Origin of the sequence: Photobacterium minamisatsumaniensis, from assembly GCF_050336695.1 — a bacterium.
Classification (GTDB): Bacteria; Pseudomonadota; Gammaproteobacteria; order Enterobacterales; family Vibrionaceae; genus Photobacterium; species Photobacterium minamisatsumaniensis.
Window position 1 is genome coordinate 1 of sequence record NZ_JAKJSI010000011.1, and the last position, 330,119, is coordinate 330,119.

A 330,119-nucleotide genomic window follows, 5' to 3' on the forward strand; every position below is an offset into this window, starting at 1 on the left:
CCCAATAATTATATTTATTGGGTATTTCGTTTGTTTAATGAGCATTACTTTTATTGTTAACCTTCACTAAAATTGTCAAAAAATAAATAGAATCAGCCCCACACGATAAAATTAGGGTTGGTACTAAATTTATTAATAAGACTAAAATAGAAATTAAAGATCATTGATAACAATAAGAGTACTTTTTTATTATTACGATAAAAGCATTTATAAACTAGTATGTGGATACATCCTGAAACTCGGAGCAATGAATTGTTACAGGTCACTCTAAAAAATCAAACTTACCCCAAATATAACCATTTAAAACAGTAATTTACACATCTAAAGCAAATAACACATTGCGTGTTGCTGAAGCGCTAAAGTCATAGCAGTGTAAAGTTTTCAATACGGTTTTTCGATTAAATCGTTTTTATTTCTAATAAGTGCTCACCAGTAACCCAGTGGTACTAAGAATATAAATCAATCAAAAAGATTAAATATTTTACGAGCCAGTTTTTACGTTTAAATAAAAGTAATACCAAAGTGAAAAACAACTAATCGATTAAGTAACAGCCAGTATCTAGTATTAACTAGTACCCATAAATGGCTAGGAAATATAAATATTGCCCCGATGTTAAATATCGATCAACATCAGGGCTATTTATCTTTTACAGTTGGAAAATTTTTAACGCTCTAATTAACTAGGCTGCAATACCTTAATAGACTGCCCGTAAGAAAAGTCACTACTCACATAGTACCGTTCTGAACTGGCCTCTCCATCAATTTGCTGTTTTAACAGCGCAAGGGTCTGTTCGCCAATTTGGCTGATCGACTGGTCAACGGTGCAAATCGTTGGTGAGAGAAGTTTACCCATTTCATACAGGTTAAAGCCTGCTAATGAAATATCTTGCGGGATCCGATACTCCATCTGGTTTAACTCACCATGCAATTTGATCAGTAACTGGGCATGAGAACTAATAATGGCTGTCGGACGGTGCTTAACACTTAAAATACGACACAATACTGAAGAGAGGTCTTCTAACCCCAACTGGGTTTCTTCTATTTGGATTTTATCGGCTAATCCCGCCTGTTGCATGGCTTCACGGTAACCTTCGGCACGCATTTTATAACGGTGTACCCGAGTAAAGTCAGCGCCGATCATGACGATGTTCTGGTGCCCCCTTTCGATCAAGTGCTCTGTCAGCGACAGCATGGCCTGATGGTTATTTAAGGCAATTGACGGTAACCCTTCCAGCTCACCGTCATTAAATAGCAACACCTTTGGCAGTTGTTCTGGCCACCATGCTTGATGACGATGTACGGAATGAGAGGCCAAGTTCAGGATCACCCCATCGACATTCAAATCAATAAGCTGCCTTAAGGCGCTCTTTTCTTCCTCATAGTCATAACCTGTGGTGAATAGCAGCATCCCTAGCCCTTCCTTTCGGCAAGCATGCTGAATACTCTCGATAGCAAGAGCATAGTTTTGGTGAGTAATATCTGGTACCACAACCCCAATAAGTTTCGAGCGCCCTTGGCGGAGAATTTTACCTATTCGGTTGGGGCGATAACCCAGCTCTTTTACCGCCAATTCAATCCGTTCTACGGTCTCGATATCAAACTTCTTCTTCCCGTTCAGGTGCCGTGACACCGTTGAAGGGTCGACATTGGCACTTTTGGCCACATCTTTTAACGTTACTTTACTATTCATCATCGCCTACGAATAACTTCATTTTGTGTCTATATCGCCCTTTTCATTTGCAAGGAAAACCCACAAGGAAAACGATTGTCCAGCATTCACTGTTCAGACTTGTCACTATAGCTTAAACGCCCTGTCATTATCCTGAGATTCATCATCATAACTAGTCCAAGTCATTATATTTAATATAAATGTCATCTATTGATCATGGAAGCTGACAATTACTGTCACGTTTCAAACTTAACGTATAACACAACAAAAGGACAATCGATTGTCCAAGAAGGGAAATTCATTGTTTGAACAAGCGGAAGGACGCCGTACCCCTTTACGCAACTACATTGGCAGAGAACTATCATGGCTGATATTCAGTTACACAACATCACTAAATCATACGATAAAACGCCCATTCTCAAAGGCGTTGACCTAACGATCCGTGAAGGGGAGTTCATCGCTTTGGTTGGCGCATCAGGCTGCGGTAAATCAACCTTACTCCGTATCATTGCCGGGCTTGAGCAACAAACCACAGGGCAAGTCACCATCGCTAACGATGACATCAGTGAGCTCAAACCACGCCAACGCGATCTGGCTATGGTATTCCAATCCTATGCGCTCTACCCTCACCTGACGGTGCAGGAAAACATGCTCGTCCCCTTAAAAATGGCCAAACCGTTCTATTACCGCTTGCCGGGAGCGGCGAAGGCTTCTGCCACAGTGAAAGAATGGTTAGCAGAGATCAACACTCGGGTTGAGCACGTCGCCGAACAATTGCAAATAACGGCTCTGCTCGATAGAAAGCCTGCTCAGTTATCTGGTGGCCAGCGTCAACGTGTAGCACTTGGCCGTGCCATGGTTCGAAAGCCCAAAGCATTCTTAATGGATGAACCACTATCAAACCTTGATGCCAAACTGCGGGTTCACATGCGAACCGAACTATCCCAGCTACATCGCCAGCTCGGTAGCACTTTTATCTACGTTACTCACGACCAAATCGAAGCCATGACCATGGCTGACCGTATTGCTTTAGTGGTAGAAGGGCAGCTTCTGCAGGTCGCAAGTCCTGATGAAATGTATAACAACCCATGTCACCTCAAGGTGGCTGAGTTTATCGGCAGCCCGAAAATCAATATCTTACCAGCCACATTAACCCAGCAAGGTGTCACCATTGGCCAGCATACTCTTGCCTTTACACTGGGTGACGCATGGCAAGATATTAACAATACCGCCATTAGCCTTGGGATCCGGCCTGAGCACCTGATACTTAGCGATATCGAAAGCAACCACAGCCTACCTGTCACTATCACCCATACAGAAAATACCGGTTGTGAAGGTTATGTCTATTTAACGGCTGACTGGCTAACGCAAGCTTCGAGACAAAACACCCAGATCGTCGTTAAGTGCTGCCCAGAACGCACCCGCCAACTGAGCATCGGCCAAAATTTACACGTACAGATTGCCCAAGAAAAAGTGCTGGCATTTAGCGAATCTGGCGAGCGAATTTCACCTTTTTGCTCAAACGTTTTCACGATGAATACAGGGGTAAACTATGGCTGATTTAGCACCTAGCTTGGGACGTGTCGTCACCCCTTCTCGCTTCGCCGTTCCAGCCAAGTGGCGTGAACCCGTCACAGCTTGGTTATTGTCTGCACCCGCATTATTTCTGATGCTGCTATTTCTGATCGGGCCGATGGCCGCAGTGCTATTGCTGTCATTTACGGACTGGCAACTGGGTATGGATAGCTTCGATTTTGTCGGTTTGGCGAATTACCAAGAGTTAGTTGACGATCCAGTGTTCTGGATCTCACTTAAAAATACCCTGCTATATGTGGCGGTTGTCTTGCCGGGATCAGTGATTGGCGGACTCGCCATTGCCATGTTGATTGAATCTCGCCCATCAGGCAAAAGTTTCTATCGCACCGTTTTCTTTCTTCCTGTAATGGCAAGCCTGATAGCAATGTCGATTGTCTGGGAATACATCCTCCACCCTGAGTTCGGCCTGCTGAATATGGTGCTAAACCTTGTTGGCGTTGCAGGACGAGATTGGCTAAATGATCCAGATGCCGTGGTGTACGTCCTTGCAGGGATCGGCGTCTGGCACCAACTTGGCTTCAACATGGTGCTGTTTATGTCAGGGTTGATGGCAATTCCAAAGCACCTCTACGAAGCCGCTGAAATGGATGGTGTTAGCAACCCTCTATCACGCTTCTCTCTGGTTACTTGGCCAATGCTCGGTCCTGTTGCAATGTTCGTTATCGTTATCACTGCTATTAAAGCATTTCAGGTTTTCGATACCGTGCACGTGCTGACCAAAGGCGGACCAGGTAAGTCCTCAGAAATGCTACTGCTGACCATGTATCACGAAGGGTTTGAGTACTTCCGTACCAGCTATGCAGCCGCTATCACCGTGGTGTTCATGTTCTTTATTCTGCTGGTTACCATCATTAAAACTCGTTACATGGAAAAGAAGGTGCATTACTCATGAAAATGTCTCTCTACAGCCTATTCCGCCATTTGGTTCTGGCAAGTTTGACCATCATCGTGCTGATGCCCTTCGTTTGGATGCTGTCTGCTTCGACAAAGCCTTTAGATGAAATATTTGTCAATGAGCTACGTTTTTTGCCAGAGCGCTGGGCCTTCGCCGAGAACTACCACAAGGCACTGACTCAAGCACCATTGCTCAAGTACATGCTCAATGGCTTGATTGTCACTGTCGGAATTTTCCTGTGCCAAGTTGCTGTTGCTGTACCGGCAGCCTATGCACTCGCGAAACTGCGTTTCAAAGGTAAAGACATCATGTTCAGCGCGGTATTACTGTGCTTGATGATCCCGCCACATGCAGTTTCGATTCCATGGTACTACCTGATGTTCAAACTCGGCTTCTTGGATTCTTACGCTGCACTTATCGCCCCGTTTTCGATTTCGGTGTTTGGCATCTACCTTATGCGCCAGTTCTTCAAAACCGTGCCGGATGATCTGGTTCATGCTGCCCGTATCGATGGCTATACCGAATTCGCCATTGTCTGGCGGGTCATGCTGCCGACGGCTATACCTGCTCTGGTGTCATTTGGCATCTTCTCGATTGTCGCGCACTGGAATGATTATTTCTGGCCGCTGATTGTTGTCAGCAGTCAGGACTACTTTACCCCACCGCTTGGTGTAGTGGCCTTCACTAACGACGAAGCTGGCAATGATTATGGCCCGCTGATGGCTGCAGCCACCTTGATCATCGCTCCGCTGATCATTGCATACCTGCTAGCTCAAAAGCGCTTCATTGAAGGCATTACCATGTCAGGCATGAAATAACGTTTACCAATAACACACTTACGAATTAGCAAACCGACAAGGAAAGATCATGAAACTGCTAAAGACAGCACTAGCTGCAGGCTTACTGGCTGCTGGCCTATTCAACCCAGCGATCGCGGCAACTGAGCTGGTTGTTCAATACCCTTATGGGCCGACTTTTGATCCGTTGATGAAAGAGCTCGCGAGCCGTTTTGAAGCGGAAAATGATGATATTAAAATCACGTATCGTACCAGCTACGAAAATTACGAGGATGCGAGCCAGCGTGTCATGCGTGAAGCTATCACCAAGCGTATGCCCGATATCAGCTTTCAGGGGCTAAACCGTATTCGTCCACTTATGGAACGAGACATCGCTATCGCACTGGATGACTTTCTCACCGAAGACGACAGACAGCAGTACGGCTATGGTGATGCCATGATGTCTCCGGCTCGTTTCGATGGCAAAACGTGGGCATTCCCATTCGCCATCTCTCTACCCGTTGCCTACTACAACATGGATTTAGTTCGATCAGCACAAGGCAACGATAGCCTACCAACCACTTGGGATGGTGTTATCGAACTGGCGCAGAAAATCAATGCTCTGGATGGTAAAGAGTCGGGGCTCGCCTACGATTGGCACATCACTGGCAGCTGGCTGTGGTTGGCTCCAATGATGAGCCAAGGCGGGAAACCATTAGATGAGAACGGTAAGGTCGCCTTCAACAATGAAGCAGGCCAATGGACCATGGATTTGTTTGCCCGCATGACCCAAGAAGCCAAAGCCCAGAACTATAGCCGTAGCGCCAAAGAGCAATCTTTTGTCGCTGGCAATATGGGGATCTACTTCACCTCAACAGGTAGTCTAAGTAAATTCACTCGCATGGCTGGCGATAATTTCGAATTAAAAACCGGTCCATTCCCTGACGTAAAAGCAGGCGGCACACTGCCTGTTGGTGGTAACGCCGTGGTCATGCTAACCAAAGATCAAGAAAAGCAGCAGGCAGCATGGCAGTTCATCCGCTTTATTACCGGCCCTGAAGGCAATGCTTTGGTCAGCCCAATGACGGGCTATATGTCGCCAAACCCTATCGCCGCAGCGAGCTTAACTGACTTCTTAGAGCAAAACCCCAATTACAAGACCGTGGTTAACCAACTGCCACTGATGGACACTTGGCACGCTTTTCCGGGTCGTAATGGCCTAAAAATCACCGATGTTATCTCTGATCACATGGAGTCAATTTTCAGTGGACGAATGGCTGACAAGCCACAGGCCGTTAATGAAAAGATGGCCAAAGATGTGCAAAAACTACTGCCACGCAGCTAATAAGACTTACCTGTCATATCCATGGATATGGCAGGTACCCAACGCGAACAACAAGTACAAGTGAAAACAGTCCCTATGTTTATATTTGATTTTGATGGCGTCATTGCCGACACACTTTCTCTTTACCAGCAGGTTTGCCAGCAAGCCGCAACAGCTAGAGGCTATCAAGCGCAACTAGCTTCCAATCCATTTGCGACGCTTGACCCTGTAACATTTGAAGCTCTGGGGGAGACGCTTGGTATTGATGGCCATCAATACGCCAAAGATGTCGCTATACGAATGACAGCATCAACACAGATCCCAGCTCTTTTCCCGCAGGCCAAAGAAGTACTTGAGCAACTTACCCATGAGATGCCTCTCGTCGTGTTATCGGCCAGCCATACCGAGGTACTCAATAGAATTTTATCTCACCATGGCGTCGCCCATTGTTTCACCAGTGTTATTGGCGGTGATAAACCTGGCAGCAAAGCCGACAAGCTAATTGCAATCAAAGCTCAACATAATGGTTTTATGGTAATGGTTGGGGATGGTGTCAGCGATATTGATGCCGCGAAAGCAGCTGGCATACCTTCAGTTGCCGTCAATTGGGGCTGGCAGTCGGCCGACACACTTCAGCAACGTAAGCCTAACTATCAAATTCAAACCCCAGAACAACTCCTGCCAATTGCTGCAGAGTTTCTTCAGTTTGCCCAACAAGGAAAGCGAGCATGAAACTGATCCACCTTACTGATACTCACTTTGGCCTCAATGATCAGAAAATTTATGGCCGCGTACCTAAGCATGCTTTCGATGCAGCCATTACTGATGTTAACCAATATCATAGTGATGCAGATTGCGTCATTATCACGGGCGATCTTGCCCACTGGGGTGAAAAAGAAGCTTATATAAGCCTAAAAGAAAGCCTTGAGAAACTGCAACTTCCCTACCATCTGGTGATCGGCAACCACGATGACCGCGATACCTTACGTGAAATCTTTCCCGAGCTGCCGCTAAACGAAGATGGCTTTGTGCAGTACACCTTCGAGCAAGGTGGTAATGTGTTTATCGTGATGGATTCGGTCCAGCAGGGTACACATGCTGGGGAGTTTTGTGAAAAGCGACTTCAATGGCTTGATAGTGCACTAGATAAAGCCGATAAACCGGTATTTTTGCTGATGCACCATGCCCCTTTTGCCGTCGGTATCCCTTCAATGGATGTTATTGGCTTTAGCGAAGGCAATAAACAAGCCATTGCCAAGATGCTTAAACGCCATGACAAGGTAAAGCATTTGTTTTTTGGTCATTACCACCGTCCGATAAATGGCACCTGGCAGGGCATCGGCTTTTCTACCTTAAAAAGCATGAACCACCAAGTTGCGCTGGATATGCATACCACCGATGTGATCAACGCCAGCTTCGAATCACCAACTTACAATGTGGTGCTCATCGACAATGAACTAGTGATTGTCCATACCCGCGACTTTACCGACACTACTGATACCTTTTCGCTCGGCGGACCATTCGACGACGAGTAAAACTTGAATTATTGCCGCCCAAATAAAAACGCCGCCTGTATATACAGGCGGCGTTGTTTATTCTAACAATTTTAGTCAGTGGTCAAACCTAGGGCATTAGCAACAGCTTGCCCCAACTGCTCATCGACTTTCATGAAGTGCGCTAGCTGATCGCGTTTGATCTGCTCAGATTTCACCTCACCCAGTGATCCAACAATATTACCAACTAAACGCTGTTGTTGTGCTGCATCCATAATGCGGTACAGATTACCCGGCTGCGAATAGTAGTCGCTGTCATAGTCACGGAAATTGAAGTGCAATGCTTCTTTCTCTAGCGCTAATGGCGGCTCATAATCATGGCTTGGTTGGTAGCTACCATGGTGATTAGGGGCATAGTTAGCTTGTCCAGCACCATTACCATCAGCACGCATCGAACCATCACGGTGTGAACTATTGACTGTCGATTTAGGTCGATTAACTGGCAGCTGACCATGATTAATACCCAAACGGTAGCGCTGAGTATCACCGTATGAAAACAGACGCCCTTGCAATAAACGGTCTGGTGAATAACCAATTCCCGGCACCATATTGGCAGGGGTAAACGCTGCCTGCTCTACTTCAGCAAAATAGTTCTCAGGGTTACGGTTCAGTTCCAACACACCAACATCATGCAACGGGAAATCACCATGCGGCCATACCTTCGTAATATCAAACGGATGGATATGGTACTGATCGGCTTGCGATTCAGTCATGATCTGAACTTTGACATCCCAGCGCGGGAAGTTGCCTTCTTCAATATTCACGAACAAATCAGCTTGCGACGACTCACGGGTTTTCCCTGTCACTTGTGCTGCTTCTTCATCGGTGTAATAACGATGACCTTGCTGGGTTTTAAAGTGGAATTTCACGTAGAAGCGTTCATTATCATGATTAATGAAGCTGAAGGTATGACTACCGTATCCATTAATGTGTCGATAATCGGTTGGAATACCACGATCACTGAACAAGATCATAATCTGGTGCAGTGATTCCGGATGACGAGACCAGAAATCCCAAGCCGCCTCAGCACTGCGCAAATTAGTTTTCGGGTCACGCTTTTGCGTATGAATAAAGTCCGGAAACTTCAGCGGATCGCGAATAAAAAATACTGGGGTATTATTACCCACTAAATCCCAGTTACCTTCGTTGGTATAAAACTTCAGTGCAAAGCCACGGACATCACGCTCAGCATCAGCAGCCCCTTTTTCACCAGCTACGGTAGAAAAACGTAACAACACATCAGTCTGCTTACCAATATCAGAGAAAATATCAGCTTTAGTATAGCGAGTAATATCGTGGGTCACGGTAAAAGTGCCAAACGCTGCCGAACCTTTCGCATGGGCTACACGCTCAGGAATACGTTCGCGATCAAAATGGGCTAGCTTTTCCAGCAACCATGTATCTTGCAATAAGATCGGGCCTCGGGCACCCGCGGTTAAGCTGTTATCGTTATCAGTTACTGGGGCACCATTTGCTTGAGTCATTTTTTTGTTTGTCATGAGACACCTCCTTTGGGGATGCCTAAAGATTAGACTCAAACAATTAATAGGTATAATGCGTCTTTTCTATTTCATTGATAGGTAATACCACTCATAAAAAATAAACTCCGCCACTCTATTATCTAACTGTTTTAAATTACATTTTCTTTCAAATCATGTCATTTTGTAAGCTATGGTTACGCAATTTATCATCACTCAAAGACATTCATCCCACTTATTAAAGTTTGTGTTGCATATCGGAAAAATCAATGACGAATTCTGATGCATATCAATTTTTTCGCCATCAATACTGGTTAAGTTATAACCAATGAAGCGCGATAAGGAGGATTACAAATGAAAGTAGCTATCAACTGCCCGGAATGTAAATGCTCAAGCGGATTAATCAGAGTACGTCGTCGCTGGCATGAAAAAGCCCTTACAACACCAGGACAAGAAAAATTACAATGTCCGATGTGTATGTCGTTTTTCATGCGTGGAATGGGTACTCAAAAACTGCTGTATATCGGTACACATGACCCTGTACAGAAAAAAGAACCAGAATTTGAACTATAAAAATATCCTCTTCACTGGTTAGCCAAACGCCGATTTTATCGGCGTTTTTTATTCACAAAGGCTCAGCACCACAAACTAGTCGTCTATTTCTAATTGTAATTTTTCTAGCTCATCCAAAATCCGTAAGAATTTCTGCCCAAATGGTGTTACTTGATATTCCACCCGAGGTGGTAATTCGTTGAATGTCATTTTGTTTAGAATGCCAAACTCTACATTCTTCTTTAGACATTCATTCAGTACCTTGGTTGATAGCCCTTCAACAGAGCGTACCATCTCGCCTGGCCGATTGATCCCGTTGGCCAACAGCTGATACACGGTTAACGACCATTTGCAGCCATAAATTGTTTCCACCATACGTGCCGAGCGTTCTGGGGCTGATTTTCGCGAAAAAAAGTTTTCCTGTGTTTTCATAAAGATGTACCAAAAAGTGCCTACCCTACCGATTTGTACTGACTATTCAGCAGGTTAGTTGTGAGCCTAATATTAGCTTAACGTACAAACACAGGAGAAAACAAATGACCTTTACTCAATCAGGCATCGCACTCATTATCGGTGGAACCAGCGGTATGGGGCTTGAAACAGCTAAACAACTGGTCAGTCATGATATCGACGTCATTATCGTGGGCAATAACCCAGACAAACTCACCAAAGCCATTTCAGAGCTGAGTGCTTTAGGTAAGGTTTCAGGCATTCAAGCCAATCTTTATCACTCGCAGGATGTCGACAAGCTCATTGAGCTAATTAACAGCAACGGCAAAGCCATCAACTACCTAGTGAATGCCGCGGGTTACTTTAATCCGAAGCCATTCGTTGACCATTCAGCCGCTGATTATGATACTTATATGGAGCTAAACAGAGCGACTTTCAGACTCAGCCAAGCCGTCGCACAAAATATGATAAAACACGGTGGTGGCAACATTGTTAATATCGGTTCAATGTGGGCGAAGCAAGCGATAAAAGCCACACCGTCATCCGCCTATTCGATGGCAAAAGCTGGATTACATGCCCTTACCCAGCACATGGCGATGGAGCTTGCTGAACATAATATTCGCGTCAATGCGGTGTCGCCAGCCGTTGTTAAAACGCCAATTTATGGTGCCTTTATCGAACCAGATCTTATCGATGAAGCTTTAGAAGGGTTCAATGATTTTCACCCTATCGGTCGCATCGGTACACCAGCAGACATAGCGAATAGCATCTGCTTCTTATTATCAGATGAATCCAGCTGGGTAACGGGTGCTATCTGGGATGTCGACGGTGGCGTTATGGCTGGTCGAAACTAACAACTAGAAACAAATAGCTTGAAAATAGTGACAATCTCTTTCACCAATATTTAAGGACTGTACCCATGCTCAACATGGATTTCTCACAACGTATTGTCATCGATACCGCCGCCATGGACTGGGTAGCGAGTCCCGCAGCTGGTGTATGGCGTAAACCGCTAGAACGAGAAGCCAAAGAGTCGGGCCATACCAGCAGTATTGTAAAGTATGAAGCTGGTTCGGCGTTCAATACCCACCCCCACCCTATGGGCGAGGAGATCTTGGTACTCGACGGGACCTTCTCTGACGAAACCGGCGACTTTGGGCCCGGCACTTACATCCGTAACCCGCCAGGCAGTAAACATGCCCCTTTCAGTCAGGAAGGCTGCACTATTTTCGTCAAACTGAACCAATTCGAACCACAGGATCTTACTCAAGTTAGAATTGATACTCAGCAAGCGCAGTGGCTGCAGGGGATTGGTGGACTTCAAGTCATGCCGCTGCATGAGTTCGGCCATCAACATACTGCATTGGTCAAATGGCCAGCGGGCGAACGCTTTCAGCCTCACCAACATTTTGGCGGTGAAGAGATCCTCGTGTTGTCAGGGGTGTTTCGCGACGAGTTTGGCTGCTATCCCGCTCACAGTTGGCTGCGTAGTCCGCACATGAGCGAGCACTTCCCGTTTGTGGAACAAGAAACAGTGATCTTAGTGAAAACAGGACATTTACCAATAGTCTGAGCTCATGCATTTCCGTGACATACTATGGCCTTGGCTGCATTTCAGCCTTAAGTGAGAAGTTTGTAGTAATCCACGCCCTGCTCAGAATAATCTAGATGAAAACCCAGTTTGACCAAGACATTCACCGAGCCTTGGTTCTGTGGTTCGACTCCAGCAATGAAAGAGGCTGCTTGCTTTTGGTTACTCAAATAAGCAACCAGCCCTCGCATAACTTCTGTCGCCAACCCTTTTCCCCAATAGGCTTCATCAAGTACATAGCCAACCCGATAACAATTATCAGGCTCAGGGAAAACAAATATAAAACCAATACCGTGTTGCTGTTGATCGACATGCTGCTGATCAACCAACCTCAGTACCGTACCGGTTTCCTCCATAGTATTAAGCCAGTTATTAACCGCTTCAGGGGTATGTAATTGCTGACACGATGGTGGTAAATATCGACTCACCTGCTCGGTAAACATAGCGATAATTTCACTGTGTGTTCCAGATATAGTGCGATCAAGTGTCTCAGCAGATAATCGTTCAGTTGTAAAACTCATCATTTCTTTCATTAAACAGGCTTCCTTGAATGGCTCGCTAACATTCTAATAAAATGATGAACGTAAAACATTCATTTCCCGGCTAACTTTCCACCATAAACCTAACTATTCAGAACGATAGGCTAACTGAGAAAAATCTAAGCCTGACTGCCACTGACGACGGCTTTGCCACCAGTAAGTCGTTTGATATGGCAAAGATAAATTTAAACTCTGACCAATCAACGGTGTCACCAACTCAACATCACTCATTTTTGCTTCTGCGATCAAGTCGTTAACCGGCTCATCCCACTTATGTAGAAACAACTCAAAGGTTGACCAATGGACAGGAAACAGCTTATCACCACCGACATCTAAATGTGCCTGCATCGTATGGGCAGCTTGCATATGACCCCAGCCTTCCACCGGGTAACCTTTACCATCTTTCACATTGGCGGCAACTTCAATAAAAGTCATATCAAATGGCCCTAATTTCTGGCCAATTTCTTTGAAGTGATCACCATAAGCAGAGTCGCCACTATAAAAGATACTGCCCGTTTCAGCTTGGATCGCCCACGATGCCCAAAGAGTAGTATTACTGTCAAACAGCCCACGACCGGAGTTATGGTTTGCTGGGGCTGCAGTTATACGTACCGAGTTGATCATCTGACTTTCCCACCAGTCAAACTCCTTGATTTTTTGCGGCTTTACGCCCCATTTTTCCAAATGGCGCCCGACGCCTAGTGGCACATAAAACATCACATCTTTGTCTGCATAAAAACGTGCTGTCGATTCCTCAAGGTGATCATAATGGTCATGAGAAATCAAAATTGCATCAGGCAATGGTAACGCTTCGCGACTAACGGGAGCATCAACGTTACGGGAAAACAGGCGTGCAAAAACTGAAGGTGATGCATACTCAAACACAGGGTCAATCAGCATACGGGTTTGATCCGCTTCGATAAACAATGATGAGTGGCCAAGCCACGTTACCCGCACAGCTTTGCTAGGTACCGATAGTAATCCTGTATCAACCGCCTGAAACTGCAAAGGTTGCTGCGGCTTATACTGATCACGCTGCATGAAGAACTTCCACATAACCGATAACATGCCTTCTTCAGATTTCACTGCCGGCATACGGGTAATCACTTTACCATCGACAAATTGAGGCGATTGCGCGATACGCTCTTGGCGAATATCTTCACTCTGCACCAAGCGTCCATCTATATCACCACTACCAAAGGCACTAAGACCTAATGCACCAAGCACGGCGATTAAAGATGCTTTAAAAGTTGTGTTCATTTGCTGCTAGCCTCAAAAGTAAACGATGGTGTATACTTTCAATCATAACCTTGAATCAAAAAAAGTAAACACATGCGTTTACCTTTTAATTCTGCAAGCTGAGCGAATTGGATAATAAATATGGTAAAGATCGCTGAAATTAAACAAGAAAATATTATTTGCGCAGCCATAGAAATTTTTTCCGATAAAGGGCTGGATCAAGCCAGTATGGAAGCCATTTCGAAAAAAGCGGAAGTGTCTAAGCGTACGCTTTACAAGTATTTCCCAACAAAAGAAAGCCTGTTTAGTGTGATTGTCGAGCGTATGCTGTCAAATGTGAAAACCCTCAGTGACATTCCATTTGACCCACAACAACCAGTGAAAGCACAACTCAACCAACTTGCTGAAAAGGAAATTGAGCTACTTTGTAGCCCTTGTTTTCTCGCATTAGCAAGAGTGGTAATGAGTGAGTGCATCCGATCTAAACCACTGGCCAACTTAATGCTGGAAAAGTTCGAGCCTTTAGATGGTTGCTACGGATTAACAAAATGGATCGAGCAAGGGATAGAAGCTGGCCGACTCGATGTAGCTCACCCGGCTATCGCTTCCGAGCAATTTATCGCGAGCCTTAAATCGGTTGTGTTCTGGCCGCAACTACTGGCGCACTTACCAGCACCTGATCAGCAAACTCAAAAAATCGCCATTGAAGGTGCCGTTAGTCAATTCATTGCAGCTTATGAAATAAAGCGTTAAGGCTATTTGCCCTTGAGCTAATATTGATTGAAGTACCAATTAAACTGATGGAAGCTCAATATGACTAAATGGTTATTCATCCTGATTGCTTTAACCAGTTCAACTGCCATTGCCGATGTCAAAGTCTCTGGTGACGGCTTCGAACTTAGTAAAGACTGCCTTCGCCTTGAGTCCGACAACATTAAAATCACCTCTGAAGAATGCGAAAAATGGAAGAAGAACAATCAAGACAATCGTAGTATTCACGGAGATGACAACCCAGGAAAAGGTAATAAAAAAGATCACAAAGATAAAAAGAATAAATCCTAAATAGGGGTAACATTACGGTTAAAGCCCTCAACACCATTAATGACATATTTTGATACATTTGTGCTCATGATTTTTCAGCTGGCATTCAATCATAAGCGCTATGATGCGATTAACAAAAAGCCACAAGATTAGTAATGTTATGAGTGTGTTCGATTTAATTGCTGAAAACCAAATTCAAGACTGGAACCGCCGCAAGGCGAATGGCGAAGTTGATGAAACAAAAGTCATTAAACAAGAAGAGCGTACCAGCTTCGAATCACACCTCTTTAAATCGGTTATTGGCTGCTACGAGAAAGCAGCAGGAAAACCGGAAGGCCATAATGAACGTCGTGCTCTGGAACAAAGAGCCGAAGATTTACGCGTGCAACTACTGATTGGGTTAGAACAAAAAGGGATGCGGATCACCGCACAATCAATGTCAAAAGAGTTATTGCATAAGCGTCTGTCTATTCTTGGTGAATCTATCATTGGCTAAATAAGCAACGAATTAAAAAGGCAGAGTACCTACTCTGCCTTATCAAAACATCACAATGAATAACTGCTACTTAAGCTGATTTTCGAATCGCCAGCTCAGTCCCCAGTTCGACTCTACGTACAGTCTCTTTCCCTTCGATGATATTTATCAGCATATCAGCCGACTTTTCACCCAGTTGATAAATGGGAGTATCAACCGTGGTTAAGCTAACTGGCAACATATCGCTGTTGGGAATGTTATCAAAGCCTGCGACTGCAATGTCATCAGGAATAGATAGCCCTTTCTCCAAAAGCGCTTTCATCGCACCGATTGCCATTAGATCGGATCCCGCAAAAATGGCATCGAAATCAATCTCAGTCATTTCAGTGACAATACGATAAGCATCTTCCTGATAATAATCCGCAGTAAAAGCCCATTCTTCTTGAAACTCAATGCCGTTATCAAGCAACGCCTGACGATAGCCTTCAAATCGATCACGCGTCGCTTTTATTGCTTCAAGTCGACCAAGAAACATGATTTTACGGTGACCAGATTGAATTAAATATTCAGTCATTCGATACGCTGATTGATAGTGTTCAACCAGTACCGCATTCGCATCACTTGAATCGTGATCTCGGGCAATAGAAACTACGGGTTTGCGCTGACTGAACAATGAGAGGAATGACTCATCATCCATTCGCGTCCCCCACACCAGCACTCCGTCATAAAGATTTGAGTTCAACTCACCTTGAATAAAGGTTCGCTCGTTATCCGCTGTCGCCATACGCAAGGTCAGTTCGTAGCCGTGCTTTTCCAGTGTCGCACCAATCCCATTAACTAATTTATAGATATAAGGGTTAGTCAGGTATTCATAGTCAGGGCCAGAAATCACTAAACAGATATGCTTAGTCGATTTACTTGCCAACATTTTCGCAGCTCTATTTGGCACATAATTCAAAGACTTGGCAGCCTCAAATACTTTCGCCTTTGTCGCATCACTGACTCGATTCTTATTATTCAAGACATATGACACAGTGACTGTTGATACACCTGCAAGCTTCGCGATATCACTTAATGTCGCTGCCATTAAACTCTCCAATTCATTCGTTACTTCATGCTGCACTAAAGGCTATTGTTGCCTTTTTTCACATGTACAACATTGCATCTCGCATTATACAGAAACATGAGCTAGCGCACAGAGGACTCCTTCGTAACCCTACCGAGTTCACATTTACAAACGATAAATATTCCCAGTTCATGCTTCCGTGATTATGATTTACACACATTTTGCTTAAACGCTTAAGCAAGTAGTAAAACGCTAAACAGATAGTGAGTAAGAACCATGAGTTACACATTTGAACACCGTCAATATGATCTTCTTATCGTAGGTGGCGGTATTTCGGGCGTCTGCGCCGCACTCGCAGCAGCGCGTCACGGTGCTAAGGTTGCGTTGATCCAAAACCGATCTGTGCTGGGAGGAAACGCCAGTTCTGAAGTTCGCATGCACATCTGTGGCGCGGATTACCATGCCAGCAAACAAAACGCCAGAGAGACCGGGATCATCGAAGAGATCCTATTAGACAACCGATTTGTTAACCCACAGCACTCTTTCTCGGTACTCGACACCGTGCTTTGGGAAAAAACGACATTCCAAGAGAACCTCGATCTTTTCCTCAACACACACATGACTGATGTTGAGATGGATGGTAGTCGCATCGTCTCGATCAAAGCCGAGCAGACCACGACAGAACGCCGATATGAATTCTTTGCTAACAACTTTGTTGATACCACAGGTGATGCTGTTCTTTCGCTGCGAGCTGGTGCCGACATGCGTACTGGCCGTGAAGCCCGCCATGAATACGATGAAGAACTTGCACCAGAACAATCAGATAACGTGATGATGGGTAATACCTTGATGTTTGAATCAAAAGACATGGGCTACCCAGTTCCTTTCATAAAGCCTCACTGGGCAAATACCTACACAGAAGACGATCTGAAAGATCGTAGCCATAGGGACATTACTGCCGGTTACTGGTGGATCGAACTCGGCGGCACACAATTAGATACCACCAAAGACGGTGAAGTGATCCGTGATGAACTACTCAAAGCCGTTTACGGTATTTGGGATCACATCAAAAATGGTGGCGATCACGGCGCAGACAACTATGTACTCGACTGGGTTGGCATGCTGCCGGGTAAGCGTGACAGCCGTCGCGTACTGGGTGACTACGTATTGAACGCTAACGATCTGTTTGGTGCACGCGTATTTGAAGATACCGTCGCTTATGGTGGCTGGCCGATGGACATGCACGTTAAAGACGGACTCAAAAGTAAGGATTCACCAACCAAGTGGATCGAAACCAACGACATGTACTCTATCCCCTACCGGAGTCTCTACTCACGCAATATCGATAACCTCTTTGTCGGCGGACGCAACATTAGCGCTTCGCACATGGCATTTGGATCTACCCGCGTGATGGCAACCTGCGGTGTCATTGGTCAAGCCATTGGTACAGCTGCGGCATTGAGTATCGAAAAATTACTATCACCACGCGAAGTGAACACTCACATTAAAGAGCTACAACACCGCCTGCTTAAAGATGATTGCTATCTATTTGGTATCCAAGATACCGATCCAAATAACCTTGCTCTTCAAGCGACAGTGACAGCTTCATCTGAACAAGTTGGTTTCGAGGCCAGCAACGTGATTAATGGCTACCAGCGCAATATTGGCGACCAAAAAAATCTGTGGATGTCAGAACCTTTAGCACAAAGCGATACCAGCCTAACCCTACACTTTGACAAAGCTATCAACGCTTCGGAAATGGTGGTTAACTTCGATTCCAACCTATCGAATGAAATCATGATCACGATTTCCAAGCCGAACAAAGCAGCCCAGCGAGAAGGCTTTCCATTAGAAATCGTCAAAGACTACCGCATTGAGTGCTTACTTAATGGCGAGTCCATTCACCAGCAAGACATTAACGATAACTACCTACGACATAACAAAATAATATTCGCTAAGCCCGTGGTTTGTGACACCATTAAGCTAACTGTCCTCACAACCCACGGCGATCCTTGTGCCCGGATCTTCGAAGTTAAAGTATTCTAATAATTAGACAGGAATGAAACGATGAACATCTTAGACGTAATAGTGCTTTTTGCCTTTTTGGCAGGCATGATCGGTATTGGTTACTGGTCATCAAAAAAGGTGACCAATAGTAAAGACATGTTCTCTGCTGGGGGGAAATCACCTTGGTGGATGTCTGGTATTTCCGCGTACATGACCATGTTCTCTGCTGGTACTTTCGTGGTATGGGGCGGTGTTGCCTACCGGCTTGGCGTCGTCGCCATTACCGTGTGTATCAGCATGGGTATAGCAGCACTGATTGCCGGTTACTTCTTTGCTGGTAAATGGAAAGAATCGGGGGTTAATTCCGCCGCGGAGTTTGTGGGTCAGCGATACGGGCAAGGTGTACTGCAAATGTACACATGGCTCGGTATTGTCACCCGCATTATCGGTGTCTCGGTTGCGCTTTACTCTGTGTCGGTAATTGTTAGCTCGTTGATCCCACTTTCTCCTGACAATTTCTTTGCCAATGAAAATGGCTTCTTGAGCGTTAACTGGCTAATCCTGCTCGTCGGTACTGTCATTATTCTATACACCTTCCTTGGTGGTTTATGGGCAGTTCTACTGACCGACGTTACCCAGTTTGCAGTGCTAATGCTATCTGTATGCCTGATCTTACCCATGATTATCTCGCAAGGTGGTGGGGCTGAAAATATTCTTGCCAATCTACCAGAAGGCCACTTATCGTTCTTCAACAGTAGCTATACGCAGATCTTTATCCTTGGTTGGATCTTAGTTCATGTCTTTAAGGTGGGTGGTGAATGGGCATTTGTGCAACGTCATCTCTGTGTTGAATCACCTAAAGATGCACGTAAAGCCTCTTACTTGTTCGGCGCACTGTACATCATTACCCCTGTACTATGGATGCTACCGCCGATTATCTACAGCACTATCAACCCTGATGCCAACCCGGAACAAGCTTACATTCTGTCAGCTCAAGCAGTATTGCCTGTCGGCATGCTCGGTCTTGTAGTGTCATCAATGTTGGCGGCAACAGCCAGTATGGCCTCGTCTGAACTCAATGTATTCTCTGGCGCACTGACGACTGAATTCTATGGTAAGCGCATTAACCCAAATGCATCTGACAACCAATTGATTCATATTGGTCGTTTAGTCACAATAATGCTTGGTCTGTTTGTTATTGGCCTTAGTATGTCAATTCCCTACCTTGGTGGTGCCGAAAAACTGATTGTTAGTATCACTAGTCTGTTTGTGGGTCCGATGGTGATGCCAACCTTGTGGGCTTTGTTTGTCAGTAAAGTCACCAAGTTGCACGCTTACCTAACCGTTGTTGTAACGGCTGGTGCAGGTTTCATGCTACAGTTTGTCTTTTCGAAGATTGATTGGGTGGCCGCTAATATGGGCGTAATGAACCAAGCCGTTGGTTTATTGGTTCCCGTGGCCATGCTGTTAGTTGCGGATAATATAATGAAAAAAAAGCAATTAAATAACATGGCTGTTGAGAGCTAATCACGTCAGGTTATCCCTCTTTATCCTATATATGAAAAAGCCCCGCTTTATCGAGATAAAGCAGGGCTTTTCAATGTAGGTTTTAATTACGCTTTAATCGGTGCTTTTACGTTGTAGAACAACGCAAACAGCACAGGTACAACAATTAAGGTCAGTACCGTTGCAAAGCCAAGACCAGCCATAATAGTAATAGCCAGTGAATCAAAGAAGGCATCGAACACTAATGGGATCATACCCAGTACCGTGGTCAGTGCAGCCATACTTACCGGACGCACACGACTGATAGCACTATCAACAATAGCATCATAAGGCACCTTGCCCGATTCCAGCTCGATGTTGATCTGATCCAACAACACAATACCGTTCTTCAAAATCATCCCGCTTAAGCTCAATAACCCCAGCAACGCAGTAAAACTAAACGGTACTTGAGTAACTAATAAGCCGATAGAAACACCTATGATTGACAACGGTACGGTTGCCCAAATCACCAAAGGCTTTTTCAATGAGTTAAACAGCAACATGGTGATAATAAACATTAGCAGGTAGCCCATTGGCATTGAGCCCATCATACCTTCTTGCGCTTCTTTCGACGATTCGTACTCACCACCCCATTCAATGCTGTAGCCCTCAGGAAGCGGCAGCGCATCAACTTTGGGCTGGACACGTGCGAACAAGGTCGCGGCAGTATCATCACCCAGTACGTTATGGTCTGCTAATACCGTTAGCGTACGTTTACGGTCTCGGCGCTGAATTAGCGGCTCAGTCCAAGCTAAATCTACACCATCAATTACCTGCTCAATGGGTACATAAGCCTGCTGTACAGGGCTCCACAATTTGAGGTTCTTCAGGGTGTCGTAATCAACTCGTTCAACTTCAGGCAAACGAGCAATAACAGGTAACGAGTGTGTTCCGTCACGCATCACACCAATAGTGCTACCGCCATAAGCCATCTGCAATGTATTCGACAAGTCTTCTTTTGAGATCCCCAAACGTCGTGCTTTCGACTCGTTGAACTGCGGAACCAGCTCTTTGGTTCGCTCACGCCAATCATGACGTACATTGCGTGATTCCGGGTCTTGCAGCAGGACATCTTCAACCTGTTGCGCAATATCACGTAATACCTGAGGATCCGGCCCCATGATCCGCGCTTCTATCTTCGACGCTGGTGATGGGCCAAACTCCATCAGCTTGAATTGGAATGTCGGCTGATCGAACTCAACGGCTAACGTATCATCCAGCTGATTCAACAAAGCAAACATGTTGTCACGACTAGTGGTACGCACCTGAAGCTGAGCGTACGCCTCGTAGCTTTTCTCTGGCTGGTATGTCAATGAAAAGCGCTGCATGCCCTGACCAACAGAGGTGGTTACGAACTCCACGTTATCTTGGCGACGAATGTAATTCTCAACCTTATCGGTTTGTTTAATCGTCTCACGAATATCGGTACCTTCTGGCATCCACATATCAACATAGAACATCGGAGTGTTCGACGGTGGGAAGAACGACTGTTTCACCTGACCAAATGCAACGATTGAACCAACCAGTAACACCAACATCGCAGTCATGGTTAACCAACGGAAGCGCAATGCTAATTTCAGCAAGCTACCAAATACAACGAATAACGCGCCTTTATAGGGGTCTTCCTCTACTTGGTTATCTGTTCTCTCGGGCTCATCCTTTAACAGTAAATTAGCTAAAAACGGTGTAATTGTTAGGGCTGTCACCCAGCTTAAGAACAAGGAGTAGCACAGCACCCAGAATAACGAGCCCATGAACTCACCACTGGCATCCGAGGATAAACCAATGGGTGCGAAAGCCGTGATAGCAATAACAGTCGCCCCCAATAATGGCCACTGGGTTTGCTTAACAATATCAACCGAGGCCTGAACCTTAGTACGGCCTTTTTTCAGCCCAACCAAAATACCTTCAACCACGACGATGGCATTATCCACCAACATACCCAATGCAATAATGAGGGCACCGAGTGAAATACGGTGCAACTCGATATTATTCCACTTCATCAATATGAAGGTGCCAAATACAGTTAGCAGCAGCACCGTACCTATGATGATGCCGCTACGCAGTCCCATGGCAAACAGCAGTACAACAATAACAATCGCGACAGCCTGCCCCAGACTCACAATAAAATCTTTAACTGATTTATCAACTTCTTGCGCTTGATTATAAAAGTAGTCGAGCGAAATACCTGCAGGCTTAACACTTTCAAGTTCGGCAAGGCGTGCCTCGACGCGCTGGCCGACCTCAACCACGTTTACACCCGAAGAAAAAGAAATCGCAAGGTTAATGGCAGGCTCACCGTTGTAAGTAACGATATTCGTTGGTTTCTCTTGAATACCACGACTGATAGTCGCGACATCCTTCAGGCGGATAAGGTTACCCGTATCACGGCCATGAATAACCAGATTTTCTAACTCTTCAACGCTGCTCATGTTGCCATTCGGTCGAATAGTCAGCATCTGCCCATTGATCATCATCTCACCAGAGGCGATGACACTGTTTTGCTGGTTCAATAAACCCGCCACAGTATTCATGTCGAGGTTCAATGCCGCCATTCGCTCAATAGAGATCTCAACAAAAACCTGCTCTTGTTGATCACCCGCTACACTCACCTTGCCAACACCGTCAACCAGATCTAGCTCGCGCGTTAAATAATCGGCATATTGCTTCAGTTCAATGTAAGAATAGCCTTCGCCAGTCATCATTATCATGACGCCAAACACATCACCAAAGTCATCGATGATTTGAACAGAGGTCACCCCAGCCGGAAGCATTGGACGCAAATCATCGACTTTTCGACGCATCTCATCCCAGATTTGAGGTAGCTCATCGGGACCATAAATCATCTCCATGCTGACCATCATTTGGGTCATGCCTGACGATGACGTCGACGTTACCTTATCAATATACGGTAACTGCCTTACCGCCTTCTCCAGCGGATAAGTCAGCTCTTCTTCCACTTCTGTAGACGTCGCACCAGGGTAAGTCGCAATAATCATGGCGTCTTTAAGGGTAAACGCAGGATCTTCCAAACGCCCCAAATCTAAAAATGATGTCACACCACCGACAGCCAGAATGACAATAAATAGCCAACTGATCACTTTATTTTTAATTGAATACTCGGCAATGCTCACCGTATTGTCTCCACCGCTAATCCTGCAAAATCAAACTCAATATCTAACGCTTTATCTTGCGCTATGAGCCCCAGCCCCTGACCCGAAGTCATCGCACTATCAGGAGATACTTTTATTTCAATACCTGGCACTTTTACACCAATTAATTGCCACACTAAAAACTGCCCCAGCTCACTAAAAAAAAGTACTCCTGAAACCGTCATTACAATCATGACAATCCATCGCAATAGCACTTGTTTGTGTCTGAATACAGCCCGTTTCACTGCGCAATACCTGAGTTATCAGCAGATCGCTGAATAGGAGAAACCATCATATTTTTACGTAGTTTTCGTAGGTTAGACGTAACCAACACATCACCTAGGTCAATGCCGCTGCTCACAATCGCGCCTTGGTTATTAATCTGCTCTACAGCCACTTCCACTCGAGCAACCTGACCATCAACGATTTTCCAAACATAGAACTGACCATTTTTTCTACCTGCTTCTAATGCAATCATTGGCAATTGATACCCTTGCAATGTGCTTAAACCTGCTTCAGCCATATTGACGTTCAGCGATACACTGGTACCCGGTAAAATAGTTGATGTGAGTTGCGGCATTTCAAACCATACCCGATAGGTTTGCGTTTGAGGTTCAAGCTCACTGGTATGTTTTAGATAACGAACAGGAAAGGCTTGGCTATCTGAACCAAACTGCGCCAACGGTTGATAGCCCTGTACCTGTTGCTGTGGATTGATCATCGCAATAACGTTGTCTGAAACAGGGATATTGATATAAATCTTGTCATCCTGATAGAGACTAAGCACCGTTTCACCTGGCGCTACGGCCTCATACGACTCTTTTGGTACATCAGAAATAACCCCATCAAATGGCGCGATTAAGCGGGTATACCCCAAACGTGCATTGGCAGAATCAAACGCGACTTTTGTTAACCGCTGATTAGCGGTCAGTTCGTCAAATTCAGCCTTCGAAATCATTTTCTTGCCGTATAATTCACGACCACGCTCAAGTTGTTTTGATGCAAGTCCATACTGCACTTTTGCATCACGCTGTTGCTGCTCAAATTTGTCAGCATCCAGTACCGCAAGCAACTGCCCCTTCTTGACCAATTGCCCCGTACGAACCATCACGCCTTTCAACTCGCCTTCAACCCGAAAGGCTAATGGCGTATTTTCAGCAGCTTCAACCTGCCCATTAAAGGTTCTATATTGACTATCAATCGGGTCAGAAACAGTAAGAGTAGAAACAGCTAATGGTTTTTGTTCAAATTCCGTCGGCGGCTCCTGACACCCTTGCAGTAAGGCTACGGATAGGGCAATAACAAACATTTTCTTCATCATGGTTAGATACCACCCTCTCGTTCCCAAGCACGCACTTGTTGGCCTGGGTATAAATCTTTGGCACCTGCAATAACGATAATTGTTCCTTGCGATAATCCACTGATGACATTGCCGTTTTCATCTAACACCACATCCAGCGCCTCAATAACGGAGGTCGTTGGATTAAACTGCCACAACGTGCCACGGCCATCGTCCTTATCGACCCACGCCCCTTCCGGCAGCGGTAACGCCGAAACGACATGTTGTTTCGCAAAATGCACCTGCCCTGCCATTCCTGACAGTACATTCATATTATCAGGACGCTGAATCGTAACTTTGGCCGTGTAGGTATTGGTATCACGATCAGGTTGAGTTGATAGTTCTTTTAACTGAGCTGCTATTGGCGAATCAGAGAAGTTATCCATAACAACCCACGACTGTGTCGCTTTAATCATTTCAATATTCGATTGCTCAACAAACGTCACAGGTAAGTTGAATGAAATATCAAGGCTGTCGACATTTTGAATATTCAAAATAGGCTGATTGGCCCCAACAAACTGATGCTGATTGACTAACCGAAGTGACACAACACCATCAAAAGGCGCCTTCACCAAGGTATGCTCTAAGTCTGTTTTTGCCTGTTCAATATTGGCTATCGCAGTCTCATAGCTCGTTTCATTGCGATCAAATTGATCGGTACTAATCAATTTTTTCGCATATAACTGTTGAGCTCGTTCAAATTGGCTTCTTGCTAGCTCAAGTTCAGCAAATTTCGCATCAAATACTAAACGATAATCCTTATCATCTAGTTTCGCCAACACCTGCCCTTTACCGACTTTCTGGCCAACATTGACCAACATTTTTTCAATTTCGCCTGACACTTGAAATGATAATTGAGCCCGCTGAGACGCTTCAGCCTGACCGGGAAACTCATTACTTTCTTGTGTTGCGATAACCGGCACCTCGTAGAGTTTTACCGGTTTAATAACTTCAGTTGTTGGCTCTGAATTTGCCTGATTACACCCAACAAGAATGCTACCCAGCAGCACAATGGCGGCTAATTTAGCAAACGGGGTTAGTGAGGGCTGCTGTCCTTTCACTGACATTTCTCTCTTTGGTATTTATTACACACCTGTGCAGTATAGGTTGATTTAATCGAAGATCAAGTATATTTTACAGGTGGACAATAAAGGTTTTCTGTGAGCACAGAGATGACGACAAAACGATTTTCTGGTACAAAAGGTGGTAGGGGATTAAATCAAGATAATGATGACTGAAAGAAAACAAGGCCGCCGCAGCGCACAGGCCGCCGAAGAAACTAAGCTGCTAATCATGAGCACTGCCGCAGAAATGTTCTGTGAGTCAGGGTATGAACGAGTATCATTGAGAAATATCAGCGAACGAGCTGGGGTTTCCCATAGTCTGATCCGCCATCATTTTGGTAGCAAAGAAAAAATCTGGCATAGCATCAGCGACTGCTTACACGTGTATTTCCTCAGCTACATGTATAAATTACTTGAAGAGATTCCTGAAGAGCTCCCTAGTAATATCATCTTATATCGTTTTATTACGATGCTATTGGCACAACAGCTCGTTCATCAGCAGCCTATCCAGCTAATCACGGATGGTGTCAGGCAGGGAGATGAGCTCATGGACTACTTCTTCGATAGCAACGGTGAACTTGAAACCTTCGTTAACCAACTCGTTGATACCTTCCATAAGGATTTTCCAGAATCATCCATAAATGTCTGGGAAATGAAGTGGCAGATGATGATCTTTGCCAGTGGTGCAGTGAACCTAAAGCCTTTTTTACTTGATACTTGGCAGCACGATAAGGCAAATCATGAGCAGTGTTTGCTTAACCACTGGGAGCTGTTTAATCAAAACATGGCTATACGCCTTAACGTCACTCCTGAGCAAATGCTTCGCCCCGAAAAATTGGCCGACATTCTGATTGAACTACCTTGCGAATGGGGTTGTAACAAAGAGCACTAACATTTCCCCTCCCACAATAGTAAAAGTGAACCCAGCATAGCCTGTTCACTTTTACTCTTTCATTTCAAATATTCACATTGGCCTTTCTATCTTACCTTCCTGTACGTTTAAATTAGATTTTTTACTCTAATGAAAATGCATACAATTCCTCTGCATTCCTAACGGATGTTCGTACCCCAAAAAGTGAAACTAGCGTCCACCTTTGGTACAAAGGGTCTCTTTACCGACCATCACTAACAAGTTAGAGAGACCTTTTTTTTCATTAAGTTACCTAGCACATTACTGAACAGCTTGTTGTTATCACATTACGTAATTACATACCTTTGCAAAGAACAGCGGTATGAATCCAGCTTGATCGATTTAACATAAACACCCCTCCAGCTTTGTAATACATTCAGTCTAAATTGCCCAGTTATATGGATATAGCGAGATGCAAGGAATGAATAAAGAACGACTGTTTGAAATGTCACAGCAGTTGCATACCATTACGAGCCACCATGACATTGAATCTTGGTTTAGCGAGCTAAAACAAGAGATCCCCTTTATTTTTAGTATTATGGGGCATATTTCAGAGCACAAAAATAACGAGCCTATCTGTATCGACTTCCCCTCGGACAAGGTTAACGCCTGCTTTCAGAACAACGATCTAACCAGCGATCCGTTATTTGCTTCGTTATTACAAAACAACCACCCCATATCCGCACTGCTGGATCCGATCACTCACCCTTCTTATGGTAAACGCCTAGTGATTGCAGGAAGGCAGCGACAATCAGAGCTCTCTATGTTGATGCTGTCTTTCGGCGACCGACAACCCTCTGATGATGAAGTCAATGCCCTTTTTTTACTCGCGCCTCATCTCTACCTAACGCTCAACAATATTTCCAAGCCTCCAGTAGAAGCAAATAGTCGGCTTAACGCTACGATTACAGCTCGAGAAAAAGAATTACTTCATTGGCTAAAAATCGGTAAAAGTAATTGGGAGATGGGTCAAGTAATGGGGATCAGCGAACGCACAGTGAAGTATCATTTACACAATATCTACACCAAATTTGGCGTCAGTAATCGCACACATGCTGTCGCTAGAGCATTAGAGTTAGAATGGCACTGAGACTTCAGGCGTTTTCGAACATAGAAAAGCGCACCTCATTTCATCCTTCAAGGTGCGCATTTTCCCTTTTAATGAAATAGATTAACTTGCTGTTACCGCGTGGGCTTGTGCCACCCCTTTTGCATTACGCATTGTCAGTGCCAATAACGCAGGTAACAGCAACAGATCAATTATCAAGGCTATTACGATCGTAATAGCCGTCATCAGTCCCATATCTGCATTCATTTTGAAACTGCTGGTTGCTAACACGAAAAAGCCAACACTTAATACCAGGGTTGTACCAATGATCGCCACGCCTGTTTCTTTCACCGCTGCAACAATGGCTTCTTGCTCATTTTGACCCGCTTTCTTCTCTGCATAGTAGCGATACAACAAATGAATAGTGTCATCTACCACAATCCCCAACGTCATGCTCGCAACCACCGAGAGACTTAAACCGACTTCACCGACCATCAAACCCCAGGCACCAAACGCAATGGCTGCCGGTAAAATGTTGGGCAAGATACTAATCAAGCCTAAACGCACAGAACGTAGCACCACACCAATTAACAGCGAGATAATAACCAATGCCACCACTGAAGCTGTGAGCATACTGACATTATTACGATAGCCAATATGGGCAAACATGATGTCAGGGCTCACCCCAGGGCTAACCTGATCAGCACCAAATTGATTCAACAACTGCTGGCGTAATGTACTTTCTAATGCCACTAACTGATTAGATGACATTTTTCGTGCAGTCACAACAACGCGCAGCTCTTGTTTGTCGAGGGCAACCTGATTGCTCAACGTCAGGCCATATGGCAACGACATATCGTATAGCAGCAAAGTTTGCGCCGATAGTTCAGGATCACTCGGCAATTGATAATAATTGGGATCATCTTGATGCAAGCTACTGTTCAAGCGCTTCATGATGTCAGTGAGCGCTTGCACGTGATATACCCCATCAACTTGCCGAGCCGCTTGCACAAACGTATCTAAATGCTGCAAGAAAGCTGGTGATGTGACGGCTTCACCGACAGGCGGACGAATGGCATATTGGATGCTCGCAACCCCTGTTAGATTGGCATAAGTAAAGTCATTGGCCTGACGCACCGCATAAGAATCATCAAAATACTCAAATAAGGTGTCATCAATATTGTTATTGACCAAATTAACAGCAATGGCACCGCTGATGGTAATTACGCCTACCGCCATGAGTTTTGCATGATGCATTGAAAACTTTGCAATGGCTGCTAACGGACGCTGCAAGCGACTCGGCCTAGCCTTTACCGTTTTACGCTGTGGCAAAATTGACAATACGGCTGGTGAGAAGCTCAATGTCAACAACATCGCCCACAGCACCCCCATCGCGGTAATATTACCTAAGTCATTAAACGGGGGAGAATCGCTGAAATTCATCGAAAGAAAACCAACCGCCGTCGTAACGCTGGTTAAAATAATGGGGAGCCGATGTACACGAAGAGAATACGCAATGGCTTCATGTTTCAGTTTACCCTCAGACTGCGCTTTTCTGACACCTTGTAAAAAGTGAATACAATCAGCCACCGCCATCGTTAGAATTATTAAAGGGGCTGATGCTGATGGTGATGTAATCGCGATACCTAACCAACCCGCTCCACCTAAAGCCAAAATAATCGATGCGATGATGGTTAGAGTAACGAGCAAGGTACTCCACACACTTCGCAAGAATATTCCAGTACCGAGAATAATGAGTAACAAGGCCAAAGGCACCAAACTGCCCATATCACGCTGCGAAGCCTCACCAAATGCGTCGTTTTGCATGACTTGGCCCGTCAAGTAAAACGTCATATCAGGGTAACTTTGCTGTGCTTCTGCAATTGCATCTTGCCAAAACTGCGCCACTTCTCTGACTTCTTCGGCTTGACTATTACCCGGCAAATTCACTAATACGTTAATTGCTGTTGCCTGGCCATCCACCGCGAGGATGCGGTTCACGAGCTCAGGCTGTTGCATGGCATAGGCTTTTTTTTCCTCAAGGGATTGGGTCAGCGCATGCTCTGAAGTTACGACTGATGCAGGAAAGAAATCCTCCACCAGCAATTCGTCCCCATCTGCACGGGTATACTGATAATTAACTAACGAATCCACCCGGTATGAATGCGGTGTTTGCCAAGCTTTATCAGTTAAGGCCGCGACTGCCTTCAATACGTCAGCCTGAAATACATCACCTTGCCGAGGCGTGATCACAACCAACACACTATCGTTACTACTATATTTGTCTTCTATACGCTCAAAGGCGATTAAATCAGGGTTGCTATCACTGAAAAACACTTTGTAATCATTTACAAAAGTGAGTTTACCCATACCGACAAAGGCTACCGCTAATACCACTAGCCACATGCCGATGATCAGCAGCGGCTTCCAGCCACGACGAGGTTGTTTGGTTTCTATTTTCATTGCGTCCATCCTTGGATATTACTGTTGCATCGCCAGTACAGTTTGACGAGATTGTTCAATCTCAATCGCTTCAGCTTTCACTTTTTGCGTCGCGATCACGCACATGACACCTGACCAGCAATTAACACTCCATCCAAGGTACTCAAATGTGGCGTGCGTGTGGGGGCATCTATCGTGCTCTCCGTATCCATAATTATCTCCTAGCACTGACGTTATATATTTGTTGTCTGTCTATGCTAAGAAATTGCCTATTAGTTTTAACCTGCCCGTTTATCTGTTTCACCTGACCAATTGGACAGGTGTAACAGCTTTCCTAACCTCATACACTGTGCCAATACGCGGTTAGCCCCACGAAGCCAAGGAATGCCTCATGACACGTAGTCCCCTTTCCACTGTTCGATTTCGATCTCCTATCGCTCATTGTTGCCGCTTAATTTTGACAATCAGTGTCGTCATCACAGCGTGCATGGTGATCAATGTTAATGCAGCCCCCGACACGTCAAATAAAACCAACACTCTTCTTCCTGTTTTCTCAGATACGGTGATAACCCAAGAAGGTTTATCGGCTGAACAAAAAGGCTTGGTTATTGCGACAGAAATGGTCAATCGCGATACCGGCTACCAAAGCTACGCATCAGAAGTCACTATGGATATCATTGCGGCAAATGGGGACAGCGCACACCGTGAATTAACCATCAAAGGGCAAGAGCAAAGCGAGGATGGTGATAGGATCATTACGGCATTTCAAGCACCGCGAGATATAGCAGGTACCACACTACTCACCTACAGCCATGCCATCGAAGCCGATGACCAATGGCTCTACTTGCCGTCAATTAAACGGGTTAAGCGTATTTCCTCAAATAACCGTTCAGGACCGTTTATGGGCAGTGAATTTGCCTATGAAGATATGAGTTCGTGGGAGCTCGATAAATATCGCTACGAATTTATCGATGCGCGCAGTGAAGGAGGGAAGCAATATTGGGTCATTGCCTGCTATCCACAATATGCCAATTCAGGTTATACAAAAATGATTGCATGGATTGATCAGACGATCTTTCAACCTCGAAAAATTGAATATTTCGACCGTAAGAATAGCCCTCTAAAAGTGCTGACACTGACAGACTTCCAGCAATACCAACAACAGTATTGGCGAGCCCATGTAGCAACCATGGTCAACTTGCAAAATCAGCGTACAACCCGTTTAACATGGCATAACTTTGAGCTTGGCCTACCACTAAACTCCCGACAGTTCGAGCCAAACCAACTCCGTTTTGCTTATCAGCGCCAATAAACAGATCTCACACTGTTCAAACGAAGCGAGTTCTCGCACTCTCTATGGATCCAATCAAACCATGAAATGGCACCGCATACTCCAGAAAGTACTTCATATTACAAAATGCAGTGGAATACTGCTGAGCTTAACCTCAGCCTTTTATTGCCATGCAAACTCAGCAATAGAAGGCTATACCTCGCTTAATCTCAGCATGTTTGCCGATGATCCCACTTATTCCGAGCAATGCTGCCAGCACTTCAATGCCGACATCGTTATGTACCCACGTTACCAGTATTGGCATAACAATGGGGTTAGCGTGGCTATATCGCCTTATCTACGTTGGGACACTCAAGCTGAAACAATGTTTGCGAATATACGTGAAGCCAACATTGGTTACCAAGGAGGACAACAAGCGTTCACCTTTGGTATAAGTGAAGTGTATTGGGGGGTCACCGAAGTTTACCAACCCGTTAATATCGTAAATCAATATGATGGACGTTTAGCACTGGGCTATGAAGATAAAATGGGCCAACCCATGGTGCATTATCAATATTGGCCAACTTGGGGTGAAGTGCACCTTTTCTTATTACCCTTTCATCAAATACGGACCTTTCGTGAACCCGAACAACGCTTATCACTGGGTAAACCCGTAAGCAACACCGCAATATATGAAGCAGGAAAACAAGCCCTCGATGTCGCTGCTCGCCTTACTTATTGGCACGATACGCTGGACATTGCTTTTAGCCTCTTTCAAGGTAATAGCCGTGAGCCTTTCTTACAAGAGACCCCAACCCAGTACCTTCAGCACTATTCCAATATCACCCAACTGGGTGTTGAAGCCCAACACAGCAAAGACGATTTGTTATTAAAGTTGGAAGCTACCCATAAATGGGGGGAAGGGCGCCCCTACACCACGCTAGTCACAGGATTTGAGTATGCATTTTATGGTTTTACACATTCTAATGGGCAAATAGGACTGATCACTGAATATACCTTTGACAACCGACAAACCAAAACTGGCAACTGGGTACCACCAACGATTTATAACAATGATGTATTTGTAGGGGTCCGTTGGCAAAGCAATTCTGTCAACGACACCGAAATGCTATTGTCAGGCTTGGTCGATCTTGAGAAAAACTCTCAGCTTTATAAGCTATCGGCATCACGTCGATTAAGTAATCATCTTAAATTAACTGTCGAAGGGTTTTGGTTAGCAGAAATGGCCGCCACAGAGCCTATGGCATATTTACAGCAGGAAAGTTATGTTGAAATGGCTGTGGAGTATTATTTTTAATCGTCCACTTTAGCAGGTATCGTGAAGTTATACTTATGTGGCGTTATCGAAAAAAACAGCAAGTTACCCAGTCAAAGCAAAGGTGGTAAGCCAAGTAGCTACTCAAAAATGGTGAACATCAACTGTTCAAAGTAACTTGCCGAACGATTATTTGTAGTGATGGTTAAACTTTCAGGGAATTACAGCATGCAACTGAAATTTAACGGGGGTAAATATACATTTTCCAGATGACGAATGTATGATCTATATCAATTTCAAATGGGGTTATTTGCTACCAAAAAGCTCAAACTGTAAGCAAGTAATACACTCCATTTCCCTCTCTATACTTCGTTATATTTTCCTTCATATTTACCATCCAAAATACCTCCGCGAAAAAGCACTCTTCTATCATTTTGACCCTGCGCTACCTCCAATTTATTCCATATCCTAGTATCCCCTTCTATTTACAACGCGCTAAAATAACAGCACTAACCACCTACTAATGGACTCGGCATGTTAAGGATTGACTGCCAGGAAAGGCCACATTGGCGCGAGCAAGCCAAAGACTTCGGTTTTGGGTTTCACTCTATGTACGATGCGCCTTATTGGGATGAAACCGCTTATTACCAATTTACACTGGAACAAATTGAGCGTGATTTAGAAGACCCAACGGAAGAAATTCACCAAATGTGCCTCGATGTAGTTGATACCGTTGTGGCAGATGAATATTGGCTGCGCCGTTTCCAGATCCCCGAAGCTATGTGGCAAGGTGTGCTTGATTCATGGCGCAGCCGCGAACCATCCCTTTATTCTCGTCTTGATTTTGCCTATGACGGTACTGGCCATGCCAAGCTTTTTGAAAACAATGCCGACACGCCAACCTCGCTTTATGAAACAGGCTTTTGGCAATGGCTATGGTTAGAAGATAACGTTAAGAATGGTTCAATTCGACGAGATGCCGACCAATTCAATTTACTACAAGAGCTATTAATGGCTCGTTTCCATGAACTTTCATTAAAGCAGCCGGGGCAAACCCTGCATTTTTCTTGTTGCAAACACACTGAAGAGGATCGCGGTACCGTGCAATACATGGAAGACTGTGCCAAGGAGGCAGGGCTTTCAACAAATTTTGTTTTTGTAGAAGATATCGGCTTAAACAGCAAAAATGAGTTTACTGATTTACAAAGTCGCCCAATTCGCTGGATGTTCAAACTCTACCCATGGGAGTTTATGTTCAGGGAAGAGTATGCCAAGCACCTTGATACCGCCAAAGTTAACTGGCTAGAACCGATGTGGAAATCGGTGCTGAGCAACAAAGCGTTACTCCCTCTTTTATGGAAAAACCACAAAGGGCACCCCAACCTATTACCAAGCTACTTCCCTGATGACCGAGAACTTAGCCAGCTCAAAGATTATGTGATTAAACCTATTTTTGCCCGAGAAGGTGCCAATATTACGATTGTTGAAAAAGGCAAACAAACCTTACGCGTTGACGGCCCATACGGCGATGAAGGGGTGATTTACCAAGCGTACCACCCTCTACCAAAATTCAATGACTACTACACCTTGATTGGCAGTTGGCTGGTTAATGACAAAGCGGGAGGCATTTCGATTCGTGAAGACAGCTCGAGAGTCACTCAAGACATGTCACGCTACCTGCCCCATATTATTCTCTAACCTTTTCATTAGCTCTCAACAATAAAGAAACACTCAGCACATAAAAAATAGGAGGACAAGCCTCCTATTTTTTGTTTATGCCGTTTAAACTAAACGATTTTCTAATGGACGGATTTTAGCAATATTCATTCGATCCTTTTTCTTCAGCTGTATATGGCACAGCTCTAAAATTAAACCAAATGCCATGGCAAAATAGACGTAACCTTTATTTACATGGATAGCGAAGCCTTCTGCCATTAACAAACCGCCTAACAGCATCAAAAATAACAATGCCAATGTTTTAAAGCCAGGGTACTTCATCACCAAATTGTTAATCTTCCCTGCCGTGAAAATCATCACGATGGCCGATGAAATAATTGCCGCGATCATAATCGGTATATCGTTAGTTAACCCCACAGCAGTGATCACCGAATCCATAGAAAATACCGCGTCGACAGCTACTATCTGCAATAACACAACGGCAAGGCCCGTTCTTACGTGAGTCGAGTGTCCGGTTTCAGCATGCATCAACCAGCCCCATAACTCTTTAAAACTTTTAGCCAATAAGAATGCACCACCCGCGATCATAATCAGCTCCTGCCCCGTTAACGACACGCCAGCAACAGTCAGTAGCGGTTGAGTTAAAGACATAAGCCATGAAATCGAAAAGACCAAAGCGATTCGTGCGATAACAGCTAGACCAATACCCAAATTTCGCGCGAGTTTACGTTGCTCGACTGGAAGTCGCTCACAGAGAACAGAAATAAACACGACATTATCAACACCAAGTATTACCTCAAGCGCAAATAAGGTTGCGAATATTGCCCAAGTTTCTGGCTGTAGGAAAAGATCTATCATGATGAAGCTTCCATTGATTGAAAGCGCGGGGAAATACTCAGTCGACTAAAGGGGTCGTCCATTAATTTTTATACCTCTATCATTTAGAAGAGGTAAGTAAATCACCAATAATTCATCTTCGCAATACCCCTTATATGAGCGGAAAGCAGGCCGCAATTAGACATCAAAGCATTCCTCGCACCAAAGCAACCCACCCCTCTCTATCCAATTGATAATAAATACATTTAATCAGGCGAACTGCGTAGAACACTAACGATTCTTCACCAATTAAATTCAACTTTAATTCGTATAAAATGCATGACCGAGGTATGAAGGCATCAATACATTCATAGAGTATTTCTATTAATCAATGGCTGTTTTAATTGTTTCGTATTTACATTGTAAATACGAAACAATTCATGAGATCGTTTTTACCCCTAAGCGTTCAAATCCATCTTGAATTAGGCGAGTCAGCTGTTCTCGAAACCATATCTGCGCGGGCTCACGATGTACCCGTGTATTCCAGTAAAGATAAATCTCTGGCGCAGGCAATTCCTGAATTTCAATAATATGAAAATCTTCAGGTGACGCTGCACATGATTCAACAACCAACCGATTAAAAAACGCGACATGGTGACCCTGACGAACCGATTCTAATGCAATATTGAACGAACTGGTACGCAATGTAACCCGCCGCTGTAATCCTTTTCTTCGTATAATCTCATCGAGCATCATCTCACCAACAGCACCCGGTGAAATTCGAATTTGCGGGTAATCAATAACGTCTTCCAAGGAAGGTTGAATGAGCTTCGCCAACGGGTGCTGCTTAGAAACAATCGCTGAAAACTGTGATTGAAAATAACACTTGCCATGTACACTCGGTGGTACTTCATCAAGCCCTCCCAGAGCCAAATCAATGTCTCCCGACTCCAATGAAGAAAAAATATCTTTAGGCCAATCTAAAAACTCTAAGCATAAATGCGGTGCTCTTTTGGCAACATCATTAATCAAGGCCGGTAGCAGGTGGAGCAATGTTGCGTCTTGTGTGCAAAATCGAATGACACCCTCAGCCAACGCCGGATTAAAGTTACGCTGGTATACGTCGCTATCAAGTTGACGCAGCAGCTGATTAAGTGGCACAACTAACTGCTCACCTAAAGGGGAAAGTACCATTCCTTGCTTGCTTTTGATTAGCAGCGAATCATTAAACTCAACCCGTAATTTCTGTAGGTAGTAGCTCATGGTAGCCTGACTAACCCCTAAGATTTCTGCTGCTCGGCTAACATGGCGCTGCTCAAGCAATACCGTCAGATACACCAGCAGATTGAGATCTTTTTTGACAAGCTTAGAGAGTAATGAGGTTTGCATTATGAGCCTTTGTCATGATTATCGAAAACTTCGATACATAATATAGAAAACACTGTATTTAAATGAAGACGCTTTAACAATACTATAGTGCTCATATTTATCTCTGCAAACGGTTATTAGCCCTGTGAAAAAACTCACCCTGCTCATTTGTACTTCTCTATTAACCGCCTGCTCCTATAATTCCGCGCCAGTTGTCGGCAACCATGGCAAAACACAGCTCGAATACGAGCAAGATCTTGCTGAGTGCCAACAGAAAACCCAAGAGGTGGATAAAGGGGAAACCGTACGGACAAGCGCGACAAATATGGCCCTTATAGGCACAGCCGCTGGTGCCGTTGGCGGGTTGTTCAGTGATGGTGTCGGTATGGGCGAAAGTATGGTTTTTGGGTTAGCGCTCGGCGCAGGCACAGGGGCTGCCGTAGGCTCGGTCAAGGCAACGCAGACTCAGTCTTTAGTACTGCGTCGCTGTATGGAACTCAAAGGTTATGAGATCCTTGATGCGGAGGCTAAAGATCTGGCCAGTATCGATATGGATTCAGATTTCAATGATAGCGACAATAATCAGCAAGTCACTACGAACAAATCGGTATCTCGCTAATCGCTTTAACCCATCATTGCATCGACCCGTCAATACTCCTCTCCTCCATTAGCATCACATCATCATGACTAATGGGGATGAGGCATATTTTTCATTCGATCTTCAAAACGCTCAACCAGAAAATCTACCAATACCCGTAACCGCTTAGGCATTAACTTCCGTTGCGGATATACCAAGCTCACGGGCACCAAGGGCATATCCCACTCGGGTAACAGCTTTATCAACCGCCCACTCGCAAAGTGCTCTCGACAAATAAACTCAGGTAAAATCGCAATACCCAACCCACCCAGACATGCATCGAGTGACGAAGTGATGGTATTAACCCTAAGTCGGTATGGTAGGTCAATACTCACCGCATCACCGGATTGCATCAAATGCCAATTAGGGAGTTTGACCGCTTTATTGTAGATCTTCACTTGGTGGTGCGGAGGCTTCAGATCCGCAGGCGTCGTGATACCACCGAACTGTTCAAGGTAAGTTGGGCTTGCGGCTAAGACACGGGCTGATAATGTCAAAGGTCGGGAAACTAAGCTTGAGTCATCCATTTCCCCGACTTGGGCATAGAGGTCAATCCCTTCGCCGATAATATCCACTTCACGGTTCGTTAACTCTAAATGAACCGTGACATGCGGGTATAGCTTTAGAAAGTCATTAATATACTGCCCCAAAACTTGTTGGCCCAATTCAACAGGCATAACCACATTCAATCGACCACGAACTAAATCTTGATTCGCGGTAACCTCTAGCTCTGCTTGCCCCATAATATCGAGCATCTGGCAGCAAGATTGATAAAACGATTCCCCTTCTGGGGTTAGCACTAAACTGCGCGTAGAACGCGTGATCAAACGCACACCTAAATGCTGTTCAAGCTCAGCGACTTTTCGGCTCACAGTCGATTTGGTCATATCAAGTATTTCAGCGGCCTGCGTAAAACTACCACAATCAACGACTTGTGAAAAAACAGCGATAGCATTCAAGTCCATATCTTAATAACCCTCTCTCGATTGGTAAGATTTCTGCAACAGTGTTTTCATTTATTCCTATCTTATCAATCAATCCAATGAGTTTACAATTTGTTACAAGTATCGAATAAGCAATCCAAACTAGAAGAGTCCCATGACAGAGAGTTCAGCCATCACAGAAAAATCGGCCCCACGTCGTAATAAAAATAAAGCACCATTAATCGCTACCTTGATCATGCTTTCGTTAGGACTGGCTGGCGGCGGCTATTGGTTTGGCTACGGACAATATTTCGAATCAACCGATAATGCCTATCTGCAAGGGGATATCACCAACATCAGCCCTAAAGTAGGAGGGTATATTGTTGAGTCTTTTGTTGAAGATAATCAAAAAGTTAAAGCCGGCGACCTACTCGCGAAAATTGATGACCGTGATTTTATCGCTGCAGATGATCAGGCTAAAGCTAAGCTGGCCGTCAGCCAAGCTGCTATTGATAATCTCAAAGCCCAACAGCAATTACAGCAAACCAAAATTCGCCAATCCAAAAGCCAAATCGCCTCAGCACAAGCAGAGTTTGAGCGTGCCCAACAGCAAGTTACCCGTACTCGCAGCCTACTCAAGCGTAACTATTCATCACAAGATGAGCTGGATAGCATGATTTCTCATATGAAAGTGACCCAAGCCCAACTCGATGAAGCCATTGCAAGCCAACAAGCTGAGACCGATCAACTGGCTGTTATCGCCAGCCAAATTACTCAGGCTAAAGCGTCAGTGACCGAAGCCGAAGCACAACTGGAACAAGCTGATCTCAACGTGAGTTACACCAATATATACGCCCCCGTCGACGGTATCGTCGGCAAACGCAGCCTACGCGTTGGCTTATATATTCAACCCGGTATGCCATTAATGAGCTTAGTGCCAACATCTGATGTATGGATAGAAGCCAACTTCAAGGAAACCCAACTCGGTGGTATTCACCAAGGGCAAAAAGTCGATGTCGAGCTGGATGCATTCCCAGGCCAAACGCTTGAAGGGGTTGTAGACAGTTTCTCTCCTGCCACAGGCGCTAAATTTGCCTTATTACCACCAGAAAATGCGACAGGTAATTTCACCAAGGTTGTTCAGCGGGTACCGGTGAAAATTACCATTTCAACTCCTCCAGCATTGCAAGGACGTCTTATCCCAGGTTTATCCGTTATTGCATCCGTCGATACCCGAGGCTAATACAATGAGTACAGCTATTACCACTCACTCGGCTGCGACACCCATTGAGAATACCGTCGTACCACGCCGGAATTGGATCGCCCTCTTTGGTGGGCTCATTGGTGCGTTTATGGCGATCCTTGATATTCAGATCACCAACTCGTCGCTCAAAGATATTCAGGGCGCACTATCGGCTACATTGGATGAAAGCTCTTGGATCTCAACCTCCTACCTCGTCGCTGAAATGATCGCGATCCCGCTCAGCGGCTGGCTATCAAAAGCCTTAGGTAAACGCCGCTACCTAACATGGACCACAACGGTTTTTACCCTTTCATCGCTACTGTGTTCATTTTCATGGAACATGAGTTCTATGATCGCTTTCCGTGCTCTACAAGGATTCAGTGGTGGCGCCCTGATCCCTTTAGCTTTCTCCCTCGTCGTTCAACTATTACCGATCCAGAAGCGGGCTGTTGGCATGGCCTTATTTGGTATTACTGCCACTTTTGCGCCATCCATCGGGCCGACATTTGGCGGCTGGTTAACTGAAAACTTATCTTGGCACTACATTTTTTATATCAATATCCCGCCTGCTATCTTGCTGATTGCGATGGTCCGCTATGGTCTCGATGATGAACCACTAAACTTGGCAGCCCTACTTAAGGCAGATTGGTTTGGCATCATCACCATGGCACTCGGATTAGGCTGCTTGGAAGTTGTATTGGAAGAAGGGAACCGTGAAGAATGGTTTAGTTCATCCTTCATTGTCATCCTCGCGATCATTTCTGGGGTGAGTTTGGTGTATTTTGTGATTAACGAGCTTCAGCACAAGAAACCACTGGTTAACTTAAGGCTATTGAAGAATGGGCAGTTTGCTATGTCTTGTTTGGCCTACCTCATTCTTGGCATGGCATTGCTTGGCTCTATCTACGTATTGCCGTTGTACCTCACGCAAATACAGCAATATAACGCGATGGAAATTGGTGAGGTATTAATGTGGATGGGGTTCCCGCAACTACTGATTTTTCCAGTCGTACCCAAACTGACCAGCATCATCAAACCTAAATACCTTGTGACGTTTGGCTTTACCATGTTTGGACTGAGCTGTTTTGTGAATACCCATATGTCGGTTGATTTTGGTGGGCAACAGTTGATCTTATCCATGCTTTTACGTGCTATCGGCAGCCCGTTCATCATGGTGCCACTGTCGTTGGTAGCCATGAAAAATATCAGCAAAATAGATACGCCCGACGCTTCAACGCTGACCAACGTAATGCGTAATTTAGGTGGCGCATTTAGCATCGCGTTCATAGCCACGCTGCTTGATAATAAAACCCGAGAACATCTGGCGCACATTAGAGAGTCGGTACCAAGTGTCAGCACCAATGCATGGCAGCAACTGTTGCAACAGAGCCAGTTCTTTGTCCAATCCGGTAGTGATACCAATACTGCCATGATTCAGGCTCAAGCTAGTTTAGTGGCAACCATGCAGCGCGATGCAGCAATCATGGCGTATAACGATGTCTTCCTTATGATGACAGGATTTCTTGCTGTTGCAGCCGTGATCATCCTGACTATGCGTGACTAGTAAACTCTAACCCTCACCAGATCGCCTAACCAATGTTAGGCGATCACTGTGTCCTTATTTTGATGTTATATGTCTTTATGCTTGTAATGAGCCACCACAAAAATGCATAAAATTCTCCCCATCAAATGCAGAGGAGAATTTACATGTACCAGAAAAATATCAGCATAGACATTAACGAATCGCACCCCGCTTACCAATGGGCAAAGCGTCAATCAGACTCAGTGAATGCTATGGGGCATATTGGCACCCACATTGACTGTTATACCAAGGTGCCAGAAGAAACGAAGTACCGCACATCAGTCCATATCATCGACTGCTCACAGGCCATGCCGACGTTAGAGCAAATCGAAGGGCTCGATTTAGCCGATAAATCATTGGTGCTGTATACCAGCAACCTAGAACAAAACGGCTACGGCAACCCAAATTATGGGGCTCAATCAACCGTACTCGATAGTGGCGTACTCGATGCGATACTAGCCTGCCAGCCAATGTTCATTGTGATCGACAGCTATGGCATCGGCACCCACGGTGACGAGCATATCGACTTCGACAAACGCTGTGAAAGTCATGATTGCTTTGTCATTGAAAATGTCAGCCTTACTCGCGCAATGCTAGATCACCTAATCGCACTCACCATCAGCTTTGATGCAACAGCAGCTTCAACCGGCAAACGCTGTGACGTGATCGCTCTTAGCGATACACAATATTAGGAGGCAGTATGGCCATTGACTGTAAAATATCGAACCTAAACTTCTTAAATACCAAAACGTTACGGCTGATACTTCAGGCAGAAACAGATTTTCAATTTCTGGCGGGACAATATGTCATGGTCGAGTTGGATAAAGGGAGAAAACTTCCCTTTTCCATAGCTTGTGCGCCGACACCTAACCACGAATTTGAAATTCACCTCGGTGGTATCACCGCACAAAGTGAGCTCGCCAGCCATGTCGACTGGTTACAACAATGCCTTAATAATAGTGAAAGTATTCGTATCGATGAACCTGCAGGCCATGCATGGCTACGGCCGAATACAGAAAAAACGGTGCTTATTGCTGGAGGTTCGGGGTACACCTATACCCGCAGTTTGCTGCAAGAAGCATTGAAACACGCACCAGATAGTGACATTACACTATACTGGGGCGCATATAGTGAGGATGACTTATATGAAAACGACTACCTAAATGAGCTGGCAGCATCACACACTGGCTTTACGTATATTCCAGTCACTGAGACCAAGTCTGTCAGTCAGCAAATTTGTCAAGGGAAGCTACTCGATATCGTCAACAAGGAATGTGACTTTAGCGCGTTACCCGATACGTACATTTGCGGGCGTTATGAAATGGTACAAACCGCTTTCGCTGAGCTCAAAAATAGGCACCACCAGCTCACTATCTATTCTGATGCCTTGCCTGCTGAGTAAATGCCTTTACTGCTTAGTTAGTGATACCCTAACTATAAGCTCGCATCTAGGCATTAAAAAGAGGCACTTATGGCGGTTATCGACAGATCAACCCAATTCAATGCCGATGACATCGACAACGGTGTTGTCGGCATTGCCGCAACAATTGGTTCCCATGACTCAGGTATGCACTGTCATCAAAAAGGCCAGCTGCTGTTTGCCGCCTCGGGTTGTATGTCGATCTCGCTAGAAGGGGCAAAATCAATTTTGCCACCAACCCGTGCAGCATGGATCCCTGCAGGAACAAACCATTATGCAAAAATGAGCAATGTAGTGGCTTACCGTTCTCTCTACTTCGATACCAAGCTGTGCCATGCATTGCCGGATACGGTAACCATCTTTACCATCAACCCATTGCTACGCGAGTTGATTGAACGTATGGCGTTTTGGCGATGGGATAAGCCTAAACACCAACAAACCAACACCCTCGCCCTATTCATTGAAGAGTTACAAAGTGCCCAGCAAGTCCCTATGACGTTGCCGTTTCCGCAAGACCGCCGACTCAGTAGGTGGTTGGCCGGGATCATTGCTGAACATGAGCTTCCCCCACCACTAAAGGAAGTCGCCACCCAAGTAGGTGCCAGTGAAAAAACCATTACCCGAATTTTCAATAAAGAAACAGGGATGCCTTATCAGTCATGGCGTCAACAATGGCGGCTATTTGTGGCTGTTAAACTGTTATCTGAAGGCAAAAGCGTGGCAGATATCGCTTCTTATTTAGCGTTTTCAAGCGATAGTGCGTTTGTGGCATTTTTCCGCCAACAAACAGGAGAAACACCGGGCAAATATATGTAACCTTAATATATCAACAAATAAAGGAACGACATTATGGATGCTCTCACCATTGCCCAACTTGGTAATCCCATACTGCGTCAACAAGCCGCAACACTAACCCCAAGCCAATATAACGACTATGCGCCATTTTTTGCCGGGCTTGAAAATACCATGCTTGAGCATAACGGGGTAGGAATTGCCGCGCCGCAAGTGAGCGAGTCTGTCCGTGCTTTCATTGTGGCCTCAAGACCCAACCCGCGCTATCCCAACGCGCCAATGATGGCACCGACCCTGATGCTCAACCCTGAAATCATATGGCAGAGCGAAGAGACGGAAAAAGACTGGGAAGGGTGCTTAAGCATTCCAGGTATGCGTGCCAAAGTCAGCCGATCTACCCATATAGATGTACGCTACCACATCCTAGACGGCAGCGTGATCAACAGTAGGATGAAAGGCTTTATTGCTCGTATCTTCCAACACGAGCTCGACCACCTCAACGGCATTGTGTTTCTCGACCGTGCCGACTCAAAAGACTATGTCACCGAAGCTGAATTTTTGAAATTGATTAGTTAAAAGGCTGTTGGCCGCTTCCTGTATTAAAGCGAAGAATGTTAGACACCCTTGACCCGTCTACAAGTGTAGGGTTGATAATGCCCGCCGCTTTATAAGGAGGGTTCATATGCCACATTCTATACTATCGACATTAAAAGCGGCCAGCCAGCCAGTATGCAAACCGGCAAGGGCTGCTTTTGACGCTATTCCTAATCACCTCAAAGGGATCTTACTTGCCTTGGTTTCGACTGGGCTATTTGTCGTCGTCGGGGTACTGGTGAGGATGCTCAGCGACACTATCGGCACCTTTCAAATATTACTGTTTCGCCAAGTCGTATTCCTCGCGATTCTGATGCCAGCGATTAAAGCCAATATCCCAATATTGCTAAAGCCCAAGAAGATAAAGCTACACTTACTTCGGATCACTGGTGCCTTCTTCGCCTTATACCTTGGCTTTGTGACCGTCAGTAATATCCCGCTTGCTGACGCAAAAGCAATTGGCTTTCTGCAGGTACTTTTTGTTGCTTTGATTTCAAGATTGTTCCTGTCTGAAGTCGTGACGGCATCACGCTGGTTTACAATATTAGTTGGCTTTATTGGCGTAATGCTCATCGTTCAGCCCAACTTTACCGATGCATCCTTTCGTTATATCACCCTTGGCGCGCTTGGCTCATTGGGCGCCGCTACGGCTGTGGTATGTGTCAGGAAAGTCGCCCTAACCGAGCCGAGAATTACCTTACTGGCCTATCAAGCCATCTTTGTCGGGTTGCTAGCGTTATTGCCAAGCCTTTATAGCTGGCAATGGCCGACAGGGCATGAGCTAAGCCTATTAATACTGGTGGGAGTGATATCATCGGTTGCTCAGTGGTTCGGCGTCTCTGCCTACAAATGGGGAGAAGCAAATGTCATTGCTAATGTTGAATACATCAGTATTCTTTACTCTATTACACTTGGGTATCTGCTATTTTCAGAAACGCCTAACGCCTTAGTATTTTTGGGGACTGCAGTGCTTATCTTCAGCGTTGTCGCCCCTCACCTATACAATGCAGTGAAGACCAAATGTTCGCGCTAATGAATGAGGGCTCTATACCATGCTAACAGTGACTGCACTAGCAAAACGGTGCAAGATCTCGCGCACCACAGTGCTCTACTACGAAAGGGCAGGTTTATTGCAGCCAGCCCATCGTGCTGACAACGGCTACCGCTACTATGGTGATAAGGAGATCAAACGGTTAGAAACTATCTTGTCTTACCGCTCGTTCGGTGTGTCAGTCGAAGAGATCGCGCCACTACTTAATACCCAATGCGAGCAAAACCAACAGCAACTACTTCATGATCAATTCAATGCATTGGAAAGCGAAATACAGCGGTTGCGTAAACAACAAAATGCCATCGTTGCAACGCTGAACCAGCCGTCACTTTTGGCATCGGGTATGCTCACTAAAGAACGATGGACAGCCTTACTCGCAGCCTCTGGTATGAATGAGGATGATATGACCAACTGGCACATTCAATTTGAGAAAATGGAGCCCAATGCCCATCAACAGTTCTTAGAATCGCTGGGGATTGATGCTGATGAAATTAAAAGAATTCGTTGCTTGTCGTAACACGATCCTGTTCACTCAATACACATAGTTTCAACAAGCTTCTTCGTTAGAAAACCTTTCATAAAAAAACACTGCAGCTATTCATCAAAATAGTTGCAGTGTTCCATATACATCAGCCATTAAAGCTAACAAATTAGCTTATCAAGTTACACTGGGATTAGATACCTAGCGCTTGACCACCACCAATTTGCAGTGTTTCAGCAGTAATAAATGATGCGTCTTTACTAACAAGGAAAGCGATTGCAGCTGCAACTTCTTCAGGCTGGCCAAGACGACCAAGCATGATGTTGTTAGCCCAAGAAGCAAACACTTCAGGCTTAGTTGACTTAATTTGCGCGTGGAATGGTGTATCGATAGTACCTGGAGATACAGCGTTTACACGAATGTTCGCTGGTGCTAGTTCTTTTGCAAGAGCACGAGTTAGCGTGTGAACGGCTGCTTTTGAAGTACCGTAAATACCAGCACCCGGGCCACCAGCATTCCAAGCCGCGTTTGAAGTAAAGTTGATGATTGATGCGTTATCAGACTTCTTCAGGTATGGGATAGCAGCACGAGAAACAAAGAATGCACTGTCTAGGTTAAGAGCCATTACTTTACGGAAGAACTCAGTCGTCATCTCTTCAATTGAACTACGACCGCCAAGGCCACCAGCATTGTTTACAACAACATCAATGTGACCGTATTTTTCACCGATAGCATTGATGTTTGCAGTTACTGCGTGCTCATCAGTCACGTCAAAACCGTAGTATTCAGCTTCAATGCCAGCATCTTTAAGCTCAGCAACACAGCCCGCGCCTTTTTCTTCTTCAATACCATTAAGCACTACAGTGTAGCCATCTTTACCAAGACGTTTAGCAATCTGGAAGCCGATACCACCTGTTGCGCCAGAAATAAATGCAATTTTTTTAGACATTTCAATGCTCTCTTTCAATGAGTTATAAGTTCTGCCAAAGGAATTCATGAAACTATAGCGTTCATGTCTGTAGTACCCTTAAACAGATAATATAATAATATTGTATTACAAGAAAGATTATTAAAAAAAAGCGCCCCCAGAGGGACGCCTTTCCATTGCTTCTTAGTATAAAAACATTAGTGCCAAGAAACAATTTGATCCATGTCTCGGCGAGTTTTAGCAAACGCTGGTTCATCGGCACGGTAACCGAAAGCAACCATGGCTGCTGGTTTATAATTTGTCGGATCGACGCCGAAGTGCTCTTCCAGTACTGCCATTGTCTTATCGATTTCAAAGCCCTCGATTGGACAAGAGTCGATCCCCATCAGAGCCGCCGCCGTCATCATATTCCCTAGCGCAATGTAAGATTGACGTGCAGACCATTCAGTGATCTGCTCACCTTCAATCTTAAAATCGTGCTCTTGGAACTTCTGGAATGCTTGGTTGATAAAGCCAATTACCTCTTCCGGCAACTGCTTCACTTCTTTCATAAAGTTTTGCTGGTAGTCAGAGTTGTGCTTCATGGTCGCCTCAGTGTGTGCCAGCAGGATCACAAAGTGGCTCGCAGTGCCGAGCTGACCAGCCGAACCATTAAATGCACCGTTTGCACCCCACGTAAACTCACGGAACAACTCACGCTTTTCTGGCGATTGCACAACAAGGATCTGCCAAGGTTCAAAGCCAAACGAGCTTGGTGATAAGCGCGCAGCTTCCAAAATTGTATTAAATTCGTCGTTACTGATTTTCGCTTCAGGATTAAATACTTTAGTTGCATGGCGAAGCTCGAAAGCATCAATAATTTGGTTCTGAATTGCTAGCTGTTGGTTTTGATCTTTCATTGTCGTTAATCCTGTCTCGAATTGATGAGGCAAGAATGCAGGAGCAGCGCTGCAAGATAAATGCATAAAAAAGCCAATGATTATGGAATAAATTAACCATAATCATTGGCTTCATAAAACAGTACACTGCTATCGATTTAATCCGATTCGCTTACACCTTAAATTGCTTCACCGTTGCATTAAGCGTTTCTGATAAATGGGCCAATTCCTGGCAAGACTCCACTGCACGCATTGTTATATCGTAACTTTCTTGTGAAATAGTATTTACTGTAAGCATGTTTTTGTTCACTTGCTCCGCCGTCACGCTCTGCTCCTCTGACGCACTGGCACTTTGAGTATTCATGTCGTTGATTTTAGATATGGAATTCGAAATCGCACCGAAAGCATCGCCTGATTGAGCCGCAGAGGTAATGGTTGATTGAAGCAGATCAGTACTTTGTGCCATGCTGCTCACCACCTCCAGTGTCCCTTGCTGAATCCGTTCTATCAAGTTTTGAATCTCGGTAGTTGACTCTTGTGTTCGTTGCGCCAGCACTCGTACTTCATCAGCAACAACGGCAAAGCCCCGACCTTGGTCCCCAGCTCTCGCAGCTTCAATCGCCGCATTCAAGGCCAAAAGGTTGGTTTGTTCAGCTATACCACCAATGACATCAAGGATCTTGCCGATATTATTGGTTTCATCGACAAGGTGCGATAACTGGCTGGACGTATGATTAATCTCACCATCTAACTTATCGATATTACGCACAGTACCGTCAATCACACCACTTCCTGTTTCTGCTTCCTGATCTGCCTCATTCGCTACTTCTGCAGCGGTAATGGCATTCTGGGCAACCTCTTGTACAGAGATAGACATTTGGTTCATTGCAACCGCGATTTGGTCGGTCATACTCAGCTGCTCTTTCGCGCCATTACCTGTTTTATCAAGCGTCTGGCTTAGCTGAGCCGCTGACTCGCTCAATTGATCACTTGTCGTCGCTATATTGCCAATCATCTGTTTTAGGTTATCGGTAATTGTTTGCATCGCTTCAAGCAAAGTACCTATTTCATTCTTGCCTGTTTTACCGATTTTAAGACTGAGATCCCCTTCAGCCAATTTTTTCGCATATACCACGGCCTGATCAATCGGCTGAGTAATGCTTCTTGAAACCAAGTAAGCAAGTACAAAGGTCAACAGCAAAGTCACACCACCACCGTATAGAATGGTATTATTCGCCAGCAAAGCAGAAGAACGAGAAGCGGTTTCTCGGCTCTCCATCAACGCCTGCTCCACCTTTATAATGTCATTAACTTGCTGACGCAAACTATCCATATACAGCTTGCCTTCTTTAGCCTCTAATTGGATATAAAGATCATCCATGGCTTTAAATTGATTCGCTTTACGAACGAGGCTAATCGCAATTTCGGCGTAGTTTTCAATCCATGAATCAATATCAGCAACCAACTGGGTACCTGTAATAATTGAGCGATATTGGCCAATTACAACTTTTCCAGCTTGATAGGGCTCCAGAAACGAGTCTTGGTGATTAAGCATAAACCCCCGAAGCCCAGTCTCCATATTAATCATTGCATTGAGGATCTCATCCCCGGTAGCGCCGAATGCCAGTGAGGCAATTTCACCGCGTAGCCCATCCATTTTTTGCTTACCGATACCTGAAGCGATCAATTCGTTAAGCTCATTATTTACCGCCTCCCCATTTCGTATATCTTTTCGCAATGTAATGATATCTTCAGTATAGACCTGCCACCGTTCGGCCTGCTCTGCAACATCATTAAAACGCCCCTGTTGAGCGGGATTATCATTGGTTAGCTGTTTTGCCGTCGTCAAATATTGTTGAAAGTCTTTCTTGCCCTGGAAATACGGCTCCAAATAATCTTCCTGCCCAGCAATGGTAAACCCACGCAAGCCCGTTTCCTGATCAACCATCGCGCTCACCAAGCCTTTACTCTGTCGAATAACATTATGAGTATGTTCGACCCAGTGAGATGTTTTCCCCATAGTCGAAATAGCATTAAAAACGACAACCATTAATCCAAACAGCAATAGTGAAATAATAGAATTGCTCGCAAACAAACGTCCACGAAGTGATATATTTGAGATATCCATTTCCCGTATTCCAAAAAATAAACTTATACGGTTAAGACTAGTCAACCAATTAGTATCTCTCTAAATTTAATTCATCATGAAACCTTGAAAATAAACAGTTCAAAAGGAGAGATACATTATTCCCAAAAACAAATGAAACGAATGCAACAATAATTAATAAAATATAAAACTTTATTATATTAACTATTATTACTGACCCACCCTAAAGAGGTACATGATGTTTTATAAATCCAATGTCATCGAACTATAAATGTTATTATTTTTCTTTAGGTAAACCTTATAATTTGTTAGTCATTAACCTCTTGTAAAAACCTCGTATTTATATTTATTTAATACAGCAAACATTAATCTGCCCTGGTGCCCAAAGGACAGTACATACCAACCTTTATATCAACAGATCTTAGTTTTATTAGCTAACGGAAACGCGTACTACTGTTACTTATTGAAACAACTTGTCTTTTTTCCATCATAAAATTTAATGAAATCTGTCATTAGTTATTTCTATATTCCTCCCACAACAATTAGACGCATATATTGAATGGGATAAATATGTTAAAAACAACTTTGGCGACTGCACTAACATTAGCAGTGAGCGCTTCCGCTTTTGCAATGGATACGCGCTATGAAGACCGTACTGGCAACCTCGTTGCTGACCTTCCTCAGGTTGAATCAGAGTGGAATGACCCATCAACGCTTATCTTTGCTTACACGCCAGTTGAAGATCCTGCGGTTTACGCAAGCGTATGGAGTGAATTTTTAGAACACATGGAAGAGAAAACGGATAAACGTGTTCGCTTCTTCCCGGTTCAAAACAATGCAGCTCAAATTGAAGCAATGCGTTCTGGCCGCCTGCACATTGCGGGCTTTAATACCGGCTCAACACCACTTGCGGTTAACTGTTCTGGCTTCGTACCATTCACGATAATGGCAGGTGAAGATGGTTCATTCGGTTACGAAATGGAAATCATCACTCACCCAAGTTCTGGTATCGAGAAAGTGGAAGATCTGAAAGGCAAAAGCCTCGCCTTTACTTCACAAACGTCGAACTCTGGTTTCAAAGCCCCGTCAGCGATCCTCAGCGCTGAATATAACATGTCTCCAGATAAAGACTTTACACCAGCATTCTCTGGCGCACATGACAACTCCATTATGGGTGTAGCCCACCGTGACTACGATGCAGCCGCTGTCGCCAACTCAGTGCTGCAACGCATGCTAGATCGTGAAGTGGTTAAAGCGTCGGACATTAAGAACATCTACACATCACAAACATTCCCAACAACGGCTTATGGCATGGCTCACAACCTCCATCCAGACTTGCAAGAGAAGATCAAAGACGCGTTCTTTAGCTTCGATTGGGAAGGCACGAAGTTACAAGAAGAATTTACTCGTAACGGCGAAGCGAAATTTATTCCAATCACTTACCAAGAACATTGGGCAGTGATCCGCACCATCGATGAAGCGAACGACGTTTCTTACGCTTGCCGTTAATAGGATAAACCATGTCAACACTCCAACTTCGCTCGTTGTCGATGCAATACTCATCAACGGATAAAGCACTGACCAATGTCTCTTTAGATATTGATGCAGGTGAAGTAGTTGGACTTATCGGCCCCTCAGGGGCCGGTAAATCAACACTAATCCGCTGTATCAACCGCCTAACCGAGCCAACAGCCGGTGAAGTACACTTTAAAGAACACGATCTGACTAAACTCAATAGCCGCGATCTACGTCAATCACGCCGTAAAATTGCGATGATTTTCCAAGAGTATGCCCTGATTGAACGCTTAACTGTTATGGAAAACGTTTTATCAGGCCGTTTAGGCTATGTCCCTTTCTGGCGAAGTTTTTTACGTAAATACCAAGGTCACGATATTCAAGCCGCTTACGCTCTGCTTGATCGTGTTGGGTTGATGGAGCATGCCAATAAACGCGCCGATGCCTTATCAGGCGGTCAACGTCAGCGTGTCGGTATTGCCCGAGCACTTGCTCAACAGCCTGAGTTATTGCTAATCGACGAACCAACAGCAGCACTTGATCCCCGTACGGCTCGACAAGTTATGCGTTTAATTTGCGATATCTGTAGCGAACAGAACCTTCCAGCCATCATTAACATTCATGATGTAAATCTCGCCAAACAGTTTGTCGATCGGATCATTGGCCTACGTGCCGGCGAAGTCGTGTTCGATGGCAAGCCAAGCGAGCTCGATGAAAATGTGCTGACCCAGATCTATGGCGCAGAAGACTGGAATACGCAAGACGATGAGCAGGAAGAAGCCATGCCACACATCGTCATGGATATGGTTGGGGAGCCAGCATAATGGCAAATACCTACCCAACCCATTGGAAGAAGCCCCCTTTTATTCAACAACCTTTTTGGCGTTGGTTGCTCTGGCTACTAGCTGTCATCTACTTTTACATTGCTGTTGGCTCAATTGAAATCAACTGGATGCGAGTTTATGAGGGATCAGAGCGAGGCTTGAAGTTTATTCTGGCTTTCATGCAGCCTGATTTTTCAAGCCGCTGGGACAGTATTACTATCGGTTTGGTTGAAAGCCTGACAATGACACTGACCTCTACCGTTGCAGGGGTTATTTTATCCGTGCCTTTTGGTTTAGGTGCGGCTAAAAATTTAGCCCCGCGCCCAGTTTACCTGTTCTGTCGCAGCTTTGTTGCCATCGCTCGTAGCTTTCAAGAAATCATCATCGCTATCTTATGTGTTGCCCTGTTTGGTTTCGGTACATTTGCAGGCTTCATTACCCTAACCTTCGCAACAATCGGCTTCTTAGCCAAACTGTTTGCAGAAGAAATTGAAGCCATCGACCCAGCAGCCCTAACGGCGATGAAGGCCACCGGTGCTAGCTGGTTTCAGCAGGTTAATTACGCAGTCCAGCCACAGGTGATGCCACGTATGATTGGCTTGAGCCTTTACCGCCTTGATATCAACTTCCGAGAATCTGCGGTGATTGGTATCGTCGGTGCAGGCGGTATTGGTGCAACCCTCAATACGGCAATGGATCGCTACGAATACAGCTCTGCTGCCGCTATTTTATTAATTATCATTGCCTTGGTGATGTTGGCTGAATACTTCTCTGCCATTATTCGTAATCGTATCCAATAGGGTGTCTGACATGTCTAACAATTCCTTTTCGTCTTATCAGGCAGAATGGCAAAAACACACCCGCGAGCAAAGCTTAACCCGTTGGTTAGGTTGGTTTGCCTTTGTCATGCTATGTGTATTCTGTTGGCAGGTGATGAACCGCGAAACTATGTGGTTTTTTGTAACTGATGCACCCAATCAGGTGTCTGATATAGGCTCAAGAATGTGGCCGCCACGCTGGTCTTACATGGCGCAATTATGGCAACCACTGTGGGATACCATCAACATTGCCACATTGGGTACCATACTCGGTGTGATCATCGCGTTTCCAGTTGCTTTTTTGGCCGCGAGAAACACAACACCATCAACACTGTTTGTTCGGCCGATTGCGCTTTATATAATTGCCGCGAGTCGTTCAATCAACTCATTGATATGGGCGCTATTGCTCGTTGCTGTGCTTGGTCCAGGTTTATTAGCTGGGATCATTGCGATTGCTCTGCGTTCAGTAGGTTTTGTTGCCAAACTAATGTACGAAGCGATCGAAGAAGTGAACAAGACTCAAGTTGCAGCCATTACGGCTACTGGCGCATCTGCATTGCAGATACTCGACTATGCGGTAATGCCACAGGTGCTGCCTAACTTTATTGGTACATCGATCTTTCGCTGGGATATTAATATTCGAGAATCGACCGTACTAGGCTTGGTTGGTGCTGGCGGTATCGGCCTGAAACTGGAAGAGTCGATGTCAGTGTTAGCATGGCCTCAGGTAACGGTTATCTTCATTTCAATCCTTGCTACTGTCGTTTTCTCTGAGTGGGTCTCGGCGCGTTGTCGTCATGCGCTTATCTAGGACACCTCTACATAATTTTACTCACTGGCTTACCATGATAAAAGGCTCACGTCTGTGAGACTTTTATCTCTCTTCTAAAAGCAACATCAAACGACCTCTTAATCACTTTTCAATCTACATCAATGGCCCTCCTCTACCCACCTTAGTTTCAACTCGGCTGAACGTTCGCAATTTCTATAGCAACGAATTTAATACTCTCAATAACAGTCATAACAAAATAAGACCAATATAGGTAATCCCCTCTTATTCGTTCATTCACTCACTACACTTAATATGCTCATTCAGCTAACTCACACAAACAATAGACGTACTTAAAAGGGGAATTTCATGGCTAAGGGTTCATTCATCCTGCACTCCAAGTACTCGCCGTCAGGTGATCAGCCCGAAGCAATCGCACGGTTAATATCAGGGATAAAAAAGGGAGCTACACACCAAACGCTACAGGGTATCACTGGCTCAGGAAAAACGTTTACGATGGCGAATGTAGTCCATCGCCTACAGAAGCCAACCTTGATTCTTGCTCACAACAAAACCTTAGCCGCTCAGTTATATAGTGAAATGAAACATTTTTTCCCTGAAAATGCCGTGGAATACTTCGTTTCTTATTACGACTATTACCAGCCTGAAGTCTATATCCCAGGAAGTGATCGCTTTATTAGAAAAGATTCTGCCATTAATGAACAGCTTGAACGACTTCGTCTATCCACTACAAAATCTTTAATTGAACGACGTGATGTAATTGTCGTTGCGTCAGTTTCCTCTGTGTACGGCTTAGGTGACCCAAATGACTATCGTGCATTACAAATTCCACTCGCGGTGGGTATGCACATGGAACAACCTGACTTTATTCAGCGGTTAACTCGTTTGCAATATATCGAGAGTCAAGGCACTTTGGAGCGAGCAACGTTTCTTCCTCATGCTAATGTAATCGACATTTTTCCTGCCGACTCAGAACACAAAGCCATACAAGTAGAGCTGGTTAATAACACAATAACGCGCTTGCAATGGATAGACCCGATCACGAATAAAGTTCTCGACAATATTGAGCACTACTTTGTTTCACCCAAAACCCTTTATGCAACCCCAAAAGAAAAAATACAAGCAGCCAGTATCGAGATTATTCGAGATATGGAAGAGCGGGTCGCCGAGCTAAATAATGAGAACCGACTTGTTGAGGCAGCACGTTTGTATGAACGCACCATGTTTGATGTGGAAATGCTGCAACAGCGAGGCTATTGTTCAGGGATAGAAAATTATTCTTGTTACCTCAATGACCGTGATCCTGCCCTACCGCCCACCACGCTACTTGATTACTTACCTAAAGATGGCCTGCTCTTTATTGATGAATCTCATGTAATGGTGCCGCAAATTTCAGCCATGTATAGAGGTGATAGGAGTCGTAAAGAGACCTTGATTGATTATGGTTTCCGTTTACCATCAGCGAAGAATAACCGTCCATTGAGCTTTGCTGAGTTTGAAAAAATAAAACCTCAAACTATTTTTGTTTCTGCCACCCCAGGGGAATACGAGCTAAATCGTTCACAAGGCGAAGCCATTGAACAAATTATCCGTCCAACTGGGTTGCTTGACCCAGATGTAGAAATCAGGCCATCTGATAACTATATTGATGATTTAATTGCTGAAATATCTCAACGCACCAAAGATAATGAGCGCGTATTGGTGACAACACTCACCAAAGTCAGCGCAGAAGCCCTCAATGATTTTATGTCAGAGAGAAACATTCGAGTCCGTTACTTACATTCGGATATAAAAACAGCCGAACGCGTCGACATCATAAATGGCTTGCGCGCTGGTGAATTTGATGTGTTGATTGGCATTAATCTATTACGTGAAGGATTAGACATTCCAGAAGCGTCATTAGTGGCAATTCTAGATGCGGACCATGCTGGGTTTTTACGCTCAGTACAGGCATTGATTCAAATCATCGGCCGCGCCGCACGTAATGTGAATGGCAAAGCCATTTTGTATGCGAATAAAATGACGCCAGCAATGCAGCAGGCCATCAATCAATCTACCAGCCGCCGCCAACGACAAATGGCTTTCAACCAAGCACACGGTATTACACCAATGTCATCGGTGCGCAAGCATTCCTCAGAGCAAGATGACGCAAGAGAACCGATGACTCACCCTGAAGCATTTTGTGAAAACATTGCGATGTTATGTCAACAAATCACCGCGAAAGAGCAATACCTTTTAGCAGCGGTCGATCAAAATGATGAGCAACAAGTAAAGGCGATTCGCCATCAACTCGACGGGCTCTATCGCCAATTTATTTACATCTAATCTGCACTAACATCAGGAGTAAATTTAACAACAGCCCACTTTACAGGCTGTTTCCCCGTCACAACACTTGCTCTGACCAAGGAAGGTCTGTTCCGATAGGTAGAAACGACTAAATGCCTCTTCGAAGTCTTCTGGCCCTGACTTGTCAGCAAGCCCCGTTGCCATCAAGGCTTCTTGCCATTTCTGCACTTTCGGGAAGCCAGCGAGTAAATCGTGACATGTATAAGCTTTGATGATCGCCGCTCGGTGCAATAACGGTAACCATGCAATATCAACATTACTTAATGACTCGCCCTTGAAATATGGGCCATTACCTAATGCCGCTTCCGCCTTAGCAAAAACTTTTGCCAATTTTTCACTACGCTCAGTCAACGTGTCCTCATCAGCACTGCGCATGGTGCTGCACTGCACCAAATAATGCTTCGATGCTTGATAGCTCCAAGCTCGATCAATTGCACGTTGCTCGGGGCTGATATTTTGCTCTAAGGCTGGATACACATCATCGATATATTCAACGATGGCATCAGATTCAAATAACGCAGTGCCCGACTCGGTCACAAGAACAGGCACTTGACCGTTTGGCGAAAGATCCAAGAACCACTGTGGCTTATCTTTCAAGCTGATAAATTCTATCTCATAAGGAATATTCTGTGCTTCCAGACGAGCAGTGACACGTTGAACAAACGGACAAATTTTAAAACTAATTATTTTAATCATTACTTTCGCCTTTTCTTTACGGGACTGCGCATTTCAGTGCGTTTTGTACCTATAAGACGCCACTTCAAATGAAAAGACGAAAATGAAGCGAATTTTTACCATCAAAAAAACAGATAGGAAAGAGCATAAACAATGGAAGCAGGCTAACAAGTAATCTAAGTATTTAAAAATGAACACGAAAAAATGCTATCAGTTCACAAAAATAACTATGTGACTTATCTATAGTACGCGTTAATTGTGATACAACACCATGGTGCATCAAAATGAAAAAAACAATGTTAGCCCTAGCTCTAGGTGGCCTGCTTAGCTTTTCCTCAACCTCGCTGCTTGCAGATAGTGCTCCGCAGCAGAGCATTCAGTCCACGGCAGAGTACAGCCAATTTACCTCGAAGCGCCAAGTGGTTGATCAGCTATTGGCTGATGCAGTAACTGCATTTAAGTCACCCGCGCGTATTTCCCATGCTGGCTTTACCGCTAAAATGCCAAGCAATATGGAAATCGTGACGAACCGCTTGCTGGAAGCTTATGAACTTGAACCTTACCGTACCGATCTACTGATCTCAGCGGCCAATGCCCAGATTTATAACAAAAACGTCGACCGGGCAATTGAGTTCTTCGAACAAGTGTTAGAAGTCGCTCCGCAAGACGTAGATGCACACGCTTACCTTGCAGTATGGCAACACTTTAAAGGCAACCAAGCTGAATCAACCAAGCACATGACGACACTTAAAGCGCTAAACCAAGGTCGTGCCGATGACATCCAGCGTATCTTTGACACTGTTAACCGTATTGTCGCAACCCCGCTAAAAGACAAACAAGATAAAGAATACAAGGGCAACACCGCAATCATTACCCTTGGCTATGCGCTAAACCCAGATGGCAGCATGCATGATATTTTGATTGAACGTCTAGAAATGACACTGGCGATGGCTCAAAAGTCACCTGATTCACTGATCGTGCTAACAGGTGGAGTGCCAAGAAACCATAAGACCGAAGGTAAGTTAATGGCCGATTGGTTAGTGGAAAACGGCATTGCTCGCGATCGTATTATCGAAGACAACTATGCCCGTAGCACTGTTGAAAACGCGCTATACAGTAGCTATGCATTGGCACGTCATGACATCGGTCACGCCACGTTGATCAGCTCGGCTAGCCATGTCCGCCGCGGCCAAACTCTCTTTGAAATTGCTAGTTGGCAAACCGGGCCAAAAGGCATTACGTTCGATACCGTTTCAGCAGCCGACAAACCGCTGGAAGAGCTAAAAGTCCCAACAGACGGTGAGCTACTTGGTATTTACCGCGATGCCCTGCGTACCTATGGTATGTGGAGCTACCGTTCATACCCGCTTGAACAGCGATAATATTTCTCGTGATAAAAAAGCAGCCATTGGCTGCTTTTTTATGCCTTAAACAGACATCAATAATAATCTGTCCTGCGCTCAAAAAATCGGTATCAACTTCCGTAACCCTCTCATACTAACTAACACACATATCAATTAACCCGCAGCAAAAATATGACACCCATCAAAAAAGTGCATACAAAAGTTTCACACTTGTCAGTAAAAGCACATTTAATGCGTTAATAGATCACACATTGGCTTTTTTTTGCTCCTGTTTTTTACGAGCTGTGAAATCAATCACAGCTGGCATACTGGTATAACAGGATACTTACCACACCAAACTAGCCATGACATGTAGGAATAAAATGAACTTCTCTGGTTTATACGCAGCAACACTGACACCTTTCAATCACGACGAATCAATTAATACCGCCGATCTTCAATCACTGATTAAATTCAACTGTGCCAGCGGTCTTGACGGCCTCTATGTTGGCGGTTCAACAGCAGAGGCTTTCCTATGCTCGACAGAAGAGCGTATCGAAACACTTGCACTAACAGCGGAAGCTGCAACAGAGAACGTCAAGCTCATCGCCCATGTCGGTGATATTTCAACCCGTAAGAGTGAAACGTTAGCGCGAGCGGCTAGCGCCATGCCCTATGATGCTATCTCAGCAGTAACGCCATTTTACTACCCTGTCGCTTTCACTGAACTTAAAAAACACTACAGCGATGTGATTCAGGCTGCAGGCAAGCCAATGATCGTCTATAACTTCCCTGCATTTGCAGGCATGAACCTCTCTGGTGAACAGATCAGCGAGCTGCTTAATATTGAAGGGGTTGTTGCTTTAAAACAGACATCAGCCAACCTGTACCAGATGGAGCAGGTCACTCGCCAAAACCCAGATAAAACCGTATTTAATGGTTTTGATGAGATCCTTGCGTCTGGCCTCGTTGCCGGTGCCAATGGCGGGATCGGCTCTACTTACAATGTTCAGGCTGAGCGAATCATTGCCATTCAGTCCGCAATCCAATCAAACGATGCCTCACGAGCTACAGCGCTTCAACGCGAAGCCAATATCGTAATTGATACATTGGTTGAAGCTGGCGTCATTCCTGGATTGAAGTATGTACTGCAGCAAAAAGGGATCATTGCCAATGCACATTGTCGTCGCCCGCTAAATACCGTATCAGAAACCAATAAAGCAAAACTTAATCAGCTTATCGAGGCTGGTCTATGTTAATTGGCCTAGATATAGGCGGTACTAAGATTGAAGGGGTCAGCCTTGATCCCGCTTCTTTTGAGCTGCTAGAAAAATTCAGAACGCCAACACCTAAGGAGGGATATAGCGCTTTCCTTGATGCGGTCATCACAACGATTGACCGACTCTGTGAAGAAGCCCAACCACTGTCTATTGGCATCGGTTGTTGTGGTTCAATCAACAAAAACTCGGGGAAGATGCAAGGCTCCAATCTGCTCTACCTCAACGGGCAAGACTTTATCGGTGATTTAAAAAAGCATTATGCCTTACCCATCGCTGTGGCTAACGATGCTGACTGTTTGGCGATCTCCGAATTCAAATCGGGTGCAGCAAAAGGCGCCGACAATTCCTGTATTGCCGTGATTATTGGCACTGGTTGTGGTTCAGGGGTGATCATCAATGGGGATATCGTTACGGGGCTCAATAATCTCGGCGGCGAAATGGGACATAACCCACTGCCTGGATACCAAACAGACACCGATGGCGAAAATACAACCTGCTACTGTGGTTCGGTCAACTGTATCGAATCATTCTGCTCAGGTACTGGATTTGAAAGAACCTTTGCCAACAAATTTTCACCCTTAAAAGCCAAGGCAATATTCGACCTTGCGGCAGACAACGATGCCAATGCTCTTGCTCATATCGACTTATATTGCGACCAATTAGCTCGTAGCCTCGCCAGTATTATCAATGTAATTGATCCTGAGATCATCGTGCTCGGTGGTGGTATGTCGAATCAAGAATCAATTTACCCTCGGGTACAAGACAAACTCAATCAATATACCTTCAGTAAGACCGTCAAAACTCAAGTTGTTAAGGCGGTACATGGGGACTCTAGCGGGGTTAGAGGCGCAGCCATCCTCCCCGCACTTAAAGGATTAGTATCATGAGTAAAATCATCAATGTCCGCCCTGTCCTATTAAGTGCTCCCTACGGCTTTGAAGGCTGTGCAGAGAACGTGCTCCATCTACCGCATGGCACTCGTGGCTGCTCAATAGTTGAAATTACCCTTTCAAACGGGATTAAAGGCTTAGGTGAGGGGTATTTGGGTGTCTTTGCCCCTGAAGTATTTACCAGCATTGTTCACCTAATTAGCAAAGCCATAACGGGTGATGACATCGCCAATGGTTACCAAGCCACACTGGCGAAAGCCAAAACTGTCACTGCCTACTGGTCATTACAAGGGGCTGCTCAGCATGCAATTTCAGCCATTGAAATTGCGTTAGTAGACGCCTTATCACGTAGCCGTGACATTCCTGCCGTCGAGCTATTTGGCGGCAAGCAAGTTGATAGCATTGCCATGTATGGTTCGGGGGGAGATTCGCTAAACCCGACTTATATGGCCGAGGAACTCGCTCAACTTGCACAGCGTGGAATTGGGATTATCAAAATCCGTGCTCGTCATAACCAAGTAGACAAAACTGTTTGGACCATCAACGCCGCGAAAAAACATCGCATCCGAGTCGCTGTTGATATGACTCAAAACCTGACTGTCGCAGGGCAAACGGCTGAGCAGGTACTGGCGTTTTGTCATCAGGTTCAGCAACAAACCGGCGAACAACTAGTGTTTGTCGAAGAATGCTTAGGACTAGACAAACTTGAACAGCTGCCACAGCTTGCCGAAAACAAAAACATTGTGGTTGCCGGCGGAGAAATTGTCACAACCAAGGAAGAGCTGTTCCAGCGAATAGATAAAGGCTACTACAACATCATCCAGCCTGATGCCTCGGTGCTGGGGGGAATAGAGGACACCATTGCCGTTTGCAACGCAGCCCACCAGCAGGGTATCAATCCAGTGGTTCATTCCTGGGGCGGGCCAGTAGCTATGATGGCTAACTATATCGCAGCCTTTGCGACAGGCTGCTCACTCATTGAGTACCCAATGCCGCACTTTGCGCTTCGCCATGCAATGTGTGATCTCGAGGCTCGTATTATTAATGGCCACTTCCACCTCGGAGACGACATTGGCCTAGGGGTAACACTGACACCCGAATTAGAAGCGAAGTACTCCTATGAAGAAACAGCACTCTACCACTGCTTCCCTGTCGAAGATGGCTTAGTTCAACTGGAAAAAAGCCATCAAAATTGGCGTAGCTGTGAATAAAAACAATAAAAATAACAATCGCAATAATTAAATTCTAATAACATAGTTTTTCAAGGTCACCATGAACATTTATGTACATCCTGTATTAGACGCCAAAGAAGCAGAATACCTCCAGCAACAGCTGCCAGAGCATGTCACTTGCTATTTCAATAATGGTAGTCACGATTTCAATCTGGCTAAAGATGCTGATATAGCCATCGGTAATTTCAGTACTGACTGGATCGCTGATATGCCAAACCTTAAAACCATATTACTGGATTCTGTCGGCACCGATAACTTTAATCACTATCAATGGCCAGATAACAGCTCGGTGACAGTCTGCAACCTCCACGGCTTTTTCTCCGTTGCTGTTGCAGAGGAAATACTGGCAAGCATCATGAGCGTGTACCGCCAACTACCAGCCCTCTATGCAGCCAAAGAACACGCTATTTGGGCAAAAGACACGATCCGCTTTAACAAGCGCCTCATTGCTGAATCACGTGTTCTTGTATTGGGTTTCGGTAGTATCGGCCAGCAAGCCGCTAGCCTACTGTCAGCATTCGGAGCAACCGTCAATGCCTTTGACGCCAGTGATATGCAAAAGAAAGGTAAACAAGGGCTGATTGAAGCAGTAGCAAACCACGACATTCTAGTCTCAACCATCCCCGCGACAGCAGCATCAACCGATTTGATTGACCGTCACGTGCTGGCAGCTATGCCTGAGGGCGCTACGCTAGTCAATGTGGGACGTGGTCAGGTGATTAACGAAGATGATCTCGTTGCTAAAGCTCTGTCTGACCGCCATTTTTCAGCCTGTCTCGACGTCACTAAACAAGAACCTCTACCACCATCCTCTTTGCTGTGGGCAACACCCAATATCTACTTAACCCAGCATACTGGTGGAGGCTCGAGTAATGAAAACAATAAGAAAATTGATGTTTACATCAAACAAATTCACCACTTATTAGTCGGTGAACCATTACAAAATACCGTGTCATTTTAACCACGGACTTACCAATAATATCGACAAGTACGACCCTATATAATAAGGATATAACGATGAAAAAATTACTCACGCTGAGCATGATCGCCTCTGCTGTTTTTGCTGCTAATGTTTCTGCTGCAACTCAATTAAAAGTGGGATTTAACGAAGCTTATAACAGCCCAATCTACCACGGGATGGTAAAAGCGGCAGACGAACTAAAAGCCGTTTCAGGTGGTGAGATGACCCTACGCCTATATGAAGGTGGTCAAATGGGCAATGTACACGACATGCTAGAGCAAGTTTCACTGGGTGAACTGGATATGTCGATGCAAGTCTTTGGTGGCTATGCTCAGTACCTTCCACGCCTAGGTGCACTAGAAACACCTTATTTGGTTCGCGACTACAACCACCTCAACGCCATTTTCAATAGCCCTTGGGGCATGGAAGCACGTAATGAGTTAGAAACCGTTTTTAGCCTGAAACCTATCGACAGCTGGTTCTTTGGCGTTCGCCAAACTTCATCAAACAAACCAATTAACGCTTTGGCTGACATGCGCGGCATGAAGCTACGCACCCCTAATGCGAAGGCACTCATCAACTATGCCAAAGGCGTAGGTGCTATCCCATCACCGATTGCTTATGCCGAAGTATATCTCGCCCTACAAACGAATGCCGTTGATGGACAAGAGAACCCAATTTCTTCAATTGAAGCGATGAAGTTCTATGAAGTACAGCCTTATCTGGCAATGACTAACCATGTGGTACAAGACCAAACAATCTCTATTTCTGCAGAACGCTGGGCTGATTTGAGCGAGCAGGAGCAAGGCTGGCTGACTCAAGCTCTGGCCGCAGGTGGTAAAGAAGCCAAAAAACGAATTATCGAAAATACCGAGAAAGACTTAGCGACCTTCAAAGAAGCAGGCGTAACAGTCACTCACCCAGATCTCGCGGACTTCCGCACTGCAATGAAACCTTACTACGCAGATCTGGATAAGGAATTTGGTAAAGGCTTCACCCAGAGCTTGATGGACGTTCAATAATCCCACTGGCGGCAAAGTTCTGCCTTTGCCGCCGATTTTACGGTGACGGAAAATGAAAAACTTTATCCAAAAGATGGAACTGTGCGAGAAATACCTTTCAGTTTCACTTTTTATTGCAATGCTCTTGGTGCTGACAGTTCAGATTGTTAGCCGCTATTTTTTCTCTTTCGCGATCCCTTGGACCGAAGAGCTATCACGGTGGTTATACATCTACATTGTGTTTGTCGGGGCCAGCGAAGCAGTATCCCGACGCGACCATATTGCTATCGATATTGTCCCCAACCGCCTAAGCAAAAAAGCCAACTACCTGCTTGATATCGCTATTCACTTGGTGTTTACAGCAACTGCCGCAGTCATTGTATATCGCGGGTATTTGTTTGCATTGCGTATGGATCGACTGGGCTCAATCACCATGGATGTGCAAATGTCATGGCTTTACATGGCGGTTCCAATCGGCTTCACCATGATCGGTATCAAATCGCTTCTGAATGTGTGCACCTCGACATCCGAGCTAATGGCACTGACGAAGAATAAAGATAGCCTTCCCCCTCTTATGAAAACAGCAGAAAAATAGGTCACTATTATGTTTGGAATTTTTGCAGGCTGGGGGACCTTACTTGCTGTCGGCATGCCGGTTGCCTTCACCCTATATGTCGTTTCTATCATCTACTTGTTACTCAATACGGGTATTGCACTATCCCCACAGAAAATCATTTCGGGGCTAAACTCATTCCCATTACTCGCCGTTCCCTTTTTCATTTTCAGTGGCTTGTTAATGAACTCGGCAGGTATCACCGACAAGATGTTCAACTTTGCTCGGAACCTAACAGGTCATTTCACCGGCTCTTTGGGACACGTCAACATCCTTGCTAGCTTGCTGTTTTCTGGCATGTCGGGATCGGCCCATGCTGATGCCGGAGGTCTTGGCCAACTCGAAATCAAGGCCATGCGAGATGAAGGCTATGATGACGGTTTCTCTGGTGCGATTACTGCAGCATCCAGTGTTATCGGTCCATTGATGCCACCCAGTATCCCAATGGTTATCTACGGTGTGATGTCAGGAGCCTCGGTTGGTGCCCTGTTCTTGGCTGGCGTCGTTCCTGCGTTGTTGTGCAGCGTTGCATTGATGATCATGGTTTATGTAATAGCCAAAAAGAAAAAGTACAGCGTCTACCCTCGTGCTTCAATGAAAACGATCTGGCTGTCATTCAAAGATGCCGCACTCGCTTTGCTGACACCAGTCATTATTATTGGTGGAATTTTCTCTGGTATCGTGACACCAACAGAAGCCGCTGTCGTTGCATCACTGTATGCCATGTTCCTTGGATTCTTTGTTTATAAAAAACTAACGGCCAAAAAATTAGTTGAGCTGATCCATGAAACGGTCAACACATCTGCGGTTATTGGTTTCCTGATTGGCGGTGTTAGCTTATTTGGCTTTTTGATCATCAAAGAAGACATCCCAATGAAAGCCGCGGAAATGTTCCTGCAAGTTACTGAGTCGCCAATCGTCTTCTTGCTAATGGTTTCAGTCATGCTGTTTATCCTAGGCGCATTTATTGAAACGTTAGCTCTGCTACTGATTCTTATCCCGATCCTACTGCCAATTACCATTCAATTAGGCATTGACCCCGTACATTTTGGTGTCGTTGTTGTATTGAATATGATGCTAGGGATCCTAACCCCACCAATGGGCGTGTCGCTCTTCGTCGTATCCAAGGTCGGTAACATACCTTATGAGACCCTTGCACGATCAGTCATTGTATTCCTAATACCGTTGATTGCGGTCTTACTGCTAATCATCTTCTTCCCGCAGCTCGTACTCTTCTTACCCAATATGCTGCTATAGCGTTTATTATAAGGATGGCAGCCGCAAGGCTGCCCAAATTAACACCATGAATATCACGACCATTACCACCCTACAGTCACTTGATTCTCCATCTCGACTCGATCAAATTATCCTTGATGTTATGAGCCGTTCACCGTTATCTTTCCAAACTGGGATTAATCCCATCGACGGTGAGAATATCTTTGTTAACCGCATTTCAGCCGATACAAAAACCTACAGCGACTCATTATCTGAGATCCATCAATCCTATATCGATGTCCACATCGTGCTAACAGGTCATGAAGGTTATGCAGCGCCAATTACACCGGCAGCCTCAGCAGAAATCGCCGACTATAACTCGGAAAATGATGCAGCCCTTTGCTGCACTATTGAGAACGAACAACATTTTAAATTAGCAAAAGATCAATGTGTTACCTTCTTTCCTGGCGAGTGGCACAGGCCAATGCTGGCCGATGGCGAACCCAATAAAGTTGATAAGATCGTAATAAAAGTAAAGGCAGACTTGCTATGACAATTAAAGGCAATTGGGCAACACTGCTGCTACCTCTTGACGGTGAAACCATTGATTACACACGGTTAGCACAACAGATTGATTACTTTATTGAAGTTGGTGTAGACGGGATCTATTCAAACGGCACTGCGGGAGAGTTTTATACTCAATCCGACACTGAATTCCAAACGATTAGTCAGCTATTGGCGAAAAAGTGCCACAATGCCAACATGCCATTCCAAATCGGTGCTTCTCATTGCCATCCGAATGAAGGCGTTACTAGGGCTGCTTTTGCCGCAAACCTAAAGCCCACGGCAATTCAAGTCATCTTACCTAACTGGTTTCCATGTAATACCAATACAGCCCTTACCTATTTAAAAAAAGTGGAATCACAGTGTCAGGGGGTCCCCTTGATCCTTTATAATCCTCCGCACGCCAAAGTCAGCCTTAGCGCTAAGCAACTTAAATACCTGTTTGATCAGGTTAAAACACTTGTCGGCTTCAAACTACCGAGGCTAACCGATGAAATAGTTAAAACCGGATTACAGGATCAAGCTTCTATTTTTGTCGCGGGGCATTTTCTTGCGACCGATGCTTACAAAGGTGCTTTAGGCGCTTATTCGAATGTTTGTTGCTTAGGGCCGAAAGCGACGCAGCTATGGACCAATGATTGCCTCGCCCTAAAACCAGAGGCATTAGAGGTTGAAGCAAAAATACAGCAATTCATGAATGAAGAAATAGCCCCATTCATTACCGAGCAGGGCTATTGCAATGCAGCCGCCGATAAATTCATGGCATCGATGGGAAATTGGAGCGGTATCACCCCTAACATGCGTTTTCCATTTGAAGGAATCCCTGCTCATTGCTTGGAAAAAGCCAGAGCGGCACAAAAAGAGCTAATTCCTGATTTTACGAACTAATTTAAGCATTATACTATGAGCGTAAAGCGCACATACGGATTAAGGGATAGGTTATGTCAAGCCCTAGTACTGCCATATTGAAACCATTAAAAAAAGTAAAACTATCTGATTTTGTCACTGAAGAAATCGAAAGGCTAATTCTGGACAATACCTTCAAAGAAGGTGATGCCTTACCGTCTGAGCGCGAACTGATGGCCGCCTTTGATGTTGGTCGCCCGTCAGTAAGGGAAGCACTACAAAACCTTGCGCAAAGAGGGCTGGTCGAAATAAAAAGCGGGGAAAAAACACGAGTCACCCGCCCTTGCACCCAAACCATCGTCAGTGGCCTGTCCGGCATTGCGATTGGCTTACTATCTCAAGACAAAGAAAAGATGCAATTTGAACATTTGCGCCAACTCTTTGAGATAGCAATTATTCGCGAAGCTGCCAGAATTCGCACAGATACTGATATCGAGAGCCTTTCTCAGGCGTTAGAAAATAACCTTGCTCAGGTCAATAACTATGATCGCTTTATCGAAACCGATATTGCCTTCCACATGGCAATCATTGGGATCCTCGATAACCCAATGCTGACCACTATTTATGAATCTCTGATTCAATGGTTGATCCGCTCGCGTAACCCTGAAACCTTCGCAGCCCTACACAAAGACAGCTGTGATCATCACGTTAAAATTTTCGATGCTATTAAACAGGGAGACCCTGATTTAGCGGAACACGAGATGCGCTTGCACCTTGATAACGTAATGAATAACGCCTAAACACAGATCTTCAGCATGAACGAAAACACGCTAGCCTCGCTGGCGTGTTTCAAAAATCCGCTAATTACTCTTTTTGCCAGTTAGTCGCCCTGCCCAATTTTCTATTTTTCCCGTTGCCAACCGACGAGCGAATATCTGGGTGATCTCTTTCCCCAATTCAGGCAGCTGGGCAAGTTCAGTTGCGGCTTGCTTGTTTTCCGTGTCGTGGTACAAACACGCCATAACCTTCGCAATCGACCACTGTGGATATGGGCGCTCAACCACTTCAATGCTATCACCGACGTGAATTTCTCCAGCTTCTAGCACCCGATAAAACCACCCTGTCATCGCATAGTTTTGAACATACTCCGCCATACCCGGCAGTTCAAAGCGCGCATTGAGTTTAAAACACGGTGAACGAGTCTGGCTAACCTGTGCCATCACCGTACCGATTTTAACAATATCGCCGATACACACTGTGTGCTCATTAATACCTGTCGCCACAATATTCTCACCAAAACCACCAGCCACAAAATGCGCTGCCGACTGCGGGAACATCGTCTTCAATTGGGTATAGTGAGCACTGTCATATTGCAACAAGGCACGGTCGGCCCCACCGTGAAAGCTCTCTTCCTGTTGATCACCATTCATCCCCAGTACATTCACGGAAACATGATCAAGAGGCTGTTTATCTATACCTGTCTTCAGACTGCCGCCAAATGCCTCTTCAAACATAGGCTTAACTTTACCGACTCGTATCTCTGTGACGGTAGATGATGGCAACATGCTCCACTCCCCTAGTTAATTCTCATCATATTTTGTGGACGTAAGTTAGCATGTTGCACTGAAGAAAAATGTAGTTATATTGCCATTAAATTTCTAAATTCGGCCAAAGCGTGTTCATACTGACAGCTAGTCTGTCATCTGCTGCAGTGCCTGCATATAAAAGTCTAACGGGCCCGACAGCATCCCCACCTGCAGTTCATTTCCGGCCTGACAGTTCAGTGCCAAAGCATAACCATGAAGATAATCAACCAGCATAGATAATGCGTTGCAACGCAGATCATCAGTTAGCGACAGGCTAGCAATTGCCAAATCAAAACGCTCAATAAAGACTGTGGCAGGCCCGTGCGAAGTCATCCCCAGCAAGGTTTCGAGCAAACCTGGATACTGTGCAAGCAAGCTCAAGTAGCTTTCACATAACGTTGTCAGCTCCTGCTGCCACTCGGCTTCAGGATCTGGACGATAGATCTCTCCTATCAATGAAACAGTTACTGCTTCCAGCAAGGCATTTTTATTGGTGAAGTAGTGATAAATAGCCATCGCATCGACATCTAAACTAGCCGCTAACTTACGGATACTCGGCACTTTTCCCTCAACTTTCATTAGGTTTTTTGCACCTAAAATAATTACGTCACCACTAAGTTGACTACTTTGGCCTTTAGGGCGGCCACGTTTTTTTTTCTTGACTGTCATTGATGGATCTCTTTAAACTAAACTTAATTTCTACAGTGTAGAATATTTTAAATGAATATGACCAACAAGCCAACCAGAGGACGCATTATGTCGAACATTGTCTACATCGCCACCAGCTTAGACGGTTACATTGCCGATAAGAACGAAGGGCTCGACTGGCTACACAGTGTGCCAAACCCAGACGGCAGCGACTTTGGCTTTGCTGAGTTTATGGATCGTATTGATGCACTGGTAATGGGCCGTAATACCTTTGATATGGTGCGCAGCTTCGATTGCGATTGGCCATACCCGAAACCCGTTTTTGTCATGAGCAACAGCATGACCAGCGTACCTGTCGGCTTTGAAGATAAAATCACCTTGGTGAATGGCCCATTGCAAGACATCGTGGCTGATTTGAACAGTAAGGGCTTCAACAACCTTTACATCGATGGTGGTATTACGGTGCAGAACTTCCTCAAAGAAGATCTGATCGACGAGATGATTATCACCACCATTCCAGTATTACTGGGCGGCGGCTTACCATTGTTTGGGGATTTAGTCTCGCCGCTTAACTTCAAGCTGAAAAAAAGCGAAGTGCTGATTGGTGCAATAGTGAAGAGCCATTACGTACGGGTAAAGTAGATAACTTTTACACTGTAAAGTCGCCTTTAAGGGCGACTTTATTATTTTTAGCGAGAAGGATAAATCAGCGCGATTTGATGCTGCGGTAAGCGAAGTCAGTCAGGTAATCATTTAAGCGGTGCGATGCAGCGATAGCTTCTTCAGCATCTGTATGGATCACCGCGCGCAGTACTGCTACATGTAATGATGACGCATCTTTCAAGTCAGAATTCTCGTTCTTGAAAGCAAACCAAAAACGACGGGACAAGCCTTGCAAAGGAGCCATTGCCAATTGCAGGTATTCGTTATCGGCTGCTTTCACCAACAAACGGTGAATATTCTTTAACAACAAAGCGTATTGAACCTCATCTTTCTGCAGAGCACATACTTCAAGCTGCTCAGCCAACTCCTGCATACGCTGCTTTTCTTCCGTCGATGCCCTTGAAGCAGCATAACGTACACACAAGGCTTCAATATCGCGGCGCACTTCCAAAATTTTCAGCTGGCTTTCTATCGAGATAAGGGGGATTTGAATACCACGGCGCGGGTGAATTTCCACCATTCGTTCATAAGACAGCCGCTGTAATGCCTCCCGTACCGGTGTACGACCTAAATCCAGAGATTCGGCCAGCTGTTTTTCGCTCACCATGGTGCCTGGTTCTAATTCGCGAAAAATTATCTTTCTTTCCAATTCGTTATAGGCAGTTTCGGTTTTATTGATGGCTTCTTTAGTCGCAGTCATTAATTTATTCCGTCCAATTCCATTAGTGAGCCAACTCACATTTAACTTAACCGAATTGTACCACACAAAAAACTAGGTATATATTACAAACACACAACTGATATATCAGTTGAACATCAATAGTTCATCAGAGAGAAGACCATGAAGAATTGGCAAACCGTCAACCGTTTCGATCAACTACCCGATCTTCCGATCCTTGCCGAGATCGATGTATTAGTGATTGGCGGAGGTGCAGCAGGTGTGGCTGCCGCCGTTACAGCTGGCAACATGACAAAGAACACATGGCTTATTGAAAAATACGGTTTCTGTGGCGGAGCAGCCGTTGCAGGTTTGTCTGGCACAATCTGCGGCATGTACATGGCTAGTGATGACCACGGTGCAGCCCCTGAACAAGTTGTTTTTGGCTTTACCGAAAAATTTCGCCAAGCACTGGCTGACAAAGGTGGCGTCACCGGTCCACAACGTTATGGTAAAACTTACACCGTTACCCACGATCCACTTGTATGGCGTGAAGTCGCCGATGATTTGCTCGAAGAAGCAGGTGTGAATGTGCTATTTCACACCGCAGTTACGGGTGTGATCATGGAAGGCGATACATTCAAAGGGGTGATACTTGAATCCAATGCCGGACAAAGCATCATTCTTGCCAAACAATTTATCGATGCATCAGGCGATGCAGCAGGCATCGCCCGTGCAGGCTTTGACTATTACTTCGGTGACGAAGGCCGCATCCAGAATCCGACCATGTTCTTCCGTATTGCAGGCGTTGATCTCGACAAGTACCTGTCTTACTACGGTGACGACACTATCTGTCCGCCAAAAGTGACGGAAAACATCCTCGCGGCCAACGCCTCAGGCGAATACGACTTACCACGTCATAAAATTTGGATCTTCCCGACCACCCGTGATGGCGAGCTTATGGTTAACGCCACCCGCTTGGCAGGCCAAGACGGTCGTATTCTCAACGTGATTGATCCGGTCGACTTTACCGAAGCCGAAGTCTTCGGCCGCCGTCAAGTACGTAGCTATGCCCGCTTCTTAAATAACTTTGTACCGGGCTGTGAAAATGCCTATGTCGTTGATACTGGTGTCGAGGTGGGCATTCGCCAAACTCGTTCAATTGTCGGTGTGGAAACCCTAACTAATGATGATGTTGTCAACTGCCGTAAACGTCAGGATGGGATCTGCCGCACGCCTTGGCCTATCGAGCTTCATTCCGGTGATAAACCTAAATTACATTGGCTGTTAAACGATTACTATGACGTGCCGTTTAGCACCCTAATCCCCGCTGTTGGCGAAAATATTATTGTAGCTGGTCGCTGCTTAAGTGCAGAGCACGAAGCACTAGCTTCAGCACGAGTCACCGCTCAATGTTTTGAATATGGTCATGCTGCTGGCATTGCTGTAGTGAAAGCTATTGACGAAAACAGCCGTATTCGCGATTTGGACAGCCAATCGATTCGAGCAGTCATGATTGAAAATGGCAGCGCACTTTAAGGAGTTAGAAATGAAAAACACAACAATCAAGCGTGTAGAACTGTATGCCGTTGCCGATCGTGATGCCCCACCAATCCCTTGGGCTGATAATCAGGAGCCGTTGCTCTATACCAATAATATTGTCCGTATCATCTGTGATGATGGTACTGAAGGTGTCGGTGCCACTATCAGCTATACCGAAAACGACTTTGACCGCTGCATCATCGAAGCGATGCGCACGATCGTACCGGGGCTGATCGGCAAAAACCCACTGATGACCGAAGAATTGTATTCTTGGCTACAAGCCCGCTGTACTTGGGGCGGCCTACCAGCAAAATCCCCGATTGATATTGCGGCATGGGACATCAAGGCGAAGAAAGCCAACATGCCACTTTACATGCTACTGGGCGGTGCCCGCCATAAAATGCTGTCGTATGCCTCTACCCCAATGTTCGACACTATCGAAGAGTACTTCCCGTATGTCGACGACTGCATCGAGCATGGCTTCACTGCCATAAAGCTACATTGCTATTGTGTATACAAAAAAGACGTCGCACTAGTTAACGCTATCCAAGAACGCTATGGCAATACAGGCATCCGCTTCATGCTGGATACCGCAACCTTTTATACACCAGATGAAGCCATGCGCATGGCGAAGTTGCTAGAAAAGCACGATTGGGAATGGCTGGAGGCGCCAGTTTCTGACTATGACTACAACACTTACAAACGCTTAGTCGATAAAACAGATCTGGAAATATCAAGTCACGGCAACTGCTTACTTACTCTACAGGAAGTAACTTATGCCCTTGGTAATAATTTCTGGTCTGATGTACGCCAAGACGCCACAGTGTGCGGTGGTATCACCCCTCTGAACAAGTGCTTTGCTATTGCTGAAGGACACTCGAAGAACGTTGAAATCCAGAGTATGGGTTACACCATCACACAAGCAGCAAACCTGCATGTCGCGCTAGCTCACTACAACTGCAAATACTTCGAGCAATTCTACCCCTACGAAAGTTTTGAACTTGCATCACATACTCAGATCCGTACAGACAAAGAAGGCTTTGTACACGCCCCAGAAGGAAATGGGCTTGGTGTCGAAATGGATTGGGACGCCGTCAAAGCAGCCTCAATCGCCTCTTACACATTCGAATAATAAAAATAATAAAGGCGTTAGAAGATGAAACTAAAAACCTCTGAACTCGACTTGCAGCTGACTTTCATCAGCTTCACCTCTGTGCTCCTTCTCGGTGTACTGGCTGTACTCTATCCTGAATCAGTTAAGACCACGATGGGGAGTATGCTGGACTTTACTGTGGTTAACCTTGGTTCTGGCTTTTTATGGTACACCCTGTTTGCCACTGCTTTTTTACTATACTTAGCTTTTTCTAAATACGGCACAATCCGCCTTGGTGGTGATAAGCCAAAGTTCACCAAATTCCAATTGTTTGCCATGGCACTTTCTGCAGGCATGGGTGCCAGTACTATGTATTGGGGCTTTATTGAAAGTACCTATTACTTTATGGATCCACAATTTGGCATCGTTGATAAAGCCATGGCTATGGAATATGCATCAGCCTATAACATGTTCCATTGGGGAGCGGCAGGCTGGTTCTGCTACCTGATCGTAGCGATCCCATTTAGCATCGTATTTTACCTGAAAAAAAATCGCCGTATGAGTCTAAGCGGAGTACTCAATAGTCTATTCAACGACCGCCTACCAGTATGGGTACAAAAACTCATTGATTTACTCTTCATCATTACTACCCTCGCAGCCACCGCGCTAACACTCGGTCTGGGGATCCCGATGATTTCTTCTAACCTAAGCGCACTGACGGGTATTCCAGATAACTTGTTCTTAGGTATTGGCGTTATCTTGGCCCTTTCGGTCGTATTCTCATTAAGTTCATACATTGGTATTGAAAAAGGCATGGCTCGCCTAAGCAGCGCGACCATCTATATCTGTGCCGGTTTCATTGGTATCATTTTCATAATTGGCCCATCGGCGCTAATTTTGAACAATACGACGAATGGTTTAGGTATCATGCTCAGTGACTACCTACGTATGAGCACCAATACCGACCCGTTTGGTAGTACCCTTTTCCCGCAATACTGGACCGTATTCTTCCTTGCTAACTGGATTTCATACTCACCGGGTGTTGGCGTGTTTATTACCAAGATCTCGCAAGGTCATCGTGTTCGTGATGTTGTCTTAATCCTTGTTGGTGCAGGTACACTTGGAAGTGCCGTGATCTTCGGTGTTTTTGGCACGTACACCATGAACTTCATCAACACAGGTGTCATTGATGGCGTCAGCTTGATTCAGGCCAACCAACCAACAGAACTTGTGCGTGAAGTATTTAATCAAAGTCCTATTCCAGCAGTTCTGACTGCGGTATACCTTGTTACCATGGTGCTTTTCACCGTAACAACGCTTGATGGTACGTCTTACTCTCTGGCTGGTATCGCAACGAAGCGCTTGGATGAAAACGCCAATGTTTCACCACTGTTCCGCTTGTTCTGGTGCCTACTGCTAACAGTACTGCCGATTATATTCTTGCTAATTAATGCAGATCTAAATATTTTGAAATCATTCCCAGTACTTATCATTGTACTGATGGTGCCGATTTTCACTATTACTGCGATTAAAGCGCTGAAATACATCCAAAGCGAGTTTGGCCACCTTGAGCCAAATCAGGTTGAGCAGCATTCACTCGACATGCTTGAGCGTGACCCTTCAAACACTGTCGAAGATAAACAAGAAACGAAACTAGAAATACAAACCGCATAATTATATTTATTCGCGGCACTAAAAAGCCAGTCATCGAATGACTGGCTTTTTATTATCTCATCGATACACAATGAAACTGAATCACACTGGCCTTACGATGTGCCGACCTGCACTTTAAATTCGAACTTATAATAATCACTCCGGCAAATTGCCGCTCCGTACTCCAATACCCTGCCCGACTTGTCGACACTTTTCAGAATAATTTTCATCAGGGGTAAACCATGGGGCACGTCGAGCATTCTTGCTTCTTCTTCGGTCGGCTCATACACACTTAACGAGTAGTCTTGCGTATGGGGCTCGATCCCTTGCTCACGCCAATAAGCATACAATGAGCCTTCCAGTAAATCGGGACGAGGCAAGAAGTCTTTAGGGATATACATAGTCTCGATTGATACCGGCACATCATCAGCAAGGCGAACCCGCTTGATTTTAGCGATGCAGGCATCTTCTGATAGTTCGAGTTGGTGGCTTAGCTCAGCACTACACTCAATCAATTCACGAACCAGCCAGCGATTCGACACAGCCCCTTGCTGTTGCAGCTGAGATGAAAAGCCGCCCCCCGACAAATTATAATGGATAGGTAAATTGACCATGGTGCCTTTACCATGCTTTTTCACCACCATGCCTTGCTCAAGTAACTCAGCCAACGCCTTAACAATCGTGACCCGAGAGACCCCCAATGCAACAGAAAGTTTTCGCTCTGATGGGAGGATGCTGCCATGTACAAGCAACTTACTGGCGATCGCTTGTTCAATGCTTTGTTTTAACTGAATATACAGCGGTGTTGATGAATCAAAATCCAGTTGATCCTTCACCTGATTGAGGAATTTCTGTTCCACTGATAACCGTCCGAGTACTTTTTACATACAAAAAAGAAAACACCGAAATAATACCAAATAGTGAGGTGTAAATCACATTGGTATACAAAAGGAATTTAACTGGACTTTAAGTGGACTTATAGTGAGCAACAGAAAATGATCCTCATGCTGGAGACGTTACAATGCAATCCCCTTCTCACCCTCAACGCTCGGTACTTGAAAATAAAATATTGGGCTGTCTCTATGGCCAAGCTATTGGCGATGCCATGGGTATGCCTTCTGAGTTATGGACTAAAAATAAAGTCACCAGCTATTTTGGCTGGATCAATGACTTTCTGCCAGGTCCAGAAGAAAATATTGCAGCCAACGAATTTAAAGCAGGTGAGTTTACTGACGACACCAGTCAATGTGTCGCTTTAATGGATGCGATTATCGAAAACAATGGCCACATTGACCCCGGTACGATTGCCAAACACATTATTGATTGGGCTATTCGCATCAACGCCTTTGAAAAAAACATATTAGGTCCAACATCAAAATCTGCCCTAACAGCCATTACCCAAGGGATCCCATTTGAACAGATAGAAGCCAATGGTGTAACCAATGGATCGGCCATGCGTGTTGCACCAATGGGCTGCCTGCTACCCACTCACAGCCAAAGAAACTTTATTGCCGGAGTGAGGCTGTCTTGCCTACCTACTCACAAATCTGACATTGCTATCGCAGGTGCCGCCGTTATTAGTTGGGCGATTAGCCGAGCTATCGAAGGGGGAAGCTGGCAACAAATCAAAGATGAAATCATCCCGCTAGCCAATGATACTCAACGTCTTTATGAGTCCACCTTCAGTCCACTATTAGGTCGCCGTATTCGTTACGCGCTATATGTCGTTGAAAGCCAGCATGACCGCCAAACGGCACTCACCGATCTGTATGAAATGGTCGGTTCAGGGATGGATATTCTGGAATCGGTTCCAACCGCGATTGCATTGGTCGACCTCGCGGGTACAGATCCTATGTTATGCGCTGAACTCGCGGCGAATCTAGGCGGCGATACCGACACAATTGGCGCAATGGCAACCGCTATTTGTGGCGCGCTACATGGTGTGGATGCTTTTTCTGATGAACATATCGAACTGATAAATACCGCTAACCAAATTAACTTCACACCTTATGCCCAAACACTTGCGACATTCCGTCTAAACCGAATCCAACAGGAAGGACAGTACAATGAGCAATAAAGACACCGTTTCAGCCTATAGCCATCAGACAGATGGCAATAATACCAGTATTGAAGATCTCGGCATTAGCCTTGTACCACCAAGCCAGCAAACGAAACAGCCCGCAGAATTGTTCTTCGTTTGGTGTGCAGCGAATATCGGCGTCCTTGGCGTCGTTTACGGTGCGATCATTGTGTCGTTTGGGCTTTCGTTCTTCCAATCAGTACTTGCTGCGATTGTCGGTGTCGCCTCTTTTACATTGGTTGGTATCTCTAGCATTGCCGGAAAAATTGGCCGAACCACCACACTCACGCTTTCACGCTCAAGCTTTGGTAAAAAAGGAAATATAGCACCAACAGCTTTTTGCTGGGTTAACCTTATGGGCTGGGAGGCGGTCAATATCATTACCGGCACCCTAACCTTAGCCGCCTTATTCGCCGCACTCGGTTTTGCCGAGGGCACTGTTATCACCGCTATTTCGCTTGTTTTATTCGGCGGCTTAACCGTACTAGTCAGTATGTTAGGGCAAAACACTGTTTTGTTGATGCAAAAGTGGATCACCCGTACGTTTGGTGCAATGACTTTGCTTGTCGTGCTTTATCTAATGGCGACCGCTGATTGGGAAGTGATCATGGCATTGCCGTCGGGTAGCTGGATCACCGGATTCCTACCCGCCGTTTCGATCATTGCGGCAGGTACTGGGATCAGCTGGGCAATTGCAGGCGCTGATTACAGCCGAGATCAAAGTCCATCATCAAGCAAGCAAGGCATTTTCACCTCTGTTGTGGGTGGGGCTGCACTGCCTTTAATACTACTGATGCTAACGGGCATTCTATTGACAGCACAAATCCCTGATTTGGCTTCTCATGAAAACCCAATTTCAGCCATTGGACGTCTGCTTCCATCTTGGATGGCAATCCCTTATCTTGCCGCAGCAACTGCGGGGATCGTAACGATTGCGGTATTAAGTCTCTATTCTGCCAGCCTTAATTTGCTCAGCATGGGCATTCAATTAAAACAACGCACAGCTGTCGCCCTTGATGCGGTATTAGTGCTTGGTGTCGCGCTGTATGTCCTGTTTGTATCGGGTGACTTCCTTGGTCCATTTATCTCGTTCTTGGTTTTCTGCGGTGTGTTCTTAGCAGCATGGGCCGCTATTTTTATCACCGATTTTTACACCAAACACCAAAGCGCAGGTTACAGTGAAGAGGAGCTATATGGTGAAACAGGTACGATTAAGCCTACATTATGGTGCTGGATCGCAGGTTCAGTTTCAGGCTTGATGGTGACCAATACAGGCTTTATTGATGGTCCGTTTGCCGTGGGTATTTTTGCCGACTCAAGCTTAGGCCTATTTGTCTCTTTCATTGTCAGTATGGTGCTTTACCGTATTACCCTTAAGAAGATCCGCTAAGGAATAATCATGATTGCTCAACAAAGCCTAAGAACAAAGCGACCAGTGATTGTTATAGGTGCTGCTTTTGGTGATGTGATGCTTGGGCTTGACCAATTGCCTCAAAGTGGTGGCGATGTCGTCGCAGAAGAGCTTGGTCGGCATATTGGCGGCTGTGCATTCAATGTTGCCAGAGCCTTGGCTCGCTTGGGGGTAACACCAATTAACGCGATCCCCGTTGGTAACGGTAGCTGGGGCCAGCATGTTGAAGCAGCAATGGTACGTGAAAAGCTCCCTCGATTACTCAGGCACCCAACCCATGACAATGGCTGGTGTCTCGCAATGGTCGAAGCGAGCAAGGAGCGTACCTTCATCACGATTGATGGTTGTGAACAACATTGGACAAATGCACTACTGGCACAAATCCCAATGCCAGAAAAAGCACTAGTCTATGTTTCGGGCTATGAGCTTGTTAGCCAACAAAGCGAGCCGCTCCGTCAGTGGTTACTTAACTTGCCGGATGACTACACCTTGTTTGTCGATTTTGGCCCTCGCTTGGCTGATATTAATCCAGAGTTTGTTAAGGGACTACTCGCGAAGAAGCCAATCTTAACCCTAAACCGGGATGAACTGGCACTGCTCACCAAGCAACCGACGAGCAATATTGATGATGCCGCTGCATTTGCGACTCACCACCAGCTCATGCTTATTTGTCGCTTTGATAAAGATGGAGCGCAGATCTGCCAGCCGGATACACCACCGCAAGTAATTCCTGCTTTTAAGGTTGAGGTTGCTGATACTATCGCCGCAGGCGACAGCCATTGCGCGGGCGTACTTGCTGGTCTTGCAGCAGATTGGACGCTTGAAACTGCGACAACACTCGGCAACATGGTCGCAGCCATTGTGGTAAGCCGACCAGGTTCTGACGGTGCCCCAACACTCGAAGAGCTCCAGCAATTCCAAGACAAGCACAACTAATAAGACGATAACCTGATAGACAAAAAAGCCTGTTCACGATGTCGTGATCAGGCTTTTTTCGATACAGTAAAAGCACACCTGCCTGTAATAGCGCGTAATAACAATATAACCAACCCGATCTAATACTCTATTCATCATTAAAAACGATTTTAATTAACGATAAGACCGTTAACGAATAACCATGAGTTGGATGGCGATAGTTTTAGTTTCTTTATATTAATAATTAAACATAAATGACGAAGGGAATATTATGTGTACTCGTGTTTTTAATAACCTCAATGACGAATTTCTAACAACAGCAAGAAATATGGATTGGGCGACTCAATTACCAACAACAATATATTCTTTCCAGAAAAACCTCGAAAAATCAGGAATGGCTGAAATTGATAGCTCTACCCTCACATGGAAGTCATATTATGACAGTGTTGTCACCATGGTTGTAGGGGAGGAAAATGGGGTAGAACACTGTGGAGCCTCAGATGGAATGAATACCGCGGGGCTAGTTGCTAATGTATTGTATGACAGTGGCGCGCAATATCAGCGGAAAGATGGTAGTTCATGCAAAAATTTAGATGTACTTAGATGGGTACAATATGTATTAGATACTTGCTGTTCAGTTGAAGAAGTCGTTGAAAAATTTAATCATAATAGTGACATTCAAATTAATGCCTCATTGGTCCCAAGTAGTGGCAAACCCGCTTCATTGCATTTATCCGTCTCTGACATTTTTGGTGATTCCGCGATTATTGAGGTCATTAAAGGTGAATATCATGTCCATAGTAAGCCTTCCCATCAAGTCATGACCAATGAGCCAAGTTTTACCAAGCAAATTAAAATTAACCAATATTGGAAATGGCAGTGGAGCGATAAAAACCAATTCCCAAGTCATACCATTCCTGGCGGTCCATTTCCGACAGATCGTTTCGAACGCGCTGCCTTTAACATGCACCATTTAAGTAAACCGACAAGTAGTGCTGAATCGTTGGCGCAATCAAAATCTGTTGCCGCAAATGCTTCTGTCCCTATTGGGTTTGATTTTGGTGTCGCCAATAGCCCCAATATAGCGCCGACACTTTGGTCTACAATTTCGAGTCATAATGAACTTATGTACTATTTCGACAATGCGCGTACAACAGGGGTTTGCTGGATTGATTTAGCAAATTTAAAACACCAGCATAATAGTGCTAAATTACCCCTAGTCACGTTTGATAAAGGCTTATTTTCCAACCATTCCTATCACGGACTAATTAATCAGCGCCTTGTTGTAACCAGTGATCCATTTGCATTACCCCAGTCAGGAGCTTCCTTAGACATCAAAAGAAACTTTGAACTTGATGTTGAACTTAGCAGCAGTTTTGAACTGAGTTAATCACCTTGATCATTGTTCCAGTGATTAACCATAACAACCTGTTCTAAAACATAAAAAACCTGACTACATCAACGTAATCAGGTTTCATTATTTAGCCTTGAAATACAATCGAATACAACGATATCAAAAGCGGCGAATTAGTGCTTAAACGTATTCGTTTCGTTTTCACTGGTTGCCGTCAAATCACCTGCAGGGTTGATCAGATGTGGCAGGATCTTGGCCAAATTCAGTTCGATATCTTTATCTTCTACAGGGTTAATGACTTCGTTATACCAGCCTAACAATCCCATAGTGGCATAACCAATCGCATCGTTTTCATCTCGATGCTCAAGAATGATTTGCAGAAAACGTAAAATTGCCTTGTCGTTTGATTTCGCCTGCTCAAGCGTTTCATGAAAAATAGCGGTCGACTCTTCAATCAAACCATCATATTCAGTCTCAATTGCGACTTTAAATGAACCACCATCAACGGAAATTTTCATAGCAAATCTAACCTGTTATTTGAATTGTGAATGATAGTAGCTAAAAAAGTCGACACTGTCGTTGACCTAGCTCAGCACCAAACACGATATAATGGTGTTACAGCATTCACTTACCACAAATTCAGCTCTTCTTTTTTACTTGAGTACTTGAGCTAACGTTGGCTCATTTTCTTACCTGGCTCTTCAGCAAGCTGCTCGGTCAGTTGGTTGGCAACAAATTCCGGACTTTTCGTGTGTAGCGCCAGCAACCGATACATCACAGGGATCACTAACAAGGTGAATAGGGTCGCGACCGCAATACCGCATAATACAACAATCCCTATAACCATTCGTGTTTCAGCCCCAGCGCCACTCGCCAGAATGAGAGGCACCGCCCCAACAATCGTCGTTATTGCCGTCATCAGGATAGGTCGAAAACGCTCTGCTGATGCTTCCAGTATGGCATCATCAAATGACCGCCCTTGATCGCGTAACTGATTGGCAAATTCAACAATCAAAATACCGTTTTTTGCCGCGAGCCCAATGAGCATGATCCCACCTATCTGAGAATAAATATTTAGACTCTGATCGGTAAAATACAGCCCAAGCAATGCGCCAAAACTGGCTAATGGCACTGTAAGCATAATCACAAACGGGTGAATATAGCTTTCAAACTGCGCCGCCAAAACCAAATAGACCACCAGCAATGCGAGTACAAAAACGAACAAGATTGATGCGCTCGAATCTTGGTAGTCTTGTGATGCCCCTTTGTAATTCACGACAGCATCAGGGGGTAAGTTGTCACGAACCAAACCATTGAGGTAGGCTAACGCCTCTCCCAATGTATATCCTTCGGCCAAATTCGCTTCAATCGTAATTGAACGTACTCGGTTGTAACGATTAAGCTGCGGGGCACCAGCATATTCATCAACCCTGATTAGGCTTGAGAGCGGAATTAGATGATGGTCGGTATCGGAGCGCACATATAAATTAGCCAGATCCGCAGGCGTATTCTGATGCTCTCGCTGCCCCTCAATCACCACATCGTATTCTTCGCCACGCCACGTATAGGTAGTAACTTGCCGTGAACCCAACATTGATTCTAACGTTTGACCTATCTCTTTAACTGAAACGCCAAGATCACCCGCCCTATCGCGATCAATGACAACCCGGTATTGTGGCTTGGTTTCTTTGTAGTCATGATCAACTCCCGTAAGACGGGGATTCTCAGCAACAGCCTCCAGAATGACATCACGCCATTGTGCTAACTCTTCATAGCTGCCCCCACCAAGCACAAACTGCACCGGCTTCCCGACGCCGCGGCCAAATGGTTGCCGCATAACAGGAAAAGCAGTGATCCCAGCCAAGTCAGACAAGCGACCGTGAATATCACCAATAATGGCATTGGCGCCACGGCGGGATGACCAGTCTTCTAAGACGACGATAGCAAAACCATTCGAAAAATTGGAGATACGCCCCCATCCACGTGGTGCTCGAATAAGTAGACGTTTGATTTCACCACTGGCTACCAAAGGCATCAATCGGTGCTCAATTTCGTCCATATACGGCTGCATAAATTCAAAGCTTGCACCTTGCGGCCCATTAACGATAAGGAACATCACACCGCGATCTTCTCTTGGTGCAAATTCTGATGGGATCCGAGTCATTAACCAACTACTGCCCAGTAAGGTGACTAGCAACAAAACAACCACCCATGCCGGATGATTCACCCATAGTTTCAATATCTTTACGTAGTGTTGGGTAACAGATGATAACCATCCGCTCATTTTTCTCGCCAGCCAAGGTACAGACTCGGCCGTTGATGGTTTCATCAGCTTAGAGGCCAGCATTGGACTGAGCGTCAATGCCACTAACGATGACAGGATCACTGCGGCACTAATGGCGATTGAAAACTCGCGGAATAATTTACCCAGATCGCCATCAAGAAACCCTATCGGTAAAAATACGGCTACCAAGACTACCGTCGTCGCAATAATGGCAAAGCTCACCTGCTTCGCCCCCAGAAACGCCGCTTTCAATGGCGGCTCCCCCAATGCGATACGACGGTGTATGTTTTCCAGCATCACAATCGCATCATCAACCACAATACCAATGGCTAAGATCAGTGCCAGTAAGGTGAGTAAATTAATACTGAATCCCAGCGCATACAGAACAATAAACGAACCAATTAGCGACACCGGTAAAGTGAGAGCAGGGATCAACATGGTACGCATGCTACCAAGGAACACATAGATAACCATGACGACGAGCAGCAGGGCTATCGACAACGTTTTATAGACTTCCTTGATAGAAGCTTGAATAAAGACTGAAGAATCATAAGAGCGCTTAATTTCCATCCCTTGTGGCAAGGTTGGATTAAGCTCGTCGACCAAGTCATTCACCGCATTGGCCACCGCTAATGTGTTGGCTGTTGATTGACGAGAGATCCCCAGTCCAATCATGTCCTGCGTATTACCTCGAAAGGTGATCCGCTCTTCTTCTGCTGCCAGTTCAACGCTTGCCACATCTCCGAGCCGGATCAGATAACCATCATTGCCCGAGCCGACAACCAACGATGAAAAATCAGCTGGACTCACAAACGACCTTTGAGTTCGGACGGTAAACTGGCGATTTTTCGATTCGACGGAGCCTGCGGGCAATTCGACATTATCATCACGCAGTGCATCTTCGACATCAGTCACCGTTAAGCCCCTAGCAGCGAGCTTTTGCCTATCGATCCAAATACGTAGCGCATACTCCTTACCACCACCAAGGCGAATATTGGCAACACCATCAATCACAGAAAAACGATCGACCAAATACCGACGTGCATAATCGGTAAGGGCTAATGTGTCCATTCTGTCTGACACAAGATTCAGCCACATGATCACTTCAGAGCTACCAGATGCTTTCTGTACTTCAGGAGGTTCAGCTTCTTCAGGAAGGTTATTAGCAATCCCTGCTATGCGGTCTCTAACATCATTCGCTGCTGCATCTATATCTCGGCTAATACCAAACTCAAGTGTCACATTTGAACGGCCATCACGGCTTTGTGAGCGAATATTTCTGATCCCTTCAAGCCCGGACACCCTGTCCTCGATAAGCTGAGTGATCCTTGATTCAACAATCGCAGCAGATGCGCCTCGATAGCTTGTCGAGATGGTTACCACTGGGGGATCAATATCTGGGTATTCTCGGAGTGGTAGCCGTTCCAATGCAACTAAGCCAAAAACAATTAACAGCATGCTGATCACCGCCCCTAAAACTGGACGTTTTACAGAAATATCGGATAGCCACATCAGTTAACCTCCCGGTGTGTAAAACGCTCACTCCTTTGAGTTTCTACATGTTGCCCAGGGCGGACGCGTTGAATACCGCGGCTGATAACCAACTCACCTTCCTCAACCCCCGTCAATATCTCGATCTCTCCACGACGACTAAATCCCGTTTTAACCAAGCGTTGTTCAACGACACCTTCGGAATTAACCACAAACAAATAATTATCACGCTGACGTGGTACCAAAGCTTCTTCCGGCACAACCAACCCTAACCTTTCTCGCACAATGAGCCGGATAGTCATTAGCATGCCGGGGCGAAGTTGGTATTGTTGGTTGTCTATCTCTGCCCGTACCAAAATAGTCCGCGTTTCTGGGTCCACACGACTATCAATACTGGTAACGACACCAGAAAACAGGTATTCAGGAAAAGCGGCAACTTGCCCTTCGATCGTGGTATTTTTTTTGAGGTAACCAATAAAAGATTCAGGAATAGAAAAATCCAGCTTTACTCGAGCAATATCATCTAAAGTCGTGATGACTGTGCCTGGTGTTATCAAGGCTCCGGGGCTGATTTGTCGAAAGCCAAGTAGGCCAGTGAACGGCGCATGGATAGAACGGGCATCTAATTCGGCTTGATTTTGCGCCAGCACAGCACGCGCGACCTCGATATCGGTAAATAGCTTATCGAGTTCTGAGCTGGCAATCGTATTACGCCTAACCAAGCCTTCAATCCGCTTATGTTCTCGCTGTTGCTCTTTTAGGTTTGCTTTGGCTGCCCGCACTTTTGCTTTTTGCTCGTCGGAAGCTAGCGAGATCAGTATTTGCCCTGCTTTTATCTCTTGTCCATCCGTAAAATGTACCTGCTCCACTTTTTCGGTTACTTTTGCGGTAAGAACAACCGACTCTCGTGATTTTACCGTCCCTAACGCTTCGATTTCCCAGCGAACAGATTTACGTTCAACGGCTGACACCACAACAGTCATTACTCCCTGGCGTGGAAATACCTTCGCCGCATCACCCAAAAACTCCTTGTACCAAATGCTGGCAGCTAAAGCGGAAAAAATGGCAACAATGATCAAGCGTCCTTTTATTTGCACAAATTGCTCCTAGCTAAAACCGAGCCACATTAATCCAAAGCAATATTGTCAGTATAGGTAGCGGTTAAGAACTAAGGGAGAAAACACGGCAGGAAGCGTATAGAAAAATAGCGGGGAAAAATGCCAAATTTTAGGCAAAAAAAAGCGAGCCAGTCGGTGGCTCGCGAAAACTCATATATTGCATTTCGAGAGGGTGACAAGACCATTCCCGACATCCATGGCGGAGAGTGGCCTCTCTCATCGAAAGGGACAAAGGTTATATCCGAGTCCAATATTGCCCAAACAAAACAACGCTTTGTCAGGGCTATGTCAAAAAGGAATAACATCGATGAAGATCGTGCTCATCGTTCCATTTACTATCAATTAAATGAGCTACCCAGTGTCAGATAAAACGAGCTTTGCCCACCTTCAGCTTGTCCGTAGGCCAAATAAGCAGGGCCTATGGGTGTATCAAGCCCAATAAAGACACTTGCCGCTCCCATACTGCTTCCCCAACTCACATCGGACTTTTGATCCCAGACATTGCCGCGCTCTAACGATCCACCGATATACACAGGCACAGAAACCGCACCGAAATTATTTTCCATCAGTCGGTAGCTATATACCAACGCGCCAAACAAGCGGTATCGACCATTTAACTCATAGCGGTGATAGCCAGACATATTAAATAAACCACCGAGATCTTGAACATAGATAGGCAATAAATCATCGGAATCATCGCCAGAGGCTTTTGCCACTGCCGTTATGGTGTGGTTTTCATAACTTAATGGCTTCATCAGCTCCATGCTATAGAATAGGTTTTCATTGGATATTTTTTCTTCACCATTAAGCTTACTTTGACTCATGCCAAAGCCGAGCTCAGCATCAAACAGAAATCCTTCTCGAGGAAAATAGAAGTTATCAAGGTTATCGTAAGCAAAAGAAACATAGGGACCATGAGCGGTATAATCTTGCCCATTGCTATCATTTGATCCATTAATTTCGTTAACTTGCCCGCTATCCACTTGGTAGCCAATGGCGATAGCACTCCATGGCTGTAAATTCCAACCCAGCTCGGCAAACCCGTTAAACTGTTCATATTCGGTTTCAACAACCGAACCTTTTGGCAGGCCAATCAAATCACCCTGCTCTTGGGAAAGTTGAAATTCACGCACTTCTCGGCTCCAGCCAACCCCTGTTGCAACAAAAACCTCTTTTTTGTAATCCAACGGAATATAGAAACTCGTATTAACCTGTTTCCAGCTTCCTAGTAACCATTCAAATTGCCATTCCCCCCCTTTTTCAGTGAGATCGGTATAGATATACTGCGCACCAAACGAAAAGTCTGAGCGATTGGCAAAATCATCTTCAAACGAAAACTTTAAATTTAAATAACCGGGTCCCCAACTTTTTTCACGAACCTCCACCTTCAGTACATTTTCAGTACCTTGGTTGTCGATTTGATAAGTAATACGCTCGAAAATATCTTGGCTATTCAGTCGCTTTACCGCCTCGTCCAATTCTGAATTGGTAATCACTCTTTGAGTCTCGAGTTCCAGTAAGGCGAGTAAGGCTTGATCGGGGCGCCGAGTATTATTCTCAATTTCAATACGATCAATGTAATAAGCTGAGCTGGCGGTCAATTGGCTACGGCGGTCGAGTTTAGCAGTAAGATATTGCCGATAATCATCTTCAGACAGCTGATAATGAAGCAGTTTTGGTAACGCATCCAGCGCCACTTTACGCCCTGCGACATAGGCTTGCTCCATTTTGCCAAAATCAGGCGCCAGCATAAAAGAAACATCTGGCTGAAGGTAAATATCTCCCTCCCCCATTAACGCTTTTTGCTGATCAGTACTGCTATTGGTCATGAATGTGGTGAGCTGACCAATAATGTTCAATGCACTATTTAGCTCTTGCTCTTGAAACAACGCATCCCGAAGGTCAACCGCAATAATAACATCGGCTCCCAGTGCCTGCGCGGCGTCGACAGGCATATTATTAACCACCCCGCCATCAACTAATACTTGATCATTGATCCGTACTGGCTGCAATGCCCCCGGCACTGTCATGGAAGCTTGCATAGCTGTAGCAAGGTGCCCAGAAGACAATACTGCAGGTTGAACTGATACAATGTCTGTTGCCACCGAGCGATATGGAATAGCCAGATCGTCAAAGCTATTGAGCGTTGGAAGGTTGTCAGTTAATTGTCCCAGTAAGGTCGCCATCCCCTGCCCTTGAAACGCACCCGGTTTAGATTGGTATTCTCCCTCAAGGCTGATGCCAATATCAGAATAGATTTGATAGTTATCGTTTTGTTTTTTACGCCGCAAAACGAGATCATTACGCCCAACCCTGTCGTTATAACCACTTTGCCAATTTGCTTGTAGTGTCCGCTGGTGGACTTCTTGTGCTGAAAATCCCATCGCATACATTCCACCGACATAAGCCCCCATACTGGTACCGGTAATAACATCAACGGGGATGCGATATTCCTCAAGTACTGACAACACACCAATATGCGCCGCCCCCTTGGCACCACCACCGCTAAGCACAACCCCAATTTGGGGCCTATCGACTGTCTTAGCCTGCACATTAGTTAGCGGGAAACAAAGTGTGGTAAACACAATCACACAGGAAAACTTGTGCCAAAGCGCAGAGCAATTCATGACTATTCCTTTAGAAAAAACAAAGCAAACTAGCAAGATAATAACAGACACAGCGAAGCAAAAAATGGTAAACAATTAATCAGTAAGCATAAAAAAAGCTGATCTGGCATTAACCAAGATCAGCTTCATTAACATTAGAATTCGGTGTGATTATATACCGCGAGCAACATCGTCTAATGCATTCATCACTTGTTCGTTGATATGGCCTTCAAACACCAATTTACACACTTTGCGGCGCACTGCGAGACCCGAAATCAAGCGCTCAATGGAAAGATGACGCTCTTCATGCTGGCTATTATAGAGTTCAATGGTTTTGCTTAACGTATCATAAGATAAAACCTCACCGCTGACTCGAAGCCAATCAAGCTTCTCTAACAGCGCTTGGCACTCATCGTTAATTGCTGCGATAGAATGACCTGTCATGGCCGATAAAGCCGTGATACTGCGTTGTAGGGCCTCTGGTGAAGTATATTTTGATAATGTTATCGTTAATTCATCTGCATTGATCTCAACCAAGTGCTTACGCAGTTTGACCCGACGGCCCAATCGGCCTTTCGTTCGCCCTTCTTTACGCTGAATAGGTTCGAACTCACCGTCAATGATCTCGGAAAGCTGATCAAGCTCTCGCTTCGGCATAATTTCGTTACGAAGAGGGTTGGGCATGGTCGGTGCCATCGAACGCTTACCTTCATTGGTGGTTTTAGCGCGCGAGTAGCGGATCACTTCATCTGCATCACACTTGATGTCTATTTGGTAATCACAATAACGCTTATCTTCCTCATGGGGCGCGATCGTTAAGTGATAACCCCATAAGTTTACCGCGAATATATTATCGGTAAGTTTGCCTTCTGCTAGCTTACGCAGCTCTCGGATCAAATCGCTAGAAAAGCGGCGCCATTCAATATTACGCGCCAGCTTTTGGTTTAGCTCACTCAATAACATTGAGTCATTTACACGACGAGACATTCGGCTTCTGAAGAACGTGTAAAGTTGGAAGACCAACGTATGCTGGCGCAAAATCTCTGGTGGAAACAAGAAGAAATAGTCACGAGTAAGCAGCTCATCAAAAAATGACGGCTCCCATACCAAAATATAAAGATTCGGTTTGATCCGGATCTCACCATCATCGCCTTCTTTCGGTGCTTCTTCAGAAGCGGTGATCGTTCTCGCAAGAAAACGAAAACGATCACTTTTAAACCCTTCTGGCATGTTCTCACTCATCCAACGACCAGTCAGTTCATGCAGTTGGAAGTCTGTAAATTCAATACGATCAATACTTTCTCTAATTGAATCACGAGCAGGGCCACTGTCTTTTTTCCCCCTAAGCGCCAAGATATCAGTGATATAGACAGGGGTTTTATTGGTCATACTACGGGTCTGAATTTCATAATCAGCAATGTGATGATCATGATACTGGACTGTCAGTGTGAATAATGCGAATAGGGTCATCAGATCATCAACAGTCATGATCGACTTTGATGATCGTGTTTCAATGATCGCTTTTGTACCACTGATCGCCACCATTGATTTTTGATAGCTTTTCTTGGTACGTGGCGGAGCTAGCGCTTGATCAATGATCCCAGCCCAGCTAGTGGGAGAAACGACAATTTGATCCGCTTCATCAGGCATTGTTGGTGGCGTACCCAAACCGTACTCGTTTAGCAATTGCCGGTTAACATGGTTTTGGGCTAACGCTTTGGAACGCTTTTGTTTTTCTTTAGCTTTGCTTTGTTCTGAGTTGAGGCTACCAGTACCTAGCTGAGAAATGAGCAATGCTGGATTAATAAAGTGATGCAGCATGGTTTTGCCTGCTAAACCATGTTCAAAGCGAACAGGCTGTTGCTGGAATAACCCGACACTAACCGCAGCGCGAAGTCGTTGCTGAATTGCAGCCCGAGTGAGCTGACCTTCCGTTGCCTCCACTAGCTCTGTGGTTGATACCATGCCGTCTTGACAAGAAAGGCCTCGTAATGAAATTAAATTCAGCAATTCAATAATACTTTTCGTTACCCCTTTGAAATGTTGGTACTGGGGTAACCAATCAATCAAATTTGCAGGGATCGCAAAAAGGTGCCCGTCTTTGTGTGATCGTGGCGCAGAGATCAATATTTTTTCTGTCAGTTTTTTATTGGGCATGATTGCTGAATTCATTTGTCATTAGCCGTAGATGCATCATTTTTCCGAGAAAGATTAATAGAAAAAGATCAAGAAAGAAAGCTCTTTTTGTTATTGATTTTATTAACTGATCTTTTTGATTAAAGTGATCTATATGATTAACTGATCTAATGATCTGGTTGAAAAAATCCTCGTAAGTTACTAATTATAAAGAATATAAAAATAGAGGTGAGCGGAAGTATGATCAAGAAAAACAAGGAACGATGATCATAAGCCAACCGAAACTATGATCATTAGCACATTGGAAACATGATCATCAGTTCTCTGAAACCATGATCATTGAAATACTGAAAGCATGATCATGGTCGACGCACTGTTTAATCACAGACTTATCCACAGGGGTGCGTTAGATCATTAACCTCTCTTCACTTTTGGTGATGGTTTGAGAGTGATTTGGCCTTTTTTTCCCCAGAACGATGATCATGATTGTGACTTTTCACTCGATTAAGCCCGTTTTTGGCAAAAAGCGCTAATTTAAGTTTCTACCATAGCTTGTTTTTTAAACTGAGTGAGAATGACACTGCCCGTATATAGAGGGCTTATTATCATGTGTCCGGTTTGGAACAATGATCAAGTTATTGATTGTTGGATTGATATTTTAACAATGGGGCCACGAATCGTCGATTTCAGTGATTATTTTATCTTTTTAATCAGCTTAAAGCCTTATTGAACCTGCATTCTCTGTAATTTATCAGCTTTTCATCATGCTTCCGTGAGGCTAAGGTTATCAAACGATAATACGGATCATCACCTTGATCATTCTTCCTTTCATATTTCGGCTTTATTAAGTCTGACTGCCCGTCATTTACATTGATAATTACCTTGATCATTGTTTCGATGTTTCTGTGTAGTACCCAGAACAATGATCAAGCTACTGTTGGCTCTATTCGATGAAAAACGGTTACTTTATGGTTGTTTAAGTAGTTTCAGGCTGATCTTTGAAATGATTAAGATATCATCGATACTGGATCATAGTGAAATTGGTGAAAAATTGGTTTTCAGCCTACTTTTGATCTTTTTGATTGATCTAGCGTTGTTTTATTGAAAATACACAGCCCGTAATCTATCCGTTTTTTTCACGCTTCCGAGGATTTAAGGCTGTCTTGAAATTTACATTGTAAAATAGTGACGCTGTAACACTTTAAATCTGTAGTCTGATTAAGGTTAATAGAGGCTAAAAATAAATGAATTCTGGTGTGATTTTTGGTTTAACGCTTGGGCTTTTTCCTCTCCTCTCTTCTTTTTATTTACGGCTAAATTTAAGCGCAGCTTAGTTGGCTGTCGTTACCATTATTTGGAATTACGTTTGTATCTATGGCGTAATAAAACACGTAGATTTTACACGGATTGATGTGGATTCAATTTTTATCGATTCGTTCAGCTTTTTATTGTTATAGTGTTTTTATGCTGTACAATTGTAGGTAAATTATTTAATGGCGAATAAATATAATGAATAGGGAACAGACGATTGAAAATTTGCTCAATATCGCTGAGCAAACCAAGCAGGTACAGGCTGATCGTATTGAGATAGTTCTTGAAGAACGTCGTGAGGAACTTTTTCCTCCTATGTCTAAAGCATTAATGGAGACGAGATCGGGTTTAACTCGACGTAAACTTGATGATGCTATTTCTCGTATGGAAGCTACTGGGCATCAATTTACGAAAAACAATGCCAATCACTACTCGATCACCTTGGACGAAGCGCATCAATTAATGGATGCGGCGAAAAAGCCCGCGTTTTATGAACGTGAAGGTGCGGGTAGAAAGCCTTGGGTCGTTAATGTTCAGAACCAAAAAGGCGGTACTGGTAAGTCGATGACTGCGGTACATTTGGCGGCATGTTTGGCGTTGGACCTTGATAAACGCTACCGTATTTGCCTTATTGACCTTGATCCTCAAGGTTCTTTACGTCTGTTTTTGAACCCGCAAATCAGTGTTGGCGTACAGGAAAATATCTATTCTGCTGTCGATGTTATGTTGGGAAATGTGCCGGAAGGCCAGGAGATTGATAAAGATTTCTTGATGGGTAATGTGGTTATGCCAACACAATACCCTAATCTTAAAACGATTTCTGCATTCCCCGAAGATGCAATGTTTAACGCTGATGCTTGGCAAGACTTAGCGGTGAATCAGGATTTAGATATTGTCCGCTTACTGAAAGAGCGCGTTATTGACGCTATCTCTGATGAATTTGATGTCATTATGATAGATACCGGACCGCACATTGATCCACTTGTTTGGAACGCAATGTACGCGTCAAATGCACTTATTATTCCTTGTGCCGCGAAACGATTAGACTGGGCATCAACGGTTAACTTCTTCCAGCATTTACCGACAGTCTACGAAATGTTCCCTGAAAACTGGCATGGCTTAGAGTTTATTCGCTTAATGCCAACTATGTTTGAAGATGATAATAAAAAGCAGGTTTCTGTTTTAACGGAAATGAATTATTTGTTACGTGAGCAAGTCATGATGGCTACCGTTCCACGTAGCCGTGCTTTTGAAACTTGTGCTGATACTTATAGTACAGTGTTTGATCTTACGGCTGCCGAATTTGAAGGGGGTAAAAAAACCCTATCAACGGCACAAGAAGCTATACAACGTGTTGGTCTAGAGCTTGAGCGAGTGATGCACAGCCACTGGGCGAATCTTAATCGGGAGTAAAAACAGATGGCAATAAAAACAACAGATCTTAATGCACGTCTGTTCGGCAAGGCTGATAAACGCCGTGCTACAACCCCTGCAGAAGCGCAAACGGCGGCAAAAGATAAGGCCTCTGTCATTGAACTTGCTGTTGCAGGTGAAGATACCGTCGCTTTTGAATTAGTTAAAATAAAAGCCGGTGACGTCTCGGGAAAAACGCGCGTATTTGCTGAAAATGCGCGTGAGCAAGCCTTCCTAAATGAACATGCTCTAGCCGATATTTTAACAACATTAAAAGATCGTGGGCAGCAATACCCTGCTGTCGGTCGCTGGCTAGACGATGGCAAAATCGAGGTACTAGACGGTAGCCGTCGTCGCATGTCTTGTATCTTGGCCGAGAAAGATTTTTTAATCTACGTCGGTAAAGGGATTAATAGCGAGCACGCGAAGTTTCTTTCTGATGTTGCGAATGCACACAAACCACTTTCATTATTTGAGCGTGGGAAAGAAATGCAGGCATTGCTTGAATCTGGCAAAGTATCTGATCAAAAAGAACTGGCTAAATACTGTCAGTGCAGTGAAGCTTTGGTTAGCGGTGCGTTAAAAGCAGCTGCACTACCAATGGAAGTGTTGATGGCTTACCCGAGTGTTGGTGAATTGGGCCGCCCAACGATTGTAAAACTTCACCGTTTATTTTTCGGTTTACCGCCTGAGTTGCAGCAAACATTTGTTACTGACCTGGTTAATACTGATGAAGCAATGTGGAAATCCATCAATGCTTCTGGCATTACGCGGATCACCCGTGAAGTGACCAATCAGTTGGAGCAAATGGGGGAAACACTTCAGCCAAAGGTTGAAATAGAGAAGCCAAAATCTCAAGAGTTGGTTAAAGGGAAAATTTCCTACACGCGAGATGGCGATAAGCTCCAGCTTAAACTTAAGAAGTTATCTGAGCGTCAAGCCGATGACATTCTGGCATACCTCGCCGATTATCTTAAGTAACCTCCTAAACCACGCTATTTAGCGTGGTTTTTTTTCGCCATCATCCCCGTCAAATTGGTATTATTCGCAAGTCTTGTTTTTTCGAGTGATCCCATGAGCCCTATCCATCATTATTGCTCTCAGTTAATTCACCAAGCTGCCGCTGCCAATATTCGCTACCTTGTTATTGCACAAGGTAACCAAGAATGGGGGATTGAGCTTTCCCGTCACTTTGCCTCGTTATTACCAAATAGCCTCGTCTGTGGTGGTGAAGCTATTGATCAGATACCTTTTATACCCACTAAAAAAGCCAAACAAAAACTGGGTCAAGAATGCCAATGCTTAATATTTAATATGCATAATGGCTTTGATGCTGAAGCTTTTGGTGCGTTATCTGGCACCATTATTGGTGGGGGAATTCTATTGTTGATAGCAAGCGATGCGTTCAACACTACTCAATTTTCTGCTTTTCGCTATCGTCTGAGTAAACTTTTTTCAGATAAGAGTGCCGTCTATCTGAAGCAATATGAAGATTTACCTACGCTGCCAGCTTTACCTAAACAGAGTTTAATTGAATTTTCTGGGGATAATTACGGCTCATTAACAGCTTGTCAGTCTATCGCTATTACTGCAGTTCGCCGAGTTGTAACGGGTCATCGAAAACGCCCTGTTGTCATCACGGCTGATCGAGGGCGTGGTAAATCTGCAGCGATGGGGTTAGCGGCCGCCAGCTTATTAGAAGAACGTAACATTCGGATTGTGGTTACAGCCCCTTCTTATGGTTGTGCGGAAACATTATTTAGGCATGTTGCTGCTCGTTTTAATGTCCCCTTTACTAAGCAGAATCATTTAGCACTTGGCTTGGGGCAAATTACTTTTGTTTCTCCAGACCAATTGTTAGCAAATGATATTGCTGCAGACTTCGTTATTGTGGATGAAGCCGCCGCCATTCCGGCTCCTTTACTGTCATCAATGCTATCTCGACTTAATCGGATTGTATTTTCGAGTACGGTTCATGGTTATGAAGGTACAGGTCGGGGGTTTGCTATTAAGTTTCGTCAGTTACTTGATAGTAAAATGCCACAATGGCGTAGCATTGAACTAAACCAACCTATCCGTTGGGCTGAGAATGATCCGCTGGAAGATTGGACGTTTAAAGCGTTGTTGTTTGATGTTGACCTAATTGAACTTGATGAAAAATCGCGTAGTAACGTTGAACAAGAATTGGCTTTTAAGCTAGTTGATAAAGAGCTGCTGATTTCTTGTGAACCGCTACTTAAGCAAATATTTAGTCTTTTGGTTAATGCGCATTACCAAACATCCCCTGCTGATCTGGTTAATATTCTCGATGATGAAGCGTTAAGTATTATTGCTGCGTTTCACGGCGAGAGAGTAGTTGGTTGTTGTATTGTCGTGGCTGAGGGTGGGCTTGATGAGAGCTTAGTAGAGCAAGTTCAACAGGGAACACGGCGTATTAAGGGGCATTTGCTTGCTCAATCTGTTGCGGCGCATTTAGGTATAAAACAAGGTGCGACTCAGCGTTGTGGCCGAATTATGCGAATTGCGGTTCATCCGCAATTACAGCAACAAGGTATAGGCGTTAGTCTGCTTCAATATACTTCGGTATGGGCTCAGGATAATTTTGATTACCTAGGTACTAGTTTTGGCTATGTTCCAGAGTTGCTACGTTTTTGGCTCAAAGCGGGTTATCAGCCAGTTCGACTCGGCATTAAGAAAGATGCTTCCAGTGGCTATCAGTCATTGCAATGTATCTTAGCGTTAAACGACCAAAGTAAAGTGTGGGCAGAAATAGCGGAAAACTTATTTGCGGTTAATTTTCATTATAACGCGAATGAGTGTTTTGGGCTGTTACCGACAACATCCTTCATGCCTCTCTATCAGCTTGTTGTGCGAGATCTTGATACGCAATTATCGTTACCTGAGTCTGTTTGGTCTCAGCAGTTATCTTTATATTGCCGTGGTGGTTTGGGTTATGAATTGGCGTTACCTTCGTTAACGTTAGCATTAATGAGATATTTTAAAACGGTAACTGTTGAGCCAGATCCAATGATTCATTTAGTTGTAGCCAAGGTGATTCAACGCAAATCTTGGTGTGATATTAGTGAAGAATTTAATTTGCCTAGCCGTAAAGATGCGGAGCAGCATCTGCGTCAGTGGTTTTTCAAACATTTTTAATTTCGATTTTTTTAGCAAGGAGCATCAAATGAAATTTGTCGTTGACACGCATACGCATACTGTATCAAGTGGGCATGCTTATAGTACGTTACTTGAAAATGCCCAAGCGGCAGCAGAGCACGGACTTACATTAATGTGCGTAACCGATCATGCGCCATCTATGCCGGGCTCTCCTCATTTCTGGCATTTTGCAAATCAACGAATCTTGCCTCGATTTTTGCACGGCGTTGGTATTTTGCGAGGAGTCGAGGTGAACATCATGAATTCAGATGGAGAGATTGATCTTCAACCACATATTTCTGAACAATTAGACTGGGTGCTTGCTAGTCTTCATGAGCCTGTTTTTCGTCCGTCAGATCATCAAACTCATACAAAGGCATTATTAAATGTAATTGCCTCTGGGCGGGTCCATGCGCTTGGGCATTTGGGTAACCCGAATTTTGACTTTGATTTTGAAACGGTTATTACGGCTGCTGCTGAGGCTAATGTATTAATCGAAATAAATAATTCATCGCTCGTCGGTTCACGCGCTGGTAGCAAGCCGCGTTGTGAACAAATCGCATTGGTTGCGAAAGAAGTTGGAGCGATGTTGACGACTGGATCTGATGCGCATTTCGCTCATGATGTGGGTAAGTTTGACCAAGTTTCAGAGTTACTAAATAAAATACAATTTCCGGAAGAGAGAGTGGTTACAACAAACGCGAATCGATTTGTTGAGTTTCTTAAGCGACGCAATAATTCAAACTTGGATGCTTTTTTTACCCTTTAACATTTACAGTGTAAATTCAAGCGTTCAATATTCTTACTTCCCCTATGTCTCTTCTTGCGTAGGGGATAAACGACACTTCACTTCTCTTTTTCTATACTCACTAAATTTAATATTTACACTGTAAATCGAAATTTTTTATTTATTCGTGCTGTAAAACTGCATTATGCAATTATACGGTTTACCATTCTGTTTGATGGCTTGGACAAATAGTTTAACTCGACTAAAGTTAAGGATAATCAATAGTTTTATGAGTATAACACCAGAACCTAGTTTCTTAGGCTGGTTACACTGGCTAAGGAGAAGTAATGGCGTTAATTCGAACACAAGAGCTTTTTCAACGCGGTTTAAGTAAAACAGCGGCTGATTACTTTGATGATGATTATAGCTTTTCTGTTGGACGAGGCGGGATTGCTGGGCGACTGTATTATCAGCAGACAGAAGAAGCGAAAACTATAGATATGCATGAAGTGGGTATTAAAGTAACAATCAATCGCTTGAAACGTCATTGTTTGTATTTAGAGTCAACACAGGTACTGCCCATAACCGCATCTTGCCAACTTATTGTCCAGCCTTTGGGGAAACTCGAGGGGGGGCTTTTACTTGATAATACATCGGTGAATAAAAAGAATCCTGATCACTATCAGTACCGTTTCCTTACCAATAACTGGTTGTCTGTGCATCAATTACATTCATTAGTGTTGGATTAATCGCGTTTTATTACCGCAATTCTTAGATTTGAGTGTTCTGTCATTAATTTTCACCATGCCTAAGATACAATGCTCTATTGTAGCAATAGCTTTGATTTTGCAGTAATTTACTCTCTTTTACTGAGTAATTATTGTTTTGTATCGAAAGGAGTCGATATGACAGCACCATTTTTGCGAATATCTGAAGATTGCCAGTCTGTTTTACTCGCAGTATCCGATTTTTGCGGAAATGACTTATCTCGTGACTCTATTCTTTCTGAATTAGAGAAGTTAGGTGCGTCGCAGTTTTATTTATTTGAAGGTGCGATTGATTCAGCGCTTGCTGTCATTAACCAGCTAAATGCTGGCCAAACCGATGTTATTGAAACCCTAAAGCCAATCATTGTTGCTGAGCGACGCGATGCGATTTATGTCGTTAAAACTGAAGCTGATTTAATGAAAGCTTCATTAACAGTAATTGCCCCTTTTGGTGGTAAAAAGATCACAGGCCCCGCTTTATTGGAAGCCCTTAAAGATAATCATATCGTAAAAGGGATCCGCAAAAATCAACTTCAAGAGATTATTAAACAATCCCAGTCTTTGTCTGCAGGTCAGAAAATTAGTATCCCTGTCGCGTTTGGCCGCTTGCCTCAACACGGGGTTGATACGCGTTTTAAGCCGCTTGTTGAAGATGTTGGTCGTCGTATTCTACGACCGCAACAGTTGGACGACGGAAAAGTTGATATGCGAGATCTCGGTGAATTGATTACCGTAAAGGGAGGGCAGGCAATCATGCAGCGTATCCCTTCGACGGAGGGTATTCCTGGTTATAATGTTCATGGTAAAGAGCTTGCCGCTATACCAGGTAAATCTGCTGAATTTGACGTATTAGAAGGTACAGCAATAAGCGAGCGTGATCCGAATATTTTATTGGCACTTAAAGCCGGTATCCCTGTGATTAAGAACAAAGGCATGAAAGTTGATGATGCACTCACTTTAAAAGGCGTGAATGTTACAACTGGCCATATCTCTTTCGATGGAAGTGTCTTTATTACCGGGGATGTCACACCTGGCATGAAGGTTAGTGCGACTGGAAATATTACGGTGACGGGCTTCGTAGAGCTTGCTGAACTGAAGGCCGGTGGTGATATTGCGATTATGAAAGGCATCATTGGTCGTAAACAAGATGGAAGTCCACTTGCATGTTATCTACATGCTGGCGGCAAGGTAACCAGTAAGTTTGCTCAGTTTTCTGAAATAGAAGCAGGGCAAGACGTATCATTTTCATTGCATGCGCTTCACTGTGTTATTCGAACTCAAGGTGAAGTCGTCGTTATCGATCCTCTTAAACGGAATGGTACATTGAGTGGGGGATATATTGAGGCTGGTTATAGTGTCCGTGCCGTAAATATCGGTGCGCTTGCTGGAGTGCCTACAACCATTATCGCTTTTGGCCGTTATAAACATCTACTTGAGCAGCTACAGGTGATTTCAGATGGTTATGAGCAAGAGACATTAAAGGTTGAGCAGTTAAGGCTAGCTCAACTAAAGTTGCTTAAAATCCCGCAACAGAAGCGTCCTGCTGAGTTAGTTGAAAAAGTGAAACAAGCCACCATACATCATCGAAGTAGTTTGCTTGATTGGGAACAACAATATGATACGTTGAAATCTGAATTTGATGAATTGAGGGGGCTTGTGTCTGTCACGGCACTTAAACGTATACACAGTGGCGTTAAAGTACAGTTAGAAAAAGAAAAATTGTCCCTTAACCAAGAACACGGTCCTTCTAAAATTCAAATTCGCGACAACGAACTTCAGCGTCAGCCATTGTGATTTACAGTGTAAACTGATTTTCGATTTACACTGTAAATGTCCTTCTGTTTTCTTCATTACACGCATCTATGCGGATTGGTTTAATCTAGTACTATATTTTTTTTCAACGATATAACCTTGAAATCCACTAACAAATAAGTCGGCTAGGCGTTCGAGTTGAGTTTCAGTTTCAACTCGCGTTGCAATTGTGACGATATTCAGACTGTGCGCACTACGCGAAATCGAAGACAATAACGTTTTCTTAGCTTCATCATTAAGCTGATGAGTGTAAGAGAAATCGATTTTCACGTAATCAGGACGAAACTCTGTTAAGTAGTCTAATGAGTTGAAATAGCGTCCATAGTTATCAACCCCGAAGCGAAACTTATAAAACCGGATTGCTGAGCAAAGCAGGCTACATGAGTCGGGGGTACGGACAAAGCTAGCTTCTGGAATTTCAAAAAAAATGCGATCAGAAAGACGTTGGTTGCGATCCATGATTTCACTTAGCCAGCGAATAAAAGAAGGGTCGCTTACGCTGTTGTTCGTAATATTGATTGCGAGAGGGCCCAGCGCACTGTCCGCATTGAGACGGTTGATAGAGTTAGCGATAACTTCACGATCGAAAAGCATCCCAGCCCCAAGATCTTCTATGGCACCTAGAAACAGATTAGCGGAGTACTTCTTACTGTCTTTATTAATAGCTGTGAATACTTCATAGTGAAATATCCCCCCTTGATCTGACGAGACGGGTTGGTACTGATATTGGAATAAATCATTATCAATGGCTTCAATAAGCAATGCCTTCCATTGCTGTTTGCCAAACGTATTATCGGTTGCCGATTCTTGCGTGAATGCTAAAGGGGTTTCAGGTGTTAATGCTGCCTGAGCTAATACATTATCCAGTTGAGCTAAAATTTGGCTCGCGTTATTTGCGCGCTCTGCTAATACCAGACCTACATGGGCACAATCTGGTGAATTGTTTCCTGATTGTGCTTGGATTTTATTGAGCACGGTAAGCATGCTTTCACCAATGCTTTTTAATTTATTTGCTGTTGTATTCGGGGCAAGTACAGCAAATTCGTCATAGGATAATCTTGCTAAGCTCACTTCGCTATGAATAATATTGCTATTGAGCTCTTCAGCAATTTGTTTAACTAAACTATCGCCATGGTCGAAACCATACTTTTGGTAGGTATCATCAACTAAGGTTGTTTTGAGTAATGCGACACCACCTTTGGGCGAGCTCGCTATCCAAGAATTGAGTTGGTTAATAAAGTAGTGACGGTTTCCAAGGCCTGAAACTTTATCTCGGTATGCCTGTTCTTTTAACTTGATTGCTTCCGTTGCTTGCAATTTAAAATGCGAGTTTAGCTGTGTATAAAGGTGGTTCATTGCTGTTGCAATCAGTTGTGTATCTTTGTCCGAAGGTAACAACAGAGGGGCGTAAGGTTGGTTATTTAATATATCTTTGGCCCGTGCACTCATAAAAACTAAAGAACGGTTTTTACGTTTGGTCATGAATGCAAGAATAGAGAAGACCAATATGAAGCAAGGAAGGGTGATTGCGTTAAATTGCAGTGTACTTTGCCATAGCATTTTAAGCTGCGGATGTGTTGACGCTTCAAGTTTGATATGAATAACGTTAGCTTGATTTACAGTTATCTTGCGTGCCGTGGTGAGTGGTGCCAGATTAGCAAGAGTAACAAACCAAATTGGGTAATCATTGAAATCATTAAGTTGCTGTTGATAAATATTATCCCCCCCTTCTGGCTGAACTTGGATAAACGTTAGGGAAGTGTTTGACAATATACCCGACAAAACTGAATTGATGTTAATTGCAGACAGCGCCTTCGTACTGGTATAAGCGGTATCCAGACTTAGCGCCGCAATCGTGACTTGAGAATCGAAATCTCGTTTAGCTTGCGTACTGATAGCTTGCTGTAAACTGAAGAAGTGAACGGTTGAGGTGGAGAGCCATATTGTAACGAGGCCTATGAATATCCAGCCGATGGTATATCTAAATATTGTCATTAGTTATTCTCAATCATCATCAGAAACGGAAGGTTCGATTAAATTAATCGTAAGAGTTAAAGCCAATCAATCGGCAGCAAAAGTTATAGAGTATTGGGGAAATCAATGCTGACGACAGGAACGATGTAGATTGGCTTTCACTGATGAAACACACAGTAAAATATTTGATTTCACTGCATTAAATTAACAAATAACCCTATACGATAGGTGCGTAATGCGCTGTAAAGTCATAAAAACGGAAGAGACTTCAAAAACACATGTAAATGATCGAGCATTTTCAGTCCTATTGGGGCTATCAGCATTCGCTCTGAATGCTTGGCGACTTCTGATTGTGTTTAGTCTCAAGATTTAAAATCAACTTTATCAATGTCGTGTTTTTTCATTTTGTCGTACAGTGTTTTTCTCGCTAACCCAAGTTCTTGCTGCACATCTTTTAAACGCCCATGATGGCGGTTAAGTGCGTCACGTAATAACTTACATTCAAACTGAGCAACTCTATCTGCCAGATTTGTATTTACATCTTTTTGCTGACTTGAAAATGTTGGTTTATCTAACGTTGTTTGATCACCCATCAAGATAAAGCGTTCTGTAAAGGTTCGAAGCTCTCTGACATTTCCTAACCAGTTATAATTCACCAGCTGATACTCAAGTGATGCCGGTACGACACTGGGCTCAATACCAAAGCGGCTGCAATCAGCTCGTAGGAAATTGTGGAACAGAAGCGTGATATCTTCGGGCCGCTGGCGCAATGGCGGCAGTTCAAGGCTGATAAAATTGTATTGGAAATAAAGCGCGTGATAAAAAGGATCGGTGTTAGACAAGTGTTTTTTATCATCGGTTAAGGATGCGATGACACGTACATCGGGTGTGGTTGATATTGATTCTTGCGATGGTTGGCTGAGTTGAGCAAGCTGTGCTAATACGGCTTCACGCAGCGAGGCGGGAAGCTTATCTAGCTGCTTGATATACAGAGTCCCTCCATGTGCTTGTTCGAATAGGCCTGCGACAGATTGTTGCCCATTATCGAATCCAAATAAATCGTTAGCAAGTTGCTGAGGGTTTTCAGTATTCGCATTGACAGTAATGAAGGGCTTATTTTGGCGTGGACTATGATCATGGCTAAAGCGGGCGACGAGTGACTTTCCATTACCGGCTTCACCATGAATTAGCAACGGTGCGGAAGATTGACTCAGGTGGGATAGCATTCGGCGAAGTTGTTTCATGCTCGGGCTATTACCAAGAATACGCGGGCCAGGGCCGCTCTGAACTTCAAGTTCACGCCTAAGCTCACGATTTTCTAATACTAATTGACGTTTTTCTCCAGCGCGTTTTACAACATCTAATAAATGCTCGGTTGAAAAAGGCTTTTCTAAAAAATCATAAGCGCCCAGCCGCATCGCATCAACGGCAATTGATATATCGCCGTGTCCTGTCAGCATGATGATACTCAGCTCTGGGTCAATCGCCATGGCTTGTTTTAGGCATTGAATACCATCAATGCCGGGCATATTAATATCTGTGATTATCACGCCTTGAAAATTGGTTGTTAGCTTATCTAAAGCGGGTTTCGCGCTCGCAAAAAGGCTAACCTGATAGTCCTCAAGTTCAAGGGTTTGCCCCAGCGCCTCGCGAACAGATTTTTCATCGTCAATGAACATTACTGGAATTGTCATTGCACCTCCTTATTTGATATTGGTAAAGTGATGATGAACTCAGCCCCGCCATTTTGGTGGGTGGCTGCTGTTAAAGTACCGTTATATGCAGTAATAATACGTTTTGATATCGTCAGCCCTAACCCTAAACCCTCTTTTTTAGTGGTGTAGAAAGGGTTAAAAAGCTGAGTGATCTGCTCTTCTGTAAGGCCTGTGCCATTATCCCACACTCGGCATGTGAGACTGCCGCCTACTACATCAAACTCAATACCGATTTGTGGATCAGCACTGTGGCTTAGTGCTTGAATACTATTTTGAATTAAATTTATCAGTACCTGTTCAAACTGAATCGCATCGATATTAACCGTAATATCGCTTTGTATTTCAGCTAAGCGGAGAGTAATACCCTGTTTAATTAACCTGCTTCTTACTAGTGATAAGGCTGATTGAACGGCTGTATTTACCACGGTGTAGCGCGTGTTACCTTGTTCTACCCCTTTGCGAGCAAAAACTTTAAATCTAGCAATGATATCTGAGACGAGGGTATTGAGCTTAATGATCTCTTCAATGTTACCTGCGACAGATTGATAACGTTCTTTGAGCAATAATTTCCGGGTGTTCTCTGCATACGTTCTCATCGCGGCAAGTGGCTGATTAATCTCGTGGTTTATACTTGCAGAAAGCTCACCAAGCATTGCTAGCTTTGCTGTTTGCATTAATTCACTTTGGGTCTGCTTTAGTTCGGCTTGGCTATGTTCATATTGTCTGAGCGTCACTTTTAATTGTTCATTTGTTTCCATTAAATTTTCAGTTCGCTTCAAGACTCGCTTTTCAAGTTTACTATTCAGTGTCGCCAATGCTTGACGTGCGCGATGGGTTTGCCACCAAGAATGAATGGCAAAACAGAGTAATGTATAAGCAACAATGAACATTATTACGGCTTGAAAAATTAATTTTTCACTTTGGCTCCGAGGGGTAAAGCCATAAATTTGCCAGCCAGCTTTATCCATATTGTGCTTCGCTGCCATAAAGTCAGCGTTACCCGCAGGAGATGGCCACTGGAGTTGTAAGGTCTGTAAGTTTTCGAATTGCGATAAATCATCATAAGCGCTCAGTGGTGCTAATGTTGCTTTACCATACTGACGTGATGCGATGATGTGTTGTTTGGTTATATCATCTAAACGGGTGAGGCTATGGTATAACCAACTTGGCTCTGAGCTATAAAATACAATTCCAGCCGTATCACTGATGACATATTCAATGTCTTCATATTGCCAAATATCAGAAATTAGCGATAAATCGACCTTGATAGTGAGTACGCCAAGTATTCGTTTGTTGTAAATAACAGGGGCCGAAAAATAATACCCTCGTTTTTCGGAACTTGCACCCAGCGCAAAATATTGGCCTAATTGACCTTCTGCAGCTTGCTGAAAGTATGGCCTGAAATGATAGTTTTGTCCTACAAATGTATTAGGCTGTTGCCAGTTGCTGGCCACGAGTGTAGTCCCAGTTAAATCAATCAAGTAAATGGTATCGGCATTGAGGGTCGTACTCCATTGCTCGAGTAATTGATTGATAGCTTTAAACTTGTCATCAGCGAGATAGCGCTCGTTACTATCAGCAAGCAGTGGAATTAATAGCCGCGGATCACTCGCAAGCACTTCTGGTAGTTGGCTATAGCGTTCTAATTGCGCATCAATCTTTAAACCAAGTTGGTTGACGTCATTAACGAGTTTATCTGTTAAGTACTGCTGTGCTTGAAGGTAGGTTAAGTAGGCGATCAGTGTCGAACTAATCAAACCGATGAGGGTTGCTAGGCCGATAAACTTTTTTTTAGATGTCATGGCGTTACCAATTTTTTGCTAATGTAGCAAATTTACTTAAAATAAAAATCGAACTCGGTAGCAGAGTCGTGGCGTCACGTTATGACTTGGGTATATTACTTGAGTTTCGTTGAGGCTAAGCGCACAATTTGTGAGTTAGCGAGAAGTACAATAAGCGGAGATAACAATGGAATTGTCTGATATTCGTCGTGACTATATGCGCGGCGGCTTACGTCGTCATGATTTGCCTGAGCAGCCTGAAGTTCTTTTTGATAAGTGGCTTAAGCAAGCGATTGATGCCAACTTGACTGACCCAACAGCAATGACTGTTGCGACTGTCGATGAAAAAGGGCAGCCTTATCAGCGTATTGTGTTGTTAAAGCACTTTGATAAAGATGGGTTTGTTTTTTATACCAACCTTGGTAGTCGTAAGGCTGGGCAGCTAGAGGGGAATAGTAAAATTAGCCTGCACTTTCCTTGGCATGCGATTGAGCGTCAGGTACATATTACGGGTACCGTCGAAAAGTTATCAAAGCTTGAAGTGATGAAGTATTTTTCTTCACGTCCAAAAGAAAGCCAGATTGCAGCTTGGGCAAGCAAGCAAAGTAGTCGAATTTCGGCTCGCCAGGCGCTTGAAGGTAAATTTTTGGAGTTGAAACAGAAATTTTCACAGGGAGAAATACCGCTACCTTCTTTTTGGGGTGGGTACCGAGTGAAAGTTGAATCGATTGAGTTTTGGCAAGGTGGGGAAAACCGCCTTCATGATCGCTTTTTGTTTACCCGAGATGGCGATGGGTGGCATATCGATCGTCTTGCTCCGTAGGACGGGTCAGAGAAAATAAAAAAGCAGCGTTAAGCTGCTTTTTTATTTTGTTGCTATGCTGCCATTAAATGGCTTGTCACAATGCTTACGCCTTCTGGGTGACGAACCTTCAAGGCTTTTTCTGCGTACTTGATAGACTCTACTTCGTTATCTGCTTGGATTTCATATCTGCAAGGAATGTTGAAGTGAGGGTGCACAACGTAGGTGATGCTAAATGGTTTCATGATAATTCCAGTAAAAGTACGGTAAATAGATACCAACTTAATCAAATCTGAGCGGATTATAAGGAAGTCAGGCCGCTCTAAATTTGATCTGAAAACAGAGTTAACCATCAAAAACCGTAAACTAAGAATTCATTAAACCAACGTAAGGCTTATTCTTTAAGAATTACAGATAGTTGCCGATTTAACATACTTTCGGGAATATGCGAGCCAAAACCAAGGTCAAGTGCGATATCAAGCAGTTCGTTTTTAGAGTTCGCGTTGAACTTTTCTCTGAGTCTAATGACATAGTTTTCAACTGTTTTAACAGAAACGCCGAGTACCTTACCGATATATTGAGGCTTTTTACCATACAACAACAAAAACAAGACTTCTGACTCTCTAGTGTTTAAGTTGATTGCTTGATGGTTTAAATCAAGATTGAAGGATGCTTGTTGTTTTGGGTCTATGCCGGCTGCTCGGCAGATCCAATGACCGACTTCTAATACCGCGGTGTCTTTGAGCTCGACGCCAGAAAATATGGTACCAACGACATCATTATTGTCATTTTTCCAAGGTGTCTTTGTGAATAAGTGTGCACGCCAACTACCATCCGAATAAGGATGAATATCAAGAACACGTAGCCTTTTTCCAGAACTCATAACAAGGTTATCTTGAACTTGAAAAGACTCTGCACATTCTATCGTTGGGCTCGGCATATCAAAATCGGTACGGCCAATACAATCAAGGTGATGTTCAACCCCTATAATTTCGCCATACTCGGCATTGGCATAAACAAAGACAGAATCCTTATCTTTACATCCCCAGCATCCTGGCAATTGGTTGAATATATGTAATAAGGATGGGTCGACTTTATCTTTCACTATTATTTGCCTAAATAGATTGGCTTAATTATTTATAATTTAAAGTCTAAATGAATATACAGAGGTTACAATATCTCAATGACGGTTTTTTAGACATAATTGTAAAAAAGAATAAAAAAAGCCGACCTATATAGGTCGGCAAAGACAAGAGTTAGACTCCTAAGAGCACAATCCTGTACGACGTGTAGAAGAGGTATCCAATCAAACTCATATGCCTTAAGTATGAGGGTGTATAGATAAGGCTAGCTTGTTTGGAATATATCCATCGCTGGATACTGTAAACAGAGTGGGGTGACCCGCTCTCTGTTTACGGGATGTACTATAACGTAGCCGGATTAATCGAGTAAGGGGGGAAATCACCTGTTGACAATGTGAGATAGGTGTGAATCATAACTAAAAAGGGTTAGTTGCGGTGTTTTCCTCGCAAATTGGTTAAGCACACTGCAATATTTAGTGAATTGTGAAGATAATATATTCGTTGGTTGTGCAGTATTATTCAATTTGAGTGTATATTATAAAAATATGTATAAGCTGAGAAAGCTAAATATATCTTCTATTTTTGATTGTTTATCGATTATTCATGAATGGTTTGTCTAGTTATGCAGGCGTGTGCATGACAGCGTTTATATTTCTTTGCTTATTTTGGTCTACCACAAGAATATTTTGGTAGACCAACATAATGAAATGCTAATAACCATGATAACCACGAGTAATTCGCTGATTTGATAATTATCAGAGGGTTAAGCAGTCAGAAAATATTCTAATAAATGATCGTTGACCACTTTATTTATAGGCTTATTAAATAAAGTGGTTTTATTCGAGTTAATAAATAATCTTAGCTAAGATACAATATGAAAGGTTTTGAGTACGGTAATGCCCAAACTTGATGTAAATAGCGACCCCAACGTTGTTATTGCGATAATATTAGCCGCTAGGGTTGCATTTGCCCCCATAGCTCTCGACATTACATAGCTTGCTGCTGCAGTGGGTGCGGCACTCATTAGAAAAATAACCCCTAATTCCAGCTCTCGAAACCCCATTAAATACCCTGTAGCGGTAATCAGTAATGGCGCTATCACTAATCGGCCACAGCTTGAAAAATGCGTACTTTTAGAATCATGACGTAACTGTTTGAAATCAAGGCTTGCGCCAGTACACAGTAAGGCAAGCGGTAAGGTCATATCGGCAAAGTAGCCCCCTGATTGCGTGATGAGGTGTGGCAGGGGTATTTGAAAAAATGAGAAGGGAATAGCGAGCGCAATACTGATGATGAGTGGGTTTTTGATGATGGAGCGAATGAAGTAACTTACACCAATTCCTTTTTCTTGTTGGGATGGGTTTGAACGCGTAAGCGTGATCACCGCTAAAATATTATAAAGCACAGTCACCACTGCAACATACAGTGAACCAACGGCGAGGCCATCGTTACCAAATGCATTACTGACGTAGGCTAAGCCTATGATCCCTGTATTTGCTCTAAATGCTCCTTGTACGACCACCCCTGTGTCAGCTCGATTTTTTATAATAAACGGGGTGATTAATTCAAAAATCACAAAGATAGCGATATTGGCCATAAGGGCAAAGCCAAACAGGTGTAAATTGGTTAGTTGCTGTAGATCTGCCTTTGCAACGCTCAAGAATAACATTGCTGGAAGTGTAATGCTGAAGACCAATTTTGAACCAATTTCAATAAATACATCATTTAGCATGCCGATACGGCGCAGGTAGACGCCGAGTCCAAGCATGAGGAAAATTGGACCGGTAATCGAAAATGAGTATTGGAGTTGCGTGAGAAATTCGTTCATGAATATTTATCCTTAAATAGAATAATATTTGTAACATATTAAAGTACTTAAGTGTCAGCGTTATAAACAAATTAATACATTAACGATTATAAGTGCTTATGAAAGGATGATCTGGATACGACTAACATATTGATTTTTAGTGGAACTATGATCAAGGAAGGATAGGTGACGGGAGTTGTTATTTCAACTGGAACAATGATCAAGATAGATCTTTCTTTTGATCATCGTTTCATTCAGAACGATGATCAAGGTATGATCTTTGTGGTATCTGATTTTATATTGCCCTTTGTTTTTTTATGATTTAACGTAATGAACTGAAAATAAAGGATAATAATGGTTATTTTAGACAGTGTTACTATCTTCTTGTTTTGGTCGTTGATGATAATCAACTTAAATAGATCGGGCCGTAAGCCGAAAAATGTCGTTAATCACATCAATTTTAAATTGAAATAACACTCCCCGTAACTTAGTCACTCTTGATCATTGTTCCATCATTATCTCTTTGCTTTGGATGTGGTATTATTCCCTTATGTATTACATCACTTTTCTTCTGGTTTTTTAGCATGAAAGATAAGCTAAACTCACCGATCATCAAACCTTCCGAAATCGTCAAATTGCCGGAGCAGATGGAGCACCATAACCACGGTTATAATCAAGTGGTCATTGGACTATCTGGCCAAACAGAATTTGATATTGAAGGCGTCGGAAATTTAGTTTGCCCTGGCCAAGGGTGCCTTGTTACCGCTGATTCGGAGCATGCATTTTCAGGGGTTGGAAACAATGAAATATTGGTGATGAATGTCCCTACTGATCAGTTTCAGCCAGTGTATACTTCTGACAATATACTGCGATTATTTGAGCAGTCGGGCTACTTTCATCTCGATAGGCAAGCACAAAGCTTAATTCAAGCGCTTACCGCAGAAATGATGGCACACCCAGACGATCTTCTTTTAAGTCGAGCGTGCACAGATACGCTAATGTGCGTATTGCACCGCCATTTTAAACCGCTAAATGGCGATAAACAAACGCATCGGTTGAATATGGATAGCATCGATCAGTACATCATTCAGCATCTAACTCGTAAAATTTCGGTAACACAGTTGGCAGGGCTGGTCTTTCTAGGCGAGAGCCAATTTCATCACTTGTTCAAAGAACAAACAGGTATCACGCCACATCAGTATGTTTTGAAAAAACGTCTAGAGTTAGCGAAAGATCTGATTGAAGACTCACAATTGAGTATTGCCCAAGTCGCGCAAAGTACTGGCTTCGCGAGTCAAAGTAGCTTTACGCAAGCGTTCACTCGTTTACACGGCAAGCCACCTGCGCGATATCGAAAAGACAACCTTAGTTGATAAATTGATTTATATTCAGTTGCTTATGTAATTTCTTATATCTCCATATAAGCGACTTTTCATGACAAGCTACCTCGTTAAATTCATCATATCTTATTTCATTCTCTCCCTTGATCATTGATCCCACTTTGTATCCATTTCATGTTCATTTTTAGTGTGATTTTTTTGCTCTATAGTAGGTCCGGTGTGTGAAAATGTGTTTTTTTTGAAAAACCGACCTCTATTTTTGTTAAAATACGGACTTTTACTAAAAATTATCGGAGAATACAGCAAGACTATCTGAGCTGTGGAAAATAGAATCCCCTCAACAGTAACACGCTTGCAACATTCCACCTGCTAGAGGGAAGCCAGCAAATACTTCTGCTGCTAACTGGATCGGGTTTCATTATTGAGGGAAAAATCTATGTTCAATGCGGCAGATGTACTTCAGCCTACATTTATTGAGCGTCCACTGAGTGAGATTTGGTCGACTATCTCGCCTCTTTATGCCATTGATGAATCACAATGGTTGACGCAACTCATCCCATTGGCTGAGCCAACCAAACAAGAAAGGCAATATACCAGTGAGCAGGCTGCAAGCCTGATTGAACGGGTACGAGCAGATAAAAATGCCATTCAGATGATTGATGCCCTGCTGCTTGAATATAGTCTTGATACCAAAGAAGGTATTTTGCTGATGTGCCTTGCTGAGGCATTGATGCGGATTCCTGATGCCGCGACGGCCGATGCACTGATCCGAGACAAGCTCAGCGTGGCAGATTGGAAATCACACTTAAAAAGCTCTGATTCACTATTCGTGAATGCCTCGACATGGGGGCTGATGCTAACGGGTAAGGTCGTGACAATGGATGCCAAAGAAGATGGTGCCCCAAGTCATGTGATTAACCGTCTAGTGAACAAGATGTCTGAGCCGGTTATTCGTCAAGCGATGAATCAGGCAATGAAAATCATGGGCCACCAATTTGTGCTGGGCCGTACCATTGCTGAAGCGATGAAGAATGGTAAGTCTAAACGCGATCAGGGCTTTACCTATTCATTTGATATGTTGGGTGAAGCGGCGCTTACCACGCAGGATGCTCAAAAATATTTCAAAGACTATGTGATGGCTGTTGAGGCCGTTGGCCGCGATAGTTATAGCAGTGATAAAGGCAGTAATACCCGTTCACCGGATCCGACTGTTTCTATCAAGCTTTCAGCCCTACATCCTCGTTATGATGTGGCAAATGAGCACCGTGTGCTTGATGAAATGTACGATGATGTCTTGTCGTTATTGAAGCGTGCACGTGAGCTCAATGTTGGTATTACGATTGATGCCGAAGAAGCGGATCGTCTTGAATTGTCACTGAAGCTGTTTGAAAAGCTGTACCGTTCTGATGTGGTAAAAGGCTGGGGTCGCTTCGGTCTGGTTGTTCAAGCTTATTCAAAACGTGCTTTACCGGTATTGGCATGGTTGGCAGCTTTATCTAAAGAGCAGGGTGATGTGATCCCATTGCGCTTGGTAAAAGGTGCATATTGGGATAGTGAACTTAAACTGTCCCAACAAAGCGGCTTTGCAGACTATCCGGTCTTTACCCGTAAAGAAGCAACAGATACGTCTTACTTGGCGTGTTCACGTTTTCTATTATCTGAACACCTTAAAGGGCTGATTTACCCACAGTTTGCGAGTCATAATGCCCATACGGTATCTGCGATTGTCGCGATGGCGGGTAGTAATCGTAATTTTGAATTCCAACGCCTACATGGCATGGGGGATGCGCTTTATAACCACGTTATGGAGATGCATCAAACCAATGTACGTATTTATGCGCCAGTCGGTAGCCATAAAGATCTTCTGCCATATTTGGTGCGCCGCCTATTGGAAAACGGTGCGAACAGCTCTTTTGTCCACCGTTTGGTTGATGCTAACTGTCCGGTTGAGAGCCTGACTCAGCATCCGGTCGATACACTGTTGTCTCGCCCGAGCCTCAATAATGGGTTGATCCCACTGCCTCCGAAAATTTTCGGTGAACAACGTAAAAACTCACTGGGGATCAATATTGAAATTGAATCTGAGTGGGCGGCGTTTTCTGCATCAGTACAGGCTTTTAACGATCACCAATGGCAGGCTGGTCCTATCATCAACGGTAAAGTTGTTGCGAAGACAGAAGCTGATATTTACCCCGTTACTGCTCCCTATGACCGTCGTGAGTCGGTGGGGAATGTTGCTTTCTCAAGTGCAGAATTAGTCGTTGATGCCATTGATGTTGCATCACAAGCATACCCAGAATGGTCGCAGCGACCAGCGACAGAGCGTGCTGAGTGCTTATTGAAAGTTGCTGATTTACTCGAAGTAAACATGGGTGAACTTGTGGCGTTATGCCATCGTGAAGCGGGTAAAACCATTCAAGATAGTATTGACGAAATCCGCGAAGCCGTCGACTTCTGTCGTTTCTATGCCGATCAGGCCGCAAATGAATTTGTGCAGCCTAAAACACTGGTTGGTTTTGACGGTAATACCCAACAGTTAACCTATCAAGGTCGGGGGGTCTTTGCCTGTATTAGTCCGTGGAACTTCCCGTTGGCTATCTTCCTTGGTCAGGTGAGTGCCGCATTGGCAGCCGGTAATACCGTGGTAGCAAAACCGGCAGAACAAACGTCGTTAATTGCTTTCCGAGCAATTGAGTTAATGTTGGAAGCCGGTGTTCCTGCGGGGGCGATTCAGTTTGTTCCGGGAACGGGACAAGCCGTTGGAACACCGTTGACCTCTGATCTGCGTATTGCTGGTGTGGCCTTTACGGGATCGACGGAAACTGCTCAACGTATTAATCGTACGCTTGTTGCTCGTGACTGTGCCCCTGTACCATTTATTGCTGAAACGGGTGGGCAGAATGCCATGATTGTTGACAGTACGGCACTGCCAGAGCAGGTTGTTCGTGATGTCGTTCGCTCAGCCTTTGCGTCGGCGGGTCAGCGTTGTTCGGCATTGCGTGTGCTGTTTGTCCAGCAAGATATTGCCGAGCGCATTATTGGTTTGATCAAAGGGGCAATGGCTGAACTGTCTGTCGGTCGTCCAGAACTGCACAGTACCGATGTTGGCCCTGTGATTGATGTCGCCGCGCGCGATAAGCTGTTAACCCACATTCAATCACTTAAGAATCAAGCGACCTTGGTTGCACAGGCTAAGCTCGGTGAAAGCTGCCAAGCAGGGGACTTTGTTGCCCCAACGGCTTTTGAAATTCCTTCAATTGATGTCCTTAAAAATGAAAACTTCGGCCCTGTTTTGCATATCGTGCGCTTTAAAGCCAATGAGATTGATAAGGTTATCGACCAAATTAACCATACCGGCTTTGGCCTGACCTTAGGTGTTCATAGTCGTAATGAGCGTACCTATAGTCATATTGAGCGCCGTGCGCGTGTTGGTAACTGCTACATCAACCGCGATCAGGTTGGTGCTGTGGTTGGTGTCCAGCCATTTGGTGGACAAGGGCTTTCAGGTACTGGCCCTAAAGCCGGTGGTCCACACTACCTATACCGCTTTACTCAAGATGTTGTAAATGGCTAAGGCTGTCGAGATAAATTAAGGAATGATCATGACGATTCAAACATTAGTAAAAGCAAGCTCGGCAGCGTGGGAAGGTTGGAACAACCTTGGCTATGAAGCGCGTGTACGCATTCTTCGCCATTGGACCGATCAACTGTCGCCAGAATGTCGAGCGATGGTGGAATTTCAGTGTCGTAATGCCCTTGAGCATGTCGGCAGCGTTGAGTTGATGCCTGGGCCAACCGGTGAAACTAACGAGCTGTATTGTGCAGGGCGTGGGATGTTTGTCGTGACGGCAGATAACGATACTTCACTCGTTGCTGTGCTTGGGCAGGTAGCCGCGGCATTGGTGACGGGGAATACCGTATTTGTTTGTTTGCCTACTGACTTTGTCACTTCGGCGAAGGAACTCATAACACAACTGGAGCAAAGCGGTTGTGCTGGCGGGGTGATCACCGCCATTGATAACGATCAGCTTGCCGATCTTGTAAGCCACCCGGCGATTGCTGGCGTGGCTTATACCGGCAAACTTTCAACAGCTCAGGCGTTAGCTCGCCAGCTAGCTGCCCGTGACGGGTTATTAGCGCAACTGGTCAGCGATACTGATCAAATTCGTTTACCTGTGATTGGTAGCCCTACGTATTCACTGCGTTTTGTAACTGAAAGGACGCGAACCATCAATATCACAGCTGTCGGCGGTAATGCCACGCTGTTGGAATTGGGGAGTGGTGAAGAACACTAACCTAGCTGCTACGCAGGGCGGAAATGTAATTTTGCCCTGTGATGGACTAGCAGCCATGCTGATTATCAGCACATAACCAAAAGCCCCTGCAATGAACAGGGGCACCAAGTGAGGGAACTCAAAAATGATAGAGAATAGCTTTGCTATTACAAGCACGTTTATCGCCTACCTGATCGGTATGCTCGCGATTGGCTATATTGCCTATAAACGTACATCAAATTCAGCGGACTATTTCTTAGGTGGACGTACTCTTGGCCCTTGGCCTGCTGCGCTTTCAGCAGGAGCGTCTGACATGAGTGGTTGGCTACTACTTGGCTTGCCGGGTTATGCTTATGCCGCAGGTATCGAGTCGTTATGGCTCGCGGGTGGCTTGCTTGTTGGCACATGGCTAAATTGGCTAATTTGTGCAAAGCGTCTGCGTACTTACAGTATTACGACAGATAATGCACTGACGTTGCCTGAGTTCTTAGCTCGCCGTTTTGATGATAAATCTAAACTGATCCAAACAATTTCAGCCTTCTTTATTTTGCTGTTTTTCCTTTTCTATACCAGTTCAGGTTTAGTTGCTGGCGGTAAGTTGTTTGAAACCGTCTTCGGTCTAGACTACACCACTGCGGTTATTATCGGTACGGTGTGTGTAGTTTCTTATACTTTATTTGGTGGCTTCCTAGCGGTAGCGTGGACCGATTTAGTACAGGGACTATTGATGTCAGCGGCGCTATTGATTGTGCCGATTGCGGCAATGAATGGTGGAGTGGGTGACCTAACAGCAGCGTTAGAAGCAAAAAACCCAGAGCTACTAACCCTGTTTAATGATGTGAAAGGGGCTCCTCTATCGGCAATTGCGATTGTTTCGCTAGCGGCATGGGGTTTAGGCTATTTTGGCCAGCCACATATCCTTGCGCGCTTTAAAGCGACACGCAGCAATGCTGATATTGTAACAGCACGCCGTATCGCGGTTCTCTGGACGGCATTATCAATGGCGGGTGCAGTTCTGGTTGGCCTAGTCGGTATTCTATATGTTGATAATCAACTAGCGGGTAACCTTGATGATGGCGAACGTATCTTTATGTTGCTGGTTAACTCAATGTTCCACCCTGTGATTGCGGGTATCTTACTGGCTGCGATCCTAGCTGCCATCATGAGTACGGCTGATTCACAGCTATTGGTATCGTCATCTGCGTTGGCGGAAGATTTCTATAAGCAGGTTTTCCGTCCTGAGGCATCTTCTGAAGAAATCGTGAAAGTAGGTCGCTACGCAGTTGTTGGTTTGTCGATCGTTGCATTACTACTTGCGATGAACCCAGATAGCACCGTACTTGGCTTAGTGTCTTATGCGTGGGCTGGTTTTGGTGCGGCATTTGGCCCTGCACTGTTGCTTAGCTTGTTCTGGAAAGGCATGAACCGTAACGGCGCACTCGCCGGTATTGTGATTGGTGCCATGACGGTGGTTATTTGGAAGCAATTAACGGGTGGTATTTTCGATCTATACGAAATCGTCCCAGGCTTTATTTTTGCCACAGTAGCGATTATCTCAATCAGTAAAATGACGGGTGGTGCTTCAAAAGAAGTTGAGGCGCAATTTGATGCTTACGAGAAAAACCTCGTCGAATTTAAATAAATCACATTTTAAATCGGCTGATTAAAAACGAACGGCTTCTCATTATGAGAAGCCGTTTTTTTATGCGGTTAACTTGGTGAGAACGGCTTACTGCGACTTTTGGCTATGGTCTTAATTCTTACCATCGTTAAGTGAAATCAGCTATGACTGAGTTGCTTTAAAAACAATCAAGTGTAAATAATACCTTACAATCACTAACGGACTCCCAGACCGGCAAAGTGTAATATTTTGTGTCTAAATGGCTTTTTGAACATATATAAATGAGTTTAAATACATGCCTTATGGGTTGGGTTGATGTTTAACTTGTTGTTATTAAGGCGATTTGCGTTAGTGCTGGGTAAGTAAATAGCATTTACAATAAATAAGTATAATGTACTAGTTTGCTATTACAATATAGTGAAAAGTTTGATACCTTTCTCACACAGAAAAATATTGTCAAACCTATCATTAGAAGTATTTATTGATGAAACTTAAACTATCAGCGCTATTAATTCCTGCCGCTTTGCTAGCTGGCCAAGCATCTGCCTATACCCTTTATGAAGACGATCAAAACAAGTTTGACGTAGGCGGTGTGTTTGTCCTTGATGCATTTCAACCTGTATGGGGAGAAGATGATGTCTTCTCAGCAAGCCGTAGTATTCTAAACTTTGGTTTCGAACGCCAGCTACAAAATGGTTGGGCGCTGGATGCAAAACTAGAGTGGGATCAGTTCTTGAACAACCCTACTTCAGGCCGTGATAACTTCCGTAACCGTTTGGGTTACTTCACTGTTGCTCATGAAGACAAAGGTAGCCTGCGTTTTGGTAAGCAGTGGTCTGCTTATCACGATGTCGCTCGCTACATGGACAACATGATCATCATTGATCCAGATGCGACGCCTATCTACTCAGAAGGTACTGACGGTGGATTTGCTGCGACAGGTCGTGGTGACAACCTAGTGGCATACCGTTATAACAGAGACGGCTTGAACGTATCTGCGCATTACGGCTTCACCAGTAATGGCGAAAGCGACGAGGAAACAGTAACACGTGACTACAACGTTGCGGTATCTTCGAGCTACGACTTTGATTCAGGCTTGAGCCTAGGTGCTGCCTACCTTGAAAATAAGGTAGAAGTTGAAAATGGCGTAAACGTGAATGGTCTTGAAGATGGCGACAAGCAAACAGCAGTTACTCTGGGTGGTCAGTATGTTGCTGGTGGCCTGAAAGTCGCAGCGGTTTACACCATGGGTGAAAACATCCATAAAGCCGGTCTACTAGGTGGTCCTACTGCTGAATGGGCAGACGCTAACGCTGTCGATGTGTACGCACACTACGCACTTGAGTCTGGTTTCCGTCCGTATGCTTATGCATCGCACGTTGATTTCGATGGCGAAGGTGAGGTAACGGGTGACCGTCAAGTTTACGCAGTAGGTGTATCTTACGCGTTCACACCGAAAACAATCCTGTCGTTTGAAGCGAAACACAACAAGCTGAACGAATTCAGCAACACATCTAGCACGACTGACAACGGTGGTGGCTTCAACTTCGCTTACGTATTCTAAGACGTAGCGATAGTTAAAAAGACAAAAGGGCTGACAATATGTCAGCCCTTTTTTCATGGTGCTTATTGTGGTTCAGGCCACTCTTATATCGTGATCATTCACAGGGTGGCGCTAGGTGGATCATCGCCAGACCGCCAAGTGAGGTTTCACGGTATTTTTTGTTCATGTCTTTACCCGTCTGGTACATAGTATCAATGACTTTATCGAGTGAAATTAACGATTTACTGTTTCGTTTTAATGCCATACGCGAGGCATTAATGGCTTTCATAGCGCCCATGGCGTTACGTTCGATACATGGGATCTGTACCAAGCCGCCGATAGGATCGCAGGTCATACCCAGCGAGTGCTCCATGGCAATTTCGGCAGCCATGCAGATTTGTTCATTGCTGCCACCACGGATAGCGGTAAGTCCAGCGGCAGCCATGGATGAAGACACGCCGATTTCGCCCTGACAGCCAACCTCAGCCCCAGATATTGAAGCGTTCATTTTATACAGCATGCCAATCGCTGCTGACACGGCCAAGAAATCTTTGATCTGCGGTAGTGTTAGTTCACCGATGAATTTGTTGTAATACATCAACACAGAAGGAATGACACCAGCAGCACCATTGGTAGGGGAGGTGACTACCTGTCCACCAGCAGCATTTTCTTCGCTTACAGCAAAAGCAAACACATTTACCCAATCAAGAATGGTCATAGGGTCATTATCGATGTCTTTGTTTGACTCAAGCTTCTTCAATAAAGCAGGCGCTCGGCGTACAACATTGAGCCCACCTTCTAGAATGCCTTCGGTTTGAAAGCCGCGCTGCATACAAGATGTCATCACCTCCCAAATTTGATTGGCTTTGAAATCCAGTTCTTCTTGCGAGCGGAAGGCCAGTTCATTGCGTAGAAACATGGCGCCAATGCTTATGCCGTTTGTATCTGCAGTTGTTAAAATGTCATCAGCACACTGGAAGGGAAATGGGACCGTCACATCGCTGGTGGCTTTGCCTTTTTGCAGCTCATCAGCTGTGGCGATGAAGCCACCACCAATTGAATAATAGGTTTCAATGAAAAGCTGCTTACCTGCTTTATCAAACGCACTGATGGTCATGCCATTTTCATGCAGTGGCAAGTTGCTAGTGTGAAAAAGCATGTCGGTATCAGTATCAAAATGGATAGTTTTTTTACCACCGAAGTGCAGGGTTTTGTTTTCGTTTCCTTCTGCCATCGCTTGGTTGGCCTGAACAATATCAATGCAATCTGGCTTGTTGTTCATTAACCCGAGGATGCTTGCTCGATCGGTATGGTGGCCTTTACCCGTGAGAGAAAGTGAACCATATAGGTCAATCTGTACACGGGTAATGTTATCCAGTTGCTTCGCTACTTTTTGATAAAAATCATAACCAGCTAACATTGGCCCATTGGTGTGCGAGCTGGATGGGCCAACACCCACTTTATAAATATCGAAGATAGACAACATAATCAGATCCTTAAATTCACTCGCCTGTCGGTTTTCGAGTTAAAACAAAATAATGCAGCGTAATAATGCTGAAGACTAAAAGCATATACTGATTGTATTAAGTTTAGGAGTAATTGTTGCTTTTTTGTTAAGTCTGTCAGTGTTTAAATGCTTGCCGAAGATATAAATGAGCGGTCATGAAGACCGCTATTTAAAGGCTGGGGGGAAATTAGACAGCTGCCTTAAAGTAATAGCAAACTGAACTAATAGTGGTGGCCAAAGTGAAATTAATGATCAAGGAACAAGTAGTTCTGCCAGCTCTTCATTCTGATCAAAACTTTACGCATAACCGAAACATGCTCGAAGCTGTCGGAATAAACGGCAATTTCAACATTGGTCCCTTGTGGTAGGTGGTAAGGAGTAAGGTCATCAGTGATCTTGAGTTTGACCAGCGGCCTTCCTTGGCGGAGAAGCTGATCGCTACCATAAAGAACCCCTGCAGCCTGTACTTGGCTTTCGCCAATGGCGGGTAATACTTCTACAACTTCGCCAGCAAAGGTTTTCCCCGGTAGGGCACGAAATATGAAATCCGCTTTAAATCCAGGCTCTAGGCGCAGTAATGAATTTTGGCGGAACGCGCCGATATAAAACTGCTCTTCTTGGTGAATGAATGTCATGACTGGGCGTAGTGGTAGTGGTACTGCCATCATTCCAGGTCGCAGGGTGACTTGTGTTACGTAGCCATCGGTTGGGGCATAAACAATGGTTTCATTTAAATTAAACTCGGCTTGGATTAATTGCGCTCGTACTTTGGCAACGGCAGTATTTTCGCCCATGATTTCAGATTCGTAAGCCAGCTTAGCTCGCTGTTCTTCTGCCCTTGCCGCAGCAAGTGATGCTTCAGCACTGCGATAGAATTGACGGCGATTATCCACTTCTGATGCGGTAAAAGCGCCGCGCTTGAAGCCTTTTTCATAACGTTTGAACTCAGTCAGTGTTCGGGTGCGTTCGGCCATGGCTTTGGCGGTGCTGGCCTGAGCGGCTTTATAAGCGGCTTCCAGTCCGAGTACCGTTTGCTTGGCTTCTGCCAATGTAGCACGCAGTAAAGTAACCTCCGCTTCATACGGCGTTGGGTCGACTTTGAATAGCATTTCGCCTTTTTTAATGGGATCGTTTGCGTTAACAGGTACCTCAATAACCTTCCCTCTAACCCCCGGGACGATAGGCGTGGTAACAAAGAACTGTCCACCATAGTTGGTATGCGGGTGGTTATAATTCATCAATAAAATAAGGGTACCAATTAAAATGATGCCCCCAAGAACCGCAGTTGGTACTGTCCACTTGTTGAGTGGGATGTTAAATATTTTGAATACGGCAATACAAAGTGCGGTGTAAGTGAGAATGAGTAATAAATCCATTAGCGCTCATCTCCTTGTTTAGGATCGTTTTCTGAGGTTGTGGCATTCATTTGCTGGGCTTGAGCGACTTCCAATTGGGCAACTTTTTCTGTTAATCGCTCAACGTGCTCGCTCAGTTTCATGACCTCGTGATGTAGTTCGTTTTGTTCATTTTGAATTTGAGTAAAGCCCCAACCGCGGTCTTCTCGCCACAATGTTGCCCAAATCCATAAAAATGGCCATAACACATGCAGGGTGAATAGACTGACCCAGCCAGCATAATGAATAGCATCTTGATGGGGGTGATTACGTTTTTTTGAAATTTCGTAAGGTATATCGTGAATAGCAATGATCCCGTAGAACAGAAAAACAGCCACGAAACACAATACGCCTAACGCAAAATAGTCGAGAAACATCCTTTCTCCTTGCGATATATCCTAATAAACCATAAATAAATTTAGCAGCCATATGCTTTTATTGTTGATTTAATAGCTTAAATTGTATTTTGAGCGGTGATTAATGGTGATATCACTTTAGTTTTGAAGCTGAGAGTCGATAATACAGGGGTGAGAGTTCTATTTTATGCAGTTGAGGAATTATGTCTAACCTACTTATTGGCTTGAGTGTTGCTGGTGGTGTGCTCAGCTGGGTGGTTTACCGCTATTTTTCGACTCAGAAAATGAACAGGAAACTCGCAATAGAGCGGCGCTTGAAAGACGATAATTATCAACGAGTGCTTGAAAGAGCAAAAATCGCAGAGCGTGAAGACAAGATTTTCAAAGCACAAACGGGGCATGTATCGAGCCAACTGTCATTGGCGAAAGAGTATGAGCTGACCAATGTGCGTGAAGCCCTCGGTTGGTATTATCAAGCAGCAAAGCAAGAGAATACCATCGCGCAAAACGCATTGGCTCGCCTGTGTAAAATGGATATTGATGATCCTGAAGGCGAAGCGAAATCAACCTATTGGGAACACGTAGTTAAAGCGAATAATAATGATATTGCCGCAAAGTTTGAATTAGGGCGGTATCAAATTCGTGGCTTTGGTACAGAAATCGATATTGAAGCTGGCCTTCAAAATATCCATACCGCCGCAGAGGCTGAAGATATGCCCGCCCAATCTTTTTTAGGAGATTGGTACGTCTCTGATATGGCTGAAAATAAAATCCCAGACGAAGCTTTTATTTGGCGGGTTCGTGGTGCCCTTCAGGGCGATATTCGAGCTTGTGTGAAAACGGCATATTGTTATCAAACCGGTATAGCGGTGGCCAAAAACAAGCTGCGTACTACTTATTGGCTTGAGCGTGCCGCAGAGCAAGGTGATGCCGAAGCGCAGCAATTAGTGGCCAAAATGTATCTTGGTGCGGGTGCTAATGATGCGGCAGTTGCTTATATCTGGTTGTCTCTGGCTTATGCGGCGGGAAATAAATCGGCTAAAACAGAGCGTGATGAAGTCGTGCAGCATATCGGTATTGATGCAATATTGGGGGTGCAGAATGTTGCTAATTCGATTTATCGTATTATTAAGGCTGGCGAGGTGCAGGCACATGCTGTGATCGATTTACTTGATAAAGTATATGGCCGAGAAGGTTATCGACCATCAGCTGAGCAGCTTGCCGTACTTGCGTCAGGTGATTTGTCTGGTGAGCAAGGGGAAGAACAACCGCTGGTGGAAGAAGTGTGGGATGAGCATTTAGATCAAGCGAATGACAGCAATCCTCATACTCAACGAGACGCATCGCTAGCGAAGACCGCGAGTATAACCGATTCGGATAAAACGAAAGAGCCCAAGCAAAATGCGTCTGCGAATAAAGAATACCAGCAGCAAGTATGGCAATCGTCTTGGGATAGCTTCAATACTGAAAGCGAAAAGCTATAGCGGGTAAGCTTAAAGAGAGCGCGGTATTAGTCTTCAGCATCGAAAACAATAGCGCCTTGTAATATTGTCATTAGGATCTCTGTTTCGGCGATATCATCTGCCGATAGATGAGTAATATCTTGATCCAGAATGGCAAAGTCAGCCGATTTTCCCACGCTGATGGAGCCCGTAATATCGCTGATCCCAAGGCTTTCAGCGGCGTTTATCGTGTAGGCATCAATGGCATCTTGCACATTCGGCAAGCCGGTTTTACCCATTTTTAAGCTATTGGCTATTCCAACTAATGGGTTGATATCATGGACATTCCAATCACTGCTTAGGGTGACATTGGCGTCTGTATCAAAAATAGCGCTTAGGTTCATCATCGAATGCGAACGTTCGGAACCTAAAAAAGCGTCTGCCCATTGGTGGTCATGTTGGGTGATGTAGTCTGATCCAACCTGAAAATCGGCTGTAACTTCCAGCTTAGCAAACCGAGAGATGTCTTTAGGGTCAACTAGCTCGACATGAGTCAGGGTATAAGGCTTGCTTGAGCCTTGGTCACGGGCATATTCGATAGCATTGAGGGATTCCTGAACGGCACCGTCACCGATAGCGTGGATATGGGCGCTGTAGCCGATAGCATCTAATTCGCTTAGCCAATTTTTCATTTTGCTTGGCGGAATATAGTTAATGCCGTTGGGTTCATCAGGAATATAAGTATCAAGATACGGTGCCAGAGTTTTGGCCGTGCCGTTGATAATAATGCCATCGCTATACATTTTTACTTGATCGACTAATAGCAAACGCGACTTATCACTTGACTGTATTTTTTTTAAAAAGGCGAGTTGTGGCGCCATTGGATCTGTTGGGTAAATCCACGGCCGTAGGGAGACACGGGCGGTCAGTTCACCGTCTTGCTCGGCTTGTCGCCAGACATCATACCAGCCTCGTTTCCAATAAAGCCGGCCATCACCTATGGTGGTTATACCGTGGGCTGCGGCTTCTTCAAGACCTGTCATCAAACCATCGTAGCTTTGCTCGAATTGGTTTTCTAAGCTGTTCCATGCGAGTTCCATAATGAGGTCACCAGCATTATCGAACAGGATCCCATTGAGCTCACCACTGGCTTCATCTTTGAGGATCTTGCCGCCTTGGGGCTCGGGAGAATCTTTAGTGATCCCGGCTAACTTAAGTGCGACAGAGTTAACCCACATCGAGTGCGAGGTTTGCTCCATCAGCACGACAGGTTGGCTGGGGAAGATGCGATCAATGACCTCAAGCGGGGTGTAACGGTTGTCTTCGTTTAGAATGGCATCTAGAGAAAAGCCATAGCCCATTATCCAGCCCGTCTTATCTTGTTGCTTACAGGCTTCTAAAAAGGGAATTTGCGCTTCAAGCGATGCATCCATATCCAGCTCGCAGTTTCCACCGACTTCTGACGCCGCTTCAAACACATGGTTATGATTGTCAATAAAGCCGGGCATTACAAAAGCTTGCTTAAGGTCGATAACCTCGGTGCTTTTTTGGCGGTAGCTAGTTGCTGCCGCAGCTTTACCCACAAACACAATTTTACCCTCGTGAATAGCAATCGTATCGGCACTGTTATGAGCGTAGATCTTCGCGTTTGTTAGCAATATATCAGCAGGCCCTACCGCCTGTGCTTGAAGAGGGATCGAGAGGCTTGCGATGACAGCCACGGGATAAATTTGATTCATGCTTGGTTCCTTTTATGCCCCCCACAATTATTCTGAGTATAGGGAGAGCTTGGTTATCAGGGGTAAAGAAAGTGTACGCAAGCTTAAAAACAAAAGAAAAATACTGAGTATCAGAGTTTTTGGATAGCTGACTGCTGGCGGGGGAAAGCCTAGTCCATTTTATGCCGGCTAGGCTTTTGCGACATAACTGGTGGGGTATCAGTTATTTGGCCTTAATGTACTCAAGTAATTCAAGCATCGTACTGATGGTGGTCACCGTCGGATGGTTGATTTCGGGGGCATACTCATTCGCGGCGTAGTGGAAGGTCGGAATATTGGCATTAATGCCAGCTTGCACACCCTTCTCGGTATCGTCAACAAAAACACAGTCGCTTAAGCTGTATCCCATATGCATGGCGGCAAAATGAAGTAAATCTGGATCCGGCTTCCAGCTGCTGGCTTCAAAGCCGCTGAATAGCTTGCTTTCGAAATAAGGCAATAGATTGGTCAGCCCTAACGTATGCTCCATTTTGAATACCGGACCATTCGAGGCAATACACATTTCTATCCCCATTTCTTCAAGTGCTGCCAGTAATGCTGGCACACCATCAATGGGCTCTAGATGCTTCTCAAACAACTGGCGGCACTCTTGGCGATACATTGGTTCAAGGATGTCTATTGGCGTTGTTACGCCAGTGCGCTTTCGGGTTTCAGCCAGAATATCAACGATTTTTCCGCCTTGAAAATGGCGAATACACTCATCAAGGCTCAATGTCCCGCCTTGCGTTGAAAAGATATTAACCAGAGCTTGGTTACACAGCTTTTCGCTATCGACGAGTGTGCCATCACAGTCAAAAATTACACAGCGGATTTTATGTGGTTTATCCATAAAGTGTCTTGGCCTTTTGCCTATAACGATGAGTGATTGATATTACAGAGAGGGCATTTCGACAATAAACAGTTTGGTGTTTTGTTACCTATATCGCTGAGTGTGATTGCTGTGATGGAAAAAGTGTGGCGGCAAGCGCATTTACTTGCCCACCGTTTCATAACAATTACTTAGCTGTTAGAGAGGATAAATTACAACTGTGAGGCAATGAAGTCTTCAAGTCTTGCTATTCCCGTATCGTTTTTTTGTTTCTCAGCCAGCAGAAAGTCATAGATAGCATCTTCATGCTGCTGTACCAGCTGGTACAGCTCTTGATGCTCGGTGGCTGCGAGAGCTTGTTCACGGTATTTAATGGCATAAGGTTTTACCCAAGGGATCAGGGTATTTAGCAGTGTGTTCCACTCTAAATGTACCCACTGCTCTGCATCTCTAATGCCTTTATCTTGCATCGCTTGTTCGTCGCCGAAGTTGTTGAAGCCTTGCTGGATCAAGCCATCTTTCAGCTTTTTAGCGGTAATTTCTTCGACTTGTATCAGAAGTTGCCATTTATTGATGTGACTATCATCGCTATACTTTTGGGCAAAAGCAGAGAAAAAGGCAATGCCGTAATGTTCACCAAGGTAGGCAGAATACAGTTGTTCTAAATGCATGGGGTATACCTGTGTTGCTCAGCGGTTAGATGTTTGCTATTGGGAGAGCGGATCGGCAATTATTATAAGGGGTAGCTATGTCTTCTTCCATCTTTCCATCATGGCTGGGTGGCTATGAGATCAAAGCGCATGTTCGTAACCCAAATATAGTGGTAGGTGATTACACCTATTATTCCGGTTATTACCATGATAAGCATTTTGAAGATCACTGCGTGCGCTATTTGCTCGGGGACCATTCAAGCAAAGCCGTCTGGGAGTCGGGTATTTTTGGTGATGTCGATAAGTTAATTATTGGCAAGTATTGTTCCATTGCATCTGGAGCGACATTCATGTTGGCTGGCAATCAAGGACACCGCCATGATTGGGTATCATCATTTCCATTTGATGTGAGTAAATTTGGCGATAAAGTAAAGTCAGGCTTTGAACGTGCTGGTGATACGGTGATAGGCAATGATGTCTGGATTGGCTCTGAATGTGTGATCATGCCCGGAGTTACTATTGGTGACGGTGCTGTGGTTGGTGCGCGTGCGGTGGTCACAAAAGATATCCCGCCATACTCCGTTGTGGTGGGGAACCCAGGGCAGGTGATTAAACAGCGCTTTAGTACTGAACAAGTTACAATGTTACTTGAAATGAAGTGGTGGGACTGGCCACTCGATCAACTGCAAGCCAATATGGATATCATGTGTAGTAATGATATCGATGGTTTATATCGACGTTATCTTGAAACGCGTTAATCTCGTTATCGATTGAATAAAGCCGGCCAACAATGCTTGACCGGCTTTTTAATTATTTCAACGAGCTATATTGCTGATGGACACGTTCAAGTGCATCTATGTCCGATGCACATATCAATGGTTTGAGGGCTTCAAACTTTTCTTTTGGCCAATCGTACATTTTTAGTGCCAATAAGCGGCTTGTGACCTCGGTCGAAAAGCGCTGTTTAATCGCTTTGGCTGGTGACCCCCCCACAATGGTGTAGGGTGGCACATTCTTGGTCACGACGCTGTTGGCCGCAACAATTGCCCCTTCGCCAATGTGTACTCCGGGCATGATCATTGCCCGCATGCCTATCCAGCAACCATCATCTAGTAGGGTGTCTCCTTTTGACTGGTAACTTTCTTCGATAGTTTCCATAAATGGATAAAGAGAAAACCAGTCTGTGCGGTGAGTATGGTTACCGCCCATTAAGATCACCACTTCGGCACCGATGCAGACGTAATCGCCAATATACAGCTTATCGATTTCCCAGCGAGGCTCCCAGTTACGGCTTATTTCGTCGCCGTGCAAATACCGAACGACCGACCGTTCAAACCCATTATCATAAGCATCGCTATAGTAGCTATGTGTGCCTTTTAAGATGATGTTTTTGTTGGTGACGGTTTCATGGAGCATTTCCATGTTTGACCAGTGTTTCATAGTAGTGCCTTGCATTAATCATAAAATATGAAGCAAATAGAAGGCCACAAAAACAGAATACGTGATGAGTCTTTGTGGCAGTGAATGAAATAACGATTCACTGCCTTAGCTAAGCGATACGGGGCTGTTTGAGGTAAGCAATTTCGACCACAGAAGCGTTCTCGGTCATACAGCGGTGTAATACTGGCATGGGCGCTCCTGTTCAAAAAGTAAGTGTTGGTATCATACTCTTAGTACTTGTGCTGTCAATTGGTGCAATAAGGTAACAATTAATATTGTTGCGGCATAAAAAAGGCTGCCCGGTCGGTAGGGGCAGCCAAAGGAGACAACGTTAACTCGTAATTATTTTAAATTGAACGCGCTACTTCATAGCCATCCCAAATAGAAGCCATAATGGTACGGGCTTCTTGGCTATCACCAATGTTAAAGATCCCTTCAACATCGAGTTGGTTCGATAATTCGTCAAACAAGCTATGTTCTGCTTTATAGCCCATGGCGAGAATAACGTGATCAGCGTTAATCTCATCCATTGCTGTTTCGTCGGTTGCAGAGCACACTTCAATACCGTTATCAGTGATTGATTTCAAGAACGTGGATGTTTTTACCTCTACACTTTCTTTTACCAATAGTTCTTTAAGCATCTGGTAGTTAGCAAAACACGTACCGTGAGGGCCACCAATGATATCGTCGGTGCCTTCAATAAGGATTGCCTTCTTACCTTTCTGAGCCAGCCACAATGCAGTTTCAGAGCCAACTAAACCACCCCCAATGACCACGACAGTTTCACCGGTGATCTGTTCTGGGTTCATGAGTACATCTTCAGCAACAGCAACATGCGCTTTATCTTGCCCTGCTAACCAAGACGGTTTGGTTGGACGAGATCCTGTCGCAAAAATAACGCTGTCTGGATTTTCAGCCTCAATTGTTTCTTTTGTTGCTGCCGTATTCATACGAACATCAACATTCTTACGTGTCATCTCGCCTTCAAACCAAGTGATAAGCTGTTTATCATCATGTTTAAATGGCGCTTGTGAACCTGGAATAACGTTTCCGCCTAAGTGACCTGACTTTTCGAACAAAACAACGTCATGCCCACGTTCAGAGGCAATGCGAGCTGCTTCCATGCCACCGACACCGCCGCCAACAACAACAATTTTTTGCGTTTTATGTGTTGCCGTTAGTTTGTACTCGTCTTCTCGGCCACAGCTTGGATTCACCGCACACGAAAGGTTACCCACTTCAGCCATGCGGCCAAGGCAGCCAAGGTGGCATGACAGGCAAGGACGAACTTCTTCAAAACGGCCACGGCGGATCTTGTTGACGACGTCAGGGTCTGCGAGCAGTGGTCGGCCCATTGAAATACCGTCGGCAATACCAGCGCTGACGGCATGGCAGGCAAGCTCAGGATCTTCCATTCGGCCAGCCATCAGTACGGGAATATCAACCACTTCAGAGACTGCTTTACAGTATGGTTTGTACATCCCCGGTTCGAAGTAGTTAGGCGGGTGGTTCCAGTACCATGAATCATAAGTGCCGGCATCAACATTAAGGGCATCAAACCCTGCATCTTGCAGGTATTTGGCTGCGATTAGGCCTTCTTCCATGTCACGGCCGACTTCTTCTGCTTGCTCGCCCGGTAAGATCCCCTGACCGAAGCCTTTCATATTCCCTTTTACTGAGTAGCGCAATGAAACTGGGAAGTCGTCACCACACAGCGCTTTGATGCCTTGTACAATTTCGACCGCGAAACGGTAGCGGTTTTCAAAGTTGCCGCCATATTGGTCGGTACGCTTATTAAAGAATTCCATTGTGAACTGGTCGAGCAGATACCCTTCATGTACGGCATGGATTTCAACGCCATCATACCCCGCTTTTTGAGCGATAACGGCTGATTCAATGAATTTACCGATGAAGTATTTTACTTCTTCGGTTGTAAGCTCACGGTGGTTTAGGGTAGGGTCAAACCGGTTTGCAGCCTGAGAGGGTGCAACGAGTTTATCTTCAGGTGAAAAGCCGGGAATACAAGAGCGTCCCCATCCCGCAGTGAGTTGGGCGAAAATTTTAGTGCCGTAAGCATGGACACGTTCGGTCATCTCTTTGGCACTTCGAAGATAAGCCGTTGGGTGATTCGTTGGACAGGGTAGGGAAGGCATTGGGAATTGTTCGAGTTCATTCTCGACCATTTGCACGCCAGTAATAATTAAACCAACACCACCTTTGGCGCGAGCCACATAATATTCAACACCGCGTTGATTATATGCGCCATCATTATCCACACAGCCCAGTGTACCCATAGGGGCCATTGAGTAACGGTTCTTGAGGATAAGAGAGCCAATTTTCATTGGCTCAAATAACACTCTATGTGTTTCTTTCATCATAGCTTTACGCTCCAGTATTTTTATAGCGGTATGCTGTTGTTACCGCATTAACTGGCAATAATTAAAACAAGAACTGAGCGTTAAAACTTGGCATTTTAAGCCAAAAGGATAGCTTTAAATGCCATCCATCTTCCTTTTGATTTTGATCATACATAGGGACACATTTGTGCCAGTGTGGTGAAAAATGACGCACATACCTAGCACATGTATCTAGCGCCCGTATCTAACGAAGAGTGGAGTGGGACGGACTGCTCCCCGTCCAGCGCTTAAACGCCCTAGAAAAGGTGCTTAAATCAGAAAAACCTAACTGAAACGCAATTTCCGTCATGTTCACATTGGGTTGATTGAGCAACTGCAGTGCTTTTTCGAGTTTATACTTTTCAACGACACCCCGATAACTGGTGCCCACATCGGCGAGTCTACGATTAAGCGTTCGTATACTTATAAGCATTTTGGCGGCAATGTTTTGGCCAGATATATCCGTTAAAGATGGCATATCATCAAGCGCTTTATAGACTTGTAAAACGATATCAGTATTTTCTATTTCAGCTGCATGCTGACGTAATAATAAATGTGTAACGGGGTAAAGCTCAGGATCACTGGTCGATAGTGGGGTAAATAGGTGCTGGCGGCGAATACAAATTTTTCTTATCGGTGAACCCAGCGAGATTTGGCACTGTGTTTTCTGTTCAAACTCGGCGCAGAGATGGTTGTCATAAGGCCATTGAATCAGTTTTATTTGAATATCATGCAGGCTAAATTCTGTGGTTTGGTGGATCATTTGCAATATCGCTGAGATGTATAAGGTAACGCCTGAATAAGTAATGTGTGACTCTTTGTTGAGTGGCTCATGGTTTATGATCCAAAGCTCCGCATCCCCCTGGGGCGTTTCATGGAAGCGCAGCCGAATCGGTGAGCCAATGGCAACGCTATACTTACACGCATCTTTTAGCATTTGCATTAGATTTGGAGCGGTCCATAGGGTAAGCGAAAAGCAGCCAAATGTTAGCGGGTTTATATGCATAGAAGCTTGAACGGGAAATAGGGGATCGCCACTATCTTGTGTCATTTGGTGAAGAATCGCTCTGACGTCACGTACATCAGGTTGGTCGCTCGAGGCATCAAGCTGGCTGAAATAATGATCGATATCCAAATTGTTTTGTAGGGCTGTTTGTTTTATTAATTTAACCCACCCCTTATGGATAGACATTGATGTGATAGGCTTTAAGGTGTTGTTACTCATCAGTTTAGAGCCCTATTCTAGCGTCGGTAGAGGTATAATATCGCTATAGTTCGTTGGCTATTCATATGTTGAATAGTTTTGTGACCAAGGTGACAAATTAACCACATTTATTGTGTGGTAAGCGTTATTATTATGCTGTTAATTTGAATTATGGTTGATTATGGTGTTTTTTTTATACATAAAAAAACACAGCCACCGAAGTGGCGGCTGTGTGCTCGCTTTTCTTTAACGTTTGGTTACTTACCAGAAGCAATAATTTGCTGGGTAATATCGCCTGCTAAATTAGCGGAATCCATTTCAAAATGGATATCTTTACCTGATTCAAGCACCTCATAGAAGTTGAACTTCACGTTGCTCCAAGTATCACCCCATAGGTACTCCCACACAGCATCGCCACTGTTCAAGTTTTGGGTTAATGACCATTCGGTTGCATACCCTGCCATTTCACCATTGACTTCTCGGTTGGCGGCATCGTGAGGAATACGGAATACCGTTGTTGCCAGCTTCATCATGCCATTAACCGAAGAGCTAGGTTGTACTAGTTGCTCACTGAAATAAGATGCGTGCAGGAAGCGGTCTCTTGGGTTGGTATTACCGGTAGAGCCAAAATCAGCTTCACTCCACGTCTTGGTGATTTTTCCTGACGCACTGTTCCATGCGTCAATATGACTTTGCTGGCTTGGTTGGTTGGTCATGATCATTGCATCATCACCGCGGTAGATAGAGACCCCGTCTTTGTCATGCTCAATAACGACACGATCACCAGTCTTATCGGTTAGCGCCCAATGGAACGCAGGTGCATTAGGAAGGCTAGGGTGTGAAGCCATTTCAGTTTGGAGGTTTTGAATGTTTTCTACAACCTCTTCAACATTGGCGTAATTCGCGATCAGGTATTCACCAAGGGCAAGCTGAGAGATGGTATCTGTGCCAGTGTCTTGCATATTCATTGGCGCATAATACATGGTGTTGACCTGCAAGCCTTCGCTATTTACACCGTCATGGACAAGGCCACCGTATGAAAGAATTGCGAGGATATCGTATTGGGTTTCATAGGTCGTGCCGTGACCTTTTACGCCATGCATTAATCGCTCGCTGCCGGCTTTAATCGTTCCGAGAATTGGCGACGTTGATTCAACCCAGTCATTAGTACGAGTCGTTAATGTGCCAAAGTCAGTATTCCATGCGATAGAAGTACAAGCCTGTGATGCCGTAGTGAATGACGCAGCGGCAATAGCTGTTGCAATAAGTAGTTTTTTCATAGTCATAGGATTCCAAATTTATTAATTAAAATAAATAACTAGCAGGACATTTCGTTTATAAGACGTATATTTTATTAGTCGCTCTAATAATGTTTATTAATAATAATTAGCTTTAAATAAAAATAGTTGATGAAGATCGACAATTGTCTTTTCTGACCTGAGCTATCAAACCTTTGGCTGGAAATGACAAGTCAAAGTCTGCTTAAGCTGTCTTTATTGTCTTGTTTTGCGGTCACGTTCGGCGACGATGAGATAATTGTGAGCTGTGTCATGCTAGTGAGTTTTGACTGGTGAAGTCATACTTTTGGCCTGAAATGCAAAGTAACTCTTCCCTCCTCGACATATATTGACGGTACAGAAAAGGAGTTATTTCTGAACCCTACATTCGCAACTTGTTTCTTCCCTAATATATAAAAGGATATTTATTTAAACGTAAGGAAGAAGGTAAATAAGTTGCTATATATCTGAGAGGTCGTTATGACACTTTGGCAACAGAACTACGAAAGTAAGCTAATTTCACTGACTGATTCAACGAAGCTAATAAAATCAGAAGATACAGTTTGGGCTGGTGGCCTATTAGGCACCCCTGTTCTATTTTTACTTGAGTTAGAAAAACGCGCCGAAGAAGTTAAAAACTGTGAACTATACACAGGCCTTATCACTCATCCATACGGTTTTTTGAAACCTGAATTCCGTAGCAGCTTCAAGCATATGAGTCTTTTCATGGGGCCGCTTGAGCGCAAAATGCAAAAAATTGGTAACGTTGAAACTATCAACTTCCATTTCTCTCACTTCCCTCAACTATTTAACCACATTCAACCCAATGTGATGGTTGTCGAAATGACACCACCAAACGAAGATGGCTACATGAGCATGGGTGCTTGTGGTGGTGTAGGTAATGCTGAGGCGATGAAATATGCAGATACCATTATCGCGGTTATCAATAACCAGCAGCCATTTATTGGCGGTGAAGAGAACCTTGTTCACATTGATCAAGTTACCCACATTACAGAAGGCCATCACCCTGTTGCGGGTCCAAAAGGTGGCGAGCCTTCTGAGTTAGAAAAAACCATTGCGTCACATGTTATTCCTTACGTTAAAGATGGTATGACGATCCAAATCGGTATCGGCACCATTTCTAATGCAATGGGCATGGCGCTGAAAGGCCATAAAGGTCTTGGTATTCACACCGAAATGTTCACCGAGTCAATGATGGAGCTGTGTAAAGCCGGCGCTGTTAGCGGTGACAACAAGAACTACAAGCCAAACAAAATCATCACTGCGTTTACTGCGGGTTCACAAGACCTAATTGACTACGTTCATAACAACCCAGAAATCGAAATGGGTAATGTATCGACAGTGGTTAACCCGTATGAGATTGCGAAAAACGACAACTTCGTATCATTAAATACCTGCATCATGGCTGATCTGACGGGTCAGGTTGCATCTGAAGGTGTTGGTTTTAACCAAATTTCGGGTTCTGGTGGCCAAGTCGACTTCATTCGTGGCGCACAAATGTCGAAAGGTGGCATCAGTATTCTTTGCCTTGCTTCTACGCATAAAGGGAAAGACGGACTTGAGTCAACGATCCGCGTTGCATTACCAGCGGGTACACCTGTTACAACACCACGTAATGACGTGCAGATTATTGCAACAGAGTATGGCAGTGCAGACCTTCGTGGCCTTTCTGTCCCACAACGTGTTGAAGCACTTATTGATATTGCTCACCCAGATTTCCGTGACGCATTACGCGACGAAGCGACTTCTGCTGGCCTTTGCAAGTAATCTGACCGATATAACGAGGATAATTTTATGTACCAAGGACAAAGCTTTCAGGTTGTCGCACGTGGTCAGTTTGCTGAACTGATTTTCGATGACCAAAATGATGTTGTAAACACACTGCGTAAGTCTGCAGTAGAAGACTTACAAGCTGCAATTGCAGTAATAGATAAATCAGATGCGAAGGGCCTAATCATTCGCTCTGGTAAAGGTTTATTCAGTGCCGGTGCTGATGTAAAAGCATTCCGTGAGTTATTCACTGGTGGTGAAGCTGCAATTAATGAATACCTTGAGTGGGTTCACGCGGTTTACAACAGCCTTGAAGATCTAGCCATGCCGAAAGTGGCCATTATCAACGGTGTTGCTGCTGGTGGCGGTGTTGAGCTCTCTATGCTTGCTGAGTACCGTATCGCAACGGCTGATGCAAAAATTAGCCTGCCTGAAGTGAAATTAGGCATCATGCCTGGTTGGGGTGGCATGACACGTCTACCTCGTATCGTTGGCGTAGATACTTCTCTACAGTGGCTAACGACAGGTAAAAACTTCCGTGCTGCAAAAGCACTAGAACACCGTTTTGTCGATGGTGTTATCGATGCGAAAGCCGATCCAATCGCAGAAGCAGAAGCTGTGCTGACTTCTTGCATCGAAGGTGACTTCGATTGGGCTGCACGTCAAACCGAGAAAAAAACAGCTCTTAAATTAAGTCAGTATGAACTTAGCATGTCGATCAATGTTGCACGCGGTATGGTGGCTAAAGTTGCGGGTAAACATTACCCAGCACCAAGCATTATGCTAAGCACGATTGAAAAGGCGGCGTACTGTGCACGTGAAGAAGCACTAAGCATTGAGCGTGCGGGTATCGCAAAATGTGCTGAAAGCGGCGTTGCTGATGCACTTGTTTCTGTTTTCCTTAGCGACATGGCAGTGAAGGCCAAAACGAAGAAGTTCGCAAAAGGCGCTGAAGCAACGAAAGAACTAGGTGTTATTGGCGCGGGTATCATGGGCGGTGGTATCGCTTACGTTACTGCTGATAAAGGCATGGATGTTGTCATGAAAGACATCAACAAAGCCGGTATTAACCTTGGCCTTTCTGAGGCGAACAAGCTGCTAGCTAAGCAAGTTGCAAAAGGTCGTAAAACCCCCGTTGAAATGGGTGAGACACTTAACCGTATCCAGCCAACGCTGCATAACAGTGCCCTAGAGAGCTGTGACCTGATTGTTGAAGCAGTTGTTGAAAACCCAATGATCAAAGAAAAAGTGCTTGCTGAGCTTGAAACAGTTGCGCCAAACGCTGTGATTGCATCAAACACATCAACACTCATGATCAGTGGTTTAGCACAGGCAATGAAAAAGCCTGAAAACTTCTGTGGTATCCACTTCTTCAACCCAGTGCCAAATATGCCACTTGTTGAAGTTATCCGTGGTGAAAAAACCAGTGATGAAACGATCACTAAAGCAGTGAAGTATGTAGCACAGCTAGGTAAAACGCCTATCGTTGTTAACGACTGTGCGGGCTTCCTTGTAAACCGCTGCCTAACGCCTTACTTCATGGCATTCAACCAGCTAATCGTTGATGGTGGTGACATCCCAACCATCGATAAAGTGATGAGCAAAGGTTTCGGTTGGCCGATGGGCCCTGCTTTCCTTCTTGATGTAATTGGTCTAGACACCGCTGCACACTGTATTGATGTTATGGACGAAGCATTCCCAGGCCGTATGTCTAAGCCTGAAATCAATGTTATCCAGAGCTTTGTTGATAACAAGTTCTTAGGCCAGAAAAATGCGCAAGGCTTTTACGCTCATACACCGGATCGTCGAGGTCGTATCAAGCCTTCGGCGTCTGAAGAGTCTAATGCACTTATCGAATCGTTACGCGCAGGTGCTACATCTATCGATGCTGAAACGATCACACTGCGTATGATGCTTCCTATGATGTTTGAAGCGATTCGCTGTCTTGATGAAGGCATTATTGCTTCTCCGGAAGAAGCGGATATCGCAATGATTTACGGTACTGGCTTCCCTCCTTTCCGTGGCGGTTTATTCTACTACATGGATCAAATGGGCTTAGATAAGCTTGTTGCTGCGGCTGAGAAATTTAGCCACCTTGGTGAACTTTATCAAGCGCCGAAAGGCCTTATCGAACGCGCTAATAACAACCAGAAATTTTACGCTTAATCCGGGGATATGATGATGAAAAATGTAGTAATTGTTGATGCGATTCGTACCCCGATGGGGCGTTCTAAGAACGGCGTATTCCGTCATACACGTGCCGATGACCTGTCTGCAAACCTAATGAAAGCAATGTTTGAGCGTCAGCCGAATGTTGACCCTAAACTTGTTGACGATGTTATCTGGGGTTGTGTACAGCAAACAGAAGAGCAAGGCGTAAACCTTGCTCGTAATGCGGCACTTCTTGCGGGCTTACCTGTAGAAGTACCAGCCACAACGGTTAACCGTTTATGTGGCTCGTCAATGGATGCGCTTCACATGGCTGCTCGTGCGATTAAAGCAGAAGACGCTGACATTATTCTTGTTGGTGGTGTTGAGCACATGGGCCACGTACCGATGACAAAAGGGCTGAACTTCAACCCTGCGCTTGATAAGAACATGGCGCAGGCATCTGCCGCGATGGGTATTACCGCGGAAGGTCTTGCTAAGATCCACAAGATTTCTCGTGAAGAGCAAGACACACTAGGTGCACGTTCTCATCGCCTGGCACATCAAGCAACAGTTGAAGGCCGTTTCAGTAATGAGATTGTGCCGATGATGGGGCACGATGCCTCAGGTCGCCCTGTACTTGTAAAAAATGATGAAGTTATTCGTCCAGAAACAACGGTTGAATCGCTGGGTAAACTACGTCCGGTATTTGACCCTGTTAACGGTACGGTAACTGCGGGTACTTCTTCTGCGTTATCTGACGGTGCATCATGCCTGCTGGTGATGAGCGAAGAAAAAGCAAAAGAGCTAGGGGTAACACCACGTGCTCGTATTATTGCTGCGACAGCGGCTGGCGTGCCATCGGCGATTATGGGCGTAGGACCTATTCCTGCGAGCCAAAAAGCCCTGAAGAAAGCAAACCTCACAATTAATGATATTGATTTTGCAGAAGTGAATGAAGCATTCGCTGCACAAGCCATTCCATGTCTGCGTGAGCTAGGCCTATGGGAAGACCGTGAAGAGAAGGTAAACCTGCACGGTGGTGCTATCTCTCTTGGTCACCCTCTAGGTTGCTCTGGGGCGCGTATTGTTGGCTCGCTGATCAATATTATGGAACAACGTCATGGTCGTTACGGCTTAGCGACCATGTGTATAGGTATGGGGCAGGGAATTGCTACCATTATTGAGAGAGTAGAAGCTGAAAAAATCAGTTAAGACATAAAGAAATAACTTTCGTTGATATCGATATTAGGGGCTCTTATGAGCCCCTTTTTTTTGGTTGTGGCATGGGACATGGTACGGGTTTTATGGAATGTGGCACGCTGAGTAAAGATGGTGACCGTTTCGGTTAATCGCTTTTAGGGGACTTTCGGTACAGTAGAGAGGTTAACGCATTGAGGATATTACTATATGGAACGTCGTGATTTTATTAAAGTGATAGCTGAGCTTTACTTAGGGGATTAGCGCGATTATGAGTGAAAAATAATGAAATACTTGATGGGGTTAAGAGCTATGTGGAGTATTGTTCACGCCACATGTGCGGTATAAAACAGCATAGTGACTTTACTGATTGATTGTATTTATTATGAGTGTGAAATTATCTTGTAAGGACTTAGCTTAAACTAACAAATGGGGAGATGAGTTTGGTGGTTATTTTTATTATATTGTATTTATATTAAGTTGTTATAAATGTTGTTTCTATATGAATAAGATAAATCAAGAAATAGAAAATAAAAAAGAGCTTATTAAAGCTCTTTTTTATAATGAATAATCTTAATTACCAATTATATTGGATACCAACCGATACCGCGGTATCTTGTGATGGGTTAATATCAATGCCGAAGTAGTCATATTTCTGGTAAGAGGTATGTTCAAATCGACCATTTATCCACCATTTTTTACTTTCACCTAATGGGGCACCGACACGAAGTTGCCATTTCATATATTTAACTTCAGTATCATGGTCACCGTAGCCTGCAAAATATTCTGGCATCAAAGTGAAGTAGCTACCGCTATTTGATAGTTGTCGTCTTACAACGGGTAAGAAAAAGAAGCCATCAAAGTCGCTGGAGCCTAAACCAATCGAGCTGGCTAATCCGTCTTTACCCATATCACCATTAAACACGTAGTTTAATTGTGGCATAAATGTCCACTGGTTCCATTGATAGTTAGCAATCACTCCCAGTGAGTCGAAGCTATAGCCAAACTTTCCGTCTGGAACATGCTTTAGGTTGCGGTCGATACCATAGTAGTTCCAGCCCATACTAAAAGATTCATTGATGCGCCATTGCTGACTCATCATCCCCCGTATTTGCATGAGGTCATTACCGTAAGGCGACTGGTGGCTGCCATTACTGGTATCATCAAGCTTACCAAAAATAGCTTCGATGAAGCCAAAATAAGTGCTATTACCCAAACGGCCGAGTGTGTATGTATCAACCATAATATTTTGGCTCGATACATTGTAGCCTTCATCGACCTTAGAAGCGGTCGCCGAGGTCGATTGCGCGTATATTGCTGATGTTGTACTGTAATTTTGCCAGTATGGTTGTTGGTTTACTTCTTCTGCACTTAATGGGGCATTAAAACTCGCTAATAATGCAATGCAACTAATGTGCATTTTATTTCTTAATATCATATCTAACCTATTAATTGGTTTTATTTTTTGTGATGGAAATAAAGACTTTTGTTTCATGTGGGTATACTAAACCTTTAATAAGTGATGATCTGTGACAGCTTCGATCCCTCATATATGACGGCGTATTACATCAAACGATTGTCGTGAATGGCACAAAAAATACCTGTCATTAACAATTTGAAATACAATGTTATTCGTATTATTGAATATTTAAATTTAACAATATTCTGAGTTTTGTTTAAATTAAGGTAGCGAGTTGATTATATTAAAGAATATTTAATTGTGAGGTATTTGGTGGGTAATGTTTAATTATTTTAATGGGAATGTTTGCTGTATATAAATCGTTGTTTATTAATGATTGTTTTTGTTGTTCCAACTGTGCTGTAACGCCAGTTCAAGTGGCGTATGAACAAATGCTTTTCTACCCCAGTCATTGTTTGCTTGAGGTTGTAGCCCTCCTTGTTGCCATAATATTCGCATCCGAAAAAACTGCCTGAATAGGGGCGAAAATAGAGCGATGACCTCGATTACCGTCCATTGGAGGTTGGTAACAGAGACAGGTTTACCACTGGATAATGCTAAGCAACGAGCAATATCTTTCATGCTTGCTTGATGCCCGGGGTAGAAGTTGATATTGAGCGATGGACAAGTACTTGGGCGAGTGGAGAGTTTGTGTACGATATTTTTAGCTAAGTCGGGTAAGTAGGTCCAGTAATGGCGGGTGCCGTAATTGCTGGGTGATTGAATAATCAGTTGTTTATGGGTTTCTTTGATCAGTAGTTTTAAATAACTGCAGCGCGAGGTTAAATTTAAATTATGCCCACAACCAATAACCGTAATCGAAGCACCAAGATCAGCGCTTTGTTGTAACTGTGCCGTTAACTTACCGGGTAATTTAATCGAAACGGGCTTACTTTTTGGCTTAAATAGGGTCGAGAATAATCTGGTTTTCTCTTGTTCATATTGATTGGTCGTGATGACAAGGTGGCGGCGATATTTGGTGATGAGCGATAGAATAATATCGATCGAAAAAGTCATCTGCCCAGTCAGCGGCGACTCAGGCAGATGCAGGAAAATGGTATCTGTTTGCTTGATGAGTTGTGCAAGTAAACCAACATCATGTTTAGTGACTTCAGCAAGGGTTAAATCATGATGAAGTGAAATGGGTTGGCTTGGATCATTAATTGCCGCAGTTACAGACCATTGATAACTGACGAGGGCTTGGCACAAGTGATGCCCCATATCTTGCCCCGCGTCCAAAACTAAGGCTTTCTTCATTATTACCCTTAACCTTGCGATTCATCTCATACTCATGTAGATGCATCATTATGCATTTAGTCGGTATAGTAAATAGACAAAACGGCATAGTGGGTATGTGATAATGAATAGAATGGAATGGGACAGCATTCGGATTTTTCTTGCCGTTGTTGAAGCTGGTAGTATGTCTGCAGCTGCACAGGTACTTGGAATGTCTCAACCGACCGTTAGTCGACAGGTTTTAGCGCTTGAAGAGAAAGTGGGGTTTAATTTATTCGATCGTTCATGCACGGGGTTAACGTTGACCTCTATGGGGGAAGGGCTACTTGAAACCGCAAGGCAAACGGCATCAGGCGCTGAGGCTTTTTTACGTCAGGTAAATGCTTGCACCTTATCTCAAGAAGGCCACGTACGTTTAGCTGTCAGTGAAATGGCGGGATTTTACTTCTTGCCTAAAGCCTTAAAAGCGTTTCATCAACAGTACCCTTCGATTGAAGTTGAAATACTCGTTGATAATCAAGGTGTAAACTTGAATAAGCGCGAGGCTGATTTACTTATATCACTCCACAAATCTGAGCAACCTGACATGGTTGTTAGCCATCTACATCAAGAGCCTTTGGGTTTCTTTGCCCACAGAGAATATTTGCTCGAAGCGGGTATCCCTAACTCCTTAAGAGAGCTTCATGATAATGAGTTTAACCTTATTGGGTATGATCAGCTGGATTATTATCAGAAGTCAGCAAAAGTGATTGGCTATACCGTGACAAAGTCACAGTTTAGTTTTCGTACTGATAGTCACAAAATGCAAATTGAATTAGCACGGGCAAAAGCAGGCATTGCCGTGGTGTTTAAGTCGGTGGCGAAGCAATATCCAGAACTCGTTTCAGTGTTGCCAAACGCGTCGATTCCAGATGTGCAATGGTGGCTAGTATCTCACCGAGATGTACATATAAATCCACGTATTCGCTATTTGATGGAATTTTTGAGTAAATGGTTCAAAAACAACACCACGTGATACGGTTTCTCCGATATGTCCTTAAGATATAAACCCCTATATAATTTGATTGCATATAAAAAAACTTTAGCGGGTGCTGGACGAGATGGTCGATAATTAAGCAAGGTAAAACGTTTTCGCGGCAATAAAGTTGATCTGAACCAGTTAAATTTAACTTTTTTACAATTTTCTAAAAACAAAAGTTGAGTTATTCAAAAAAAATTGAATAATGGAGCCATAATATATAATGCTGAGAAAATGCTGCTCCACACATTTTCCTCTGTAGTCTTGAAAACGTGTAACGGGACAACTTTGTCCTTGAACCCTCAACATTCCTGATGAGATAACCATGAGCAATTCTCTAGTACTAGTAATCAACTCTGGCAGTTCTTCACTGAAGTTTGCATTAATCGACACTGTTAGCGGTGAAGCGACTTTGAGCGGTTTAGGTGAGTGTTTCGGCATGCCTGAAGCTAACGTTAGTTGGAAGATTAACGGCGAGAAAAAAGAATATAAACTTGACGATTCTGGTAACCACCACCAGCTAGCTGTTGACCGCATCGTGACCTTGCTTGAAGAACTAGGCATGAAGCAAGATATCGTTGCTATTGGTCACCGTGTTGTTCACGGTGGAGAGAAGTTTACTCAAACAGTAAAAGTCGACGAAAGCGTTCTTGAAGAAATCGACAACCTTAGCGACCTAGCACCGCTTCATAACCCTGCGCATGTTATTGGTATGCGTGCGGCAATGGCTGCATTCCCAACACTTGCTCAGTACGCTGTATTCGATACGGCTTTCCACCAGACAATGCCTGAAAAAGCATTTACAGGTGCGATCTCTCAAAAGTTGTACAATGACTACGGTATCCGTCGTTACGGTTTCCACGGCACTAGCCACTACTATGTAAGCCGTGAAGCGGCAAAAGTCATCAATAAGCCAATTGATGAAAGTAACTTTATCTCGGTTCACCTGGGTAACGGTGCTTCAGTGTGTGCAATCAAAAACGGTAAGAGTGTTGATACGAGCATGGGCTTCACGCCACTTGCAGGCCTGATGATGGGTACACGTTGTGGTGACCTTGACCCAAGTATCATTGAATTCTTGCTGAAAAAAGGTTGGTCTCAGGAAGAAGTATTCGACGAGTTAAATAAGAAGTCTGGTCTACTAGGTGTTTCAGGCCTAACAAGCGATTGCCGTGGCATTATCGAGGCAATGGAAAGCGGTCATAAGGGTGCAACTTTAGCATTTGAGCTTTTCTGTTACCGTGTTGCTAAGTACATCGGTTCTTACATGGTTGCGCTAGATGAGCTAGATAGCATCATCTTTACTGCAGGCATTGGTGAAAACTCTATGCCTATTCGTAGCAAGATCCTAGAAAACCTGAAGATCTTCGGTTACCGTGAAGACGAAGCAGGTAACGCAGCAGCACGTTTCGGAAACCAAGGTATTATTACCAAGCCGAACACGCCAGTTGCAATGGTTATCCCTACCAACGAAGAGTGGGTAATCGCAAAAGAATCAATGGAATTGCTACACGCTTAATTGTGTAGTCATTTCTAAAAGATACCAAAAACCGTCAGCTTTGCTGGCGGTTTTTTTTTGAGTGTACTGTGTTAAGAGTTTTCACTCAGGGTAGAAAAGCTGCTGGCAGCAGCGTTACCATACGCAGTCGCAATTCTTTCTGGCTGGATGCTTCTGTACTTTGCTTGGTTATGGGATAGGGCTTCCATTTGGGATCTATTCATAAGGCACAAGAAAACGAGTTATGTTCTGCTTCTGTTTTTTATTGATTTTTTTGAAATATTAAATTGCAGTTAGGTAGGAGGAAGTAAAAACAGTCAGTGACCTAGAATAGGTTTTCAACATTAGAGCGTGTAATTAATGTCATTTAAATCAATTGCTTAAGTGTGTTTTGTGGCGTTATTTCTTGCTATGAACTTAATTGAGTTAATCGCTATATAATGAATGCAATGCTAAAATTTAGTTTGGCTTGGTAAAATATTTTTTGCATTACTAAAAAAATATGATAAATTACACTCAGATTTGAGAGATACAAATCGAAAACATTTATGCAGTTGCCCTTTTTGTAGGAAGGGGAATTGTAAAGTCGATGGCGCATAAAATCGTGCTTATCGAATGTGCTGGGGGCACCCAGCTATCCTGCTTGGAACACAGGATAATTACGGAACGAGAAACGGCCCTGAACATTAGTTCAGGGCCGTTTTTTCATTTCTTATAATTAAATCAACTGCATCAGTCTATTTCTTGAGACTCTCTTAAGAATAATATTCTCCCGACTATTCTTGATAATAATAAAAAAGATACTCTTTATCGCATTACCCTTTTTAATGTGGAGCGAGCAAAGATTCGCTTCCAAAAATAACAATAAAGCACTTTTGTGCGCAAAGCAGTATTTAATAAGGGGTGAATGATGAAAGCAGTGTCAAAGAAAAAAGCGCATTTTAAATTGAAGCTCATGGCTTATTGCGTCGGTATTCCACTGGCTTTATCTGTCGCAGGTGTTGTCGCGAAAGACTTGGCGTCAGATCTTGGGGTCAGTGGAGAGGTAAAAGAGCCTGCACTCGAGCATATTGAGCAATCTGAGCTTAATGATTTGGTTGCAACTGATCCATTTGCCGCTTTCATTTTAGCATTTGATGTCGGTGATGAGCTATTTGAAATTCAGGCTAATGAGCTTGATGGTGTTGGTGCCAATGTAGGTAACGGCGAGCGTTTTGCCAAATATCCCCGGATGGATCTTGACGAGTATGGCCAATGGGCTGCTCACATGCCTGCGAGGACAACGGGTCCAAATGGTCAGGCGTGTAACGAGTGCCACCTGAGGCCGTTTAATGACGGTGCGGGCTCTATTGCAGGGAACAATGTGCGTGATCCAAAACGTACTGGTGATATCTCGCAGTTTATCACTCGCCAGCCACCGCATGTCTTCGGTATTGGGGCAAAGCAGAAATTAGCGGAAGAAATGACTGCTAAGTTACATGCGATTCGGGATGCCGCGATAGCGAAGGCGCAAAATACCGGCTATCCAGTGACTAAAACGCTAGCTACAAAAGGGGTCTATTTCGGTAAGTTCACTGCGATGCCCTATGGCGCTCATGATTTCAGTATGATTGAAGGAATAGATGAAGACCTAACGATTAAGCCGCTGCAATGGAAAGGTGTTGATTTGAATATTCGAGGCTTCGTCAGAGATGCCGAGAACAACGAACTTGGGTTACAGGCAACAGAGCTTGTAGGTATGGATGAAGATGCCGATTATGATGGTGTTGCCAATGAGCTTGGGGTCGGTGATATCACAGCCTTGGCTATTTACCAAGCGGGTCAGCCTCGTCCTGTCACTAAGACGGAATTGGCAAGTCTTGGCTTAATGGAGTTGTCTTCACAAGAGAAGAAGAGTATCAAAAAGGGTAAAAAGGCCTTTAAACAAGCTAAATGCGATACATGCCATAAGCCGACAATGTACCTCTACGATCCAATTTTCAGTGAACCAAGCCAACAGGCTGCTTACCGTGATGATATGTTTCCAAGTGGCGATAACCCAGCGGATCATGGCTTGACGCCTGAGAAAGCGATTAAGTTCGATTTAACCAAGGATATGCCTGATAACGTGATGGAGCTGGCTAATGGCGATGTGGTGAATTTGGGTAACTTTAAGAAACATATTGACGGTCGTACCATCGTTAATATTTTCTCGGATCTAAAACGTCACGACCTAGGACTTGATGTGGCTGAAGATGTGGATGAGAAAGGTACTGGTGAATCAGTGTTTATTACCCAACCTTTATGGGGGGCAGGCTCGACACCTCCGTATATGCATGATGGCCGCTCTCCTACGATTGCCGATGCCATTATGCATCACGGTGGTGACGCTGCATGGTCACGTACTGCCTTTACGAATTTCCCAACGAGCAAGAAAAAGGCATTGGTTGATTATGTAAATAACAACATATTGTTACTTGCTGAAGAAGAGGAAGAAGGCGAGGAAGGTGGTGCGGAAGAGTCGTCACATACAGGGCCGTTTTCTGATGTTACTAGCCGCTTTGAAGATCGTTTTAAATTAAGATAAAGACACGTGATTGAGGCTCATATAATGCCTCATTGAAAAACTGGCTGCGGGCATTTCGCTCGCAGCCGTTTATTTTTAGGTGTGGATTTAGCAATTATTCGTTATTTAGCCAAAGTAAATCTTGCCCTGCGACATATTCTTTATAGCCAACTTCCCAGCCTTCGACTGCCAATCTTTCATTGGCTGTATTTAAGCATTGTCCTGTGTATTGCTGACCTTTTTTTCCGTGTTTGTAGGTTTTATAAGGTAAGCAGAAGTCTTCAATCCCCCGTTGGTAGCCAAGCTGGTATTGCGCGACGGATTGATCGGTAAGCGAGTGAAGTTGTTCTAATTCAGATTGGCTGCGTACTAACCGGCCTGATTCACCATCATTAAGTCCGAGAGCTTGCCATTGATCTTTTTGCGCAAGTTCAGAGTCGTAGGATTGGCCTGAGCAGGCAATAAGGCCGAATACCGTCACAAATAAAATAAGCAGTTTCATAATCTACCTCCTAAAGCGAATAGTAAGCAAAAGAATGAAGTGAAAGGGTATGGCGCATCTATAAGTATAAATCATTAAAGAAAAAGGCCTTCATTAAGAAGGCCTTTATAGTCGTAGATCAATTTATTGTGATGAAAGTAGTTTTTTGGGGGAGGCTTTGGGCCAATAATAGCCAAGAAAATTCCAACTCACCCACAGTACTAAACAGGTCGCCACGATAATCTCAAAGATACCTAAACGCTCAAGCCACTCCCAATGTGGATAATCGGTGGCTAGCCATTGTGTTAAACGCTCAAGGGCCACGGCACTAATTACTGATGGGAACGTTACGGCTGCCAACGATGGCTGAAAACGTTGTTTGAGTAGGTAGAAATAGCACAGATACACCAGAATTGTCATGGTGATACCGATGCCTGCCAGCGCACCTGTTAAGATTGGATCGGGCTGCTCAACGTTAACTAAATAAGCCGTTAAAGATAGGTTGACCGGTGCGGCCATGATCGCCAAGGTAGGCCTCGCTGGTCGCGGTAAGCGGCCAGCAAAGCAAAGCCGATAAAGCACGACAGGCAGCATTAAAAAATAAATACTGATGCAAATATTCGTTACAGCGAGCGAAAACTCAGTATGGCCTAGCTGTGGCCCTGCTAAAGTGCCACTGATTGCGCCAACAGGATAAAGAAACCAACTTGGGTACAGGTTGATGAGGCGAAAAGATTTGATCTGGCAAAAGAAAAAAAAGCTCATCATTGAAAAGTGCAGGCCCAACGCTGGAAACCAGAGTAATTTTGCGACTTCTACATTCAATGAAGAAAGATAATCTGAAAGTACCAGCAATGACATCGACATCGGCGCCATTAGGCTGCCATACAGTGGGTGGCGAAGATCTTCAATAAATCGTTTTGGGTTGAAGGCGTATTTCACAATAACAGGTGCGAGAAGCACTGCTCCTAAAAAGGCACAAATTCCTCTTATCCATCCAGCCTCTTCAGGAAAAAATAAAGACCATGCCAGTCCCAACCCTGTTGTCGCAAGTGCGAGTGCAGCTTGTGCGGTTGGGATTTGGAGCAGCGTCTTAGCTATCGCAGTCATTGATTTAAAAAGCCTTGTAATGAGTCGCCAACAAAGGCGTGCATTCTACACTAGAAAGGTGATTTGCGGTGGTTGGATTGTACATTTAATGGACAATGAGTGAGTGGATTTCGTATCAGAATATTATTTTTCAAATTTGGTTTGCTAAAAGTGAAAATTGGTACCATATTTAGTGTGAGACCTGTAAATGAGCTGCATCATTCAAAGCTTACGGAGGATTGAGCTGTTTTCAACTGGCTCAGGGGTACAGGAATCAGGTTGATGAAAGTCAACCATTTGTGAAAGTAACATTGCTACATCGTGAAAAGTAAGACGTACAAAGAAACAAAGTTACATAGAAACATAGCTACACCGTGAAAAGTAAGACGTACATAGAAACACAGTTACATTGCTATACCGTAAACATGCGACACGCTAAGTGTTTTATTGCTTAGTTTACAATTTGGTAAGCAACACAAATGACAATTATACTTCTTCGCCAATAGAGAAAGATGCCCGTTTTAAATTAGTGACTGTATCCGGGCACGGCATACTCAACGTAATGAGTGGCGAAGCCGCAAGTAGTGAAACTTTACATTCACGCCTGATGTGTGCTGAGTAAGTACATGATGGCATCAGAATAGAGATATAACTACAAGCCGCACTGCAATGGTGCGGCTTTTTATTTGCCTGTATTTCCGTGTATGAGTGTAAGCATGCCCTTGTCGAAATGACACGATCTGTACCGATCTAAAGATAAATCTTATATGGGCAGCTCATTCGCTTTGGATGATGTACGGCACTGAAAACTTAAAGGGCGCATGGTGCGCCCTTTGATAATGAAATCGTAGCAAGGCAATTACTCACCTGCTGTTGCGACCTCAACCAGTTCTAACGGCACTTCTTCCTCTAGCCTATTGTGGGCCTTATCTGGCAGGTCGGTGTCAGATATCAGCAAGTCATAGGCACTTAACGGCGCGATCTTATGCGTGCCGACACAGTTGAGTTTACTGCTATCGGTAAGCAGGATGTTCATCTTACCCAGCGTTGCTAACTTACGTTTTAATACGGCTTTTTCCTGCGTTGGGCTTGTGACGCCATTGTTGCTATCAAAGGCACTGCAGGTACAAAAGCAGATGTCAGGAATGATACTGTCGAGCAAGTGCTCGCTGTAGGCTCCAATCACCGACTGACTGCAATTGTCGATGTTACCCCCGGCGATAATCACTTGATTGTTACCGGCTTCAGAGAGATGAAAGGCAATACGCAGATCGGTGGTAATTACCGTGACATCGTGACGCTCAATCAGCAGGGTCGCGAGTTCGAAGTTGGTTGTTCCAGCATCAAGGAACACCGTCATCCCGTCTTTGATATGGCTAAGCGCGGCATATGCTATTGCCTTTTTCACATTCAGGTTTTCAGCTTGCTTCTCGGCGGTTGTCGGTTGGCGGTTGATGGCGCGGCCAAACGAGATCCCACCGCGTTCACGGAACACAAGCCCGCTATCCGCGAGCTTATTAACATCTCGGCGGATAGTGGCGGGTGAGGAGCTCGTGATATCAACCAGCTCCTGAATAGTGGCGTGCTTATGTTTTTTAACGTGTTCGAGAATGAGATCCGTTCGTTTTGATTGTTGCACTATAGGTTTATCCTGCGAGCTTGATTGCGAGTCTGATAGACTCAAGAATACTGTCACATTTTGCTATATTTTTACCTGCAATATCAAATGCTGTGCCGTGATCAGCCGATGTTCTGATAAATGGCAAGCCAGCGGTGATATTTACCCCGTCATGGAAGCCCATAAGCTTAAGTGGGATATGCCCCTGATCATGGTACTGGGCAACCACCATCGCATATTTGCCTTCATAGGCCTGAAGGAAGACCGTATCTGGCGGGATCGCTCCGAAAACATTGCTTCCTTGTGCCTGTAGGTTTTTGACTGTTGGGTTAATGACCTCAATCTCTTCACTGCCAAACAAGCCGCTTTCACCGGCGTGCGGGTTGATCCCTGCTATCGCGATTGGTGCCCCTTCTTCACCAATGCGTGCAAGAAAATCTTCGGCAATACGAACCACTGTCTGCTGTCTTTGTGGGTTGAGTGTATCAAGCATCTTACGCAGCGAAATGTGCGTAGTGGCATGAATAACACGTAGACGATCTGTATAAAGCACCATGGCGAAGTCTTTGGTACCGGTAAGTTCGGCAAGTAACTCGGTGTGGCCAGCATAATGATAGCCGCCCAAGTGTAATGCTTCCTTGTTCAGCGGTGCTGTTGCAATCGCTGTTATCTCACCGCGCAATGCATACTCGGTCGCTTTTTCTATGCAGCGATAAGCCCCTGCGCCTGCCTGTGCTTGTACTTTACCAATTTCCAGTGTTGATGGGCTTTCAAGCGGCACATCAATAATGTGTATTTGCCCTGACGTGAAATCAGCATCGCTGATATGCTCAATCTTAACCAGTTCTTTTTGGGTGATCTGCATGGCTTCATTTTGTTTTATGAAGGTCTCATAACAGCCAAAGATCACTAAGGGTGTCTGTCGAATTTCTTCAGCCTCGAACGCTTTAAGTGTGATTTCAGGGGAGATGCCAGCGGCATCGCCCATTGTAATACCTATTACTTTCATGAGTTGTCCTGTAAATGCTGAATGATTTGTTCAATTGCGTCGGCGTGACCAAAGCCGCCGGCTTTGGTCACAACCGGAATGTGATGGTCGGTAAAGTGGCCGTAGGGAATACAAGGTTGCACTTCGCCTTTGATGATGTAGCCATCAGCACCAATTTCTGCGGCAACTGCTGTGGCAATGTCGCCACCAGTAAATAGCACACCTGATAGCGGGTGGCTCTCCATTAGTGCTTTGCCTAATCGGCCTAGGAACTGAGCAACGGCATTGCCCATGTCGGTACCGGTAATTTTTTGTTGCTGGCAGAATTGGTGCGCACGCTGACGTTCTGCTTGATCACGGGCTGTTCGAATGGCGCAATGCTTGCCTTGGCGTAATAGATTACCTGCTTGCTCAACCGCTTGTGCCAATGTGATATCAGGGTGGTGCCAGATAGCTTGAGCATCAATATCGAGCACATGCAGGCCTTTGTCCTGACAGTAGTCAACCTGCTGTTGCGTCACGGCACTCATCGACCCTGCTAATACCAATACAGGGGCTTTCTCTTCGGTTAGGAATACGCTTTTTGGTAGCTGGTTAGCAATACCCGCCGCACCAACTAGCACCATTTTGGCGGTTGTATTGGCAAGGCTACTGGCGATGTGGGCAAGATCGTCATCGGTCTCGGCATCGAGGATCAATACCTGAGGCAGATCCCCCTCTATCACCTCGATAATTGCTTTATCTAGTCCACCTTCCTTGATGGCGGGCACGGTAATATTACGGCAAGGCAGTTTGCTCTGGCTGGCAATAATATTGGCGATCTCGGCATGGTGGACAGGTGTTTTTGGATCAGTAGCAAATTCGGTATCGACAACCGGTATGCCGTTTACCAAGCAAGTGCCATTGACTGTAGTGCGCCCAGCAGCCGGGATAGCTCCTGCAACAATAATCAGTTTGGCGCCGAATGCACGGGCAGCGGCTTCGATTTCGGCACCAATGTTGCCTCTAAACGTTGAGTCGATTTTCTTAAATACCACTTGTGTATCTTTAGCGGCATTTTGCTCAAAGGCTGTCGTGACACTGGCGGCGGCTTCTTGCGCAGAAACGGCTCGGCTTTCGGTGTTGATCACAGGGATATCACAGGCGACAGGCTTATCGGTAAGCGATACGGCAACCAATGCCCCTTTCTTTGCTAGTTGAACACCTGTGTCGTTCGAGCCGGTAAAGTCATCGGCAATGACAATTAACTTAGGCATTGGCTTCAACTCCCTCACCAGAATCGGTTCCTTTTTGTTTGTTCTTCTTAACCACATAAGAGGTCAGTACCGGAGTTAACATCACAGTCGTGATCACCGAGGCGGCAATGAGTGGAGCTGCGGTTTGTGCGGCGATAGCCATGCTAGGATCTGCTAATGCAATAGCGGCTGGAGTAGCGACTGCGTTACCCGCTGTCGATGACGCTGCCGCGCCAGCTACACCGGTTCCACCTGCAAATTTATCAGCATAGACATTGAAGAAACCGCCAACAAACGTAACAACAACACCTAGAGCAACACCGGCTAGGCCTGTTTGTAGTAGTACTGACAGGTCGATACCAGCACCCAGTGCAAAGGCAAAGAATGGAATAAGAAGCGGGCCACCTTTGGTTAGAAATTGCTTCATGTCTTTATCAAGGTTACCCAAAATCATCCCGATAACAATTGGGATAAGTACAGCAACCAAGCTCATGAATGGAATAGAAGCCATGCCTGCAGCGCCCAGTGCAATCATGGTAAAGAAAGGGCCGTCGTTCAGGCTGATCACCGAGATAGCACCAACATCTTTCTTGCTACCGAACTCGCCAACCAAGGCCGCGTATAGGCCACCATTACTGTTCGACATCGCCGCTATTACTGCTAAGCCAGTAACCCCGAATAAGCCAGCTTCACCAAATACGGTTTGAACCAGCATACCAAGTGCAACGGCAACAACTAATTTAGAAACGGTAATAGCAGAGCCTTGTTTCAATGCTTGAGGTGCTGCTTTAACGCTGATCCCCGCGCCCATACAAAGCAAGAATGCGCCAATCAATGGTGCTGCACCGTTCTTAAATAGGGCAGTTGTAAAGCCGCCAATCTCAAGTGCAGCAGGGAAGAAGGTATTGATAGTCGCACCGATTATGAGCGGTACTACCATCATCCCTCCTGGGATTTTTTCAACTTTTTGTTTGATGTTCATGTTATATCCCTTTTTTATATTTGTTGTATTTCACGTCATTACGCTGATTGTAATTGAGTGGATATAACTTTTCTGTGATCGCTATCAATCATTTTTAATCAAAATCAATCAAGTGTAATCATGGTGGTTTAAGTTATTGCTTTATATGGAGTCGGTGTTAATGCATCGCGGTGATGAAATAGAGATGCCTACCCGTAAATTTATCCCCAGAAAATGTGGATTTAGGCCAGTGGTTGATATTTGCTCGTGGCTGTATGATTTATAAGGCATGCTTTATTGCTAAGTGTGAGTTATTGCCTAGATTGGTGGGTGATTGATGATAAACTGGTGAGCAATGGTGTTAAAGCTGATTAGTTTAGTTAATTCAGCTATTTAGCATAATGGGTATAAGACGTAAAACAATTGGTTTAACAAATGCAAAAAACATCTAAATTAAAAAAATATGTCGAGTTGTTTAATCGCCATATTTCTCGATATTTAGCTCAAAATATAAGCGTTAAAACTGTTATTCATCCAGTTTCTACATCTGGGGCTGTATTTGAATTTATTTTTAATGATGATGATGATGAAACCATTTCTCATGGCGCTACAAGAGCTTCCGTTGGTGATGTTTTAATTAATATCCCTCAAAGTATGGTCAAAGGTAACATTCATAATTTTACTTTTTCGGGTACTAGCCTTTATCTTGAAAGCAATAGAATTGTTGTCATTAAGGGTGAAGATACTCCAAGAGAATGGGATGGTAATGCTGTCATTAAAGACATAGGTAGGATAGTTAACTCTTCTAATGGTGAGGGTCGTTAATGAACCTTGATGACCACGATAAAATCACCCAAATCAAAGAACTTGCTGCTGACATTAGAGAGATTAAAGATTTCACAAAGAACGAAAATTTCGATGCATCTGTATTTAACACAGCTATAAATCGCACTAGAGTCGATGTACCTGAGCCTAAGGTTGAGCCTGTTAAAAGGAAGAATGGTACTGATTGGCACATAGTAATTATTGGTTTTTGTGTTATTGGGTTATTTTGCTTAATTGCCGTTAATGCGCTTCTAACCTTAGATCCTAAACATACAGGGCTACTTATAGTTGCAGGATTAATTGCTGTTACTTTTGCTATTTTGTCCATTCATTTGAAATTCAATAATCAAGGAGCAACAATCATTGTCGCAGTCTTTTTTGTTGCTGTTGTACTTATAGGATTTGAAATCTTCACACCAAGAGAAATAGCAGATAAAGCTGAAACTATATATTCATCAACATCGCAATAATGCTCCCCGTCTAGCTATGCGGGGTGAAAGTTTACAGTGTATGAAGCATCAAAATTGGTCGTAGAACTTGGCTCTTGGAATGATCCTAAATTGCTCTAAGTGGTACGGCCTTTTGTTTGCTTTCAGTCGTGACTCTTGAACGTACTGATGTACCTAAGTTCTTTAAGGTACTGCATTAGTTTATTCCTGAGGGGCACATGAAAAACTGTAACCGACCATAAAGAATGACAAATATGGGAGTAGGTGGGATTGTGAAGGATCTCGTGGGCGAGCCTTGTATTTAAAGGGATCGTAGGCTGAGTTTCGTTTTGAGCATGAAAACACTGAAAATGGCAAAAAGTGTGTTTCTATCGAAAAAGGTTCGGGCGAAATGACAATTCGCCCACTTTGGCAAAAGCACACACAAAAGGCGTTTAAAGATCTGTTGAGCGCTGAACAACACGACCTATGATGCAAAGCTGGTCGAGTTGGTTTGTTGGGACTTCTATCGGCGAATACTCTTTATTGTCACTGATTAGGCGCAACGATCCATCGAAGCTCTTCTGGATGCGCTTAGCATAAAGTTCATCACCTAAACGAACGACGAAGATCTTCCCATCAAGTGGCTTATTGGCATTGAGATCTATCAGCAGTGAATCATTATCCTTGATCGTCGGATCCATTGAATCACCCTTAGCAAAAATGACAGCAAGCTTATTAGGATCCAATTTCCGATATTGAATATATTTACGTCTGAATGCTAGGTATCGCTTCACTGGCGCATCGATAGCCGATGTACCGTGACCTGCAGATACTTGAATGTGATAGCCAGGAACTAATACAAACTCTTCATTAATAGCGTCGTTGGCTTCATCTGCTTGCTGTGCGCCGTCATCGCAGTAAGCACAGACAGAAATCAAATTGTCCCATTTCAGGTTCTTATCAATGTGATTTTTAGGCTGAAAATGTTCAATAGTGTGAGAAGTTGATTCTGTTAACTTAGGACCATTCCCTGTCGCCAGCCATTCAAGTCGAACACCTTTGTAATCGGCAATAGCCACCAACTTATCAAAAGTAGGCTTGGAGCTATTTGGCGGAAGGTATTTTCGTAAACCACTATCTGTGATCCCTACACTCTCCCCAAAGCTCCGAATAGATTCATTCCCAATTAGTTCTTTTAGACGCACTGAGAAATGTGCGATTCCGTCCTTATTAAAAGCACCTGGTGTGCTTTTCTCTACGTCAACGTGCCTTTTCATTAAACAACCCAAAAATCAGTGATTTAACCCAATCTTCATGAGAAATAAAAAACTAAGAAAAACACATTAACTGTGTCTTATATTACATCTATTTCATACAAAAGTGCGGCAGGGTTTTATAATTTATAAATTCGCGTCTTATTATTCTTGATGAGTCTTTTAGTTTGCAATATCGTCTTATTGTCGCAATAAGAAACTTACTCGTAATAGTTATAGTACCACGGGGTGACTAAATGGAAATAGAAACCGCTTATCAGCTACAAGGTGCTTTAAGGGCAAGTGCTTGGACAGTAAGGAGTTGGGCGATAGCTCATGGTTACAACCCACGAACCGTACTTCATTGCATTAGCACTTTCGCACCAGATCAAAAACGTCTTCCCAAAAGACGCTTATCAAAAGCCATTATGACGGACTTATCCAAAACGCTATCTATTTCGTTAATGGAGGCTAATGGTGAGTAAAGAATGGTACACCGCCTCAGAACTATCAGAAGCCCCTGGGTTACCCAATGCGTCTTTTTCGGTAAGACGACGGGCTGAAAGGGAAGAATGGACATCGAGGAAAAAACAAAAAGGTAAAGGGCTTGAATATCACATCAGCAGCTTGCCGGATGAGACGAAAGCTTATTTAGCCAAGCAGGAAATTGAGACGCTATGCCAAACGGATACCGGAGCCATTGAAGGCGCGCTTGCAGTCAAAAATATCAAGCTAGCTGAAAAGCTTGATGCGAAAGGTAAGCAAAAGCGCAAGGCGCAATCTTTGGTGGCTTTCAATAGCCTGACAGGTGAGCAGCAAACCAAAGCCAATGCCAAATTGGTGATTCTTAAAGCTCGCGAGATGTACTTGCAACCGTTTGTGGATGTTAACCGCCTTACTGTGGGAGAAAGTCAGTTCATAGAAGAGTACAACCGAAAGGCGTTAGGCATAGACATCTGGGTATATAACGCGATTAAGCAGATCAGCTGGCGCACCTGTCGTCGCTGGGCTGAACTACTTGATAAATCAGGAATGACAGCGTTAGCGGGGAATTATTCCGGTAATAAGCGTCAGGGGAAGATAGAGCAACAGTCAGATCTTCAAAATTACCTGATGGCCGTGATCACGGGCAAGCCCCATCTGGCGCAGCGTCCGCATGTACTCCATCGGATGATTAAAGAAAAGCACGAGAGCTACCCGCATTGGGATATCCCAAGCTCTTCATCGATTGGCCGCTGGGTAAGTAAATGGATGGCCGATAATGGTGCTAAGTTTGTCCACCTCACTAACCCCGATGCCTACAACAACAAGCATCGGCCATTGTTCGGGAAAATGTACCCATGGGTACAAGCACCAAATGATTGCTGGGAATTTGATAGCACTCCAACCGATGTACAGTTGCGGGTTAACGGCAAATTGGTTCGCTACAGCATCATAGCTGCCATTGATGTGTACACCCGTCGGGTCAAATTGCTGTTATCACCCACTTCCAGTTCAGAAGGGATCTGCCTACTACTCCGTAAATGCCTAATGGATTGGGGTGTACCTAATGAAGGAGGAATCGCCCGAACCGATAATGGGTCTGATTACGTATCAAAACGTGTTACCGCCATTTTTGACATGTTGGGCATCGACCAATCAAAAGCTAATCCGTTTTCAGGTTGGGAGAAACCCTACATCGAGCGCTTTTTCCGAACCCTGAGCCAAGGGTTATTCGAGTTGCTACCTGGATATATCGGTCACTCAGTATCAGACCGTCAGCAGATTGAAGCGGCCAAAGCGTTTGCCCAGCGTATAGGTGAGGGTAAAAAGAAGGCCCAGCAAGAAGCACTGGAATTAGCGTTAACACCCGATGAGCTTGAAAGCGTGATGAATGATTGGCTAGAGCACCGCTATAACCACACCGTGCGTGAAGGGCTTAATGGAAAAACACCGTTCCAAGTCTATACCGAGTCCGGTTACCGACCAAATGTGGTGGTTGATGAACACAGCCTAGATTACCTGCTTAACTACATCGGTGATGCAACCGTGATCCGGGGACGAGTATCTGCGAATAGCATCAAATACACCGCGCCAGAGCTGATGAACCCAGATTGGGATCGCAAGCGAGTCCGTGTATTCCTCGACCCTAGCAATGTTGGCCGTGCCACTTTGTACCCTGTTGATAACTGGGACTGTTTCATTGAAGCCGTGAATATTGATTTGGTTGGCCGTTCTATTGATCCGGCAACCTTCCGAGAGCAGCGCAAGCTGCAAAATAAAGCATTAGGAGAGTTCCGCCGCAGTGCCAAGAAGCTGCAAACGGAATTTGGTATAGATACCCAATATGCCGAATCGCTGGCGGCAGACAAAGCTAAAAACACCCTGACGGCCTTCAAGCAGCCATCAGACATCACCAGCAATCCAGCACTGAATAGCTTAACCAAAGCCGCGAAAACTAAAGACACTCCGGCGTATAGCGAGGCAGAGCTGCAGCATCTGGAACAGGCAAGGAAACAGTTGGAAGAGAAAGAAACACAGCTTAGTCAGCAGAAAAGCCATCTGCACAGGAACATCCACGACAAAGCCCGCTACCTAGCCGAGCAATCATTGGTGCGCGATTTAACAGAAAAAGAGAAAGCGTTTTTGAAGGATTACCAAAAGAAAAATCAAATAGGGAAACGAACAATTCAGGAAATTATGGCACGTCGCCGCCAAGCATAACGTGCCATAGAGCAAAGTAACTTATCAGAAACTCAACCCAAAAGGATCATAACAATGAAACCAGTTGTTGCACCAGTTAAAAATGTATCTGCAACCCAAATTGCATTCAGTACTTTATTTCAACGCGCTCTTGGTGTGCCTGGAATGGCGTTAGTTCACGGGCCATCGGGGTTTGGTAAAACGACCACCACAACCTACCTCTACAACCAAGTCAATGGCATTTATGTCAGTGCCCGTGCGCACGATACTACCTCAAGCCTGACCAGCCGCATTGTTGAAGAGCTTGGCGCACAGCCGAAACATCGCATCAGTAAAAATGTCGATTACATTATCGAGCAAATGAGTATGTATGAGCGTCCGCTGTTCATTGATGAAGCAGATTACCTGATGAATGACACCCGCATGCTCGACACCATTCGTGATCTTTACGACGGCACCGAAACCCCAGTAATCCTCATCGGAATGGATCAGATTGCTCGCCGTATCAGCGCGCACAAACAATTCTATAACCGCATTTCAGAGTGGGTCGAGTTCAAACCTGCCGATTTGGAAGATGTGCAAATTATGGCGGATTACCTGCTTGAAGAAGGCATCAAAGCCGAGCCAGAACTGCTTGATCATCTGCGCCAGAGCACCAATGGCGAAATGCGCCGAATCACCATCGGCTTAACCAAAATTGAAGCCTTAGCACTTGCCAACGACCTAGACCTGATCACCCTAGATGATTGGGGCGATCAGCCATTCCATGGCCTCAGAAGCCTTGCAGGATAGGAGTTCGACATGACGAACCGACAGTTGGCATGGATGTTTATTTGTCAGCTTCATCATCGAACCACCTTTACAGCACCAAAGCTGGCGGCGGCAACAGGGATGACAACCAAGGCCGCCAAGCGATATATACGGCAGTTCGAGAACGCAAAACGGATTGAAGCAACAGGTGACATGGAAATGTACAGCCATATGAAATTCCGAGTGATCAGCAAACGGCCAATTCCAGCATGGGGAGGGTGGCAATGCCGAAAACCGAATGTCCGACAGCGGATATGGAACAGTATGAGGATTCTGAAAACTTTTGGCCAGTATGACTTACAAGCGACAGCAGAGGCTGGAGAAAAAACGACTCGACAATTTATCCGTGCTTTAGAGAAAGCAAAGATCATACGTCGTAAATCAACGCCAGACGGGGACATCTTCCGCCTGAACCGCGATCTCGGACCGCGTCATCCAGAAATCAGGGGCTCAAGCATTCGCTGCCAAAACAGCGGAGCCATCTATCCCTTTATCAAGGAGCAGCGCCCATGAATTGGTTAGAGGCCATAACGGCAGAGTTAAGCAAAGCAGAGGTAACCCAGAACAAACTGGCCCGAGATCTTGGTGTGAGCACTTCCATGCTTAGCCAAGTGGTAAGAGGCATCTACCCCGGCAGTACCGAAACATTACAGGCCCGTGTAGAGGGGCGCTTGATGGATCGTACCGTGCAATGTCCGGTTAAAGGCTGTATTCGGCTGGATGAATGTCTCGATCATCAAGGTAAACCCTTTTCATCGGCCAACCGAGAGCGGGTCAAAATGCACCGAGCCTGTCGCTCTGGGTGTCCTAACTCAAAACTAGAGCCCACGGCAAACTCGCAACGTATCGATGTCCGAGTCAGCCCCAATGAAGAAGCCTATAACATCGACAGCCAACTGGCCTACATCAAACGCAGCGCGCAAGGTGACGCCCTGAAACTCAACGAGTTACTGGAAAAGGAACTGTCACGGCTGGCAAATCGATATAACCAGTTGCTCTGGAGCAGCAAATTCGCAAGGAGAAGCAAATCATGATCAGGCAAAAAGGAATTGCCGCCAAAAACAGATGTATCGACCGCGCCGTGCGTCGGTTGGTATCAAATGGCATGGAAGTGCGTTCCACCCGTGTCGGCAACATCCGGCCCGTCATTGAAATCGAACGGCCTAATGGCATGTGTCAGGGTTTTGATATTACCTGCCGGGCGCAGGGCCAAACCCAGAAAGTGCGGGTGGCGTCATTGTGTGGTTGCCTAGTCACTTGGAGGGCATAGCCATGACATTAGCAGAGAGGATTGTTGAGCAGCTGAAAGAACGACCATTAACACGGCCTCAGCTATCAATACTGATTGATGAAGTAACGTCCAGAGCCATTCTTTACCAACTGAAACACCTAACAGACCAAGGTTTTGTAAGGCGGGGTAATGAAGCCTGCCGGGTTTATCGCCTTATTAAAGAAGAGGATCTTTTAGTGGAGTGCAAGAGCTGTAGCAGGCCTCGTCTTTGTTGGACGGTAACCAACGATGTCTGTAATTACTGCCAGAACATGCGTTGGCTGGAAGGTGGAACGCAAAAGGATCAAAAGCCAAAGGCAAATACGGCCAAAAGGAAGAAGCAACGAGCCAATACACGCTCAGCACAATATGCAAAAGATGATGCCAGTGCCCGTGCATTCCATCGTCTATTACGGGGGCAAACTATAGGCTCCTTACAAAGCAACAACGCAGTATAAAAAGGAATTTGTGAATGAATACCCAAGAAGTACAACCAACGTCGACAGCACCAGAAGGCTACATGTTTGACAGCAAACAACGCATGGTGCCAATCACAATGGTTGATGACTATGACATGGAAATAAATGATTTTGTGATTAAGCACACGGCTAAAGCGCGAGAGATCCAAACAGTGCTAAGGCAGTTCAAGCGAGACGTCTTCGACGACTGCAACGCCTTTCAAGAGCTGCTGGCCGAGAAGTACGAAAGCAAGAAAAAGAAAGGCGGTGCGAAAGGCGGTTTTTCCTTCACCGCTTACGACGGCTCGCTTCAAATCAAAATCACCGTGCAAGATCGCATTACCTTTGGCCCCGAACTTCAGGTAGCCAAAGAGCTAATAGACGAATGCGTACAAGACTGGAGTTCAAACGCCAACGACTACCTTAAAGTACTGGTGAACGATGCCTTTGAAGTAGACCGCGAGGGTAACTTGAATACAGGCCGTATTCTTTCCCTGCGTAAGCACAAAGATAAAATCATCGACCAGCGTTGGATCAATGCCATGGAAGCCATCGCCGATGCCATTATGGTCACAGGTTCAAAAACGTACCTGAATTTCCGAGAGCGTACCAGTGAAGGCAAATTGATTAATATCCCGTTGGATTTGGCGGCGTTATAGAAAACGCAATGAAGTAAATGAGCGAAACATCGCCCTTGTTAAAGCCGTAAAAAGGGTGATGTCTATCCAGCGTAGTGGTTGGGTACTGATGAGCAGCTAAATCAATTTATGAATAACGTCGAAAAATACACGCCCCCGCGTGGGCCTTCGTACACATTGAATTTAGGGTTAAATATGGAAAACCGAAATCGCTTAATACAACTGATTCATGTCGGCAAGCGAGAGCTAGCACTAGATGACGATACCTATCGCGCTTTACTGTTTGCCAATGGTGAACATTCTAGTTGTAGCAAAATGAACATTAAACAGCTAGAGCTCGTTCTGGCAGTAATGGAAATTCAGGGCTTCCGTCGCTCCCGGCGTCCTGCCTCCCGCGACATTAGTCCTTCCATGGACGTCAAACGGCAGGGGAAGGTTGGTAAAACACCGTTTAAACGCCGTTTAAGTCCTAAATCGGGTAGGGCCAAACATGCTGAAATCGACAAAATCCGTGCAATCTGGATCACCATGGCCCAACACGACATCGTGCGTGACCACAGTGAATCGGCATTGGATGCTTACGTGAGCCGTATAACCAACAGGAACAAAAGCGAAGGGGTTGAACATATTGGCTGGTGTAATGCCAAGCAAGCGTACACCGTGCTGGAATCACTCAAAAACTGGCATAAACGTGAACTTGCCGACCGAATGAAAGAAGCAGGGTGGGCAGTACCACTCAATCGAAACGGGTCAGGGCTTACCGGATATAAAGCCGTGGTCGAAGGGTATCAATTTATGATGGAGCAAAAAAAGGCGGTGAAAGATACGCCGGATGATGTTGGCTGTTAACCGCCTAAACGGAAGTAAGGAAAAGGTGACAAAACGCACACTTCATAACATTTTTAGTTTGAATTGTTTTTGCCTTTATTATGGATGTAAGTTGCCCCAAAATCGTCACAAACTTTCAATCATGTTTATGGTTATATACGCTTAAGTTAGAACGATTAATGGGCGGTATGGCTTCCAGATAGGTTGGAAAGGCTATTTTGGGTGCCTAATTGGGTTATTTACCATAATAGGCATAATGACTACCGAGTTTCGATACTTAAAGTGACATTTAAGAGCTGTGAGTTGAGCGCAGGCTCAATTAGTCCGTCTCTGTTAACATGGAGAAATATGCGATATTAAATGTTAGGAGTTTTCCATGTACAAGCCTTTGGGTCCTTATAAGCCATTAAAGTCTAGGTGTGCATACCCTGGAGATGAAGAAGCTCCTATGGGATACTTTTATAATTCAATGGGGCCTCTTGGTCGAATACAAATCGAACTGGATTGGAAAATGTTTGATTTCTGTCGGTTACAACAGATAACTCATAGCTACATTATGAAAAATGAAGAAGCAATAGACAAATTTGTTGAGGAAAATAAAGAAGCGCATTGCTAATGCAACTGAAGAAACAATGGGGTTTGTCAGAGCCCGTGAAAATATAAATGCGCAATCAGATTCAAATCGTCAAACATATCAATTTTCAAATCAGATGACAGTTGTGGGATTATGGGCGATAGCGGAGCAAACAATGGGGTTTGTTTATAAAAAAATGTCGGCGACTATTAATAATATTTCAGAAGACGCTATCAAAATTCCATACAAGTTTGAGGACTTTAGAAAAGAGTTCTTTAAATTGGGTATAACATTTGAAAATCTGGATACATACAATGATGCAAATGAGTGTCGAACATTAAACAATACAATTAAACATGGCCACAAAATAGAAGGGCATATTCTTGGGTTTGATTATTTTTCTTCATTGTCAGGAAAAAGGATCTTAGACGTAGACTTTGAACTACAAAGGTATATGACAGGTGTAATTCAATTTTTAAGTAACCTGATCGAAGAAGGTAATCAAATTCTTGACCCTTCTCATCCCAAACATTAGTTTTATGAGCGTTGTGTGGTATATAACCAAATATTTAACAAGGCACTAAGCGGCAGGAGGAAAAATGCGCAATTTTTTTGAACATTGCGATTACTTTGAGCGTTTAGTTACTAAACCTCTTTTCTATATAAAGCCTGAATATGAGCTTGATTGGCTGGATGGAAAACTTGTTGAAAGAGAAGATAGTTTTGCTTGCTATCTTAATCAGTTGTTTGATGAACTAGATAATGTTGTATCGCCCAATAATTACCACAAGTATGAGGATATTATTGCTGAATATTGTGCGCTAGAAGAGCCAACAATTCGTAAAAAAGGAATACTTTGGATTGGTCAGGATTACGGTTGGATTCTAGAAAACGGCTCATACGACGATATTGACGAACAAAATTTAGTATTAGCGATAGCTGGCAGAGTTAAGGCAGCAAAGCGTTTTAATCAGTGCAACTTTGATGAAATGGAGCATGGTCATAGAACGATGCTAACTGAACTTTTACAATGCTTTATCTATCATCGTTCAAACGCATAACAAATAACGGTTAAGTAGGTTCATGACATAACGCCCGTAAAGCGATCCAAGCCCATCATTGTATGGGCTTTTTAATAGATGGTGAGTGAACAAGTTATGTCAGCTATTAGCATTCGTCTGATGGTTACGCAGAAACAGAACAATTTATAGCCGTCTTCGAACGTTTTTTTACCCCTGCCCAGAAGCCTTGTATTGACCCGGTGATCAATCATATAGCTAAATAGGGAGATCGACATTAATTCAAGGTGGCAGCAATGGAACAGCAGCACGAGATCTTTAAAACGGAAACGTCAGAGCTGGAACTACTGATCAATAATGTTTCTGAAATTGCCGATGACAACGTCCGCAAGCGTTGGCCTTCCACCTTGCAGTCATTGAGTGAAGTGTTAAACAGCGAACTCAAACGCGCCAACATTGATGCGCCATATCTAGCCGACAAGCTCACTATTGCCCTTGGCCATTACTTTGGTGGCCGGGACATCTATATCCCCAATGGTTCCAAGCTGAAGTCCGCCCTACGTAATATTTCTATTTGGCGTGAATACAATGGTCGCAATATCGAGCAACTGGCGAATCACCACAAACTGACTGAACGACAAATTACCGAAATAATCAGAGAACAACGTCAGGCAGAAGTACGAAGAAGACAGCGTGAATTGTTCTGATGGTGTTAGCTCTTCCATGAGCTTGGTGCAATTAATCAATAAAGTGATCGTCAAAAAGAGGGATTTGCTGGGGATTGGTCTCAGGAGCTAAGGGGATCTGTATAACTTGTTCGTCAGATAAAACGTTTTGATAAATCATCTTACCGTCTACAAATATCTCAACTGTATGCATATTGGTATCAACCTATTTGGGGCTAAGTTAATACTTCCACTGTGAATGATAATTCCATATAAAAACAGAAGGTATTGTATCACACTTACTGCATATGAAAAATGTTCGTTATCCTGAACCCTTTCCAACTCACTAACAGCCATAATCCCCATAACATCAACGTAATCAAAACGATTTTAAAATCAGATTGCGGGGATACTCATGGACAAACTATTTCTCAAACGTCGTCACTTCGATCACGGCACCTATTCAACACTTCATACCCAAGATGGCGAACAGCTGTGCTGTATTATTGAACGCCCATGGCTAAATAACCAGCCCAACATTTCTTGCGTGCCTAAAGGTAATTACAAACTCACCCCGCATCAAAGCTCTAAATTTGGCACCTGCTATGCGCTCGAAGCACCGACGTTAGGGGTCACCCGTTATGGGCCAAGCCTACGTACTCACTGTTTATTGCACAAAGCCAACCGCGCCAATGAACTGCAAGGCTGCCTCGCACCAGGCACACACTTTGGCGTCAGTTATGGCGAGTGGGCAGTAATGAACTCGACCGAGGCATTCAACAAAATGATGACCTTTTTAGGCGGTAAGGAATGGCAGCTAGAAATAACCGGCGCATAGCCGTTGCTGGCATACAACATTCATTATTAGGAGTACCGCAGTAATGGACCCATTCACCATTTTCGGACTAGCGAAAACACTGCTCTCTGCCGGGCCGACATTGATCAAAACCGTCGGTGGAATGTTTGGCGACAGTGCCAGCGAAACTGCGGTGCGAATGGCCAACAAAATTGAGCAGATCGACAAATCCATCGCCCCGTTTGAAGTGAAGCAAAAGCACGTGGTCAACGAGCTGAATAAGCTATCGCCACAAGAGCTAGAACGCATGGGTAAGGTGCAGGTCGAACTGGCAAAAATTGAAGCCGAACGCCAGGCACGCCAGCTAGAGCATGAAGAAACCATTTTCGAATCCGGACAGCAGACGATCCGTGCTGGCGATAAATCCAGTCATTGGTTCGTCGCGTTAACACGGCCACTTTTGGCACTCATTAGTGCTTGTTCCGCAAGCTATTACGTTATCAGCAACCCCAAACCCGATATGGTCATTGCTGGTTTTCTGATTGGCTTAGCTGCGACTTACATGGGCTCGCGTTACAAAGAAAAAACAATGGGAATTGCGTCATGACCGATCTCATTGACTGCGCAGCTACTGAAACCGATGCCTATATTGCCGACTGCATTCATCGGCAGCGTAAGCCGGTGGAAATACCAGACGAAGATGAATCGGGGCGTTATTGTCTGGGCTGCGGGATCACTATTGACCCGCGTCGGATAGAAAAAGCCCCCGAGGCGGTGCGCTGTGTACCGTGCGAATCCATCATCGAGAAGATGGGCAATAAAGAGAAAGGTAAACATGGACGGTGAACTGATAAAAACATGGTGGCCGATTGTGGTAGTGGCGGGAGGTCTCGCGGGGGCTGGGGTATTTGCCTGGCTATCTAATCGCTTTGCCACCAAAGCCGATCACAGCAAGCTGGCAGAACGGATGACGGCGATAGAGAAAGTGCAGGCCAGCATGCCATCGAAAGACGATTGGCACGAAACCGACCGCCGATTAGTCAAGGTGAGCACCCAAAATGAAGCGATTTTAAACTCGATAAGCAATATCGAAAACCGTCTCGCCATGTTGTACGAAAACGAATTTAGAAAGGAGCAAAAATAATGGCGATCACGCAAATTCTCCGAGAGCACCAGCGGCTTGTCATCTTGCGTCTGCTGTCTGAGGTGCCTGGATATGATTTGAACGAGTCAATTATTCAAGATGGCCTAGATCGCTATGGCTTAGATATTAGCCGAGATGCACTGCGGGCAGAGCTGGAATGGTTGAGTGAACTGGGATTAATCACACTTGAAAAGCTCGGTTCCACTTACATCGCGACCTTAACGGGGCGAGGTGAAGATGTGGCAAGTGGTCGTGCAAAGGTGTCAGGAATTAAAAAGCCACGACCGGGGGAATAATGATGACGGATAAAACAGATAACCCCACCCGTGGCCGTCGCAGCAAAATCGACTTATTGCCTGATGACGTAAAACAACTGCTCGATAGTTTGCTGCGTGATGGAAAGAACAGCCAGCAAGAAGTGCTGCAGGCCGTGAATGAATACATTGAACAACAAGGCTTACCAGAAGATTTGAAACCGAGCCGTAGTGGTTTAAATCGTTATTCATCTCGAATGGAAGCCATAGGTAAAGACCTGCGTGATGTGCGTGAAGTCTCGCAAGCGCTGGTGGCCCAGCTTGGCGATAAGCCAACGGGCGAAGTATCCAAACTCATCCTTGAAATTGGTCGCACCCAACTGTTCAAAGCCATGATGAACGCCAATGAAAACGACGGTGAAGTCGATATCGGCATGATCAAAGATGCCATGCTCGCCGCCCAACGTCTTGAAAGTGCCGCAATGTCTAGCCACAAGCGCGAAAAAGAAATTCGCAAAGCCTTTGCAGATGAAGCAGCTAAGGTGGCGGAAACCGTTGCTAAAAAAGCAGGAATGACCGCCGAAACAGTATCCAGCATCAAAAAAGAAATACTAGGAATAGCCTAATGACTACCGCCTTTCGTCCAGAATTGAATCACATCACCGATGTCGTTATTCATGCGTTCGACCCTAATGAATTGCTGCTGGGTTACCAGAAACGTTGGATGGAAGATAAGTCGGTTCTAAAGATTGCCGAGAAATCCCGCCGTACTGGCTTAACCTTTGCCGAAGCCGCCGATTCATCACTAACCGCTGGCACCGCAAAAGGAGAAGGCGGTAGCAACGTGTTTTATGTTGGCTCCAATAAAGAAATGGCACGCGAATTCATCGATGCGGTGGCCATGTGGGCTAAGGCATTCAATAAAGTTGCCAGTGAAGTACAAGAAGAAGTGCTCACCAATGAAGACAAAGACATCTTAACCTTTGTCGTCTACTTCGATTCCGGCTTTAAAGTTCAGGCGCTCAGTTCCAATCCATCTAACCTACGGGGTATGCAAGGCACTGTTATTATAGATGAAGCCGCCTTTCATGAACGTCTGGCCGAAGTGCTTAAAGCCGCGCTCGCTCTTACTATGTGGGGCGCAAAGGTGCGTTTAATTAGTACCCACAATGGCGTGAGCAACCTGTTTAACTCACTGATTAATGACTCGCGAGCAGGCAAAAAGCGCTATAGCGTTCACACCATCACCTTGGATGATGCCTGTGCCGAAGGGCTTTATCAGCGTATCTGCCAGATCCAAAAAATCGAGTGGACGCAAGAAAAAGAAGACGAATGGAAAGCCAACCTGCTCAACGATACCGCCACCGAAGATGATGCCCTAGAAGAGTATTACTGCGTGCCAAAGGCATCCAGTGGTCAGTATATTCCCTCGGTACTGATTGATTCCGCAATGAAGCACGGCCCTAACATTTTGACCATCGAAGCCCCCAAGGGATTCATGGAATGGAGCGACGGTCAGCGTAAAGCGCATGTTGATGACTGGTGTAAACGCGTCTTAAAACCAGAGTTGGATAAACTCGATTTCAGTCACTCGCACTCGTTCGGAGAAGACTTCGCCCGCAAAGGGGATTTGTCCATCTTCGTCCCCTTGGGTATTCGACCCAACCTTAGCAAATACGTCCCGTTCGTGGTCGAGCTGCGCAACATGACCTATGAAGGTCAGCGACAAATCCTGCACTACCTGCTTGAAGGGTTACCACGAAAACGTGGCATGGCCTTCGATGCCACAGGTAACGGCGGCTATCTGGCTGAATCTGCCGCACTCAAATACGGCACTGAGATGGTCGATCAAGTTTCGCTCAACGATCCGTGGTATCGCGAATGGATGCCAAAACTTAAAGCAGAATTTGAAGATTTGAATCTCGACTTACCCCGTCATGAAGATATCAAAGACGATCTCAGCCATGTCCAAGTGATCAACGGCGTGCCCAAAATCGACAAAGGCAAAAGCAAAGGCCAAGACGGCAAACAACGTCACGGTGACTTTGCAGTGGGCTTGGCGATGGCCATTCGTGCCAGCTGGATGGACGGGGCCGCGATTGAATTCATACCACTACCCAGCAAGCAAGAATTGGCCGAAGACGATGATCTGTATGCAGATCTGTTTCATGAACAAGGGCACGCCTTTGACCAAGGCTGTTACTAAATAAGGCCGAACTTAAGGATAAGAACATGGCGATATCACCAATTGTAGATTTATGGGGCCGTCAAATAGAGACGGCCGATCTGGATGAGCAGCAAACCGACAGCGATGCCAAACTCAGCGATCTTAAACGCCACTTTGCAGGGCATCCGTCATCAGGACTTACCCCCGCGAAACTGGCAGGTATCATGAAACGTGCCGAAGACGGCGACTTAATCGCCCAGTGCGAGCTGGCCGAAGACATGGAAGAGAAAGACGCCCATATTCAGTCAGAGCTGGCAAAGCGCAAAATGGCCCTGCTCAATATCGATTGGAACATCCGCCCGCCACGCAATGCCACAGCAGAAGAGCAGCGCGATGCCGACATGCTGCAAGAACAACTCGAAGATGCAACTTGGTTAGAAGATGCCTTGTTTGATATGGCCGATGCCACCCTCAAAACCTTCTCAAATCTCGAACTGAAATGGGAAATAATAGAGGGTGTGCATAGCGTCATCGGCTACGACCACCGCGATCCATCGTGGTTTCAGACTCATCCCGATAACCGCAACCAGCTGCGCCTGCGTGATGGCAGTTATGAAGGGGCCGAGCTGAACCCATTCGGCTGGATATCTCACACAGCCAAAGCCAAGTCAGGTTATCTAAGCCGCCGTGGTCTGGTGCGTGTCTTGGCGTGGCCGTTCTTATTCAAAAACTACAGTATTCGTGATTTAGCCGAATTCTTAGAAATTTACGGTTTACCCATTCGGTTAGGAAAATACCCAGAAGGGGCGACCGAACGCGAGAAATCCACCTTGCTGCGGGCTGTCATGTCGATTGGTCATAATGCGGGTGGCATTATCCCCAAAGGCATGGATATCGACTTTCAGAATGCCGCAGAAGGAGCCAGTGATCCCTTCATGGCCATGGTCAATTGGTGTGAAAAATCCCAGTCGAAAGCCATTCTGGGTGGCACCCTTACCAGCCAAGCAGACGGCAAAACCAGCACCAATGCATTAGGTAACGTACATAACGAAGTGCGAGAAGAAATCCGCGACTTCGACCTTAAACGTATCGCCGCCACCTTAACCCGTGATTTAGTGTTCCCGCTGTATGCCTTAAATGGCAAAAGCTATCGAACCCGTCACCGTATTGCTCGTTTTGAATTTGATCTCACCGAAGCAGAAGATATCCAAATGTTATCGACCGCTTTGCCTGGTCTGGTCAATATGGGGATGCGAATACCGCTGGAATGGGCGCACGATAAAACCCAAATACCACAAGCGAAAGACGGCGAAGCGATTCTAGGTTCGGTTCAGCCACCTGATCCACAATCACAAGCCGAACTAAAGGGGTTGGCTGTGCTGAAGGCATTGGCCAATCAACCTGATACTGCAGACCTACAAACAAAGAAGCTGCAGCAAGAAGCTGGTGGGTTAATGGCCAACATGCTCGCGCCAGTGCGTGAACTGGTGGAGAGTGTAACCAGCCTGCCCGAACTGCGCGATAGCATCTTGCAACTGCAAGGAGTGATCAGCACCGAAGAGTTGGGCGAGGTGATGGCACAAGCTATGGCCGCTGCCGAACTGGCTGGTATCAGTGATGTCGCGGATGGCAAATAATGCCAGTTCAATACGGTAGCCTGCCGTTCAAACAGCAGATCGCCTATTTTCGTAATAAAGCCAATGTACCTTCTGAGCGTTGGGCCGATGTGTGGAAAAACGCCCACGACCGAGGCTTTATGGTTGCCGGAGCCATGAAAACTGATCTATTGGGTGATTTTCGTCAGGCGGTTGATACGGCCATTGCGGATGGTAAGTCGTTAGGCTGGTTTAAAAACCAGTTTAACGACATTGTTCAAAAGCATGGCTGGGAACATACAGGCAGCCCGGGCTGGCGCGCTCAAGTCATTTATGAAACCAATATTCGCCAGTCATACACCGCAGGGCGTGATCAGCAAATTGAACAAGTCAAAAGCCGTCGCCCTTACGGTATTTACAAACACTCAGGGGCAGAGCATCCCCGTCATGAGCATCTTTCGTGGAATAACCTAGTATTGCCACTCGATGATCCGTGGTGGGACAGCCACACCCCGATTAACGGTTACGGCTGTAAGTGTAAGAAGTTTACTGCCAGTGAACGCGACTTAAAGCGCTTAGGGTTAGAGGTGGCTAACCAAGCACCGAAAGTCGAGACCTATGAATGGGTCGATAAAGTGACAGGGGAGGTACACAACGTACCCAAAGGGATTGATCCCGGCTTTGATTACACCCCGAAGAGCAGCGCCCAGTTAACCGAGAAGACCAAGCAGATAGTGGATAACAAGCCGCCACTGGAAGAACGGTTAACCCCTCGGATTGTTGATCATGCATTCTCGACCATCAAAGGTGTCGATGCCAAAGGGATAAGTGCATTGCTAGCCGAGCTGGATACACCGCAGGTAGCTGCTTTTGAACAGGTACTCAAACAGCATGACATAAAAACTCTGGTACTAAAGACCGGTGAAATCAACGACAGTCGCAAAGGGCGTGCGCTGGGGAGTGAGATAGAAGAGTACCTGCAAAGTGGGGCGGAGCTTTCTCACTGGAACTATACCAATCGACGGCCCAGCCGCACTAACGGTTTTACCTCCCGCAGCTGGAACCATGTGGTGGTCAAAGCCAAAGCCGCCGATAACCTGAACAAACTTGATATTGCCGCGCTGACAGAATCACTTGCCGAAGCGGTGCGGCTAGGCAAAACCGCAGATCGTCCGTGGTCGTTTTCAGCTGCCGCGAACCAAGCCCAAGGCAACCCCGCGCGGGTGTTTTCCACATGGGCACACGAGATGGGCCATCAGGTCTATTTTAAAGCCGGACGCCCGTCACTACCATCAGAAGTCAAAGGCCGTGTTTCACTGACTCGTTATGGTGGCCGGAATGATGATGAATGGTTTGCCGAGCACTTTGCGGCCTGGTTGTTATCACCCCAGACATTGGATCAGGCGTTGCCAGAGGCTCACCGGTTCATTAGTGAGGTGGTTGAAAAGGCTGGTACACTGTAATCAGAGAGGGAGAAAGCCAGATGGACAAACTGGAACAAGCGGAAGTACTGTTTAAACAGCCTTTAACCATTGAATCGCTGCGGAAGCTAGACACGTTAGAGCGTCAGGCGAGAGGTCAGGAAGCTGACTATATCGGTGAATTATGGGAAGCCGTATTTGCTGCCGCTGACGAAAACGTGCTAACACAGGCCCGCAAAGAAGGGCTGATTTAATGGCGGGGGCTAACTATTCAATTCGGTTAGATGGCATTGAGTATATCCGTGAACGCATTAATGAGCTGTTAACGCGAGGGCAAAACCTCGAACCCGCCTTTCAGGATATCGGAGAGATGCTGCTCCTTAGCCATAATGAACGGTGGGCTAAGCAGGAATCACCAAATGGTCAGCCATGGCAATCACTAAATGAAGACTACAAGAAGCGGAAGAAAAAGAATCAAAGCTTAATTCTCGTATTAAATCAGCACCTCGGCCGAGAGCTGAATTACAGTGCTTGGCGAATCGGCATGACGTTTGGTACTCCTTATGAATATGGTGCTATCCATCACTTCGGTGGTTCCCCAGAGATGCGGCCACAAAACGCCGCCATTCCCACCCGCCCCTGGTTGGGAGTTTCAGATGTGGACACCGAGCAAATTTATCAGATCCTGAGCGATTTCCTGACAGTAGACTAAAGCCCCTGTATTTCAAGCTAAGCGATTGAATGAGCTTCTGGTACAACGGTGGGGATGAGAATGAGTTAAATGCATCTAAATGGATTTAAACGGGGTGTATACAGATGTGTGGGATATGGAGATGCAAGCTGGCAAGCTTTTGTCCAAAGGCTTGCTGACTCGAGGGGTAACACGGAAATGCCCCATTCCTTCTCAGTGTTACTGTTTGAGATTATGAAATATTCCTCGATGTTCAATATCGCAACTTTGAAACACTGATGAAACCCACTGTATAGCGTAGAATCCTATGTTAGCTAACATGATGATCATGTATTATGGCTGACTTGGTATTTACTACCGATAGAATTTACAATTAATAAAGGCTCCAATTTGTCAGCTCAAAAACAACCAATCATCTTTTCATTCTTCTCTGGTAGTGGGTTTTTAGACTTAGGCTTTGAAATGTCTGGGTTTGATGTTCGTTTCATTAACGAATTCCACAAACCATTTTTAGAAGCATATCAGTACTCAAGAAAGGTGATGAAACTACCAGAGCCAAAATATGGCCATTTCTTAGGTAGTATTGAAGATTTCGTAGCAGGTGATCGTGCACAAGAGCTAGCCGATCATGTAGAAGATGCCAAGGCTGATTCACTTGTTGGCTTTATTGGCGGCCCACCGTGCCCTGATTTCTCTGTAGCTGGGAAAAACAAGGGTTCAGAAGGTGAGAACGGCAAGTTAAGCCGCGTTTATATCGATGCAATTATTAAAAACAAACCAGATTTTTTCTTATTTGAAAATGTAAAAGGGCTTTGGCGAACGGCCAAGCACAGAGCTTTTTATGATGAGATGAAACAGCGTTTGGAGAACGAAGGCTACATCCTTACAGATCGTTTAACAAACTGTATTGAATATGGGGTTCCTCAAGATAGAGACCGTATTCTGCTTTTTGGTATCCATAAATCACGTGCCGGTGAAATCAACTCAACAGAGTTAGAGGCGCAATTTAATTGGGAAGCAGAAATTAAGTTTGATAAAGAAATCGTATTAGACAAGTCTATGTGGCCTGAGCAATCAAGCTATAAAGAGAACTCAAAGCGTAAATTGCCCAAAGAGTTGGAAAGCTACAGCGAACTGACGGTAGAGCACTGGTTTAAGGCTAATGATGTCAGCAAGCATCCAAACGGGAAACATCATTTCAAGCCATATTCTGAAAGGTTTAAAACTGTACTAGAAGGTGATGACAGTAAAAAGTCATTTAAGCGATTGCATCGTTATCGCTACTCCCCAACAGCAGCCTATGGAAACAATGAGGTACATTTGCACCCATACAAATCACGTAGGCTAAGTGCAGCTGAAGCTCTTGCAGTTCAATCATTACCAAAAGAGTTTTGTTTCCCGCCTACAATGACACTTTCAGACATGTTCAAGACTATTGGTAACGGTGTCCCTTATCTAGCTTCCAAAGGTTTAGCTGAAACCATTCAAATTTATCTTGAATCGCTGTAACAAAGAGGAGCAACTTGCTCCTTTTTTATGCGCTAAATAACGTTATAGTTCGTTTGAATACAAATCTAGAATGCTCGTGTTAGAATGGTAGGTAACATAACACATTGTTAGCTGGTAGATTTTATGCAATTCCAAGAAGTTCTGAGATACTTAGAACAAATGATAGGTTTAAGTCTTCAACCTATTAATGATTCAAACGAACCACTAGTAATCCTTTCTATTGATTTCGAGAAGAGTAATTACGTTGTTGATAAAACGTCTACAACAAAAAGACGTACTCGCTCATTTATAGAATTGCAAAAAATCTTAGTAGAATTAAATCAAAAAGGTTATACGAACGTTGACCAAGCTTTGAGTGGAGCTGGTACTAGTCGTCACCAACCAGAAACTATTTTTGCGAATCTCCCTTGTGTTGAACACTTTAAGTACGACAAAAAGAAGCACCTTCACCTCAAAGACTCAGAGACGCACTCTGTCGGTACAATAAAAGAACTTAGTGCTTCTGAAACTCGTGATATGAAGAAGAGAATAGATCGTTATCGTGACTTTGATATTTCTCAATTCTATCACCTACATAGAGAGCAAACCCTAGAATTAAAAAAATCACTCACCAATATATTTACCAAATACCCAGGGGAAGCTGACGTAGAAACCGCATCAGAAACCCTTTCTAAAATTGAAGATCTTGAGGTCAAACTTTCTGAAGCAATAGTGAACCTTGAACAAAGTCAGCATGCTTGGTCTTCAGCTGATGATGATTCAGCTGATGATGATTCAGCTTCAACATCTACAAATGATGACGATGAGGGTAATGATGATCAGGGTCAGGTTGACATGGACTCAAGTCAGAATGTTAAAGGAATAGTGCCAACTCGTATTACTCAAGTTAGCCCTACGGTCTCACTACTGTATGATCGTGTGCAGCATGATGAAATTGATTTAAAGCCAGAGTATCAAAGAAAGGAAAAGATTTGGCCGATCAAAGATCAAGCTAGACTAATAGAATCTATTCTACTTGGGTTACCTTTACCTGCGTTCTATTTTGCAGAACGTCGAAATACAGACCCACAGATAGATGCAGATTTTATTTGGGTTGTTATCGATGGTTTACAAAGAACAACGACTTTGGTGGAGTTCATGAAAGGTGAGTTCGAGTTAAAAGACTTAGCTCAGCTTCCTCAGTATAATTTATATAAATTTAAAGATTTACCTCGTAAAGAACAGAGAAAGATTAGAGAGTACCAAATTCACGGACATTTGATTCAAGTATCAAATGATAGTGAAGAGATGATACGAGAACTATTCCACCGCATTAATACGTATGGAAAGAATCTAACTTATCAAGAAATTCGCTCAGCATTATACCCAGGTTCTGCGAATCGATTCCTGAAGTATTTTGCCTCTGAACCAGCATTTATTGATGGTGTCCCCGCTAAAATAAATTCTGATCGAATGCTTGATGTAGAGTACGTATTGCGAGCTGTTTCATATTTGGTTCTGGGTTTTGAAACGTATGACTATAAAACTAATGATGAATTCTTATGTCAGACATTAAAAGCGTTAAATGAATTTGAATATGATATAGATAAGCCATTATCTGATGCCGATGAAATATTTCAGGATATAGATTACCGACTAAGGGAATCGATGAAAGTTATAACAAGTATTTTTGGTGTAGATGCTTATAAAAAAGAGCCAAGTGGAAAACTCAATAAAATTTTATTTGAGTTGTTAGTTTCTGTATTTGCAATGATGTCAGACAAGCAGAGAGACTTAACTTGTACACCACAAAATTCAAGTTTCATTCGTAGTAGTTTATGGAAAATGATAGAAGATGATGAAAGTCCAAAGATGTGGGAGTCTGAAATATATGAAGAGCAAAACAGAGGATTCAATTATGCAATCTCCAATTCGACAGGCAAGAGAGTCACGGTGTTATATCGTTTTAGATGTTTTATAGACATGTTGAATACTATCGAAGGCATTAACTTAAGCTCTATTGGCTTGTTAGAAAATATAAATTTAGAATTGGAACTTTAAAAATGATTGATGAAATTGTCTTGAAAAACTTTAAGTGTTATGAAGATCAACCATTTTTATTTAAGAATTTGACAGTGTTTTGTGGTAATAATTCTGTTGGGAAAAGTACAGCGATACAGTCTTTATTGTTAGCGCTACAAAATAATTTCTCATCTACGCTCGAGTTAACAGGGGATTATATCTCTCCTGGAACTTATGATGATATTCACAATAGAGATGCCAATGAAGATGGTCTCTCTATTCATCTAGATACTTCAGTAGGAGCTATCAGTTGGGGTTATAGTGACGCAGAGTTCTCTGATGCGAAGAGCAGAGAAGTAGAGGAAGCACCTCTTCCACTCTTGGATCATTCTAGCACGACTGTTCGGTATGCATTGAGGGAGCTATACCAAAATGATTTCAATTACTTATCAGCAGAGCGATTAGGGCCGAGAGATTACTCTCCATACTCAACAAAAAGGCGTTCTCAAAACTGGCTAGGTACAAGTGGGGAGTTTACTTCACAAGTATTGGAGATGTTCACGAAAAACACACAAGGGATTTCGAAAAGCGATCCTAGAACTCATGTGAATTTGGAATCCAAGCCCGTGAATTCAAGGGCGGAAAATCTATTCGAATGGATGAATGAGATATCCCCAGGGGTATTTATAAAAGCAAAATCAGAAAAAAAAATGAATATCGCAAACACTGAATTCCAGGTTAGTGGTCATTCTTATAGAGCAGTTAATGTTGGCTTTGGTTTGAGCTATTCACTTCCAGTAGTTCTTTCTTTACTTATGGCAGAAAAGGGAGGCTTGGTTATTATTGAAAACCCTGAAGCTCACCTCCATCCTCGCGGTCAAAGTTATTTAGGTCGTTTAATTGCTTTAGCGGCTGAAGCTGGAGTTCAAGTAATAGTTGAAACACATAGTGATCACGTTATGAACGGTATTCGTTTAATGCCTAGGTTAGGAAAGGTAGAACCTACGAATATTATCTATTACCAAATTACAGATAAAGTAGGTGAAGAAAAAGTTAAACGTATTACCGTTAATAGACAAGGGCAGTTTTCAGAATGGCCGGAAGGCTTTTTTGACCAGCAGGTAATTGATATGCAAATCTTATTGTCAGGTAAGGAATAATGAAAACTAGAGTAGCAGTTTCAAATTTTAGTTTGGATCTATCTCATTTTAAGTCTTTTGAAGATTTGAACAATTCTTTGTCTAAATTGAAAGATGTGCAAAGTTTGTTACCTCAGAAAAAGGTAGAATTTTATGCAGGGAATGACATTATTGAACACAGTGGGTTTGGTCTATCTTTGATTCAGCAATTAGATAACTTTCAATTTATGGGAGATCTCGGATTGAAGGGAATGTTGCTTAACACACTTTATCAATCCCACCTTTCAGGATTTAATTTATCACTTTCAACAAATGAATTAATGGTTAAATCAGGAGTGATGCCTAAAGTTGGAGATGACGCCGGTTATATTATGTATGTCCCTCATCTGAATATTGCTCGAAACTACAAATTTAAGGGAAAGATTGAGTTTGCTGCCTACTATGAAGAGCTTCTTTCTACACACCCTGTGAGTAATGAAAGTTATTTTGAAAGAGCTTCTAGTCATTTCAGCAATCTTCTTTATCAAAGTGAATGTGGTGAGACATTGGATAGAGTTACGGATGGTTTTTGTAATTATTCTGTTGCCTTCACTCGCTGTCTAAAAGCTTTAAATGATTTGAGCCCAATAGCAGAAAGGTCGACGCTTGATAAGATTCGAACGATTGGAGCAAAGGCAGGGTATGAGTGTACTGAAGAGGGAGAATCTCATCAGAATTTCAAATATCCATTCGATTACAATAATGTTTCTTATCCATCTTTAGGATGCCAATATCATTTAAAGCCATCAGGAAACAATTATGACGGTGACTCTAGCTTTCACCACAAAAGGCTGTACTTTGGGTTTATACCTTTAAATGCCGAAGAGTGGAAAATTGCAGTAGCTGCCATAGGGCCCCATATCAGTACGCATGACCTAACTGACAGATATGCTAAACAAAGAAGGTAATGTTGTTACAAGGAGCTATGTTTTTAATAATCTTCTCTCTAAGCTCTTCAATTAAGGTATTGTGATACGAGCGATAGTGTAGTTTTCTATGACAGCTAGGACATAGTGCTGCGCAGTTCTATACAGTATCTAGGCCGTTATCTTTTAAGCGAGTTAAGTGGTGTACCTCTAAAAATGGAGTACCATCTTATTTTTCGAAAGGTACACCATCTCCACATAGTTCACATTGACCTTCTTCTCTACGAATAATTCAGCCTTTAACATTTTTTGACCGTTTATATGATTTTGTCGTTGTTTCAACAAACTTAAGAGCACATCTCTTTCAGGACTCTTGGGTTCAGTTATTGCTTTCACTAGAGATTGCGTTACAGCATCGAGAAGACCGACACCGATATATGGCAGGTTGTATTGGATGAGTGAATTTGGCCAATTGGTTAGAGGCGATTGCAATGCTTTTGATAATCAGTGAGGTGCTAGTTTAGTAATTCATCTAAAACGGAATTGTCCATCTTCAAGTCAGTCAAAACGGGCTGACTTAAGCTCCGCATTCCCGAATCCCTTCCTTCCCAGTTAATCCCCTTATAGCGCCACACTGGCGCTATGAAAACATCAAAACGTACACACATCGATCAGGCAGTTTTATCTGCCAACCTTACCGGTAACCTTGCTGTGCTGGTCGCAGACTTAAACCAGTCAGATGATGGTTGGTACCAGCTGCTACCTGCGGGCAAGTTCAAAGCCCGTGACGGTCGCCCCCACGATACCGCCGATGGCTATTGGCACCTTAATGCCGATCTTGCCGCGCAAATGATAGCGGCGACTAAAGCCACTGCCCCCAAAATCCTGATTGATTACGAACATCAAACCCTCAATACCGCTGAAAATGGTCAAAAGGCCATTGCATCCGGCTGGCTAGATAGTGACGTCGATATTGAGTGGCGAGAAGGGCAGGGTTTATATATTTGCCCCGATTGGACAGATACCGCTAAGGGCCATATTGACGCTAAAGAGTACGCCTTTCTTTCTGCTGTTTTCCCCTATAACAAACACGGTCACCCGTTACTGCTGCGCATGGCGGCTATTACCAATGATCCCGGTGTCGTCGGCATGGAATCACTGGCAGCCCTGTACGCAGAAAAGACGGCTGACTTCAATCTCAGATTAAATTCCCACACCGCCGGTATCGGCACCGAAATCAACCTGTACGGTCAAACGGAGGATCGTAATGTGAATGATCTATTGAAAAAGCTGCTCGGCAAGCTGGGTATCGAACTTGCTGACGATGCACAGTTAACTGACGCCCAGGGCGAAGCGGCGTTAACCGCGCTCAATGCCCTGAAAATTAAAGCGGATAAAAGTGGTGAGCTGGAAACCAGTATCGCGACACTGAAAGCCGAACAAGGTAGTGATATCGACCTGAGTAAACATGTGCCAATTGACGCCTATAACGGCGTGGTCGGTGAACTGGCTGTTTTAAAAGCGGGGGCAGATGCAACAGGTATTGATTCCGTAATTAAAGCCGCGAAGGACAAAGGTCAGATTGTTGAAGCAGAAACCGACTACTTAAAGCAGTTTGGCGAACAACAAGGCGTTGTTGCGTTGTCGGCAATGCTTGAAAAGCGCCCAGCCATTGCAGCCCTTACTTCGCAACAAACGGCAACCCAGCAAATATCTAAACCAACCAAGAACGATGACGATCTGACAGCAGAAGAGCTGGCAGTGCTCAAGGCATGTGATCTTGATAAAACCGCATTTTTGGCAGCGAAAAAGGAAAACAGCTAATGGGAACAGCAAAACGAACGGGCACTCGTCGTGACTATCCGGTTAAAGGCGGCCAGTACATTGGCGGTAATGCGGTGGTGATGTTAGCTGCAGGATTGGCTGTCGGCTTTGCCAGCGCCTCACCCACCGATATCTGTGCCGGTGTGTCGAACCTCGGTGTAGACAACACCACAGGTTTTGATGGTGAAACCCGTATTGGCGTTGAGGTTGGTGATCACAAGTTTCTGAACAGCGGTGATATCGATAATGCCGATGTGGGTTCAGATGCCTTCTTTGTTGATGAGCGCACCTTGTCAATCGATAGCGCCACCAATACGCGCCCCAAAGCAGGGGTGATCACCCAAGTAGAGAGTGACGGTGTGTGGGTGTGGTTGGGGATCAAATAGCTGGGCGTGAAATAGCACAGAAATAAACAGCTTGGAGTGAACAAAAGTGGATATTAATCAAAAGAATTTAAGCGCCCTATATACAGCAATTAAAACTGCATTTAACACCGGAAGCGGCAGTTATAAACCATTGTGGCTGCAATTCGCGACCATGGTGCCGTCTTCGACATCGGCGGAAGCCTATACCTGGTTAGGTCAGTTCCCCCGACTGCGTGAATGGGTGGGTGATCGTCAGGTCAAAAAATTGGCCAGTCATGATTACACGCTCAAGAACAAAAAGTACGAATCAACCGTGGCTATCCCAGCCGAAGCCATTGATGACGATGCCTACGGTGTGTTTATGCCGTTGTATCAAGAAATGGGCTACGCCAGCGCCTCGCACCCTGATGAAATGCTGTTTGCCCTAATGGCAGCGGGCTTTACTACCAAATGTTATGACGGTCAGTATTTCTTCGATGCCGACCATCCAGTAGTGAACCCAGCAACGGGTAAAGAAGAATCTGTCTCGAACATGCAGGCAGGCGCGGGAACCCCGTGGTTCCTGCTTGATACCCGTCGACCTTTAAAACCGTTCATTTACCAGAAGCGCAAAGACTATCGCCTCAATGCCAAGACAGATGCGGGCCAGTCAGATCACGTGTTCATGGCGGATGAATATGTCTATGGCGTCGATGGGCGCGGTAACTGGGGCGTCGCGTTCTGGCAACAAGCCTTTGCTTCAAAAGACACTTTAGATGACACCAATTTTGATGCAGCAGTCAGCACCATGATGGCGTTTAAGTCAGATGAAGGTCGCCCATTGGGGATCATGGCTAACGTGCTGGTGTGTGGCCCAAGCAATCGCAGTGCCGCGAAGAAAGTACTGGAAGCAGAAAACAAAGCTCAGGGTGAGAGTAACACCAACTATAAGGCCGTTGAATTAGTCGTGGTGCCTTGGTTGCCTTAATCCCAATTTGCTGACTAAACGGCATTAGCTGAATGCCGTTCCCCCCCTGTTGAACCTTGATATGGAGATCACAATGTTATGTCACAGCAAACTGTTATTGATAAAAAACTGGCGGTTACAAAGCTGGTGGTTAAAAGCGTGGCGCACGATGGTTACCGCCGCGCAGGCATGGCGTTTAGCACCGGCGAAAACATTCTGGCAGCGGGTACAGTTACCTGCTCGCAACTGGCCATGCTTGAAGCAGACCCGCGACTGGCAGTATCGGGCGCGGAAGGGACGCTTGCCGAAGCAGGTGCGTCAGACGATACGCCAGGGACACTGGTTCAAAGAGGTCTATCTGACGGTGTAATGAATTCTCAGGTCGCAGAGTTGGGAGAGTAAGCCTATGTACTGCACCCGAGAAGACATGATTACCCGCTTTGGTGAAGAGGAACTGACCGAGCTGACCGACCGTGATGGCAGTGCTGGTGGAACCGTGGATACAGTGCTGAACCAGGTAATAGATGATGCCAGTGCCACTATCGATGGTTATTTGGGTGGACGCTATGACTTACCCCTGCAGGTCGTTCCTCGGGTGCTAACCCGTACCGCATGTGATTTATCCCGCTATTACCTCTACGACGATCAACTGGGTGAAGAGCACCAGGCGGCTAAGCGCTATGTCGAGGCCATCCGTTATCTGGAAAAAGTCGGGCGCGGTGTGCTGCAGCTCGGGCTCGACAGCAATAACCATCGTCCTGAGACCAATAATATTGCCGCTATGACCAGTGCAGGGACGGTATTTGGTCGTCAGGGCAGTAAAGGATTTATCTGATGGATGACTTGGTCGCGCTGACAGTAGCCCGACTCAAGGCTGATAGCCCGCCTTGGAAGGATGTCAGTGAAATCGATGCGCTGAGCCAGCTGGATTTGAAGACAGCGGGCACAACCAGAACGCCAGCCCTGTATGTATTCCTAGTTGGAGAAACGCCTAGTCCAGATGTTCGAGGAGCCGGGGCTTACCTGCAGTCACTGACCGCGACTGTCGGCGTAGTGATAGTGGATGCCTCCCGTAACGGCAAGCCGATTAACCTTCAGCCATTGCGTAAAGCGTTGCGAAAGCGCCTGTTTGGCTGGTCGGGAGCGGATGACTTTGAGCCTTATTGGCTGGGTGGCGGTCGACTATTAACAATTCAAAGCGGCAGAGCCAGCTGGCTGGATAACTTTGTAACTGAATATACCGAGGATCAAAACGCTTATGGCCCGTAAAGAACGCAAAAAAATCATCGGCTTTGCCCTTGAAAATACCTATGGCGTCGATGCGCTGTCGGCTGAAAATATTGCCAATGGCGCGGTAATGAAGCATGTGCTGGGGCGTGAGTTTTCCATCACCCCGTTAGCCGGTGAATCTCAGGCGCTTGAATATGACGATGGCACTCTGGGACAGTCAGCTGAAATCATGACCGAAGTGTATGTTTCGGTTGAATTCACGGTAGATTTGGCGGCATCGACTAATCCGGCCAAGGCTGCACCGTGGGGTGACTTAATGGCTGCTTGTCTGCGTCGGGTCACCGAAGATGCCGAAAACAGCCAGACAGTTTACAGCATCGATGATGATACAACAGGTAGCCTAACACTCTATTACTACCAGTCGGGCACCTTACATAAAGTAGTTGGCACGCGAGGCAGTCTGTCATTTAACGCGGTGGCCAAAGCTTTCGGTGGGATCAAGTTTGCCTTTACTGGTCTGCATGTACCGGCAGAGGCGCAGGTACATCCCGCCCCAGATTTTTCGACATGGCTTACACCGCTAAAAATTGGGGTGCAGCATTCCAGTTTTACCATCGATGGCACAGCCGCCAAGCTCATTTCTCTTGAATATGATCAGGCTAACCAAGTGCCATATCAGGAATATGTCGGGCATGAAGAGGTGATGATCACTGACTATCAGCCGACCGCCACCATGGTGATAGAAGCGCCGAAGCTGACAGAGTTAGATGTGTTTGCGTTGGCGCAAGCTGGTGAAGAGCACGAACTGGTGTTCACTAATGGCTCAATCGGTAATCAGGTGATTTGGCAAAGCCCGCGAGTGCAACTTGGTCGCCCGACCTATGGCGAGCAAGACGGCACCCAAACCTACAGTATTCCGCTGCGCATTATCTCGAATGCCGACCAATTCATTACCCGATAAACCGTGTTTAAACACGATTTAAAGCACGGTGCGGTCGATTAAATTAGGAAAAAACATGTTCAAACTTGTAGCTGAAAGAAACGTAAAAGCCTGGCCTGTCAGTATCAATGTGCCAGTAGATGGCGGCAAGGTAGAAACCTTTGACATGACCATCGATTTTAAGCTGGTCGATAGTAAGACATTCAATGAACTGAGCCGTAACGGCGACGCGGCAATGTTTACCAAGGTGATCACTGGCTGGTCGGGTATCGCTGATGAAAGCGGTGAATCACTGGTCTTTACCCCAGAAAACCTCAAAGCGGCTTGCTTGAATCCGCACTTCACCGCTGGTGCCTTGTCGGCCTACCTGAAAGCCATGAGCGGGCAGGCCAGCACAAAAAACTCCTAGACGCAGTACGGGCAGCCATTAAGCGCCAACCCGTCACTGCGAAAGATGAACAAGAGTGGCAGCAAGAGCTGGCCAGTTGGGGAGTGAGTCAAAATCCCGAAGCGACAACGAATGATGACACCGATGAAACGATAGAAGTGTGGCAAGAGCATGCCGACGTGCTCGAATGGTGGCTCACAATTCCCGCCTTTCTGCGCTGGAATGGCTTCTGTTGCTTAGGTATGGATGTCTGTCAGGTCAAAGCCGATGCCCAATTGTCTGGCCGTGGTATCAACCCCGATGATTATCAAAAACTCAAATTAATCGCCAGCGTCATGGCCGAGGAACTGAACCAGCGTGAGTAAAGATCTGAAATTTACCCTGCGCTTTGACGCAGAAAACAAACAGTTCGTTGGTCAGGTTCGCGGTGCAGACAATGCGGTTGCATCCCTTGGTAACCAATCTGCCACCACGGGCCGTCAAATGCGCACACTCAACCATCAGTCTGATGCGCTGGAAGGACAAATGTTGTCGCTGCGTAATCAACTGTTTGGTGCGGCTGCCGGGTTCTCTGCCATTGCGGCTGCCCAGAAGGCAACCGACCGGCTGGGTGCCTATCAGGATATTCGTACTCGTATTACTGCGTTAGTCGGCAGCCAACAAGCGTGGATTGATACTGAGCAATATCTCATTGAAGTCAGTAAAGAGCACAATAAAGCCATGCTGGAAATGGCGGGTAATTACGCACGTGTCGCTTCGGTAGAAGATGCGGGCATGATCACCCGCCAACAAACGATCGCAATCTTTGAAGGCATGAGCAATGCCGCCAGTACCTACGGGGCCACGAATGAGCAGCTCAATCAGAGTATGTTCGGTCTGCAGCAAGCGATGGCTAGCCAGGTTGTTCGTGCCGAAGAACTGAACCAAACCACCGAGCCATTACCAGGGCTGTTAACCAAGATGGATAAAGCGGCTGGGCTGGCATCCGGTGGTTTTCGCAAGCTGGTTAATGACGGCAAAGTCACCTCTGATTTTTTTGCTGAAACCTTGGTTAAAGCATTAGAAAGCTATGATGGCGCAGCCGCTAATACAGCAGGCAACATCAATGCGCTATACGGTGACTTAGCGACGGCCTATACCCAGGCCGTTACCGCCTATGAACAGCCGATTTCCGATTCTTTCTCACCTGTCATATTAGGGCTGACCAGCAGCCTTGGCGTTTTTGCCGACAATGCCGATCTGGTCTCAACGGCGGTCGGTGTAACAATGGCGCTGGCATTGGGTCGCGGAACGGCAGCAGTCATGAATATGACAGCGGCGCAAGTGGCGAAAGTTGTGGTCTCTCGTGCCCATACGGCAGCGCTTATTCAAGATGCTCAAATGACGGTTCGCCACACTCAAGCTTCGATTTTAGCGACTAATGCTGAAATTCATCATCTTGAAATTCAACGTAAAGTAGCCGTGGGTGCCGTCATGGCCACAAAAGCGGAAGAACGATTAGCCGCAGCCCGAGGGCGCTTAGCTATCGCCACGGTAACACTCAAAAATGCCCAGCAAGCCGCTGCTGTTTCGGGCCGATCATTGGGCATGAGTCTGTCGTTACTGGGTGGGCCAGCGGGTATCGCAATGATGGCGGTTACCGCTTTAGGGTATTTTGCGTTATCAAATCAAACGGCGGCAGCCGAGACCGATCATCTATCTGACCGTATCGATCACCTGTTGGGTCGTATGAATGCGTTACAGGTAAAGCAAGTTGAAAGCGTATTAGCAGAAGCACAAGCCAAGCAAGCCTTGGTGAGCGCAGAGCTTGAAACATTACATGCTCGCAAAGGCACGAATGATCTTGATGAGCGCTTGAACAAGATAGAGGCTCTTCGTAAGAAAGAGGTGTCTTGGCGAGAAGATGTGCTTGCGCTTGAAGACAAACTGTATGAGTTACGGAATAAGCCTGAAGACAAACCTAAACCTGAAAAAAAGCGGGATGACAAAGCGGATGCTCAGGCACAAAAGCAGCTTGATATGATGCAACGCCAGGTCGCGCTTTATGGCAAAAAAAGCGAACTGGCCAAGGTCAGTTACGACTTAGAGCACGGTGCCCTTAAAGCGATTAATGGCAAGCTGAAAGAGCAGTTGTTGCTAGAAGCAAAAAAGCTCGATAACAAAGCCGCCGAAGCCCAGATACTGCAACAGGCCAAGGCGCTGAATGATGCCGGGCAAGACCGCTTAATGCAAATGCAGCAGCAAATCGCACTGCACGGTATTACCAGTGAAGTGGCTAAATTGCAGTACGAAATCGAGCATGGCGAACTCAAAGGCATTAATGAAGAGCTGGCGAAAAACCTGTTGTTAGAAGCCGAAAGGCTGGATAGGAAACAGGGGCAATCGCCTAAAAATACTCGCGATATAGAGGCATTCTACGCCGAATCAGACGAGATCAATGGCGCATGGCTGATGCGTCTGGCGATGCAAGCCGACATGGAAAATGAAGCCAAAATCCGTGAAGACTATGCCTATAACGACAGATTAGCGCGCCTTTCTCAATCATTCCAATCCGCTTATGCACAAGCCCAAGAAAACCAGCAACTACAAGATGAACTTGAACGTGAATATTTTGCTAATCGGGAAATACTGCGGGCTGACCATCAAGCCAATTTAACCGATATTGAGAAACAGGCCACCGATGAACGGTCGGCCTATCAGGCGCAAGTTGCCGAGTCGACCCTAACGTTTACCCAGCAGCAACTCAGTATTACCACCCACTTTTTAAAGCAAGCGGGTGAAGAGCAGGGCGGTTTGTATCGGCTGTTGTTTGCGGCCCAGAAACTGGCGGCGATCCCTTCCATGGTGGTCGCAACCGAAGAAGCGGCCACTAAGGCATTAAGTTTCGGCCCGCCACCAGTGGGCATGGCGTTATCAACGGCAGTTCGCACCATGGGTTATGCCTCTGTGGGCATTGTTGCCGGGCAGGCGCTGGCAGGTCAGGCACACGATGGCATCAACCGTGTACCAGCCAAAAATGAAGGCACGTGGATGCTGCGCAAAGACGAAATGGTGCTGAACCCGAAGCAGGCTGATAACTTCCGCTGGATGGTCACCATGATGAATCAAATGAAAACCATGCAAAGTGGACAGCAACAACAACAGGCGATGCAGTACGGCGGAACACCCAACGTCAATGTGGCAGCCCCGCCAGTACATGTGGCTTTTCTTGATAACCAAGAGCAATTGAACGCTTATTTACGCAGTGATATGGGTGAGCAGGCGGTAGTGAGAATAATGAAGCGTAACCAAACGAGCTAATTAAGGGTTTTATATGGCATGGGAAACAGGGACGGCGAATGGGCATCGCGATTTATTGGCCAAGCTGGCGGTATTTGCCGTCGCTCAAGGTTGGGTGGCGGTGAAGTCGTTAACGCCAACTGATGGTGAGTACGAGCTTTGGCTGAAAAGTGGAGGTGAGTCTGGAAAGGAAACGATTTTTGTGGGTTTTAGAACTGAGTCCGATCCGGACAACGACCGATTTAATGTGGCATTGCGTTGTTCTCCGATGTTTTCAGACGGTGCCCTTTTTCATGAAATGCCCAATTCTTCCAGCACCAAATATGTCTATTTATGGAAGAACACGATCCCTTATTATTTTGTTGTTAATAAAGACAGAATTATTGTTATTGCCCAGATATCGACAAAAACACATGCCTGCTATTTAGGAAAGCTACGCCAATATTGTTCGCTGGGTCATTGGCCTCGTCAAGTGGTGGTCTTTGGTGAGAGTGATATTGCAACCGGCCGCTGGTCCAATGAAGGTGGGGATTATTCAATATTTCAAAATATCATCCCTCGTGCCAATGCGGTGTTATGGGTCGATAATACCTATTTAAATGTAACGAAAAGCTACCCCCGTCAGGGCGGATTCCCTGCGCTTGATGGTAAGCCGATAAATAACAGCAATGACCGCTGGATGATCCAAATGTTCGCTATACACAATGACCACGGTGCATTGGGTGAGTTTCAAGGGTGCTTTTATCTCAGTGGCCGTGATGTCGCGACCTGGCAACGGTTAACATCGCCAGATAACAGCCGAGAGTATGTCGTATTACAAAATATTTATCGTGCGGGATTTATTGATTATATGGCCGTGGAGTTAGCTTAATGCCTTACGAAAAACGCCGAATAAACAGTATTGATGCCATTATTCCTTTTATTACTGAGTTTCTCGCTAGCCATACCAGTGTGCCGTTTGATATGGCCCGTTTTGCAAATGAGACATCGACACAGTGGGGTGTTGTACATCAAGAGCACGGTTATTTGTTCAATATGGACATTAATGCAAATGCCAAAATGGGTGGCCAAGCTTGGAACATGGTGGGTAATTGGACACAGGGCAACACTTGGCCTGACCTGTATAATCGAGACTCTAATGGTAGACACTATTTATCTATCCCACTTCCGTGCGAGATGTACATTATTGCTTGCAATGATCTGTTTATCGTTAACTTCCATAATGCAGTCTCTAACCAAGTAAATTTACTGGGTGTCATGGGTATTGCCAATGTGCGAGATGGGGGCTATTGGGGGGCTATCGCATCCGGCCCATGTGCTGCGCGTTATCAAAATTCGTTTTTCATGAGCGTGGAGACCGATGGCGGTTTTAGTAATTCAAGTATGTTGGCTTATGACTGCGATAGTAACAGTCATGTGCCCTCTGGCATTAAGCTGAACACACAATGTGGTTTTCTACCCATGATCCGTTATGGCAGTCGTTACGGCTACCCTTGCCTTTATCCCGATATGCTTCATCACACTTTATTTACGCAATCAGGCACAACACTGTTCATGCCTTGCTATATGGTGGGGCAAGGCAATCCTTATGATGGTGAATTAAAAGGGGAGCTTCCAGCGGTTCGTACACTCTGCACTAAATACTATGGGCAGGGTGATATAGAAACCTATCAAGGGAAGCGCTGGATCATATTCACTAAACTCGATGCAGGCGGGAAAGATCCAGAGCCTCGGGGTTTTGCTTTTCGTGTGGATGACTAACCATGAGTACGGTTGTTGCAATTGGATATAGTCTCACCACGCCGTTTGCCAGTGAACATTATCTCGCGCCTCCGTTACCGGAGCCCGCGCCGTTTGTCATGATGGCAAGTACGACGGTTGTCTATGCCAAAACAGCTCCTACCGCGTGGTTGCCCACATTGCCCAGTATGGTAGCGGTAGCTAAGCCCGGATTTTGGGAGCGGGAATTTAAAAACAATCTGTTTCTAAAACCTAAATCGGTTGACCTCGGTTTTGTGGTGAATGTATCTCAGGTTCCTGTTCAGATTTGGAGCTCTTATACTCAGCCGCTGACTTTGAATGATATTGTCAAAACTGGCGCGAAGGGTATAGCGATCAATGGGCAGCTACCGGGGGATGTTCTGGCTCCTTATGGTGGTATCTGGCAACTAAGGCTGGATGTATCGTTGGATGTCGATATGGTTATTGATGCCAGTTTTGAGTGGCGGTTTAACCATGGCCTAGTCTCTACAGTTTTAATCGTATCAGGCACGCGTATCGCGCTGTGGCCATACCCACCCATTTACCCCGTCACTGAATCTTGGCAGTGGTTTACTGCCGTGACTGAAACCCGTGCCAGTGAACAGCGGCTGTGTAACGCAGATAAACCATTGCAACGCATTGATTACACCTACAATTTGCCGAATCTGGCTGCGTCAGAGCAAACCGCTCGTTATGCAGCACAAGGAAAAGAGCGGATGGTTGTGCCCGTTTGGAGCGATGCCACATCGCCCGTCAGTGCCAATAAGGGCGATATGGTTATCTATATCGATGTCTCGTCGCGCTCATTTCAAGCGGGTGGCATGGCGTTATTGTATAAAAATGAGCGCAGCTACGAGCTGGCGTTTATTGATCAGGTTAATGATGGAAACCTGTTGTTATCAAGGCCGTTATTGTTCGAACACTCCAATGTTATTTTACTCCCCGCGATGAGTTGTATGGCAACGGAAGGTGTCCGCTCAAGTCGACAGGGATCGCGAACAACGCAGAAAATCACCTTTGTTAATAGTAAGCCGCTGGAATTACCAGCATTAAGCCCTTCCGGTTTTGACATGGTTGCGGAATATCTGGGTGCTTCAGTCATTGTACAGCGCGGTAAAGGGGTGTCGGTGGCTGATGATATGGCGTTTACTTGGCGCGAGAAAACCACAGCCAGTGGTCATCACATCGTGGATGCCGAGCAAGACTACGGCCGACATTCTACCACTGTTGAAATGATTGCCAGTAATCGTGAACAGGCGTGGCAACTAAAACAATTTTTATATCAATTTAAAGGACGTTTAAACGCGTGTTGGTGGGTGTCGTATCATCGTCAAATTCGTATTGCGGCACACTGTAGTCGCAAAAGAATTGTGATTGAACGAGTCGGTTTGGTCGAATTCGGTGATCGGCATTTGTATCTACATTGGCGTGATGGTGTGCAAATGGTGTATGCAAAATCTCTTGGTTATGACGGCGATGGTAACGAGGTGATTGATCTGGGAGGAGATGACGATCGAGAGGTTACCCCTGATGACTTACTTGGCGGACATATTATGCGCTTGATGCGACCAGTGGACGATCAGGTCAAAATCACACACCAACCGCGCCAGCTCCTGTCTGTATCTATGCCGATGATAGAGGTGCCCGATGGCAGTCATTGAACTGTATAAAACTGAAGTTCACAACGAGGTATGGCGTTATACGTCGCATCAAAATGACGTGCTGTATGACGGTATGAATTGGTCTGCCCATGCAATCGAGCGTGGTAATGGTATCGAGCAATCAGATAACCCGTTACGGGCTGATACAGCTTTTGAGGTGGCTGCGGGTAGTGAACTGGCAAATTTAGCACTGAATCCACCGCTTAATGTCGCCCCTAAAATCACCATCCTCCGTTCTGAAGATGGTCAGCAGTTTTATACGGTGTTTGCTGGACGAATAATGGCAGGGGTCTGGAATGACGGTTTTGTTAGTGTTGAGTTGGAGGCGGTACATACCGAACTGCAGATCTCTGGGTTGACAGAAACGGTTACCCCGCAGTGTCGTTATTCGCTGGGTAGCCGTAAGTGTGGTCATATTGAAAGTGCCCGAACAGTAACGGTGACAGCGGTGGATGGCAATCTCGTTACTCTGACTGAGTCATTGCCGTTGGAATATAACTACGGTCGCCTTAAACACGGACATAACCATCATTATATTGATACGCAACCGAATGTTAAGGCACTGCGCCTTCTGCATCCCGCAACCTTTACAGCAGGGGATCAAGTTGAAGTGAACCGAGGTTGTGACCGCACCTTAGCGATATGCCATTCGCGTTTTAATAACGCCATTAACTTTGGTGGTGCGGTAAACCTGCCGACCAAAAATCCCTATATTGGCGATCCTATCGACCGCTAATGCTAATGACATATCCATAAGGAGATTGTGATGATGTGGGTAATGGCCATCATGATGGTGGCATCGCTGTTTATTAGTTATCGAGCAATGAATCAAACCCATACCGCCCCAGATGCGCAAGAGCCGAAAGCGCCCGTCATCGAAGAGGGTAAACCATTGGGAGTGGTTTTTGGTCGGGTGAAAATCACGAGTGGCAGTGTGTACTGGTGGGGGGATTTATCGAATGAAGAAATCAAAAAGTAATCGTATTTATCCTAAAGATTTAGCCCCGCTTGGTTACTGTTGTTCAGGGGCGCGTGGGGTCTTTGACGTTTATGGGTTGAGCTGGACAGAAGCGCTAAAGCATGGCGCAGATTGTGAAGCTTTGCTGGCGCTAGGTGATCCGGTGGTGACGGCCATGGTCGTTAAGTTTAAGCAGGGTAAGGAGTAACCCATGGGCAGCAAGAAAAAACAGGTTGCAGGTCATCGCTGGTTTTGGGGCCAGCATCTGGTGTTATGTCATGGCCCTGTCGATGCCGTTAGGCGGATATGGTTTGGTGAGAAGGTAGGTTGGCCTGGGAGTGTATCGAGCAATTCGCGTATTCATGTTGATCAACCAACCCTGTTTGGCGACCGCGATCAGTATGGGGGTATTGTTGGAGATATAGATGTCTGTATGGGCCATGCCAGCCAGCGCGTGAATGATTATTTAGCCCATCATTGTGGGCAGGTGGTTAACGGGCTGAGGGTAGTGAGTGCGTTTCGTCATCTGACCGCCTTGGTATTTCGTAAACCTGAAATGGGCAATTCCAGCTACCCTGCGCCTGTGTCTGTAGAGGTTGAACGTATTTCTACAGGCTGGGATGGAGATTATATCTGGTACAACAAGAAGGCCGTAATTCATAATGGTCTCAATGGTGCCCACATTATCCATGAGTTGATTGAGTGCCCGGAGTGGGGGACAGGTAATTCCAATATCGATAATGCAGCATTTCAGGTTTGTGCTGATGTGCTTTATAAAGAAAGATTTGGTCTTAATGCCCACTGGGTAAAGCAACAGCCTGTTGAACAGTTTGTTAAAGATATCTGCCGTTACCTCAATGGTTATGTGTTTACCGATGAAGCCAGTGGCCTGGTAACCATGCGCCTTGCCAGAGATGATTACGACCCAAATACGCTGCCAACTCTGACGGTGAAAGAAATCAAAACGGCGAAGAATGTCCGCCGTCGTAGTCAGGCTGACATTATTAACACCTTGACGGTAACTTATACTGACCCGACAACTTACGAAAAGTCAGCGGTTACAGTGATTAATTCGGCAATGGTACATGCTGTCGGTCGCACCATCGGTGAAACCGTTAACTTCCCAATGATTCATGACGCGCAGTTAGCCTACAGAGTCGCCATGCGTGAGCTAAAGATGCTATCAGCACGATTGATGACGACCGAGCTTTATTGTGACACGACGGCATCGGTGTATCAGCCTGGTGATGTAGTGCGAGTAGTGTATCCAGCCGCAGGGTTAAACCATATTATGCGAGTGCAGAAAAAGCGCCGAGGCAGTATGGCGCAGCCTGAAGTAAAGTTAGAGTTGATGGAAGATATCTTTTCAGCCGCCACCGGAGACTATATACCGCCGCCACCGAGTGGCTGGAAAGACCCAATTACAACGCCAGTACAGATCATCATTCAGCAAGTGGTTGAGTCACCTTATTGGCTGTTGGCTACCAGCCTTAATCCGTCAGAGCTGGCAGTGCTAAATAAACATAGTTGTTTTGTTGGCTGGCTAGCCCGTAAGCCGTCGGGTGATACTATCGGTGCGGATCTGTATTACAACAACTTTGACCGTTGGGTTTACAGCCACCGAGCCTCTTTTTCGACTAGCTCAATGTTGGCCGAATCGATATCACCAATGGCAACGCAGCTTAGATTGATTGACAGTAACCTGCTGACCATTGAGTTACCCGCAGTATGTCAGTTGGGCGGTGAATTAGTGGTGGTTAAAAGTATTGTTAATGGTGTGGCAGAGGTTGAGCGAGGTGTACTTGATACGATACCCGCCGAACACGCAGCAATGATAGTAATAGCAGCCTTAGATGGTGATGCATTAGATACAGAGTTCACCACGGGTGAACAGGTAAGTGTGCGAGGTTTAACCGTGACAGCGCGAGGGGCATTATCAAAGGACGATGCGACTATTGTTACCACCGAACTGGTAGGGCGCGCAGCAAAACCACTTTGCGTGACAAATGTAAAATTGAATGGTGAACACTGGCCTGAAATCATCACTATGCCAGCTACCGTTGCGTGGTCACACCGTAACAGGATCAGTCAGGTAACCGAACCTCAGTATTTAACCAATTGGTATACCCCCGGCTCCCCTGAGCCAGGTACTTCTACGTTGATGAAAGTAACGGATGCTGACACCAGCGATGTATTGTTTGAAGGCGAGACGACAGATACTGAATTATTATTGGATGAAACATTGATACCTGTAGCAACTCAGCGATTAACCATCACCCTAACCGCCACCCGAGAGGGTAATGAGGCGATGCAGAGTTATTCACAGGTGCTTATTGTTCAACATCCCCTTCAAACCGTTTAAACAGCGTTTAAAGAGTTTAAGAATTCCATTTATTAAACACCCCTCACACTGAAACCGGCCAGAATGACAAATATACCAGTTTGTCATTTCTAGCGGTTTCATTTGTCAGACCTCGCGGGCGGCTACAAAAACATAACCCGTCTAACCCTTCCTCTCATATCTCAGATTACAGCTGTTGTTGCTGCATCTATTACCTTTAATAAAAGTCACATGGTATATTGATTTTATTAACATATTGTTTTTTATTGATTATTTTGCGTTATCCACAAAATCAGTGGGTAACTTGATGTTCAATAGAACATATTAGTAATGGTGACGGTATAAAGAACATGCAACTTAAAAGTAAAAAATTGTTATTGATTCTCATCATAAAAGTAAAGGTTATTAGGCATATTAATCCTTTGTGGGTATAGTCTTAATTGGTTTAGATTCAATAATAAGTTCTCACAAATAAAAAGAGGTTAGTTATGTTTAACCCACTCCGTCGCTTAACTGTTCGACGTACTTTACAGGTCGTATTTATTGTCCCTACCCTGTTATTGTTAACTTTTCTTTCATTACAAATACAGACTCAATTTTCCTCTTTAAAAGAAGCTCGAATAGCGGAAGAAACAGTGGCATTGTTCAATCGCTATGATGAGGTGGCACACCAATTTGCGGTCGAGCGTGGTTTAACTGCAGGGGTACTTGGTGCTAAGGGGCAAGGGCCACAAGTTGCTGCCCTCACGAAACAGCGTGCTGCGGCCGATCAGGCTTATCAGGCATTATTAAGCTTTCAACCCGAGTACCTCAATGAAAATGACATGCGCCAACTCATGGGTGTTGTTAGAGAGCAGCTGGATAGACGGCAAGATATTCGACGCCAAGTGGATACGCTAACCTTGATTGACTCTCCTTTCGCTTATTATTCGAATGTGAACCAGTTGGCTTTAGATAATTTATCAATATTGCTGTCTCATATTAGCAATGCTGAGCTAAAGCAAGAAATGCAGGGGCTGTTACAGCTATTGGTGATTAAAGAGCAGGCGGGGATGGCGAGGGGGGCATTGAATGGTGTTTTTGCTGCCAAACAGACTGACTTAGAGCGTTATGCGCAAATTGATAGCTATATAAAAGCAGAAAATTATGCATTACGTCAGGCTCAGTTGTTGTTAACGGGTAACATATCGACAGAGCTTGGCCGTATAACATCGAGCCAGCAATGGCAGCAGGTAATGCAGCTTCAACAACAGTTTTTAGATCAAAAATCATCATTGACTGCCGTCCAAGGGCCTGATGCTTCGCAATGGTTTGCATTGGCGACAGATCGTATTGGAATGATTAAAGCACTTCGCGATCAGATAACCACAGAGTTGATGGCAACGGTAGCGCACGATAAGTCTCTGACCCTACAAATACTTTGGGTCTATTTTGCTATTATTGCACTGGTTATTATCCCATTAGTCGTGTTAACGCTGATGTCGTTACGACAGATAACCCTGCGCGTTGAGAATTTGTCGAGTAAGCTTTCAGCGATGGCCGAAAATAGGGATCTGACAATTCATGTGTCTGACGGTCAACAAGATGAGTTTGGTCAGATAGCGAGGTTGCTTGATCACTTAACGAGCAGTATGAGAGAAACCTTACATAAGGCACATGAAGTTGCTGAGCTGACTCAAAACGAGATTGAAGCAATGGTGGCATTAATTGCTCAAGCTCGAAATGACAGTGAGCAAACCCATACGCGCTGCGACAGCATAGCAACGGCCATGACTGAAATGGCGCAAACTAGCCAAGAAGTCGCAAGTGTGACAAATGATGCGCAGCGAAGTACTGACTCTGTCCGATCTAGTGCCGAATCAAGCTTCACTCACAGTGAGCGTTCATTAGCATCAACAACTAGCCTTCTCGATAATGTGAATGAAACATATCAATGCATTGAATCACTTGAACAACAGATGGGTAGTGTTTCGGAAATATTAGACACGATAAATGCGATTTCTGAGCAAACAAACTTGCTCGCTTTAAATGCGGCAATTGAGGCCGCAAGGGCAGGTGAGCAAGGTCGTGGATTTGCTGTGGTAGCTGATGAAGTGAGAACACTCGCACAGCGCAGCAAGAAGTCGACTGAGGATATTCGCCACTTGTTAAATGGCATATCGAATGAGGCAAAAACGTCATATCAAAATATGCAACAGAGCCGTGAGGCAAGCTTCGAAACCCAGCAGGTTGTTTCTGAAACCAAATCGCTGGTTGAAGGCTTGATTGGTAACGTAAATGAAATTGCACAGTATAATGCGAGTATTGCAGCAGCCTCTGATCAGCAATCGCAAACAGCACGTAGTGTCGATAGTGACGTTGATGGTTTGTTAGAGCTAGCGGGAAACACAATGGAAGTTATCGCGAATATTCATGACGAGATGGGTCAGGTGAAAATGCGCATGTCAGAACTGGCGTCAGAAGTGAATGAATTTAAGGTTGAACAGCCAACATCGTTGTCGATGCGGGCAGACTAAATTGAGTTAGCAGTGTGTAATTAAGAAAATGTAATTAAAAAACACCGGCTTTAGGCCGGTGTTTTTGTCTCTGACTACAAGTAATTACTAAGCTAAGCGTTGATGCCACCAGTGTTCAGCTTGTTCAAGTGCCGAAGCTTGATCAGGGCAAACTCCCATCATTTTAATAATAATGGCTAAGGTAGATACAACGGCATGTTGCCCATAATTATTGTCTACCTGACCTAGCCAAACTTGTTCGAGAAACTCGCCTGTTATTTCACCATGTTTACCTGAAGCGCCTTCTAAAGAGGTTGGCCATTCCTCGTTAAAGAGTTCACCTTGGCTGACACCTGCAATGCGGCAGGCAGTGCGAGGGTTACGTTCGCTTTCACCACCTTCACCTTTGAAAGCAACCATATTCATGTCGCCAACCAACTGTGCGGCTTCGGCGTGAAGCTGCTCATAGCCCTGATGGAAAATGCCATGAATGGCAAACGTTGCTGCCGTTGGGTTTAGAGCGCGCGCCACAGTATTTAATGGTGTTCGCAATCCAACCAAATCGCGAAGTGCTAATAGTTCGATTAACGGGTCGCAATAGGCTGATAGCGGGATGTAACAAATATTATCTCTGGCAAGGATTTCACTTGCTTCCCCTGGCGTTGTCGCTTGTTTGATCCCTAGTGCGGGGCAGGCACTTTCAATTTGATATTTGATGGCATCGACAGCGGCATGACCGCTGAGCATCACTCGGATACCATTTTGTGCCAGTATTTTTGCTGCAAGCAATAAATAGGGTGGCTGACGACGTTTACCAGCAAAGCAAGGCCAGTCAACATCTACATCCAAATCTTGCCACTCTGATGGTATGCGCTCACGTAGAGCCTGAATATAGCCCGCAGCTTCTTCACTCGTCTCACACCGTACACGCTGTAGCATTAGCAAAGTCGCCAATTGTAGTCGTTCAGCTTTGCCATCGAGGTACATGCTCAATGCTTCTTTTGCTTCTAGCTGAGTGAGTGAACGTCGTCCTTTCTCACCTCGACCCACATGCTTTATAAATTCAGAAAAGGCGGTCATGTTACACTCCCTGTAAGGTTGATATACCACGATAGTAGCATTAAGTTGTTCACTTAATTAAGGGCTTTATTTTGTGTTTATTATCATCTTATTAATGTACTTTTGTCTTATTCTACATGGTAAAGCTTACTCAGGTACGCTAGAGAATGTTACGGATACTGGTGAAACGGCCTCTGGCTTTTTCATATTTTTGACTGAACCTATACTATTGTAATTGGTCGAAATATTTAGCAATGTTTGAATGAATTCCACTGAGGAGAACACCATGTTATATGTCACAACACCTGATATACCCGGTAGGGAAATTACGGAAACTCTAGGCACCGTTACTGGCAATGTTGTGCAATCAAAGCACGTAGGTCGCGATATTATGGCGAGCTTTAAAACCATATTTGGTGGTGAAATTAAAGGTTATACCGAAATGCTGACTGAAGCCCGTAACGAAGCATTACACCGTGCGATTACAGAAGCGGAATCTATCGGGGCTGATGCCATCGTTAATGTTCGTTTTACCACATCGGCCATCATGCAGGGTGCGAGCGAGATATTAGTTTATGGCACGGCAGTGAAGCTAAAATAACTGAGTGCTGAACATGGTGTTTCAGCCCATAAGCGCGACTAACAATCATAGCGTGTCCTAATTTTTCACAGCAAATCATTAAGTGGTATTAGGACACTTCTATGCATTTTCTTAATGAAAGATAAGTAGTCGTTTTTATGCTTTCATTTAAAATAAAGCTTTACAATGTGTGGTATTAAGGTATTATCCATCTCGCTCTGTTGCACAGGGTTATTAATGAAATATCAAGTAAAAGTAAAACCTCAGAATTTCTTCGTTAGTGTCGTTCTCCTTAGTGTTTCTCTTAGCTTCATCTTCGCATTCAATAATTCAGCTCTCAGCGTATCGTAAATTCGCGATAAGATTATAAATTCAATTATATAAGGGACACGACATGTCTAATGCAACTACTGGTCTAGTAAAATGGTTTAACGAAGAGAAAGGTTTTGGTTTCATTACTCAAGACAACGGCGGTGCTGACGTATTCGTTCACTTCCGTGCTATCGCTTCAGAAGGCTTCAAAACTCTAGCTGAAGGCCAAAAAGTAAGCTTCGAAGTAGAGCAAGGCCAAAAAGGCCTACAAGCTGCTAACGTAGTAGCGCTTTAATTTCGTAGTTGGCGTAAGAGATACTTGTATCTTTTACGCCTGCTTAAAACATTTTATATATTATTAATGCTGTAACTAAAAAAGTATAATCATTTCAGAGTATTACCCCGCGTACCTGTCTGTATACCTCATATTTACTTCGTTACATTTTCATCAATAAAATACATATCAATATTTCACATCAGTGGATAAAACTTATCTTTAAGTTTGAACTTATTGCGTTTTATCATTCTGATTATAAAACTAAGGATACTTATGTCTCGTTCAATCGGTCGAAAACGCTTTTGGTTTCAACAACGCAGCCAAGGAAATAATACAACGCACAATGAGGTAAATAAATGAGAGTGAATTTTAATATTTTTAAAGGCAATGTTTCTTGGAATGCATTAATTCATCAATTAAATAGTGATGTGTTATTACGTCAGGTTTTAATAAAAGGTCATGTCGACAGCCATAATGTAAACTTTTCGTACTGTGAAAAAACATGCGAAGGTCGAATTGTTAATGGTAATAATGAAATTATTGGTAATTTTTCCATTCCGTTATAATACTCAGAAATAATAAGTTAATTGCGACATTTAGCAATATATTACTCCTCTAAACCGCACTTCTAGCATGATAATGAATAATAAACGAATGCTTTAGCTGAGTAATAACTTACATAAAATCCTCTTCTTATCCAGAAAAATATCTCATCGCTTTCTTAGGTCGGTATTGTGGTCACAGTATAGGCTAACCTCTTAGCTGTAAAACTGAAGTAATTGAGTGCCGTTTATGGCTAGTATTGATTGATGAAGGCGATACACTTATCTGTATTACCTTTATGCAATCGAGACTTTCGCTATGATGACCTCAACCCAATGCCAGCAAGCTCGGCTAGCTCGAGATCACCGTTATGATGGGTTGTTTTTTACTGCAGTGAAAACAACCGGTATCTATTGCCGTTCGATTTGTCCTGCACCAGCTCCCCATGAAAAAAATGTCGAATATTTTGATTCGGCGTTTGCTGCAGCCAAAGCGGGTTATCGACCTTGTTTACGTTGCCGTCCTGATAGTGCCCCCGGTTCGCCAGCATGGCAGGGGAAAAGCACGACGCTAACACGCGCTATGAAATTAATCGATCAAGGTGCCTTGGCTGATGGCACATTAACGGATCTCGCTAATCGACTTGGTATAACAGATCGTTATTTACGTCGGTTATTCAGTGATGAAGTTGGGCTGTCGCCTAAAGCATACGGTTTGTATAGCCAATGTTTATTGGCGAAAAAGCTACTGCATGAAACGCGTTTACCCATTACTGATATTGCTTTAGCTTGTGGTTTTAACAGTATTCGCCGTTTTAATGATTGTTTCAAAAAGCAGTTTTCTCTTTCTCCGTCTCAATTGCGAAAGCAGACTGCTGGTGGTGTTACTCAGGGCAAAGCTATCACCATCAGTTTGTCTTATCGTCCTCCTTATAGCTGGGAATATATCCACCGTTTTTTTGCAGCCCGTTTAATTGAAGGGTTGGAATGGATCGGTGACGATTTTTATGGGCGTACATTTAGCCATGAACATAGCTCTGGCTGGTTTACAGCTTATCACTTGCCGGAAAAGTCACAGTTTAAGGTCGAGATACAACTGTCAGATCTCTCTATGTTGCCTAAAGTCATCGCTAATATTCGTCGCTGTTTAGATCTTGATGTAAACATCCAGCTCATTGAGCATGGGATCGCTCAAGCTACGGGGCATCAGCAACTTGCTATCGAAGGGTTACGGTTACCGGGCATATGGAGCCCATTTGAAGCTGGTATTAGAGCCATACTTGGCCAGCAGGTATCGGTGACTGCCGCGAAAAATTTAGTTTCTAAGTTAGTAGCAATGAACCCTGAAAATACAGACCACCACCTATACTTCCCGCAACCATCACAAGTTAATCAACTTGATCTCGATAGTCTTGGTATGCCGCAACGTCGACGTGAGACTATCCGTCTTTTCTCAGACTATGCCGTGGATCAGCCATTGGGTGACAGCAAAGCGTTGTTGGCACTATCGGGTATTGGACCGTGGACGGTGAACTATATGCGGATGCGGGGGTTCAGTGATCCTGATATTTTCCTCGATGGTGATCTCGGCGTTAAAAAAGCCCTGGTGAATACCCCTTGTGATGCTGATTTAGCGGCGCCTTGGCGAAGCTATTTAACCCTTTATTTATGGAATACTTTGTCATGAACAACCAACTTATTAATAGCCCTATTGGCTGGCTAAATATTATTGCAGACGACATGAGCGTTAGCATGATTGAATTTGATGCACAGCCGGATCAACCACAATCTCCGAATACGATGACAAAGCGTTGCTGCGACCAGTTGGCTGAATACTTTGCTGGCGAACGAACAGGGTTCGATGTACCACTAAAAATGCAGGGGACAGATTTCCAACGCACGGTATGGCAGGCACTGAATAGTGTTGGTTATGGTGATACGTGCTCGTATGGTGATATCGCGAATTTGATCGGTAACCCAAAGGCAGTGCGAGCGGTTGGGGCTGCAAATGGTAAAAATCCCATTCCTATAATCGTGCCTTGTCACCGTGTGATTGGCAGCTCAGGTAAGTTAACCGGATACGCGGGTGGGTTGGATATGAAAATTTGGTTGCTGGCGCATGAGAAGCCTCATACAGTCAAATAATCTCGCTGCCTCTGTTCATTTATTGATTTCCTTGCTATTGCCTGTGAATAAATTCCGATAGGGTGTTGTTAGTCTTTGGAATTGGAGTAAACAATGATTATTGAGCCAGTGATTAAAGGTGTGGTGGCTCGCTCAGCACACCCATATGGTTGCCAACAAGCCGTTCGAAATCAGATTAATTATGTGAAAGGATCTGTGTCTATTAGTGCAGGCCCGAAGAAAGTACTTATTCTTGGAGCATCGTCGGGGTTTGGCTTAGCGTCACGTATTTCGCTGGCTTTTGGCGGTGCACAGGCCGATACCATTGGGGTTTCTTTTGAGAGAGGCCCTAGTGAGAAAGGTGTTGGTACTGCAGGTTGGTATAACAATATATTCTTTCGTGAAGAGGCTGAAAAAATAGGCCTGATAGGAAAGAATTTTGTTGGCGATGCGTTTTCACCGCAGGTGCGCCAGCAGGTGATTGATTACATCAAAGACGAGTTTGGTGGCCAGTTAGATCTAGTGGTGTATAGCTTGGCGACAGGAGTGCGGCCTAACCCTGAAACGGGCGAATTGTGGCGTTCGTCAATTAAGACCATGGGTGAGCCGATAACGGGACCAACAATCAATATCGAAACAGATAGCATGGAACAAATGACGATCGGTACGGCGACAGAAGCAGAGATCGAAGCCACAGAAAAAGTGATGGGCGGCGAGGATTGGGCAAGTTGGATCGACACGTTATCAGGTGCCGGAGTCTTGGCTTCGGGCTGTAAAACAGTGGCCTATTCATACGTTGGGCCTGAACAGACTTACCCGATCTATCATCAGGGCACGTTAGGCCGAGCAAAAGCACATTTACATGGCACGGCCGATAAGCTTAATAGCCAGTTATCAGTGATAGAGGGTGAAGCGTATGTGTCGGTTTGCAAGGCACTTGTAACAAAAGCGAGTGTCTTTATCCCTGCATTTTCGCCCTATATTTTAGCCTTATTTAAGGTGATGAAAGAGAAAGGTACACATGAAGGGTGTATCGAGCAGATGCAGCGTCTATTTTCACAACGCCTTTATGATAAAAATGTAGAGGTTGCTGTTGATGGTAACCGATTGATCCGAATGGATGATTGGGAGCTTGATGAAGAAACTCAGCAGCAAGTCCGTGAGTTAGCCGCACATATAACGGCAGACAACTTCATGGCAGTAGGGGACTATCAAGGCTATAAAACAGACTTTATGCAGTTAAATGGTTTCTGTTTAGATGGCGTTGATTATGGCGTTGATATTAGTATTGAACAGTTACTTAGATTAACGCCCTAATGGTGAATTAACTGTTAGTGGGCACTCGCTTATAGCTTCAGGGAGGAAGCAATGCGCCAAGTTAGTCCTAAACTACAATCATGGTTGGTTGAATTTAATCGACAGGCTGCCTTACTGCTTGAAAATGGATTTACTCCAACGCCAGCCAGTGCTCGTGAAGGGTTGGCCTATCTGACCAGAGAGTTAGTAACGAGTATCCCTTCTATCGCTTGGGTGGAAGATGCTTTTGTCCAAGGTGCGTTATCGAATGTACCTGTGCGTATTTATCATCCGGCCCCGGAGCAGGCTCTACCTGTATTGGTTTTCTACCATGGTGGAGGCCATATGGCGGGCAGTGTTTCGGTCTATGATCCGATTTGTCGAAAATTGGCCAAGGCGACACAGCATATTGTTGTCTCGGTTGAATACCGCTTAGCCCCTGAAAACCCATACCCCGCTGGTCTGAATGACGCCTATATCGTTGCACAGACAATTTGGACGACGCTTGATAACAGTGCACTAAACTACTTGCCTAGGCTCTCGCTAGCGGGTGACTCTGCTGGCGGCGCATTGGTTGCCTCGGTTAGTGCTAAGGCTCAGTGCGATGATACTGTGAAAATCGCTAAGCAAGTTCTCATCTATCCAAGTCTTGATTACACATTAAGCTCAGATTCGGTAGAAGAAAATAGTACGGGCTATCTACTGCAAAAAAATAAGATTACTTGGTATTTCGATAGTTACTTTCAACATAATGAAAACCGACAATTAGCGTCACCATTATATGGCAACGCCTTCTCTTTACTTCCAGAAACCTTGATATTCACGGCCGAGTTTTGCCCCTTACGCGATGAGGGGCTGCGTTATAGTGACAAGCTAATAGCCGCTGGTGTCGATGTTAAATCAGTCCACTTCCCCGATATGATCCATGCTTTTTTAAATCTAGAGAATTTAGTGAAAGAAGAGTGCGATGCTGTTTATCGCACCATTGCGGAATTTTTATATGCCCACGGATGACTACTTTTGCCTATTTAGATCATAAAATCTTAAATCCGTCTGTAAGCTGAGTGTAAAAAGATGGAGAAACCTCTCAAATTCTTTATACTTAGCTCAATAAAAGAACAACAAAAATGAAGTGTTTATGGTGGAACGTCGTCATTTTAGTCGCATTCTTTATCAGACTCCGGCATCGCTGAAGCACTCAGGTGACGAGTGGCAGGCTGAGGTTCGGGACTTATCATTGCAAGGTATTTTATTAACCCGTCCAGATGGATGGGAAGAAAAAGCCGACGGTCATTATGTCGTCAGCTTTTACCTGCATGAGAGTGATATAGAGTTGACGATGGAAACGCAGCTGATCCACTACGACGCGCACTATTTACGTATGCATATTTATCACATTGATATTGAAAGTGTCGGATACCTCCGACGTCTGGTCGAACTGAATGTTGGAACTGACGAACTCTTGCATCGAGAGCTAGCACAGCTAGCTGATTTACAAAAACACTTAAACGAGTAGTCGTCGGAAAACCCATGTCAGACAATATTTGTATCTCGGTGTCAGATCGCCGAGGCTCTTCTCATTATGTTATAAGCCGCTTGAAAAAACGTTACGCCGCTCTGGTTACAGGCTCTTTGCTAGCCATGATCGGAGCGGGTAGCTTTAGTGTTTATACCCTCTATCAAGACAACCTCTTTTCTTCGCAGAAACTTAGCTTGCTGAATGTACAAGCTGAGCAGTTAAGTGAATCCCTGACTGCGGAAAATGAAGCCAAGCAAGCACTGATTGAAGAGCTTAACTTTAAAAAAGCAGAGCTTTCTGTGTTAACGCAGCGGGTAGACGATGTTGAAAATATCTTAGGATTGCAAACATCGGAAGGCAGTGATGAAATTTCATTAGAAGAACGGGTAGACAGTGCTGCCATTAGCTCTGCTGTTCGTGGCACCTTGTTTCGTATGATCCCGAATGGCAATCCGACCCCCAATATTCGGATGTCATCGCAGTTTGGAACGCGTATTCACCCAGTTACGGGAGTACGTAAACGCCACCTTGGACTTGATTTTGCTGCCAATACAGGCACTGAAATCTACGCACCTGCCGATGGTGTGATAGAAGTCATTAGGCCGAGCAATAAAGGGTCAGGCAACTTTTTAAAACTGAGCCATGCCATGGGCTTTGCCAGTACTTACTCACATATGAGCAAGTTTAATGTTAAGCGCGGTAAGTTTGTCCGTAAGGGCGATCTAATCGGTTGGACGGGCAATACAGGGCTTTCGACGGGGCCACATCTGCATTACGAGATTCGTTTTCTTGGCCGGGCGCTTAACCCCCGTTCATTTGTTGAGTGGACGCCGGATAATTTTGATTCCCTGTTTGAAAAAGAGAAAACCGTGCAGTGGACGTCATTGCTCGAAATGGTCAACAATGTTGTTTCGATGCAGGTACAGTTAACTCAGTCTCCTCATACAGCTCGACCGATTGAAACTGCGAGTAATGAGGTAGCTGAAGCCCTGGACAGTGGTGACACCTCCGAATTGTAATATTATGAATAACACTGTTTTCAACCGATATAGAAGGATGTAGCAAAATGATACCAGCACTTTATATTGGTGTGATGTCGGGCACTAGCCTTGATGGGGTTGATACGGTGTTAGTGGAGGTGAAAGATCAACGCGTTTCTCTTATCGCGGGTGATTGCTACCCGATGCCAGGTAGCTTAAAAGATGAATTGTTGAGTGTTTGCCTAGGGCAAGCAACATCATTAAAGCAGATCGGGAGGCTTGACCATCTTCTTGGTCACTTGTTTGCTGACGCAATTGATCAACTTTTAGAACGTGAAAATATTGCCCCTGAGAAGGTGACGGCGATCGGCAATCATGGTCAAACGGTCTTTCACCAGCCTGAAGGTGATACCCCGTTTACGCTCCAGCTTGGGGATGCCAATATCATTGCGGCTAAAACCGGCATTACAACAGTCGCAGATTTTCGCCGTAAAGACATGGCACTTGGTGGGCAAGGGGCACCCTTGGTGCCTGCTTTTCATCGAAACTTATTCTCACAGCAAGATTCATCGACCGTGGTTTTGAATATTGGTGGTATCGCCAATATTTCAGTACTTCGGCCTAACGCTACCGTGTTGGGCTTTGATACTGGACCCGGAAATATGCTGATGGATGCTTGGGTAAGTCAGCACCTTGGCGAAAAATACGATAAAGATGCTGCCTTTGCTCGCCAAGGCACGGTCAATCGTGAGTTGCTAGGGCTACTATTAAAAGACCCTTACCTCGCGCAACCTTATCCAAAAAGTACAGGTCGTGAGCACTACAACCTTCCTTGGTTGCAGACTCAATTATCGCTACTTTCGCAACCTCTGCCGCCGGAAGATGTACAATCAACCCTGCTGGAGTTCACAGCTGTGACGATTGCCACTGACGTTTTACGTTTTGCCGTGGGAACCGCGCCTCAGTTGTTGGTTTGCGGTGGCGGGGCATGTAATCCTTTATTGATGTCACGGTTAGCGAGCCTACTGCCGGATTGGCGGGTGGGTAATACACGCGATGAGGGGGTCGATCCAGACTACATGGAAGCGATGGCATTTGCTTGGCTTGCCCATCAACGTATTCATAACTTACCGAGCAATATTCCTGAAGTGACGGGTGCGTCTAAACCGGCCTCACTAGGTGTTATTTACCCTGCCGATTAACTCTGTTTGTTCTGTATCGATTATTGCTATCTTTTTAGGCTGAAGGCTGTTAGTGTCGCTGCCCTTGAGGTGATAGGTGCTGTATTCGATGAACAGTGTCACTATGTTACCGACTTTGTTTTTTAGCCTGTGGCCGTCGTATGTTGGCACGCAGGGGATGATAGGATACTGCCCGTGAGCAAAAACGCTTTTTCAAATTTAAACCTTAAACCTGGCCTTTTAAGCAACTTATCAACATTGGGTTATGACGAAATGACCCCAATTCAGGCGCAAAGCCTGCCGCATATTCTTGCGGGTAAAGATGTGATTGCACAGGGTAAAACAGGTTCTGGTAAAACAGCTGCATTTGGTTTGGGTTTGCTTGATCACCTCAACGTTAAGCGTTTTCGTATTCAAACGTTAGTCTTGTGCCCAACGCGTGAGTTGGCTGATCAAGTTGCCAAAGAAATTCGTAAGCTTGCTCGTGCTATCCACAATATTAAAGTATTAACGTTGTGTGGTGGTGTACCGTTTGGCCCGCAAATTGGTTCGTTAGAACACGGCGCGCACATTATTGTGGGTACCCCAGGTCGCGTTGAAGAGCATTTACGTAAGGGTTTCTTGTCGCTTGATGATTTGAACGTACTCGTCCTTGATGAAGCTGACCGCATGTTGGAAATGGGTTTCCAAGATGCACTTGATGCGATCACTGATGCTGCCCCTGCGGATCGTCAAACCTTGCTATTTAGTGCGACGTTCCCTAAGCAGATCGAATCGGTTGCTAGCCGTATTATGCATAAGCCAGTAATGGTGAAAGTAGAATCGACGCACGATAACAGCAGCATTGATCAGCATTTCTATAAAGTTGACTCAGATGAAGATCGCATGACAGCGCTTCGTTTGTTGTTGTCACAGCACCGCCCTGAATCAACCGTGGTATTTTGTAATACCAAGCGTGAAGCACAAGAAGTTTCTGATGACCTAGAGCATTACGGCTTCAGCTCAATTGCATTGCACGGTGATCTTGAACAGCGCGAACGTGATCAAACACTGGTTCGTTTTGCTAACAAAAGTGCGTCAGTGTTAGTGGCAACCGATGTTGCGGCTCGTGGTCTTGATATTGATGCCCTTGATTGTGTAATTAACTACCACGTTGCACGTGATACTGAAATACACGTTCACCGTATTGGCCGTACAGGCCGTGCTGGTAGCCAAGGTATTGCGTGTTCGTTCTATAGTGACAAAGAGCACTATAAAATTGCATTGCTTGAAGACTACCTTGATAGAGCGATTGAAAGTGAAGCGTTGCCTTCACTTGATTTGCTTGACCAGCCAACACACCGCCCTTCGATGGTGACTTTGCAGATCAGTGGCGGTAAGCGACAAAAAGTACGCCCTGGCGATATTTTAGGCGCGCTGACGGGTGAAAATGGTATCCGTGGTGATCAAGTTGGTAAGATCAATGTCTTTGACATGACGGCATTTGTCGCGGTTAAAAACGATGTAGCCCGTTTTGCGTTGAAAAAGCTAGAAAGTGGTAAAATGAAAGGACGCAGCTTCCGCATTCGTCAAATTAGCTAATCAAGCTTTTTGCGAAAAGAAACAATCACCAGAAAGCCCGCTTAGGAATAAGCGGGCTTTTTATTATTTATTGTTTTAACCACACTTGTGGAAATGCAGGATCACTCGACTGAACGTCAATACTGGTTAAGTCATAGCTGGTGGTAACGGGTGTGGCATAGGTGATTGATTCAGGCCAGCCGCACTGTTGTTCATCCTGCGATATTTTCAGCAACGTCTTGTTGGCATGCTCTAATAATTTGGCTTGAACTTCACAGTTGCCCGTTTCAATTGTGAGTGAACCTGAGGCTCCAAGTGTCATTATTTGTAGGTCGCCAGTATTATTAACCGCGGTATATTGGCCAGCTAATGACGCAATATCACTTTTTTCCTCTGTTTGTTTTTCTAAAATGAAATCTCCCTGATTAGAGCGACAGTTGAACGCCTGCGCTTCTAACGTACATTGATACTGGCCGTTGGCAAAGGAGAATGACTGGCTATCAGAACCTATGTGAGCGATATAGTTGGTTTGCTTATCTCTATCGTCCCACAGAGTAACTAACGAGTCAGAGTGGGATAATAGCGCGGCATCTACCCGGATTGGCTGACCGCTGATATCGTTGCTAACACCACTAAAAAAGCCTGAAACGACAAGCTCCCCATTATTGTTGCTATCACTGTCTGTACTATCGCTGCTATTGCAACCGGCTAACATTAGGGCGCTAGCAATAGCGAGATACCGATATATCATGCGAACCTCTCTTATTTTGTTAGCTCGGTTAAGCGTTGCTGGATATGGGCGACTTTTGCCCTTGGGGCTTGAATATTGCCATCAATGGTACTGACGGCGATATAGCCGTTTTGGACGGCGACACCTTCTGAGCTCTCATTGTTATCGCCTACATCACTGAGCTCAAAGCCCACCATATTGGTAGTAGGGGTGGTGGTTGACATAAACGTTAGTGCAATACCGCCGCCGTTCCAGCCAACATCAGTGAAACGATAGCCTTTGTGGTTATCAAGGTCTGCAGGGGTGTTGATATTCAGTCCTGTGTACGCGGGGAGCAGAGGTTGTCCTTCAAGTTGGCTCGCGGTGAGGTTTTCAAGAATTTGTATTACAACCTTGGCAATTTTAGGAGCCTGAGAAGGATCATGCTCTGAGTTTATATCGGCACTGACTGCAATGGCGGGAATACCACGGGAAAGGGCGATCATTGCTGCGCCTAAAGTACCTGAGTTATTGTTCAAGTAGCCAACATTATTGCCTTCGTTTGGGCCGGAAATCAGTAGGTCAGGGTTGGCTCCCCATTTCTCCTGAGCCGCAATATCGATGCCATAGAGCGCCGACATCACAGGGGTCCCTTCTACATAGTCTTCAAAAGCCGCCGTTGTATCGGTATCACCGATGCAGAATTTATTATCGCTAGCTTCTGAGGTATCTACGGACACATTTTTGAAAAAGTGAAACCCACCCCCTTTACCACTTTGTCCAGTGCAGGGGGCCGACATTATGACATCGTGGCCAGCGTCTTCGAGTGCGGTTTTCAGCACTTGGATATTGGTGGTTTCCCAGCTGTCATCATTGGTTAGGACAATATTCAATGCGTTGGCTTGATGCGATAGAAAGAGTCCAGCACTGATGGCTGTTGAGAGAAGCTTCGTTTTCAGTTTCATGGATGTTCCCTGCTGTAAATGAGTACATGCTCTGTAGGTTTGGCACCATATTGGGTCGGTGCCTGTTAAGTGGGAACTACTGTTGAAAATTGTGGTTAAGGTTTAATGACGAAGATATCTTGGTATGTTTATAGATGTCTACAAATGCTTAGATTGCATATATATCAACATCTTATGCTGTGATTCATGTTAGGGTTATTTTATTGATATCAAGCTTTATACGATACCTCGCCCTGAGTTGGCTGTCAGAATTGTCTTTTTCAAATAGATAAGTTTCAGCCAATGAAGGAGGAAGAACGGCGAGAATAGCTTCTTTGATCTTGCTGCGGTTCTGGTCGAGAGACTTTGCTTTGAGCCCATTTTCTTTTAGATCGCTAATGGCTCTCGCATGACCACCGAACTGCTCCATTAAAGTAATCAACGACTCGGCAGATACTTGATCTGGACGGTTAGCTGCTGGATTGGTGAACCAGCCCTCATGCTCGTTCGTTACGCGTTTCTGGGCATACCAGTAATAATAGATTAACGGTGTTTTTGCCATCTCGATTGTAACGCCATGAAGTTTAACCACTAATGTGTGGTTATTGGTCGTCGAAAAAAACATGTCTGATTTATGTTGAGCAATGGCCAGCGCCTGCTCGACTGGCATGTGCGGCAGACTCTGTAAAAAACATGCGAGTTGATCTTGGGTTAGTTGGGCGAAAATACGGGGGTATTGTCGTATTAGAGAGATAGCCTGTGTTGGGACCATGCCTGATTGGGTTAAGAACGTCTGAGCTTGATGCTGTCTGGTTGTTAGCGGGTGAGGTAGCCGGCAGATCAGTAGCGTTTGCAGAGCCGCAATGAGCATCGCAATAGGCAGCCAGGTTGCAAGTTGAGGTTTACAGTCAATATAGGCCACTAAACCAATTTTTTTTATGGTCGAGGTTGGAGCGAGGTGCCACCAAGGCTGCTGTGCTTCTTTGGTTGACTGACTGAGTAAGCTGAGTACAGAGGTATGGCATTGTGCAACAAATAGGCTGTTAGGATTAAAGGTTAAATCTTGCTCTATTTGCTGCGCGATAGTAATAACCAAACCCGGCGTTAAACCCGTATCCCCCGTATCACGCTGTGCGGAGGAAACATGTTCGATAAGTGGTTGTTGGTAAGCCGTTAAATATTGTTCCCTCAAGCTTGATTGTAAAAACCAATGGCTAAGGGTGAGATAAAGTATCAATGACAGGCTAAATACTATCAGTGGGTATATTCGTTTACTAAGCGATTGTAGTTTGAGTTTTTTCATTGGGGTACTAGCTATTATTGTTATTCGAGACATTGACGTGTTGGCTATCTAACGGTGAATCGAGCTCTTCACTCAATGTCATTATTGGTTGAGGGTAATACGCGAAAGTGGCAGAGGATGGTCTAAATACTGACGGATAATCGTTCTTAGATCAGGGCTGATCAGTTGCTTGTTAATGAACCAAGCTCCAGAGGAGATGTTGCTGGCAATACGTAGTTTGTAAGGTGCTTGATAGCGGTAGAGCTTTGGGCTGTAAGAGTTGGCGGTGATAATGTCGACCTCTTGCTGGCTAAAGGCGCGATGAAGGGCTTTACGGCTCTGGTAATGTTTTATATTGAGACTCTCTATTGATAGACCCAACTGGCGGAATGTATTGATAGGTATTTGAAAACCAGATTGACTGTAATTGTCGTTAAGTAAGCCAATGCGTTTGGATATAAAAGTATCTCTGCTGAGTTCGGGTAATGGCTCATGGCTGAGAAAAAAGACATCATAATTTGGCAATGATTTAATGGGCTGGTAATAATCGCTATATTGAGGAGCAAGCCCTGCAAGGTGAGTTTTTCTTCCCCATATGAGTTCGTATTCTTGCTCAAGGATAGCAGCAGGTTCTAGTGCACCTCTTGGGAGCCAGCTAACGGTTATTTGGCTGAATGTGGTTTCTAGTTCGCTAAGCTGGCAAAACTGGTTGGCTAATGACTTTGCCAGTATATGGCTGGGTGCCAGAATGTTGAACGAGTCTCGCCCTTTATTGTTCATTGTACAGCTGACTTGGTTATATTGGCTTAGCGGTTGGCCGCTAAAAGCAATGTGCTTACTGGCGAACAAAAGGCTAGTACTTAGCAAGGTGGTGATGAAAATGACAGTCAGTGAATATTGCCATCGGGTTGTTAGAGCAATCATGAGTGTGCCATTAAATATTGAAAATTGAGCCTTTTAGCTAATGTTAGGTACATAGCATGAATATTTAATGACACTGAAAGGTAAGGATACATGATGGAGGGTATGCTCCTTTAACTTTCCCCTTGGTTACTGGCGGTATACACACCACACACCACACACCGCCAATAATTGGTTGTTATTTCGTTTGTTGGGCCGTGACAAAACTGCTGTATACCCATTGGTATGAGGTATGTTCGGCCAGCACGCTGCCAAGCTCAAGGCCTTGTTCACTGCGCCAGTCGTGCATTAATTCGGCGAGAACGGCAGCCCAAGTGGTCACTTTAACCCCGGCTTGGCTCATTCTCATCATGGCCGCATCTCTCACGGTTTCATTCCATGTGCCTGAAGCATCAATCACAGCGTAGACATCATAGCCGTCGGCCACCGCTGAGAGGGCTGGAAACATCAAGCATACGTCGGTAACAATGCCTGCCATGATGATTTTCTTACGTCCAGTCGCTTCAATCGCTCCTTTAAAGTCCTGATTATCCCACGCATTGATTTCGCCTGGACGTTCGAGCACGTTGCTGCCGAGGATATCTAAAATATCACTCATGATCGGGCCATTAGGTCCTTGTGGCATACTTGCCGTCACAACGGATGGCAGCTCAAGTACGTTGGCTGTATGGCATAAGCCGCGGATATTAGCCTGCGTTAAATGCACATCTTGATCACGGCAACTGACTAATAAACCGGTTTGGTGATCGATCATCGCAAGTACCGCATTATCTGGGGTGAGGCGTTCTGCAAATATATTTGTCATCTTACTGTCTCCATGTGGATGTTGTGCTTAGTGTTCAGTTGTCTGCTCTGTTGCGAGCTGAATAATGATCAGCTGACACTCTTTTTCAGCTGTAAAATTCAACGTAGTGCCACGGATCATTTCATCTACAATTAACTTTTCGTTGTTGGCCTTACCCTCACCCTCGACGAGATAAGCAATAAACGGTGCGTTGATTTTAATTGACTGATTTTCTGATAGCCGCGCAGTGTCGATAATCGTACTTGCCGGGAAGTCAGCGTGGCTGCTTGTGCCGCCGTAGATACGTGTCATCTCTCCTTGTTGTGGGCGATAGACTTTATAAGCGGCAGGTTGCCCTGTTTGCTCGGGTAAGACCCAAAGCTGGATCATACGGTTAGCACTATCATCGGGGTTAACTTCATTGTGAGAAAATCCTTCACCGCCAGCACGCTGGACTTGAACATCATAGGTGTTGAGATCTTTTCCGTGCCCCAGAGATCCTTGGTGGGCAATGCGGCCTTTTACCATGACTGAAATAACATCAACTTCATGGTGGCTATGCATACGGGTTTCGCCCTTCGGCAAAAATTGTGCATCAGCCAGATAAACGAAGTTACCAAGTCCAGGCCAACTACCGTCCTGATTTGCTTCTCCCCCAAATGCTTGAGGCGATTTGATCAATCGGTGCTCTGTTAATCCGGCAAATCCACCCAGTGATAATTGTGATTTCTGTAATTTGTCCATTTGTAGTCCCTCTATCTCATTCTTGGTTGTTAGATAAAAGGTTAGCTTGTTGCGTAAATGTGATAAATAGTGTTTTATGGGAATTACTGTTCTATACATAGAACAGTAAGAAAGTGTATGGAGCGGCTGGAGATCAAGCAGTGACACAGAATGTAAATGATATGGTGATATTTGCGCGGGTTGTACAGGCTGGTGGTTTTACCGCTGCAGCTGAGATGATTGGCTTACCTAAGTCAAATATCAGTCGCCATGTGTCATCGTTAGAAGAGTCACTCGGAATCAGGTTACTCGAGCGAACAACACGGCGTATTCATTTGACTGACATTGGCCAGATTTACTATCAACATTGCGTGAGGATCATTGAAGAGTCTGAGCATGCCGAGCAAGCAGTATTGGCGATGATGTCAGAGCCACAAGGTGTACTTCGAGTCAGCGTGTCAGTGACGACAGGGCAACAAATCATTGCTCCAGCAATGGCCAATTTTTTAGCGTCTTACCCCAATATCAATGTACAGATGGAATTGACGAACCGCCGTGTGGATATTTTGGAAGAAGGGGTCGATGTAGTGATAAGAGTCGGCACCCTGCCAGACTCTGGACTCGTTTCTCGCTTATTAGGCAAAAGTTACCATCAGTTTTTTGCTACAGATACATACCTTAAACAATATGGTGAGCCGAAGGATATCACTGAGCTTTGTGACCATCCTATTTTAATGATGGGGGGAAAGGCCGATGAACCCCAAACGATGACCTTATTGCAGGGTAATATTCAAGAGACACACACTATTACGCCTTATTGCACGGTTAATGATTTCTCGGCAATTTATCAACTTGCTATAGGGGGAGTGGGGATTGCTTTATTGCCGCACTATATGGGAAATAAAGAGGGGTTACGGCGCGTTTTACCGGACTGGCAGGCCCCTGCAGTTGAGTTCCACGCATTGTTTCCAAGCCATCGTGGGGCAACCCCAAAATTGCGCGTGTTTTTAGATTTCCTTAAAACCTTGTTTGAAGAGCGCATACGATGACGGTGGGTTTATCCGTCATTAACTGGATAATGATTGTGACGATAAGGCTGGTTTAGTGTTGATGTATTGACTATGCAAATGATCCAGTTAATCTAACTATGAGCATAAATTAACTTGAGTGCTGGATTCATTAAGTTGGGTGGTGAAGTAACAAGGACGCGTATGATACGTAATAGTTTGCTGATGATAATTGCACTGCTTTCTTTTGGGTTATCAGCCCAAGAACGTGCTTTGGGTGAAATTTTTATCAAAGACTCACAAGAGAGCCAACGATTAGAGTTTATTGGTGAAGGAAGCCGTCCTGTACACAATACAATGATCGACGATAACAGCATTTATCAAAATAGAAACAATTCAGATCCGACTGAATTTGGCACTGGGGTCAAATTCAATGCCACTAAGGATTTCAGTATCTCTGTACAAGCTGGTGGTGAGCTTACTGGCAGTGATACCCTTGAAGTTGATAGCGGTTCGGTGTCGTTTGAATTGAGCTATTGAGCTCTGGATTAAAGTGCTAAGTGTCGTTGATTTACATAACAGCTAAGTTTGGCATTGCGTTGATATAACAAAAAAGCCAGGTTGTTTAACCTAGCTTCTTGTTTTTATGGCTTTGGCAAATCACTTATTCTTTTCTGTTTGTTCTTTTTTGAGCTTGTCACATTCGTAAACAGGCATCGCTGTGGTACCAAGCATTTCACCATTTTGCATACAGATGATTTGTGGGACAGTAACGGTACTTCCCCCGCTCATTCCTGCTGCAAAAGTAAAGCTCGAGAAAGTGATACAGATTAGCATTAGGAGCTTTTTCATTAATACTCTCCACTTATTAAGTGTTGCATCAATAGTGACCAACAAAATTAAAGCGTAGCAGTAATATGCTTTTTTATGCTAGCAAAACTGAAATCTGCTCCGTAGTTTCTTAATCATCAGGGGTGACGATAAAGGGGAAATCATCCCCCCAATGCTCATTGATGAATTCACGTTTTGTCGCGAGTCGCTGCTGGAGAGATTCAACTTGTTGCTCGGTTTGGCTCAGTTGCCTGTAGAGCTCAAATGAAATGGCTTCAAGGTCCTTGTAACTGAATTCACTGTCAGTGTTTGTAATATCGAGCGGAGCTTGTGGTTCAAGAACTATCTGTGGCGGAGAGGTGACTAAAGCACGCTTCTTTTTCTCTTCTTTAATATGATCGACAAGAGAAAAAGTCATTATAAAAAAAATGAGTAGGGCTGAAGCCGCGTATATTATTTTTAATTGCCCACGTTCCTTTAAGGCCAATAAGATTAACAATCCGCATACGATCACTAACAGTATCAGTACCATTCCTTTGCTACCCACTTATTAATAAAACTATCAATTCGTGATCTTTATACCATAGTTGTATATTTTCAACGTTATAATTATAGAAATAATTGACGGAACTCTCGAAAGTTAACGTTCGGGTGATTTTTTGAACTTGTAGGCTTAAAGGTCTTAAGTTGTTCTGTGTGATTTCGTACTGGTATGTTACTGTAACATTTTACGGTAACTCGCAGTTAATTAGCTTATAGCCATGACTCAAGAACAGAAAAAAACGCGTCCAACCCTTCAAGATATTGCAGATCGCATTGGTATCACCAAAATGACGGTGAGCCGTTATATGCGTAACCCCGAGTCAGTTTCGGCGAGTACTCGTGACAAAATAGCCGTGGTGGTAGAAGAGCTTGGCTATATTCAAAATCGTGCACCGGCCATGCTATCGAAATCATCAAGTAAGGCGATCGGTGTTTTGTTACCGTCATTGTCAAACCAAGTGTTTTCCAGCTTTGCTCAAGGTATTGAGGCGGTTACGAATGACAAAGGCTACGAAACGCTTATTGCACACTTCAGTTACAGCGAAGAAGTCGAAGAACGTAAGATTGCCTCTTTGCTTTCTTATCAAGTTGATGGCCTTATTTTAACAAGTACTGCTCATACGGAACGAACGCTGCAGATGATCAAAACGGCAGGCATACCTGTGGTTGAGGCGATGGAGTTACCTAAAAAACCGATTGATATGGTGGTCGGGCTCGATCATGTTAATGCGGCTTATTCTGCTGTTAAAGCAATGATTAATAAGGGTAGAAAGCACATCTCATATTTCGGTGCGCGTTTAGATACTCGAACCCAGTTACGTATGGAAGGTTACGATAAAGCAATGACCGAGGCGGGATTAGAAAAGTATCATATTCTGACCCATGAACACTCAAGCTTTACATTGGGCGGGGAGCTACTAAGCCGTGCCTTGGCCGAATGCCCAGAGCTTGATGGTGTATTTTGCACCAACGATGATATCGCGATTGGTACGATATTAGCGTGTAACGAGCGGGGAATTCGGGTACCTGAAACACTCAGCGTTGTTGGTTATAACGCATTAGATATCGGACAAGCGATCACGCCACGCTTAACCAGTATTTATACACCACGTTATCAGATTGGTGAGAAGAGTGCAGAGCTGTTGTTGTCGGCAATTGAAGGTGAACGTAAAGCTCGGAATATTTATGATCTTGGGTTTACCATCACCCGTGGTGAGAGTTTATAAGTTGTAATGCTTTAAGTGTAAATATTTTAAATATCTATGCTTTAAGTGGAARGGTGCCGAGTTACTTTTTATCAGAAAAAGCAAAAACGGCACCTTAAGAAGCGGCTAAATTAAAAAATAAAGCTTGCCCCTGTGTCTGCACTCGAAACGTTATCACGCATGACTTTGAATATATCCCTTCCCCAGGTGATTTGCTCTGCTTCCGTATCTATTTGACGGCTTGAACGGCTATCTAGTTCCGCAGATACGCAGAGTTCACCAGTGTGACAGTCTAGCGTAATGATATCGCCATCTTGAATCTTACCGATAGCCCCACCACGTAACGCTTCTGGTGAAACATGGATTGCAGCTGGGATCTTACCCGATGCACCAGATAAACGGCCATCAGTGACTAGCGCAACTTGGTGGCCGGCTTTTTGAATATTGCCTAAAATTGGCATTAGCTTGTGCAGCTCAGGCATACCGTTAGCGGCTGGACCATTATGGGTAACCACAACGATACAATCTTGATTTAGCTCGCCATTTTGATAGGCCGTTTCAACATCATGCTGAGACAGGAATACTTTTGCTGGAGCCTCAATATATTGATGGGCTTTATCGACGGCAGACACCTTAACCACCGCTTTCCCTATGTTACCGTTTAGGACTTTTGTTCCACCCGTTTGATTGAAGCTTTGATTTTTAGCCGCAATCACCTCGGGATCGGTGGTGCCTGAAGATGCTTGCCATACTAGCTCGCCGTTCTTGAGGGTTGGCAGACAAAGTTGGTCGTTAAACCCACCAAAGACTGTTTTAACGTTACTGTTAAGCAGTGCTTTATCATGGAGCTGGCTCATTAGAGCGGGTACGCCCCCTGCCTGTTCAAACGCGTTAATGTCGGCAGGGCCATTCGGATACATTTTTGCAAGTAATGGCACGACATCAGATAAATCGCTCATGTCATCCCATGTCAGGATCAAACCACCCGCACGGGCGATAGCGATCATATGGATTGTATGGTTGGTACTACCGCCAGAGGCGAGAAGTGCAACCAAGCCATTCACAAGGCTCTCTGCCGTAAAGACATCAGCCAATGGGCGGTAATTAGCACTGCCTTCAGACATCGAAGCCAACTGTAAAGAAGCATGTTCAGTTAGCTTTAGTCGTAATGGCGTATTAGGTGCAACAAACGCTGAGCCGGGTAGCATCAGGCCCATGGCTTCGAAAACGAGCTGATTGGTATTCGCGGTGCCATAGAAGGTACATGTTCCACCTGAATGGTAAGCTTGGCATTCCATTTCTAGTAACGCTTCTTTGCCAACTTCACCAGCAACGTATTTTTGTCGGACAGAGACTTTTTCATCATTGCTGATCCCTGTTGGCATAGGGCCTGCAGGAATGAATGCTGTTGGCAGGTGCGCATAGCTCAATGCGCCCATGAGTTGCCCCGGAGCGATTTTATCACAAATACCGAGCAATAACGTTGCATCAAACACATTGTGACTAAGAGAAAATGCGGTTGATTGCGCAATTAGGTCACGAGAAAACAGTGACATATCCATACCCGGCTGGCCTTGCGTAACACCATCACACATAGCAGGTACACAACCTGCAATTTGTGCGGTATGGCCGTAAGGTTTTAGCGCTGTTTTGATTTGGTCAGGATAGTGCTTATACAATTGATGTGCACTGAGCATATCGTTGTATGAAGAGATAATGGCAAGGTTAGAGCGCGTAAAATCGAGGATTTGTAGCTTTTCTTCTTGGCCTGAAGCCGCAACCGCATGTGCTAAGTTACCGCATGATAGGCTTGCTCGTCCTTTTCCTTGCTTGGCTTGTTGTGCAATTTTGTCTTCAAAGCTTTGACGTAATTTGGCACTGCGTTGTTTTATACGCAGTGTTACTTCGCTAATCACAGAGTGTGTCATGCCATTGCCTCCTGACCATTTATTTCATTGGTTGTTGTTGATGTAAGGGCGTTAACGGATTGCTCAATAACAGCATCAATGCCTTGGTCAATACTGATTGTAATAACGTCTGGTTCACCCGTTGGGGACTCTAAAACCGCGAATTGGCTATTGATCATATTCTCTTTCATGAAATGACCATGGCGAAGGCGCATTCGATCCAAAATGAGCTCAGGGCTGCCGTCTAGATATAAAAAGACCAGACTGTTATTACCGTTACGGATTTGTTCCCTGTAACATTTTTTTAAGGCAGAGCAAACAATGACACCGGTTTCATTTTTACTTTCGATACTAAATGCTGCGTCACGGATACGTTCAAGCCAAGGTCGACGGTCGTCATCGTTCAACGGTTCACCTTTAGCCATTTTTAGAATGTTCGCTTTAGGGTGAAGGTCGTCCCCATCGATGAACTTAGCGCCAATACTCAGTGCAAGCTGGTGGCCGATAGTGCTTTTTCCGGATGCGGACACCCCCATCACAATAATGCTTTTCCCCAACATTTAAGCTCCTTGAATCTTTTTCTGATCTGGATCTCATTTTTCAGATGATCTTCAAATTCGGGTTTATTTTAGTAAAGTTACTGGTAACATGTTACCCGTAACTTGAGTGGTTGTGAACCTCTCAAAAAAGATTTCATAAAAAAACACCGTGTTTAGCGCTACCAGTATTACTCATGTTTTGCTGCAGGAAGTGTTATGGAGAGGGGAGAAAAATGGGACAAACAATCGAAAGCAAACTGAAGGCGTTAAAAATAGTACCTGTGATTGCGATTAAAAATGCAGACAGTGCCAAGCCATTAGCAAAAGTCTTAATGGAAAATGGGTTGCCTTGTGCCGAAATTACTTTCCGAACAGATGCAGCGGCAGAGTCTATTCGCCTTATGCGAGAAGCCTACCCAGACATGCTGATTGGTGCTGGCACTGTGCTGACAATAGAGCAGGTTGATCAAGCTATTTTGGCTGGTGCTGACTTTATTGTGAGCCCTGGTCTAAATCCAATCACGGTTAAGTATTGCTTAGCAAAGAATATTCCAATTATTCCTGGGGTTAATAACCCAAGTTTGGTTGAGCAAGCAATGTCGCTAGGCTTGAAAACAGTCAAGTTTTTCCCTGCAGAACCATCAGGTGGTATTGGCATGCTTAAAGCACTGTCTGCGGTGTACCCAGTGGTGTTCATGCCAACTGGTGGTATTAGCCCTGCCAATGCAAACGACTACCTTGCGCTTGAGAAGGTAGTGGCATGTGGTGGTACATGGATGGTGCCAAATAACTTAATTGAACAAGGCGACTGGCAGGCTATTGGCCAGTTAGTCAGTGAAATCAATAAGTAATACATATACTAAATTTCTGTCATCAGTATTTACATTGATACTTACATTTTTACTGATGACATTTTAAGCAAAATATAAGGGAATAGGCGGCAATTTTACCCGCATATATTCTCCGTTTACGCAGGAGTTGAGAGAAATGTCGAAAGATTACAGCAGCGTTGCCCGCTCGGTCGTCGAGAAGTTGGGTGGTGCAGACAACGTTGTAGCACTGACCCACTGTATGACGCGTTTGCGCTTTGTACTAAAAGATGAAGCGAAAGTTGATGCTTCTGCTCTAAAAGCGATCAAAGGTGTCATGGGTGTTGTCCATAATGGTGACCAGTGTCAGGTGATCATTGGTAACAATGTATCTTATGCTTATAAAGAAGTGATGAACCTGTGCCGTTTAGATGGTGGCAATACCGCTGATGCGCCAGCAGCTGCGAAAAAAGTGAAGCTGACACCGAAAGTTATCGGCGCCAAAATGCTTGATGCACTTGTTGGCACCATGTCGCCATTGATCCCTGCGATTATCGGTGGCTCGATGGTTAAACTTGCAGCTATGCTGTTACTGATGTTTAACATTTATGAAGCCGACCACTCTACAATTATCCTGCTAAATACCATTGGTGATGGTGCTTTCTACTTCCTACCTATCATGGTAGCGGCATCTGCATCGATTAAATTTAAAACCAACATGTCGATAGCAATCGGTATTGCTGGCGTGCTGGTACACCCGAACTTCGTTGACCTGATGGCGCAAGCTGCAGACGGACGCCAAGTTGACTTGTTTGGTATTCCAATTACTTCGGTACGTTACACTTACACAGTTATTCCTGTGTTGATCATGACCTGGATCTTGTCGTACATCGAGCGTTGGGTGGATAGCATTACTCCTGCTGTAACGAAGAACTTCTTGAAACCAATGCTTATCGTGTTAATTGGGGCTCCGATTGGTATCGTTCTGGTTGGTCCAATGGGTATTTGGATTGGTACTGCACTTTCTACGCTGGTTTACACTATCCACGGTACATTGGGCTGGTTGGCTGTTGCTATCATGGGCGCATTATGGCCGCTGCTGGTTCTAACTGGTATGCACCGCGTATTTACCCCAACAATTATCCAGACAATTGCTGAAACAGGTACTGAAGCAATGGTTATGCCGTCTGAAATCGGTGCAAACATCGGTATGGGTGGTGCGTGTCTGGCTGTTGCTTGGAAAACTAAGAATATCGCGTTGAAGCAAACGTCGATGGCAGCAGGTGCATCAGCATTGATGGCGGGTATCTCAGAGCCTGCGCTTTACGGTGTATTAGTACGCTTGAAGCGTCCTTTGATTGCAACACTTATCACAGGCTTCATCGTTGGTGGCCTAGCGGGTATGGCGGGTATCGCCAGCCACTCAATGGCGGCGCCGAGCCTCTTTACCAGTGTTCAGTTCATTGACGTGAACGACCCGATGAGCCTAGTGTGGGTGTTGGGTCTGATGGCACTGTCAGTCGTTCTATCTTTCACATTGACGTTACTGCTTGGCTTTGAAGATATCCCTGAAGATGAGGATGAATCAAACCCAACGGCGTCGAAAGATGCGGCGGAAGAAGACGTTAAAACAAATGAAATACCAGCGACAGCAAAGCCTGCCATTGCCTAGTATTACGGTCTAACAAATAAATTCAAGCCATCTCTTATATCGAGGTGGCTTTGTTACAAAGAGGTATAACATGTCTGATGTTAGGTTCCCGGAAGGGTTTTTATGGGGTGGCGCAATCGCTGCCAATCAATCTGAAGGTGCTCACCTTACTGGTGGTAAAGGACTGACGACGGTTGATATGATCCCTTACGGCGAAAATCGTATGCCAATTAAACTGGGTCTAAGAGACTCGGTTGAACTTGATCCTAATGAGTACTACCCAAGCCACCAAGCGATTGATTTCTACCACCGCTATAAAGAAGATATCGCGATGCTGGCAGAGATGGGCTTTAAGGTCTTTCGCATGTCGATTGCTTGGAGCCGAATATTTCCAAACGGTGATGAAGAAACGCCGAACCAGGCTGGTATCGATTTCTATCGTGATGTGTTTGAAGAGTGCAAAAAGCATGACATTGAACCGTTAGTCACGTTGTGCCACTTTGATGTACCGATGCACTTAGTGAACGAGTACGGCTCTTGGCGTAACCGTAAGATGATCAGTTTTTTTGAGCGTTATGCGCGTACCTGTTTCGAAGCTTTTGATGGTTTAGTGAAGTACTGGCTGACATTCAATGAAATTAACATTTTGTTGGCAAGCCCGTTTTCGGGTGCAGGCTTGATGTTCCAAGAAGGCGAAAACAAAGATCAAGTGAAATACCAAGCGGCTCACCACGAGTTGGTTGCTAGCGCACTGGTTACTAAAATTGCTCATGAAATCAACCCAGAAAACCAAGTGGGTTGTATGCTCGCTGGCGGTAACTTCTATCCGTATTCTTGTAAGCCGGAAGATGTCTTTACCGCGATGCAAAAAGATCGTGAAAACCTGTTTTTCATTGATGTCCAATCACGCGGTTATTACCCGTCTTATGCGCAGAAAGTCTTTAATGATAAGAATGTCATACTCGATATTCATGAAGAAGATCATGAAATTCTTAAGCATACTGTCGATTTCATTTCGTTTAGCTACTACGCATCACGTTGTGCGTCTGCTGATATGAATGAGGGGAATACCAGTGAAGCCAATGTGGTGAAGTCGATTAAAAACCCACACTTAGCTGCCAGTGATTGGGGCTGGGTTATCGACCCGCAAGGTTTGCGTATTACGATGAATACCTTATATGACCGCTACCAGAAACCACTTTTCTTGGTTGAAAATGGCTTGGGCGCAAAAGATGTCATTGAGGCGAACGGCGAGATAAACGATGACTATCGTATCGACTATTTGCGTGAGCATGTCGAGGCAATGCGAGACGCGATCGGTGATGGTATTCCGCTAATGGGTTATACGCCATGGGGTTGTATTGACTTGGTGGCTGCATCAACGGGTGAGATGAGCAAACGCTATGGTTTCATCTACGTTGATCGAGATAATAAAGGTAACGGTAGTTTGGATCGTACCCCCAAAAAATCCTTCTACTGGTATAAAAAGGTCATTGCCAGCAATGGTGAAGACCTCGTTTAAATGTGTTCTGTTGTTTGAGGGGAAGCTCTGACAGTTTGCCGGTAAGTCTATATTGCTTACCGGCTTTTTTGTGTCTGCTTAAAGGTTAGCTAGTAGGTTCCAGCGCCCAAAATATTAGCCCAGTTACAAGTGGAATATCCAGATGGCTAAAATCAAATTGTGTCGTCAGGTATGTCGGTGGAATATCTTTACTGAGGTTTGTTTGACCGTCGATAAAGATGACTTCGCCATTGATTTTCTCCGCATAAATGTAGTGGCTATTGTCGCGAATGAGCTCATCCATTAGCCCGATCCCTACGACGAAACGCGTCCCATCTTGGTATTGGTTCATCGCTTTCCAGCCATCAGATGCGGGCACGTTTTTCTGGTTAAGATCATACCATTGACTGCCGTTTGGGGTAGCAAGGGTTAATTGAGACTGTGGTGCCTTTTTTGAAAGATATTCAGATATCCCGATAAGCTGCTGCTCTACCGTTGGGCTATAGCTTCCCCAGAAGTGGTATTGGGTGTCAGGTATCAGTTGTTCAGCATCCAGGGCAGTATTTGCGGTTGTTTGTCGTGTTGCCATTCCTGTCGCATTCAATGAGCAGTTAGATAGCATGCGATTTTGATTACCCGTAATGACGGCCGTATTGATCATGCTACCGATACTATTACTGATACTTGTAACATCGGGTAAGAATGCTGAATGAGATTGCTTGAATTCGGCATTGTAGCTTTCTACTGCAGACTTGATGGTTGGTATACGTGAATCTTCGATTTCCGTATGCACTAAGGCATTTGCATTAAAAGATAAAATAGAAATCATTGATATTGCCAGCTTTTTCATGCTTTTAGTTCCCTTAAAATCATAATGAAGCATGAAAGTATAATCTATGTGAATGTATATTTTGAAAGTATGTCTTTTGGATATGAGGTTGTTTCCATAATGGCGCGTTCGCACCATTATGGTCAAAGGTGGGGGTCAGTTCATTTCACTTCATCATATGAAGCGGTATCAAGTAGCTTGGCGATGGTATCCTCAAAGCTCATCCCGACTTCTTTTGTTGCCATTGGGAATACGCTGCGCGTCGTCATGCCCGGCACGGTATTCATTTCGATTAGGTGTACTTCTCCGGCATCATCAAGAAAGGTATCAACGCGCCCCCAGCCCCGGCAGCCAAGTACTTGGTAGGCTTTGAGTGCAGCCTGCTGCATTTTTTGTTCTTGTTCAGCGGTCAGATCTGACGGGCAATGGTAGGTTGCAGTTTGATTACCGAATTTTGCATCCCAGTCGAAGAAGCTATCAGACTTGATCTGTACCGCAGGTAAAGGTTTTCCATCTAAAATCGCACAAGTGTATTCACGACCAGTAATAAAAGTTTCTACCAGAATATTGTCATCGTATTCAAAGGCGGTAATTAAGGCATGGAAGAGGCTGTCGGGGGTGTCTGCCTTTGTTATGCCAATACTACAGCCTTGATTTAAAGGTTTTACGATAACAGGGTACGTAAGGTTACTCAGTGTGGCTTTGATGGAATCTGCTGGAGTGTGTTTATTCACTTGGATCCAATCAGCGGTATTTAGGCCATTCGCTTTCCAGATTTCTTTGGTTTTATGCTTATTCTGTGATGTTGATGAAGCAAGCAGACCACTGCCTGTGTATGGAATTTTGAGCAGATCAAGCAAAGCTTGTATATGTCCACTCTCACCCATTCCACCATGCAGTGCAATGAAGACTTTATCTAAATTAAAGAAACCTTGAAGGGTAATATCAATATGCCGAGGATCAATTTTGATTGCCTCGTGGCCTAATGACTCGATAGCGTCGGCGATACACATTCCTGACTTAAGAGAAACCTCTCGCTCACTGGAGTCACCTCCATATAAAACACCAATTCTCATGTTATATACCAATGTAATTTGTTGTATTTTTATATAAAACAAAGAGAATAGCATGGTGTGGGATATATTCATTATCTGTATTGTAAATTAGGCTATTATTGGGCTTTTTTATGCTAAACGTCTTGTTTTTGGTGTTATTGTGAGCGAATTTTTGGTGTGACCAATTATAAATTAAATGTTGCTTTTATTGGGCAGTGATCAGAGGTATTAAAGTGACTGACTGAGCTCGGTTGAAATTCATGCTGTTTAAAAGAGCCGTTTACCATCATTGATTTGGTTGTTGAACCCATAATCATGTGATCGATAAACTGGCGGTAGTTATGCGTAAACCAGCGTTTTTTATGTCTGCTATAACGGCGTACCGTACAATTACTTTTCTGGCCAGATGTCGCTGCGTAGAGTGTTAATCCAAACGGGAAGCCATCATTAAGTTCTCGCCAAAGCCAATCGTTAGGGGCGGTTAGGTGACGGTTGAAGTCACCAAGCACTATGAACGGTTGTTTTTCCTTATAGCGTTTTTCGACCCAGTGTTCAATTGACTCAAATTGTTGCTTGAGTTGCGTGCAGCTTTTTTTCCGTGATTTGGCAGAAAAGCAGCCACTTTTGAGATGAACGGTTAAAAGTCTAAGGCGTGGTTGCCGCGTGTTATCGAGCAGGGTGATGTCAACGCCATAACGCAGATAATGCTGCTTAGTGGTATCGAGAGCGATAAGATCAGGATTCCGGTAATAGGCGATGTGTGATCTGATTGCGAATCCGACATATTGCTCCCAACGAACGCCTGAGCGAGTGGATTTGGAATGTAGTTGGCGCGTTGAAAGCTCGATACGGTAACTGTTACTCGATAGGGCGTCATTATTCATGTCCATGACTAATGATAACGACTGTTCATCAGCCACTTCTTGGAAAGCAATAACATCGGCATCAAGTTGCTTTACAGTGTTTGCCATTGCTTGATAGTCAGCCGTTCGGCGTAGTGATTCTGGACGTTCAGATTGACTATCAAGCCATCGCATATTCCACGATGCCACTGTTACCGTATTTGCCAGCGTTGACGAATAGGGTGTGAATATAAGGATAACCAATGCGAAGTAATGCAAAATATGAGTCACAACTGAAAATTTTTTGCATATTGATGGCTATTTATAATCAGCGCAGCTTTCGCAGGTGTTTTTCAATGCCACCTCACTGTAATAAGTGATGTGTTATCGCGCCTTACAAGAGTGATTGGACAAGGTACTCAATAAATGTCCTCGTTTTTAAGGGTTGAGCTTTCCCTTTATAAAGCAGATGAACTGGCCGTGCGATAGGGCGGTCCTCGTGAAGGATCTCAACTAATCGACCGTTATTGATTTCGTCTTTGATCAGGATTTTTGGCTGCAAGATGATCCCCGCGTCTTGAAGAGCGGCTTCTTTTAACGCTTGCCCACTGTTTGAACTTAACCTCGATAGCTGCCGATTGAATGCAGGCGTATCGATCCGGAGCGCCAAGTTTGGTTGAATATCGCCATAACTAAAGCCAAGGCAATCATACTGGGTGAGCACTTCGAGCGACGAGGGGACACCATGATGGTCTAGATAATGAGGTGTTGCACAAAATAAGCTATCGTAGCTATCAATGTGTTTGGCAATTAAGGTGGAATCTTCGAGATCGCCAATACGGATGATCAAATCAACCTGTTCATCTAGCGGATCAATACGCTGATTATCAAGCGTCAGCTCGATATTGATGTCGGGATATTGCTGAAGGAATCTTGCCACAATAGGAGCGATGACCAAACTGCCATAGGTAACCGGTGAGTTGATTCTGATCAGCCCACGCGGTGCGTTGGTGATGGCTTGTAGGCTGTTTTCGGCTTCAGTGATCTCTGCCAATATGCGTAAGCATTCGCGGAAATACATATCACCCGCTTCGGTCAGTGATTGCCTGCGGGTTGTTCGGTTTAGTAACTTGATGCCAAGGTAGCTTTCTAACGACTTGATATGCTTGCCAACCATTGTCGATGTTATTGAATAGTGTGCTGCAGTCTTGGCAAGGCTGCCCCGCTGCACCACATCGACGAATACTTGCATGCTTTTTAGTTTATCCATATTACAAACTATAAGTTGATAAATAACCAAGCACATCGTTGTTTATCAATCTTAGCTTGTCAATTAAATTGGATTGATTCTATAAAAGAAAGGCATTGCGACCATGTTTGAACCGGGTTTATTTATTACTGCAGAGATCAAAGTAAAACCTGAAATTGATCTGGATATCGCCAAGCAAGCGATAGCCGAATTTTGTTGTGGAATGAACAGCGAATCAGGTTGTTCATTGGCAATAGCACACCAAGATATGAGCGATCCTCGTCGTTTTATTTTATGGGAACGCTATGATGATCAGGCTGCCTTCCAACAGCATTTTAGCGCCGAGCATACGCAGCATTTTATTGGCCTCGGCATTACAGATTTAGTGCAGGCATTTGAAACTGACTTAATGACTGTGGGAGAGAAATAATGAGCCAATCACTTAAGTGGGGCATTTTAGGAACGAGCTTTATTTCTGGTGTTATGGCTGATGCCATTAAGCAAGATGGCCATACCCAGCTTTACGCTGTCGCGGGTCGCAGTAAAGCGCCAAGAGAGGCTTTTGTTGAGCAATATGATATTGCTGTTGCTTACGATAGCTACGATGCTTTAATCGCAGATGAGCAGGTTGATATTGTCTACATTGCTTTGCCAAATCACCTGCATCATGAATACGTGGTGAAAGCGGCGAATGCGGGTAAAGCCATTTTATGTGAGAAGTCATTGTCGGTTGATATGACTAAGACAGAAGAAGCCCTCGCTGCTGTTGAGCAAAACAAGGTGTTTTTTGCTGAAGGTTTAATGTACCTCAATCACCCGTTTACAGCTGAAATTATCAAAACAATCCAATCGGGGGCTATTGGTGAACTACGTGCGATCAATGGCCAATATACAGCGGCGATTTCGCAATTTGTTAACCCTGAGAGTAAGGGGGCTTTGTATAATCTAGGCTGCTATCCGGCATCTTTAATGCACCTGATCATGCAGCAAGGTTGTAATGAGCAAGCGGCCACTCGCGATGAGCTTTCAGCTATGGGGCGCCGAGATACCGATGGCAATATCTGCGAGTCGGTGGCTAATATTCGCTTCTCTAACGGCGTGATGGGCCAACTACACACTGCTGAGGACTACGGACTACATGCGGAGTTTACGGTATTAGGCTCTACAGGTAGTTTACAAATTGTCACTAACCCATGGTTGCCTGACGTTCACAACCAGTTCGTGATTACTGAATACGAACAGCCTTCCAAAACGATAACAGTTAACGCTGATGGTAATGGTTTTCTCTATCAGGTTCGAGCCATAAGAGAAGCGATTGAGCAAGGGAACAAAACCCTTGAACGCCCAGCGGCCACGCCAGAAGATTCACGGCAGATCATGATGTTTTTGACTGATTGGGAAGCAGAGGTCGAAAAATATTTAAACTAATTACCAAGTTCGGTATAGGTGATTTAAAGGGAGCACATGCTCTCTTTATTATTGTTAAATGATTTTTTCGTTCTCACTTCGGTATTAGTTCGCTAGGATGAATTTAAATTGAGTCAGTGGATTGATTCGATGAAATATAATCCGTCAATGGAGGACGAACAATGAAAGTCTACGGTGATATTCAATCAGGGAACTGTTTCAAAGTGAAGCTGGTGCTAGAGTTACTAGCAATTCCTTACCTCTGGCAGCACATCAATATTCTCGATGGCGAGAGCCGCAGTGATGAATTTTTGCAAAAGAACCCGAATGGGAAAATCCCAACACTTGAACTGGATGATGGTCGCTGTTTAGCCGAGTCGAACGCTATTCTCTGTTATCTTGCTGAAAGTACTCGGTTATTGCCGCAAGATAATTATCAGAAAGCAAAAGTAATGGAGTGGCTGTTCTTCGAGCAATATAGTCATGAGCCCTATATTGCGGTTGCCCGCTTCATTGCAAAATATTTAGGTATGCCTGAAGAGCGTAAAGCTGAATATCAGGCCTTACAAGAAGGCGGAAACAAAGCCCTCTTGATGATGGAAAAGCAACTCCAACAAACCTCGTACTTAGCTGGTGAAAGTCTGACTATTGCTGATATTTCTCTATATGCTTACACCCATGTCGCCCATGAAGGTGGGTTCTCGTTAGAGTGCTATCCAGCCATTGCGCGATGGATTAATGACATTGCGAGCCATCCTGACTATGTCGGCATGATGTAATAATTGTTTGTTACCCTCGAGCTATTCGTATTATTTAGCCTCTTAATAATAGAGGCTTTCTATGATTAGCATTGGAGGGAATGAAAGTGGAAGTACAGCTATTATCTTCAAATGAAGAGTTAGGTGCGATTGCATTGGTATTGCAGCAGTTACGGCCGCAATATGATCTTGATAGTTTAATATCACAAATAAAATCACAGCAAAAAGCGGGCTACCAAATTGTTTATGTAGTCGAGGACGCGAAAGTGCTCTGTGTTGCTGGTTTTGTCACAGGACAAAAACTGTCTTGGGGTAAGTATATGTATATTGATGACTTAGTGGCTGCCGAGGAGCATCGTTCAAAAGGTGCTGGGCAATTGTTGATTGACTGGTTTAAAGACTATGCGCACTTAAATCAATTGGATCAAATTCACCTTGATTCTGGCGTTCATCGCTTTGGTGCTCACAAATTTTATTTAAAAGAAGATTTTGTTATCGCAAGTCATCATTTTACTTATGCTTTTTAGTGAAAATTGATATTACCGCAAGTAGCAGCCGGGCCTGTATGTAACAGGCCTCATTTTCAATTAGTTTCATCTAATTATTAAATAGGTTGTCCTGATTTACTCGCTATGATCAGTTCTCGGCTGAGCTTATATTTACCTCATAGAAAACAAGCATCTAAATCTTAATGAGGAAATTGATATGAACGCGAAGCTGAGTGCTGTACTGGTTACTTTATTAGCAACTTTTAATGTAAATGCGTCGCTTAACATGACAGCAGCACCATCTAATCATGGTACTTGGGTTAAAGTGACTGAAAGCCACTCACCTGTAGCTGGCGCAGAGGTTGTAACAAATTCTCCGATACAAGAAGCGCTATTTACTGATGAGAACGGTAGAGTTTTCATTCAAAAGAACTCCCATTGGGCTAACTCATTACGGGTAACAGCAACGACGCCAAATGGTGAGGAAGTCACTAAGTTAGTATATGTTCCACGCTCAAGTGAAAGATAAGCATTGCTTGATTCGCTGAGAATGCGCTCTATGAAAGGGCGCATTCTGCTTTCTGGCTTCTTTTTTTGAGAGGCTGAATATATTTGAAGACACCATGCTTTTCCTTCCCAATATCTGCACGTTACCTACTCGCTTCTGTATATGCCACTTCATGCTCAAAGCGTTCAATCATAAAGTCACCAAAATTATATTTTAGTTGTTGGCCATAAATTCATTTTATTGGTTTGATTTCACTATGTGTACCATCGTGATAGCGATTCAACCATGCGTGTGAGTAAATATGTTGGTAAACCGTATTCTTACTGAATATATTTCTTTATTGCAGCTATTTAATAGTCGCTAAATTCAACATTTGAATCGTGTACCGTATATTTAAATGTTATTGCTGTTGAATTCTAGGATAAGTTGTTCTGATTTACCCGCTATGATTGATGGTCGGTTAAAACTATATTTACCTCATAGAAAACAAGCATCTAAATCTTAATGAGGGAAATGATATGAACGCAAAACTGAGTGCAGCATTGGTGATTTTACTAGCGACCTTTAATGTAAATGCGTCACTTAAAATGACGGCAATGCCATCTAACCACGGCACATGGGTTAAAATTACAGAAGATAGCTCTCCTGTTATCGGCGCTGAGGTGCTAACGAATGCACCTATAAATGAAGAATTGGTGACGGATGACAACGGACGAGTATTTATTCGAAATAGCGCTAACCGATCTAGCTCAATACGCGTTACTGCGATTGCTCCTTCAGGTGAACAAGTTTCAAAACACGTCTACGTCTCGCGTGAAAAATAAGCTTTCTTTTATACAGTAATGCGCCTTATACAAGGGCGCATTTTGCTTTTTGACTTTGTTCCCAAAGGTGCTGAATATGTTTGATACACCATGTTTTGGCTTGTCCCATCTCAGCGCGGTGCCAAGCAATGACAATGTCAACTTCGCGAGCAGTGCCTAGCTCGAGTAGGTTTTGTTGCTCTAAGTCTTGCTGTATTAATGAGCGAGGAACCGTGCCTATACCAATCCCCGCTTTTATCGCCTTTATTTTGTCATCCATGGTACTTACCGTATAAACAGCTTGATCCGAGAGAATATTTTTCGTCAATTTGGGGCTAGTATGCGCAGAATCAGAGACTGCAATAACACGGTATCGTTGTCTGATATTTTCATTGAGAGGTTCAGGCTCGTCAATAATTGGGTTAAGAGGTGATGACACCCAAATCATTTCGACTTTGCCTAGAAAGGTTGTTTTGATTTCATTGGGCAAAACCTGAGGACGTGACGAGACTAAAATATCTGTTCGGCCTGCACTCAAGGCCTCCCAACCGCCCGTTAGAATTTCTTCTTTAAACGTGAGTTTTGTTTGGCTTAATTGCCCAAAATCAGCCATTAGAGATAAAAATAAATCAGAGCCTATAATACCGTCATAGCTGACGAAGAGCTCGCTTTCCCAGCCTTGTGCTAACTCTTTAACTTGCCTATACAGTGTGTCAGAGGCATCAAGGATCATGCGGCCTTGTTCTACGAGAAGCCGACCAGCGTGAGTAAACGTTGCTCTATGCCCAGATCGGTCAAGAATGAGGACATCAAGATCTTCTTCCAACTTCTGGATTTGGTAACTCAAGGCAGATGTTGAACGGTTTAAATGTTGAGAAGCCGCAGCAAAACTACCTTCTCTGTCTATCACATCGAGTATTTGAACGGTATCTAACGAGAGGGTTTGTTTAAGCTTATTCACAATCTACTACCACTTGAAAAGTCGTTAAGACCTTAAATTAATCAGTTTATATTTCAATGCGAATATAGAGATAAATTGTATGGAAAGGTTTCATCTAAAAAGTAAAACAAGTTGTCCTAATTTTTGCGGTGTGATCTTGGATTTATGCGGATTAATCTTTGCCTAGAAATTTATTCAGTTGTTAAGGAAGTAATATGTTAGACCGAGTTTCCCCGTATGTTTTGTTAGTCTCTCGAGTAATGTTAGCACTTATCTTTATTAAAGCTGGCTGGGGGAAAATAGACGGTTTTTCTGGTACACAAGCCTACATGGAAGCAATGGGCGTACCAGGCGGAATGCTGCCATTGGTGATTTTGTTAGAGCTTGGCGGTGGATTAGCTATTTTGTTCGGTTTCTTAACCCGTTCAGTGTCATTCGTTATTGCTGGCTTTTCTGTCGTATCGGCTTTGTTGTTCCATTTCGATTTATCAGACAGTGGGCAAACGATTCATTTGATGAAAAACATTGCTATCGCTGGTGGTTTCAGTGCCTTGCTGGTTGCAGGTCCAGGAAAGCTGAGTGTTGATAAGTTTTTGAATAAAGCTTGGTAACATTTACCTGTTTAATAAACGGTTAAATGACTCAGAGCCTCAGCCGATACCTTAAACGGCTGAGGCTCTGTTCTATCATAAAGTGATGAGTTTACTTGTGCTGGTAGTCATTTTTCTCTGCTGGCTGAGTTGATAAATATTCAACGAATTCAAATTGTACGTTGTGCTTATCAAGGAAGTAGGCATTTTTACGGTGCGGATGTTCGGCACCGTGATGATCAATAGGAAAACCTGCGGTTTCTAAACGTAAGATTAAGGCTTCGAGATCCGGTACTACAATACCGATATGCTTTACTCCGGTCCAATGCTCAGCCCAGTGGCCATTTTTTCCTTCGCCACCACTTTGGATAGCGATATAGCTATTTTCGTCACCGACGTGATACCAGCTGACTGATTTACCATGCCAATCGTCATTTACCCCTTTCCCCCTGACAGACCATTCAGGCAAAGCAGATAGCAGGAATTCTATGGTATCTTCAGCATTAACAACTGTGATGTTTGCATGTTCTACGTAAGTGCTCATAACAATATCCTTTTGGTATTTTACATTATATTTCAATGCAATAAATGTGCCTTTCTTCGGCTTGTTTCTGTCTATACCAAACAGTTTAGTTGTTAAAGTTAACTTTAAGTCAAGGTTTGTTTTTATGTTTGCTGCCAGTTTATAGTCGTGTGTTAGGAGCGGCTTACCGATTAGGCTCGGTAAGCCAAAAGAGTGGGGGTAGGTTAGCCTGTTAAAGCTTGCTTGAGATCTTTGGTCATCGGTGTTGGCATTAGCCCTGCTTTCGACAAAGGAGGGTGATGTTTTTAATCATTATTGTTTGTTGCTAATGTATTTTTGTTTGTAATCTGATGATATAGCAAAGAAAATAACCATTATCGAGACAGCGAATAAACCAGTTGAAAAGAGTAATTTTTCGTTGACCAACAGCTCATAGCTACTAACTAAAAAGATAAGCGCCATCATTATTAGATTAAAGATATGAACTCGTGGTCTATTCCTTGAAAAAATCGCATAAGCTCTGAACATTACGACATTAACCTATTTTTATTGATGGAATTATCATTTTAGTTGATGTTCCTATCATTGCTAGATAATGTTCCTTAGGCATACGCGGTATGTTGATGAGTTTGGTGATATTACAGGTTTTGTTGATTGGAAAAAGTGATTCTGAGAGGTCAGAGACTAGTTTTTAGAATCAAAAGTTTAAAATTGAGTGGCTTAGTTAGCGATAAATGCAGGAATTAATTTATCGCCGCTGGTAGGAAGCATGGGTGTTTCCAATTATTCCACTGCTGCTTGTATGGCCTTTAGTCGAACCCTATTGTATATCGGTTAATTGTTCAAAGAACCTACCTAAGTAGGTTCTTTGTCATAAATACACACTTTTAGTTAATGTATCTAAAACGGTGTTATTGGATTTTTATTAAGATGAAACTATCGTCGTTTATGGCCAAACAAGGTATTAATTGATGCTTCCATATTCCTTGTGCTTATTAGCACAATGGCATAGATGATTGAGAAAAGAAGTGCCTGATTGAGCAGGGGGAGCATGGAAAAAGTCTAGTACGGTTGCACCCACATCAGCAAGAGTTGAGCGTTGCCCAAGGTGAACGCCTCTATTCGTTAAAGTATAAAGTAACAAAGGTACAATTTCCCGTGTGTGCTTTGTATGTCCGATGAAAGGGTCATTACCGTGATCAGCCATCACAATCAACATATCTTGCGGTGTCATTTGGTCGATGACTTGAGCAAGACCGTGATCCGCTTGTTCGAGTACCTTCCAATATTGCTTAGGATCTTGCTGATGCCCTGACAGGTCTGTTTCTTGAATGTTGGCGCAAAAAAATCCAGTACGTTGTTGCAGGTCGTTGTTTAGCAAACTAAATACATGCTGGGTATCGACAATGGACGTATAGGATATTCCCATGTCATTTTGCACTATATCTGCCACTTTTCCATAAAGGTGTGTAGTTACACCAACGTGGTGTAATTGATAAGGTACTTGAGTTGAAGCATCGACGCCATAACCTAAATGTACCACTTGAAAGCCGTTGTCGTATGCTCCTGAGTCTGGAGCATTGACACCAATATAGTGTTGATCTGTTTTCGGATCATACTTAGTTTCAATGGCATTCAAGATATTCTGCATTGAGGTAACAAAACCACCAAAGGCAATGTTACGGCTGACCTTGTTTGCGGTGCGAACAACATTGCCGAGTTTGTGTAGTTCTTCAAAACTGATTTGGTTAAAGTCTGCTGTTAGGTTGTAGACTTGCCCCAGATCGGCCTCAAGGTTGTCCCCAATAACCACGCAATTATTGACCATTAAGGTATCGATATTATTGTGTGTAATCCGCTTAACCTTATAACTATTCTTGATAAGGGCTGCTTCTATAGCATCAATTGATTCCTGAAAGGGTTTGATCACAGGAGGTTGGGGTAATGTCCCCATGATCTCTTGGTGGCCCATAAAAGTATCGCACCCTTCGTGAGCAAGTAATGCTGTCCCCCAGTTTGCGTCATTATTCGTTTGCATTATTGAACAGGTTTGACTAACCGTATTGAGTAACCCTAGCTTTTCTAGCGTAGGTAAGCTTTTTAATGGAAAGTGATTTAATAACTTTTCAGTGGTATTTGCGCCCAAATCTTGTGGTCGAGTTTTAGCGACATCGGGCATTTCACCAACTCCGAAGCCATCGAGAACAACGACGATAAACTTAGCCATTTTTCACCTCGTTCCCCAATGCATCATATAAACCGATAAGGGTCGGGCTTTGAGTTGAAATCCCCTTAACAAGCGCGACATCACTGCGAGTGACGAATACTTGGGTTCTGAAAGCCATGACTACAGGTGTCCCAATTGCGCAGTGATGGTGAAGTTTTAAGTGGTAATCAATGCTGGAATCATCATCATTAGTGACTTTCGTGATGGTATCACGTGTACCATTATTGTCTGTCTCTCGAAGTAAGGCGCTGTCGAGGAGGCCTCGGCGGTAATACCCGCCACCATAGCAATAGCTGTTGTTATTAAAATGATGTGATACTTCTGTGACGTAAGCCATCGCAACTTTTTCTGGTTGGTTACCCGTTTGATTAGCGGGGGTTGTTCCCGTTAAAGCATGGCCTGGTTCTCCATGTGTACATCCAAATTCTTTTATGAGGGGTAACGTTTCGCTGCTGGTGGATGAAGGGCTGTTCAGCTGATTGAAGTTGTATCCGAGAGCTTTTCCTTTTTCGTTTGCTTGCAGTAGCGATCGTAAGTTTTGTGTCGGCTGTGTGGTTTGTGTGGCGGGGTCAAAAAGAAAGCATGGGAAATGAGTCAGGCCTTCAATGAGCAGGTTAGGCATTGTACTAATGGTTTTTAGTACTGCTTTTATATCCGCTATATCAAACCCAGACTCTTGATTTATATACAGCTGATCATCAGGGTTCAAAAATTTAAGTAAGACGCGTTGCGTGCGCTGTGCATGTTGAGCCGCTTTTGATATTTCTGCCGCCTTTTCGATGGAATAAACAGTAATAACATCAGGTTGAATCTCTTCAATTAAGTGTTTAATCATACCCTTAGGGGGTTGTACCAAGTGGCCTACATGCGCAATTTTTACGCCATGTGCATGCAATTGACGAGCTTCTTTGAAATCAACACAGACGATACCCGCGTAGTGAAGTTCATTCACTAACAGTTTCGCTAAATAAGGGTTACGTCCAAACTGTTTTGTCATGGCATACAGTTTTATACCTAGCTTATCCGCTTCTTTTTTAAGCTGTAAGGCATTTTCTTTAAACTGGTCAACATCGATGACGTAGGTGTCTGGCAGTATAATGCCATTCTCGAGCAATTTTATCGTTTCTTCGATCAATGCCGGATTTTGTTTTTGTAGTGCATGTAGAAACATATAAGTCCCTTTTATATAGGCGATAAAAACCAGCCCGCTTGGATTATATCCATACAGAAATAATGCGAGTTACGTTAAAACAGGCCGGTTGTTTTACCGGGGTATTAGATAGCGAACAGTCCTAATATATAAAGTACGTTTAATATTACACCCGTTAAAATTGCGGCAACGGCGGGCGCTGCTATTTTCAGGATCGGTCGACCCATGACTTCATTCAAGAAGTACAGTACAGCAAAAATAGTGAATCCGGTTGTTTCCCCCATTTTCATTACGGCTAATACACCACCAATTAATAAGGCAAACTCCATTAACGTATTCATTGAGTTTCGAATATTGTCGGATGCATTACGAATGGATGGGTATTGTTCAAGGAAACGGCCGATGTTACGGAGCAACATGACTTCTAAACAAATGGTAATTGCGCCAAGTGTTGCTGCAACAGGGATATTCGGAGAAAGATAACCCACCACGAAGACAAAGGTCATGCCTACAACGCCATATACACCTGTTGCTAATGCTGTCGTTGCTATAAGAGGAATAAAGCCTAGCCCACGCATAAATTCAGATAAAGCCACTTGCTTCATTGCTGCATCTTGAGCAATTGGATCTGTCATTTTGTACGCATCAGCGAGTGAATAAATCGAAACTTCTGATCCTGCAAAAATCCCAGCATTTGATACTGCGGCAATTAAGGCACCTGTTACAGCAAGAAAAGGCAAATTTTTAACGATACGTTTTGTACGCTCTTCAAATAACCCATGCAGGCTCGACATATCAGGGGGAGATATCCCTTTTTTGCGGTCATTAATATCTTTTTGTATCGCGATACCGACAAGCATCATCATACCAACAAATATTTGGATAGATTCGGGATAAATACCAGTGTGCTTGATGATCAGTAATCGAGAAAGTAGAACAACGACTGCTGCAAACAAGCCTGATTTCCAGCCAAATTGATAGAAAATAGCCAGTAATGGGAACAATGCGAATGCAGACATCACTGGAGTACCTAATTCAGCTAATGCGCCTAATGCGTCGACAGGTAGACCTGTTAGTACTAAATTGACTCCACTTAATGAAGTAACAACAAGTACTCCCCATAAGCCGCCCGCCAAAGCAGCCAACAGGCGACTACCTATCATGACGCCGATAATATCAGTCGGTAAAAAGAGTAGCCAAGGATTGAGTAATCCTGTTGAAAGGGTAAATGATATTCCGACTGAAGCAACAAAACCAATTGACAAGCCAAATGCAACAGAGCCGGCATCTCGGCGGGTCATGTTGCCTTCAACGAGTTGAGGTAGAATTGGGCGTATTCCATCATGAAATACAGAGGCGCTCATATTGGCAATCAATGCTGTCATAGCACAAAGACTTGCGATTAATCCTAAATGCATAAAATCCATGTTATGCCCTTATTATTGATTATTGAGGGTAGAAATGAGCATAGGGATAGCGTGTTCAATATGCTCTACTGATAGGCCAAATGCGACTTTACCTTCATTAATAAATTGTTCTACTTCTGGTTGTTTTGCTTGAATAGCGGGTTTGGCGATGGTACAGCTTTGCGGATAGCCAATGATCGCAATAGCCATAGATAGAGCGGCACCCGCTCCGGTGTTACAGCACCCGATATAATAATCAAGTTCCCCCGATTTTACTTTTATGGCTGCATCCATATCATTGAGAATATGGCACTCGAACTGGCCAGGTGCAGCCATGTTAATTTGTTCTTGTATTTGTTCTCTTTGTAAACCAGCGATAGCAATCTTTTTCATTAGGAGAAACCTCTTGTTTAACTAAATAATTTATTGGGATTGTGTTTTAACATGGTGTCGATATCTTGCTGGCTAATACCATGGTTCAGCATCATAGGGATAAAAGAATCCACTAAGTAACTGAACCCAAGACCACCATTTTCTTGTAGGTGTGAGCGTCGAGTAATGTCCATTGAGAGCATGACCCGCTCCAAATATCCACGTTGTGATAATGCAGATAGCATCGCCAGACGTTGGCTATCTGGGTAGTAAGAATTTTTTCCGATTGTATCGAATTGGACGTAACAGCCTTGTTCAATTAGCCATAAGATGTCATCGAGATTATCTTTCAAATCACAATGGCCGACAGTGACCTTTTCCAAATTTACCCCAAGCTTCTTGAGTAACTCGACTTGCTCTCTACCCATAGAGCTCATTGATTGGTGCGTAGATATCGGTTTTCCTGTTTCCAAATGAGCAATCGATGCGGCTTTGAATATTTTTTTTTCAGTTTCAGTGAAAATATTTTCACTGGATCCAATTTCTGCAATAACACTGGCTTTTAGATGACTATCAGCAATACCGTCATCAATTTCTTTTATCATCTCTTGGCTGATCTGTTTGGCAGTTTGGTTATAGACATGTGGTGGAAAGAAACCCTCTATGTAATAGCCAGTTGAAAGTAGAATATTGATACCAGTGTCATCAATTAAATTTTCAATAAATTGAGGATTTCTGCCCATATAAGAGTTAGTCATTTCAATAATGTTAAATACGCCCCGGTCGATCAGTTGGTTCATTTCATTTTTAATTAACTCATATTGATCAAGACGGCAGTCAATATCGTTTTTTTGCGACGACAAATCGATATGCAAATGTTCGTGGCAGTAGGTATATCCAGTGTGATCAATCATTAGAAAGCCTATTAGCCTTGAGTCGCACAATGAAGAGAAAGTAAGTTACTGAGAAAAAAAGAATTCTCTGTACTTGGGATATTATTGAGGGCGAATGATTCTAATATTTGCTCATTGAGCCTATTAACTTCATTAAATGAAGGATCAGCCATTATCTCATTGAAGATATCGACATCTAACCCTTCTTTAATAGGCTCTCCTGCTCGAATGCGGTCACTCGCCCTTGCTAGGTGGGTCATCGCCATCTGAAACTGTTCGTTACTTTCTTCTATCTTCAGTTGTTGGGTGATCAGTTCAACGGCTTTTAACGTACCGTTATAGGCTTCTTGGCTGATAACATTGGCATTTTTCAGTACAGTTAGACGTGTTTTCATTGTCTGTATTCTTCCTTATTGGATATCCAATATTAGTTAGTAGCTAGGGGTGATCTCACCATTAACAACTCGCTTTTGGTGATCTAAAAGCGTTGGAATATTGATAAGTTTTCGAAGCAGAATACTCGTGTGAGACATATTTCCCCGTACAAGCATGACAGCTTCAGATGCCATCGCACATTGCTCAATATGATTGAGTGACTTTTCTGCTAAGCCGTATTTTTCCATTTCGATTGCTTCTGGTAACCAAACGACTGCATCAATTTTTTCATTTACTAAGTGGGCTAAAGAGTCAGCGTAATTTATTTCAACAATTTCGATAGTTTTATCTTTAAAGGCCGCTTGAGTAAGAATTTTTTGGTCCGGAGAATCTGGGTCAACACCGACTTTGACGATCGAATCATATTGTCCATTACGATAGATTAAGCGGTGTTCGTGTGAGTATGAGTCTTGCCCCAGAGTTATGGCTGTCACGAAATTATCGGAGTAGGTTTGAGCCGCGAGTTTCGACATAATAGCGATATCATAAGTACCAGCTTTTAGGCATTCTGCACGTACATCAGCTCCACGCATGTGTGCAAAATACAGGGGTAAATCCCCAATCTGGCTTTTCAATGCACTAGCTAATCCTTCGTAATGCTTTGTATATGGAAGGGGCATAGCACAGACCACGTTGACAAACCCTGAGAGCTGAACTAATTCACGATAATCAAGCTTTGAAATAAACGTGCCATTCCGACCTTGTTTGGATAAAGCGACAGCACCTTTTTTTTCTATAGTCATTAAGGCTTTTTGAATAAAGCCGACAGAAACACCAAATTCTTCCGAGAGGTTATCGATAGTTCGTAGCCTGTCGTCGATGGATGTCGTCATCAAATAGCGCGCAATGTTGATGATGGCTGAGCCTTCTTTACTGATGTACTTTGCTGTCATGTTTTTATCTTCATTATATTGAAGGTTTAACTTAGCGAATATTCAATATAATTAATATGCCAATGAATAAGAAATGAGATCTGAGGCTAAATTATACCCGTTTACTCACCATTGTAAGTTAAATACTCAATACACAGTGAATAGAACGCATTGGCTTGGGGCGAGATGGTACGATCGGCCAAACGAAAAATACCTATATCCCGTTTAAGTGGCGGATCAATCAGTGGTCGCCATACTAACTTGGTTTCGTTGGTTGGAAACGCCAGCTTGGGCAGTGTTGTAACGCCAATACCCAGTTCGAGGACGGAAAACAGTGATGTAATGTTTTCAACCGAATAGAGGGCTTTTTCACTGATAACACGAGCGGGTGTGGGCTCTAATAACGTGCATGTACCGTTACGAATAAAGGGTTGGGTTAATAGTGCTTCCCACTCAATGCCTTCTTTATATTGAGCTAATGGATTGTCTTGTAAACAAACGACCCCAATAGGATCAGATAGGAGTGGGGTAAAAGTGATGGCCGCATCGTCAAAGTGAGAGCAGTTTCCTAGGGCTAAATCCACTTCACCAGCGAGCAAACGTGCCTCGACACCAGCAGCGTTATCATCAATCAAGCTCACTTCCACATTAGGGTAGCGCTCACAGAAGGTAGCCAGCACACTGGGGATCAGTTTAGCGGCAACGGAAGGAACACAAGCGATACGCACTTTTCCCTGCTGGCCTGAAGCAATAGCTTTGAGATCGTTATCAAGATCATCGTAAATAGTTAAAAACTGGGATATTTTCGGGTAACAGGTTTTTCCATACGGGGTAAGCTGGGCTTTGTGACCGGTTTCAAAAAGTGTTTGACCGAGTGTTTTTTCGAGTTCTTTTACCGATGTAGATAAGGCGGCTTGCGAGCGATTTGCCCGTTTCGCCGCTGCGCGAAACCCACCTTCTTCGACCACCATCACAAAATGGATCATTTGCTGAAGTTTAATTCCCATGCTCGCCTCCTTTTGAGCCCTTTAAAAATAATGCCTGAAACGAATTGTTAAATAAAACTTATCAATTGTAAAAAATTAATAGTTAGATATATCATAACCCCTAGTGCATAGTTTAACCAATTCGAAACAAACTCGTTACATGGTGGGCTAGGCGTGAATCTTCAAGACAACAAAAAAGCAGTTAAAACCTCTCTTTTTGCCTCAAAGGCACCCCTTGAGTGGGCGATTACACACAACGGTACGCTTTATACGGCGCAAATCCCGATTGATCAAACTGGGGTTGTGGTTGAAGGCGGTATTGAAGCACAAACTCGGCAGACACTCGATAATTTGGTTCACACTTTAGAGTGTGCTGGTGAGTCGCTCGATTCTGTGTTGCAGGTACTGATTTATGTGACCGACCGTGAATACCTCGCGACGGTAAATAAAGTGTACGCTGAATACTTTAATGCCCCCTACCCAAATCGCGCAGCGATGGTAGTTGCAGGGCTAGCACGAGAAGAAATGCTAGTTGAGCTAGTGGTTTACGCCGCTGTTAAGGAATAGACAAGCCTCGCTGTCTCTATCAAATATCGCTAAACGCTGAAGAAAAATAAGGAAGTAACAATGACAATTCAAGCAGAGCAAGCCCTTTATATCGCTGGAGAGTGGCAATCAGGTCAACGTACTATTGCCAACATTAACCCATCTGACATTAGTCAAAATCTGGGTGATTTCGCACAAGCGAGTCAAGCGCAAGTACAGCAAGCTATCGAATCTGCAAACGTTGCGCAGCCAGAGTGGGAAAAAACACCATTAGAACGTAAGCAAGCGGTACTACAGGCCATTGGCGATGAGCTTATCGCCCGTTGCGATGAGCTGGGTCGTTTGTTGTCGAGCGAAGAGGGCAAACCCTTTGCTGAAGGTCGTGGTGAAATTTACCGCGCGGGTCAGTTCTTCCAATATTATGCGGCAGAAGTGCTACGCCAGATGGGCGACACTGCGGCATCGGTACGCCCAGGGGTATCGGTTGAAGTAACGCGTGAGGCGGTGGGTACCGTTGCAATTATCTCTCCGTGGAATTTCCCAACAGCAACAGCTGCTTGGAAAATTGCACCAGCATTGGCTTTTGGTAACAGCGTTATTTGGAAACCCGCGAATCTAACACCTGCAAGTGCGGTTGCACTAACAGAAATTATTGCTCGCCAAGGCTTACCTGCAGGTACGTTTAACCTTGTACTGGGTAGTGGTTCTGAAGTGGGTGACACGCTAATTAATTCTAACCAAATTAATGCTGTTAGCTTCACGGGCTCGGTTGATACGGGTCGTAAAGTTGCAGCGGCAACAGCACCGAACTTTGTACGCAGCCAGCTAGAAATGGGCAGCAAGAACGCGTTAATCATTGCGGATGATGCTGATATTCAGATTGCGGTTGAAGCCACGATTGCCGGATCATTCTCGGGAGCTGGTCAGAAGTGTACGGCATCATCGCGTTTGGTGGTTATGGATGGCATTCATGACGCTTATGTAGAAGCACTTATTAAGCGCATGAGTGAGCTAAAAGTGGGTCACGCTTTAGAAGATGGCGTATTCATGGGGCCAGTGGTTGATAGCAAGCAACTAGAGTCTAACTTCTCATGGATTGAAAAAGCGCGTGAAAATGGTGCTGACCTCGCCTTTGGTGGTGAACGCCTGAGCCTTCAGCATGAAGGTTACTACATGTCACCGACGCTATTCCTTAATACGCAAAATAGCTGGGCCGTGAACCAAGAAGAAGTCTTCGCCCCAATGGCATGCGTGATTAAAGTGTCTGATCTTGATGAAGCGATTGCGACAGCCAATGACACGCGATTTGGTCTGACTGGCGGCATCATTACGCAGAGCTTACGCAGCAGTGCACTGTTTAAACAGCAAGCACAAACAGGTTGTGTGATGGTGAACTTACCAACAGCGGGGACTGACTACCACGTACCGTTTGGTGGGCGTAAAGAGTCAAGCTTTGGCCCTCGCGAGCAAGGCCAGTATGCGAAAGAATTCTACACGGTCGTGAAAACGGCGTACCAGCGTCCTTACTAAGGAGTGCCTATGTACCAGCAGCAAATAATTATAGATGGCTTACAGTATTGCAACTGGAACCGTGAGTACTTCCAAACCCTAAAAGCTAGCGGGATCACCGCAGTGCACGCAACGTTGGTGTATCACGAGAATACGCGAGAAACATTAACCCGCTTTGCCGAATGGAACACATTGTTTGAGCAGAATGCTGATTTGATCATGCCAGTGTTGTCGATGGCCGATGTTGAAGTAGCAAAAGCTCAGGGCAAGGTGGGTGTCTTCTTTGGTGCACAGAACTGTTCACCGATTGAAGATGAAATTGGAATGGTTGAAGTCATGCGCCGTCAGGGGCTGCTGATCATGCAATTGACCTATAATAATCAAAGCTTGCTGGCGACAGGTTGCTACGAGCAGAACGACAATGGTATTACGCGTTTTGGTAAGCAGGTTATTGATGAGATGAACCGAGTTGGCATGATCATCGATATGTCGCATAGTGCGGAACGCTCGACACTGGAAGCTATCGACTTATCTTCACGGCCAATTTGTATTAGCCACGCGAACCCAACATTTGCCCATGATGCATTACGTAATAAATCGGATCAGGTGATTAAAGCTTTAACAGCACGTGGTGGGCTACTGGGGTTCAGCCTGTACCCGTTCCATTTACCGAATGGGAGCCAATGCTCACTCGATGATTTCTGTCAGATGATTGCTCGTACAGCAGATATGGTAGGCGTAGAACACTTAGGTATCGGGAGTGATTTGTGTCTGAATCAACCGCAATCGGTGTTGGAGTGGATGCGTAATGGCCGTTGGTCTAAAGCAATGGACTATGGTGAAGGCTCTGCGGGTAATGCTGGCTGGCCTGATGCACTGCCGTGGTTCTGTGGTAGCCGAGGAATGGAAAACATCTATGACGGATTGACCAAAACTGGGTTTAGTGAAGCAGAAAGTGCTCAGGTACTTGGCGGTAACTGGTTTAACTTCCTGCAACGCGGTTTACAGCCAGCAGAATAACTCCGCACATAACATCGGCCTGCTATTCTAATTATTCTATACAGGCCGCTCTTTTCTTTTTGCCCAGACGAATCCACTAACCGCTGGAGACATTACATGTCTGACACTATTAATACGATAAAAGCAGAGTCTTTAAACACACAAGAAAAAAACGACGAAACGTTAATTGATAAGCTAGGGGTTCGTAACCCTGTGCTATGGCTTAGTGGCGGCTTTCTCGCAATGTTTGTCACCATGGCTCTTTATGATAATGCGCTCTTATCATCAGTCGTAAATACTGGTTTTTCATGGGCAGTGACGTACTTCGGCCCATATTGGCAAGTGTTACTGCTTATGACTTTTTTAATTAGTCTTGTTTTAGCCGTTGGCCGAACTGGCCACGTAAGATTAGGTAATTTGGATAAGCCAGAAATAGATGGCTTCCGCTGGATTGCCATTATGCTTTGTACTTTGCTCGCTGGCGGTGGGGTATTTTGGGCGGCCGCTGAACCTATTGCTCACTATGTTAGCGCACCACCGCTTTACGGTGAAGCCACCACGTCGTGGCAAAGAGCGATTAATGCACTATCACAATCATTTATGCATTGGGGTTTTTTGGCTTGGGCGATCACGGGCAGTTTAACGTCAATTGTCTTAATGCACTTGCACTATGACAAAGGCCTGCCGTTGAAGCCTCGTACTTTGCTTTACCCTTTGCTGGGTGAGCGTGCCCTGAAAGGCGGTATCGGTGCAACCATTGATGCGTGTTGTATTGTCGCAGTGGCTGCCGGCACAATTGGCCCAATAGGGTTCCTGGGCTTACAAATCAGCTTTGCACTTAATTTATTATTTGAGATTCCTGACGGTTTTACCACTCAGCTAATCATTATCTTGTTTGCGATTGCGATCTATACCATCTCGGCACTGAGCGGCCTGAATCGCGGTATTCAAATTTTGAGTCGCTGGAATATTATTTTAGCGGTTGGTTTGATGGCCTATATCTTGTTGATTGGCCCGACAGGATTTGTCGTTAATGGTTACTTGCAAGGTGTTGGCACCATGTTGGATAACTTCATACCAATGGCAACTTATCGTGGTGATGAAGGCTGGTTAAGCTGGTGGACGGTGTTTTTCTGGGGGTGGTTCCTTGGCTACGGTCCGATGATGGCTATCTTCATCTCACGAATTTCTCGTGGCCGCACCATTCGTCAATTGGTGATGACTCACAGTGTGATGGCGCCATTGATCACGTGCTTTTGGTTCACCATTGTCGGTGGTACTGGGGTGGCATTTGAAATTGCAGAACCGGGTTCGGTAAGTAAAGCCTTTGAAGGGTTTAACTTACCAGGGGCGCTGCTAGCGATTACTCAACAGCTACCTTTCCCGCTTATTGTGTCCATTTTGTTCCTTATTTTAACCACGATATTCATCGTGACAACGGGTGACTCAATGACATATACCATCAGTGTGGTGATAAGTGGTGAAACCGAACCAAATGCGTTTATTCGTACCTTCTGGGGCATCATGATGGGCCTTACGGCACTTATCTTGATTTCACTAGGCTCCGGTGGGGTATCAGCACTGCAATCGTTCATTGTTATAACGGCCGTTCCTGTATCACTTATTTTGCTACCGTCATTGTGGGATGCACCGAAAATTGCAATGAAGATGGCGAAGGATCAAGGGTTATAGATTTTCAGGCTTTATGTGAAATCAGTAACCAAATATAAGTAACAGATCAATCAAATGATAAATGTCGGGCGGTAGTTGGCCGCCCTTAACCAGAAACATAATAATAAATTGGTGGTGAGCAATATGGATGCACATCGTTCCTTGAAATCAGATAACACCCTACGTCAACCAGAAATGGTGATGGCACCAGATAGACTGGGTGCCATGCATCAAAACCGAATTAGCTTTGTCCGCTACCTAATGCGTCAAATGGCGCAGAAAAACTGGCAAGTGAGCAAGAGCGAATGGCAAATTTCGCCTGAAGGTTTTGGTCATGCCACTTATCGCCTACAAACACCCACTAATCTGTACCATTTAGTGGTGTTCTGCGATGACATTAGCGATGAAGAACGCAATGATCGTGTAATTGCAGAAAAGTGGGATGTCACTTTTGCCCTCGTTGAGGGTGACGTAGATAAGCCTTTGTTAGAAACACTGCGTGCAAACGTGCCGCTACAAGAAGCGGGACGTAACCCAAATAGCGCATTGGTTTTGGCAAGGGCAAATAAAAGTGTGCGGGTGTTTGAGCACATTGTTTCAAGTTTGGCGAACGGTGAGCAACCAGAACCAGAACAGCTAGCTGAGGTCGGTTATATCCTACGCACCACAGCGGTTTATGGTAATGGTAAATTTGGCATTGCAGATTTCAAATTGCTTGAGAAAAACCCTGATTTCCACCAATCATTCAGTGCGCAGATGTGTGCCGTATACCTGTTACGAGAATTCAGCCTTGATTGGGTGGATTACCTTGCCAAGCAACGTGGTGGTGAGGAGGCTGTCACCTTGCACCGTTCACTGCAACGTTATTTGGGAGTGGGCAATGCGACAGGGTTAGGTATGGCTCCTTACCTTATCAACCACCCGTGCATTGTTGACCAATGGATGACAACGCGAGAAGAAGCCCTATCGGCAATATTAGGTTGCCCGTTCGATACCGAAAAGGTGCCTTACTTAACGCAGTTGCTCCAGCAGGGTATTACGCACTTAACACAAGTTGTTACCATGAATGCGCATCAACAAATGTTGAATAACCAAGCAATAAGTGAATTAAGTACCTTTGTTGACGCGCTTACGGTGCTACCCGTTGAAGCAACGCCAGATTGGCACGCTGTTATTGCGCAATCGCAGACATTGGGGTTAGAAGCTCAGGAAATCATTCTGTCTTGTGTCATGGAGCTGTACCCAGAAATTGCTGATTCTTTTGAAGAGAAGATGAACTGTGATGAGACACTCTCGCTCACCAGTGGCAAAAAAGTACAAGACTTAAGGGCAGTACTGGAAGATAAATATCGTTGGGCGATTGATACTGATTTCCAATTACCTGAAAACAACTATTGGTTTTGGTATCGCTCACAAGACAAAGAAGAACCTCGCTTAGGTATTCGAGGGGAAGAGGCTGGCGAAGATCGAGAGTTGCCGCTTGATATCGGTCGTCAGGTATACCGTTTATATGATGCGCTGTTACAAACTGAACCACAACAAACGTTAGCTGAGTTCTTATTGGTGAACCCGCAGTATCGATCGATAGCAAGAAGAGCCTGGACATTAGGCAATAAAGTGATGGGTGACATTCAAATGAATGTTTTACGCCAAGATGCACTGCCCATGCATTTGCTACGCTGTAAGTTAGCAATATTTGGTGCGACCAAATTTGACCCGCGTTCTGATCGCTGGGTACAAGTAACCTTTTTTCAAGGCGCACCACTATTGGATGAAATTCACGATGGAGAGTGGTTGTTCCCAATCCTGCCGTCAGCTGAAGAACTTGCAGGAGAAGCAAAATGATTGTCTCGCATAACGAACTTGTCGCGGCGGTAAATAAGGCTTTCCTTGGGTTACGACGATGCTGCGGTGAAGCGGATGTGGTTGCTAATATGGTGGCTGACTTGCAAATAGTTGGCTTAAATGGCGTTGGTCATTTTAATAAGGCATTGGCATTTTTAGGTAGTGAAAAAGATATCCCCGTCACGATCACGCAACCTAAACTTGGCCATCTAATCGTTGATTTACAAGGCGGTAGCCTAGCGTGCCATCTGCCAAATATTATTGATTATGCTGTTGAATTGTTGGTACACACCAAGCCATTAACTATCACGATACGCAACTGCCATAATCGTTGGTTGGCGTACAGTGAATTGGTAAAACTATCGGCAAAAGGACTAGCGTGTAAAGCGCAGTGGGCAAATGGCTCTGACTCAAAACAAACCCTGTATATATTGAATAAAGGTTGTGTGTACCCAGAGCTTTTTCAATCGACGAAAGCACCTGTTGAACCTCAGGGTTCACATGACATGATCATTGAATTGGCGGTCACGAATTTTGCGTTACCCGCTTTAACCTCAGCTGGGGGCGTTCATTTTGATGCATCAACACTGCGTGAAACCCAAGAGTTTTCTTGGAAAAATGGCATAGTGGTTGATGATGCTGAGTGGAAGAAGTTAAAACAAGCAGCAACGGTTTTCTTGGTTGAGAATAGCGAAACCTCTTCTAAGGGAGCTGGTGAGCTGGTGGTTGAGTAACGTGTATTCTGTTGTGTGATGGAATAAGAAATAAGCCGAAACCCTTTGAGCCTATGAACGGGAGCTTAAAGGGTTTTTTTTATCCATTTAATTATCGTGTAACGTTTTAACGAAGGCGACGCCGGAAATGTGAGCCAGAGCGACGGGTATCGATATACATCTATGGTAACTAGCGTATATTTTATATACGCATTCCTGAATTGTTTCTTCAAGCAAATCGCTAACACTTAAATAAAGTGTCGTTAGGAGGGAGTATGAACTTAAGTCGGCTATTAGTACCTATTGCACCCGATCAATCTATCAATCAGTTATTTCACCAAGCGTTTAAGTCTGCCAATCAACGCTCATCTCATGTGACATTGTTAACCGTTATTGAAGAGTTAGCCGAATTAAAAGAGATAGCTCATTACTCCAGTAAGACACTTGATGCGCTTAACCGTGCAACGACAGCTTATCAAGACACACTGAAGCAACATGTACAGTCGCTTAGTAAGCAATATCCCAATATTCAGTTCCATACTCATATTCGCATCGGTATCCCATTCATTGAGATACTCAAAGAAGCCAAAGATTCTAATGCGAGCATGATCGTTATTGATTCACATCGAGAAGAAAAAGATAAGGCCTGCCAACGAGGCAGCAGTACGTTGAATTTAATGCGTAAGTCTGAAGTGCCAATTTGGTCTTTAAGCCTTGATTCTACAAATGTGAACCATATTGTGGCTGCCATTGATCTTACTAATCAAGATGATGATGAGTTTAATGCGCGTATTGTTGCCTTAGGCATTGAATTTTGCTCTGTCGCTGGCGCTGAATTGACGCTCTGTCACGCTTGGCGGCTTGAGTCTGAAGGGTTCCTCCGTAAATGGAATGGGTATGATGACCTTGATATTGCATTACTGTCAGAGAAAATGCGAAGTGAGCGTATAGAGCGTCTTAATTCTTTGCTGATGCCCCATGCCAGCAGCCCTATTGTTCAGCATGTTAAACTATTAGAGGGTGAGCCCCGAGATATTCTACCGAGTTATATTGCTGATAACGATATCGATTTAGTGATTCTTGGATCGCTCTCTAGGACGGGAGTTGCAGGTTTTTTGATGGGGAATACAGCAGAGTCAATGGTGAATAAACTCAATTGCTCAGTCCTCACGCTCAAGCCTGATTCGTTCAAATCGCCCGTATTTGGGCGTTAATAGCAATTGCTAGAAAGGCCATTTTTATTTGATAGTGAAGAATAGAATAAAGCCAGTATTAACGAGAAAGAGTCATTGAGTACTGGCTTTATCTTTTGTTCAAATAAGTGATTAAACCGTAAGTACCACTTTACCTACTGCACTGCCTGACTGAAGACGCTGGTGGCCTTGTGTTACTTCCCAGATGCTGAAGTTTGACGCATCAACTAATGGTTTGATTTTTCCTGCATCTACCAACTCAGCAATGCGGGTTAATATCTCACCATGGGCTTGACGGTTAATGCCGTATACCATAGGAATTGGCATCAATACACTGTGGAAGCTCAAACCTTTCAATGCGACTTGCAACACATCGTTAATAGGTAGAATTGTGGCCACTGAACCGTTATAACGCGCTGCTTCAAAGCTCTTTTGGATATGATCGCCTGCGATGGTATCCAATACTGCATCAAAGCCAACGTTGTCAGTATGCTGCTCAACGTATTCAGCGACGCTGTGAACCTCTGAGTTCACGATATGATCGGCACCAAGCGTTTGTGCTGTTTCATAGTTGTTCGAACGCGTTGTCGCCGTTACGACGGCTCCTAGGCTTTTGGCAAGCTGAATGGCAATATGGCCAACACCGCCTGTGGCACCGTGGATCAGGACATTATCGTTCGCTTTTACCTGCATCTTATCGACTAATGCTTCCCATGCAGTGATTGAAACTAGCGGTAAGGCTGCCGCTTCACGCATAGATAATGATTTCGGTTTCTGCGCCATTAAATCAGCATCAACCAACATGAATTCAGATAGCGCACCATCCATACCTGCAATGCCACCAGCACAGCCATATACTTCATCACCAACCTTAAATTGGCTTACGCCTTCGCCAACTTCAGAGACAATACCCGCGACATCACCATGTAAAATTTCAGGTAAGTTGGCTGACCAAGGCGTATCGACCGAGCGTAACATGGTATCCAGCGGGTTAACGCTGGTGGCTTTTACTTCAACCACAAGGTGGCCAGCTTTGACCTGTGGCTTAGCACGCTCTTCTTGTTCGAATACATCGGCATCACCTAATGACTTAATGATCATTGCTTTCATGTTCTTTACCTCTCAACTTTGGATGAAGCAATATTATTATTTGCCTACATTGCAATCCATGCAGTAAAAGGCAACTTACTTTTGCGTTTTAGGCAATGCATGGCGATACTGTGGCAATTAACGTTCATTCTAGACAGTCATTTATTCTGCAAGGTAAATCATGATTAAACGCTTACAGTATTTTAATGCGGTTATCGAGAGTCGTAGTATCTCGGAAACAAGCCGTATTTTTGATGTGCAGCCTTCGTCGATATCTCGACAGATAGCGGCCCTTGAGCAAGAGCTAGGGGTGCGTCTGATAAATCGTAATACGCGTAATATATCGCCGACAGAAGCGGGGAAGATGTTTTACAGCTATTCTCAGCAGATCGTGGCTAGTTTAGATGAAGCCAAGCGTGTGATTAATGATTTACAAGAGCAGCCTAAAGGCAAGCTGGTTGTTAGTGCGACAGTTGGTTATGGCGAGTCGGTTATCCTACCGCACATTGCTGAGTTTACGCTGCTATATCCAGATGTTGAACTCAAGATAGAGCTCTCGGAGCGGGTTGTTGATCTGATCGAAGAGAATATCGATGTGGCGATCCGCAGTGGAGAGCTGGCCGACTCCACACTGGTTGCTCGTAAGCTACAAGACAATAACTTTATTTTATGCGCCAGTCCCGTGTACTTAAGCCAAAACGGTGTACCTGATACACCAGATGCATTACAAACCCACCATTGTATTCGCTATGGCTATATTGGGTGGAATAATTGGTACCTTACCGCTGGCAACCTAACACGAGTAGAAATAGGTAGCGGTTTGGAAATAAATACGGTGAATGGGCAAAAGCAATTGTTACTGAATCATAGCGGTATCGCCTTATTGCCCCGTTGGGCTGTTGATGCTGAATTGAAATCTGGCGCACTTGTACAAATATTGGCTGAATATGTGTTTAGTCCGCAACCAACGAATACCGCGACTTATGCCATTTATTTAAAGCGAGAGCTGGTATCACCCAAAATACGGGTATTTCTTGATTTTTTAGCAGAGAAGCTGACGGTGAAATGATTTTCTTGTGTTAGGCATCATATTTACTAATGAATGTAACTATATTTTACATTCATTAATATCTGTTAACTATACTGAAAGTAAAATATATTAACTATCTGATATAAAGCAACAATTTTTTGCGAATAAGTATTGGTTGAAAAGGGTAAAGCGGTTATGAATCACAAAGTCAGTTCTTTGGGAGCGACAAGCAAAAAAAAGGCGTTAGTGCCTCTTCTCTGTTTTTTATGTGCACCGTCACTATTGAGCGCATCGAATTTAGCGCTAGCAGAAGAAGAAAATGAAGCGGCCCTTTTCGAGCAACCTTTAACGTTTACGCCCGAACAATCAATTACGTATACGACGAATAGTACATGGGAAAATACGCCGCGACCGCTTTCTGTGTATGATTCACCCTATTCTGTTTCATTATTCTCAGCTGAGAATGGCGAAGATAAAGAGCGCTTATGGTCACAAACCAAATCAATATTTTGGTATGGCGTGGGTGTTGCCGGTTTCATTGCCCTCTTGCCTGAGGATATTTCTAATTGGGATAACAGTGATGACCGCTTACTTGAAAAATGGTGGGATAACGTTCGCCAAGGTCCGGTTTGGGATCGAGATGTTTGGTACATCAACTATATTGGACACCCTTATTTTGGTGGGGTGTATTATCAAATCGCCCGTAAATCGGGGTATCGTCAGTGGGATGCATTCGTCTACTCCTTTTTGATGTCGACCTTCTATTGGGAATACGGTGTAGAAGCATTTGCTGAAGTACCTGCGATACAAGACTTGGTGGTAACACCAGTTCTGGGCTGGGTTTACGGTGAATGGGCATTTAATAAAGAACGTGAAATTATCCAACGCGGCGGAACCGTTTGGGGATCATCGGCGGTGGGTGATACGGCACTATTTTTTCTTGATCCAGTAGACAGCATCGGCCGAGGCATCAACCATATGATGGGGAGAGATGTGATTAAGGCGGGTACGGGGTATATCGGTTTAAGTGAGAGGACATTAGCCAACGGTGATGTAGATACTCAGGTGAAATTCAACCTTAGTTATAGCTTTGGTGAAGGGGACACTAGCCCTGCCATGGCCCGTCGTTATACCTACACCACAATGATGACGACCACTGATCCGGTAGATTACAGCATCGTAGGGATCACCGCTGGTGCCCGTTACCTCAACCTTGATAAGGCATGGGGTGTGGAAAATGCGTGGGCACCAAGTATGTCATTGGGGCTTTATTTTACGCCGAGCTTTTCAGCTCGTTTAAGTTACGCCCGTATTGATACCGATAGCCTTGAAACCGGTGAGCGTGTGACATATGAAAATTACAGCCTTGATGCTCAATATTACTTCCTAAGCAAAAATAATCTACGCCCTTATGTCAGCGCGGGTATTGGTGAAACCTTATTAGATCTAGATCGCGATACCACGACCTTTCAAGTTAACGGTGGGGTAGGGTTACATTATCAATTTCATGATAACTGGGCGCTACAAGTTGATTGGACACACTATTACAGTGGCAAGCTATCTTCTTATGATCATTTAATGTCTAGTCAGTTGGTTTATCGCTTCGGCAGTGGCGAGCGGGGCTGGCATTAACAAAATAGATTGATGCTGTTGAGAAAATAAATTCAATATACGGCATAGAATGAAAACGTTATAAATATAGCGTTGTTCAACGGTATAAATCGTATCCTTAAGCTTCTTTGCCACCACATCAGTGGTGGCTTTTTTATTTATTTTAAATTATTTCCGCTTGTTCCGCTTAGCCTCACATTTTGTTGTGCAGCCCTTATCCCACACTAGAAAGTTATCGTATATTCCTTATGGGACTAACTTTTATGCATTGAACGGTATAATAATGGCGATCTTTTATAATGAAAATCCGCAAGACACATCAGATTCAGGTGCGGTTGGCCCGCTCAGTTTATTCAACTCTGATGAATATGTGCATATTGAGTTGCGTAGGCCCCATCGCATGCCGTGTTATCATTGGCATGGCCAAATTGAAGTGAATATTCCATTTGGCGGGGATGTGAATTATCAAATTAATGACCAACCGTTCACCATTAAAAATGGCCATATTGGTTTATTTTGGGCTACAACCCCGCATAAATTGCTTGAGCCTGGGCTAGCAACCAATATGGGAATATTGAATATCCCTATCCACTACTTTTTGGCATGGCCGCTAGCGCAGACACTCATTAATCAAATCACCCATGGTGTTGTGGTTCAGTCGGTGGAACCACATTTAGTCACAGAGCAGCAAATAGCACTGTGGATGGAAGAAAGTAAGAGTGATGATATTGGCTTTCGCCAACTGGCCGCTGATGAGATGTCGTTAATGCTTAAACGGCTATCTTTAACGGGGTGGGAACAGTTAACTTCAACAATGGACTGCAAACAAAGCGTGAAAGGTCTATCCAAGCACTCTCAGTTCCATGTTCAGAAAATTCTTGAGTATATTGCCTGTAATCATGATGCGTCACTAACGGTGAAAGCGATTGCTGATCATGTGGGTCTTCACACCAACTATGTTATGAACCTATTTCAAAGCGTGATGAAAATGACGATAAAAGAGTACATTACATCAATGCGAATTAACCATGCACGTGCATTACTCACAGATTCGAATAGGACGATTTTAGATATAGCATTAACGGTTGGGTTTAATTCCAGCAGCCGCTTTTACGATACGTTTCAGCGCTACATGAATATGACCCCGACTCAGTTTCGTGCGCTTTCCCGTAAAAACAATCAGTTGTCGATGCATGGTTCGGCGTTAGATAAGGGATTAATGTAAGTACATTATATTTGAACCAATGCATCGAATTACTCTTTCATAACTTGGTTTACGAGTATTATTGCGTGATAAATATATTAATTATTCGCAATTGAAGGGGTGGATTTTGTGCACATAGCATTTAAATTATTCACAACATCCCTTCTAGAAGTATACTCAGGCTGGCCTATCGTCCCTCTAGAATTCGCTCTGTCTAAGTATTCAGATGGACACTTAACCGTGACCTTATAATCGTTTTCATTTTCAGTGATCGCGATGTTAAAGACGGCAGACTTTTCATCATATAATGAACCGTAATTTCCGTAATGGGTAACTGCGATGTCATTGCCGACTAAAGCGACTTTAACGCCCTTCAGTGTGTCGTTATCAGAATGACGAACGGTGTGTATCAGGCTGGCTTTGTAAAAGCTTGAGGCTAGTGCGTGTTTTATTTCAGATTCATTTACGCCTTCAGCTTTTTCGAATGTGAAGTCTCTTGTACCGTTGCCATTAAATTTGACATTATTTTCTATTTTTCCCTCAGATATTGCCGAACATCCGCTGATAAGAGTAGCCGCAATAGAAAATGCGAAAATGAATTTTTTTTTCATAAAAAGAACCATGTCCATATCTTTAATATTAGAGATGAGCTTATCACCAAATAATTATTTATATAACGTATATAAGTAACAAAAAGTCAATGAAACCATGGTCTTGGTAAGTAAAAATATACTAGATCAATATGGCGTAGTAGTAGCAAAATGGAGGTAAAACCGATAACGATGCATGTATTAATCAGGTCTGAAAAATATTGTTGAGACAAAAAAGTTAGAGTTTGGATTGTCGGCTCTTATAACAAAGTGCCTTTCAATTTAACTCTAACCTTTTGAGTTCTATTTAGTTTTTTGTCATTGGGCGAAATAATGCTTGCTGACAATTATATGTGTCTTTACTAACGATTTTCTGGTGATAAGCCCGTTGAGTTTGTATTCCCCGTAATCCACGGTATCAGCTACCATAATTACATTGAGTACCCAAAAGAGGGCGGTACCACTCTTTATCAATTACTGGATCCTGGGTTGGCGACCAATATGGGGATATTAAACATACCTATTCATTATTTTCTTGCATGGCCACTTGCACAAACGCTGATAAATCAAATTACCCATGGTGTCGTTATTCAGTCGGAGCAACCGAACTTAGTGACAGAGCAACAAATCGCACTTTGGATGGCTGAGAGTCAAAGTGATGATATCGAGTTTCGTCAGCTAGCGGCAGATGAAATGTCATTAATGCTCAAAGGACTGTGTCTAACGGGGTGGCAGCAATTAACATCAACAATGGATTGTAAGCAAAGTGTGAAAGGTCTTTCGAAACATTCAGAGTTTCATGTTCAAAAAATCCTTGAATTTATTGCCTGTAATCATGATGCGTCACTAACGGTGAAAGCGATTGCTGATCATGTGGGTCTTCACACCAACTATGTTATGAACCTATTTCAAAGCGTGATGAAAATGACGATAAAAGAGTACATTACATCCATGCGAATTAACCATGCACGTGCATTACTCACAGATTCGAATAGGACGATTTTAGATATAGCATTAACGGTTGGGTTTAATTCCAGCAGCCGCTTTTACGATACGTTTCAGCGCTACATGAATATGACCCCGACTGAGTTTCGCGACCTAAGCCGTAAAAACAATCAACTTTCTATGCATGGTGTAACTATCGTGGCGCGGTAACTAAACTGTTACTTTGCAAGGCGATTCATTTACCCTTTTTATGTTCAACTCAACTTCTGGCCTGTGTGATCCCTTCATGATGTCTTAATCCCTTGGCATCTGCTGCATTTATATAATCTGGCATCAATCTTGTAATACCTATCATGTAGTCGATATGAGTAAACATGCATTCTCATTGTATTGCAGTAAATATGGGGAAGCATTAATTACTAGACATGATTAATGTTATTTACAGAGGATAAAAACATGCAAAGAGTAATGCTAATCGCCAAGATGCAAATCAAATTACAACGCATAATCGGAACGGTTATGTTAGCCATGCTACTTTTCGTGGGGTCTCAACAAGCCTTAGCGGAAGAGAAAGAACTGGTCTTTGGCGTGGTTCCTCAGCAATCAGCGGCCAAGCTAGCTCAGCAGTGGGGGCCATTATTATCGGCATGGAGCGAAGTTACTGGGGTTACAATTCGCTTTGCCACAGCGCGAGATATACCGACCTTTGAACAGCGCCTAGCCGATGGTGAATATGATATAGCCTATATGAACCCTTACCACTTTACACTGGTGAATAACCCTGATGGCTATACCGCATTGGCTCACGCAAAAGACAAACGAATAACTGGGATCATGGTGGCGAAAAAAGGCTGGAGTGAGGAGATATCAATCCTAGACAATCAGCAACTAGCGTTTCCTGCCCCACGCGCGTTTGCCGCTTCTATTCTTACCCAGTCAGAGTTACGTCAGAAAGGGCTGGCGATTAACCCGAACTATGTTGGTGCGCATGACTCTGTGTATATGGCGGTGGCAAAAGGCATTTACCCTGCGGGTGGCGGCATTATGCGAACGTTCAATAGTATTCCAGAAAGCTTGAGATCGCAGCTAACCGTAATCTACAAGACCCAAAGTTATACCCCCCATGCAATTGCCTATAAAAATGACCTTGATAAAGAAACGGTAGCGCAGCTACACAGTAGTATTAACAAGCTCAATCATCATGCACAAGCGCGAGAAATGTTTAAGTCATTAAATATTAAAGGCTTTGAGTCAGCAACAGACAGTGATTGGGATGATGTCGTTGCACTAGGGATCCAACTTTAAGGTTTTAAGGTAGGAGGCGGGGTTATGACACTACGTTCAAAAACCATCATTGGTATAGCATTAATAGAAGCCTTTGCGCTGGCGATATTAATCATCAGTGGGTTGCATTGGCTAGAAGTGTCTAATGAAAATCGCTTAGAGTTGGGTAGCAAGCAATTGGTAAGCGTATTTGCTAAAGCGACCAGAGATGCTGTGCTGGCGACAGATTTAGCCTATTTGGATAGCTTCGCCCAATCTATCGTAAGTGAGCAAAACCTTGCTTATATCCGCATTGTTGACCGCAACAATACTGAGCTAACTTTACATGGTGGGTATATAGATAAAGATGTAAACCTGGACCAGTCACCATCTAACGTGACAGATGATGTGTTTGATGTTGAAAGCCAAATCATGGTTGCTGAGCAATATTACGGTAAAGTTGAGATGGGGGTTAGAGTTAGTGACTTACATGTACTGCTTAGTCAGGCAACCAGCTCTAGCTTGATGATTGCCGCGGCTGAAATGTCGTTAGTGGCGCTGTTTTCGTTAGCGCTCGGGACATACCTAATGCGCCGACTCGATTTGCTTAGAAAAGGAGTTGAGCAAGTGGCGCAGAAAGGGCCTGGTACGCAAATAGCCATAACGGGGAACGATGAGGTAACGCGAGTTTGCCAAGCCTTTAATGATATGTCTCAGTCACTCGCTTGTAGTCATGAACATCTTGCCGATAAACACCGCCAACAAATGATATTGTCTGAAAAAGTGACGGAGCTAGCGCAGGTGGCCGAGCATGCCAGGGACGTGATGATTATCACTGATGGCAAAGGTGATATTACTTGGGTTAACCCAGCATTTGAGAACCTTACGGGTTATACCTTGGCCGAAGTCATTGGTAAACAGCCTGGTGAGCTCTTGCAGGGTGAAGATACCGATCTGGAAACCATTGAGAAACTGGCGAAATGCATTAAAAACCAACAGCCTGTGCGGGTTGAAATTCTAAACTATACCAAACAAGGCAAACCGTATTGGGTTGAACTTGATATATCGCCGGTATCAGATAGTTTTGGCAATATAGACAGATTTATTGCTGTCGAACGTGATGTAACGGAGCGTCGTCAGGTTGAGCAGCAGCTAGAAACCGCGTTAGAACAGGCAACAAAAGCCGCTCAGGCAAAATCTGAATTTCTCGCTAATATGAGTCATGAAATTCGTACTCCAATGAATGCCATTATGGGGATGAGTGAGTTATTACTTGAGCAGGTAGCGAACGGTGAATATCATGAACAGTTAAAACTGATACATAATTCGGCAGATAACCTTGTCACTATCATTAACGATATTTTGGATTACAGTAAAATTGAAGCGGGTAAGCTTACCTTAGTCGATGAACCCTTTGATTTACGTGAAACGGTTCAAGGTGCTGTTGATTTATGTGCCTACCATGCCAATGCTAAAGGGTTGAAGCTGTTACTCGAGATACCTGCAGACATAAATGTATCTGCCTGTGGCGATAAAGGGCGCCTCAATCAGGTGTTGCTCAATATTGTTGGCAATGCGATTAAATTTACGCCTTCTGGGCAGGTAAAGCTCACGGTCAAAGCCGAGACATTACAATCTCAAACTCGCTATAGCTTCTGCATTGCCGATACTGGTATTGGTATTCCAGCAGACAGGCTGCCTTATATCATGGAAAAATTTGAGCAAGTCGATAACTCGGCCACCCGTGAATATGAAGGAACGGGCTTGGGGTTGGCAATTTGCAAACACTTAATTAAGTTGTTGGGTGGCGAACTAACGGTGGCATCTGAAGAAGGAAAGGGGTCGCAGTTTATGTTCTCGGTATTGTTGAGCAATCAACCGACTGAGCCTAAGAACAATAACCCCGTGCTGCCATTTACAAGCAAGCAAAGCCAAGTTCAAAGTGCCAACCAACACCCTAGTAAAGGAAATGACTCTGGTCCTCCACCTTTGCAACCGGATATTCACAATGTCAGGGTGTTGGTTGCTGAAGACAGTATGGTAAATCGGTTATTGGTTGAAAAAATGCTGGGTAGTACTGGTGTCGAGTTGATCCTTGCCGTAGATGGCGAGCAGGCCGTCGAGCTGTACCAACACCATTTACCTGATTTGGTTATTACTGATATTTCGATGCCGAAAAAAGATGGTTATGGGGTAACAAAAGACATTCGAGCTATTCAAGCGAACAGCGATGCACATTGGTGCCCGATTGTTGCACTCTCCGCCCATGCGATGATTGAAGAGCGGCAAAAGAGTATCGCTTTCGGGATGAATGACTATCTGACGAAGCCGGTAAAAAAAGCCGACCTTATCAGTATGATTGCAAAGTGGGCCGATAGCGTTGAGCAGGTGAGTTGAGCAACAGCGCCCCTTGGAATCGTATCAAGGGGCGTATCACTCTTTAACGATTTTCAGTGGCTAGTTGAGGCTCAGTCACTAACGGCTTTTCGTGTTCATCGTCATCGGCACCATATTTTGCCATCAATTGATCTTGGATTTTCTGGTGATAAGCACCGTTGAGTTTGTAGTAACGGAAGTAAATACCCAGAGCGACAGCAAAGAAGAAACTTGGTAAGCCAATCATGATGCATTGCATGCCAAATATGGTATCGGCACTTTGTTCAACATTTGGCACATAATTCACCATGGTTAAACTAATGCCGATGAAGAATGCAGCGAACGCAGAGCCTGCTTTAACAACCAGTGTTTGTACCGAGTAGGCAATACTTTCACAACGAATATCGAGCTTGTATTCCCCGTAATCCACCGTATCAGCTACCATGATCACGTTGAGCACCCAAAATAGTGCTGTACCAATTTGTAGTAGCACACCCGCCGTTGAAATGAGCAATACACTTTGCTGATCATACAAGCCAATGTATATCAGTACTGCACTGCCTAGGATTGGTAGACCTGAAGCACCTGCCCATAGAATACGGCGTGAGAATAGTTTAGCCAGTTTAGGGAAGAACACTAAAGTAATCAGGTTTGCGATACCGGCATAGGCCATGTAATAAGGAAATAGGTCTTCACGCCCAACCACATAGGTGAAGTAATAAATCGCAAATGCCATGATGATGTTGGTGGCAAGGTTATAGCAAAGTGCCATGCCTAATACACAAGAAAGCTGGTCATTCTTATAGATCAAAGACACCATTTTTTTCAGTGAGATTTTGTCTTCTTGTTGTCCATTTTTGAGGTTCGCGGATGAATAGCGCTCATTGACATTACGTAGCGTAATAAATGTTGATGCGACAAAAAAGGCGATGAGAACCAGCGTGAACATTTGGAAGCCAAACCCTTTATCGTCACCACCGACAGCGTTAACAAATGGCAGAGCGATAGCACCCGTAATGAAACCGGCAAGGCTGGCAAAAAAGCGAGGGTAGGGAACCAGCTCTTCGCGTTCGCGCTTATCAAGGGTTAGAGTGGGGACGAGTGACCAGAATGGAATATCCATTAAGGTGTAAGTCATTCCCCAAAGGATATAAGTGACCGCGATATATGCAATGAGGGCTGGCCCTTCAAAGTAATGAGCGCTGAACAGCATATACAGAACAATTGAGTTAGCAATGGTGCCAATTAAGATCCAAGGTTTGAACTTGCCCCAACGGCTGCGGGTGTTATTGACTACCCAGCCCATGATAGGATCATTTACCGCATCCCAAATTCGGGCTACAAGGAATATTGTGCCGACCATTCCCGCAGAAATCCCGACGACATCGGTATAGTAAAACATCAGGTACATATAGACGATGACGATGGCAAAGTCCTTACCAAATGCACCGAACCCGTAGCTTAGCTTGGTGTTCATAGATACGCTCATTAAAGCTCCTTATGCCTACACTGAACGGGGCAGGCATTTTATCGTTATTGTTTCACGTTATAATTGAAGTGCTTCTTGTTATAGATATGTTTTATTTGTCGATTTACTAATAGCGCTTTGCCAAACAATGAAATGAATCGCGCCACGCTATTATTTTTCAGACCGAATTGGTTATTGGTAAATCCATGTCGGTAGCCAGTCTTGATGGGCGTCAATTAGCTCATCAACCAAGGCATATATTTCATCAATACCCAATACCGCTGCAGTGTGTGGGTCGAGCATTGCGGCATGGTAAATACGGTCACGGTTCTCGGTCAAAATCGCTTCGGTGAGCAAAGTTTGCACATTGATATTGGTTTGCATTAATGCCGCTAAATGGCTTGGTAGCTTTCCGACAGTTGTCGGCTGGACGCCGTTAGCATCAACCAAACACGCGACTTCAACACAACATCCCTGCGGTAAATTATCTATGATCCCATCATTTTTTACATTGCCGTAGATGACACTTGGGGTATTGCTCCAAATTGCATTCATAATGGTGCTGGCATATTCGTGCGATTCTTTAATATCAATGCGATCGGCTGTTTTAAATGCGTCGAGATCTTTCTTCCAGTTTGCGATTTGCTCTACGCAGCGAATTGGGTATTCGTCTAGCGGTACCTTATAGCGTTCAATTAAATCGGGACGATTAGGCTTGATAAAGTAAGGTGTGTATTCTGCAAAATGCTCAGAAGATTCAGTCACGAAATAGCCCAGCTTTTTGAACATTTCATAGCGCACGATGTTCTCACAGCGCGGATTGCCATGAATACTTGGCTTCGGAGCCTGTCCTAATTCGTAAGCTGCGAGTAAGTCAGGGTATATGCTGTGGTAGTTTCCTTCAGTATCTTTTTTCTCAATGGAAAGGTAATACGCCATATGGTTGATACCTGCACAGGTATAACGTAGATCGCTATAATCGATATCCAGATCTCGGGCTAGTTCTTCGGCGGTACCTTGAACTGAGTGACAGAGCCCCACTTGTTTGATGTGCGGATATTTCTCGTACATCGCCCATGTGTTCATTGCCATAGGGTTTACGTAGTTTAACATGGTGGCTTCAGGGCATACTTCCGTCATGTCTTCACAGATCTGCCACAAATGCGGGATGGTACGTAGTGAACGCATTATACCGCCGGGACCTAATGTATCAGCAATCGTTTGTTCTAATCCGTGCTTCTTGCACACGTCAAAGTCAATGACGGTACACGGCTCGTAACCACCGATTTGGAACGCGACAACCACAAAATCAGCTCCATCAAGTGCCTCTTTTTGATTGGTATAACATTCAATGTTCCCGGTTGCACCTGCTGACTCCATCAGTTTACCGACAACAATCTGGGACTCTTCCAATCTAACTGGATCAATATCCATTAACGCGACATTGGCACTTTTTAAGGCCGGTTTATGGAATACGTCACCAAGAATGTTTTTGACAAAAATCGTTGAACCCGCACCAATGAAAGTGATTTTAGGGTGTTTCATAGCCGTTCCTTTGTGCTTTTGTTTTGATGATTACATCATCATCGAATCCTCTTGGGGTATCTTCCCCATCGTGTGGTTTTGTATCCTATTTTCTAAGATTTCAGCATTGGACTCACAAAAAAATGCTGCAGGCTCAACTGAGAGGATTTAATTAAAACTGCAAAGTGTCGCTTTAACAGGGTATCTGTCATAGCTTACGGTGCTTGTATTGTGCGAAAGTCTGAAACTATTTTATGCGGCGTTGATCGGGAAAACTTAACCAAAGACTTGTTGAAGGTTGTTTCGGAAAGGTTTCCAAAATCAGAAATCAATATTCGTCAATGCAATGATAAAAGTGGAATAATGACCATTTTTTTTGAAGTAAATGGTGAGGATATGGCAGAAATCAGCTTTGGTTGAAAAGCCATTACTCTATAAAAAATAGAGATAAAGAGCGGCCAAAGTAAAAATACTTTGGCTATATTCGGCGGGGGGAGTTTACTAGCCGCCTGATAGCTTCATAGCATTGATTAATATCGGCTATTTTGTCCGTAATAGTTCGACAGATTGTCGCTATTCTTACCGCTTTGCCAGCCCGATGATTTGGTCAAAGCCACAATGTCTTTTACTTCATATTTTTCACCAGCAAAGATCAACTCTGATAGTTCTTGGCGTAGCGCATCCAATGCTTGCTGATTGAGGTGGTAATGTCGCTGAATTTGATCGTTTGACTGTTTAAGGTACATCGCTATGGCATAGTGGAAGAAGTGCTTTGATACTAGCACCATGCGGCTGGGTACTGTATGCGATTGATGGCAGATTAAGTCATACGCATCACCCGTTTCGCTCGAAATAATTTTTCTAATATCGTTTATCAGCTCTCTACTGAAATGTGTATAAATCCTTTAATTGATTTTGTTTTTGAATTAAACTTTATTTGTTATTAGATCTATTTATTTCGTATGTGTTTTACTGATATTTAAAATGCCTGTCTGAAATTTATACATTTAAAACAAATAACAAGCAGCTTGTATATTCAATAGTTTCACCCTCTTTAAGAGATTAGATAATCTCAATTAATATTTATATGTCGAAGAGCAAGCTGCTAAATCTTTAATTAAATGCCTATCTTGGCATGGTTTATATTCCTTATTGGAATTTGCGAGTGGAAAAGTGAATAAAGAGTGTCAGTTTGATGGTTTTACACGTGCGCTTCACCTTCAAATGAAAGACGTTGGGATTGAAAATGTATTCAATCAGATTATAGAGATTGGCGGAAAAAAGTTAAGCGCAAGAACATTTTCCAATAAAGTAAACCCGAGTCAAGAAAACCACCATTTAACAATTCAAGAGTTCTTGTTGACGCTGCTCGTGTTGCAAAAGAATGAAAAGCATGTCTATGTGATTGAGGAAATGCTGAAGTTGTTTAACCTTAAGTGTGAACGCTTTGAACGGGAAAGTGAGCATGATATTACATATCGTAATGTATTGAATGCATGGATGAACTGGGATAAAGAGCGCGGTGATGTTCAACATGAAATTCGAGACGCGTTGATAGATGGAAAAGTCAGTGCAAATGAGCTTGAAGATATTAAGAAAGAAATGAATCAGGATATTGCAGCGATGATCAAGTTAAGAGATATGCTTGAATTTGCCTGTGAAAACCGTGTGGTGATTAAATAAGTTAAGCTTATTTTTGGTCAAACAGGGGAATAGCGATTAAGCTTTCCCCTTCAATATATTGTGATGGTTAGACCATACTAATTTATCATTTAGCTAATGCTGGTTTAACTTTCATTTTTGGTTGAGTACTTTTTTAAGAATCTCTGCCTAGGCTTAGTTAAAATAACGCTTGATTGATTTTTGATCTTTTTATGTAGTGATTGTGTGTTTTTCATTATATTTTAATAGACTTGCCGCAGTTATAGCAACGATGTACTTCTTTATAAAATACACGTTGAATGAAAGTACGCTTAATACGATAAATGCGGCTATGACTACATTTCATGATAATACCTATGATAGATTTTATTTAAATTCAATGAATAAAGGTTGGTTTATATAACGACAACGCTTTATTTATCAGCGGTAATTGCTGACGAAATAGATATTACGGATTACTGATATTAAAAGTACGTGAACGGCATTGAAGGTTTCACATTAGGTGCTTTTATGAGGCCAGTTACATATAAATTATTGAGCCAGAGATAAGGCCGAGGTAACAATTAGCCTAATGGCGATGAACGTCAGTAGAAGCTTTAATATTTTATGATATTGGTGGTTAGGAAAACGCTCCAACAGATACTGGCCTGCAAGGGTGCCCAGAAAACCGGTGCCAACCATTAAGCCTATTAGTCCAATCCAATCAATAAAAGCGAAGCCAAAAAGGCCAAAAGTTAACGCCTTGATAGCATGTTGAAAACTCATTAGCGCTGCCGTTGTACTGACTAATTCACGGCGTTCTGGAATAAGGTGCTTGATACTTGCAATAACAAATGGACCTGTCGCCCCGATAAACATGGTTAAAAAGGTTGTGATCCCCCCTAATGTCGCCATGCTTTTGTTGCCACCCAAGCTTCTTGTTATCGGCAGCCAGCAACTCGCGAGAATAAAGCAGCCTAAAATTAATGTGATGGCTTCAGAAGGTAAATTGAATGCCAGTTGGCCACCCATTAAAGCACCCAATATGCTGCCGACGAAGAACCATAGTAAAATATCGCGTCTGACATGTTGACGCAGGAGCCAGCAGCGGCCGCCGTTTGAGCCGAGTTGCACGAGGGCATGAACAGGGATAATTGCAGCAGCAGGCATAAAGGTTGCCATTACGGCAATGAGCATAGCCCCGCCTCCGACCCCCATTACAGCGGTAAGCGCCGAAGTTACAAAACTGAAGATAATCAGAACAGTAAAGTGGCTTACACTCAGTAAATCAGGCTTTATTAATTCTATTAACTCAATCATTTATGACTATTCCCTGTCCGTTGTGCTTTCAGTTTACCTTGATAGAATTTTAAAACTGTCGGTTTTATTCAATCTTTTCCTATTGCATGAACATAATATTGGATACAGAGAAAGCCTTGGGTAGCAGTATAATTGCTACTGAGGTTATTATTTTAAGCATTTAAGGTCATACACGCATGAATACACCATCATTAACTCAACTAGGTTGGCGTCCTTACTTCCAACAACAACTCACTCTAGAAGAGCTAACTGATTTTAGAATTGGTCGCGTGGTCGAACAGCATCGAAGTGGTTCGGTAGTTTTGAGTGAGCAAGGGACATTTAATTTAACGCAATCGCCAAGTAGTGAGCGAATGTGTGTGGGTGACTGGGTGCTGTTTGACGACACACTAAAACTGTACCGTACTCTTGAACGTCAGTCCCTTTTTCAGCGAAAAGCACCGGGTTCAAAAGTCGATACACAATTAATTGCCTCTAACGTTGATAACTTATTAGTGGTTTGTTCTTTAAATCAAGATTTTAACCTTAACCGCATTGAGCGTTATCTCGCTTTGGCAAAAGAAGCGGAAGTAGAGCCTATTATTGTGCTGACTAAAGCGGACCAATGCGATGATGCTGATAGCAAGCGGCAACAAGTTCAGTCGCTAGACCCATTGCTGGTGGTACATGCGATTAATGCGCTTGATCCTGATCACTTGCAAGAATTGTCAGGCTACTGCCGTGAAGGTAAAACCTTGGCATTCCTTGGCTCATCAGGGGTCGGGAAATCAACACTGATGAATGGCTTAATGGGCTTTGACGCACAGGAAACAGGTGCGATACGTGAGGACGATAGTAAAGGTCGTCATACAACAACCTATAGAGCACTAAAGTGGTTGCCTCAAGGCGGGTTGCTGATGGATACCCCTGGAATGAGAGAGCTACAGCTGAGTGACTGCGAGCAAGGCGTGAGTGAAACCTTCAGTGAGATTACTCAGCTAGCTCAGCAATGTCGATTTGGTGATTGTAGCCACAGTAATGAGCCTGGGTGTGCAGTGATGCAAGCCATTGATAGCGGTGCATTAGAAACTCGTCGTTTTGTGAGTTACCAGAAGCTGATGCGTGAGCAAGCATTTAACAGTGCGACTTTGGCCCAAAAGCGTGCCAAAGATAAAGCTTTTGGCAAGATGATCCATAACGTTCAAAGCGAGTCTCGCAGCCGTAAAAAAGGGTTTTAGCTCGTCTTGTTAGATTCGGGGGCAGATTGTTGGATATGCAATACTAAAGGGATACTGCCGCCTTGAAAATCAGTACTCACACCATTAGCAATAAAGCCATGGCGGTGGTAAAAGCCTTTAGCGTAGGTTGATGAATGTACATATATTCTTCGGGGGGAATTAGGCTGGAGATATTGATGAATAACAAAATCCAGTAATTTGCTCGCAATGCCTTGGTTCTGGTAATTAGGGTCAACAAACAGGTTAGATAGTTTGTTATGTTCGGTTATGAGCAATGTGCCTACAACGACGTCATTTTTCCAATAGAGGATGTGAATTGTTGTTTTCGAATTTGCTCGGCTAAGAAGAATGTTATCGACGCAGTTTGCGATGATCTCATCTTGAATGGCTGGTGGCTCTGTAATGCAGTGCCTGATGGCCGTTGATATTACTGAGATTTCGGCTGCTGTATCTTGGCAYCTCGCTTGTCTGATCATTTTACATCCTGTTATCTGACCCCCTCTTGCAGCCTAGCATTGTACGGGTTATGCCCATCACCTTAAACAAGCCCAAGTTATCATTGGGCGTGTTTATTTAATTCTCGCGATTAAGCGATGGACTTTCTTTTCTTATGGCTTAAGCCTAATCCAAATAGCCCAAGCCCGAATAGGGAAAGTGACACCGGCTCTGGTACATTAAAGCGGCTTAAACCATACATATTTAAGTCATTATCGAAGCTATTATTTATCACCCCTGTTGCTTTTGAAACAACATAAACATCACCGTTTGTACAGCCGAGTGCTAGTTGATTGGCATCGACATTGGCTATCCCTGTTCCATCAAAATTACAGCTATCGGCGGCATTTACAATCGTTGATAGTAAGGAACCATCAGTAACATTGGTTTCGTAAATATTGGCGTCAACTAACTGCCAGAGACTTGTGCCATCAAAAGCGATACCCTCGACAGAGCTTCCTTGGCTACTGAATGATCGGCTAAAAGCTCCTGAAAAAGGGTTGAATAAATGGATTTGCCCAGAGCTTGCCACCGCAAGCTCGTTGCCAATAAAGGTCAGCCCCTGTAAACCATTTAAACGGGAATCGCTCCAGCGAAATTGTTCAACTCCCGCGAAATTATAAGCAATGATTTCGCGGGTATTGAAGTGTCCAGAATAAATATATTGGTTGTAGGCAGTAATGCCATTTGGATTACTAGTGCCAGAGCCAACAGAGAAAGATGAAAGACTAGCAAAACTCTCATCTAAGATATGTACTTGATCGGTATCCCAAACACCAGTGACATAAACAGGGGCTGCAATTACTGTACTGCTTAGCAGTCCTACTAACCCACAACCAATTAAAAAACGCGCGTCCATAACAACATCCTTACTGACTTTATAATATTGGTGAGAAAAGCTAGCAATTTACTGGCCAAATAATTAATCGTTAAATATTAGCTAGTTACTGTTATGTGTTGCTTGGGTTGTAAAGTTCTCTGACACTCGTTCTTTGCCGTTTAGTGATATATCGCTATTTAAGTAGGGATATATCACTGTGGGAGATGAATATGGGTTATATCAACTGGATCTTTGCTATACGGCGCTTACCAATCTGGTAAATAGCTGTTCCTTTTTCTGGGATAAGGTTTTTATCCGTCACTTTTCCCCCATCCATTTTTACTGCGCCTTGAGTGATCATTCGCATAGCTTCGGATGTTGATGCAACCAGTTCCGCTTGCTTTAGCAACTGGCTAATCGTCACACCGTGTGCAAACTCGACGGCGATTAAATCATCGGGTAATGCATTGCGCTTAAAACGGTTTTCAAATGCGTCGTTAGCTTGTGCCGAGGCTTCTTCTGAGTGGAAGCGAGCCACAATTTCTTTGGCTAGCAGTACTTTGACTTCTTTTGGGTTACGGCCAGCAGCGATGTCGGCTTTAAACTGCTTAATCTCAGCCATCGGGCGGAACGACAGTAACTCAAAGTAATTCCACATCAGCGTGTCTGAAATAGACATGAGTTTGCCGAACATTTCATCCGCTGCTTCAGTCACACCAATGTAGTTATGGGCGGATTTAGACATCTTCTTCTCACCATCAAGCCCGACAAGTAGCGGCATGGTGATCACAACTTGCTGAGACATCTTGTGTTGCTTTTGTAGTTCGCGCCCCATTAAAAGATTGAAGGTTTGATCGGTACCACCAAGCTCAATATCGGCTTGTAATTCAACAGAGTCGTAACCCTGCAGTAGAGGGTAAATGAATTCATGGATACCAATAGCACGTTGAGAAGCAAACCGTTGCTTAAAATCTTCACGTTCTAGCATACGGGCGACAGTCTGGCTGGCTGCCAGCTTTAACATGCCTTCAGCCCCCAGTTTTGATAGCCATTGCGAGTTAAATACAATCTCGGTCTTGGTTGGATCGAGTATTTTAAAGACTTGCTGCTGGTATGTTTCAGCGTTAGCAAGTACTTGCTCTGTGGTGAGTGGTGGACGCGTGGTATTTTTACCCGATGGGTCGCCAATCTTGCCTGTAAAGTCACCAATCAAGAACATTACATGATGACCAAGATCTTGAAATTGGCGAAGTTTATTTAAAATAACGGTATGACCGAGGTGGATATCTGGCGCGGTAGGATCGGCCCCTAATTTGATCCGCAACGGGCGATCTAATTTTAGCTTTTCTATTAATGCTGTTTCTGGGGTGATGTTATCAACACCTCGCTGAATGATCGCAAGGCTCTGTTCTAGGTTCTTTTCTACTGTCATTGTTTTTACTCTTCTATCACCTGCGTTCGAGAGGTGGTCTAAATAATGGGTATGTAATGAATGTGGTTTATTGGGCTGCGACTGTCTGTTTACGTTTACGAAGCAGGCTTGCACGTAAGTGGTCATAGCAATAGTTGAAGACGAAGGCGTATACGGTAATAAACACGGTGACACCAATATCTAAGACAAAGGCTTCCCATAGGCTAACCGAAAGTAGCCATGCCATTAGGGGAACCGTTAATAGTAATAGGCCACTTTCAAATCCAATGAGTTGAGCACCGCGGGCTTTTAAGCTTCTGTCTTCACGATTCCCGGTAAAGAAGAGGTCAAAGATCGCATTGAAAATCATGTTCCAGATCATCGCAACTGTAGCTACAGCTATCATTGTGCCTGATAGGCTTGTCACTGGATGTTCGGTAAAAAACATGAGTCCAATAATCGCAAATGAAACGGCCAACACTTCAAACAACACCGCATGAAATAGGCGTTCAATCTTAGACATTTACTCGCCTCTTTAGGTTAATCGGTAGAGTGATGCAGCATATCAATCATGAAACGAAGTAAAAGTTAGAAGGTATCACGATCTGTGATGGGGATGATTCGAAGTATAACTAGGTAATGATGAGTCGTTCATCTTTAGTCGGCAAAGCTTCGGCATTCACTATAGGGAAAGTTGATTATTACACAGTAGTAATAGTTATTTGCATTTTTAGGTGATTATCATTTCTTGAGTTCTCAATATAATACCCTCATCAAAACGGTATATAGCGGTTCCACGAACTCGATTTACTTAAAGGACAAAATAATGACTGCTCAGACTATTAAATCACGTGCTGCTGTTGCTTGGGGAGCTGGCAAACCTCTATCGATGGAAGAAGTCGATGTAATGCCACCGCAAAAAGGTGAAGTACGTATTCGTATGATTGCAACAGGTGTTTGTCACACTGACGCATTCACGCTTTCTGGTGACGATCCTGAAGGGATATTCCCTTGTATTCTTGGCCACGAAGGTGGCGGTATCGTTGAATCGATTGGCGAAGGCGTGACAAGTGTTCAAGTGGGCGATCACGTTATTCCACTTTATACACCTGAATGTGGCGAGTGTAAGTTCTGTAAATCAGGTAAAACTAACCTGTGCCAGAAAATTCGTGAAACGCAAGGTAAAGGTTTGATGCCAGACGGCACAACACGCTTTTCGATTAATGGTGAGCCAATTTATCACTACATGGGCACATCAACGTTCTCTGAGTACACCGTATTACCAGAAATTTCTTTGGCGAAAGTAAACCCAGAAGCACCGCTTGAAGAAGTTTGCTTACTAGGTTGTGGCGTTACCACTGGTATGGGTGCGGTTATGAATACCGCAAAAGTAGAAGAAGGGGACACTGTTGCTGTCTTCGGCCTTGGCGGAATCGGCCTTTCTGCAATTATCGGTGCACAGATGGCGAAAGCATCACGCATCATTGCTATCGACATTAATGAAAGCAAGTTCGAATTAGCACGCAAACTGGGTGCGACAGATTGTATTAACCCGAACAACTTCGACAAGCCAATTCAAGAAGTTATTGTTGAAATGACTGACGGTGGTGTTGAATACTCGTTTGAATGTATCGGTAACGTACACGTAATGCGTTCAGCCCTTGAGTGTTGTCATAAAGGCTGGGGCGAATCGGTTGTTATTGGTGTTGCCGGTGCGGGTCAAGAGATCTCTACCCGTCCATTCCAGTTGGTAACTGGCCGTGTATGGCGTGGTTCTGCATTCGGTGGCGTTAAAGGTCGTTCTGAACTGCCTGAGTACGTAGAGCGTTACATGCAAGGTGAGTTTAAGTTAGACGACTTCATTACGCATACAATGGCACTTGAAGATGTTAATGAAGCATTTGAGCTAATGCACAAAGGCGAAAGTATTCGTACTGTTCTTCACTTTGATAAGTAATTGCCGTTAAGCGTTGTGACTTAACATTGCAATACATTTGAAATTCTAGCCCCCTATTTGTTTATGACGAATAGGGGGCTTTTTTATGGGGCTTTTTGAAACGGGTTTATATGGCAAGCTTAGTTATGCTAGGGATACAGCTCGCCAGTTAACCGCAGCATTGCTTTTCTTATTGAAGCTAGGATCCGGCTCCATTCAATTCGCACCCTGTTAATAGACGAAACGCTTGCGGATGAACGGCTAGGGATGCCAATTCGCCGATTTCAACTTACTTAATAATTTTCAGTCCATTCGGGTAATAAAGGTTTGCTCGTCATCCACAAAAGCCACAAAGCCGCCGTAATAGATAAACACCCGACCACGCCCCTCAACTAGGCAGGCAAGCTGTGGGTTCAAATCTTCTTCGTTATCCTGACTTTGAAAAGTGCCGGTATCGGTGATTACGCCGCTGAGTGTAGGCAAAAATCCATAGCTGCGCTTGGCTTGATCAATCAGGCTCAATTCACTGGCGGTAGAGAAGTAAGATGGGATGGAACCAGCATCTTCGATAAACATCGTTTTCAGTTCTTCAAAAGCTGTAATCACCAGCCAGTCGATGCCGTTAACGTGACGGATAAACATTGTTTATAAATACCTAGTTTCTCGATAATTCTGATGCGGAGATTCTATCACTATCAGGGGGAGAACGTAGTAGAGATTTAGTTGCTAAAGGCAAGACCTTTCCCTGTTTATCGCCCCAATATATCCAGCATAAAACTGGAACAGATGTTCACAATCAAATCACACCAAGAATGCAACAAAGCATGAGTCGATGGATTTTCTCTGAGCCTTTAAAGTCGAACTGTTTCTTGTTGAACGTTACTTTATTATTTCTGAGATTAAGGGCCTACAAATAAATAGACACATACTATCTACAGTGTCTCATACTAGCCACCTTACTCTACGACTAATGTCTAACTACCTGAGACTATTTGTTTTTTTTGGTTTGGTATAAGGTAATAGTAACTGAATATTAATGATTTTTTAGTTATAGGTTGATTCGTTATTTGTATTTCATGGTGAGTTAGCTTCACTTATTAATAATAAATTTACTCATAAGTAAAATAGAGTCATCGAGTTCTTTGTGGCAGAAAACATATAGCTAACTACTCCGCTAAATTTTCGTGCCGTGAGTCAATAACGTTTGTTGGAATAACACACCTTAGAGTGTGAACGAAAGGAATCAACATGAGCATTACTTTAGAGTCCGTACATATACAAACAGATAAGCCTCAAGCCAATGAGGATGAACTCACTTATGAACAACAACACAAACCAAGATCAGAATTTAACTCCCGAGAACAGTATCTAGAGCACGAGTTACAAATCATGTCGCCTAAACGCTGGCGTCCCAATTTGCCGTTTAAAGATTATCGATTTGAGATAGAAGATACCATCCCAGCGATGGCCGCTACCATTGGTAAAGTCGTTATGGTGGGCGCCATTGCAGCCACCTTTGCCGGGGCTTTAGGGCTAAATGAAGGCTTTATTTTAGAAAACGTTCGTTATGAATTACTCATCGCCTCTGTTTTCATCATTCTGTTCTCTGGTTTTTTATTGCCGACCGCTAACCTCGCAGGTACACACGGCCCACTCATCCCTTTAATTCCGATTGTCGTTGCAGCAGGCGGGCATCCTATGGCTTTTGGGTTGCTGATTGGCGCCTTTGGCTTAATCTTAGCCATCAGTAAAGGTGGTAGCATGTTGGCAAACCTCACCAGTAAAGGCGTGTGTGGCGGTTTATTGCTCTACCTTGGCTTTGTTGGAACCGCTTCTCAAGTTAAAAAGCTGTTCGCTTGGGCTGAGGGAATAGGTATGAGTCATATTGCTTTTGTCGTGATCTTTTGCACCATTATTTTATATGCTTTATTGGAACATTTTCGTAAGCGTTGGCTAGCAGTACCTCTTAGTTGCTTGCTGGGTGGTACGTTAGCTTTTGCCATGGGTGCCCCGTTTTCTTTTCAAACCGAACCTGGTTTACCCAATATGAACCCTATGTATTGGTGGGGGGAAGATACAGGCTGGATGCTAGGCTTACCTACGATTGAGCATTTCATGGTGGTATTGCCCTTTGCTATTTTAGCAGTGGCTATGTGGTCGCCAGATTTTTTAGGGCATCAAGTGTTTCAAAAAATCAGCTATCCAGAACGTACAGAAAAAGTACATATGAACATTGACGATACCATGACCACGGCTTCAATTCGTCAAACGTTCGGTTCTCTGCTCGGTGGTGCTAATTTTACTTCTTCATGGGGTACTTACATCATACCGGCGGCTATTGCTAAACGTCCTATACCTGCCGGCGCTTTGCTGACGGCTCTGTTCTGTATCATAGCCGCGGTTTGGGGCTACCCAATGGATCTAGCTATATGGCAACCTGTACTGTGTGTTGCGCTAATTGTTGGGGTATTTGTTCCATTGCTAGAAGCTGGAATGGAAATGACGCGTGAAGGGAAAACCACACAATCGGCAGCGATTGTTGTATTTTCTTCAGTGCTCGTTAACCCAGCATTTGGCTGGTCTCTCACCATGCTGTTAGATAACTTAGGCTTAGTCGGTTGTAAAGAACGTAGCTGTGGGCTTAGTAAAATGAGCCGTTGGGTGTTGCCTGGAATTATGTTTATTGTGCTAAGTGGCGTGATGGCGTTGGTGGGTCTTCTACCGGGCATACCGGCAATTATCCCTAGTTTTCGTTAACCTTTAAATAAGAGTTATTGAATGTTCGACCCTTTCTATTATTTAGTTTTGGTCGGAACACAAAAAGGCCTCGCAAATGCGAGGCCTTAGTTTTATATCTCAAACCATTACAACCGCCCTACTTCACTGATTGAACTGCTGTCTAGACTCCAACCGTGAATGAAGCTCAGCGCTGTCTCCCACTCACACCCGTACCATAAGCGATTTGCGCACCTCTGTGTAAAACGGCTCACCTTTTGCTGTCGGCTTTAGGCTGCGGCAATCAATAATGCCGACCCAGAGCCAAGATGACATCATGCAAGTTTCTTCATGTTGATCATAAAAAGCTCGGTTTGAACAAAGCACGCGTTAGCTCGATGATCGTTTCCTATTTAAATAAGAATAATATTTTTAGGAGATAACGTGTTTAACAATAAGCACTTTGAGTTAATAGACAAACCGACATTTTTTGGCGCGTTAGGTATGTTGATATCCGTCGTTGTGCCCCTTTTATTGTTCCCTGTTCAGGGGGCGGAATGGATCGCGATTGCCAAAACGTTTATGACCGATAAATTGGGATTCTTATACTTAGCACTAGGGCTTGGTGCATTCTTTTTTATGATTTACATCGTTTTTTCGGATATCGGTCAGATTAAATTGGGCGACCCCGATGAAGCACCTGAATTTAAAACGGCATCATGGGCGGCAATGCTTTTTTGTGGTGGAATTGGTGCCAGTATCCTTTATTGGGGAGCGATTGAATGGGCATATTACTATCAGGCTCCTCCTTTCCAGCTTGAGCCGGGCAGTGAAGAAGCCGTTCGTTGGGCGGCAACCTATGGATTATTCCACTGGGGGCCAATCGCGTGGTCTATATACCTCGTTCCTGCCTTACCAATCGCTTATTTTTATTACGTGCGTAAGCAGCCCGTATTAAAAGTATCAGCGGCCTTGATGCCCGTGATTGGTGAAGCGCGCAGTTATGGCTGGCAAGGTAAATTAATTGATGTGCTATTTATCTTTGGTTTACTTGGTGGCGGTGCAACAACCTTAGGGTTAGCTGCACCGTTGATCACTGAGGGGGCGCATTACCTATTCGGTGTACCTAAAAATACCGTTACCCAAGTTATTGTATTAATGCTTTGTACGTCCATTTTTGCTTACTCTGCCTACGCGGGAATGGAAAAAGGCATAAAGATGCTGAGTAATATCAACTTCTGGGGGGCGATTGGTTTACTTGCGTTTATTTTGGCGGCAGGGCCAACCATTTTTATGCTGGAAACGGGGTTAGATTCACTAGGCCGAATGTTATCTAATTTCTTTGTGATGGCGACTTGGGCAGAACCGTTTGGTGGATATGGCTCATTTGAGAATACTCACTTCCCACAAGATTGGACCATTTTCTACTGGGCGTGGTGGCTGGTGTTTGCACCAAGTATGGGGCTATTTGTTGCTCGTATCTCTCGTGGCCGTACGATAAAACAAATGGTATCAGGCTCGATATTCTTTGGCTCAATGGGCTGCTTTTTGTTTTTCATGATATTAGGCAACTATGGTTTATCGCTTCAACTCTCTGGTGCACTAGATGTTGTGGGTATACTCAATACCGAAGGGGCTAACAAAGCCATTTTCTCGATATTAGAGCAATTGCCTTTTAGCACCATAGTTATTGCTGTTTTCACCTTACTGTGCTTAATTTTTACGGCGACGACGTTCGATTCTATCTCTTATATTCTGGCCTCGGTTGTGCAAAACAATGTCACCGAAGATCCGATGCGCTGGAACCGATTGTTTTGGGCATTTGCCTTGTCTTTCATGCCATCGGTATTGTTATTTATGGGAGGCTTATCAACGCTACAAACTGCCGCTATTGTCGGTGGGCTACCATTACTAGTGATCACTGTCATGTTAATGATGTCAGCGGTTAAGGCGGCACACCTCGATCTCGCGCATCAAGATGGCTATGAAGATCCCACGATCAATATTGAAGACTTACCGGATGTGGATCCTTGGTCAAACGAAGGCATTGCGTTGGCTAAATTTGAGCAGCTCAAAGATGTTGCCATGGCAGCAGCGGAATCAGAGCGTGAAGCACTGTATTTAGTTTGGAAGCTAAAGAAAACCATGCGCTCAGAAGCTTTAGCGAAAGGGGAGTCGGGTATGGAGTTGGGCGATGCACCTCAGGATCGTATAGACCAGCTACAGCAATTAGTGGATGATGCAATGACTGCGAAAGAAGCCAAGCTTTTAGCGTCGCAAGAGGCGCAGGAAGCAAGAAAAATATTTAACGATCTAATGCGAACTCGCTTGGAAGCATTAGTTGAGTAACTAAGTCAGGCAGCCGATATTTAGTAGTTAGCTCTTTCTCAAGAGCTAACTTCTTATCGCGAGCACTTCACTTTAAATGTTCGTAAAGTCGATATTTATAATTTCCATTACTTACCGAAAACTTTATCCTAGTCACAACTAACCTATAGAGTCGTGACGATGTTATTCAGCAAGCAAACCTTTACCGATCATTCTTTTTCTAAAGAGAACCTGACACAAGCCACGTTTGAAGACTGCCAATTCATCCGCTGTGACTTTACTCGTGTTGATTTAACGGAAACGCGTTTCGACCATTGCCAATTCATTGAGCGTGGTGAACTCGATGGCTGTTTATTTCATTATGCCCAATTAAAAGAAGCCAGCTTTAAAGCGTGTGATTTAAGCATGGCGGACTTTTCAGGTGCAGAGATGTTTGGCGTTGAAATACGGGACAGCCAGCTAAAAGGGACGATTTTCTCACGTGCCCGATTTGCGAATTACATTACCCACAACACCTTCTTTTGTTCGGCGTTCATCACACGTTGTAATTTGTCTTATGCCGATTTTGAAGACATTAAATTAGAAGAATGTGAGTTATTCGAAAACCGTTGGACGGGAGCGAATTTACTCGGCGCATCATTTAAAGGTTCAGATTTAACCAATGGTGAGTTTTCACAAGAAGCATGGGGACAATTTGATTTAGCAGGGGCGAACTTGAGCCATGTTGATCTTACTGGGCTTGATCTACGCCGGGTTAGCCTTGAAAACGTGACGATTTGTGATTGGCAACAGGCGCAGCTATTAGAAACGCTTGGTTTGATTGTTTTACCAAGTTAATGCCGATACGGCATTTAAACGGGTCGGACATTCATTATTGTCTGGCTACGAATAAAGGTGAGCTTGTTATAGATCAGCATTAGAACAAACTCACAAAACCTGTGTCTGATGTCTCTTCATGTGATTTGTGCAGGCTATCAATAATTTTCTCCATACTGTCTACCCCCTCTTATTTATATATTTTCTATTTAAAAACGCTAACAGATCTGATCACTTTAATTTTATAGGCTGAAGCGGCTAGCGGTTATCATTTTGGGAATTATTGTGTTGCGTTATTGTTGCAATATGGTTTATTCATGTAAGGCATAAAATAATGTCCATAAATCACTAATAGACTATTTAAAAATAGAGAGGTGCAGGTATATATCTGTACTTGCTATATTTTGCTTTGGATGGGCAGGTTAAATAAATATTGGATTGGTTTTTTAAACTATTTAACAATGTAATTTAAAGAATAAACATAATGGAGATATGTATGACGAAGCAAAGGACGCTATATTCATTGGTCGCTGGTGTGGGAATGCTCTGTCACTCCTATGTTGTGGCAGCCGCAGATACTTGGGACATGCCGCTCGCTTACTCTGCTGATAATTATCACTCTGTCTTAGCGGCAGAGTTTGCTAAAACGGTGAATGCACAGGTTGGGGAGGAAATTAATATTGTGACCCATCCTGGGGGCTCGCTATATAAAGGAAATGAAATCTTTGGTGCGGTACGAAGAGGACTTGTGCCAATTGGTGAGCGCCTTATTTCTGCTTTAGGCAATGAAGACCCAATGTTTGAAGTGGATGCACTGCCTTTCGTCGCAACAGGGTTTGATGATTCTTGGACGCTATACCAAGCGTCTAAACCAGAGATGGAAAAAGTACTCGATAAAAAAGGGGTAAAGCTACTTTATAGTGTGCCTTGGCCACCACAGGGGCTTTATGCAAAGAAACCAGTATCAAGTCTTGATGATATGAAAGGGAGTAAGTTTCGAGCTTACAACCCAATGACGGTTGAATTGGCAAGAATGATGGGGGCGGTCCCGACAAAAGTTGAAACAGCTGAAATGTCTCAGGCGTTTGCAACTGGCGTAACGGAAAGCATGATTGCATCGGGCTCAACAGGCTATGACCGTAAAATTTGGGAGTATGTGACGTACTGGTATGACGTGAATGCTTGGCTCCCAAAAGACATGGTGTTTGTTAATAAGCGCGCTTGGAACCGATTATCACCAGAAACTCAAAAAGTCATTGAGGCCGCCGCAGCGGATGCCGAAAAGGCGGGGTGGGCACAAGCGAGAGAATTGGCTGACTGGTATAAAAAAGAGCTTATCGCGAATGGCATGACTGTGAGCGAGCCTACGCCTGAATTGAAAGAAGATTTTGTCCAGTTAGGCAACAAAGTCGTGAAGCAATGGCTAGTTAAAGCCGGTGATGGCGGCGTAAATGTGATCAACAAATATAACCAGCAATAAATGTGAACTGGCCAGTTTGCGCTGGCTAGCTTTTTTGTTTCACCAATTCTAACTTGGGGCAGTCTACATGGCACTCTTGAAACGTCTTGGAACGTTGTTGGAACAGTTTTATAAATTTTGTGGCTTTCTTGCTGCATTATGCTTGGTCGCCTTAGCACTTAGCGTATTACTTAGTATCACATCTCGTTTCTTTCAGATATATATTGGCGGCTTGACCGAAATTGCGGGTTATTTAATGGCTGCTGCGAACTGTTTAGGCTTAGCTTATACGTTTCGTAATGGCGGTCATATTAGTATCAATTTATTTACCTCACGGCTTTCAGCCAAAAAACAGAAAGTGGCTGCAATATGGGGGCTTTTTGCCACATCGGCCATCATGATTTATCTCGCCTATTACATGATCATCCTAACGTATTGGTCTTACGAATTTGAAGAAGTCAGTGAAGGAAGTGATGGCATGTTGCTATACATCCCGCAAACCATTGTTGCTTTTGGCTGTGTTGTGATGGCGCTATCCGTTGTCCATACATTGCTAGAAAAGCTCTTTATTGCGCAAAGCCAAGATGACGAAATGAAAACAGATGATTTGAAGGAGGCAACCAATGAATGAGATTTTGCTTATTTTTGTTTTCCTCAGTTTATTATTCTTTTTCCTTGGCTCTGGCGTACTCGTGGGGGCAAGCTTATTAGGCTGTGCCGTTATTGGTATGGAGATCTTCACTAGCCGACCAGTTGGTGATGCGATGGCAACCATTGTGTGGGGGTCAATCTCTTCGTGGACATTAACGTCATTACCGCTGTTTATTTGGATGGGAGAGATTTTATTCCGGACCAAACTCTCAGAAATATTATTTAAAGGCTTAACCCCATGGATGTCACGTATGCCGGGTGGGTTATTGCATGTCAACATCGGTGGTTCTGCATTATTTGCTGCCATTTCGGGGTCATCTGCTGCGACGGCAAGCACTGTCGGTAAAATGGCGATCCCGGAACTGCGAAAGCGACAGTATTCCGAGAAGATGATCGTCGGTACGTTGGCTGGCGCGGGAACGCTGGGGTTACTGATCCCGCCGTCCATTTCGATGATTGTTTATGGCGTCACGGTGAATGAATCCATCGCCAAGCTGTTTATGGCAGGTATCGTACCTGGGCTACTACTTGCTAGTTTGTTTGGTGGTTATGTGGCGTTATGGTCGCTATTTTCAAAAGACTCGGTTTCAGAAAGCACCCGCTATAGCTGGCAGCAAAAATGGGAGGCGGTTAAGCAGCTAGCCCCTGTTATGTTATTGATCATGTTCGTGATTGGGTCTATCTATACCGGAATAGCAACGGCAACTGAGGCTGCAGTATTAGGGGTAACTGGTGCATTGCTGCTTTCTTGGTGGCAAAAGAGTCTAAGTTTCGAATCTTTTCAGCGTTCGCTGATGGGGGCGGTGAAGACCTCGTGCATGATTGGTTTGATTTTAATGGGTTCGCACCTACTGTCATTAGCCATGGGTTATACGGGCTTACCACGAGCCTTGGCTGAAACAATCGGCGCGATGCAACTTTCCCCACTCATGCTAATCGCTTGCCTAACTCTTTTTTATATTGTACTTGGCTGTTTCCTTGACGGGTTGTCATCCATTGTGCTGACGATGGCGATCATTGAACCCATGGTTAGAGCTGCTGGTTTTGACATGATTTGGTTTGGTGTTTATTTGATGTTAGTGATTGAAATGGCACAGATCACCCCACCTGTTGGTTTTAACCTATTTGTGCTGCAAGGTATGACGGGTCACAATATGAGTTTCATCGCGCGGGCAGCCGCACCAATGTTTATGTTGATGGTGCTAGCCGTGTTTATTTTGGTGATGTTCCCTGGCTTAGCCACGTTCTTGCCTTACGCGATGTAGCGATAACCTCACAAGGTTTCGGCTTTGTGAGGTTATTACTTGTATGGTACTCATCAAATACTGATTACGCGTCAAGCAACCAATTGGTTGCTTGAATTAAGTCATAAACAGGGAGTCCGCTTTCTTCACGAATAGCGTCAATATATGGTGAGAGGTTCGTGCACTCTAATACGATGGCTTTGGGGTTCGATTTCATCAATTCTCTTGTCGCCAAAAGAACATCAAGTTCTGCTTTTTCTTTATCTATCTCGAGAAGGTCATTTGATATTACACGGTGGAGCTCTTGACCATTTTCAACGCCCTGTATCACCATCTTTTCGTCATAGTTGCCATTAAAATGGATCGGACGAAGTTTGCGGCTGTCAAAGGTCATAATACCAATGGTTGCCGATAAGCCATAAACGCTGCGTATGAACGGCAGGATCACTAAAGAGCTCGAAAGCATCGGGATCGCAATCCTTTGTTCGAGCTCTTTTTGTAGCTCACCGAGAAAACCACAAGAGGTGAGCACAATATCGGCACCTTCGGTTTCTAATTCTATCGCGGCATTAAAAATGGCATTGGCAACATCACTTGAGACGCCAGTATTAGTGATCACGCTACTTACGGTGGCAATATCCACTCGCCGATAGAGAGTGTCACAGCAAAAAGTATCTGGATTGCCAATATCTCCAAGTAAGCGGGGAAAATGAGTGTTGAGCATGATCACACCCACTTTTCGATTGGGTGTATCTATTCCGTTAGATTGCATTCTTTTCTCCAGAAATACGTTCCTTTAAGGGTTCATTACAAACAGGGATAAGTGTATATTTTATAACACATAACAACAAAAGGTTAACACCATGGAAAAGCATGTTGTGGTTGTCGGCGGAGGAATGGTTGGGGTTTCGTGTGCGCTCTATCTATTAAAGAAGCAATTTAAAGTCACGCTTATTGAAAAAAATGAGATTGGCCGAGAAACGTCTTATGGTAATGCGGGTGTTATTTCCCGAGGGTCAATTCTACCCCTGAATAATGCAAGGCTAACATCGAGTTTGCCGCGATATATGAATAACCGCCACCCAGCGCTTAGGTATAATTATAAATATATTATTAACAATAAATCGTGGGTGTATAACTTTATATCTGAAGCAACAGAAGAGAGTACGCAGCGGCGTTCTGCTGCGCTGAATACATTAATTACCCCAGCGTTGGCTGAGCACAAAATGTTGATGGAAGAAGCGAATACTTCTTTTCGACTTCGTGATAATGGATGGTTGAAGTTGTTTCGTTCAGAGGCTTCTTATGATGGAAGTGCGTACGAACAAGGCATTTATCGCCAGCACAATGTGGGCTTTGAGGTTGTAGATTCGGCGCAGATACATGAACTTGAACCTAACTTACAGCACATATTTAAAAAGGGTCTTTGGATAACTGATACTGCGTCAGTGAATAACCCTGGTGAGGTTGTTGCTGCATATGCACGACTATTTACCGAAATGGGTGGGCTGATCGTTAAAGATGCGGTGCGTGGTATTGAACGTACGGCTGAGACGTTTTTGATTTTAGGTACTCGGCAAAACTATCAGGCAGATGATGTTGTATTGGCGACAGGGCCATGGGTAAATGATTTATTGAAGCCCTTCCAATATCGCGTGCCAATGGGATTTGAACGAGGCTATCATCAGCACTTTCATGCCGTTAACGATCTGCTGCTTAATCGCCCGTTTTATGATGTGGAAGGCAGTTATGTTATGTCGCCAACGGATATGGGGCTCCGGATCAGCACTGGCGTGGAACTTAACAATCAGCATGCTTCACCTAATCATAGCCAGTTAAATCAAGTGATACCTAAAGCGAGGGAAGCTTTTCAGCTGGGGGGTGAGTGCCATTCAAATGTCTGGTTGGGTAGCCGCCCTTCATTACCAGATGCCATGCCAATTATTGGTGCAGTGCCGGGCACGTCAGGCTTATGGTTAGCATGTGGCCATCAGCATATTGGTTTTAGTACAGGTCCGGTAACAGGTAAGTTAATTGCCGATATGGTGGCGGGGGAATCAACGAGTATTGATACTCAGGCATTCAAGGCTGAACGTTTTAAGCAGAGTGCATAGCAAGCATTAAGGGGGATTATATCCCCCTTATATTTTAACCGAAACCTATACCGAAACCTATACCGAAACCTATGTTGGTTCTACTAAGCGACGATACCCGCAACGCCTTTGACTAGCTCTGCTAGCTCATCCCAACGCTCTTCATCAATCAGATTGCCCGGTACCATCCATGTACCACCGCAAGCAAAGACTGATTTCACGCTTAGGTAGTCATTGACGTTGGCTGGGTTTACGCCACCGGTAGGCATGAAGCTAACAGGGTAAACGGCTGTCATCGCTTTAAGCATGTTAACACCACCAGAAGGCTCGGCTGGGAAGAATTTCAATGTGTCTAGGCCAAGTTCCATTGCTTGTTCAACCATGCTTGGGTTGTTTACACCAGGAATAATAGGCATCTCACGCTGCTGACAGTATTTCACTGTTGTTGGGTTAAAGCCTGGGCTCACAATGAAATCAACACCCGCTTCAATCGCTTCATCAACTTGCTTGGCGTTTAGTACCGTACCAGCGCCGATCAGCATGTCGGGGAAAGCGTTACGCATATTACGAATTGCTTGAGCTGCCGCTTCGGTGCGGAAGGTAACTTCTGCGCATGGTAAGCCGTTTTCTGATAGAACTTGAGCCAGTTTAACCGCTTTATCTGCATCATTAATCGCGATAACAGGGATAACTTTTAATTCACTCATGCGAGCATTTAGATTGGTCATGATCGTTCCTTAATTCGTTTATTATAAATTGGGCATCGCGCTGTGCGGGATGATTGCTCCCTGATATTGGATGACAGTACCCGCTAGCTTATGGGCATTTAGCGCTGATTGCTGCATGTCTCCACCTGTTAAGCGTTTAGCTAAGTAGCCAGCGCTAAAAGAGTCACCGGCCGCGGTGGTATCAACAACATTATTGACCCGTGTTGCAGCAACAGAAGTACAGCCACTGTTCGTAACAACTAAGCAATCATCAGCGCCACGCTTGATGATAATTTCACTGACACCACATTGCTGGCTGCGAGCAATACAGTCATCGATACTGTGTTCTCCGTAAAGCATGAGTTCATCATCGAATGTCAGCAATGCCGTATCAGTCAGAGTTAATATGCGTTGGTAGTGCTTGGCGGCAACTTCAGCATTAGGCCATAAGCGAGGTCGGTAATTATTGTCGAAAACGATTTGGCTACCTTTTTGCTTACAGGCTTCAAGTACTTGGTAGAGCTTTTCACGGGCTTCATCAGGCAAAATCGCTAAACTGATCCCACTAAGATAAATCATCTCGAAATGAGAAAGTTGTCCGATAAGAGATTCACTCTCGATACCATTAAGCCAAAAACGGGCGGCAGAATCATTACGCCAGTAATGGAAAGTACGCTCGCCCGTTGTATCCGTTTCAATCAGATACAAGCCGGGCTTTTTATCTTCGAGCTGAAAAACGAGGTCGGTATTGATCTGCTCTTGCTGCCAAGCTGTCAGCATGTCGCGACTAAAACTATCGGTGCCTAAACCTGTAACATAGCTTATTTCAATACCGTGCTGGTGGGTTAACCTGGAAAGGTACAGAGCTGTATTGAGGGTATCACCACCAAATGTTTGTTTGATGTTCCCGTCCTTGCGCTGTAATTCGACCATGCATTCGCCAAGAACGGCAATACGTTTTAAAGCCATAAAATACCCTCATCAATGTCTATGAGGGTATTCTTATCAATACGAACGATTAAGTCAATAAAAATGAAATCACGTTTCGTTTATTTAGGGTAATTATGAAACCCTAGTTGTTCCGATACATTTTTACTTGCATTCTGTAGCAGTTCGACGTAATAGGATTTACGCTTTTCATCGAAACGGATAGTGGGTAATGAAATAGACAAACCAGCGATAACGTTACCGAACCGATCGAAGATAGGGGCTGCAATACAGCGTAGGCCTGGTTCTTGCTCTTCGTTATCTTCCGCATATGCTTGCCGTTTAACTGCTTTAAGTTCGCTAAGCAATTGCTCGATATTCTCCAAGGTTTTATCGGTATGCTTGATAAACTCAACACCTTTTAGCGCTTCACGTGTAAATGAATCATCGCGGTATGCCAGTAGTACTTTACCAATGGCTGTACTGTAGAGTGGGTTACGGCGACCAATGCGTGACTGCATGCGTAGGTTGTAGCCAGAATCTATTTTATGAATGTAGATAATGGCATTTTCGTCGAGTGAGCCAAGGTGAAGGGCTTCATTGGTTTGCTGAGAGATTTGTTGCATCTCTTTATCACAAAGATCTATTAAATCAACATGCTCTAATGAGGCAGCCCCTAGCTCAAAGAGCTTTAGAGTCAGTGCATACTTATCAGTTTCACCTTCTTGAGAAACGTAGCCAAGCATCTTCATGGTTTGAAGAAAGCGGTATACCGTGCTTTTAGACATCATTAAGCGTTGAGATAGTTCCGTGACACCTATTTCTTTTTGTTCGCCAAGTGCCAGTAAGATCCCAAAGACCTTCATAACCGATGAGACGGCTTCTGGTTGCTTAGATGACTCCATCACATTATTCCTTTCTTAAAATACGTTGTTATCCGCATTATACGTTCTTAATTAAATAGCATCTATTTTTATGAAAACGTTTTTCAAAAAAAATGAATCGGTGTGAGTGACGAAGAGATGTGATAGTGGTCAAAAGCAATAATCGCAAAAACGAAACGATATTTCAAAAAACTTGATATGGTTTTTCTTGATTGATATAGTGCAATCACATTAACGGGATACATTACATATATTCGTTCAGGGCGAGTTAGCCAGGAACAGCACTGAGGAAACGATATGATTCTTAATTCATTCAATCTTGAAGGCAAAGTTGCCATTGTTACAGGATGCGATACAGGTCTAGGTCAAGGTATGGCTTTAGGTTTGGCACAAGCGGGTTGTGATATTGTTGGTGTTAATATTGTAGAGCCAACAGAAACCATTGAACTGATTAAAGAAACAGGTCGTCAGTTTTTAGATATCCGTGCGAACTTAATGAAAACGGATGATATTGCAGGTATTGTTGATCAAGCGGTGAGCAAATTTGGCAAGATTGATATTCTGGTGAACAACGCGGGTATTATTCGCCGTAATGATGCGATTGATTTCTCAGAGCAAGACTGGGATGACGTGATGAACATTAACATCAAGTCAGTATTCTTTATGTCTCAAGCTGTCGCGAAGCAATTTATGTCTCAAGGCCATGGCGGTAAGATTATCAATATTGCTTCGATGCTCTCTTACCAAGGTGGTATTCGCGTCCCGTCTTACACGGCTTCAAAAAGTGGCGTGATGGGGGTAACTCGTCTAATGGCTAACGAGTGGGCTAAACATGGCATTAACGTGAATGCGATTGCTCCCGGTTATATGGCGACTAATAATACAGCTCAGCTACGTGCAGATGAAAAGCGCAACGCTGAGATTCTAGAACGTATTCCTGCTGATCGTTGGGGTGAGCCTGCAGACCTTGCTGGACCATGTGTATTCCTCGCTTCTGATGCTGGATCATACGTTAATGGTTATACTATTGCTGTTGATGGCGGTTGGTTAGCGCGTTAATCACAATTTCGAAATAGAATAATTGGCGGCCGCATTATTAATATAGTGCGGCCGTTTTCTAATGGCCGTTGCAATATAGTAGGAAAGGTGATGATAACGGAATTATCGTTAGCTCAAGGTCTTGGCTTTGTGAGTTTCGCGCTGGGGGTATCGGCGTTTTATCAAAAAGATGATCGTAAGCTTAAGCTGATGATGGTGCTGTTAAATCTTAACCATACGGTACATTTTTTCTTGCTTGGGGCGATCACTTCAGCCATGAGTGCTTTGTTATCAGCATTTCGCACCGGGCTATCAATAAAGTATCAGTCAAGAGCTTTGGCGTATATTTTCATTGGCTTTAACCTCGCGGCTGGTTTCTGGCTGGCACAAAGCTGGATTGATTTATTGCCTATTATGGGCGCTTGTATCGGCTCTTATGCGTTGTTCTGTCTAAATGGAATAAAGATGCGCCTTGCCTTTGTTGTTGGGGCGGTATGTTGGTTGGTCAATAATTTTATTATTGGGTCGATTGGTGGGGTGATGCTAGAGCTCACATTATTGTCCGTTAACCTCTCCACAATCTATCGCTTATATCGCGGCCGTAATATTACGGAGCAGGTTGGTTAGGTGAGCGGCGCAGGAGCAATTACTCCTGCGCATTTAAAATTAACCGACTAGACTTCTCATTTGTTTTAGCATGGTTTCAGCTGTTTCGTAGTGGTCACCTTCCCATAACTGTGGGTTCAGGAATTCACCAGAATAGAAGCCGTCATAACCTGTCGCTTGAATCGCACTTACCCACTCATGCAGCGGAATATCCCCTTCACCAAGCAGACAGCCGCGAAGCAGTGTTTCGTCAACCCATGGTTGGCCAACGTCAGGACGTTTACCGTCTGATAGGTGAACATTGTAAATCAGCTCTTTATCGATTTTACTCATCGCTTCAGGTGTTGCACCTCGGCATGCCCAGAAGTGCCAAGTATCCAGTACGAAACCAAAATTATCGCGTCCGACAGCATCATGTAGACGATAATAATCATCAAGGCTCGCAATTGGTGTCCAAGCAGCACCTTCATATTGAAAGCGTACACCCCACTCACGGCCAATATCGGCAATAGAGCGAATATTATCGGCGGTTAGGCGGATATTATCTTCAACTGATAGTGCATTGAGAGATTCAAACGCATTTAGCTGAATAGTATCGCAGCCGATTTCGTTAGCGAATTTACACAGTGTCTCTGCTTCTTTAAAGACTCTTTGTTGTGCTTCTTTATCCGCAGCTTCAACTGAGCCGATGATATCAATGGCGGTAGGTTTAAGGCCTGCGGCAGTAAGGCGAGCTTTGAAGGCTTCACTTGTCAGTCCTGCATTGATATAACGCCATAACTTTTCAGTATGAATTTCAAGACCTTGATAGCCTGTTTCTTTCGCTAATCGAATATCACTGACAATGTTATTGTGCAGAGAAATCATTCCGTGCAGGGCAAATTTCATGGAGTCTCCTTTCCAGAGTCAAATCGTTATGGTTTTAATAGTGTTTGCATACAACAAGCATATTACCGTCATGAAATTTATTTTTCGTTATCTGGATCTATTTATGACTAGTTTGGAAAATATTTTTCAACTGATTGAAAGTAATGAGTCACGCGGAAGTGAAAAAGTCTGAACCTGACGTAATAAGTATAAAAAAACCGCCAAAGTTAGGCGGTTTATACGTGTTTACTAGGAGTCGAACTGGCTTAGCTTTCTAAGGTAGCCAGAACAAATGCTTTAATTTCTTCATCCTGACAGTTGTCGAAGAAACATTGCTGGAAACGCTCGCCGCTTATGGCTGTTTTCACTAACTCTGAGTCAATTGCTTTTAGCGTATCAAGGTAATTTTCTTTAACAACAGCGGCTTTTACATCGTTAAGCAGACCAGCGTTACGCTGCTGAGGCTCTGCACGTTCAAGAGGATAACCTTGGCCTCGTTCACCTGTAGTGAATGCTTTTTCGAAGATGTAGCGAACATTAAGTTCTGCACCCCAGCCATAACCTTTCGCAAAGGCGAGTGATAGTGCGTTACCGTTATTTATTTGGTTGAATAAGAATGCATCAGAAGGATCAAGGCAATAACCACAAACAACACCAGGATGGATGTTTAGAGACAGCATTGCACCTTGACCTGTACCACAACCGGTAACGACGAAATCAACAGCTTTAGCGTTGATAAGAATGCTTGCCATGATACCAAGGTGAATATAAGTCAAGTGATGGTCATTTTCATCATTCATACCCACATTGAAAACTAAATCATTCTGCGTTGACGCTACTGAGTTTAACTGACTAAGAACAGCGGCGTTTTTGCCAGCTTGGCTGTTTTCCATCATTAGTGCAATTTTCATAACAATCTCTCTCTGTTGTTGATGTGCTAATTATATACAACGCGAGAAAAATGAAAAGGCTTTTCAAAAAAACAAAAATAAAATATCAAAATAAAATTCGGTATTAATGTATGAGAAAAGTTAAGCTTTTAGCTGAATATTTATAAATTAACTTATTTTTATGGCGATCTAAACTGAGGTCGGGTACTGGGCTAGAGGCAGAGAGTAAATATAAAGCCCCCATAGTAAAAACAATGAGGGCTTTAACCTTATTACCAAGTATATTTGATCCCAACACGGTAGCGGTTTTGACGTTCATCGCTAGTGCTATTCACTTTCACATTACCGAATTCAACGAATGGACGCCATAAGTCACCATTAGCGGCTTTGTAAGCGTAAAGCAGGCGGAAGTTGTGTAGGTAATCTGTTTTACCATCGTCAAACAGGTTTTGACCGTTGCTTTCCATTTCGCGCCAAATATTGAACTCGTACTGGAAATCCCAGTTACCGGTGTTGTAACCGAGCCAAGTATCAAATTGTTGGATTTTCGAGTGATAGCTTTCGCCGTTAACACCTGTTTGGCCATAATCCCATAGCTTCCACTTATATCGACCTTGAACTCGGAAGCCATTGTCGAAGGCGTAGTTCAAACGCGCATAAGGGACGTAAACAATACCTGCTGATGTGAAGTCAAGCGATGAACCTAGTAAGTAAACGGTGTTATCGTTCAGTTTGTCGTAGTAGAAAGCGGAAAATTCCGAGCCGCCCATCGTCATAGAGTCGAAAGCGCCATCTTCGTTTGAGTAACGCGCATCAAGCTCAAAGCCAATATTTTTGCCGGTATCGAGAAATACCTTGAAACGGTCGCCGTGACTCTTAGATTCATCAGAGTATTGATGACGGTATTCAACCGTTGTTTTGTAGTCGTTGGCGACAGCGTGAGAAGCCGTTGCTAAAAGCATCGAAGCAGCAACGAATTTAATTGTTGTTTTCATAATTACCTTTCTAACTGTAATAGGATTGTGTAAATAATTAGGTGTAAGCATTTGCGCTACTGGCTGGCACTTCTGTTGGTCGCCATGGGTCACCAGTATGTTCAAGCCATGGAAGTAGCTCTTCCTCGACTAATTTTTTAATTAGACTTTCGTTTTGCTCTGCAATGTTTTGCATTTGGTATGGATCGCTGACGTTGTCATGGAGAACGAAAGTGAGCGGTTTACCAATTTTTCTGTCAATCATCAGGGTGTAGCGATCAGTACGTACACCACGTCGCCCGTAAGACTGGCCGCCATAAGGCATAAAGGTATAAATTTGCGAGGTCGGTTTTTTATCGCCTTCAATGCCTGACACGGTATTGGCATAGTTGAAGCCCTCAACCGTGTCTGGAATTTGATCGGATATGCCCATTAAGCCAAAGATGGTTGGGTAGATATCCGGTGCAGAGAACAGCAAATCGTCAGTATTTGGTGATAACGTGCCAGGCCAGCGGAAGATCATTGGAATGCGCATAGACTCTTCATAATGAACATTCTTGGTTGGATTACCATTTGAACCCATGCAGCAGCCGTGATCGGAGAAAAAGACCACTAATGTATCTTCTTCAAGGTTAAGGCGTTCTAGCTCATCGATGATTCGACCAAACTGTTCGTCAACGCCGTTTACCATAGCCATATACTCTTTGAAGTATTTCGGGCCATAACCATCAAGGTATTCTTTGTCCCAATTTACGTTCGGGCGAGTATTAAGGCTTTCGGATGTTTCGTCTTCATAACGATCTAGGTATTTTTGCGGTACCTGATCATAAGGTGAGTGCGGAGGATTCATTGATACGACAAGTGTGAACGGCTTATCGTTGTCTCTGTAATTACCCCCTTCATTGCGCAGGTACTTTATGGCTATATCGGCTTCGTGCTCTGGGCTCCACTGGTCGATCACCAGCGGTTTGTCCCGTGGTGTATCGTTGGTCCAATAGATAGGCTTCATATGTAGATCATAGGTGCCATAGGCGTACCAAAAATCAAATCCATGACGGCGATCTGGCGCCGTCCAATCATTCCAATAACGGCCTTCCATTGGGTTGTTATAGCTAGGTACGAAGGGAGCTTCAGGCGTATCAAGGTGCCATTTCCCGATATAGCCCATGTTGTAGCCATTGCGCTTCAGAATATCTGACCATGTAACGGTGCTTTTTTTCAGTTCAATACCAAAGTCTTTACCGCCAAAGTTCCCCGGCATCGCGGTATGGCTATTACCTTGAATACCGTTACGGTAAGGGTATTGCCCAGTCATTAACATGCCGCGAAATGGCGTACATAAAGGAAAGTTTGAGACCGCTTGGCGTAGGAACACACCTTGTTTAGCAAAACGGTTAATGTTTGGCGTATCAGATCGGTCTTGGTTCATAAAGCCTAAAGACTGGGTACGCATTTCATCAGGGAATACGATCAATAGGTTGGGTTTCTTCTTTTGCGGACCTTCAGATTCTGCTGTTGCCAAAGAAGATTGAACCGAGCTACAACCGGTGGTGGCTGCTGTAGCGGCAACAGCACTGGTTGCCGCCATTCCTTTCAATAGATTTCGTCGTGTTATGGACATGTAAAGCTCCTGAGGTTTCGATATTCCGTGCTAACTAAATGAAAGTACTCGTGCGTCATTTAGTTATGCTTTCCATTTGTTTGCTTTTGTTGTTCTGCGAATTGCTGGGGATCGTAAGTTATCGAAAGTGTATTGGCTGTGTAATTGATCACAAAAAGTAAATCGAAAGAAAAAAAGGTTTGTTACGAAAGTAATAAAAGACTTAAAAAAAGAAAAGAAAGGTGATTAGTGCTGGGCTATTACGGTTTTTGGTTTGGCTTTCGGCTTTTCGAAGGTTATTATAGGACTCAATGCGTAAGGTTACGCAAGATAAATGCAATAATACGAAAGAGTGTGAAAGAGATCAAAAGTTTTAAACTTCCGTATTGTTGCTTTCGTTTTTAGGTGTAAGCTGTATTCGAAATCAAGCGAAAGAGATTTTGCTGGTTTCGTAAGGAGACGAGTAAAGTGAAAAGTGCAGTCGAAAGGCGCATGGAAATCGTAAATGTGGTTAACCGAGATGGTAAAGCCCGTGTCGAGGACCTTGCTGCACAGTTTGATGTCTCAAGTGTCACTATTCGTAGCGACCTGAGTTTTTTGGAAAAAAATGGTTATGTCGTACGTTCGCATGGCGCGGCCATTCCAAATACAGGGGTAATTGCAGAGCTTACGGTTCAAGAGAAACGCCGCCAAAATGCAGGCATAAAATCTTTAATCGGTCAGGCAGCAGCAAAGCTAATAGAAAGTGGTGACACCGTTATTCTAGATTCGGGTACTACTACGCGAGAAATCGCCTCTAGCCTTAAGTCGCTGGAAGATGTAGTGGTAATGACCAATGGTCTGGATGTTGCAATGGAGTTAGCATCGGCACCTGGTATAGAGGTATTGATGTCTGGTGGTGTGCTTCGTAAGAACGCATTGTCTTTTTCTGGCTCGCAAGCCGAGGGTAGCTTGAAGAATTACCGTTTTGACAAGGTTTTTCTTGGGGTTGATGGCTTTGATTTGCGAGCAGGTATCACAACACATAACGAGCAGGAAGCTAGTCTAAACCGCTTAATGTGTGAAATTTCTGAACAAGTAATTGCAGTTGCGGATTCAACTAAGTTTGGTAAACGTAGCTGTCATATGATTCGTGAGTTTGGAAATATTGATATCTTAGTAACGGATTCTGATCTTCCTGAAGACTACTTACAAGGTCTTCGTGAAATGAAGGTTGACGTTATTATCGTCGAGAAAGATTACTAACTACTGACTCCATAGCAGCATATCAGATGTTGATTGTGGAGTTAGTACATGAACACCCTTCTTAACCTCGTTCAACGCCATAAAGCGGGCGAACAAATTGGAATTTATTCTGTTTGTTCGGCGCACCCTTTGGTGATTGAAGCTGCACTGATGCAAGCGTTGAACGATGATTCTTTATTATTAATCGAAGCTACCTCCAATCAGGTCGATCAATTTGGCGGTTACACAGGCATGACGCCTGTTGATTTCCGTAACTTCGTTCTCAATAAGGCCGAGCGTCTTCAATTTCCAACCGAAAAGCTTATTTTAGGTGGCGACCACCTTGGTCCCAACCGCTGGCAAAACTTGCCTGCTGAAGAAGCATTGGTAAAAGCTGATGACTTAATTGCTGCTTATGTTGCCGCTGGGTTTAAGAAAATTCACCTTGATTGCAGCATGTCTTGTAAAGGTGAGCCGGTACCACTTACGGATGAAGTGGTTGCCGAGCGTGCTGCCCGATTAGCTGTCATTGCGGAGAAAACGGCAGTAGAGACTTTTGGTTATAGCGATATTACTTACGTTATTGGCACTGAAGTACCGGTACCGGGTGGTGCAGCCGAAGAGCTTGATGAGTTAGAAGTGACCTCGCCAGAAGCCGCGCGAAAAACCATTAATTGTCACCGCGAAGCATTCGAAACCGCAGGTGTGATCAACTGCTGGGAGCGGGTTATTGGTTTGGTTGTTCAACCTGGTGTTGAGTTTGACCACACTGGTGTTATTGATTACCGCCCAGAAAAATCCCAAGCGCTTAGCCGTGTTGTTGATGATTATCAACATCTTATCTTTGAAGCGCATTCAACCGATTACCAAACAGATAAAGCCTATCACGCCTTGGTACAAGATCATTTTGCCATCTTGAAAGTTGGCCCAGCGCTAACGTTTGCTATGCGCGAAGCCTTGTTTAACTTGTGTGATATTGAAGAGCAAATTACCGCAAAAGCACATTGTTCGAACTTACGTGAAATGATTGAGAAACAAATGTGTGAAGCCCCTGAATATTGGAACAAATATTATCAGGGCGATGAGTCACAACAGCGCTTTGCTCGCTGCTACAGCTTCAGTGATCGCATTCGCTATTACTGGCCTGATCAACAAATTAATCAAGCCCAAGAAAAACTCTTCGGCAACCTTTCTCGCTCGAGTATGCCACTGCCATTGCTTAGTCAGTATTTGCCTGAACAGTTTCATGCTGTTCGTGAAGGCAACATTGAATCGGCACCCAAAGCGTTGGTGTTAGACAAAATTCGTCAGGTACTTCGCAGCTACGCGAAGGCTTGCAAAACAAATAAAGGTTAAGAGGAAAAGTATGAATCATTATCTGGGCTACTCAGAGCAAGATCTAGAAAGCTTAAAAGGCTTTTGGACTGCTAAAGAAATTGAACAGCAACCAAGCTGCTGGCGTAAGACTGACGCAATTCTGAAAGAGTGCGCAACAACAATCAGTGAATTTATGAATGTGGTGTTGGCACAACCAGAACTGCGGATCATTATGACAGGTGCTGGTACATCAGCGTTCGCAGGTCGTGCACTCGCACCGTTGTTGTCAGAAAAACTAGAACGCCGTGTAGAAGCAATTGCGACGACAGATATTGTTTCGAATCCAGCTCAGTATTTTGCTGAAGATATTCCAACATTGTTGGTGTCGTTTGCACGTTCGGGCAACAGCCCTGAAAGCGTGGCTGCGGTTGAGTTAGGCAATCAGTTTCTAACAAATTGTTACCACTTAGTACTGACATGTAATGCCGATGGCCAGCTGTATAAAAATAGCTTGAATGATGCAAAGGCACTTTCAGTATTGATGCCAGAAGAGACCAATGATCAATCATTTGCGATGACCTCAAGTTTTTCTTCAATGATGCTGTCAGCACTTTCGATTTTGGATGGTAATAACGATTACACGAAAGCAATTGAAAACATATGCCGCTGTTCTGAGGCGTTGGTCAAGGAATTTAATGCAAAAATCTGCGATATTGCATCCCATGATATTGATAGGGTTATTTACCTAGGTAGTGGTGGTTTACAAGGGCTTGCACAGGAATCAGCATTGAAGTTACTAGAACTTACCGCAGGCAAGGTCGTGGCTGCATTTGATTCGCCATTAGGCTTCCGCCACGGTCCAAAATCGATTGTTGATCCTAAAACAATGATCGTCGTTTACATTTCTAATGACCCGCATACCCGTAAATATGATCTTGACCTGCTCGATGAGCTTCGTCGTGATAATAATGCCGGTAAGGTCATTGCAATAACGGCGCAACTTGATGAATGTGTTACAGAAGGTCACTACTGCCATGTACCTATGATGGACACGGCTACTGACGCAGAACTGTTATTTCCATACATTCTTTTCGCTCAAATTTATTCTTTCCACCGTGCACTAGCACTGGGCAATACGCCTGATAACCCATGTCCAACCGGTGAGGTAAACCGCGTTGTGCAAGGGGTAAGTATCTATTATTCATATGATTATTTAAATAATAAGAAATAAAGGTAGAAAATTATGACTGCACCCAACATTGTCTGGACCCGTATCGACGAGCGTTTACTTCACGGCCAAATCCGTATTACGTGGGGAAAACACACAGAAGCAAACCTTATTCTTGTTGCTAACGACGAAGCAGCAGAAGGGCCTAATGCGGCATTTATGCAAGCAGGCATGAAAGCGTCTGCTGGTGGTGAATATGCTGTTCGCTTCTTCTCTATTCAGAAGACGATAGATGTGATCCATAAAGCTTCACCGAAACAACAGATCTTCATCTTGTGTAATAACCCAACAGACGTTGCTCGCCTTGTAGAAGGGGGAGTTCCTCTACCACATTGTAATGTCGGTAACATGCATTTCCATGAAGGTAAGCGTCAAATCGCTAAAACGGTATCTGTCGATGATAAAGACATCGACGCTTTCAAACGCATTGTTGCAAAAGGTGTGACGTGTACGGTGCAGAATACGCCAGATCAAAGTCCTGTTGATGTGCTTAAACTTGCGCTTACTGAAGCATAAGCGCAGACAATAATTCATAACTAAAGGAATAATTTATGTTTTTTGAAGCAATGCTTGTCGCGGTATGGGCGTTCTTCTGTGGTATCGATAAATACGATGTCGCATTGAACATCCACCGCCCTTTGATCACCGGCCCTGTTGTAGGCCTGATCATGGGTGATATGCAAATTGGCCTAATTGCCGGAGCAACACTAGAACTTGCTTGGTTAGGCCTAGTGCCTAACGCTGGTGCTCAGCCGCCAGATGTAACCCTAGGTACGATTGCAGCCGTTTCCTTTGCGGTAATGACGGGTCAGTCAGCAGAAGTGGCAATGGGTGTAGGTATGCCAATTGCCGTACTTATGCAGATGCTTACGATTGGTTTCTTCGCCGTAACATCATTCACTATGGGTAAACTTGACCGTTTTGCAGAGCGAGGTGACTCAAACGGTATAGATAGGCTACTGCTCATTACCATAACATTACGCGGACTTCTTTTCGCATCAGTTGCTTATGTTACCGTTTACTTCGGTGAGCATGCGGCAACATGGATTGATGAGAATGCGCCAACAGTACTGCTAGAAGGTCTAGGCATTGGTGCCCGTATGGTACCTGCGATTGGTTTCGCAATGCTGCTTAAAATTATGTGGTCAAAAGAAGTGGCGGGTGTGTTCTTCATTGGTTTCGTGATGACAACGTACTTACATTTGCCAATTATGGCAGTTGCAGTCTTGGGTGCTTCAGCAGCCGCACTGTACTTCTTCTTTAGCGGTAACGGTAATTCAAATAATCAACAAGCAGAGGAATTTGAAGATGGCATCTGATATCACAGCAGGCACGCTAAACGAGACAAACACGAAAGTTCATGAAAACTTGGTTGATGATATCGACGCTTATGAAGATACCACGCCGCGTAAAGTCTCGAAAAGAGATCTATGGATTTGTTCGATACGCGGGCTATTCATGGAAGGTAACTTTAACTTTGAACGTATGCAGGCTGGTGGTTTTGCTTATTCCATTATCCCAGCATTGAAAAAAATTCACGGTGATAACAAACGTGACTTTGCAAAGTCGTTAAAAAACCACCTTCAGTTCTTTAATGCAAGCCCGAAACTGTTCACTTTCCTTCTTGGCACTGCAATTGCGATGGAAGAGAACAAAGAAAAACCTTCGACGGTAAACGTGATGAAGGTTGCAGGTATGGGACCAACGGGTGGTATCGGTGATGCTATCGACCACATGACTTTAATGCCGTTGACGTTGGCACTTGGTGCGTCTATTGCACTAGAGGGTTCGATTGCAGGCCCGTTCGTGTTCTTCTTGCTGTATCAAACCGCTCACTTTTTAGCGTACTTTGGCCTGATGTTTATGGGTTATAGAGCGGGTACCGCTGCCATGGTGAACATGGGGGATACAACTGAGAAATTGGCAAAAGCAGCCAATATCATGGGTATCTTTGTTATTGGGGCATTGTCGGCCACCTTTATACGGGTTCAGACCGCGGCATCCCTCGAGTTAGGGGGGGCAACGGTTAATTTACAAACCGACTTGTTCGATAAGATTATGCCCAACCTGTTACCACTGTGCTTAGTGTTCTTTATGTTCAAGATGGTGAAGGGCACTGGCTTCTGGGCTAAACCTCCGGTGTTGATTTTTGCGACCTTGGCTGGTGGTGTTGTCGGACACGCCTTAGGCATTCTGTAATAAACACGTTTTAAGCAATCAAATAATTAAGCAATAAATACAAGGGGGCGCGTGCTGCCCCCTTATGTAAGGATTTTCAAATGATTGGTATTGTAGTTTCAGGTCACATCAACTTCGCATCAGGTATGGGCTCGGCAGTAAAAGCCATTGCAGGTGAGCAAGATCAGCTCGAATTTATTGATTTTGTTGAATCAATGTCGACTGACGAGCTAGAAACTGAACTTCGTCAAGCAGCAAAGCGTGTTGATGGTGGAGAAGGCGTGTTGTTCCTGGCTGATATTCCTGGTGGTTCTCCTTGTAACCGCGCCTTAGCCATCATGATGGACACTGACAATGTTGAGTTAATTGCAGGTGCTAACCTTCCAATGATTGCTAACGCAGCGTTCGAACGTGATGGTGCAGAACTAAAAGAATTAGTTGAAACGCTGCTTGATATTGGCGGTTCATGCATGCAAGACATGCGTAAAGAGTTAGAAGCCGTGATGGCACCAGAGCCAGAACTAGAATGTGAAGACGGACTATAAATATGCGTTACGCCTTACTCGCAGATCGTGTTTTTACCCCAGAAGGCATCAAGACAGATACTGTTGTCGTGGTGGCGAATGGCAAGATTGAAGCTGTGACGTCAACGGCGCCTACTGACTGTGAAGTTATTCATTTAGATGGCCAGTCTATCATGCCTGGCTTTGTTGATATCCATATCCATGGTCGCCAAGGGGCAGATGTCATGGATGCAACAGACGAAGCATTGCAAAGCATCGCTGATGCTCTACCAAAGACCGGCGTTGTAGGCTGGGTTGGTACAACAGTTACCGCTCCGTGGAATGACATATTAAACGCATTAAAGCGTGTTCGTACCTTTATTGAAAATGAACAGGCTCAAGGTGCAATGTTATTAGGGAGCTTTTTAGAAGGCCCTTATTTTACCGAACCACATCGAGGCTCTCATCCTCCCGCTTTTTTGAAGTCGCCAACGACTCAAGAGTTAGAGCAATTGAAAGAAGCTGCAGCGAGTACTTTAATTCGTGCTGCTGTTGCACCAGAAGCGGATGGTGCAATGGAAGCTATCAGCTGGCTAACAGAACACGGAATTAAAACGTCGGTGGCCCATACGGATGCCACGTTTGATCAAGTGACAGAAGCTCATCAGCGTGGAGCTGACTGCGGAGTACATTTATTCAATGGCATGCGCGGGCTTCATCATCGTGAGCCGGGTTGCTGTGGTGCGGTTTTATACCACGACATGCTTGCTGAACTGATTGCTGATGGCATTCATGTTAATCCTGTGATGATGCAACTTGCTTATCGCATGAAAGGGTATCAAGGCATTGCACTTATTACAGACTGTATGCGTGCTGGTGGCCTCAGTGATGGTGAGTACCAACTTGGTGCACAAACTATCACCGTAACTAATGGTGAGGCGCGTAGTCCATGCGGTTCATTGGCTGGAAGTACATGCAGCTTAGATCAAGCATTGCGAAACATGATTTTTGAAAGCCAAGTCCCAGAATGGGACGCGGTACAAATGGCATCGTCAGTACCTGCAAAATATTTAGGTGTTGAACATCGGCTTGGCAGTATTGCTAAGGGGATGGATGCAAGCCTGACAATAATGAACAACGAATTACAAGTTCAAGGCACTTTAATTAATGGCGAGTGGGCTTATAAAGCAGTGTAAATATCACTGAGCCGTATTCTTTACCACTCGCCCAAATAATTGTTACGAGGTTAAAAATGGAAATTCGCCAACCTATTCATAGTGAACATGCTAAGCAGCTAGATACTGCTGGCTTACGTGAGCAATTCTTAATTGAGAATATGTTCCAAGAAGGTCAGATTAACCTTACTTATAGTCACATTGACCGAATTATTGTCGGTGGGGCGGTACCAACAACAGAGGCGCTGACGCTTGAAGGTGGTAAAGAGCTCGGGGTCGACTTCTTTCTTGAACGTCGGGAAATGGGCGCCATTAACATTGGTGAAGCGGGCCTCGTAACGGTTGATGGCAAAGTATTTGAAATCGGCCACCGCGAAGCTATCTATGTGGGTAAGGGGGCGAAAGAAGTGCTGTTTACCAGCGTATCTGAAGAGAAGCCCGCGCGCTTTTATGTCAATAGCGCCCCCGCTCATATGGTATACCCAACACGTAAAATTACCCGTGAAGAAGCATCTCCTGAGACTTTAGGTAATCAAGAAAATTGCAACGTTCGCACCATCAATAAATATCTTCACCCAGCAGTATTGCCTACCTGTCAGTTGACGATGGGGTTAACTGAACTTGCGCCGGGAAGTTTGTGGAACACCATGCCGTGCCATACCCATGAGCGTCGTATGGAAGTGTATCTGTATTTCAATATGAAAGAAGACAATATCGTTTTCCATTATATGGGTGAACCTCAGGAAACTCGTCACATCGTGATGCGCAACGAACAAGCGGTGATCAGTCCGAGTTGGTCGATTCATTCTGGTGTCGGTACTGCGGCATATACCTTTATTTGGAGCATGGTAGGTGAGAATCAAACCTTCCATGATATGGACCACATCGCCATGAGCGATCTGAAATAACCCCACCTCTTATTAATTAATGATACGGCAAAGAGATTAGGCTCTATTTTTTACGAGCCTGCCGTATCGTCATGAATGATTATCAGGAATTAAAATGAATAAATTCGATTTAACTAATAAAGTTGCCATTGTTACTGGTTGTAATACTGGCCTTGGGCAAGGTATGGCTTTAGGTTTGGCAAAAGCCGGGGCAGATATAGTGGGTATTGGCCATGTTGAGGCCGATGACACTCAAAAACAAGTTGAAGCACTGGGTCGTAAATTCCATTACATTACCGCAAATTTAATGGAGCAAGACAACCTTGAAGTACTGGTCGCTGAAGCGACTGAAGTGATGGGGCAGGTTGATATTCTGGTAAATAATGCCGGGATTATTCGTCGTGAAGATGTTTTAGAATTCTCAAAAGAAAATTGGGACGACGTTATTAATATTAACCAGAAAACATTATTCTTTTTATCTCAGGCTGTTGCTAAGCAATTTGTTAAACAAGGTAATGGCGGAAAAATCATTAATATTGCTTCAATGCTGTCTTTCCAAGGTGGTATCCGTGTTCCTTCTTATACGGCAAGTAAATCTGCGGTTATGGGTTTAACACGCGCATTGGCTACCGAGTTGGCTGAACATAACATCAATGTAAATGCGATTGCCCCTGGCTATATGGCAACGGATAACACCGAGGCACTGCGTGCGGATGAAGTGCGTAATGCCGCAATCCTTGAGCGTATTCCAGCTAACCGTTGGGGCTTGCCTGCAGATCTTGAAGGCCCTGCCGTATTCCTCGCGTCTTCTGCAAGTGATTATGTTAATGGTTATACCATCGCGGTCGATGGCGGTTGGCTTGCACGTTAAGGAGATAAGGTGATGGCATTAGGAACCAAGCAACAAGCCCTTGATGTAATGAAACGTGTATATCGCTATCAGGCAGCAAACCAAACACGCAGTGTGGTACGTCGTAGTGGTAAGACCCGATTTATTAAAGATACCGACTGGGAACGTGGTATATTTTGGACTTGCGCCGCCGCAGCATGGAAAGCAACAGAAGACAAAGAATACCTTGATGGGGTGATGAACTACACCTTACATACAGGTTTTAGAACGGGCGCATTTCCCCGTTTTGCTGATGACCATGTGTGCGCCCAAGCTTATCTGGATGTTTACCCAGAAATTAATATCCCTGAAGCGCTGGAATCGACCATTATGGCGTTCGATATTATGCTTGATGAGCCTAAACCAGGCCATCGCGACTGGTGGTGGGTGGACTCATTGTTCATGGCGCCTCCTGCTTTTGCTGCGCTGTCGAAAGTGACTGGTGAGCGTAAGTATGTCGATTACATGCATACGGCGTTCTGGGATGCGATTGAACACCTTTACGATCCTGAAACAAACTTGTTTTATCGTGACTACCGTTACATGCCTACAGAAGTGGGTCAGAAATACCGTGATGAATTCGGTGATGGTGGATCAGAGTTTCGCGAAGCCAACGGCGAGAAGGTGTTTTGGTCGCGCGGAATAGGCTGGATGTTGGCGGCTGTACCAAGATTGATGGCACGCTTCCCGGATGACTTTGATCAGCAACAGCCATACCTTGAGTTATTCAACAACTTGGCAGCAGAAGTGATCAAGTACCAGCAAAGTGATGGCTTCTGGCGCACAAGCTTGCTTGATCCTGAAAACTTCCCGGCACCGGAAAGTAGTGCAACATCGCTGTTCTGTTATGGCTTGGCATGGGGTATCAATACCGGTCATCTTGAGCGTGAAATCTATTTACCCGTCGTCGAACAAGCATGGCAAGCACTACAGGGCTGCATTCATGAAAACGGCATGATTGGTTGGGTTCAGCTTCCAGCATTTAATCCAAGAGATGTGAAGTTTGAACACAATATCGATTATGGTGCGGGTGCCTTTATGTTGGCTGCCACAGAAATTGCCAAACTAGCCGACTAAACTAAGGCTATAGAGCTGAAGAACCGATCAAGACAATGCCCAGCCTTGCTGGGTATTTTTTTATCATAAGGAGAGTGGGATGTATAAATTAGTTGTATCAGATTTAGACGGAACATTACTGACGCCCGACCATGTTATTGGCCGTTATACCAAAAGCATTCTTGAACAGTGGGTTGCTAAAGGCTACCACTTTGTCTTTGCGTCTGGACGACATCACTTAGATGTGTTCGGGATCCGTGAATATCTAGGGCTTCCAGCCTACATCATTAGTGCCAATGGTGCCCGAGTGCATGATACTGATGGCAAGCTCGTACTAGGCCATGATGTTCAATGCGATGTCATTGAAGAAGTGCTGGCAAGGGTTGGGCATGATGAGGCACTCAATATTCACCTGTTTAGTGATGAAGGTTGGCTATCGAGTAAAAGAAATGACGACATTGAAAAATATCACCGTATAAGTGGGTTTGGTTACTCCTTGCTACATCAATCAAATATGCCGTCTGAAAATATCGCCAAGTTATCGATGAGTCATCACGAACACCAGTATCTGGTTCAGTATGAACAACAGCTTTCTGTCATGCTGTCGGGACGAGCAAATGTGATGTTCTCCAGCCCTTATTGTTTAGAAGTGACTGCACTGAAAGCAACCAAAGGCAGTGCATTGGAAGTTGTTGCTGCTCATCTTGGGGTGGCAAGGGAGCATACCCTCGCATTTGGTGATGCAATGAATGATAAAGAGATGCTGGAGTATGCAGGTAAGGGGCTGATTATGGCAACAGCGCAGGATCGGCTGAAACAATGTTTGCACCGTCATGAGGTAATTGGCAGTTGTGCTGATGAAGCGGTCGCAAATTATATCTCGGCTTATTTATAACGCACACTCAGGCTTCATTGTTACAGTATGGTAATAGTCATTTGTGTTTTTAGCGGATTATCATTATTTCATCGATCAATATAATGGCACCCATCGAAACGGAACAGTTCGTTTCCACAGAATTTGATTTTGATGAAAGGATAAAAGAATGACTGCTCAGACAATTAAATCTCGTGCTGCTGTTGCTTGGGGCCCAGGCCAAAAACTATCAATGGAAGAAGTGGATGTGATGCCACCGCAAAAAGGTGAAGTCCGCATCCGCATGATTGCAACCGGTGTTTGTCACACAGACGCATTTACTCTATCAGGTGACGATCCTGAAGGGATCTTCCCATGTATCTTGGGTCACGAAGGTGGCGGTATCGTTGAGTCTATCGGCGAAGGAGTGACAAGTGTTCAGGTTGGCGACCACGTAATCCCTCTTTATACACCAGAGTGTGGTGAGTGTAAGTTCTGTAAGTCGGGCAAAACGAACCTGTGTCAGAAAATTCGCGAAACGCAAGGTAAAGGCTTGATGCCAGACGGCACAACCCGTTTCTCTATTAACGGTGAGCCAATTTTCCACTACATGGGTACATCGACGTTCTCTGAGTATACGGTATTACCAGAAATCTCATTGGCGAAAGTAAACCCAGATGCACCACTTGAAGAAGTGTGTCTACTAGGTTGCGGTGTCACGACGGGTATGGGTGCGGTAATGAATACAGCCAAAGTGGAAGAGGGTGATACTGTTGCTGTCTTCGGTCTTGGTGGTATTGGTCTGTCTGCCATTATCGGCGCGCAGATGGCGAAAGCACCACGCATCATTGCGATCGACATTAACGAGAGCAAGTTCGAACTAGCGCGTAAGTTAGGCGCAACAGATTGCGTGAACCCGAAAGACTTCGATAAGCCAATCCAAGATGTGATTGTTGAAATGACTGACGGCGGCGTTGACTACTCGTTTGAATGTATCGGTAATGTACATGTTATGCGTTCGGCCCTAGAGTGCTGCCATAAAGGTTGGGGTGAGTCTGTTGTTATCGGCGTTGCTGGTGCTGGCCAAGAGATTTCAACTCGTCCGTTCCAGTTAGTGACTGGCCGTGTATGGCGTGGTTCTGCATTCGGTGGCGTTAAAGGCCGCTCTGAACTACCTGAGTACGTAGAGCGTTACATGCAAGGTGAGTTTAAGCTAGACGACTTCATTACTCACACCATGGCACTGGAAGACGTTAACGAAGCGTTTGATCTGATGCACAAAGGCGAAAGTATTCGTACCGTACTTCATTTCGATAAGTAATTATTACTTAGACAGACGACGGTTTACCTTGTGATGTTTAAATAATTAGCCCCCTCCTTCGGAGTGGGCTTTTTTATTAACCAGCTTTCATATTGCCTTCATTTTGTCTTTCGTTGGTGATGTTCTTGGCGGAAAATGGCTTTGTTTTCTTTCATATTGTTGCATTGTGATCTTCATTGTTTTTCATTTGTATTCTTTTGCTAACGTTAATGCCTAATTATTGTGCAATAACGGAGGTAATAATGAAAAAGCTCCCCCTAATCCTTTCCATATCAGCAGCCTTAGCGACTGTCTCATTTTCATCTTGGGCGATAACACCTGTAGAGCCAAACAGCTTAATCAAGACAGAATTGAGTAGTGTAGATCAGCAGGAATTTCATCAGTTAAGAGTGCGTTGGGCAGAAAATTACCTTGGCGATCCCGAAATCCCTTTCGACGATAGATTGAAAAGCATGGTTGTTAGCACTAACAATAATGCCGAGAAGCAATGGCTATCAATGAATACTGAGGGTGATCGCCACAGTTTATGGGACGATCTTTGGCTAAATGAAGATACTGAAGAGGGGCGAGCTGTTTTAGGGCAAAACATTCGGGCTTCTTACCAGCGAATATTTACCATGGCCAAAGCTTACCGCTTAAGAGATGGGCAATATCAAAATATCCCAGAACTGCTAGCGGCAATTATTGACGGCATGGACTTCATAAATACGCATTATTACAAGGTCGGTGCGAAGGAATGGGGTAACTGGTGGAATTGGGAGTTGGGTACACCGCGTGATGTTCACAATATTCTTAGTTTGATTTATGACGATGTTCCACAACCTCTGGTATCTAACCATCTAGCAGCGACAGAGTATTTTACGCCAGAGGCAACACATTTGGGCGCGGGCCCTGGTGCCGCGTGGTCGAGTAATCCGAATTATCGGGAATCAACTGGCGGTAATCGAACCGATAATACGCAGGTTGTCTTACTTCGTGGGATACTTGGTAACAACACTGTAGAAATAGAAGAATCCATTGCCGCCTTACCACCGGTACTTGAATATGTCACCATCAGTGATGGCTTCTATCAAGATGGCTCATTTGTTCAACATTACGATATTGCTTACAACGGTACGTACGGCAATGTTCTTCTCAATGGGCTAGGGCTACAGATTAATCTGGTTGCAGGATCTCCTTGGGAAGCGACAGATCCTACACTACAAGAAATATACCCGATTATTTACAAGAGCTTTGAACCATTCCTTTATAAAGGGACAATGCTTGAGTTTGTAAATGGCCGTGCGATCTCCAGACCTAAAGAGCAAGGTCATGATGTGGGACACCAAGTAATGCGTTCGATATTGCATTATATCGATGGCGCGACACCTGAAGATCAATCTCGCCTCGAATCGATGCTTAAGACCTTGATAAATGATGATACTTTCCAAGATTTCTTTTCATCAACCAGTAATGTAGTGAACTACCAAAAGTCAGTGGTATTAGTGAATGACGAAACCATTCCTGAGCGAGGTGAGTTAGTAGGGCATTACAGCTATCCGACCATGGATCGAGCCATACACCGCAGAGACGGATGGCTATTTAGCGTTGCAATGCACTCCAGCCGTTTAGGTAATTTTGAATGCATGAATGAAGAAAACCGCAAAGGTTGGTATACCGGCGACGGCATGTCGTATCTCTATAACGGTCAACTCGATCACTATACTGATTTTTGGCCTGCAATAGACAGTTACAAGCTGGAAGGAACGACTGTCGATAATCAGCTAATGCAGGAATGCGAAGGTCAGCGAAATGATATCAGAGGGGGCCGAAAATCTGAGATGGATTGGGTTGCTACCCTGAAGTTGGACGATTTCGGTATCGCAGGTATGGATTTCTATAACTGGGATGAAACACTGACTGCGAAGAAGTCGTGGTTTATGTTAGATAACGAAGTTGTCATGCTGGGTTCAGATATTCAATCGAGCATTGGCGCAGAATTAGCGACGGTTGTGGCGAATCGCAAGGTTGCTGGTGAAGGGCAAACGACGAGCATCTATGTTAATGGAAAAAGCTGGGACAATAGTCAGGGTACCGTAGAAGACGTATCTAGCGTAAGTGTCCGTAACTCGGCGCTGAATAATAGCGATGTGAGCTATGTTTTCTTAGCACCAACGGATATCGAGTTAAAGCGTGAGCAGCGTATTGGCGATTGGTCTGAAATTGGCACTCGTGAGGGGGAAGTCGAAGCCTCGTTCATTTCTGCGGAACAAAAACATGATGCGCAGCAAAACAGTTACGCTTATGCCTTATTGCCAAATGCTGACAGCAAAACGGTTAAGCGATTTACTAAAAATCCTAAGCTAGACATCTTACGTAATGATGACCAAGCGCATGCAATTTTTGATAAGTCATTAAAGCTGCTCGCAGCTAATGTATGGACAGAGCAAAAGGTGGAGATCAATAAGTCGCTAACTACATATAGTCCAATGGCGATTATGATCCAAAAAGATAAAGGCGGTAAACAGCAAATCGCTGTCACTGATCCGTTGCAAACTCAAACATCTGTGCGTTTTAAGTTAGATAAAAAAGTGAAACTGATTTCTGATCCGCAGGGACGTGTCCAGCAACGATCAGCTAAAGAGTTGGTGGTTGATGTGTCTGATCTAAAAGGTATGAGTTATCAGTTTACGGTGAAGTAAAGTGTGCTGATGTATAGCGGAAAGTTTTAACCTGCTCTGGCGGCCATCTTCTCGATGGCCGCCGAATAATATACTCTGAGAGTTGAGCCTATGTACTCCCTATTAAGCTAGGTTCGATATAGGTTGTTTCTGGTTCTGACTCTTCTGTTTCGAATTTGGCCGATAAAGAACAACGGAATATATAAGGATAAACAGGTAGCAAAACGCTGGAATTAAAAATGAATGGGCCATATTGGTTGTGCCTGAAATATAGGTTTGTATCAGCGGAATTGTTGCACCACCAACACCTGCCATAACCAACATACCAGAAGCTCGCTCTTTTAACTGGCCAACTTTCGCCAGTGCTAGTGCTTGCAAAGGTTGTTACTATCATGGCGATGAAACTAAACTATCTGCCAGAAATCGCGAGGTAGGGTACAGAAGAGCCATCTTAGAGAATGGTATGACGCCTATAGTTATAGGTTGCGGCTACTCTGAAAAGCTAGGTTCTCTGGCGGTCAATAAGTTTATTGAATTGCCAGAAATTGATGCTGTAGTGTGTGCGTCAGATGCCATTGCGCATGGCTTTATCGGAAGAATGAGGGAAACTGATAACGTAAGGCTAAATAATATTGGACTGATTGGTTTTGAAAATATTTCCTTTAACGACTATCAACATCCTAGCCTGTCATCTGTCGCGATAAACTATCAACAAATGGCAAATGATACCGTTCAATCTTTGTTAAAAAGTGATGAGTACGCACAAGTTATTGTTCGTACAGAATTAAAAACCCGAGAATCGAGCGTTAAGTAATTCGACTGGTAGAGCTTGAATTGCCCTATGCTTGTTAGGCTTCACTGCTTTGATATCCCCCCAATAACCTATTCTCTATTATTGGGGGGAGGTTACTGCTTTTATTCAGTTATCAATTAATTTTGATGAGCAGGTAACGTTTTGCTTTCGTAGGCATCAGCAAAGGCATGGTTTCGATCTCTGTGGCCAGCTTCATCTTCACGTATACGAAGGATGACATCTCTTAACTTCGCATTCGCGGGTAGGTTGTAGTAGCTAATCGCAATTTCAGGTGCTGCTGTGTTCTCGACCTCGCCAGAGTCCACTTTCTCAAGGTACTCGGTGTAGCTTTTACATGCTTCTTCTTCGAAGTAGCCGACTACCCGATGGGCAGTTCTTGAAGAAAGTAAGTAAATTAAGCTGTACACAACAAGGAATACGCCTTGCCCCAGTAAAACCAGCATCCTTTCAGCCCAGCTCGGTTTAGCAATATCGAGGAAAATCATGAGATGCATACGCTCATTCTCTGCCTCGTCGAGCAACTCTCGAATCCAGCCTTCATCATCCTTCATTCTGCGCAGTGACTTCAGGTGGTTGAACATACCTGCCACCATGCCAGGAACCGCGGCAATGGTTTCGAGTATCACAGCTCGTTTCGCATATTTTTTTCCGTAGAATATATTGAGCATAAATTTAAGTAGCTGAGTAATTTTATAGGCGATCTTTTCGGAGATTTTTGTTGCGGCCCTATGGGTGATTTTAAAGCTAGACATGGTTACTTCCTCATGAACACTATTTATTTTATAGTTTTGTATTAAAATCTTTCTACAATATATAAAATAATCCTGTAACCATCTGTGTAGAACAGTGACTAATGAAAGAAGATGGTAACCTACTATTTCTGGTGTAACTTACTCTTTCACTTATCTTTCGACGCCACTTTCACTTTTGCTTTTCTTCAAGATAATCAATTAAACTACCTTTTGTTTGTTTTTTATTCTATTTTACTGTGATTTATATCACTTATTTTCTTCATTTGCTTTCGTATTATCTTTCATAGTTCTTCGAGATAACAAAAGGTAGAGAATGAGCCAAACGCAGAAAGCATGCTTCCATATGATGGCAAAGCCAACCAGTTTTCACTGTAACTTGAAGTGTGATTATTGTTTCTACCTTGAAAAAGAAGGTTCCTTGCCTGCGGCACCAGCGCCAAAGTCGGATTATATGACCGACGGCATGCTTAAGCGCCACATTCGTGATTACATCCGATCGCAGGATAGCAATGATATCGATTTTGCGTGGCAGGGCGGTGAGCCGACCCTTGCTGGCATCGACTTCTATAAGCAAGCGGTGAAGTACCAGCAGCAATATGCGGATGGCAAAAATATCACCAATAGCTTCCAGACCAATGCGGTGGCTATCAACAAGCAATGGGCCCAGTTTTTTGCCGACCATCAGTTTTTAATTGGGGTGTCGATCGATGGCATTTCAGAAGTGCACGATAAATATCGTATTTCAGTCAATGGCCGTCCTACCTTTGAGCGTGTTAAGCGAGCCATTGAATTACTTATAGAGAACGGGGTGCCATTCAATACCCTAACCGTAATTAACGACCAGAACTGGCACAAAGGCCGGGAAACCTATCGCGCTTTGAAAGCCCTCGGTTCGCAGCACCTGCAGTTTATACCAATTGTAGAGCTACAGCCCGAATGCCAAACCATTAATAAAGGCCACTATACCCAACTGGGCAGTGAGGAAAATACACTCGCACCGTTTTCAGTGCCACCTCATGGTTACGGTCAGTTTATGGCGGATGTGTTTGATGAGTGGATTAAAGAAGATGTTGGCCAGGTTTTTGTCCGTATGTTCGACAGCATGCTCGCGACGTGGATGGGCTATCCGGCATCGGTGTGTGTGCAATCGCGTGAATGTGGGCAAGCAATGGTGATTGAAGCCAATGGCGATGTCTATTCCTGCGATCATTACGTCTATCCTGCCAATAAGGTTGGCAACATCAGCCAAACCAATATCGCAACTCTGGCAACCAGTAAACAGCAGCGTCGTTTTGGTAGCGCTAAATCGTCAAAACTGACCCAGCAATGCAAGCAGTGTGACTACCAAGCACTTTGTTTTGGCGGCTGCCCAAAGCACCGCATTCTAGCGGTTGAGGGGGAACGCCAGAAGCACAATTACCTATGTGCCTCTTATCAAAGAATTTTTAGCCATACTGCACCAGCTATGCACTTGATGGCTCAAGAAATACAACAAGGCGGTAATGCCGCTAATGTAATGCCAATTTTAGCCAGAATGACGGCTAACTGACCCTACGAATAAAGGAGTTAACAATGAAACTGTCCTCATCGAAGAAGACGGTACTGGCAGGCTTTGTTGCTGCCGCTTGTGCTGCAGCCCCTGCAATCTCTGTTGCGGCAGAAAAAGCTGAACAGCCCAATGTGTTATTGATCGTGATGGATGATCTCGGGACTGCGCAGCTTGATTTCGCAATGGAAGATATTGATAAGGCAGAGTTGATCAAGCGTCCTGTACCTGCTCGCTATGATGGTGACTTTGACAAGTTATATGATGCAGCTAAGCGCTCAATGCCGAATATCACCGAGCTGGCAAACGAAGGCGTGAGAATGACCAACGCCTACGTTGCAACACCCGTTTGTGGGCCTTCTCGTGCGGGAATGATGACGGGGCGTAATCCACATAGTTTCGGTACTTACAGTAATGATGATGCGAAATTGGGTATCCCTCTCGATATTAAATTGCTGCCAGAGTTGTTTACTGAAAACGGCTATGCAACGGCCAATATCGGTAAGTGGCATAACGCACCAGTGACTAAAAAGTTAGTTCCGGAAGATGTACGTACTCGTGATTACCATGAGAATGAGATCCCATTTGCTAATGAAGGTTTTGGCGCAGAAGAGCGTGGCTTTGATTACTCTTACAGTTACTACGCCTCGGGTGTTGCTTTGTATGATTCGCCAGCTATGTTCCGTAATGGCGAGAATGTACCAGCACCTGGGTATATCACCCACAATCTTACCGATGAAACCGTGAAGTTTATCGAGCAGGCGAATAAAGAAGACAAACCATTCTTCGTTAACCTTGCCTATAGCGTGCCGCATATTCCATTAGAGGAGCCTGCACCAGCGAAATACATGGATCGCTTTAATACCGGTAACGTTGAAGTCGATAAGTACTACGCCCACGTGAACGCATCGGATGAAGGGATCGGTAATATTGTCGATAAGCTCAAAGAGATGGGTGAGTATGAAAACACCCTTATTTTCTTCCTGTCAGATAACGGGGCGGTATTTGAGTCGCCAATGCCGATGAATGGCATGGATCGAGCGTTCAAAGGCACGCGATACCGTGGTGGTGTGCATGTACCGTTTATTGCTCACTGGAAAGGCCAGCTCCCAGAAGGCCAAGTGAATGACACCATGATTTCAGCAATGGATATCCTGCCGACGGCATTAGAAGCTGCAAGCATTGAAGTGCCAGCTGAAATGAAAGTTAACGGCCAGAATATTATGCCGCTGTTTATGGGTGAAGAGCAGGAGCCACATAAGTACCTATACTGGGCAGGCCCTCGAGCGTTGCACTATTCACCAGAAAGTGGTGATTTCTGGAATCATTACTGGAAGTGGATCACCTTCGAAGAAGAGGAGTTCATTCCTAGCCCGTACATCGAGCGCCATTCTAAAGGTGAGTGGGCAATTAAAGACCAAAATTGGTCACTGCACTATTACGATGATGGCAATGCAGAATTCGAGCTGTATAACTACGCAAAAGATCCTGCGGAATCGATTAATCTAGCTGATAAATACCCAGATAAAGTGAAGGAGCTGAAAACGGCTTTCTATAACTGGGTTAAAGATAAGCCTGCACCAATTGCATGGGGGCAGGATCGTTATGAAATCATAACGGAGTCAGCAAAATAACCTTCCATATTGGCCTCTTCGGAGGCCTTTCTGTTTTAAGTTGAGTTAACCGCATGCAAAAGACTATTACAGCCAAGCCGCGTCCGAAAATCCCCTATGAACACCCAGATGCAGCGATGTATCTTAAATTGTGTAAGGAAAACTTTATCCGCCTACGCCATAAAAAAGGCGCCTATCAACAGCATGACGAACGGATCAAACAGGCATTTTCAACCTCCGAATACTCAATACGTCAGCAATGTGATTTATTGGTTCAGTATGTTGCTGAGGCGTTCGACCATTATGCAGTGTGGGATTATACCCATGCCTATTACCCGGGCCGTCCTAGCCAGCAGAGTGCTAGAACCGATGCCATGGAAGGGTGCAGTCGGGTGCTGCCAACATTGGCCGCTTGGCTATATCAGCAGAAAGGTAAATCAGACCTAACAGGGCTAAATGGTAATCTTATCGATGTTGCTGATATTTTAGCGCAGGCTTTTGTTGCAGGAACAGATCCTTCTCACCGAGGTTATTGGGGGGAGCTGCACGACTATGATCAGCGTATTTGCGAAAGTGCCGATTTGGCCCTGACATTGTGGCTGAGTCGAGATTGGGTCTGGCAGAAATTTTCAGCCACCCAGCAACAACAAGTGATCACTTGGTTCAAGCAAGTTAATCACTGCCAAACGGTCGATAATAATTGGCACCTGTTTCCGTTAACGGTTCAACTCGTGGTAAAGGCATTAACAGGGGAAGATATAGTAGAGTTAGACCGCTACGCGCGGATCAAAGAGTTTTATGTCGGCAATGGTTGGTTTCGCGACGGGGCGAAAGGTAATTATGACTATTATAATGCGTGGGGTTTCTTCTATTCCCTGTATTGGATTGAGCAAATTGATCCTGAATTTGATCCTCAGTTTATCCGCCAGAGCTTATCTGAGTTCATTCATGGCTATCGCTACTTCTTTACCCCGCAAGGTCTGCCTTTCTTTGGTCGTAGTGCATGTTATCGCTTGGCGGTATCGGTGCCACAATTGGCAGCGGTTGATTTGGGCATAGGGGTTGATGAAGCATACCCATCGCAGTTGACCGTCGGCGAAGCGAAACATGCATTGCAAAGTAGCCTCCGCTATTTCATTTCTCAAGGTGCATTAAAAAATGGCGCACCAACTCAGGGTGTATTTTCCGAAGATTCCCGACTTATTGATAACTACAGTGGGCCAGCAAGCAGCTTTTGGTCATTAAGGGCATTGAACATTGCACTATTCTGCGGTGAACGTAGCGGTTTGTGGCAGGCAGAATGCCAACCTTTCGAAGTAGAGAAAGGGGATTTTACTTTTTCGATCCCTTCGATTGATGCCAGCGTATTAGGCACTTTCAAAACGAAAGAGGTTGTGGTTATTTTCCATTCAGATTATACCCAAGAGCAAACCCCACTATCTAGAAGGCTGGAAAAGCAAACTATTCGGCATAAAACGCTGGAAATGTTACTTGGTAGAGCAGAAAGGCCAAAGAATAACCTGCTTAGGAAGGGAATTACATGTTACACATCGAAAATGTATCATTTCTTTTGATTTCATAATCTTTCGCTTTGAAGGTGTTTATGTGATCCAGATCTTTTATTTTGTTTTTGTTTTCGAATATGATTAAAGCGAAAGCTAACGAAGGTTTTGAGGTTTTATATGTTTCTGGTTTCTTCTCGCGAAATGCTCCATAAAGCGCAGCTAGGCGGTTACGCTGTCCCTGCTTTTAATATCCATAACTTGGAAACAGTTCAAGTGGTACTTGAAACGGCGGCTGAAATGGCCTCTCCGGTTATTCTTGCTGGTACACCTGGCACGTATTCATATGCAGGAACTGACTATTTGGTTGGTATTTGTAAGGAAGCGGCTAAGCGGTACAAAACACCCATTTCATTGCATTTAGATCACCATGAATCACTCTCTGATATTCAGCGGAAAGTGGAGACTGGGATCAAATCGGCCATGATTGACGGCTCACACTTTAGCTTCGAAGAAAATATCGAGTTAGTTAAGAAAGTGGTGAGTTTCTGTCATCGCTGGGATTGTTCGGTGGAAGCAGAACTTGGTCGTCTAGGCGGGCAAGAAGATGATCTGATTGTGGATGCCAAAGACGCTTTGTATACCGATCCTGATGCTGCGCTTGAATTTGTTACCCGTACTGGTATTGATTCGCTTGCTATCGCAATTGGTACTGCACATGGTATGTACAAAGAAGAGCCTCGCTTAGATTTCGATCGCCTAGGTTTGATTCGTAGCAAAACAGATGTGCCATTGGTACTACATGGCGCTTCTGGTGTGCCAGATGAAGATGTACGCCGCTGTATCGAACTTGGTATTACCAAAGTGAATGTTGCTACAGAGCTGAAAATTGCCTTTTCAGATGCCGTAAAACAGTACTTTATTGAAAACCCGAACGCTAACGACCCTCGCCACTATATTGTTCCTGGTAAAGAAGCGATGAAGAAAGTAGTGATGGAGAAAATTACCGTTTGTGGCAGTGCTGGTCAGCTATAACGTTGAACATGATTATGGGTAAGGTGTCCTCTCTGTGTCTTACCTTTGCTGCACCTGCGCGATTCCCCCCAAGTAGCGGGTGCAGCGTTTTATGCGTTCCATTTTGAATCAAGTGATGAGAGTGAAGTAATGACAGAAAAACATGTTGCTGTGCTATTAGCTGATGGCTTTGAAGAGGGTGAAGCTGTTGTATTTATTGATATCATGCGCCGCCTAGATATCAAGGTCGACGTGCTTTCTTGCATGGAGACAACGGCATTAAAGACCTACTTTGAAACACGGATTACGGCTGATGATACACTTATCAACTGTTTAGATAAGCGTTATGACGCTGTCATGATGCCGGGAGGTCCGCAAGGTACTGATAACCTTACTGCCAACCCAATGGTGATTGAGTTCCTAAAGCAACATATTAGCGATGGGAAATATATCTGTGCATTGTGTTCATCAGGCGCAAAAGTACTTGCTTCACATGGCTTGTTAGAAGGTCGTCTTTATACCACTGGTGATAAATTGGCCGAGAAATTCGACGATGGCGAATATGTTGAGCGTAAGGTGGTAGTGTCTGATCAGTTTATTTCTGGAAGGGGGCTTGGTGTAAGTTTCGAGTTTTCTTTCACTGTGGCTAAAATGCTACTTGCTGATAACCCTGATAAAGTCGACTGGCAAGCGAAGCATATTTACTTCGAACACTGGCCTGACGCTAAAGCGGTGTAACTGAGTAAATCATCAAATTTCACCCCTGTTCTTTCCTGAACAGGGGTTTTTTATAGAGCCTTGTGATGTAATAAACAGCCATCATCACTCACGGCATGGCCGCTATCGTTTAGGGCGGATATCTAGCTACGTGAAACGACCCACTCTTCGTGACAGTCATCGCAGGTTAGCGCTACGTCACTAATACTCTTACTGGTGATTTGAGTCTTGTCTGATTCACACTTTGGGCATTGAGTGCGAGTAGGTGGGCAATTAATGTCGACACAATGATTATCGTTGGTGTGAGTTTTAATCATTGGCTGTTTGCAATCAGGGCAAAGCATTGTAATTACTCCTTGTTAATCCGCCGACCCCTTGTCAGCGGTACTGCTTTTTGTATCAATTAGCATTCTAGAAAATCATCTATGCAATTGTTTTTACAGATGTTTCATTTCCTTGCTGTGTATCCATTTAGGTTTGGCTTGAATAATTAAGCACGGTAAGGAAATAAAACACGGCTAATGTAATAACACTGTTGTTGTTAAATGACTACTTCCCCACCTTTATTGTTGTCTTTTTGTTGATCGGTATCATAAGTGAGTCAAAACAGTGGCACATGCTGTCAAAAATGCGGTAGCTGTGTTTAATATGGCTATATATTGATAGTTTTAGCGCACTTTTAGGAGAGGGAATGAATTACAAGGCGTCATTATTATACGCATGTTCAGGTGTCGGAATATTAATGCTTACTGGGTGCGAAAGTTCGTCAGAATTTACCCCTGACAACAACTACCTTAATCTCACTATGCCGTTGTCTAGCACTGGGTTAAGTGATGTGAGTATTACCGAATTGGTCGATGAAAAGATTCTACAGCCGGAAGGGTTATCTCTTGCTAAAGATAACATTGGCTATCAACAGGGCAAAGCAGACTTAAATGGTGATGGTCAACATGAAGCTTTTGTCTTGATGCAAGATCGTTACTTCTGCGGTAGCGGTGGCTGTACTGCCTATATTTTTGATGGTGACGGTAATGTGTTATCACAGATGAGTGTGACCAAAATGCCTATTCTTGTCGCAGATACAGAACAAAACGGTTGGCGCGATATTATAGTCTGGAGTAATGGCGCATATCGTCAATTAATGCATGATGGTAATGCGTACCCATCCAACCCGTCAGTACAACCTGTGTTTGAGCGTGAGAGTGAGCAACGTCGTGCGATGGGTAAAGTTATGGCGTCTGAGCTTTATCAGCAAGATGGCTATGAGCTTATGTCTGTCGAGAATGAAATGATACTAGAATCAGTTAGGCAGTATCATTTTACCTTCAAACATTATGGCGATCCGCAGTTTTTGTATCATGCCGCTGTAAACGCTGCTGAAGGTACTCTGGAGATCGAACAGAAGGCAGTGCGTTAAATTGAAGCGAAAGACGGGCAAAACGATAGAAAAAGGCTTCTGCTGACCAGTATATGTACATGCAGAAGCCTTTGTTACTCAATATATTATCGGGCCTTGGGTTTAAGCTTCTTGTGCTTCAACCTCACTCGCAATAAATCCACCGGTTTGGTGATCCCATAGTTGAGCATAAATACCGTTGTGCTCGAGTAGCTCTTGATGTGAGCCTTGCTCGACGACTTGGCCTTGATCTAACACGATCAGGCGGTCCATTGCGGCAATAGTCGATAGACGGTGCGCGATAGCGATAACCGTTTTACCTTCCATTAGCTCATATAAACTCTCCTGAATGGCGGCTTCAACTTCTGAATCCAACGCGGAAGTAGCTTCATCGAGAATAAGCAGCGGCGCATCTTTAAGCAGCACACGGGAAATGGCAACCCTCTGGCGTTGTCCTCCAGACAGTTTTACGCCTCGTTCACCCACTTGGGCATCATAACCCGAGTTACCATAAGGGTCGGTTAAGGTTTCAATAAACTCATGCGCGTGCGCCTGCTTGGTTGCGGTTAGTAATTCTTCTTCTGATGCATCAGGCCGGCCGTATAAAATATTCTCACGAATAGAACGGTGAAGCAGGGAAGTATCTTGTGTCACCATACCGATTTGACTACGAAGAGAATCTTGCTTAACGTCTGAAATGGTCTGACCGTCAATTTTAATCGCACCAGATTCAACATCGTGGAAACGCATTAACAAGTTAACCAAGGTGGATTTACCCGCGCCAGAGCGACCCACTAACCCGACTTTTTCACCCGGTTTAATCTTAAGGTTAAGCTTTTCGATAACGCCTTTGCCTTCACCGTAGTGGAAGCTGACATTATCAAATTCAATGCCACCTTGGGTTACATTCAGTGTTGGTGCATTGGGCTTATCTTTAATCGCGACCGGTTGAGACAGGGTTTTCATGCCATCAACAACAGTACCAAGATTTTCGAATAAACCGCCCACTTCCCACATGATCCATTTCGACATACCGTTGATACGTAATGCAAGGCTAACGGCAATGGCTATCGAGCCAATGGTAATGGCTGCACTTGACCAAAGCCAAATAGATAAGCCTGCAATGGCAAATACCAATAGGTAGTTAATGGCTTCTACCGAGATATTAAATCCGGTGACTAGGCGCATTTGGCGGTAGACGGTATTCATAAACCCCGACATACCTTGCTCGGCATATTCGGTTTCGCGGTTAGTATGAGAAAACAGTTTTACTGTTGAAATATTGGTGTAGCTGTCGACAATGCGGCCAGTCATCGTTGAACGTGCATCTGCTTGCTCTGTTGCGATATGCTTCAGCTTAGGTACGAAGTAAAGTTGGATACCAATATAAGCGGCAAGCCAAAGCAGCATTGGGATCATCAACCGAGAATCAGACTGACCAATCATCACCACCATTGAGGTGAAATACACGATGATGTAGACCAATACGTCGAGTAATTTCATCACGGTTTCACGTACTGAGAGTGCTGTTTGCATCACTTTGGTGGCAATTCGGCCAGCAAATTCATCTTGATAGAACGAAACACTTTGACGTAACAGGTAGCGGTGAGCCATCCAACGAATCGACATGGGGTAATTCCCCAATAGCGTTTGGTGAACAATCAGCGAATGTAGCGTGATCAGTATTGGGACAACAATGACGACCAGTAAGCCCATGCCCATTAACTTGCCCCCTTCTTCAGCCCAGAAGGTCTCGGGGTTATGAACGCTTAACCAATCAACGAGTTGTCCCATAAAACCAAATAAGGCGACTTCGACAATGGCAATAAGCGCACTGAGGATCGACATAGCGATTAACGGCAACTCAAAGCCGCGGGTATAGTAGCGACAAAAAGCAAATAAGCCTTTTGGCGGCTGTTCAGGTTCATGGGGGGGAAATGCTGATGACAGCTTTTCGAAACGTTTGTACATAAAATGATGGTTCCAGTCGAACTAATGTTTTTGGCAAAATAGCCAATACTTTACGGGTATCAGCACCATGGAAAATAAAAGAGGAATGATGTTGTTTTGAGCTAGCAGCTGCCAGAAGCAGCGGCTTCTAGTTTTAACCACAGTGTTTGAGTCTCACGATTGAATAACAATTGTACATTTCTACAGAGAGTTGGTTAAGACCTATTTCTTTTTTATTTATGCCTAATACTGCTTGTTAGCTTGCACCAGAACACAGAGGAGCGTTAGAGACGGTGAAGATTGTACAAATAGAATCAGAACAGACATTGCCAATTCGCCATCAGGTACTTTGGCCAAATCATGATGAGGATTTTTGCCGAGTATCAGGCGATGAAAACGGTCAACACTACGGCGTGTATATCAATGAACAGTTAGTATGCGTGGCGTCTGTGTTTATTGAAGGTCAGGCTGCGAGGTTGAGAAAGTTCGCGACCTTAGTCAATTATCAACAACAAGGTATAGGCACTGCGTTAATTACGGAAATCGTACAACAGCTGGCAAAGAGTAATGTTACGTATTTCTGGTGTGATGCACGAGAATCAGCGTTAAGCTTTTATTCACGTTTTGGCATGAAGCCCCAAGGAGAGCGCTTCTTTAAAGGGGAAGTAGCTTACTTCAAAATGTCGGTAGAGCTGCCTTTATAGTCGATTGCTTCTTTATGATTATTCACCGCATGTTTGGCTGGATGTTACGGGTAACCTTTGTTTAAATAGCCATAGTATTATTCCTCTTATGCTCAAGAGGATTACAGGAAGTCGATATAAAAGGATTAATCATGGAATCTGTTCAGCAGTTATCAGTAAATTTGACACCTATCAGTGATAAGCCGTTCAAGTTGGCGGAGTGTCCGCGCTGGGATTGGCGAAATAAGGCATGGCTATGGGTCGATATTGCGAATGGAGAGCTGTGGCGCTACCGCGACAATCAGTTAGACGTTCGTGGTTGGGATGAACAGCTAGGTTGTTTTGCTATGTGGCGTGATGAGGGTTTTATCCTTGCTGCAAAATCAGGGGTATATAGTCTCGATTGCTGGGAAGGCGAACGTCAGCTGGTGGCCCCACTTATTTCTGAATTCCCACGTATGCGTTTTAATGATGGTCGTGCTGCACCAAGTGGACACTTTGTTGCTGGAACGCGTAACGGTGCCAAAGTCGGCGATCAAGGGCAATTTTATCAATTGACCGCGGATCGCCAAATTCAGCCGATGCCGATGTATGCATGGACGTGTAATGGTCTGGCATTTTCACCTTGTGGGCATTATTTATACTGGGCTGATACCGGGACAAGCTTGGTATACCGAGCAGATTATAACCCTCAAACAGGGGAATATGGCGAAAGTCAGGTTTTCTGTGATTTGACCGAAAGCGATGGTCGTCCCGACGGTGCTAGTGTCGACAGCGAAGGGGGCTATTGGGTGGCAATGTATGGCGGACGCTCTGTTTTACGGATCAGTCCAGAAGGCAAAGTGACGCATAAAGTACCTGTACCAGCAGAAAGCCCAACGATGGTGGCCTTTGGTGGTGAAGACGGTAAACAAATGGTTATAACAACTGCTGAAAGTGCTGATGCAGCCGCTCAAGTATTTATTGCAGACGTCGAGTGGCAAGGCCTAGAAGAGCCACTAGTGACGATTATCTAGTCAGGGTTCGTTGAAAATATAGGGTCCGTTGAAAATAAAAGGTTGCTTGCTGGCGTATTAAGTCAGCAAGCAACGAATGAACCTATTCATTTTCCCCAACGAGGCAATTTCGGCCTTTGGCTTTGGCTTGATAAAGACATGCATCGGCACGTCGGATCATTTCATGAATGTTGGCATCGGCATTCACCACACCAAGGCTAATGGTGTATTTTATCTTGTTACTGAGTATGGTTAATTCAGTCTCGGCAATATCGTTAAGCAGTGCTTGTAAGCGTTGGTTAAAAATGGGGAATGAATTGCCATAAAGAATACAAAACTCTTCGCCGCCAAAGCGAGCAACCAATGCATCTGGAAAGTAACGTTTTAACGTGTTTGATAACTCGATCAGCACGATGTCACCAATATGGTGGCCATATGTATCATTGAGTAGTTTGAAGTTATCAATATCAATTAATGCTAAACATCGCGGGCCTTTATACGTTTTTACCAGTGGCTGCTCGAAGAAATAGCGGCGGTTCCAAGATTGGGTGAGATAATCTTTATTGGCGAGCAGGTAAAGATTGCGTTCAGAATCCAGAATATTCAATGTACTGTGTAGACGACAGTAGAACTCTTCTTGGTTGAATGGCTTTTTTAAAAAATCGTTTGCACCTGCTTTTAAGAACCGGGCCGTTAGCGAAGCTTCGTCACTCGCCGATAGGCCAATAACCGCGAGTTGACCTGGACGAAAGCGCTTTCTGAGTTCTTTAATTAAGCTAACACCATCACGCTCAGGCATCGAGTAGTCTGTGATCACTAAAGAGATATCTTTTTCTTTCGTAATAACCTCTAAAGCTTGGTTACCATTACTGGCTTCAATGACGGTAAGATATTGGCGCTCAAGTAAGCTACGAATATACTTACGAGCTGTTATCGAGTCATCAACCACGAGTGCTTTGTGGTCACCATTATTTTCGAGACGCTTCAATATAGGGATGATGCTAGTAATACAGCTTGGGCTGTCTTTTGGGATGTAATCAATGACCGTTTTAGCGAGCACACGTTCACGTGTTATTTCATCCATTAAAGCGGTTAAGACTATCACTTTAACGTCAACAGAAAGACAAAGATCTATAATTTCGCCATCTTGACCGTCGGGTAAACAGTAATCAAGAATCGCGCATAGAAAATCAGTTCCTTCGTCTAAAATTCTTTCTGCTCCCGCAATCGTATCGGTTAGAACTGGGGTATAACCCGCTTTTCTTAGCTCGTTTTCGATAACTCGTCGGAATGGTCGGCTATCTTCAACGACTAATATTTTTTGTTCCATTACCTTATACCTTGAAGGAAATTAAATTTAGTTTATTTGTAACAAATAATTCGAGCATTATGAGCTATTTTATTTTGAAGTACAAATAATCAATTAAAGATAATTAATCATCAATTTCGTAAAACTGTAAACGGGTTATTATCTCTGTTAGTTGATTAAATCATGGTGAAGTATGAATGGTCAATTAAACAACAAAGCGAATGAATAACATGTGCACTTAAAGAAAAAGTATTCCTAATCATCATCTTATACTGTACTGGTTGCATAATAGTGCTTGTGATTGTCGTGGTACCTATTAAGATTGAATTATTTACTTAATGGAAGATGTTCATTTTATGTTGGCTGGGTGAATATTATCGTTTAGTACTATAAAGAAAACTTTCTGTTAGGCGGAAATAAAGCTGTGTTACTTTGTGGTTGAAGAAATTTTAGTTATCTTAATATTTAATTTTAATGCTGAATATTATGTTTATATTCACTTAACTATTATCGTTATATTAATCTTAATAAAAAGCCGCAAAAATTGCGGCTTGTTTGTTTAAGTGTGGCTTCGTGACTTAACTGTTATGACTCTGCCAAATCATTTCACATTGCTGGCTCCCATTTTGCGCGATAGGTTGTTCGATAAGCCAACGCAAAGGTGATATTACAGGGCTTGTCGTGAAGCGCACCGATGTTTCTAAAATCGCAGAAAGCGGTACCGATAAATCAAAGTCCTCAAACTTACCCGTGACTTCAATTGGGGTTTGAAGGCTGAATATTTGTGCCCGTTTTGATTGAGGTCGTAAGAATAATGCAAAGTCACGGTCCGCATAGCTGGCATTGAACTGCCCATTGACCTGAATACGGGTGGTATCCAGTATAAGGTCTCGTTGCTTCATTGTGCCGTTATTGATATCTAAACCAGCTGCTACGCAATTTAGTACAGATGGGTCATTATTGGTGATGCTTGGCAGAATGGCATCTGTCAGGCTGACAGCCCAAAGATCAATTAAATCGGCCTCAAAGGTTTCTGGCCATGCAGCAAATCCAATAAAACCATTGGCATTATTCATTAAGCTATCGGGTGAATTTGCCAAGCTGGATAACTGGAACTGTGTGCTGAGTCGGCCATACATTTCACTGTCAGGCGCAAGTCTGCGGGCAAGAATGCCGTAATCAAAATTGGTGACATTACCACTGAGTTGGATATCAAATAGATCATCTTGTGCTTTGATGGTACTTGCAATCGCAATGTCTCCGCCTGGTAGTTTGACGGTCAGCGGTTTTAATGAAAAGACCCCATCTTTCAGTGTCCAACCAAGTTGACCGCTGCCAAGCCAATCTTCGCCTGAACGTACTTCATCAACTGATAATTGGAAATTAGCATTTAACATCTCAAGCCCCTTTGGACTAATGAGTGCTGACGCTTCTTGCTCTGTGTTTTCCGACGGGGTTGATCCAGTTGGCTTGTTAACATCGACTTCTTTTTCCCATGCTTGCCATTCGCCAACTTTAAAGTCATCCAGCTGGATAAATGGTGCGGCTAGGTCCAGTGCTAAGTCAGGCTTTGATTCTGCTTGTAAAGGGGGAAGGTAAGTACCAAAACCCGTTAGCTGGCTATTGTTAACTTGGATCAGCATGTCTTTCAGGTGATAGCCGATGTCATCCAATGAAAGTTGCGCTTTTAATGTGACAGGGCCATAAGGGGGGAGGTCGATACTCGAGAAGGGGGTGAATCGGTCCAAGTTTGGAGTATAGGCTTCAAAAGCCAGATTCAGGTTCTGCATATCAATTGGCAACGATAGCTGAGATTGCGCATTAAAGCGCATGTCTGCAATATTGACCGCAAGATCTACCGGTAATGTTTCACGCCCATCATTGGCTTGCTTGAGCGAGAGTGTCTCAAGTTTTATGCTTGTCGCTTGACCTGCAGCCAACCCGTTAAATGAGAGCGCTGTCTCGGTATTTGGCCCGGTAATAAACTTTCCGTTATCTAAAGTAACTGTAAGGGCTTTCCCAGTATAGCTATCTGCAAGGCTGGCTTTTCCTCCAAATAATTGAGCATCGACTGCGGTATGCTCCATCAGCTCAATAATGGTATTGCCTGATAACGATATGGCAAGTTGAGCACGTTGCAGTTGGATATCAAAGTCATTACTTACCGCAAATGTAGACAGTATGTCGCCGACGTTAGGTTTATCAACAGCAAGGTTTAACTGGGCATTGATATTGGTATTGTTTATGCCAAAGGCTAGATCACCCGAATAAAGGCTGTTGAGATAAGTTGCTTTAAAAGGGGATGCACGCATTTGGCCGTTACGTAAGTTGCCGTTAAATGAGAGATCATCAATGTGTTGATCGGCCCATTTCAGGGTATTTGCTCGGAAGTTAAGATCGGCATCGGCAATAACGATGTCATGCCCCAATAGCGGTACATCGAGGTTCACCCCTTGGGTTGGAACAGTTTGCTCGACTTGTGGCAACTCGTCATCATTAATAAATTGACCGAACTGGGTGAAATCCAGCATGGAAAAGTTGGCATCAAAATGCAGGAAAGGTCGTTGAGCATCAGGCTGCCATCGAAGATCTATATTGCCTTGACTGTTCATCAGTGCAAAGTTTGGCATCGCAAGTTCAATCCATCCGTCTTGATAGTGAAGCTTGCCGTCAATATTAATTTTTCCATTCATGCTAGCTTGTGTGCCGAGCCATGGACTGAGTTTGCTGGCATCATCGCTGGTGACTTTTAGATCAAACCAACTGCCATCTTGCCATTGGGTTTGCTTAAGCATACCTGTTGCATTGACTGAAATCGCTGGGCTATCGATAGTTAACTGAGTTGGCCAGTCACGCTGTTCTAGAATATCACCCAATGTGCCTGCCTTCGCTTGAATATGGGCAGGTAACCCCATTAATTGACCTTGGATATCAGAGTTAAAGGGAAGGTTCATCCCTGCTGCTAATCGTGCTTTAGTGATACTAAAGCTGGCTTCACTGCCCCATTCAACCAATGCATCATCGATTGAAAGCTCTATTTGACTATTGTCGAGCCATTCTGACAGTTTAGTACCTTGGGTATTGACGTTCAGCGCCGCTTTATCGAGGTTACCACGTGCATAAGGCATACCGGTTAGCCAGCGTGCCATTTCACCGAGTGGTGATTGTGTTGCACCTAGTGCGATATTCAACGTTGAATGCCAATCTGTAGCATCTAATGTGGCTTGTCCACGAAAAGGCACTTCGGCGATATTGGCTGTCATGGGGGCGGTAAGCATGCCATCTTTACCTGTAACGGATAGCGATAGGCTATCAACAGGGGTGCCTAAGCCTTTGATTTCACCAATCACGAGATCTAGATTAGTGCTTGTTTTCATTAACCATTGATCGAGTGCGCGTTGCAAAGGGGACGGCTGCGGTGGTGCCGAGCTGAAACCTCGCACCATTGGCATAGGTTCAGGTTGTAACCAAGGGCGTAGGTCAATGAATGGAATATTCAATTCACCATCAATCGTATTGTGGTCGCCAAGGGTGATATCAAGGTGGCCAGCACCTTGGGTGATAGGGCTATCGATGACGAGATCTTGCACTGATAACGTATTGGCCGATGCGTGAATTTGAGTCGTTAAACTCAGTGGTGCAATATGCTTAACATCTAAACCAAGCAAGGCTTCGATTGGCTGCGTGTTTTGCCATTGTAGGGCGATATCTGCAATAGATTCACCTTGATCTAACGGCACAATATCTGCGTCCACTTTTAATTCAGCACCCGCAAAGTGACCTCTAGCCGTGATTTTTCCTGCTTGTTTATTGATTAGGTCTTCAAGTTCACCTTCCAGAGTAAGGTTATACTCTTGTCCTATGGCTGCGCCTTGTGCCGTAAATACCCATACTTCAGTTGGCTGGCTAAGGGAGAGGGTGTTTAAATACCAATCGAAAAAAACACCTTCTTGCTGGTCGTCGTAAACGATTGAGATATTTTTGGCTGAAATCTGATCATTCAATACCAGCATTAAGGGCGAACTGTTGCTGTTATCATCTGTTTTTTTGCTGATTTCGGCTGGATTAGAATCTGCAGATCCAAACGCCCAATTCACATTGCCATCTTGGCCTTTGCCTAGATGAAGACGAATATCTTCGAGTTCAAGGAAGTCGACTGCCAGAGTACCTTTGAGAAGAGGTAAAATGGCGACTTTCGCACTTAGCCTGCCAGAGCTGAGCATAGGCTGCCATTCAAAGGCATCAATATTGGCAATGCTAACGCCATTCAGGTTTACCTCGGGGCGAAAAGACAATAACAGTCCAATGTCACCTTCAATGTGGGTTTCACGTTCAAGGTTGGCTGTTAGCCATTGATTTATTTCGCTGCGGTAAGGGGTCAGATCAAGTTGGATCCCATAACTAAGCGCCGCGCTTGTAATAACCACAGGGCTTAGCACTGCGATTCCTAACCATTTACCGAGTCGACGCAATTTATTCTTTTTCTTTGGTGAAGAATGATCACTTTGCTCTGCTGTGTTGCTGGTTGAAGCTGACGGTTTGATATTTTGAGTCATACGCACTGCCGGATGATGTAATGGTGTCGAGGAAGATGGAGGTCATATTTTTGCATGCCGTTTTATTGGGTGAAGATAGCATGAACACAGAATAGAAAATACGTGTTGCATACAATCTGACGTAGTGTTTACAAAATTGATTTCAATAATCTTGATGATGACTTTTAACGATTTGAGTCATATGACAAAGCAGAATACAATTTCCCCAAGATGGGAGAATCCTATGACAGAGAATATGACCTCAACCTTAACGGTCAACGAATTACGTTCTGGCTTTGAGTCAGACCCGAGCAGCTTTTTAACCGTATCACTTGCTATGAATCAACATTTAGTGATTTCCGGCGTATCGGGGTGTGGAAAGTCCAGTTTATTGCAAATCTTAGCAGGGCTTCGTCCTGCTGCTTCTGGCCATATGATTTGGCAGCATCATACCGTTAGTGAAAGCAATCTTGATTGGTGGCGTCAGCAGTTTTGTTATTTACCCCAGCAACCCGTTATGGGAGGGGAAACACTACTTGATGTACTGCTATTACCTTGGATGATGAAAGCGGTCTCGATACCGAAACCAGCGTTCACAGAATGTGAGGATATACTTCAATCCTTACAGCTTAAGCATCCATTGTCGCATTCTGTTAAGCAGCTTTCTGGTGGAGAAAAGCAACGTCTTGCAATCGGACGGGCGCTGTTAATGAAACGCTCGCTATGGTTGTTGGATGAACCAACCTCAGCACTTGATCCTCAAAGTCGTGATCGCCTTATCGCAATATTGAAAGAGCACTCATTAAAGATGATATCGATATCGCATGATCCTGTTTGGGTTGCAGCGGCTGACTTTCATCACCACATGGGAGATGCATAATGGCCGATACACTTTCTATTAGTTCTTGGGCGTTGGCTGGGTTTTATCTTCTGTATTTGATCCCATTATTTTTGTTTCAACGTTGGCAATTGGGGCTCGGACGTACTCTTGTTTCTGCTGCTTTAAGAATGACAGTGCAACTTGCTGTGGTTGGGCTTTATCTTCAGACTTTATTTGAGTTTCAAAACCCTTGGTTAAACTCACTCTGGCTAACCATTATGGTTGGTGTGGCTGGTTTGAGTATATGTCGTCGCTCCGGGGTTAAAATAAAAGTGATATTACCTGCCGTTATTGCAGGGCAAGTAGCCGCTATGCTGGTGGTACTGCCGTTAATGCTTGCGGGGGTTATACAAGCCGATCCTTGGTGGCAGGCTCAGTATTTAATTCCTGTGGCTGGCATGCTGTTAGGTAATTGTTTAGCTGCAAATGTACTGGCCTTAGAACGCTGGTATAGCGGATTAAAAGATCGGCATGATGAATATCAGTTTTATTTGGCAATGGGCGCAAAAAAACCGGAAAGGCCTTTTATTCAAACAGCGGTGAAGGCAGCACTAGCGCCACAACTCGCGTCTATGACAACGCTTGGTATTGTCAGTTTACCCGGAATGATGACCGGCCAGATCTTAGGCGGAACAGAGCCGTTATTAGCGGTTAAATACCAGTTAGTGATTATGGTTGCGATTTTTGTGTCAGCGACCTTGTCGGTGGTGACGTCGTTAACGCTGGCAAGTCGTTCGGCTTTCAATGCTTATGGGCAATTGAAGGTTTGATGGGAAAATAGGTCACGGTACTAATCTATTGGTTTATTATCAAAATAACTGATTACCTGTTTTTTGCGGGTTAGCATAGACAAAAAAATAGTCGGCATTGCCGACTATTTTTTTATGAGAAATGTAAACCTTAGTCTGCCATTTCTGCATTGTGGTAAACGTTTTGCACGTCGTCACAATCATTTAGTGCATCAAGGAATTTTTCAAATGATGCAATGTCATCGCCTGCAATCTCAGTCATTGTTTGAGGAACAAAAGAGATTTCTTCAACGTCTAACGTTACGTCAGGCATTGTAGCGGTTAATGCATTTTTTACTTTGAAAAACTCAGTATGCGGTGCGTAAACAGTGATGACACCGTCTTCACATTCGATGTCGCTTACGTCAACATCTTCCATCATTAGGTTTTCTAGCACAGCTTCTTCATCGTCACCGTTAAACTGGAATACAGCCTGGTGCTCGAACATGTGGCCAACAGTACCTGGACCGCCGATTTTCGCGTTATTCTTAACGAATGCTTGACGAACATCCATGAAAGTACGGTTGTTGTTGTCTGTTAGACAGTCAACGATAACCATGCAGTTTCCTGGACCGAAACCTTCGTAGCGCGCAGTTGAGAAATCTTCACCGCCGCCACCTTTCGCTTTATCGATCGCTTTTTCGATAACGTGAGATGGCACTTGGTCTTTTTTCGCTTTTTCGATCAAACGGCGAAGTGCAAGGTTGGTGTCAGGATCTGGACTACCATTCTTAGCACAAACATAGATCTCTTTACCGTATTTTGAGTAAACCTTGATCTTTGCGCCTTGCGTTTTGGCCATAGATAATTTGCGTACTTCGAACTTTCTTCCCATGAGGAATCACTCTCTTTGTTGATATTTGGGATAGCTGTTGGGGGCAGATTTTACCAGCAAGCAAGCCTTGATGGCTAGAGCTAATAATAGCTTTCTAAGGGGGAAGCGTGATTATCGTGGCTTAAAAAGTGAAGCATATCAATTTCCTCGAGAGCCACAGATGCCGTGATTGTTATCCGGTCCACTAATTACGCTTGTCTAAAATATGGCCATGATTACGTTATAAGCAGTGACAAATAACAATGGCAAATGAAAATTTGAACGTATTGGTATTGTGGCGATGAAAAAACACTCAGTCAGTTTTTATTGATAAACTTGTGCTTTACAGAACGATTAGATGTCCGTATTATTCGCCGCACAACGGAGAGATGGCTGAGTGGCCGAAAGCACCTGACTTGAAATCAGGCGAGGGGCGACCCTCCTAGGGTTCAAATCCCTATCTCTCCGCCACATTCAGAAAGCCCAGCAGAAATGCTGGGCTTTCGTCGTTTAAGTGGCAACGAAAGGGGTTTGAAAATCCTGCCATACCAAAATCACTCCGCCACATTAGAAGAAGCCGCTGATTTATCAGCGGCTTTTTTGCATCTAGAGTATATAGAACCTAAGGTTCAGCCGAGTAAAGCGAGACAACGTTACTAGCCGAAGGCGTTTTGAAGTAACGGCCCGTAGGGCGAAGTAAATCCGTAATACCCTCGTAGCACTCCGCCACATTCAGAAAGCCCAGACTGCGCGTCCCGGCAGAAATGCTGGGCTTTTGTCGTTTTAGTGGCAACGAAAGGGGTTTGAAAATCCTGCCATACCAAAATCGCTCCGCCACATTAGAAGAAGCCGCTGATTTATCCGCGGCTTTTTTGCATCTTTGCCAAACGAGCTTCGCTACTCATTACTAACCAAAAATCGTGATTTAGCATAACTTGCATATATCTGCTTGCGTCAAACAAGTAAACTCTGCTGTTCAGTATGGCTTTTGATATTAGCTCTTATCGGGGGAGTCAACTTATGACCAGTTGTAATGGTACGTTTATATCGACAACTGATAAACGCATATATTAACGGCGCTGGCCAAGTTTAATGAATCGATCTTACCACTACCTGTGATCGTAAAAGGCTGAGCGTTACAATCGGCTAAAGCTTGCTTAGGTACGCCACGAGCTTCGTTACCAAAGAGGTAACAATCATAGTCGGAAAATTGGGGTGTATTAACCTTATCACCCTGCATGTCAAGATAGGCAAAACGCTTAAAGCGCTGATTTAACTCAGTAATCTCAACGCCTTGCTCGATAGGCAAGTGAAAAATTGCCCCCATGCTTGAGCGCACTACTTTTGGGTTATAGGGATCGACACTGTTGTTACTTAATAACAAGCGAAAGTGACCAAACCACGCTAGGCTACGCAAAATAGTGCCCAGGTTGCCGGGATCTTGTACCTCATGTAAGTAGATACAGCGCTCACCGTCTTGCAGAGGTGTTCTTTCTGTCTGGGTAGGCAAAGGGACACAAGCGATGATACCTTGTGGCGTTTTAGTATCACTCAGTCCAGCCATCTGTTTGTTACTAATAGCAGTGATCGTGTAAGAGTGATTAAGCTGCTGTGCCCATGCTTGATACTCATCAGTCACATATAAAATAGTGTTTTTTAGATAGGGCTGAGACAATGCTGCTTTATCCAGTTCGAGGATTAAGTGCTCCCCTTCAACTAAATAGTGACCAAACTGCTCACGATATTTTTTTTGATGCAGCTTCTTTGCATTATCCAGTTTCATAAATGGTCCTGTTTCATATATTGTGCCTTACTAACTCTTCGCAGGCGATTGTACTCTTTTGTTTCGCAAAATGTCACCACTGCAAGTCAGGAGATATTTGCAAAAAAACGGGACAGGACTACAATAGCGCTCCCTATATTTTACCAACATGGCGAACAACCTATGGCACGTTCAAAAACCAGTAAGAAATGGCTCGATGAACACGTTAACGATCCTTATGTAAAAAAAGCTCAAGCCGATGGTTATCGATCGCGAGCGAGCTATAAGCTGATTGAAATTAATGAAAAAGATCAGCTTATCAAGCCAGGAGATATCGCTATGGACCTTGGTTCGGCACCGGGCGGTTGGTCACAGATTGTTGCTCCAATCGTTGGGGATAATGGCCAAGTGATCGCCTCTGATATTTTGCATATGGATGGCATGACGGGCGTCACCTTTATTCAGGGCGATTTTACTGATGAAGCTGTCTATGAGCGTATATTGCAAACCTTAGATGGTAAAGGGGTTGATACGGTGATCTCGGATATGGCACCCAACTTAAGTGGAGTAAAAACGACCGACCAATACAGTTCAATGTATCTTGTTGAGTTGGCTCTAGATATGGCGCGTAATGTTTTAAAACCGGGTGGTAACTTTTGTGCTAAGGTTTTCCAAGGCGTTGGGTACGAAGAGTATGTTAAAGATGTTCGAACTTCCTTTAGCAAAGTCATTATTCGTAAGCCTGCTGCTTCACGCCCACGCTCTCGAGAGGTATATGTGGTAGGTAAAGGATTTAAAGGGTAGCGCGAGCCACTTAACTCCCCTTTTACACCTTTGTACCTTGATAAATGTGCCGAGGGGAGAAATCCTATTTAACTTTCCGAGCTTATTACCTTTCCAGCATTGGACGTTTGTTCTCTACGCCATTCCACTCATCCGCATCCTCGGGTGGTGGTATAACCTCAACAATATTAGGCCAAATCTTACTGAGTTCTGCGTTGAGCTCGATAAACTCAACCTGATCAGGCGGTATTTCCGTATCCTGATAAATGGCATCCGCTGCACATTCTGGCACACATAATGAGCAATCGATGCAAATATCTGGGTCGATCACTAAAAAGTTAGGGCCTTCAAAAAAGGCATCGACTGGGCAAACTGCCACACAGTCGGAGTACTTGCATTTGATGCAGTTCTCGGTCACTACAAAAGTCATTTAAACGCTATATCTTCATTCATCGAGTGTGGCGTAATTTTAGAGAATAACCCTCAAAACACAAGTTTCTTTGTGAGTGATATCGTGTAAAATCCTGCCCATAATTTCGTATCTCGATCTTATCCTGCCCTGACGGAAAGGCCGTCCGGCATATACAAAGAGTAATTTAACTTATGCTACGTTTAACTGACATCAAACTGCCCCTTGATCACGATGAGCTTGCGCTCGAACAAGCCATTTTGGAAAAACTCAAAATTAAAAAAGCGCAACTGTTGTCCTTTACTATGTTTAAACGTGGTTATGATGCCCGTAACAACAAAAATATTCAGCTTATCTATACGCTTGATGTCGAAGTAGACAATCAAGCACAGTTGCTTGAAGAATTTGCTAACGATCACCGAGTAAAAGAAACGCCAGACATGAGCTATAAGTTTGTCGCGCAGGCTCCTGAAGAGTTAGAGGAACGACCGGTTGTTATCGGTTTTGGTCCGTGCGGACTGTTCTCGGCGCTTATTTTAGCGCAGATGGGCTTTAAACCAATTGTGCTTGAACGTGGTAAGGCTGTGCGTGAGCGTACAAAAGATACGTTTGGTTTTTGGCGTAAAAAGCCGTTAAATACCGAGTCAAATGTGCAATTTGGTGAAGGTGGAGCTGGTACTTTCTCAGATGGCAAACTTTATACACAGATCAAAGATCCTAACCATTATGGTCGTAAAGTGATCAATGAGTTTGTTGACGCAGGCGCGCCAGAAGAGATTCAATATGTCAGTAAGCCGCATATTGGCACTTTCAAACTGGTAGGCATGATTGAAAAGATGCGCGCAAAAATCATCGAGCTTGGTGGTGAAATCCGCTTTAGTACGCGTGTGGATAAACTCGATCTTGTCGATAACCAAGTCCAAGGACTACACCTATCAACGGGTGAGTACCTGAAAAGCAAGCACGTAATTTTGGCGGTTGGTCATAGTGCGCGTGATACGTTTAGCTCGCTTTATGAACAAGGCGTCTTTATGGAAGCAAAACCGTTCTCGGTTGGCTTCCGTATTGAGCATGAGCAGAGTGCTATCGACCGTTGTCGCTTTGGTGATAACGCAGGGAATCCTTTACTGGGTGCTGCTGATTACAAATTAGTCCATCACTGTAAAAATGGACGCAGTGTTTATAGTTTCTGTATGTGCCCAGGAGGAACCGTGGTTGCAGCCACGTCTGAAGAGGGACGCGTAGTAACAAATGGTATGAGCCAATACTCTCGCCATGAACGCAATGCTAACAGTGCCATTGTAGTTGGAATCTCTCCAGAAGAGGACTACCCTGGCCATCCATTAGCAGGTATTGAGTTGCAACGTAAACTCGAAGAGTTGGCATTTAAAGAAGGTGGCGAAAACTACCATGCACCCGCTCAGCTCATTGGTGACTTCTTGGCAGGGAAATCAAGTCAAGAAATTGGTGACGTTAAGCCATCTTACACACCTGGTGTAACGCTTTCTGATTTGAGTAAAGTCGTGCCAGATTATGTGACTGAAGCCATCCGTGAAGCGATTCCTGCGTTCGAGAAGAAGATCAAAGGGTTCTCAAAACCTGATGGCATGTTGACGGGTGTTGAAACTCGTACTTCTTCTCCTATCTGTATCAAGCGAGGCAAAGATTGCCAGAGCATCAATACCTCAGGCTTGTACCCTGCAGGTGAGGGAGCGGGTTATGCAGGAGGCATTCTCTCGGCAGGTATCGATGGTATTCGTGTCGCTGAAGCCGTTGCACGTGCAATGACTGAACAAAAATAGAGAGTAAAAATACTCCATTCGAAAGGCCTGACAATGTCAGGCCTTTTTTAGTTTGTTTGCCTCTACTCTAGCCCTAATCCTAATCCTAATCCTAATTCAGGCTGACTTTCCCAAAAGCCCTGCTACCCATAGCATCGAAACCTTTTTGAAAGTCATCAATCTTTAAGTGATGTGGATAATTGGTGACGTAATGCTAAAGGCACAAATCTCAACAACAATACAAATATCTGTTAGCTAAAGCTATTTGAGTTTAGAACTAATAATACCGTTCATAAAAGGTGGCCAAATTAACGATGCCACTACATCCAGCAGAAATACGTAAAGCCAAAGATGATTACGGTTATTACATTATTAAAAAAGAAGAAACTAGCATTTATTCGCTGCGTTATGCGTTTTTTGCATGATGAAGCCATACTTGGCATTTCACAATATATGAATAACATATAATTATTCAGATGTTTTCATTCCTATTTATTATTTGTTTTGTGCTAGGGTGGATATGCTAAATGTTTGATTCTGCTTGATTTTATAATTATTAATGATCGTGTAATTTCATAATAATGGAATTGCTTCTAAAT

General features: G+C 44.3%; 301 protein-coding genes, 1 tRNA gene and 1 other RNA gene. 199 read left to right on the forward strand and 104 right to left on the reverse strand.

Annotated features, from left to right (window positions below):
• Positions 1 to 676: 676 nt before the first annotated feature.
• Positions 677 to 1,690, reverse strand: coding sequence for a LacI family DNA-binding transcriptional regulator (locus tag L4D78_RS02215; RefSeq protein WP_428465425.1), 1,014 nt, complete (start codon positions 1,688 to 1,690; stop codon positions 677 to 679).
• Positions 1,691 to 2,032: 342 nt separating this feature from the next.
• On the opposite strand from L4D78_RS02215, the gene L4D78_RS02220 reads away from it, so the two are divergent.
• From L4D78_RS02220 to L4D78_RS02245, 6 genes are all read left to right on the forward strand, one after another.
• Positions 2,033 to 3,229 (forward strand): ABC transporter ATP-binding protein, encoded by a 1,197-nt coding sequence (locus L4D78_RS02220; RefSeq protein ID WP_428465426.1) that lies wholly within the window; start codon positions 2,033 to 2,035, stop codon positions 3,227 to 3,229.
• Positions 3,222 to 4,157, forward strand: a complete 936-nt coding sequence (locus L4D78_RS02225; protein ID WP_428465427.1) for a carbohydrate ABC transporter permease — start codon at positions 3,222 to 3,224, stop codon at positions 4,155 to 4,157. Before L4D78_RS02220 ends, L4D78_RS02225 begins: the two co-directional genes overlap by 8 nt.
• A 62-nt stretch (positions 4,158 to 4,219) precedes the next feature.
• A complete protein-coding gene (locus L4D78_RS02230) occupies positions 4,220 to 4,978 on the forward strand; it encodes a carbohydrate ABC transporter permease (protein WP_428465709.1) in 759 nt (252 codons plus the stop codon).
• 49 nt (positions 4,979 to 5,027) lie between these two features.
• Positions 5,028 to 6,281, forward strand: a complete 1,254-nt coding sequence (locus L4D78_RS02235) for an ABC transporter substrate-binding protein (RefSeq protein WP_428465428.1) — start codon at positions 5,028 to 5,030, stop codon at positions 6,279 to 6,281.
• Between the two features lie 27 nt (positions 6,282 to 6,308).
• The gene (locus L4D78_RS02240; protein WP_428465429.1) at positions 6,309 to 6,992 is read left to right on the forward strand and encodes an HAD family hydrolase; all 684 of its coding nucleotides are present in this window, start codon (positions 6,309 to 6,311) and stop codon (positions 6,990 to 6,992) included.
• Entirely contained in the window at positions 6,989 to 7,795 is an 807-nt protein-coding gene (locus L4D78_RS02245) for a phosphodiesterase (RefSeq protein ID WP_428465430.1), read from the forward strand. The genes L4D78_RS02240 and L4D78_RS02245 overlap by 4 nt, the downstream gene beginning before the upstream one ends.
• Positions 7,796 to 7,866: 71 nt before the next feature.
• Here L4D78_RS02245 and L4D78_RS02250 read toward each other — a convergent pair whose 3' ends face one another.
• Complete coding sequence (locus L4D78_RS02250; RefSeq protein ID WP_428465431.1) at positions 7,867 to 9,312, reverse strand: catalase; 1,446 nt, start codon at positions 9,310 to 9,312, stop codon at positions 7,867 to 7,869.
• 333 nt (positions 9,313 to 9,645) lie between these two features.
• Between L4D78_RS02250 and L4D78_RS02255 the strand changes: the two genes are divergently transcribed.
• On the forward strand, positions 9,646 to 9,864 hold the full coding sequence (locus L4D78_RS02255) for a hypothetical protein (RefSeq protein WP_428456951.1): 219 nt from the start codon (positions 9,646 to 9,648) through the stop codon (positions 9,862 to 9,864).
• A 75-nt stretch (positions 9,865 to 9,939) separates the two neighbouring features.
• Here L4D78_RS02255 and L4D78_RS02260 read toward each other — a convergent pair whose 3' ends face one another.
• Complete coding sequence (locus tag L4D78_RS02260; protein ID WP_428465432.1) at positions 9,940 to 10,275, reverse strand: winged helix-turn-helix transcriptional regulator; 336 nt, start codon at positions 10,273 to 10,275, stop codon at positions 9,940 to 9,942.
• A 104-nt stretch (positions 10,276 to 10,379) separates the two neighbouring features.
• On the opposite strand from L4D78_RS02260, the gene L4D78_RS02265 reads away from it, so the two are divergent.
• Positions 10,380 to 11,147 (forward strand): SDR family NAD(P)-dependent oxidoreductase, encoded by a 768-nt coding sequence (locus L4D78_RS02265; protein ID WP_428465433.1) that lies wholly within the window; start codon positions 10,380 to 10,382, stop codon positions 11,145 to 11,147.
• A 65-nt stretch (positions 11,148 to 11,212) separates the two neighbouring features.
• The gene (locus tag L4D78_RS02270) at positions 11,213 to 11,866 is read left to right on the forward strand and encodes a cupin domain-containing protein (RefSeq protein ID WP_428465434.1); all 654 of its coding nucleotides are present in this window, start codon (positions 11,213 to 11,215) and stop codon (positions 11,864 to 11,866) included.
• 47 nt (positions 11,867 to 11,913) lie between these two features.
• Here the strand turns inward: L4D78_RS02270 and L4D78_RS02275 are convergent, their stop codons facing one another.
• Both L4D78_RS02275 and L4D78_RS02280 read right to left on the reverse strand, forming a co-directional pair.
• Positions 11,914 to 12,417 carry a GNAT family N-acetyltransferase gene (locus tag L4D78_RS02275; RefSeq protein WP_428465435.1) on the reverse strand — a complete coding sequence of 168 codons (504 nt, stop codon included), beginning with the start codon at positions 12,415 to 12,417 and terminating at the stop codon, positions 11,914 to 11,916.
• Between the two features lie 93 nt (positions 12,418 to 12,510).
• Entirely contained in the window at positions 12,511 to 13,683 is a 1,173-nt protein-coding gene (locus tag L4D78_RS02280) for an MBL fold metallo-hydrolase (protein WP_428465436.1), read from the reverse strand.
• 120 nt (positions 13,684 to 13,803) lie between these two features.
• On the opposite strand from L4D78_RS02280, the gene L4D78_RS02285 reads away from it, so the two are divergent.
• The 3 genes from L4D78_RS02285 to L4D78_RS02295 all read left to right on the forward strand — a co-directional run bounded on the left by L4D78_RS02285 (position 13,804) and on the right by L4D78_RS02295 (position 15,199).
• Positions 13,804 to 14,415: a TetR/AcrR family transcriptional regulator gene (locus tag L4D78_RS02285; RefSeq protein WP_428465437.1), complete on the forward strand. Its 612-nt coding sequence runs from the start codon at positions 13,804 to 13,806 to the stop codon at positions 14,413 to 14,415.
• Between the two features lie 60 nt (positions 14,416 to 14,475).
• The gene (locus L4D78_RS02290) at positions 14,476 to 14,724 is read left to right on the forward strand and encodes a CG2 omega domain protein (RefSeq protein ID WP_428465438.1); all 249 of its coding nucleotides are present in this window, start codon (positions 14,476 to 14,478) and stop codon (positions 14,722 to 14,724) included.
• Positions 14,725 to 14,863: 139 nt separating this feature from the next.
• The gene (locus L4D78_RS02295; protein WP_428465439.1) at positions 14,864 to 15,199 is read left to right on the forward strand and encodes a hypothetical protein; all 336 of its coding nucleotides are present in this window, start codon (positions 14,864 to 14,866) and stop codon (positions 15,197 to 15,199) included.
• A gap of 70 nt (positions 15,200 to 15,269) precedes the next feature.
• Here the strand turns inward: L4D78_RS02295 and L4D78_RS02300 are convergent, their stop codons facing one another.
• Positions 15,270 to 16,265 (reverse strand): LacI family DNA-binding transcriptional regulator, encoded by a 996-nt coding sequence (locus tag L4D78_RS02300; protein WP_428465440.1) that lies wholly within the window; start codon positions 16,263 to 16,265, stop codon positions 15,270 to 15,272.
• A gap of 255 nt (positions 16,266 to 16,520) precedes the next feature.
• On the opposite strand from L4D78_RS02300, the gene L4D78_RS02305 reads away from it, so the two are divergent.
• Positions 16,521 to 18,290, forward strand: coding sequence for an FAD-dependent oxidoreductase (locus tag L4D78_RS02305; protein ID WP_428465441.1), 1,770 nt, complete (start codon positions 16,521 to 16,523; stop codon positions 18,288 to 18,290).
• 21 nt (positions 18,291 to 18,311) lie between these two features.
• On the forward strand, positions 18,312 to 19,778 hold the full coding sequence (locus tag L4D78_RS02310; RefSeq protein ID WP_428465442.1) for a sodium:solute symporter family transporter: 1,467 nt from the start codon (positions 18,312 to 18,314) through the stop codon (positions 19,776 to 19,778).
• 86 nt (positions 19,779 to 19,864) lie between these two features.
• On the opposite strand, the gene L4D78_RS02315 is transcribed toward L4D78_RS02310, so the two are convergent.
• The 4 genes from L4D78_RS02315 to L4D78_RS02330 are packed head-to-tail and all read right to left on the reverse strand — an operon-like array spanning position 19,865 to position 25,354.
• Positions 19,865 to 22,930 carry an efflux RND transporter permease subunit gene (locus L4D78_RS02315; protein ID WP_428465443.1) on the reverse strand — a complete coding sequence of 1,022 codons (3,066 nt, stop codon included), beginning with the start codon at positions 22,928 to 22,930 and terminating at the stop codon, positions 19,865 to 19,867.
• Positions 22,927 to 23,142, reverse strand: coding sequence for a hypothetical protein (locus tag L4D78_RS02320; RefSeq protein WP_428465444.1), 216 nt, complete (start codon positions 23,140 to 23,142; stop codon positions 22,927 to 22,929). The genes L4D78_RS02315 and L4D78_RS02320 overlap by 4 nt, the downstream gene beginning before the upstream one ends.
• Positions 23,143 to 23,189: 47 nt before the next feature.
• Positions 23,190 to 24,269, reverse strand: a complete 1,080-nt coding sequence (locus tag L4D78_RS02325; RefSeq protein ID WP_428465445.1) for an efflux RND transporter periplasmic adaptor subunit — start codon at positions 24,267 to 24,269, stop codon at positions 23,190 to 23,192.
• Positions 24,270 to 24,271: 2 nt separating this feature from the next.
• Positions 24,272 to 25,354, reverse strand: coding sequence for an efflux RND transporter periplasmic adaptor subunit (locus L4D78_RS02330; RefSeq protein ID WP_428465446.1), 1,083 nt, complete (start codon positions 25,352 to 25,354; stop codon positions 24,272 to 24,274).
• Positions 25,355 to 25,517: 163 nt separating this feature from the next.
• Here L4D78_RS02330 and L4D78_RS02335 point away from each other — a divergent pair, with 163 nt between their 5' ends.
• Positions 25,518 to 26,243, forward strand: a complete 726-nt coding sequence (locus L4D78_RS02335) for a TetR/AcrR family transcriptional regulator (RefSeq protein ID WP_428465710.1) — start codon at positions 25,518 to 25,520, stop codon at positions 26,241 to 26,243.
• Between the two features lie 439 nt (positions 26,244 to 26,682).
• Entirely contained in the window at positions 26,683 to 27,351 is a 669-nt protein-coding gene (locus tag L4D78_RS02340) for a helix-turn-helix transcriptional regulator (protein ID WP_428465447.1), read from the forward strand.
• 81 nt (positions 27,352 to 27,432) lie between these two features.
• Here the strand turns inward: L4D78_RS02340 and L4D78_RS02345 are convergent, their stop codons facing one another.
• On the reverse strand, positions 27,433 to 29,772 hold the full coding sequence (locus L4D78_RS02345; protein WP_428465448.1) for an efflux RND transporter permease subunit: 2,340 nt from the start codon (positions 29,770 to 29,772) through the stop codon (positions 27,433 to 27,435).
• Between the two features lie 466 nt (positions 29,773 to 30,238).
• Here L4D78_RS02345 and L4D78_RS02350 point away from each other — a divergent pair, with 466 nt between their 5' ends.
• The 3 genes from L4D78_RS02350 to L4D78_RS02360 all read left to right on the forward strand — a co-directional run bounded on the left by L4D78_RS02350 (position 30,239) and on the right by L4D78_RS02360 (position 33,995).
• Positions 30,239 to 31,063 (forward strand): outer membrane lipoprotein-sorting protein, encoded by an 825-nt coding sequence (locus tag L4D78_RS02350; RefSeq protein ID WP_428465711.1) that lies wholly within the window; start codon positions 30,239 to 30,241, stop codon positions 31,061 to 31,063.
• Positions 31,064 to 31,124: 61 nt separating this feature from the next.
• Positions 31,125 to 32,339, forward strand: coding sequence for a malate transporter (locus tag L4D78_RS02355; protein WP_428465449.1), 1,215 nt, complete (start codon positions 31,125 to 31,127; stop codon positions 32,337 to 32,339).
• Positions 32,340 to 32,831: 492 nt separating this feature from the next.
• Positions 32,832 to 33,995 (forward strand): glutathionylspermidine synthase family protein, encoded by a 1,164-nt coding sequence (locus L4D78_RS02360; protein ID WP_428465450.1) that lies wholly within the window; start codon positions 32,832 to 32,834, stop codon positions 33,993 to 33,995.
• A gap of 84 nt (positions 33,996 to 34,079) precedes the next feature.
• On the opposite strand, the gene L4D78_RS02365 is transcribed toward L4D78_RS02360, so the two are convergent.
• Both L4D78_RS02365 and L4D78_RS02370 read right to left on the reverse strand, forming a co-directional pair.
• Positions 34,080 to 34,832, reverse strand: a complete 753-nt coding sequence (locus tag L4D78_RS02365; protein ID WP_428465451.1) for a TerC family protein — start codon at positions 34,830 to 34,832, stop codon at positions 34,080 to 34,082.
• Between the two features lie 396 nt (positions 34,833 to 35,228).
• On the reverse strand, positions 35,229 to 36,179 hold the full coding sequence (locus tag L4D78_RS02370) for a LysR family transcriptional regulator (protein ID WP_428465452.1): 951 nt from the start codon (positions 36,177 to 36,179) through the stop codon (positions 35,229 to 35,231).
• Positions 36,180 to 36,303: 124 nt separating this feature from the next.
• Between L4D78_RS02370 and L4D78_RS02375 the strand changes: the two genes are divergently transcribed.
• Entirely contained in the window at positions 36,304 to 36,777 is a 474-nt protein-coding gene (locus L4D78_RS02375; protein WP_428465453.1) for a glycine zipper family protein, read from the forward strand.
• A gap of 68 nt (positions 36,778 to 36,845) precedes the next feature.
• On the opposite strand, the gene L4D78_RS02380 is transcribed toward L4D78_RS02375, so the two are convergent.
• Positions 36,846 to 37,760: a LysR family transcriptional regulator gene (locus L4D78_RS02380; protein WP_428465454.1), complete on the reverse strand. Its 915-nt coding sequence runs from the start codon at positions 37,758 to 37,760 to the stop codon at positions 36,846 to 36,848.
• Between the two features lie 133 nt (positions 37,761 to 37,893).
• Here L4D78_RS02380 and L4D78_RS02385 point away from each other — a divergent pair, with 133 nt between their 5' ends.
• From L4D78_RS02385 to L4D78_RS02420, 8 genes are all read left to right on the forward strand, one after another.
• Positions 37,894 to 38,961 carry an HlyD family secretion protein gene (locus L4D78_RS02385; protein WP_428465455.1) on the forward strand — a complete coding sequence of 356 codons (1,068 nt, stop codon included), beginning with the start codon at positions 37,894 to 37,896 and terminating at the stop codon, positions 38,959 to 38,961.
• A 4-nt stretch (positions 38,962 to 38,965) separates the two neighbouring features.
• Positions 38,966 to 40,525, forward strand: a complete 1,560-nt coding sequence (locus tag L4D78_RS02390; RefSeq protein ID WP_428465456.1) for a DHA2 family efflux MFS transporter permease subunit — start codon at positions 38,966 to 38,968, stop codon at positions 40,523 to 40,525.
• A 143-nt stretch (positions 40,526 to 40,668) separates the two neighbouring features.
• Positions 40,669 to 41,235, forward strand: a complete 567-nt coding sequence (locus L4D78_RS02395) for a hypothetical protein (protein ID WP_428465457.1) — start codon at positions 40,669 to 40,671, stop codon at positions 41,233 to 41,235.
• 8 nt (positions 41,236 to 41,243) lie between these two features.
• Positions 41,244 to 41,945: a ferredoxin reductase domain-containing protein gene (locus tag L4D78_RS02400; protein ID WP_428465458.1), complete on the forward strand. Its 702-nt coding sequence runs from the start codon at positions 41,244 to 41,246 to the stop codon at positions 41,943 to 41,945.
• A gap of 69 nt (positions 41,946 to 42,014) precedes the next feature.
• Entirely contained in the window at positions 42,015 to 42,779 is a 765-nt protein-coding gene (locus L4D78_RS02405; RefSeq protein WP_428465459.1) for an AraC family transcriptional regulator, read from the forward strand.
• 33 nt (positions 42,780 to 42,812) lie between these two features.
• A complete protein-coding gene (gene def, locus L4D78_RS02410) occupies positions 42,813 to 43,331 on the forward strand; it encodes a peptide deformylase (RefSeq protein ID WP_428465460.1) in 519 nt (172 codons plus the stop codon).
• Positions 43,332 to 43,437: 106 nt separating this feature from the next.
• A complete protein-coding gene (locus L4D78_RS02415; RefSeq protein ID WP_428465461.1) occupies positions 43,438 to 44,382 on the forward strand; it encodes a DMT family transporter in 945 nt (314 codons plus the stop codon).
• 19 nt (positions 44,383 to 44,401) lie between these two features.
• On the forward strand, positions 44,402 to 44,917 hold the full coding sequence (locus L4D78_RS02420; RefSeq protein WP_428465462.1) for a MerR family transcriptional regulator: 516 nt from the start codon (positions 44,402 to 44,404) through the stop codon (positions 44,915 to 44,917).
• 157 nt (positions 44,918 to 45,074) lie between these two features.
• Here L4D78_RS02420 and L4D78_RS02425 read toward each other — a convergent pair whose 3' ends face one another.
• The 3 genes from L4D78_RS02425 to L4D78_RS02435 all read right to left on the reverse strand — a co-directional run bounded on the left by L4D78_RS02425 (position 45,075) and on the right by L4D78_RS02435 (position 48,815).
• A complete protein-coding gene (locus L4D78_RS02425; protein ID WP_428465463.1) occupies positions 45,075 to 45,830 on the reverse strand; it encodes an SDR family NAD(P)-dependent oxidoreductase in 756 nt (251 codons plus the stop codon).
• A gap of 176 nt (positions 45,831 to 46,006) precedes the next feature.
• On the reverse strand, positions 46,007 to 46,708 hold the full coding sequence (locus tag L4D78_RS02430) for an NAD(P)H-dependent oxidoreductase (RefSeq protein ID WP_428465464.1): 702 nt from the start codon (positions 46,706 to 46,708) through the stop codon (positions 46,007 to 46,009).
• Between the two features lie 151 nt (positions 46,709 to 46,859).
• On the reverse strand, positions 46,860 to 48,815 hold the full coding sequence (locus L4D78_RS02435) for a CHASE3 domain-containing protein (RefSeq protein WP_428465465.1): 1,956 nt from the start codon (positions 48,813 to 48,815) through the stop codon (positions 46,860 to 46,862).
• A gap of 549 nt (positions 48,816 to 49,364) precedes the next feature.
• Between L4D78_RS02435 and phnD the strand changes: the two genes are divergently transcribed.
• From phnD to uvrB, 5 genes are all read left to right on the forward strand, one after another.
• Complete coding sequence (phnD, locus tag L4D78_RS02440) at positions 49,365 to 50,303, forward strand: phosphate/phosphite/phosphonate ABC transporter substrate-binding protein (protein ID WP_428465466.1); 939 nt, start codon at positions 49,365 to 49,367, stop codon at positions 50,301 to 50,303.
• Positions 50,304 to 50,314: 11 nt separating this feature from the next.
• Positions 50,315 to 51,133, forward strand: coding sequence for a phosphonate ABC transporter ATP-binding protein (phnC, locus tag L4D78_RS02445; protein ID WP_428465467.1), 819 nt, complete (start codon positions 50,315 to 50,317; stop codon positions 51,131 to 51,133).
• Positions 51,133 to 51,933: a phosphonate ABC transporter, permease protein PhnE gene (phnE, locus tag L4D78_RS02450; protein WP_428465468.1), complete on the forward strand. Its 801-nt coding sequence runs from the start codon at positions 51,133 to 51,135 to the stop codon at positions 51,931 to 51,933. The genes phnC and phnE (L4D78_RS02450) overlap by 1 nt, the downstream gene beginning before the upstream one ends.
• 10 nt (positions 51,934 to 51,943) lie before the next feature.
• Complete coding sequence (phnE, locus tag L4D78_RS02455) at positions 51,944 to 52,762, forward strand: phosphonate ABC transporter, permease protein PhnE (RefSeq protein WP_428465469.1); 819 nt, start codon at positions 51,944 to 51,946, stop codon at positions 52,760 to 52,762.
• Between the two features lie 327 nt (positions 52,763 to 53,089).
• Complete coding sequence (gene uvrB / locus L4D78_RS02460) at positions 53,090 to 55,066, forward strand: excinuclease ABC subunit UvrB (RefSeq protein ID WP_428465470.1); 1,977 nt, start codon at positions 53,090 to 53,092, stop codon at positions 55,064 to 55,066.
• A gap of 24 nt (positions 55,067 to 55,090) precedes the next feature.
• On the opposite strand, the gene L4D78_RS02465 is transcribed toward uvrB, so the two are convergent.
• Positions 55,091 to 55,783, reverse strand: a complete 693-nt coding sequence (locus L4D78_RS02465) for a glutathione S-transferase family protein (protein WP_428465471.1) — start codon at positions 55,781 to 55,783, stop codon at positions 55,091 to 55,093.
• A 263-nt stretch (positions 55,784 to 56,046) separates the two neighbouring features.
• Here L4D78_RS02465 and L4D78_RS02470 point away from each other — a divergent pair, with 263 nt between their 5' ends.
• The 11 genes from L4D78_RS02470 (at position 56,047) to L4D78_RS02520 (ending at position 66,507) form a co-directional block, all read left to right on the forward strand.
• Positions 56,047 to 57,144, forward strand: coding sequence for an ElyC/SanA/YdcF family protein (locus L4D78_RS02470; protein ID WP_428465472.1), 1,098 nt, complete (start codon positions 56,047 to 56,049; stop codon positions 57,142 to 57,144).
• 344 nt (positions 57,145 to 57,488) lie between these two features.
• Positions 57,489 to 58,364, forward strand: coding sequence for an N-acetylneuraminate lyase (locus tag L4D78_RS02475; protein ID WP_428465473.1), 876 nt, complete (start codon positions 57,489 to 57,491; stop codon positions 58,362 to 58,364).
• A complete protein-coding gene (locus L4D78_RS02480; RefSeq protein WP_428465474.1) occupies positions 58,358 to 59,272 on the forward strand; it encodes an ROK family protein in 915 nt (304 codons plus the stop codon). The genes L4D78_RS02475 and L4D78_RS02480 overlap by 7 nt, the downstream gene beginning before the upstream one ends.
• On the forward strand, positions 59,269 to 60,486 hold the full coding sequence (locus tag L4D78_RS02485) for an enolase C-terminal domain-like protein (protein ID WP_428465475.1): 1,218 nt from the start codon (positions 59,269 to 59,271) through the stop codon (positions 60,484 to 60,486). Before L4D78_RS02480 ends, L4D78_RS02485 begins: the two co-directional genes overlap by 4 nt.
• Before the next feature lie 61 nt (positions 60,487 to 60,547).
• A complete protein-coding gene (locus L4D78_RS02490) occupies positions 60,548 to 61,468 on the forward strand; it encodes an NAD(P)-dependent oxidoreductase (protein ID WP_428465476.1) in 921 nt (306 codons plus the stop codon).
• Between the two features lie 56 nt (positions 61,469 to 61,524).
• Positions 61,525 to 62,490 carry a sialic acid TRAP transporter substrate-binding protein SiaP gene (locus L4D78_RS02495; protein WP_428465477.1) on the forward strand — a complete coding sequence of 322 codons (966 nt, stop codon included), beginning with the start codon at positions 61,525 to 61,527 and terminating at the stop codon, positions 62,488 to 62,490.
• Between the two features lie 52 nt (positions 62,491 to 62,542).
• Positions 62,543 to 63,064, forward strand: coding sequence for a TRAP transporter small permease (locus tag L4D78_RS02500; protein ID WP_428465478.1), 522 nt, complete (start codon positions 62,543 to 62,545; stop codon positions 63,062 to 63,064).
• 9 nt (positions 63,065 to 63,073) lie between these two features.
• Positions 63,074 to 64,339: a TRAP transporter large permease gene (locus L4D78_RS02505; protein WP_428465479.1), complete on the forward strand. Its 1,266-nt coding sequence runs from the start codon at positions 63,074 to 63,076 to the stop codon at positions 64,337 to 64,339.
• A gap of 46 nt (positions 64,340 to 64,385) precedes the next feature.
• Positions 64,386 to 64,850, forward strand: coding sequence for a NanQ anomerase/TabA/YiaL family protein (locus tag L4D78_RS02510; RefSeq protein ID WP_428465480.1), 465 nt, complete (start codon positions 64,386 to 64,388; stop codon positions 64,848 to 64,850).
• Entirely contained in the window at positions 64,847 to 65,749 is a 903-nt protein-coding gene (locus L4D78_RS02515) for a dihydrodipicolinate synthase family protein (protein ID WP_428465481.1), read from the forward strand. The genes L4D78_RS02510 and L4D78_RS02515 overlap by 4 nt, the downstream gene beginning before the upstream one ends.
• A 53-nt stretch (positions 65,750 to 65,802) precedes the next feature.
• Positions 65,803 to 66,507 (forward strand): FCD domain-containing protein, encoded by a 705-nt coding sequence (locus L4D78_RS02520; protein ID WP_428465482.1) that lies wholly within the window; start codon positions 65,803 to 65,805, stop codon positions 66,505 to 66,507.
• Between the two features lie 60 nt (positions 66,508 to 66,567).
• Here the strand turns inward: L4D78_RS02520 and L4D78_RS02525 are convergent, their stop codons facing one another.
• The gene (locus tag L4D78_RS02525) at positions 66,568 to 67,272 is read right to left on the reverse strand and encodes an MOSC domain-containing protein (protein WP_428465483.1); all 705 of its coding nucleotides are present in this window, start codon (positions 67,270 to 67,272) and stop codon (positions 66,568 to 66,570) included.
• Between the two features lie 126 nt (positions 67,273 to 67,398).
• Entirely contained in the window at positions 67,399 to 67,962 is a 564-nt protein-coding gene (locus tag L4D78_RS02530) for a TetR/AcrR family transcriptional regulator (protein WP_428465484.1), read from the reverse strand.
• Positions 67,963 to 68,049: 87 nt separating this feature from the next.
• Here L4D78_RS02530 and L4D78_RS02535 point away from each other — a divergent pair, with 87 nt between their 5' ends.
• Positions 68,050 to 68,583: a dihydrofolate reductase family protein gene (locus L4D78_RS02535; RefSeq protein ID WP_428465485.1), complete on the forward strand. Its 534-nt coding sequence runs from the start codon at positions 68,050 to 68,052 to the stop codon at positions 68,581 to 68,583.
• Between the two features lie 64 nt (positions 68,584 to 68,647).
• Here L4D78_RS02535 and L4D78_RS02540 read toward each other — a convergent pair whose 3' ends face one another.
• Positions 68,648 to 69,304, reverse strand: coding sequence for a GntR family transcriptional regulator (locus L4D78_RS02540; RefSeq protein ID WP_428465486.1), 657 nt, complete (start codon positions 69,302 to 69,304; stop codon positions 68,648 to 68,650).
• Positions 69,305 to 69,445: 141 nt separating this feature from the next.
• On the opposite strand from L4D78_RS02540, the gene L4D78_RS02545 reads away from it, so the two are divergent.
• The 3 genes from L4D78_RS02545 to L4D78_RS02555 are packed head-to-tail and all read left to right on the forward strand — an operon-like array spanning position 69,446 to position 73,571.
• A complete protein-coding gene (locus tag L4D78_RS02545) occupies positions 69,446 to 70,801 on the forward strand; it encodes an FAD-dependent oxidoreductase (RefSeq protein WP_428465487.1) in 1,356 nt (451 codons plus the stop codon).
• A gap of 10 nt (positions 70,802 to 70,811) precedes the next feature.
• Positions 70,812 to 71,936: a mandelate racemase/muconate lactonizing enzyme family protein gene (locus L4D78_RS02550; protein WP_428465488.1), complete on the forward strand. Its 1,125-nt coding sequence runs from the start codon at positions 70,812 to 70,814 to the stop codon at positions 71,934 to 71,936.
• A gap of 24 nt (positions 71,937 to 71,960) precedes the next feature.
• Positions 71,961 to 73,571 (forward strand): BCCT family transporter, encoded by a 1,611-nt coding sequence (locus L4D78_RS02555; RefSeq protein WP_428465489.1) that lies wholly within the window; start codon positions 71,961 to 71,963, stop codon positions 73,569 to 73,571.
• Between the two features lie 92 nt (positions 73,572 to 73,663).
• Here L4D78_RS02555 and L4D78_RS02560 read toward each other — a convergent pair whose 3' ends face one another.
• Positions 73,664 to 74,410, reverse strand: coding sequence for a GntR family transcriptional regulator (locus L4D78_RS02560; protein WP_428465490.1), 747 nt, complete (start codon positions 74,408 to 74,410; stop codon positions 73,664 to 73,666).
• 161 nt (positions 74,411 to 74,571) lie between these two features.
• On the opposite strand from L4D78_RS02560, the gene L4D78_RS02565 reads away from it, so the two are divergent.
• The 4 genes from L4D78_RS02565 to L4D78_RS02580 all read left to right on the forward strand — a co-directional run bounded on the left by L4D78_RS02565 (position 74,572) and on the right by L4D78_RS02580 (position 79,346).
• Complete coding sequence (locus tag L4D78_RS02565) at positions 74,572 to 75,627, forward strand: ADP-ribosylglycohydrolase family protein (protein WP_428465491.1); 1,056 nt, start codon at positions 74,572 to 74,574, stop codon at positions 75,625 to 75,627.
• A complete protein-coding gene (locus tag L4D78_RS02570; RefSeq protein WP_428465492.1) occupies positions 75,617 to 77,020 on the forward strand; it encodes a purine-cytosine permease family protein in 1,404 nt (467 codons plus the stop codon). Before L4D78_RS02565 ends, L4D78_RS02570 begins: the two co-directional genes overlap by 11 nt.
• A 9-nt stretch (positions 77,021 to 77,029) precedes the next feature.
• Positions 77,030 to 77,977: a PfkB family carbohydrate kinase gene (locus L4D78_RS02575; RefSeq protein WP_428465493.1), complete on the forward strand. Its 948-nt coding sequence runs from the start codon at positions 77,030 to 77,032 to the stop codon at positions 77,975 to 77,977.
• Positions 77,978 to 78,227: 250 nt separating this feature from the next.
• On the forward strand, positions 78,228 to 79,346 hold the full coding sequence (locus L4D78_RS02580; RefSeq protein ID WP_428465494.1) for a linear amide C-N hydrolase: 1,119 nt from the start codon (positions 78,228 to 78,230) through the stop codon (positions 79,344 to 79,346).
• 137 nt (positions 79,347 to 79,483) lie between these two features.
• On the opposite strand, the gene L4D78_RS02585 is transcribed toward L4D78_RS02580, so the two are convergent.
• The 5 genes from L4D78_RS02585 to L4D78_RS02605 all read right to left on the reverse strand — a co-directional run bounded on the left by L4D78_RS02585 (position 79,484) and on the right by L4D78_RS02605 (position 88,981).
• The gene (locus L4D78_RS02585; RefSeq protein WP_428457015.1) at positions 79,484 to 79,828 is read right to left on the reverse strand and encodes a hypothetical protein; all 345 of its coding nucleotides are present in this window, start codon (positions 79,826 to 79,828) and stop codon (positions 79,484 to 79,486) included.
• 152 nt (positions 79,829 to 79,980) lie between these two features.
• Positions 79,981 to 83,106: an efflux RND transporter permease subunit gene (locus tag L4D78_RS02590; RefSeq protein WP_428465495.1), complete on the reverse strand. Its 3,126-nt coding sequence runs from the start codon at positions 83,104 to 83,106 to the stop codon at positions 79,981 to 79,983.
• Entirely contained in the window at positions 83,106 to 84,182 is a 1,077-nt protein-coding gene (locus tag L4D78_RS02595) for an efflux RND transporter periplasmic adaptor subunit (RefSeq protein ID WP_428465496.1), read from the reverse strand. Before L4D78_RS02595 ends, L4D78_RS02590 begins: the two co-directional genes overlap by 1 nt.
• A 359-nt stretch (positions 84,183 to 84,541) precedes the next feature.
• The gene (locus tag L4D78_RS02600; protein WP_428465497.1) at positions 84,542 to 86,830 is read right to left on the reverse strand and encodes a patatin-like phospholipase family protein; all 2,289 of its coding nucleotides are present in this window, start codon (positions 86,828 to 86,830) and stop codon (positions 84,542 to 84,544) included.
• Between the two features lie 150 nt (positions 86,831 to 86,980).
• Complete coding sequence (locus L4D78_RS02605) at positions 86,981 to 88,981, reverse strand: replication initiator protein RctB domain-containing protein (RefSeq protein WP_428465498.1); 2,001 nt, start codon at positions 88,979 to 88,981, stop codon at positions 86,981 to 86,983.
• A gap of 1,473 nt (positions 88,982 to 90,454) precedes the next feature.
• Here L4D78_RS02605 and L4D78_RS02610 point away from each other — a divergent pair.
• From L4D78_RS02610 to L4D78_RS02635, 6 genes are all read left to right on the forward strand, one after another.
• On the forward strand, positions 90,455 to 91,669 hold the full coding sequence (locus tag L4D78_RS02610) for an AAA family ATPase (RefSeq protein ID WP_428457021.1): 1,215 nt from the start codon (positions 90,455 to 90,457) through the stop codon (positions 91,667 to 91,669).
• 6 nt (positions 91,670 to 91,675) lie between these two features.
• Positions 91,676 to 92,650: a ParB/RepB/Spo0J family partition protein gene (locus L4D78_RS02615; RefSeq protein ID WP_428465499.1), complete on the forward strand. Its 975-nt coding sequence runs from the start codon at positions 91,676 to 91,678 to the stop codon at positions 92,648 to 92,650.
• A gap of 93 nt (positions 92,651 to 92,743) precedes the next feature.
• Entirely contained in the window at positions 92,744 to 94,825 is a 2,082-nt protein-coding gene (locus L4D78_RS02620; protein WP_428465500.1) for a tRNA(Met) cytidine acetyltransferase TmcA, read from the forward strand.
• A 28-nt stretch (positions 94,826 to 94,853) separates the two neighbouring features.
• Positions 94,854 to 95,594, forward strand: coding sequence for a phosphatase (locus L4D78_RS02625; RefSeq protein WP_428465501.1), 741 nt, complete (start codon positions 94,854 to 94,856; stop codon positions 95,592 to 95,594).
• Between the two features lie 305 nt (positions 95,595 to 95,899).
• Positions 95,900 to 96,301 carry a hypothetical protein gene (locus L4D78_RS02630; protein WP_428465502.1) on the forward strand — a complete coding sequence of 134 codons (402 nt, stop codon included), beginning with the start codon at positions 95,900 to 95,902 and terminating at the stop codon, positions 96,299 to 96,301.
• Between the two features lie 156 nt (positions 96,302 to 96,457).
• Positions 96,458 to 98,113, forward strand: coding sequence for a flagellar assembly protein A (locus L4D78_RS02635; RefSeq protein ID WP_428465503.1), 1,656 nt, complete (start codon positions 96,458 to 96,460; stop codon positions 98,111 to 98,113).
• 66 nt (positions 98,114 to 98,179) lie between these two features.
• Here the strand turns inward: L4D78_RS02635 and L4D78_RS02640 are convergent, their stop codons facing one another.
• The 3 genes from L4D78_RS02640 to L4D78_RS02650 form a co-directional block, all read right to left on the reverse strand.
• Positions 98,180 to 100,126, reverse strand: coding sequence for an EAL domain-containing protein (locus L4D78_RS02640; protein WP_428465504.1), 1,947 nt, complete (start codon positions 100,124 to 100,126; stop codon positions 98,180 to 98,182).
• 341 nt (positions 100,127 to 100,467) lie between these two features.
• Positions 100,468 to 101,799 (reverse strand): sigma-54-dependent transcriptional regulator, encoded by a 1,332-nt coding sequence (locus L4D78_RS02645; RefSeq protein WP_428465505.1) that lies wholly within the window; start codon positions 101,797 to 101,799, stop codon positions 100,468 to 100,470.
• On the reverse strand, positions 101,796 to 103,622 hold the full coding sequence (locus tag L4D78_RS02650; RefSeq protein ID WP_428465506.1) for an ATP-binding protein: 1,827 nt from the start codon (positions 103,620 to 103,622) through the stop codon (positions 101,796 to 101,798). Before L4D78_RS02650 ends, L4D78_RS02645 begins: the two co-directional genes overlap by 4 nt.
• Positions 103,623 to 103,788: 166 nt before the next feature.
• Between L4D78_RS02650 and pdxH the strand changes: the two genes are divergently transcribed.
• Entirely contained in the window at positions 103,789 to 104,424 is a 636-nt protein-coding gene (pdxH, locus tag L4D78_RS02655) for a pyridoxamine 5'-phosphate oxidase (protein ID WP_428465507.1), read from the forward strand.
• Between the two features lie 53 nt (positions 104,425 to 104,477).
• Here pdxH and L4D78_RS02660 read toward each other — a convergent pair whose 3' ends face one another.
• The 3 genes from L4D78_RS02660 to L4D78_RS02670 form a co-directional block, all read right to left on the reverse strand.
• Positions 104,478 to 104,648: an addiction module component gene (locus tag L4D78_RS02660; RefSeq protein WP_428465508.1), complete on the reverse strand. Its 171-nt coding sequence runs from the start codon at positions 104,646 to 104,648 to the stop codon at positions 104,478 to 104,480.
• Positions 104,649 to 104,797: 149 nt separating this feature from the next.
• A complete protein-coding gene (locus L4D78_RS02665) occupies positions 104,798 to 105,508 on the reverse strand; it encodes a helix-turn-helix transcriptional regulator (protein ID WP_428465509.1) in 711 nt (236 codons plus the stop codon).
• An 839-nt stretch (positions 105,509 to 106,347) separates the two neighbouring features.
• Positions 106,348 to 107,313, reverse strand: a complete 966-nt coding sequence (locus L4D78_RS02670; protein WP_428465510.1) for an AEC family transporter — start codon at positions 107,311 to 107,313, stop codon at positions 106,348 to 106,350.
• Between the two features lie 563 nt (positions 107,314 to 107,876).
• On the opposite strand from L4D78_RS02670, the gene L4D78_RS02675 reads away from it, so the two are divergent.
• The 5 genes from L4D78_RS02675 (at position 107,877) to L4D78_RS02695 (ending at position 116,091) form a co-directional block, all read left to right on the forward strand.
• Positions 107,877 to 108,665: a helix-turn-helix domain-containing protein gene (locus L4D78_RS02675; protein ID WP_428465511.1), complete on the forward strand. Its 789-nt coding sequence runs from the start codon at positions 107,877 to 107,879 to the stop codon at positions 108,663 to 108,665.
• Between the two features lie 403 nt (positions 108,666 to 109,068).
• Positions 109,069 to 112,206, forward strand: coding sequence for a bifunctional proline dehydrogenase/L-glutamate gamma-semialdehyde dehydrogenase PutA (gene putA / locus L4D78_RS02680; protein ID WP_428465512.1), 3,138 nt, complete (start codon positions 109,069 to 109,071; stop codon positions 112,204 to 112,206).
• Positions 112,207 to 112,234: 28 nt separating this feature from the next.
• Positions 112,235 to 112,927, forward strand: coding sequence for an aldehyde dehydrogenase family protein (locus L4D78_RS02685; protein WP_428465513.1), 693 nt, complete (start codon positions 112,235 to 112,237; stop codon positions 112,925 to 112,927).
• Between the two features lie 124 nt (positions 112,928 to 113,051).
• On the forward strand, positions 113,052 to 114,548 hold the full coding sequence (gene putP, locus L4D78_RS02690; protein ID WP_428465514.1) for a sodium/proline symporter PutP: 1,497 nt from the start codon (positions 113,052 to 113,054) through the stop codon (positions 114,546 to 114,548).
• Positions 114,549 to 115,011: 463 nt separating this feature from the next.
• Positions 115,012 to 116,091 carry a porin gene (locus L4D78_RS02695; protein WP_428465515.1) on the forward strand — a complete coding sequence of 360 codons (1,080 nt, stop codon included), beginning with the start codon at positions 115,012 to 115,014 and terminating at the stop codon, positions 116,089 to 116,091.
• A 94-nt stretch (positions 116,092 to 116,185) separates the two neighbouring features.
• Here the strand turns inward: L4D78_RS02695 and L4D78_RS02700 are convergent, their stop codons facing one another.
• The 3 genes from L4D78_RS02700 to L4D78_RS02710 all read right to left on the reverse strand — a co-directional run bounded on the left by L4D78_RS02700 (position 116,186) and on the right by L4D78_RS02710 (position 119,348).
• Positions 116,186 to 117,556, reverse strand: a complete 1,371-nt coding sequence (locus L4D78_RS02700; RefSeq protein WP_428465516.1) for an L-serine ammonia-lyase — start codon at positions 117,554 to 117,556, stop codon at positions 116,186 to 116,188.
• A gap of 266 nt (positions 117,557 to 117,822) precedes the next feature.
• Positions 117,823 to 118,953, reverse strand: a complete 1,131-nt coding sequence (locus tag L4D78_RS02705) for an HlyD family secretion protein (protein ID WP_428465517.1) — start codon at positions 118,951 to 118,953, stop codon at positions 117,823 to 117,825.
• Positions 118,953 to 119,348, reverse strand: coding sequence for a DUF3302 domain-containing protein (locus L4D78_RS02710; RefSeq protein WP_428465518.1), 396 nt, complete (start codon positions 119,346 to 119,348; stop codon positions 118,953 to 118,955). The genes L4D78_RS02705 and L4D78_RS02710 overlap by 1 nt, the downstream gene beginning before the upstream one ends.
• A gap of 182 nt (positions 119,349 to 119,530) precedes the next feature.
• Between L4D78_RS02710 and L4D78_RS02715 the strand changes: the two genes are divergently transcribed.
• On the forward strand, positions 119,531 to 120,811 hold the full coding sequence (locus tag L4D78_RS02715) for a tetratricopeptide repeat protein (protein ID WP_428465519.1): 1,281 nt from the start codon (positions 119,531 to 119,533) through the stop codon (positions 120,809 to 120,811).
• Between the two features lie 26 nt (positions 120,812 to 120,837).
• On the opposite strand, the gene L4D78_RS02720 is transcribed toward L4D78_RS02715, so the two are convergent.
• From L4D78_RS02720 to L4D78_RS02730, 3 genes are all read right to left on the reverse strand, one after another.
• Positions 120,838 to 122,508 carry an amidohydrolase gene (locus tag L4D78_RS02720; RefSeq protein WP_428465520.1) on the reverse strand — a complete coding sequence of 557 codons (1,671 nt, stop codon included), beginning with the start codon at positions 122,506 to 122,508 and terminating at the stop codon, positions 120,838 to 120,840.
• 202 nt (positions 122,509 to 122,710) lie between these two features.
• Positions 122,711 to 123,376: a 6-phosphogluconate phosphatase gene (yieH, locus tag L4D78_RS02725; protein WP_428465521.1), complete on the reverse strand. Its 666-nt coding sequence runs from the start codon at positions 123,374 to 123,376 to the stop codon at positions 122,711 to 122,713.
• Between the two features lie 191 nt (positions 123,377 to 123,567).
• Positions 123,568 to 124,026 (reverse strand): hypothetical protein, encoded by a 459-nt coding sequence (locus L4D78_RS02730; protein WP_428465522.1) that lies wholly within the window; start codon positions 124,024 to 124,026, stop codon positions 123,568 to 123,570.
• A 77-nt stretch (positions 124,027 to 124,103) separates the two neighbouring features.
• Here L4D78_RS02730 and L4D78_RS02735 point away from each other — a divergent pair, with 77 nt between their 5' ends.
• Positions 124,104 to 124,763: a CatB-related O-acetyltransferase gene (locus tag L4D78_RS02735; protein ID WP_428465523.1), complete on the forward strand. Its 660-nt coding sequence runs from the start codon at positions 124,104 to 124,106 to the stop codon at positions 124,761 to 124,763.
• Between the two features lie 52 nt (positions 124,764 to 124,815).
• Here L4D78_RS02735 and L4D78_RS02740 read toward each other — a convergent pair whose 3' ends face one another.
• From L4D78_RS02740 to L4D78_RS02755, 4 genes are all read right to left on the reverse strand, one after another.
• Positions 124,816 to 125,445 (reverse strand): CatB-related O-acetyltransferase, encoded by a 630-nt coding sequence (locus L4D78_RS02740; RefSeq protein ID WP_428465524.1) that lies wholly within the window; start codon positions 125,443 to 125,445, stop codon positions 124,816 to 124,818.
• A 347-nt stretch (positions 125,446 to 125,792) separates the two neighbouring features.
• Positions 125,793 to 127,823 carry an oxidoreductase gene (locus L4D78_RS02745; RefSeq protein ID WP_428465525.1) on the reverse strand — a complete coding sequence of 677 codons (2,031 nt, stop codon included), beginning with the start codon at positions 127,821 to 127,823 and terminating at the stop codon, positions 125,793 to 125,795.
• Between the two features lie 223 nt (positions 127,824 to 128,046).
• Complete coding sequence (locus L4D78_RS02750) at positions 128,047 to 129,066, reverse strand: helix-turn-helix domain-containing protein (protein WP_428465526.1); 1,020 nt, start codon at positions 129,064 to 129,066, stop codon at positions 128,047 to 128,049.
• Between the two features lie 236 nt (positions 129,067 to 129,302).
• On the reverse strand, positions 129,303 to 130,325 hold the full coding sequence (locus L4D78_RS02755) for a linear amide C-N hydrolase (protein ID WP_428465527.1): 1,023 nt from the start codon (positions 130,323 to 130,325) through the stop codon (positions 129,303 to 129,305).
• Positions 130,326 to 130,802: 477 nt separating this feature from the next.
• Here L4D78_RS02755 and L4D78_RS02760 point away from each other — a divergent pair, with 477 nt between their 5' ends.
• From L4D78_RS02760 to fadA, 3 genes are read left to right on the forward strand one after another with little or no spacing between them, the layout of a single operon-like run.
• A complete protein-coding gene (locus L4D78_RS02760; protein ID WP_428465528.1) occupies positions 130,803 to 132,110 on the forward strand; it encodes an acetyl-CoA hydrolase/transferase family protein in 1,308 nt (435 codons plus the stop codon).
• Between the two features lie 27 nt (positions 132,111 to 132,137).
• Positions 132,138 to 134,279, forward strand: a complete 2,142-nt coding sequence (gene fadB, locus L4D78_RS02765) for a fatty acid oxidation complex subunit alpha FadB (RefSeq protein WP_428465529.1) — start codon at positions 132,138 to 132,140, stop codon at positions 134,277 to 134,279.
• Positions 134,280 to 134,294: 15 nt separating this feature from the next.
• On the forward strand, positions 134,295 to 135,476 hold the full coding sequence (gene fadA / locus L4D78_RS02770) for an acetyl-CoA C-acyltransferase FadA (protein ID WP_428465530.1): 1,182 nt from the start codon (positions 134,295 to 134,297) through the stop codon (positions 135,474 to 135,476).
• Between the two features lie 562 nt (positions 135,477 to 136,038).
• Here fadA and L4D78_RS02775 read toward each other — a convergent pair.
• On the reverse strand, positions 136,039 to 136,881 hold the full coding sequence (locus L4D78_RS02775) for a hypothetical protein (protein ID WP_428465531.1): 843 nt from the start codon (positions 136,879 to 136,881) through the stop codon (positions 136,039 to 136,041).
• Positions 136,882 to 137,250: 369 nt separating this feature from the next.
• Positions 137,251 to 138,177, reverse strand: a complete 927-nt coding sequence (locus L4D78_RS02780) for a Rossmann-fold NAD(P)-binding domain-containing protein (RefSeq protein WP_428465532.1) — start codon at positions 138,175 to 138,177, stop codon at positions 137,251 to 137,253.
• A gap of 103 nt (positions 138,178 to 138,280) precedes the next feature.
• Between L4D78_RS02780 and L4D78_RS02785 the strand changes: the two genes are divergently transcribed.
• From L4D78_RS02785 to L4D78_RS02795, 3 genes are all read left to right on the forward strand, one after another.
• On the forward strand, positions 138,281 to 139,171 hold the full coding sequence (locus tag L4D78_RS02785) for a LysR family transcriptional regulator (RefSeq protein WP_428465533.1): 891 nt from the start codon (positions 138,281 to 138,283) through the stop codon (positions 139,169 to 139,171).
• Positions 139,172 to 139,499: 328 nt separating this feature from the next.
• Positions 139,500 to 140,693 carry an acetate/propionate family kinase gene (locus L4D78_RS02790; RefSeq protein WP_428465534.1) on the forward strand — a complete coding sequence of 398 codons (1,194 nt, stop codon included), beginning with the start codon at positions 139,500 to 139,502 and terminating at the stop codon, positions 140,691 to 140,693.
• Positions 140,694 to 141,582: 889 nt separating this feature from the next.
• Positions 141,583 to 143,238 (forward strand): di-heme oxidoredictase family protein, encoded by a 1,656-nt coding sequence (locus L4D78_RS02795; protein ID WP_428465535.1) that lies wholly within the window; start codon positions 141,583 to 141,585, stop codon positions 143,236 to 143,238.
• A 94-nt stretch (positions 143,239 to 143,332) separates the two neighbouring features.
• Here the strand turns inward: L4D78_RS02795 and L4D78_RS02800 are convergent, their stop codons facing one another.
• The 6 genes from L4D78_RS02800 to L4D78_RS02825 form a co-directional block, all read right to left on the reverse strand.
• Positions 143,333 to 143,719 carry a DUF2799 domain-containing protein gene (locus L4D78_RS02800; RefSeq protein WP_428465536.1) on the reverse strand — a complete coding sequence of 129 codons (387 nt, stop codon included), beginning with the start codon at positions 143,717 to 143,719 and terminating at the stop codon, positions 143,333 to 143,335.
• A gap of 123 nt (positions 143,720 to 143,842) precedes the next feature.
• Positions 143,843 to 144,808, reverse strand: coding sequence for a TDT family transporter (locus L4D78_RS02805; RefSeq protein WP_428465537.1), 966 nt, complete (start codon positions 144,806 to 144,808; stop codon positions 143,843 to 143,845).
• Between the two features lie 838 nt (positions 144,809 to 145,646).
• Positions 145,647 to 146,471, reverse strand: a complete 825-nt coding sequence (locus L4D78_RS02810; protein ID WP_428465538.1) for a DeoR/GlpR family DNA-binding transcription regulator — start codon at positions 146,469 to 146,471, stop codon at positions 145,647 to 145,649.
• Positions 146,434 to 147,414, reverse strand: a complete 981-nt coding sequence (pdxA, locus tag L4D78_RS02815; protein ID WP_428465539.1) for a 4-hydroxythreonine-4-phosphate dehydrogenase PdxA — start codon at positions 147,412 to 147,414, stop codon at positions 146,434 to 146,436. Before pdxA ends, L4D78_RS02810 begins: the two co-directional genes overlap by 38 nt.
• The gene (dtnK, locus tag L4D78_RS02820) at positions 147,411 to 148,649 is read right to left on the reverse strand and encodes a D-threonate kinase (protein WP_428465540.1); all 1,239 of its coding nucleotides are present in this window, start codon (positions 148,647 to 148,649) and stop codon (positions 147,411 to 147,413) included. The genes pdxA and dtnK overlap by 4 nt, the downstream gene beginning before the upstream one ends.
• Positions 148,642 to 149,610: a 2-keto-3-deoxygluconate permease gene (locus tag L4D78_RS02825; protein ID WP_428457182.1), complete on the reverse strand. Its 969-nt coding sequence runs from the start codon at positions 149,608 to 149,610 to the stop codon at positions 148,642 to 148,644. Before L4D78_RS02825 ends, dtnK begins: the two co-directional genes overlap by 8 nt.
• Positions 149,611 to 150,024: 414 nt before the next feature.
• On the opposite strand from L4D78_RS02825, the gene L4D78_RS02830 reads away from it, so the two are divergent.
• Entirely contained in the window at positions 150,025 to 150,414 is a 390-nt protein-coding gene (locus tag L4D78_RS02830) for a hypothetical protein (protein ID WP_428465541.1), read from the forward strand.
• Positions 150,414 to 150,884 (forward strand): hypothetical protein, encoded by a 471-nt coding sequence (locus L4D78_RS02835; protein ID WP_428465542.1) that lies wholly within the window; start codon positions 150,414 to 150,416, stop codon positions 150,882 to 150,884. Before L4D78_RS02830 ends, L4D78_RS02835 begins: the two co-directional genes overlap by 1 nt.
• A gap of 413 nt (positions 150,885 to 151,297) precedes the next feature.
• On the opposite strand, the gene L4D78_RS02840 is transcribed toward L4D78_RS02835, so the two are convergent.
• Positions 151,298 to 152,122 carry a S24 family peptidase gene (locus tag L4D78_RS02840; protein ID WP_428465543.1) on the reverse strand — a complete coding sequence of 275 codons (825 nt, stop codon included), beginning with the start codon at positions 152,120 to 152,122 and terminating at the stop codon, positions 151,298 to 151,300.
• 233 nt (positions 152,123 to 152,355) lie between these two features.
• On the opposite strand from L4D78_RS02840, the gene L4D78_RS02845 reads away from it, so the two are divergent.
• From L4D78_RS02845 to L4D78_RS03075, 47 genes are all read left to right on the forward strand, one after another.
• Positions 152,356 to 152,583, forward strand: a complete 228-nt coding sequence (locus L4D78_RS02845; RefSeq protein ID WP_428465544.1) for a helix-turn-helix domain-containing protein — start codon at positions 152,356 to 152,358, stop codon at positions 152,581 to 152,583.
• The gene (locus tag L4D78_RS02850; protein ID WP_428465545.1) at positions 152,573 to 154,801 is read left to right on the forward strand and encodes a DNA-binding protein; all 2,229 of its coding nucleotides are present in this window, start codon (positions 152,573 to 152,575) and stop codon (positions 154,799 to 154,801) included. The genes L4D78_RS02845 and L4D78_RS02850 overlap by 11 nt, the downstream gene beginning before the upstream one ends.
• 54 nt (positions 154,802 to 154,855) lie before the next feature.
• Entirely contained in the window at positions 154,856 to 155,572 is a 717-nt protein-coding gene (locus L4D78_RS02855; protein ID WP_428465546.1) for an AAA family ATPase, read from the forward strand.
• A gap of 9 nt (positions 155,573 to 155,581) precedes the next feature.
• On the forward strand, positions 155,582 to 156,103 hold the full coding sequence (locus L4D78_RS02860; RefSeq protein ID WP_428465547.1) for a hypothetical protein: 522 nt from the start codon (positions 155,582 to 155,584) through the stop codon (positions 156,101 to 156,103).
• Entirely contained in the window at positions 156,100 to 156,624 is a 525-nt protein-coding gene (locus L4D78_RS02865; RefSeq protein WP_428465548.1) for a helix-turn-helix domain-containing protein, read from the forward strand. The genes L4D78_RS02860 and L4D78_RS02865 overlap by 4 nt, the downstream gene beginning before the upstream one ends.
• Positions 156,621 to 156,860 carry a hypothetical protein gene (locus L4D78_RS02870; protein ID WP_428465549.1) on the forward strand — a complete coding sequence of 80 codons (240 nt, stop codon included), beginning with the start codon at positions 156,621 to 156,623 and terminating at the stop codon, positions 156,858 to 156,860. Before L4D78_RS02865 ends, L4D78_RS02870 begins: the two co-directional genes overlap by 4 nt.
• Positions 156,861 to 156,862: 2 nt before the next feature.
• Complete coding sequence (locus L4D78_RS02875) at positions 156,863 to 157,318, forward strand: hypothetical protein (RefSeq protein ID WP_428465550.1); 456 nt, start codon at positions 156,863 to 156,865, stop codon at positions 157,316 to 157,318.
• A gap of 14 nt (positions 157,319 to 157,332) precedes the next feature.
• Positions 157,333 to 157,977, forward strand: coding sequence for a DUF3164 family protein (locus L4D78_RS02880; RefSeq protein WP_428465551.1), 645 nt, complete (start codon positions 157,333 to 157,335; stop codon positions 157,975 to 157,977).
• Positions 157,978 to 157,996: 19 nt separating this feature from the next.
• Positions 157,997 to 158,079: hammerhead ribozyme type II (locus L4D78_RS02885), an RNA gene on the forward strand.
• 72 nt (positions 158,080 to 158,151) lie between these two features.
• Positions 158,152 to 158,805: a gp16 family protein gene (locus tag L4D78_RS02890; protein ID WP_428465552.1), complete on the forward strand. Its 654-nt coding sequence runs from the start codon at positions 158,152 to 158,154 to the stop codon at positions 158,803 to 158,805.
• Between the two features lie 355 nt (positions 158,806 to 159,160).
• Positions 159,161 to 159,400: a hypothetical protein gene (locus L4D78_RS02895; RefSeq protein WP_428465553.1), complete on the forward strand. Its 240-nt coding sequence runs from the start codon at positions 159,161 to 159,163 to the stop codon at positions 159,398 to 159,400.
• Positions 159,369 to 159,893: a hypothetical protein gene (locus tag L4D78_RS02900; RefSeq protein ID WP_428465554.1), complete on the forward strand. Its 525-nt coding sequence runs from the start codon at positions 159,369 to 159,371 to the stop codon at positions 159,891 to 159,893. Before L4D78_RS02895 ends, L4D78_RS02900 begins: the two co-directional genes overlap by 32 nt.
• 64 nt (positions 159,894 to 159,957) lie before the next feature.
• Complete coding sequence (locus L4D78_RS02905) at positions 159,958 to 160,419, forward strand: hypothetical protein (RefSeq protein ID WP_428465555.1); 462 nt, start codon at positions 159,958 to 159,960, stop codon at positions 160,417 to 160,419.
• Positions 160,420 to 160,673: 254 nt separating this feature from the next.
• Complete coding sequence (locus L4D78_RS02910; protein ID WP_428465556.1) at positions 160,674 to 161,084, forward strand: Mor transcription activator family protein; 411 nt, start codon at positions 160,674 to 160,676, stop codon at positions 161,082 to 161,084.
• Positions 161,085 to 161,457: 373 nt separating this feature from the next.
• Positions 161,458 to 161,880 (forward strand): DUF5675 family protein, encoded by a 423-nt coding sequence (locus tag L4D78_RS02915; protein ID WP_428465557.1) that lies wholly within the window; start codon positions 161,458 to 161,460, stop codon positions 161,878 to 161,880.
• A gap of 43 nt (positions 161,881 to 161,923) precedes the next feature.
• Entirely contained in the window at positions 161,924 to 162,445 is a 522-nt protein-coding gene (locus L4D78_RS02920) for a hypothetical protein (RefSeq protein ID WP_428465558.1), read from the forward strand.
• A complete protein-coding gene (locus tag L4D78_RS02925; protein ID WP_428465559.1) occupies positions 162,442 to 162,684 on the forward strand; it encodes a TraR/DksA C4-type zinc finger protein in 243 nt (80 codons plus the stop codon). The genes L4D78_RS02920 and L4D78_RS02925 overlap by 4 nt, the downstream gene beginning before the upstream one ends.
• Positions 162,674 to 162,982 carry a DUF2730 family protein gene (locus tag L4D78_RS02930; RefSeq protein ID WP_428465560.1) on the forward strand — a complete coding sequence of 103 codons (309 nt, stop codon included), beginning with the start codon at positions 162,674 to 162,676 and terminating at the stop codon, positions 162,980 to 162,982. The genes L4D78_RS02925 and L4D78_RS02930 overlap by 11 nt, the downstream gene beginning before the upstream one ends.
• The gene (locus L4D78_RS02935) at positions 162,982 to 163,278 is read left to right on the forward strand and encodes a VpaChn25_0724 family phage protein (RefSeq protein WP_094958532.1); all 297 of its coding nucleotides are present in this window, start codon (positions 162,982 to 162,984) and stop codon (positions 163,276 to 163,278) included. Before L4D78_RS02930 ends, L4D78_RS02935 begins: the two co-directional genes overlap by 1 nt.
• A complete protein-coding gene (locus L4D78_RS02940) occupies positions 163,278 to 163,862 on the forward strand; it encodes a DUF3486 family protein (protein ID WP_428465561.1) in 585 nt (194 codons plus the stop codon). Before L4D78_RS02935 ends, L4D78_RS02940 begins: the two co-directional genes overlap by 1 nt.
• Complete coding sequence (locus L4D78_RS02945; RefSeq protein ID WP_428465562.1) at positions 163,862 to 165,442, forward strand: terminase large subunit domain-containing protein; 1,581 nt, start codon at positions 163,862 to 163,864, stop codon at positions 165,440 to 165,442. The genes L4D78_RS02940 and L4D78_RS02945 overlap by 1 nt, the downstream gene beginning before the upstream one ends.
• 26 nt (positions 165,443 to 165,468) lie before the next feature.
• Positions 165,469 to 167,040 (forward strand): DUF935 domain-containing protein, encoded by a 1,572-nt coding sequence (locus tag L4D78_RS02950; RefSeq protein ID WP_428465563.1) that lies wholly within the window; start codon positions 165,469 to 165,471, stop codon positions 167,038 to 167,040.
• Positions 167,040 to 168,461: a phage minor head protein gene (locus tag L4D78_RS02955; RefSeq protein WP_428465564.1), complete on the forward strand. Its 1,422-nt coding sequence runs from the start codon at positions 167,040 to 167,042 to the stop codon at positions 168,459 to 168,461. The genes L4D78_RS02950 and L4D78_RS02955 overlap by 1 nt, the downstream gene beginning before the upstream one ends.
• A gap of 20 nt (positions 168,462 to 168,481) precedes the next feature.
• Positions 168,482 to 168,673: a hypothetical protein gene (locus tag L4D78_RS02960; RefSeq protein WP_428465565.1), complete on the forward strand. Its 192-nt coding sequence runs from the start codon at positions 168,482 to 168,484 to the stop codon at positions 168,671 to 168,673.
• A complete protein-coding gene (locus L4D78_RS02965) occupies positions 168,673 to 169,131 on the forward strand; it encodes a phage virion morphogenesis protein (RefSeq protein WP_428465566.1) in 459 nt (152 codons plus the stop codon). The genes L4D78_RS02960 and L4D78_RS02965 overlap by 1 nt, the downstream gene beginning before the upstream one ends.
• A 441-nt stretch (positions 169,132 to 169,572) precedes the next feature.
• Complete coding sequence (locus L4D78_RS02970; RefSeq protein ID WP_428465712.1) at positions 169,573 to 170,619, forward strand: DNA cytosine methyltransferase; 1,047 nt, start codon at positions 169,573 to 169,575, stop codon at positions 170,617 to 170,619.
• Between the two features lie 123 nt (positions 170,620 to 170,742).
• A complete protein-coding gene (locus L4D78_RS02975; RefSeq protein ID WP_428465567.1) occupies positions 170,743 to 172,659 on the forward strand; it encodes a GmrSD restriction endonuclease domain-containing protein in 1,917 nt (638 codons plus the stop codon).
• 2 nt (positions 172,660 to 172,661) lie between these two features.
• Positions 172,662 to 173,780, forward strand: a complete 1,119-nt coding sequence (locus tag L4D78_RS02980) for an AAA family ATPase (RefSeq protein ID WP_428465568.1) — start codon at positions 172,662 to 172,664, stop codon at positions 173,778 to 173,780.
• Positions 173,780 to 174,706, forward strand: coding sequence for a hypothetical protein (locus L4D78_RS02985; protein ID WP_428465569.1), 927 nt, complete (start codon positions 173,780 to 173,782; stop codon positions 174,704 to 174,706). Before L4D78_RS02980 ends, L4D78_RS02985 begins: the two co-directional genes overlap by 1 nt.
• A gap of 600 nt (positions 174,707 to 175,306) precedes the next feature.
• Positions 175,307 to 176,488 carry a phage protease gene (locus L4D78_RS02990; RefSeq protein WP_428465570.1) on the forward strand — a complete coding sequence of 394 codons (1,182 nt, stop codon included), beginning with the start codon at positions 175,307 to 175,309 and terminating at the stop codon, positions 176,486 to 176,488.
• A complete protein-coding gene (locus L4D78_RS02995) occupies positions 176,488 to 176,874 on the forward strand; it encodes a hypothetical protein (RefSeq protein ID WP_428465571.1) in 387 nt (128 codons plus the stop codon). Before L4D78_RS02990 ends, L4D78_RS02995 begins: the two co-directional genes overlap by 1 nt.
• Positions 176,875 to 176,920: 46 nt before the next feature.
• On the forward strand, positions 176,921 to 177,820 hold the full coding sequence (locus L4D78_RS03000; RefSeq protein WP_428465572.1) for a Mu-like prophage major head subunit gpT family protein: 900 nt from the start codon (positions 176,921 to 176,923) through the stop codon (positions 177,818 to 177,820).
• Between the two features lie 78 nt (positions 177,821 to 177,898).
• Complete coding sequence (locus L4D78_RS03005) at positions 177,899 to 178,201, forward strand: HI1506-related protein (RefSeq protein WP_428465573.1); 303 nt, start codon at positions 177,899 to 177,901, stop codon at positions 178,199 to 178,201.
• A gap of 4 nt (positions 178,202 to 178,205) precedes the next feature.
• The gene (locus tag L4D78_RS03010) at positions 178,206 to 178,634 is read left to right on the forward strand and encodes a gp436 family protein (RefSeq protein WP_428465574.1); all 429 of its coding nucleotides are present in this window, start codon (positions 178,206 to 178,208) and stop codon (positions 178,632 to 178,634) included.
• Positions 178,634 to 179,068 carry a phage tail terminator protein gene (locus tag L4D78_RS03015; RefSeq protein WP_428465575.1) on the forward strand — a complete coding sequence of 145 codons (435 nt, stop codon included), beginning with the start codon at positions 178,634 to 178,636 and terminating at the stop codon, positions 179,066 to 179,068. The genes L4D78_RS03010 and L4D78_RS03015 overlap by 1 nt, the downstream gene beginning before the upstream one ends.
• Positions 179,058 to 179,990, forward strand: coding sequence for a hypothetical protein (locus L4D78_RS03020; RefSeq protein ID WP_428465576.1), 933 nt, complete (start codon positions 179,058 to 179,060; stop codon positions 179,988 to 179,990). The genes L4D78_RS03015 and L4D78_RS03020 overlap by 11 nt, the downstream gene beginning before the upstream one ends.
• A 55-nt stretch (positions 179,991 to 180,045) precedes the next feature.
• Positions 180,046 to 180,378: a hypothetical protein gene (locus L4D78_RS03025; RefSeq protein WP_428465577.1), complete on the forward strand. Its 333-nt coding sequence runs from the start codon at positions 180,046 to 180,048 to the stop codon at positions 180,376 to 180,378.
• Positions 180,294 to 180,722, forward strand: coding sequence for a hypothetical protein (locus tag L4D78_RS03030; RefSeq protein ID WP_428465578.1), 429 nt, complete (start codon positions 180,294 to 180,296; stop codon positions 180,720 to 180,722). Before L4D78_RS03025 ends, L4D78_RS03030 begins: the two co-directional genes overlap by 85 nt.
• Positions 180,715 to 183,657 (forward strand): tape measure protein, encoded by a 2,943-nt coding sequence (locus L4D78_RS03035; RefSeq protein ID WP_428465579.1) that lies wholly within the window; start codon positions 180,715 to 180,717, stop codon positions 183,655 to 183,657. Before L4D78_RS03030 ends, L4D78_RS03035 begins: the two co-directional genes overlap by 8 nt.
• 13 nt (positions 183,658 to 183,670) lie before the next feature.
• Complete coding sequence (locus L4D78_RS03040; RefSeq protein ID WP_428465580.1) at positions 183,671 to 184,507, forward strand: hypothetical protein; 837 nt, start codon at positions 183,671 to 183,673, stop codon at positions 184,505 to 184,507.
• Entirely contained in the window at positions 184,507 to 185,397 is an 891-nt protein-coding gene (locus L4D78_RS03045; RefSeq protein ID WP_428465581.1) for a hypothetical protein, read from the forward strand. Before L4D78_RS03040 ends, L4D78_RS03045 begins: the two co-directional genes overlap by 1 nt.
• A gap of 2 nt (positions 185,398 to 185,399) precedes the next feature.
• Positions 185,400 to 187,058, forward strand: a complete 1,659-nt coding sequence (locus tag L4D78_RS03050; RefSeq protein ID WP_428465582.1) for a hypothetical protein — start codon at positions 185,400 to 185,402, stop codon at positions 187,056 to 187,058.
• A complete protein-coding gene (locus tag L4D78_RS03055; RefSeq protein WP_428465583.1) occupies positions 187,045 to 187,794 on the forward strand; it encodes a phage BR0599 family protein in 750 nt (249 codons plus the stop codon). Before L4D78_RS03050 ends, L4D78_RS03055 begins: the two co-directional genes overlap by 14 nt.
• Positions 187,795 to 187,824: 30 nt before the next feature.
• The gene (locus tag L4D78_RS03060) at positions 187,825 to 188,037 is read left to right on the forward strand and encodes a hypothetical protein (RefSeq protein ID WP_428465584.1); all 213 of its coding nucleotides are present in this window, start codon (positions 187,825 to 187,827) and stop codon (positions 188,035 to 188,037) included.
• Positions 188,018 to 188,224, forward strand: a complete 207-nt coding sequence (locus tag L4D78_RS03065; RefSeq protein ID WP_428465585.1) for a hypothetical protein — start codon at positions 188,018 to 188,020, stop codon at positions 188,222 to 188,224. Before L4D78_RS03060 ends, L4D78_RS03065 begins: the two co-directional genes overlap by 20 nt.
• A gap of 3 nt (positions 188,225 to 188,227) precedes the next feature.
• Positions 188,228 to 190,378: a phage tail protein gene (locus L4D78_RS03070; protein ID WP_428465586.1), complete on the forward strand. Its 2,151-nt coding sequence runs from the start codon at positions 188,228 to 188,230 to the stop codon at positions 190,376 to 190,378.
• A gap of 467 nt (positions 190,379 to 190,845) precedes the next feature.
• Positions 190,846 to 192,873, forward strand: coding sequence for a methyl-accepting chemotaxis protein (locus L4D78_RS03075; protein ID WP_428465587.1), 2,028 nt, complete (start codon positions 190,846 to 190,848; stop codon positions 192,871 to 192,873).
• A gap of 87 nt (positions 192,874 to 192,960) precedes the next feature.
• Here L4D78_RS03075 and L4D78_RS03080 read toward each other — a convergent pair whose 3' ends face one another.
• Positions 192,961 to 193,932, reverse strand: a complete 972-nt coding sequence (locus tag L4D78_RS03080; RefSeq protein ID WP_428465588.1) for a glycosyl transferase family protein — start codon at positions 193,930 to 193,932, stop codon at positions 192,961 to 192,963.
• A 265-nt stretch (positions 193,933 to 194,197) separates the two neighbouring features.
• Between L4D78_RS03080 and L4D78_RS03085 the strand changes: the two genes are divergently transcribed.
• The 11 genes from L4D78_RS03085 (at position 194,198) to dbpA (ending at position 204,303) form a co-directional block, all read left to right on the forward strand.
• Positions 194,198 to 194,512, forward strand: coding sequence for a YbjQ family protein (locus L4D78_RS03085; protein WP_428457194.1), 315 nt, complete (start codon positions 194,198 to 194,200; stop codon positions 194,510 to 194,512).
• Between the two features lie 373 nt (positions 194,513 to 194,885).
• Positions 194,886 to 195,098, forward strand: a complete 213-nt coding sequence (cspE, locus tag L4D78_RS03090; RefSeq protein WP_428457195.1) for a transcription antiterminator/RNA stability regulator CspE — start codon at positions 194,886 to 194,888, stop codon at positions 195,096 to 195,098.
• 338 nt (positions 195,099 to 195,436) lie between these two features.
• On the forward strand, positions 195,437 to 195,646 hold the full coding sequence (locus L4D78_RS03095) for a hypothetical protein (protein WP_428465589.1): 210 nt from the start codon (positions 195,437 to 195,439) through the stop codon (positions 195,644 to 195,646).
• Positions 195,647 to 195,941: 295 nt separating this feature from the next.
• A complete protein-coding gene (locus L4D78_RS03100; RefSeq protein WP_428465590.1) occupies positions 195,942 to 197,309 on the forward strand; it encodes a DNA-3-methyladenine glycosylase 2 family protein in 1,368 nt (455 codons plus the stop codon).
• A complete protein-coding gene (locus L4D78_RS03105) occupies positions 197,306 to 197,767 on the forward strand; it encodes a methylated-DNA--[protein]-cysteine S-methyltransferase (protein ID WP_428465591.1) in 462 nt (153 codons plus the stop codon). The genes L4D78_RS03100 and L4D78_RS03105 overlap by 4 nt, the downstream gene beginning before the upstream one ends.
• Positions 197,768 to 197,860: 93 nt before the next feature.
• A complete protein-coding gene (gene fabV, locus L4D78_RS03110; RefSeq protein ID WP_428465592.1) occupies positions 197,861 to 199,063 on the forward strand; it encodes an enoyl-ACP reductase FabV in 1,203 nt (400 codons plus the stop codon).
• Positions 199,064 to 199,114: 51 nt separating this feature from the next.
• Entirely contained in the window at positions 199,115 to 200,056 is a 942-nt protein-coding gene (locus L4D78_RS03115; RefSeq protein WP_428465593.1) for an alpha/beta hydrolase, read from the forward strand.
• A gap of 124 nt (positions 200,057 to 200,180) precedes the next feature.
• The gene (locus L4D78_RS03120) at positions 200,181 to 200,558 is read left to right on the forward strand and encodes a PilZ domain-containing protein (protein ID WP_428465594.1); all 378 of its coding nucleotides are present in this window, start codon (positions 200,181 to 200,183) and stop codon (positions 200,556 to 200,558) included.
• Positions 200,559 to 200,572: 14 nt separating this feature from the next.
• Positions 200,573 to 201,580 (forward strand): M23 family metallopeptidase, encoded by a 1,008-nt coding sequence (locus L4D78_RS03125; RefSeq protein WP_428465595.1) that lies wholly within the window; start codon positions 200,573 to 200,575, stop codon positions 201,578 to 201,580.
• 47 nt (positions 201,581 to 201,627) lie between these two features.
• Positions 201,628 to 202,743 (forward strand): anhydro-N-acetylmuramic acid kinase, encoded by a 1,116-nt coding sequence (locus L4D78_RS03130; protein ID WP_428465596.1) that lies wholly within the window; start codon positions 201,628 to 201,630, stop codon positions 202,741 to 202,743.
• 174 nt (positions 202,744 to 202,917) lie between these two features.
• Positions 202,918 to 204,303 (forward strand): ATP-dependent RNA helicase DbpA, encoded by a 1,386-nt coding sequence (gene dbpA, locus L4D78_RS03135; RefSeq protein WP_428465597.1) that lies wholly within the window; start codon positions 202,918 to 202,920, stop codon positions 204,301 to 204,303.
• Positions 204,304 to 204,370: 67 nt separating this feature from the next.
• Here the strand turns inward: dbpA and L4D78_RS03140 are convergent, their stop codons facing one another.
• From L4D78_RS03140 to L4D78_RS03165, 6 genes are all read right to left on the reverse strand, one after another.
• Positions 204,371 to 205,033 carry a hypothetical protein gene (locus L4D78_RS03140; protein WP_428465598.1) on the reverse strand — a complete coding sequence of 221 codons (663 nt, stop codon included), beginning with the start codon at positions 205,031 to 205,033 and terminating at the stop codon, positions 204,371 to 204,373.
• An 11-nt stretch (positions 205,034 to 205,044) separates the two neighbouring features.
• The gene (locus tag L4D78_RS03145) at positions 205,045 to 205,956 is read right to left on the reverse strand and encodes a 5'/3'-nucleotidase SurE (RefSeq protein WP_428465599.1); all 912 of its coding nucleotides are present in this window, start codon (positions 205,954 to 205,956) and stop codon (positions 205,045 to 205,047) included.
• A 184-nt stretch (positions 205,957 to 206,140) separates the two neighbouring features.
• Positions 206,141 to 207,238 (reverse strand): hypothetical protein, encoded by a 1,098-nt coding sequence (locus tag L4D78_RS03150; protein ID WP_428465600.1) that lies wholly within the window; start codon positions 207,236 to 207,238, stop codon positions 206,141 to 206,143.
• 81 nt (positions 207,239 to 207,319) lie between these two features.
• On the reverse strand, positions 207,320 to 208,141 hold the full coding sequence (locus L4D78_RS03155) for a hypothetical protein (protein WP_428465601.1): 822 nt from the start codon (positions 208,139 to 208,141) through the stop codon (positions 207,320 to 207,322).
• Between the two features lie 175 nt (positions 208,142 to 208,316).
• Complete coding sequence (locus tag L4D78_RS03160; RefSeq protein WP_428465602.1) at positions 208,317 to 208,943, reverse strand: isochorismatase family protein; 627 nt, start codon at positions 208,941 to 208,943, stop codon at positions 208,317 to 208,319.
• A gap of 27 nt (positions 208,944 to 208,970) precedes the next feature.
• Positions 208,971 to 209,666 carry a pirin family protein gene (locus L4D78_RS03165; protein ID WP_428465603.1) on the reverse strand — a complete coding sequence of 232 codons (696 nt, stop codon included), beginning with the start codon at positions 209,664 to 209,666 and terminating at the stop codon, positions 208,971 to 208,973.
• A 140-nt stretch (positions 209,667 to 209,806) separates the two neighbouring features.
• Here L4D78_RS03165 and L4D78_RS03170 point away from each other — a divergent pair, with 140 nt between their 5' ends.
• Together L4D78_RS03170 and L4D78_RS03175 are read left to right on the forward strand one after the other, a co-directional pair.
• On the forward strand, positions 209,807 to 210,694 hold the full coding sequence (locus L4D78_RS03170; protein ID WP_428465604.1) for a LysR substrate-binding domain-containing protein: 888 nt from the start codon (positions 209,807 to 209,809) through the stop codon (positions 210,692 to 210,694).
• Between the two features lie 162 nt (positions 210,695 to 210,856).
• Positions 210,857 to 211,192, forward strand: a complete 336-nt coding sequence (locus L4D78_RS03175; RefSeq protein ID WP_428465605.1) for a hypothetical protein — start codon at positions 210,857 to 210,859, stop codon at positions 211,190 to 211,192.
• 120 nt (positions 211,193 to 211,312) lie between these two features.
• On the opposite strand, the gene L4D78_RS03180 is transcribed toward L4D78_RS03175, so the two are convergent.
• Positions 211,313 to 211,504: a hypothetical protein gene (locus L4D78_RS03180; protein ID WP_428465606.1), complete on the reverse strand. Its 192-nt coding sequence runs from the start codon at positions 211,502 to 211,504 to the stop codon at positions 211,313 to 211,315.
• Between the two features lie 109 nt (positions 211,505 to 211,613).
• Positions 211,614 to 211,901, reverse strand: coding sequence for a hypothetical protein (locus tag L4D78_RS03185; protein ID WP_428465607.1), 288 nt, complete (start codon positions 211,899 to 211,901; stop codon positions 211,614 to 211,616).
• Between the two features lie 343 nt (positions 211,902 to 212,244).
• Here L4D78_RS03185 and L4D78_RS03190 point away from each other — a divergent pair, with 343 nt between their 5' ends.
• Positions 212,245 to 213,252 carry a substrate-binding domain-containing protein gene (locus tag L4D78_RS03190; RefSeq protein ID WP_428465608.1) on the forward strand — a complete coding sequence of 336 codons (1,008 nt, stop codon included), beginning with the start codon at positions 212,245 to 212,247 and terminating at the stop codon, positions 213,250 to 213,252.
• 110 nt (positions 213,253 to 213,362) lie between these two features.
• On the opposite strand, the gene edd is transcribed toward L4D78_RS03190, so the two are convergent.
• Entirely contained in the window at positions 213,363 to 215,159 is a 1,797-nt protein-coding gene (gene edd / locus L4D78_RS03195; RefSeq protein ID WP_428465609.1) for a phosphogluconate dehydratase, read from the reverse strand.
• Positions 215,156 to 215,698: a gluconokinase gene (locus L4D78_RS03200; protein WP_428465610.1), complete on the reverse strand. Its 543-nt coding sequence runs from the start codon at positions 215,696 to 215,698 to the stop codon at positions 215,156 to 215,158. Before L4D78_RS03200 ends, edd begins: the two co-directional genes overlap by 4 nt.
• Before the next feature lie 212 nt (positions 215,699 to 215,910).
• On the opposite strand from L4D78_RS03200, the gene L4D78_RS03205 reads away from it, so the two are divergent.
• From L4D78_RS03205 to L4D78_RS03215, 3 genes are all read left to right on the forward strand, one after another.
• Positions 215,911 to 216,528 carry a bifunctional 4-hydroxy-2-oxoglutarate aldolase/2-dehydro-3-deoxy-phosphogluconate aldolase gene (locus tag L4D78_RS03205; protein ID WP_428465611.1) on the forward strand — a complete coding sequence of 206 codons (618 nt, stop codon included), beginning with the start codon at positions 215,911 to 215,913 and terminating at the stop codon, positions 216,526 to 216,528.
• Between the two features lie 136 nt (positions 216,529 to 216,664).
• A complete protein-coding gene (gene ascF, locus L4D78_RS03210) occupies positions 216,665 to 218,158 on the forward strand; it encodes a PTS cellobiose/arbutin/salicin transporter subunit IIBC (RefSeq protein ID WP_428465612.1) in 1,494 nt (497 codons plus the stop codon).
• 70 nt (positions 218,159 to 218,228) lie between these two features.
• Complete coding sequence (locus L4D78_RS03215; protein ID WP_428465613.1) at positions 218,229 to 219,659, forward strand: 6-phospho-beta-glucosidase; 1,431 nt, start codon at positions 218,229 to 218,231, stop codon at positions 219,657 to 219,659.
• Positions 219,660 to 219,744: 85 nt separating this feature from the next.
• Here the strand turns inward: L4D78_RS03215 and L4D78_RS03220 are convergent, their stop codons facing one another.
• The 4 genes from L4D78_RS03220 to L4D78_RS03235 all read right to left on the reverse strand — a co-directional run bounded on the left by L4D78_RS03220 (position 219,745) and on the right by L4D78_RS03235 (position 223,634).
• The gene (locus L4D78_RS03220) at positions 219,745 to 220,488 is read right to left on the reverse strand and encodes a hypothetical protein (protein WP_428465614.1); all 744 of its coding nucleotides are present in this window, start codon (positions 220,486 to 220,488) and stop codon (positions 219,745 to 219,747) included.
• Positions 220,489 to 220,628: 140 nt separating this feature from the next.
• On the reverse strand, positions 220,629 to 221,543 hold the full coding sequence (locus tag L4D78_RS03225) for a D-alanine--D-alanine ligase family protein (protein WP_428457228.1): 915 nt from the start codon (positions 221,541 to 221,543) through the stop codon (positions 220,629 to 220,631).
• A 164-nt stretch (positions 221,544 to 221,707) separates the two neighbouring features.
• On the reverse strand, positions 221,708 to 222,574 hold the full coding sequence (locus tag L4D78_RS03230; protein ID WP_428465615.1) for an endonuclease/exonuclease/phosphatase family protein: 867 nt from the start codon (positions 222,572 to 222,574) through the stop codon (positions 221,708 to 221,710).
• 184 nt (positions 222,575 to 222,758) lie between these two features.
• Positions 222,759 to 223,634 (reverse strand): LysR substrate-binding domain-containing protein, encoded by an 876-nt coding sequence (locus L4D78_RS03235; RefSeq protein WP_428465616.1) that lies wholly within the window; start codon positions 223,632 to 223,634, stop codon positions 222,759 to 222,761.
• 103 nt (positions 223,635 to 223,737) lie between these two features.
• On the opposite strand from L4D78_RS03235, the gene L4D78_RS03240 reads away from it, so the two are divergent.
• The 6 genes from L4D78_RS03240 to L4D78_RS03265 all read left to right on the forward strand — a co-directional run bounded on the left by L4D78_RS03240 (position 223,738) and on the right by L4D78_RS03265 (position 227,598).
• Positions 223,738 to 224,043 carry a putative quinol monooxygenase gene (locus L4D78_RS03240; RefSeq protein ID WP_428465617.1) on the forward strand — a complete coding sequence of 102 codons (306 nt, stop codon included), beginning with the start codon at positions 223,738 to 223,740 and terminating at the stop codon, positions 224,041 to 224,043.
• A complete protein-coding gene (locus L4D78_RS03245; protein WP_428465618.1) occupies positions 224,043 to 225,041 on the forward strand; it encodes a Gfo/Idh/MocA family protein in 999 nt (332 codons plus the stop codon). The genes L4D78_RS03240 and L4D78_RS03245 overlap by 1 nt, the downstream gene beginning before the upstream one ends.
• A 161-nt stretch (positions 225,042 to 225,202) precedes the next feature.
• On the forward strand, positions 225,203 to 225,799 hold the full coding sequence (locus tag L4D78_RS03250) for a glutathione S-transferase family protein (RefSeq protein WP_428465619.1): 597 nt from the start codon (positions 225,203 to 225,205) through the stop codon (positions 225,797 to 225,799).
• An 80-nt stretch (positions 225,800 to 225,879) separates the two neighbouring features.
• Positions 225,880 to 226,305, forward strand: coding sequence for a GNAT family N-acetyltransferase (locus L4D78_RS03255; RefSeq protein WP_428465620.1), 426 nt, complete (start codon positions 225,880 to 225,882; stop codon positions 226,303 to 226,305).
• A gap of 178 nt (positions 226,306 to 226,483) precedes the next feature.
• Positions 226,484 to 226,795, forward strand: a complete 312-nt coding sequence (locus L4D78_RS03260) for a hypothetical protein (protein WP_428465621.1) — start codon at positions 226,484 to 226,486, stop codon at positions 226,793 to 226,795.
• A 497-nt stretch (positions 226,796 to 227,292) separates the two neighbouring features.
• Entirely contained in the window at positions 227,293 to 227,598 is a 306-nt protein-coding gene (locus L4D78_RS03265; protein ID WP_428465622.1) for a hypothetical protein, read from the forward strand.
• 25 nt (positions 227,599 to 227,623) lie between these two features.
• On the opposite strand, the gene L4D78_RS03270 is transcribed toward L4D78_RS03265, so the two are convergent.
• On the reverse strand, positions 227,624 to 228,538 hold the full coding sequence (locus tag L4D78_RS03270) for a LysR family transcriptional regulator (RefSeq protein WP_428465623.1): 915 nt from the start codon (positions 228,536 to 228,538) through the stop codon (positions 227,624 to 227,626).
• Positions 228,539 to 228,732: 194 nt separating this feature from the next.
• Here L4D78_RS03270 and L4D78_RS03275 point away from each other — a divergent pair, with 194 nt between their 5' ends.
• On the forward strand, positions 228,733 to 229,128 hold the full coding sequence (locus L4D78_RS03275) for a DoxX family protein (protein ID WP_428465624.1): 396 nt from the start codon (positions 228,733 to 228,735) through the stop codon (positions 229,126 to 229,128).
• A 91-nt stretch (positions 229,129 to 229,219) separates the two neighbouring features.
• On the opposite strand, the gene L4D78_RS03280 is transcribed toward L4D78_RS03275, so the two are convergent.
• The 9 genes from L4D78_RS03280 to L4D78_RS03320 all read right to left on the reverse strand — a co-directional run bounded on the left by L4D78_RS03280 (position 229,220) and on the right by L4D78_RS03320 (position 237,992).
• The gene (locus L4D78_RS03280; RefSeq protein WP_428465625.1) at positions 229,220 to 229,651 is read right to left on the reverse strand and encodes a VOC family protein; all 432 of its coding nucleotides are present in this window, start codon (positions 229,649 to 229,651) and stop codon (positions 229,220 to 229,222) included.
• 943 nt (positions 229,652 to 230,594) lie between these two features.
• Positions 230,595 to 231,857 (reverse strand): phosphopentomutase, encoded by a 1,263-nt coding sequence (locus tag L4D78_RS03285; protein WP_428465626.1) that lies wholly within the window; start codon positions 231,855 to 231,857, stop codon positions 230,595 to 230,597.
• A complete protein-coding gene (locus L4D78_RS03290) occupies positions 231,850 to 233,028 on the reverse strand; it encodes a YhfX family PLP-dependent enzyme (RefSeq protein WP_428465627.1) in 1,179 nt (392 codons plus the stop codon). The genes L4D78_RS03285 and L4D78_RS03290 overlap by 8 nt, the downstream gene beginning before the upstream one ends.
• 104 nt (positions 233,029 to 233,132) lie before the next feature.
• Positions 233,133 to 234,434 carry a YhfT family protein gene (locus L4D78_RS03295; protein ID WP_428465628.1) on the reverse strand — a complete coding sequence of 434 codons (1,302 nt, stop codon included), beginning with the start codon at positions 234,432 to 234,434 and terminating at the stop codon, positions 233,133 to 233,135.
• A 12-nt stretch (positions 234,435 to 234,446) separates the two neighbouring features.
• The gene (locus L4D78_RS03300) at positions 234,447 to 234,806 is read right to left on the reverse strand and encodes a DUF2620 domain-containing protein (protein WP_428465629.1); all 360 of its coding nucleotides are present in this window, start codon (positions 234,804 to 234,806) and stop codon (positions 234,447 to 234,449) included.
• Positions 234,807 to 234,823: 17 nt separating this feature from the next.
• Complete coding sequence (locus L4D78_RS03305; protein WP_428465630.1) at positions 234,824 to 235,699, reverse strand: phosphotriesterase family protein; 876 nt, start codon at positions 235,697 to 235,699, stop codon at positions 234,824 to 234,826.
• A gap of 11 nt (positions 235,700 to 235,710) precedes the next feature.
• Positions 235,711 to 236,073, reverse strand: coding sequence for a hypothetical protein (locus L4D78_RS03310; protein ID WP_428465631.1), 363 nt, complete (start codon positions 236,071 to 236,073; stop codon positions 235,711 to 235,713).
• A 36-nt stretch (positions 236,074 to 236,109) separates the two neighbouring features.
• Positions 236,110 to 237,006 (reverse strand): GntR family transcriptional regulator YhfZ, encoded by an 897-nt coding sequence (gene yhfZ, locus L4D78_RS03315; RefSeq protein WP_428465632.1) that lies wholly within the window; start codon positions 237,004 to 237,006, stop codon positions 236,110 to 236,112.
• Between the two features lie 101 nt (positions 237,007 to 237,107).
• Positions 237,108 to 237,992 (reverse strand): LysR family transcriptional regulator, encoded by an 885-nt coding sequence (locus L4D78_RS03320; RefSeq protein WP_428465633.1) that lies wholly within the window; start codon positions 237,990 to 237,992, stop codon positions 237,108 to 237,110.
• A gap of 153 nt (positions 237,993 to 238,145) precedes the next feature.
• Between L4D78_RS03320 and L4D78_RS03325 the strand changes: the two genes are divergently transcribed.
• The 7 genes from L4D78_RS03325 (at position 238,146) to L4D78_RS03355 (ending at position 246,468) form a co-directional block, all read left to right on the forward strand.
• Complete coding sequence (locus L4D78_RS03325; protein ID WP_428457242.1) at positions 238,146 to 238,538, forward strand: RidA family protein; 393 nt, start codon at positions 238,146 to 238,148, stop codon at positions 238,536 to 238,538.
• Between the two features lie 60 nt (positions 238,539 to 238,598).
• Positions 238,599 to 240,047: an aldehyde dehydrogenase family protein gene (locus L4D78_RS03330; RefSeq protein WP_428465634.1), complete on the forward strand. Its 1,449-nt coding sequence runs from the start codon at positions 238,599 to 238,601 to the stop codon at positions 240,045 to 240,047.
• Between the two features lie 9 nt (positions 240,048 to 240,056).
• A complete protein-coding gene (locus L4D78_RS03335; RefSeq protein ID WP_428465635.1) occupies positions 240,057 to 241,046 on the forward strand; it encodes a membrane dipeptidase in 990 nt (329 codons plus the stop codon).
• Positions 241,047 to 241,142: 96 nt separating this feature from the next.
• Positions 241,143 to 242,717: a BCCT family transporter gene (locus tag L4D78_RS03340; RefSeq protein WP_428465636.1), complete on the forward strand. Its 1,575-nt coding sequence runs from the start codon at positions 241,143 to 241,145 to the stop codon at positions 242,715 to 242,717.
• A gap of 123 nt (positions 242,718 to 242,840) precedes the next feature.
• Positions 242,841 to 244,541 carry a hypothetical protein gene (locus tag L4D78_RS03345; protein WP_428465637.1) on the forward strand — a complete coding sequence of 567 codons (1,701 nt, stop codon included), beginning with the start codon at positions 242,841 to 242,843 and terminating at the stop codon, positions 244,539 to 244,541.
• A complete protein-coding gene (locus L4D78_RS03350) occupies positions 244,538 to 245,275 on the forward strand; it encodes a DUF3726 domain-containing protein (protein WP_428465638.1) in 738 nt (245 codons plus the stop codon). The genes L4D78_RS03345 and L4D78_RS03350 overlap by 4 nt, the downstream gene beginning before the upstream one ends.
• Before the next feature lie 254 nt (positions 245,276 to 245,529).
• Positions 245,530 to 246,468 (forward strand): universal stress protein, encoded by a 939-nt coding sequence (locus tag L4D78_RS03355; RefSeq protein WP_428465639.1) that lies wholly within the window; start codon positions 245,530 to 245,532, stop codon positions 246,466 to 246,468.
• A 111-nt stretch (positions 246,469 to 246,579) separates the two neighbouring features.
• On the opposite strand, the gene L4D78_RS03360 is transcribed toward L4D78_RS03355, so the two are convergent.
• Entirely contained in the window at positions 246,580 to 247,557 is a 978-nt protein-coding gene (locus L4D78_RS03360; RefSeq protein ID WP_428465640.1) for a zinc-dependent alcohol dehydrogenase family protein, read from the reverse strand.
• 160 nt (positions 247,558 to 247,717) lie between these two features.
• Here L4D78_RS03360 and L4D78_RS03365 point away from each other — a divergent pair, with 160 nt between their 5' ends.
• The 3 genes from L4D78_RS03365 to melR (L4D78_RS03375) all read left to right on the forward strand — a co-directional run bounded on the left by L4D78_RS03365 (position 247,718) and on the right by melR (L4D78_RS03375) (position 251,402).
• Entirely contained in the window at positions 247,718 to 248,605 is an 888-nt protein-coding gene (locus L4D78_RS03365; protein WP_428465641.1) for a LysR family transcriptional regulator, read from the forward strand.
• Positions 248,606 to 248,761: 156 nt separating this feature from the next.
• A complete protein-coding gene (locus tag L4D78_RS03370; protein WP_428465642.1) occupies positions 248,762 to 250,198 on the forward strand; it encodes an acyloxyacyl hydrolase in 1,437 nt (478 codons plus the stop codon).
• Positions 250,199 to 250,460: 262 nt separating this feature from the next.
• The gene (gene melR / locus L4D78_RS03375; RefSeq protein WP_428465643.1) at positions 250,461 to 251,402 is read left to right on the forward strand and encodes a transcriptional regulator MelR; all 942 of its coding nucleotides are present in this window, start codon (positions 250,461 to 250,463) and stop codon (positions 251,400 to 251,402) included.
• A gap of 77 nt (positions 251,403 to 251,479) precedes the next feature.
• Here the strand turns inward: melR (L4D78_RS03375) and L4D78_RS03380 are convergent, their stop codons facing one another.
• Complete coding sequence (locus tag L4D78_RS03380; RefSeq protein ID WP_428465644.1) at positions 251,480 to 251,992, reverse strand: hypothetical protein; 513 nt, start codon at positions 251,990 to 251,992, stop codon at positions 251,480 to 251,482.
• Positions 251,993 to 252,472: 480 nt separating this feature from the next.
• Here L4D78_RS03380 and melR (L4D78_RS03385) point away from each other — a divergent pair, with 480 nt between their 5' ends.
• The 3 genes from melR (L4D78_RS03385) to L4D78_RS03395 all read left to right on the forward strand — a co-directional run bounded on the left by melR (L4D78_RS03385) (position 252,473) and on the right by L4D78_RS03395 (position 256,576).
• Positions 252,473 to 253,126, forward strand: a complete 654-nt coding sequence (gene melR / locus L4D78_RS03385) for a transcriptional regulator MelR (protein ID WP_428465645.1) — start codon at positions 252,473 to 252,475, stop codon at positions 253,124 to 253,126.
• A gap of 246 nt (positions 253,127 to 253,372) precedes the next feature.
• On the forward strand, positions 253,373 to 254,221 hold the full coding sequence (locus L4D78_RS03390) for a phosphate/phosphite/phosphonate ABC transporter substrate-binding protein (RefSeq protein ID WP_428465646.1): 849 nt from the start codon (positions 253,373 to 253,375) through the stop codon (positions 254,219 to 254,221).
• 24 nt (positions 254,222 to 254,245) lie between these two features.
• On the forward strand, positions 254,246 to 256,576 hold the full coding sequence (locus tag L4D78_RS03395; protein WP_428465647.1) for a hybrid sensor histidine kinase/response regulator: 2,331 nt from the start codon (positions 254,246 to 254,248) through the stop codon (positions 256,574 to 256,576).
• A 43-nt stretch (positions 256,577 to 256,619) separates the two neighbouring features.
• On the opposite strand, the gene melB is transcribed toward L4D78_RS03395, so the two are convergent.
• Entirely contained in the window at positions 256,620 to 258,044 is a 1,425-nt protein-coding gene (gene melB, locus L4D78_RS03400; protein ID WP_428465648.1) for a melibiose:sodium transporter MelB, read from the reverse strand.
• Positions 258,045 to 258,215: 171 nt separating this feature from the next.
• The gene (locus L4D78_RS03405) at positions 258,216 to 259,568 is read right to left on the reverse strand and encodes an alpha-glucosidase/alpha-galactosidase (protein WP_428465649.1); all 1,353 of its coding nucleotides are present in this window, start codon (positions 259,566 to 259,568) and stop codon (positions 258,216 to 258,218) included.
• A 210-nt stretch (positions 259,569 to 259,778) separates the two neighbouring features.
• Here L4D78_RS03405 and L4D78_RS03410 point away from each other — a divergent pair, with 210 nt between their 5' ends.
• Complete coding sequence (locus L4D78_RS03410) at positions 259,779 to 259,967, forward strand: hypothetical protein (RefSeq protein WP_428465650.1); 189 nt, start codon at positions 259,779 to 259,781, stop codon at positions 259,965 to 259,967.
• 110 nt (positions 259,968 to 260,077) lie between these two features.
• Here the strand turns inward: L4D78_RS03410 and L4D78_RS03415 are convergent, their stop codons facing one another.
• Positions 260,078 to 260,335: a DUF6559 family protein gene (locus tag L4D78_RS03415; protein WP_428465651.1), complete on the reverse strand. Its 258-nt coding sequence runs from the start codon at positions 260,333 to 260,335 to the stop codon at positions 260,078 to 260,080.
• 364 nt (positions 260,336 to 260,699) lie between these two features.
• On the opposite strand from L4D78_RS03415, the gene L4D78_RS03420 reads away from it, so the two are divergent.
• Positions 260,700 to 261,230, forward strand: a complete 531-nt coding sequence (locus L4D78_RS03420; protein WP_428465652.1) for a phage regulatory CII family protein — start codon at positions 260,700 to 260,702, stop codon at positions 261,228 to 261,230.
• Positions 261,231 to 261,740: 510 nt separating this feature from the next.
• Here the strand turns inward: L4D78_RS03420 and L4D78_RS03425 are convergent.
• Positions 261,741 to 262,508 (reverse strand): sulfite exporter TauE/SafE family protein, encoded by a 768-nt coding sequence (locus tag L4D78_RS03425; RefSeq protein ID WP_428465653.1) that lies wholly within the window; start codon positions 262,506 to 262,508, stop codon positions 261,741 to 261,743.
• 176 nt (positions 262,509 to 262,684) lie between these two features.
• On the opposite strand from L4D78_RS03425, the gene rsgA reads away from it, so the two are divergent.
• On the forward strand, positions 262,685 to 263,725 hold the full coding sequence (gene rsgA, locus L4D78_RS03430; protein ID WP_428465654.1) for a ribosome small subunit-dependent GTPase A: 1,041 nt from the start codon (positions 262,685 to 262,687) through the stop codon (positions 263,723 to 263,725).
• Here rsgA and L4D78_RS03435 read toward each other — a convergent pair.
• From L4D78_RS03435 to L4D78_RS03450, 4 genes are all read right to left on the reverse strand, one after another.
• Complete coding sequence (locus tag L4D78_RS03435) at positions 263,722 to 264,201, reverse strand: GNAT family N-acetyltransferase (RefSeq protein WP_428465655.1); 480 nt, start codon at positions 264,199 to 264,201, stop codon at positions 263,722 to 263,724. The two genes, rsgA and L4D78_RS03435, sit on opposite strands and share 4 nt — an antisense overlap.
• A 110-nt stretch (positions 264,202 to 264,311) precedes the next feature.
• On the reverse strand, positions 264,312 to 265,079 hold the full coding sequence (locus L4D78_RS03440; RefSeq protein WP_428465656.1) for a PEP-CTERM sorting domain-containing protein: 768 nt from the start codon (positions 265,077 to 265,079) through the stop codon (positions 264,312 to 264,314).
• Positions 265,080 to 265,275: 196 nt separating this feature from the next.
• Positions 265,276 to 266,472 (reverse strand): tyrosine--tRNA ligase, encoded by a 1,197-nt coding sequence (gene tyrS, locus L4D78_RS03445; protein WP_428465657.1) that lies wholly within the window; start codon positions 266,470 to 266,472, stop codon positions 265,276 to 265,278.
• A 67-nt stretch (positions 266,473 to 266,539) separates the two neighbouring features.
• On the reverse strand, positions 266,540 to 266,974 hold the full coding sequence (locus L4D78_RS03450) for a PACE efflux transporter (protein WP_428465658.1): 435 nt from the start codon (positions 266,972 to 266,974) through the stop codon (positions 266,540 to 266,542).
• 303 nt (positions 266,975 to 267,277) lie between these two features.
• Here L4D78_RS03450 and L4D78_RS03455 point away from each other — a divergent pair, with 303 nt between their 5' ends.
• Complete coding sequence (locus tag L4D78_RS03455; RefSeq protein WP_428465659.1) at positions 267,278 to 268,408, forward strand: S-(hydroxymethyl)glutathione dehydrogenase/class III alcohol dehydrogenase; 1,131 nt, start codon at positions 267,278 to 267,280, stop codon at positions 268,406 to 268,408.
• Positions 268,409 to 268,690: 282 nt separating this feature from the next.
• Here the strand turns inward: L4D78_RS03455 and L4D78_RS03460 are convergent, their stop codons facing one another.
• Positions 268,691 to 269,029 carry a cytosolic protein gene (locus tag L4D78_RS03460; RefSeq protein WP_428465660.1) on the reverse strand — a complete coding sequence of 113 codons (339 nt, stop codon included), beginning with the start codon at positions 269,027 to 269,029 and terminating at the stop codon, positions 268,691 to 268,693.
• 606 nt (positions 269,030 to 269,635) lie between these two features.
• On the opposite strand from L4D78_RS03460, the gene L4D78_RS03465 reads away from it, so the two are divergent.
• From L4D78_RS03465 to L4D78_RS03490, 6 genes are all read left to right on the forward strand, one after another.
• Positions 269,636 to 271,144 carry a DUF3360 domain-containing protein gene (locus tag L4D78_RS03465; protein ID WP_428465661.1) on the forward strand — a complete coding sequence of 503 codons (1,509 nt, stop codon included), beginning with the start codon at positions 269,636 to 269,638 and terminating at the stop codon, positions 271,142 to 271,144.
• A 402-nt stretch (positions 271,145 to 271,546) separates the two neighbouring features.
• On the forward strand, positions 271,547 to 273,451 hold the full coding sequence (locus tag L4D78_RS03470) for a BCCT family transporter (RefSeq protein WP_428465662.1): 1,905 nt from the start codon (positions 271,547 to 271,549) through the stop codon (positions 273,449 to 273,451).
• Positions 273,452 to 273,610: 159 nt separating this feature from the next.
• Positions 273,611 to 274,267 carry a Qnr family pentapeptide repeat protein gene (locus L4D78_RS03475; RefSeq protein WP_428465663.1) on the forward strand — a complete coding sequence of 219 codons (657 nt, stop codon included), beginning with the start codon at positions 273,611 to 273,613 and terminating at the stop codon, positions 274,265 to 274,267.
• Between the two features lie 475 nt (positions 274,268 to 274,742).
• Positions 274,743 to 275,726 (forward strand): TRAP transporter substrate-binding protein, encoded by a 984-nt coding sequence (locus tag L4D78_RS03480; protein ID WP_428465664.1) that lies wholly within the window; start codon positions 274,743 to 274,745, stop codon positions 275,724 to 275,726.
• Positions 275,727 to 275,793: 67 nt separating this feature from the next.
• Positions 275,794 to 276,336, forward strand: a complete 543-nt coding sequence (locus tag L4D78_RS03485) for a TRAP transporter small permease (protein ID WP_428465665.1) — start codon at positions 275,794 to 275,796, stop codon at positions 276,334 to 276,336.
• The gene (locus L4D78_RS03490; RefSeq protein ID WP_428465666.1) at positions 276,329 to 277,621 is read left to right on the forward strand and encodes a TRAP transporter large permease; all 1,293 of its coding nucleotides are present in this window, start codon (positions 276,329 to 276,331) and stop codon (positions 277,619 to 277,621) included. Before L4D78_RS03485 ends, L4D78_RS03490 begins: the two co-directional genes overlap by 8 nt.
• A 64-nt stretch (positions 277,622 to 277,685) precedes the next feature.
• On the opposite strand, the gene L4D78_RS03495 is transcribed toward L4D78_RS03490, so the two are convergent.
• Positions 277,686 to 278,372, reverse strand: coding sequence for an aspartate/glutamate racemase family protein (locus tag L4D78_RS03495; protein ID WP_428465667.1), 687 nt, complete (start codon positions 278,370 to 278,372; stop codon positions 277,686 to 277,688).
• Between the two features lie 91 nt (positions 278,373 to 278,463).
• Between L4D78_RS03495 and L4D78_RS03500 the strand changes: the two genes are divergently transcribed.
• The gene (locus L4D78_RS03500) at positions 278,464 to 279,714 is read left to right on the forward strand and encodes an NAD(P)/FAD-dependent oxidoreductase (protein WP_428465668.1); all 1,251 of its coding nucleotides are present in this window, start codon (positions 278,464 to 278,466) and stop codon (positions 279,712 to 279,714) included.
• A gap of 83 nt (positions 279,715 to 279,797) precedes the next feature.
• Here the strand turns inward: L4D78_RS03500 and L4D78_RS03505 are convergent, their stop codons facing one another.
• From L4D78_RS03505 to kdgR, 3 genes are all read right to left on the reverse strand, one after another.
• Positions 279,798 to 280,421 (reverse strand): bifunctional 4-hydroxy-2-oxoglutarate aldolase/2-dehydro-3-deoxy-phosphogluconate aldolase, encoded by a 624-nt coding sequence (locus L4D78_RS03505; RefSeq protein ID WP_428465669.1) that lies wholly within the window; start codon positions 280,419 to 280,421, stop codon positions 279,798 to 279,800.
• A gap of 21 nt (positions 280,422 to 280,442) precedes the next feature.
• Positions 280,443 to 281,369: a 2-dehydro-3-deoxygluconokinase gene (gene kdgK, locus L4D78_RS03510; protein ID WP_428465670.1), complete on the reverse strand. Its 927-nt coding sequence runs from the start codon at positions 281,367 to 281,369 to the stop codon at positions 280,443 to 280,445.
• Between the two features lie 80 nt (positions 281,370 to 281,449).
• Complete coding sequence (gene kdgR, locus L4D78_RS03515; RefSeq protein WP_428465671.1) at positions 281,450 to 282,232, reverse strand: DNA-binding transcriptional regulator KdgR; 783 nt, start codon at positions 282,230 to 282,232, stop codon at positions 281,450 to 281,452.
• 276 nt (positions 282,233 to 282,508) lie between these two features.
• Between kdgR and kduD (L4D78_RS03520) the strand changes: the two genes are divergently transcribed.
• Both kduD (L4D78_RS03520) and L4D78_RS03525 read left to right on the forward strand, forming a co-directional pair.
• A complete protein-coding gene (gene kduD, locus L4D78_RS03520; protein ID WP_428465672.1) occupies positions 282,509 to 283,270 on the forward strand; it encodes a 2-dehydro-3-deoxy-D-gluconate 5-dehydrogenase KduD in 762 nt (253 codons plus the stop codon).
• A 90-nt stretch (positions 283,271 to 283,360) separates the two neighbouring features.
• Complete coding sequence (locus L4D78_RS03525) at positions 283,361 to 283,876, forward strand: YgjV family protein (RefSeq protein ID WP_428465673.1); 516 nt, start codon at positions 283,361 to 283,363, stop codon at positions 283,874 to 283,876.
• 39 nt (positions 283,877 to 283,915) lie between these two features.
• Here L4D78_RS03525 and L4D78_RS03530 read toward each other — a convergent pair whose 3' ends face one another.
• The 4 genes from L4D78_RS03530 to L4D78_RS03545 all read right to left on the reverse strand — a co-directional run bounded on the left by L4D78_RS03530 (position 283,916) and on the right by L4D78_RS03545 (position 288,207).
• Positions 283,916 to 284,743 carry a sugar phosphate isomerase/epimerase family protein gene (locus L4D78_RS03530; protein WP_428465674.1) on the reverse strand — a complete coding sequence of 276 codons (828 nt, stop codon included), beginning with the start codon at positions 284,741 to 284,743 and terminating at the stop codon, positions 283,916 to 283,918.
• Between the two features lie 245 nt (positions 284,744 to 284,988).
• Positions 284,989 to 285,633 (reverse strand): RpiB/LacA/LacB family sugar-phosphate isomerase, encoded by a 645-nt coding sequence (locus L4D78_RS03535; RefSeq protein ID WP_428465675.1) that lies wholly within the window; start codon positions 285,631 to 285,633, stop codon positions 284,989 to 284,991.
• 251 nt (positions 285,634 to 285,884) lie between these two features.
• A complete protein-coding gene (locus L4D78_RS03540) occupies positions 285,885 to 286,607 on the reverse strand; it encodes an oligogalacturonate-specific porin KdgM family protein (protein ID WP_428465676.1) in 723 nt (240 codons plus the stop codon).
• A 37-nt stretch (positions 286,608 to 286,644) separates the two neighbouring features.
• The gene (locus L4D78_RS03545; protein ID WP_428465677.1) at positions 286,645 to 288,207 is read right to left on the reverse strand and encodes a sulfatase family protein; all 1,563 of its coding nucleotides are present in this window, start codon (positions 288,205 to 288,207) and stop codon (positions 286,645 to 286,647) included.
• 447 nt (positions 288,208 to 288,654) lie between these two features.
• On the opposite strand from L4D78_RS03545, the gene agaR reads away from it, so the two are divergent.
• From agaR to L4D78_RS03615, 14 genes are all read left to right on the forward strand, one after another.
• Positions 288,655 to 289,431, forward strand: coding sequence for a transcriptional repressor AgaR (agaR, locus tag L4D78_RS03550; RefSeq protein ID WP_428459603.1), 777 nt, complete (start codon positions 288,655 to 288,657; stop codon positions 289,429 to 289,431).
• A 48-nt stretch (positions 289,432 to 289,479) separates the two neighbouring features.
• On the forward strand, positions 289,480 to 290,766 hold the full coding sequence (kbaZ, locus tag L4D78_RS03555; RefSeq protein WP_428465678.1) for a tagatose-bisphosphate aldolase subunit KbaZ: 1,287 nt from the start codon (positions 289,480 to 289,482) through the stop codon (positions 290,764 to 290,766).
• Positions 290,767 to 290,776: 10 nt separating this feature from the next.
• Complete coding sequence (locus L4D78_RS03560) at positions 290,777 to 291,958, forward strand: SIS domain-containing protein (RefSeq protein WP_428465679.1); 1,182 nt, start codon at positions 290,777 to 290,779, stop codon at positions 291,956 to 291,958.
• Between the two features lie 12 nt (positions 291,959 to 291,970).
• A complete protein-coding gene (gene agaV, locus L4D78_RS03565; RefSeq protein WP_428465680.1) occupies positions 291,971 to 292,471 on the forward strand; it encodes a PTS N-acetylgalactosamine transporter subunit IIB in 501 nt (166 codons plus the stop codon).
• 35 nt (positions 292,472 to 292,506) lie between these two features.
• Complete coding sequence (agaW, locus tag L4D78_RS03570) at positions 292,507 to 293,274, forward strand: PTS N-acetylgalactosamine transporter subunit IIC (protein ID WP_428465681.1); 768 nt, start codon at positions 292,507 to 292,509, stop codon at positions 293,272 to 293,274.
• Entirely contained in the window at positions 293,264 to 294,154 is an 891-nt protein-coding gene (locus L4D78_RS03575; RefSeq protein ID WP_428465682.1) for a PTS system mannose/fructose/sorbose family transporter subunit IID, read from the forward strand. Before agaW ends, L4D78_RS03575 begins: the two co-directional genes overlap by 11 nt.
• Before the next feature lie 80 nt (positions 294,155 to 294,234).
• Positions 294,235 to 294,678 carry a PTS galactosamine/N-acetylgalactosamine transporter subunit IIA gene (agaF, locus tag L4D78_RS03580; protein WP_428465683.1) on the forward strand — a complete coding sequence of 148 codons (444 nt, stop codon included), beginning with the start codon at positions 294,235 to 294,237 and terminating at the stop codon, positions 294,676 to 294,678.
• Between the two features lie 2 nt (positions 294,679 to 294,680).
• Positions 294,681 to 295,832, forward strand: a complete 1,152-nt coding sequence (gene nagA / locus L4D78_RS03585) for an N-acetylglucosamine-6-phosphate deacetylase (protein WP_428459596.1) — start codon at positions 294,681 to 294,683, stop codon at positions 295,830 to 295,832.
• Positions 295,833 to 295,888: 56 nt separating this feature from the next.
• Positions 295,889 to 296,719: a 5-dehydro-4-deoxy-D-glucuronate isomerase gene (kduI, locus tag L4D78_RS03590; RefSeq protein ID WP_428465684.1), complete on the forward strand. Its 831-nt coding sequence runs from the start codon at positions 295,889 to 295,891 to the stop codon at positions 296,717 to 296,719.
• A gap of 94 nt (positions 296,720 to 296,813) precedes the next feature.
• A complete protein-coding gene (gene kduD, locus L4D78_RS03595) occupies positions 296,814 to 297,569 on the forward strand; it encodes a 2-dehydro-3-deoxy-D-gluconate 5-dehydrogenase KduD (RefSeq protein ID WP_428465685.1) in 756 nt (251 codons plus the stop codon).
• 12 nt (positions 297,570 to 297,581) lie between these two features.
• The gene (locus L4D78_RS03600; protein ID WP_428465686.1) at positions 297,582 to 298,664 is read left to right on the forward strand and encodes a glycoside hydrolase family 88/105 protein; all 1,083 of its coding nucleotides are present in this window, start codon (positions 297,582 to 297,584) and stop codon (positions 298,662 to 298,664) included.
• Positions 298,665 to 298,743: 79 nt separating this feature from the next.
• Entirely contained in the window at positions 298,744 to 299,538 is a 795-nt protein-coding gene (locus L4D78_RS03605; RefSeq protein ID WP_428465687.1) for a Cof-type HAD-IIB family hydrolase, read from the forward strand.
• Between the two features lie 148 nt (positions 299,539 to 299,686).
• Positions 299,687 to 300,817, forward strand: a complete 1,131-nt coding sequence (locus L4D78_RS03610) for an S-(hydroxymethyl)glutathione dehydrogenase/class III alcohol dehydrogenase (protein WP_428465688.1) — start codon at positions 299,687 to 299,689, stop codon at positions 300,815 to 300,817.
• 242 nt (positions 300,818 to 301,059) lie between these two features.
• Positions 301,060 to 303,498 carry a polysaccharide lyase 8 family protein gene (locus tag L4D78_RS03615; RefSeq protein ID WP_428465689.1) on the forward strand — a complete coding sequence of 813 codons (2,439 nt, stop codon included), beginning with the start codon at positions 301,060 to 301,062 and terminating at the stop codon, positions 303,496 to 303,498.
• 102 nt (positions 303,499 to 303,600) lie between these two features.
• Here L4D78_RS03615 and L4D78_RS03620 read toward each other — a convergent pair whose 3' ends face one another.
• Positions 303,601 to 303,855: a hypothetical protein gene (locus L4D78_RS03620; protein ID WP_428465690.1), complete on the reverse strand. Its 255-nt coding sequence runs from the start codon at positions 303,853 to 303,855 to the stop codon at positions 303,601 to 303,603.
• Between L4D78_RS03620 and L4D78_RS03625 the strand changes: the two genes are divergently transcribed.
• Entirely contained in the window at positions 303,800 to 304,291 is a 492-nt protein-coding gene (locus L4D78_RS03625; protein WP_428465713.1) for a substrate-binding domain-containing protein, read from the forward strand. The genes L4D78_RS03620 and L4D78_RS03625 overlap by 56 nt on opposite strands.
• Before the next feature lie 116 nt (positions 304,292 to 304,407).
• Here L4D78_RS03625 and L4D78_RS03630 read toward each other — a convergent pair whose 3' ends face one another.
• Complete coding sequence (locus L4D78_RS03630; RefSeq protein ID WP_428465691.1) at positions 304,408 to 305,043, reverse strand: alternative oxidase; 636 nt, start codon at positions 305,041 to 305,043, stop codon at positions 304,408 to 304,410.
• A 313-nt stretch (positions 305,044 to 305,356) separates the two neighbouring features.
• Between L4D78_RS03630 and L4D78_RS03635 the strand changes: the two genes are divergently transcribed.
• The 6 genes from L4D78_RS03635 to L4D78_RS03660 all read left to right on the forward strand — a co-directional run bounded on the left by L4D78_RS03635 (position 305,357) and on the right by L4D78_RS03660 (position 312,852).
• On the forward strand, positions 305,357 to 306,592 hold the full coding sequence (locus L4D78_RS03635; RefSeq protein ID WP_428465692.1) for an anaerobic sulfatase maturase: 1,236 nt from the start codon (positions 305,357 to 305,359) through the stop codon (positions 306,590 to 306,592).
• A gap of 23 nt (positions 306,593 to 306,615) precedes the next feature.
• The gene (locus L4D78_RS03640; RefSeq protein ID WP_428465693.1) at positions 306,616 to 308,223 is read left to right on the forward strand and encodes a sulfatase family protein; all 1,608 of its coding nucleotides are present in this window, start codon (positions 306,616 to 306,618) and stop codon (positions 308,221 to 308,223) included.
• Between the two features lie 53 nt (positions 308,224 to 308,276).
• Positions 308,277 to 309,776, forward strand: coding sequence for a DUF2264 domain-containing protein (locus tag L4D78_RS03645; protein ID WP_428465694.1), 1,500 nt, complete (start codon positions 308,277 to 308,279; stop codon positions 309,774 to 309,776).
• 108 nt (positions 309,777 to 309,884) lie between these two features.
• Complete coding sequence (locus tag L4D78_RS03650; protein WP_428465695.1) at positions 309,885 to 310,739, forward strand: tagatose bisphosphate family class II aldolase; 855 nt, start codon at positions 309,885 to 309,887, stop codon at positions 310,737 to 310,739.
• A gap of 129 nt (positions 310,740 to 310,868) precedes the next feature.
• Positions 310,869 to 311,456 (forward strand): DJ-1/PfpI family protein, encoded by a 588-nt coding sequence (locus L4D78_RS03655; RefSeq protein ID WP_428465696.1) that lies wholly within the window; start codon positions 310,869 to 310,871, stop codon positions 311,454 to 311,456.
• Positions 311,457 to 312,126: 670 nt separating this feature from the next.
• Entirely contained in the window at positions 312,127 to 312,852 is a 726-nt protein-coding gene (locus L4D78_RS03660; protein ID WP_428465697.1) for a hypothetical protein, read from the forward strand.
• 102 nt (positions 312,853 to 312,954) lie between these two features.
• On the opposite strand, the gene L4D78_RS03665 is transcribed toward L4D78_RS03660, so the two are convergent.
• Positions 312,955 to 314,802 carry an ABC transporter ATP-binding protein gene (locus L4D78_RS03665; protein WP_428465698.1) on the reverse strand — a complete coding sequence of 616 codons (1,848 nt, stop codon included), beginning with the start codon at positions 314,800 to 314,802 and terminating at the stop codon, positions 312,955 to 312,957.
• A gap of 272 nt (positions 314,803 to 315,074) precedes the next feature.
• Here L4D78_RS03665 and L4D78_RS03670 point away from each other — a divergent pair, with 272 nt between their 5' ends.
• Positions 315,075 to 315,485 (forward strand): GNAT family N-acetyltransferase, encoded by a 411-nt coding sequence (locus tag L4D78_RS03670; RefSeq protein ID WP_428465699.1) that lies wholly within the window; start codon positions 315,075 to 315,077, stop codon positions 315,483 to 315,485.
• 131 nt (positions 315,486 to 315,616) lie between these two features.
• Positions 315,617 to 316,480 carry an SMP-30/gluconolactonase/LRE family protein gene (locus L4D78_RS03675; RefSeq protein WP_428465700.1) on the forward strand — a complete coding sequence of 288 codons (864 nt, stop codon included), beginning with the start codon at positions 315,617 to 315,619 and terminating at the stop codon, positions 316,478 to 316,480.
• 82 nt (positions 316,481 to 316,562) lie between these two features.
• Here the strand turns inward: L4D78_RS03675 and L4D78_RS03680 are convergent, their stop codons facing one another.
• On the reverse strand, positions 316,563 to 317,789 hold the full coding sequence (locus tag L4D78_RS03680; protein WP_428465701.1) for a response regulator: 1,227 nt from the start codon (positions 317,787 to 317,789) through the stop codon (positions 316,563 to 316,565).
• A gap of 557 nt (positions 317,790 to 318,346) precedes the next feature.
• Entirely contained in the window at positions 318,347 to 322,324 is a 3,978-nt protein-coding gene (locus L4D78_RS03685; RefSeq protein ID WP_428465702.1) for an AsmA family protein, read from the reverse strand.
• A gap of 223 nt (positions 322,325 to 322,547) precedes the next feature.
• On the opposite strand from L4D78_RS03685, the gene L4D78_RS03690 reads away from it, so the two are divergent.
• Together L4D78_RS03690 and L4D78_RS03695 are read left to right on the forward strand one after the other, a co-directional pair.
• Complete coding sequence (locus L4D78_RS03690) at positions 322,548 to 323,183, forward strand: ABC transporter ATP-binding protein (RefSeq protein ID WP_428465703.1); 636 nt, start codon at positions 322,548 to 322,550, stop codon at positions 323,181 to 323,183.
• Positions 323,183 to 323,953, forward strand: coding sequence for an ABC transporter permease (locus L4D78_RS03695; protein WP_428465704.1), 771 nt, complete (start codon positions 323,183 to 323,185; stop codon positions 323,951 to 323,953). The genes L4D78_RS03690 and L4D78_RS03695 overlap by 1 nt, the downstream gene beginning before the upstream one ends.
• Positions 323,954 to 324,083: 130 nt before the next feature.
• Here L4D78_RS03695 and L4D78_RS03700 read toward each other — a convergent pair whose 3' ends face one another.
• Positions 324,084 to 324,806 carry a YebC/PmpR family DNA-binding transcriptional regulator gene (locus tag L4D78_RS03700; RefSeq protein ID WP_428460946.1) on the reverse strand — a complete coding sequence of 241 codons (723 nt, stop codon included), beginning with the start codon at positions 324,804 to 324,806 and terminating at the stop codon, positions 324,084 to 324,086.
• Positions 324,807 to 325,168: 362 nt separating this feature from the next.
• On the opposite strand from L4D78_RS03700, the gene L4D78_RS03705 reads away from it, so the two are divergent.
• Positions 325,169 to 325,256, forward strand: a tRNA-Ser gene (locus L4D78_RS03705).
• A 571-nt stretch (positions 325,257 to 325,827) separates the two neighbouring features.
• Here L4D78_RS03705 and L4D78_RS03710 read toward each other — a convergent pair.
• Positions 325,828 to 326,568, reverse strand: coding sequence for a TrmH family RNA methyltransferase (locus tag L4D78_RS03710; RefSeq protein ID WP_428465705.1), 741 nt, complete (start codon positions 326,566 to 326,568; stop codon positions 325,828 to 325,830).
• Positions 326,569 to 326,730: 162 nt separating this feature from the next.
• On the opposite strand from L4D78_RS03710, the gene rlmE reads away from it, so the two are divergent.
• Complete coding sequence (rlmE, locus tag L4D78_RS03715; RefSeq protein ID WP_428465706.1) at positions 326,731 to 327,351, forward strand: 23S rRNA (uridine(2552)-2'-O)-methyltransferase RlmE; 621 nt, start codon at positions 326,731 to 326,733, stop codon at positions 327,349 to 327,351.
• An 85-nt stretch (positions 327,352 to 327,436) separates the two neighbouring features.
• Here the strand turns inward: rlmE and fdxA are convergent, their stop codons facing one another.
• Complete coding sequence (fdxA, locus tag L4D78_RS03720; RefSeq protein WP_428465707.1) at positions 327,437 to 327,760, reverse strand: ferredoxin FdxA; 324 nt, start codon at positions 327,758 to 327,760, stop codon at positions 327,437 to 327,439.
• Positions 327,761 to 327,933: 173 nt separating this feature from the next.
• On the opposite strand from fdxA, the gene L4D78_RS03725 reads away from it, so the two are divergent.
• Positions 327,934 to 329,541, forward strand: a complete 1,608-nt coding sequence (locus tag L4D78_RS03725) for an NAD(P)/FAD-dependent oxidoreductase (RefSeq protein ID WP_428465708.1) — start codon at positions 327,934 to 327,936, stop codon at positions 329,539 to 329,541.
• Positions 329,542 to 330,119: the final 578 nt, after the last annotated feature.

Bases quoted from the DNA above. Each gene is read 5' to 3' on its own strand.
- L4D78_RS02215 (WP_428465425.1), bottom strand. From the start codon at position 1,690: ATGAATAGTAAAGTAACGTTAAAAGATGTGGCCAAAAGTGCCAATGTC.
- L4D78_RS02220 (WP_428465426.1), top strand. From the start codon at position 2,033: ATGGCTGATATTCAGTTACACAACATCACTAAATCATACGATAAAACG.
- L4D78_RS02225 (WP_428465427.1), top strand. From the start codon at position 3,222: ATGGCTGATTTAGCACCTAGCTTGGGACGTGTCGTCACCCCTTCTCGC.
- L4D78_RS02230 (WP_428465709.1), top strand. From the start codon at position 4,220: ATGCCCTTCGTTTGGATGCTGTCTGCTTCGACAAAGCCTTTAGATGAA.
- L4D78_RS02235 (WP_428465428.1), top strand. From the start codon at position 5,028: ATGAAACTGCTAAAGACAGCACTAGCTGCAGGCTTACTGGCTGCTGGC.
- L4D78_RS02240 (WP_428465429.1), top strand. From the start codon at position 6,309: ATGGCAGGTACCCAACGCGAACAACAAGTACAAGTGAAAACAGTCCCT.
- L4D78_RS02245 (WP_428465430.1), top strand. From the start codon at position 6,989: ATGAAACTGATCCACCTTACTGATACTCACTTTGGCCTCAATGATCAG.
- L4D78_RS02250 (WP_428465431.1), bottom strand. From the start codon at position 9,312: ATGACAAACAAAAAAATGACTCAAGCAAATGGTGCCCCAGTAACTGAT.
- L4D78_RS02255 (WP_428456951.1), top strand. From the start codon at position 9,646: ATGAAAGTAGCTATCAACTGCCCGGAATGTAAATGCTCAAGCGGATTA.
- L4D78_RS02260 (WP_428465432.1), bottom strand. From the start codon at position 10,275: ATGAAAACACAGGAAAACTTTTTTTCGCGAAAATCAGCCCCAGAACGC.
- L4D78_RS02265 (WP_428465433.1), top strand. From the start codon at position 10,380: ATGACCTTTACTCAATCAGGCATCGCACTCATTATCGGTGGAACCAGC.
- L4D78_RS02270 (WP_428465434.1), top strand. From the start codon at position 11,213: ATGCTCAACATGGATTTCTCACAACGTATTGTCATCGATACCGCCGCC.
- L4D78_RS02275 (WP_428465435.1), bottom strand. From the start codon at position 12,417: ATGAAAGAAATGATGAGTTTTACAACTGAACGATTATCTGCTGAGACA.
- L4D78_RS02280 (WP_428465436.1), bottom strand. From the start codon at position 13,683: ATGAACACAACTTTTAAAGCATCTTTAATCGCCGTGCTTGGTGCATTA.
- L4D78_RS02285 (WP_428465437.1), top strand. From the start codon at position 13,804: ATGGTAAAGATCGCTGAAATTAAACAAGAAAATATTATTTGCGCAGCC.
- L4D78_RS02290 (WP_428465438.1), top strand. From the start codon at position 14,476: ATGACTAAATGGTTATTCATCCTGATTGCTTTAACCAGTTCAACTGCC.
- L4D78_RS02295 (WP_428465439.1), top strand. From the start codon at position 14,864: ATGAGTGTGTTCGATTTAATTGCTGAAAACCAAATTCAAGACTGGAAC.
- L4D78_RS02300 (WP_428465440.1), bottom strand. From the start codon at position 16,265: ATGGCAGCGACATTAAGTGATATCGCGAAGCTTGCAGGTGTATCAACA.
- L4D78_RS02305 (WP_428465441.1), top strand. From the start codon at position 16,521: ATGAGTTACACATTTGAACACCGTCAATATGATCTTCTTATCGTAGGT.
- L4D78_RS02310 (WP_428465442.1), top strand. From the start codon at position 18,312: ATGAACATCTTAGACGTAATAGTGCTTTTTGCCTTTTTGGCAGGCATG.
- L4D78_RS02320 (WP_428465444.1), bottom strand. From the start codon at position 23,142: ATGATTGTAATGACGGTTTCAGGAGTACTTTTTTTTAGTGAGCTGGGG.
- L4D78_RS02325 (WP_428465445.1), bottom strand. From the start codon at position 24,269: ATGATGAAGAAAATGTTTGTTATTGCCCTATCCGTAGCCTTACTGCAA.
- L4D78_RS02330 (WP_428465446.1), bottom strand. From the start codon at position 25,354: ATGTCAGTGAAAGGACAGCAGCCCTCACTAACCCCGTTTGCTAAATTA.
- L4D78_RS02335 (WP_428465710.1), top strand. From the start codon at position 25,518: ATGACTGAAAGAAAACAAGGCCGCCGCAGCGCACAGGCCGCCGAAGAA.
- L4D78_RS02340 (WP_428465447.1), top strand. From the start codon at position 26,683: ATGAATAAAGAACGACTGTTTGAAATGTCACAGCAGTTGCATACCATT.
- L4D78_RS02345 (WP_428465448.1), bottom strand. From the start codon at position 29,772: ATGAAAATAGAAACCAAACAACCTCGTCGTGGCTGGAAGCCGCTGCTG.
- L4D78_RS02350 (WP_428465711.1), top strand. From the start codon at position 30,239: ATGGTGATCAATGTTAATGCAGCCCCCGACACGTCAAATAAAACCAAC.
- L4D78_RS02355 (WP_428465449.1), top strand. From the start codon at position 31,125: ATGAAATGGCACCGCATACTCCAGAAAGTACTTCATATTACAAAATGC.
- L4D78_RS02360 (WP_428465450.1), top strand. From the start codon at position 32,832: ATGTTAAGGATTGACTGCCAGGAAAGGCCACATTGGCGCGAGCAAGCC.
- L4D78_RS02365 (WP_428465451.1), bottom strand. From the start codon at position 34,832: ATGATAGATCTTTTCCTACAGCCAGAAACTTGGGCAATATTCGCAACC.
- L4D78_RS02370 (WP_428465452.1), bottom strand. From the start codon at position 36,179: ATGCAAACCTCATTACTCTCTAAGCTTGTCAAAAAAGATCTCAATCTG.
- L4D78_RS02380 (WP_428465454.1), bottom strand. From the start codon at position 37,760: ATGGACTTGAATGCTATCGCTGTTTTTTCACAAGTCGTTGATTGTGGT.
- L4D78_RS02385 (WP_428465455.1), top strand. From the start codon at position 37,894: ATGACAGAGAGTTCAGCCATCACAGAAAAATCGGCCCCACGTCGTAAT.
- L4D78_RS02390 (WP_428465456.1), top strand. From the start codon at position 38,966: ATGAGTACAGCTATTACCACTCACTCGGCTGCGACACCCATTGAGAAT.
- L4D78_RS02395 (WP_428465457.1), top strand. From the start codon at position 40,669: ATGTACCAGAAAAATATCAGCATAGACATTAACGAATCGCACCCCGCT.
- L4D78_RS02400 (WP_428465458.1), top strand. From the start codon at position 41,244: ATGGCCATTGACTGTAAAATATCGAACCTAAACTTCTTAAATACCAAA.
- L4D78_RS02405 (WP_428465459.1), top strand. From the start codon at position 42,015: ATGGCGGTTATCGACAGATCAACCCAATTCAATGCCGATGACATCGAC.
- def (WP_428465460.1), top strand. From the start codon at position 42,813: ATGGATGCTCTCACCATTGCCCAACTTGGTAATCCCATACTGCGTCAA.
- L4D78_RS02415 (WP_428465461.1), top strand. From the start codon at position 43,438: ATGCCACATTCTATACTATCGACATTAAAAGCGGCCAGCCAGCCAGTA.
- L4D78_RS02420 (WP_428465462.1), top strand. From the start codon at position 44,402: ATGCTAACAGTGACTGCACTAGCAAAACGGTGCAAGATCTCGCGCACC.
- L4D78_RS02425 (WP_428465463.1), bottom strand. From the start codon at position 45,830: ATGTCTAAAAAAATTGCATTTATTTCTGGCGCAACAGGTGGTATCGGC.
- L4D78_RS02430 (WP_428465464.1), bottom strand. From the start codon at position 46,708: ATGAAAGATCAAAACCAACAGCTAGCAATTCAGAACCAAATTATTGAT.
- L4D78_RS02435 (WP_428465465.1), bottom strand. From the start codon at position 48,815: ATGGATATCTCAAATATATCACTTCGTGGACGTTTGTTTGCGAGCAAT.
- phnD (WP_428465466.1), top strand. From the start codon at position 49,365: ATGTTAAAAACAACTTTGGCGACTGCACTAACATTAGCAGTGAGCGCT.
- phnC (WP_428465467.1), top strand. From the start codon at position 50,315: ATGTCAACACTCCAACTTCGCTCGTTGTCGATGCAATACTCATCAACG.
- phnE (WP_428465468.1), top strand. From the start codon at position 51,133: ATGGCAAATACCTACCCAACCCATTGGAAGAAGCCCCCTTTTATTCAA.
- phnE (WP_428465469.1), top strand. From the start codon at position 51,944: ATGTCTAACAATTCCTTTTCGTCTTATCAGGCAGAATGGCAAAAACAC.
- uvrB (WP_428465470.1), top strand. From the start codon at position 53,090: ATGGCTAAGGGTTCATTCATCCTGCACTCCAAGTACTCGCCGTCAGGT.
- L4D78_RS02465 (WP_428465471.1), bottom strand. From the start codon at position 55,783: ATGATTAAAATAATTAGTTTTAAAATTTGTCCGTTTGTTCAACGTGTC.
- L4D78_RS02470 (WP_428465472.1), top strand. From the start codon at position 56,047: ATGAAAAAAACAATGTTAGCCCTAGCTCTAGGTGGCCTGCTTAGCTTT.
- L4D78_RS02475 (WP_428465473.1), top strand. From the start codon at position 57,489: ATGAACTTCTCTGGTTTATACGCAGCAACACTGACACCTTTCAATCAC.
- L4D78_RS02480 (WP_428465474.1), top strand. From the start codon at position 58,358: ATGTTAATTGGCCTAGATATAGGCGGTACTAAGATTGAAGGGGTCAGC.
- L4D78_RS02485 (WP_428465475.1), top strand. From the start codon at position 59,269: ATGAGTAAAATCATCAATGTCCGCCCTGTCCTATTAAGTGCTCCCTAC.
- L4D78_RS02490 (WP_428465476.1), top strand. From the start codon at position 60,548: ATGAACATTTATGTACATCCTGTATTAGACGCCAAAGAAGCAGAATAC.
- L4D78_RS02495 (WP_428465477.1), top strand. From the start codon at position 61,525: ATGAAAAAATTACTCACGCTGAGCATGATCGCCTCTGCTGTTTTTGCT.
- L4D78_RS02500 (WP_428465478.1), top strand. From the start codon at position 62,543: ATGAAAAACTTTATCCAAAAGATGGAACTGTGCGAGAAATACCTTTCA.
- L4D78_RS02505 (WP_428465479.1), top strand. From the start codon at position 63,074: ATGTTTGGAATTTTTGCAGGCTGGGGGACCTTACTTGCTGTCGGCATG.
- L4D78_RS02510 (WP_428465480.1), top strand. From the start codon at position 64,386: ATGAATATCACGACCATTACCACCCTACAGTCACTTGATTCTCCATCT.
- L4D78_RS02515 (WP_428465481.1), top strand. From the start codon at position 64,847: ATGACAATTAAAGGCAATTGGGCAACACTGCTGCTACCTCTTGACGGT.
- L4D78_RS02520 (WP_428465482.1), top strand. From the start codon at position 65,803: ATGTCAAGCCCTAGTACTGCCATATTGAAACCATTAAAAAAAGTAAAA.
- L4D78_RS02525 (WP_428465483.1), bottom strand. From the start codon at position 67,272: ATGTTGCCATCATCTACCGTCACAGAGATACGAGTCGGTAAAGTTAAG.
- L4D78_RS02530 (WP_428465484.1), bottom strand. From the start codon at position 67,962: ATGACAGTCAAGAAAAAAAAACGTGGCCGCCCTAAAGGCCAAAGTAGT.
- L4D78_RS02535 (WP_428465485.1), top strand. From the start codon at position 68,050: ATGTCGAACATTGTCTACATCGCCACCAGCTTAGACGGTTACATTGCC.
- L4D78_RS02540 (WP_428465486.1), bottom strand. From the start codon at position 69,304: ATGACTGCGACTAAAGAAGCCATCAATAAAACCGAAACTGCCTATAAC.
- L4D78_RS02545 (WP_428465487.1), top strand. From the start codon at position 69,446: ATGAAGAATTGGCAAACCGTCAACCGTTTCGATCAACTACCCGATCTT.
- L4D78_RS02550 (WP_428465488.1), top strand. From the start codon at position 70,812: ATGAAAAACACAACAATCAAGCGTGTAGAACTGTATGCCGTTGCCGAT.
- L4D78_RS02555 (WP_428465489.1), top strand. From the start codon at position 71,961: ATGAAACTAAAAACCTCTGAACTCGACTTGCAGCTGACTTTCATCAGC.
- L4D78_RS02565 (WP_428465491.1), top strand. From the start codon at position 74,572: ATGCAATCCCCTTCTCACCCTCAACGCTCGGTACTTGAAAATAAAATA.
- L4D78_RS02570 (WP_428465492.1), top strand. From the start codon at position 75,617: ATGAGCAATAAAGACACCGTTTCAGCCTATAGCCATCAGACAGATGGC.
- L4D78_RS02575 (WP_428465493.1), top strand. From the start codon at position 77,030: ATGATTGCTCAACAAAGCCTAAGAACAAAGCGACCAGTGATTGTTATA.
- L4D78_RS02580 (WP_428465494.1), top strand. From the start codon at position 78,228: ATGTGTACTCGTGTTTTTAATAACCTCAATGACGAATTTCTAACAACA.
- L4D78_RS02585 (WP_428457015.1), bottom strand. From the start codon at position 79,828: ATGAAAATTTCCGTTGATGGTGGTTCATTTAAAGTCGCAATTGAGACT.
- L4D78_RS02590 (WP_428465495.1), bottom strand. From the start codon at position 83,106: ATGTGGCTATCCGATATTTCTGTAAAACGTCCAGTTTTAGGGGCGGTG.
- L4D78_RS02600 (WP_428465497.1), bottom strand. From the start codon at position 86,830: ATGAATTGCTCTGCGCTTTGGCACAAGTTTTCCTGTGTGATTGTGTTT.
- L4D78_RS02605 (WP_428465498.1), bottom strand. From the start codon at position 88,981: ATGAATTCAGCAATCATGCCCAATAAAAAACTGACAGAAAAAATATTG.
- L4D78_RS02610 (WP_428457021.1), top strand. From the start codon at position 90,455: ATGAATAGGGAACAGACGATTGAAAATTTGCTCAATATCGCTGAGCAA.
- L4D78_RS02615 (WP_428465499.1), top strand. From the start codon at position 91,676: ATGGCAATAAAAACAACAGATCTTAATGCACGTCTGTTCGGCAAGGCT.
- L4D78_RS02620 (WP_428465500.1), top strand. From the start codon at position 92,744: ATGAGCCCTATCCATCATTATTGCTCTCAGTTAATTCACCAAGCTGCC.
- L4D78_RS02625 (WP_428465501.1), top strand. From the start codon at position 94,854: ATGAAATTTGTCGTTGACACGCATACGCATACTGTATCAAGTGGGCAT.
- L4D78_RS02630 (WP_428465502.1), top strand. From the start codon at position 95,900: ATGGCGTTAATTCGAACACAAGAGCTTTTTCAACGCGGTTTAAGTAAA.
- L4D78_RS02635 (WP_428465503.1), top strand. From the start codon at position 96,458: ATGACAGCACCATTTTTGCGAATATCTGAAGATTGCCAGTCTGTTTTA.
- L4D78_RS02640 (WP_428465504.1), bottom strand. From the start codon at position 100,126: ATGACAATATTTAGATATACCATCGGCTGGATATTCATAGGCCTCGTT.
- L4D78_RS02645 (WP_428465505.1), bottom strand. From the start codon at position 101,799: ATGACAATTCCAGTAATGTTCATTGACGATGAAAAATCTGTTCGCGAG.
- L4D78_RS02650 (WP_428465506.1), bottom strand. From the start codon at position 103,622: ATGACATCTAAAAAAAAGTTTATCGGCCTAGCAACCCTCATCGGTTTG.
- pdxH (WP_428465507.1), top strand. From the start codon at position 103,789: ATGGAATTGTCTGATATTCGTCGTGACTATATGCGCGGCGGCTTACGT.
- L4D78_RS02660 (WP_428465508.1), bottom strand. From the start codon at position 104,648: ATGAAACCATTTAGCATCACCTACGTTGTGCACCCTCACTTCAACATT.
- L4D78_RS02670 (WP_428465510.1), bottom strand. From the start codon at position 107,313: ATGAACGAATTTCTCACGCAACTCCAATACTCATTTTCGATTACCGGT.
- L4D78_RS02675 (WP_428465511.1), top strand. From the start codon at position 107,877: ATGAAAGATAAGCTAAACTCACCGATCATCAAACCTTCCGAAATCGTC.
- putA (WP_428465512.1), top strand. From the start codon at position 109,069: ATGTTCAATGCGGCAGATGTACTTCAGCCTACATTTATTGAGCGTCCA.
- L4D78_RS02685 (WP_428465513.1), top strand. From the start codon at position 112,235: ATGACGATTCAAACATTAGTAAAAGCAAGCTCGGCAGCGTGGGAAGGT.
- putP (WP_428465514.1), top strand. From the start codon at position 113,052: ATGATAGAGAATAGCTTTGCTATTACAAGCACGTTTATCGCCTACCTG.
- L4D78_RS02695 (WP_428465515.1), top strand. From the start codon at position 115,012: ATGAAACTTAAACTATCAGCGCTATTAATTCCTGCCGCTTTGCTAGCT.
- L4D78_RS02700 (WP_428465516.1), bottom strand. From the start codon at position 117,556: ATGTTGTCTATCTTCGATATTTATAAAGTGGGTGTTGGCCCATCCAGC.
- L4D78_RS02705 (WP_428465517.1), bottom strand. From the start codon at position 118,953: ATGGATTTATTACTCATTCTCACTTACACCGCACTTTGTATTGCCGTA.
- L4D78_RS02710 (WP_428465518.1), bottom strand. From the start codon at position 119,348: ATGTTTCTCGACTATTTTGCGTTAGGCGTATTGTGTTTCGTGGCTGTT.
- L4D78_RS02715 (WP_428465519.1), top strand. From the start codon at position 119,531: ATGTCTAACCTACTTATTGGCTTGAGTGTTGCTGGTGGTGTGCTCAGC.
- L4D78_RS02720 (WP_428465520.1), bottom strand. From the start codon at position 122,508: ATGAATCAAATTTATCCCGTGGCTGTCATCGCAAGCCTCTCGATCCCT.
- yieH (WP_428465521.1), bottom strand. From the start codon at position 123,376: ATGGATAAACCACATAAAATCCGCTGTGTAATTTTTGACTGTGATGGC.
- L4D78_RS02730 (WP_428465522.1), bottom strand. From the start codon at position 124,026: ATGCATTTAGAACAACTGTATTCTGCCTACCTTGGTGAACATTACGGC.
- L4D78_RS02735 (WP_428465523.1), top strand. From the start codon at position 124,104: ATGTCTTCTTCCATCTTTCCATCATGGCTGGGTGGCTATGAGATCAAA.
- L4D78_RS02740 (WP_428465524.1), bottom strand. From the start codon at position 125,445: ATGAAACACTGGTCAAACATGGAAATGCTCCATGAAACCGTCACCAAC.
- L4D78_RS02745 (WP_428465525.1), bottom strand. From the start codon at position 127,823: ATGATGAAAGAAACACATAGAGTGTTATTTGAGCCAATGAAAATTGGC.
- L4D78_RS02750 (WP_428465526.1), bottom strand. From the start codon at position 129,066: ATGAGTAACAACACCTTAAAGCCTATCACATCAATGTCTATCCATAAG.
- L4D78_RS02755 (WP_428465527.1), bottom strand. From the start codon at position 130,325: ATGAAAAAACTACTTATTGCAACAGCTATTGCCGCTGCGTCATTCACT.
- L4D78_RS02760 (WP_428465528.1), top strand. From the start codon at position 130,803: ATGACACTTTGGCAACAGAACTACGAAAGTAAGCTAATTTCACTGACT.
- fadB (WP_428465529.1), top strand. From the start codon at position 132,138: ATGTACCAAGGACAAAGCTTTCAGGTTGTCGCACGTGGTCAGTTTGCT.
- fadA (WP_428465530.1), top strand. From the start codon at position 134,295: ATGAAAAATGTAGTAATTGTTGATGCGATTCGTACCCCGATGGGGCGT.
- L4D78_RS02775 (WP_428465531.1), bottom strand. From the start codon at position 136,881: ATGCACATTAGTTGCATTGCATTATTAGCGAGTTTTAATGCCCCATTA.
- L4D78_RS02780 (WP_428465532.1), bottom strand. From the start codon at position 138,177: ATGAAGAAAGCCTTAGTTTTGGACGCGGGGCAAGATATGGGGCATCAC.
- L4D78_RS02785 (WP_428465533.1), top strand. From the start codon at position 138,281: ATGAATAGAATGGAATGGGACAGCATTCGGATTTTTCTTGCCGTTGTT.
- L4D78_RS02790 (WP_428465534.1), top strand. From the start codon at position 139,500: ATGAGCAATTCTCTAGTACTAGTAATCAACTCTGGCAGTTCTTCACTG.
- L4D78_RS02795 (WP_428465535.1), top strand. From the start codon at position 141,583: ATGAAAGCAGTGTCAAAGAAAAAAGCGCATTTTAAATTGAAGCTCATG.
- L4D78_RS02800 (WP_428465536.1), bottom strand. From the start codon at position 143,719: ATGAAACTGCTTATTTTATTTGTGACGGTATTCGGCCTTATTGCCTGC.
- L4D78_RS02805 (WP_428465537.1), bottom strand. From the start codon at position 144,808: ATGACTGCGATAGCTAAGACGCTGCTCCAAATCCCAACCGCACAAGCT.
- pdxA (WP_428465539.1), bottom strand. From the start codon at position 147,414: ATGAAAGTAATAGGTATTACAATGGGCGATGCCGCTGGCATCTCCCCT.
- dtnK (WP_428465540.1), bottom strand. From the start codon at position 148,649: ATGCCTAAGTTAATTGTCATTGCCGATGACTTTACCGGCTCGAACGAC.
- L4D78_RS02825 (WP_428457182.1), bottom strand. From the start codon at position 149,610: ATGAACATCAAACAAAAAGTTGAAAAAATCCCAGGAGGGATGATGGTA.
- L4D78_RS02830 (WP_428465541.1), top strand. From the start codon at position 150,025: ATGCAAAAAACATCTAAATTAAAAAAATATGTCGAGTTGTTTAATCGC.
- L4D78_RS02835 (WP_428465542.1), top strand. From the start codon at position 150,414: ATGAACCTTGATGACCACGATAAAATCACCCAAATCAAAGAACTTGCT.
- L4D78_RS02840 (WP_428465543.1), bottom strand. From the start codon at position 152,122: ATGAAAAGGCACGTTGACGTAGAGAAAAGCACACCAGGTGCTTTTAAT.
- L4D78_RS02845 (WP_428465544.1), top strand. From the start codon at position 152,356: ATGGAAATAGAAACCGCTTATCAGCTACAAGGTGCTTTAAGGGCAAGT.
- L4D78_RS02850 (WP_428465545.1), top strand. From the start codon at position 152,573: ATGGTGAGTAAAGAATGGTACACCGCCTCAGAACTATCAGAAGCCCCT.
- L4D78_RS02855 (WP_428465546.1), top strand. From the start codon at position 154,856: ATGAAACCAGTTGTTGCACCAGTTAAAAATGTATCTGCAACCCAAATT.
- L4D78_RS02860 (WP_428465547.1), top strand. From the start codon at position 155,582: ATGACGAACCGACAGTTGGCATGGATGTTTATTTGTCAGCTTCATCAT.
- L4D78_RS02865 (WP_428465548.1), top strand. From the start codon at position 156,100: ATGAATTGGTTAGAGGCCATAACGGCAGAGTTAAGCAAAGCAGAGGTA.
- L4D78_RS02870 (WP_428465549.1), top strand. From the start codon at position 156,621: ATGATCAGGCAAAAAGGAATTGCCGCCAAAAACAGATGTATCGACCGC.
- L4D78_RS02875 (WP_428465550.1), top strand. From the start codon at position 156,863: ATGACATTAGCAGAGAGGATTGTTGAGCAGCTGAAAGAACGACCATTA.
- L4D78_RS02880 (WP_428465551.1), top strand. From the start codon at position 157,333: ATGAATACCCAAGAAGTACAACCAACGTCGACAGCACCAGAAGGCTAC.
- L4D78_RS02890 (WP_428465552.1), top strand. From the start codon at position 158,152: ATGGAAAACCGAAATCGCTTAATACAACTGATTCATGTCGGCAAGCGA.
- L4D78_RS02895 (WP_428465553.1), top strand. From the start codon at position 159,161: ATGTACAAGCCTTTGGGTCCTTATAAGCCATTAAAGTCTAGGTGTGCA.
- L4D78_RS02905 (WP_428465555.1), top strand. From the start codon at position 159,958: ATGCGCAATTTTTTTGAACATTGCGATTACTTTGAGCGTTTAGTTACT.
- L4D78_RS02910 (WP_428465556.1), top strand. From the start codon at position 160,674: ATGGAACAGCAGCACGAGATCTTTAAAACGGAAACGTCAGAGCTGGAA.
- L4D78_RS02915 (WP_428465557.1), top strand. From the start codon at position 161,458: ATGGACAAACTATTTCTCAAACGTCGTCACTTCGATCACGGCACCTAT.
- L4D78_RS02920 (WP_428465558.1), top strand. From the start codon at position 161,924: ATGGACCCATTCACCATTTTCGGACTAGCGAAAACACTGCTCTCTGCC.
- L4D78_RS02925 (WP_428465559.1), top strand. From the start codon at position 162,442: ATGACCGATCTCATTGACTGCGCAGCTACTGAAACCGATGCCTATATT.
- L4D78_RS02930 (WP_428465560.1), top strand. From the start codon at position 162,674: ATGGACGGTGAACTGATAAAAACATGGTGGCCGATTGTGGTAGTGGCG.
- L4D78_RS02935 (WP_094958532.1), top strand. From the start codon at position 162,982: ATGGCGATCACGCAAATTCTCCGAGAGCACCAGCGGCTTGTCATCTTG.
- L4D78_RS02940 (WP_428465561.1), top strand. From the start codon at position 163,278: ATGATGACGGATAAAACAGATAACCCCACCCGTGGCCGTCGCAGCAAA.
- L4D78_RS02945 (WP_428465562.1), top strand. From the start codon at position 163,862: ATGACTACCGCCTTTCGTCCAGAATTGAATCACATCACCGATGTCGTT.
- L4D78_RS02950 (WP_428465563.1), top strand. From the start codon at position 165,469: ATGGCGATATCACCAATTGTAGATTTATGGGGCCGTCAAATAGAGACG.
- L4D78_RS02955 (WP_428465564.1), top strand. From the start codon at position 167,040: ATGCCAGTTCAATACGGTAGCCTGCCGTTCAAACAGCAGATCGCCTAT.
- L4D78_RS02960 (WP_428465565.1), top strand. From the start codon at position 168,482: ATGGACAAACTGGAACAAGCGGAAGTACTGTTTAAACAGCCTTTAACC.
- L4D78_RS02965 (WP_428465566.1), top strand. From the start codon at position 168,673: ATGGCGGGGGCTAACTATTCAATTCGGTTAGATGGCATTGAGTATATC.
- L4D78_RS02970 (WP_428465712.1), top strand. From the start codon at position 169,573: ATGTCTGGGTTTGATGTTCGTTTCATTAACGAATTCCACAAACCATTT.
- L4D78_RS02975 (WP_428465567.1), top strand. From the start codon at position 170,743: ATGCAATTCCAAGAAGTTCTGAGATACTTAGAACAAATGATAGGTTTA.
- L4D78_RS02980 (WP_428465568.1), top strand. From the start codon at position 172,662: ATGATTGATGAAATTGTCTTGAAAAACTTTAAGTGTTATGAAGATCAA.
- L4D78_RS02985 (WP_428465569.1), top strand. From the start codon at position 173,780: ATGAAAACTAGAGTAGCAGTTTCAAATTTTAGTTTGGATCTATCTCAT.
- L4D78_RS02990 (WP_428465570.1), top strand. From the start codon at position 175,307: ATGAAAACATCAAAACGTACACACATCGATCAGGCAGTTTTATCTGCC.
- L4D78_RS02995 (WP_428465571.1), top strand. From the start codon at position 176,488: ATGGGAACAGCAAAACGAACGGGCACTCGTCGTGACTATCCGGTTAAA.
- L4D78_RS03005 (WP_428465573.1), top strand. From the start codon at position 177,899: ATGTCACAGCAAACTGTTATTGATAAAAAACTGGCGGTTACAAAGCTG.
- L4D78_RS03010 (WP_428465574.1), top strand. From the start codon at position 178,206: ATGTACTGCACCCGAGAAGACATGATTACCCGCTTTGGTGAAGAGGAA.
- L4D78_RS03015 (WP_428465575.1), top strand. From the start codon at position 178,634: ATGGATGACTTGGTCGCGCTGACAGTAGCCCGACTCAAGGCTGATAGC.
- L4D78_RS03020 (WP_428465576.1), top strand. From the start codon at position 179,058: ATGGCCCGTAAAGAACGCAAAAAAATCATCGGCTTTGCCCTTGAAAAT.
- L4D78_RS03025 (WP_428465577.1), top strand. From the start codon at position 180,046: ATGTTCAAACTTGTAGCTGAAAGAAACGTAAAAGCCTGGCCTGTCAGT.
- L4D78_RS03040 (WP_428465580.1), top strand. From the start codon at position 183,671: ATGGCATGGGAAACAGGGACGGCGAATGGGCATCGCGATTTATTGGCC.
- L4D78_RS03045 (WP_428465581.1), top strand. From the start codon at position 184,507: ATGCCTTACGAAAAACGCCGAATAAACAGTATTGATGCCATTATTCCT.
- L4D78_RS03050 (WP_428465582.1), top strand. From the start codon at position 185,400: ATGAGTACGGTTGTTGCAATTGGATATAGTCTCACCACGCCGTTTGCC.
- L4D78_RS03055 (WP_428465583.1), top strand. From the start codon at position 187,045: ATGGCAGTCATTGAACTGTATAAAACTGAAGTTCACAACGAGGTATGG.
- L4D78_RS03060 (WP_428465584.1), top strand. From the start codon at position 187,825: ATGATGTGGGTAATGGCCATCATGATGGTGGCATCGCTGTTTATTAGT.
- L4D78_RS03065 (WP_428465585.1), top strand. From the start codon at position 188,018: ATGAAGAAATCAAAAAGTAATCGTATTTATCCTAAAGATTTAGCCCCG.
- L4D78_RS03070 (WP_428465586.1), top strand. From the start codon at position 188,228: ATGGGCAGCAAGAAAAAACAGGTTGCAGGTCATCGCTGGTTTTGGGGC.
- L4D78_RS03075 (WP_428465587.1), top strand. From the start codon at position 190,846: ATGTTTAACCCACTCCGTCGCTTAACTGTTCGACGTACTTTACAGGTC.
- L4D78_RS03080 (WP_428465588.1), bottom strand. From the start codon at position 193,932: ATGACCGCCTTTTCTGAATTTATAAAGCATGTGGGTCGAGGTGAGAAA.
- L4D78_RS03085 (WP_428457194.1), top strand. From the start codon at position 194,198: ATGTTATATGTCACAACACCTGATATACCCGGTAGGGAAATTACGGAA.
- cspE (WP_428457195.1), top strand. From the start codon at position 194,886: ATGTCTAATGCAACTACTGGTCTAGTAAAATGGTTTAACGAAGAGAAA.
- L4D78_RS03095 (WP_428465589.1), top strand. From the start codon at position 195,437: ATGAGAGTGAATTTTAATATTTTTAAAGGCAATGTTTCTTGGAATGCA.
- L4D78_RS03100 (WP_428465590.1), top strand. From the start codon at position 195,942: ATGATGACCTCAACCCAATGCCAGCAAGCTCGGCTAGCTCGAGATCAC.
- L4D78_RS03105 (WP_428465591.1), top strand. From the start codon at position 197,306: ATGAACAACCAACTTATTAATAGCCCTATTGGCTGGCTAAATATTATT.
- fabV (WP_428465592.1), top strand. From the start codon at position 197,861: ATGATTATTGAGCCAGTGATTAAAGGTGTGGTGGCTCGCTCAGCACAC.
- L4D78_RS03115 (WP_428465593.1), top strand. From the start codon at position 199,115: ATGCGCCAAGTTAGTCCTAAACTACAATCATGGTTGGTTGAATTTAAT.
- L4D78_RS03120 (WP_428465594.1), top strand. From the start codon at position 200,181: ATGGTGGAACGTCGTCATTTTAGTCGCATTCTTTATCAGACTCCGGCA.
- L4D78_RS03125 (WP_428465595.1), top strand. From the start codon at position 200,573: ATGTCAGACAATATTTGTATCTCGGTGTCAGATCGCCGAGGCTCTTCT.
- L4D78_RS03130 (WP_428465596.1), top strand. From the start codon at position 201,628: ATGATACCAGCACTTTATATTGGTGTGATGTCGGGCACTAGCCTTGAT.
- L4D78_RS03140 (WP_428465598.1), bottom strand. From the start codon at position 205,033: ATGATATATCGGTATCTCGCTATTGCTAGCGCCCTAATGTTAGCCGGT.
- L4D78_RS03145 (WP_428465599.1), bottom strand. From the start codon at position 205,956: ATGAAACTGAAAACGAAGCTTCTCTCAACAGCCATCAGTGCTGGACTC.
- L4D78_RS03150 (WP_428465600.1), bottom strand. From the start codon at position 207,238: ATGAAAAAACTCAAACTACAATCGCTTAGTAAACGAATATACCCACTG.
- L4D78_RS03155 (WP_428465601.1), bottom strand. From the start codon at position 208,141: ATGATTGCTCTAACAACCCGATGGCAATATTCACTGACTGTCATTTTC.
- L4D78_RS03160 (WP_428465602.1), bottom strand. From the start codon at position 208,943: ATGACAAATATATTTGCAGAACGCCTCACCCCAGATAATGCGGTACTT.
- L4D78_RS03165 (WP_428465603.1), bottom strand. From the start codon at position 209,666: ATGGACAAATTACAGAAATCACAATTATCACTGGGTGGATTTGCCGGA.
- L4D78_RS03175 (WP_428465605.1), top strand. From the start codon at position 210,857: ATGATACGTAATAGTTTGCTGATGATAATTGCACTGCTTTCTTTTGGG.
- L4D78_RS03180 (WP_428465606.1), bottom strand. From the start codon at position 211,504: ATGAAAAAGCTCCTAATGCTAATCTGTATCACTTTCTCGAGCTTTACT.
- L4D78_RS03185 (WP_428465607.1), bottom strand. From the start codon at position 211,901: ATGACTTTTTCTCTTGTCGATCATATTAAAGAAGAGAAAAAGAAGCGT.
- L4D78_RS03190 (WP_428465608.1), top strand. From the start codon at position 212,245: ATGACTCAAGAACAGAAAAAAACGCGTCCAACCCTTCAAGATATTGCA.
- edd (WP_428465609.1), bottom strand. From the start codon at position 215,159: ATGACACACTCTGTGATTAGCGAAGTAACACTGCGTATAAAACAACGC.
- L4D78_RS03200 (WP_428465610.1), bottom strand. From the start codon at position 215,698: ATGTTGGGGAAAAGCATTATTGTGATGGGGGTGTCCGCATCCGGAAAA.
- L4D78_RS03205 (WP_428465611.1), top strand. From the start codon at position 215,911: ATGGGACAAACAATCGAAAGCAAACTGAAGGCGTTAAAAATAGTACCT.
- ascF (WP_428465612.1), top strand. From the start codon at position 216,665: ATGTCGAAAGATTACAGCAGCGTTGCCCGCTCGGTCGTCGAGAAGTTG.
- L4D78_RS03215 (WP_428465613.1), top strand. From the start codon at position 218,229: ATGTCTGATGTTAGGTTCCCGGAAGGGTTTTTATGGGGTGGCGCAATC.
- L4D78_RS03220 (WP_428465614.1), bottom strand. From the start codon at position 220,488: ATGAAAAAGCTGGCAATATCAATGATTTCTATTTTATCTTTTAATGCA.
- L4D78_RS03225 (WP_428457228.1), bottom strand. From the start codon at position 221,543: ATGAGAATTGGTGTTTTATATGGAGGTGACTCCAGTGAGCGAGAGGTT.
- L4D78_RS03235 (WP_428465616.1), bottom strand. From the start codon at position 223,634: ATGGATAAACTAAAAAGCATGCAAGTATTCGTCGATGTGGTGCAGCGG.
- L4D78_RS03240 (WP_428465617.1), top strand. From the start codon at position 223,738: ATGTTTGAACCGGGTTTATTTATTACTGCAGAGATCAAAGTAAAACCT.
- L4D78_RS03245 (WP_428465618.1), top strand. From the start codon at position 224,043: ATGAGCCAATCACTTAAGTGGGGCATTTTAGGAACGAGCTTTATTTCT.
- L4D78_RS03250 (WP_428465619.1), top strand. From the start codon at position 225,203: ATGAAAGTCTACGGTGATATTCAATCAGGGAACTGTTTCAAAGTGAAG.
- L4D78_RS03255 (WP_428465620.1), top strand. From the start codon at position 225,880: ATGAAAGTGGAAGTACAGCTATTATCTTCAAATGAAGAGTTAGGTGCG.
- L4D78_RS03260 (WP_428465621.1), top strand. From the start codon at position 226,484: ATGAACGCGAAGCTGAGTGCTGTACTGGTTACTTTATTAGCAACTTTT.
- L4D78_RS03265 (WP_428465622.1), top strand. From the start codon at position 227,293: ATGAACGCAAAACTGAGTGCAGCATTGGTGATTTTACTAGCGACCTTT.
- L4D78_RS03275 (WP_428465624.1), top strand. From the start codon at position 228,733: ATGTTAGACCGAGTTTCCCCGTATGTTTTGTTAGTCTCTCGAGTAATG.
- L4D78_RS03280 (WP_428465625.1), bottom strand. From the start codon at position 229,651: ATGAGCACTTACGTAGAACATGCAAACATCACAGTTGTTAATGCTGAA.
- L4D78_RS03285 (WP_428465626.1), bottom strand. From the start codon at position 231,857: ATGGCTAAGTTTATCGTCGTTGTTCTCGATGGCTTCGGAGTTGGTGAA.
- L4D78_RS03290 (WP_428465627.1), bottom strand. From the start codon at position 233,028: ATGTTTCTACATGCACTACAAAAACAAAATCCGGCATTGATCGAAGAA.
- L4D78_RS03295 (WP_428465628.1), bottom strand. From the start codon at position 234,434: ATGGATTTTATGCATTTAGGATTAATCGCAAGTCTTTGTGCTATGACA.
- L4D78_RS03300 (WP_428465629.1), bottom strand. From the start codon at position 234,806: ATGAAAAAGATTGCTATCGCTGGTTTACAAAGAGAACAAATACAAGAA.
- L4D78_RS03305 (WP_428465630.1), bottom strand. From the start codon at position 235,699: ATGATTGATCACACTGGATATACCTACTGCCACGAACATTTGCATATC.
- L4D78_RS03310 (WP_428465631.1), bottom strand. From the start codon at position 236,073: ATGAAAACACGTCTAACTGTACTGAAAAATGCCAATGTTATCAGCCAA.
- yhfZ (WP_428465632.1), bottom strand. From the start codon at position 237,006: ATGACAGCAAAGTACATCAGTAAAGAAGGCTCAGCCATCATCAACATT.
- L4D78_RS03320 (WP_428465633.1), bottom strand. From the start codon at position 237,992: ATGGGAATTAAACTTCAGCAAATGATCCATTTTGTGATGGTGGTCGAA.
- L4D78_RS03330 (WP_428465634.1), top strand. From the start codon at position 238,599: ATGACAATTCAAGCAGAGCAAGCCCTTTATATCGCTGGAGAGTGGCAA.
- L4D78_RS03335 (WP_428465635.1), top strand. From the start codon at position 240,057: ATGTACCAGCAGCAAATAATTATAGATGGCTTACAGTATTGCAACTGG.
- L4D78_RS03340 (WP_428465636.1), top strand. From the start codon at position 241,143: ATGTCTGACACTATTAATACGATAAAAGCAGAGTCTTTAAACACACAA.
- L4D78_RS03345 (WP_428465637.1), top strand. From the start codon at position 242,841: ATGGATGCACATCGTTCCTTGAAATCAGATAACACCCTACGTCAACCA.
- L4D78_RS03350 (WP_428465638.1), top strand. From the start codon at position 244,538: ATGATTGTCTCGCATAACGAACTTGTCGCGGCGGTAAATAAGGCTTTC.
- L4D78_RS03355 (WP_428465639.1), top strand. From the start codon at position 245,530: ATGAACTTAAGTCGGCTATTAGTACCTATTGCACCCGATCAATCTATC.
- L4D78_RS03360 (WP_428465640.1), bottom strand. From the start codon at position 247,557: ATGAAAGCAATGATCATTAAGTCATTAGGTGATGCCGATGTATTCGAA.
- L4D78_RS03365 (WP_428465641.1), top strand. From the start codon at position 247,718: ATGATTAAACGCTTACAGTATTTTAATGCGGTTATCGAGAGTCGTAGT.
- L4D78_RS03370 (WP_428465642.1), top strand. From the start codon at position 248,762: ATGAATCACAAAGTCAGTTCTTTGGGAGCGACAAGCAAAAAAAAGGCG.
- melR (WP_428465643.1), top strand. From the start codon at position 250,461: ATGGCGATCTTTTATAATGAAAATCCGCAAGACACATCAGATTCAGGT.
- L4D78_RS03380 (WP_428465644.1), bottom strand. From the start codon at position 251,992: ATGAAAAAAAAATTCATTTTCGCATTTTCTATTGCGGCTACTCTTATC.
- melR (WP_428465645.1), top strand. From the start codon at position 252,473: ATGGGGATATTAAACATACCTATTCATTATTTTCTTGCATGGCCACTT.
- L4D78_RS03390 (WP_428465646.1), top strand. From the start codon at position 253,373: ATGCAAAGAGTAATGCTAATCGCCAAGATGCAAATCAAATTACAACGC.
- L4D78_RS03395 (WP_428465647.1), top strand. From the start codon at position 254,246: ATGACACTACGTTCAAAAACCATCATTGGTATAGCATTAATAGAAGCC.
- melB (WP_428465648.1), bottom strand. From the start codon at position 258,044: ATGAGCGTATCTATGAACACCAAGCTAAGCTACGGGTTCGGTGCATTT.
- L4D78_RS03405 (WP_428465649.1), bottom strand. From the start codon at position 259,568: ATGAAACACCCTAAAATCACTTTCATTGGTGCGGGTTCAACGATTTTT.
- L4D78_RS03415 (WP_428465651.1), bottom strand. From the start codon at position 260,335: ATGGTGCTAGTATCAAAGCACTTCTTCCACTATGCCATAGCGATGTAC.
- L4D78_RS03425 (WP_428465653.1), bottom strand. From the start codon at position 262,508: ATGATTGAGTTAATAGAATTAATAAAGCCTGATTTACTGAGTGTAAGC.
- rsgA (WP_428465654.1), top strand. From the start codon at position 262,685: ATGAATACACCATCATTAACTCAACTAGGTTGGCGTCCTTACTTCCAA.
- L4D78_RS03440 (WP_428465656.1), bottom strand. From the start codon at position 265,079: ATGGACGCGCGTTTTTTAATTGGTTGTGGGTTAGTAGGACTGCTAAGC.
- tyrS (WP_428465657.1), bottom strand. From the start codon at position 266,472: ATGACAGTAGAAAAGAACCTAGAACAGAGCCTTGCGATCATTCAGCGA.
- L4D78_RS03450 (WP_428465658.1), bottom strand. From the start codon at position 266,974: ATGTCTAAGATTGAACGCCTATTTCATGCGGTGTTGTTTGAAGTGTTG.
- L4D78_RS03455 (WP_428465659.1), top strand. From the start codon at position 267,278: ATGACTGCTCAGACTATTAAATCACGTGCTGCTGTTGCTTGGGGAGCT.
- L4D78_RS03460 (WP_428465660.1), bottom strand. From the start codon at position 269,029: ATGTTTATCCGTCACGTTAACGGCATCGACTGGCTGGTGATTACAGCT.
- L4D78_RS03465 (WP_428465661.1), top strand. From the start codon at position 269,636: ATGAGCATTACTTTAGAGTCCGTACATATACAAACAGATAAGCCTCAA.
- L4D78_RS03475 (WP_428465663.1), top strand. From the start codon at position 273,611: ATGTTATTCAGCAAGCAAACCTTTACCGATCATTCTTTTTCTAAAGAG.
- L4D78_RS03480 (WP_428465664.1), top strand. From the start codon at position 274,743: ATGACGAAGCAAAGGACGCTATATTCATTGGTCGCTGGTGTGGGAATG.
- L4D78_RS03485 (WP_428465665.1), top strand. From the start codon at position 275,794: ATGGCACTCTTGAAACGTCTTGGAACGTTGTTGGAACAGTTTTATAAA.
- L4D78_RS03490 (WP_428465666.1), top strand. From the start codon at position 276,329: ATGAATGAGATTTTGCTTATTTTTGTTTTCCTCAGTTTATTATTCTTT.
- L4D78_RS03495 (WP_428465667.1), bottom strand. From the start codon at position 278,372: ATGCAATCTAACGGAATAGATACACCCAATCGAAAAGTGGGTGTGATC.
- L4D78_RS03500 (WP_428465668.1), top strand. From the start codon at position 278,464: ATGGAAAAGCATGTTGTGGTTGTCGGCGGAGGAATGGTTGGGGTTTCG.
- L4D78_RS03505 (WP_428465669.1), bottom strand. From the start codon at position 280,421: ATGACCAATCTAAATGCTCGCATGAGTGAATTAAAAGTTATCCCTGTT.
- kdgK (WP_428465670.1), bottom strand. From the start codon at position 281,369: ATGGCTTTAAAACGTATTGCCGTTCTTGGCGAATGCATGGTCGAATTA.
- kdgR (WP_428465671.1), bottom strand. From the start codon at position 282,232: ATGGAGTCATCTAAGCAACCAGAAGCCGTCTCATCGGTTATGAAGGTC.
- kduD (WP_428465672.1), top strand. From the start codon at position 282,509: ATGATTCTTAATTCATTCAATCTTGAAGGCAAAGTTGCCATTGTTACA.
- L4D78_RS03525 (WP_428465673.1), top strand. From the start codon at position 283,361: ATGATAACGGAATTATCGTTAGCTCAAGGTCTTGGCTTTGTGAGTTTC.
- L4D78_RS03530 (WP_428465674.1), bottom strand. From the start codon at position 284,743: ATGAAATTTGCCCTGCACGGAATGATTTCTCTGCACAATAACATTGTC.
- L4D78_RS03535 (WP_428465675.1), bottom strand. From the start codon at position 285,633: ATGAAAATTGCACTAATGATGGAAAACAGCCAAGCTGGCAAAAACGCC.
- L4D78_RS03540 (WP_428465676.1), bottom strand. From the start codon at position 286,607: ATGAAAACAACAATTAAATTCGTTGCTGCTTCGATGCTTTTAGCAACG.
- L4D78_RS03545 (WP_428465677.1), bottom strand. From the start codon at position 288,207: ATGTCCATAACACGACGAAATCTATTGAAAGGAATGGCGGCAACCAGT.
- kbaZ (WP_428465678.1), top strand. From the start codon at position 289,480: ATGAACACCCTTCTTAACCTCGTTCAACGCCATAAAGCGGGCGAACAA.
- L4D78_RS03560 (WP_428465679.1), top strand. From the start codon at position 290,777: ATGAATCATTATCTGGGCTACTCAGAGCAAGATCTAGAAAGCTTAAAA.
- agaV (WP_428465680.1), top strand. From the start codon at position 291,971: ATGACTGCACCCAACATTGTCTGGACCCGTATCGACGAGCGTTTACTT.
- agaW (WP_428465681.1), top strand. From the start codon at position 292,507: ATGTTTTTTGAAGCAATGCTTGTCGCGGTATGGGCGTTCTTCTGTGGT.
- L4D78_RS03575 (WP_428465682.1), top strand. From the start codon at position 293,264: ATGGCATCTGATATCACAGCAGGCACGCTAAACGAGACAAACACGAAA.
- agaF (WP_428465683.1), top strand. From the start codon at position 294,235: ATGATTGGTATTGTAGTTTCAGGTCACATCAACTTCGCATCAGGTATG.
- nagA (WP_428459596.1), top strand. From the start codon at position 294,681: ATGCGTTACGCCTTACTCGCAGATCGTGTTTTTACCCCAGAAGGCATC.
- kduI (WP_428465684.1), top strand. From the start codon at position 295,889: ATGGAAATTCGCCAACCTATTCATAGTGAACATGCTAAGCAGCTAGAT.
- kduD (WP_428465685.1), top strand. From the start codon at position 296,814: ATGAATAAATTCGATTTAACTAATAAAGTTGCCATTGTTACTGGTTGT.
- L4D78_RS03600 (WP_428465686.1), top strand. From the start codon at position 297,582: ATGGCATTAGGAACCAAGCAACAAGCCCTTGATGTAATGAAACGTGTA.
- L4D78_RS03605 (WP_428465687.1), top strand. From the start codon at position 298,744: ATGTATAAATTAGTTGTATCAGATTTAGACGGAACATTACTGACGCCC.
- L4D78_RS03610 (WP_428465688.1), top strand. From the start codon at position 299,687: ATGACTGCTCAGACAATTAAATCTCGTGCTGCTGTTGCTTGGGGCCCA.
- L4D78_RS03615 (WP_428465689.1), top strand. From the start codon at position 301,060: ATGAAAAAGCTCCCCCTAATCCTTTCCATATCAGCAGCCTTAGCGACT.
- L4D78_RS03630 (WP_428465691.1), bottom strand. From the start codon at position 305,043: ATGTCTAGCTTTAAAATCACCCATAGGGCCGCAACAAAAATCTCCGAA.
- L4D78_RS03635 (WP_428465692.1), top strand. From the start codon at position 305,357: ATGAGCCAAACGCAGAAAGCATGCTTCCATATGATGGCAAAGCCAACC.
- L4D78_RS03640 (WP_428465693.1), top strand. From the start codon at position 306,616: ATGAAACTGTCCTCATCGAAGAAGACGGTACTGGCAGGCTTTGTTGCT.
- L4D78_RS03645 (WP_428465694.1), top strand. From the start codon at position 308,277: ATGCAAAAGACTATTACAGCCAAGCCGCGTCCGAAAATCCCCTATGAA.
- L4D78_RS03650 (WP_428465695.1), top strand. From the start codon at position 309,885: ATGTTTCTGGTTTCTTCTCGCGAAATGCTCCATAAAGCGCAGCTAGGC.
- L4D78_RS03655 (WP_428465696.1), top strand. From the start codon at position 310,869: ATGACAGAAAAACATGTTGCTGTGCTATTAGCTGATGGCTTTGAAGAG.
- L4D78_RS03660 (WP_428465697.1), top strand. From the start codon at position 312,127: ATGAATTACAAGGCGTCATTATTATACGCATGTTCAGGTGTCGGAATA.
- L4D78_RS03665 (WP_428465698.1), bottom strand. From the start codon at position 314,802: ATGTACAAACGTTTCGAAAAGCTGTCATCAGCATTTCCCCCCCATGAA.
- L4D78_RS03675 (WP_428465700.1), top strand. From the start codon at position 315,617: ATGGAATCTGTTCAGCAGTTATCAGTAAATTTGACACCTATCAGTGAT.
- L4D78_RS03680 (WP_428465701.1), bottom strand. From the start codon at position 317,789: ATGGAACAAAAAATATTAGTCGTTGAAGATAGCCGACCATTCCGACGA.
- L4D78_RS03685 (WP_428465702.1), bottom strand. From the start codon at position 322,324: ATGACTCAAAATATCAAACCGTCAGCTTCAACCAGCAACACAGCAGAG.
- L4D78_RS03690 (WP_428465703.1), top strand. From the start codon at position 322,548: ATGACAGAGAATATGACCTCAACCTTAACGGTCAACGAATTACGTTCT.
- L4D78_RS03695 (WP_428465704.1), top strand. From the start codon at position 323,183: ATGGCCGATACACTTTCTATTAGTTCTTGGGCGTTGGCTGGGTTTTAT.
- L4D78_RS03700 (WP_428460946.1), bottom strand. From the start codon at position 324,806: ATGGGAAGAAAGTTCGAAGTACGCAAATTATCTATGGCCAAAACGCAA.
- L4D78_RS03710 (WP_428465705.1), bottom strand. From the start codon at position 326,568: ATGAAACTGGATAATGCAAAGAAGCTGCATCAAAAAAAATATCGTGAG.
- rlmE (WP_428465706.1), top strand. From the start codon at position 326,731: ATGGCACGTTCAAAAACCAGTAAGAAATGGCTCGATGAACACGTTAAC.
- fdxA (WP_428465707.1), bottom strand. From the start codon at position 327,760: ATGACTTTTGTAGTGACCGAGAACTGCATCAAATGCAAGTACTCCGAC.
- L4D78_RS03725 (WP_428465708.1), top strand. From the start codon at position 327,934: ATGCTACGTTTAACTGACATCAAACTGCCCCTTGATCACGATGAGCTT.